The sequence below is a fragment of the Pseudomonadales bacterium genome (assembly GCA_024234165.1).
GTDB lineage: Bacteria > Pseudomonadota > Gammaproteobacteria > Pseudomonadales > UBA5518 > UBA5518.
In genome coordinates, this window is sequence record JACKOP010000002.1 from 1 (window position 1) to 461373 (window position 461373).

400 protein-coding genes, 6 tRNA genes and 9 pseudogenes (1 of these 415 only partly in view) are annotated in these 461373 nt (G+C 64.1%); 153 read left to right on the forward strand and 262 right to left on the reverse strand.

The genetic code is table 11. The features are described 5' to 3' along the window. The first annotated feature begins 247 nt into the window (after positions 1-247). On the forward strand, positions 248-1147 hold the full coding sequence (locus tag H7A12_05730; GenBank protein MCP5320314.1) for a hypothetical protein: 900 nt from the start codon (positions 248-250) through the stop codon (positions 1145-1147). A gap of 8 nt (positions 1148-1155) precedes the next feature. Here the strand turns inward: H7A12_05730 and H7A12_05735 are convergent, their stop codons facing one another. Together H7A12_05735 and H7A12_05740 are read right to left on the reverse strand one after the other, a co-directional pair. Next, positions 1156-1983, reverse strand: coding sequence for an SDR family oxidoreductase (locus tag H7A12_05735; GenBank protein MCP5320315.1), 828 nt, complete (start codon positions 1981-1983; stop codon positions 1156-1158). A 189-nt stretch (positions 1984-2172) separates the two neighbouring features. Continuing rightward, the gene (locus H7A12_05740; protein MCP5320316.1) at positions 2173-2931 is read right to left on the reverse strand and encodes a PEP-CTERM sorting domain-containing protein; all 759 of its coding nucleotides are present in this window, start codon (positions 2929-2931) and stop codon (positions 2173-2175) included. A gap of 328 nt (positions 2932-3259) precedes the next feature. On the opposite strand from H7A12_05740, the pseudogene H7A12_05745 reads away from it, so the two are divergent. The 5 genes and pseudogenes from H7A12_05745 (at position 3260) to H7A12_05765 (ending at position 6571) form a co-directional block, all read left to right on the forward strand. Next, positions 3260-3688 (forward strand): annotated as a pseudogene (locus tag H7A12_05745) (nuclear transport factor 2 family protein). 3 nt (positions 3689-3691) lie between these two features. Beyond that, complete coding sequence (locus H7A12_05750; GenBank protein ID MCP5320317.1) at positions 3692-4168, forward strand: nuclear transport factor 2 family protein; 477 nt, start codon at positions 3692-3694, stop codon at positions 4166-4168. 109 nt (positions 4169-4277) lie between these two features. Beyond that, positions 4278-4706: a ribonucleotide reductase subunit alpha gene (locus H7A12_05755; GenBank protein ID MCP5320318.1), complete on the forward strand. Its 429-nt coding sequence runs from the start codon at positions 4278-4280 to the stop codon at positions 4704-4706. 234 nt (positions 4707-4940) lie between these two features. Beyond that, on the forward strand, positions 4941-5315 hold the full coding sequence (locus tag H7A12_05760) for an EthD domain-containing protein (GenBank protein MCP5320319.1): 375 nt from the start codon (positions 4941-4943) through the stop codon (positions 5313-5315). After that, entirely contained in the window at positions 5312-6571 is a 1260-nt protein-coding gene (locus tag H7A12_05765) for a saccharopine dehydrogenase NADP-binding domain-containing protein (protein ID MCP5320320.1), read from the forward strand. Before H7A12_05760 ends, H7A12_05765 begins: the two co-directional genes overlap by 4 nt. Before the next feature lie 218 nt (positions 6572-6789). Here the strand turns inward: H7A12_05765 and H7A12_05770 are convergent, their stop codons facing one another. The 15 genes from H7A12_05770 to H7A12_05840 form a co-directional block, all read right to left on the reverse strand. Then, positions 6790-8838, reverse strand: a complete 2049-nt coding sequence (locus H7A12_05770; protein MCP5320321.1) for a hydantoinase B/oxoprolinase family protein — start codon at positions 8836-8838, stop codon at positions 6790-6792. 40 nt (positions 8839-8878) lie between these two features. Beyond that, positions 8879-10237, reverse strand: a complete 1359-nt coding sequence (locus H7A12_05775) for a phenylacetate--CoA ligase family protein (GenBank protein MCP5320322.1) — start codon at positions 10235-10237, stop codon at positions 8879-8881. 27 nt (positions 10238-10264) lie between these two features. Then, positions 10265-11128: an enoyl-CoA hydratase/isomerase family protein gene (locus H7A12_05780; GenBank protein ID MCP5320323.1), complete on the reverse strand. Its 864-nt coding sequence runs from the start codon at positions 11126-11128 to the stop codon at positions 10265-10267. 54 nt (positions 11129-11182) lie between these two features. Continuing rightward, complete coding sequence (locus H7A12_05785) at positions 11183-13357, reverse strand: hydantoinase/oxoprolinase family protein (GenBank protein ID MCP5320324.1); 2175 nt, start codon at positions 13355-13357, stop codon at positions 11183-11185. Beyond that, positions 13354-13710: an acetophenone carboxylase gene (locus H7A12_05790; GenBank protein MCP5320325.1), complete on the reverse strand. Its 357-nt coding sequence runs from the start codon at positions 13708-13710 to the stop codon at positions 13354-13356. The genes H7A12_05785 and H7A12_05790 overlap by 4 nt, the downstream gene beginning before the upstream one ends. Beyond that, entirely contained in the window at positions 13707-15656 is a 1950-nt protein-coding gene (locus H7A12_05795) for a hydantoinase/oxoprolinase family protein (GenBank protein ID MCP5320326.1), read from the reverse strand. Before H7A12_05795 ends, H7A12_05790 begins: the two co-directional genes overlap by 4 nt. A gap of 7 nt (positions 15657-15663) precedes the next feature. Then, on the reverse strand, positions 15664-16395 hold the full coding sequence (locus H7A12_05800; protein ID MCP5320327.1) for a hypothetical protein: 732 nt from the start codon (positions 16393-16395) through the stop codon (positions 15664-15666). A 111-nt stretch (positions 16396-16506) separates the two neighbouring features. After that, entirely contained in the window at positions 16507-17097 is a 591-nt protein-coding gene (locus H7A12_05805; GenBank protein MCP5320328.1) for a TetR/AcrR family transcriptional regulator, read from the reverse strand. A gap of 40 nt (positions 17098-17137) precedes the next feature. Continuing rightward, a complete protein-coding gene (locus H7A12_05810; protein MCP5320329.1) occupies positions 17138-18043 on the reverse strand; it encodes an alpha/beta hydrolase in 906 nt (301 codons plus the stop codon). Continuing rightward, the gene (locus H7A12_05815) at positions 18040-19071 is read right to left on the reverse strand and encodes a TIGR03617 family F420-dependent LLM class oxidoreductase (protein MCP5320330.1); all 1032 of its coding nucleotides are present in this window, start codon (positions 19069-19071) and stop codon (positions 18040-18042) included. The genes H7A12_05810 and H7A12_05815 overlap by 4 nt, the downstream gene beginning before the upstream one ends. Before the next feature lie 49 nt (positions 19072-19120). Continuing rightward, the gene (locus H7A12_05820; protein ID MCP5320331.1) at positions 19121-20059 is read right to left on the reverse strand and encodes an AMP-binding protein; all 939 of its coding nucleotides are present in this window, start codon (positions 20057-20059) and stop codon (positions 19121-19123) included. A gap of 3 nt (positions 20060-20062) precedes the next feature. Continuing rightward, the gene (locus tag H7A12_05825) at positions 20063-20452 is read right to left on the reverse strand and encodes a DUF1232 domain-containing protein (protein MCP5320332.1); all 390 of its coding nucleotides are present in this window, start codon (positions 20450-20452) and stop codon (positions 20063-20065) included. A 1-nt stretch (position 20453) separates the two neighbouring features. After that, the gene (locus tag H7A12_05830; protein ID MCP5320333.1) at positions 20454-21203 is read right to left on the reverse strand and encodes an SDR family oxidoreductase; all 750 of its coding nucleotides are present in this window, start codon (positions 21201-21203) and stop codon (positions 20454-20456) included. A gap of 26 nt (positions 21204-21229) precedes the next feature. Then, positions 21230-22111 (reverse strand): LLM class flavin-dependent oxidoreductase, encoded by an 882-nt coding sequence (locus tag H7A12_05835; protein ID MCP5320334.1) that lies wholly within the window; start codon positions 22109-22111, stop codon positions 21230-21232. Positions 22112-22123: 12 nt separating this feature from the next. Then, the gene (locus H7A12_05840; GenBank protein ID MCP5320335.1) at positions 22124-22573 is read right to left on the reverse strand and encodes a nuclear transport factor 2 family protein; all 450 of its coding nucleotides are present in this window, start codon (positions 22571-22573) and stop codon (positions 22124-22126) included. Between the two features lie 229 nt (positions 22574-22802). On the opposite strand from H7A12_05840, the gene H7A12_05845 reads away from it, so the two are divergent. Both H7A12_05845 and H7A12_05850 read left to right on the forward strand, forming a co-directional pair. Next, positions 22803-24515, forward strand: a complete 1713-nt coding sequence (locus H7A12_05845; GenBank protein MCP5320336.1) for an acyl--CoA ligase — start codon at positions 22803-22805, stop codon at positions 24513-24515. A 74-nt stretch (positions 24516-24589) separates the two neighbouring features. Beyond that, positions 24590-26044, forward strand: coding sequence for an acetyl-CoA carboxylase carboxyltransferase subunit (locus H7A12_05850; protein ID MCP5320337.1), 1455 nt, complete (start codon positions 24590-24592; stop codon positions 26042-26044). A gap of 391 nt (positions 26045-26435) precedes the next feature. Here the strand turns inward: H7A12_05850 and H7A12_05855 are convergent, their stop codons facing one another. The 7 genes from H7A12_05855 to H7A12_05885 form a co-directional block, all read right to left on the reverse strand. Continuing rightward, positions 26436-27215 carry a hypothetical protein gene (locus H7A12_05855; GenBank protein MCP5320338.1) on the reverse strand — a complete coding sequence of 260 codons (780 nt, stop codon included), beginning with the start codon at positions 27213-27215 and terminating at the stop codon, positions 26436-26438. A gap of 16 nt (positions 27216-27231) precedes the next feature. Then, positions 27232-28098, reverse strand: coding sequence for an amidohydrolase family protein (locus H7A12_05860; GenBank protein MCP5320339.1), 867 nt, complete (start codon positions 28096-28098; stop codon positions 27232-27234). After that, positions 28095-28958 (reverse strand): SDR family oxidoreductase, encoded by an 864-nt coding sequence (locus tag H7A12_05865; protein MCP5320340.1) that lies wholly within the window; start codon positions 28956-28958, stop codon positions 28095-28097. The genes H7A12_05860 and H7A12_05865 overlap by 4 nt, the downstream gene beginning before the upstream one ends. A 21-nt stretch (positions 28959-28979) precedes the next feature. Beyond that, positions 28980-29762 (reverse strand): enoyl-CoA hydratase/isomerase family protein, encoded by a 783-nt coding sequence (locus H7A12_05870; GenBank protein ID MCP5320341.1) that lies wholly within the window; start codon positions 29760-29762, stop codon positions 28980-28982. 238 nt (positions 29763-30000) lie between these two features. Beyond that, positions 30001-30489, reverse strand: a complete 489-nt coding sequence (locus H7A12_05875; GenBank protein MCP5320342.1) for a pyridoxamine 5'-phosphate oxidase family protein — start codon at positions 30487-30489, stop codon at positions 30001-30003. Between the two features lie 41 nt (positions 30490-30530). After that, the gene (locus H7A12_05880; GenBank protein ID MCP5320343.1) at positions 30531-31304 is read right to left on the reverse strand and encodes an SDR family oxidoreductase; all 774 of its coding nucleotides are present in this window, start codon (positions 31302-31304) and stop codon (positions 30531-30533) included. A gap of 237 nt (positions 31305-31541) precedes the next feature. After that, on the reverse strand, positions 31542-32243 hold the full coding sequence (locus tag H7A12_05885) for a hypothetical protein (GenBank protein ID MCP5320344.1): 702 nt from the start codon (positions 32241-32243) through the stop codon (positions 31542-31544). A gap of 366 nt (positions 32244-32609) precedes the next feature. Between H7A12_05885 and H7A12_05890 the strand changes: the two genes are divergently transcribed. The 5 genes from H7A12_05890 to H7A12_05910 are packed head-to-tail and all read left to right on the forward strand — an operon-like array spanning position 32610 to position 38059. Beyond that, positions 32610-34289 carry a peptide ABC transporter substrate-binding protein gene (locus H7A12_05890; protein ID MCP5320345.1) on the forward strand — a complete coding sequence of 560 codons (1680 nt, stop codon included), beginning with the start codon at positions 32610-32612 and terminating at the stop codon, positions 34287-34289. Beyond that, entirely contained in the window at positions 34289-35215 is a 927-nt protein-coding gene (locus H7A12_05895; protein ID MCP5320346.1) for an ABC transporter permease subunit, read from the forward strand. Before H7A12_05890 ends, H7A12_05895 begins: the two co-directional genes overlap by 1 nt. Next, positions 35212-36063, forward strand: coding sequence for an ABC transporter permease subunit (locus tag H7A12_05900; protein MCP5320347.1), 852 nt, complete (start codon positions 35212-35214; stop codon positions 36061-36063). Before H7A12_05895 ends, H7A12_05900 begins: the two co-directional genes overlap by 4 nt. Before the next feature lie 8 nt (positions 36064-36071). Continuing rightward, positions 36072-37079, forward strand: coding sequence for an ABC transporter ATP-binding protein (locus H7A12_05905; protein ID MCP5320348.1), 1008 nt, complete (start codon positions 36072-36074; stop codon positions 37077-37079). Beyond that, entirely contained in the window at positions 37076-38059 is a 984-nt protein-coding gene (locus tag H7A12_05910; GenBank protein ID MCP5320349.1) for an ATP-binding cassette domain-containing protein, read from the forward strand. Before H7A12_05905 ends, H7A12_05910 begins: the two co-directional genes overlap by 4 nt. 46 nt (positions 38060-38105) lie before the next feature. On the opposite strand, the gene H7A12_05915 is transcribed toward H7A12_05910, so the two are convergent. The 11 genes and pseudogenes from H7A12_05915 to H7A12_05965 all read right to left on the reverse strand — a co-directional run bounded on the left by H7A12_05915 (position 38106) and on the right by H7A12_05965 (position 49224). After that, entirely contained in the window at positions 38106-38882 is a 777-nt protein-coding gene (locus H7A12_05915) for an enoyl-CoA hydratase/isomerase family protein (GenBank protein ID MCP5320350.1), read from the reverse strand. Positions 38883-39025: 143 nt separating this feature from the next. Next, complete coding sequence (locus H7A12_05920) at positions 39026-42043, reverse strand: type I restriction endonuclease subunit R (GenBank protein ID MCP5320351.1); 3018 nt, start codon at positions 42041-42043, stop codon at positions 39026-39028. Next, entirely contained in the window at positions 42040-43239 is a 1200-nt protein-coding gene (locus tag H7A12_05925) for an ATP-binding protein (GenBank protein MCP5320352.1), read from the reverse strand. Before H7A12_05925 ends, H7A12_05920 begins: the two co-directional genes overlap by 4 nt. A gap of 162 nt (positions 43240-43401) precedes the next feature. Beyond that, positions 43402-43590 carry a hypothetical protein gene (locus H7A12_05930; protein MCP5320353.1) on the reverse strand — a complete coding sequence of 63 codons (189 nt, stop codon included), beginning with the start codon at positions 43588-43590 and terminating at the stop codon, positions 43402-43404. Beyond that, a complete protein-coding gene (locus H7A12_05935) occupies positions 43587-44123 on the reverse strand; it encodes a zeta toxin family protein (protein ID MCP5320354.1) in 537 nt (178 codons plus the stop codon). The genes H7A12_05930 and H7A12_05935 overlap by 4 nt, the downstream gene beginning before the upstream one ends. Next, on the reverse strand, positions 44120-45442 hold the full coding sequence (locus H7A12_05940; protein ID MCP5320355.1) for a restriction endonuclease subunit S: 1323 nt from the start codon (positions 45440-45442) through the stop codon (positions 44120-44122). Before H7A12_05940 ends, H7A12_05935 begins: the two co-directional genes overlap by 4 nt. Positions 45443-45447: 5 nt before the next feature. After that, on the reverse strand, positions 45448-46494 hold the full coding sequence (locus H7A12_05945) for a Fic family protein (protein MCP5320356.1): 1047 nt from the start codon (positions 46492-46494) through the stop codon (positions 45448-45450). Then, positions 46491-48059 carry a type I restriction-modification system subunit M gene (locus H7A12_05950; protein ID MCP5320357.1) on the reverse strand — a complete coding sequence of 523 codons (1569 nt, stop codon included), beginning with the start codon at positions 48057-48059 and terminating at the stop codon, positions 46491-46493. The genes H7A12_05945 and H7A12_05950 overlap by 4 nt, the downstream gene beginning before the upstream one ends. 10 nt (positions 48060-48069) lie before the next feature. Then, positions 48070-48165 (reverse strand): annotated as a pseudogene (locus H7A12_05955) (transcriptional regulator). A 118-nt stretch (positions 48166-48283) separates the two neighbouring features. Next, positions 48284-48360: transfer RNA gene (locus H7A12_05960), tRNA-Arg, on the reverse strand. Positions 48361-48420: 60 nt separating this feature from the next. Further along, positions 48421-49224 (reverse strand): enoyl-CoA hydratase, encoded by an 804-nt coding sequence (locus H7A12_05965; GenBank protein ID MCP5320358.1) that lies wholly within the window; start codon positions 49222-49224, stop codon positions 48421-48423. Positions 49225-49470: 246 nt separating this feature from the next. On the opposite strand from H7A12_05965, the gene H7A12_05970 reads away from it, so the two are divergent. Continuing rightward, positions 49471-50655 carry an MBL fold metallo-hydrolase gene (locus H7A12_05970; protein MCP5320359.1) on the forward strand — a complete coding sequence of 395 codons (1185 nt, stop codon included), beginning with the start codon at positions 49471-49473 and terminating at the stop codon, positions 50653-50655. Positions 50656-50763: 108 nt separating this feature from the next. Here the strand turns inward: H7A12_05970 and H7A12_05975 are convergent, their stop codons facing one another. From H7A12_05975 to moaC, 5 genes are read right to left on the reverse strand one after another with little or no spacing between them, the layout of a single operon-like run. Continuing rightward, the gene (locus H7A12_05975; protein MCP5320360.1) at positions 50764-51447 is read right to left on the reverse strand and encodes an NUDIX hydrolase; all 684 of its coding nucleotides are present in this window, start codon (positions 51445-51447) and stop codon (positions 50764-50766) included. A 6-nt stretch (positions 51448-51453) separates the two neighbouring features. Further along, a complete protein-coding gene (locus tag H7A12_05980; protein MCP5320361.1) occupies positions 51454-51930 on the reverse strand; it encodes a flavin reductase family protein in 477 nt (158 codons plus the stop codon). A 19-nt stretch (positions 51931-51949) separates the two neighbouring features. Continuing rightward, positions 51950-52420, reverse strand: a complete 471-nt coding sequence (gene moaE / locus H7A12_05985; GenBank protein MCP5320362.1) for a molybdopterin synthase catalytic subunit MoaE — start codon at positions 52418-52420, stop codon at positions 51950-51952. Position 52421: 1 nt separating this feature from the next. Next, positions 52422-52673 carry a MoaD/ThiS family protein gene (locus H7A12_05990; protein MCP5320363.1) on the reverse strand — a complete coding sequence of 84 codons (252 nt, stop codon included), beginning with the start codon at positions 52671-52673 and terminating at the stop codon, positions 52422-52424. Beyond that, complete coding sequence (gene moaC / locus H7A12_05995; GenBank protein ID MCP5320364.1) at positions 52667-53176, reverse strand: cyclic pyranopterin monophosphate synthase MoaC; 510 nt, start codon at positions 53174-53176, stop codon at positions 52667-52669. The genes H7A12_05990 and moaC overlap by 7 nt, the downstream gene beginning before the upstream one ends. Positions 53177-53265: 89 nt before the next feature. Here moaC and H7A12_06000 point away from each other — a divergent pair, with 89 nt between their 5' ends. Then, positions 53266-54339 carry an SMP-30/gluconolactonase/LRE family protein gene (locus tag H7A12_06000; protein ID MCP5320365.1) on the forward strand — a complete coding sequence of 358 codons (1074 nt, stop codon included), beginning with the start codon at positions 53266-53268 and terminating at the stop codon, positions 54337-54339. Positions 54340-54357: 18 nt separating this feature from the next. Here H7A12_06000 and H7A12_06005 read toward each other — a convergent pair whose 3' ends face one another. From H7A12_06005 to mgtE, 4 genes are all read right to left on the reverse strand, one after another. Further along, on the reverse strand, positions 54358-55479 hold the full coding sequence (locus H7A12_06005; protein ID MCP5320366.1) for an MBL fold metallo-hydrolase: 1122 nt from the start codon (positions 55477-55479) through the stop codon (positions 54358-54360). Next, the gene (locus H7A12_06010; protein ID MCP5320367.1) at positions 55476-57680 is read right to left on the reverse strand and encodes a xanthine dehydrogenase family protein molybdopterin-binding subunit; all 2205 of its coding nucleotides are present in this window, start codon (positions 57678-57680) and stop codon (positions 55476-55478) included. The genes H7A12_06005 and H7A12_06010 overlap by 4 nt, the downstream gene beginning before the upstream one ends. Next, positions 57677-58150 carry a (2Fe-2S)-binding protein gene (locus H7A12_06015; GenBank protein ID MCP5320368.1) on the reverse strand — a complete coding sequence of 158 codons (474 nt, stop codon included), beginning with the start codon at positions 58148-58150 and terminating at the stop codon, positions 57677-57679. The genes H7A12_06010 and H7A12_06015 overlap by 4 nt, the downstream gene beginning before the upstream one ends. A gap of 73 nt (positions 58151-58223) precedes the next feature. Continuing rightward, on the reverse strand, positions 58224-59684 hold the full coding sequence (gene mgtE, locus H7A12_06020) for a magnesium transporter (GenBank protein ID MCP5320369.1): 1461 nt from the start codon (positions 59682-59684) through the stop codon (positions 58224-58226). Positions 59685-59877: 193 nt separating this feature from the next. On the opposite strand from mgtE, the gene nhaD reads away from it, so the two are divergent. Further along, positions 59878-61251: a sodium:proton antiporter NhaD gene (nhaD, locus tag H7A12_06025; protein ID MCP5320370.1), complete on the forward strand. Its 1374-nt coding sequence runs from the start codon at positions 59878-59880 to the stop codon at positions 61249-61251. A gap of 73 nt (positions 61252-61324) precedes the next feature. On the opposite strand, the gene H7A12_06030 is transcribed toward nhaD, so the two are convergent. After that, complete coding sequence (locus H7A12_06030; GenBank protein MCP5320371.1) at positions 61325-62545, reverse strand: CoA transferase; 1221 nt, start codon at positions 62543-62545, stop codon at positions 61325-61327. A 98-nt stretch (positions 62546-62643) separates the two neighbouring features. Then, positions 62644-63426 carry an alpha/beta fold hydrolase gene (locus tag H7A12_06035; protein MCP5320372.1) on the reverse strand — a complete coding sequence of 261 codons (783 nt, stop codon included), beginning with the start codon at positions 63424-63426 and terminating at the stop codon, positions 62644-62646. Positions 63427-63587: 161 nt separating this feature from the next. Here H7A12_06035 and H7A12_06040 point away from each other — a divergent pair, with 161 nt between their 5' ends. Further along, entirely contained in the window at positions 63588-64343 is a 756-nt protein-coding gene (locus H7A12_06040; protein MCP5320373.1) for a hypothetical protein, read from the forward strand. A gap of 58 nt (positions 64344-64401) precedes the next feature. On the opposite strand, the gene H7A12_06045 is transcribed toward H7A12_06040, so the two are convergent. The 15 genes from H7A12_06045 to ccmA form a co-directional block, all read right to left on the reverse strand. Further along, complete coding sequence (locus tag H7A12_06045; GenBank protein MCP5320374.1) at positions 64402-65451, reverse strand: 2-oxoacid:ferredoxin oxidoreductase subunit beta; 1050 nt, start codon at positions 65449-65451, stop codon at positions 64402-64404. Then, positions 65448-67340, reverse strand: coding sequence for a 2-oxoacid:acceptor oxidoreductase subunit alpha (locus H7A12_06050; GenBank protein ID MCP5320375.1), 1893 nt, complete (start codon positions 67338-67340; stop codon positions 65448-65450). Before H7A12_06050 ends, H7A12_06045 begins: the two co-directional genes overlap by 4 nt. Next, positions 67340-69115, reverse strand: coding sequence for an FAD-dependent oxidoreductase (locus H7A12_06055; GenBank protein MCP5320376.1), 1776 nt, complete (start codon positions 69113-69115; stop codon positions 67340-67342). Before H7A12_06055 ends, H7A12_06050 begins: the two co-directional genes overlap by 1 nt. Positions 69116-69260: 145 nt before the next feature. Continuing rightward, positions 69261-71294 carry an NAD-dependent DNA ligase LigA gene (ligA, locus tag H7A12_06060; GenBank protein ID MCP5320377.1) on the reverse strand — a complete coding sequence of 678 codons (2034 nt, stop codon included), beginning with the start codon at positions 71292-71294 and terminating at the stop codon, positions 69261-69263. 3 nt (positions 71295-71297) lie between these two features. Continuing rightward, positions 71298-72161, reverse strand: coding sequence for a cell division protein ZipA (zipA, locus tag H7A12_06065; GenBank protein MCP5320378.1), 864 nt, complete (start codon positions 72159-72161; stop codon positions 71298-71300). Between the two features lie 119 nt (positions 72162-72280). Beyond that, positions 72281-75784 carry a chromosome segregation protein SMC gene (gene smc / locus H7A12_06070; protein MCP5320379.1) on the reverse strand — a complete coding sequence of 1168 codons (3504 nt, stop codon included), beginning with the start codon at positions 75782-75784 and terminating at the stop codon, positions 72281-72283. A gap of 100 nt (positions 75785-75884) precedes the next feature. Further along, positions 75885-76787, reverse strand: a complete 903-nt coding sequence (gene ccmI / locus H7A12_06075; protein ID MCP5320380.1) for a c-type cytochrome biogenesis protein CcmI — start codon at positions 76785-76787, stop codon at positions 75885-75887. Continuing rightward, a complete protein-coding gene (locus H7A12_06080; GenBank protein MCP5320381.1) occupies positions 76784-77254 on the reverse strand; it encodes a cytochrome c-type biogenesis protein CcmH in 471 nt (156 codons plus the stop codon). The genes ccmI and H7A12_06080 overlap by 4 nt, the downstream gene beginning before the upstream one ends. Further along, positions 77251-77784, reverse strand: a complete 534-nt coding sequence (locus H7A12_06085; protein ID MCP5320382.1) for a DsbE family thiol:disulfide interchange protein — start codon at positions 77782-77784, stop codon at positions 77251-77253. The genes H7A12_06080 and H7A12_06085 overlap by 4 nt, the downstream gene beginning before the upstream one ends. Positions 77785-77787: 3 nt before the next feature. Then, entirely contained in the window at positions 77788-79737 is a 1950-nt protein-coding gene (locus H7A12_06090; GenBank protein ID MCP5320383.1) for a heme lyase CcmF/NrfE family subunit, read from the reverse strand. Further along, positions 79727-80194 (reverse strand): cytochrome c maturation protein CcmE, encoded by a 468-nt coding sequence (ccmE, locus tag H7A12_06095; protein MCP5320384.1) that lies wholly within the window; start codon positions 80192-80194, stop codon positions 79727-79729. Before ccmE ends, H7A12_06090 begins: the two co-directional genes overlap by 11 nt. Before the next feature lie 10 nt (positions 80195-80204). After that, positions 80205-80396 carry a heme exporter protein CcmD gene (gene ccmD, locus H7A12_06100; GenBank protein ID MCP5320385.1) on the reverse strand — a complete coding sequence of 64 codons (192 nt, stop codon included), beginning with the start codon at positions 80394-80396 and terminating at the stop codon, positions 80205-80207. Between the two features lie 20 nt (positions 80397-80416). Continuing rightward, positions 80417-81151, reverse strand: a complete 735-nt coding sequence (locus H7A12_06105) for a heme ABC transporter permease (GenBank protein MCP5320386.1) — start codon at positions 81149-81151, stop codon at positions 80417-80419. Between the two features lie 89 nt (positions 81152-81240). Further along, a complete protein-coding gene (gene ccmB, locus H7A12_06110; protein ID MCP5320387.1) occupies positions 81241-81921 on the reverse strand; it encodes a heme exporter protein CcmB in 681 nt (226 codons plus the stop codon). A 3-nt stretch (positions 81922-81924) separates the two neighbouring features. Beyond that, positions 81925-82572: a cytochrome c biogenesis heme-transporting ATPase CcmA gene (ccmA, locus tag H7A12_06115; protein MCP5320388.1), complete on the reverse strand. Its 648-nt coding sequence runs from the start codon at positions 82570-82572 to the stop codon at positions 81925-81927. A gap of 172 nt (positions 82573-82744) precedes the next feature. Between ccmA and H7A12_06120 the strand changes: the two genes are divergently transcribed. Beyond that, entirely contained in the window at positions 82745-84085 is a 1341-nt protein-coding gene (locus tag H7A12_06120; protein ID MCP5320389.1) for a flagellar hook-length control protein FliK, read from the forward strand. Continuing rightward, positions 84085-84417, forward strand: a complete 333-nt coding sequence (locus tag H7A12_06125) for an EscU/YscU/HrcU family type III secretion system export apparatus switch protein (GenBank protein ID MCP5320390.1) — start codon at positions 84085-84087, stop codon at positions 84415-84417. Before H7A12_06120 ends, H7A12_06125 begins: the two co-directional genes overlap by 1 nt. Here H7A12_06125 and H7A12_06130 read toward each other — a convergent pair. From H7A12_06130 to flhB, 9 genes are all read right to left on the reverse strand, one after another. After that, entirely contained in the window at positions 84385-84741 is a 357-nt protein-coding gene (locus H7A12_06130) for a hypothetical protein (protein ID MCP5320391.1), read from the reverse strand. The two genes, H7A12_06125 and H7A12_06130, sit on opposite strands and share 33 nt — an antisense overlap. A gap of 80 nt (positions 84742-84821) precedes the next feature. Continuing rightward, entirely contained in the window at positions 84822-85622 is an 801-nt protein-coding gene (locus H7A12_06135) for a ParA family protein (protein MCP5320392.1), read from the reverse strand. A 31-nt stretch (positions 85623-85653) separates the two neighbouring features. After that, a complete protein-coding gene (gene motD, locus H7A12_06140) occupies positions 85654-86631 on the reverse strand; it encodes a flagellar motor protein MotD (GenBank protein MCP5320393.1) in 978 nt (325 codons plus the stop codon). Positions 86632-86646: 15 nt separating this feature from the next. Further along, positions 86647-87387 (reverse strand): flagellar motor protein, encoded by a 741-nt coding sequence (locus H7A12_06145; protein ID MCP5320394.1) that lies wholly within the window; start codon positions 87385-87387, stop codon positions 86647-86649. Positions 87388-87413: 26 nt separating this feature from the next. Continuing rightward, positions 87414-88121, reverse strand: a complete 708-nt coding sequence (locus tag H7A12_06150; protein MCP5320395.1) for an RNA polymerase sigma factor FliA — start codon at positions 88119-88121, stop codon at positions 87414-87416. A 25-nt stretch (positions 88122-88146) separates the two neighbouring features. Further along, positions 88147-88980: a MinD/ParA family protein gene (locus tag H7A12_06155; protein MCP5320396.1), complete on the reverse strand. Its 834-nt coding sequence runs from the start codon at positions 88978-88980 to the stop codon at positions 88147-88149. A 22-nt stretch (positions 88981-89002) separates the two neighbouring features. After that, positions 89003-90199 carry a flagellar biosynthesis protein FlhF gene (flhF, locus tag H7A12_06160; protein MCP5320397.1) on the reverse strand — a complete coding sequence of 399 codons (1197 nt, stop codon included), beginning with the start codon at positions 90197-90199 and terminating at the stop codon, positions 89003-89005. Between the two features lie 22 nt (positions 90200-90221). Further along, entirely contained in the window at positions 90222-92330 is a 2109-nt protein-coding gene (gene flhA, locus H7A12_06165) for a flagellar biosynthesis protein FlhA (protein ID MCP5320398.1), read from the reverse strand. Positions 92331-92446: 116 nt separating this feature from the next. Continuing rightward, positions 92447-93586, reverse strand: a complete 1140-nt coding sequence (gene flhB / locus H7A12_06170; protein ID MCP5320399.1) for a flagellar biosynthesis protein FlhB — start codon at positions 93584-93586, stop codon at positions 92447-92449. A gap of 186 nt (positions 93587-93772) precedes the next feature. On the opposite strand from flhB, the gene H7A12_06175 reads away from it, so the two are divergent. Continuing rightward, entirely contained in the window at positions 93773-94222 is a 450-nt protein-coding gene (locus tag H7A12_06175) for a hypothetical protein (GenBank protein ID MCP5320400.1), read from the forward strand. 70 nt (positions 94223-94292) lie between these two features. Next, on the forward strand, positions 94293-95693 hold the full coding sequence (gene sthA, locus H7A12_06180; protein MCP5320401.1) for a Si-specific NAD(P)(+) transhydrogenase: 1401 nt from the start codon (positions 94293-94295) through the stop codon (positions 95691-95693). Between the two features lie 474 nt (positions 95694-96167). On the opposite strand, the gene fliR is transcribed toward sthA, so the two are convergent. The 8 genes from fliR to H7A12_06220 form a co-directional block, all read right to left on the reverse strand. Beyond that, positions 96168-96869: a flagellar biosynthetic protein FliR gene (gene fliR / locus H7A12_06185; GenBank protein MCP5320402.1), complete on the reverse strand. Its 702-nt coding sequence runs from the start codon at positions 96867-96869 to the stop codon at positions 96168-96170. An 82-nt stretch (positions 96870-96951) separates the two neighbouring features. Then, positions 96952-97221: a flagellar biosynthesis protein FliQ gene (gene fliQ / locus H7A12_06190; GenBank protein ID MCP5320403.1), complete on the reverse strand. Its 270-nt coding sequence runs from the start codon at positions 97219-97221 to the stop codon at positions 96952-96954. A gap of 10 nt (positions 97222-97231) precedes the next feature. After that, positions 97232-98017: a flagellar type III secretion system pore protein FliP gene (gene fliP / locus H7A12_06195; protein MCP5320404.1), complete on the reverse strand. Its 786-nt coding sequence runs from the start codon at positions 98015-98017 to the stop codon at positions 97232-97234. Continuing rightward, the gene (gene fliO / locus H7A12_06200; protein MCP5320405.1) at positions 98017-98388 is read right to left on the reverse strand and encodes a flagellar biosynthetic protein FliO; all 372 of its coding nucleotides are present in this window, start codon (positions 98386-98388) and stop codon (positions 98017-98019) included. Before fliO ends, fliP begins: the two co-directional genes overlap by 1 nt. 96 nt (positions 98389-98484) lie before the next feature. Beyond that, a complete protein-coding gene (locus H7A12_06205) occupies positions 98485-99843 on the reverse strand; it encodes an MBL fold metallo-hydrolase (GenBank protein MCP5320406.1) in 1359 nt (452 codons plus the stop codon). 443 nt (positions 99844-100286) lie between these two features. Continuing rightward, the gene (locus H7A12_06210) at positions 100287-100625 is read right to left on the reverse strand and encodes a hypothetical protein (protein ID MCP5320407.1); all 339 of its coding nucleotides are present in this window, start codon (positions 100623-100625) and stop codon (positions 100287-100289) included. A gap of 113 nt (positions 100626-100738) precedes the next feature. Then, a complete protein-coding gene (locus H7A12_06215; GenBank protein MCP5320408.1) occupies positions 100739-101440 on the reverse strand; it encodes an SDR family oxidoreductase in 702 nt (233 codons plus the stop codon). 7 nt (positions 101441-101447) lie between these two features. Further along, positions 101448-101987, reverse strand: a complete 540-nt coding sequence (locus tag H7A12_06220) for a 6-carboxytetrahydropterin synthase (protein MCP5320409.1) — start codon at positions 101985-101987, stop codon at positions 101448-101450. 482 nt (positions 101988-102469) lie between these two features. Between H7A12_06220 and H7A12_06225 the strand changes: the two genes are divergently transcribed. The 3 genes from H7A12_06225 (at position 102470) to H7A12_06235 (ending at position 104828) form a co-directional block, all read left to right on the forward strand. Further along, positions 102470-102949, forward strand: a complete 480-nt coding sequence (locus tag H7A12_06225) for a hypothetical protein (protein ID MCP5320410.1) — start codon at positions 102470-102472, stop codon at positions 102947-102949. A 6-nt stretch (positions 102950-102955) separates the two neighbouring features. Beyond that, positions 102956-103837, forward strand: coding sequence for a phosphatase PAP2 family protein (locus tag H7A12_06230; GenBank protein ID MCP5320411.1), 882 nt, complete (start codon positions 102956-102958; stop codon positions 103835-103837). A 142-nt stretch (positions 103838-103979) separates the two neighbouring features. Then, a complete protein-coding gene (locus H7A12_06235) occupies positions 103980-104828 on the forward strand; it encodes an NADPH:quinone oxidoreductase family protein (protein MCP5320412.1) in 849 nt (282 codons plus the stop codon). A 166-nt stretch (positions 104829-104994) separates the two neighbouring features. Here the strand turns inward: H7A12_06235 and H7A12_06240 are convergent, their stop codons facing one another. Genes H7A12_06240 through H7A12_06250 form a run of 3 tightly spaced genes read right to left on the reverse strand, consistent with a single transcriptional unit; the run spans position 104995 to position 108610 of the window. Next, positions 104995-106497, reverse strand: a complete 1503-nt coding sequence (locus H7A12_06240) for an AMP-binding protein (protein ID MCP5320413.1) — start codon at positions 106495-106497, stop codon at positions 104995-104997. Beyond that, a complete protein-coding gene (locus H7A12_06245) occupies positions 106497-107363 on the reverse strand; it encodes an SDR family NAD(P)-dependent oxidoreductase (GenBank protein ID MCP5320414.1) in 867 nt (288 codons plus the stop codon). The genes H7A12_06240 and H7A12_06245 overlap by 1 nt, the downstream gene beginning before the upstream one ends. A gap of 41 nt (positions 107364-107404) precedes the next feature. Beyond that, positions 107405-108610, reverse strand: coding sequence for a DUF1214 domain-containing protein (locus H7A12_06250; protein ID MCP5320415.1), 1206 nt, complete (start codon positions 108608-108610; stop codon positions 107405-107407). Between the two features lie 285 nt (positions 108611-108895). Here H7A12_06250 and H7A12_06255 point away from each other — a divergent pair, with 285 nt between their 5' ends. The 3 genes from H7A12_06255 to pyk are packed head-to-tail and all read left to right on the forward strand — an operon-like array spanning position 108896 to position 112083. Next, positions 108896-109651 (forward strand): SDR family oxidoreductase, encoded by a 756-nt coding sequence (locus H7A12_06255; protein ID MCP5320416.1) that lies wholly within the window; start codon positions 108896-108898, stop codon positions 109649-109651. A gap of 3 nt (positions 109652-109654) precedes the next feature. Further along, positions 109655-110644, forward strand: coding sequence for an LLM class flavin-dependent oxidoreductase (locus tag H7A12_06260; GenBank protein ID MCP5320417.1), 990 nt, complete (start codon positions 109655-109657; stop codon positions 110642-110644). Beyond that, a complete protein-coding gene (gene pyk, locus H7A12_06265) occupies positions 110644-112083 on the forward strand; it encodes a pyruvate kinase (GenBank protein MCP5320418.1) in 1440 nt (479 codons plus the stop codon). The genes H7A12_06260 and pyk overlap by 1 nt, the downstream gene beginning before the upstream one ends. A gap of 726 nt (positions 112084-112809) precedes the next feature. Here pyk and H7A12_06270 read toward each other — a convergent pair. The 3 genes and pseudogenes from H7A12_06270 to H7A12_06280 all read right to left on the reverse strand — a co-directional run bounded on the left by H7A12_06270 (position 112810) and on the right by H7A12_06280 (position 115945). Next, on the reverse strand, positions 112810-113967 hold the full coding sequence (locus H7A12_06270; GenBank protein ID MCP5320419.1) for a thiolase domain-containing protein: 1158 nt from the start codon (positions 113965-113967) through the stop codon (positions 112810-112812). A 3-nt stretch (positions 113968-113970) separates the two neighbouring features. Beyond that, positions 113971-115023 (reverse strand): thiolase domain-containing protein, encoded by a 1053-nt coding sequence (locus tag H7A12_06275; GenBank protein ID MCP5320420.1) that lies wholly within the window; start codon positions 115021-115023, stop codon positions 113971-113973. A gap of 2 nt (positions 115024-115025) precedes the next feature. Beyond that, a pseudogene (locus H7A12_06280) lies at positions 115026-115945 on the reverse strand (OB-fold domain-containing protein). 372 nt (positions 115946-116317) lie between these two features. On the opposite strand from H7A12_06280, the gene H7A12_06285 reads away from it, so the two are divergent. Next, positions 116318-119002, forward strand: coding sequence for a TonB-dependent receptor (locus H7A12_06285; protein ID MCP5320421.1), 2685 nt, complete (start codon positions 116318-116320; stop codon positions 119000-119002). 27 nt (positions 119003-119029) lie between these two features. Here the strand turns inward: H7A12_06285 and H7A12_06290 are convergent, their stop codons facing one another. Next, positions 119030-120124 (reverse strand): AraC family transcriptional regulator ligand-binding domain-containing protein, encoded by a 1095-nt coding sequence (locus H7A12_06290; GenBank protein MCP5320422.1) that lies wholly within the window; start codon positions 120122-120124, stop codon positions 119030-119032. Positions 120125-120246: 122 nt separating this feature from the next. On the opposite strand from H7A12_06290, the gene H7A12_06295 reads away from it, so the two are divergent. Then, positions 120247-121011: a sulfite exporter TauE/SafE family protein gene (locus H7A12_06295; protein MCP5320423.1), complete on the forward strand. Its 765-nt coding sequence runs from the start codon at positions 120247-120249 to the stop codon at positions 121009-121011. Between the two features lie 108 nt (positions 121012-121119). Here the strand turns inward: H7A12_06295 and H7A12_06300 are convergent, their stop codons facing one another. The 3 genes from H7A12_06300 to H7A12_06310 all read right to left on the reverse strand — a co-directional run bounded on the left by H7A12_06300 (position 121120) and on the right by H7A12_06310 (position 125241). Beyond that, complete coding sequence (locus H7A12_06300) at positions 121120-122301, reverse strand: acyl-CoA dehydrogenase (GenBank protein MCP5320424.1); 1182 nt, start codon at positions 122299-122301, stop codon at positions 121120-121122. A 67-nt stretch (positions 122302-122368) separates the two neighbouring features. Further along, a complete protein-coding gene (locus tag H7A12_06305) occupies positions 122369-124246 on the reverse strand; it encodes a cobaltochelatase subunit CobT (GenBank protein ID MCP5320425.1) in 1878 nt (625 codons plus the stop codon). Then, entirely contained in the window at positions 124243-125241 is a 999-nt protein-coding gene (locus H7A12_06310; protein MCP5320426.1) for an AAA family ATPase, read from the reverse strand. Before H7A12_06310 ends, H7A12_06305 begins: the two co-directional genes overlap by 4 nt. 243 nt (positions 125242-125484) lie before the next feature. On the opposite strand from H7A12_06310, the gene H7A12_06315 reads away from it, so the two are divergent. The 4 genes from H7A12_06315 to fdhD are packed head-to-tail and all read left to right on the forward strand — an operon-like array spanning position 125485 to position 130585. After that, a complete protein-coding gene (locus tag H7A12_06315; protein MCP5320427.1) occupies positions 125485-128103 on the forward strand; it encodes a molybdopterin-dependent oxidoreductase in 2619 nt (872 codons plus the stop codon). Continuing rightward, positions 128103-128717: a 4Fe-4S dicluster domain-containing protein gene (locus H7A12_06320; GenBank protein ID MCP5320428.1), complete on the forward strand. Its 615-nt coding sequence runs from the start codon at positions 128103-128105 to the stop codon at positions 128715-128717. The genes H7A12_06315 and H7A12_06320 overlap by 1 nt, the downstream gene beginning before the upstream one ends. Before the next feature lie 27 nt (positions 128718-128744). Next, positions 128745-129641, forward strand: a complete 897-nt coding sequence (locus H7A12_06325) for a dimethyl sulfoxide reductase anchor subunit (GenBank protein ID MCP5320429.1) — start codon at positions 128745-128747, stop codon at positions 129639-129641. After that, positions 129638-130585, forward strand: a complete 948-nt coding sequence (fdhD, locus tag H7A12_06330; protein MCP5320430.1) for a formate dehydrogenase accessory sulfurtransferase FdhD — start codon at positions 129638-129640, stop codon at positions 130583-130585. The genes H7A12_06325 and fdhD overlap by 4 nt, the downstream gene beginning before the upstream one ends. Before the next feature lie 16 nt (positions 130586-130601). Here the strand turns inward: fdhD and H7A12_06335 are convergent, their stop codons facing one another. Continuing rightward, positions 130602-131177, reverse strand: coding sequence for a winged helix DNA-binding protein (locus tag H7A12_06335; GenBank protein ID MCP5320431.1), 576 nt, complete (start codon positions 131175-131177; stop codon positions 130602-130604). A gap of 694 nt (positions 131178-131871) precedes the next feature. On the opposite strand from H7A12_06335, the gene H7A12_06340 reads away from it, so the two are divergent. Next, the gene (locus H7A12_06340) at positions 131872-133581 is read left to right on the forward strand and encodes a GMC family oxidoreductase N-terminal domain-containing protein (GenBank protein ID MCP5320432.1); all 1710 of its coding nucleotides are present in this window, start codon (positions 131872-131874) and stop codon (positions 133579-133581) included. Between the two features lie 4 nt (positions 133582-133585). Further along, positions 133586-134515, forward strand: a complete 930-nt coding sequence (locus H7A12_06345) for a DMT family transporter (protein MCP5320433.1) — start codon at positions 133586-133588, stop codon at positions 134513-134515. Positions 134516-134565: 50 nt separating this feature from the next. Here the strand turns inward: H7A12_06345 and H7A12_06350 are convergent, their stop codons facing one another. From H7A12_06350 to H7A12_06380, 7 genes are all read right to left on the reverse strand, one after another. Next, positions 134566-137736 carry a molybdopterin-dependent oxidoreductase gene (locus tag H7A12_06350; protein MCP5320434.1) on the reverse strand — a complete coding sequence of 1057 codons (3171 nt, stop codon included), beginning with the start codon at positions 137734-137736 and terminating at the stop codon, positions 134566-134568. A gap of 3 nt (positions 137737-137739) precedes the next feature. Next, entirely contained in the window at positions 137740-138228 is a 489-nt protein-coding gene (locus tag H7A12_06355) for a (2Fe-2S)-binding protein (GenBank protein MCP5320435.1), read from the reverse strand. After that, positions 138221-139063: an FAD binding domain-containing protein gene (locus H7A12_06360; protein MCP5320436.1), complete on the reverse strand. Its 843-nt coding sequence runs from the start codon at positions 139061-139063 to the stop codon at positions 138221-138223. The genes H7A12_06355 and H7A12_06360 overlap by 8 nt, the downstream gene beginning before the upstream one ends. Before the next feature lie 171 nt (positions 139064-139234). After that, positions 139235-140398, reverse strand: a complete 1164-nt coding sequence (locus H7A12_06365; protein ID MCP5320437.1) for an aminopeptidase P family protein — start codon at positions 140396-140398, stop codon at positions 139235-139237. Positions 140399-140420: 22 nt separating this feature from the next. Next, positions 140421-141338: a 2-dehydropantoate 2-reductase gene (locus H7A12_06370; protein MCP5320438.1), complete on the reverse strand. Its 918-nt coding sequence runs from the start codon at positions 141336-141338 to the stop codon at positions 140421-140423. A 38-nt stretch (positions 141339-141376) separates the two neighbouring features. Beyond that, a complete protein-coding gene (locus tag H7A12_06375; protein MCP5320439.1) occupies positions 141377-142348 on the reverse strand; it encodes a ketopantoate reductase family protein in 972 nt (323 codons plus the stop codon). A gap of 134 nt (positions 142349-142482) precedes the next feature. Next, on the reverse strand, positions 142483-143424 hold the full coding sequence (locus H7A12_06380) for a helix-turn-helix domain-containing protein (protein MCP5320440.1): 942 nt from the start codon (positions 143422-143424) through the stop codon (positions 142483-142485). 241 nt (positions 143425-143665) lie between these two features. Here H7A12_06380 and H7A12_06385 point away from each other — a divergent pair, with 241 nt between their 5' ends. The 9 genes from H7A12_06385 to H7A12_06425 all read left to right on the forward strand — a co-directional run bounded on the left by H7A12_06385 (position 143666) and on the right by H7A12_06425 (position 155347). Further along, positions 143666-144571 carry a fumarylacetoacetate hydrolase family protein gene (locus H7A12_06385; protein MCP5320441.1) on the forward strand — a complete coding sequence of 302 codons (906 nt, stop codon included), beginning with the start codon at positions 143666-143668 and terminating at the stop codon, positions 144569-144571. Between the two features lie 25 nt (positions 144572-144596). Beyond that, positions 144597-145865 (forward strand): M20/M25/M40 family metallo-hydrolase, encoded by a 1269-nt coding sequence (locus tag H7A12_06390; protein MCP5320442.1) that lies wholly within the window; start codon positions 144597-144599, stop codon positions 145863-145865. Positions 145866-145914: 49 nt separating this feature from the next. Further along, complete coding sequence (locus H7A12_06395) at positions 145915-146790, forward strand: polysaccharide deacetylase family protein (protein MCP5320443.1); 876 nt, start codon at positions 145915-145917, stop codon at positions 146788-146790. Positions 146791-146947: 157 nt separating this feature from the next. After that, positions 146948-148144, forward strand: a complete 1197-nt coding sequence (gene aksA, locus H7A12_06400) for a homoaconitate hydratase (GenBank protein ID MCP5320444.1) — start codon at positions 146948-146950, stop codon at positions 148142-148144. Between the two features lie 57 nt (positions 148145-148201). Continuing rightward, the gene (locus H7A12_06405) at positions 148202-149281 is read left to right on the forward strand and encodes an LLM class flavin-dependent oxidoreductase (protein ID MCP5320445.1); all 1080 of its coding nucleotides are present in this window, start codon (positions 148202-148204) and stop codon (positions 149279-149281) included. A 155-nt stretch (positions 149282-149436) separates the two neighbouring features. Continuing rightward, positions 149437-150504 (forward strand): AraC family transcriptional regulator, encoded by a 1068-nt coding sequence (locus H7A12_06410; protein MCP5320446.1) that lies wholly within the window; start codon positions 149437-149439, stop codon positions 150502-150504. A gap of 160 nt (positions 150505-150664) precedes the next feature. Further along, positions 150665-153139 (forward strand): TonB-dependent receptor, encoded by a 2475-nt coding sequence (locus H7A12_06415; protein ID MCP5320447.1) that lies wholly within the window; start codon positions 150665-150667, stop codon positions 153137-153139. A 139-nt stretch (positions 153140-153278) separates the two neighbouring features. Further along, positions 153279-154178, forward strand: a complete 900-nt coding sequence (locus H7A12_06420) for a MoxR family ATPase (GenBank protein MCP5320448.1) — start codon at positions 153279-153281, stop codon at positions 154176-154178. Further along, positions 154175-155347, forward strand: a complete 1173-nt coding sequence (locus H7A12_06425; protein MCP5320449.1) for a VWA domain-containing protein — start codon at positions 154175-154177, stop codon at positions 155345-155347. The genes H7A12_06420 and H7A12_06425 overlap by 4 nt, the downstream gene beginning before the upstream one ends. A gap of 12 nt (positions 155348-155359) precedes the next feature. Here H7A12_06425 and H7A12_06430 read toward each other — a convergent pair whose 3' ends face one another. The 3 genes from H7A12_06430 to H7A12_06440 are packed head-to-tail and all read right to left on the reverse strand — an operon-like array spanning position 155360 to position 159063. Beyond that, the gene (locus tag H7A12_06430) at positions 155360-157693 is read right to left on the reverse strand and encodes a molybdopterin-dependent oxidoreductase (GenBank protein ID MCP5320450.1); all 2334 of its coding nucleotides are present in this window, start codon (positions 157691-157693) and stop codon (positions 155360-155362) included. Positions 157694-157714: 21 nt separating this feature from the next. Beyond that, entirely contained in the window at positions 157715-158176 is a 462-nt protein-coding gene (locus H7A12_06435; GenBank protein MCP5320451.1) for a (2Fe-2S)-binding protein, read from the reverse strand. Positions 158177-158190: 14 nt separating this feature from the next. Continuing rightward, positions 158191-159063, reverse strand: coding sequence for an FAD binding domain-containing protein (locus H7A12_06440; protein ID MCP5320452.1), 873 nt, complete (start codon positions 159061-159063; stop codon positions 158191-158193). Positions 159064-159271: 208 nt separating this feature from the next. Here H7A12_06440 and H7A12_06445 point away from each other — a divergent pair, with 208 nt between their 5' ends. Then, a complete protein-coding gene (locus H7A12_06445) occupies positions 159272-159817 on the forward strand; it encodes an SRPBCC family protein (protein ID MCP5320453.1) in 546 nt (181 codons plus the stop codon). 39 nt (positions 159818-159856) lie between these two features. Here the strand turns inward: H7A12_06445 and H7A12_06450 are convergent, their stop codons facing one another. Continuing rightward, on the reverse strand, positions 159857-161434 hold the full coding sequence (locus H7A12_06450) for an AMP-binding protein (GenBank protein ID MCP5320454.1): 1578 nt from the start codon (positions 161432-161434) through the stop codon (positions 159857-159859). Positions 161435-161496: 62 nt separating this feature from the next. Continuing rightward, the gene (locus H7A12_06455; protein MCP5320455.1) at positions 161497-162276 is read right to left on the reverse strand and encodes an SDR family oxidoreductase; all 780 of its coding nucleotides are present in this window, start codon (positions 162274-162276) and stop codon (positions 161497-161499) included. 162 nt (positions 162277-162438) lie between these two features. On the opposite strand from H7A12_06455, the gene H7A12_06460 reads away from it, so the two are divergent. Together H7A12_06460 and H7A12_06465 are read left to right on the forward strand one after the other, a co-directional pair. Then, complete coding sequence (locus H7A12_06460) at positions 162439-162921, forward strand: low molecular weight phosphotyrosine protein phosphatase (GenBank protein MCP5320456.1); 483 nt, start codon at positions 162439-162441, stop codon at positions 162919-162921. Positions 162922-162977: 56 nt separating this feature from the next. Next, the gene (locus H7A12_06465; GenBank protein MCP5320457.1) at positions 162978-164051 is read left to right on the forward strand and encodes a 3-deoxy-7-phosphoheptulonate synthase; all 1074 of its coding nucleotides are present in this window, start codon (positions 162978-162980) and stop codon (positions 164049-164051) included. 7 nt (positions 164052-164058) lie between these two features. On the opposite strand, the gene H7A12_06470 is transcribed toward H7A12_06465, so the two are convergent. Together H7A12_06470 and nfuA are read right to left on the reverse strand one after the other, a co-directional pair. Beyond that, entirely contained in the window at positions 164059-165744 is a 1686-nt protein-coding gene (locus H7A12_06470) for a formate--tetrahydrofolate ligase (protein MCP5320458.1), read from the reverse strand. A 47-nt stretch (positions 165745-165791) separates the two neighbouring features. Continuing rightward, positions 165792-166370 (reverse strand): Fe-S biogenesis protein NfuA, encoded by a 579-nt coding sequence (nfuA, locus tag H7A12_06475; protein ID MCP5320459.1) that lies wholly within the window; start codon positions 166368-166370, stop codon positions 165792-165794. A 175-nt stretch (positions 166371-166545) separates the two neighbouring features. Between nfuA and metH the strand changes: the two genes are divergently transcribed. The 7 genes from metH (at position 166546) to nspC (ending at position 178200) form a co-directional block, all read left to right on the forward strand. Continuing rightward, a complete protein-coding gene (metH, locus tag H7A12_06480) occupies positions 166546-170256 on the forward strand; it encodes a methionine synthase (GenBank protein ID MCP5320460.1) in 3711 nt (1236 codons plus the stop codon). Between the two features lie 165 nt (positions 170257-170421). Then, positions 170422-172086, forward strand: coding sequence for a nitrite/sulfite reductase (locus H7A12_06485; protein ID MCP5320461.1), 1665 nt, complete (start codon positions 170422-170424; stop codon positions 172084-172086). After that, a complete protein-coding gene (locus H7A12_06490) occupies positions 172070-172582 on the forward strand; it encodes a DUF934 domain-containing protein (protein MCP5320462.1) in 513 nt (170 codons plus the stop codon). Before H7A12_06485 ends, H7A12_06490 begins: the two co-directional genes overlap by 17 nt. Positions 172583-172618: 36 nt before the next feature. Then, complete coding sequence (locus H7A12_06495) at positions 172619-173788, forward strand: cation:proton antiporter (protein ID MCP5320463.1); 1170 nt, start codon at positions 172619-172621, stop codon at positions 173786-173788. 110 nt (positions 173789-173898) lie between these two features. Continuing rightward, positions 173899-175815: a biosynthetic arginine decarboxylase gene (gene speA, locus H7A12_06500; protein ID MCP5320464.1), complete on the forward strand. Its 1917-nt coding sequence runs from the start codon at positions 173899-173901 to the stop codon at positions 175813-175815. Between the two features lie 17 nt (positions 175816-175832). Further along, positions 175833-177026 carry a saccharopine dehydrogenase family protein gene (locus H7A12_06505; GenBank protein MCP5320465.1) on the forward strand — a complete coding sequence of 398 codons (1194 nt, stop codon included), beginning with the start codon at positions 175833-175835 and terminating at the stop codon, positions 177024-177026. A gap of 1 nt (position 177027) precedes the next feature. Continuing rightward, positions 177028-178200 carry a carboxynorspermidine decarboxylase gene (gene nspC, locus H7A12_06510; GenBank protein MCP5320466.1) on the forward strand — a complete coding sequence of 391 codons (1173 nt, stop codon included), beginning with the start codon at positions 177028-177030 and terminating at the stop codon, positions 178198-178200. Between the two features lie 105 nt (positions 178201-178305). Here nspC and H7A12_06515 read toward each other — a convergent pair whose 3' ends face one another. Beyond that, on the reverse strand, positions 178306-179235 hold the full coding sequence (locus H7A12_06515; GenBank protein MCP5320467.1) for an electron transfer flavoprotein subunit alpha/FixB family protein: 930 nt from the start codon (positions 179233-179235) through the stop codon (positions 178306-178308). Next, positions 179235-179984, reverse strand: coding sequence for an electron transfer flavoprotein subunit beta/FixA family protein (locus H7A12_06520; protein ID MCP5320468.1), 750 nt, complete (start codon positions 179982-179984; stop codon positions 179235-179237). The genes H7A12_06515 and H7A12_06520 overlap by 1 nt, the downstream gene beginning before the upstream one ends. Positions 179985-180224: 240 nt before the next feature. Here H7A12_06520 and H7A12_06525 point away from each other — a divergent pair, with 240 nt between their 5' ends. Beyond that, entirely contained in the window at positions 180225-181853 is a 1629-nt protein-coding gene (locus H7A12_06525) for an electron transfer flavoprotein-ubiquinone oxidoreductase (GenBank protein ID MCP5320469.1), read from the forward strand. A gap of 44 nt (positions 181854-181897) precedes the next feature. On the opposite strand, the gene H7A12_06530 is transcribed toward H7A12_06525, so the two are convergent. The 26 genes from H7A12_06530 to H7A12_06655 form a co-directional block, all read right to left on the reverse strand. Next, entirely contained in the window at positions 181898-182305 is a 408-nt protein-coding gene (locus H7A12_06530) for a DUF1285 domain-containing protein (protein MCP5320470.1), read from the reverse strand. Positions 182306-182407: 102 nt separating this feature from the next. Then, positions 182408-183592 carry a phosphoglycerate dehydrogenase gene (locus tag H7A12_06535; protein ID MCP5320471.1) on the reverse strand — a complete coding sequence of 395 codons (1185 nt, stop codon included), beginning with the start codon at positions 183590-183592 and terminating at the stop codon, positions 182408-182410. A 64-nt stretch (positions 183593-183656) separates the two neighbouring features. Continuing rightward, positions 183657-184490, reverse strand: coding sequence for a 4'-phosphopantetheinyl transferase superfamily protein (locus H7A12_06540; GenBank protein MCP5320472.1), 834 nt, complete (start codon positions 184488-184490; stop codon positions 183657-183659). 8 nt (positions 184491-184498) lie between these two features. Then, the gene (locus H7A12_06545) at positions 184499-186361 is read right to left on the reverse strand and encodes a SurA N-terminal domain-containing protein (protein ID MCP5320473.1); all 1863 of its coding nucleotides are present in this window, start codon (positions 186359-186361) and stop codon (positions 184499-184501) included. Between the two features lie 13 nt (positions 186362-186374). After that, positions 186375-186647 (reverse strand): HU family DNA-binding protein, encoded by a 273-nt coding sequence (locus H7A12_06550; GenBank protein ID MCP5320474.1) that lies wholly within the window; start codon positions 186645-186647, stop codon positions 186375-186377. 144 nt (positions 186648-186791) lie between these two features. Further along, on the reverse strand, positions 186792-189209 hold the full coding sequence (gene lon / locus H7A12_06555; protein ID MCP5320475.1) for an endopeptidase La: 2418 nt from the start codon (positions 189207-189209) through the stop codon (positions 186792-186794). Between the two features lie 117 nt (positions 189210-189326). Further along, the gene (clpX, locus tag H7A12_06560) at positions 189327-190601 is read right to left on the reverse strand and encodes an ATP-dependent Clp protease ATP-binding subunit ClpX (protein ID MCP5320476.1); all 1275 of its coding nucleotides are present in this window, start codon (positions 190599-190601) and stop codon (positions 189327-189329) included. Between the two features lie 99 nt (positions 190602-190700). Continuing rightward, positions 190701-191285, reverse strand: coding sequence for an ATP-dependent Clp endopeptidase proteolytic subunit ClpP (clpP, locus tag H7A12_06565; GenBank protein MCP5320477.1), 585 nt, complete (start codon positions 191283-191285; stop codon positions 190701-190703). Positions 191286-191406: 121 nt separating this feature from the next. After that, positions 191407-192732 (reverse strand): trigger factor, encoded by a 1326-nt coding sequence (gene tig, locus H7A12_06570; protein MCP5320478.1) that lies wholly within the window; start codon positions 192730-192732, stop codon positions 191407-191409. A 212-nt stretch (positions 192733-192944) separates the two neighbouring features. Continuing rightward, a tRNA-Leu gene (locus H7A12_06575) sits at positions 192945-193029 on the reverse strand. Between the two features lie 177 nt (positions 193030-193206). Further along, positions 193207-194109: a cation diffusion facilitator family transporter gene (locus H7A12_06580; GenBank protein MCP5320479.1), complete on the reverse strand. Its 903-nt coding sequence runs from the start codon at positions 194107-194109 to the stop codon at positions 193207-193209. Positions 194110-194170: 61 nt separating this feature from the next. Further along, on the reverse strand, positions 194171-195346 hold the full coding sequence (gene fadA, locus H7A12_06585) for an acetyl-CoA C-acyltransferase FadA (GenBank protein MCP5320480.1): 1176 nt from the start codon (positions 195344-195346) through the stop codon (positions 194171-194173). Positions 195347-195368: 22 nt separating this feature from the next. Further along, on the reverse strand, positions 195369-197519 hold the full coding sequence (fadB, locus tag H7A12_06590) for a fatty acid oxidation complex subunit alpha FadB (protein ID MCP5320481.1): 2151 nt from the start codon (positions 197517-197519) through the stop codon (positions 195369-195371). 71 nt (positions 197520-197590) lie between these two features. Beyond that, positions 197591-198664, reverse strand: coding sequence for a beta-N-acetylglucosaminidase domain-containing protein (locus tag H7A12_06595; GenBank protein MCP5320482.1), 1074 nt, complete (start codon positions 198662-198664; stop codon positions 197591-197593). Then, the gene (locus H7A12_06600) at positions 198664-199455 is read right to left on the reverse strand and encodes a TatD family hydrolase (GenBank protein MCP5320483.1); all 792 of its coding nucleotides are present in this window, start codon (positions 199453-199455) and stop codon (positions 198664-198666) included. Before H7A12_06600 ends, H7A12_06595 begins: the two co-directional genes overlap by 1 nt. Positions 199456-199478: 23 nt before the next feature. Beyond that, positions 199479-199829, reverse strand: coding sequence for a PilZ domain-containing protein (locus H7A12_06605; GenBank protein MCP5320484.1), 351 nt, complete (start codon positions 199827-199829; stop codon positions 199479-199481). Between the two features lie 127 nt (positions 199830-199956). Then, positions 199957-201006: a DNA polymerase III subunit delta' gene (gene holB / locus H7A12_06610; protein ID MCP5320485.1), complete on the reverse strand. Its 1050-nt coding sequence runs from the start codon at positions 201004-201006 to the stop codon at positions 199957-199959. Further along, positions 201003-201644: a dTMP kinase gene (locus H7A12_06615; GenBank protein MCP5320486.1), complete on the reverse strand. Its 642-nt coding sequence runs from the start codon at positions 201642-201644 to the stop codon at positions 201003-201005. Before H7A12_06615 ends, holB begins: the two co-directional genes overlap by 4 nt. 16 nt (positions 201645-201660) lie before the next feature. Then, a complete protein-coding gene (gene mltG / locus H7A12_06620; protein MCP5320487.1) occupies positions 201661-202653 on the reverse strand; it encodes an endolytic transglycosylase MltG in 993 nt (330 codons plus the stop codon). Positions 202654-202675: 22 nt separating this feature from the next. After that, positions 202676-203500 (reverse strand): aminodeoxychorismate lyase, encoded by an 825-nt coding sequence (gene pabC / locus H7A12_06625; protein MCP5320488.1) that lies wholly within the window; start codon positions 203498-203500, stop codon positions 202676-202678. Positions 203501-203531: 31 nt separating this feature from the next. Continuing rightward, complete coding sequence (gene fabF, locus H7A12_06630; GenBank protein ID MCP5320489.1) at positions 203532-204767, reverse strand: beta-ketoacyl-ACP synthase II; 1236 nt, start codon at positions 204765-204767, stop codon at positions 203532-203534. 146 nt (positions 204768-204913) lie between these two features. Then, the gene (gene acpP / locus H7A12_06635; GenBank protein ID MCP5320490.1) at positions 204914-205147 is read right to left on the reverse strand and encodes an acyl carrier protein; all 234 of its coding nucleotides are present in this window, start codon (positions 205145-205147) and stop codon (positions 204914-204916) included. 131 nt (positions 205148-205278) lie between these two features. Then, positions 205279-206013, reverse strand: coding sequence for a 3-oxoacyl-ACP reductase FabG (gene fabG, locus H7A12_06640; protein MCP5320491.1), 735 nt, complete (start codon positions 206011-206013; stop codon positions 205279-205281). A 19-nt stretch (positions 206014-206032) separates the two neighbouring features. After that, positions 206033-206980, reverse strand: a complete 948-nt coding sequence (gene fabD, locus H7A12_06645) for an ACP S-malonyltransferase (protein MCP5320492.1) — start codon at positions 206978-206980, stop codon at positions 206033-206035. 93 nt (positions 206981-207073) lie between these two features. After that, positions 207074-207253 (reverse strand): 50S ribosomal protein L32, encoded by a 180-nt coding sequence (gene rpmF, locus H7A12_06650; protein MCP5320493.1) that lies wholly within the window; start codon positions 207251-207253, stop codon positions 207074-207076. Positions 207254-207333: 80 nt separating this feature from the next. Then, positions 207334-207963, reverse strand: coding sequence for a DUF177 domain-containing protein (locus tag H7A12_06655; protein MCP5320494.1), 630 nt, complete (start codon positions 207961-207963; stop codon positions 207334-207336). Between the two features lie 14 nt (positions 207964-207977). Here H7A12_06655 and maf point away from each other — a divergent pair, with 14 nt between their 5' ends. After that, the gene (gene maf, locus H7A12_06660; GenBank protein ID MCP5320495.1) at positions 207978-208577 is read left to right on the forward strand and encodes a septum formation protein Maf; all 600 of its coding nucleotides are present in this window, start codon (positions 207978-207980) and stop codon (positions 208575-208577) included. A gap of 15 nt (positions 208578-208592) precedes the next feature. On the opposite strand, the gene H7A12_06665 is transcribed toward maf, so the two are convergent. Next, the gene (locus H7A12_06665) at positions 208593-209231 is read right to left on the reverse strand and encodes an HAD-IA family hydrolase (GenBank protein MCP5320496.1); all 639 of its coding nucleotides are present in this window, start codon (positions 209229-209231) and stop codon (positions 208593-208595) included. A gap of 35 nt (positions 209232-209266) precedes the next feature. Next, the gene (gene rluC / locus H7A12_06670; GenBank protein MCP5320497.1) at positions 209267-210217 is read right to left on the reverse strand and encodes a 23S rRNA pseudouridine(955/2504/2580) synthase RluC; all 951 of its coding nucleotides are present in this window, start codon (positions 210215-210217) and stop codon (positions 209267-209269) included. Between the two features lie 565 nt (positions 210218-210782). Here rluC and H7A12_06675 point away from each other — a divergent pair. The 4 genes from H7A12_06675 (at position 210783) to yedF (ending at position 215340) form a co-directional block, all read left to right on the forward strand. After that, positions 210783-213737, forward strand: coding sequence for an Rne/Rng family ribonuclease (locus H7A12_06675; protein ID MCP5320498.1), 2955 nt, complete (start codon positions 210783-210785; stop codon positions 213735-213737). Between the two features lie 58 nt (positions 213738-213795). Next, positions 213796-213886: transfer RNA gene (locus tag H7A12_06680), tRNA-Ser, on the forward strand. Between the two features lie 21 nt (positions 213887-213907). Beyond that, positions 213908-215104 carry a selenium metabolism membrane protein YedE/FdhT gene (yedE, locus tag H7A12_06685; protein MCP5320499.1) on the forward strand — a complete coding sequence of 399 codons (1197 nt, stop codon included), beginning with the start codon at positions 213908-213910 and terminating at the stop codon, positions 215102-215104. Then, entirely contained in the window at positions 215101-215340 is a 240-nt protein-coding gene (gene yedF / locus H7A12_06690) for a sulfurtransferase-like selenium metabolism protein YedF (protein MCP5320500.1), read from the forward strand. The genes yedE and yedF overlap by 4 nt, the downstream gene beginning before the upstream one ends. Before the next feature lie 203 nt (positions 215341-215543). Here yedF and H7A12_06695 read toward each other — a convergent pair whose 3' ends face one another. Further along, a complete protein-coding gene (locus tag H7A12_06695) occupies positions 215544-216425 on the reverse strand; it encodes a hypothetical protein (protein ID MCP5320501.1) in 882 nt (293 codons plus the stop codon). Positions 216426-216715: 290 nt separating this feature from the next. Between H7A12_06695 and H7A12_06700 the strand changes: the two are divergent. Next, positions 216716-218353: pseudogene (locus H7A12_06700) on the forward strand (IS1634 family transposase). 766 nt (positions 218354-219119) lie between these two features. On the opposite strand, the gene H7A12_06705 reads toward H7A12_06700, so the two are convergent. The 6 genes from H7A12_06705 to H7A12_06730 all read right to left on the reverse strand — a co-directional run bounded on the left by H7A12_06705 (position 219120) and on the right by H7A12_06730 (position 222894). Continuing rightward, complete coding sequence (locus tag H7A12_06705) at positions 219120-219356, reverse strand: hypothetical protein (GenBank protein MCP5320502.1); 237 nt, start codon at positions 219354-219356, stop codon at positions 219120-219122. A gap of 10 nt (positions 219357-219366) precedes the next feature. Then, positions 219367-220110, reverse strand: coding sequence for an AAA family ATPase (locus H7A12_06710; GenBank protein ID MCP5320503.1), 744 nt, complete (start codon positions 220108-220110; stop codon positions 219367-219369). Continuing rightward, positions 220023-220748: a hypothetical protein gene (locus tag H7A12_06715; protein MCP5320504.1), complete on the reverse strand. Its 726-nt coding sequence runs from the start codon at positions 220746-220748 to the stop codon at positions 220023-220025. Before H7A12_06715 ends, H7A12_06710 begins: the two co-directional genes overlap by 88 nt. Positions 220749-220798: 50 nt before the next feature. After that, the gene (locus H7A12_06720; protein ID MCP5320505.1) at positions 220799-221257 is read right to left on the reverse strand and encodes a VOC family protein; all 459 of its coding nucleotides are present in this window, start codon (positions 221255-221257) and stop codon (positions 220799-220801) included. Positions 221258-221664: 407 nt separating this feature from the next. Next, positions 221665-222549 (reverse strand): CoA ester lyase, encoded by an 885-nt coding sequence (locus H7A12_06725; protein ID MCP5320506.1) that lies wholly within the window; start codon positions 222547-222549, stop codon positions 221665-221667. Between the two features lie 33 nt (positions 222550-222582). Next, positions 222583-222894 (reverse strand): aspartate/glutamate racemase family protein, encoded by a 312-nt coding sequence (locus H7A12_06730; GenBank protein MCP5320507.1) that lies wholly within the window; start codon positions 222892-222894, stop codon positions 222583-222585. Between H7A12_06730 and H7A12_06735 the strand changes: the two genes are divergently transcribed. The 11 genes from H7A12_06735 (at position 222863) to H7A12_06785 (ending at position 231931) form a co-directional block, all read left to right on the forward strand. Further along, positions 222863-223240 (forward strand): transposase, encoded by a 378-nt coding sequence (locus H7A12_06735; protein MCP5320508.1) that lies wholly within the window; start codon positions 222863-222865, stop codon positions 223238-223240. The two genes, H7A12_06730 and H7A12_06735, sit on opposite strands and share 32 nt — an antisense overlap. Before the next feature lie 174 nt (positions 223241-223414). Beyond that, a complete protein-coding gene (locus tag H7A12_06740) occupies positions 223415-223651 on the forward strand; it encodes a hypothetical protein (GenBank protein MCP5320509.1) in 237 nt (78 codons plus the stop codon). A gap of 177 nt (positions 223652-223828) precedes the next feature. After that, positions 223829-224002 (forward strand): hypothetical protein, encoded by a 174-nt coding sequence (locus tag H7A12_06745; protein ID MCP5320510.1) that lies wholly within the window; start codon positions 223829-223831, stop codon positions 224000-224002. Between the two features lie 63 nt (positions 224003-224065). Continuing rightward, a complete protein-coding gene (locus tag H7A12_06750) occupies positions 224066-224920 on the forward strand; it encodes a serine protein kinase RIO (protein ID MCP5320511.1) in 855 nt (284 codons plus the stop codon). Next, the gene (locus H7A12_06755) at positions 224917-225570 is read left to right on the forward strand and encodes a DUF480 domain-containing protein (GenBank protein ID MCP5320512.1); all 654 of its coding nucleotides are present in this window, start codon (positions 224917-224919) and stop codon (positions 225568-225570) included. Before H7A12_06750 ends, H7A12_06755 begins: the two co-directional genes overlap by 4 nt. Before the next feature lie 625 nt (positions 225571-226195). Continuing rightward, positions 226196-227665, forward strand: a complete 1470-nt coding sequence (locus H7A12_06760; protein MCP5320513.1) for a transposase — start codon at positions 226196-226198, stop codon at positions 227663-227665. A gap of 1123 nt (positions 227666-228788) precedes the next feature. Next, on the forward strand, positions 228789-229055 hold the full coding sequence (locus tag H7A12_06765) for a chorismate-binding protein (protein MCP5320514.1): 267 nt from the start codon (positions 228789-228791) through the stop codon (positions 229053-229055). Next, complete coding sequence (locus H7A12_06770) at positions 229045-229533, forward strand: chorismate-binding protein (protein ID MCP5320515.1); 489 nt, start codon at positions 229045-229047, stop codon at positions 229531-229533. Before H7A12_06765 ends, H7A12_06770 begins: the two co-directional genes overlap by 11 nt. 342 nt (positions 229534-229875) lie before the next feature. Beyond that, on the forward strand, positions 229876-230043 hold the full coding sequence (locus H7A12_06775; protein MCP5320516.1) for an aminotransferase class IV: 168 nt from the start codon (positions 229876-229878) through the stop codon (positions 230041-230043). 179 nt (positions 230044-230222) lie between these two features. Beyond that, positions 230223-230555 (forward strand): DUF480 domain-containing protein, encoded by a 333-nt coding sequence (locus tag H7A12_06780; GenBank protein MCP5320517.1) that lies wholly within the window; start codon positions 230223-230225, stop codon positions 230553-230555. 626 nt (positions 230556-231181) lie between these two features. Next, positions 231182-231931: a transposase zinc-binding domain-containing protein gene (locus H7A12_06785; GenBank protein MCP5320518.1), complete on the forward strand. Its 750-nt coding sequence runs from the start codon at positions 231182-231184 to the stop codon at positions 231929-231931. 597 nt (positions 231932-232528) lie between these two features. On the opposite strand, the gene H7A12_06790 is transcribed toward H7A12_06785, so the two are convergent. The 5 genes and pseudogenes from H7A12_06790 to H7A12_06810 all read right to left on the reverse strand — a co-directional run bounded on the left by H7A12_06790 (position 232529) and on the right by H7A12_06810 (position 237660). Further along, a complete protein-coding gene (locus H7A12_06790) occupies positions 232529-233140 on the reverse strand; it encodes a DUF469 family protein (protein MCP5320519.1) in 612 nt (203 codons plus the stop codon). A gap of 7 nt (positions 233141-233147) precedes the next feature. After that, a complete protein-coding gene (locus tag H7A12_06795) occupies positions 233148-233297 on the reverse strand; it encodes a DUF469 family protein (protein ID MCP5320520.1) in 150 nt (49 codons plus the stop codon). A 3-nt stretch (positions 233298-233300) separates the two neighbouring features. Continuing rightward, positions 233301-236127 (reverse strand): annotated as a pseudogene (locus H7A12_06800) (class I SAM-dependent DNA methyltransferase). Positions 236128-236496: 369 nt separating this feature from the next. Further along, positions 236497-237331: pseudogene (locus H7A12_06805) on the reverse strand (CoA ester lyase). Positions 237332-237498: 167 nt separating this feature from the next. After that, positions 237499-237660, reverse strand: a complete 162-nt coding sequence (locus tag H7A12_06810; GenBank protein MCP5320521.1) for a hypothetical protein — start codon at positions 237658-237660, stop codon at positions 237499-237501. A 159-nt stretch (positions 237661-237819) separates the two neighbouring features. Between H7A12_06810 and H7A12_06815 the strand changes: the two genes are divergently transcribed. From H7A12_06815 to H7A12_06875, 13 genes and pseudogenes are all read left to right on the forward strand, one after another. Next, complete coding sequence (locus H7A12_06815) at positions 237820-238071, forward strand: hypothetical protein (protein ID MCP5320522.1); 252 nt, start codon at positions 237820-237822, stop codon at positions 238069-238071. 587 nt (positions 238072-238658) lie between these two features. After that, positions 238659-238832, forward strand: a complete 174-nt coding sequence (locus H7A12_06820; protein ID MCP5320523.1) for a hypothetical protein — start codon at positions 238659-238661, stop codon at positions 238830-238832. Positions 238833-238893: 61 nt separating this feature from the next. After that, positions 238894-239953, forward strand: a pseudogene (locus tag H7A12_06825) (serine protein kinase RIO). Then, positions 239907-240398 carry a DUF480 domain-containing protein gene (locus tag H7A12_06830; protein MCP5320524.1) on the forward strand — a complete coding sequence of 164 codons (492 nt, stop codon included), beginning with the start codon at positions 239907-239909 and terminating at the stop codon, positions 240396-240398. Before H7A12_06825 ends, H7A12_06830 begins: the two are co-directional and overlap by 47 nt. Positions 240399-241025: 627 nt before the next feature. Then, positions 241026-241336: pseudogene (locus H7A12_06835) on the forward strand (transposase zinc-binding domain-containing protein). 187 nt (positions 241337-241523) lie between these two features. Beyond that, positions 241524-241640 (forward strand): transposase, encoded by a 117-nt coding sequence (locus tag H7A12_06840; protein MCP5320525.1) that lies wholly within the window; start codon positions 241524-241526, stop codon positions 241638-241640. After that, a complete protein-coding gene (locus tag H7A12_06845; protein MCP5320526.1) occupies positions 241583-242158 on the forward strand; it encodes a transposase in 576 nt (191 codons plus the stop codon). The genes H7A12_06840 and H7A12_06845 overlap by 58 nt, the downstream gene beginning before the upstream one ends. A gap of 130 nt (positions 242159-242288) precedes the next feature. Beyond that, the gene (locus H7A12_06850) at positions 242289-242480 is read left to right on the forward strand and encodes a hypothetical protein (GenBank protein ID MCP5320527.1); all 192 of its coding nucleotides are present in this window, start codon (positions 242289-242291) and stop codon (positions 242478-242480) included. A gap of 282 nt (positions 242481-242762) precedes the next feature. Then, a pseudogene (locus tag H7A12_06855) lies at positions 242763-243743 on the forward strand (AAA family ATPase). Between the two features lie 182 nt (positions 243744-243925). Next, positions 243926-245278, forward strand: a complete 1353-nt coding sequence (locus H7A12_06860; GenBank protein MCP5320528.1) for an IS1634 family transposase — start codon at positions 243926-243928, stop codon at positions 245276-245278. Between the two features lie 39 nt (positions 245279-245317). Continuing rightward, positions 245318-245491, forward strand: coding sequence for a hypothetical protein (locus tag H7A12_06865; protein ID MCP5320529.1), 174 nt, complete (start codon positions 245318-245320; stop codon positions 245489-245491). Positions 245492-245561: 70 nt separating this feature from the next. Further along, the gene (locus H7A12_06870; GenBank protein MCP5320530.1) at positions 245562-245744 is read left to right on the forward strand and encodes a hypothetical protein; all 183 of its coding nucleotides are present in this window, start codon (positions 245562-245564) and stop codon (positions 245742-245744) included. 216 nt (positions 245745-245960) lie between these two features. After that, positions 245961-247028: an RNA-directed DNA polymerase gene (locus H7A12_06875; protein MCP5320531.1), complete on the forward strand. Its 1068-nt coding sequence runs from the start codon at positions 245961-245963 to the stop codon at positions 247026-247028. Positions 247029-247700: 672 nt separating this feature from the next. On the opposite strand, the gene H7A12_06880 is transcribed toward H7A12_06875, so the two are convergent. The 7 genes from H7A12_06880 to H7A12_06910 all read right to left on the reverse strand — a co-directional run bounded on the left by H7A12_06880 (position 247701) and on the right by H7A12_06910 (position 258100). After that, on the reverse strand, positions 247701-248489 hold the full coding sequence (locus tag H7A12_06880; protein ID MCP5320532.1) for a PEP-CTERM sorting domain-containing protein: 789 nt from the start codon (positions 248487-248489) through the stop codon (positions 247701-247703). A 242-nt stretch (positions 248490-248731) separates the two neighbouring features. After that, on the reverse strand, positions 248732-249061 hold the full coding sequence (locus tag H7A12_06885; GenBank protein MCP5320533.1) for a multidrug efflux SMR transporter: 330 nt from the start codon (positions 249059-249061) through the stop codon (positions 248732-248734). Positions 249062-249080: 19 nt separating this feature from the next. After that, on the reverse strand, positions 249081-250604 hold the full coding sequence (locus H7A12_06890) for a CoA transferase (GenBank protein ID MCP5320534.1): 1524 nt from the start codon (positions 250602-250604) through the stop codon (positions 249081-249083). Positions 250605-250759: 155 nt separating this feature from the next. Beyond that, complete coding sequence (locus tag H7A12_06895) at positions 250760-253315, reverse strand: TonB-dependent receptor plug domain-containing protein (protein MCP5320535.1); 2556 nt, start codon at positions 253313-253315, stop codon at positions 250760-250762. Positions 253316-253445: 130 nt separating this feature from the next. Then, positions 253446-254306 (reverse strand): alpha/beta hydrolase, encoded by an 861-nt coding sequence (locus H7A12_06900; protein ID MCP5320536.1) that lies wholly within the window; start codon positions 254304-254306, stop codon positions 253446-253448. A 15-nt stretch (positions 254307-254321) separates the two neighbouring features. Then, the gene (locus tag H7A12_06905; GenBank protein MCP5320537.1) at positions 254322-256610 is read right to left on the reverse strand and encodes an arylsulfatase; all 2289 of its coding nucleotides are present in this window, start codon (positions 256608-256610) and stop codon (positions 254322-254324) included. 197 nt (positions 256611-256807) lie between these two features. Next, on the reverse strand, positions 256808-258100 hold the full coding sequence (locus tag H7A12_06910; protein ID MCP5320538.1) for an outer membrane protein transport protein: 1293 nt from the start codon (positions 258098-258100) through the stop codon (positions 256808-256810). Between the two features lie 261 nt (positions 258101-258361). On the opposite strand from H7A12_06910, the gene H7A12_06915 reads away from it, so the two are divergent. Further along, a complete protein-coding gene (locus tag H7A12_06915; protein MCP5320539.1) occupies positions 258362-258829 on the forward strand; it encodes a YeeE/YedE family protein in 468 nt (155 codons plus the stop codon). Between the two features lie 14 nt (positions 258830-258843). Continuing rightward, a complete protein-coding gene (locus H7A12_06920; GenBank protein MCP5320540.1) occupies positions 258844-259275 on the forward strand; it encodes a YeeE/YedE family protein in 432 nt (143 codons plus the stop codon). A 114-nt stretch (positions 259276-259389) separates the two neighbouring features. On the opposite strand, the gene H7A12_06925 is transcribed toward H7A12_06920, so the two are convergent. Beyond that, on the reverse strand, positions 259390-260526 hold the full coding sequence (locus H7A12_06925) for an NnrS family protein (protein MCP5320541.1): 1137 nt from the start codon (positions 260524-260526) through the stop codon (positions 259390-259392). A gap of 325 nt (positions 260527-260851) precedes the next feature. On the opposite strand from H7A12_06925, the gene ilvD reads away from it, so the two are divergent. Then, positions 260852-262534: a dihydroxy-acid dehydratase gene (gene ilvD / locus H7A12_06930; GenBank protein MCP5320542.1), complete on the forward strand. Its 1683-nt coding sequence runs from the start codon at positions 260852-260854 to the stop codon at positions 262532-262534. A 24-nt stretch (positions 262535-262558) separates the two neighbouring features. Here ilvD and H7A12_06935 read toward each other — a convergent pair whose 3' ends face one another. Further along, positions 262559-264889 carry an arylsulfatase gene (locus tag H7A12_06935; GenBank protein ID MCP5320543.1) on the reverse strand — a complete coding sequence of 777 codons (2331 nt, stop codon included), beginning with the start codon at positions 264887-264889 and terminating at the stop codon, positions 262559-262561. Between the two features lie 116 nt (positions 264890-265005). Next, positions 265006-266163: a cytochrome P450 gene (locus H7A12_06940; protein ID MCP5320544.1), complete on the reverse strand. Its 1158-nt coding sequence runs from the start codon at positions 266161-266163 to the stop codon at positions 265006-265008. A 540-nt stretch (positions 266164-266703) separates the two neighbouring features. Here H7A12_06940 and H7A12_06945 point away from each other — a divergent pair. From H7A12_06945 to trmA, 6 genes are read left to right on the forward strand one after another with little or no spacing between them, the layout of a single operon-like run. Next, positions 266704-267360, forward strand: coding sequence for a Bax inhibitor-1/YccA family protein (locus H7A12_06945; protein ID MCP5320545.1), 657 nt, complete (start codon positions 266704-266706; stop codon positions 267358-267360). 58 nt (positions 267361-267418) lie between these two features. Beyond that, positions 267419-267811 carry a sulfurtransferase complex subunit TusD gene (gene tusD, locus H7A12_06950; protein MCP5320546.1) on the forward strand — a complete coding sequence of 131 codons (393 nt, stop codon included), beginning with the start codon at positions 267419-267421 and terminating at the stop codon, positions 267809-267811. Next, positions 267808-268179, forward strand: a complete 372-nt coding sequence (locus tag H7A12_06955) for a DsrE family protein (GenBank protein ID MCP5320547.1) — start codon at positions 267808-267810, stop codon at positions 268177-268179. The genes tusD and H7A12_06955 overlap by 4 nt, the downstream gene beginning before the upstream one ends. Positions 268180-268186: 7 nt before the next feature. After that, positions 268187-268486, forward strand: coding sequence for a sulfurtransferase complex subunit TusB (gene dsrH, locus H7A12_06960; protein ID MCP5320548.1), 300 nt, complete (start codon positions 268187-268189; stop codon positions 268484-268486). Between the two features lies 1 nt (position 268487). Beyond that, positions 268488-268802, forward strand: a complete 315-nt coding sequence (locus H7A12_06965) for a TusE/DsrC/DsvC family sulfur relay protein (GenBank protein MCP5320549.1) — start codon at positions 268488-268490, stop codon at positions 268800-268802. Next, positions 268793-269890 (forward strand): tRNA (uridine(54)-C5)-methyltransferase TrmA, encoded by a 1098-nt coding sequence (trmA, locus tag H7A12_06970; protein MCP5320550.1) that lies wholly within the window; start codon positions 268793-268795, stop codon positions 269888-269890. Before H7A12_06965 ends, trmA begins: the two co-directional genes overlap by 10 nt. Here the strand turns inward: trmA and H7A12_06975 are convergent. Both H7A12_06975 and H7A12_06980 read right to left on the reverse strand, forming a co-directional pair. Next, the gene (locus H7A12_06975) at positions 269884-270783 is read right to left on the reverse strand and encodes a hypothetical protein (GenBank protein ID MCP5320551.1); all 900 of its coding nucleotides are present in this window, start codon (positions 270781-270783) and stop codon (positions 269884-269886) included. The two genes, trmA and H7A12_06975, sit on opposite strands and share 7 nt — an antisense overlap. A 250-nt stretch (positions 270784-271033) precedes the next feature. After that, the gene (locus H7A12_06980) at positions 271034-271666 is read right to left on the reverse strand and encodes a dUTP diphosphatase (protein MCP5320552.1); all 633 of its coding nucleotides are present in this window, start codon (positions 271664-271666) and stop codon (positions 271034-271036) included. 118 nt (positions 271667-271784) lie between these two features. Between H7A12_06980 and imuA the strand changes: the two genes are divergently transcribed. Further along, complete coding sequence (gene imuA / locus H7A12_06985) at positions 271785-272441, forward strand: translesion DNA synthesis-associated protein ImuA (GenBank protein ID MCP5320553.1); 657 nt, start codon at positions 271785-271787, stop codon at positions 272439-272441. Positions 272442-272448: 7 nt separating this feature from the next. Further along, a complete protein-coding gene (locus tag H7A12_06990; GenBank protein MCP5320554.1) occupies positions 272449-273912 on the forward strand; it encodes a DNA polymerase Y family protein in 1464 nt (487 codons plus the stop codon). A 29-nt stretch (positions 273913-273941) separates the two neighbouring features. Here H7A12_06990 and H7A12_06995 read toward each other — a convergent pair whose 3' ends face one another. Then, entirely contained in the window at positions 273942-276563 is a 2622-nt protein-coding gene (locus H7A12_06995; GenBank protein MCP5320555.1) for a response regulator, read from the reverse strand. Between the two features lie 121 nt (positions 276564-276684). Here H7A12_06995 and H7A12_07000 point away from each other — a divergent pair, with 121 nt between their 5' ends. The 4 genes from H7A12_07000 to H7A12_07015 all read left to right on the forward strand — a co-directional run bounded on the left by H7A12_07000 (position 276685) and on the right by H7A12_07015 (position 281991). Further along, positions 276685-278988 (forward strand): YdbH domain-containing protein, encoded by a 2304-nt coding sequence (locus H7A12_07000; GenBank protein ID MCP5320556.1) that lies wholly within the window; start codon positions 276685-276687, stop codon positions 278986-278988. Between the two features lie 41 nt (positions 278989-279029). Beyond that, a complete protein-coding gene (locus H7A12_07005; GenBank protein MCP5320557.1) occupies positions 279030-279218 on the forward strand; it encodes a YnbE family lipoprotein in 189 nt (62 codons plus the stop codon). Positions 279219-279272: 54 nt separating this feature from the next. Continuing rightward, positions 279273-279605: a YdbL family protein gene (locus H7A12_07010; GenBank protein MCP5320558.1), complete on the forward strand. Its 333-nt coding sequence runs from the start codon at positions 279273-279275 to the stop codon at positions 279603-279605. 103 nt (positions 279606-279708) lie between these two features. Continuing rightward, entirely contained in the window at positions 279709-281991 is a 2283-nt protein-coding gene (locus H7A12_07015) for an NADP-dependent malic enzyme (protein ID MCP5320559.1), read from the forward strand. 227 nt (positions 281992-282218) lie between these two features. On the opposite strand, the gene H7A12_07020 is transcribed toward H7A12_07015, so the two are convergent. The 4 genes from H7A12_07020 to H7A12_07035 all read right to left on the reverse strand — a co-directional run bounded on the left by H7A12_07020 (position 282219) and on the right by H7A12_07035 (position 287521). Further along, complete coding sequence (locus H7A12_07020) at positions 282219-282860, reverse strand: molecular chaperone TorD family protein (protein ID MCP5320560.1); 642 nt, start codon at positions 282858-282860, stop codon at positions 282219-282221. Then, positions 282857-285745 carry a molybdopterin-dependent oxidoreductase gene (locus H7A12_07025; GenBank protein MCP5320561.1) on the reverse strand — a complete coding sequence of 963 codons (2889 nt, stop codon included), beginning with the start codon at positions 285743-285745 and terminating at the stop codon, positions 282857-282859. The genes H7A12_07020 and H7A12_07025 overlap by 4 nt, the downstream gene beginning before the upstream one ends. A gap of 48 nt (positions 285746-285793) precedes the next feature. Beyond that, entirely contained in the window at positions 285794-286795 is a 1002-nt protein-coding gene (locus H7A12_07030; protein MCP5320562.1) for a respiratory nitrate reductase subunit beta, read from the reverse strand. A gap of 81 nt (positions 286796-286876) precedes the next feature. Next, entirely contained in the window at positions 286877-287521 is a 645-nt protein-coding gene (locus H7A12_07035) for a hypothetical protein (protein MCP5320563.1), read from the reverse strand. Between the two features lie 237 nt (positions 287522-287758). On the opposite strand from H7A12_07035, the gene H7A12_07040 reads away from it, so the two are divergent. Then, positions 287759-288781 carry a dihydrodipicolinate reductase gene (locus H7A12_07040; GenBank protein MCP5320564.1) on the forward strand — a complete coding sequence of 341 codons (1023 nt, stop codon included), beginning with the start codon at positions 287759-287761 and terminating at the stop codon, positions 288779-288781. A gap of 62 nt (positions 288782-288843) precedes the next feature. Here H7A12_07040 and H7A12_07045 read toward each other — a convergent pair whose 3' ends face one another. Beyond that, positions 288844-289332, reverse strand: a complete 489-nt coding sequence (locus H7A12_07045; GenBank protein MCP5320565.1) for an Rrf2 family transcriptional regulator — start codon at positions 289330-289332, stop codon at positions 288844-288846. On the opposite strand from H7A12_07045, the gene H7A12_07050 reads away from it, so the two are divergent. Next, positions 289327-290196: a zinc-dependent peptidase gene (locus tag H7A12_07050; GenBank protein ID MCP5320566.1), complete on the forward strand. Its 870-nt coding sequence runs from the start codon at positions 289327-289329 to the stop codon at positions 290194-290196. The genes H7A12_07045 and H7A12_07050 overlap by 6 nt on opposite strands. Positions 290197-290345: 149 nt before the next feature. On the opposite strand, the gene H7A12_07055 is transcribed toward H7A12_07050, so the two are convergent. Both H7A12_07055 and H7A12_07060 read right to left on the reverse strand, forming a co-directional pair. Next, positions 290346-291251, reverse strand: coding sequence for an SDR family NAD(P)-dependent oxidoreductase (locus tag H7A12_07055; protein MCP5320567.1), 906 nt, complete (start codon positions 291249-291251; stop codon positions 290346-290348). Positions 291252-291265: 14 nt separating this feature from the next. After that, on the reverse strand, positions 291266-292444 hold the full coding sequence (locus tag H7A12_07060; GenBank protein MCP5320568.1) for a steroid 3-ketoacyl-CoA thiolase: 1179 nt from the start codon (positions 292442-292444) through the stop codon (positions 291266-291268). Positions 292445-292690: 246 nt separating this feature from the next. Here H7A12_07060 and H7A12_07065 point away from each other — a divergent pair, with 246 nt between their 5' ends. Then, positions 292691-293155, forward strand: a complete 465-nt coding sequence (locus H7A12_07065; GenBank protein MCP5320569.1) for a MaoC family dehydratase — start codon at positions 292691-292693, stop codon at positions 293153-293155. 198 nt (positions 293156-293353) lie between these two features. Here H7A12_07065 and H7A12_07070 read toward each other — a convergent pair whose 3' ends face one another. Continuing rightward, positions 293354-294211, reverse strand: coding sequence for an SDR family oxidoreductase (locus H7A12_07070; protein ID MCP5320570.1), 858 nt, complete (start codon positions 294209-294211; stop codon positions 293354-293356). 115 nt (positions 294212-294326) lie between these two features. Here H7A12_07070 and H7A12_07075 point away from each other — a divergent pair, with 115 nt between their 5' ends. The 3 genes from H7A12_07075 to H7A12_07085 all read left to right on the forward strand — a co-directional run bounded on the left by H7A12_07075 (position 294327) and on the right by H7A12_07085 (position 295809). Then, entirely contained in the window at positions 294327-294671 is a 345-nt protein-coding gene (locus H7A12_07075; protein ID MCP5320571.1) for an alkylphosphonate utilization protein, read from the forward strand. A 289-nt stretch (positions 294672-294960) separates the two neighbouring features. Next, positions 294961-295401 (forward strand): Hsp20/alpha crystallin family protein, encoded by a 441-nt coding sequence (locus tag H7A12_07080; protein MCP5320572.1) that lies wholly within the window; start codon positions 294961-294963, stop codon positions 295399-295401. 18 nt (positions 295402-295419) lie between these two features. Next, entirely contained in the window at positions 295420-295809 is a 390-nt protein-coding gene (locus H7A12_07085) for an Hsp20/alpha crystallin family protein (GenBank protein ID MCP5320573.1), read from the forward strand. A gap of 130 nt (positions 295810-295939) precedes the next feature. On the opposite strand, the gene H7A12_07090 is transcribed toward H7A12_07085, so the two are convergent. Then, entirely contained in the window at positions 295940-297052 is a 1113-nt protein-coding gene (locus H7A12_07090) for an NAD-dependent epimerase/dehydratase family protein (GenBank protein MCP5320574.1), read from the reverse strand. A gap of 12 nt (positions 297053-297064) precedes the next feature. Then, positions 297065-298318: an AarF/ABC1/UbiB kinase family protein gene (locus H7A12_07095; GenBank protein ID MCP5320575.1), complete on the reverse strand. Its 1254-nt coding sequence runs from the start codon at positions 298316-298318 to the stop codon at positions 297065-297067. 202 nt (positions 298319-298520) lie between these two features. On the opposite strand from H7A12_07095, the gene H7A12_07100 reads away from it, so the two are divergent. From H7A12_07100 to H7A12_07120, 5 genes are all read left to right on the forward strand, one after another. Further along, positions 298521-300362: an ABC transporter ATP-binding protein/permease gene (locus H7A12_07100; protein ID MCP5320576.1), complete on the forward strand. Its 1842-nt coding sequence runs from the start codon at positions 298521-298523 to the stop codon at positions 300360-300362. A 62-nt stretch (positions 300363-300424) separates the two neighbouring features. Next, on the forward strand, positions 300425-300769 hold the full coding sequence (locus H7A12_07105; protein MCP5320577.1) for a hypothetical protein: 345 nt from the start codon (positions 300425-300427) through the stop codon (positions 300767-300769). A gap of 359 nt (positions 300770-301128) precedes the next feature. After that, a complete protein-coding gene (locus H7A12_07110) occupies positions 301129-303681 on the forward strand; it encodes a TonB-dependent receptor (protein MCP5320578.1) in 2553 nt (850 codons plus the stop codon). A 52-nt stretch (positions 303682-303733) separates the two neighbouring features. Further along, positions 303734-304597 carry an SDR family oxidoreductase gene (locus tag H7A12_07115; GenBank protein ID MCP5320579.1) on the forward strand — a complete coding sequence of 288 codons (864 nt, stop codon included), beginning with the start codon at positions 303734-303736 and terminating at the stop codon, positions 304595-304597. Between the two features lie 59 nt (positions 304598-304656). After that, a complete protein-coding gene (locus H7A12_07120) occupies positions 304657-305670 on the forward strand; it encodes a zinc-binding dehydrogenase (GenBank protein ID MCP5320580.1) in 1014 nt (337 codons plus the stop codon). Between the two features lie 10 nt (positions 305671-305680). Here H7A12_07120 and H7A12_07125 read toward each other — a convergent pair whose 3' ends face one another. The 7 genes from H7A12_07125 to H7A12_07155 all read right to left on the reverse strand — a co-directional run bounded on the left by H7A12_07125 (position 305681) and on the right by H7A12_07155 (position 315007). Next, on the reverse strand, positions 305681-306121 hold the full coding sequence (locus H7A12_07125) for a universal stress protein (GenBank protein MCP5320581.1): 441 nt from the start codon (positions 306119-306121) through the stop codon (positions 305681-305683). A 46-nt stretch (positions 306122-306167) separates the two neighbouring features. Further along, a complete protein-coding gene (locus tag H7A12_07130) occupies positions 306168-306899 on the reverse strand; it encodes a TerC family protein (GenBank protein ID MCP5320582.1) in 732 nt (243 codons plus the stop codon). Positions 306900-306908: 9 nt separating this feature from the next. Further along, on the reverse strand, positions 306909-308258 hold the full coding sequence (locus H7A12_07135) for an MHS family MFS transporter (protein MCP5320583.1): 1350 nt from the start codon (positions 308256-308258) through the stop codon (positions 306909-306911). Between the two features lie 198 nt (positions 308259-308456). After that, a complete protein-coding gene (locus tag H7A12_07140; GenBank protein ID MCP5320584.1) occupies positions 308457-309842 on the reverse strand; it encodes a DUF1329 domain-containing protein in 1386 nt (461 codons plus the stop codon). A gap of 35 nt (positions 309843-309877) precedes the next feature. Next, positions 309878-311425 carry a hypothetical protein gene (locus H7A12_07145; protein MCP5320585.1) on the reverse strand — a complete coding sequence of 516 codons (1548 nt, stop codon included), beginning with the start codon at positions 311423-311425 and terminating at the stop codon, positions 309878-309880. Positions 311426-311584: 159 nt separating this feature from the next. Further along, complete coding sequence (locus tag H7A12_07150; GenBank protein MCP5320586.1) at positions 311585-313933, reverse strand: MMPL family transporter; 2349 nt, start codon at positions 313931-313933, stop codon at positions 311585-311587. A gap of 51 nt (positions 313934-313984) precedes the next feature. Continuing rightward, positions 313985-315007, reverse strand: coding sequence for a glycosyl hydrolase (locus tag H7A12_07155; GenBank protein ID MCP5320587.1), 1023 nt, complete (start codon positions 315005-315007; stop codon positions 313985-313987). A gap of 191 nt (positions 315008-315198) precedes the next feature. Here H7A12_07155 and H7A12_07160 point away from each other — a divergent pair, with 191 nt between their 5' ends. Continuing rightward, positions 315199-316179, forward strand: coding sequence for a hydroxymethylglutaryl-CoA lyase (locus H7A12_07160; GenBank protein MCP5320588.1), 981 nt, complete (start codon positions 315199-315201; stop codon positions 316177-316179). A gap of 225 nt (positions 316180-316404) precedes the next feature. Here H7A12_07160 and pgl read toward each other — a convergent pair whose 3' ends face one another. The 4 genes from pgl to H7A12_07180 are packed head-to-tail and all read right to left on the reverse strand — an operon-like array spanning position 316405 to position 321411. Beyond that, positions 316405-317103, reverse strand: a complete 699-nt coding sequence (gene pgl / locus H7A12_07165; protein ID MCP5320589.1) for a 6-phosphogluconolactonase — start codon at positions 317101-317103, stop codon at positions 316405-316407. Between the two features lie 2 nt (positions 317104-317105). Then, entirely contained in the window at positions 317106-318632 is a 1527-nt protein-coding gene (zwf, locus tag H7A12_07170) for a glucose-6-phosphate dehydrogenase (protein ID MCP5320590.1), read from the reverse strand. Next, positions 318632-320044, reverse strand: a complete 1413-nt coding sequence (gene gndA / locus H7A12_07175) for an NADP-dependent phosphogluconate dehydrogenase (protein ID MCP5320591.1) — start codon at positions 320042-320044, stop codon at positions 318632-318634. The genes zwf and gndA overlap by 1 nt, the downstream gene beginning before the upstream one ends. Then, positions 320044-321411 (reverse strand): phosphotransferase family protein, encoded by a 1368-nt coding sequence (locus tag H7A12_07180; protein ID MCP5320592.1) that lies wholly within the window; start codon positions 321409-321411, stop codon positions 320044-320046. The genes gndA and H7A12_07180 overlap by 1 nt, the downstream gene beginning before the upstream one ends. A 114-nt stretch (positions 321412-321525) precedes the next feature. Between H7A12_07180 and dusA the strand changes: the two genes are divergently transcribed. Beyond that, complete coding sequence (gene dusA, locus H7A12_07185) at positions 321526-322551, forward strand: tRNA dihydrouridine(20/20a) synthase DusA (protein MCP5320593.1); 1026 nt, start codon at positions 321526-321528, stop codon at positions 322549-322551. A 6-nt stretch (positions 322552-322557) separates the two neighbouring features. Here dusA and H7A12_07190 read toward each other — a convergent pair whose 3' ends face one another. The 4 genes from H7A12_07190 to H7A12_07205 all read right to left on the reverse strand — a co-directional run bounded on the left by H7A12_07190 (position 322558) and on the right by H7A12_07205 (position 329949). Next, a complete protein-coding gene (locus H7A12_07190; GenBank protein MCP5320594.1) occupies positions 322558-323292 on the reverse strand; it encodes a VacJ family lipoprotein in 735 nt (244 codons plus the stop codon). Between the two features lie 70 nt (positions 323293-323362). Then, a complete protein-coding gene (locus H7A12_07195) occupies positions 323363-324241 on the reverse strand; it encodes an alpha/beta fold hydrolase (GenBank protein ID MCP5320595.1) in 879 nt (292 codons plus the stop codon). Between the two features lie 95 nt (positions 324242-324336). Further along, positions 324337-328218 (reverse strand): ATP-dependent RNA helicase HrpA, encoded by a 3882-nt coding sequence (gene hrpA / locus H7A12_07200; GenBank protein ID MCP5320596.1) that lies wholly within the window; start codon positions 328216-328218, stop codon positions 324337-324339. A 72-nt stretch (positions 328219-328290) separates the two neighbouring features. Beyond that, positions 328291-329949, reverse strand: coding sequence for an AMP-binding protein (locus H7A12_07205; protein ID MCP5320597.1), 1659 nt, complete (start codon positions 329947-329949; stop codon positions 328291-328293). Between the two features lie 138 nt (positions 329950-330087). On the opposite strand from H7A12_07205, the gene H7A12_07210 reads away from it, so the two are divergent. Next, entirely contained in the window at positions 330088-330561 is a 474-nt protein-coding gene (locus H7A12_07210) for a MaoC family dehydratase N-terminal domain-containing protein (protein ID MCP5320598.1), read from the forward strand. A gap of 1554 nt (positions 330562-332115) precedes the next feature. Here the strand turns inward: H7A12_07210 and H7A12_07215 are convergent. Then, on the reverse strand, positions 332116-332583 hold the full coding sequence (locus H7A12_07215) for a hypothetical protein (protein MCP5320599.1): 468 nt from the start codon (positions 332581-332583) through the stop codon (positions 332116-332118). A 69-nt stretch (positions 332584-332652) separates the two neighbouring features. Beyond that, positions 332653-334104: a cardiolipin synthase gene (gene cls / locus H7A12_07220; protein ID MCP5320600.1), complete on the reverse strand. Its 1452-nt coding sequence runs from the start codon at positions 334102-334104 to the stop codon at positions 332653-332655. Between the two features lie 127 nt (positions 334105-334231). On the opposite strand from cls, the gene H7A12_07225 reads away from it, so the two are divergent. Genes H7A12_07225 through H7A12_07235 form a run of 3 tightly spaced genes read left to right on the forward strand, consistent with a single transcriptional unit; the run spans position 334232 to position 337929 of the window. Further along, positions 334232-335044: an SDR family oxidoreductase gene (locus tag H7A12_07225; protein ID MCP5320601.1), complete on the forward strand. Its 813-nt coding sequence runs from the start codon at positions 334232-334234 to the stop codon at positions 335042-335044. A 27-nt stretch (positions 335045-335071) separates the two neighbouring features. After that, on the forward strand, positions 335072-337099 hold the full coding sequence (gene mnmC, locus H7A12_07230; protein MCP5320602.1) for a bifunctional tRNA (5-methylaminomethyl-2-thiouridine)(34)-methyltransferase MnmD/FAD-dependent 5-carboxymethylaminomethyl-2-thiouridine(34) oxidoreductase MnmC: 2028 nt from the start codon (positions 335072-335074) through the stop codon (positions 337097-337099). Then, positions 337096-337929: a glutaminyl-peptide cyclotransferase gene (locus H7A12_07235; GenBank protein MCP5320603.1), complete on the forward strand. Its 834-nt coding sequence runs from the start codon at positions 337096-337098 to the stop codon at positions 337927-337929. Before mnmC ends, H7A12_07235 begins: the two co-directional genes overlap by 4 nt. Before the next feature lie 29 nt (positions 337930-337958). On the opposite strand, the gene H7A12_07240 is transcribed toward H7A12_07235, so the two are convergent. Next, entirely contained in the window at positions 337959-338522 is a 564-nt protein-coding gene (locus H7A12_07240) for a hypothetical protein (GenBank protein MCP5320604.1), read from the reverse strand. Between the two features lie 169 nt (positions 338523-338691). Between H7A12_07240 and H7A12_07245 the strand changes: the two genes are divergently transcribed. After that, entirely contained in the window at positions 338692-339804 is a 1113-nt protein-coding gene (locus tag H7A12_07245; protein ID MCP5320605.1) for a hypothetical protein, read from the forward strand. Here H7A12_07245 and H7A12_07250 read toward each other — a convergent pair. Further along, positions 339785-341074, reverse strand: coding sequence for a GGDEF domain-containing protein (locus H7A12_07250; GenBank protein MCP5320606.1), 1290 nt, complete (start codon positions 341072-341074; stop codon positions 339785-339787). The genes H7A12_07245 and H7A12_07250 overlap by 20 nt on opposite strands. A 494-nt stretch (positions 341075-341568) precedes the next feature. Here H7A12_07250 and H7A12_07255 point away from each other — a divergent pair, with 494 nt between their 5' ends. From H7A12_07255 to H7A12_07270, 4 genes are all read left to right on the forward strand, one after another. Next, positions 341569-344538 (forward strand): insulinase family protein, encoded by a 2970-nt coding sequence (locus H7A12_07255; protein MCP5320607.1) that lies wholly within the window; start codon positions 341569-341571, stop codon positions 344536-344538. A gap of 123 nt (positions 344539-344661) precedes the next feature. After that, on the forward strand, positions 344662-345936 hold the full coding sequence (locus tag H7A12_07260) for a minor capsid protein (protein ID MCP5320608.1): 1275 nt from the start codon (positions 344662-344664) through the stop codon (positions 345934-345936). A 292-nt stretch (positions 345937-346228) separates the two neighbouring features. Beyond that, positions 346229-346993, forward strand: coding sequence for a hypothetical protein (locus H7A12_07265; GenBank protein MCP5320609.1), 765 nt, complete (start codon positions 346229-346231; stop codon positions 346991-346993). Positions 346994-347081: 88 nt separating this feature from the next. Further along, positions 347082-347339: a hypothetical protein gene (locus H7A12_07270; GenBank protein ID MCP5320610.1), complete on the forward strand. Its 258-nt coding sequence runs from the start codon at positions 347082-347084 to the stop codon at positions 347337-347339. A gap of 229 nt (positions 347340-347568) precedes the next feature. Here the strand turns inward: H7A12_07270 and H7A12_07275 are convergent, their stop codons facing one another. The 5 genes from H7A12_07275 to H7A12_07295 all read right to left on the reverse strand — a co-directional run bounded on the left by H7A12_07275 (position 347569) and on the right by H7A12_07295 (position 351158). Then, entirely contained in the window at positions 347569-347718 is a 150-nt protein-coding gene (locus tag H7A12_07275; protein MCP5320611.1) for a hypothetical protein, read from the reverse strand. A gap of 363 nt (positions 347719-348081) precedes the next feature. Then, positions 348082-348840: a rhomboid family intramembrane serine protease gene (locus tag H7A12_07280; protein MCP5320612.1), complete on the reverse strand. Its 759-nt coding sequence runs from the start codon at positions 348838-348840 to the stop codon at positions 348082-348084. Between the two features lie 3 nt (positions 348841-348843). Continuing rightward, positions 348844-349311 (reverse strand): regulatory protein RecX, encoded by a 468-nt coding sequence (locus tag H7A12_07285; protein MCP5320613.1) that lies wholly within the window; start codon positions 349309-349311, stop codon positions 348844-348846. Between the two features lie 20 nt (positions 349312-349331). Then, positions 349332-350366, reverse strand: a complete 1035-nt coding sequence (gene recA, locus H7A12_07290) for a recombinase RecA (GenBank protein MCP5320614.1) — start codon at positions 350364-350366, stop codon at positions 349332-349334. Positions 350367-350618: 252 nt separating this feature from the next. Continuing rightward, positions 350619-351158 (reverse strand): hypothetical protein, encoded by a 540-nt coding sequence (locus tag H7A12_07295; GenBank protein ID MCP5320615.1) that lies wholly within the window; start codon positions 351156-351158, stop codon positions 350619-350621. Between the two features lie 286 nt (positions 351159-351444). Here H7A12_07295 and H7A12_07300 point away from each other — a divergent pair, with 286 nt between their 5' ends. Continuing rightward, on the forward strand, positions 351445-353286 hold the full coding sequence (locus H7A12_07300; protein MCP5320616.1) for an assimilatory sulfite reductase (NADPH) flavoprotein subunit: 1842 nt from the start codon (positions 351445-351447) through the stop codon (positions 353284-353286). Positions 353287-353294: 8 nt separating this feature from the next. Next, on the forward strand, positions 353295-355037 hold the full coding sequence (cysI, locus tag H7A12_07305; protein MCP5320617.1) for an assimilatory sulfite reductase (NADPH) hemoprotein subunit: 1743 nt from the start codon (positions 353295-353297) through the stop codon (positions 355035-355037). Between the two features lie 56 nt (positions 355038-355093). On the opposite strand, the gene H7A12_07310 is transcribed toward cysI, so the two are convergent. From H7A12_07310 to H7A12_07325, 4 genes are all read right to left on the reverse strand, one after another. Beyond that, entirely contained in the window at positions 355094-355594 is a 501-nt protein-coding gene (locus tag H7A12_07310; GenBank protein MCP5320618.1) for an SRPBCC family protein, read from the reverse strand. Positions 355595-355676: 82 nt separating this feature from the next. Further along, complete coding sequence (hemN, locus tag H7A12_07315) at positions 355677-357104, reverse strand: oxygen-independent coproporphyrinogen III oxidase (GenBank protein ID MCP5320619.1); 1428 nt, start codon at positions 357102-357104, stop codon at positions 355677-355679. A 50-nt stretch (positions 357105-357154) separates the two neighbouring features. After that, complete coding sequence (gene gstA / locus H7A12_07320) at positions 357155-357766, reverse strand: glutathione transferase GstA (protein ID MCP5320620.1); 612 nt, start codon at positions 357764-357766, stop codon at positions 357155-357157. Between the two features lie 212 nt (positions 357767-357978). Continuing rightward, positions 357979-358845, reverse strand: a complete 867-nt coding sequence (locus H7A12_07325; protein MCP5320621.1) for an LLM class flavin-dependent oxidoreductase — start codon at positions 358843-358845, stop codon at positions 357979-357981. A 296-nt stretch (positions 358846-359141) separates the two neighbouring features. Between H7A12_07325 and H7A12_07330 the strand changes: the two genes are divergently transcribed. The 4 genes from H7A12_07330 to H7A12_07345 all read left to right on the forward strand — a co-directional run bounded on the left by H7A12_07330 (position 359142) and on the right by H7A12_07345 (position 362843). After that, the gene (locus H7A12_07330) at positions 359142-359405 is read left to right on the forward strand and encodes a hypothetical protein (protein ID MCP5320622.1); all 264 of its coding nucleotides are present in this window, start codon (positions 359142-359144) and stop codon (positions 359403-359405) included. Next, complete coding sequence (locus H7A12_07335) at positions 359398-359820, forward strand: hypothetical protein (GenBank protein MCP5320623.1); 423 nt, start codon at positions 359398-359400, stop codon at positions 359818-359820. The genes H7A12_07330 and H7A12_07335 overlap by 8 nt, the downstream gene beginning before the upstream one ends. 61 nt (positions 359821-359881) lie before the next feature. Then, positions 359882-362422 (forward strand): DNA mismatch repair protein MutS, encoded by a 2541-nt coding sequence (mutS, locus tag H7A12_07340; protein ID MCP5320624.1) that lies wholly within the window; start codon positions 359882-359884, stop codon positions 362420-362422. A gap of 97 nt (positions 362423-362519) precedes the next feature. Further along, the gene (locus H7A12_07345) at positions 362520-362843 is read left to right on the forward strand and encodes a ferredoxin family protein (protein MCP5320625.1); all 324 of its coding nucleotides are present in this window, start codon (positions 362520-362522) and stop codon (positions 362841-362843) included. A 104-nt stretch (positions 362844-362947) separates the two neighbouring features. On the opposite strand, the gene rpoS is transcribed toward H7A12_07345, so the two are convergent. From rpoS to glgC, 16 genes are all read right to left on the reverse strand, one after another. After that, positions 362948-363946 carry an RNA polymerase sigma factor RpoS gene (gene rpoS, locus H7A12_07350; protein MCP5320626.1) on the reverse strand — a complete coding sequence of 333 codons (999 nt, stop codon included), beginning with the start codon at positions 363944-363946 and terminating at the stop codon, positions 362948-362950. 38 nt (positions 363947-363984) lie between these two features. Then, complete coding sequence (locus H7A12_07355) at positions 363985-364812, reverse strand: peptidoglycan DD-metalloendopeptidase family protein (protein MCP5320627.1); 828 nt, start codon at positions 364810-364812, stop codon at positions 363985-363987. A 286-nt stretch (positions 364813-365098) separates the two neighbouring features. Continuing rightward, positions 365099-365755, reverse strand: a complete 657-nt coding sequence (locus tag H7A12_07360) for a protein-L-isoaspartate(D-aspartate) O-methyltransferase (protein ID MCP5320628.1) — start codon at positions 365753-365755, stop codon at positions 365099-365101. After that, on the reverse strand, positions 365752-366243 hold the full coding sequence (gene ispF / locus H7A12_07365; protein ID MCP5320629.1) for a 2-C-methyl-D-erythritol 2,4-cyclodiphosphate synthase: 492 nt from the start codon (positions 366241-366243) through the stop codon (positions 365752-365754). The genes H7A12_07360 and ispF overlap by 4 nt, the downstream gene beginning before the upstream one ends. Continuing rightward, positions 366240-366974 (reverse strand): 2-C-methyl-D-erythritol 4-phosphate cytidylyltransferase, encoded by a 735-nt coding sequence (locus H7A12_07370; GenBank protein ID MCP5320630.1) that lies wholly within the window; start codon positions 366972-366974, stop codon positions 366240-366242. The genes ispF and H7A12_07370 overlap by 4 nt, the downstream gene beginning before the upstream one ends. A 15-nt stretch (positions 366975-366989) precedes the next feature. Next, positions 366990-367271, reverse strand: coding sequence for a septum formation initiator family protein (locus H7A12_07375; GenBank protein ID MCP5320631.1), 282 nt, complete (start codon positions 367269-367271; stop codon positions 366990-366992). Positions 367272-367319: 48 nt separating this feature from the next. Then, positions 367320-368612: a phosphopyruvate hydratase gene (eno, locus tag H7A12_07380; GenBank protein ID MCP5320632.1), complete on the reverse strand. Its 1293-nt coding sequence runs from the start codon at positions 368610-368612 to the stop codon at positions 367320-367322. Positions 368613-368669: 57 nt separating this feature from the next. Then, complete coding sequence (gene kdsA, locus H7A12_07385) at positions 368670-369524, reverse strand: 3-deoxy-8-phosphooctulonate synthase (protein ID MCP5320633.1); 855 nt, start codon at positions 369522-369524, stop codon at positions 368670-368672. Further along, entirely contained in the window at positions 369517-371157 is a 1641-nt protein-coding gene (locus H7A12_07390; GenBank protein MCP5320634.1) for a CTP synthase, read from the reverse strand. The genes kdsA and H7A12_07390 overlap by 8 nt, the downstream gene beginning before the upstream one ends. Positions 371158-371457: 300 nt before the next feature. Further along, positions 371458-372459, reverse strand: coding sequence for a type I glyceraldehyde-3-phosphate dehydrogenase (gene gap, locus H7A12_07395; GenBank protein MCP5320635.1), 1002 nt, complete (start codon positions 372457-372459; stop codon positions 371458-371460). 14 nt (positions 372460-372473) lie between these two features. Continuing rightward, positions 372474-373439, reverse strand: coding sequence for a glyceraldehyde-3-phosphate dehydrogenase (locus H7A12_07400; protein ID MCP5320636.1), 966 nt, complete (start codon positions 373437-373439; stop codon positions 372474-372476). 117 nt (positions 373440-373556) lie between these two features. Further along, entirely contained in the window at positions 373557-374102 is a 546-nt protein-coding gene (locus H7A12_07405; protein MCP5320637.1) for an Hsp20/alpha crystallin family protein, read from the reverse strand. A 61-nt stretch (positions 374103-374163) separates the two neighbouring features. Further along, positions 374164-374496, reverse strand: coding sequence for a PilZ domain-containing protein (locus H7A12_07410; GenBank protein ID MCP5320638.1), 333 nt, complete (start codon positions 374494-374496; stop codon positions 374164-374166). Positions 374497-374577: 81 nt separating this feature from the next. Further along, a complete protein-coding gene (gene malQ, locus H7A12_07415; GenBank protein ID MCP5320639.1) occupies positions 374578-376071 on the reverse strand; it encodes a 4-alpha-glucanotransferase in 1494 nt (497 codons plus the stop codon). Then, positions 376068-377768 (reverse strand): glycoside hydrolase, encoded by a 1701-nt coding sequence (locus tag H7A12_07420; protein ID MCP5320640.1) that lies wholly within the window; start codon positions 377766-377768, stop codon positions 376068-376070. The genes malQ and H7A12_07420 overlap by 4 nt, the downstream gene beginning before the upstream one ends. 10 nt (positions 377769-377778) lie before the next feature. Next, positions 377779-379044: a glucose-1-phosphate adenylyltransferase gene (glgC, locus tag H7A12_07425; protein ID MCP5320641.1), complete on the reverse strand. Its 1266-nt coding sequence runs from the start codon at positions 379042-379044 to the stop codon at positions 377779-377781. Positions 379045-379185: 141 nt separating this feature from the next. On the opposite strand from glgC, the gene glgB reads away from it, so the two are divergent. The 3 genes from glgB to glgP are packed head-to-tail and all read left to right on the forward strand — an operon-like array spanning position 379186 to position 385435. Beyond that, on the forward strand, positions 379186-381375 hold the full coding sequence (glgB, locus tag H7A12_07430; protein MCP5320642.1) for a 1,4-alpha-glucan branching protein GlgB: 2190 nt from the start codon (positions 379186-379188) through the stop codon (positions 381373-381375). Between the two features lie 4 nt (positions 381376-381379). Continuing rightward, positions 381380-382843 (forward strand): glycogen synthase GlgA, encoded by a 1464-nt coding sequence (gene glgA, locus H7A12_07435; protein MCP5320643.1) that lies wholly within the window; start codon positions 381380-381382, stop codon positions 382841-382843. 45 nt (positions 382844-382888) lie between these two features. Then, on the forward strand, positions 382889-385435 hold the full coding sequence (gene glgP / locus H7A12_07440) for an alpha-glucan family phosphorylase (GenBank protein MCP5320644.1): 2547 nt from the start codon (positions 382889-382891) through the stop codon (positions 385433-385435). On the opposite strand, the gene pgi is transcribed toward glgP, so the two are convergent. After that, positions 385432-387081, reverse strand: a complete 1650-nt coding sequence (pgi, locus tag H7A12_07445) for a glucose-6-phosphate isomerase (protein ID MCP5320645.1) — start codon at positions 387079-387081, stop codon at positions 385432-385434. The genes glgP and pgi overlap by 4 nt on opposite strands. Positions 387082-387166: 85 nt before the next feature. Between pgi and H7A12_07450 the strand changes: the two genes are divergently transcribed. Next, entirely contained in the window at positions 387167-387718 is a 552-nt protein-coding gene (locus tag H7A12_07450) for a shikimate kinase (protein MCP5320646.1), read from the forward strand. On the opposite strand, the gene gcvT is transcribed toward H7A12_07450, so the two are convergent. Beyond that, entirely contained in the window at positions 387669-388775 is a 1107-nt protein-coding gene (gcvT, locus tag H7A12_07455) for a glycine cleavage system aminomethyltransferase GcvT (protein MCP5320647.1), read from the reverse strand. The two genes, H7A12_07450 and gcvT, sit on opposite strands and share 50 nt — an antisense overlap. 148 nt (positions 388776-388923) lie before the next feature. Here gcvT and H7A12_07460 point away from each other — a divergent pair, with 148 nt between their 5' ends. Further along, positions 388924-389388, forward strand: coding sequence for a nitroreductase family deazaflavin-dependent oxidoreductase (locus tag H7A12_07460; protein MCP5320648.1), 465 nt, complete (start codon positions 388924-388926; stop codon positions 389386-389388). 67 nt (positions 389389-389455) lie between these two features. Here H7A12_07460 and H7A12_07465 read toward each other — a convergent pair whose 3' ends face one another. Further along, a complete protein-coding gene (locus tag H7A12_07465) occupies positions 389456-390310 on the reverse strand; it encodes an SDR family oxidoreductase (GenBank protein MCP5320649.1) in 855 nt (284 codons plus the stop codon). Between the two features lie 109 nt (positions 390311-390419). On the opposite strand from H7A12_07465, the gene glk reads away from it, so the two are divergent. Further along, positions 390420-391391: a glucokinase gene (glk, locus tag H7A12_07470; GenBank protein MCP5320650.1), complete on the forward strand. Its 972-nt coding sequence runs from the start codon at positions 390420-390422 to the stop codon at positions 391389-391391. Between the two features lie 11 nt (positions 391392-391402). Beyond that, a complete protein-coding gene (locus tag H7A12_07475; protein MCP5320651.1) occupies positions 391403-392065 on the forward strand; it encodes a PaaI family thioesterase in 663 nt (220 codons plus the stop codon). A 30-nt stretch (positions 392066-392095) separates the two neighbouring features. On the opposite strand, the gene H7A12_07480 is transcribed toward H7A12_07475, so the two are convergent. Continuing rightward, positions 392096-392893 (reverse strand): enoyl-CoA hydratase/isomerase family protein, encoded by a 798-nt coding sequence (locus H7A12_07480; GenBank protein MCP5320652.1) that lies wholly within the window; start codon positions 392891-392893, stop codon positions 392096-392098. Between the two features lie 80 nt (positions 392894-392973). Between H7A12_07480 and H7A12_07485 the strand changes: the two genes are divergently transcribed. Then, positions 392974-394224 (forward strand): NADH:flavin oxidoreductase, encoded by a 1251-nt coding sequence (locus H7A12_07485; protein ID MCP5320653.1) that lies wholly within the window; start codon positions 392974-392976, stop codon positions 394222-394224. An 86-nt stretch (positions 394225-394310) separates the two neighbouring features. After that, positions 394311-394850 carry a LysR family transcriptional regulator gene (locus H7A12_07490; GenBank protein ID MCP5320654.1) on the forward strand — a complete coding sequence of 180 codons (540 nt, stop codon included), beginning with the start codon at positions 394311-394313 and terminating at the stop codon, positions 394848-394850. A gap of 31 nt (positions 394851-394881) precedes the next feature. Here the strand turns inward: H7A12_07490 and H7A12_07495 are convergent, their stop codons facing one another. Together H7A12_07495 and H7A12_07500 are read right to left on the reverse strand one after the other, a co-directional pair. Then, entirely contained in the window at positions 394882-396534 is a 1653-nt protein-coding gene (locus H7A12_07495; GenBank protein MCP5320655.1) for an IS1634 family transposase, read from the reverse strand. A gap of 59 nt (positions 396535-396593) precedes the next feature. Further along, positions 396594-396917 carry a hypothetical protein gene (locus H7A12_07500; GenBank protein MCP5320656.1) on the reverse strand — a complete coding sequence of 108 codons (324 nt, stop codon included), beginning with the start codon at positions 396915-396917 and terminating at the stop codon, positions 396594-396596. Positions 396918-397071: 154 nt separating this feature from the next. On the opposite strand from H7A12_07500, the gene H7A12_07505 reads away from it, so the two are divergent. Next, positions 397072-397479, forward strand: coding sequence for a hypothetical protein (locus H7A12_07505; GenBank protein MCP5320657.1), 408 nt, complete (start codon positions 397072-397074; stop codon positions 397477-397479). 59 nt (positions 397480-397538) lie between these two features. Here H7A12_07505 and H7A12_07510 read toward each other — a convergent pair whose 3' ends face one another. Genes H7A12_07510 through H7A12_07525 form a run of 4 tightly spaced genes read right to left on the reverse strand, consistent with a single transcriptional unit; the run spans position 397539 to position 402071 of the window. Then, positions 397539-398357 carry an SDR family oxidoreductase gene (locus H7A12_07510; protein ID MCP5320658.1) on the reverse strand — a complete coding sequence of 273 codons (819 nt, stop codon included), beginning with the start codon at positions 398355-398357 and terminating at the stop codon, positions 397539-397541. Between the two features lie 28 nt (positions 398358-398385). Beyond that, positions 398386-399588 carry a CoA transferase gene (locus tag H7A12_07515; GenBank protein MCP5320659.1) on the reverse strand — a complete coding sequence of 401 codons (1203 nt, stop codon included), beginning with the start codon at positions 399586-399588 and terminating at the stop codon, positions 398386-398388. Positions 399589-399609: 21 nt separating this feature from the next. Then, a complete protein-coding gene (locus tag H7A12_07520; protein MCP5320660.1) occupies positions 399610-401241 on the reverse strand; it encodes a thiamine pyrophosphate-binding protein in 1632 nt (543 codons plus the stop codon). Between the two features lie 59 nt (positions 401242-401300). Next, on the reverse strand, positions 401301-402071 hold the full coding sequence (locus tag H7A12_07525) for a glucose 1-dehydrogenase (protein MCP5320661.1): 771 nt from the start codon (positions 402069-402071) through the stop codon (positions 401301-401303). A 282-nt stretch (positions 402072-402353) separates the two neighbouring features. On the opposite strand from H7A12_07525, the gene H7A12_07530 reads away from it, so the two are divergent. Both H7A12_07530 and H7A12_07535 read left to right on the forward strand, forming a co-directional pair. Further along, on the forward strand, positions 402354-404036 hold the full coding sequence (locus H7A12_07530; GenBank protein MCP5320662.1) for a thiamine pyrophosphate-requiring protein: 1683 nt from the start codon (positions 402354-402356) through the stop codon (positions 404034-404036). Positions 404037-404126: 90 nt separating this feature from the next. Beyond that, positions 404127-405419, forward strand: coding sequence for an MFS transporter (locus H7A12_07535; protein MCP5320663.1), 1293 nt, complete (start codon positions 404127-404129; stop codon positions 405417-405419). A 31-nt stretch (positions 405420-405450) separates the two neighbouring features. Here H7A12_07535 and H7A12_07540 read toward each other — a convergent pair whose 3' ends face one another. The 13 genes from H7A12_07540 to H7A12_07600 form a co-directional block, all read right to left on the reverse strand. Then, a complete protein-coding gene (locus H7A12_07540) occupies positions 405451-407007 on the reverse strand; it encodes an AbgT family transporter (protein MCP5320664.1) in 1557 nt (518 codons plus the stop codon). A 63-nt stretch (positions 407008-407070) separates the two neighbouring features. Further along, entirely contained in the window at positions 407071-407931 is an 861-nt protein-coding gene (purU, locus tag H7A12_07545; protein MCP5320665.1) for a formyltetrahydrofolate deformylase, read from the reverse strand. 69 nt (positions 407932-408000) lie between these two features. After that, entirely contained in the window at positions 408001-409410 is a 1410-nt protein-coding gene (locus tag H7A12_07550; GenBank protein MCP5320666.1) for an amidohydrolase family protein, read from the reverse strand. Positions 409411-409418: 8 nt separating this feature from the next. After that, complete coding sequence (locus tag H7A12_07555) at positions 409419-410747, reverse strand: CoA transferase (protein ID MCP5320667.1); 1329 nt, start codon at positions 410745-410747, stop codon at positions 409419-409421. A gap of 148 nt (positions 410748-410895) precedes the next feature. Then, positions 410896-413292 carry a TonB-dependent receptor gene (locus tag H7A12_07560; protein MCP5320668.1) on the reverse strand — a complete coding sequence of 799 codons (2397 nt, stop codon included), beginning with the start codon at positions 413290-413292 and terminating at the stop codon, positions 410896-410898. A 263-nt stretch (positions 413293-413555) separates the two neighbouring features. Beyond that, entirely contained in the window at positions 413556-414806 is a 1251-nt protein-coding gene (locus H7A12_07565) for a CoA transferase (protein MCP5320669.1), read from the reverse strand. Positions 414807-414826: 20 nt separating this feature from the next. Beyond that, a complete protein-coding gene (locus tag H7A12_07570; GenBank protein ID MCP5320670.1) occupies positions 414827-415894 on the reverse strand; it encodes a TIGR03617 family F420-dependent LLM class oxidoreductase in 1068 nt (355 codons plus the stop codon). A 30-nt stretch (positions 415895-415924) separates the two neighbouring features. Further along, positions 415925-416704, reverse strand: a complete 780-nt coding sequence (locus tag H7A12_07575; GenBank protein MCP5320671.1) for an enoyl-CoA hydratase/isomerase family protein — start codon at positions 416702-416704, stop codon at positions 415925-415927. 47 nt (positions 416705-416751) lie between these two features. Beyond that, complete coding sequence (locus H7A12_07580) at positions 416752-417180, reverse strand: OB-fold domain-containing protein (GenBank protein ID MCP5320672.1); 429 nt, start codon at positions 417178-417180, stop codon at positions 416752-416754. Positions 417181-417204: 24 nt separating this feature from the next. Then, on the reverse strand, positions 417205-418371 hold the full coding sequence (locus H7A12_07585) for a transporter (protein ID MCP5320673.1): 1167 nt from the start codon (positions 418369-418371) through the stop codon (positions 417205-417207). A gap of 25 nt (positions 418372-418396) precedes the next feature. Continuing rightward, entirely contained in the window at positions 418397-419305 is a 909-nt protein-coding gene (locus H7A12_07590) for an enoyl-CoA hydratase/isomerase family protein (protein MCP5320674.1), read from the reverse strand. Positions 419306-419352: 47 nt separating this feature from the next. After that, positions 419353-420561 carry a CoA transferase gene (locus H7A12_07595; protein ID MCP5320675.1) on the reverse strand — a complete coding sequence of 403 codons (1209 nt, stop codon included), beginning with the start codon at positions 420559-420561 and terminating at the stop codon, positions 419353-419355. A 19-nt stretch (positions 420562-420580) separates the two neighbouring features. Next, on the reverse strand, positions 420581-421786 hold the full coding sequence (locus H7A12_07600; protein ID MCP5320676.1) for a CoA transferase: 1206 nt from the start codon (positions 421784-421786) through the stop codon (positions 420581-420583). 191 nt (positions 421787-421977) lie between these two features. On the opposite strand from H7A12_07600, the gene H7A12_07605 reads away from it, so the two are divergent. Beyond that, entirely contained in the window at positions 421978-422988 is a 1011-nt protein-coding gene (locus H7A12_07605; protein MCP5320677.1) for an enoyl-CoA hydratase/isomerase family protein, read from the forward strand. A 19-nt stretch (positions 422989-423007) separates the two neighbouring features. Here the strand turns inward: H7A12_07605 and H7A12_07610 are convergent, their stop codons facing one another. The 4 genes from H7A12_07610 to H7A12_07625 are packed head-to-tail and all read right to left on the reverse strand — an operon-like array spanning position 423008 to position 428443. Further along, entirely contained in the window at positions 423008-424513 is a 1506-nt protein-coding gene (locus H7A12_07610) for an acyl--CoA ligase (GenBank protein MCP5320678.1), read from the reverse strand. 18 nt (positions 424514-424531) lie between these two features. Continuing rightward, the gene (locus tag H7A12_07615) at positions 424532-427018 is read right to left on the reverse strand and encodes a xanthine dehydrogenase family protein molybdopterin-binding subunit (protein ID MCP5320679.1); all 2487 of its coding nucleotides are present in this window, start codon (positions 427016-427018) and stop codon (positions 424532-424534) included. 24 nt (positions 427019-427042) lie between these two features. Further along, the gene (locus H7A12_07620; protein MCP5320680.1) at positions 427043-427531 is read right to left on the reverse strand and encodes a (2Fe-2S)-binding protein; all 489 of its coding nucleotides are present in this window, start codon (positions 427529-427531) and stop codon (positions 427043-427045) included. Positions 427532-427564: 33 nt separating this feature from the next. Then, entirely contained in the window at positions 427565-428443 is an 879-nt protein-coding gene (locus H7A12_07625) for a xanthine dehydrogenase family protein subunit M (GenBank protein MCP5320681.1), read from the reverse strand. A gap of 218 nt (positions 428444-428661) precedes the next feature. Between H7A12_07625 and H7A12_07630 the strand changes: the two genes are divergently transcribed. From H7A12_07630 to H7A12_07640, 3 genes are all read left to right on the forward strand, one after another. After that, on the forward strand, positions 428662-429762 hold the full coding sequence (locus H7A12_07630; GenBank protein ID MCP5320682.1) for a nitronate monooxygenase: 1101 nt from the start codon (positions 428662-428664) through the stop codon (positions 429760-429762). Beyond that, positions 429755-430030, forward strand: a complete 276-nt coding sequence (locus H7A12_07635; GenBank protein ID MCP5320683.1) for a hypothetical protein — start codon at positions 429755-429757, stop codon at positions 430028-430030. Before H7A12_07630 ends, H7A12_07635 begins: the two co-directional genes overlap by 8 nt. Before the next feature lie 96 nt (positions 430031-430126). After that, a complete protein-coding gene (locus H7A12_07640) occupies positions 430127-430924 on the forward strand; it encodes an electron transfer flavoprotein subunit beta/FixA family protein (protein ID MCP5320684.1) in 798 nt (265 codons plus the stop codon). Positions 430925-430928: 4 nt separating this feature from the next. Here H7A12_07640 and H7A12_07645 read toward each other — a convergent pair whose 3' ends face one another. The 13 genes from H7A12_07645 to H7A12_07705 all read right to left on the reverse strand — a co-directional run bounded on the left by H7A12_07645 (position 430929) and on the right by H7A12_07705 (position 445592). Next, on the reverse strand, positions 430929-431750 hold the full coding sequence (locus H7A12_07645; protein ID MCP5320685.1) for a hypothetical protein: 822 nt from the start codon (positions 431748-431750) through the stop codon (positions 430929-430931). Further along, positions 431747-433327, reverse strand: coding sequence for a metallophosphoesterase family protein (locus tag H7A12_07650; GenBank protein ID MCP5320686.1), 1581 nt, complete (start codon positions 433325-433327; stop codon positions 431747-431749). Before H7A12_07650 ends, H7A12_07645 begins: the two co-directional genes overlap by 4 nt. A gap of 116 nt (positions 433328-433443) precedes the next feature. Then, positions 433444-434274, reverse strand: coding sequence for an enoyl-CoA hydratase/isomerase family protein (locus H7A12_07655; protein MCP5320687.1), 831 nt, complete (start codon positions 434272-434274; stop codon positions 433444-433446). Between the two features lie 20 nt (positions 434275-434294). Next, positions 434295-435218: a TIGR03619 family F420-dependent LLM class oxidoreductase gene (locus H7A12_07660; protein MCP5320688.1), complete on the reverse strand. Its 924-nt coding sequence runs from the start codon at positions 435216-435218 to the stop codon at positions 434295-434297. A gap of 74 nt (positions 435219-435292) precedes the next feature. Beyond that, a complete protein-coding gene (locus H7A12_07665) occupies positions 435293-436513 on the reverse strand; it encodes a CoA transferase (GenBank protein ID MCP5320689.1) in 1221 nt (406 codons plus the stop codon). 46 nt (positions 436514-436559) lie between these two features. Beyond that, positions 436560-437753, reverse strand: coding sequence for a CoA transferase (locus H7A12_07670; GenBank protein MCP5320690.1), 1194 nt, complete (start codon positions 437751-437753; stop codon positions 436560-436562). Positions 437754-437804: 51 nt separating this feature from the next. Further along, complete coding sequence (locus H7A12_07675; GenBank protein ID MCP5320691.1) at positions 437805-438965, reverse strand: acyl-CoA/acyl-ACP dehydrogenase; 1161 nt, start codon at positions 438963-438965, stop codon at positions 437805-437807. A 64-nt stretch (positions 438966-439029) separates the two neighbouring features. Beyond that, complete coding sequence (locus H7A12_07680) at positions 439030-439512, reverse strand: hypothetical protein (GenBank protein MCP5320692.1); 483 nt, start codon at positions 439510-439512, stop codon at positions 439030-439032. After that, positions 439509-440033 carry a MaoC family dehydratase N-terminal domain-containing protein gene (locus H7A12_07685; GenBank protein ID MCP5320693.1) on the reverse strand — a complete coding sequence of 175 codons (525 nt, stop codon included), beginning with the start codon at positions 440031-440033 and terminating at the stop codon, positions 439509-439511. Before H7A12_07685 ends, H7A12_07680 begins: the two co-directional genes overlap by 4 nt. 28 nt (positions 440034-440061) lie before the next feature. Continuing rightward, on the reverse strand, positions 440062-441222 hold the full coding sequence (locus H7A12_07690; GenBank protein ID MCP5320694.1) for a CoA transferase: 1161 nt from the start codon (positions 441220-441222) through the stop codon (positions 440062-440064). 16 nt (positions 441223-441238) lie between these two features. Next, positions 441239-442420, reverse strand: a complete 1182-nt coding sequence (locus H7A12_07695) for an acyl-CoA dehydrogenase family protein (GenBank protein ID MCP5320695.1) — start codon at positions 442418-442420, stop codon at positions 441239-441241. A 123-nt stretch (positions 442421-442543) separates the two neighbouring features. After that, positions 442544-444997, reverse strand: a complete 2454-nt coding sequence (locus H7A12_07700; GenBank protein MCP5320696.1) for a CoA transferase — start codon at positions 444995-444997, stop codon at positions 442544-442546. A 292-nt stretch (positions 444998-445289) separates the two neighbouring features. Continuing rightward, positions 445290-445592 (reverse strand): hypothetical protein, encoded by a 303-nt coding sequence (locus H7A12_07705; GenBank protein MCP5320697.1) that lies wholly within the window; start codon positions 445590-445592, stop codon positions 445290-445292. A 341-nt stretch (positions 445593-445933) separates the two neighbouring features. Between H7A12_07705 and H7A12_07710 the strand changes: the two genes are divergently transcribed. From H7A12_07710 to H7A12_07730, 5 genes are all read left to right on the forward strand, one after another. Continuing rightward, positions 445934-446890, forward strand: coding sequence for an electron transfer flavoprotein subunit alpha/FixB family protein (locus tag H7A12_07710; GenBank protein MCP5320698.1), 957 nt, complete (start codon positions 445934-445936; stop codon positions 446888-446890). Between the two features lie 12 nt (positions 446891-446902). Next, a complete protein-coding gene (locus H7A12_07715) occupies positions 446903-447343 on the forward strand; it encodes an OB-fold domain-containing protein (protein MCP5320699.1) in 441 nt (146 codons plus the stop codon). A 1-nt stretch (position 447344) separates the two neighbouring features. Then, positions 447345-448538, forward strand: coding sequence for a transporter (locus H7A12_07720; GenBank protein MCP5320700.1), 1194 nt, complete (start codon positions 447345-447347; stop codon positions 448536-448538). Positions 448539-448606: 68 nt separating this feature from the next. Then, a complete protein-coding gene (locus H7A12_07725) occupies positions 448607-450562 on the forward strand; it encodes a 4Fe-4S dicluster domain-containing protein (protein ID MCP5320701.1) in 1956 nt (651 codons plus the stop codon). A gap of 37 nt (positions 450563-450599) precedes the next feature. Continuing rightward, positions 450600-451040, forward strand: a complete 441-nt coding sequence (locus H7A12_07730) for a nuclear transport factor 2 family protein (protein MCP5320702.1) — start codon at positions 450600-450602, stop codon at positions 451038-451040. 245 nt (positions 451041-451285) lie between these two features. Here H7A12_07730 and H7A12_07735 read toward each other — a convergent pair whose 3' ends face one another. The 3 genes from H7A12_07735 to H7A12_07745 form a co-directional block, all read right to left on the reverse strand. Next, complete coding sequence (locus H7A12_07735; GenBank protein MCP5320703.1) at positions 451286-451915, reverse strand: SRPBCC family protein; 630 nt, start codon at positions 451913-451915, stop codon at positions 451286-451288. A gap of 69 nt (positions 451916-451984) precedes the next feature. Continuing rightward, positions 451985-452233 carry a DUF3297 family protein gene (locus tag H7A12_07740; GenBank protein MCP5320704.1) on the reverse strand — a complete coding sequence of 83 codons (249 nt, stop codon included), beginning with the start codon at positions 452231-452233 and terminating at the stop codon, positions 451985-451987. Positions 452234-452309: 76 nt separating this feature from the next. Further along, positions 452310-453458, reverse strand: coding sequence for a helix-turn-helix transcriptional regulator (locus H7A12_07745; GenBank protein ID MCP5320705.1), 1149 nt, complete (start codon positions 453456-453458; stop codon positions 452310-452312). Positions 453459-453534: 76 nt separating this feature from the next. On the opposite strand from H7A12_07745, the gene H7A12_07750 reads away from it, so the two are divergent. The 4 genes from H7A12_07750 to H7A12_07765 are packed head-to-tail and all read left to right on the forward strand — an operon-like array spanning position 453535 to position 456689. Continuing rightward, positions 453535-454521, forward strand: a complete 987-nt coding sequence (locus tag H7A12_07750; GenBank protein MCP5320706.1) for a thiamine pyrophosphate-dependent dehydrogenase E1 component subunit alpha — start codon at positions 453535-453537, stop codon at positions 454519-454521. A gap of 19 nt (positions 454522-454540) precedes the next feature. Next, the gene (locus H7A12_07755) at positions 454541-455509 is read left to right on the forward strand and encodes an alpha-ketoacid dehydrogenase subunit beta (GenBank protein MCP5320707.1); all 969 of its coding nucleotides are present in this window, start codon (positions 454541-454543) and stop codon (positions 455507-455509) included. Between the two features lie 21 nt (positions 455510-455530). Continuing rightward, the gene (locus H7A12_07760; GenBank protein ID MCP5320708.1) at positions 455531-455797 is read left to right on the forward strand and encodes a biotin attachment protein; all 267 of its coding nucleotides are present in this window, start codon (positions 455531-455533) and stop codon (positions 455795-455797) included. Positions 455798-455837: 40 nt separating this feature from the next. After that, on the forward strand, positions 455838-456689 hold the full coding sequence (locus tag H7A12_07765; GenBank protein ID MCP5320709.1) for an SDR family NAD(P)-dependent oxidoreductase: 852 nt from the start codon (positions 455838-455840) through the stop codon (positions 456687-456689). A gap of 65 nt (positions 456690-456754) precedes the next feature. Here the strand turns inward: H7A12_07765 and H7A12_07770 are convergent. The 7 genes from H7A12_07770 to murB form a co-directional block, all read right to left on the reverse strand. Further along, positions 456755-456841, reverse strand: a tRNA-Leu gene (locus H7A12_07770). A gap of 38 nt (positions 456842-456879) precedes the next feature. Further along, a tRNA-Cys gene (locus tag H7A12_07775) sits at positions 456880-456953 on the reverse strand. Positions 456954-456999: 46 nt separating this feature from the next. Then, a tRNA-Gly gene (locus H7A12_07780) sits at positions 457000-457075 on the reverse strand. A gap of 61 nt (positions 457076-457136) precedes the next feature. Continuing rightward, positions 457137-457712, reverse strand: coding sequence for a CDP-diacylglycerol--glycerol-3-phosphate 3-phosphatidyltransferase (gene pgsA, locus H7A12_07785; protein MCP5320710.1), 576 nt, complete (start codon positions 457710-457712; stop codon positions 457137-457139). 30 nt (positions 457713-457742) lie between these two features. Beyond that, the gene (gene uvrC, locus H7A12_07790; GenBank protein ID MCP5320711.1) at positions 457743-459569 is read right to left on the reverse strand and encodes an excinuclease ABC subunit UvrC; all 1827 of its coding nucleotides are present in this window, start codon (positions 459567-459569) and stop codon (positions 457743-457745) included. Further along, positions 459566-460231 (reverse strand): response regulator transcription factor, encoded by a 666-nt coding sequence (locus H7A12_07795; protein ID MCP5320712.1) that lies wholly within the window; start codon positions 460229-460231, stop codon positions 459566-459568. Before H7A12_07795 ends, uvrC begins: the two co-directional genes overlap by 4 nt. Positions 460232-460391: 160 nt before the next feature. Next, positions 460392-461373, reverse strand: partial view of a UDP-N-acetylmuramate dehydrogenase gene (murB, locus tag H7A12_07800; protein ID MCP5320713.1) — the 3' portion only. The gene runs 26 nt beyond the window's last position; the window shows 982 of its 1008 coding nt (coding positions 27-1008); its start codon lies beyond the right edge, outside the window; the stop codon is at positions 460392-460394.

Sequence of the window (461373 nt, forward strand, 5' to 3'; positions counted from 1 at the left end):
GCATGGCACATTGGACCGGTCTCGCATTCTTGGTCGAACACGAGACAACCCCCTCGGAGGACTTCTTGCAAGCTCTTCGAGGGGGCCTTGCTTCCGTCCCTCACCAACCGTGACAAAAAACGGCCGGAAATCCCTCAGATAGTCTGGTCAGGCTCACACCATCCTGCGTGACCGTTTCGATTACAACACCACCGTAGCCGACTCCTGGAAGGAGCAGACGCTCCTGAACATCGTCAAGCTGCGCTACATGGATCTGCCGATGTTTCTCGACATCGGCCAGATCGTCGCGGGTTATACGGTCGAGAGCACCGGCTCACTGGCCGCGACACTCACGCGGGGCAATGTTCCGCGCCAGGACGCCGCGAGCGTGGGCGGAGCCCTGCGCTACACCGATCGCCCGACGATCACCTACTCGCCGCTCACCGGTGACCGCTTCCTGCGCGGCCTGATGACCCCGATCCGTCCGGGTTCGGTGTTTGCCTTGCTGCAGTCCGGTTACGAGGCGGATTTCGTGCTGGCGCTCAGCCTCGAGTCGCTGAACGGACTGCACAACCCGGTAAGCGCCCAGGGCGGACAGATCGACACCGGCTCGCATGACTTCTCGCACGCGCTTGAACTGTTGCGTGATATCCAGCATGCCGGTGCACTCAGTTTCCGCATGGAAACGGGAGCGCATGGTGAGGAGATGCTGATGTTCTTCCGTCAGCCGGACACGGCATCGCAGACCACGTCGAAAATCGCGGAGCTGGACTCACTGCTCGGCCTGGAATCGAACGATGGGCGCTACAGCCTGATCTATTCACCGGTACCCGGAAAGAAGGGTGAACTTGCCGTGCACACCCGCTCGATGCTGCAGATCCTGCTCGCACTGGCCGGAACCGTCGATGTACCACAGCAGGATCTCGACCAGCACCGTGCATCGGTAGTGCCACGCGAGGACAGCGAACAGATGCCGTTTCACGTCCGAAGCGGTGAGCAGCCGCCGGAGGATGCCTACGCCGCCGTCAACTACCGCAACCGCTGGTTCTGGATCGACGATACCGACTACCGCTCGAAGCGTGCGTTTTCGCTGATCATGTTCCTGTTCACCCTGTCGGAAGAAGGCGACAACCAGCGCCTGCCGGTGCTCACGATTCCGACCGGCTGAGAAGAAAACTAGGCGACACCACGACTCCCGAGGAAATCCGGTGCACTTATCAGGGTACCGGCCAGCTCCCTCGCTTCGGGACGGGTAGCCAGCCAGGCGATCACATCACCGGTCGTCTCCGGTGTGGTGGCATTACGATTGAAGCCAGCGGCCGCATTCGCCCCGAACATGGCGACGGTCGCCTCCGTCACCGTGAATCCGGGCTCCACATTGAAGGACAGGATCCCGTCCTTCGCATGCTCCACGTGAATGAATTCCGCGATACGGTGAAACGCCGTTTTCGGCGCGCCGTAGACAAAGCCCCAGCCACCCTGGCCAGGCGGAGTATGCGGCTGCGTGACGGCCGCGTTCGAGCTCAGGCTGATGTAGATCCCGCCACCCTGGGCAATCATGACCGGCAGGACAAGCCGCGCCAGATAAGCCTGGTTCACCAGATTGCCCAGTACGCTTTTTTCGAACTGGTCGAAGCTGAAGTCGCTGAAGGCGTACATCAGACCCGGCCCCTGGTAGATCGCGTTGTTCAGCAGCAGATCGACGCGCCCCCAGCGCTCGAGCGTCTGCTCGACCACGGCATCCATCGTGCTGCGATCGAGCACGTCCATCACCACCGGCAGAGCTTCGCGACCCAGCGCACGGATGGCAGCAGCAGTGCTCTCGAGGCTGCCGGGCACTGCCACCTCCTGACCGTCGGCAGCGTAGGGCAACGTGGCCTTGCCCTCGCCTTCCTTCAGGGTCCGCCCGGTAATGACGACATCAAAGCCCTCCCGCGCCAGGCTGATCGCAGCAGCCTTGCCGATACCGCGGGTGGCGCCAGTGACGATGGCGATTCTTGACATGGCGTGATTTCCTTCACCAGAACACCGGTTCAGGAAATCATGCCACGTGGTTCACCTTGAACACCATCGCCAAACATTGACGCAGGTCGGCATTCATGCCGACAGATTGGCGTAGGTCGGCATTCATGCCGACGGTGAATTCCCATCCATATCAGTCGGGTCGAAACCCGACCCACACGGATCCCCGGCTCACGCCCGACGGCGCCGACGCCCCATGGCAAACGCACCGGCCGACGCCAGCAACAGCGACAGCGTGCCTGGCTCGGGAACGGCGTTGCGAGGCGGATCACCGGTGATCATGTCCTGGGCGCCCGTGGCTTCGAGAACCATCGTGTACTTGCGCTCCAGTGCCGACGCCGTACCGATGGCACCGAAGTAGCTGCCGAGAGCGGTCTGCGTAGCGGTCTCGAGTCCACTCGCCTTGAAGCTGCCGTTCAGGATGTCCCACCCCGTGTCGTACAGGCTCTCCCAGATCCCGAGCTGGATCGCGGCCGCCTGGTAGGCCGTGGTCGGATGCAACCAGGCGTACGGCGTCTGGTCGGCAGGAACACTCGCAGCGAGTACCGAATTCACAGCGCCGAGAAACGAGAGCGTGCGCTCCGTTGCCCCGTTGAAATCGACCGTGTACGTGACGACCTGCCCGTGGCCGATCGTTTCGTAAACGTCGTAGCAGAACATCCACACATCGTTGATGTTGTCGACGATCTGCCCGGCATCGATATCCACCAGATTCGATGCAGTGCCCTGGAAGCGGCCCGCAGCCACGCTGGCCGTCGTCGATCCAGGACCAGGCAAGGTCGGGTAGGTGATCCTCACGGCGTCATAACCCGGCGCTGCGGTGCCGCTGAAGATCGGCGAATCGAACGTGATGGTAACCGTGGCAGCCTGAGCTCCCACCGAGCAGGCGGCAAAGGCCGCGGCAAGAAGGGTCTTGTGCATGCGTGTCATGGTTGCGAGGCCTCTGTTTCAACGGGTTGCGAAGTTTTAGAGTGCCGGCCCTGGCTCCGACGCTCCTGGTTTGCGGTCGAATGAACCGTTTGGCCATCCGCGCAGATGACGGCTCTTCAGCAGGAACCAGCAGGAACCGTGCCTGAATCGTTTAATTCTGTCTTATCAATCACTTGGAAAAACATCAAAAACAGTCTGGCACAGACTTGTAAGATCTCTTGACAAGATCTGCGTGCGCTGCGTCACAAATTGCCGCACCGTGGTACCTGCCCTGTTGCTGCGGGTATGCTGCCGCACGGATTCCGTACCCTCGACCGGAGGACACACGATGACAACGTTGCAGACGCTCATCGACGAGCTCGATATCAGGCACGGCCTGGCCCGATTCGCCCGCATCCTCGACCACAAACAGTGGGACACGCTCGGCGAGGTGTTTGCCGACGATCTGGATTTCGATTACGGAAGCGGTGGCGAACAGCACGGGCTGGATGCGCTGCGTGAACAGATGCGCCGCTATCTCGACGTGTGCGGTGGCAGCCAGCACCTGCTGGGCAGCATCCGGATCGAGGTCAATGGCGATCGTGCGGTGAGCCACAGCTACGTGCAGGCGCGTCATCAGGGGATCGACAGCCAGACTGGAAAGTTCTTCGATTCGAACGGCCGGTACATCGATCACTGGCAGCGCCGCGCACAGGGCTGGCGCATCGTTCGGCGTGATTCCACCTGGTATGCAAACGCAGGAGACCCTGCGGTGATCGGCATGAGCGGTGCCGGGAACACACTCGATGACACCGCGAAGCTGCTCGCGATCCGCGAGATCGAAACGCTGAAGGCACGTTACTTCCGCTGCATGGACAGCAAGGACTGGGCCGGACTCGAAGCCGTATTCACGCCAAACGTGCTCACCGATTTCCGGGAATCGGTGCAGCCGCGCGACGAAAGCCGCCTCATCGAGGGAGCCGCCCGCTACGTCGCAACGCTGGCGCCCATACTCGAACCGCTGAGCACCGTCCATCACGGCCACATGGCGGAAATCGAGCTCACGTCCGCCACCACTGCCACCGGCATCTGGGCCATGGAGGACAAGCTCTGGGCTCCCGAAGGCTCGGGAATGCCGTGGCGCAGACTGCACGGTTATGGCCATTACCACGAGCGCTACGAAAAGCACGACGGACGCTGGTACATCAGCTCGATACGACTCAGCCGCCTGCGCGTCGACGTCGAATCGTCGGCATGAATGCCGACCTACGCATGCACGTGGGTCGGGTTTCAACCCGACGGATGTTCGTGCATGCGACAATGCCCACCACCCTCACCCGACGCTGATCTCCACGCAAGGCCGCACCATGCACATTCAGACATTCGACGATCTCCTCACCTCGGCTCGCCAGCAGCCCGATGCACAGCGGCTGCTGTTCGTCTTCGCCGTTTCCGAACTGCCCGAGGACGCCACGCCCGAACAGCGCGCACGCTTTCGCGATGGCCTCGGCGGGGCCTTGACCCCATTGATGGAGGTGGACAGGCTCCCGGACGAGCTGGAAGACTTCACGCAATTGATCAGCGAATCACTCGAGTTTGCCGAAGGCACGCCAGCCGAGAACTGGGCCATCGTCTTCTGTGCGGCACTGGGTGGCTCGGGCAGCAATCCACCGAGTCGCGAGGATGCCGATCAGCCGCTGCACACGATGACGGACTCGATCCGCATGGGCAGGATCTCGAGCTACATCGCCTTCGACCGCATGGGCCACCAGGTGCGCCTGGTGCAGGCGCAGTGAGAGTCCATCGTCGGCATGAATGCCGACCTACGGCACAATGCTGTCGGCATGAATGCCGACCTACGAATGTAGGTCGGGTTTCAACCCGACGGGTGTTGAACCATCGTCGGCATGAATGCCGACCTACGAATGCGCGTAGGTCGGGTTCCAACCCGACGGATATCGAACCATCGTCGGCATGAATGCCGACCTACGACAATATCGGCATGAATGCCGACCTACGGAAGCACTGTCATGTACAAATCGATCGCCCTGATGAAATCCAAGCCTGGCCTCACCCGCGAACAGTTCATCGACTACTACGAAAACAACCACGTCCCGCTGATCCGCAGCCTGCTGCCCGAAATCTGCGGCTATCGGCGCAACTTCATCGAGGAGGCGGTGTACGTGGCCCCGGCCTGTGCGGAGCCAGACTACGACGTGATCACCGAACTCTGGTACGCAGACCGTGCGGCGTTCGAATCGGCGATGGCGCGTCATGCGCAACCCGAGATCGGCGGGCGCATCGGCGCCGATGAGGAGAACTTTCTGGACCGTTCGAAGGTGCGCATGTTCGTGGTCGAGGAGCGCGGTGCCGAACCCGATCGGCATGGAGGAAATGCGCTGTGAGTGACGAGCCGCAACGCCGCTACGATATCGTTCTCTGGGGCGCGACCGGGCACACCGGTCGTCGTGCGGCGCGCTATCTGCACGAGCATTACGGCGCACGTGGGCTATTGCGCTGGGCAATTGCCGGGCGCAATCAGACGGCGCTGGAAGCGGTGCGCGAACGCATCGGCGCGACCGGGCTCGACATTCTGATCGTTCCGGGAGCAGACGCCCGTGCCGCAGAGGAACTCGCACGCAGCACGCGTGTGGTCTGTACAACCGTCGCGCCGTCCGCGCTGCACGCAACCCAGATGGTCGAGGCCTGCGTACGCAACGGCACCGACTACTGCGACCTGAGCGGCGAGCTGCACTGGTTGCGTGACATGATGGACCGTCACGACGATGCCGCCCGCGCGAGCGGTGCGCGCATCCTGAACGCCTGCGGTTTCGATTCCATACCATCGGACCTTGGCGTGCAGTTCCTGCAGGAGCAGGCGCTCGCGCGCTTCGGCGAACATTGCCAGCACGTCCGCAACGCCTTCGAATGCGGGCACATCGCGGTTTCCGGTGGCAGCTTCGCCAGCGGTCTCGGCGTGATGGAGGCGATCGCAGGCGAGCCACGCTATGCCGACCTGATCAGCAACCCGAACAGCCTCAACCCGCGCGATCGCATGCGTGGTGCCGCAGTACCCGAACTCGATCACGTGTGCTTCGACGCCGATTTCGAGCAGTACGTGGCGCCCTTCCCGCTCGGCGGCATCAATACGCGGATCGTGCGACGCTCGCACGCGTTGAGCAATTTCCCGTACGGCGAGGACTTCGTCTACGAGGAATGGAAGCTTGCCGGCAAGGGCGCACTGTCGAAGCCGCGTGCGCAGATCGAGGCCTTCTTTGGTCGCATGTTCATGGCAGGCGATCCGAATTCGCTGATGAGCCGGCTGATGCATCGTCTGGGACCGAAGCCGGGCGACGGCCCAAGCGAGGAAGAATCGGCGAAGTTTGGTCCGTTCAGCTTCCGCATGATCGGCACCACACGTTCTGGCAGGACGCTGCGCGGTTACGTCTTCAGCAAGTGGGATCCGGGCCACGGCGGCACTTCGGCAATGCTCTGCGATACCGCATGGTGTCTGGCGATGGAGCGCGAACGCACCGGACGCACAGGCGGCTTCACCACCGCCGGCGTGGCGCTGGGGCCGGTACTGCGCGAGCAGTTGCGTGAGCAGGCGGGGGTGCAGTTCGGGATCGGCGACCCCCCGGCGTGCAAATCGTCGGCATGAATGCCGGTCCACGATGTCGGCATGAATGCCGACCTACGCATGCATGTGGGTCGGGTTTCAACCCGACGGGTGTTTGCCTCATCGTCGGCATGAATGCCGACCTACGCGTGCATGTGGGTCGGGTTTCAACCCGACGGGTGTTTGCCTCATCGTCGGCATGAATGCCGACCTACGAATACGCGTGGGTCGGGTTTCAACCCGACATGCCGCGCGCGAATTCACGCAAAGAACACCCCGCTGCCGAGTGGCTTCGCATCCGGCCACGAACCGTAGGTCTGCAGGATTTCGGGCGGCGGTGACAGTTTTTCCCACGCCGCCAGAAACTCCGTGTACGGCTTGCCGCGCGCACGCCGCGCTTGACGCTCGTCGGCACGCAGGTCCGCAGTACGGTCATGGTCCACCATCAGGCTGCGTTCGTCGTAGGCGACGCGGAACACATTCTGCGCGGTCCAGTGCGAATAGATGCCGGTGCGCAGGTCCTGCATCACAGCATCGGGATCGCGTTCGAGCGCATCACCCCAGCCGCCACCACCAGGGCCGCGCGCGCCGAAACCATCGCCTTCTGCCATCGGTCGAAACGGCAACGTGCTGGCGAGTTCATAGTCCTGCCCGCCGTGTTCGGCACTTGCCATCTGTTGCAGGTTCACCGGCGGCACTATGGCCGGGTCCGCCAGTGGCTGTGAGCCGCCGTTGTTCACCTTGACGCCAGGGCCGCAGCTCGCCGCATAACCGCCGTAGATCCCGGTATTGATCGGAAAGCTGTGCGGCAGCGACACGATCTGTCCGTACAGCATCGCCGAGTCGTGCACGTAGACGCCGCAGGAGCCACCTGCTCCACCACGGTACTTGCCGGGGCCGGCCTGGTCGTGCGCCATGCGCCGGAACGCGTAGATGAACGGGTGCTGCACCTCGTCGTGTTCGATGTCGAGGCTGTCTGCGGTCATGCTGACCACCACGCCCATCGAATCGATGCCGTCGCTGTCGGGGCGTGCGCCACCGCCCGCGGAGTTGTACATGTTGATCGCAAAACCGGTGGTCATGCGCTGGTACTGGTCCAGCCCGGCGTAGGCGTACAGCGCGCCGATCCAGCCGAGCGGAAGCGCGACGTACTCACGCCGCGTGAGATAGCCGGCGCGGGTCACGCACTGCACGAAGGCGAGCGATGCCGTCGCCAGCAGGTGCGCTCCCGCCATCACCGCAGACTCGGGCGACGGATTCAGCACGGTACCGACCGGCGGTGCAATGATCTTCACCGGCCCGAGCAGCCCCGAACTGCACGGCACGCCCGGTGCGACGTAGGCCGGCATCTGGGCGTTGATCGCGGCGCGCGCCGCGTGCGTGGGGCAGTTACCGGCAGCAGGAACCTGCGGCGAGCAACCGTTCAGGTCTACCGTGACGCTGTCACCGTGCACGTGCAGCGTGAGCACCACGCGTATCAGACCGTGCTGGTTCCCGCCCGGCGTGTCGAGGAACAGCACCTGCCGGTAGGTGCCGTCGAGCAGCGCCGAGAACGCCCTTCGCGCGGCCTCGTCGGCTGCGTCGATCGCGCGACGCATCGCGCCGGCAATGCGGTCCGCACCGGCTTCCTGCAACAGCGGCAACAGGCGCTCCTCTGCGCGTACGCACGCCGCACAGCGCGCCTGCAGGTCGCTCTCCAGCATGCGGTGGTTGCGCACCATGTTGCAGAACATCGCCACCACGTCGCTTTTGAGGCGGTAGTTCTCGGCGATCTTCAGCGGCGGCACCTTCAGGCCTTCGTCGTAGCGGCTGCGTATGTGTTCGAGCCCGCCCGGGTCGGTTTCGCCCACCTCCTGGTTGTGGCCCGCCGCCACCACCCAGCACACCAGTTCCTGCTCGTGAAACACGGGCATCAGCACCAGCAGGTCCGGTGAGTGGATGCCGCCGAGCTGTGCCTCGTTGGCGAAGAACATATCGCCCGGATGCACGCCGACCGTCGGGTCGTCGAGGTAGTACTTCAGGATGTACTTGATCGGAATCTGGCCCGTCACCGAATGCACGTAAGTGCCAGGCGCGGCCACGGCGAGATCGCCCTGCGCCGTATAGATGCCGAACGCGCAGTCACCGGACTGGATCGGCTCGGAGATCGCGGTGGTACTCATCACCGCCTTCGCCTCCTGTGCAATCAGCTCGAGACGCGCCGAATACACCGCGAAGTCGCCTGCAGTCAGCCCCTCGAGCCCGCGCTGTTCGCGCGCATCGGGTGCCTCCACCGCGTAGCGTTGCAACAGTTCCGGATCCAGTTTCATCGCTTCGTCCTCCTCGCGATCGGTCGCTCACCTACGGCATTCAGCGGTAGTTGCGCTCGAAGAAATCGGTCTTCTTGCCGGTACGCGGCAGCGTCTCGGGTTCGAGCCAGGTGATCGCCGGCGTCACGCGCAGCTCGTTGCGCAGGCGTTCGAGCAGCTCGCCCTCGAGCTGGCGCAACGCCTCGCCACCAATGCCGGCGGCGTGCTCGATCTTCAGCTTCAGCGGTGGCGTCACGCGCGGCGGCGGCTCGTCGAGCACGATGCGGAACTCGCCGGTCACGCGCGGGTGGAACGCGGCGATCAGGTTGTCGAGCGCCGCCGGATACACGATCGCTCCCTTGACCTTCAGCATGTCGTCGACGCGCCCGACGATGCGGTAGCGAAAGCCCGTATGCCCGCACGGACACCGGCTCATCGTGACTTCCATGATGTCGCCGAGGCTGGTGCGGATGCCGCCCACCGAACCGTCGCCCACGATCGTCGTCAGGCACGATTCGCCGCGCGCGCCGTCCTCGAGTGCGATCGGTTCGTCGGTCGCGGGATCGACCAGCTCGAAGATCGAACTGTCACCGCTCACGTTGTGCATGCCCTGGTAGTCGTGCCAGCCACAGGAGCCGCCGCCGGCGCCACCCATATCGAAAAGTTTCGCACCCCAGGCGCTCTCGATGCGCCGGCGCACTTCAGGCAGGCCGGCACCGGGCTCGCCACCCGAGAGGATGATCTCGACGCCGAGGCTGGATACCGGCTTGCCGATCGCCTTCGGTGCCGCCTCGATCAGGTAGTCGGCGAACGAAGGCGTGCAGAACAGCGCGCGCGGCTTGAAGATCTGCCCGATCTGCAGCAACCGTTCGGCACCGACTTCAGCTCCGACCGGAATCGGGCACGCGCCCATCGCCGAGGCGCTCATCAGCAGCGGCACGCCGCCGATGAACATGCTGAGGCCGAAACCGTGCAGGATGCGGTCACCGGGGCGGATGCCGCAGCGCCACATGATGCGCGCCCAGTTCTCGTTCATCACCTCCATGCCGGCCGGCGTGAACGGGTAAGGCGTCGGCTCGCCGGTGGTGCCACTGGTCGCGGCAAGCAGCCGCAGCTCGTTGCCCGGCGCCGCGATCATGCGCTCCATGGAGCCGATGGTGCCGTGCGCCTCGGCCGCTTCGCGCAAGTCCTGCTTGCGGCACGGCGGCAGCATGCGACCCAGATCCTCGATCCGGCGTACATCGTCGGGCTTCATGCCGTGGCGCTGCATGCGCTCGCGCCAGAACGGCGCACCCTCGTAGAGTTTCGCCAGGTGCGTGCGCAGGCGGTGCAACTGCAGCACGCGCAGCTCGGGTGTGTCGAGGAACGGCTCGATCTGCATGTTCCAGTACGGGCGGTCGCGCTCATGCGTGCTGCTCATCGTCGTGCTCCTGCGTCGTTGCCTGTTTCAGCGCCTGTCGTCGCGACGGCGGAATTTCGCCCAGTCCGGCTTGCGCTTTTCGATGAACGCATCGAGCCCCTCCTGCAGTTCTGCCGACGAACCGCCGGCCAGGAAGAAATCGGGGCACACTTCGCCGAAGGTGTTGCTGTCACGCATCAGGTCGATGTCGCGCTCGAAGGTCGCCTTCGCCAGTCGCAGGCTGTTCGGGCTCTTGTCGAGCAGCGTGTCGCACCAGCGATCAACCTCGGCGTCGAGTTCCTCGTACGGCACCACCGCGTTCACCAGACCCCAGTCGAGCATCTGTGCGGCGCTGTAGCGCTTGCACGCGTACCACATCTCGCGGGCACGCTTGTGGCCGATGATGCGTGCCAGGTAGTTCACCGGAAAACCGCCGATCGGGCTGCCGACGTTGGCGCCGTTCTGGCCGAACAGCGCGTGGTCGGCCGCGATCGTGAGGTCGCAGTGGTACGCGATGTGGTGCCCCATGCCGATGCAGTTGCCGTTCACGCGCGCGATGATCGGCTTCAGGCAGGTGCGGATCGACTGGTGCACCTCCTGGTAGATCGCCAGTTTCTCGGGGCTTTCGTTGCGTCCCTGCTTGATATCGCCGCCGGCGCAGAACGAGCGCTTGCCGGCGCCGCTCAGCACGACCACGCCGATGCTGCGATCGAGATGGCAGTCGAGCAGCGCGCGCACTACCGAACGCACGGTTTCGTGCCGCCACGCGTTCAGCACTTCGGGCCGGTCGACCGTGATGCGCCCCACGCCGGGTTTGAGGTTCTTCTGGTAGCTCACGTCGGCGAGCTGATTGTCACCGTCGGGAAGCAGCTCGACGCCGAATACCGGGCGCTCGCTGGTGTCATTGCTCATGTTCCGGTTCTCCTCTCTGTCATGCGTTCTTTCGTGCTGCCGACACACGCCGCCTCAGCGCGGCCTGATCACGCCGTTGCCCCAGCGATCCACCTCGAGCTCGCGATCACCGGGTACCAGGATGGTGGTGTCGGGGGCCTGTACGATCGCCGGTCCCTCGATCACGTTGCCGGCGCGCAACTGCACGGCGTCGTAGATCGACGTCTTCGCGTGCGCAGCAGCCTGGGTCCAGTACACCTCACGGCTGCCGACACACGCCCCGCCGGCATCACGACTGCCGCGGGCGATCTCGGGCATGCGTGGCTTCGGCAGCGGCACGCGCGCCAGCAGGTGGATGGTCTCGACCTCGATCGTGCCTTCCGGGAACAGGCTGAGCTTCGAGTAGCGCCGCGCGTGTTCTTCCTCGAACGCACGCAGCATGTCCTCGATGTCCGTGTCCTGCCCGATGCGCAGGTGCGGTGAACGCGCGCGCGTCTGGTGAAACTGCCCACCGAAGCGCATGTCGAGCTCCAGCGTGAACACGATCTGCTCCGGGCTGAAACCCTCGGAAACCACGTCGCGCTCGGCGTCGCGCACCATCGCGTCGACGATGCGGTTGAACGCCTCGCGCCCTGCCTCGTCGAGCAGCGCACCCGAGTTCAGATCCTTCAGCGTGCAGTGCGCCGAGCGCTGGTAGATGTGCGAGAGATCCATCGTGGTGCCGGCCATCGCGCAGAACACGCTCGAGTACGGGAACGTGTAGCAGAGCATGTCCGGGCGGATCACACGCGCGAAGTCCACGCAGTGCAGCGGGCCGGCACCCCCGTTGGCGAACACGCTGAAGCGCCGGATGTCGAGCCCCTTCAGCAGCAGGTCCTTCGCGATCACACCGCCCATGGTGGCGTCGATGGTGCGCCGGATCGCGGCCGCGGCCTCGATCACGTCGATGCCGAGCGGTTCGGCGATGCGCCGGCGGATCGCCCGTTCGGCGAGCGCGCGGTCGAGCTTCATCCGCCCGCCGAGGAAGGCCTGCGGATCCAGATAACCGAGCACCACGTCGGCGTCGGTCACGGTGGGTTCACGCCCACCCATGCCGTAGGCCGCGGGACCCGGATTCGAGCCCGCGCTGCGCGGTCCGACCTCGAGGCGGTTGCCCATCGCCGGGTTCAGCCACGCGATCGAACCACCGCCGGCGCCGATCGATTTCACCTCGATGATCGGCTGTTCGGTGAGCCAGCGGTCGATCACCGGGCTGTCGGCGAAGAAGCGCACCTCGCCGCCGCTCACCGGCGCGAAGTCGAAGCTGGTGCCGCCCATGTCGGTCACGATGATGTCCTCGACGCCGGCGAACGAGCCGACGTGCGCGGCACCGAACAGCCCGGCCACCGGGCCGGCACCGAAGGTATCGAGGGCGCGCGTGCGCGCCGCCTTCGCCATGCCGCCCACGTTGCTCACGATCTGCAGCGGACGCCGGTGGCCGTTCTGGCGCAGCTCGAAACCGAGCTGCGCGAACTGGTCCTGCAGCTCCCACTGCAGGAAGGCGTTCAGCGTGGTCGCGTTCAGGCGCGGGTACTCGTGCCAGATCGGCGCGACTTCGGACGACAGGTAGACCGGCATCGCGCCAAGGTTCACGTCCGGGTACATCTCCTCGATCAGCTCGCGCACCGCCTGTTCGTGCCGCGGATTCACGTGCGCCCACAGCAGACAGACCACGAAGCCTTCGGCGCCACGGTCGACCAGCGCGTGCACCTTGCGCCGCACGTCGTCGGCGTCGATCGGCAGCACCACCTTGCCGGCGTAGTCGATGCGCTCGCGCACGCCCACCGTCATCGTGAACGGAATCAGCGGTTCGGGCCGGCGCACCTTGGCCAGGCCGTCGATCTCCGAGAGGTTGAGCCCGTGCTGCCACTGGATCGATCGCCCGATCAGGTTCACGTGCTCGTTGCCGGCGGTAGTGATCAGCCCGAGCTGCGGCCCGCGGCGCTCGATCAGCGCGTTCAACGCCTTGGTGGTCGAGTAGCGCACCACGTTGCAGCGCGCCACCAGCGACGCGAAATCGAGCCCGACGCGCGCCGCGGCCAGACCGATCGCCTCCCGGAAACATACCGCGAGGTCGTAGTGCGTGGTGGGCGCCTTGGCGCTGATTTGCCTGCCTTCGAACTGCACGAAGCAGTCGGTGAAGGTGCCGCCGACGTCGATATCGATGCTGTTGCCGCCCGCAGCGGCCTGCGTGCCTGCGTCCATGCTCATGCCTCCTCCTGCGCCGCGCCGCCGAAGCGACGTTCCAGGCTGTCGAGATCGAGCGCGATGTCGTGCGTGATCGGGTGCCCCGGCGGCAGGTATTCCGCCTCCATCAGCGTCGCGCAGCCCGGGCAGTAGAACTCGACAATGCGACACCATGCCGGATTCGGCGCCAGCCCCACGAAGCCGTCCCTTGCCTCGATACCGGGGTTGTGAACTTCGCGCGGATCACGCGCTGCCACCAGGCAGGATTCCTTGTAATTGCGTTCCGCCGATCCCAGGTCGTGGTTGCAGACCACGCAGTGCCAGTGCCGTGTGGCGAGATCGACGTTCAGGTATTCGGCCACGCGCAACACGCTCATGCTCCGACCTCCAGATGAAAATCTCCGTCGTGGCGTCGCCGCAGGATCCAGCCCGCCGGCACCGCGATCGTCTTGTCGGCGCCAACCAGCAACGCCGGTCCATGTACCGGTGCGACCGGCTCGATCGCATCGCAGTCGAGTACTGCGGTGGCACGCGGTCCATCACCCCAGTCCACCTCGCGTTCGCTCGCCCTGCCCTCGGCCGCCGGCAGCGGTGACCCGGCGTCAGCGGAGCCGTTGGCAGCGATCAACCGCGCCGTCAATACCAGCAGCGTCGCCTCGGCGCTGGCTGCGGCCGCGAGCGCCTGCGGCAACACGTCGTGCAGCGTGCGCTGCGCTGCGTTGCATGCAGTGCCGTGATGCCGCCACAGCGCGTTTCCGCTGTCGCGCTCGACCACGTCGAGGTCAAGCAGCGCAGCGGACGGATCGAAGCCCTCGGCCTGCACATCGCGTGTGGCGGTTTCGATCAGCCGCGACAGTGCCTGCTGCGGCGCCTCGGCGCCGTCGTGCGCAAACGGATACACGTGGTGCAGGTCGAGCCGGCTCACGCCGAGTGCGCTGAATACCGACGACATCGCCGGCACCACCACGTGGCGGATCCCGGCCAGCGCGGCGACTTCGGCGGCGTGCAGCGGCCCACCGCCGCCATAGGCAACCAGCGTGGCGTGCGCAGGTGCTGCACCGCGCGCATGCAACAACGCGCTGATGCCATCCGCGATGCCACGGGCAGTGTCCTCACGGATGCTGCGCGCAAGCGCCACCGTATCGGTGCCGAGTCCGGTTGCGAGCCTGCCGAGTGCGTCCTCTGCACGCGCGCGGCTCAGCGGCATCTGGCCGCCGTGAAATCCGTCTGCAGCCAGAAAGCCGAGCAACAGGTTCGCATCGGAAACGGTGGCATCCTCGCCGCCGCGATCGAAGCAGGCTGGCCCGGGATGCGCGCCGGCGCTCTGCGGACCCAGACGCAGCACCCCGTCGGTGGCGCGCGCGATCGTGCCGCCACCGAAGCCGAGCGCCTCCACACGCACCGACGGCACGTGCACCGGCAAGCCCTCGATCTCGCGGGTCCACGCGATCGCGAGCGAGCGGGCATCGGCCACCGCCACGTCCGAACTGGTGCCACCTATATCGAGCGTGATCACGGCACCGCTGCCTGCGCGCAGCGTATCGGCCAGTGCGACTGCGCCCGAAACCCCGGCAGCGGGCCCTGAATTGTGCGTCTGGATCGCCAGCGTCTTCGCCGCGCGGGCGAGGCCCGCGTGCCCGTCGACCAGCAGCAGCGGGCAGCGCAGCCCACGGCGGCGCAGCTTTTCCTCGGCCGGGTAGATGCTGCGCGCCAGATACGCGTGCACCAGCGCATTCAGCACGATGGTGTTGGTGCGTGCCGCCGGACCGGGCAGCGCGCTGATGTCGCTGGCGAGAAACACGCGTACGGCACCGACGTAGTACGCCGGATACAGTTCGCGCACGATGCTGCGCAGCGCACGTTCGCTGGCCGGATTGCGCCACGAATCGCGCAGGCTGACCGCAAGCACGCGTGCCCCGCGATCGAGCAGCTCCTCGACCGCTGCCGTGACCGTGCCGGCATCCAGCGGTTCGGCAACACCGAGCACCAGCTCCGGAGTCACGTAACCGCCGCTCAGCAGGCCGGCATTGCCGTAGAGCGTGCGCTCCTCCCCCGCCGACACCAGCAGCCCGACCCGCGGGCCGCGCCGTTCGATGATCGCGTTGGTGACGATCGTCGAGGAAAAGCGGAACGCGGTCGCTTCTGCCAGCATTTCTTCCACGCCGAGTCCCAGCGCCTCGGCACCGGCCTCGACGCACTCGAGCATGCCGACCGTGAGGTCGTGCGGGGTGCTGAAGGCCTTGACGCCGAAGGCTCGCCCGTCGCGCGTGAACACGCCGTCGGTAAAGGTGCCGCCGGTGTCGATATTGATCGTTACCGCCATCGCGGATTCACTCCCTGCTGTCGTTACGAAGCTGGCGTGCGCTGGCGCGCAGCCAGTCGGCATCACTGCCGCCTGCCGGTGTACTCCAGGAACTGCTGACGATCGTGCTCACGGGCAGCGGCACGCCGGCGCGTGCCGGCGCGATCGCAATACCGTGTGGACAGGGTGCCGTGTCGTCGCTGTCGAGTGCATCGAAGCCCTCGGCGAGCACGAACGCGCCACCCTGCGGCGCCAGCGCCAGCGTGCGGGCCCCATAGAAGGCGGCGAGCCGTGCCACCGCGCGCACGCTGTCGGCACAGCGCTCATCGGGTTGCGGCTCCCGCATCGCGAGTACGTCGCAGCCGGCCTCGAGTGCGGCGCGTGCCAGGTCCTCGAAGTCTTCCTGTGCATCGTCGAGCGCGCAATCGCGCATCGCTGCCAGCGCCACCGGCCCGGGCAGCACCGCGACCAGATCGTGGCTGCGCGACATTGCCCCTAGCCGCTTCAGCGCGTCGAATGCAGCACCGGACGTCGCGTCGAGCAACACGTGGATGGCATCGGCCTCCACCAGTTGGCGTGCAGCCTGCAGCGCGTTGACCATCACGCTGGCCGATGCGCCGTAGTCGGCCGCTGTCCTGCCGCTGCGCTGCTCGGCAAGCGCCCACAGGTACGGCGCAAACACGCGCCGTGTCGAGTGCCCCGCCAGCGCGAGCGCCAACGGACCTCGTGCGCGTGCATTGCCGGGTGCTGCTCCGCTCATGCTTCCCCCTTGCGAGACCGTACCGGCGCAAGGATGCCCTCGCGGCAGAAGCCGTGGACAGCCTCTCAGCAGACAATCAGCGCAAAAGCGTCTGGCGAAGTACAGGTCCGTTCAGCGCGCTCGCAAGGTGGCGATCCACACGCGCGCCAGTGTGCCGATCAGTGCGTCGCGCGGGGTCGCCCAGCGTCCGGATACCCACTCGAGCATGCAGCGCTCGAGCTGGAAGATCAGCAACTGCGCGCGTCGTTCCGCCTCGTCGCGCGCCAGGTGCTGCCAGTGCCTGCCGTTGCCGATCAGCACCGCGACGTTGCGCCGTTCGCGTTCGCGGCTCTGCGCGACCAGATCGGCCGCCAGCAGTTCGTTCACCAGCAGCGTGAGCCGCCCGTAGCGCAGCCACGCATCGAGCAGGCCCTCGAGCCAGCCGCGCACGGCCGTCTCGCTGCAGTCGGGCAACTCGGCAAAGCCCGCGTAGGCGGCGGTGGCTGCGTCCCACACCTGTGTCATCAGCTCGCGCAGCACTGCATCCTTGCTGGCGAAGTGGGCGTAGAAGGTGGCGCGCGAGACACCGGCAGCGCGGATCAGGTCACCGACCGTGGTGCGCGCGTACCCGTTTGCCAGAAACAGCTCCCCGGCGGCGTCGAGCAGGCGCCGGTGCGTGCGCTCGAGCTGTGCCGCACGCGAGTTGCCGTTCGTGCGAATCACGGCGTCTGACTGCTGCCACGCATCGCGACGCTCCGGCGCATCAACGCATGCCGTCGGCAGCACGCGCGATGCGCTGTGCCATCCAGCGCGGGCGCTCCATCGGAATGAAGTGCGAGCAGTCGACGAGCTGCTCGTCGCGCCCGTCGGCCAGCAGCGCTGCCAGTTTCTCCCAGGTCGGCGACGGCCCGAAGTCGAACGGCCCGTCATCCGGACTGCGCGGGCGGGCCCGGATCACGTCGACCGGAATCCGTACTGCCGCAATCGCATCCATGACCCCCTCCATCCTCAGCGTGCAGTACACCTCCGCCTCCAGCAGCGGCGGACACGCCAGACGGAAACTTCCGTCCGGGTCCGGCACCAGCCCGTGTTCGCAGTAATCGCGCAACACGCGCGGCTCCCAGCCTGCGTACGGACTGCGGGTGCGAAACGCCGCGAACATCGCCTCCGGAGATTCCCAGCGATCACGCCGCCGGCTGACCGGGTGTTCGGCCGCGTTCCCCTGCCGCCGCGCAAGGGAGCCCTGCGGATCGACGATCACCGGGTCCACCAGCACCAGCCCGCGAAAGCTCGCCGGCGCCACTGCGCCGGCCAGCAGCGTCGCGTAGCCGCCCAGCGAATGCCCTACCCCGAGCACGCGCTGCAACCCGAGCGCCACCACGCTCTCGCGCACGTCCGCACCGAAACGGCGCCAGTCGTACGGTGGAGCGCGTCGTTCGCTGCCACCGTGGCTCGGCATGTCGAGCGCGAACACGCGCCGCCCCGGCATCGCCTCGACCACGGCGTCCCAGCAGCGCCCATGGAAACTGGTCGCGTGCACGAGCAGGATCGGATCGCCGCTGCCCGGCCACTCCCACGCCTGCAGTTGCAGTCCGCCGACGTCGAGCCGGTGGCGTATCGGATTGCCCGCGTACGCATGCCGCGTGCTTTCTCCATGCGTCGGCTTCATCCCTTGATCGCCCGTACCAGGCGCGCTCGCAGTTCGAGATCGCCCGCGTAGATCACCGGGCTGACCCGATCGGCCCAGCCCGCACAGCGTGCGCGCAACCGCTCGCCGACTTCCTCGGGCGAACCGTGCACCACGACCTCGTTCACCAGTTCGTCGCTCAGCAGTTCGCCCATCTCTGCCCACTTGCCCTGCTTCGACAGCAGATTCAGCCGCTGCTGCAGATCCCCCCAGCCGTGTGCGTCGAGCACCGGTCGGTACGCTGGTGTGGATGCGTAGAACGCCACCTGCCCGCGCGCCTGCCGAAGGTTGTGTTCGCACTCCTTGCGATCGAGCCCGGTGGCGACGATCACCTGGCACGATACCGCGCGTGCCGCACGCGGCGCACCGGCGCGTGCGATGCCGCGTTCGAACGCTGGCAGCACCTCGCTCGCAATGAAGTGCGGGGTCGCGAACGGATGCACCAGCAGCCCGTCGCCGACCTCGCCGGCCACCTCGAGCATCTGCGGCCCGACCGCAGCGAGGTAGACCGGAGGCAGCCCGTGCGGGTTCGGCCCTGGCGTGAACACCGGTGTCATCAGCGTGTGGGTGTAGAACTCGCCACGGAAATCGAGCCCCGTACCGTTCTGCCAGCAGTCCCAGATTGCGCGCAGTGCAAGCACGAACTCGCGCATGCGTCGCGCCGGATGCGACCACGCTGCGCTGAAGCGCTTTTCGATATGGGCGCGCACCTGCGACCCGATGCCCAGGATGAAACGCCCGCCCGACATCAGTTGCAGATCGTAGCCAAGGTTCGCGAGCAGCATCGGGTTACGCGCGAACGCCACCGCGATGCCGGTGGTGAGCTGCAGACGGCTGGTGGTACCCGCTGCGACTGCGAGCGGCAGGAACGGATCGTGCCGCCCTTCGAAGGTATACGCGCCGTCGTAGCCCATCTCCTCGAGCCCGCGGGCCAGTGGTCCGGCGTCGTTCGGGTTCGAGACCAGCAGGCTGGCGTCGACCTTGAGTCCGGCATCGCGTGCGCTGTGCATGGCAAGTGGATCTCCCGTCACTGTCGATGGAACTCGTGCAACCCGCGCTTCAGGAGTCCGCCGCCAGGTGCGCGTGGTAGTCGTGCAGGATCGGCCCCCACCATTCGCCGATCTCGTGCTGCACTGCCGGCGGACACGGCGCAACGGTGTGGATTGCCACGCGATGGCTCGCGAGTTCGAACAGGTGTCGCGTCGACGCGGGAAGCTTCAGCATTTGCTCCAGCATCGGCGTCAGCCACAGCGAGTGGGTGACGTGGTACTGGTCGATCAGCGCCAGCGCCCACTGCGGATCGAAACGCTCCATCACGATCACGGTGGCGCCGTAGCGCTGCATCGCCATGCAGAAGCCGAGTGATGCCTCGGCATGCAGTGGCGCCGTGCACAGGAACACGCAATCGGCGCAAAAATCGTACTGTGCGCCGATCAGTTGCACGAAGGACGGCAGCTCCTCGATCGGTCGGGAATTCAACCGGGCCCGGATTGCTCCCGGCACCCCACCGCCTTCCCGCACATACACCAGCTCGGCACCCGAACTTTCATCGGACAGTCGCTCGGCGGGAAAACGCGCACTGCTCGATTCGTAGTCGCGCCAGCCGTCGATGCGGCCCTCGACCGCAAAGCGCTCCACGCCGGTACCAAGCAGTGTCGCCAGCCGGGCCGCCTGCGCCCGCTGCGAGGCCGACAGGAACAGCGCCCGCGCTCCGGAGTCGCGTACGAACCACGCGATGTCTGCGGCCTCCAGCGTGCTGGCGATGCAGGTGTAATGCAGCCCGGCACGCTGTGCCGCCCAGCACAGCTCGAAATAATGCGGATTGTTGTCCATGCAGATCGCAACGGTGTTGCCGCTGCCAATGTCGAGTCCGCGCAGCATCTGGGCACAGCGCCGGCTGCGTTCCTCGAGTCGTGCGTAGCTCACGGTGATGCCGCTTGCGGCCATCACGCAGGCAGGCCTGTCGGGTCGCGCAACCGCGTGCACGCAGGGATGCACGCCTCAGTGCTCCACACTGCGCGGCGTGGCTGCGCCGAACCACTGCAGCATCCGCTGACGCGCCTTCTCTTTCACGGCATCGTCGACGTAGGCAGCAACCGTCAGCAACGCAGCGCTGAGGGCGGCCAGGTCGTCCGCATAACCGGTGAACGGCGTGAGGTCGGGGATCGCATCCAGCGGCAGGATGAAATAGGCAAGCGCCGCGTAGATGGTGGCCTTGGCCCAGCGCGGCACGTCGGGACGCTGTGACGCGTAATACAGCCACAGCGCCTTCTCGACCACCTCACGCCCGGCGGCGAGCGCGCTGCGCGAGAGCTTCTGCCACAGCCGTGGTTCGGAGTACGTGGCCTCCTCACGGCCGAGGAATTCCGCCACCGGGGCCCGACGCGCCATCTCAGCTCACCGTCTGTCCGCCGTCGATGGTCAGCGACTCGCCGGTCACGAAGCGCGCCTCGTCGCAGGCGAGGTAGGCGACCGCAGCCGCGATCTCCTCCGGCTCGCCCATCGGCTGCACCAGCGAGGACAGTCGTCCGAACAGCTCGCCGTCGACGTCCTGCGGTATGCGCACATGGTGCGTCAGCGGCGTGCTGACTCCACCCGGACAGACCGCGTTGACGCGCACGCCCTGCTTCGCGAACTCGACCGCAAGCGCCTTCGTGAGCAGGTTCAGACCACCTTTGCTGGCGCAATACGGCGTGTTGCACACCTGCCCCACCAGCGCCGCCGTCGAGGCGATGTTCACGATGTTGCCGCGTGTGCGCAGCAGGTGCGGCATTGCCGCACGCGACAGGTAGAAAGGCCCGGAGAGATTGATCCCGATCATCCGCTCCCATACCTCGTCGCTGACCTCGTCGAGGCGATACAGCCCCGCGATGCCCGCGACGTTGCACAGTATGTCGAGCTTGCCGAGTGCCGCGACGGCCGCTTCGACTGCCGCGTTGCATGCAGCCGACTGCCGGACGTCGAGCAGTTGTGAATGGTGTCCGCTACCTTCGAGCAGCGCCATCGTCTCCGCCAGACCGGCTGCATTGATGTCGCTTATCGAGACGCACGCCCCCTCGGCTGCCAACCGGCGCGCGGTGGCGCGCCCTATGCCTGAGCCCGCTCCGGTCACCATCGCTGCCTTGCCTTCGAACCTGCGCATATCGTTTGTCTCCCTTGCCGTGTGATTCAGCGTGCGGGCGCGATCACTGCATCGGCGAAGCGTGCGATCGCATCGAGTCGTGTGGCAAGCCCGGCCGCCGGGCCGTGCGCTGCGAGCCACGGTGCACAGATCATGTCGGTGACACCGATGTCGGCGAGCTGAGCGCAGGTATCGGCGTCGGCCGCACGCGGCATGAACTTGTATTCGAAATCCCCGCTGCGGCGACCGTAGTCGCCGCGATAACCCTCGACGCGCCGGATCGATGCAGCGAGCTGCGCGAAATCGCAGAGCGGGTTTTCCCAGCCGATGTAGCCGTCACCCAGGCGCGCCACGCGACGCAGCACCGGCTCGGCGAAGCCACCGATATAGATCGGTACCGGACGCGCAGGCACGGGCGCGATCTGCAGCGGCGGAAAATCGTGGAAGTGTCCGTGATACTCGTACATCCCGCCGGCGAGCAGGCCGCGGATGATCTCGATCATCTCCGCCGTGCGCGGGCCGCGACGCGTCCACTCGCGCCCCAGCACCTCGAAGTCCTCCGGTGTCGGGCTGAGGCCCACACCCAGCGCCACGCGCTCGCCCGACAGCACCGCGCAGGAACTCAACTGCTTGGCGACCAGCAGCGGGTCACGTACCGCGAGCTTCAGCACCGACGGATAGAATCCGATCCGCTCGGTGGCGCCAGCCATCGTCGCGATCAGTGCCCAGGGGTCGAGAAACGGTGTCTCCGGTCCCCACGGCAGACTGCCGTCCGCGGTGTACGGATACGGAGCCGAGGTCCTGCGGTGGTGGAACAGCTCGTCGGGCACGCAGACTGCGTCCCAGCCAGCCGCCTCGGCGGCACGCGCCAACGGCACATACCAGGACGCAGCGCAGGAGCCTGCTGCCAGCGTGAAACGCATCGACACGCCCCGGTTCGCCTATTTGTCCGACGGTATGAAGTGCGCCGGCACGTTGTAGGCGTAGCCGCGCTCCTCGACACGCTCGGCGATGCGCCAGCCCTGCGCGGTGCGCGCCAGGCGATCGACGTACCACAGTCCGTAGAACGCGATCTGGGTACCGCCCGCCGGCAACGGGATCTCCATCGGGTTATGGCACATGGTGCGGGCGTGGGCAGTATCGCCGTCGATCCATACGCGGCTGTTCGCAATCATGTGCTGGGTGGCCGGGAAATACGGCATCACGCGCTTCAGGTAGTCCTTGATCTCGGCAACCGAGCCGCGCGCTCCGCCAAGCGCGGTGTAGTCGATCAGGGCGTCCGGCGTGAAGAGGTGGTCGAACTGGTCGAAATCCTTCGCGTCGACCGCGCTGCAATAGTCGATCAGCAGATTGTTGATCTCGAGCCGGTCGGAAATTTCCCGGATGTCCATGGCCATCGATGATGCTCCTGTCGGGTCGCCGCGGGAGCGGGATCATCGCACGCCCGGCGGTGCGCCTGCCAGACTCGGACGCGGACTCGGGCACACAGACACTCGGACGCAGAAAACGGTACGGACGCCGTGCTCCGGCGAATCTTGCCGCATCGTCATGCCGGCCCTGTCTGGATTTGCTGCGGCCTGCATATAATGCCGGCCGAACCGCACCGCTATGGAGGCAAAGGTGGATCCTTACAAGCACAAAGTCGACACCTGTTATGCACAGCTCACCGGGCCGGGAGCACCGTTCGAACTCGTCACCGAGACGATCAACGGACAGCCGCTGCGCGTCTTTCGCAACGCACCGCGCACGCTGCGCGAGCTCTACGCTCCGACCTACGCCCATGGCGACAAGGAATTCGTGGTCTACGAGGGCGAACGCTGGAGCTTCGCACGCGTGCTGGGCACCGCGAACGCGATCGCCCACCGGCTCGTGCACCGCAACGGCGTGCGCAAGGGCGACCGCGTTGCGATCGCGATGCGCAACTGCCCGCAATGGATGGCGGCCTATATCGGCATCACCAGCGCCGGGGCCGTGGTGGTGCCACTGAACAGCTGGGGGCGCGGGCCCGAACTCGAGTTCGCGCTGGTCGATGCCGGAGCGAAGGTCGTGTTCTGCGATCGCCAGCGCCACGATTACGTGGCAGAGCGGGCCGAGGCGCTCGGGCTGACGCTGATCGTGGCATTGGCCGGGGCCCAGCCGTTGCCTGCAGGATCGCTGCACTTCGAGGACTACATCGAGGGTGCCGAAAACGCGCCGCTGCCCGATGTAGACATCTCCCCCGACGACCTCGCGGTGATCGCATACACCTCGGGAACCACCGGCAACCCGAAGGGCGCGGCATCGACGCATCGTGCGGTCTGCCAGACGATCACCTGCTTCGAATGTTCTGCCGCAGCGCAGGGCATGGCGAACCAGGAGGTGATCGCCGCGATGATGGCCAGGGGCTTCGAGCCGAGCAGTCTGCTTGCCGTGCCGCTGTTCCACGTCAGCGGCTGCTACGCCGTGTTCATGACCTCGCTGCGCGCCGGACGACGCATCGTGATCATGTACAAATGGGACGTGGACCAGGCCTTGCAACTGATCGAGCAGGAGCGCCTGACGACCTTCACCGCCGCGCCTTCGATGCTGATGGACCTGCTCGAATCACCGAACTTCGAGCACCACGACATGAGCAGCCTGTTCGCGGTGGGTGCCGGTGGTGCTGCCACGCCAGCCAAGATCGGGCTGCTGATGGCGCGCCGCATCAAGGACGCGATGCCGGGAACCGGCTGGGGCCTGACGGAAACCAACGGTCTGGGCAGCTCCTTCGGCGGTGCGGCCTTCCACGAGCACGTCTCGAGTGCCGGCTACGTGCAGCCGATCATCGATCTGTCGTTCCGCGACGAGGAAGGGGCGGAACTGCCTCCCGGAGAGCCGGGCATCATCTGGATGCGCAGCGTGTGCCTGGCCAACGGCTACTGGAACCGTCCGGATGCCACCGCCAAGGAATTTCGCGACGGCTGGTTCAACAGCGGTGACATCGGCTATCTCAGTGCCGACGGCTACCTGTACCTGACCGATCGCGCGAAGGACATGCTGATCCGCGGCGGCGAGAACATCTACCCGCTGGAGATCGAGAAGACGCTGATGGACGCACCCGAGGTCCTCGAGACGGTCGGCTTCGGCGTCCCGGACGAACAGATGGGCGAAGAGCTCGCGCTGGTCGTACGCCTGAAGGAGCCCGGCTCGCTCGACGCCGCGCAGGTGCGCAGTTTCCTTGCTGCCCGCCTCGCCGGGTTCAAGGTGCCGCGCTACATCGAGATCACCGACGAGCCGCTGCCGCGCAACGCCACCCACAAGGTGCTGAAGAAGGACGTACGACAGGCATTCCTGGCCGCGCACGGCAAGCTCTGATGGATCACGACGTTCCGCCCGACTGGCAGCCGCTGCTTGCGGAATTCGACTCCCGGCTCGCCACCGCGCGCGCGATGGGCGGCGAGGCGCGGCTGGCGAAGCTCGCGGCGGCGGGCCGGCTGAACGCACGTGAGCAGCTCGCCGCGCTGTGCGACGCAGACAGTTTCGTCGAACTCGGTACGCTGGCCGGTGGCATGGAACACGGCGGCCTGCCGGCTGCACCTGCAGACGCACTGGTTGGTGGACTCGCGCGCATCGACGGGCGTCCCGTCGTCGTCGGCGCGGAGGATTTCACCGTTCAGGGCGGATCGATCGGCTTCGCGACGCACGCCAAGCGGCTGCGTTTCGCGCGTATCGCGCTGCAGGAACGCGTACCGCTGGTGATGCTGCTCGACGGCGCCGGCGAGCGTGCCAGCAATGCGCTGGCGCGCCATCCGTATGCACCGAACGACATGCAGGAACTCGCGCGCCTGTCGGGGCAGGTGCCGACGATCGCTGTCGTGACCGGCTCCTCGGCAGGACACGGTGCGATCACCGCACTGCTCAGTGATCTGGTGATCATGCTCGAGAAGGCGACGCTGTTCGCCGCCGGCCCCGCCCTGGTCGCTGCCGCAACCGGCGAGACGGTCTCCAAGGAGGACCTGGGAGGCGCACGCCTGCACGCCGCACGCAGCGGTGTGGCGCACAACGTGGTCGCCGACGAACGCGAGGCTTTCGCGCTGATCCGCTCCTGGCTCGCGCTCATGCCCTCGAGTGCGTGGCAGTGGGCGCCGTCGCGCGCAGGCGATGACGGCGGCGAGCGGCGACTGGACGCGATCCTGCGCCTGATGCCACGCGATGCGCAGAAACCCTACGACATGCGTGCCGTGCTCCGCCTGCTGCTCGACGACGGCGAAACGCTCGAAGTGCAGCCCCAGTTCGGGCGCTCGCTGCTCACCGTACTCGGGCGCCTGGGCGGCGAGACGGTGGCGGTGGTTGCCAACCAGCCGACCTTCCTCGCTGGTTCGATCGACCGCGACGCAGCCGACAAGGCCGCACGCTTCCTGCAGATCGCCGACGCGTTCAACCTGCCGGTGATCTTCCTCGCCGACAATCCCGGAATACTCTCGGGCAGCAAGGCGGAAGCCGTCGGCACGCTGCGCGCTGCCGCACGCATGTTCATGGCGCAGTCGCGGCTGCGCACGCCGAAGCTGCACGTGACGCTGCGCAAGGCCTACGGCTTCGGCAGTTCGATCATGGCGATGAACCCGTTCGACAACCAGACGCTGAGCCTGGCGTTCCCCGGGATTTCGCTCGGGGGCCTGCCTGCGGCAGGCGGTGCCGAGGCAGCCGGAATGGACGCCGAGGCGAGCCGGCGCATGCGCGAGGCGCAGTCGAGCGGGGCGTGGAGCGCCGGCGATACGCTGGCCTACGACGAGATCATCGACCCGCGCGAGTTGCGCAACGCGCTGCTCGCGGGCTTGCGCACCGCGCTGGCACGCCGTGCGCAAGCGCCATCGCCCGCCAGCCACGGAGGCATCTGGCCGTAGGTCGGATTTCAACCCGACATTGGCGTCGGCATGCATGCCGACCCACGGCGGATCCGCAAACCGTGGGTCGGGTTTCAACCCGACATTCGCGTCGGCATGAATGCCGACCCACGGCGGATCCGCGAACCGTAGGTCGGGTTTCAACCCGACATTCGTGTCGGCATGAATGCCGACCCACGGCGGATCCGCAAACCGTAGGTCGGGTTTCAACCCGACATTCGCGTCGGCATGAATGCCGACCCACGGCGGATCCGCAAACCGTAGGTCGGATTTCAATCCGACATTCGCGTCGGCATGAATGCCGACCCACGTCTAATGCGCGAACCGTAGGTCGGGTTTCAACCCGACATTCGCGTCGGCATGAATGCCGACCCACGGCGTAGGTCGGGTTTCAACCCGACGTGGCCCGAAAATCCACCGGCAGCCCGATGTGTTCGCGGAACACGAAATCGCGGTGTGCGAGCAGCTCCGGTTGCAGCGCCCCTGCCATCTCCGGATTCGTTGCGGAATACGCGTGGCGCATGTACTCCGGCATCGGGCACTCGGAGTCGGGCAAAGGTTGCAGCATCAGCGAAAACGCCGCCCAGTACAGATCCGCCGCGCTCAACGCATCGCCAACCAAATAGCGGCTGCCGCGCGCGAGTTGTGCTCGCAGTTCGCGCGCGAGGAACGACACGATGCGTACCACTTCCGCGCTGGCCCGCTCGGCCGATGCCTCGACACAACCGTAACGCCTTGCCATCGCCTGCGCACCGGGGTCAGCCTGGCCGGCCTGCACGATAGGCGCCAGCAACATCACGCGACGCTCCCAGCCTAGCCCTTGCCTGCCGATGATTTCGCGGGCGATCCCGAACATGCGCACGCGCTCGGCCACGTCTGCGGGAATCAGCCGTGGCGACGGCGCCAGGCGTTCGGCGAGAAACAGGATTTCCAGCGAGTCGGTGCACGGCGGCTCATCGTTCCACGCCAGCACCGGCGCCGAAACCTGTCCGGTCCAGCCACGCAGTTCGGCGTTCTCCGCGCCGACTTCCTGTGCGACTGCCAGATAATCCAGACGCTTGATATCGACGATCGCCTTGGCTGCCACGCCCCACGGACCCGGCAGGCCCTTGCTCAGCACCAGACGCAGCCCGTCGGCACGTCTTCCTTCGTCCACGCTCACGTAGCGCACGCAGTCACCCCCCCCCTCACAGTTTGAACACGCGGATCGCGTTCTCGCGCAGGAACAGCGGCCACACCTCGTCGCGAAACGGCACCGACGGCAGGTCGCCGAAGATGCGCTCCAGCGAAAGACCCATCGGGAAGTACCCCGCGTAGAGAATCTTGCGCGCACCGCGCGTGTTCGCGAACTCGATGATGTCGCGCGGGTAGTGACGGGGCGCGAATGCACTCGTCATGTAGTGCAGGTTCGGGTATTTCAGCATCAGCTTGACCGCAAGCCCGGTCCACGGTTCGCAGCCGTGGCGGGTCACGATCTTCAGCTCAGGAAAGAACCAGCACACCTCGTCGAGCAGTTCCACACGTTGCGGGTCCATCGGCAGTCGCGGCCCCGGTACGCCCATGCACGGACAGAACGGCAGGTCGAGATCGACCAGCGCGGCGTAGATCGGATACCACTTCTTGTCGTTGACTGGCACCTGCGGGCACAGCCCGGATGGAAACGCCGTCACGGCCTTGATGTCGTACTCGTGCTTCAGGCGGCGGATCTTGCGCACCTCGTCCATACCGAAATTCGGATTCGCCTCGTACGAGCCGAAGAAACGCTGCGGAAAACGCCGCAACGCCTCCTTCGTGGCCGCGTTGTCGTCGTCGATGCCGAGCATCGCGCGTTCGATGCCGTAACGATCCATCTCGGCAACCGTCCACGCAACGTAATCTTCCTTGCCTTCGATGCGCGGCACGTCCTTGAACATGTACTGCGCCGGCATGCGAAACTGTTCGCGGCTCTCCGTATCGAGCAGCAGCGGACGCATGAAGTCGTACCACGTGCTGCTGTGTTCTCCGGGAATGTTCAGCATCAGGTCGATGATTCCGATTCCACCCGGCATGCTCATGACCCGATCCACCTCGTCAACAGTTGTTCGCTCACTTCCCAGAGTTTGCGCGCAGCATCGGCATCGCGGGCCCACGGCCGCGGCTCCACCGACCTGCGGTCGATGAAGTAGCCGCCATTGATTCCGGCATCCGCCTCACAGGCCAGCCATACCGCCGTATCGGCACCCTTCTGCGGGGAGCGCATGAATGGTTTCGCGATCGCGGTCGCGATGCGCGCAACGCGTCCGTTGTTCTTGCCGATGCCGCTGGCAACTCCCCCCGGATGCAGTGCATTCGAGCTGATCGCGCTGCCCTGCAGCCGGCGTGCGAGTTCGTCCGAGAACAGGATGTTCGCGAGCTTCGAGTGCCCGTAGGCGGGAAAAGCCGAAAATTCCTGATCGAGGCGCAGATCGTCCCAGCGCATCGCCTTGCAGAAGTGGTGCGCATTGGAGGCAACGTGCACGATACGCGCCGGTGCCGACTCGCGCAGCCGTTCCAGCACACGCCGTGTCAGCAGGTAGTGCGCCAGATGGTTGACCGCGAACATCTCCTCGAAACCGTCCCGGGTGAGGCGCCGCTGCGCGTTCATCACGCCGGCATTGTTCAGCAGCACGTGCAGCGGCCGCCCGCTCGCCACCAACGCATCGGCCGCAGCGCGCACCGCATCCATCGAAGTGAAATCTGCGAGCAGGAATTCGTGGCGACCGGCCGCAGCGACCCGGCGTAGTGCGACGAGTGCGTCGCGTCCGCGTTCGGCGTTGCGTGCGCACAGCACCACGTCGGCACCGCGGCGGGCAAGCTCCACCGCAGCAGCCAGCCCGACACCGCTCGTCGCGCCGGTCACCAGCACCGTCTTGCCAGCAATGCTCCACTCGCTCACGTGCTGCATCCTGCTGCCTGATCAGCCATTGAACCGCGGCGCACGTTTTTCGATGAACGCACGCGTCGCCTCGGCGAAATCGGGACCCTTCATCAGCCGCTCTTCCACTTCGGCCTCACGCCACACCACCTGGCTGCCGTCGGACTCGCACATGTTGTCCCACACCAGTTGTTTGGTTGCGAGCAACGAGGACACCGGATGCGCAGCGACCTCGGTTGCGATCGCAATGGCTGCGTCGAGCAACTGCTCGTGAGCCACCACATCGGTGACCAGCCCGATGCGCTCGGCCTCGCGCGCGTCGATACGCCGCGCGGTGAGCTGCAGGCGCAACGCCTGCGCGAGCCCGACCGTCTGCACCAGCAGCCGACTGCTGCCCATGTCCGGCATCAGCCCCATGCGCACATGACGCTCCTCGAACTGCGCACGCTCCGACGCGATGCGGATATCGCAGGAGAGGATCAGCGTGACGCCCCCGCCGACTGCAAGCCCGTTCACGGCGACCACTACGGGCTTCGACTCGCGCATCATCTCGAGCCAGCGCAACTGCGAGCGGTAGTTCATCGGTTCGCCGTTCGGCGGCGACTCGGGATTTTCCCAGTCCTGCACGTCGAGCCCGGCGCAGAAGGCACGCCCCTGCCCGGTCAGCACGATCGCGCCGACGCTGCTGTCCTGGTTGCAACGCTCGAAGGCGTCGTAGAGTTCGTGCACCAGTTGCATGCTGAGTGCGTTCAACCGCTCGGGACGGTTCAGGGTCACGATCGCCACGCGCCCGCGCTGCTCGGTCAGGATCGTCTGGTAGGTCATCATTGTGCCTCGTCTATCTGCCTTGAAGGGCGATCGCCGATCGCCCGTACGGGCGAGCCGCGCTCGCCCGCAGGCCCCCGCGCCCGTCCCATCGCCAAATGCATCCCCACCCGTAGGGGCGAGCCGCGCTCGCCCGCAGGCCCCCGCGCCCGTCCCATCGCCAAATGCACCCCAACCCGTACGGGCGAGCCGCGCTCGCCCATATGCCATATGCCCGCAGGGCGAGCGCGGATCGCCCCTACGGGCGCGGACGCTGCGGCAATCGCATGTTGTCCCAACTGAAACCACGTTCCGGTGTGAACACGATCCAGCGCCAGTTCCTGCCCATCGCGGTGCTCTGGTTGCGCGTGCTGCCGCCACTGCCGAAACCGTCCTTCGCGTATTTCAGACCCATCGCATCGCGCACCATCGCGTCGAGATGCTCGTCTGCGGCCTCGGCAGCTGCATCTTCCAGCACCCGCGCGCTGCCTTCCAGCATCACGCCCTGCAGTTCCGGATAGCGCTCGTTGCGATCGACCGTCATCGTGCAGCGCGGGTTGCGACGCAGGTTTTCCACCTTCTGCCCGCGCGTGAACGCGTAGACCTTGCCACCCGCCCAGCAGAACCACAGCGGCGCCAGGTTGATGCGTTCCCCCGGTCCGTGCGTTGCCACGCGGATGATTTTCGCTGCGTGCAGGAACGCTTCGACCTCGTCTTCACTCAGTGCGTAACTTCCATTGATCCTCATCGCCTGCCGCTCCCGTCTGCTCTGTGACCGCTACCCGATGCTCACACCAGCTCGCCGCGCACCACCGCATCGTTGCCGCCGTCGATATAGATGATCTGCCCGAGCAACTGACTGCCCTCGAAGTTCAGCAGGAAGTCGAGCAGTTCGGCAACTTCTTCCGCCTTCCCGAACTCCCTCACTGCACGCGGATTCATTTGCCGGATCGTTTCCGCCCAGTGCGGGTCGCGCAGCATGTCGCCGGTCATCGGAGTTTCGATCACACCCGGGCCAACCGCGTTCAACAGGATTCCGGCCCCGGCCCACTGTGGCTGGATGCACGCCGTGCGCAGCCAGCGCGCAATCGCGTGCTTGGAAGTCGGGTACGCCCGCTCGGGATTTGCAACGGCCCGTGCCACGGCAGCAGCTTCGTCCCCGGCCAGGCACAGCTCCACCAGCTCGTCGTCGACCGGCAGGAACGCCGCGGTCGATGCGATCAGCACGGCGCGCGGCTTGTGTCCGCGTGCAAGCAGCGGTTGCAGACCTTCGAGCGTCGCCAGGGCGCCGAAATAGTTCACCGTGACGATCTCGCGCGGCATCGCCGGATTGCCGATGCCTGCCCCTGCGAGCACGGCGTCCAGGCCATGCGGCGCGAGTTCGCGTGCTCGCTCGATCATGTGGGAACGTCCTGCGGCGGTACCCAGATCCGCCTCGATGTCGGCACCGTTCAGGTCAGCACCGATCACCCGATGCCCCTGGCCGCGCAAGCGTTCGGCCGTTGCCTTGCAGATGCCGGATGCGGCACCCGTCACGAGAATGGTTCTTTTGGCACTGCTCATGGCTGCTTTCCTTTTTTGCATTTGTGGACACCGGCAAGCCGCATTGTACGGACGACCGCCCCCAGGGGCGAGCGGCCACCCGTAGGGGCGAGCGGCCGCTCGCCCGTACATTGCGAAGGGCGACCGCCGGTCGCCCCTACAGCATATATCCCGGCGCCACCGTAGGGGCGAGCGGCCGCTCGCCCGTACATTTCAGTGGCTCGCCCGTACATTGCGAAGGGCGACCGCCGGTCGCCCCTACGGGGCCGATGGGTTCAATTTGTCCTGGAGCCAGCGGGCGGGATTGCTGCGGATGTATTCCTGGATATGCCAACGTTCCGCGTCGTCGCGGATGACGCGTTCCCAGTAGTTGCGAAGCCACACCTTTTCGCCCGGTGTTCTCCTCCATTCGTTGATGCGTCGGGTGGAGGCGGACTTGAAGCCGGCGACCGCGGCGCCGAGGGATCGCGGGCGCATCGATGCGGCAACTGGCGATCGGTGCGTAGGGGCGAGCGGCCGCTCGCCCGTACATTTCAGTGGCTCGCCCGTACATTTCAGTGGCTCGCCCGTACATTTCAGTGGCTCGCCCGTACATTTCAGTGGCTCGCCCGTACATTGCGAAGGGCGACCCCCGGTCGCCCCTACGATGTGCTGCGACGACCCCGTACGGATATTTACCGACATCCCGGGATCGGATATGACCAGGATGCCGTGCAGGTGATTCGGCATGACGACCCATGCGTCCAGTTCGATTTCCGAGCGGATGGTGGCGGTTCGGACCCATTCCTCAGCGACGATGTGCCCGATCGCATTCGGGCGCATGGCTCCGTCGACGATTTCGCCGAACAGGGATCCCCGATCCCACACGCAGAGAGTCAGGAAATACGCGCCGGGTTGCGAATAATCGTAGTTGCGCAGTCGGGTGGAGCGGCGCTGGCGTGTTTTCGGCTCGAAATTCATCCTTGAATTCCTCTTGATGATGAGGGCGAGCGCCGGCACGGGCGACCGCCGGCACGGGCGACCGCCGGCACGGGCGACCGCCGGTCGCCCCTACGGCATATCGTAGGGGCGAGCGGCCGCTCGCCCGTACATGGATTTCAATTTGGCTGTGGAGGCTGTTCGCGGTCCAGATGAAAACTCGCAATGCCCTCGGCTACACTGCGCGCGACCGCAACCGGCAGACGAGCACAGACAGGAAAAACCGACGACGTGAGCACCCAGGCAACCGGCATCCGCGTGCACGACTTCACCGCAAGGACAGGCGGAAGCCCGACGTGAGAAAGACAGGCGGAAGCCCGGCGTGAGAAAGGCAGGCGGAAATCCGGCGTGAGGCAGTGCCTGACGGTCCTGTTGCTGGCCGGCACACTGCTGCTTGGCGCCTGCGGCGGGAGTGAACCGCAAGGGACCGGGCCCGCCGCGGCGCCGGTCGAAGTCGGCACGAAGCTGGCGAAGGAACAGCACCTGGTGCGTACCCTGAGTTCGGCGCCGACCGGACTCGACCCATCGCTCATCACCGACGTGTCCGCGCAGCGCGTGGTCGATGACCTGTTCGAAGGGCTCACCGCCTTTGGCGCCGACGGGCAGCCGGGGCCAGGCGTTGCCGGCTCCTGGGAGACAAGCGAAGACGGACTCACCTGGACCTTTCACCTGCGCGCCGATGCGCGCTGGTCGAACGGCGAGCCGCTGACGGCCGAGGACTTCGTCTATGGCTGGCGTCGCACCGTGGACCCGAAGACCGCCGCCTCCTACGCGCAGGCCGTCGCACCCGTCCTGAACGCCTACGAGATCGCCACCGGCAAGCGCCCGGTGAGCGATCTCGGCGTGACCGCAGTCGATGCGCACACGCTGCGTGTCGAGCTTTCGGAACCTGCACCCTACCTGCCGTTCCTGATGACCAACGCCTGGATGTACCCGCTGTATCGTCCGGCGATCGAGCAGCACGGCGATGCCTGGACGCGCGTCGGCAACATCGTCACGAACGGGCCGTTCCGACTGGTCGAGAACGTGATCGGCAACCGCATCGCGCTGGAGCGCAACCCCGGCTACTGGGATGCGGCCAGGGTGCGGCTGACGGGCGTCGAGTACCTGATCCTCGAGGACCGCAACGCGCAGAGCCAGCGCTTCATGGCCGACCAGGTGCATTTCGTCGACGCGGTGCAGGCGACCGACCTGCCGTGGCTGCGCAAGCGGCTCGGCAGCGAGGTGGTGATCGAGCCCTACTTCGGCACCTTCATGATCGGCATCAACGACCTGGAAGGACCGTTTCGCGGCAACCGCAAGCTGCGGCTCGCGCTGTCGGTCGCCATCGACCGCGACAAGCTCGCCAAGTACGTGCTGAACGGCGCCGGCTTCCCGGCCTACTCGCTGATGCCGCCGCTCGACGGCTACCAGCAGCAGATTCCCGACTGGGCGAAACTCTCGACCAGGGATCGCCATGCGCTCGCACGGCGCCTGTATCACGAGGCAGGCTATTCGGAGCAGAAGCCGCTTCGCGTCGAGCTGGCCACCGCCAGCGGCGACCCGGCCTCATTGCTGTCCTACGAGGCGCTGTGCGCCATGTGGCGCACCGTGCTCGGCGCCGAGGTCAGCATCCACACGCAGGAATTCAAGGTGCTGTTGCAGAACAACCGCCTGCACCAGAACATGCTGTTTCACAGCGCGTGGATCGGCGACTACCCCGACCCCTACACCTTCCTGCAGCTCTACAAGACCGGTTTCGACCTGAACTACGGCGGCTATTCACGCCCCGAATTCGACGCGCTGCTCGCAACGGCAGCCGCCATGCCCGATCGCGCCGAGCGCTATCGCACCTATGAACGGGCCGAGCGGTTGCTGAACGACGACGGCGCACTGATTCCGGTCAGCCACTACGCGGTTCGCCATCTGATCAAGTCGTACCTGCGCGGCTACGCGCCGAACATCTTCGATCGCAATCCATCGCGGCTCATGTACCTGCTCGAACACGATCAGGCTGCGTCTGCAACCACCACGGCGGGGGCCCGCTGATGCTGCGCTATCTGCTGCGACGCCTGCCCGGCGGACTGGGCACGCTGCTGGTGATCGCGACCCTGGCCTTCGCGATGCTGCATTCGGTGCCCGGCGGCCCCTTCGATTCCGAGAAACCGATGCTGCCCGAGATCCGCGAGGCGATGCTGGCGAAGTATCACCTCGACGAACCGCTGTGGCGCCAATACCTGCGCTACCTCTCGGACCTTGCGCACGGTGACCTCGGACCCTCATTCCAGTACCGCGGCACGACCGTGAACGAAATCATCGCGCAGGGCTTTCCGGTCGACGTCACCATCGGTCTGAGCGCGCTGCTGATCGCTCTCCTCGCCGGCAGCGCCATCGGCCTGTACGCGGCGCTGTACCACAACTCGCGCCGTGACCACGCGCTGATGGCACTCGCCGTGGTCGGCATCTCGGTGCCGCTGTTCGTGATCGCCCCGATACTGATCCTGGTGTTTGCCATCGAGCTGCGCTGGCTGCCGCCGGGTGGCTGGGTAAGCGGCTCGCTGCCGCACCTGGTGCTGCCGGCGCTGGCACTCGCCCTGCCCTACACGGCCTATATCGCACGGCTGATGCGCGCCAGCACGCTCGAGGTACTGGCGAGCCCCTTCATCCGCACCGCGCGCGCCAAGGGGCTGCCGCTGCACACCATCATGCTGCGTCACGCGCTGCGCCCGACGCTGTTGCCGATCGTCTCCTTCCTCGGGCCTGCCATTGCCGGCGTGATCACCGGGTCGATCATCATCGAGACGGTGTTTGCGCTGCCCGGCATCGGGCGCTACTTCACCGTGGGCGCACTGAACCGCGACTACACACTGGTGATGGGCATCACCATTCTTTATGGTGCGCTGATCATCGTCTGCAACCTGCTGGTCGACCTGAGCTACGCCCTGCTCGACCCGCGCGTGAGGACGCAGCGATGAATCGTTCCGGGCTGTGGCAGGACGCCTGGCGGCGGCTGAAGCGCAACCGCGCGGCGATGGCGAGCGCGGTGCTGCTGTTGCTGATCCTGCTGGCGGCGCTGGTGTTGCCGCTGCTCTCGCCCTACAACTACTACGCACCCGACTGGCACCACATCCTGCTCGCGCCCGGCTGGCACGGCTGGCACGCGCTTGGCACCGACGCGCTCGGGCGCGATCTGCTGGTGCGCACCCTGTGGGGATGTCGCATTTCGCTGCTGGTCGGCATCGCGGCGAGCTTCGTCACCATCGTCGTCGGCGTGCTGTGGGGCGCCACTGCGGGCTACCTGGGCGGGCGCGTCGATGCGCTGATGATGCGCTGCGTCGATGTCCTCTATTCGGTGCCTTTCATTCCGTTCGTGATCGTACTGACGGTGCTGTTCGGCCGCGACCTGCTGCTCATCTTCATTGCCATCGGCGCGGTGTCGTGGCTCGACATCGCCCGCATCGTGCGCGGCCAGACGCTCGCGCTGAAGAACCGCGAGTTCGTCGAGGCAGCACGGGTCGCGGGCGTTGGCACCGGCGCGATGATCCTGCGCCACCTGATACCGAACCTGATCGGCATCGTGATCATCTACGCGACGCTGACCATCCCGTCGGTGATCCTGTTCGAGTCGTTCCTGAGCTTTCTTGGCCTTGGCGTGCAGTCGCCGATGACCTCCCTTGGCTCGCTGGTTGCCGAGGGCGCCGGCCACATGCAGAGCTACCCGCATCTGCTGATCGTGCCGGCGCTGTTCCTGGCGGCGATCATCTATGCCTTCAACTACCTGGGCGACGGGCTGCGCGATGCGCTCGACCCGCGCGAGCGCTGAGACGCACCATGCCTGAAGCCGCCGACTCCCCCTGCCTGCTCGAGCTGAGCCAGCTTCGCGTCGACTACCACACGCCAGAAGGCGAAGTGCGCGTGGTACGCGGTATCGATCTCGCAGTTCACGCAGGCGAATTCATCGGTATCGTGGGCGAATCCGGCAGCGGCAAGTCACAGCTCTTGCTGGCCCTGCTCGGGCTCTCGTCACCGGGCGCGATCCTCGGTGGCTCGATCCGCTACCGTGGCCAGGAGCTGCTTGGCGCCGGCAACGCCGTGCTCAACCGCATCCGCGGCAACCGCATCGGCATCGTGTTCCAGGACCCGATGACCGCACTGAACCCCTACCTGACGGTCGGCACCCAGATCACCGAGGTGCTGCGCCTGCACCGCGGCCTGTCACGGCGCGCAGCAAGCACACGCGCTGCCGAGCTGCTCGATGCGGTGCAGATCAGCGAGCCGCGCCAGCGCCTGCGCCAGTACCCGCACGAGCTCTCGGGCGGCATGCGCCAGCGGGTGATGATCGCGATCGCACTCGCCTGCGAGCCCGAGATCCTGCTCGCCGACGAGCCGACCACGGCGCTCGACGTGACCGTACAGGCGCAGATCCTGGAGCTGCTGCGCACGTTGCGCACACGCCTTGGCACGGCGGTGGTGCTGATCACCCACGATCTTGGCATCGTGGCCGAGCTGGCGGATCGCATCGCGGTGATGTACGCCGGGCGCATCGTCGAGGAAGCACCGACCGACACCTTGTTCGCCGCCAGCCGCCACCCCTATACCGAGGCGCTCAAGCTCTCGATCCCGCGCATCGACCTGGCGTTGCCGGAACGATTGCCAAGCATCGCCGGCGTGCCGCCGAACCCGGCCAGCCTGCCGCCAGGCTGTGCCTTCGCGCCGCGTTGCCGCTACCGCATCGACGCCTGCGAACACGCCGTACCGCCACTGGTGGAAGTCGTACCGGGACACCGCAAGGCCTGCATCCGCAACGATATCTGTCTGGGCTCGGGTGAACACGCATGAGTACGGCAAACGACCCCGTGCTCGACGTCGAACACCTCTCGGTGCACTACCCCGTGAGCGATGCCCACGGCAGGCGTGCGCTGCTGCACGCGGTCGAGGACGTGAGCTTCAGCGTGGCGCGCGGGCGCACGCTGGGCATCGTGGGCGAATCGGGCAGCGGCAAGTCGAGCATCGCGCGGGCGCTGCTGCGCCTGGTGCCTGCTGCCGCTGGTGTGGCGCGTTTCCTGGGGCGCGACCTGCTGGCCTTGCAGGGCAAGGAACTGCAGGCGGCACGACGCCAGTTGCAGATGATCTTCCAGGACCCGCTCGCCTCGCTCGACCCGCGCATGACGGTCGAGGAGATCATCGGCGAACCCTTGCGCGTGCATCGGCCCACGCAGACCCGCCACGACCGCCGTGCCGCGGTACTGACGATGATGGAGCGCGTTGGCCTGGCGCGCGAACACCTGCAGCGTTTTCCGCACGAATTCTCCGGCGGCCAGGCGCAACGTATCGGTATCGCGCGGGCACTGATCCTCGAACCCGATCTGGTGGTCTGCGACGAACCGCTCTCGGCCCTCGACGTCTCGATCAAGTCGCAGATCAGCAACCTGCTGAAGGACCTGCAACGGGAGTTCGGCCTCACGCTGCTGTTCATCTCGCACGACCTGGCGTCGGTGCGCTTCAGTTGCGACGAGGTGCTGGTGCTGTACCTGGGGCGCGTCATGGAAATCGCGCCGCGCGATGAACTGTTCGACCATCCGCGCCATCCGTATACGCGCGCGCTGCTCGAGGCGGTTCCGATCCCCGATCCGCAGGCAGCGCGAGCACGCCGCGTCACGCTGCTCGAAGGCGAGCTGCCCTCGGCGCTCACACCGCCCTCGGGTTGCGTGTTTCGCACGCGCTGTCCGATCGCGACCGAACGCTGTGCACGCGAGCTGCCACCGCTGCGCACACTCGGCCCCGCACGGGTTGCCTGCCACTACGCCGACGCGGACTGAACCGCGCCCATCCGGAAAGTGCCGCAGCCCGCAGCGCGGGCGACCCTCAGCGTTTCGGATTGGCCGTGAACAGCGCGAACGCTTCCCGCCCTGCCGCAGCCGTGAGATCGCCGTCGGCGGCTCCCGCATCGCCCAGCGGCACCGTGTGCGCATAGGCCTGGAACTGGGTCTTGGTGATGTGCAGTGCACCGCCCGGCTTGGCGGCGATGCGTTGCGCCCAGTCGTTCACCGTCGCATCGAGCGCATCGGGTGCCACCACCCGGTTCAGCATCCCGTAGCGCTCGGCCGCCGGCGCGTCGAACTGCTCGCACAGCAGGATCAGCTCCTTCGCGCGGCAGGCGCCCACTTCCGCCGCCAGCAGCGGCACCGCACCCCAGCCGAGCGGCACGCCCAGATCGACTTCGGGAACGTGGAACACGGTATCTGCGGCGGCGATCCGCAGGTCGCAGGCAAGTGCCAGCGCGAGCCCGCCGCCCACCGCATGTCCCTGCAAGCGTGCAATCGTCACCGCCTCGAGCTCCCTGATGGCGCGCAGCGCACGCGGTCCGAGCTGCGAGATGTAGCGCCGCTCGCGCAGGCTGGTCTTCGTATCACCCATCAGGTGGCCACCCGGCGGGTCCTTGCGATCGGCGCCGGCGCAGAACGACGCGCCCTTCCCGCCAAGCACGACCACCTTCGTGTCGAAATCGCACTGCAGCGCGGTGAACGCCGCCGTCAGGTCCTCGAGCAGTTGCCCGCTCAGCGCGTTGCGCCGCTCGGGGCGGTTCAGCCAGACGTGGGCAACCGCTCCCTGCCGTTCCACTGCCAATGTCGCGTATTCCATGCCGGTTCCTTCTTTACAAGACAAGCTGATGTTGTGCCCGCGAGGCGAGATGTCCCGAACTGTACTCGGTGAGCCACCCGGCTGGAAGCAAGCAGTGACGGCACCAGGCGGAACGACGGGGAGCCGTCGTTTCGACCATGGCATCACCCCAGCCCGAAATACCGCTCGAAGAACGCAGCCAGCCTGTCAAGCACGGTCTGCTTCTTCGCCGCATGGTTGTTGTTCTTCGCGAACCGCGACACCGGCGGCAGAATCTTCGTGATGGCCGTGCCCGTGGTCGGGATCGCGCCATCGCGGAAGGCATTGTCGACGAATGCCTTCGTCTCGTCGGCGTTCAAACCCTCGTCGGCAATGATCCGCTCGAGCTCCTCGGCTTTCTTCCGAGCGACGAAGGCCTGCCATTCCGCATCCACCCTGGCTGTCGTCGAAACGGAATCCACGAACTGCTCGATGAGGTCCTTCTTGTTGCGCAGTGACGGACTGGAACTGACAGCACGCTCGATGGTCGCGCGGATCTCCCTGTCCTTGGCGGTGCCCCTGGCCCTGATGTAGCGCTCGACCAGCATCAGGATGTAATCGACGTTGATCTCGACCTGCTTGATCAGCTCGATCTCGAACACCACGTCGTCGTTGATCGCTTCCTTCTCGGCCTCGTTCACGCTGCGGAATTCGGCGTAGAGGTTCAGGTACAGGCTTTGGTAGTCCTGAAAATCCCGCTCGCTGAGGATCTCGTTGCCCGCGAAGTCGTCGAAGGCCGTGAGGATGTTCTTCAGCCGCAGGATGGAGCCGAACAGCTTGATGAACGCCTTCTGCGCCGCCTCGCCGGTGATAGCCGTATCGAGCGGGAACAGCGCCACGAGTTCCGCAACCTTCTTCTGGTATTCGGCGTAGTAGTCCGCATAGGGCTTGAGCAGCACGATGCCCTGGGCGTCCTTGTTGCCGAACAGCGCCAGTGCGTCGTTGGTGGCCTGCTCCAGATCGCGGAAGGAGACGATGTTGCCGTAGGTCTTGACCGAATTGAGGATGCGGTTGGTGCGCGAATACGCTTGGATCAGCCCGTGTGCCCGCAGGTTCTTGTCCACCCACAGCGTGTTGAGTGTGGTGGCGTCGAAGCCGGTGAGGAACATGTTGACCACGATCACGAGGTCCAGCTCGCGGTTCCTCAGCCGCTGCGACAGATCCTTGTAGTAGTTCTGGAACCTGTCGGCGCTGGTGTCGAAGTTGGTGGCGAACAGGCCGTTGTAGTCGCGGATCGCCGCATCGAGGAAATCGCGCGAGCCTTGATCCAGCCCCTCGGTTTCAAACTCCTCTTCTTCGAGCAGGCCATCGACATCCTCGTTGACGGCGAAGCTGTAGATCAGGCCGATCTTCAGTCGTTGCGCAGGCGGGATGTCCTTTTGCTGATTGGCGAACTCCGTGTAGTAGCGTTTCGCCGCGTCGATGGACGCCGTGGCGAACAGCGAATTGAAGCCATTGAGCCGTTTGCCGCCATGGCGATAGAAGGCGGAACGCTTGGTCTTCTGATCGAAGTGCTCGCGGATGTAGCCCGCGACCTGCGTTATGCGCTCCGGCGCGAGCAGCGCCCGCTCCGTGTCGATGGCCGACACCTGCTTGTCGGCGACGTGAGGCGCGGTCTTGATGGTGTTGATGTAATCGATGCGGAACGGCAGCACGTTCCTGTCGTTGATGGCATCGACAATCGTGTAGGTGTGCAGCCTGTCGCCGAAGGCCTGTTCGGTGGTGCGCAGCTTCGGGTTGCCGCCCGTGCCCGCGTTGTCGGCAAAGATCGGCGTGCCGGTGAAGCCGAACAGGTGGTAGCGCTTGAAAGCTCGGGTGATCTCCGCGTGCATGTCGCCGAACTGGCTGCGGTGGCATTCGTCGAAGATCACGACGACGTGCGCGTCGTAGACAGGGTGTTTCCGGTTCCTGGCGACGAAGCGGGAGAGCTTCTGGATGGTGGTGATGATGATGCGTGCGTTGGCATCTTCCAGCTGCTTCTGCAGCACCGCCGTCGAGGTGTTGGAATTGGCCGCGCCTTTCTCGAAGCGTTCGTATTCGCGCATGGTCTGATAGTCCAGATCCTTGCGGTCCACCACGAACAGCACCTTGTCGATCTCCGGCAGGCCGCGCGCCAGTTGTGCGGCCTTGAAGCTGGTCAGCGTCTTGCCGCTGCCGGTGGTGTGCCAGATGGTGCCGCCCGCCGCCAGCGTGCCCAGTTGCCGATGATTGGTGGCCGTATTGATGCGTTGCAGGATGCGTTCGGCCGCGACGATCTGGTAGGGCCGCATCACGAGGAGCTTGCGGTCCACGTCGAACACGCAATAGCGGGTGAGGATGTTCAGCAGCGCGTGTTTGGCGAAGAAGGTTCGGGTGAAATCCGCCAGCTCGGTGATCGGCTGGTTCTTCGCGTCGGCCCACCAGCTGGTGAAGGCAAAGCTGTTGGCAGTCTTCCTGCGATCGCGCTTGCTGCGTTGTTCGGCCAGGTGGCCATCGCGCACGGTGTTGCTGTAGTACTTGGTCAGCGTGCCGTTGCTGATGACGAACAGTTGCACGTATTCGAACAGGCCAGAACCGGCCCAGAAGCTGTCGCGCTGGTAGCGGTCGATCTGGTTGAACGCTTCGCGGATGTCCACGCCCCGGCGCTTCAGCTCGATGTGCACCATCGGCAGGCCGTTGACGAGCACGGTCACGTCGTAACGGTTGGCGCGCATGCCTTCGACTTCGTACTGGTTGATGACCTGCAGGCGGTTGTTGTGGATGCTCTGCTTGTCGATCAGGTAGATGTTCTTGGTGCTGCCGTCGTCGCGCTTCAGAACCTGGACATGGTCTTCCTGGATGCGCGCGGTTTTCTCGACGATGCCGTCGTTGCTGCCTGCGATCTTCTCGCTGAAGAACGCTTTCCATTCGGTATCGCTGAACGTGATCCTGTTCAGTGCCTCCAGCTGGCGGCGCAGGTTGACGATGAGATCGGCTTCGCTGCCGATGCGCAGATACTCGTAGGCCTGCACCTGCAGGCGTTCGATCAAGTCCCGTTCGAGCGCCGCTTCGGACTGGTAGCGCTCCTCGCGCGCCTCGTCCGGGCGCACGAACTCCGCGACGACGGTGCTTTCGCTGGAAAGCGCGATCGGCTCGTAGCGGCAAGACTTGGGATCCTGGCTCATGCCGCCACCCAATGCGCAACCGGCTGCATCAGGAAATCCTCCAGTGCGATACCGTCTCCACCCACCCGCAGGGTGCGTTGCGGCCGGAAGGCCTGCACGAAGGCCGCCGTACCCGCGTGCGCCTGGGGCGCGCGGCCGCTTTTTACCTCGATGGCGGTGAGCATGCGCCCGGTCTGCACGACAAAATCCACCTCGTGGTTGCGCTCGCGCCAGTAGTGCAGCGTGCACTCGCCGCGCAGGGTGGCATTGGCCAGGTGCGCGCCCACCGCCGATTCCACCAGCCGCCCCCAGAACTCGCGGTCGGTGCGCGCCGTCTCCAGCGTGTAGCCGCTGGTCGCCGTCATCAGCGCCGTATTGAGCACCTGCAGCTTGGGGCTGGAGCCACGGCTGCGTGCCACGTCGCCTGCGTACTTCGGCAGGCCGCAGACCATGCCCGCACCCGCCAGCAGTTCCAGGTAGTGGGCCAGCGTGGTGGTGTTGCCGGCATCCTGTAACTGCCCCAGCATCTTGGTGTAAGACAACACCTGCCCGGAATAGCGGCAGGCCAGCTCGAACAGACGGCGCAGCAAGGCGGGCTTGTCGACGCGCGTGAGCAACAACACGTCACGCGAGATCGAAGTCTCGATCAGGCTGTCGAGGACGTAGCGCGACCAGCGCTGCGGCTCGCCGATCAACGGCGCGGCACCGGGATAGCCACCATGGAACACATACTCGTCCAGCGACCAGCCAAAGGCGGCGCGCATCTCCGCGAGCGACCAATGCGATACCGCGAGAGTTTCGAAGCGCCCGGCCAGGCTTTCGGTCAGGCCCTGGGCGATCAAGAGCGGCGCAGAGCCGAGCACCACCACCTTGAGAGGCCGCCTGGCGCGCGTGTCCTCATCCCACAAACGCTTAACCGTTTCCGACCAGCCCGGGATCTTCTGGATCTCGTCCAGTACCAGCACAGCCCCCTCCGGACCGACGATGGACAGACGTGCCGCCTCCCACTGCTGGGCGATCCAGTCGGTGCCGCGCAGCGTGGGCTCATCCGCGCTCGCCTGACGCACCGGCATGGCCAGCCGCTCGGTGGCCTGCTGCACCAGAGTGGACTTGCCCGCCTGACGCGGCCCGGCCACCACCTGGATGAAGCGTCGCGGCTCATTCAGGCGCGCCGTCAGTACGGCCACCTGCGGACGCTGAAAAGAGAGGCTGTTCATAATGTTGAGTATATTTACTCAACGTATTGAGTAAAACAAGCTGTGCCGCCTCGGACTGCTAGCGTTCCTCGCGCGCCTCGTGCGGGCGCACGAACTCCGCGACGCCAGTGCTTTCGCTGGAAAGGGCGATCGGTTCGTAGCGGGAGGGCGCGTGCGCTTCGTTCATGCGGGATGCATGGTCTTTCGCAATTGCTCGGCCGGGATGCGGACCAGTTTGCCGTCCTGAACCACCACGATGGCGGTGTTGGTCTGTACGGCGGCCTGGCGCGCCAGTTCCGCCGCACGCTGCAAGGCGGCCAGCGATGCGCGCAGATCCGGGTTTTTGGCCTTGCCGAGTTCCTGTTGGGTCATGTGTTTTCTCCCCACTCCAGCATCACGGGCGTGCTACCGGAATTGTCGTAAAGCGCCCAGTCATCCACGGCGTCGCGATAGTAATCATGAAAGTTCTTCAAGCCTGTGGCAAAGCGGCGCCGGATGACGGCTTCCGGGATATCGTGTCCGCCTTGATGTACGCGCTCCGCAACGCGGGCGATGGCGATTTCGACGTTGGGCAGACTCAGGAAAAACAGACTGACCCGATAGCCCTGGGCGCGCCATTGCGCGATGTGGCGCAGATAGCCGATCCCCGCAAGCGTGGTCTCGAAAGCGAAATTTTCGCCGCGCTTTGCGCAGTGCTCGATTTCTTCCAGCATCAGCCGGCCGGCCTTGATGGCGGCGGTCTCCGGAGCGAATGGAGCCAGCCCGGCGGCGATCAGATCGGCATTGATGAAGCGCGGCAATTGCGCCTCGGCGGGCAGGAAGGAACGGGCAAACGTGGTTTTGCCTGCGCCGTTGGGGCCGGCAATGATGATGATCTTCCTGTTTGCGGTATCGATCGGCGTCATGCCGCCTCCCGGAAGCTGAGCAGGCGGTCGCGGTAGTGCTCGTATTGCTGACGCCGTGCCTTGATCTCGGCGGGCAGGCCGGAGGAGAGGTCGTTCACCAGCGCGTCGAACTTGTCGAGGATGGCGACGATGCGATCCTGTTCTTCAAGCGGTGGCACAGGAATGCGAATCTTCGCAAGGCTCTCGCCGGACAGGCGCTTCACCTTGGCGCGGGCGACATATTTGTTCTTCTGTGCGTGAAAGGCCTCGGTCTGAAGGCAGTAAGACACGAACTTCGGGTTCATCGAGTGCCGGAAAAGAAAGCAGTCATCGTGAATCGCAACGTCTTCGTCACCAAGCCACGCCACAGCCTTGGCGACATCCTCGACCGTTTCGCCTACTGCGGCGATCACGACGTCGTTCGGTTGCGCATACCGCAGTTGCTGCGCGACGTCCGCACGGACATACGAGACGGTCGATGCGGTGGCTACGCCGTAATGCGTGTAGATCTCGCCGTAGTGGATGCTCGGAATCCCGTGCTCGACGATGTCGTCCTTGGTGAAGCGACGGCCACGAATGAATGTACCGATTTCACCCATTGCCATTAGCCTTGCTTGCTTGCTTGCTTGCTTGCTTGCTTGCTTGCTTGCTTGCTTGCTTGCGTCAGTATCCGTGCGTTCGCCGCCTGCCTGCCGGTCAGGCAGGAAGGTCAAGAGCGCGTCGCGGTAGTACTGGTACTGCCGCCGACGCGCCTCCAGCTCCGCCTCCAGCTCCGCCTCCAGCTGGGTGAACGTATCCAGCACCTTCACGATTTCGCGCTGGATTTCAAGCGGCGGGATTGGGATGCGATATTTCAGAATCGCTTCTTTACTGCCGCGTGGCATCTTCGCGCCTTTAGCGTGTTGCATGTTGTAGGCAAAAAAGATATCGGAAGCGAGCAGGCGGTAGAGAAACTCAGGCAGGAGTTCTTGACGATGTGCCTCGGCGATACGAACGGCCAATACATCACCACTACATCCACCGCTGTTGTCCGCCAGCCAGATTTTCTTGAGGTACGGACGAATATTCCCAAGAAGGATGTCGCCAACTTCATAGGCAGTGATCCGGGCTGTATTCGCTGCGTAACTCGCATCGGTCTTTCCCGCGGTATTGGGCAGCAAGTTGTCAACGCCAACGAATGTCGCTGAGTCAAGCTCGCTTGCATCAGTCCGTGTATCTGAGTAAGCCGCAACCTCACCAAGCGCCCTGAACTCCACCCCCTCCGGGCAAAGCTCGGCAATCAGTTCATCAATCCGGCTTCGCGTCTTCGCGCCTTCGCGTGAGGCACCGGCTTCATCCATCCGGCTCATGGCTGTTTCTCCAGCACTTCCCAGTACCCGCCTTTGTCCGGGCCGACGCGTTTGATGGTGCCCGCAGCGCGCAGCTTGTTCATTGCACCTCGCACCTGGTTTTCCGTCAGGCCCAGCAATCGGGCCAATTCCTGACGGCCGATTGAGGGCTCATGTGCCAGTGCCACAAGAATTTTCTGGTGGTTTTCTGGTGGTCTTCTGGTGGTTTTCTGGTGGTTTTCTGGTGCATGGAAGATCAGCATGTCGCGGTTTTTCAGGACATTCCTTTCGCCAAACAGCAGGTTGCCAAAAAAACGGCTCAGGTATTCCGTGGTTTCTTCGATGTCGTATTCCAGATTTTTGTAATTGGCGCGTACCAGTGCATTGCAAAAATAAAGCGCGTTTTCTTCAAACAGTGCATTGTCGGCCCTGAATCCAAGCGCCCGCAGATATTTGACAAGAAACACGGCTGTGGTACGGGTATTGCCTTCGCCGAAGGGGTGGATCTGCCAGATGCCGGAAATGAATCTGGCGATATGCGCCGCCGCTGCTTTTTTCGACAGGCCCCGATAGGAGAATTTCTTTTCCTGCGCAAAATCGTAATCCAGCGTTTCGCGCAGATTGAGCGCGCTGCCATAGTGCACGGTGTCGCCGTTCAGAATCGGCTCTGCCTTGGTGATGTCGTAGTCGCGGAGATGTCCTGCTGTTCTTGCGTCCAGAATTCCCGTGAAAAGATGTTTGTGTATGGCGACATATTCGGCGGGGCTGAGCGTGAAGGCGTTTTTGCTGAGCAGCTTGTTGATGCGGGATGAAACTTCATCCGCCTCACGCTCGTCCTGCTCGCCAGGTGTTTTGGGCGGGTGTTGTCGGTAATAGGCCGCGATCTGCTTTTCCGCCTCTTCGACGGAAATTTTCCCTTCGATATTGTCTGTGGCGATCTTGATGAGGTATCGGGATGGCGTGAGGCCGTCCACCTGCTGCAGGCCGATGGCAACGCGCCAGTTTTCCGCCTTCTGGCGTTTGTCCGGGTCGCCGATTTTCTTGTATTTTCCGAATTCGTTCATCGCTGCTCGCCCTCCAGATCGGCCACGATGGCGTCGATCTGCGTGCGCAGTTCCGCTTGCCTTGTGACGATGCCAGCGATCTGTGCGTTGAGCGCGCGAATGTCTACCGCCTCGCGCGTGTCGGCCTGTTCGACGTAGGACGACACCGCGATGTTGTAGCCGTTGGCGGCGATGTCAGCGTTCTCAACCCGCTTGGCAAAGTGCGTGATGTCCTGGCGGGTAGTGAAGGCGTCCAGCACCTTCTGCTGGTTGGCGTCCGTCAGCTTGTTCTTGTTGCCACTGCGCACGAACTCAGCGGACGCATCGATAAACAGCGTGGCGTTGTCGCGCTTGGACTTCTTCAGCACGATGACGCAGGTGGCAATCGTGGTGCCGAAGAAGAGATCGGGCGGCAACTGGATGACGGTATCGACGTAGTTGTTGTCGATCAGGTACTGGCGGATCTTCTGCTCCGCGCCGCCGCGATAGAGCACGCCGGGGAATTCGACGATGGCCGCCGTGCCGCTGGTCGCGAGCCACGAGAGGATATGCATCGTGAAGGCGAGGTCGGCCTTGCTCTCGGGCGCGAGCACGCCCGCGGGTGCGAAGCGCGGGTCGTTGATGAGCAGCGGATTGCTCTTGCCTGCCCAGCGAATCGAATACGGCGGGTTGGAGACGATGGCCTCGAAGGGCTCGTCGTCCCAATGCGCTGGGTCGATGAGCGTGTCGCCGTGCGCGATGTCGAACTTCTCGTAGTTCACGTCGTGCAGGAACATGTTGATGCGGCACAGGTTGTAGGTGGTCAGGTTGATTTCCTGACCGAAGAAGCCCTGCCGCACGTTTTCCGACCCCAGCACCTTGGCGAACTTGAGCAACAGCGAGCCGGAGCCGCAGGCCGGGTCGTAGACCTTGTTGACCCCGGTCTTGCCGCTGACGGCGATGCGCGCCAGCAGTTCGGAGACTTCCTGCGGCGTGTAGAACTCACCGCCGGATTTGCCGGCCGTCGAGGCGTACATCTGCATCAGGTATTCGTAGGCGTCGCCGAACAGGTCGATGGTGTTGTCGGTGAAGCTGCCGAGCGGCAGGTCGCCGATGGCGTCGAGCAGTTTGACCAGCTTTTCATTGCGCTTGGCGACGGTGGGGCCGAGCTTGCTGCTGTTGACGTCGAGATCGTCGAACAGGCCCTTGAGATCGTCTTCGCTGTCGGCGCCGAGCGCCGAGCCTTCGATGTCCTTGAACACGCGGCTCAGCGTTTCGTTGAGGTTGGCGTCCTGCCGCGCCTGCTGGCGCACGTTGGCGAACAGATGCGAGGGCAGGATGTAGAAGCCCTTTTCCTTCACCGTTTCGGTGCGACCCTGTTCGGCGTCGGCGTCGGCGAGCGCGGCGTAGTCGAAGTCCTTCTCTCCGGCGCGATGCGCTTCGTCGTTCAGATAGGCCGCGAGGTTCTCCGAGATGAAGCGGTAGAAGAGCATGCCGAGCACATAGCTCTTGAAGTCCCAGCCATCCACGGCGCCGCGCAGATCGTTGGCGATGCGCCAGATGGTCTTGTGCAGTTCCGCCCGTTCGGCTTCCTTGTTGTTGTTCACGTCCGAACCTTCAGTCGATCAGAATCCTGAAACTGGTCGCCAGCGCCACCGGCTCCACGCCGTGCCCGTCGCGCATGAGCTCGACCAGACCGTAGCCTTCCATGACGCTGGTCGACGCACTGCGCCGGCTCGGCCACCTGCACACCTTCTGAGCGAAATGCACTTACGGCTGCACTTACGGTCGCAAAGTCCATTTACCGTCAAGCTGTGACTGCTTGATTCATTGGCGCGCCCGGAGGGATTCGAACCCCCGACCAACGGCTTAGAAGGCCGCTGCTCTGTCCAGCTGAGCTACGGGCGCATGGGGCGCGCAGTATAGGGGCGGCACCGGTCACGGTGCATCCCCGGGAAACCGCTGCGTTCAGTCCTTGAACACGGGCTTGCGCTTCTCCTTGCGTGCCGTGATCGCTTCCTCGAAGTTGCGCGTGGTCATGCGAACGAACAGTTGCGCGTGCCCCTCGTGGTTGATGTGCGACTGCATGCTGCTTGCCTCGAGCCCGGCCCACAACAGTTGCTTGGTCAGCTCGACGCCAAGATGGCTGAGGCCGATCAGGCGCTCGGCGTACGCGTAGCAACGTTCCAGCAGTTCCTCGCGTGTGCAGCGCTGCCCGACGATACCGATGCGCTCCGCTTCCTCCGAGTCCACGTCACGTCCGCTCAGCATGATGTCGAACGCCCGTGTGGAACCGATCGCACGCGGCAGCGTGAAGCTGAGCCCCAGTTCCGCCGCAGTCAGCCCGTTGTTGATTCCCGCAGCCCGGAAGTAGGCCTGCTCGGCAGCGATGCGGATATCGGCCGCCATCGCCAGGCAGAAGCCACCGCCGATCGCTGCACCATTGATCGCAGCGATCACCGGTTGGTGCATGTCGCGCATCGTCTTCACGACGTCGTCCATCACCCGTAGGGCGCGGCGCGCGATTCCCGACATCGTCAGCCCGTCGAAGATCGACAGATAGCCCGGATCGACCAGATCGGCGCCGGAACAGAACGCTTCTCCGGCTCCGGTCAGGATCACCACGCGCACCGAGTTGTCGAAACTCAATTCCTCGAGCGCCTCGCGCAGGGGCACCATCACGTCGAAGGCCATCGCGTTCATGCGCTCGGGCCGATCGAGCGTGACCTGTGCAACGGCGTGGCGTGGGCGGGTTATCTTCACGTAGGACATTCGATGTCTCCCTGGCGATCGAGGCCGGATCATAACCGTGCGAGGCCGGAGCCGGAAGGCATTCCCGGCCAGGCGTTGCCGGAGACTGGTATGCGTCTTTGTGTATCCCGGCCGTGTCTCATATCATCCACGGGCACAATCATCCGGAGCACCCTCATGAGAGACGCGATCTACAAACACCGCCGCGTAGGCCCCGCTGCCGCCGAGTTCGATCAGCACTGTGGTCGCGTCAACGATTTCATCGTGATGTCCGAAGGCAACTCCAACGTCTACCTGATCGAGACGCCCGCAGGTGGCGTGCTGTTGAACAGCGGCATGGGCTTCGAGGCGCCGGTGCATCGCCACAATCTCGAACGCTTCTCGACGGTTCCGATCCGCTACCTGGTCACCACCCAGGGGCATGTGGATCACGTAGGCGGAGTCCAGTATTTCCGCGATTTGCACCCGGGGCTGGTCTACATCGCACAGGCCGGCAATCCCGAGCACCAGGCGTACGATGCCCGCTTGGCGACGTTTCGCTCAGCGCGCTCGGCGTTTCGCTTCCAGGATGAGTTCGAGCAGGTATTCAAGCGCTACGCGGCTGCGGGTTATACCGCCATCAACCCGCAGGATCGCCCGACGCCGGACCTGCTGTTCGACAAGCGTCACGAGTTCAGCCTCGGCGGACTCGATATCGTGCTGCTCGCCGTGCCCGGGGCCGAAACCAACGATTCGCTGGTCGTGTGGCTGCCGCAGCATCGCATCGTGTTCACCGGCAACCTGTTCGGTTGCCCGTTCGGTCACTTCCCGAACCTGGTGACGATCCGTGGCGACCGTTACCGCGACGCGCTGACCTGCGCCGCGGCGGCGCAGGCCGTGCTCGACCTGGACGCGCAACTCCTGGTGTACGGACATCACGAGCCGGTCGTCGGCGCGGACGTGATCCGCGCGGAGCTGACCGCCTGGCGCGACGCCGTACGTTACGTGCACGACGAAGTCGTGAAGGGCATGAACGAGGGCAAGGACATCGGCACACTGCAGGAACAGATCCGCCTGCCTGCCGAGTGCGAAGTCGGCCAGGGCTACGGCAAGCTGAGCTGGAGCATCCGCGCGATCTGGGAGAACTATGCCGGCTGGTTCAAGCACGAATCGACGACCGAACTGTACAGCGTGTCACAGCAGTCCGTGCACGCGGATCTGGTCGAGCTTGCCGGGGCTGCGTCTCTGGTGGCACGTGCCGAGAGCAAGCTCGCTGCAGGAAAGCCCGAAGAAGCCATGCACCTGCTCGACATCGTGCTGAATGCGGAGCCGGGCAATGCGTCCGCGCGTGCGTTGATGCTGCGCATTCATCGCGAGTTGCTGACGGATGCACAGACGTTCTGTACGACCGGCAATTTCTGGCTGGTCGGCTGGTTGCAGCAGCGCATCAAGCGATTGGAAGCGTCGGCGTGAATTCGTCGGCATGAATGCCGACCTACGCCCACCGATCCCGTCGGCATGAATGCCGACCCACATCCTTCCATTCCGTCGGCATGAATGCCGAGCGACGTGGGTCGGGTTTCAACCCGACGGGTGCCGGCGCGAATCGTCGGCATGAATTCGTCGGCATGAATGCCGACCCACGTCCTTCCATTCCGTCGGCATGAATGCCGACCTACGTCCTTCCATTCCGTCGGCATGAATGCCGACCTGCGGGCGGAGCAGGCTCCAGTCTTCGCGAAGCAGGGTCTGGCGATAGATCGGAAACACGCCGCAGCGCCGGTCTTCAAAAAAGCGCCGCAGGGTCAGGCCGATCACCGGGAATGCGAGTTCGGTCCAGGGGATCGCGTCCTCGCTGAACAGCGCGACATCGAGACTCTCGTGACCGGGAGTGAATTCCGGCGTACCGAGTCGTGCGAGATAGAACATGTAGACCTGCGAGATATGCGGGAGGTCGAAGATCGTATAGAGCGTTTCGTCCTCGACGCGGGCGTGTGCTTCCTCCCAGGTTTCGCGTCGTGCGCCTTCAAGCGTGCTTTCGCCGATCTCCATGAAGCCGGCCGGCAACGTCCAGTAGTCGCGCCGCGGCTGGATCGCGCGCCGGCACAGCAGCACTTGCGAACCATGCACCGGCAGACAGCCGACGACGATACGCGGATTGCGGTAATGCACGGTGGCGCAGCGATCGCAGACATAGCGCTCGCGATCGTCACCCGGCGGGGTGCGCAGTGAAACCGGACCGCCACACTCGCTGCAGTACTTCATCGTCGTTCAACCGAGTGCATGGTACGCCCCCGCATAGAACAGCAACGGCTTGCCGGAAGACGCAACGTCGAGCTTGCGCACGCGCCCGACCAGGATCGTGTGATCGCCGCCATCGTGACGCGCTTCGATGTCGCACTGCAACCTTGCGAGCGCATCGGGCAACAGCGGCAGCCCGTCGTGGCCTGCCACGTACTCCCCGGCATGCAGCAGGTGCGCGCCGCGGCGTGCGAAACGCTCGGCGCGCGGGCGCTGCTCCTGCGTCAGGACGTTCACGCAGTAGCTGCGTGCGGCGCGGAACGCCTCGGTACTGAGCGAGTCCTTCTGCAGGCTCCACAGCACCAGCGGTGGTGTCAGCGACAGCGAGGCGAAGGAATTCACCGTGAGGCCGAACGGCGGATGCCCCGGCGGATTTGCGGTGATCACGCAGACACCGGTAGCAAAACGCCCCAGCGCCTCGCGAAACTGTACGCTGTCGAATCCCATCGTCACGCTCGCAGCACGCTCATGCACTCCAGCGCGCCGCCGACTCCGTGTCGCTGTCGCGACTCTCGACCCAGTGCGATGCCGTTGCAGCGGTTTCCTTTTTCCAGATCGGTGCGCGCGTCTTCAGGTAGTCCATGATGAACTCGCAGGCGGCAAACGCATCGCCACGATGCGCGCTGGCGACCCCGACCAGCACGATCTGGTCTGCAGGTACGAGGCGCCCGACGCGATGGATCACGCGTACGGCTCCAATCCGCCAGCGGGTGCGTGCCTCGACGACGATCGCGGCGATACTTGCCTCGGTCATGCCGGGATAGTGCTCGAGTTCCAGCGACTGCAGATCACCGCAGGCGCCGTGCTCGCGCACCAGACCACTGAACAGCACGCAGGCGCCGTTGTGGCCACCCGCACCGCGCAGGCGCCGGTACTCCTCGTCCACGCTGAAGTCCGCTTCGCGGATCTCCACTTCGGGAGTCACGTCACTCGTCATCTCAACCTCCGGTCACCGGCGGGTAGAACGCCACCTCGTCACCGTCGCGTAGCGCATGGTCGCGTGCCACGACCTCATGGTTCACCGCCACCAGCGTGCGCGGGGCGAGCAGCACGTCGGTCGCACCGGGAATCTCGCGCTCCAGCCGCTGCACCAGTTCCGTGATCCCGGCACAGGAATCGTCCCAGGCGATTTCGATCGCAGACCGTCCGACCCGCTCACGGATCGCAGCGAAAAACCGCACCGTCAGCATGTTCCCTCCTCCGCACGCCAGTGCCCCGATCGGCCACCGCTTTTCTCCAGCACACGCACGCCGTCGATCACCATGCCACGGTCGACCGCCTTGCACATGTCGTAGACGGTCAGCGCGGCGACCGACGCGGCGCAGAGTGCTTCCATCTCCACGCCAGTGCGCCCCTGCACGCGGCACTCGGTTCGGATCCGTACCGCCTGGCGCTCCGGAACGCAGGCAAGCTGCACCTCGACGGCATCCAGCCCGAGCGGGTGGCAGAGCGGAATCAGATCGGCACAACGCTTGGCAGCCTGGATGCCCGCGATGCGCGCGACCGCAAACACATCCCCCTTCGCGTGCCCGCCGTGCGCAATCAGATCGAGCGTTGCCGACTGCATGCGCACCCACGCCTCGGCAATCGCAACGCGAGCACTCACGGCCTTGGCGCCGACATCGACCATGTGCGCCTCACCGGAGGCGTTGAGATGGGTCAGCCCCGATTGCTGTTCGCTCACCTTCACCATTTCCTCGTACCATGGCGGCACCGATGCTGGCCGCCAACCTGGCCGCACACTACCATAGCCGCGACACCCCGTGGAGTTGGCGCGAATCGATGCATGCCCGATCCCTGCTGCTGATCGTCATGATGCTTGCCGGCTGCAACGAACACACGCCGCCGGTGAACGGCTGCGTGCCGGTTGGCGACATGCAGCCGACCTGTGGGTTCACGCGTCCCGAAGACATGGTGCTGCTGCCCGACGGACGTACGCTGCTGATCAGCCAGACCGGCAGCCTGGGCGGGGAAGTAGCGGGCTCCTTCGCGCTGTTCGACACCGTGAACGAAACGATCACGCGCCTGCCGGCGCCCGCGCTCGCTGACGGCCCGCTGTGGGGTGATCGCGCCTGCGACCAGGCACCCGGCGCCGCGTTCTCGCCGCACGGGATCGATCTCGCGCGCCGCGCCGACGGACATTGGCAGGTACTCGCGGTCAATCACGGCGGGCGCGAGAGCGTCGAGTTCTTCCAGTTGGTCGACGCCAGCGAAGGCTGGCGTCTTGCATGGCGCGGTTGTGCGATCCCTGATCCGGACAGCATGCTGAATGATGTGGCTGCACTGCCCGACGGCGGCTTCGTGGTGACCCATATGTATTCACGCCACAGTCCGCACATGGGACTGCTGAATCTCGCGCTGGTCGAGGGTGTGCTCGGCTTCGACACCGGTCACGTGCTGCACTGGGACGGACAGCATTTCACCGCACTCGCCGGTACTGCGATGGCGTATCCGAACGGCATCCAGGTGGCGCGTGACGGCAGCGCGCTGTTCGTGAACGCGTATCTGACCGGCGAAGTGCGCAAGATCGCGTACCCGGACGGACGGCTGCTGGGGAAGGTCGCGGTGCAACGCCCCGACAACAGCCAGTGGGACGCCACCGGTCGCTTGCTGGTGGCCTCGCACGGTGGCGCCCCGCTCGAAGTCCTGGACTGTCTGGCGATCACCGAAGGCGCGTGCGGACTGCCGTTTGCGATCGTCGCCGTGGACCCGCAGACACTGGAACGCCATACCGTGCTGAAACACCGCGGCCCACCCATGGGCGCAGCCACGGTTGCGCAACAGGTCGACGGCTACCTCTATCTGGGTTCGTTTGCAGGTGACCGCATCGTGCGTGTACCGCTGCCAGCACCATAGCCCGCACGCTGCTTGTATCTAGATCGGATCACCGTCGATTGCCAGCACGGGCCCCTCGTCACGCTCACGGGGAACGAATCCCGCGCGTGCCGCAACCGTCGCGTCCAGCGTGCGATAGCGGTAAAGGCCCTCGGCATCGAGTTCGCGCGCAATCCGGCCGCGTGCAAGCAAGGTGTGCAGGTGCGCGATGCACTCGCCGAGTGCGAGACCGGTCTGCTCGGTGTCGAGCGGGCGCCGGAACAGTGCCGGCAGCAGCTCCAGTGCCGTCTGCGGAGTGACGCACGCTTCTTCCAGCGCCGCGAAATGGTTCTCGTGGTGAGCGATCAAGCGCCGCAAGCGACGATGCAGCCCGCGAAACGGCGTGTTGTGCGCCGGCAGCACCAGCACGTCATCCGGAAGACCCAGGAACCGTTGTGTCGTCTCCAGGAAATCCTCGAGCGGGTTGCCCTCGGGTTCTATCGCCAGCACGCTCACGTTCGGCGTGATGTGCGGGATCACCTGATCTCCCGCGAGCAACAGCGCGCGCTCGCGATTCAGCAGACACAGGTGTTCCGGCGAATGTCCCCGCCCGATCACGACCTCCCAGCGCGAACTGCCGATCTCGAAGGTATCGCCTGCACGCACACAGTGGAAAGCGCGCGGCAGTGGCTCGACCAGGCCGCCGAAGCTGCGCGTACGTTTGCGGAACCGTTCGAGGAAGTCGTCGGGTACTCCAGCGCGGCGGTAATACTCCTCCGCCTCCCACAGCGGCCCGTCGCCGCTGCCGCGGGAAAACGCCAGCGCCATGTAATACTCGCCGTGCGTCATCCACAGCGGCGCCCGCCAGCGCGTGCTGAACCACCCCGCCATGCCCACATGGTCGGGATGGCTGTGCGAGCAGATGATCCCGATCACCGGCTTGCCGCCGAAGTGTTCGGCGCTCACACGCTCCCAGATCTCGCGTGTCGCATCGAGCCGCAAGCCGGTGTCGAAGATCCACCAGCCAGCGGCGTCCTCGAGCGCATACAGGTTGATGTGATCGAGCGCCATCGGCATGGCCGTGCGCACCCACAGCACGCCCGGCTGGATCGTGGTCACCGTGCCCGGTTCCTGTTTCACCCCCCAGGGATACTCGAGCGATTCCTTGTTGCTGTCGTTCACGTGAGGTTTCCTGTTGCAAAGGCGCGCATGAGCGGCAGTTCGCGCACGCGCTGTCCGGTAGCGGCAAAGATGGCGTTCGCAAGCGCAGGCGCCAACGGCGGCACCCCCGGTTCGCCGATGCCGGTCGGCGGCGCGTCGCTCGGCACGAAATACGTTTCGATCGGCGGGCATTGGTCGATGCGAAGCAACGGATAGTCGTCGAGGCTGCCCTGCTCGACCGCACCGTCGGCGATCGTGATCTCGCCGTAGAGCGCTGCCGTCAGCGCCAGCACCACCGCACTCTCGAGCTGCATGCGCACCACGTCGGGATTCACGATCGTACCGCAATCGACCGCACACAGCACACGGCGTACCCGCGGCACGGCGTTCACCAGTTCGACTTCGACGATCTCCGCGACCGCCGACTGGAAGCAGTCGAGCACCGCGACGCCCTGGTAGACCCCCGGCGGAGCCATGCCCCACGCAGCCTTTTCTGCCACGAGTTCCAGCACCTTGCGCTCGCGCGCGTCGATCGGCAGTCGCGTCAGGCGGAATTTCAACGGGTCCTCGCCGAGCGCGTGCGCGACCTCGTCGACGAAGCTCTCGGAGAAGAACGCATTCTGCGAATTGCCGACCGAGCGCCACACGCCGACCGGTATGCCCGGGTCGTGCAGCAGCGATTCGATCCGCACCCGCGGCAGGTAGTACGGAATCCCCGAGGCCCCTTCGGTGTTCATCGGGTCGTGACGGGCCGCGAACGGCTCGATCGGCCTCGCGATCGACGCCGGCACCGCCTCCGGCAGCAGCAGCGGTGCAATCAGCGGTACCATGCCAGCCAGTACGCTCGGCGAGACGATGCGCGCCTCCCACGCGAGCAGCGCGCCTTCGGCGTCGAAGTCGGCGCGCATCGCCGCCAGTGCCGCCGGCCGGTAGCGGTCGTGGCGCATATCGTCCTCGCGTGACCACACCAGCTTCACCGGCTTGCCGATCGCGGTGGCGACGTCCACCGCCTCGAGCACGAAGTCCATGTACGTGCGGCGTCCGAACGCACCACCGACGAGTTGCGGGTGCACGCGTACCGCCTCACGCGCAATCCCGAGCCGGCGCGCAACCATCGCCTGCAGCACGTCCGGGCCCTGGGTACCCGCCCATATTTCGGCACGGCCGTCGGCAACGCTCGCCACCGCCGCCAGCGGCTCCATCGCCGCATGCGCGAGATACGGCACGCGGTACTCCGCCGTGAGCGTGCGCGCGATGCGCTCCGGATCGGGTGCCTCGCCCTCGTCGCGCACCACGTGTCCGCGTTCGCGCAAGCGCTCGCGCTGCGCCGCCGTGATCGCTGCCGAGTCCAGCCCGGCGAGTGGCCCCTTGACCCACTCGAGCTGCAGCCGCTCGGCGCCACGGCGTGCCTGCCAGTAGCCATCCGCGACCACCGCGACTGCCGTCTCGAATTCGAGCACGCGCTGTACGCCAGCGCTCGCCAATGCCTGCGCCGCATCGCAGGACAGCAGCTTGCCGCCGAAATGTGGACAGCGCACCAGCACCGCCGTCAGCATCCCCGGCACACTCACGTCGATGCCGAAACCTGCGCTGCCATCGACCTTGGACGGTGCGTCCACGCGCGCATCGTGACGCCCGATCAGTTGCCACGCCGCGCGCGGCTTGAGTGCAACGTCCGGCGGCACCGGCAGCGTGGCTGCAGTCGCGGCCAGTTCGCCGTAACCGGCGCGGCGCGTTCCGTCGCTGCTGCGCACCGCGCCGTCCGCGGCGACGCAATCCGCGAGCGGAAGCTGCCACTGCGTTGCCGCCGCTGCGCGTAGCATCTCGCGCAGCGTCGCACCGGCCGAGCGCAGCCGGTCGAAGTTGCCGCGCAACGAATTGCTGCCGCCGGTGAGCATCGAAAGGTATTCGGGATCCACGTAGTCGGGATGGGGTTCCGCCAGCTCGCACTGCAACGCAAGCGGATCCACACCGAGCTCCTCGGCGATCAGCGTCGCAAGCCCGGTCATCGCTCCCTGCCCCATCTCGGTCTTCGGAACCAGGAACAGCACGCGGCCATCGGGCAGCAATTGCAGGAAGGCATTTGGCTGCAACGCGCCGTCGCGACGGTTCGGCCACGCGGGTGTGGATCGACTGCAGCCATCGAGCGCGATCGCAAGCATCACGCCGGCACCGGCGACCGAGACGTTACGCAGGAAACTGCGACGATTCATGCCGCTCACGAGGCGCGTTCCTCGCCGAGCAGCGTGGCAGCGCGGTGAATTGCCCGGCGAATCCGCGGATAGGTGCCACAGCGGCACAGATTGCCGGCCATCGCACGGTCAATCGCTGCATCATCGGGCGTTGGTTCTGCGGCAAGCAGTGCGGCAGCGCTCATGATCTGTCCGCTCTGACAGTAACCACACTGCGGCGTGTTCTCTTCGAGCCACGCCCGTTGCACCGCACGCATACCGGCTGCAGCGAGTCCTTCGATCGTGGTCACCACGCGCCCGGCAACACCGCTCAGCGGCAACAGGCAGGAGCGCACCGCGACGCCGTCCACATGTACCGTGCACGCCCCGCACAACCCGCGCCCGCAGCCGAACCGGGTTCCGGTGAGGGCCAGATCCTCGCGCAACGCCCACAGCAACGGGCGCTCCCCATCACCCTCGACGCGCACCGTGGTTCCGTTGACCTCGAACTCGACTGCCATTCCTTCCTCCGGAACCGCGCTCCAATCGACTGCCGAGCCGATTATTTCACGGAATGCGTCTGCGTGCCGACCTTCAACGAACGATCAACCAGGTCGCCAGCCCCAGCAGCAACAGGAAGCCCATGGCGTCCGTCACGAAGGTGAGCAGTACCGAGGCACCGAGTACCGGGTCGCGCCCGACACGCTCGAGCGCGAGCGGAATGAACACCCCGGCGAGTGCACCGATCAGCAGGTTCGCTGCCACGGCGAGTCCCATCACCAGCGACAGCAACGCCTGGCCATAGAACGCAGCAGCCGCCACCGCGACCACGAACCCCCACAGCACGCCGTTGACAGCCCCGATCGTCAACTCGCGACGCACGACGATCCACAGGCTCGACGCAACGATCTGCTCCAGCGCCAGTCCGCGGATCACGAGAGCGATGGTCTGATTGCCGGTGTTGCCGCCGATGCTGGCGACCACCGGCATCAGCGCCGCCAGCGCCACCTGTTGCTCGATCGTCGCCTCGAACGCGCCGATCACACGCGAGGCGATCAACGCAGTGCACAGGTTGATCCCAAGCCACGGCCAGCGGTTGCGCACGCTGCGCGCCACCGGCGCGAACAGGTCTTCGTCTTCATCGAGACCCACCTGCTTCAGTTGCTGGCTCTCGGCCTGCTCGCTGATGAAGTCCATCACGGCATCGAAATGCAGCACCCCGGTCAGCTTGCCGCGCAGGTTGACCACGGGCGCCGAAACGAGGTCGTAGCGTTCGAACACGCCGACCGCCTCGGTCACCGGGTCGTGCGTGGTGAATGCCAGCGGATCGCGCTGCATGACCTCGGCGACCGGACAATCGGGGTCGTGCGTCAGCAGATCCTTCAGCCGCATCACACCCGCGAGCACTCCCTCGCGATCGACGACGAACACCTGGTCGAACGGGTCGGGCAGCTCCTCGTGCCGGCGCAGGTAGCGCAACACCACCTCGATCAGCACGTCGTCGCGTACGGTCACGAATTCGATATCCATCAATTCGCCGACCGTGCCTTCCGGAAACGCGAGCATCTCGCGCACGCGCTGGCGGTCGCGCTGATCGAGCGAGGCCAGCAGCGCGGCCACTGCATCCTGCGGCAAACCCGGCGCGAGGTAGGCGATCTCGTCGGATTCGAGGTGTTCGACCGCCGCGACGATCTCGCCCTGCGGCATCGCCGCGATCAGGGTCTCACGAACTCCGTCGGCGAGCTCCAGCAGTACCGCACCACGGCGCGCCGACTCGAGCACCGCCCACACCTGCACGCGCTCCTCGCCGGGCAGGCGTTCGAGCACAAACGCAATATCGGCCGGATGCAGCCGTGCCAGACGACGTTCGCATTCCGCCTGGTGCTCCCGCGTGAGCAGCGAAACGAACAGATCGCGCTGCTCGGGTGCCTGGCGCAGGCTCTGCTCGCGTTCGAGGCGATGACGCGCGAGCAGGTCCAGAAATTCGTTGAGCGTGGTCTCGAGGCTGCGATGGTATTCCTGCTGTTGCTCCTCTTGTTGTTGTTCGATTTCCATCAGCATCGATCCACCGTATCCACGACCCACCGGCGCGCGGGCATTTGGCAGCCAGCATAGCGACAAGCTCTGCCGCTGCGACTCGACATTTCGGGAATATGCACAGGGTTCAACGACTCAGCTTTTGCATATGGAAACGTTGGCCCAGAATACCGCCGCAAATCTTCCGCCCATGTCTCGACGGAACCCCACCATGCCATTGCCGCTGATCGCGATCATCGCCGTTTTCTGTATCGGTTATGCCTTCATCATCCTCGAACACAACGTCAACGTCGACAAGGCTGCCTCGGCCGTACTGACCGGCGTGCTGTGCTGGGCCATCTACGTCCTGGCGGCACCGGGTCTGATCGACATCGCGAGCCTGCCCCAGGCCTTCGTGGACACGCAGGCGGGCAAGTCGACCGAGGAGATCATCAAGACCTGGGTAGGCCAGCACCAGGTGCTGGAAGGTTTCGCGGAAACCGCGAGCATCCTGTTCTTCCTGCTCGGCGCGATGACCATCGTCGAGATGGTCGACGCCTACGGCGGTTTCTCGATCATCACCGATCGCATCCGTTCGACCAGCATGGTCACGCTGCTGTGGATCATCGGCACCGTCACCTTCTTCCTGTCTGCGGCGCTCGACAACCTGACCACGACGATCGTGATGATCTCGCTGATCCGCAAGCTGATCGACGAGCACTCGGACCGCCTTTTCTTCGCCGGCATCATCGTGATCGCCGCCAACGCCGGTGGCGCCTGGTCACCGATCGGTGACGTGACGACGACGATGCTGTGGATCGGCGGGCAGATCACCACGATGAAGATCATCACGGCGATCTTCGTGCCCAGCACGGTATGTCTGGTGATCCCGCTGCTGTTCCTGACGTTCCGTCTGCGCGGGCGCCAGATCCGTGCACCGGGACAGAACGGCGTCGACGCCGAGGCGAAATACGCCGTGTCGAAGGCACATCGCAACCTGATCTTCATCGTCGGCATGGGCGGATTGCTGTTCGTGCCGGTATTCAAGACGTTGACGCACCTGCCGCCGTTCATGGGCATGCTGTTCAGCCTCGGCGTGCTGTGGGTGGTGTCCGAAGTCGTGCACGAGGACCGCGAAAAGGCCATGCAGTCGGGAATGCACATCCTGACCGTGCTGCGGCGCATCGACACCCCGAGCGTGCTGTTCTTCCTCGGCATCCTGACGGCCGTATCGGCCCTGCAGGCCACCGGACTACTGGGGCAGGCCGCGAACTTCCTCGACCACACCGTCGGCAACATCGATCTGATCGTGTTCCTGATCGGGCTGCTGTCGGCCGTCATCGACAACGTGCCGCTGGTCGCTGCGACGATGGGGATGTACGACCTCGCCGTTTACCCGACCGACTCGCCGCTGTGGGAGTTCCTGGCGTTCGCCGCCGGTACCGGCGGCAGTTGCCTGATCATCGGCTCCGCCGCCGGTGTGGCAGCGATGGGGATGGAGCGCATCAACTTCTTCTGGTACATGCGCAACATCAGCGGGCTGGCACTGCTCGGCTACGTGGCCGGCTGCGCCGTGATCGTATTCGAGAAGCAGTTCATGTTCTGATCGACCGGATCGCGTCGCGCAGCCCCGGCAATTGCAGCCGACGCCGCGCGCACGCATCCGCGAGGCAACACAGCTAGCGCACCACGCCGGCTGCGCGCAGTGTCGCTATCTCTTCCTCGCTGTAGCCGATGCCGGCCAGCACCTCGTCGGAGTGCTGACCGAGCGCCGGCGCGCTCCCCGCCGGACGTTTCGGATGCCCGTGCACCGTCAGCGGACTGCTGACCGTGCGCCTGGCGACCGTACCCGTACCCACCAGTGGCGTGAGCATCGCGTTGTGTTCGACCTGGGGATCGCAGAGCACATCGTCGAGGGTGGCGACCGAGATCAATTCGACTCCGGCCTCTGCCAGCGTGCGGCTCCAGTGCGCCCAGTCGTGCTCGCGTACCCGTCGCTCGATCGCCCCGATCAGCACCTGCGCGTCACGTGCCCGCCCTTCGCGTGTCGCAAAACGTGCATCGTCGGCGACTGCCTGCAGGCCGAGGGCGATCACGAAGCGTCGCCAGTCAATCTCTTCGTTGAACAGCCACGGGTAGAACCAGTGACCGTCTGCGGTTTCGTAGGGGATCGCGAGCGCGTTGTCCATTTCCTCGCGCGGAGTTTCCAGCGCCACCTCGGCGCCGCTCAGACGTGCCTGCAACGGCAGCCCGTTGGCCCACAGCCCATTGGCAAGCAGCGAGGTCGAGACCTTGCCACCACGCCCGGTGCGCTCGCGCCGGTACAGCGCCGCCATCACCCCGCCGAACAGCGTCATCGCGCTGGCGTGGTCACCCCAGCCGAGCACACCGCCAACCGGCGCATGCCCTCGGAAGCGCACCCGGTCCATCATCCCGGAGCGCGCCCACCAGCCGCTGCGATCGAAGGCGGCCACGTTCGCATGAGGCCCGTGTTCGCCATAGCCGGAAAGCTGAGCGTAGACCAGGCGCGGATTCAACCCCTCGAGATCCTCCCAGCGCAAGCGCAGCTTCGCGAGCACCTCGGGCGGAAAGTTGGTCAGGAACACATCGGCCTGGGCGACCAGGCGCTGCAGCACCGCATAACCTTGCGGCTGCTTGAGATCGAGCAACAGCGAGCGCTTGTTGCGCGCCGTGAGCTGCCATGCATAGTTCTCGCTGGCCTGCGGAAAGCCGGGGACATACTGCGCTGCCCAACGGAAGCCGTCACCGCCCGGGGGCGCTTCGACCTTGACCACATCCGCGCCGAAGTCACCCAGAACCGTCGCTGCGGCCGGGGCGGCAACCCAGCTTCCGCAGTCGATCACACGCAGTCCTTCCAGCAATAATTCTTCGTTATTCATTACGTTATCTCCATATTTTCAACCAAAACATAATGTATTGTCCTTGCTCGGCACGACACCAGCGTCTCGGCATTCCGGAATCGCCAACCGACGCAGGCTCAGGAGGCGGTCCCCAGAAAATCCCGGACAAGGCGCAGAAACACCGTCGGCTTCTCGGCATGCAACCAGTGACCGGCACCGGCGATCACCTTCAGCCGTGCATGCGGAAACAGCCGTGCGGTCGCATCGCGTGCCGCCGCCGTGATGTAGTCCGAATGTTCACCCTTGAGGAACAGCACTGGCCCCTGGTACGGCTCGGTCGCTTGCGGTGCGGCCAGGATCTCGGCATAAGCCTGCTCGATCGCATCCAGATCGAAGCGCCAGTGCCAGCGGCCGGCGTCATCCCGAACCCGATTCATCAGCATCAGGGCGACCACGCCGGCTTCGTCGATGTGCTGCTCGAGGATCCGGGCAGTAGCGCGGCGATCGGCAAGCAGGTCGGCAGCGGCTTCGCGCAGCGCTGCGAACAGGCGCCGGTGGTGCGGCTCGTAGCGCACCGGCGCGATATCCCCGACCACGATGCGCGTGACCCGTTGCGGATGATCGAGCGCGGCCTGCATCGCCACCTTGCCACCCATCGAATGCCCCAGCAGGGCGGCCTGCGCGATGCCGTATGCGTCGAGCAGGTGCATCACATCAGCGGCCAGATCGGCGTAGCACATTCCGGGGGCGTGAAACGAGCGCCCGTGATTGCGCAGATCTGCCAGCAGGACACGCTGCGAGCGTGCGAGCTCGCGTCCCAGCGGCATCAGGTTGGCAGACATCCCGAACAGGCCGTGCAGCAGGACAACGGTCTGTGATCCCTCACCCAGTGACTGGCAGTGCAGAAGCTGCCCCGACATCGTGCCCTCCGAATGGCGCGCATGCGCCTGCAATACGCCGATCGGAGCACAGTGCGGTTCTCATTGGCAAGAGCCGTTGCTAGAATCCCGCCGCCATCCGGGCAAGCCTTCGCTGCGGCCTGCAACGCCGCGACGGAGTACTGGAATCATGGAAGCTAACGATGCGAACCCTGTACCTGTTGATCCTGTCTCTGTTCCTCATTGCCTGCGCCGGCGGCACCGGCAGCGACGGCAGCGGTGCGGCAACCGCCTATCAGGGCAGCTACGATTCCCGACTCGCCGACAAGACCCAATACGGTCGTCTGGTCATCGCGACCGTGAACCTGGGCAAACCGAGCCGCACCTATCTCACAGCGCACGAAGCACACGTCGATCGACTGGTCACCGAACGGCTCACCCAGGCTGGGTATCAGGTGCTGCCATCCGAACTGTTCGCCGAAGCGTGGAAGGACGGCGTGCGCAAATGGGGCGAACCGTACAACCCGGGAACCGGCAAGCTGAACGAGACCGTGCTCCAGTACGTCCTGGCCGAGACGGCCAACGCGCTGGCCACCGGCGGTCAGGTGCAGGCGATCGTGTTCACCAACCTCGAGGAAACGCAGGTGTACTTCTCGCCGAGCGGCAACCATTCCGCTCACTTCCTGGGTGTCACGCGGCGTCCGGCGGCACGTGGCGGTGATGGCGTACCCGCAGACTTCGACTGGATCCAGGGCGTCGACGCCGTGGGGCTCTACGTCAGCGTGTTCGACCTGAAGTTGCAGCGCCTGTTCAGCGGTGCCGGAGGTATCGAGGTCACCGAATACCTGAACCTGAAGCCGTCAAAGCCGGTCTGGACTCGTGAAAAGACGGTACTGAACAACGCAGGCTGGCTTGAGGAAGGCATCGATCTGGCGCTGAAACCATGGATTCCGCGCTGAGGGGATAAATAAGGAAGGAGATGCCGACGCGAGGCAAGCCTCGCGTCGGCGCGAGCAATCAACGCAAGCCGGCGTTGATGCTGTCGAGCACCTTGGTACCCGGGCAGAGTTCCTTTTCGGTCAGTGTGTTCAACGGACGACGCACCGTACCCAGAATCTCGTGCATTTCCTGTGCATCGCGGTCGATGTAGAGCAGTCCAGTCAGTACCCGCCCGCTGTCACGGTGTTCTGCGATCGCGTTCAGTGCTGCCTGCGAATCCTCGATATCGTAATCGTTGCTCTGCTTGTGCAGACGGATCACCGAACCGTCGTGCATGCACACCTCCTGCGTCGCACCGGCAGCGTAGCTGGTACGGATCTCCTCGCGCATCGGCACGAAATCGAGCGGGACCGGATCCATGTGTTCGCGCGTGAATGCGTAACTCTTGGTCGACCCCACGTGGTTGTTGAAGGTCACGCACGGCGAAACCACGTCGAGGAACGCAAATCCGCGATGCGTCAGCGCCGCCTTGATCAGCGGTACCAGTTGCTCGCGGTCACCGCTGAAGCTGCGCCCGACGAAGGTTGCGCCGAGCTGGATCGCGATACTGGCCAGATCGATCGGCTCGTAGGGATTCCGGAACCCCTTCTTGTTCTTCGAACCGACGTCGGCGGTTGCCGAGTCCTGGCCCTTGGTCAATCCATAGCAACCGTTGTTCTCGACGATATAGGTCATGTTCAGGTTGCGTCGCACCGCGTGTGCGAACTGCCCGAAACCGATCGATGCCGTGTCGCCGTCCCCGGAGACGCCGATATACACCAGCTCGCGGTTCGCCAGCGCTGCCCCGGTGGTCACCGACGGCATGCGCCCGTGCACCGAGTTGAAGCCGTGCGAGCGGCCGAGAAAATACGCCGGCGTCTTCGACGAACAGCCGATACCGGACATTTTCGCGATACGGTGCGGCTCGAGCGGCAGCGTGAACACGGCCTCGATGATCGCTGCACTGATCGAGTCGTGACCGCAGCCTGCGCACAGCGTACTGAGCGAGCCTTCGTAGTCGCGACGGGTGAAGCCGAGCTCGTTGACCTGCGCGGCGGGATGGCGAAATGACGGCTTCTGGTAGGTCATGGCTTGGCTTTCCTCGACGTCGTGCGTTTGCTGCTGCCGATCGGGGTGACGTTGTCGGTTCCGCCGATTCCGGTCCGGATCCCTGCTGCGATCTGCCGTGCGGTGATCGGCAAACCGTCGTAGTTCAGTACCGAAACCAGCTTTTCCTTCGACGGTACCGCAGTCTCGTTGACGAGCAGGCGCAACATCTGGCTGTCGCGGTTCTGCTCGACCACGAACACCACCTCGTGCGAGGCGATGAAATCTTCCACCGCCTGCGAGAACGGGAATGCACGCAGGCGCATCGTATCGACTGCAATACCCTCTTCGATCAGCATCTCCACCGCCTCGTAGGCCGGCGATGCCGTGGTGCCGAAGAAGATCACGCCATACGGTGTCTTGGTTGCAGCCGGCTTGATCTTCGGCTCCGGAACGTACTGCTTCGCGGTTTCCAGCTTCTTCAGCAGACGGTCCACGTTGCGCACGTAGGCTGCCCCGTCCTCGCTGTACAGCGCGTATTCGTCGCGCGAGGTTCCACGCGTGGTGTAGGCGCCCTTGGTGGGATGCGCGCCGGGATAGGTACGGAACGGGATGCCGTCATCGTCGACGTCGAGATAGCGCCCGAAGCGCTCGCTCATCTTCTCCAGCGCATCCGCGTCCAGCACCTTGCCACGGTCGTAGGTGCGATTGTCGTCGAACACCAGCGGCGGTGACATCGAGTCGTTCATGCCGAGCTCGAGATCGGTCAGCATGATCACCGGCGTCTGCAGCCTGTCGGCAAGGTCGAATGCCTTCACGGTCAGGCCGAAGCATTCGGCGGGAGTCGCCGGGAACAGCAGCACATGCTTGGTATCGCCGTGCGAGGCATACGCCGCGGCAAGCACGTCCGACTGCTGCGAACGCGTCGGCATTCCGGTCGAGGGGCCAGCACGCTGCACGTCGACCAGCACCGTCGGGATCTCGGCGAAATACGCCAGCCCCAGGAACTCGCTCATCAGCGACAGCCCCGGTCCGCTGGTCGCGGTGAACGAGCGCGCACCGTTCCAGCCTGCACCTATCACCATGCCGATGGCCGACAACTCGTCCTCGGCCTGCACGATCGCGTAATTCTTCTCGCCGGTGCCCGCGTCGATACGCAGGCGCTTGCAATAGGTCTCGAAACTGTCGATGACCGAGGTGGACGGTGTGATCGGGTACCACGCAGCCACACTCGCACCACCGTAGACAGCCCCCAGCGCCACCGCGGTATTGCCGTCCATCATGATGTGGTCGGTCTCGAGGATATGCTTGGCGATGTTGCCGCCACGCTGGACGCGCAAGCCGATCGGACAGTCGTAGTTTCGCACCGCGTACTGGTGCCCCATCTCGAGCGCCTGCACGTTCTGCGTGATCAGCTTTTCCTTGCCCTTGAACTGCTCTGCCACCAGATCCTTCAGCACGCCGAACTCGATGTCGAGCAGCGCCGCCAGCGCACCGACGTAGATCACGTTCTTGAACAGCAGGCGCTGGCGTGCGTCGGAGTACTCGCGCAGACACATCGACGTGATCGGAATCCCGACGTAGTTGATGTCGCTGCGGATCATGCGCGGCTCGAGCGCCTTCGTCGAATCGTAGACGAAGTAGCCACCCGGCTCGACCTCGGCGATGTCGCGCTCCATGCTCTGCGGATTCACGCACAGCATCAGGTCGACTCCGCCTCCACGGCGTCCGAGATAACCCTTGTGGCTGACGCGCACCTCGTACCAGGTCGGCAGGCCCTGGATGTTCGACGGGAAGATGTTGCGCGGACTGACCGGAATCCCCATGCGGAAGATCGCCTTCGCGAACATATGGTTCGCGGAGGCCGATCCGGTGCCGTTGACGTTCGCGAACTTGACGACGAAATCGTTTACTGCTTGCTTGGCGTGCATCAGTGTCCCGCCTTGGTGACCAGATAGAAGAACTTCTGCATATCCCATGCGCCCGTGGGGCAACGCTCGGCGCACAGACCACAGTGCAGACACACGTTCTCGTCCTTGACCATGACACGCTGTGTCTGCGTAAGACCGTCCTGGACGTACAGATCCTGCGTCAGGTTGGTAGCCGCCACGCGCAACGCCTGGCGCAACGCCGGCTCATCGTCGTTCATCAGGAAGTTGATGCACTCCGTCGGACAGATATCGACGCAGGCATCGCATTCGATGCACTTCGACGCGACGAAGACCGTCTGCACGTCGCAGTTGAGGCACCGCAGGGCTTCGGCAAGCCCCGCCCGCGTATCGAAGCCGAGCTCGACTTCGGTCTTCAGATCCTTCAGCGCCACCTCCTTCGGCACATGCGGCACCTTGTAGCGCAGATCATTGACGACCGCGTTGTCGTAGCTCCATTCGTGCACACCCATCTTCTGGCTGACCAGGGTCACGCCCGGCGCCAGGCGCGCCTTCACGCTCTCGCCACGCAGGAACAGGTCGATCGAGATCGCTGCCTGATGCCCCTGCGCCACGGCGGTGATGATGTTCTTCGGTCCGAACGCTGCGTCGCCGGCGAAGAACACCTTGGGCAGCGTGGACTGGAACGTGACCGCATCGATTGCCGGCATGTCCCATTTGCCGAACTCGATGCCGAGATCGCGTTCGATCCACGGAAATGCGTTGTCCTGCCCGATTGCGATCAGCACGTCGTCGGCCTCGAACAGCACCGGCGGCTCGCCGGTGGGCACCAGGCTGCGGCGACCCTTGTCATCGTAGACCACCTCGACCTTATCGAAGCTCATGCCGATCAGGCGACCGTCGCGATGCACGAACTCCTTCGGCACGTGGTTGTTGAAGATCGGAATGTCCTCGGCCATCGCGTCTTCCTTTTCCCACGGCGAGGCCTTCATCTTGTCGAACTCGGAACGCACGACGACCTTGACGTCCTCGCCGCCGAGACGGCGCGCCGTGCGGCAGCAATCCATCGCGGTGTTGCCGCCGCCGAGCACCAGCACGCGCTTGCCGATCGTGTGGATGTGCTCGAAGGAGACGCTCGAGAGCCAGTCGATCCCGACGAAGATGTTCGCCGCTGCTTCCTTGCGCCCGGGCAGATCGAGGTCGCTGCCACGCGGCGCGCCGGTGCCGACCAGCACTGCGTCGTAGTCCGCGTCCAGAATGGACTTCATGCTGGTGACGCGGGTATCGAAGTGCTGGTGGAGGCCGAGATCGAGTATGTATCCGGTTTCCTCGTCGAGCACTGCCGGCGGCAGGCGGAACACCGGAATCTGGCTGCGCATCATGCCGCCCGCCTTCGCCTGATCGTCGAACAGATCGAGTTCGTAGCCGAGCGGCGCCAGGTCACGCGCCACGGTCAGCGCCGCGGGGCCAGCACCGATCAGCGCGATCCGCTTGCCGTTCTTGCGCTTCGGCGCCTTCGGCATGCGCGCGGCAACCGCACCCTTGTTGTCGGCTGCGACGCGCTTGAGGCGGCAGATCGCCACCGGCTCCTTCTCGATCCGTACGCGCCGGCACGCCGGCTCGCACGGACGGTCGCACGTGCGCCCGAGGATGCCGGGAAACACGTTCGATTCCCAGTTCACCATGTACGCGTCGGTATAACGCTCTGCGGCAATCAGGCGGATGTACTCCGGAACCGGCGTGTGCGAGGGACACGCGTACTGGCAATCGACGACCTTGTGGAAGTACTCGGGATCGCTGATATCCGTAGGTTTCATCGCGCATTCACCGTCTTCGTGGTGGCCGCCAGCCAGTGCGCGGGTTGGCCCTGCGCCCTCGGCTCCGGCTGTTCATGATAGGTCGCGGCATGATAACTGGATCACCGGGATTTGGGACTGTGTCCAGGTCAAGATTTTGCATTTTTCACGTGCCGGTTTCGCTGTGGTGCGCCAGTTCCGCGAGCAACCGTCGTTCATCCCAGACCTCGATGCCGAGTGCCTCGGCCCGTGCGAGCTTGGAGCCCGCTCCGGGCCCGGCCACCACGACGTCGGTACGCGAGCTGACGCTGCCCGCAACCTTCGCACCGAGTGCCGTCAAGCGCCGCGTGGCCTCGTCACGGCTCATCGCTTCCAGCGTGCCGGTAAGCACGAAACTGCGTCCGGCCAACGGAGCGGTTTGCAGGTTCGGCGCTGCGACGCCGGGCCAGTGTACCCCGGCTGCGCGCAGACGATCGATCAGCTCGCGGTTCGCCGGTACCGCGAAAAACGCAACCACATGGGCGGCCACCACCGGCCCCACGTCGGGCACCTCCTGCAGCGCCCCGGCATCGGCAGCCTGCAGTGCCTCCAGACCGCCGAAATGCTGCGCCAGCGCCAGCGCCGTTGCCTCGCCGACCTCGCGTATCCCGAGCGCGAACAGCAAGCGCTGCAGGGACGTCGTGCGGCTGTGCCGGATCGCCGCCACCAGCTTTGCAGCCGATTTTTCACCCATGCGCTCCAGGCCCGCCAGCGTCACCGCATCCAGCCCGTAGAGATCGGCGACACTGCGCACGAGGCCGCTGTCGACGAGCTGCTCGATCGACTTCTCGCCGAGTCCTTCGATGTCCATCGCACGTCGCGACGCGAAATGGCGGATCGTCTCCTTCTGTTGCGCCGCGCACACCAGCGTTCCCGAGCAGCGTGCTATCGCCTCACCTTCCTGACGCTCGATCGCCGACCCGCACACCGGGCAGCTGAGCGGCGCCACGATCGCACGAGCGTTCGCCGGGCGTTTCTCCGGGACGGCGCGCACCACCTGCGGAATCACGTCACCGGCGCGGCGCACCACCACCGTATCGCCGATCATCACGCCAAGGCGGCCCACCTCGTCCAGGTTGTGCAGCGTGGCGTTGCTCACGGTCACGCCGCCGACGAACACCGGCTCGAGCCGTGCCACCGGCGTGATCGCCCCGGTACGCCCGACCTGGAACTCGACGTCGAGCAACGTCGTCGTTTCCTCCTGTGCCGGAAACTTCTGCGCGATCGCCCAGCGCGGCGCGCGAGCGACGAAGCCGAGGCGCTGCTGCTGTTCGACGCTGTCGACCTTGAACACCACGCCATCGATCGCGTAACCAAGACCCGCGCGTCGCCGCTGCAGCTCGCGGTAATACGCCAGGCAGGCGTCGACACCCACCGCCCGCTGTCGCAACGCGCTCACCGGAATCCCCAGTGCAGCCAGCCAATCGAGCACCCCCGACTGTGTCGGCGGCAACGCAGCACCCTCGCTCCGGCCGATTCCGTACCCGCAGAACGCCAGCGGTCGCTGCGCCGTGACGCGCGGGTCGAGCTGGCGCAGGCTGCCCGCAGCCGCATTGCGCGGGTTCACGAAGGTTTTCTCGCCACGCTCGCGGGCACGCCGGTTCAATGCCTCGAAGGCTGCCTCCGGCAGATAGATCTCGCCACGCACCTCGATTACCGAACCTGCCGTGGCACCGCACAGCCGCAGCGGCACCCCGGCGATCGTGCGCACGTTGGCGGTCACGTCCTCGCCGCTGCTGCCATCACCGCGAGTCGCCGCTCGCCGCAGGGAACCGTGCTGGTACGACAGGCTCACGGCCAGTCCGTCGAGCTTCGGTTCGCAACAGTATTCGACCGGCTCCACCACAGCGAGACGCTCGCGCACCCGGCGGTCGAAGGCACGCAGCTCTTCGTCAGTGAACGCGTTGTCGAGCGAGAGCATCGGCATCTCGTGATGCACGGTGGCGAACGCACCCTGCACCATCGCGCCCACGCGTCGGGTCGGCGAATCGTCGACGACCAGCTCCGGATGGGCCTGCTCGAGTTCCTGCAGCCGGCGCAGCAGGCGGTCGTACTCGGCGTCGGTTATGACCGGATCGTCGAGGACATAGTAGCGACGGTCATGGTGGAGGATCGCCTCGCGCAACCGCTCGACTTCGAGCGCAGCGTCTTGCGCCCCCATGACTCAGCGGCGTGGACGCGAGATACGGTGCACGTGCTCACGGACACGCTGGCGATAGTGCTCAGCGGTCTGCGAGGTGAACACGCTGTGGCTTTCGTCCTGCATCTCGCCATCGAGCTTGCGCGCGACGACACGCGCCGTCTCCAGCATGCAGTCGAAAGCCTCCAGCGGTCTTTGCGGACCCGGCAGGCGCAGGAAGAAACTCAGGCCCGGCGAACTCACCCCGTCGAGGGTGGCGTCGTCGAAGGTACCCGGATGCGTCACGTTGGCAACGCTGAACTGCACCGCACCCATTCCTTTTTCTTCTTCGTGGCGATGGAAAATCGACATTGCGCCGAAACGTACGTCGCAGGCCTGGAACAGGCGTGCCAGCCCCTCACCCGCGAACTCCTCCGGAGCACGCGCGAGCACATGGATCACCAGCACTTCCCCCTCATTGTCGCCGGCATCCGACCGTGCCGGAACCGGCGCGGGCTGCGGCTGGACCGGCTGCTGGCGTGCACCTGCGCGCGCTGGTGCAGATACGGCAGCCTCGACACGCGGCTCGGCTGCCATGACGGGTGTTGCAGCAATCGGCACCGCATCGAGGCTCGGTTCGATGCGCCCGTCTGCGCGTGCCTGGCCACTTCCGGTACGTTCGTGGTCGTCGGGCCGGTCACGCACACGCGCCCCGCCGTTCGGCAGTTCGCCATTCGGCGCATCACCCTCCTCGCGGAAACCGTCACCCATTTTCCAGAAACCGGGTTTGCGGCCCATCCGGATCGGATTGCGGCTCTCGCTGCGATGACGCCTGTACGCATCGAGCAGCGCGCCAATGACGATCAGCGCACCGATGACGATCAACCAGAACTGAACACTCAGATTCATGCCGTCAGCAGATCCTCTGAAAGGTTGCAGCGCCGTGCAGTGCCCACGTCACCGCGGCACTCGCACTGCCGTTCACTATAAGCCATCGCACCGTCGCCTGCGATTCGGGGTCCGTCGATTCAGCCGGTGTTCGCCATCGCCACCGCCTCGTCGACGTCCACACTGACCAGCCGCGACACCCCCGGCTCCTGCATCGTCACCCCCATCAACTGGTGTGCCATCTCCATCGTGATCTTGTTGTGCGTGATCACAATGAACTGGACCGTATCCGACATCTCGCGTACCAGACGCGCAAAACGGCCCACGTTTGCGTCGTCGAGCGGGGCGTCGACCTCGTCGAGCATGCAGAACGGGGACGGATTCAGGCGAAAGATGGAGAATACCAGCGATATTGCCGTCAGTGCCTTTTCTCCGCCGGACAGCAGATGGATGGTCGCATTACGCTTGCCTGGCGGGCGCGCCATGATCGCCACCCCGGTATCGAGCAGGTCCTCGCCAGTCATCTCCAGATACGCATGACCGCCGCCGAATACGCGCGGGAACAAATCCTGCAGTCCGCTGTTCACCCGATCGAAGGTGTCCTTGAAACGGGTGCGTGTCTCGCGATCGATCTTGCGGATGGCATTCTCGAGCGTCTCGAGCGCCTCCACCAGATCGGCGTTCTGCGCGTCGAGATAGGTCTTGCGTTCGGACTGCGCACGGTGCTCCTCGATCGCGGCAAGGTTGATCGGGCCGAGCCGCGCGATCTGGTTGCCGAGGCGCTCGATCTGTGCCTGCCATGCCTCCTCGCCCGCTTCCGGTGCCAGACCATCGAGCACCGCCGCCAGATCGGCGTGCCCCTTGTTCAACTGTTCGACGATGGCTGCCAGGCGCACCTGCACCGTCTGCGCGGCGATCCGCTCGCGTTCCAGCTCACCGCGCACGGCCTCGGTTTCCTGCTCGATCGCGTGCCGGCTGCGTTCCAGCTCGCGCAGTTCGTGCTCGATTCCCTGCACCCGCGCGCGCGCAGCGGTCAATTCGCCTTCGACCCCGAGGCGCTGCTGCAACTGCTCCTCCAGCCGCTCCCGACCGGTGGTGATCGGCTCCGTGGTGGCCTCGATCTGCGTCTCCAGCGCATCGACACGCGACTCGAATTGCTCGAACTGCGTCTCGATGCGCGCAAGCGCCGCGCGCAGACTGCCGAGCTGGGTCTCCAGCGACTCACGCCGCATCGCCAGCCGGTGCGCCTCGTCGCGCACGCTGCGTGCCTGTTGCCGTGTGGTATCGAGCCCCTGGCGTGCCATGTCGCGACGCAACTGCAGCGTATCGCGCTGCTGTCCGTCGCGGTGCATTGCGTCCAGCGCTGTCTCGAGCAGCACACGAGCCTGTTGCAGCTCGGCACGCTGCGCTTCGTGACGCGAACGGTACTGCTGCTGCTCTGCAAGATTACGCTCGGCGCGCAACTGCAACTGCTCGAGACGCGCGTTGCAGGCGCTCAGCCCGGCCCGCGCCTCGGTATAGCGCGCGGTTGCATCACGCAGTTCCTGCTGCAAGCCGAGCAGTTCGGCTTCCAGCCGGCGCAACTCATCATGCGCCTCGTCGAGCACGGCAAGCAGTTCCGCCTCGCGTGTGCGCGCGATCTCGTGCGATTCCTCGAGCGCGGCGATCTCGCGGTTGCGCTGGATCACGCCTGCGTGTGCATCGCTGTCACGCGCAAGCCGCAGCCAGTCGGGCCCCAGCCAGACACCGTCGCGAGTGACCACCGATTCACCGTGCGCAAGCCGTGGCTGCAGCGCCAGCGCCTCGCCCAGCGAATCGCTGGCGTGCACGCCGTCGAACAGGCTCCCGACGTCGAAGTCCGCGCGCACGCGTGCCGCCAGCAGGCGCGGTGCAGCCTGAACCGGGCTGCCGCGCGGGCTGAACAGGCCCAGCGTACCGGCATCGAAACTCGCCAGCGCAGGAGCCAGCGCCGCAACGCCATCGACGCACACCGCCTGCAGATGGCTCCCGAGCACCGTCTCGACCGCCGTCTCCCAGCCCGCCTCGACGTGCAGGCGCTGTGCCAGACGTGCGTTGTCTGCGATCCCCTGTGCCTGCAACCAGCCGGTCACGACTGCGTCGGTCTGCCCGAGCGCTGCCTGTTGCAGCGCCTGCAGCGACGCAAGCCGACCACGCTGCTCCTGCAGCGCACTGCGGGTGGCATCCAGATCGCCGTTCAGTCCGGCGATCTTCGCGCGCGCCATCTCGATATGCTCGCGCAGTGTCTCGCCGCGCTCCTGCCACTGCCGACTCACCTCCTCGAGCTCGAACACGCGCTCCTCGTGCAGCACGCGCTCCTCTTCGAGCGGCTGCATCGCGAGTTCGGCCTGCTCCGCCTCGAGCCGGTGCAGACGCCCGGCCGCCTGCTCCAGCGTTTCCTCCAGATGACGGATCCGCGACTGCTGCACCTCGGCCTGCTGGCGGGGCTGTTCGGAGGCAGCGCTGAACTCGTCCCACTCGAGCTGCCATTGCTGCATCGCCTCTTCGGCCAACGCCAGCGCCTCGCCCGCACTCGCGTCGACGGCCTCGGCAACGGCAAGCGCCGGAACCACCTGGTCGAGCTCGGCTGCATACGCGTCCTGGCGCTGCAGATCCTCCTGCCGGTGACGTTCGGCCTCGGCATGCGCGCGGCGCGTCTGCTCGAGATCGGTACGCAGTTGGCGTGCCCGCTCCTGTTGCAGTTGCACCGCCTGTTCGCTGCGGGCGATTTCGGCCCCGATCACGTAATAGCGCTCCTGCACGCGTCCAAGCTCGCCGTTTGCCTCCGCGTGCTGCTCGCGCGCCTGCTCGATGTCCGCGTCCACCCGGGTATGGCGCGCCTGCACGGCAGCAAGGCGCACCTCGCAACCGCGCACCTTCTCGTGCAGCGCCGCACCCTCGGCGTCGAGCCGCCGCCACTGCAGCGCCAGCAACTCGGCCCCGTAGCGACGCTCCTCGGCCTTCAGTTGTGAATACCGCTCCGCCGCTGCCGCCTGGCGTTCCAGATGCTTGAGCTGGCGCTCGAGCTCGTCGCGAAAATCGGTCAGCCGCTCGAGGTTCTCGCGCGTGCGACGGATCCGGTTCTCGGTGTCGCGTCGACGCTCCTTGTACTTCGAGATGCCTGCGGCCTCCTCGATGTAGACGCGCAGATCCTCCGGCTTTGATTCGATCAGGCGCGAGATCATCCCCTGCTCGATGATCGCGTAGCTGCGCGGTCCGAGGCCGGTGCCCAGGAAGATGTCGGTGATGTCGCGTCGCCGGCAGCGCGTGCCGTTCAGGTAGTAGTGCGACAGCCCATCGCGAGTCACGGTACGCCGGATCGCGATTTCGGTGAAATTCGCGTACTCGCCACCGAGCGAGCCATCGGAGTTGTCGAACACCAGTTCTATCGACGCCTGGCCGAGTGGCTTGCGCCCGGTCGAGCCGTTGAAGATCACGTCGGCCATCGATTCGCCGCGCAAGTGCTTGGCCGAAGCCTCGCCGAGCACCCAGCGTACCGCATCGATGATGTTGGACTTCCCGCAGCCGTTCGGCCCGACGATCGACACCAGGTTGCTCGGCAGACGCACCGTGGTCGGGTCGACGAAGGACTTGAAGCCCGCGAGTTTTATCGTCTCGAGTCGCATGGAGGATTCACAGCACAGATTGCCACCGGACGGGCCCGGCAGTCGCGGAAAGCGGCGAAGTCTACCGGTTTTGGCACCCGATCACTACCGCAGCCGGTGCTCAGGGCGAGGCCTGCTCCTCGGTCGGGGGAACCGCTGCAGCCAGCCTGGCCCGCGCTGCTGCAATGCCGTCACGGATCAGCCCCGCATCCGGTGAGTCCGCTGGAAGATCCTCGAGCAGGACCTGCCAATGCTCGATCGCGGCTGCATAGTCCCCGCTCTGGAAGCTCGCCATGCCGAGCATGCCCTGCACCCCGGGGTGGCGCGGTGCGATCGCCAGCGCCCGCTCGGCCAGCGCCCGCACTGCCGGCGTGAGATGTCCTTCCTCGGCCAGAAACAGGGTCTGTGCGGCCTGGGCGGCCATATCGGCATCATCCGGATAGAGATCGGCAAGTTCCCGGAACAGCGCCGCCGCCGCCGCGTGCCGCCCCTCGGCAGCATCGATGCGCGCCAGCAGGAAGCGGTAACCACCCTCGGGGTCGCGCCGGCGCACCTGCGCCTCGAGCAACGGCACCAGCCGCGCGAGCTGTTCGCGGCGCTCGGCCGCGGCCATGGGGGCAGACAGTCCGGAGATCATCGACGCCAGCTCCAGTTCGCCGTGCGCGCCGAACTGGCGATAGAGCAGCAGCGCCAGCAGCGGGACGCCGATCGCTGTCGCCAGCAGCAATGCCCGACCATTGGAGGAACCCGTGGCAGCGGCATCCGGTGTCGAGGTATCGGCCAGCAGCCGGCGATCGAGTTCCAGCAACGCTGCGGCATACGCACCAGCTTCAAGGCTGCCCGCCCCGTGCGCCGCCTCGAGTTCCAGTCGTTGCTGCCGGTAGGCGGCCACGTTCTCGGCACGTCGCACATCGTCTGCCGCCTCGCCACCGGCTGGGGCACGACGCAGCAGTGGCCACGCGATCAGCGACGCAGCCAGCAACACCATCGACGCGACCGCAGTCCAGAACACCGCCGCACTCATCGCCGGTCCTCCCCGTCGTGCAGAAGTTGCCGCAGTCGCGCCTGCTCGTCCGGAGCAAGCGCATCCTCGCGGCGGCTCGCAGCACGCCGCGCGCGGCGAACGACTCCGGCCAGCACCAGCACGCCAGCGAGCAACATCAGCGCCGGCGCTGTCCACAGCAGTACGGTCTTGGGTTCCAGGCGCGGCTCATACAGCACGTACTCACCGTAACGCTCGACCATGAAATCGATGATCTCGCTGTCGCTGCGCCCTTCGTGCAGCAACCGCTGCAACTCATGGCGCAGATCTGCCGCGATCGGCGCGTTCGAATCGGCCAGATTCTGGTTCTGGCACTTCGGGCAGCGCAGCTCGCGCGTGAACTCCAGGTAGCGTACACGCTGCTCTTCGCTGTCGAATTCGTAGGGCTCGACCGCCGCGTTCACTCCCAGCGCGACCAGCAGCAGCAACGGCAACAGCAGACGGCTCATGGCGTGCGCTCCGCAGCGAGCCGCTGCAGCAGCGGCTCGAACTCACGCTGCCAGACGCGCTCGTCGAGCGCACCCTGGTAGCGATGGCGTATCACCCCGCCGGCGTCGATCAGATAGGTTTCCGGCGCTCCCGTGACACCGAGATCGATACCGAGCCTGCCGTTGGGGTCGGCGACGATCAAGCGGTACGGATTGCCGCGCGCAGTGATCCAGTTCCGTGCCTCGTCGGTGTCGTCCTTGTAGTCGATGCCGAAGATCACCACGCCATCGCGCGCCAGGCCGTTCAGGAACGCGTGTTCGGCAGCACACGACGGGCACCAGGTGGCCCACACGTTGACCAGCGCGACCTGCCCGAGCAGGTCGGCACGGCGTACCTCGTCGCCATCGAGCGTGAATGCCGCAAAGTCCGGAAAAGGACGGTTTTCCAGCGCCGAAGGCATATGGTTCGGATCCAGCGCCAGGCCACGCCACAGCAAGCCGGCAAGTACCACAAAGCCGATCAGTGGCAGGAACATGCGTACCGGGCGCACGACTCAGCCCCCTGCCGCCGGGCGCCGACGCTGGCGATAGCGCCGATCGGCCAGTGTCAGCGCACCACCGGCCCCCATCAGCACGCCACCCAGCCACAGCCAGCGAACGAAAGGCTTCACGTGCACCCGCACGGCCCACGCTCCCCCACCCAACGGCTCTCCGAGCGAGATGTAGAGATCGCGCAGGAACCCGGCGTCGATCGCCGCCTCGGTCATCATGTTCCCCATCTGGCTGTGGTAGTTGCGCTTCTCGGCATGCAGCTCGAGCGTTCGACCCTCCCGCTCCACGCTGAAATCGCCGATCTCCGTACTGAAGTTCGGTCCTTCCGCGTGGCGTGTCGCCATGAATGCAAAGGTATAACCGGCCAGTTCGACACTGTCCCCGGGGGCGAGCCGCACATCGCGCTCGACACTGTAGACCGACGTCAGGCCTGCACCGGCCACACAGAACGCCATGCCCAGATGCGCAAGACACATCCCCCAGTAACTCGCGCCGAGTCCGCCAGCCGCACGCCAGCCACCACGCACGGCCAGCCGTTCACGCAGGCCCACTGCGAGGGTGCTCAGGATCCACGCCGCCAGCCACACGCTGAGAGCCACGCCGACGTGCCAGTACCCGCCGAGCACGAACGGCGCCGCCAACGCCACGACGGAACTCAGCAGCAGCGGCAGTACCACGCGCCGGCCGAGCGCATGGCCATCCCCACGGCGCCAGCCTGCCAGCGGTCCCAGCCCCATCACGGGAACCAGCAGTGCCACCAACGGCACGAAGGTCAGGTTGAAATAGGGCGGCCCGACCGACAGGCGCCCCAGATCGAAGGCCGAGATCAGCAACGGGTACAGGGTACCGATCAACACCGTCGCCATCGCTACGACCAGCAGCACGTTGTTGCCGAGCAACGCGGTCTCGCGCGACCACAGACCAAACTCGCCGCGCACGGCCACCGCCGGTGCGCGCAGTGCGTACAGCGTCAGCGAGCCCCCCACGACCACGGCCAGGAACAGCAGCACGTACAGGCCACGCGCCGGGTCGGTGGCGAAGGCATGCACCGAGGTGAGCACACCCGATCGCACCAGGAAGGTACCGAGCAGGCTCAACGAGAATGCGGTGATCGCGAGCAGCACGGTCCAGCTGCGGAACAGCCCGCGCTTCTCGGTCACCGCCAGCGAATGCACCAGCGCAGTGCCGACCAGCCACGGCATGAACGAGGCGTTCTCGACCGGATCCCAGAACCACCACCCGCCCCAGCCGAGTTCGTAGTACGCCCACCAGCTGCCGAGCGTGATCCCGAGCGTCAGACAGATCCACGCCGCATTGGTCCACGGACGGCTCCAGCGCGCCCACGCGGCGTCGAGTCGCCCGCTCCACAGCGCCGCGATCGCAAACGCGAACGCCACCGAAAAACCCACATAACCCAGGTAGAGCATCGGCGGGTGCAGCACCAGCCCGATATCCTGCAGCATCGGGTTGAGGTCACGTCCTTCGGCCGGCACGTCAGGGAAGGAGCGCGTAAAGGGGTTGGAGGTCAGCAGTACGAACAGGTGGAAACCGACCGCGATCATTCCCATCACCGACAGCACGCGGGCGCGCATCACCAGCGGCAATGTCCGGCTGAACAACGCCACCGCACCGGTCCATGCCGCCAGGATGCTCACCCAGAGCAGCATCGAACCCTCGTGGTTGCCCCACAGTGCGCTGAACTTGTACCAGGGCGGCAACGCGGAGTTCGAATTCTGCGCGATCAGCCGCACCGTGAAGTCGTCGTGCAGAAACGCGTACGCCAGACAGCCGAAGGCGATCGCAACGAACAGCAGTTGCCCCAGCGCCAGCGGCATCGCACTGCGCATCCAGGCATCGACGCCGCGCAGCACGCCCGCCAGCGGCAACAGCGCCAGCGCGAGCGCGATGCTCGCCGCCAGCGCCAGTGCGAAGTGTCCGAGTTCAACCACCACCGGAGCCACCCTGCGACAGCGCCTCGTCCATCGTCTCGCCGGCCTTCAGCGCATCGTGAACCTCCGGCGGCATGTAGTTCTCGTCGTGCTTCGCCAGCACCTGCTGTGCCCGGAAACGCCCGCCGGGCAGCAGCTCGCCGACCGCGACCACGCCCTGCCCCTCGGCAAACAGATCCGGCAGGATGCCTTCGTAGACGATGTCGAGCACGGCCTGGTTGTCGCTGACCCGGAACTGCACCTCGAGTCCCGAAGCCGAGCGCTGCACGCTGCCCGGCAGCACCAACCCGCCAACACGGATCGTGCGCCCGATCGGGGCTTCGCCACGCTCGACCTGCACGGGGGAATAGAAGAAGTTCATGTTGTCGCGCAGCGCCCAGAACACCAGCGCCGCGGCAATGCTCGCGCCTGCCACGATGAACAGTACGATCAGCAAGCGCTGGCGGCGCAGGGGATGCATGGCCATGAACTCAGACTCCGTCGGTGACCGCGGCCCCTGCCGCGCGCAGACGCGAACGCACCCGCTCGAGCGTGCGCCGCCGGCGTGCCAGAGGCCTGCGTACCAGTCCGATCATCACCAGGGCGACGATCAGGTATGCAGACCACACGTAGGGACCGTGTCCGTCCATCTGCCACAATTGTGCAAGGCTCTGGAAATACATCGTTCGGACGTCGTACCCGTTTAAGCGCCGACCAGTTCCTCGACCCAGCGTGCGCGCTCCTCGCGTTCGAGGATCTCGCTGCGCAGGGCCAGCAGTACCGCCAGCGCATAGAAGAGATAGAAGCCGGCGATCATCACCAGCAACGGCTGCAGCATCTGCGAGTGCATCGTGGACTCACCCGTGAAACGGATGCTCGCCGGCTGATGCAGGCTGTACCACCAGTCGACCGACTTGTAGATGATCGGTATGTTGACCGTCCCGACCAGACTCAGCAGCGCACAGGCACGCGCAGCGACATCGCGATCCTCGAACGCCTCGTGCAGCGCGAGCACCCCGGCATAAAGAAACAGCAGCACCAGCATCGAGGTGATCCGCGCATCCCACACCCACCAGGTACCCCAGGTCGGCTTGCCCCAGATCGACCCGGTCACCAGCGCGAGGAAGGTCATCGCGGCACCGATGCCGGCGCAGGACTTCAGCACCATGTCGGAAACCTTGATCTTCCAGATCAGGCTGACCGCCCCGGCGGCCGCCATCAGGTAATACCCCGCAAGGGATACGACGGCAGACGGCACATGGATGTACATGATCCTGTAACTATTACCCTGACGGAAATCCGCCGGAGCAAAGGCGAGCCCCCAGACGGCACCCGTGAGCAGCAGCGCGGCGCAGGCTGCACCCAGCCACGGCAGCCACGGCGTCGTGATCTGGTAACACCAGCGGGGAGAACCCAGTTTATGAATGAAGGACCACACGCGCGTCAGCAACCACCGCCTGCCGGAAGGAACCACGCGCCGGGCGCGAGGCGGCGGCAGTATATCCGATCCGCCCCACCGGCGCGCTGTCAGTGGTCGAGGCTGATCCGCAGCGCCGCCGCCACCGCGAGCGGTGCCAGCGTCAGGGCCAGCAGCGCCAAGGCGCCGAGGATCGCCAGTTGTGGCAGGTAATCGGCGCCCGTCGCCGCGGCATCGACCGCGGCCGTACCGAACACCAGCACCGGCACGTAGAATGGCAGGATCAACAGCGCGAGCAGGATGCCCCCCTTGCGCAGACCCACGGTCAGTGCCGCGCCGATGCCGCCGACCAGTGACAGCGTCAGCGTGCCCGCCAGCAGCGACAGCAGCAGCGCCGGCAGCGCTGCCGGCGGCATGTACAGCATCGCGGCCATCACCGGCGACAGCAACGTGAGTGGCAGACCGGTGACCAGCCAGTGCACGCCGATCTTCGCGATCACGAGCAGGTACAGGGGATCCGGACTGCGCAGCAACTGCTCCAGTGAACCGTCGTCGTGATCGGAGCGGAACACCATGTCGGTGGACAGCAGCGAGGCGAGCAGCGCCACCACCCAGAGCACCCCCGGCGCGATACGCGCCAGATCGGTCGGCGTCGGACCGATACCCAGCGGAAACAACGCGATCACGATCACGAAGAACACCAGCGGATTGGCGATCTCACCGGGGCGGCGCAGCGCGATCAGCAGGTCGCGGCGCAACGTGGCACGAAACGCCGACTCGATACGCTCCACCGTTCAGTCCACCATCTGCTGCCCGAGCTCGAGGCGGCGCAAGCCCGGCACTGCCGCGAGCCGGTGATGCGTGGTCAGCAACACCGCACCACCCTCTGCCGCATGCGTCCCGATCAATGCTTCCAGCCCGGCGACGCCGGCGAGGTCGATCGCCGTGAACGGCTCGTCCAGTATCCACAGCGCAGCCGTACTGAGCAGCAGCCGTGCCAGCGCGATACGGCGCTTCTGCCCGGCAGACAGCTTCTGCGCCGGCGTGTGCAGATGGCCGCCCAGCCCGAGCCGTGCCAGCGCTGCCTCGGGCGACACGGGCCGCGACCGCCCCCACAGCGCAACGTGCCAGCGCAGGTTCTCGAGCGGCGTCAGTGCCGGATTCACCGCGGCATCGTGCCCCAGGAACAGCGACGCGCCGAGATAGTCGTAACGGCAACGCTCGATCGCGGTGCCGCGCCAGCGCACCTCGCCAGTCGCCCGCTGCGACAGGCCGGCGATCGCGCGCAACATCGTCGTCTTGCCGCAACCGTTCGGCCCGGCGACCTGCAGCACCTCACCGGCGCCTAGCGTGAAAGCCAGATCCTCGAACAGCAGCCGCCCGTCACGTTCGCAGCGCAGATCGCGAACCTCGAGCAGGGCAACCGAGGCCTTGTCTGCCATGCGGGACTTCCAGGAGAACGGGATATGATCGACGGCACACCGGCCTGGATGGCATCAACCACCCACGGCCACGGCCGTTATACTCGTCGTCGATGTGGCGATTATATGTGATGGATCCACCCGGCTGGCAACGCGCATGGACATACCCTCCGCTCGCCTGATGCCATCAGGCATGCCGCGCCTCGAACCGCCGCAGGTCAGCGGCGTGCAGCCGAATGTTGCGCAGCCGCAGCCACCGTTGACGGAGCCGCTGCTGAATGCACGGGTGATCACCGCACGTCCTGCCAGCGGTGGCGGCTGGATCCTCGAACTCGCGCTCGACGGCGAAACCATCGATGCCCGCAGCCCGCACCCGCTGCCCGGCGGTACGCGCCTGTTGCTGCAGCCACTGTCTGCCGGGCGTGTCCGTGTCGCGCAGATTCTGCCTCCCCAGGACGGGGCCCAGGTGCTCACGCAGGCGCTGCGCAGCGCCCTGCCGGTGCAGTTGCCGCTGCACGAGGCGCTTGCGACGCTGGCCGCCGCAGCCAGGGATGCCGGCCTGCCGCCACCGCTTGCAGCTCGCCTGCGCGAACTGCTGGCGCGTGCTCCATCCGCACAGCAGCTCGCTTCCGCCCACGGGCTGCGCAGCGCAGTTCTCGACAGCGGTGGATTCCTCGAAGCACGCCTGCAGCGACTGGCGGCCACCCGCACGACGGGTACTGCCCACACCGCAGCAACGCACGGCGCGGCTGCTGCCCGGGTCAATGGCCCGGCCACTGCACCGGGACAAGCGACGCCATCGCGTATCGCGAGCGAACTGCTGGCGTCCATGCGCCGGCTGTTGCGAAGCCCCCGCGATCCATCACGCCCGGCAGACTCACTGCTGCCGACTGCAGCAACCACGCTCGCCCCCCCGGCCCGCCACGGCATCGCCAACGACCTGAAGGCAGCCCTGCTCGGCGTGCTGGCCGAACTCGCCAGCACGCCAGGCGCAAAGCCCGCACACGCGCTGCAACGCGAGCCGACAGTCGCTGCCGAAGAGGCGGCGCAGGCTGCAAGGCTGATCGAGGAAATCCTGCTTGCCGTGCGCGGTGCACTGGCGCGTACACGCGTGCACCAGATCGCGGCCCACCCCGACAACCCGCACCGGCCGGACAATCCGCCGCTGCAGGCGTGGAGCGTGGAACTCCCGATCGCGCGCAGCGGCGGTTTCGATGCGCTGGAACTGCGCATCGAGGACCACGGCACGGACCGCGACACGGGCGACACCCGGCAACGCGTCTGGCAGGTGCAGTTGCGTCTGCAACTCGAGGAACTCGGCACGCTGCACGCGCGGCTGGTGCTGAACGGCGAGCGCCTGGCGACCACGCTGTGGCTTGCCGACCCGCAGGCGCTGGCGCGAGCGCGGGCCGCACTCGCCGAGCTCGGCGACTTGCTGCGCGCCCAAGGGGTGGAGGTCACCCGCCTGGATTGCCTGGAGGGTGCCCCTGCGGCTGCCCCGTCGGCAACGCGCCTGCTCGAGGTCAGGACCTGATGAGCACTGCGCAGCAGGGTGTGCGGCGTGCCATCGCGCTCGAATACGACGGTGCGAACGCACCGCGCATCAGCGCACTGGGTCATGACGCACTGGCCGAGCAGATCATCGCGATCGCCCGTGAACACGGCGTGCCGATGCTGGAGAATGCGGAGCTCGCCGGCTTGCTCGCACAGCTCGATCCGGGCGACGAAATTCCCGCGACGCTCTACCGTTGCGTGGCACAGATCATCGCGTTTGCGTACCGACTGCGTGGGCGCTTGCCACCAGGCTGGCAGCCCGGCGACGAAGCCGGCAGATCAGACGACGGCGCGTGGTTCACCGAGCCGTGAACGGAGCAAGCGCGACAGGCGCTGCTCTGCATCCTCGTCCACCCCGACGTCTGCAGCGGTTACGCACGGGGTCTCGCGCTTGCCAGGCCGTGTTCCGCTACCTTCCACTGCCGCAAGCCGCTGGCGCAGCTCGCGCAGCTCCGACTCCAACCCGGTGAGCTGGCGGCCGATCACCACACTGGCGTTGGTGTAGGTGCGCAGCGCCTCCTCGAGGCGCGTGCAACGCGCTCGCATCTGCCTGCGCAAACTGTGCACCCAGCCCCAGCCGGACACTGCCGCCAGCACGATTCCTGCTGCGACCAGCAGCAGTTGCGCCGTTTCCATCGTTCGCCTCCCCGTCGGCTGCTACGGACTGTCGGAAATCCGTCGTTCCCGGGGCTGCAATGCAAGTGTCTTGCCAGCCATCAGGAACCCAGTCCTCGCGCAGGTTCCGGGCGCATCTCGACACCCAGACCACGCAGCAGCGCCGCATAGGCGAGCACCCCGCGGCTTGCCGGTGCCAGCAACGAGGGAAAGGCGCCGCGCAGGCTGGCTTCGCGAAACACGTTGTCGAGTGGTACCACGGCATCGCCAACCCGATCGCCAAAGGTGCGCACCAGCGCACGCAGCCCCCGTGTGGCCGCCTCACTGTCGGCGTCGTACATCGTCGGGACCACGGTCCATTGCAGCTCGCGCCGGCGTGCCCGTGCCACCATGCCGAGCGTGTGCGCCATGCGTTCGAGCCCCTTGATCGCGAGATAGTCGGTCTGCACCGGCAACACCAGTCGCTGGCTGGCCGCAAGTGCATTGATCAGCAACACGCCCAGCACCGGAGGAGTATCGATCAACACATGATCGAAGCGCGTGCCGAGCGTGGCCAGCGCTCGCGCCAGACGCAGCCCCACCCCTTCTTCGGAGCGGAACTGGCGCTCCACGGTGGCCAGCCCCGGCATGGCCGGCCAGAGCATCACCTCGGGCAACGCGCTCGGCAACAACCCGGCGGCAAGCGCCGCCGCTGTCGGCGGACGTGGTTCGCGGAAGAGTTCGAAGGTCCCGCGCGCCAGGCGCGTGCCGTCATGGCGAAAATAGGCCGTCAGCGAGCCCTGCGGATCGAGGTCGATCATCAGCACCCGCCGCCCCGCTTCGCCGAGCAGACCCGCACAGCAGACGACAGTGGTCGTCTTGCCGACGCCACCCTTCTGGTTCGCTACTGCCCATATCTCCAACCGGCTTTCCTCACGATCTGCGCTACCCGCATCAACGCGGGTTCGTGGCCGCAGGCCCCGTCACGGTCGCATCCCGACCCGCAGCACCGGTCGTGAGGATAACGCCTTCGCCCCCCGGCTGGCGAACCGTGGCCGCATCGGATCCGCTACCGGCGTTTGCAGTCGGCGGTGGTACCGCAGTCGGATCGGACGCCTGCGGACGAATGCGCGGCAACTCCGGGCGCAGCCGCGCGTTGCGCGACAGCATCAACACCACCCGCCGGTTATCGGCACGCCCTGCCTCGGTCGCGTTGCTGGCCACCGGCTGGAATTCGCCGTATCCGATCGCTGCCAGTCGCCCCGGTGCAATGCCGAATTCGGTGAACAGCTTGACGATGGTCGCGGCGCGTGCCGCCGACAGCTCCCAGTTCGAGGGAAACGTGCCGGTGGCGATCGGCCGGTCATCGGTGAAGCCCTCGACGCGGATCGGCAACGCGCTGGCACGCACCGCGTCGGCCAGTTGTTGCAGGATCGGGCGCGCGTGCGTGCCTATCGATGCCTCGCCGCTGGCGAACAGCAGGCTCGACTTGAGCTCGATCTCCAGCCACTCCTCGGTACCGTGTACCGACAGCTGACCGCTGGCGACCAGACCGGCAAACTCCTCCTCCACGCGCTGCGAAATGCGCCGGAACTCCTCGGGGAGTTGCGGCTCGGACGTGGTTGCACGCGGCCCCTGCTCCTCGCTGCGCCCGGACTGCGGCTGCTGCTCGGGTGCCTGCGTCGCGTCGCTGACCACACCGGGCATCACCGCTGCAACCGGCTCACCGACCTGGATGGGAACGATGCTGGTCGGTGGTATGTTGAAAGCCTTCGTCAGGGTCTGCGAGAGCACGCGGAACTTGCTCTCGTCACGGTGCGATACCGAGTACATCACGATGAAGAATGCCAGCAGCAACGTGAGGAAATCCGCATACGACACCATCCAGCGCTCGTGGCTGATTGCGTCCTCGCGAATCACGCGTCGTGCCATGAGGTGAGTATCCGGCTAGCCCAGGTAACCCGTCAGGCGCATCTCGATCGACCGCGGATTCTCGCCATCGGCGATCGCGATGATGCCCTCGATGATCATCTCGCGGTACTGTGCCGCCTCGCGCACGCAACTGCGCAGCTTGCTCGCGATCGGCAGAAAAAACAGATTCGCCAGCGCCACCCCGTAGATCGTGGCCACGAAGGCCACCGCGATACCGGGGCCCACGCGCCCCGGATCCTCGAGGTTGCCCATCACGTGAATCAGCCCGACCACCGCGCCGATGATCCCGATCGTCGGAGCGTAGCCACCCATGCTTTCGTAGAACTTCGCAGCATCCACGTCGCGCTGCTCGCGCAGCCACGACTCGCTCTCCAGCACGGTACGGATCGTCTCGGGCTCGCTGCCGTCGACCAGCAACTGCAGGCCCTTGCGCGCGAATGCATCCTTCTCGAGTTCTGCCACCGTCTCCAGTCCCAGCAGCCCCTCCCGGCGTGCCGTCGTCGCCCAGCGCACCATCCGCGCCACACCGTCGGCAAAACGCTGGCGCGGCGGGATGAACACCCAGCGCAGCATCGTGAGCGCGCGTTGCAGGGCGTTCAGCGGCATCTGCAGCAGACCGGCACCGACGGTGCCACCGAACACCAGTACCGCAGCGGGCAGGTTCACCAGCGAGGACAACTCGCCACCCTCGAGGAAATTGCCACCGACCACCGCGAAGAATCCCAACGCGATTCCAGCCAGGCTCAGCACGTCCATCCGGCCCGTGTCCCTCACCGGCGCCTTCATGTGGTGCTCCCGGCGAAACGCACGCGCAGGCGCTGCGTCGCCTGGCTCAGGATCTGGCTGACTCGCGACTCGCTCACTTCCAGCACCAGTCCGATCTCCTTCAGGTTCAGTTCCTCGCCGTAATAGAGCGACAACGCCAGGCGTTCGCGTTCGGGCAGTCGTTCGATCGCCGCAGCCACCGCGGCAGCCGTGCGTTCCCGCACGACCTGCTCGGCCGGATCGTCGTCTGCCCCCACAGGCTGAGCACGTTCTCCCTGCGTGTCGTCCAGCAGTTCATCGAGGCTGAACAGCCGGCAACCGAGCGTGTCCTGCAGCAACCCGTGATACTCCGTGAGTCCGACTCCCAGTTCGCGCGCGATCGCTGCATCGCCGGCGTCGCCCCCACTGCGTGCCTCGACCGCGCGGATCGCCGTGGCCACCCGCCGCGCGTTGCGGTGCACCGAGCGCGGCGCCCAGTCTCCACGCCTGATTTCATCGATCATCGCACCGCGTATGCGGATGCCCGCAAAGGTCTCGAAGCTCGCACCGCGCCCGGCCTCGAAACTGCCAGCGGCCTCCAGCAGCCCGATCATTCCTGCCTGCATCAGGTCCTCCACGCTCACCGATGCCGGCAGCCGACCCAGCAGATGGTAGGCGATGCGCCGTACCAGCGGCGCATGGCGGGTGATCAGTTCATCAGGCCCCGTCGCCCCCGTCTTGTACATCACGCCACTGCCCGTTGGCACGATCTCAGCACGTCGCGGGCACCAACAACTGTTCGACGAAGAACTGCAGGTGTCCGCTCGGACCCGACGGCACCGGCCAGCGATCGACGCGCTGTGCGAGTTCACGAAACGCCTGCGCCGCGCGCGAGCGCGGTGCTCCGGTCAGCACCGGACGCTGACGCTGGATGCACCTGCGCACCAGATCGTCGTGCGGGATGAAACCGGCGTCGAGCAGCGCCACGTCGAGGAAGCGCTCGCACACCTGTGCCAGTTTGGTGTACAGCGCGGCGCCTTCCTGCGGGCTGCGCACCATGTTGCCGAGCAGGCGAAAGCGCTCCATGGCGTGATCGCGGTGCAGCAGCTTGATCAGGGCATACGCGTCGGCCAGCGAGGACGGCTCATCGCAGGCAACCACGATGCACTCCTGCGCCGCGCGCACGAAGCTCACCACCGACTCGGCAATGCCCGCTGCCGTGTCGATGATCAGCACGTCGAGCGTATCCGCAATATCACTGAACGCGTGGATCAGGCCTGCATGCTCGCGCGGGTGCAACGAAACCATCGACTGCGTACCGGATGAAGCCGGAATGATGCGGATTCCGCCGGGACCGTCGAGCAGGATCTGTTCGAGCGTGCAGGTACCGGCCAGCACCTCGGCCAGCGTGTGGCGCGGGCGCAATCCGAGCAGCACGTCGACGTTCGCGAGTCCGAGGTCCGCATCGAGCAGCACCACCCGCCGGCCGAGTTCCGCCAGCGCAATCGCGAGATTGATCGACACGCTGGTCTTGCCGACGCCTCCCTTGCCTCCGGTCACGGCGATGACCTGCGCCGGTCGACCGGATTCCTGCGCCGGTGTCATGCCTGGCTCCCTGGGTGATGTTTCATCTGCTGATTCTAGCCGCATCGAAGCCTTCTGCACCCGGGTCGAAACGACCCGCAGCCAGCGCGGCGTGCCTCTCCCCCGGCGCAGATCCGGTATCCGGATCGAGTTTCACGGCGTGTGCGACCAGTTCATTGCCCGTGCCCACGTGCAGGTCGGCCGGAATCTCCGGCCCGTCGCTGGTGTAGGCCAGCGGCAGGCGCGCGCGCCACAGCACGCCGATGATCTCACCGAGGCTGGTGGCCTCGTCGAGCCGCGTGACCACTGCGGCGACCGGCCGACACGCGCCGTAGTCACGCATCGCTGCCTCGAGGCACGCGTACTGTGCGGTTGCCGGCAGCACCAGCAGCGTCGAGACCCGTGCCGACAGCTCTCCCAGCTCGCTGATCCGTGCCGCCACGGGTGCCGAACCACGAGACAAACCCGCCGTATCGACCAGTACCAGTCGCGCCTCGGGAAACTCGTGCAACAGATCATCCAGCGACTCGCCGGCACGCGCGGCACGAAACGGTACGCCGAGCAGGCGAGCGACCGTGCGCAGCATGTCGGCACCACCGATGCGCGAGCCGTCCATGCTGAGCAGCACCAGCCCCTGGGTGCCGTGCTCGAGTGCGTGACGCACCGCGAGCTTGCATACCGTCGTCGTCTTGCCGGCACCGGTGGGACCCGCACATGCCCAGACACCCTCCTGGACGACCGAATCGCCGATTCCACCGAGACCGGCGGCAATGCGCTCCAGCGTGAGGGTCCAGGCAGTCTCCTCGTCCAGCCCCGGACCGGATTGTGCGACCAGTTCGCGCACCATGACGTTCGGAATGCCGAGTTGCGTGAGGCGTCGCCAGATGCTCCCTTCGACGCCGGGACCGAATGCCGTGCGCGCGCCCCGGATCTCGGCCAGGCTCTGATCGAGCAGTGCACGCATGCTGCGCAGCTCGGATTGCAGTTCCTGCAGTTGCCACGCCGCCGGGCTCTCGGCTCCCACCGCAGCCCGTGCCTCGACCCGATCCGCCGGCGACAGGACGGGGACACCGTCGGCTCGTGTCGCGGCAAGCGCTGACTGCATCTCCGGCGCCGCGACGATCTCCACACCGCCAAGGACCCGGCGGTTCGACAGGATCATCGCGTCCGGGCCGAGTTGCTCGCGCACCAGCCGCAGCGCGGTCTTCGCATCGGGTCCCACGATCCTCTTGAGTTCCACGTCATCACCCTCCCTTGCCACCTCAGCCGACGGTGGCTTCTATGGTCACCTGCCGGTTACCCGGTATCTCCTGGTACGAAAGCACCTTCGCCGCACGACTGGTGTGACGCACGAAGCGCGCCAGCACCTGGCGCAGCGGCGCCGGGACCAGCAGCACCGGCGTCTTGCCCTGCGCCTCCTGGCGTTGTACCGCCTCGGCCATTGCCCGCTGCAGCCGTTCGGCCAGCCCCGGCTCGAGCACGATATCGTCGGTCTCCACGCCAACGGCACCACTACGCTGCAGCGACTTCATCAGGACCTGCTCCATCTGCGGCTCCAGCGTGATCACCGGCAGACTCTCCGCGCCACCAGCGAGCTGCTGCACGATCGTGCGCGACAGCGCGACCCGCGCAGCCGCTGCGAGCGCGGCCGGCTCCTTGCTGCGCGGCGCCTGCGCCACGATCGCCTCGGCGATGCTGCGAATGTCGCGGATCGGCACGCCTTCGGCGAGCAGGGTCTTCAGCACACCGAGCAAACCGTTCAGCGTCAGGCTGCCCGGAACCAGCTCCTCTGCCAGCTTGGCCGAGAGCTTCGCGAGCTTCTGCAGCAGTTGCTCGGCCTCTTCGTGACCGATCAGCTCGTCGATGTGCTCGAGGAGTACCTGGTTCAGGTGCGTTGCGACCACGGTGCTCGCGTCGACGACGGTATAGCCGAGCGTCTGTGCCCGCTCGTGCTGGCTGCGATCGATCCACACCGCCTCGAGTCCGAACGCCGGGTCGCGGCACGGCGTACCCTCGATGCGGCCGAACACTTGCCCGGGGTCGATCGCCAGCTCGCGTTCGGGGAATACCTCGGCCTGGCCCATCGGAACACCCATCAACAGGATGCGGTAGCCGTTCGGCAGCAGCTCGAGGTTGTCGCGAATGTGAACCGCCGGCACCAGGAACCCCATTTCCTGCGACAACTTCTTGCGTACGCCCTTGATGCGCCCGAGCAGCGAGCCACCTTGCGTCTTGTCGACCATCGGAATCAGCCGGTAGCCGACCTCGAGCCCGATCACGTCGACCGAGGCAACATCGTCCCAACCGAGCTCGACCGGCGCCTCGCTCGCCACCAGCGGCACGTCGGCGGCAGGCGCCGTGCTTGCGTGCATACGCTGGCGACGGTGGATCAGCCACGCCGCGGCACCGGCGATCGCCCCGAGTCCGCCGAACGCGAGGTGTGGCATTCCGGGCACCAGACCCATCACGGCCAGCAGTACGGCCGCCACGGCGAGCGCGCGCGGGGAGTCGAACATCTGCCCGAGCACCAGTTCGCCCATGTCACGCGCGGCGTTGACACGCGTGACCATGATCGCCGCCGTGGTCGACAGCAGCAGCGAGGGGATCTGCGCCACCAATCCGTCACCGATCGTCAGCAACGAGTAGACCTGCATCGCATCGGCAAAGCCCATATCGTGCTGCAGCACGCCGATCGCGAGCCCACCGAGCAGATTGATCGCGAGGATCAGCACCCCGGCCACCGCGTCGCCACGCACGAACTTGCTGGCACCGTCCATCGCACCGTAGAAGTCCGCTTCCTGCGCCACTTCCTCGCGGCGTCGCCGCGCCTCGTCCTGGTTGATCAGGCCGGCATTCAGGTCGGCGTCGATGCCCATCTGCTTGCCAGGCATCGCATCGAGGGTGAAGCGCGCGCTGACCTCGGATATCCGCCCGGCACCCTTGGTCACCACCACGAAGTTGATGATGATCAGGATCAGGAACACCACCATGCCGACGACGTAGTTGCCACCGATCACCACCTTGCCGAAGGCCTCGATCACGTGCCCGGCCGCATCGGTACCGGTATGGCCGGCGAGCAGCACGACGCGCGTCGATGCCACGTTCAGCGCCAGGCGCAGCAACGTGGTCACCAGCAGGATGGTCGGAAACACCGAGAAATCCAGCGGGCGCAGCGCGTAGACCGCCACCAGCAACACGACCAGTGACAGCGCGATGTTGAACGAGAACAGCGCATCGAGCAGCAACGGCGGCACGGGCAGCGTCATCATTGCCAGCACCAGCAGCAACAGCAGCGGAATGCCGAGGCTGCTGCGTGCCAGTGCATCCAGTTGCCGACCCACGCCGGCGCGATCGATACGGCGCGGCAGCATCGCCACCTCAGCCATGACCTCTTGTCGTGGTCGAATCCCGCATGACGGTCAAATTCCTGACGTCGACTGAACTACCGCCGCCGGGTGCAAGATTCGATCCAACCCGACCTGGCTCCTCAGCCACGCGGGCGATCCATGCCCTCGGGAACGGGCAGCTCCGCTGGCAGTTCGGGCGCGGGTCCCTTGCCGCGCCGGTAGTTGCGCAGATGGAACACGTAGGCCAGCACCTGCGCGACGGCGAGGTAGAGGCCCGCGGGAATCTGGCTGTCGATCTCGGTGGTGTAGTAGACCGCGCGTGCCAGCCGCGGCGAAGCCACCACCGGGATGGCGTGTGCCTCGGCGATCTCGCGGATCTTCAGCGCGATCAGATCACTGCCCTTGGCCACCAGTACCGGCGCCACCGCATGCCCCGCCTCGTAGCGCAGCGCCACCGCGAAATGCGTCGGGTTCGTGATCACGACGTCGGCGGACGGAACCGCCGCCATCATGCGGCTGCGCGCAAGCTGGCGCTGCACCTGCCGGATGCGGCTCTTGACCTCCGGCCGGCCTTCCGTCTCCTTGATCTCATCGCGCACCTGCTGGGTCGTCATGCGGAGCTTGCGTGCGTGATCGAACAACTGGAACGGCACGTCGACCGCGGCAATCAACAGCGTCGAAGCGCTGAGCACGAGCGCCGACAGACCGACCAGGTGCAGCGCATGCGCAATGGCCGGCCCAGGCGCCTCGGCACCGATTGCGAACAACTGCATCCGCAATGACCACAGCAGCAGCACCGCGACGCTGCCGACGAGTGCCACCTTCGCCACACCCTTGACCAGTTCGACCAGCGCGTGCAGCGAGAACATGCGCTGCAGTCCGCGCACCGGATCGAGACGTTCGATTTTCGGCGCGAGCGAACTCGAACTGAACAACCAGCCCCCGAGCGCGGCGGGACCGAGTACGGCGGCCACCAGCAGCAGCAGGAACAGCGGTACCAGCCCCCCCAGGGCCGTCAGTGTCGCTGCACCCAGCATTCCCGCCATCACCCCGGGGTCGCTGATCCCATCACGACCAAAGTCGAACGCGGCGCGTGTCAGCGCGGCGAAGCGATCGCCGATCAGTGGTGCGGAAAACAGCAGCGCGCCGGAACCCGCCAGCAGGATCGCCGCGGTCGCCAGCTCGCGCGAGCGCGGTACCTGCCCCTCCTCGCGCGCGCGCTCGAGGCGGCGCGCCGTGGCTTCCTCTGTGCGTTCCTGCCCTGTGTCTTCCTCGGCCATCGCAGCGCCTGGATCTTGACCCGTCGTCTCGTCTCAGCCGGGTCTAGCAAGATCCATGCACAACTTCCGACGGCGTGACGGAAATATCACCGCGAAGGAATCCCGGTCCACGTCGCGTCTGATCGGTCGACGGCGCGCTCGACCACGATGCGCAGTCACAACCATCCACCTGTGAGAGGAACGACCATGAAGATCACCCACAGACTGCCACTTGCGATGCTGCTCGCCGTGGCCTTCGGCTACGGCGCGCACGCTGCCGACACCGCAGGCGACGGCATGCGCGCGCGCAGCATGGATCCTGCGCGCATGACCGAACGCATGGGCGAACGGCTCGAACTCACGCCCGAACAATCCACTTCCGTGCAGAAGATCAACGAGCGCTTCGTCGCAGACATGCAGAAGCAGCGCGCCGGCATGGACAAGGCGCGTGAAGAGAACCGCCAGGCGATGCAGAAGCTCGGCAGCGAGCGCGATGCACAACTGAAGAAGGTGCTCAGCGAGGAGCAGTACAGGAAGCATGCCGAGCAGCAGGCGAAGATGCGCGAGCGCTGGAGTGAACACCGCGAGCACGGCCCGCGCATGCACCGGCGCGCAGACGGTTCCGCGCCCTGCGAGAACCGCGAACCTTCACAGTAATCCCGCAGATTGCATTGGACAGCCGCCGGGAGGCGCAACTATAAGTGCGCTTTTTCCGGCGGCCTGACCGATGGACGACTACAGATTCGATCTTCTGGTGATCGGCAGCGGACCTGCCGGTGAGTCAGCGGCACTGAACGCCGCCAAGCACGGACTGCGCGCGGCGGTGATCGAGGATCGCCCGATGGTCGGTGGCAGCTGCACGCACAGCGGGACGATCCCGTCGAAGGCGCTGCGCCACGCGGTCAAGGATCTGATGCGCTACAACTCGAACCCGATCTTTCGCGCGATCGGCGAGCCCCAACGCATCTCGTTCCAGACGCTGCTGCAGAACGCCGGCGGGGTAATCCGCCGCCAGGTTGCGATGCGCTCGCAGTACTACGCGAAGAATCGCATCTCGCTGTATTTCGGTACCGCATCGTTCGTCGATGCACACAACGTGCGCGTCACACTGCCCGATGGAGCAACCGAGATCGTCAGCGCGCACAGCGTCGTGATCGCGACCGGTTCGCGGCCTTATCGTCCAGCAGACATCGACTTCACGCATCCGGCCGTGTTCGACAGCGACACCATCCTTGCGATGCCGCACACACCACGCCGCCTGCTGATCTACGGCGCCGGCGTGATCGGCTGCGAGTACGCGTCGATCTTCTCGGCACTCGGCGTGAAGGTGGACCTGATCAACACGCGTGATCAGTTGCTGTCGTACCTCGACGACGAGATCTCGGACGCGCTTTCGTATCACCTGCGCACGCAGGGCGCCGTGATCCGCCACGGCGAGGAGTACGATCACCTCGAATACTCGCCCCACGGCCTGACGCTGCACCTGCGCTCGGGCAAGCGGCTGCAGGGAGAGGCTCTGCTGTGGTGCAACGGGCGTGCCGGCAACACCGACCGCCTCGGCCTCGATGCGATCGGCCTCGCGCCCGACGAACGCGGCCAGATCGTCGTCGATGCGCGCTACCAGACTTCCGTGCCCGGCGTGTTCGCGGTCGGCGACGTGATCGGGTTCCCGAGCCTCGCGAGCGCGGCCTACGACCAGGGGCGCTCGGCAGCGGCAGCAGCGCGCGGCAAGGAACACACGCGCCACGTCGACGACACACCGACCGGGATCTATACCCTGCCCGAGATCAGCTCGGTCGGCGCCACCGAACGCGAACTCACCGAAGCACGCATCCCGTACGAGGTCGGTCGCGCGTTCTTCAAGGAAACCGCGCGCGCACAGATCAGCGGCGAGGACGTCGGCATGCTGAAACTGCTGTTCCACATCGATACGCTGCAGATCCTCGGCGTGCACTGCTTTGGCGCCGAGGCCACCGAGATCATCCACATCGGGCAGGCGATCATGAAGCAGCCGGCACCGCACAACACGGTGCGCTACTTCATCGAGACCACGTTCAACTACCCGACGATGGCCGAGGCGTACCGCATCGCGGCACTGAACGGCCTGAACCGGCTGACGCGTTATTGAGCTGGTCCAGCGCCACGCTCCAGCCACCTGGAAGTCGCATCACAGCGATGCCACCGTCGGCACGAATGCCGACCTACGGGCGGGTTGCCACCCCGCGTGGGTCGGGTTTCAACCCGACGACGTCACCGTCGGCATGAATGCCGACCTACGGCGGGACGCCACTTCGCGTGGGTCGGGTTTCAACCCGACGACGTCGCCGTCGGCACGAATGCCGACCTACGGCGGGACGCCACTTCGCGTGGCTCGGGTTTCAACCCGACGACGTCGCCGTCGGCATGCATGCCGGCCTACGGGCGGGACGCCACTTCGCGTGGCTCGGGTTTCAACCCGACGGCGTCGCCGTCGGCATGAATGCCGACCTACGGCGGGACGCCACTCCGCGTGGCTCGGGTTTCAACCCGACGACCTCGCCGTCGGCATGAATGCCGACCTACGGACGGGACACCGTACCGGCCGATACACCATCGCGGTGGATCAGGGCTCACCCGCGAGATGGCGCAGCAGCGCAAAGGCCTCCAGCGCGAGCGCATCGTAGCGCGGCAGGAAATTGCCCGAGCTGGCCCAGACGATGAACAGCCCGAACAGCATCGACATCGGAAAACCGAGTGAGAAGATGTTGAGCTGCGGCGCTGCCCGCGTCATGACACCGAAGGACAGGTTCACGATCAGGAGCGCGGTCACCACCGGCAGGGCCAGCAGCAAGCCACTCAGAAACAGCCACGAAGCCGACGTGGCGAGCGTCCAGCTCCAGTCCGCATACGGCGTGGCCGCGCCGACCGGCAGGAAGCGAAAGCTTTCCAGCAGCACCTCGAGCATCACCAGATGCCCATTGGTCGCCAGGAACACCAGCGTCAGCAGGATCACGAAGTACTGCGCCAGCACCGTCACGCTGACACCGTTGGCCGGATCCACCATCGAAGCGAATCCCAGCGACATCGGCATCGCCATCAGCTGCGCACCAAACACGAAGACCTGGAAGAACAACTGCATCGCGAAACCCATGCCGAAGCCGATCAGCACCTGGGTCGCGATCAGCACTGCGGCCGGCACCGACAGCGGATCCAGTGCCGGTGGCGCTGGCAGCAACGGTGCGAGCAGCGCACAGGCGAGAATCGCCACCCCGGCACGAATGCGCGCCGGCACCAGTTGCATGCCGAACACCGGCGCAATGATCATGAAACCGCCGATGCGCGCCAGCGGATAGAGCCAGGCTCCCAGCCACTGCGCCAGTGCCGGCAGCGTGAGCTCGATCACTGCCTCAGCCCGTCACCAGCGGGAGGCTCTCGACCACCCGGCGCGTGAAGTCGAGCAGGCGCGCAAGCAGCCAGGGACCGGCGACCATCAGCGAGAGCAGCGTGGTCAGCAGGCGCGGCAGGAAGCTCAGCGTCTGCTCGTTGATCTGCGTTGCCGCCTGGAACACGCTGACCACCAGGCCAACGACCAGACTCGGCAACACCAGCACCGCGACCATCAGCACGGTGAGCATGAACCCCTCGCCGAGCAACTGGATCATCGCCTCGGGCGTCATCGCTCGGCTCCTACATCGCGAAGCTCGCCGCCAGCGAGCCGACGATGAGTGCCCAACCGTCCACCAGCACGAACAGCATGATCTTGAACGGCAGCGAAATGATCATCGGTGAGAGCATCATCATGCCCATCGCCATCAGCACGCTGGCGACGACCAGGTCGATGACCAGAAACGGCACGAACAGCAGGAAGCCGATCTGGAACGCGGTCTTCAGTTCGCTGGTCACGAAGGCCGGCACCAGCACCGTGAACGGTACCGCGTCGGGCCCACTCACGGGTCCCGTCCCGGAGATGCGCAAAAACGTTTCCAGGTCGTTTTCGCGCGTCTGCGCGAGCATGAAGGTGGTGAACGGCTGGCGCACCCGTTCCAGCGCCTCACGGGCACCGATCTCCTCGCGCAGGTACGGCTGCAGTGCTTCGGTGTTCGCGACGTCGAATACCGGGCGCATCACGAACAGTGTCAGGAACAGCGCCAGACCGAGCAGGATCTGGTTCGACGGCGTCTGCTGCAGGCCAAGTGCCTGGCGCAGGATCGCGAACACCACGATGATGCGCGTGAAGGCCGTCACCATCATCAGCAGCGCCGGCAGCAGCGTCAGCGCCGTCATCAGCGCCAGGATCTGGATCGTGACCGTGTAGTCCTGGCTGCCGTCCGCAGCGGTCGTGATCTTCACCGCCGGCACACCGAGCGTGCCTCCCGCATCGAACAGCGACACATCGGCCGGCTGCGCCAGTGCCAGCATCGGCAGCAACAGCGCCACCATCAGCGCAGCGCCACGCAACAGCCGCCGGCGCATCATGGCGACCCACCACGCCCGAGCGCCTGGCGCAGGCGCAGCGCAAAATCACCCGCCGGCGCATCATTGCCGATCACCGCCTCGGGAAATTCATGCAACCGCGTGATCCCGCCCGGCGTGACACCGAGCAACAACTGGGTACCCGCCACCTCGACCACGACCACGCGTTCGCGTGGACCGAGCGCAAGCGCCGCCACCACCTTGAGCCGTGCCGTTCCGGCGCCGCCCACACCGCCCTGCACGCGCCGCAGCACCCAGGCCAACGCCACGATCACCGCAACGACCAGCAGCAGTGCCAGCGCCACCTCGGCCAGCGAACCGAGGCCCGCTGCATTGCCGGGCGATGGTGAGGACGTGAGCGGGCCAGCCATGCGTGGGTGCCAGAATTCCGTCGTCGGGATCAGACGCCAACCGCACAGCAAGCACCGTGCCAGCAACGCAGCCGCGCGATCCGGCGAGCGAAAAAATCAGTCGAGCAGGACTTCCTGCCCGTACTCGGGCACGACCGCCTTCCAGCCAAGCTCATCGTGGATGCGCACACGCAGCGCATCGGCCGCTGCCGGCTCACCGTGGGTGATGAAGGTGCGCCGGGGCGCTTCGCGACACGTCGCGAGCCAGCGCAGGATCTCGTCGGCGTCGGCGTGCGCAGACAGCGCGTCGAGATTGTGGATCTCCGCGCGCACCGGCAACCAGGCGCCGTGGATCTTGATCCGCTCGGCTCCACCGACCAGCGCGGCGCCACGCGTACCCGGTGCCTGGAAGCCGGCGAACACCACGCTGTTGCGGTGGTCTCCCACCAGCGCCTTCAGGTGGTGCAGGACGCGACCGCCGACGGCCATTCCGCTCGCCGAGATGATCACGCACGGATACTTCTGGCGCGTCAGTGCCTGCGATTCCTCGACCGTACGCACATACGTCGTGGTGGCATCGATCAGCTCGCAATCGTCGTCGCTCAGGCGATGCTCGCGATGGAAGCGGCAGAAGATCGCGGTCGCGCGGATCGCCATCGGGCTGTTCAGATAGATCGGCACGTCGGGAATCGCGCGGCGCGCACGCAGCCGTTGCAGCAGAAACAGCAGCAATTGCGCACGCCCGACCGCGAACGCCGGCACCAGCACGACCCCACCGCGCCCCACGGTGCGCTCGATGATGTCGCCGAGCACTCGCTCGGCGTCGAGCGGCGGATGACGGCGATCCCCATACGTCGACTCGACGACCAGATAGTCCGCAGGCAGCAGCGGCTCGGGCGGGAACATGATCGGATCGTGATAGCGTCCGAGGTCGCCGCTGAACACCAGCGTGCGGGTGCCGTCGTTCACGCGCACGCTGCTCGCGCCGAGAATATGACCGGACGGGCGCAGCGTCACATCGATCCCCTTGACGACCGGGTGCACGTCCCCCCAGCCGATCTCCCGAAACTGGCGCAGCACGTTTTCCGCATCCTGCTGCGTGAACAGCGGCTCGGCCGGGTCGTGTTTGCTGAACCTCCTGCGGTTCGCGTAGTGCGCGTCTTCTTCCTGCAGGAAGCCTGCATCGGGCAGCAACACACGGCACAGCGCGTGCGTGGCCGGCGTGCAATAGACGGGTCCGCGGTAGCCGTGACGGTACAGCGCCGGCAGAAAGCCGCTGTGATCGATATGTGCATGCGAGAGCACCACGGCGTCGATGTCTTCCGCCTCGACCGGCAAGGGCTGCCGGTTGCGCTCGCGCAGGTTCTTCACCCCCTGGAACAACCCGCAATCGACCAGCACACGCGAACCGTTGCCGCTCACGAGGTATCTGGAACCAGTCACCGTCTGCGTCGCACCAAGAAACTGCAGCTTCACGTCTTCTTCTCCCTGTTCCGTCCATCCGTGCAGTCTATGGCCCGCGTGCCTGCACCGCATGTGGAGCGCTGCACCGACCGACCGTCGTGCCGGCCAGGATGGCGACCGGACAACGAAGCGCGAGCTGCGGCAAGCGACACATCGTCGCCACCGTACACAGGGTGAGCTCCGATCTGCTGCACCATGACGAAGCCGCTCTGTCCGAAGCATCGAGGAGCCTGTGCGGTGAAGCGGCTGCTCGATCTGCGTGAAAACACGCTTGGCGCCGGACCGGCGTCACGAAGCGTGCGGTGATGGCTTCGCATCGGGGAACGTGCGCCGCAGGGACGCAGGCGCTCGGGCCTGCAGGGACGCATTTACGGCGTCCCCCGGTGTGCGCACGCTGCATGTATCGACGATCGGAGGCTGTTGCGACAGCCTCCGGAGCTCGCCGCCGGGAAGACTCAGTTGCGCGCCTTGAACGCCTTCACCGCTTCATTGAACCTGGCGGCGACTGCCGTCTGCTCATCGACTGCTGCGTTGTAGCTCGCGACGCGGGCAGCGCGCGCCTCTTCGGTTTCGGTCTCACCTGCCGCCGCGCCTTGCTTGTCCAGGCACTCCAGATAGGCGTTGCTGCTGACCACGTAGGCCTTCATGGCCTGTTGCCCGGCCTGCATTTCCTCGAGCGTGGCCGTGCTGCCGTCCGGAGTCGCCGGGGCAGGATCATGGGTACATTCTGCAGCCGCGGTCGCGGCGCACAGGCACAGACAAAGCGACAGGGACGGCAGGGACAGGCGACGCATGCTCGGATCTCCGGATGTGAAGGGTACGGTTATGTATATCCGCCTCGACGAGGCAGCATGACTCTAGCGGAGCGCGTAGCAGACGACAACCGCCGGTTTTGTGCTGCTCCCGTTCAGTGCTCGATCTGCCCCAGATTGGCATGTAGCACGGCACCGTTGATGGCGGGATTGGTTGCAGAAAACAGAATCACGCGCGCGATCTCCTGCGGTTGCAGCAGCCGGCCGAAGGTGCTGCCCGCAGCGATCGCCTCGAATACCTCGGGTTGCGTCCCGACGTGCTCGCGCAACATTTCCGTATCGGTGAAACCCGGGCACACGCACGCGCTGTGAATGCCGCGCCCGGCCAGATCCTGCACGGTCGCCCGCATCAGACCGACCAGTGCATGCTTGGACACCACATAGGCGCAGCTTCCGGCGACCGCCTTCTCGGCCAGCGTCGAACCAACGTAGATGATCGAGGATCCCGGCGCCATCCGCGCCAGCAGCAACTGATCGAGCTGCACGCACGCCAGCAGGTTCACCTGCAATACACGCCGCAGCGCGTCCTGCGTCACGTCGGCTACGCTGTCGCTCGTCAGCAATGCCGCGTTGTGCACCAGCGCGATCACTGAACTGCCAGCGACCGCATCCAGCACGTCGGCTCCATGACGCTCGATCCAGGCGGGATCGGACAGGTCCGCCGCTACATTCCTCGCACCGTCGAGCTCGCACGGTCTTCGGGCGATGTTGAGCACATCCCATCCCGCAGCGGCGAACTCGCGTGCCGTTGCAAGTCCGATACCGCGACTGGCGCCGCTGATCACCAATGTCCGCATGGGCACCTCACTGCTTGCGCCAGTGGCTGGATCCCCACTGCCCTGGCCCCGACGACACCTTGATCGTGACTTCGCGGATGTCGTGACGCTCGATCAGCTCGCGGTCCTCGAGCAGGCGCTCGAGCAGGAAGCGCGCGTATTCCTCGACCGTTGCGTTGCGTACCGGCAGCAGCAGCGTGTCGCTGCGCGGGAACAGCAATTCTTCGCTTGCGAACTCGACCCGGTAGTGGGCATCGCGCTCACTGATGCGCAGGTACGGCGAGTCGGCAGGCAACAACACGTACTCGTCGAGCGATTCACAAAGACTCTCGAGCTTGTCCTTCAGGATGCGATAACTGAAACACATCCCGTTGTCACCCACCGGAGCGGTCAGCGCCGCGGCGACGCGAAAGTTGTGCCCGTGCAGTCGCTCGCGCTCGGTCGCGGAGAAAATCGTGAAATGCGCTGCGGAGAACTTCAGGTACTCCTTGGCCAGATCGATGGTCGTCAGTTGTTCCAAGCAGCTTTCCTCACTCGAGCATCGTCGATGAACGCACCATGCGGCCATCGCCGGAGGCTTTTACGCCAGCCACCATGGTCCGTGCAACCCTGGAGCGCAGCCATCGCTCCCGTCGTGACTGCCGGGAGACTGTTGCCGACCCTGCGTCGCTCGCCCAGGTGCAGCGAGTACGTCGACTTGACGCTTTTTTCAGCAATTCATGACCTCGGCTTCACAGGTGCAAGGGTAGCCTTCCCGTCCACCCGAGCCGGCTTGATCGGCTGCTCAAGGACAAGGCAATCATCCGAGGCTGCTGCATGACCGTTCGGTGTTTCTCACCGCCTCTGACGGCGTTGATGATACCCATCAGGCTGCGGCGTGATTGCAAAGGCTGCTGGGCATCACTGGCGGCCATCCTCGTGGTCTCACTGGGAACCGCTGCTGGCTTCTTTTTTCTGAACGACCCGCAGACACCGCTCAGCCTCTCGACGAGCGCTGCACGCCAGGCCCGGTTGCACGAGCATTGGCGCACTGGCAACGTGATAGTGCTTGTGCGCCATGCCGAGCGCTGCGATCACTCCGATGCTCCCTGCCTGTCCTCTGCACAGGGCATAACCGCTCGCACCCTGCCGAGCGTGCGGGAACTGGGGCATGACTTCAAGGAACTTGGAGCCCGTGACGTCGACATCATCAGCAGCCCCCTGATACGCGCGGTGCAGACGGCGGAAAACATGTTCGGCAAGTCACCGCCCCGGCAAGCGTGGCTGTTCGACTGCAAGGGGACGATGCTGAACCAGGCGCTTCAGCACAAGGTGCCTCACCACAACCTGATTCTGGTGACGCACAGCGAATGCATCCAGGACCTGGAATCCAGCATGGGCGATTCGAGCCCCACCACGCCCGCCTTCGCCTCGTCCTGGTTCCTCATCGACGATGGCAGGAGCGCACCCGTGCTGTTGGGGTACCTCGATGCCGATCAATGGAAGGAACTCGACCGTCTCGACATGTTGGCTCAACTCGAGGATCACTGAGTACCGATGGAAACCCGGCAGCGTTTCTACCTGGTCAACACCGGCTTGCCACTGCTCCTGGCCGGCCTGGTCTTCTGTATCTTCGACCTCACCAACCTGGATGTATCGATCAGCAACCAGTTCTGGGATCCCGCCGCCCACAGCTTCGTGCTGGAGCATGATCGTGCCTTTGAAAGGCTGACGCACAAACTCCCCCGCATCCTTCCGGACACGACGGGCACGGTGTCGATCGTCGGCATGATTCTGTCGTTGCTGTGGCCATTGCTGCAGCGAATTGCGGGTGGACGCGAGCTCGCCCTGCTGGAAGGCATCCGTCTGGCGCCGGCGTTGCGCTGGTTTGCCGAACACCGTCGCGACTTCTTCTTCCTCGTCGTGTCGATTGCCGTGACCACCGCCGTCATCCACTACTTCAAGAGTCACACGAGCGTCTGGTGTCCCGTGGAGACCACGCTGTACGGTGGAATGCACGAGAAACGCGAGTGGTTCCAGAACTTCCGGCTGTTGCACGCTGCCGGAGAAGGGCGTTGCTGGCCGGGCGGACATGCTTCCAGTGGCTTCACTCTGCTGGCACTGTATTTCGTGGCCCGTCGATACCGCTGGAGGTTCACGCGGGCTTTGTTCCTTGCCGTGCTGGTGCTGGGCATGATCAATGGAAGCACCCGGGTTCCCCAGGGCTGGCACTTTGTATCGCACACGTTCTGGTCGGGCATCATCGTCTGGCTGACCATGTTCTGGACTGCGCTGGCGTGCTACGGCCGTGAGCGACTGAGTCAGCCGATCGCCTCCCAAGGCATCGGTCCATCGGATGCCATGTGCGAGTCCGGTACAGCCGACCCCTTTTGCTGCCGGACTGAAGCCCGCCCCACGGATATGCCAGAGCTTGTCTGAGCGAGACCGCGACCCGAGGGGCTGGAATCGGGGAACAGCCACCCCGTTCACCGCACTCGATCGGGCCGGCCCTCGGAAAATTTGCCGCAACACCCGCGGCCCGGTATATAGCACCCTGATTTCCGAACGAGAACACCCAGCGATGCGAGCCATCATCTGTACCGAATACGGACCACCCGAGAAACTTCACTTCGGCGAAATGCCCGATCCGGTCTGCGCAGCCGGACAGCTGCTGGTGCAGGTGCACGCCGCTGGCGTCAACTTCGTCGATTCGCTGCTGATCTCCGGCCAGTACCAGATCCGTATTCCACCGCCGTTCGTGCCGGGCGGCGATTGTGCCGGCACCGTGCTTGCCGCCGGTGCGGGGGTGAGCGAATTTGCCATCGGCGACCGAGTCCTCGCCAGTCCCGGCATCGGAGCCTTCGCCGAGCAGGTCGTGCTGCCGGCAGCCCAGGTACGCCGCATGCCCGGGAACATGGATTTTGCAGGCGGCGCGGTGTTCCTGCAGCCGAGTACCACGGCGTACTTCGCACTGCACGAACGCGCTGCGATGCGCACCGGCGAAACACTGCTGGTGCTCGGCGCGGCCGGGGGCACCGGTGCCGCGGCGATCCAGGTCGGCAAGGCGGCGGGAGCGCACGTGATCGCCGCCGCATCCAGTGCCGAAAAGCTTGCCGCTGCCGCTGCACTGGGTGCCGATGTGCTGATCGACTACGCACGTGAAGACCTGCGTGCTGCGCTGAAGTCGGCCACCGGGGGACGTGGCGTCGATCTGGTCTTCGATCCTGTGGGTGGTGAACTGGCGGAAACGGCGCTGCGCGCGTGCGCGGAGAACGCCCGCTATCTGGTGATCGGCTTCGCCAGCGGTGATATCCCGCGCGTACCGCTCAACCTGCCACTGCTGAAGAGCTGCCAGATCACCGGTGTCGACTGGGGCGGTTTCTCGATGCGCCATCCGCCACAGGCGCGGGCCTGGTCGATGCGACGCTGAAGCTCTACGCCGACGGCCTGCTGCGGATCCGCCACTGGTGCGCTATCCACTGCAAGCGACCGCGCAGGCGATCGCGGATCTGGCCGCGCGGCGCATCGCCGGACGTTGCGTGATCGAAACCGGCTCCGGCTGATCAGGCTGATCCGGTTGATCCTGATCCGGCTGATCAGCGCGGCCCGGTATTGCCCTGCTCGAACAGGGCTCGAACCACGCGTTTTGCCGAGCGCATTGCGCGGCAGCGCTTCGAGCAGCAGCAGGCGTCGCGGATGCTTGTACGCCGACAGCCGATCGCGGCACCACGCGAGCAGCCCGTCGAGCGCGAGTGTGGCGCCAGCTCCGGCACGACGGCTGCCGCGACGGCTTCGCCCCAGAGTTCATCCGCCACCCCGACCACTGCGCACTCGCGCACCGCAGGATGCTCGAGCAACACGTTCTCGATCTCGAGCGCAGAGAGCTTGTAACCACCGGACTTGATGATGTCGACCGAGCGCCGGCCGAGGATGCGGAAATAGCCGCGTTCGCGTACCGCGACGTCGCCGGTCATGAACCAGCCGTCGTCGCTGAACGCGCGGCGCGTCGCCTCGGGGTCGTTCCAGTAGCCGGCAAACACGGCAGGGCCACGCACCTGGACCTCACCTGGCTCGTCCTCAGCGTCGATCGACGCACCCTGCTCGTCGACCAGCCGGACCTCCACGCCGGGCAGCGGCAGACCCACGCTCCCGGGCCGCCGCTCACCGTGCAACGGGTTCGCCAGCGCCATCCCGATCTCGGTCATCCCGTAGCGTTCGAGCAGCGCGTGTCCGCTGAGCCGCTGCCAGTGCGCGTGCACCGTGGCCGGCAGTGCCGCCGATCCCGAGATCATCAGCCGCATCGCGGCGAAGCCGCGCGTGCACCGCTCGCGCTGCGGCGCAGACTGTGCCTCGAGCGCCTCGATCAGCTTCACGTACACGGTCGGCACCGCCATGAATACGCTGTAGGCACCGACCGCGACGCGCTCCAGCACGCGCGCCGTGTCGAAGCGCTCGAAAGCCTCGATACACGCGCCCGACCACAGCGCACAACACATCACGTTGACGATGCCGTGCACGTGATGCAGCGGCAGGAACAGCGGAATCCGGTCCGTCTCCTGCCACTCCCACGCCTCGACGAGCATGCGCACCTGTGCTGCGACCGTCGCGTGGGTGAACAGCGCACCCTTGGGCTTGCCGGTGGTGCCGCTGGTGAACACGATCATCGCGGGGCGCTGCGATTCGAGCTCCGGCAACGCCGTCCTCGCCGCGGTCGACTCCAGCGCATCGAGTCCGATCCACTGCACCCGCGTCGCGGCACAGGCCGTGACCAGAGCCTCGGCTGGCTTGCCCACCACGAGCGCGCGCAGCACGCCCGCCGTGCGCAGCACGTGGTCGATCTCGGGCGCCGTCGCCACCGGGTTCAGTGGCACCGCGCAACCGCCCGCACGCCAGATGGCCCATTGCGCCACGACGTGAGCGGCACCTGCGGGAACCAGCATCGCGATCCGCTCACCTGCCAGATCGCACTTGTCACCGAGCAGCGCCGAAGCCATGCGCTCCGAGCGCTGCAGCAGTTGCGCATACGACACGCTCGCCGTGCCATCCCGGAATGCGACGCGGTCGGCATGTCGTCCGACGCGCTCAAACAATTCGGTCATCAGACACCACCTGCCGGGGTATCCGGATGGGCATAGGCCGGGATGACCGGTGGTGGCAGCAGCTCGCGACCGTCCAGGCCATGGACCGGCAAACCGGTGGCCAGCGGATAGTGGAGGCTGTACGCGACGATGCCGGTGCACTCGGCGGCAGGGCGATGACAGAGCGCCAGAGCGGTCTCCGCCAGATACTCCACCCGCTCGGTGGGATAGCCCGCCGGGATGAACGTATCGGCGCCCGGAGTGCTGATCGCGGTACTGGGTGCCACACAGTTGACCGCGATGCCGGCCTCTTCGAGTTCCGCAGCGAGGCCCTGGGTAAACCGGTGCACGGCAGCCTTGACGCAGGCATACACCGTCGCCCCACCCCGGCGCGCAAAGACATCGTGGGGTCGCACCGGAGGCAGCGCCGTGACGGATCCGAGCATCAGGATCCAGCCGGCACCGCGTTGCCTCATTACCGGCACCGCCCGCTGGATCAGTGCGAACGGGGCGCGCAGATAATGATCGATCGTGACCTCGAAGGTGGACATCGGCATGTCGACCGTCGGTGCATACTCGGCGAAGCCGGCATTGTTCACCAGGATATCGAGTCCGCCCGCCACCTCCACCGTGCGAGCGACCAGCGCGTCACGTTCGACGGGGTTCTCCAGGTCGGCCGCCAGGGCGATCGCGTGACCTCCGTCCGACTCGATCAGGGCCACGGTCTCGGCGAGTGTGCCGGCGTGCCCGCTCGTGCGATCCAGGCTGCGGGCCGTCACCACCACCGTGGCGCCGGCACTGGCCAGGCGCTGTGCGATGGCGCGCCCTATTCCCCGGCTGGCACCGGTCACCAGCGCGATCCGGCCTTCCAGTTGTCTCATGCGCATGTCCTCCTATCGAAACACACCATGTGCCACGCGACGCCCGTTCAGCGAAAACGCATCGCCAGCCCGTGCCTTCGCCGCGCGATGTCGCGCCGACGCTCGTCCGCGCCAACGCGTGGTGTATCCGGCGGCAGCAGGTGCGCCAGACTCGCGAGCGGGACCACGCGGGTTCGCGGCTGCGGCGCGGTGCATTCCGGAAACTGGAAACGGCACAGCATCACGCCCTCGTCGAAACCGCCCGTGTCCAGCCAGTTCGGCACGCCGGGGTCACGGTGCGCGAGCACGGCGCGGAACACGCCGTCACTGCCGACGAACGCCTGGTGGTCGTTCCAGCTCTGGATACGCTGAGCGGGGTCGAGCGACTCGTACCACATCGGACCGATCTGGAGGTTCCAGTAGGCTGCGCGCGGCGGTTCGAACTCGACCAGCAGTGCCGAGCCGGCGTCGATGCGGTAGTAGCCCTGCGAATACTGGTTCTCCGGCGCCCCGGAAGCCGCGGTCATGTCGTCCTCGTTGCCACCCGGCGTGCTGGGCTGCGGCATCACGTTGACACCGAGCACACCGCGCATGTGCAGACAGTAATCCGCCCACAACCGCGACTCCTCCTCGACGAACCACGCCACGTCGCGCAGGCGTTCGGCGATCTCGGCAGCGGTCGGCGGCTCGGGCGCGCCCGGATCCCGGTCGATCCGTTCGATGAACACCCGCGGCGGCTCGTCCTCGATCCAGTCGTGATAGAACTGGCGCACGTGCAGCCACTCGACGTCGGGTTCGAGCCGCAGCCAGTTGCCGGCGTGCGCGTTCGCACTGAGGATGATCTCGAAGCTGCCGTCGGGCCCGAGCTGCAGATCGCGGCCGGACAGGCTGCAGTCGATGCGGGTCGGCCGCGTGTAGCTCCAGATGCCGCGGCTCAGCTCGAAACCGAGGTACGGGATGGTGCCGCGCTTGCCCCACACGCGGTAGGTGGCGTCACCCCGCAGCCGCGCACGCAGGTAATGACCGTCGGGATTCGCCAGCCCCCAGCCCCTGTGGTTGTCGAAATACGTGAACAGAAAGGGTCGGTCGGGATCCGCCGCGTGCAGGTACAGGTCGAGCGCGCTGTCGAGCAGGCCGCCCAGATAACGCGCTCCGATGCCGGCGTGGCGCGAATCGGCCACCATGTCGGTGCGCGTGAGCACCGCGGACGCCTTCTTCAGTGATTCGCAGAACGCTTCCCACGCCGCCGCACTCGCTGCCGTCGTATCCTTCATCGATTCGTCCACCCTGTTCGCTCCTCCCGTCTCTCCCGATCTTTCATCCCTGCCACCGGTGCAAAACCGCCGCCGCTCGCATCACGGGCCGGTGCGACCGCGTCCACGGACAAGTCGCGCAATCCGGTCACTGTAGCGCCCTGCGCCCCGCAGCCCAAGGCGCGGATCATCGGGCACGCGAACAATCCTGCCCGACACGCGCGATGCAAGGTGCCGCTCCCGGCGAACGGCAGGTTATGATGCGGCCGCGCCCAACCCGCATGACCATCACACGAGGAATACCTGATGAAAAATCGTTTCGACCGGAAAGTTGCACTGATCACTGGCGCCGCATCCGGCATGGGGCGCGCCACGGCCCTGCGCATGGGCAGCGAAGGCGCACGGGTTTACTGCGTCGACCTCAACGGCGCCGGTGCCGAGGAAACCGCGGCGGCGATACGTACCGCTGGCGGTGAGGCACGATCCGCCGCTGCCGACGTGGCCGATCCGGCGCGCTGCCGCGCACTGGTCGCGGAAGCCGTGGCTGCATTCGGCGGCCTCGACATCCTGTGCAACATCGCTGGTTTCGGTGGCCTGAAGGCATTCACCGACGAAACGGCCGAGGGCTGGCAGAAGATGTTCTCCGTGAACGTGCATGGCCCGTTCTATCTGAGCCAGGCGGCACTGCCGCACCTGCTGGCAAGCAAGGGCAACATCGTCAACGTGGCGTCGACGGCAGGACTGATCGGGCAGGCCTACATGGCCACCTATACCGCATCCAAGCACGCGCTGGTGGGCCTGACCAAATCGATGGCGCTCGAATTCGGCCGCAAGGGTCTGCGCGTGAACGCGGTCTGTCCGGGCGGAACGACCACGCCTTTCCTGCAAGCCTTCGCGATACCGCCGAACGCCGAGATGGACCTGATCGGACGCGTGCAACTGCTTCCGGACTACGCGGCTCCCGAAGACATCGCGCACATGATCTGCTTCACCGCGTCCGACGAGGCGAAGTTCGTCAACGGAGCGCTGCTGTCGGTGGACGGCGGCACGGTCGCTGGCTGAAGCATGGGCCAGTGGATCCTGCGCCTCGACCTGCGCTCGCCCGCCTTCGCGGGCGAGAACCCGCTGCTCTACCGCACCGGCCTGGAAATGGCCACTGCTGCCGACGCGCTCGGCTTCGACCACTGCATGCTGTCGGAGCACCACGGCGCACAGGACGGGTACCTCCCGTCGCCACTGGTCTACGGGGCAGCGGTGGCCGCATGCACGCGACGCCTGCGGCTGCGCATCTCGGCGATCATCCTGCCGCTGCACGATCCACTGCGCATCGCCGAAGATGCAGCCGTGCTCGATCGCATTGCCGAGGGACGCCTCGAGCTGGTGCTGGTCGCCGGTTTCCTGCCGCAGGAATTTGCGATGTTCGGGCGCGATATCCGCACACGCGGCCTCGCGCTCGAGGAAGGTGCCACGCTGCTGCGCCGGGCCTGGAGCGGCGAGCCGTTGGCGTATCGCGGCACCACGGTCACGGTTACACCGAAGCCGTGGCGAACCGGCGGGCCGCCGCTGCTGCTCGGTGGTGCCACTCCGCTTGCGGCACGTCGCGCTGCACGCTGCGGCGACGGTTTCGTGCCCGGAATGATGGGCCTGTGGGAAACCTACGCGGCAAGCTGTGCCGAACTCGGCAAGCAAGCCGGAGCGGAACCGGTATTCGGACCGCTGGCGATCTTCGTCAGCGAGGATCCCGAATCCACGTGGCAGCGCATTGCACCGCATGCACTGCACGAAACCAACTGCTACGCACGCTGGTACCGCGAAGGCGGCGTTCCGGGCCCCTACGGCCATTTCGACAGCGCGGATGCGCTGCGCGCCAGCGGCCTCTACCAGGTGTTGACGCCGGAGCAATGTATCGAGCTCGCGCACACACTCGGCCCGGCGGCGCAGTTGTACGTGCACCCGCTGCTCGCCGGCATCGACGCCGCGATCGGCCGTGAAACCCTGCGCCTGCTCGGTGAGCGCGTGCTGCCGGCCCTGCGCGAACAGGAAAAAGGCCGCTGATGAGCGTGCATCGCCGTACCAAGATCGTTGCAACCCTCGGCCCGGCCAGCAGCTCGGAGCAGACCATTGCCGCGCTGATCGCCGCCGGGGTCGATGTGTTCCGGCTGAATTTCTCGCACGGCCGGGTCGAGGAGCACCGTGCACGCGCTGCACTGGTGCGCGAACTCGCCGAACGAGCCGGACGCGAGGTGGCACTGCTCGGCGACCTGCAGGGACCGAAGATCCGTATCCGCTGCTTCCGTGACGGGGCGGTGGAATTGGCCGAAGGCACCGCATTCACGCTCGACTGCGGTCTCTCCGATCAGGACGGAGACCTGCACGCAGTCGGGGTGGATCTGCCGACGTTGCCCGAGTCCGTGGGGCCAGACGACGTGCTGCTGCTCGACGACGGCCGCATCCGCCTCGTCGTCGACGCGGTGCGCGGAAGCCGCGTGGAATGCACGGTACGTATGGGTGGCCGGCTCTCGGACCGCAAGGGCCTCAACCGGCTCGGTGGCGGGCTGTCGGCTCCGGCGCTGACCGACCGCGATCGCGACGATATCGCGCACGCTGCCGAACTCGGGCTGGATTACATCGCGGTATCGTTTCCGCTGAGCGCGGCCGATATCGAATACGCCCGTAGGCTCGTCGAGGCCACCGGTTGCCACGCGCACATCATCGCCAAGATCGAACGTGCCGAGGTGGTCCGCGACGAAGCCGTACTCGATGCGATGATCGTCGCGGCCGACGGCATCATGGTCGCGCGTGGTGATCTGGGCGTCGAGGTGGGCGATGCCGAGCTGATCGGCATCCAGAAGCAACTGATCCGCAAGGCACGCCGCGCCGACCGGGTAGTCATCACCGCGACGCAAATGATGGAGTCGATGGTGTACAACCCGATTCCGACCCGCGCCGAGGTTTTCGACGTGGCGAATGCGGTGCTCGACGGTACCGATGCCGTGATGCTGTCGGCCGAATCCGCGAGCGGACGCCACCCCGTGGAAGCCGTGACGGCAATGGCGACGACCTGCCTCGGTGCGGAAACCTACCCCGACGTGCGCCGCTCGAGCTATCGGGTGGATCGCTCCTTCACCCGTATCGACGAGGCGATCGCGATGGCAGCCGTGTACGCGGCAAACCACCTCGAGCGTGTCGTCGGCATGGTGTGTCTGACGGAATCCGGGGCCACGGCGCTGCGCATGTCGCGTCTCGGTTCCGGGTTGCCGATCTACGCGCTGAGTCGTCACCCCGAAGTGATACGCCGCATGTGCCTGTACCGGGGCGTGCAACCGCTGCTGTTCGACTACACGGCGAGCGCCAGCGGCGAAGTCGCGCAGGACGCGGTGCGCGAACTCCAGCGCCGCGGCTTCGTCGCCCGCGGCGAGCGCCTGATCCTGACCCGCGGCGATCTGCTCGGGGTCGGCGGTTCCACCACTACGCTGAAGATCCTGGAACCGTAGGTCGGCATGCATGCCGACATGCCGACGCTGCCTTCGACCGACGGGCACGAACACCCGTCGGGTTGAAACCCGACCCACGTAGAGTGGCGTCCCGCCGCAGGTCGGCATTCATGCCGACGGCGACGGCGTCGGGTTGAAACCCGACCCACGCGGAGTGGCGTCCCGCCGTAGGTCGGCATTCATGCCGACGGCGACGTCGTCGGGTTGAAACCCGACCTACGTGGGGTGGTGTCTCACCCGTAGGTCGGCATTCATGCCGACGGGCACGAACACCCGTCGGGTTGAAACCCGACCCACGTAGAGTGGCGTCCCGCCGTAGGTTGGCATGCATGCCGACGGCGACGTCGTCGGGTTGAAGCCCGACCCACGTGGGGTGGCGTCCCGCCCGTAGGTCGGCATTCATGCCGACGGGCACGAACACCCGTCGGGTTGAAACCCGACCCACGTGGAGTGGCGTCCCGCTCGTAGGTCGGCATTCATGCCGACGGCGACGGCGTCGGGCTGAAGCCCGACCCACGTGGAGTGGCGTCCCGCCGCAGGTCGGCATGCATGCCGACAGCGACGTCGTCGGGTCGAAACCCGACCCACGTGGAGTGGCGTCCCGCCGTAGGTCGGCATTCATGCCGACGGCGACGTCGTCGGGCTGAAGCCCGACCCACGCAGAGTGGCGTCTCGCCGTAGGTCGGCATGCATGCCGACAGCGACGTCGTCGGGTTGAAACCCGACCTACGGCCTATCGGCGCTGACCACCCACATCGCGTAATACGAATGCGCTCCACCGAAGGCGTGTCCCACCGCGAGCCGTGCTCCGTCGACCTGATGCTCGCCGGCCATCCCGCGCACCTGCAATGCGGCTTCGCCGAAACGCAGCATCCCGGAAGCGCCGATCGGGTTCGACGACAACACCCCTCCCGACGGGTTGATCGGAATATCGCCATCCATCGCGGTCGCACCCGCCTCGGTGAGTTTCCAGCCTTCGCCTTCCTCACAGATACCCAGCGTCTCGAGGTACATCGGCTCGTACCAACTGAACGGCACATAAAGCTCTGCCACGTCGATCTGGCGGCGCGGATGCGTGATTCCCGCCTTCGAGTACACGTCCTTTGCGCAGGCGATCAACGACTTCGGATGGATATTGTCCTTGCCGGCGTACATCACCCCGTCGGCACGCGTCGAACTGGCAACGATCCACGCCGGCGGGTTCGGCGAACGCTCGGCGAATTCCTCGTCCGCAATCACCAGTGCACACGCTCCGTCCGAAGAGGGACAACTTTCGAGAAAGTGCAGCGGCTCCCAGAGCATCGGTGACTGTTGCACCATCGCGATATCGATATTCGGTATCTGCAGGTGCGCGTACGGGTTCCTGCACGCGTTCAGCCGGTCCTTGACCGCGACCATGCAACCCACGTGGTCAGGAGCGCCGTAGCGCTCCATATACAGACGCATGTACGGCGCGAAGAAGCCGCCCGCGCCGGCATTCACGTGCGGCACGAACGGCATGCGCGGCGACAACGCCCAGGTCGCGTTCGACTCCGACTGCTTCTCGAAGGTGACCGTCAGCACCCGCCGGAATGCACCACTCTGCACGTAGTTCGCCGCGACCACCGCGGTCGATCCACCGACACTGCCCGCAGTATGCACGCGCAGCACCGGCTTGCCGTTGCCGCCGAGCGCGTCGGTCAGGTACAGCTCGGGCATCAGCACGCCTTCGAACATGTCCGGTGCCTTGCCGAGCACCAGCGCATCGATATCCTTCCACTCGCAACCGGCATCGGCCAGTGCGCGCTCGGCGGCCTGGCGCACCAGACCGGCGATCGAGACGTCCTTGTGCTTCGACTTGTGTTTGGTCTGGCCGACGCCGACCACCGCCGCCCGATTTGCCATGATTCAGGCCTCCAGTACCGCGACCAGGTTCTGCTGCAGGCAATGGCCGGAAGTCGCGTGCGCGACGCCGCGATCGGCCTTGCCATCGATGATGCGTTCGGCGACGAAGCCGATGCGATCGAGCCCCGCAACCATCATTGCGTTCGCCGCCAGCGCTCCGCCGGACAGGTTGACCGGCACCTCGTCGCCCAGGTCGAGCGCACGACGCAGGATGATTTCCTGATGGCTGAACGGAGCGTGCAGCTCGGCAAGGTCGATCGGGCCCCGCGCAACGCCGGCCCTTTGTGCCGCAAGGTGGGTGGAAGCCGAACGCGTGAGGTCACGCGCACCGAACACACCGGTTTCCATGCGATGGTCGATGCCGCGAATCCAGGCCGGGCGCGCGCACAGGCGCCTCGCGGCCGTGCCCGAGGCGATCAGCATCGCGGAGGCACCGTCGGTGATCGGCGCGCAATCGTGACGGCGCAGCGGCGAGACGAACGTGGGCTCGGCGAGCAGCGCATCGACCGTGAAATGCCCTTTCAACTGGGCACGTGGATTGTCCAGCGCATTGGCGCGACTGCGCACCACCACTTCGGCCAGGTCGCGTTCGCTGACCGTTCCGCCGTCGAGCAGTGCACGCGCCTGCAGCGCCGCCGTGCTGACCGAATCCGGCCACAACGGCACCTGGTAGTACGGATCGAGCTGCAGGCTCAGCACGCTGCGCAGCTCACCGGGGGACGACTTGCCGAAACCGTACACCAGGCAGACCTCGGCATCACCGGTCCAGATCTTCAGCAAGGCCTCGTAAAGCGCCCATGCGGCGTCCATCTCGACATGGGACTCCTTGATCGGGGGCACCGTCGCCACGGCCGAAAGACCCTCGACGAACGCAAACGCCGCACCCTGCAGGTAGTCGCAACTGCCGGAACAGGTGAAGTCCACATCCTTCATCGTGATGCCGGCCCTGCGCATCACCTCGCTGACCACCGGCATGATCAGCTCGCTCTCGTTCGCTGCTCCGGCGTAGCGGCTCTGCGGCCCCTGCACGTACCCGATGATCGCTGCCTCGCGCATGTTCATGCTCCCTCGACCGGCTTGAACCAGGCAATGTTCTCGAAGGTGTAGTCCCACTCCGTGCGTGGCTTCCATACCGCCTGCACGCGCATCCCCACGTGCACCTGCCCGGCAGGCACCTCGCTCACCAGGTGCAGGCACGCCATGTCGGTACCGTCGAGCAGGATATTGGCCGCGATGAACGGTGGCTTGATCGGGTTGCCCGGCAACGGGATATGCACGATCGTGAACGATTCGATCACACCCCGGTCCGCGACCTCGACCTCCTCCTCGGTCGGGATCCCGCAGCGCGCGCACGAACCGCGCGCCGGCACATAGACGCTGGAACAGCCCGGGCAGCGCTGCCCTACGATACGGCCCTCGCGAATGCGCGACAGAAAGCGTGCCAGCGCAGCTCCGGCGGTGAATTCGTATTGCAGGTTGATCGGCACCTCGATACCGGTCACGGGTTCGCGTGCGTCGCTCATCGGTGGACTCCTCTGGCCGGCTCGAAGCAGGCGATGTCGGTGATCGATCCGCGCGTCTCCTCGGCCCAGCGCGCCCTGACGCGCATGCCGGTACGCATCGCACCCTCGTCGCCCGCATCAACCATATGCAGCAGCGGCACATCGGCGCCGTCGAGACGGATCAGTGCGAACGCGAACGGATGGCGCAGCAGGTGATGGGACAAGGGCTCCTTGACCCAGCACCACGTGGTCACGGTGCCGGCATCAGCCACCGGCACCAGCGCGTCGAGTGCAGCCGATGTTTCCGGATCGTACTCGGCAGGCGGCACGATGATGCGCCCGTCACTGCCGCGCACCCCCAGGATCTGTCGTTCGCGCAAAGCGGTCAGAAAGCGCCCGATCAACGGACCCGTGGAACGGGTGTACGTGTACGCAAGCTCGAAGGACTTGGTGAGAATCTCCGGCTGGATTGCCATCTGCAGCTTTCTCCGCATGACTGCCAGGTTCGCGCGCCGATCATCCAGGGTGGCGATCGCTACGCACGATGGTTCCACGACCGATACGGGCAGCACCATGACCCAGGCGTGCAATCGTCGCTGACAAAAGGGATCAGCCTCGACCGCGCGCCGACACGGTCGACTTCCTGCGCAGACACAATGAACCGGAAAGTCCGAAATCAGTCGGCCTTTCGGTTCATTGCGCTCGAACATGGTGATTATTCACGTTTCAATCGCGGAACTTTGCCTCGCAGCATGCGAACACTTTGGCCAGAATCGCGCTCGTTCCATCGCGAACCAGCTAAACTGCACGAGGCATCCTGCCCCAGAGCACAACGGAGAACACTTGGAATGAGCCAGAGAACACACCAACGGAAGGCCCTGTTCGCAGGCATCGTGGGCGCAAGCGCCCTGCTGATCGGCGTACCCGCCGGCGCCCAGCAACAGAACGTCACCAGTCTCGGTATCGAGGAAATGGTCGTCACCGCGCAGAAGCGCGAGGAAAACCTGCAGGCGGTACCGATCTCGATCTCCAGCCTCAGCGCCACCGACATCGAGCGCCGTGGCGTACAGAACCCGCGCGACCTGCTCGCGACCATGCCGAACGTCGGCGGTTTCGAACCGCCCGGAGGCAAGGGTTCGATGTCGATCGCGATGCGCGGTGTCAGTGGCGGCTCGCCGTCGAACCTCTCGGTCGACACCTCGACTGCCGTGTATATCGACGGCGTGATCATCGGCAAGATGGTGGGCGCTGCAACCGACGTGGCCGAACTGGAGCGCGTCGAGGTACTGCGCGGACCGCAAGGCACGCTGTACGGACGCAACGCCACCGGTGGTGCGGTCAACTTCATCACCCGCAAGCCAACCGGTGAATTCGGCGGCAAGGTCACCGGCACGGTCGGCAACGAAGGCCTGTGGGGGCTGCGGGCGACGCTCGATACCCCGACGCTCGGCACCGAGGGCGAGGGCCTGGGCACACTGAAGGCATCGCTCGGCGCCCAGACCCGCGAGCGCGACGGTTTCCAGACGAACGCAACCTCGGTCCAGAAGGACTTCGACAGCCTGGATCGCCAGGCCTACCGGCTGGCGCTGCGCTGGGAGCCAACCGACAACTTCATGGTCGATTATGCCCACGATCGCAGCAAGCTCGACGAGTCGAACCCGATGCTGTCGGTCGTCGGTGTGACTCCGGCCGGGCTGACGGCCAATCCGAATGGTACGTTTTCCCCGGTCGACCGTATCGCTCGGCTCAAAGGCTTCGTGCAGCAAGGCCAGAATGCGCTCGGACCCACCCCGAACGCCCTGACGGCTGCTGCCGCATCCGATCCGACCTTCGTGCGCTGGCTCGGCAATGCACAGACCTTGCTCACCAGGTACGAGCAGGCGCTCGCGTACAACGGGATCGGCAAACGTCCGGGCCGCAGTGCGTCCGACGCACGCACCAACACCGATAACGACGCCAAGGGACACAGCCTCACGCTGACCTGGGCCTTCGAGGATCTCGGGGCGCTCGGCGACGTCGAATTCAAGTCGATCACCGGACAACGCAAGGTCGAGGTGCGCAACATCGGCGATCTCGACGGCATCAACAACCTGGGTGCGGTGAACGACACGGCGCTTGCGGCGATGTATGGCATGTACGCTGCCCAGTCGCTGCCTGCGTATGCGGCCGTGATGCGTGCCTCGCTCAACGACCTGTGGACGAACGTCTATCCGCAGCTCGGTGGCGGCGGCTACGTCCAGGACGCGGCCTTCGACTACAAGCAGTTCTCGCAGGAACTGCAGATGGTCGGATCCACCGAGCGGCTGCAGTACGCGGTTGGCCTGTACTACTTCGACGACGACGGCAAATTCGACAACATCCGCAATGCGGCAGCACCGGTTGGCGGACTGCAGTCGACTGCCTACTCGAACGAAACCAAGGCGAAGGCCCTCTATTCGCAGTTCACGTACACGCCCGATATCCTCGACGATCGCCTGGCAGTCACGGTGGGCTACCGCTACACGGGTGAAAAGAAGGGCATCACGTATCGCTACCTGCAGGACAACGGGGTGTTCACTCCGTATGGCACCGTGAACCCGGCCTACAGCAGCACGCTGCTGCCGTCGGCTAACTACGGCGAGAAGCACAGCAAGACGTTCAGCAACAGCAGCGGTTCGCTGACGCTGGCGTATCAGTTCAGCGACGACACCAACGCCTACCTGCGCCTGGCCAGCGGCTATCGCAGCGGTGGCTACAACGGTGAAGTCTATGTGCCCAATGTCCCGGTGGCACCGTTCAAGGAAGAGACGATCAAGCAGTGGGAAGTCGGCGTGAAATCGGACGTGGTACCCGGCACGCTGCGGGTGAATGCCGCGTTGTTCATGTTCAACATGCAGGACATGCAGGTAAGCCAGATCCAGGCAACACCCGACGGCAGACTGACCTCGTTCATCACCAACGCCGGCGAAGCGGACCGGTGGGGATCGGAGATCGAGGTTCAGTGGTCTCCGACCGACAACCTGCTGGTCTCGGCGTCCTGGGCGCACATGAGCGGTGACTTCGAGAAGTACCCTGAACTGTGCGGCTCCGGGATCTACGGCAAGGGAGGATCGCAGGAAAAATGCCTCACCACGAAGAATGTGGCAGAACGGCCGCAGTCTCCGGACAACCAGATCACGCTGGTCACCGATTGGGTCTTCGCCAGCACCGACTGGGCGGACTTCATGGCGCACGTGGAGGTGTTCTGGCAGGAGAAGACCTACGCGGCGGCATTGTGGACCGGAAGCTACGAAATCGGGTCGCGCACCGGGAACATCGCTCCGGTCATCTACGACCAGGTCGTGCTGAAGGACCGGGTGCTGGTGAACCTGCGTCTGGGCATGGAAAACGTCGAGTTCTCGAACGGCAGCAGCCTGCGCGCCTCACTCTGGGCACGCAACGTGTTCGACCGGGAGTACAACAGCTACGGCATGAACTTCGGCTCCTTGGGTCCGGTCCTCGCACAGTACGGCGAACCACGCACCTACGGGCTGGACGTCACCTGGGAGTTCTGATCGACAGCGGCGCAACGCCGTTGCTGCTCATGAGGGCCCTGCGGGGCCCTCTTTCATTTGATTACGGAAACCGCTCGGCGTGGTGCCGGTCCAGCCACGAAAGGAGCGGATGAACGAACTTGCCTCGGTAAACCCCAGCCGCTCGCCGATCGCGGCGATGCTGGAATCGCTGCTCTCCAGCAAATGGATCGCCTCGTCGCGACGGCACTCATCCTTCAGGCGTTGATAACTGGTACGTTCGTTCATGAGCCGGCGGCGCAAACTCGACGGCGACATCCCGAGGCGTGCGGCGATCTGCTCGAAGCCCGGCACTCCGTCGGCAAACTTGTTGCCGAGCAGCGAGCGTATCGCAGCGCTGGTACTCGGCGGTTTGCAGTCCATCTGCATCAACTGATAAGGCCCGTTGCGCAACATGTCTTCCAGTGAAGTGGCATCGTGCACCAGACGATGCTCCAGCATGCGGGCGGAAAACTCGAGGAACGAATTGCCTTCCACCGCTGTCACCGGGCAATCGAACTGCCGTTCCAGTTTCTCGCGGTAACGCTCGCCCAGCGCCGGCACCCCAACGCCGACCGCATGCAGATCCAGCGAACGCCCGATCAGCCAGCCACAGAATGCGTGCCAGACCGTCAACCCCGAACCACGCCCGACCACCAGTGGCCAGATCGTCCCCTGCATCGCACGCGGCACGAAACGATGCTGCGCATCGAGCAGCCGGTACTGATACACCAGGCGTACCAGCTCGCCATGCTGCTCGAGCGTGATGCGATCGCCCTTGAGCTGCGGCGATACCACACTTTCGAAGTCCGCCGCCCGCGCCAGCGCCTCGCCAAGCGTGCGACAGGAAACGATACAGAAGGCCATCAGCCGAAACGGCTTGCCGCCGATTCCGGCACCCCACGGCAGGCCAGGTTCGCTCGACTGCAGACGCCGTACGGTCTCGTTGTAGAGCCGCGCGTAGTGAAGGCGCGGCAAGCCATCGCTGGCTGGCGCAGCGGTGATCGCCACCCGATCGAGTCCGATTGCCGCCGCAACGGTGGTACTGTCGATGCCCTGCTCGTCCAGGTAATCGAACAGCCGCAGAAACTTCGCGGCCGGTACGCCAGCCGCCTCGGGTTCCACCGCTGTGCTCCTGTTCGGCGTCACGCACGCCTCGTCGTTTCCAGATGGAGGCTCATTGAAAACCAGGCCTTCCTTTTTCTCAAGCACGCGGGCTAGGCTACGCGCCGCACGCAACGGAGCCGATGATGGCCGAGATTTCACTCCCCGCCCTGCTCCTGCTGCTCGCGACCGGCTACGTCGCCGGCGTGATCAACACACTCGCGGGCGGCGGCTCGAACCTGACGCTGCCCGCGCTGATGGTTCTGGGCCTGCCGGCCGACGTGGCGAACGCAACCAACCGCGTCGGAGTGCTGCTGCAGTCCGTTGCGGGTGTGCGCGGCTTTCACCGCTACGGAAAGCTTGCATGGCACGACGCCGGCGCCGTGTTGCTGCCTACGCTGCTGGGTGGTCTCGTCGGTGCGATCGTGGCGACGGCGGTGCCCGTCGCGCTCCTGAAACCGCTGCTGCTCACCACGATGGTCGGCATGTCGCTGCTGATCCTGGTGCGACCGGCAACCGTGGCGCCACCCGAGGGAACAGAACCACTGCCGCTGCGTGGACGGCCCGGCGCCTGGATCGCGCTGTTCGCCACCGGTGTCTACGGTGGCTTCGTGCAGGCGGGCGTGGGTTTCGTGCTGATCGCCGCGCTCGCCGGCACGTTGCGCTACGACCTCGTCCGCAGCAATGCGTTGAAGATGTTGTGCACCGGCGCGTTCACGCTGGTCGCACTGCTGGTGTTCATCGGCAACGGGCTCGTGGCCTGGCTGCCGGGGCTGGCCCTCGGCGCGAGCACGATGCTTGGTGCCACCCACGGCGTGCACCTTGCGATCCGGGTTCGCCAGCAGACGCTGAAATGGTTTCTGTTCCTGATGACTCTGTGCGCCAGCATTGCGGCCATGTGGCACTGAGCATCCCGCGACGGTCCTGAACGCCCGTACGCGAGCACCGTCCGCGGCAAAAACTGCGCGGACGGCGCTCCCGCCTGCCGGTGAAAGGCGCTTGCGCGCCCCGTCCACTCAGAACGCCGCGATCCCCGTCTGTGCACGACCGAGAATCAACGCGTGCACATCGTGTGTGCCCTCGTAGGTGTTCACGGTCTCCAGATTCACCATGTGCCGGAACACCGGGTATTCGTCCGAGATCCCGTTGCCACCATGCATGTCGCGCGCCATGCGCGCCACATCGAGCGCCTTGCCGCAGGAATTGCGCTTCAGCAGCGAGATCAGCTCCGGCGCAAGCTGCCCGCGCTCCTTCAGTCGCGCCGCCTGCAGGCAACCGAGCAGACCGAGCGAGATTTCCGTCTGCATGTCGGCCAGCTTCTTCTGGATCAACTGATTCGCCGCCAGCGGCCGCTTGAACTGCTTGCGCTCGAGCGTGTAGCTGCGCGCCGCGTGCCAGCACGCCTCGGCCGCACCGAGCGCACCCCACGCAATGCCGAAACGCGCACTGTTCAGGCAGCCGAAAGGCCCCTTCAGCCCCTCGACGCCGGGCAGCAACTGCCCCTCCCCGACCTCGACGTCTTCCATCACGATCTGACCCGTGATCGACGCGCGCAGGCTGAGCTTGCCCTCGATCTTCGGCGCACTCAGACCCTTCATCCCCTTCTCGAGCACGAAGCCGCGGATCCGTCCGTCATCGCACTTCGCCCACACCACGAACACGTCCGCGATCGGCGCGTTGCTGATCCACATCTTGGCACCGCTCAGCACATAACCACCGTCGACCTTGCGCGCGCGCGTGATCAACCCGCCCGGATCGGAACCGAAATCCGGCTCGGTCAGCCCGAAGCAGCCGATCAGCTCACCGCGCGCCAGTCCCGGCAGGTACTTCTCGCGTTGCGCCTCGGTCCCGTACGTGTAGATCGGGTACATCACCAGACTCGACTGCACGCTGAACATCGATCGGTAGCCGGAATCGATGCGTTCGATCTCGCGCGCGATCAGGCCATAACTCGTGTAGCTCACGCCAGGACAGCCGTAACCGTGCAGCGTCGCACCCAGCAGACCCAGCTCGCCCATCTCGCGAAAGATCGCCGGATCCGTGCCCTCGTTGCGATACGCCTCCCGAATCCTCGGCTCGAGCCGGTCACGCGCATAATCGCGCGCAGTCTGCATCACCAGCCTTTCTTCCTCGTCGAGTTGCTCCCCGATACGGAACGGATCTTCCCAATCGAAACTGCCCCAGTCCGAAGTCGCCATAGTCGCCTGTCCTCTCGTGTTGCGATCTGATTGCGTGGTGCCACAGTTCGAGCGACACCACCGTTGCTCATTCCTGCCAGTGCCCCGCGCGCCAACGCGCCTGTGCCACACTCCTGCCATCCGCCGTATTGCCACCATCTTCGCCAAGCACACGCGCCAGTTGCCCTGCCAGGGCATCACCGAGTTGCCCCGGGCCGTCGATCGTCAAACTCCGACGGTAATGACGCGTCACATCGTGCCCCACCCCGATTGCACACAGATGCACCGGAGACCGACTCTCGATGGCAGCGATCACCCGGCGCAGATGACGCTCCAGATACGCCGCGCCGTTGGCGTCCCTGCTCGTCTCGTCGGCCGGCTCGCCGTCCGACACCACGATCAGGATGCGCCGGCGCTCGGGTCGCGCCAACAGACGCTGATGCGCCCAGAGCACAGCCTCTCCATCGATGTTTTCCTTCAGCAGCGACGCATCGAGCATCAGTCCGAGACCGTCACGCGCCCGTCGCCAGCTCGTTTCAGCCGACTTGTACACGATGTGCAGCAGTTCGTTCAGTCGTCCCGGGTGCGGCGGGCGGCCAGCCGCAACCCAGCGTTCACGCACCTGTCCTCCCTTCCAGGCCGCAGTCGTGAAACCCAGAATCTCACTGCGCACACCGCAGCGCTCCAGTGTGCGCGCAAGTATGTCGGCGCACACCGCCGCTGTCTCGATCGGCGTTCCGGCCATCGACCCCGAATTGTCGATCAACACCGACACCACCGTATCGCGCGTGTGCACATCACGCTGCTGCCGATAGGACAGCGGAAAGGCGGGATCGGCCACCGCACGTGCCAACCGGCTGGTATCCAGTCCCCCTTCGTCGAGATCGCGTGTCCAGTCCTGCCTCTCCAGTGCGAGGAGGCTCCGGCGCAGACGATTTGCCAGCCGCGCGACCAGATGCGAATGTTGCACCACCAGCTCGTCGAGCCGGGCACGCAAGCGCGCGAGTTCCTCTGCGGGGCGCAACTCGAGCGCATCCCGCACCACATCGCAGGTGGCATCGAAGACGCGATATCCGGCGGCATCGCTGCCGGCAATCGTGGCGAAATCCGCACGACCATCCGACACACCACCCTGGTCGAGTTCGGTACGCACCCTGCGCGTCGGCGTACGCCGTTCAACCGATACCGCCGCCAGGCCCTGGTTGCCGGCAAACGGAACACTCGCGCTCAGACTCTCGCGCTGTGCTTCACTGGGAGCCAGATCTTCGGCCTGCAGCGCGGGGCTGTGCAGCGGCCGGCGCACGACCGGAACGATCGAGTCCCCTTCGATATGCCCCAACCCGGCGATCATGGCCGCGCAGGTCGCGGCGAACAGCTCCTGCTCGTCGAGCTCGGCCACGAGTCGCTCACGCAGCCGGCAGGTCAGTGGCTCCAGAATGTCGGCCCAGGCGGACAGCACGCGCATCGCTGCAGGAGGCAGTGTTTGCGGCGCAACGATTGCGCGCACGTGAAACGCCAAGGCATCGAGCAGCGGCACCTCGCGGCGATGCTGTATCGTGTGATAGCCGCGCTCCGTGCACTGCCGTTGCAGCAACTCGCGCAGATTGTCTGCAACCCCCGGCATCACGCGTGCCCCAAGCGCCTGCACGCGCACTTCCTCCAGCGCAGCGAGCAGCGTGGCCACGACCTCGCCGGCAGTCGACATGACATCGCCCTGATGAGGGTCGTGGTGGCGCACATGCAACGCCTGCGCATCGACGCGACCGCGCAACACCCGGATTTCAGCGCTGCTCAACTCGTCATCCCCGCATGCACGCCCCACCTTGCGCGTGGTCGGTGCCGGCGAGTCGAGCAGCTCCTCCCAGCCAAACGGACCAGCCCCGCGCGCGGCCAGCGCCCGCCCTGCAGCGCTCAGCACGCGCTTGAGCTCAACCGGGCGTGCAGCGGCGGACCGTTGCGCGTTCATTGCCGATTCACCTTCGCTGCGACGACGGATTCCGCCAGCTCCTCACCAAAACAGCGCTGGTAATACTCGGCGACTATCGGACGTTCGAGAATGTCACACCGGTTCAGAAACGAGATCCGGAACGCAAACGCCACGTCACCGAAAATCGCGGCATTCTGCGCCCACGTAATGACGGTGCGTGGCGACATCACCGTTGACAGATCACCGCACACGAAGCCTGCGCGCGTCAGGTCGGCTACGCGCACCATCGCATCCAGCGTCGCACGGCCCTGTTCGGTGTCGTACGCAGGGACTCGCGCACGCAGGATTTCGCCTTCGTGAACTGCCGACAGGTAATTCAGATTGGTCACGATATTCCAGCGATCCATCTGACCCTGGTTCAGCGGCTGAGTGCCATGGTAGAGCCCGGTGGGATCACCGAAGCCGAGTGTGTTTGCGGTCGCAAACAGACGGAACGCCGGATGCGGGACGATCACGCGGTTCTGGTCGAGCAGCGTGAAGCGCCCTTCGAGTTCGAGCACCCGCTGGATCACGAACATGACGTCCGGGCGCCCCGCATCGTATTCGTCGAATACCAGTGCCGTTGCGGTCTGGATCGCCCACGGCAGCAGGCCTTCACGGAACTCCGTGACCTGGCGCCCATCGCGCAGTACGATCGCATCGCGACCAATGAGATCGATACGACTGACATGACTATCGAGATTGATCCTCAGACAGGACCAGTTGAGTCGTGCTGCAACCTGCTCGATATGCGTCGTCTTGCCGGTACCGTGATAGCCCTGCACCAGTACGCGACGGTTGAACGCAAAGCCCGCCAGGATCGCAAGGGTCGTGTCGCGATCGAAGCGATACGCAGGGTCCAGCGCAGGCACGTGTTCGGTCGCCGTGGAAAACGCCGGGACACGCAGATCGGTGTCGATTCCGAACACCTCGCGTACCGCGATGTCGCAGTCCGGCAAACGTGCACTGTCGACGCCATCGGCCAGTCGGTTCATTTCAACCATGTTGTTCTTGTCCACCCCGCGACGCCCGGTTCCGTCACGGGCGTCATGCTTGCACTCATGAGAACATTATGATAGAGATATTGGCAAATTTAAAGATTAAACTGCTCACATGCGTGACTCCCACTCCACTGCCGATCATCCGGTCCAGCTCCTGCGGCGAGCCCGGGCTGATCGTGTGCGCACCGTGCGCGTGAGCTCCGACCGCTCGACTCAACGACCCTGGAGGGCACACCGATGACCGCTGCAACAAAGCCGGTGCACAATTCCATCAAGCCGGGCAGGTGGATCAAATCGACCTGCAAGATGTGCCTGCACTCGTGCACCTCGCGCATCCATATCACCGACGACGGCATCGTCAACAAGATCGAAGGTGACCCGAGCAACCCGTCGAACAATGGCAAGCTGTGCCCGAAGGGCAACTCGGCGATCTTGCGCCATTACGACCCGAACCGCTTCAAACAGCCACTCAAGCGCACCAACCCGGTCAAGGGCGTCGGCATCGACCCGGGCTGGGTGCCGATCAGCTGGGAAGAAGCGTTCTCGATCGTGGCAAGCGAGCTGAAGAAGTCGATCGATCAGGATCCGCGCAAGCTGATCTGTTCGATCGAAGACTTCCAGAAGATGAATACGTGGATCTGGGGGTTGTCGTTCGGCAACAACAACTGCTTCAACTCGAACGGCACGATGTGTGGCGGTGCGTATCATCCGGCCAACGGGTACATCCACTCGACCTTCGCTGCAGCCAACGACGCCAAGCATTGCAATTACTGGATCAACAACGGCACCGGCGACGGCTTTTCCTCACACCTTCACGCCGCAGCCCAATCCAACTGGGTGGCCAAGGCGCGCATGGAACGCGGCATGCGGATGGTCACCGTCGAGCCACGTCTGTCGATCAGCGGCGCCAAATCGCAGGAGTGGATTCCGATCCGCCCCGCGACCGACCGCCATTTCGCACTGGGGCTCTGCCAGGTTCTGATCGAGGCGGGGTTGTGCGACTACGAATTCCTGAAGAAGGATACGAACGCACCGTACCTGGCCGGTGAAGACGGTTACTTCGTGCGCAACGCCGAAGGCAAGATCTACGTATGGGACGCGATCGACAATCGCGCCAAGCTCTGGGATGACCCGAGCATCCGCGATTTTGCCCTCGAGGGCAGCTATACCGTCGAGGGCAAGAGCTGCAAGCCGGCGTTCCAGCGCTTCCGTGACATCCTCGACGCCGACTGCAAACCCGAGCAGGTCGAGCGCATCACGACGATACCGGCCGCGACCACCCGGCGCATCGCGCGCGAGCTCGCGAAGGCGGCGCAGATCGGCGCCACCATCGAGATCGACGGACGCACGCTGCCGTTTCGCCCTGCCGCGTACAACTACTATCGCGGCGCGCAGGGCCGCAAGATGGGCATGCAGGCGAACCACGCCTACAAGATGGTCAATTTCCTGATCGGTTCGATCGACACTCCCGGGGGACACATCGGCGTCACCCTGGACGACAAGTGGGAAGACTTCAACCATATCGTCCCGGGCGAAAATGGCCAGATCGAAGGCATCCCGCACCAGCTCGGACACGTGCCTCCGTTTTCCTACCCGTCGAACGAATTCCACCTGTTCAGCCATTTCCCGGTCGGCGTGCATCCCCCGCACCTGAATCTCGAAGTGTTCCTGAACAAGCAGAAATACGGCATCGAGTTCGACCCCGACGTGATGGTGGTGTGCCACTCGAATCCGCTGTGGGCGATGCAGGGGCCGCGTACCAAGTGGTTCGAGTTCATGAAGTCGATGCGTTTCGTCGTGGCGATCGACATCATCCCGACCGAAACCACTGATTTCGCGGACGTGATCCTGCCGACGACCGACGCCCTCGAATCATGGAACATGACCATGATCGAGCCACCGCACACCGAAGGCATGTGCCTGCGTCAACCGGCAACCGAACCGCTCTACGACGTGAAGAGCGAAGAGGACATCTTCTACGAACTGTCCGAACGTCTGGGCGTGCTCGAATCCTACAACGACATGGTGAACATGATCTGCGGCTTCGACCACAGCCCGAACCTGATGCTCGAACGCGACAAGAAATACACGGACAAGGAGATCGCCCGGCGCAAGGGGTTGCTGTGGAACGGCAAGGATCTGGACTGGTACATCGAACACGGTCACTCCGTCACCGAACGTCGTCCGGACAAGTGGTACCGGCCATGGCAAGGCATGCGACTGCTGTTCTACATCGAGGACATGCTGGTGCAGCGCGACAAGCTGAAGGCCAAAATGGAGGAACTCGACGTTCCGTACCGCCACGACTGGCAGTGGGACGACTATTCGCCGCTGCCGACTGCGCTCCTCGACCCGATCCATACCGACGAACCGCCGGAGTACGACCTGTACGGTATCTTCTTCAAGGATATCCAGATCAACTTCGGCGAGAGCCTGACCAACCCGTGGATCAAGGACATCGTCTACCGTGATCCGGTCCACACGGCGCTGCTGCTGAACACGCAGACCGCAGCGAAAAAGGGGCTGAAGGCTGGCGATATCCTGAAAGTCGAATCGCCCTACGGATGCATCTACGGCCGGCTCGGTACCACGGAAGCGATGCATCCGGACACGCTCGCGGTATCGAACTCGCTGTCGCGCGTGCGCAACACGCACCGCAACGTGCGTCACGCGGGCGGACACTTCAACGACCTGTTGCCGTACAACCTGCGTCACACCGACGCAGTGACCGGGCAACCGGACACGGCAACGCGCCTGAAAATCACGCGCCTCGACGACTGGCCGGAAGAATTGAAGCTCGGCAAGTCCGTCTACGACGTCGTGGACGATGTTGCAAAAGGAAAGGGAGCACTCTGATGGCCAGGATGGGAATGGTCTTCGACATCAAGCGCTGTATCGGCTGCAACGCCTGCGTAGTCGCCTGCAAGCAGGAGAACACGCTGCCTGACGGCGTGTTCTTCACCCGCACGCTGAGTGAGGAGTACGGCGTGTATCCGGCGGTGAACCGCGTCTACATCCCGACGCTGTGCAACCACTGCGAGGACGCACCCTGCGAGAAGGTGTGTCCCAGCGGCGCAACGTGGACGCGTGCGGACGGCATCGTGATGGTCGACCAGGACAAGTGCATCGGCTGCGGCAGTTGCGCCGTCGCGTGTCCGTACGACCAACGCACCAAGCTCGAGCAGAAGAAGTTCGACGAAGGGCTGTTCGGCGACGGTACGCTGACGCCGTTCGAGGAAAGCGGCTATGGCCGCTGGACTCCGGGCACGGTGACGAAGTGCGACTTCTGCAGCGGACGCGTGGATCACGGACTGGATCCGGCATGCGTGGTCACCTGCCCCACCGATGCCCGCATCTTCGGCGATCTGGACGATCCGAACAGCAAGCCGAGCGTGCTGATCCGCGAGCGCGGGGGCCAGCCGCCGTTGCCTGAAAAGAACACTCGCCCGAAGGTCTACTACGTGAACTGAGCGCGCAACTGCCGTGGAGGACAGACGATGAACAACACTACCTCGCAGATGGTCGGCGACAGCTTCCGTGTCGGTTACCGCTTCCAGCGCCACTGGGACACCCCGATGGCAAACGCGTTCTTCTGCGGCGAACTGGGCGGCGGAACCTTCTTCGTATCGCTGCTGTACAACTTCGTGCCCGGCATGCTGCTCGGCCTGCTGCTGACCGGTGTCGGCAAGACCTGGTTCCATCTCACGCACATGGGTGTGCCACGCAGATCATGGCGTGCGATCGTGCGCCCCGACCGCTCCTGGATCAGCCGCGGGCTGGTGTCGATCGTGCTGTTCATCGGCGCAGGCTTCATTCACATGCTTGACGTCGCTTTCGGCAACCCGCTGCCGGCTGCGCTTGGTGCGCTGATCGGACTGGTCGCTGCGGTCGCCGCCCTGGTCGTGTGCACCTACCAGGGCTTCGCCATGTCGCACTCCACCGCACTCGCACTGTGGAGTTCGGCGATCATGCCGATCGCCAGCCTGCTTTACGCGACCACGGGCGGCACGCTGCTGGTGCTGTTGCTGGGCAGCGGAACTCTGGGGGATGCCGCGGCGGCAGGCCTGCACGATGCTGCACTGTTGCTGCTGCTGGCCGACGCCATCATGCTGCTTGCCCTGCTCCACGGCGCCCACAACGGCTCCCCGGGTGCACGGCTATCGGCAGAACTGCTGCTGAAGACGATATACGCCCGCGAGTTCCTTGGTCTGGTGGTTGCTGCCGGCGTCGTGGCACCGGCGCTGCTGCTGTGGCTTGCCGGGTCAGCATTCCTGACGGTATTGCTCGCTGCGGCAGGCGCACTGATCGGTTTCTACACGTTCCGCGTACTCGTGTTCAAGGCAGCCGTCTACGAGCCGATCATGAGCTTCAAACCCCGTGTCGGAGCGCAATGAAAGACGATATGGGACTCGCATTGAACGACATCGAACTGCACGGCTTGCAACGCATCAGCGGCGTTGCAACGGTGCCGTCGATCGAGATGTCAGGCCCGGATGTCGTATTCACGGACACCAGCGGTCATGTCGTCGAGGAAGACACCCTCACGATCGACATCGCGGATATCGGCACCTACACGCTGATGTGGACTCCGACCGGGCCCACATCAGGCGCAGCCGGTTACACACGCAGTGACGGCGTGATGGGAGAAGCAGGCCATGCCGAGCGTCTCGCGCTGGCTGCAGGCTTTGCTTTCACCGAAGGGATCATCGAATCGCTGCACGACGTGCTCAGCATGGCGGTGTGCGCAGACACCCCCGGCGTGGTGCGCATGACGCTGGCAGACCCCACGCGCGTCGTGACACGGCGGCGCAACGTGCTGCTGACCAGCAGCTGTGGCATCTGTGGCAGCCGCGACATAGTCGAGAACAATGCCTACGGCCTGACACCGGTTCCCGATCGCATGCGCTTCGGCGCCACACGCCTCGCCCCGCTGATGGCCGGCATGCAGGAACATCAGCAGGTATTTTCCCTGACCGGTGGTGCGCATGCGGCCGCGATCTTCAACCAGGGTGGTCAGATTCTGGCGGTTGCCGAAGACCTGGGACGCCACAACGCACTCGACAAGGTGATCGGACGTGTGCTGCTGGAAGGCGGAAGCTTCGAGCGCTGCGGCGTACTGCTATCGAGCCGCTTGAGCCTGGAGATGGTCGCCAAGGCGATTCGTGCCGGCTTCGAGATGATCGCCGCGATCGGAGCGCCAACCTCACTCGCCATCGAGATTGCGCAGCATTTCGGCATCACCCTGTGCGGCTTCGTACGCAACGATCGTGCAACCCTCTACACTCACCCGCACCGGATCTGCAACATCACACGTGCAGTGCAGGCACCCATGCCCTGAAGCAGCGCGACCAGCGTCAGTCCGCAAGTTCATCGTCTTCGGCACCCTCGTCCTCCTCCAGAGGACCACGATGAAACGCAATCATCCGCGCGGCCTGTTCGTATATGCCACCAACCAGGTTCAACGTGCCGGCGGTGGCTTCCAGGCGTTGGCGGATACCGGTGATCGACCCGATCGACGGGATCAACTGCTGGCGCCGCAACTCGGCAAAACGTTCGGTGAGCACATTGCCCTCGGGTGTGATCCGATAGCGCGTACCCTTGCGCCTGCCGCTTTCCGTGACCTTTTCGAGCAGCCCTGCATCGAGCAGCTTGCGAATCGAATACTTGATGTTCGACAGATCGTCACGGTTCATCAACCGCGCCAGTTCGGTGACCGTCTTGGGGCGCTCGTTCATCCGGGTGACGTGCAACACGACGTTGTCGGTCGCACTCATCTTGTGACCCGAAGCCGCGGCAAGACACTCCTGTTGCCATGTGTTGAAACTTTCGACGCAGCGCAGCAGCGCATACTCGAAATCGGCAATCGCAAGCTCCTCGTCGTTCTTCCCGAGATGCCAGCGCCGATCGAAAGGTGGAAAGGAGTCGTGCATGACACCATGTACCGCCGATGTTCACGATGGCGCCCCCATGGCGCATCGGGAGCCGGATCCACCACGCAGCGGGCAACCAGCGCTCGCAAGTGTACGTCATCGGCAGCCGGTTCGGCAGCACGGCGTCGAATCCTGCGGCACGCCGTCAACGTGACGCAAAACGCCTTCGGCGATATGATGCGGACACGTTGTGCAATCCGGGCAGCAGCAGCGTACGGACTGTTCGCGATCCGCGACGTCGGGTATCCACAAACGACAACAAGAAGAACGACATGACACTGAATCGTCGCAGCTTCGTGCAGGCGAGTGCACTTGGCGTGGCAGCCGGCAGTACGCTGGTCGCGTGCGCAGGGCGGATAGCGACAACACACGCAAGCCGGGCTGCCAGCCACAATCCGGTACTCGATGTCGCCTTGCTGGCAGTTGCCGATGCGATCGGCGATGCACTCGTACCCGGCGTTGCTGCCGCAGGCTTTGCATCGTACCTGGACACCCAGCTCGCCTGCCCACCCGAGCAGTCCTTGCTGATCGCACGCTATCTCGGCATCGAGCCACCGTACCGGGACTTTTATGTACCTGCTCTGCAGGCAGTGGATGCGTGGGCGCGCGCCCGGTACGGGGACACTGTCTCCCGACTGGATGCAGGCGCACGCGAGCACCTGATGCAGGATCTGGCAGATGGCAACCCCGCTCCATGGCATGGCGCACCCGCAGCATTCGTCCATTTCGTGCTGCGCTCGGATGCCGTCGATGTGGGATACGGAACGCGCGCTGGCTTCGCACGCCTCGGCATACCGTACATGGCGCATATCGAACCGGAACACGACTGGTGAGCAACATCGAGCGCTTCGACGCCATCGTCATCGGCTCGGGCGCAGCCGGCTGCCTGGCAGCATCACGACTTGCCGAAGCGGGTCGCTCGGTGCTGATACTCGAATCAGGCCCTGCTCGCTCGCTGCGCGACCTGACCAGCAGCCAACTGTGGGCGCGACGCCTGAAGTGGGGTGGCGCGCCAGTCATCGAGCGTGGGCGGCATCCGATCGGACACAATTTCAATGTCGGCTGGGGAACCGGTGGGGCCGCGCTGCATCACTACGCGGTGTGGCCACGCCTGCATCCGAGCGATTTTTCGATGGCCCGCGATCACGGACGCGGGGTCGACTGGCCACTGAGCTACACGGAATTGCGGCCGTGGTACGACCTGATCCAGGACGAAGTCGGCATCGCCGGCGACCATACGCGTGAAAGCTGGCGTCCGGACGGCAAACCATACAACCAGGCGCCGGTACCCGTATTCCGCCACGCCGAGCTGATCGCCGGCGGCTTCACGCGACTGGGCATGCAGACTGCACCGTTGCCACTGGCTGTGCGTACGCGCAACGGCACGGACCGTCAGGCCTGTATCTGGGATGGCTGGTGTGACGCCGGGTGTCCTACGGGGGCGCTTGCCAACCCGCTGGTGACCTACCTGCCGCGTGCGCTGCGTGCAGGTGCACGCCTGCTGCACGATGCGACCGTAACCGAAATCACGACCGACGCCACGGGCAGCCGGGTGACCGGCGTTCAATGGCGCAACACGGGAGGCAGCACGCACGCCGCCAGCGCGTCGATCGTCGTCCTGGCCGCATCCACGATACAGAACTCGCGCCTGCTGCTGGCTTCGCGCAGCCGTTCACCCCGCGGGCTTGCAAACGGCAGCGGCCAGGTCGGACGCAGCATCATGGCCCACCTCGCCTGCCAGGTCTTCGGGTTATGGGATGAAGACACCTACTGCCATATGGGCACCACCGGCGGTCAATTGCTGAACCAGGACGGCTACGTCAAGACCCACCCGGGTGATGCCTTCGGTTCGTGGCAGTGGATCATCGGCAACGCGCTCAAACCGAATGACCTGCTCGGTATCGCCCTGAATCGCCCCGATCTGCACGGAACGAAACTCGATGATTTCATGCGCCGTGCGGCACGCGGGTGTGGAGTCATTACCGCCGTCGCTGAAGACCTGCCACGACCTGAAAACCGCGTCACACTGCTCGAGCGCAACGATGGCTGGGGAGTACCGCTGGCACAGGTCGAACATGAATGCGCGACTGAATCCGTCGCACTGTGGGACTCCGCGCGCACGCAGGGCCTGCGCATCATGGAAGCAGCCGGTGCACTCGAAGCCTGGGCCGGAAACATCGGACCGATGCACAACATGGGCGGAACCGTGATGGGCACCGATCCTGCAGCCTCGGTGACGAACGGCTGGGGTCAATGCCATGAGTTACCGAACCTGGTGATCACCGGCTCCAGCCTGTTTCCTACCAGCGGCGGCGTGAATCCCACGTTCACGATCCACGCGCTCACTGCGCGCAGCATGCAGCATCTCTTGGACAACTGGGGCGATATCGCACCACGGAGTTGAACCGATGTCCTCAGCCCGGCAGGAGTCAACAGCAGCGGTTTCGCCGCCGAACCCATCGCCGGCGGAACGGCGCCAGGCGTATCTGCTGCTCGGTGTGAGTACCTTTTTTCTCGCACTGAACCACGTGATCGGTCGTGGTGTTCACGAACACGTCCCGCCGATCGGACTGTCATTCTGGCGCTGGGTCATCGCCGCATTGGCGCTGCTGCCAGTGGTGCTGATCGGCTGGCGTGAGACACTGAGCGTCTACCGGGCCGAATGGCGGGCGTTCGTGCTGACAGGAGCACTGGTGGTCGGCGCCACCACGCTGATAATGATTGCGCTCAACTTTACGTCGGCGACCAACACGGCACTGATCAACGCCACCCAGCCTGTATTGACCGTGCTGCTCTCGCGGCTGGTCTATCGTGTGCCTGTCAGCGGCACACAGGCGATCGGCATCCTCATTGCCTTTGCTGGTGTCGTGGTGATGGTTGCCCGCGGCAGTTGGGCAACACTGGTCGGGCTCGATTTCCAGGCCGGTGACCTTCTGGCTCTGCTCGCCATGTTCGGTCTTGCCGGTTATGCGATACGCTTCGTGCGCATCCCGATGCGACTGTCGGCAGCGCGTGCGCTGTTTCCGATGGTCGTTGCCGGTTCCGTACTGCTGCTTCCGTTCTACGTACTCGAATCCCTGTTGTACAAGCCGGTACCAGTCACCTCGACCAGCATCGGCGCGATCGTGTCGATCGCGCTGCTGGTGTCGTGCGCTGCCATGCTGCTGTGGAATACCGGCAATCGACTCGTGGGCGCCAACCGGGCCAGCATCTTCATAAACCTGGTGCCGGTATTCGGCGTGTTGCTGGCCGTCAGCTTCCTTGGTGAAAGCTTCGAGCTCTGGCATCTGAGCGGAATGGTGATGATCGCGAGCGGAGTCTTCCTCGTCATGCGCTGATGCCCGACGGCGGTTCCGTTGCCGGAACCACCGCAGACACGTGGCATGGATCAGTGCGTGGTATGCGAAACCATCTGACTGCGATTCCTGCCGTAGCCCATCAGTATCGAAGCCGAACTGTGCGACTCGGTGACGATCACGTCGCGCTCGAACAGCGCATCCTGCACGGCCGCCGCGACCGCATGCAGCGGAGCACCGCCACCCTCGCCGCATCCCTTGGCGCCGTTATAGACAAACGGTGACGGCGTCACGATGGCGCCACACTTCAGATCCGGCATGTTGAGCGAGGTCATCGGTGTGTAATCGGTGAACGTCGATGTGATCAGGTTCCCCTCATGGTCGAACTGGAACGCCTCCTGCATTGCCGCTCCAATACCGTGACAGGTAGCTCCGTGAACCTGCCCTTCGACGATTTTCGGGTTGATCCGGTGACCACAGTCGTCGATCACCGCATAGTCGAGTATCTGCGGCTTCCACGTCCGCGTGTCGACCTCGATCACGGCGATATGGGTTTGCGCCGAATAGGTCAGGGTCTGGTTGCCGTATTTCCTCTTCACATCCGGCAGTTCGAACGGTGGCTTGTACACGTAGAAGACGTTCAGATCGATGTCACGCAACGCTTCGGGAACCGCAGCCGTATTGCTGTTGGCCAGGTTCGACAACCGCCAGTAGTTGATGAAGCGCTCGGGATCGCCCTTGACCGAGAGCTGTGGGCCCATGCTGCCGACACCGAATTCGAGCTGGTCCTCCGGGGCCTTCAATTCATGAGAAGCAAGTCTGCGCATCTGTTCGGCGAGGCGCTGGGTTGCACCGTGCACCGCAGACAGGCCGGTCACCACGAACTGGCTTGCGATCGTGCCTGACAGGCCCGCGTAGCTGTTCCAGTTGCTGTCGAAACCGCTGCGCACCGTCACCATGTCCGGACCGATATTCAGCACGTCCGCGACGACCTGTGCCGCCGTAGTCTCATGGCCCTGCCCCTGGGGCACCGAACCGAGCGTGACCACGACGGAACCATCGAGTCCGAGTCTCACCCGCGCACCCTCGTTGTTGCCGGAAAAGACCCCGTTCGGGTTGACCAGCAGCAACTGCCCGAAGTTGTTCGCTCCGGAGTCGAGTGTGGTTCCGATGCCGATGCCGATCAGGCGTCCTTCGGCACGCGCAGCAGCCTGCTTCTCACGCCAGGCGCCGTAATCGATCAGCTTCTTCGCTTCCTCGAGCATGCGCGGGTAATTGCCCGAATCGTAGATATTGCCGTTTGGCGTCGTATACGGGAATTCGTCCGGACGAATGTAGTTGCGCAGACGCATCTCGTCAGCTGGAATCCCCAGCTCATGGGCACAGATATCGATCACGCGCTCCATGAACCACAGGTGCTGCATTCGCGAGTAACCCCGGTTGGGAGTACACGGTGCCTTGTTCGATACCACCTGGGTGAACTCGATGTTGATGTTGCGCAGGCGATAGGTGGCAGGGTACACCTGCGCCCAGATCGCACATCCAAGCGGCTCGTAACGCGTGTACGCCCCGCAGTCGTCGAGGTGGCGTGAACGCAGCCCGGTGATCACACCGTTTGCATCGAGAGCCACTTCGGTATCGAGGAACGTGCGTTCACCGCCATGGAACGAGGCCAGGTTGTCGCTGCGAGTTTCGACGAACTTGACCGTAGCCCCGCCGACCGCACGCGAAGCCACTGCAGCGAGTCCCATATAGGTATGGGTTACCGTCTTGGTACCGAAATTTCCGCCAATATCGTGGCTGCGCATGCGGATCTGCTCGGTACCGACCCCCAGATAGGCCGACAGCATCTGCGCACCGATTCCGGGCAGACCGACGTTCGATACCATGTCGATATCACCCCGCCGCGACCACTCGGCAATGGCTCCTGCAGTTTCGATCGGAGTACTCGAGAAACGATGGAAATGCATGCGCTTTATACGCACCACGTGCGCTGCATCGCGGAACGCTGCCTCGACGTCGCCATGATTCCACGTGTCACGGAAAATCACGTTACTACCGACTTTTGCGTGCAGTATCGGGTCGTCACGCAAGGCGTCTTCTGACTGCACCACCACCGGCAGTACATCGTATTCGACCTCGACCAGACCGATGGCATCCTCGACCAGACGCATCGACTCGGCAACGACCATCGCAACCGGTTCGCCACAATAGCGGACGGTATCGGTCGCAATACCGTAGTCGTCGACCAGGCAACCGGGTTCGGCACCGATTTGCATGAACGGGGTGACCTGCTGTGCGATTTCGGCTCCGGTCAGAACACAGTGCACACCCGGCAACTCCGTCGCTGCCGAGACGTCGATGCGCTGGATCCGCGCGTGTGCGTACGGAGAACGCACCAGGCCCATGTAGAGCATTCCCGGAGCATGGTAATCATCGAGGAACAGACCATGCCCGCGCACCAGACGCTTGTCTTCCTTGCGTCGCAGATGCTGTCCCACCCAGCGGTCACCGTCCTTGCTGTCGCGATCGACCTCGATACTGGTCTGGATATCGCGGATCGGGCGCACCGGGTCGGGCGCGAGTTTGCGCGGTGCCGGTTTCTCCATGACCGGTGGCGAGGCCGGCGTCACAACCGCGGCATCGGCCACACCCGCCTGCGGCGCCGGTGCGGCAGGACCACCGCCAAGCAGCCGCTGCAACCAAGCAATGAATCTGGCCAGCAGACCTTCGGAAACCGCTGGTGCCGTCGGCGCTGCGGGTGCGGGAGCCTGGGCCCGCGCCCTTGCCACCACCGACTCGAAATGTTCGGCGCTGACGAGTGCACCCTGCAGGCTGTCGATCACCTTGCGGATCTCCTTTTCCGCATAACCTCGCATGCCGCCTCCGGCTATCGACAGGATCTTGCCATGAATCTGGGTAGTGCCTTCCCAGTTCACACGCGTGCCACCACTGGCGGCATCCTCGAGCGTGAATCCGACGATCATGTTGTAGGCGCTGCCCATCACGCTGCCCTTGCCCACATACTGGGCCCGCACCGGCGCCTGGGATTCGGTCAGGCTCATTTCGGTGGTCGCGATCCCGTGGATCTTGCCGATGCCGACCTTGACCTTGACCACCGCGGTCCTGGCATCGCCTTCCTTCATCTGCATGCTGTGAAAGGTCGGCAACACCGGTACGAACTTCTGCGGGTCTGCCAGCAACGAAAACGTCTCGTCACGCTTCATGCCGACTTCGAAATCACCCTTGAAGGACATATCCATCGTTCAGCCCCCCCGCATCTTCTGTGCCGCAGCATCGACCGCGACGTAGATGTTCTGGAACCCCGTGCAACGACACACGTTGCCGGCGATCGCCTTCTTGATCTCATCGCGCGTCGGTGACGGATTGTCCGCAAGCAGCGACTTGGCAGACATCAGCATGCCGGGGGTGCAGAAACCGCACTGCAGCCCATGGTGTTCCGAGAAAGCCTCCTGCAACGGGTGGAGCTTGCCTTCCTGTTCGAGTCCCTCGACGGTCTCGATGCTGCGCCCGTCGGCCTGGACCGCCAGCACCGTGCACGACTTCACCGGCCGGCCATCGAGCAACACCGTACAGGCACCGCAATAGCTGGTGTCACAACCGATGTGCGTGCCAGTGAGTCCAAGTTCTTCACGCAGGAGTTCGACCAGCAGCAGGCGCGGCTCGACCTCGCGCTGATACTTGCCGCCGTTGACGGTCACCTCGACGAACACAGGCTGAATGGTCTCAGGCATAGCGATGTCCCCCCGCCGGTTGCTCTCCACGCGCACGCGCCAGCGCCCGCTGCCCCGCCTCCAGGACCAGCGAGTGCAACATTGCGCGCTTGAAACTCTCCGAACCTCTGGCATCGACGGGTGGAGACGCTGCTGCAACGACGATCGCTGCAGCCTTTTCCAGGTCTGCAGGCTTCGCTGGCGTACCGCGCAGCGCCGCCTCCGCCTCCTCGGAAACCACCGTCGTCGATCCACCCCCCCCCAGCACGATGCGCGCGCGCTGGCAGACGTCTCCGTCCATCTGCAGCAACACGCCTGCCGCAACCGTCGGATAGGCAGGCGCAGAACGCTTGCAGGCGATGTAGGCAGCTCCGCTACCCGCGCCAGGTACCGGTATCTGGATTTCAGTGATCAGTTCGTCGTTTGCCAGACAGGTCGTATACGAATCGACGATCAGATCATCCACCGTCAGCGTACGCACACCACGCGGACTGGTGCAGACGACCCGCGCACCGGCTGTGCGCAGCCCGCACGGCCAGCACGCATTGGCGTCGGCCATGGCAAGACCGCCACCGATGGTACCCATGGTGCGGACCTGACGATCCGCGATTCCGCCCGCAACGTCGCGCAGCAGTGGATAGTCGCGGGCAACCGGCGACGCGGCCACCTGTGCATGGCGCGCCAGCGCACCGATATGTACGGTATCTCCACGACGTTCTATATGGGACATACCGTGCAGCTCACCGATATCGACGATTCGCCGCACGTCTCCCACGCGCAGCTTCATCATCGGAATCAGGCTCTGACCACCTGCCATCACGGTTGCAGCACCTCCATGGGCTGCCAGCAGCCTCAATGCCTCATCCAGTGAAGTCGGCCGGAAATATGCAAAAGGTGCGGGGTACATGCGGAACCCTCTTTTAATCGATATTTGCGGCTTACCTTAGCCCGCTTGCGTGCGCCTGTCTTGTATCTGGGCGCACCAGCACTTGACTCAGACTGAAGCAGCACCCGAATCGCTTGTTGCCTACAGCACCTGCAGCCCGGTTTCGCTGCCATCGTATGCAACGATCGCCGTTCCCGACAACGGTTCACCGCCGTTCGCCGTGACGCGATAAGTCTCCTGGAAATACAGCGAATGCGTACGTGCTTCGTTCATGATGTGCGGGTGCATCGAACACACCATGTTCTCCGGCAACACGAACTCGGATCCCTCTCCGATCCGTGGCAGCTCGATCATCGTCATGCCGATCGAATGGCCACAGACATGCCCGGACCGGTATCCCCGCTCCATGATCGGCTTCATGCACAGCCGGTACACTTCCTCGGCAGTCCGACCTGCCTTCATGTGTTCGCGTACCAGCGCGTGGAACTCCTGGTGGGCCGCCATCATGTCGGCCGTGATCGCGTCCATGCCCTCGGGCATCAGCGGGCGCGAGTATTCCACCCAGTGCCCCCCCTCGCCCGCAATCTCGAGCCCGTACAGCATGCCGTCCGAAGCCTTGACCGCACGTCGGGTCGGAAAGACCATCTGCGGGCGCAGCGAACCGGCAGGCCCCATCTGGACCATGTCCATCGTGCTGCGTGAGCAACCGGCTGCAGCAAAGGTTTGCTCTGCAACGGCCATCAGTTCGGCCTCGGTCCTGCCGGGAGCGTAGGCCCTGATCACATCGAGCACCCCGCGCTTGTTGATCTCCATCGAGTGTCGCACCGACGCAATCTCCTCGTCGGATTTCTGCGCACGCGCGTGGTCGAAGGCCTCGTCGAAATCCACCAGATCGAAACCACCAGCAGCCAGCGCCCGGTAGTCGCGCACCGTCATGATGTATTCCATGCCGTAGATGCCGACCCGTCGCGCCTTGAGTTCCTTCAGGTAGCCCGCCATCCACTCACCACAATGGCCCGGGAACTCGCGCTGCCCGAGAAACGACTCCGCATGGTCACCGACCCAGGTTGCTTCACGTGGAAATACCGCAACCGGATCCTTCCCGGCCGCAATCACCACGTACGCGTACCGGTGCAGGATGTGGAACCCCGACAGATAACGCACCGCTCCCTCGAAGCCGGTGTATTCGCTGCCGCTGACGACCAGCGCATCCAGACCGGCACGCTCCATTGCCGCACGGACATTGCCGTAGCGACGATCGATCTCCTGCCGGCTGGGTCGGAATGCCTTGGTGAAAGTGCTCATCACTGATCTCCGTCGCTACGATTCAGGCAAGTGTCCAGGAATGTTCGAGGCCCTTGATCATGGCAGCCACTGCCTCGTTCATCGGGCAGGCCACACCGAGTTCACGTCCGAGCTTCGCGATCCCGGCATTCAGCGCCTCGATCTCGGTTTTGCGATGTGCCTCGACGTCCTGCAGCATGCTCGGCTTGTGGTTGTAGGCGACCTCGCGTCCGTGATCGATCATCTTCTCCGGATCATCGTCGAGCGTGATTCCGAGTGCACGTGCAACCGCCACGCCCTCGGCAACCAGCACGGACATCAGTGCACGTACCTCCGGCTGATCGCAGGCGACACCGTGTGGCAGACGCGTCAGAGCACCCATCGCGTTCGACGCCGAGTTGAAGATCAGTTTGGTCCATTGCGCGCCGCGTGCGTCTTCCATCGCGATCACGTCCATGCCCGAGCGCGTGCAGGCGTCGGCCAGGCGCCGGACCTCGTCCATGCTGGCTGGCCTTGGTGCAAACGGTCCGATCCAGGTACTGCCGCCGGTATCCTGGTTGCAGACACCGGGAGCAGTGATGTGGCCCGCCGGAAACGTGGTGCCCAGGATCACCCGTGGCACGTACTCGGCGATTATTTCTTCGTTACCGACACCATTCTGCACCGAGCAGACCGCGGCGTTGGCGAACACGTTCGCCGTGGCTTCGATCGCGGAGCGCGTGTGCGTGCTCTTTGCTGCAACGATGCCGAAGTCGCACGGCGGTATCTCGCTGGCGTTGCTGCGCGCGTTGACACGCGCCACGAAATCGCTTCTGCCGGTCAAGCGCAGCCCTTTCGCATTGATCGCGTCGACATGTGCCTGGTAAGGGTCGTAGGCCCAGACCTCGACATCCTCCAGCCGTCCAAGATGGGCTGCGAACAGACTCCCGATGGCGCCACAGCCAACGATGCAGATCTTCATCATGTTCTCCTTTTCGTGTTGCGTTGACGCATGCGGTATCAGTGTGCGGGAGCGCGCGGCCGCTGCCAGCTGCTCTCCAGCGCCTTCACCAGACGGTAGAGAGTTTCGTGATGGGGAGCCGCAATTCCTGCCTTCTTCGCCTCACGCACGATCGCTCCGGTAATCCAGTCGACCTCGGTGAGACGGCGGTTGCGCACATCGTCGAGCATCGAGGTCACATGCCCGTATTCCTCGTTGCCGGTCTGTCCGTGGCTGACCGCCCTCACGTTCATTTCCCAGGGATCGTCCGCAAGACTCACACCACGAGCAGCCGCGATGCACCGGCCTTCGTCCATCATCGCGTAGACCAGATGGCCAAGATCGGCAAGCTGCTCACGCGCGGCGAAAGAGCGAACGTGCGGCAGATCCGCCAGCGCCGAGATGCTGTTCACCGCCGAGTTGAAGATCAGCTTCGACCACTGGTGAGGCAGCAGATCTTCGTAGGCTTCCGCCTTCAGCCCGGACCGAACGATCAGTGCTTCGACCTCGCGCACAAATGCGTAGTCGGGACCATGCTCCGCCCACGGGCCAAGCCAGGTCGCGGTATCGAGTTCGTATTCCACGTGGGTGTCGGAATGGCGCACGCCGCTCATGAAGGTCACACCGGAAATCAGCGGCCACTCACCGAACCGGTGCACCACCTCCTCGCAGCCCAGGCCGTTCTGCACGAGCAGGATGCTCGCTCGCGGAAAGTGCCCTTGCAGCACCCGCGCGCTTTCTTCGACTGCGGTAGCCTTGGTCGCCAGGATGATCAGATCCACATCGCCGAGCTCAGCCGGATCGATGCTCGCACGCACGCGTGCGTGCAGATCCGACTTGCCGCTCACCCGCAACCCATGTTCGTTCAGATCGCGTGCATGTGCCTCGCGGCGTGTGAGTACCGTCGTCTCGATGCACGCACCCAGGTGACCGGCGAACAGGCTGCCGATCGCGCCTGCGCCGACGATGCATACCTTGCGAATCTGCTGCATGCGCTTCTGCCCCGATTATTTTCATGCTTGCGTCAGGCACGGGAGCTTATGGCAGCCGCGCTCCGACTGTCTTGATCGAAACTGCATAACAGCTTGACCTTCCGCGCAGGCACCGCAAGCGCGGCGTCCCGGCTTCATTCTTCCGCTGCGCGTCGTACCTCGGCGTCCTGACGCAGTTTCAGTGGCGACACGGCGAAGCGTTTCCGGAACGATCGGCTGAAATGCGCCGGATCATTGAAGCCGCGCCCGAATGCGATTTCGCTGACCCGCATATGACGCAGCTGCGGATCGAGCAGATCATCACGCGCCGCACGCAACCTGCGCTCCCACAACCACTTGCTTACCGAAATTCCAGCCTGAAAGAACAAGCTGTGCAGGTAGCGCATCGAGATTCCGTTCGCCTTCGCGATCTTCTCCGGCGACATCTCGGCATCCATGAAGTTTGCTTCCATGAATTCGAGGATGCGCCGAAACAGCGCCGACTGTCGCGAATGCTTCCTTTCGTACTCCACGTCGGTTTCCGAACGCAGCATCGCTGCTGTCAGTTCCAGCAGGTTTTCCGCCAGCGCATACTGTTCCGGCAACTTGAACTCGCCCGCGTCCAGTGCTGCCGAACGCAACATGGCACAAACCACCGTGACCAATCCGCCGGGTGGCATCAGGCGCGGCCGATACTCCCGGCTCTTCATGTGCCCGAGCACGCGTTCGCGAAACAGCGCGGCCGGGAAATGCAGTATCAGGCGGTGACTCTGCTGGGTATGGATGATGCTGTACGGCTCCCCGGCCGACATCATCACGAGACTGCCCGGACACTGGGTAAACTCGATATTGCCCTGCTTGATCAGCACGGTCCCCTGCAACTGGGTGGCGAGCAGGTAATCATCGGTACGATCTTCGCTGATGTCTTCGACGCGACGATGAATCACGATCGGGTCGATCGTGATCTCGAAAAGTTCGAGATTGGCGAGACGCAGATCGCGGCAACTGAAACGCTGGATCGGACGACCCCGCATTTCGGTACCGACGGTGATGTGCGCATCGCGCACGGATTCCTGCAGCGAATTGTTCTCGATCATGATCGCAGCCCGTCCACGTTCACTCGCGCTGCTCTCCCTCAACCCGGTTGATGGATAAAGGTCATCACCAAGGCACCCGGTATTGCGGCAGTATCGATGGGGTTGCACGCGCAGTCAATGAATGAGGCATCAGGAGGCAAGACCGGGCAGCTGTATCGACACTATGCTGGTTGCGAGTCGTTTGCGTCGATGCAAGAAGCGTTTACGATACGGTAAAACAGAACAAGCAGAGGAATCCGCCATGAAGCTCGCCACATTCAGGATCAAGGCTACCGGCAAACAGACGGTCGGTGCGTTCGACGGCAGCAGTTATCGCGACGTCGTCGCACTCAGCCAGGGCAGCGTACCGAACTCGATGATCGAGGTGCTGGAAAAAGACCTCGTCGGCACGATCCGCAGCGTACTCGAGGGCGCTGCCAGCGGCGCACATGCTTATCCGCCCGATGCCGTCCAGCTGCTTTCCCCCGTGCCGCGTCCAGGCAAGATCATCCACACTTCCTGCAACTTCCGTTCGCACCTCGACGAACTGACCACCTGGGAAGCGCCCGAGTGGCAGGATCACGACTGGAACCAGTTCCACTACGAGCATCCGACCGGGTTCCTCGAAGCGCCTTCGTGTGTGGTCGGCAGTGGCGAAGGCGTCAGCCCACCGCCGTTCACGCGACAGCTCGATTACGAGATCGAGGTCGGAATCATCATCGGCAAGAAGGCGTTGCGTGTACGCGTCGAGGACGCGCTCGACTACGTCGCCGGTCTGACGATCTTCAACGACCTGTCGGCACGTGACATCCAGGCTCGCGAGCACGCCAACAACGTGATCCTGATGGGCAAGAGCTTCGACGGATCCTGCCCGCTCGGTCCCTGGCTGGTCACGCTGGACGAGATAAAGGATGTGAACCACCTCGACATGAAGCTGTATCTGAACGGTGAGCTGCGCCAGGATTCCGGCACGCAGAACATGCACTACAAGATCGCAGAACTCGTCTCCTGGTGGTCGAACATGACGCTGGAACCCGGCGATGTGATCACCACCGGCAGCCCTCCCGGCGTGATCTCCGGAATGAAGGTTCGCAACTGGCTGAAGGCTGGCGACCGGATCGAGGCACATGTGCAGTCCCTCGGCTGCCTCGTCACGCCGATCGTCTGAACACGTCCACAGGAGAACAATGAACATGTCGAAACCGGACGCACAACTCGTCGACCAGGCCATCCAGAACATCGACCGCGACCGTCTGGTCAAGCTGGTGATGCAACTGGTGGACATTCCGAGTCCTACCGGATTCGAAGGCGATATGGCGCGCGCCTATCACGAGGTGCTGCGTCAGTCGGGCTTCGATGCCACGCTGCAGCCGATAGGTGATGCCCGCTATAACGCCGTCGGACGTCTGCAGGGTACAGGCAACGGCAAGTCGCTGATGTTCAACGGCCATATGGACACCTCCTTCGGGCCCGAGCAGGCACACCGCGGCATCGGTTACCAGTGCAAGGGCACGCTGGTGGATAACGAATGGATCTACGGCATGGGCTCCTTCAATATGAAGAGTGCCCTCGCCACCTACGTGGTAGCCGTGGAAGCGATCCGCGCCGCCGGCATCCGACTTGGCGGTGACGTCGTCATTGCCGGGGTGGCCGGCGAAATCGAGAAGTCTCCGGTGAACGACCACGACGGTCCGCAGTTCCAGGGCTACGGCGTCGGCACCAAGTATGCGATCACGCATGGTGCGATCGCCGACTTCTGCGTCCTCGGGGAGCCGACCAACATGATGCTGATTCCGCGTCACTGCGGCAGCACGTGGGTGAAGATCACCGTTCCAGGACACCTGATCCATACCGCATGGTCGGAGGTGGAGCGCAACGCGATCAACCGCGCTCGCAAGGTACTCGACGCGATCCACGACTGGATACCGGAGTATCGCAGGCGCAACAGCCTTGGCGAATTCAGTCCGCGCGTGAATACCGCGGCAATCGAGGGCGGCTGGAGCTGGCGTGGCGCGCGCACGCCTGACAACTGCGTGATCTACATGGACGTGCGTACGCTCCCGGATGCGCTGCCACTGCAAGCCTACAACGAGGTGCGCGAACTGGTTGCCAAGGTCGTTGCCGAGTACCCGTATCTCGAAGGCACACGCGTCGAACCGTACATGACGGTACCCGGAACATCGATCCCGGACGATCACGAATTCGTGCAGCACATCGTGCGCGCGCATACCGACCAACTGGGCAATGCGCCGCAATTCGGCGTCGAGACCTGGATGAGCGATGCCGCACACATGAACCGTTACGGCATACCGACGATCAACTACGGTTCGGCGGGGCGCATTCGCACGGGTGGCGCCGGCTTCTCGACGCACCAGGGTGAAGCGGTACATATCGGCGACATGCTCGACATCATCCGGGTGTACATCCAGCTGATCCTGCAGATCTGCGGTACGGCAGGTTAAGAGGGCACGCGACAACGACATAATACGACGGGGAACGGAGGCTGCGATCATGAAGCGTCCTCACGAGCGCGTCGACTTCTCGGCGATCACGCAGCGGCCGCGCTGGACCCTTCCCGACGGCAAGAGGATCGCTGTCTATACGGTCGTCAACGTCGAGGAATGGGATATCGACAAACCCGTTCCGCGCGAGTACGTGAGTTCACCAGCCGGGGTTACCACGGTACCCAATATCCCGAACTGGGCATGGCACGAGTACGGGATGCGGGTCGGGTTCTGGCGCCTGCTCGCGGCGCTGCAGACACGCAGCCTGCGTGCAAGCGCGGCGATCAACGCACGGGTGTGCCTCGGGCCCGGCGAGCCGGTCGCACGTGCGATGCGAGACGCCGGGTGGGAATTCATGGGACACGGTTTCCATCAGACTGCCCTGCATGTGGTGGCAGACCAGCGCATGAATATCCGTGATTCGTTCAAGGTGTTGCACGATTACACCGGCGTTCCACCACGGGGCTGGCTTGGTCCGGGCCTGCAGGAGACGCTGGATACGCTCGATTACCTCGCGGAAGTCGGATTCCGCTACGTCACCGACTGGCCGATGGACGAGCAGCCGGTCTCGCTGCGCACCACTTCGCACCCGATCGTCGCGATGCCGTACACGCTCGAACTGAGCGACCTGCCGATGATGGTCGTGCACCAGCATGAATCACGCGTTTGGCTGCAACGCGTGACCGAGCAGTTCGATCGCCTCTACCAGGAGGGCGTGCAGCAGCCACGCGTGATGTCGATGAGCGTTCACCCGTTCATCATGGGCGTGCCACACCGGATCGGCTATTTCGAGGCCGCGCTTGACCACATGCGTGCGCATGAGGACGTATGGTTCGCAACGGCAGGCGAAATCTACGACTGGTTCATGCAGAGCGGTGGCTGAGAGGGAGGACATACGCTGCCTTGGCGGTCAACGAATCACACTCTGACAGACAAGACAGCAAACGGCTCGTTGCCTAGCATTCAAGTTGCCCGCGTCGTGCATGTCCAGCGGGTACCCGCAGCGAGTCGCAACACACTTACATAAAGGTGTCAGCATGGTGGACACGATTTCTGCAGATCAGATCTGGACCAGTTCGCTGAATGCGATGGACCGCGTACAGACCGGTTTCGATCGCAGCAAGACGATCCGCTTCTACGACACGACCTTGCGTGATGGCGAGCAGTCCGTCGGCGTATGTTTCAGCGCCGAGGAGAAGTTCGCAATCGCGTGCAAGATCGCCGAACTCGGCGTGAGCCGGATCGAATCGGGCTTCCCCCGGGTATCCGAGGAAGACACACAAGCCGTTGCAAAGATTCTCGCGGCCGGGCTCAAGTCGGAAATATGGGGATTCGCTCGCTGTGTGCAGGCCGATATCGACGCGCATATCGAACTCGGCACGCGCCATGCGCTGATCGAGATCTCGACCAGCGAACTGAAGATGCGTGCGTACGGATTCACGCGCGAAAAGGTACTCGAACGCATCAAGGCATCGGTCGCACACGCCAAGTCGAACGGGATCCAGAGCGTCAACTTCTTTGCCGTCGACAGCACACGCAGTGATCTCGGTTTCCTGCGCGAGTGCTATCTCACGGCGCTGGCTGCAGGTGCCGACGAAATCACCGTGGTCGACACGATTGGGGCCTGTGCGCCGGAAGCAGCCGAATACCTGGTAGCCGAGGTGAAGTCCTGGATAGGCAAATCGATTCCACTGCATTGGCATGGGCACAATGACTTCGGCCTTGCGACTGCGGCAGCGATTGCAGCGGTGCGCGGTGGCGCGGACTGGATCCAGGGAACGATCAACGGCATGGGCGAACGCGCAGGCAACGCCGATATCTGTGAGGTTGCCCTGGCTCTGCGCTGTGTCTACAACGTACCGGTCGCGCTCGACCTGAGCAAGGCCCGCGAAGTTTCCCGTCTGGTGCAGCAGGCCGGCAACTACACGGTAGATGGATGGAAGCCCGTGGTCGGTGAATACCTCTACACCCGCGAAAGCGGTGCAGTGGCAGCCCAGTTCCATATTCCCGAGGCGATCGAACCCTACTCTGCCGACATCGTCGCCGCGCAGCGCAGGATCGTGCTCGGCAAGAAGAGTGGCCTGGCCAACATCAAGCTGAAACTCGAGGAATTGGGCATCGATGTGCCTGCAGAGCGGCATGCTGCAATCCTTGAACAGGTCAAGGCCAGAGCCTCGGCCGCAAAACGCCTGCTGAGCGACGAGGAGTTCCGCTCGATCGTTGCCAGCAGCAGGTGATTTCCAGGCTTCGATCCAGACGGATCGCGGCGTTCATGACAAGAAAGGAGAATTGAAATGGGACAGGTAAACGTCGGAATCATCTTCAAGTCCTACGAGCCGATGAAGGCGATCCAGGCCTATGCGCGGCAAACCGAGGACTCGGGATTCAGCGGGGGCTTCTGGATTGCCGAAGCCTATCACTGGTTCCGCCAGTACGGCCTCGAGGCGCGTGGGTGCTTCGCGACCCTGGCTGCCGTTGCGCTGGCGACACGCACGATCCCGGTCGGGCTCGGGATCACCTCGCCGTACATGCGTCACCCGACGATCCAGGCGTCGGAATGTGTCGGGATCGACGAACTCTCGAATGGCCGCTTCATCATGGGCATCGGAGTCGGCAAGGTCGGTATCGAGTACCTCGAATACGATACCGAGAAGCTGAAGCCGGTTCCGGTGCACCACGAGTCGCTGGAGATCATGCGCCGGGTATTCAGCGGAAAGCAGTTCAGCTACAAGGGCGAACTGTTCGAATCGACGATGCCTGCCTATGACCGCAAGGGCGACGGACTGCGTACGGAGATTCCGATCTATGTCGGGGCGACCGGACCGTTCATGCAACAGCTCTCCGGGCGCGAGAGCGACGGTATGTTGCTTGCCGGACTGACTTCTCCCGCGTTCGTGAAATACGCGCGCGACAACATGCTGAAGGGTGCAGCGAAGGTCGGACGCACGCTGCCTGCCGATTTCCCGGTGGGTGGTGTAATTCTTGCCGCCTGCTCCAAGGATCGCGCCAAGGCCAAGGCGGCGACGCGCAGCTATACGGGCACGTATATCGTGAACAAGCTGCGCAATATCAAGAACGACGTCATTCTTGCCGGCTCTGGCCTTCCGGATTCGACCTGGGACCCGTTCCGCAAGGCAATCGCCGACGGCACCCAGGACAAGGTCGCACACCTCGTCACCGACGATATCCAGCGCCGTTTCACGGTCATTTCCGGCACCCCCGACGAGTGTCTGGAGATTACCCAGGAACTGGTCGACGCCGGACTCAACCTGCCACTGCTCGAAGTGGTCGGCGCCAGCGAGGAAGACAACCTGGAAACGATCCGCCTGTACGGCAAGGAAGTCATGCCGCGGCTGCGTCCGGCTGCAAGCTGAGGCTTGGGCCGCGATCAGGAACATGCCGCAGCGCCAGTCCGGATTCCGGCGGCATGTTCCCGATCTTCACTGCAGGGATCGATTTGCATTCGGGAATGATGACTATAATGCACTAGCGATACAGCAATAAACGATGCGCTGAAAAGGCATAAATAATGACCGGTGCACATGTCCGCAACGACATGCTTGGCGGGGTGTCACACTACAGGGTGGTACCGCGATCGGGCCACAAACCTTCCTTGTTGCCCGGTTTGTCGATCGGCACCCTGGGTGAACGGCTGCTTTTCCATACGCGTGAACTCGACGAAGCGCGTGAGAAGGTCGCTGCGCTGTACACGCCACACCGCCTCGACTTTACGGGCCGTCATCGCCAGCTCGACGCCTACTTCTATCACACCCCGCTGCTGCGCACCTCGGTGAACTGTCTTGGCTACGGCTCGGACATGATCATCGAGCCCGGCGACCTGCAGAGTTTCTTCCTGGTACAGATGCCTGTTCACGGCAAGGCACACGCCGCATGCGGCAATCAGGCCGTCGATTCCGACCCGGAACTGGGCTCGGTTCTCAGTCCAACCGTCCCGACAAGAATGAACTGGCGCGCCAACTGCTGGCAGGTGCAGGTACGCCTGGATCGAGCGTTCGTCGAGCGGTATCTCGCCAATCTGCTGGAGCGCCCGCTCACCGAACCGCTCATGTTCGCGCTCGGCATGGACATGCGCAGTCCAGGCGGGCTCGCGTGGTGGAATACGGTGAGGTACGTCGCCGAGCAGGCGCACCTCCTTGCCGACCTGCCGCACGCCAGCTCCATGCTGCGCCAACTCGAACATCTGCTGGCGAGCTCGCTGCTGCATCTGCAGCCGCACAACTACAGCGATCAGTTGCTGAAGCGCGAGCCCTGCATTGCTCCACGCCATGTCAAACGTGCCGAAGAATATATCGCAGCACACTTCAACGAGAACATCACGATCGAGGACATCGCAACGCACTGTGGCGTCAGCGCACGCACGCTTTACCGGGGCTTCCAGGAGTTCCGGCAGGTCGCGCCGATGCAGCACCTGAAATCGGTCCGGCTTGAAATGGCGCACCGCATGCTGCGTCTTGCGGATGTTTCCGACAGCGTCACACGTATCGCACTTGACGCAGGATTCAGGCAACTCGGTCGTTTTGCCGTCGAATACCGCCGGCATTTCGGCGAATCCCCCTCGGACACGCTGAAAGGCTGATCGTGGCGAGCATTCACGGCGGACATCATCGGCTTGTGCGATTTCCGCCGGCGCTGTCCCCATGCTGCCGCTTTGAGCGCGATGGGTTCATGCTCCATTGTCTTTTCGGAGCATGTGGATTTTCAATGGCTACTGCCCACCAGAAAAACGGAGAACCGTGATGACAACCAGAACCAGAATGACATCGCTCGCAAGAATGAAGCTCGGACGCCTGTTCCTGCTCGGCACGGCGCTCGGCCTGGCCGCACCCGTGACGGTACACGCACAAGCACAGGCACAAGCCAAGCCGGGTAGCACCGACTGGCTCGTCGAGGAAATCACGGTCACCGCTCGAAAGCGAGAGGAAGGGTTGCAGTCGACCCCGATTTCCATCTCTGCCTTCTCGGGTGAAAGTCTCGAATTCCGGGGCGTCGACAAGATCGACGGCATCGCCGACTTCACGCCGAACCTGTCGTTCGACAACAGCCCGACCTTCGGTGGCGCCAGCAACAGTGCCGCAATCTACATTCGCGGCATCGGCCAGAAGGACTTCGTGCCAACCGTCGACCCGGGTGTCGGTCTCTACGTCGACGGGGTCTATATTGCCCGTTCGGTGGGCGGCATCCTCGACCTGGTCGACGTCGAACGTGTCGAGGTACTGCGCGGTCCGCAAGGGACCCTGTTCGGCCGCAACACGATCGGCGGTGCCATCTCGATCACGACGCGCAAGCCGAACGAGGAGTTTTCGGGGCGCATCTCGGCAACCTACGGCACCGACGACCGCTTCGACGTGGTGGGATCGATCAACGCGCCGCTGGCCGACAATTTCTTCAGTACCGTTTCGGTTGCACGCAAGACGCAGGATGGTTACGTCGATCGTACGGACGGCAAGGATCTGGGCGATGAAGACATGCTGACCGGACGCATTGCGCTGCGCTGGCTGCCAAGCGATGCATTTGAAGTGAACTTCTCTACCGAAGGTTCACGCAACCGTGAAAATGGCCCTGCCTTTACACTGATCGGTATTGACAAGGGTCCTGTTATCAACCGTGGAACCGGCAACTACGATCCCTTTACCCCGCCAATGGCCGTGATCAACAACCAGATGGCCAGCTTCCTTGCGGGCTGGCCTGCTCCCGCACTTGGCGGACCCAATGCCTATCCTCCTTGCGTTGCCCGGCCTGATATGGGCCTGGGCCCAATGGGCGTTCCGTCCAATATCAACAGGAATGTGCCGGGTTGTTACGACAATCGTTATATCCACGGCAAGAACGGACGCAACATGGGTACTGCACCCGCGTTTTCGGACACCGATATATGGGCAGCCAACCTGACGCTCGATTGGCAGATCAACGAAAACTACAGCGCCAAGTCGATCACTGCTTATCGTGATCTCGACGCGGATTTTGCACGTGACGGTGATCATTCGCCGATTCATGTTTCTCAATATATCGATCACATGAAGCTCAAGCAGTTCTCGCAGGAGTTCCAGCTGAACGGTCTGTCGCTGGACAGCCGGCTGCACTGGGTATTGGGCTTGTACTATTTCAAGGAATCAGGCGACAACGAAAATATCCTCGACTTCGTGATGTCGAATTTCCGTAGCGGTGGCGCCATCGACAACAAATCCCTGGCCGCCTTCTTCCAGGGCACCTACGACATCAGCGATCAACTGCACCTCACCGTTGGCATAAGGCACACCAGCGAGGACAAGAAATTCAGGCCAGACCAGATCATCCTGCGGAACTACTTCGCCGGCAGTGGCGACCCGATGCTCGACGCTCCCTTCATGCAGGCCGGCGAGCGAATCCTGCCTTTCCTGTGGAAGAAGCAGAGCATCTCCAAGAACACGCCAATGGTCAACCTGTCCTACGACTGGAACGACGACCTGATGGTTTATGGCAGCTACTCGGAAGGTTTCAAGTCGGGTGGTTTTACCCAGCGCGTGTTTCCACCGATCATTCCCGGAGCAATGGGTTATCCAGCGGATATGACCGAGCTGGAAAGAATCCCGGGATTCGATCCCGAGGAAGTCAAGGTATACGAACTCGGTTTCAAATATTCGACTCCGGGGCACCGGGTACGCCTGAATGGTGCGGTGTTCCACACCAAGTACGACGATCTGCAGGTACAGGTGTTCACCAGCGTGGCTCCGGTAACCAGGAACGCAGCCGGTGCGTCGATCAACGGCTTCGAGCTTGAAATGCAGGCGGTCCCCGCCGACGGCTGGTTCCTCGAGGCAGCGGCCGGTTATCTGAAGGCTGAATACGACCAGGTCGACCCCATCGACACCTGGCTCTTCAAGAAGGACAAGTTCGAGCGCGTACCCGAGTGGAGCGTCAGTGCCGCCCTGTCGCGGCAGTTCGACCTGCCTGACGGCGGCACGCTGACACCGCGCGTCGACTGGTCGTGGAAAAGCAAGGTGTACAACGACGCGTTCAATTCACCACAGTTGACGCAGGACAGCTTCGCGCTGGTGAACCTGAACCTGACCTACACCGACAAGAGCGACCACTACGACATCGTTGCGGCGGTCAAGAACGTGACCGACAGGGAGTACATGCATACCGGCGTCTGGGGTACTGCGTTCCAGACGATCGAGGGTGTGTTTGACCGCGGCCGGCAGTACTCGCTGACGGTACGCGCGCGCTTCTAGTCCCCCATCGGGCAAGCATGCGCCGGCTCACAAGAGTCGGCGCATGCTGCTGTGTCCCCGGTGGTCCCCGTCCACCCGCTGCAACTGATATGCTCGCCCCACCCTGATCTAGCAGTCCTCCCGCAAAGGGCCGGAATTCATGGCTTTCGAGAGCATCGAGAACGTGATCGAGACCTGTGCGCGGCACGGGTACGTAATGGACCGCACGCTCGCAACGGCGGTCCATCTGGCCGAGCGACTGCACAAACCCCTGTTCCTGGAAGGTGAACCTGGAGTCGGCAAGACCGAGCTTGCCAAGGTGATGGCTCTTGCACTCGATGCCGAACTGATCCGCCTGCAATGCTACGAAGGGCTCGATGTCGCCACGGCAGTGTACGAATGGAATTACCCGCGACAGATGCTCGAGATCCGCCTGCAGGAAGCGCGCGGCATCGAGCGCGCCCATATCGGCGAAAACATCTACTCGGAGTCCTTCCTGCTCGAACGTCCACTGCTCAAGGCGATGCGTGTCGCGCCACCTCGACGCGCACTGCTGCTAATCGATGAAGTCGACCGTTCCGACGAGGAGTTCGAGGCCTACCTGCTGGAATTCCTGTCCGATTTTCAGATCAGCATCCCCGAGATCGGCACGCTGAAGGCGCAACGTCCACCACTGGTCGTGCTGACTTCGAACCGCACCCGCGCGCTGCACGACGCACTGAAGCGTCGCTGCCTGTACCACTGGATCGATTACCCCGATTTCGTGCGCGAGGTGGCCATCGTGACGGCTCGCGTACCCGGTATCGAGCAACGGCTCGCAGCACAGGTATGCAGATTCATGCAATGGCTGCGCGAACAGGATCTGCAGAAAAACCCGGGTGCCGCAGAGACCGTCGATTGGGCACGTGCACTGATCGCACTCGGCATCAGCGAACTCGACCAGCAAACGATCAGCGATACCCTTGGCTGGATCCTGAAGTACAAGGACGATATCGATCTGATTCGTGGCAACGACCTCGCTTCCGTCACCAGCCGCATCGTGCACGCCTGGCGGCGATGAACCCAGGTATCAGCCAACCCCTGCCCGCCACGTACAGCCTGTTACAGCACCTGGTGCTGTTCGCACGACAACTGCGTCTTGCGGGGCTGCCCGTATCACCTGCTGCAGTGCTCGATCTGTGCCAGGCGATCGAACGGATCGATTTCACGAACCGTGCCGACATGCAGGCCGCCGCGCGCGCCACACTGGTACACGATCGCGAACATCTGCAGGCATTCGACGCCATCTTCGACGCCTACTGGATGCGGGCCGCAGAGCAGTACGAAAGCACGCCAGGCATCACGTATCCTGATCGTGCTCCAACCGGAACAGGTGCCGACAGCAAGGACGAATCCGACCTCCTGCTCGACAGTGGCACTGCCTCGCCGCCACCGACGCGCGGCGAGAATCAGGATCATGTAGCCGCCAGCCTGATCGACACGATCGCCACCCGCGACCTCGGAGAGCTGGATGAACACGAGCTGCGGCTTGCCCTCGGACACATGCGCGAACTGGTGCGCAAGCTGGCGAATCGCCCGGGGAGGCGTTTTCATCTGCCACGGGATCACGGCGGCGAAGTCGATCTGCGCGCCAGCCTGCGCCGCAGTGCACGCCTTGGATTCGACGCCATCGAGATCAGGTCACGCAAGCGCCGTATCCGCAAGCTGCGACTGCTGCTGCTCTGCGATGTCAGCGGTTCGATGGCCCGCTACAGCAGCTTCCTTCTGGCCTTCATGCAGGCGCTGGGTGATGAACTGAGCAACCTGGAGGCCGCCGTTTTCGGTACCCGCATGATTCCCGTCACGGCACTGCTGCAACGGCATGATCCGGCACAATTGCTCCCGGCCCTGGGGGCCGTAGTGCAGGGTTGGGGTAGCGGAACGGATATCGGTCGCGCGATCGGTGAATTCAATCAGCGTTTTGCGCAGCACATGGTGCGCTCACGCACCGTCGTGGTGATCCTCAGTGACGGCTGGGACCGCGGTGATCCGCAGACCATGCGCAATGCGATACGCGCACTGCGCAGTTGGGCCGACTCACTGGTCTGGCTCAACCCGTTGCTGGGCCAACGGGGCTACCAGCCACTGTGCCGTGGCATGCGCACCGCTCTCCCTTATCTCGATCACTTCCTGCCGGCACACGATCTCGCAAGCCTCGCCAACGTGGTGGCGAGGCTGCGCACCATCTGACATGCGTCGTGATCAGAGCTTGCCCAGTGCTTTCAGCACTCTCTCAGGAGTAATTGGTAACTCATTGATACGCACGCCAATTGCATTGTAAACCGCAGCGGCAATTGCCGCCGCCGGAACGGTTACGCACTGCTCTGAAAGACTCTTTGCGCCAAACGGCCCCGAAGGCTCGTCGGTCTCGACGAAAATGCATTCGATCGAACGCGGCATCTCGAGTGCCGTCGGTATCTTGTAATCGAGGAAGTCTGCCGACAGACATGCCCCCGTATCCTTGTCGAATACCAGGTTTTCCATCAACGCGTAGCCGAGCCCCTGCTGCAGTCCACCTTCGACCTGTCCTTCAGCGCCGTTCGGGTTGATCAGCTTGCCGAGATCGTGTGCGTAGACGCAGCGCTGCACCGCGACCTGCCCGGTTTCGGTATCGACCTCGACCTCGATAAACATCACAGAAGCGGGCGTCGGGTTCTCGGGGGGAGCAAGACTCGACGAGCCGATGATCGTTCCCTTGTATTCTGGAGGCGAAGACGGACGAGGCCCCTGCTTCGTGTCCTTGATGAACGGGCTCTCGGCCACACGGATGATCTCGGTCAACGGCAGCGCACTCTGCGGCGAACCCTTGACGTAGACTTTCGAGTCGCTGATCTCGAGGTCTTCCGGGTTGGCTTCCATCAGGCCGGCAGCAATCTCGAAAATGCGCTTCTTCGCCTGCGCAGCCGCCGCCTTGATCGCCAGTCCCGAGGAATACGTGACCCGACTCGCGTGCGTCGGTGCATCGAAGGGTACGGTGTCGGTATCGGCATAGACGAGACGAACCTTTTCGACGCCGATACCCAGCTCCGCCGCAGCAATCTGCGACAGCGCGGTGATGGCGCCCGAACCGATATCGACCGTTCCGGTTGCCACATCCGCGGTGCCGTCGCGATTCAGCTTCACGATGGCGCCGGTGTGTTCGTAGATATCCGGGAATCCCATGCATCCACTGACCCAGATGCCCTGCGTGGCCACGCCGATACCCCGTTTCTTCACACCGGGGCTGCTGCCAGCGGGCTTGCGTGACGACCAGCCGATACGCTCGGCACCACGGCGCAGTGCTTCCTCGTAGCCGTAGGAATTGAGCGTCCAGTTCGGATTGAAGGGATGGGGATCTCCCTTGCGCAGCGCATTCCGGACCCGAACTTCGATCGGATCGAGACCCAGCTTCTCGCAGATCTCGTCAAGCTGCGATTCGACCGCAAAGCAACCCTGCGGAGCACCGTAGCCCCGGTAGCCACCACCGATCATGTGGTTCGTGTAGACGGTAAAGCCTTCCCACTTCTTGTTCGGACACCTGTACGGAAAGGTCATGCCGAACAGGCCGTGCACCATGATGACCTGCGCGCCATGCGTAGCGTAGGCACCCGAATCCAGAATGCTCCTGGCGTGCCGAGCAGTGATCGTGCCATCGGCCTTGACACCGGTCTTGATCCACATCTTGATCGGATTGCGCGTCGTGGTAATGAAGTCTTCGTAACGCGTCTGTTCGATCCGCACCGGGCGATGCGTCCTCTCGCTCAGCAGCGCAGCCAGCAGTTCGATGTAGCCGATATCGAGTTTGCCGCCAAAACCACCACCGATGTATGCAGGCTTCACGACCGTAACGCGGCCTTCGTCGATGCCCAGCGAGTAAGCAAGCTTCTCGCGCAAGCCGAAGATATGCTGCGTCGAGGAATGCACCGTGAAATGCCCCTCACGGTTGCAATCGATGACACAGACGCGCGGCTCCATATAGCAGGTATGTACACGCTGCGTCTGGTAGACGCCTTCGAAGATGTGATCCGCCTCGGCAAAACCGGCCTCGACATCACCGAACTCGAAAACCGGGTTCTTGGCAATGTTTCCAGGCGCATGCTCGTGCAACTGCGGCGCACCCTCCTTCATGGCTTCTTCCGGATCGAATACGGCGCGCAACTCCTCGTAGTCGACGTCGATCAGTCCAAGCGCCTTGTCGGCGATTTCCTCGCTGACTGCAGCGACCGCGGCAACCGGTTGCCCCGCAAATCGCACATGCTCGCTCAGGATCAGCATGTCGCGGATCAGGGTTTCTCCGTCGGACGGCACGAAATACACCGGACAGAACGGAATCTGCGGTACATCCTTCGGCGTGAGTATCGCCTTGACACCCGGAAGGCGTGCCGCTTCGCTGATGTCGATGCTGCGTATGCGTGCATGTGGATAGGGACTGCGCAGGAGTTTGCCGTGCAGCATGCCTGGCAGGTTGACGTTCACCGGGTACGCACGGCCCCCGGTCACCTTGTCGAGTGCGTCAGGTCGGATGACGCTCTTTCCGATCAGATCCGCTCCGCCCATGGGATTTCTCCTGTTAGCCGTTCAGCCTTCTGCTGCCATCTTTATTGCATCGACGATCTTCGCATAGCCGGTACACCGACACAGGTTGCCGGCGATCCCATGTCGAATCTGCTCCCCGTCGGGATGTGGGATCTCGCTCAGCAGTTGCTTCGCCGACATGATCATGCCGCAGGTGCAGTAGCCACACTGCACGGCACCGGCACGGATGAAAGCATCCTGCAGCGGATCGAGGCGATCACCCTCGCCCAATCCCTCGATGGTGGTGACTTCGCTGCCATCCACCGACAGCGCATAGACCGCACATGAGTAGACGCTCTTCCCGTCGACGTGCACGGTGCAACAACCGCAGGCGCTGGTATCGCAGCCGCGCTTGGTTCCCTGCAGACCGAGTTCGTCGCGCAGCACCCGCAACAGGGTTGCATCGGCCGGCACCAGCAACTCGTGCTGCTCTCCATTGACCGTCAGGACCAGTGTTTTCTTCATTCTGCCAGCTCCCTTCAGACCAACCTGTCGACCGCACGCTGCAACGCCCTGCGCACGTATACCTTGCCCATCGCCGCGCGGTACTCGGCCGAGCAGCGATGATCGGACATCGGCTGCATCTCGGCCTCTATCGCCTGCGCCGCACGCTCGAAGACTGCCTCACCCACCGTCGCACCGTTCAGTACCGCCTCTGCGGCGGTCGAACGGATATGAATTTCGTTGAGCCCGCCACCCAGTACCACACGAGCGCCACTGATACGTTGCGATGCGTCGATGGTCATGCGCACGGCAGCGCCAACCAGCGCCAGATCGTTCGCGTTGGTCTCGAGTTTCAGATACGCACTGGTCGTTCGCGCAGCTGGCCGCGGCAGGAACACGCTCGAGATGTATTCGCCTGGTGCCAGCGAGTTCACGAACACGCCGGCATAGACTTCGGCCAATGGCATGTCACGAGACGTACCAGCGGAGTTTGCGGTTACCACCGCATCGAGCGCGAGCAGTGCCGCCGGCACATCGAAGAAAGGCACCGAAGCCGCAATCGAACCGCCGATCGTAGCCATGTTGCGGATCTGCGGTGGCGGACAGGCCAACGCGTCCTTCAACGCGCCAAAGGCCGGCAAATCGATGTCGGATATCCTTCCCAGCCGGGAGAAACTGACCGTTGCACCGACATGCCATCCGCGACCGTCGTTCGACAGCGTATCCAGACCCATGCGACGCAGATCGACCAGTGCCTGCACGCCGCTCAACAAGCCACGTGCCTCCAGACCGTGGATGAAGGTGCCACCGGCAACGATCAGGGCCGCATCCTCATAGGTATCGAATACGCCGGATAGCTCGGCGGCCGACTGCGGGCGACAGAATTCCTTGAGTTCAGGTAACGCCATTGTTTTCACTCCTCATTGGTTGCGAGGGAATCTTCTGGGTGACGTCCGTGACCGATTATAGGGTCGTGGTCACGCCAACTGTAGCCATGGTGCCAGATCTGGACGCAGCAATCGGCAGACACTGCACAGTTCGCTGCACTTGGTGCATAGTAGCGAACGAACCCCCACTTGTAGGATGCGCCGCAACGCAGGCAAGGAGTTCTGCAGCATGGATATCGAAAAGGTTTTTCAGGTTGCCGCCCCACGTGAAAAGGTCTGGGACTTCGTCACCAGCGCAGAGCAGGTGGCAACCTGCATTCCCGGTGTGGAAGGGGTGGAGGTCGTCGAACCAGGCAAGTACAAGGGCCTGATGACGATCAAGGTCGGACCGATCAAGGCATCGGTAAAGGCCGATGTACACGAACTGGAACAGCGTCCGCCCGAATTCGCTTCCTACAGCATCCAGGGGGAGGAAGGTGGCCGCGCCAGCCGTCTGACCGCCGAGGCAAAGCTGCAACTGAGGCCGCTCGAGGCGAACCTCACCGAGGTGACATTCAACGCGAATGTCGTGATCGTCGGCAGGCTCGGCAAGTTTGCTGGCGGCGTCATGAACAAGCTCGCCGACAGCATGAGCGAAGAATTCGTGACGGCCTTCCGCTCCCGGCTCGAACCCGTGGCGCCCGTCCCGGTCGCTCCTGCCGCCCCACCAGCGCCGACGCCCGGGCTGTGGAGCCGTTTCATCGCATTCCTGCGCCGCCTGTTCGGGGGGAGCTGACAGAGAAGCAGCAGACGGGCAGCCGTCCACCCCACTACCTCATACCTTGCGGTGCGCCCCTGCCCAGTACTGCGCGCGCAGCGCCTTCTTGTCCGGCTTGCCGACGGGAGTCAGCGGGATCGTGGGGACGAAATCGACCGACTTCGGTGCCTGTACCGAGCCCTTCGCGCGTTTGACGGATTCGATGAGCTCCATCACGAGCGCAGCATCGCCGTTCATCCCGGGTCGCAGCACGACCAGCGCCTTCACCGCTTCGCCCCAGTGCGCATCGGGAACGCCGATCACTGCCGCCTGCGCTACCGCCGGGTGTGCCGACAACACATCTTCGACTTCGCGCGGAAACACGTTGAAACCACCGCTGACGATCATGTCCTTCTTGCGGTCGATGATGTACAGGAAGCCCTCGTCGTCCATGCGCCCGATATCACCGGTGTGCAGCCAGCCGCCGGCAAACGCTTCCGCAGTCTGTTCCGGCAGACCGAGATATCCCTTCATCACCAGCGGTCCGCGCACGCAGACCTCACCGGGCTCGCCGGCAGGCACCGGACGATTGTCGTCGTCGAGCAGCGCGAGGTGGATCCATGGCGCCGGACGCCCACATGAAGCCAGACGCTGCGGCCGTGACAGATCGTGTTCGCGCCGACGCAGGTTGGCGAGCGCCATCGGGGCTTCGGACTGGCCGAAGAACTGGTAGAAGATCTGCCCCCACTTTTCGATACCTTCACGCAGACGTCCAGGACTCATCGCCGACGCGCCGTAGAAGATCGTCTCGAGGCTCGACAGGTCGGCAGTCGCCGCACGCGGTGAATCGAGCAACATGTAGATCATCACCGGCACCAGCATCGTCGCCGTGATGCCGTGCTGCTCGACCATGTCGAAGAACTGATCCGGTGTGAAGCCGCGCGGCACATAGAACGCTCCTCCGCGTTGCAGCACCGGAATGAAGAACGCTGCCGCTGCATGTGACAGCGGTGTACAGATCAGCATGCGCAGTTCTTCGGGAAACTCCCATTCGGCCATCTGCAGCATGCTCAGGTACGCACCACCACGCGCCGTCGACATCACACCCTTGGGCTTTCCCGTGGTGCCTCCGGTGTAGATGATCGAGGTCACGTCGTCGGGCCGTACGTCCGGTGCGACCAGCGGCTGCGCCGTGAAATGCGTTGCAAGCTCCAGATAGTCCTCACCCGCTGTCGTGGGCCCGAAAGCCAGCAGCCTCTTCAGCCCCGGCACACGCACGCGCAGTTCCGCGGCACGCTGCTCGAACGCGGGCGCATCGTAGATCAACGTCTCGATGCCCGCGTCCATCAGCACGTAGGCGTGGTCGTCGAGCGACCCCAATGGATGCAAGGTGGTACCGCAGCATCCGGCGATCTGCATTGCTGCCAGGTTTGCCAGCACTTCGGGGCGGTTGCCCGATAACACCGCCACTCTTGAACCGACCCCGAGTCCTTGCGCCTGCAGCACCTGGACCATGCGACTGGTCTGCTCGCGCATCTGGGCGTAACTGAGCACGGTGTCGCCCAGCAACAGGCACGGACGATCGTCGTAGCGATTCAGCCCTTCGATCATCAACTGGGCCATCAGCGGTGGTTCGTGGATCAGATCGGCGCTCATCGGCAAGGAACCTCACGGGCAGACGTCGGGGCGAAATCGTGGTGCACGAATCACTCGGGGTGTCAGTGCTTCTCGTACTTCAGCACGGTTTTCCACCAGGAGCGTGGCGCCAGTGTGTGCCAGATCTCGAGCAGTTTGGCCTCGCCGGGGTAGATTGCCTTGCGCCCGCGCTCGAACGCAGTCTCGATCTGGTCGACGATCTTCTCCGGATCGTTCAGCCGTCCGCTTGTGTTCGCCTCGCGCAGCGCCTGCGCTGCGTCGGTAGCGAGCGACTGCTGCATCAGCGGCGTATTCACCGCCGGTGGCATCACGACCGCGATGCGCAATGCAGTGTGTCCGAGTTCATTCGCCAGCGTCTCGCCGATCACGTTCACCGCAGCCTTGGACGCTGCGTACGCACCCAGATGCGGTGTCAGTGCGGTGGCTGATACCGAGCCGAACAGGATCACGTCACCACGATTGCGCGCCAGCATGGCCGGCACCACCGCACCGATCATGTGCAACGTGCCGTAGTAGTTGACCTCGATCAGTCGCTGCGCCTGCTCGAAGGTGGTGTCCATAACGGTGTGGCTCGGCATGATTCCGGCGGCATGCGTCAGCCGGTCGATCGCACCGAGGTCGCGCTCGACTGCAGCGACGCATGCCTGGACCTGCTCCTGGTCCGCGACGTTGCAACGCAGCGCCCGGATGTTCGGGAAACGCGCAGCCGTCTCTGCCAGCGCCGCCTCGTTCATGTCGAGGATCGCGACCTGCGCTCCGCTTGCCGCGAGCCGCAGCGCCGAAATCCTGCCCATGCCGCTCGCACCACCGGTGACCAGCGCCACCTTGCCATGAAAAGCCATGTCCGGTTCTCCTGCCCGCAAAGGATGAAAAACACGCAGAGTTTAACCAGCACGCATCCGCTTCCGCAGTGATGTCGCATGACCATTTGTTCAGGACACATCGGACGACCCGAACCACGTAGAATCCGCTGCAGACCTTGGTATCAGCGACGGGGCGCTGGGGTGAAATCGATCGGCGTGCTTTTCGTCTGCCTTGGGAACATCTGTCGCTCACCGGCCGCACATGCCGTATTCGCGGCGATGATCGAAAGTCGCGGTCTTCAGACACGCCTGCACGTCGACTCCTGCGCAACCGCATCCTTTCATATCGGCAAGCCGCCCGACCCGCGTTCCGTGGCAGCCGCCGCACGCCGAGGCTACGGCGTCCCTGCGCGCCCGGCCAGACAGATCACCGACGCCGACTTCCTGCACTTTGACTACATCGTTGCGGTCGACCGCAACAACCTGCGTACGCTGCAGGGCTGGGCTCCGGCTGGTTTCAGCGGCACGATCGAACTCCTGACACGCTTCGACCCGACGAGTGGAGGCGAGGACATCGCTGATCCCTTTTACGGTTCGCCGCAGGACTTCGACACAACGCTTGTGCTGATCGAACGCAGCATTACCGCACTGTTCGCGCATCTCTGCCGGGTGCATCGGCTATAATGCCGCGCCCCGCACGCGGGGCTTTTTTCTTTTCCGCGAGACATGCAAGCACCCCCATGACCGACCGTACGCTCGAGAATCTGAACGTGGAAACGATCCGGGAACTGATCACTCCCGCCCAGTTGAAGACCGAAATGCCACTGACGGCAGGCGTCGACTCCGCGATCCGCTCCGCGCGGAGCGTGGTACGGGACATCCTCGATCGTCGCGATCAACGCCTGTTCCTCGTGGTTGGTCCGTGTTCGATCCACGATCCGGCAGCAGCGCTCGACTACGCACGTCGTCTGCGTGAACTCGCGCACGAAGTCGAAGACACGCTGTTTCTGGTGATGCGCGTCTACTTCGAGAAGCCACGCACGACTACCGGCTGGAAAGGCCTGGTCAACGACCCGCACCTGAACGATTCGTTTCGCATCGAGGAGGGGCTGCGCATCGCGCGCAAGCTGCTGATCGATATCGTCGCGCTCGGACTGCCGGCGGCAACCGAGGCGCTCGACCCGATATCACCGCAATACCTGCAGGACCTGATCGCCTGGTCGGCAATCGGTGCACGCACCACCGAGTCGCAGACACATCGCGAGATGGCCAGCGGGCTCTCGTGTGCAGTCGGCTTCAAGAATGGCACCGATGGCGGACTGACGGTCGCGATCAACGCCCTGAAGTCGGTGAGCAGCCCACACCGATTCCTTGGCATCGACAGCAAGGGTCGGGTGGCGGTGATCCATACACGCGGCAATGCGCATGGCCACATCGTGCTGCGTGGAGGAACCCAGGGGCCGAACTACGACTCAGTGCACATCGCACTCTGCGAGCGTGAACTGGGCGCTGCCGGGGTGACCCGGAATATCGTCGTCGACTGCAGCCACGCGAATTCGAACAAGGACCATGCACTGCAGGCGCTGGTACTCGACAACGTTGCGAACCAGATCATCGAAGGGAATCGCTCGATTGTCGGCGCCATGCTCGAGAGCAATCTCGAGGCAGGCAACCAGCCGATTCCGGCCGATCTGTCACGGTTGCGCTACGGCGTTTCGGTTACCGACGCCTGCATGGACTGGAACGATACCGAACGCGCGATCCGCTCCCTGCGCGACAAACTGCGTGACGTCCTGCCGCAGCGCACCCTGTAGAAGCGAATCAGAACAAGCCGACGATATCACCGTTGGCATCGAACCCTATACGCTCGGCTGCCGGCATCCGCGGCAAGCCGGGCATCGTCATGATGTCACCGCACAGCGCCACGGCAAAGCCGGCGCCATTCGCCAGCACCACATCACGCACGCTGAACGGATGATCGACCGGGGCTCCGAGCTGTGTCGGGTCAGTGGTGAAGCTGTACTGCGTCTTGGCGATACAGACCGGATACCCGCCTGCAATCGCATCGTACTGACGGAACTTCTCACGAATCCTCTGCCCGGCCACAACTTCACCCGCACCGTATACCTGCTGCGCCACCGTACATACCTTGTCCCACAACGGCAGATCATCGGCATACAGCGGCCGGAACCGCGAGCGACCCGAATCGGCCAGCGTGCGCACCACGCGTGCAAGCGCTTCGGCACCGGCACCGCCCTCGCGAAAGTGCGTGGTCTCGATCGACTCGCAACCCAGCCGCGCACACTCGAACGCGAGCAGCTCGACCTCGGCATCGGTATCACTGTCGAAGCGGTTGATCGCCACCACGACCGGCACCCCGAACAGGCCGATATTGCGTACATGCCGTGCGAGGTTCGTGCATCCCGCTCGCAGCGCTTCGAGATTTTCCCGCCCGAGGTCTTCACGGCGTTGTCCACCGTGCATTTTCAGCGCCCGTGTCGTCGCCACCAGCACGGCGGCATCGGGATGCAGACCACCGAGACGTGCCTTGATGTCGAAGAACTTCTCGCCGCCGAGATCCGCGCCGAAGCCGGCCTCGGTCACCACATAGTCGGCGAGCTTCAGTGCGCTGCGCGTCGCAATCAGCGAGTTGCAGCCATGTGCAATGTTGCCGAACGGCCCGCCGTGGACCAGCACCGGGTTGTTCTCGAGCGTCTGTACCAGATTCGGCTGCAATGCATCGCGCAGCAGCACTGCCATGGCCCCGGCAGCCTTCAGCTCGCGTGCATGTACCGGTACGAGATCGCGCCGGTAACCAATCACGATGTTTCCCAGGCGCTGTTCGAGGTCGTGCAGATCCTGCGCCAGACAGAGGACGGCCATCACTTCCGAGGCGGGCGTGATGTCGTAGCCGGACTCGCGCACCAAACCGTTCGCTGCGCCACCGAGACCAATACAGATGTTGCGCAAACTGCGATCGTTGATGTCGACGGTGCGCCGCCATGTCAGACGTCGCGGGTCGAGCTGCAAGGCATTCGACCAGTGCAGGTGATTGTCGGCCATGGCGGCAAGCAGGTTGTGTGCTGCGCCTATCGCATGGAAATCGCCGGTGAAATGCAGGTTGATCTCTTCCATCGGCAGCAGTTGTGCGTGGCCGCCACCAGTGGCTCCACCTTTCATGCCGAAGCAGGGACCGAGACTCGGTTCGCGCAGCGTCAGCAATGCACGCGCGCCGATGCGCGCCAGACCGTCTGCCAATCCGATCGCAACCGTCGTCTTGCCTTCACCGGCGGGGGTCGGCGAGATCGCCGTGACCAGGATCAGTCTGCCGTCAGGACGTGCTTCCAGCTCCTGCAGAAATCTCCGCTCGATCTTGGCCTGGTAGCGTCCATACGGGATCAGGGCATCTGCGGGAATCATCGCGCGCGCAGCGACCTCCGCGATCGGCAACGGTTGCGCCGCTCTGGCAATCGCGATATCGGGCGGGAGTGGTGATGATGGAGACATGCCGCTCACAGCGCAGGCTGCACAAGACCCAGGTGATTACGCCTGGTTCAGGTGTAGTACGCGTTCGTGCGTATCGAATGGTCGGTCACGTCGTGGACTTCCGTCAGCTCGGAAAATCTCTCGAGCAACGTACGCTCCACCCCGTTCTTCAGCGTGGCGGCAACCATGCCGCACCCCTGGCAACTGCCGCCGAACTGCAGCACGGCCACACTGCCGTCCACTTCCACGAGATGCACCTCGCCGCTGTGCGAAGCAAGCTGCGGATTGACTTCATTGTAGAGAACGTAATTGATCCGATCCTCGAGAGGGCTGTCCGGATCGACTTTCGGCAGCTTGGCATTGGGCGCCTTGATCGTCAGCTGCCCACCCATGCGGTCAGCCGCATAATCGACCAGTGCTTCCTCCAGAAACGGCACACTGCGGCTATCGAACCATGCCTCGAAGCCATTGAAGAGCCTGTGTTCATCCTCGCCCTGGATATCGGCATCACGACAATACGCAATGCAGGTCTCGGCGCGCGGCGTGCCCGGGTTGGTGATGAACACCCGCACCCCACGCACGTCGGGATCCTGCTTCGACAGCAGCCCGACGAGGTATTCCTGGGCCGATTCGGTGATCGTGAGCATCTGCCGGCAATCCTCTCGCACGAACAACGCGTAATATTTTACTAATTTGCTCGGGTATTTGCGATACTCTGCGTGAGGATTGCCGCTTCCCCGGAGATCACGGCCAAGCCTTTGTTACCATGCGGTTTTTCCCGATCTGTACCAACTTGCGCTCCCCACCCGGAACATGCCACCGATGACCGATTGCAGCCCGACACTCCGCAACGCCCTCACCGAACGCATTCTGGTACTCGACGGAGCGATGGGCACGATGATCCAGGCGCACCGGCTCGACGAGGCGGATTTTCGCGGCGAGCGTTTCGCCACGCACCCGCTGCCGTTGCGTGGCAACAACGACCTGCTCTCGCTGACCCGATCCGATATCATCGGCGCCATCCACCGTGCCTATCTCGAAGCCGGTGCGGACATCATCGAAACCAACACCTTCAATTCGACAGCCATCTCGCAGGCCGACTACGGCCTCGGCGCATTGGTGCGCGAACTGAACGAATCCGGTGCGCGTCTGGCACGGGAAGCCGCCGACGAGTTCAACGCGCGTGATCCGCAACGTCCGCGCTTCGTTGCCGGGGTGATCGGACCGACGAGTCGGACCGCATCACTCTCCCCCAAGGTCGATGACCCGGGATTTCGCAACGTGCGCTTCGAGGAACTCGCAGCCGATTACCGCGTTGCGATCGAAGGTCTGATCGCCGGCGGTGTCGACATCCTGCTGATCGAGACGGTTTTCGACACCCTGAACGCGAAAGCCGCGATCTTCGCCTGCGAGCAGTTCTTCGACGAGCACGGCAAGCGCTGGCCGGTCATGATCTCGGGGACGATCACCGACGCCAGTGGCCGTACGCTCTCGGGGCAGACCGCCGAGGCGTTCTGGTACTCGGTGGTGCATGCCCGCCCGCTTGCGATCGGGTTGAACTGTGCTCTCGGCGCGGAACAGTTGCGCCCGCATGTGCTGGCGCTGGCAAAGATCGCGGACACGGCGCTCAGCGTGCATCCGAACGCCGGGCTTCCGGACGAGTTCGGCAACTACAACCAGGATCCGCCCACCATGGCGGCGATCATCGGCGATTTCGCCGAGCGTGGCATGGTGAACATCGTAGGCGGCTGCTGTGGCACCACGCCCGAGCATATCCGCGCGATCACCGAGCGTGTGGCCAGCATCCCCCCGCGGGTGATTCCTCCACGTCCGCATGCACTGAGGCTTGCGGGGCTCGAGCCGCTGACGATCACGGCCGACTCGCTGTTCGTCAACGTCGGCGAGCGCACCAATGTGACGGGTTCGGCACGTTTCGCGCGACTCGTGCGCGAGGGCGATTTCACGACTGCACTCGAGGTCGCTCGCCAGCAGGTCGAGGCCGGCGCACAGGTCATCGACGTCAACATGGACGAGGGAATGCTCGACTCGCGAGCGGCGATGGTGCGATTCCTCGAGCTCGCGGCGGCAGAACCCGACATCAGCCGCGTACCCGTAATGATCGACTCGTCCAAATGGGAAGTGATCGAAGCTGCGCTGCGCGTGGTGCAAGGTCGCTGCGTGGTCAATTCGATCAGCCTCAAGGAAGGCGTCGAACCCTTCGTAAGCCAGGCGCGGCTGGCGCTGCGCTACGGCGCAGCGGTCGTGGTGATGGCGTTCGACGAGCAGGGCCAGGCCGACACGGTCGAACGCAAGATCGAGATCTGCACACGTTCCTACCGCATTCTGGTCGATGAGGTCGGCTTCATCCCGCAAGACATCATCTTCGACCCCAACGTGTTCGCGATCGCCACCGGCATCGAGGAGCACGCGAACTACGCGGTCGACTTCATCGCCTGCTGCCGCCATATCCGTGAACATCTTCCGGGCGCGCTGGTGTCGGGCGGAATCAGCAATGTTTCATTCTCGTTCCGCGGCAACGATCGCGTGCGCGAGGCGATTCACGCGGTCTTCCTCTATCACGCGATCCGCTCCGGGCTCGGCATGGGAATCGTCAATGCCGGCCAGCTCGCGATCTACGACGAAATCCCGACCGAACTGCGCGAACGCGTGGAGGACGTGGTACTGAACCGCCGTACCGATGCGACCGAACGGCTGCTCGAGACCGCCAGCCAATACGCCGGCGCCGGCACGCAACAGGCAGCAGAGGACCTCGAGTGGCGTTCGTGGCCGGTGGAAAAGCGGCTCGAACACGCGCTGGTCAAGGGCATCTCGACCTGGATCACCGAAGACACCGAAGCGGCACGTCTGCAGGCCACACGCCCCCTCGACGTGATCGAGGGGCCACTGATGGCCGGAATGAACGTGGTCGGTGACCTGTTCGGCACGGGACGCATGTTCCTGCCGCAGGTGGTGAAGAGTGCCCGCGTCATGAAGCAGGCGGTGGCGTACCTGCTGCCGTACATGGAACACACGGGTGAAGAACGACGACGCAACGGCAAGGTGCTGATGGCTACCGTGAAGGGCGACGTGCACGACATCGGCAAGAACATCGTCGGCGTCGTGATGCAGTGCAACAACTTCGAGGTGATCGATCTCGGCGTGATGGTGTCGTGCGAACGCATTCTGGCGACCGCACGCGAACATGCGGTCGACGCCGTCGGACTGAGCGGACTGATCACCCCGTCGCTCGACGAAATGGTGCACGTGGCGTCCGAAATGGAACGACTGGGCTTCGACATCCCGCTGTTGATCGGTGGCGCCACCACTTCGAAGGCCCATACGGCAGTAAAGATCGAACCCGCGTATCGCAACGGCCCCACCATTTACGTGCCGGACGCCTCCCGCGGCGTGACCGTAGTGACACAACTGCTGAGTCCGGAACGGCGCACGGCGTTCATCGACGAGCGCCGCGCCGAATACGCCACGATCCGCGAACGCAACGCCGCCAGCAGCAAACGCAAGCCACTGCTGCGATTCCACGATGCGGTGGCCAACGGGCTGAACCTCGACTGGGCGGGATACCAACCGCTGCGCCCCTCGTTCACCGGCGTACGCGTATTCGCCGACATCGCCCTGGAAGGGCTGCTGGAGACGATCGACTGGACCCCGTTCTTCATATCCTGGGATCTTTCCGGCAAGTACCCGGCGATATTCAACGACCCACGCATCGGCAGCGCCGCGCGCACGCTGTTCGATGATGCACAGGCGATGCTGCACCGCATCATCGACGAGAAACTGCTGGTCGCACGCGCCGTGCTCGGTTTCTGGCCGGCACAGCGCGAAGGAAGTGACGACGTCGTACTGTTCAAGGACGAATCCCGCCACGAGCGTCTCGCCACGCTGTATTTCCTGCGCCAGCAACAGCAGCACGCCGATCGCAAACCGAACCGCAGCCTGGCCGACTTCATCGCGCCGGCCGGAGGACCGCCGGACTGGATCGGAGCCTTTGCGGTCAGCGCGGGCTTCGGTGCCGAAGAGCTTGCGGAACGCTTCCGCCGTGAACACGACGACTATTCGGCAATTCTCGTCAAGGCACTGGCCGACCGCCTCGCCGAAGCACTGGCCGAATACATGCACCGTGAAGTGCGCCGTACGCTGTGGGGCTACGCGGCCGACGAAACGCTGAGCAACGAGGATTTGATCGGCGAACGCTACCGTGGCATTCGCCCGGCGCCCGGCTACCCTGCCTGCCCGGACCACACCGAGAAGCGCACGCTGTTCGCACTGCTGGACGCTGAACGCCAGGCAGGCATCCAGCTCACGGACAGTTTTGCGATGTACCCGGCCGCATCAGTCAGCGGCTGGTATTTTGCACACCCGGAGGCACGCTACTTTGCGGTCGGACGCATCGGTCTCGACCAGATCGAGGATATCGCACGACGCAAGGGAATCAGCACCGCCGAGATGGAGCGCTGGCTACGATCGAACCTCGCCGGAACCTCTGCCGAAATTCCCCAAACAGAAGCGTCATGAAGCGTCGCAAGATATCGCGAAACCTTCTTTTGTTATAAGAAAACAGTTCTTTTATAGCCATAAGCATTTTGTTAAGGTGCGCGCCGCTGCTGCGCCGCTCCTTGAGTCACCCCGGTTCCAGAAGGCGGTGGCAGCTCAGACACTGCAGGTGCCGGCACGCCGACGATGTACCAATACGACGAACACGACCAGCGCATGCTCGACGAACGCGTCCGCCAGTACCGTGGCCAGACGCAGCGTTTCCTGCGTGGTGAGCTCAGTGAGGCGGAATTCCGTGCATTGCGTCTGCGCAACGGTCTCTATGTGCAGCGGCTGGCACCGATGCTGCGCATCGCGATTCCGTACGGCATGCTCGCCAGCCGCCAGCTGCACAAGCTCGCACACATCGCGCGCCACTTCGACAAGGGTTATGCGCACTTCACGACGCGCCAGAATGTGCAGTTCAACTGGCCACGCCTGGAGGAGGTGCCGGACATCCTCGCGGAACTGGCCAGCGTGCAGATGCATTCGATCCAGACCAGCGGCAACTGCGTGCGCAATACTACCGCCGACCAGTTCTCCGGCGTGGCCTGTGACGAGGTCGAGGACGCACGGCCCTACTGCGAACTGATCCGCCAGTGGTCGACCTTCCACCCGGAATTCAATTTTCTGCCGCGCAAGTTCAAGATCGCGGTATGCGGCTCGGTCGCCGATCGCGCGGTGGTACGTGTGCACGACATCGGCCTTGTCATCGTGCGCGACGAGGCGGGTACGACCGGTTTCGAGGTGATCGTCGGCGGCGGGCTGGGGCGGACACCGATGATCGGTACGACGATCCGCGAATTCCTGCCCGCAGCCGAACTGCTCGGCTACCTCGAGGCGATCCTGCGCGTATACAACCAGTTCGGCCGACGCGACCATCTGTTCAAGTCGCGCATCAAGATTCTGGTAAAGGCACTCGGTGCAGATGAGTTCCGCTCACGCGTCGAACGCGAGTGGGAAACGACACGTCGCACGGTGCCACCGCTCACCGAAGCCCAGATCGAGCGGGCGCGCTCGTACTTCACGGCGCCTGCCTATCCAGCCATGGACGTCGCAGCCTGCAGCGCACAGCTCGCCGCCTGGCGCGCCGGTTCGCGTGCATTCGACCGCTGGATGGAACGCAACGTCACGGCACATCGAGTACCGGGCTACGCCATCGTGACCCTGTCACTGAAGCGCACCGGCATCGCACCCGGCGATGTGACCGACCGCCAGCTCGAGACGATCGCCGGACTCGCCGACGAGTATTCGGGTGGCGAGGTGCGCGTAACGCACGAGCAGAATCTGGTGCTCGCCGACGTGCCTCAACCACGACTGTTCGCCCTCTGGGAGGAAGCCAGAGCAGCCGGGCTCGCGACGCCGAACATCGGCATGCTCACCGACATCATCTGCTGCCCGGGCGGCGATCTGTGTTCACTCGCGAACGCCAAATCGATTCCGGTCGCAGAGGCGATCCAGCGTCGTTTCGACGATCTGGACTACCTTCACGATCTCGGCGAAATCGACCTGAACATTTCCGGCTGCATGAACGCCTGCGGGCATCATCACGTCGGACAGATAGGCATCCTCGGCGTCGACAAGAAGGGCGAGGAGTTCTACCAGATATCGCTCGGCGGCAACCAGGGCAGCGACGCCGCGCTCGGTACGATCCTCGGACCATCCTTTGCCCAGAGTGAAATTCCCGCCATCGTGAGCCGCATACTCGAACTCTATGTCGTGGACCGCCTCGACGACGAGAGCTTCATCGAAACGTACCGCCGAATCGGCATCGAATCGTTCAGGAAGGCCGTCTATGTCACTTCTCCTTAGTCACGGCAGGATCATCATCGACGACTGGGTCGAGCTCGATGCGGAATTCGACAGCGCAGCACACTTGCCGGCGGGCAAGCTGATCGTGCCGCTATGTGTGTGGAACGCGCGACGCGAGGAACTCCTGGCTCGCGACGCCGCTGTCGGCATCCGGCTCGCCAGCAGCGAACATCCCGAAACGATCGCCGATGCACTCGATGACGTCGCCCTGGTAGCGATCGACTTCCCGGTGTTCAGCGACGGACGCGGCTATTCCCACGCTCGCGTACTGCGCGATACCTATGGCTTTGCGGGCGAACTGCGGGCGGTCGGTGACGTGCAACGCGACCAGCTGTTCCTGATGCGCCGCTGTGGCTTCGATAGCTTCCGGATCCGCACCGACCGGGACGCGACCGACGCACTCGCCGGATTCGGCGAGTTCTCGGGCGTCTATCAGTCCAGCACGATCGATCCGCACCCTCCCCTGCTGCTGCGCGAGGCCTGCGGCGGTGCCTGATATACTGCGCCGCGCACACAAACGGGCAGCACGCCGTTGGAACACTCTAGCGTCACGTTCTCATTCTTCCTGATCTTCACCGGCGCAGCAGCGTTTGCCTCATTCGCACTCTATACGCGCCAGCCGCTACTGATCGCCTACATCGCACTCGGTGCACTGATCGGCCCCTACGGCCTGTCACTGATCACCGATCTCACCCTGCTGCAGGACATCGCACACGTCGGCATCATCTTCCTGCTGTTCCTGCTCGGGCTCGACATGCAGCCGCGGGCGCTGCTGACCACGATACGCAACTCCACCGTGGTCGCATTCGCGAGTTCGCTGTGTTTCGCACTGGTAGGCGCCGGCGTGGCGAGCGTCGCCGGCTTCACGCGCACCGAGGCCCTGATCATCGGCCTCGCAATGATGTTCTCGAGCACCATCATCAGCATCAAGCTGCTCCCCACGACCGTGCTGCACCATCGCCATACCGGCGAGCTGATGGTCGGTCTGCTGCTGCTGCAGGACATGATCGCAATCTTCGTGCTGGTCGCGTTGATGGGCAGTCGCCATGGCGATTTCCAGATCGGTGCGCTGCTGACGGCACTGCTCGCATTGCCGGCGCTGGTGGTCGTGGCCGTGGTTCTGGTGCGCCTCGTCCTGATCCGTCTGATCCAGCGTTTCGATCATTTTCGCGAATACATCTTCCTGCTCGCGATCGGCTGGTGCCTCGGGCTTGCCGAACTGGCTTCAGTGATGCGGCTGTCACCGGAGATCGGGGCCTTCGTGGCCGGCGTGTCGATCGCCTCCAGCCCGATCAGCCAGTACATCGCGATCAGTCTGAAGCCGCTGCGCGACTTCTTCCTGATCCTGTTCTTCTTCTCGCTGGGCGGCAGCTTCGACCTTGGCGTGCTCGACCGGATCTGGGTCGTGGCGCTGCTACTCTCAGCAGCAATGTTGGCGCTGAAGCCGCTGGTGTTCCGCTTCCTGCTCGGACGCCTCAGCGAAACGCCTGCGCTGGCGTGGGACATCGGACTGCGGCTCGGACAGAACAGCGAGTTCTCGCTGCTGATCGCCTACATGGCAGCCGGTTTCGGCATGATCGGCAAGGACGCATCCCATCTGGTCCAGGCGACGGCCATCGTGACCTTCGTCGCCTCGTCCTATGTCGTGGTTCTGAACTGCCCCAACCCGATCGCGATTTCCGACCGCCTGCGCCGCGACTGACCGGCTCTACGTCGCGAAATTTTCGCGACTGCTGGGCTTGATATTTGCTACCTGCAATCGCAATATCCGCGCCCACCCTGCGGACACCCCTCCAGAGGACCAGACAGAAATTGAAAGCGAACGGCAACGCAAACTGGACGCCGGCCGATGCGGCCGAGCTCTACGGCATCAGGAACTGGGGCGCAGGATATTTCGACCTCGCCGACGACGGAGCCGTCACGGTGAACGTCACCAGCGACGGCCAGCGAGTGAGTGTCAGCATTCCCGACATCATTGCCGGCATGCAGCAGCGCGGGCTGCAGATGCCGGTGCTGCTGCGCATCGAGAACCTGCTCGACTCCCAGCTCACGCTGATCAACGAAACCTTCGCCCGCGCGATCTCCAACCTCGGGTACCGGGGTTGCTATCGAGGCGTGTTCCCGATCAAGGTCAACCAGCAGTGCCAGGTGATCGAGGAGATCGCCCGCTTCGGCGCCAGCTACGGGCACGGTCTCGAGGCCGGCAGCAAGGCGGAACTGCTGATTGCGCTCGCGAGTCTGGATCCGGACAGCAGCCACATCGTCTGCAATGGATACAAGGACGAAGAGTTCATCACGCTCGGCCTGCAATCGCTGAAGCTCGGGTACCGCTGCACCTTCGTGATCGAAACACCAACCGAGCTGCCGGTGATCCTGGCCTGTTCACGCCGGATCGGCGTGCGCCCTATCCTCGGCTTGCGCGTGAAGCTCGCATCCAGGGTCGGCGGTTACTGGAACGAGAGCAGCGGCGATCGGAGCCTGTTCGGACTCACGACCTCGCAGATCGTCGAGGTGATCGACGCGCTGCGCGAGCACGAGATGCTGGACTGCCTGCAGCTGTTGCACTACCACCTCGGATCGCAGATCCCGAACATTCGCGACATACGCAGCGGCGTGCTCGAGGCGTGCCGCTACTACGTGGACCTGGTCAAGGAAGGCGCAGCACTCGGCTACCTGGATCTGGGCGGAGGACTGGCGGTCGACTACGACGGGACCCAGACCAATTTCGAATACAGCAAGAACTACTCGCTCGACGAATACTGCACGGACATCGTCGAGACGATCATGACGACGCTGGATCCGGAAGGCATCGCGCATCCGGTGATCGTGACCGAGTCGGGTCGTGCCACCGTCGCTTATTCTTCGGTGCTGCTGTTCAACATTCTCGACGTCACCCGTTTCGAATCCGGCAGCGTCCCGGAGCAGATCGATCCGGCAGAGCACGACCTGATCCGCAACCTCGCCGAAGTGTTCGCCAACGTCAGCGTGAAGAACCTGCAGGAATGCTACAACGACGCGGTCTACTACCGTGACGAGATTCGCGAACTGTTCAAGCGTGGGCAGATCCGCCTGCGTTCGCTGTCGCTCTCGGAGCGCCTGTTCCTCGAAATCGTGCGTGCGATCGTACGCGAGTCACAGGGTGCGAAGCGCCTGCCGCCTGGCCTGGAAGGACTCGAGGATTCGCTGTCGGACATCTACTACGGCAACTTCTCGGTATTCCAGTCACTGCCCGACGTATGGGCGATCGAACAGGTGTTCCCGCTGATGCCGGTGCACCGCCACCGCGAGAAACCGACGCGCCAGGCGATCATCGCCGACATCACCTGCGACTCGGACGGCAAGATCGATCGCTTCATCAATCCTCGCGGGTTGCAGAAGACGCTGCCGGTACATCCGCTGCGCGAGGGAGAACCGTACTATTTCGGCGTGTTCCTCGTCGGCGCCTACCAGGAGACACTGGGCGACCTGCACAATCTGATGGGCGACACGCACGTGGTCAGCGTACGCATCAACGGCGATGGCAGCTTCGACTTCGTGCGCGAGATGAGCGGAGACAGCATCGCCGACGTGCTGAGCTACGTCGAATACCAGCCGCAGCAACTGCTGGAGCAGTTCAGGCGCACCGCAGAGCGCGCCGTGCGCAGCGGCCGCATTGCACCGGTCGAACGCCAGAACGTGCTGGAGCTGTTCAGCGCCAGCCTGCGCGGCTATACCTACTTCGAAGACTGACACAAGGAGCGTATCCGATGGCGAAGGTCATCATCGTCGGCGCGGGCGGCGTCGGCCAGGTCGTGGCTCACAAGTGCGCGCAGGTGCCGGAAGTCTTCTCGGAGATCGTCCTGGCCAGCCGTAACGAGGAGAAGTGCCGGCGCATCGCGGCACAGATTGCGCGCCCGATCGCGACCGCACAGGTGGATGCGAACGATGTGACTGCGATGGCAGCACTGATCCATCGCGAAAGTCCTGACCTGGTCATCAACGTCGCACTGCCCTACCAGGATCTGCCGATCATGGACGCCTGCCTGGAAACCGGCGTCGACTATCTCGATACCGCGAACTACGAACCACCCGACGAGGCGAAGTTCGAATACAGCTGGCAGTGGGCGTATCACGAGCGTTTCGCGGCGCGCGGCATCATGGGCCTGCTCGGCAGCGGTTTCGATCCCGGTGTCACCAACGTGTTCACCGCGTGGCTGCACAAGCACGAGTTCGACGTCATCGACGAACTCGACATCATCGACTGCAATGCGGGCGATCACGGACAGCCGTTCGCCACCAATTTCAATCCCGAAATCAATATCCGCGAGGTGACGGCTCGCGGACGCTTCTGGGAACGCGGCGCATGGCAGGAAACCGATCCGCTGGCCGTCTCGCGCGTCTTCGACTTCCCCGACGGCATCGGGCCCCGGAAGATCTATCTCATGTACCACGAGGAACTCGAGTCCCTCGTGAAGCATTTCCCGAAAATACGCCGTGCCCGCTTCTGGATGACGTTCTCGGACAACTACCTGAACCATCTGCAGGTGTTGCAGAACGTCGGCATGACGCGCATCGACCCGGTCATTCACAACGGCCAGGAGATCATTCCGCTGCAGTTCCTCAAGGCCGTGCTGCCGGATCCGTCGAGCCTGGGTCCGCTGACCAAGGGACGCACCTGCATCGGCTGCCTTGCACGCGGCACGAAGGATGGGCGGCCCAAGACGGTATTCGTCTACAACATCTGCGATCACGAAGCGTGCTATCGCGAAGTGCAGTCGCAGGCCATTTCATACACGACCGGCGTGCCTGCGATGATCGGCGCGAAGATGATGCTGACCGGCAGGTGGCATGCGGCAGGCGTTTTCAACATGGAGCAGTTCGACCCCGACCCGTTCATGGAAGCGCTGAACATGCACGGCCTGCCGTGGCAGCTCATGCGCCATGACGGACGCCTCGACTGAGATGCAGGGCATACGCATGCGCCATTTCGGGCGTTTCGATCCACGACGCGTTCCATCGCCGTGTTTCGTCGTCGACGAGGTGGCGCTCGAGGAGAACCTGCAACTGCTCGCGCACGTGCAGCGCGAGAGCGGTGCGAAGATCCTGCTGGCGCTGAAGGCATTCTCGATGTTCAGCCTGGCGCCACTGGTGCGCCGCTACCTGCCGGGTACCTGTGCCAGCGGCCTGCACGAGGCGCGCCTCGGTCGCGAGGAGTTTGGCGGTGAAGTGCACACCTTTTGTGCTGCATTCACCGAGCCGGAACTGCGTGCCACGCTGGAAATTTCCGATCATGTCGTGTTCAACTCGTGCGGGCAGCTCGAGCGCTTCGCACCGATCCTCGAGGAAACTCGCACACGGCGCCCGCAACTCAGGTACGGAATGCGCATCAACCCGGAGCATTCCGAAGGCACGGTCGCGCTGTACGACCCCTGTGCACCGGGCTCGCGTCTTGGCGTCACGCGCTCGCAGTTTCGTACCGAACGACTGGATCTGCTCAGCGGGTTGCACTTCCACACCCTGTGCGAGCAGGACCTGCCGCCGCTGGCACGCACGATCGCTGCGGTCGAGCGCAATTTCGGCGAGTTCATCCCGCGCATGCAGTGGATCAACTTCGGCGGCGGGCACCATATCACCCGTCCGGGCTACCAGGTCGACGAGCTGATCCGCCTGATCCGGGACTTCCGTGCCCGTCATGGCGTCGAAGTCTATCTGGAACCCGGTGAGGCAGTTGCGTACCACTGCGGAGTGCTGGTCACCGAAGTGCTCGATCTCGGCTGGAACGGCATCGACCAGGTGATCCTCGACACCTCGGCCACGTGCCACATGCCCGACGTCATCGAGATGCCGTATCGCGCGATGATCACCGGTAGCGGCAGCACGGGCGAGTTTCCCCACCTCTACCGCCTCGGCGGGCAGACCTGCCTGGCCGGCGACGTGATCGGTGACTACAGCTTTCCCGAACCGCTCACCATCGGCCAGCGACTGGTGTTCGAGGACATGGCGTACTACACGATGGTGAAGACGACCACGTTCAACGGCATCAACCTGCCGTCCATCGCGATCTGGAATTCACAGAGCGACGAAGTTCGCATCGTACGCCGCTTCGGTTACGAGGACTTTCGCAGCCGGCTCTGAAGATGCCGTCGCAATAGCCCCGATCGTCGATGCAAATAGCGCGCAACGAATTCAGGACAGCCAGGCGCCCGGTTACAGACCGGACGCCTGCTGCATCAGGACAGCTCAGAGCAGCGACTCGAGCTCGGGAACGGCCTGGAACAGGTCGGCAACCAGACCGTAATCGGCGACCTGGAAGATCGGCGCATCCTCGTCCTTGTTGATTGCGACGATGACCTTCGAATCCTTCATCCCGGCCAAGTGCTGGATCGCACCCGAGATAGCGACGGCGATGTAGAGGTCTGGGGCGACGATCTTGCCGGTCTGTCCGACCTGGTAGTCGTTCGGCACGTAGCCTGCATCGACCGCTGCACGCGAAGCACCCACCGCAGCGTTCAGCTTGTCCGCCACCGCCTCCAGCATCTTGAAGTTCTCGCCGCTCTGCATGCCGCGACCACCGGAGACGACGATCCGTGCGGCCGTCAGTTCGGGACGGTCGGACTTCGCGACTCGCTCCTCGACAAAGCGCGCAAGGCCGGAGTCCTTCACGATCGATACCGGCTCTATGCTTGCACTGCCACCCTCGGCAGGTGCGGCGTCGAAACCGGTGGTGCGCACCGTGATCACCTTGCGGGCATCCAGCGCCTGTACCGTTGCGATCACGTTGCCGGCGTAGATCGGACGCTGGAAGGTATCGGGTGCGAGTACGGCCGTGATCTCGGAGATCTGCGCGACATCGAGCAGGGCAGCGACACGCGGCATCACGTTCTTGCCGTTGGTGGTGGCCGCCGCCAGAACGCCGTCGTAACCGGCTCCCAGCTCGGCGATCAGCAGGCTCATGTTCTCGGCAAGCTGGTGTGCGTAGGCCGCATTGTCGGCCAGCAACACCTTGCTCACACCGGCAACGCGCGCAGCCGCGTCTGCAACCGCTGCGCAATCACTGCCTGCGACCAGAACGTGGATGTCGCCGCCGATCGCCTGCGCCGCGGTGACGGCGTGGCGGGTAGCAGGCTTCAGTTCCTTGTTGTCGTGCTCGGCAATTACCAGAATGCTCATCAGATCACCTTCGCCTCGTTACGCAGTTTTTCCACCAGTTCGGCTACCGAACCAACCTTGATGCCCGCCTTGCGCTCGGGCGGCGGCGTGACCTTGAGCGTTTTCACTCGCGGCGTGACATCGACTCCCAGCTCGGCCGGAGACAAGGTGTCGAGCGGCTTCTTCTTCGCCTTCATGATGTTCGGCAGCGAAGCGTAGCGCGGCTCGTTCAGTCGCAGGTCCGTAGTGACCACGGCCGGCAGCTTCAGCTCGATGGTCTGCAGCCCGCCGTCGATCTCCCGGGTGACGCGTGCGGTACCGTTCTCGATCACCAGTTCCGACGCAAAAGTGCCCTGCGACATCCCTGCCAGAGCTGCCAGCATCTGCCCGGTCTGGTTGTTGTCGCCGTCGATCGACTGCTTGCCGACGATCACCAGATCCGCACCTTCCTTCGCAACCACGGCCTGCAGCAGCTTTGCAACCGCCAGCGGCTGCAGTTCCTCTGCAGTCTCGACCATGATGCCGCGGTCTGCACCGAGTGCCAGTGCGGTGCGGATCTGCTCCTGCGCCGCCTTGTCGCCCAGCGACACGGCAATCACTTCCGTCGCCACACCCTTTTCCTTCAGACGCACGGCCTCTTCGACCGCAATTTCGCAGAAGGGGTTGATGGACATCTTCACGTTGTTGAGATCGACGCCGGTGCCGTCGCCTTTGGCACGGACCTTGACGTTGTAATCCACTACGCGTTTTACCGCTACGAGAACTTTCATGGACTCTCCGGTCGCTCGTAAAAGGGTTGGTGGGACTCCTGGCGGAGGACTGCTGCAGCGATTACCGCCAAGCACAAAGCCGCAGTATTGTCGACACATGCACAAGACAGGTCAATACTTGAATAGGCGGCCCACTGCAATTGCTTTGCAATCGAATGGCCCCTCGTGTATCGTTCGCGCCCATTCGCAAGTCTCTGTAGTCAAAACATTTTTCGGAGTTCTACCGTGACCAGAGAATCCATGGAATACGATGTCGTCATCGTCGGCGCAGGGCCTGCTGGCCTGGCGGCCGCATGCCGATTGCGCCAGCTTTCAAGCGACATCAGTGTCTGTGTCGTGGAAAAGGGTTCGGAGGTCGGCGCGCACATCCTGTCGGGTGCCGTGCTCGAGCCAACCGCACTGAACGAACTGTTTCCGGACTGGCGGGAACAGGGTGCACCGCTGCACACCCCCGTGAACGCCGATGAAATCTACGTGCTGCGCAACGAACAGAAGGCGATCCGCGTCCCCGGCGCGCTGATCCCCAAGACGATGCACAACGAAGGCAACTACATCATCAGCCTTGGCAATCTGTGCCGCTGGCTGGGTGAGCAGGCGGAAGGCCTCGGAGTGGAAATCTACCCGGGATTCGCCGCAGCCGAAGTACTGTTTCATGACGACGGTCGCGTGAAGGGCATCGCGACCGGCGACGCGGGAATCTCGGCCAGCGGTGAGCACAAGGACAGCTACACGCCGGGAATGGAACTGCACGCGAAGTACACGTTGTTCGCCGAAGGCTGCCGCGGGCATCTCGGCAAGCAGCTGATCGCGCGCTTCGGTCTCGACAACGGACGCGGTGCGCAGCATTACGGCATCGGCATCAAGGAACTGTGGGAAATCCCGGCGGAAAAGCACCGTCCGGGACTGGTGATCCACAGTGCGGGGTGGCCGCTGCAGCAGAGCGGCGCACACGGAGGCGGCTTTCTCTACCATCTCGAGAACAACCAGGTGTCGCTGGGGCTGATCACCGACCTCGGCTACAGCAACCCATTCCTCAGTCCGTTCGAGGAATTCCAGCGCTACAAGCAACATCCGGTGATCCGCCAGTTCCTCGAAGGCGGCAAGCGTCTCGCCTACGGTGCACGTGCAATCACCAAGGGCGGACCACAGGCACTGCCGCGAATGAGTTTTCCGGGTGGATTGCTGATCGGCTGCGACGCGGGCACGCTGAACTTCGCGAAGATCAAGGGATCTCACACCGCGATGAAGAGTGGCATGGTCGCTGCAGAAACCGTGTTTGCAGCAATCTCTGCCGAAGGCAAGACCGGCGAGGAACTCAGCGAGTTCACCGAGGCATTCATGGCGTCGTGGGCCGGAAACGAACTGCTGCTGCAACGCAATTTCGGACCGGCACAGCATCGCTTCGGCAACATCTTCGGTTCGGCCTATGCATTCATCGACATCAACGTGTTCAGCGGCAAGCTGCCATGGACGTTCAGCGATGATGCGCCCGACCACGAGCAACTGAAGCCTGCCGCACAATCGAAACATATCGAATACCCGAAGCCGGATGGCGTGATCAGCTTCGATCGCCTGTCGTCGGTGTTCCTGTCGAACACGAACCATGAGGAAGATCAGCCCTGTCATCTGACACTGCGTGATCCGGAAGTACCGATCCGGCACAACCTTCCGCTGTACGACGAGCCCGCACAGCGCTACTGCCCGGCCGGCGTCTACGAAATCGTCGATACGGCCAGCGGCGGCAAGCGCCTGCAGATCAATGCGCAGAACTGCGTGCACTGCAAGACCTGCGACATCAAGGACCCTACACAGAACATCGTCTGGACGACACCGGAAGGTGGTGGTGGTCCGAACTACCCGAACATGTAGGAATCTCTCGCCCGGCTACGGCGCGCAATACACCGTAGCCGGTTTCAGGAAGAGCTGATTTCCAGCGGAAAGAAACAACCGCCGCTGCAGACCCCCAGCACGCCATCCTCATTGGCTTGTGCCAATTCGACCAGCCGATAGAACACGTTGCGGTGCACCAGCGCGGGGATCCGGTCGCGCACCATCTGATAGGCGCGAACTTCGCCACGCTCCACGTCTTCGTGCAAGTACAGCGGATGATCGGGCCCGAGTGCAAAACGTTCGCCGACATTGGTTAGCATCACGAGTGTCATCGCGTCGCCACCTTCGTCATCTTCCATATCGACGATCACGAACGGCGCATCGTCCACATCGACACGCAAGGTCTGCTCCGGCGTCACGAGCACATAGCGATCCCCGCGACGTTCAAGCATCGAGGCAAACAGCCGAACCATCGCCTCGCGCTGCACCACGCTGCCCCGATGACGCCACACCCCGGCGCGATCGATATGGAAGTCCGCAGCACGTGTCACGACGGGCTTTCGTGCGCCCGCACAGCGCCCGTCCGTCCGGCTTCAGCAGACAGGCGGTGGAATCAGGCGCACGTTGACGACTCCGTCAACCGCCCGGATCTGAGCCAGCACATCCTCTGACGGCGAACCTTCCACGTCGATGAGGTTGTATGCGATGTCGTCACGGCTGCGATTCAGCATATCGACGACGTTGATACCGACAGCCGCCAGGATCGACAGGATATTGCCGAGCATACCGGGCTTGTTGCGATTGGTGATCGCCAGGCGGCTGGCATTGGTGCGCTCCAGTTCCAGCGCCGGGAAGTTGACCGAATTGCGGATGTTTCCGTGCTCGAGAAATCCGCGCAACTGATCTGCCGCCATCATGGCGCAGTTCTCCTCTGCTTCTTCCGTACTGGCACCGATATGCGGCATCGACAGCACATCCTTGCGGCCGACCAACCCTGGATGCGGAAAATCGGTGATGTAGCGTGCGAGACGCCCCGCATCGAGCGCCTGTATCACGCCGTCGACATCGACTATCTCGTCACGTGCAAAATTCAGCAGGCAACTGCCCTTGCGCACTGCAGCCAGACTCTCTGCGTTCAGCAGATTACGGGTCGAATCGAGAACGGGCAGATGCAGCGTGACGAAATCAGCACGCTGCAGCAGCGAACCGAGGTTTTCCATGCGACGCACCTCACTCGGCAGGCGCCACGCCGCCTCGACGGAGAGCGCCGGATCGTATCCGATCACATCCATGCCCAGTCCGAGTCCGAGCCGGGCAACCTTGCTGCCGATTGCCCCGAGTCCGACCACACCCAGCGTCTTGCCACGCAACTCGTTGCCCGCGAAGCGTTTCTTTTCCTTCTCCAGCAGCGCGCTCATTTCGGCTGCCGGCATTTCCCGAGACAGCGAATTCACGAAGGAGATTCCTTCGATGATTCCGCGCGAAGCGAGCAGCAGCGCCGCAGCCACCAGTTCCTTCACCGCATTGGCGTTTGCACCCGGCGTGTTGAATACCGGTATGCCGCGTGTCGTACAGATGCCCACCGGAATGTTGTTGTAGCCCGCACCGGCACGTGCGATCGCCTTCACCGATTCGCCGATCTCCTCTTCCGCGAGTTTGTGAGAGCGCAGCAGGATCGCATCCGGATGACCGATCTCGCTCGCCACCTCGTAGCACTCGCGACTGAAGCGTTCGAGTCCGCGCACGGAAATCTGGTTGAAGGTACGGATCCTGAACATTCCGGTCTCTCCCTGTTGCTGGCCACCACCGGGCCGTGGTAAATCGAAAGCGCGTCATTCTAGCTCAGTGCATACGGCTGCCAGACGCGCGATTGCCGGTAATCCGTCGACTACGCATCAGGCAGGGCACGTCGAGCGCGTGCCACTGAAGCTGCGGCACGATCCCGAACCAGCTCGGTTCGTCCGCATCCGCGTCCGGCCCGCGCAGGGCCAGCGCTGCGCTGTACGATGTTTGCAGGCGATGGCACCAGAAATTCCAGCGCGCTGGTTCTGGCTCCAGCTCAGCCTTCGCACCGAAACTCAGACATCCTTCGATACGATGGAAATCAAACCAGAAATCGCCGAGCGATCGTGACAGCCCTTCACCAGTGGCTTTCACGAAGGCTTCCTTCAACGTCCAGATGTCGTAGAACTCTGCAGCCAGTTCCATCTCTTCCAGGCCGGTAAGGCGCGCCACCTCGGACTGTGCGAAGTTGCGCTGCGCCAGTCCGTGGAAATTGCGCGCGGGCCGATGGAATTCCATGTCGACCCCCGTGAGCATGCATCCGGTACTGACCGCCAGCAACGCATGGGAGCCACTGTGCGAGAGGTTGAAGTCCACGTCAGGCAGCATGGCTGCAGGCACGAGAGCGGGCTTTCCATGCATGCCGCTTTCGAAGTGCCACGCCATGGCCGGCACGTCCGCATACAGCGACAGGACACTGCGCAACAGCGCATGCGCTACCAGGAAGCGATGGCGGTCCTGCGCGAACACGCGCCGCTGCATGCGCCCGAGCTCCGGCTCGTCGAGCAACACCCGGTACGCGTCCAGCAACAGTGGGTCACGGATTGCATCGGAATCGCACAGCCAGAGATGGGCTGAACCGGGTGCTGGCAGCGCGAGCCGAGTCCCGTGCAAGGCACGCCTCAGAGCAGCTCCACCGAAGCGACTGCGCGCACGCGCTGCCGGTAGTCTTCGGCGCTCTCGATACCGTGCGCTCGCCGGAACACCCGCGCAAGAACATTGCGTTGCTCCACGGGCAGTCGTGCCAGATCACCATCGTGGAAGTTGTCGAACCCGAACACCAGCACGTCACCGTTGCCGGCGGTGACCTTGCCATGGCCGGTGCCGTCTCGGCTGCGCGGGGTGTCGAACAACACCCGGCCCAGTTCTTCCGGCACCTGCGAGGCACCGCGCGTGTAGCCATGAGCAGTTCGCCACTCGTACCCGTTGGCACGTGCAAGTTCCTCGATACCTTGACCTGCAGCAACACCTGCGAGCAGACCATCCGCCCTCTTCTGCGCCTGCTCGCGCACCATCGCTTCACGCAGTAACGTGCGAATCCGGTCTGCCACTTCGGCAAGCTCCAGATCCCGCGCCGGTTCGTGCGACTTCAGCCGCATCACGATCACGCGATCGTCGCCGATATCGATCCGCTCGCTGTTCTGGGCTTCATCCAGAACTTCCTTGCTGAAGGCAGCAGCAATCACGCGTGCGTCGGCAAACAGGCCCTCACCTCCGCGACGACCGAGCGCCGGACTCGTACGGATCTCCAGTCCGAGTTCGCGCGACGCTTCCCCCAGATCGTCGGAGTTGAAAGTCAGGTCGGCAAGCTTCTCCGCACGCTCGATGAACAGTGGTTCCGCCGCGGCCTTCTGCAGGTCGCTTTCGATCGTGGAGCGCATTTCGGCGAAGGACTGCGGTTGCTGACGGCGCACTTCCAGCAGCTTGATCAGGTGCCAACCGGAGGAAGTCCTTACCGGTTCCGACACATCACCGGGAGCAAGCGCCTTCAGGGCTGCCTCGAACTCCGCAGGGAAGGCGTCTCCACGCGAGAATCCCAGATCCCCACCCTGCACTGCCGATCCCGGATCTTCCGAGTTCTCGCGCGCCAGCACTGCAAAATCCTCTCCCGCCAACACGCGCTTGCGCAACGCTGCAAGCTTCTCGCGCGCTGTGTCGTCCTGCGTGGCGAGCATGATGTGCGCTGCATGGCGCTCCTCGCCACCACCGGCGGCAGCCACCCGCCGCTCGTATTCCTGACGCAACGCGTCTTCAGCAACGGGCTGATACAGATCGGACGGTCGGAGTTCGAGATAGTCGACACGCACCGTCTCCTCGGTACGGAATTGTGCCCGATTCTGTTCGTAGTACTCGGACACACGCTCATCAGGCACTGCGATCGATGCGTCCGCCGCTGCCACCGGAACGCTCAGCCAGCGTGCATCCAGCGATTGCTGTGTAAGCCGTGCTGCACCAGCGAGTTCCGCTCCGGTAACGAATTCGCTCGTCTCGATTCCTGACATCAGTTGCGAAACCAGCAAGTCTTCCCGCAGCAGGCTCTTGAACTGCGCGGGGCTCATCCCGTTGTTCGCAAGCAGTGCCTGGAAGCGCGTCTGCGAGAAGCTGCCATTTTCGTGAAAGCTCTCGTTCTCGACGATCAGCTGGTTCAGCATTGCGTCGCCCACGCGCAGCCCCGAGCGCGTTGCCACCTGCAACATCAGACGGCGCCCGATCAACGATTCGAGCACTGGCGAACGCAGGCGCGATTCCTCAAGCAACGACGCATCGACATGATCCTGCATCTGGCCGATCAGCCTGCGCCGCTCGAGCTCGATGTTCTGCGCAAGCTCGGGTTCGGTGATCACCTCGCCATTGACGCGTGCTGCCTCAGGCACCCCGCCGGTGAAGAATGCATCGATTCCGAACACCGCAAATGGAATCACGATCACCGCGACGATGATCTTGGCCAGCGTGCCCTGGACGTTGTCACGAATCTTCTGCAGCATCGTCGCCTTCCAATCAGGAGATTGCGTCGCGCAGCGTCTTGCCCGGTTTGAAACCGACGCTGCGGCTTGCCGCGATGGTCATCGCCTCGCCAGTCTTCGGGTTGCGTCCCTGGCGTTCGGCGCGCTGCTTCACGCTGAACGTACCGAAACCGACCAGTGCAACCTGGTCCCCGTCACGCAGCGCAGCGACGATTCCTTCCAGAGTTGCATCCAGCACTCTCGCTGCCGACGCCTTGGAGATATCGGCCTTGTCCGCAATCAGATCGACGAGTTCAGCCTTGTTCACAGAGTTTCCCCGGATTGGATTCGTGTTCCCCGGTCGGTTCCCGGGGCTGTCGCGGTACGCGAGGGGCGACGAGTGTACACCAGCCGCGCCGCAAATGGTCAAGGCGCTTTCGCGCTTTCGCGGGTGTGGCATCCCCACTGCGGATCAATGCGTATTGATCCGCTCCTGCTCACTCCCACGCGCCGCCTGCTCGGCCTTCTCGCTCAACAGCTTCCATTCCTCGTCAGGCACCGGCTCGGGCATGCGCTCCAGCGCAAGATCCAGCACCTGATCGATCCAGCGCACGGGACGAATCTCGAGCGCGCTCTTGATGTTGTCCGGGATCTCCTTCAGATCACGCTCGTTCTCTTCCGGAATGATCACCGTCTTGATACCACCGCGATGTGCCGCCAGGAGTTTCTCCTTGAGCCCGCCAATCGCCAGCACCTGCCCACGCAGCGTGATTTCTCCGGTCATCGCAACGTCGGCCCGCACCGCTATTCCGGTCAGCACCGAGACCATCGCCGTGCACATGCCGATGCCGGCACTCGGCCCATCCTTAGGGGTTGCACCTTCGGGAACGTGAATGTGCAGATCGTATTTCTCGTGGAAGTCGGGGCGGATCCCGAGCGTCTTCGCGCGGCTGCGCACCACGGTCATCGCCGCCTGGATCGACTCCTGCATCACGTCTCCGAGCGATCCGGTCTTGACCTGCCGTCCCTTGCCAGGCACCGCGACCGCCTCGATGGTCAACAGCTCGCCTCCGACCTGCGTCCACGCGAGCCCTGTGACCTGTCCGACCTGGTTGCTTTCCAGCACGGCTCCGAAGCGATACTTCGGCACACCGGCAAACTCGGCGAGATTGTCTGCATCCACCACCAGCCTCGTCGCACCGCGCTCGAGCGCAAGCTGCTTGACACGCTTGCGACAGATCTTTGCGATCTGGCGCTCGAGTCCGCGTACACCTGCCTCGCGCGTGTAGTAGCGCACCAGATCGCGCAGTGCGGTCTCCTCCAACACGAGTTCGCCTTCGCCGAGCCCGTTGTTGCGCATCTGCTTCGGCACCAGGTAGCGCTGCGCAATGTTGATTTTCTCGTCCTCCGTATAACCGGGGATACGGATCACTTCCATGCGGTCGAGCAGCGGCGCCGGGATGTTCATCGAGTTCGACGTACAGATGAACATCACGTCGGAAAGATCGTAATCGACCTCCAGATAGTGGTCGTTGAAACTGTGGTTCTGCTCGGGATCCAGAACCTCGAGCAAAGCAGACGCCGGGTCACCGCGATGGTCCATTCCCATCTTGTCGACCTCGTCGAGCAGAAACAACGGATTGCGCACCCCGGCCTTGGCGAGTTTCTGCAGGATCTTGCCTGGCAACGAGCCGATGTAGGTTCGCCTGTGACCGCGGATTTCTGCCTCGTCGCGTACGCCACCGAGTGCCATGCGCACGAAGCTGCGATTGGTTGCACGCGCGATGCTCTCACCGAGCGAAGTCTTGCCAACCCCGGGAGGACCGACGAAACACAGCACCGGCCCTTTGACCTTGCCGATCCGCTTCTGCACGGCCAGGTACTCGAGGACGCGCTCCTTGACCTCATCGAGCCCGTAGTGGTCCTTTTCCAGAACCTTCTCGGCACGCGCAAGATCGTTGCGTACCTTGCTGCGCTTCTTCCACGGCACGTTCACCATCCAGTCGAGGTAGCTGCGCACCACGGATGCTTCGGCCGACATCGGTGACATCATCTTGAGCTTGTTCAGCTCCGACAGGGCTTTCGTCTGCGCGTCCGCACTCATCCCGGCCGCACGGATACGCCGCTCGATGCTCTCGACCTCGTTCGGCGAATCCTCGAGATCCCCGAGTTCCTTCTGGATCGCCTTCATCTGTTCGTTCAGATAATACTCGCGCTGGCTTTTCTCCATCTGCTTCTTGACGCGGCCACGAATGCGCTTCTCGACCTGGAAGAGATCGATCTCGCCCTCCATCAATCCCATCAGATGCTCGATTCGCTCGAGCGTCGAACCAAGCTCGAGCAACTGCTGTTTCTGAGCAAGTTCAAGCGTCATGTGTGCGGCGATCGTATCGGCCAGGCGCCCCGGCTCGTCGACGCTTCCCAGTGCGCCCAGCACTTCCGCCGGCACCTTTTTCCCCAGATTCACATACTGTTCGAACGTACGCATGCAACTGCGCACCAGTGCCTCGGCTTCTGCCTGCGCCACCGCCTGCTCGCGGATCGGTTGCGCCTCCGCTTCCAGATAGCCCTCACGCGCCTGCACCGAAGCGATCGTTGCACGCACACTGCCCTCGACCAGCACCTTGACCGTACCATCGGGAAGCCGCAGCAGTTGCAGCACGCTGGCAATGGTGCCTACCTGATAGACCTCATCCCGGCCCGGGTCGTCCTCCGCCGCACTGCGCTGCGCGACCAGCAGGATCCGCTTACCCGATTCCATCGCGGCTTCCAGTGCTGCGATCGACTTCTCACGCCCCACAAACAGCGGCACGACCATGTGCGGGAATACCACCACGTCACGCAACGGCAACAACGGCAGCACGAGCCGCCCGCCAGTCGGGTATTTCATCCGGTTACTCCTTGCCCTGCCCGGGCCGGGTCTGACGGCTGCTCGGCGCTCGTTGCGCCAGCCGTCGTCGAAAAAGCCGGGTGCGGGGATGCGTACCTTGCGCGCGAACGCGAAGCATCACTCCCCGGGTGCAGCCTTCGGCTGGACGTTCTGGTAGACCTTCAATGGTGACGAGTCACCCTTGATCACCGACTCGTCGATCACGACCTTGCTCACGTCGCGCTCGGACGGTATCTCATACATGGTCTCGAGCAGCACCGACTCGAGGATCGAACGCAGCCCGCGTGCGCCGGTCTTGCGTGTCAGGGCACGCTCGGCGATCGCGCGCAGGCCATCCTCGCGGAAATCCAGTTCGACGCCTTCCATTTCGAAAAGCTTGCGAAACTGCCTGGTCAGCGAGTTCCTCGGTTCGGTCAGAATCCGGATCAACGCCTCGCCGTCGAGCTCGTCAAGGGTGGCAACCACCGGCAGCCGACCGACGAACTCCGGAATCAAGCCGTAGCGAACCAGATCCTCGGGTTCGAGTTCACGCAGAAGCTGGCTGACGCTCTTCGCCTCGTCCTTGCCCTTCACCTCGGCGGAGAAACCGATCCCGCTCTTCTCCGAACGGTCACGGATGATCTTCTCCAGCCCTGCAAAGGCACCACCGCAGATGAACAGGATGTTCGAGGTATCGACCTGCAGGAACTCCTGCTGCGGGTGCTTGCGCCCCCCCTGCGGCGGCACCGAAGCCACAGTGCCTTCGATCAGCTTCAGCAATGCCTGCTGCACACCTTCACCCGAAACGTCCCGCGTGATGCTCGGATTCTCCGACTTGCGCGATATCTTGTCGATCTCGTCAATGTACACGATGCCCATCTGGGCCTTTTCGACGTCGTACTCGGCCTTCTGCAACAGCTTCTGAATGATGTTCTCGACATCCTCTCCAACGTAGCCCGCCTCGGTCAGCGTGGTCGCGTCAGCGATCGTGAACGGAACGTCGAGCAGCCGTGCAAGCGTCTCCGCGAGCAGGGTCTTGCCACTGCCGGTCGGCCCAACGAGCAGGATATTGCTCTTGCCAAGTTCGACATCGTCGCGCTGGCGCTCACCTTCGCGCAGGCGCTTGTAATGGTTGTAGACCGCAACCGACAACACCTTCTTCGCGTGCTGCTGGCCGATCACGTACTCATCGAGAATCTGGCAGATCTCGCGCGGCTTCGGCAGCTTGCTGCGCGAGGTATCGCCCGTGCTCTCCTGCACCTCCTCGCGGATGATGTCGTTGCACAGATCGACGCACTCGTCGCAGATGAACACTGAAGGGCCTGCAATCAGTTTGCGGACCTCATGCTGGCTCTTGCCACAAAAAGAGCAGTACAACAATTTGCTCTTGTCTCCGCCGCTTTCCTTAGTCATCGCCCATCCGTCCGTTTCGAATCATGCCGGCGGTGCCTCTCGGCCCCTCCGCCTTCTGCCGTTGTCCGGGTCCGGCCCTGAGTCTAGCAGGCTTGCCAATCACTTTCCCGGTCGCGCGACCAGCACCTCGTCAATGATCCCGTACTGCTTCGCCTTCTGCGGATTCATGAAGTTGTCACGCTCCGTGTCACGCGCAATGGTCTCGATCGACTGCCCCGTGTGCTCCGCAAGCAGCGCATTCAGGCGTTCGCGAATGATCAGGATCTCGCGTGCATGGATGTCGATATCCGACGCCTGCCCGTGCGCACCGCCGCTTGGCTGGTGGATCATGATGCGCGAGTTGGGCAGCGCAAAGCGCTTGCCACGCGTGCCACCAGCGAGCAGGAAAGCTCCCATGCTCGCCGCCTGCCCGATACACATCGTGCTCACATCGGGTTTGATGAAGCGCATCGTGTCGTAGATCGAAAGACCGGCCGTGACCGAGCCACCCGGGGAATTGATGTACAGATGGATGTCCTTGTCCGGGTTTTCCGACTCGAGAAACAGCATCTGTGCGACCACGAGATTCGCCATGTGGTCCTCGACCGGACCGACGATAAAGATCACCCGCTCCTTCAGCAGACGCGAATAAATGTCGTACGAACGCTCACCGCGTGCGGTCTGCTCGACCACGATGGGAATCAGGCCGAGACCGGTGATCGTACTGCTGCTCTGCTGTGCGCGCTCGTTCATTCCGTACCGTCTCCTGACAGACGCAAGTTGCCCGCATCCCCGGTGGGATGCGGGCGCTGATGATGCCTCAGGGTCACGCTTCCGCGTCCGGTTTCAACGGGTCTGCGCGCAGCGCATCTTCATAACTGCACGCCACCTCGTTCACCTGCGCCCGGGCAAGCACCGTATCGATTGCCTGATCCTCCAGTACCACGGCTTCAACCGAGGCCAACTGTTCCCGGTTGCCATAGTACCAGTTGACTACCTCCTCGGGTTCCTCGTAGGTCGACGCCATCTCCTCGACCATCTCGCGTACCCGCACCGGGTCCGCGACGAGCTTTTCGCGCCGGATCACCTCCCCGAGCAACAAACCAAACGACACACGCCTTTCCGCCTGCGCACGAAACATGTCGTCGGGCAGCATCGACGTATCGAAGCGTGCGGCATCGCCGCCGAACTGGCGCAGCATCTGCTGGCGTTGCGCGGCGATCTCCTGCTGGACCAGCGCCTGCGGCACTTCAACCTCGGTACGCTCGTGAAGCGCATTCATCACACGCGACTTCACCTTGGAGCGTACCGCCTGGCGCAGTTCACGCTCCATATTGGCACGCACTTCGGCCCGAAACCCATCAAGCCCCTCGCTGGCCACACCAAAACGCGAAAAGAAGACGTCGTCGAGCTCCGGCAACCGCTTCTCGCTCACGCTGTTCAGGCACACCTCGAACACGACTTCAGCGCCTTTCAGGTCTTCGGCGTGGTATTCCTCAGGGAAGCGTAGTTGCAACTCACGTGTCTCGCCTGGGCTCATCCCCTCGATTCCGCTCTCAAACCCAGGAATCATACGATTGGAACCGAGGAGCAGATCGCTCCCCTGGGCGCTACCACCGTCGAAGGCGACACCGTCGCGACGCCCCGTATAGTCGATATTCACCCGATCCCCCGCCGACGCAGCACGTTCGACGACCGCCCACATGGCCTGCTGGTTGCGCAGCACCTCGATCATGCGATCGATGTCGGCATCACCCACTTGCGCCACAGGCCGGTCGATCGCAAGTTTCGCGAAGTCGACCAGATCGATTTCGGGGTACACTTCGAACGTCGCGATGAATTCCAGATCACGCCCGGTCGCAATCGAACGCGGCTCGATCGTTGGCTGTCCGGCCGGCTTCAGATCCTCCTGGCGCACCGCTTCGTAGAACGTCTGGCTCATGACCTCGCCCAGAACTTCCTGGCGCACCCCGAGCCCGAACCGCTGCTGCACGACCTTCAGTGGCACCTTGCCCGGACGGAACCCCTTCAGCCGCACCGACCTTGCTGCCTTCTCCAGTCGCGCCGCCACTTCCGCCTCGACACGTTCCGCCGGCACACCGATCGTCAGGCGTCGGCCCAGACCCGACGTAATTTCAACGGAAACCTGCATCTTCGACCTCACTCAGAAACTGTGGATGTTTGATCTGTACGACGCGCGCGCTCACGGGCAGCAGCCGTCTGAAGGGCGCGCATTCTAGCACGCACGGATACATTTCGAGAGACCAACGACAGATCAGCGGCAGGCTGACGACAGCCCGGTACGGGGTCGGCGACTATACGACGACCCTGCGCCGCATGGTACGGCACGCATACCGTGATCGGTGGTGCGAAAGGCGGGACTCGAACCCGCACGCCCGAAGGCACTGGAACCTAAATCCAGCGCGTCTACCAGTTCCGCCACTTTCGCTCGCTTGCCGTCATCGTAACTCATGTAAATTATTATAAAAACATTGCAACAAATTGTTTTACAGGTTTTTATCAACCAAAATCATTCTGTGGCCTGCCTTGTCTCCGATGCTGCAGCAACCAACAGGCCCAGCGCACCAACCCGTACCCACCATCGCAAATGCCAGGTCATTCCACCTCAACGTATTGGCCGAAAATCGCCGGCCTGCGCCACCAGAGGGCGCGGATCCTGGTGGATGATCACGTCAGCTCCCGGAAACTCGGCTTCCAGACGTTCTTCGACCGCATCCGCGATCGCATGAGCCTCCAGTAACGTGGTGTGATCGGCGATCTCGACGTGACACTGGATGCAGTAGCGCAATCCGGAGCGCCGAGTACGCAGGTCGTGCAGTCCGAGCACACCGGGAATGGAGAGTGCCACGCTGCGGATCCGCGCAACGACCTCGTCCGGCAACGCCTTGTCCATCAACAGATTGAGCGCTTCGCGACCGATCTGCACGGCACCACTGCCGATCAGCAGTGCAATCAGTACGCCCATCACGATATCGACCCGGCCATAACCGAGACGCGCGCAGAGCAGTGAGACGATCACCACCACGTTCATCAGCAAGTCGGCGTGATAGTGCAGGCGATCGGCACGGATCGCTGCCGACCCGGTCAGACGGATCGCGTGCGACTGCAGTGCGACCAGACCCAGCGTGCAGACGATCGCCACGACGCAGACCAGAAGCGCAATTCCGGTGTGCGTCATCGGCTCCTCTTCCACCCGCAACAGGCGCTCGACACAGTACAGCAGCAGCAGCAATGCCGAACCAAAGATGAAGGCAGACTGTGCCAGCGCGGCCAGCGGCTCCGCCTTGCCATGGCCGAAACCATGATCCGCATCGGCCGGCCTCAGCGAGTACCGCACTGCGAGCATCGACACCAGCGAGGCCATCGAGTCCATTACCGAGTCGATCAGCGAGCCCAGCATGCTGGCCGAACCGCTGACCAGCCAGGCCCAGCACTTGAGTGCGATCAGCAACAACGCGACGCTCACCGAGGCGTAACTCGCAGCCAGCAGCCAGCGCTCGCCTGGCAGCCGCTGGTGCTGCCCGCGCCCTGCATCCACCCCCGCCACCTGTTACTCCTTCCCCGTCGTGTCAGACGCGTTCGATCACGGTTGCGATGCCCTGCCCCAGGCCAATGCACATCGTCGCCAGCCCGAGCGTCATGTCACGCTGCGCCATCACATTGATCAGGGTCGTCATGATACGTGCCCCCGAACAACCGAACGGGTGTCCCAGCGCAATCGCACCACCGTGCAGGTTGACCCGCGTGTCCAGGTCATCGAGCAGTTCCAGATCCTTCAGCACCGGCAGTACCTGCGCTGCGAAGGCCTCGTTGAGTTCGACCGCATCGATGTCCGCAAGCGTGAGGCCGGCACGCGCCAGCGCCTTCTGCGTCGCCGGCACCGGCCCGTAGCCCATGATCGATGGATCGACACCCACGACCGCCATCGAGCGGATCCTGGCAAGCGGACGCAGCCCCCAGTCGCGCGCCCGACGACCGGAAGTGACGATCATCGCCGCCGCTCCGTCGGCGATCTGGGACGAGGTACCCGCCGTCACGGTGCCGTTGCGCGGATCGAAGGCGGGCGGCAGTGCGGCCAGCCCCTCGATCGTGGTGTCACGACGAATCGTCGTATCGGCAGCAACGAGGATGCTGCACCCGTCTTCGTCGTGCCCACGGCGCGCCACGATTTCGCGCGCCCAGCGCCCTTCGTCCTGCGCCTTGGCAGCCAACCGGTGCGACCGCTCGCCATACGCATCCTGCTCCACACGCGTGATACCGTGCAGCATCGCCAGCCCCTCGGCAGTGACTCCCATCAACCCGGCGGCCTTTGCAACATGCTTGCTGAGACGCGGATTCGGGTCGACCCCCTTATCCATTGGCAGATGCCCCATATGCTCGACACCGCCGACGACAAACACCTCACCACAGTCCGCTGCTATCGCCTGGGCAGCGATATGCAACGCCGACATCGACGAACCGCAGAGACGCGAGATCGTCTGCGCGCCCGCTGAGTGCGGAATCACGGTCAGCAGCGACATCATGCGTGCGATGTTCCAGCCCTGTTCCTCGGTCTGGTTCGCACAACCCCAGATCACGTCTTCGACGGCCTGCGGATCCACCCCGGGGTTGCGCGCCAGCAACGCATCAACCAGATCTGCCGACAGATCCTCGGCACGCACATGACGGAACACACCGTTCTTCGAACGCCCCATCGGGGTACGCGCACAGTCGATGATCAGCGCATCATCATCCTTGTAGCTCATGCGACACCTCCGCCGGATCGGCTCAGGAATGAAAACACTGCCCGTCGCGTGCGCGTCGGCGCAGCGATTCCGGCACGGCATAGGCTGGCCCGATTCCGGCATGACGATCTGCTGCGGCGCAGAACGCATCCAGTCCCATATGATCCACGTAGCGCAGCGCGCCACCGCGGAACAGCGGGAAGCCGATCCCCAGCACCAGCGCCATGTCGGCCTCGCCTGCGCTGTCGACGATGCTCTCGTCGAGACAACGCACCAGCTCGTTGCACATCGGTACCATCATGCGTTCGACGATCTCCTGCTCGCCAAACTCCTGCGGCACTCCACACACCGGCGCCAGCAGCGATTGCACGCCGGGATCGAACTGCTGTGCGGCACGGCCAGCGCGATCCTGCTCGTAGCGATAGAAGCCCGCACCGCTCTTCCGGCCGAAACGTCCGGCCGCGAACAGCACATCGAGCGCGGTACGGAATCCGAGCATCATGCGTGCGGGGAAGCCGGCTGCCATCACCGCAGCGGCATGCTGCGCCACGTCGATGCCGACCACGTCGAGCAGATGCGCCGGACCCATCGGCCAGCCGAACTTCTGCATCGCGCGATCCACCGCACGGAAATCGGCACCATCATGCAACAACGCGTTGAAGGCACCGAAGTACGGAAACAGCACACGATTGACCAGAAAGCCCGGGCAGTCACGCACCACGATCGGCGTTTTCTTCAACTGCCGTGCATACGCCACCGTGGTCGCGATTGCAGCGTCCGAACTCTGTTCGCCACGGATCACTTCGACCAGCGGCATGCGATGCACCGGGTTGAAGAAATGCATGCCGCAGAAGTTCTGCGGCCTCTGCAACGCAGCCGCAAGCCGCGTGATCGAGATCGTCGACGTGTTGCTGGCCAGGATGACGTCGGAACCAACACGCGCTTCACACTCGGCGAGCACTCGCTGTTTCACCCCCTCGTTCTCGACGACTGCCTCGACGACGAAATCGACGACCGCAAAATCGTCGTAATCGAGCGCCGGCGTGATCGCACGCAACACGCCGGCCATCGTCGCGGCACTCATGCGACCCCGATCGACCTGAGCAGCCAGCAGATTGCCGGCTTCGCGCATGCCTAGATCGATGCCCTTGGCGACGATGTCCTTCATCACGATCGGCACACCGCAGCTCGCCGACTGGTAAGCCACCCCACCGCCCATCGTGCCGGCACCGAGCACGGCCGCCTGCACCACCTTGCGGCCTGACCCGGCCCAGCGGCGCGCCTTTCTGCTCACGGCCTGTTCGTTCAGGAACAGGCCGATCAGGCTGTCGGCCTCGTTGCCGGCTGCCAGGCGCGCAAAAAACCTTGCCTCTATCGCCAGTGCCTCGGTGCGTGCGAGTCCGGCCGATTTCTCCATCGACTTCACGGCCGCAAGTGGAGCCGGCAGGTTGGGTCCGGCCTGCGCCGCGACCAGGCTCTTGCCGGTGGTGAATGCCATCATGCGCTCGATGTCGTTCAACAGCACGGGCTGCGTCTTCTCACGCCGGCGTGTGACGTGATCCAGCGTACCGGCCATGTACTGGGCGAGCAGGTCGAGCGCGGCATCGCGCAGGCGTGCCGGATCGACCACTGCGTCCACGACTCCGACTCGCAGCGCCTCGTCGCCCGCGTACTCCTTGCCACCGCAGATCCACTCCACCGCGTTGTCGATTCCGATCAGCCGCGGCAGGCGTACGGTAGCGCCAAATCCGGGATTGAGCCCGAGCTTCACTTCGGGCAGACCGATCCTCGCCTCGCGTGCCAGCACGCGCGCATCCGCGGCCAGACAGAGTTCCAGTCCACCACCGAGCGCGCTGCCGTTGATCGCGCACACCGTCGGTACCGCCAGATCCTCGAGTGCGTTGAAGATCGTGTTCGCCGTCGCGAGTGTGGCGAGCAGTGTTTCCTCACCCTGGCGGAACAACACACCGAACTCGCCTATGTCTGCCCCCACGTTGAAATAGTCCGGCTTGCCGCTGCTGATCAGTACTCCGCGCAGTCCCTGCGTGTTCGCCAGCACAGTCAGTGCCTCGTGGAGCTCGCGCAGCGCAAGCTGGTCGAACTTGTTCACGGTATCGCCGTCACGGTCGAAGCACAGCTCGACCACACCAGCATCGAGCGTCCGCAGTCTGATCGTCTTGCCCTGGTATTGCATGAAACTTCCCCATCGCGACAGGAGGTGGAGCACGACCGATTATAGGCGCGGCGGTCTGCGCGACCACCACATCAGCCGGTGAGACAGGCAGGATCGAAAACGTATTCCCCGGCCAGCCAGCCGATCAGCTCGCGCGCACCCGGCGAATCGTGACGCGCGTAGCATCGGGCAAGTTCCACCCGCCGCGCGGCATCGATCGCATCGAGACCGCCACGCTGGAACAAGTCCAGATCACGTATCAGTTCCTGCGCCAGCGCCGCACCGCATTCGGCACGCACAGCGTCCGGGAATGCCGCATCCGGATCGTAACCTGCACCGCGTCGATAGAGCATTGCCAGCGTGCGCAAGGGGATCCGGGACAGCCAGCACTGGTTCATCGGGTTGACGAAGTGCGCGCCGACCACATCCGCCAGCTCCGGACTGCGCCCACGGAAAGCATCGATGCGCAGGAACTTCGCACCCTTCTCGCCATCGTTGACCGGATAGTTGTCCCACAGGACCGGCGCACGTCCAAACCGCGCCGCGATCGAACGCAACGCATGCAGTGACTGTGCATCGGCACAAACGCGCTCGCCGGTCCAGAAGATCCCGACTTCGGGCGGAAGCAGCCGTCCCAGATCATCCCAGTAACCGGCAGGCATCTTGCCGAACACCCGTTCCAGCACCGGATCGGTCGAGTAATAGCTGGGGCACACGAGGGCGTGCCGTGCCCTGCTCGTCTCGAGCGCAATCGCCACCAGGTCAGCCTGACGCTCGGCCAGCGCGTCGATGTGGCGCGGCATGTCGTCGAACAGGATGCACAGCAACTGCGGCCCGAAATCCTCGAGATAGCTCAGCTTGTCGCGCCAGCGCGCCAGTGCCGTTGCCGAGCCGTCCTCGACCAGCCCGAGTGGACTGAGGCCACAGCCCCACAACAGTCCGGCACGGTTGCTGCATGCGGCGATCGCCCGCAGGCGAGCCTCATCTGCGGACGACCAGCGTTCGCTCCAGCGCCGGCGCAGCCACGCGTCCCCCTTGGGCGCGTAGATATAGTAGCGAAAACCCATCGCGGCGATGAAATCCAGACAGTCGAGGCGATCGGCATCACCCCATTGGCGTCCGTAGAAGCCCTCGACCAACCCGGTCGCGAACGGTAGCGTCTGCATCAGTCGCGTTCGGCTGCGGCCGCACGCGGAAACAGGCGGTAGAAATTGGCGGTGGTCACCTGCGCTACCTCCTCCAGCGTGACATCCTTGATGGCTGCAATCGCCTGCGCCACGTGGATCACGTGTTGCGGCTCGTTGACCCGGCCACGGTGCGGCACCGGAGCCAGGTAGGGAGAGTCGGTTTCGACCAGCAGGCGATCAAGCGGCACTTCGCGCACCACCTCGCGCAATTGTGTTGCACTGCGGAACGTGATGATGCCGGAGAAGGAGATCAGGAAACCGAGCGCGAGTGCGGAGCGCGCCATCTCGATGCTTTCCGTGAAGCAGTGCATGACGCCGGCGCAACCGCGATCGGCATGGCGCTCAAGCAGTTCCAGGGTGTCGTCTCTCGCGTCGCGCGTGTGCACGATCACCGGCAACCCGGCCCGTGCAGCGACACGCAACTGCATCACGAAACGCTCGCGCTGCAAGTTCACGGAGTCGGCTCCGTGGTAATAGTCGAGCCCGGTTTCACCGATCGCGATCACGCGCGGATCGGCCGCCAGATCGAGCAGCGTCTCGGCGTCGATCGACGCATCCTCGGGTGTCGATGGATGGATCCCGATCGCCGCGTAGACTTCGGGGTGTGCGTGTGCGTGCGCGAGCACGCGCGTCATGTTGTCGCGATCGACCGCCACCGTGAGCATGCGGCCCACACCGGCGGCAGCGGCAGACTGCAGGATATCGGCAATCGCGCGCCCTGACGGCGGAGCCGTCAGATAGTCGAGGTGGCAATGGCTGTCGATCAGCATGCCCGGACGGCCGACACGCTCGCTCACATCGTGTGGGTCGGACGTTCGGATTCGAGTGCGCCGGCGAGGTAGGTCTCGATCTTGCGGGTCGCGGTGTCGTCCTGTCCGTTGAATTGCACGCCGATTCCGGAGGCCCGATTTCCCTGTGCGCGCTTCGGCGTCACCCAGACTACCTTTCCCGCCACCGGAATCTTCTCCGGCTCGTCCATCAGGTTCAGCAGCATGAAGACCTCGTCACCGATGCGATACGGCTTGTTGGTCGGTATGAACAAGCCACCGTTCTGCAGGAACGGCATATACGCAGCGTACAGCACCGCCTTGTCCTTGATCGTCAGGGACAGAATGCCGTTGCGGGTACCTTGTGGCGCATTCATCGGAAACCATCTGACTGTCTGCTGCCTGCCAAGAGTAGCCAGTCAGCGGCGCTTTTGCCAACTGTGGCGTCATCACGTCTCCCTGCAAACCCGTGCGGCGAACCGGCAACGGAGCACCGCAAATGCGTTATGAGGCGCGTGGCGATGCCTTCGTATCGGGGGGTGCGCGCCGCGACGCCGCATACCCCGAATGCCAGTCGAACAGCAGTGCCTCGAGCAGCAGTTGCCGGTTCGGATTGGCGGCAGACGTGGCGTCACGGCGCGCCTCGATCACGCGCCGCAAGGTACGCGCGAGCAGCGCTGCATCCAGCCCCGGCAGCAGTTCGGCATAGGCAGGAGCTGCACGCGGAATGCGCGCACCGCCAATCCCTCCGCGTGCCACCACCCCTGCCAGATCGAGCAGGAACAGGAACATCCAGTCGAGCACATCGAGCAGCTCCAGCTCAGCGCACTCGCCGGCCACTGCCGCGATCCATGCACGTGGCTCAACGGCACGGCGCATCACGTCTGCCACTCGATCGAAACCATTCAGCCCGCCACGATCACGCAGGCGCAGCGCGCCGAGCGGCATGCCTGCCGCCACACCGAGCAGATCGACGGCATCATCGATACCACAGCTTTCGCGCAGCCAGTCGGCGGCCAGATCCGGCGTCGGCGGACGCAACTTCAACTGCAGACAGCGCGAGCGCACGGTGGGCAGCAGACGGGCCGGTGCGTCACTCAACAGCACGATATGCGTACGCGGTGCCGGTTCTTCGAGACTCTTCAGCAGACTGTTCGCGGTATGCGTGTTCATCGCCTCGGCCGGATCGATGATCACCACCTTCGCGTGCGCGACGCTTGCCGTACGCATCACGAACTCGGCCAGACCGCTGCGAATCTGCTCGATCCGGATCTGCCGTCCCGGCTCCTCCGGCATCACGCGCAGCAAGTCCGGGTGCGAGCCGGCGGCGAACAACTCGCAGTCGCGGCATCGTCCGCAGGCACTGCCGGCGAGCGGTGCGCGGCACAGCAGGGAGCGTGCCAACAGCTCGGCGAACGGCCGTTTGCCGATCCCTGCGGGACCACCGATCAGCACCGCATGGTGCAGGCGTGCATCCATGATGCGCGCACTCAGGTGCGCCCAGTCATCGTACTGCCACGGCAGAGGTGCCACCAGGACACCGGGCAGGCTCATGCCACGCCCCCGCAGCTCCCGAGGTATTCGTCAACCGCCGCGATCACCGACGTGCGCACCTGCACCAGGTCCCGTGCCGCATCGAGTACACGAAAACGCGTGGGCTCGGCAACCGCCAGTGTGTGGTAGGTCGCACGCACACGCTCGAAGAATGCGGCCTGCTCGCTTTCGAACCGATCCGGCGCACCGCGCCCACCGATGCGCTGCATCCCGAGTTCGACCGGCAGATCGAGCAGCAGCGTCAGATCGGGCCTGAAGTCGCCCAGCAGCAGATCGCGCAACGCCTGCACACGTTCGATGCCGAGTCCACGGCCAGCGCCCTGATAAGCGATGCTGGCATCGACGAAACGGTCACACAGCACCCACTCCCCGCGCGCCAGCGCGGGCCGGATCACGTGCGCAACATGCTGCATGCGTGCCGCGAACATCAGCAACAATTCCGTATCCGCGCACACATCCTCCTCGCGCGCGGCAAGCAGCAACGCACGGATCTCCTCGCCGAGCGGTGTGCCGCCCGGCTCGCGTGTGACCGTCACGCGCAGGCCCGCCGCCTGCAGATGCTCGGCGATACACGCAATGTTGGTGCTCTTGCCGGCCCCTTCACCACCTTCCACGGTGATGAACCTGCCCCTGCTCATGCGCGGCTCGTCTCCCTTATCCACCACCACGGCGCAACTGGTATTTGCGTACGGCACGATTGTGCTCTTCAAGCGTGTTCGAGAATTCGTGCGAACCATCACCACGCGCCACGAAGTAGAGTTCCGTTCCCTCGGCCGGATGCAACGCGGCGTGGATCGCGGCACGGCCAGGGTTGGCAATCGGTGACGGAGGAAGCCCCGGATTCAGGTAGGTATTGTACGGGCCAGGCGTTCGCAAGTGCTCGCGCGTGAGGTTGCCGTCGAAACGCTCCCCGAGCCCGTAGATCACCGCGGGATCGGTCTGCAACAACATGCGCTGGCGCAGACGGCGCACGAACACGCCGGCGATGCGCGCCCGTTCGCTCGCGACACCGGTCTCCTTCTCGATCAGCGATGCCATCACCAGCGCCTGGTACGGGTCGGCATACGGCAGGTCGGGGGTACGCGTCGCCCACTCCTCGGCCAGCACGTCTTCGAGTGCGGCGTGCGCGGCACGCAGCACGTCCGCATCGCTCATGCCACGATGAAACTGGTAGGTTTCGGACAGAAAGGCGCCCTCGACCGAAGGCCATGTGACAGGGTCGAGTCCGAGCGTACGGACAAGCGCCGACGCATCGGCAGCATCCACGGTGTGCTGCAGCCGCTCCTGCGCGTGCAGCCGTGCCAGCAATTGCCCCACCGTGTTGCCTTCGATCAGCGTGACGCTGTAAACGACGACCTTGCCCGCCACCAGCATCGCCAGCAGTTCGCGCGGCGTCATGCCTGTCTCGAAGCGATATTCACCTGCACGTACCTTGTCTGCAACGCCCGTGAGGCGCGCCTGCAATCGCAGCCAGTTCGGCAGATCGAGCACGCCTCGCTCGCCGAGTTCCTGCACGAAACGTATCAGGTTGCCACCTGCAGGCAATTCGGCGATCACCGGTTCGGTAATCTGCAGCGGCCGGTCGAGCCAGCGTGTCAGCATTTTCCAGCCCATGAATGCCGATGCCACCGTACACACCAGCAGCATCCCGAGTGCGCGCACGACGACTTCAGGTCGCGAACAATCGCGCCACATGATCCTGCACCCTGCGCGTGACCGGACCGGGCGACCAGCGCTTGCGCCCGAGGCAGTGCACCGGCCATACGCCGATCACCGCGTTGCACACGAACACTTCCTGGGCTGCAGCCAGCAGAGCGCGTTCGCAGTGAATCTCCGCCGTCACGATGCCAAGTGCCGGCGCCACGGTCTCGAGCACATGAGCACGCATCACACCGGCGACACCGCAGGTCTCGATGAACGGTGTCAGCAGCCTCGCACCACTGACGAGAAACAGGTTGCTCGAGATGCCTTCCACGATACGGCCGCGCTGGTCAGCCATCAGTCCTTCCGCCACCTGTGGATCATCCCATTCGCGGCGTGCGAACACCTGCTCCAGGCGATTGAGGTGCTTGATTCCGGCAAGTGCGGGATTGCTGCCAAGGCGGATCTCGCAGTGACGCACCGTGATGCCTTCGCTCCACCATGTCGACGGGTACGCGACAAGCGGCCGCTCGAGCAGGATGCGTCGTGCCGGCTGCGCGGGTTCGCTGCGGTAGCCGCCGATGCCGTCGCCACGCGTGACGATCAGCTTGATCACACAGTCGATCGCGCTCGCCTGGGTGGCAAAGCGCTCCACTTCATCACGCAGCGCGACCGCATCGAGCACGATGCCCAGCCGTCTTGCGCCGCTACACGCCCGGTCGAGGTGACGCTGCAGCAACGGAATGAGTCCGCGCCGACACCGCATCGTCTCGAACACGCCGTCACCGTAAGCAAGTCCGCGATCGCATACGGGCACGCAATCACTCGCAGCGCCATCGACCCAGACACGCAGCGCGGTCACGACATCCTCCTGCAGGAAGGAATCAGATGCGGCGGAAAACGAGCGAACCGTTGGTTCCCCCGAAACCGAAGGAGTTCGACAAGGCGATGTCGATACGGCGCTGCTGGGCGACACCGGGAACGTAGTTCAACGTACAGCCTTCATCCGGATTTTCGAGGTTGATCGTCGGAGGCGCCACCCCGTCACGAATCGCGAGGATGCTGAACACCGCCTCCACCGCCCCGGCGGCTCCCAGCAGGTGTCCTATCATCGACTTGGTCGAACTCATCGCCGTGCGTGCGGCCGCGTCTCCCAGCACGTGCTCGACGGCCCGACTCTCGGCGAGGTCCCCGGCGGGTGTCGAGGTTCCGTGGGCATTGATGTAGTCGATCGCCCCAGGCTCGATGCCGGCATCGCGGATCGCGTTCAGCATCGCCGCTGCCGCGCCGCGTCCGTCTTCCGGTGGCAGCGTCATGTGATAGGCGTCACCACTCATGCCAAAGCCGGCAAGCTCCGCGTGGATGTGCGCCCCGCGCCGGCGCGCGAACTCGTACTCCTCGAGTACCAGTACCCCGGCGCCGTCACTGAGCACGAAACCATCGCGATCGCGATCCCACGGCCGGCTCGCTGCCTGCGGATCGTCATTGCGCGTCGACAACGCCCGCGCGGCCGCAAACCCCCCGAGCCCGACCGGCGTGGTCGCCATTTCTGCACCACCGACCAGCATCACGTCGGCCTCGCCCCACGCGATCAGCCGCGCCCCCAGCCCGATATTGTGCGTACCGGTAGTGCACGCGGTGGTGACGGCAAGGTTCGGACCACTGAAACCATAGCGAATCGACAGACAGCCGGCGATCATGTTCGTGATCGAACCCGGCACGAAGAACGGCGAGATACGCCGCGGCCCCGAATCGAGCACGATCTGGTGGCTCTTCTCGATCGAGGCGATACCACCGATCCCTGAACCGATCGCTGCCCCCATGCGCGACGCGAACGATTCATCCACTTTCAGGCCCGAGTCGTCCATCGCCTGCACAGCAGCGGCAAGACCGTAGAGAATGAAGTCATCGAACTTGCGCACGTCCTTGGGCGGGAGGAACGTGTTCGCGTCGAAACCGCGGATCGAACCGCCAAACCGGGTGGTGTATGCGGATACATCGAAATGATCGATCGGGGCGATACCGCTGCGACCGTTGACGATTCCGTCCCAGGTCGTCGCAACGTTGTTGCCCAGCGGGGTCACGACCCCCATACCAGTAACGACCACCCGTCGTTTCATTACCCAGAACTCCGTCTGCGAGCCGCGTTATCGTCACAGGCCGCGGCTGCGCGCGGCCGCTCAACTGCAATACTGCCTGTCGGGTGGACAGGCTTTGCGAGGCTGCGACCCCGTCCCGGGCCAGACAGCCTCGCGGCGGAATTCAATCAGAGATGCCTTTCGATATAGTCGATCGCGTGCTGCACCGTGGTAATGTTCTCGGCATCCTCGTCGGGAATTTCGGTTTCAAATTCCTCTTCGAGTGCCATCACCAGCTCAACGGTATCCAGGGAATCGGCACCGAGATCCTCCACGAAGGAAGCGGAATTCTGGATATCGTCTTCCTTGACTCCGAGCTGCTCCGCGACGATTTTCTTGACGCGTTCTTCGATGCTGCTCATGTCGGTCTGTTGCTCCTGTCTGTGATTGAGAATGCCGCTGTGCGCGACGAATCCGTCGCAATTGCTGTCAGCGGCGCGATTCTACCCTGAATCCCGTCAATGGTTGCAACATTGACAGGGGTCGATTTCCTTCAGCACATGTACATCCCGCCGTTGACGTGAATCGTCTCGCCCGTGATGTATCCCGCCGCATCCGATACGAGGAACGCGACCAGTGCTGCAACCTCGTGCGCCTCACCGAGCCTTCCTGCCGGGATCTGCTCCAGAAGCTTCTGACGTTGCGCCTCCGGGAGTTCACGCGTCATGTCGGTGTCGATGAAACCCGGTGCCACGCAGTTGACGGTGACCGCACGCGAACCGATTTCGCGAGCAAGCGCCCGCGTGAAACCTTCCACTCCGGCCTTACTCGCCGCGTAATTCGCCTGCCCTGCGTTACCCATCGAGCCGACGACGGAACTGATGTTCACGATGCGCCCCCAGCGCGCCTTAGTCATTGCACGCAGCACTGCCTTGCTGAGATGGAAGATCGAACCGAGGTTGGTGTCGATCACGCGCGACCACTCTTCGTCCTTCATGCGCAGTACGATGTTGTCGCACGTTATGCCGGCGTTGTTCACCAGCACCAGTGGCGCACCATGGCGTTCGCTGATCGCGGCAATCACCGCCTCCGCCGCATCGGGAACCGCGACGTCGAGCATCATGCCGCTACCGGTGACTCCCCGTGCTGCAAGACGCTCGCTGATCGCGTCGGCTCCGGCTTGCGTGGTCGCGGTTCCGATCACGGTATGTCCCGCGACCCCCAGCGCTTCGGCGATCGCCGCACCGATCCCGCGAGAGGCTCCGGTGACCAGACATGTCCTGCTCATGATCCGCCCTCCACCCTCTTCATTCGGTTGCGCCATTACTTGCCAGCGCCTTTTCCAGTTCCTGCGGCTCCTCGGTATAGAGGCACTCGAGCGCTGCGTCGATGCGCTTGCAAAGCCCGCCCAGGACCTTGCCCGGCCCTACCTCGACCGCCCGCGTGACGCCGGCCTGCGCCATGTAGCGCACCGAGGCCGTCCACTGTACCGGACTGTGGATCTGACGTTCCAGCAGGGTGCGAATCGTCGCGCTGTCGCCTTCAGGGCGCGCGTGCACGTTGTGCACTACCGGAATTTCCGGCACGAGTATCTGCACTTGCGCCATATCGCGTGCGAGCCGCTCGCCCGCAGGTACCATCAGGCTGGTATGGAAAGGTGCGCTGACAGGCAGCGGCAGCGCGCGCTTGGCACCCCGTGCCTTGCACGCCGCGATCGCTCGCTCGACCGCTGCAGCGTGCCCCGCAATCACTACCTGCCCAGGCGCGTTGAAATTCACGGCGGCAACCACTTCCGCGCCGGCGGCTTCGGCACAAGCTTCGGCAATCGGCTCATCATCGAGCCCGAGCACCGCTGCCATCGCACCCTGCCCGACCGGCACCGCTTCCTGCATGTAGGCGCCCCGGTTGCGCACCAGACGCACTGCATCGGTGAACGCCAGCGAGCCGGCACACACCAGCGCGCTGAACTCGCCGAGGCTATGACCTGCCATGAAGGCCGGTCGCAGGCCACCGCGCGCGCACCACACGCGCCACAGCGCCACGCTCGCCGTAAGGATCAGCGGCTGGGTGCGCTCGGTGAGGTTGAGCTCCTCCTGCGGCCCGGTCTGCGCCAGTTGCCACAGATCGTAACCCAGGACTTCGGACGCCTCGGCGAAGGTGTCGCGGACCAGCCGCTCCACACCGGCCATTGCCGCCAGCATCCCGACGCGTTGCGAACCCTGCCCTGGGAACACACAGGCGAGAGATCCCGTCATCACAGCCTCCTTTCAATCATGCACAAGCACAAAAGAAGACGGCGAGCACCGGTAACCGATGCTCGCCGTCGCAAGGCGGAGTAGCGCGGCGCCTCAGTCGTCCTTGCCTTCCACGACCTTCTTGCCGCGGTAGAAACCGTCCGCGGTCACGTGGTGACGGCGGTGGACTTCACCGGAGGTCGCATCGGTCGACAACGCCGGAGCACGCAGCGCATCGTGCGCACGGCGCATGCCGCGACGGGAACGGGTGGTTCGTGCCTGACCAACTGCCATGATTGACTCCTTTGGCTTCTGCTATGACGCCCCCGATACGGGCGGCTCTGTTAACCTTTCCAAGCGTCGCACAAATCCATTCAGTGCGGGCGCTCCTTGTATTTCGCAAGCACGGCGAACGGATTCTCGCGTGTCTGCACGCCGGTTTCCGTTACATCCGGCTCACCTGTCATCCCCGTCCCTTGCACCTCGCATTCCCCCTGCGGGTGGCGCGGCGCGAACGGCAACGCGAGCAAAAGCTCGTCTTCCACCAGATCGAACAGGTCGCCCGGCTCTTCGCCGACCACGATGCCGTCGAAACGCTCAGGCAACGACGCGATCTCGCTCTCGCTCCAGACCATCGCCATCTGCACTTCCGTATCCACCGGAAGCTGCATCGCGCCAAGACAACGCTGGCACTGCAGTGTCAGCTCTGCTTCGACGTGCCCCTCGATGATGCGGTGACCTTCGTCATCGATGCCAAAATCGAGTTCGACCGTCACCAACCCGTCACGATCCACCAACTCCTGACCGATCCGCTGCAACTCGTCGAGCGGAATCACTCCGCCGACATGCGCACCGGATGCCGCCAGCTTGCGGAAATCGACATGTCGCGTAATCCGGGGAATCGACATAGGCGCGCAATGATAGGGTTGCCCTCGAATACTGTCAAAAAATAAATGATTGAAAATACCGCATTTTTCTGCGACGTTCGGCACCCTGCCGCTCACCGCTGCGAACGTCCATGACCGCACTGATCCTCGCCTCCAGTTCCATCTACCGCAAGCGTCTGCTGCAGCGTCTCGGCCTCGAGTTCCACTGTGTGACTCCCGCCATCGACGAAACCCCGCGTCCCGGGGAAACGGCAAAGAATCTGGTGCTGCGACTGAGTCGCGACAAGGCTCGCGCTGTGGCAGCCCGCCATCCGGGCGCGCTGGTCATCGCCTCGGACCAGGTCGGCAGCAACGACGGACGCATCCTCGGCAAGCCCGGCACCGTCGAACGCGCCTGCGAGCAACTGCTGTCCATTTCATCCCGAGAGGTCCGGTTCCTTACGGGACTCTGCGTGCTCGACACCGCCAGCGGGCGTGAACTGACGAGCGTGGAGAGCTGCACGGTACACCTGCGCCGGCTCGATGTGGCCGCCGTTCGCGATTATGTGCAGCGCGAGCAGCCTCTGGACTGCGCCGGCAGCTTCAAAATAGAGGGCCTCGGCATCGCACTGTTCGAGTCCGTCCGTCTCGACGACCCGACCGTACTCGAGGGCTTGCCGCTGATCCGGCTGGTCGATTTCCTCGACCGCATGGGCATGCCGGTACTCGCTGCCCACACGGCTCCCGGCTGAAGCCGATATCAATGCTCAGAGCACCCCGCGTCGGCCGGACAACGGTCGCACCGAAGGTTCCCACGCCAGAATCTCGAGCAGCGAGTCGACGATCGACTCCGGCGCATGACGCAACAGCCGTTCGCGCGAGTGCACTCCGTGGCTGATCCCCACACTGCGAATCCCGGCGCGCGCCGCCATCTCGAGGTCGTATTCGGTATCCCCGATCATCACGGCACGATCACGATCCACGTCCAGCTCCGCAACGATCTCCTCGAGCATTCGCGGGTCGGGCTTCGACGCCGTCTCGTCAGCGCAACGCGTGGCATCGAAGCACTGCACCAGATCCAGCTCGTCCAGGATCCGGTTCAACCCGCGCCGGCTCTTGCCGGTAGCCACTGCCACCTGATGACCACGGCCGCGCAGTTCATCGAGCAGCACACGCGCCCCGGGAAACAGCACTGCCGGCTCGCCGTCGGCAGCGAGAAAACGCTCCGCGTACGTTGTGCGGAAGCGCTCCACGCGTGGAGCGTCCAGACCGGGATAGAGCCGTGCGATGGCCTGCGGCAGGCCGAGCCCGATCACGTCGCCGAAATGCCGATCCTCGAGATCGTCCAGTCCCTGTTCGAGAGCAGCCTGGCGCAGGCACGACACGATCCGGTTCACCGAATCCATCAGCGTGCCATCCCAATCGAATATATAAAGACGCTTCACCGTGGCAGCATCTCAAGAAAATCCGTCAACGCGGGATCCAGCGGTGCACTGACCCTGAGCGGCCGCCCGTCCGGGAGCACCAGGTCGATCGCGCTCGCGTGCAGGAACAGTCGTCTGAGTCCCAGCTCGCGCATGCGCCGGTTGAACTCGCGATCACCGTATTTCTCGTCTCCGGCAACCGCATGCCCGGATACCTGCGCATGCACCCGGATCTGGTGCGTACGACCGGTGAGCGGTTGCGCCTCGAGCAAGGTGGCATCGCGGTAATGTTCGAGCACGCGAAAATGCGTCTCGGAAGCCTTGCCCTCCTCGCTTGCACGCACCACACGCTCACCGGAGCGCACCGTGTTCTTCTCCAGCGCCGCGGTGACACGCAGCAATCGTTTCGGCCAGCGACCGGCCACCAGCGTGGCGTAGGTCTTGGTGATCGTTCCCTCGCGCAGCGCCTCGTGCAGATGACGCAGCATCGAGCGCTTGCGTGCGATCATCACACAGCCCGAGGTCTCACGATCGAGGCGATGCACCAGTTCGAGCGAAACGCAGTCGGAACGCATCGCGCGCAGCGCCTCGATCAAACCCAGCGACAGCCCGCTGCCGCCATGTACCGCGAGGCCACTCGGCTTGTCGACCACAAGCAGCGCTGCGTCTTCATACAGGATGCGCCCATGCAAGGTCTGTCGCAGACCGGCGCCCGGAACCACGGGAGCACGCTCGCTGGTACGCACCGGCGGAACCCGCACGCGGTCACCGGCTACAAGACGCTGATCAGGACGTGCGCGCGCGCTGTTCACGCGCACCTCTCCGCTGCGCACGATGCGGTAGACACGTGAACGCGGCACTCCTTTCAATCGTGCAAGCAGGAAGTTATCGAGCCTTTGCCCTGCGTGTTCCTGGTCGACCTCGACCAGTTCGACCTTGGCCGCACGTTCTTCGATCTGCACATACATGCTCGAATATTACCATTTCTGCTGCTAATTGAAGCACTTATCCGACATTGTTATACTCCGCTCCGCTTTCGACCCGCTCCGGTATCCGGGGCCTGACCCGAACAGGTATCTCGCGACGCTTCACACCGCATGGCGGATGCGACACGTAACGCGACCCCGGGGCATGAAATACGGATCGGAGCAAACGCAGCACAGCAGCGCCGACGAGTGAAACAGGAACGTCACGGCGCGCGTACTGCCGCCGGAATCCGCGCAAGCGGAACCGGCAGACGCAAGGTACCGTTGGCTCGACCACGGAATGCTTGACGAGATTTTTGTGCGGGCCGCTGGCGATCGCGCCCTGCCCGCCCGACCGGACAAGACTGAAGACGCATCCCCCGGCGCCAGATCATCTGCGCCGTCGTGGGACGGACGCAGCAAGACGGGGACGAGGGACCCGCTGCTGCAAGCGCGCAAACCAGACTTCGAGGACGCAAGAACGCTCTTCACGACAAGCAATAGAACCCGTATCGGATAACCGACGGTACCAAAGTCCCAGCAACCTGCTTACAGGACATTGGTAACCATGAAACGCATGCTCATCAACGCAACCCAGCCGGAGGAGTTGCGGGTCGCACTGGTCGATGGCCAGCGACTGTACGATCTGGACATCGAGAACCGCAACCGGGTCTCGACGAAGGCCAACATCTACAAGGGCCGCATCACGCGCGTCGAGCCGAGTCTCGAGGCGGCGTTCGTCGAGTTTGGTGCCGACCGTCACGGCTTCCTGCCGCTCAAGGAAATCGCGCGCGAATACTTCCAGGACAACGGCAGCGACGATGCCCAGGGGCGTCAGCGCATCCGCGATCTGGTCAAGGAAGGCACCGAGGTCGTGGTGCAGGTCGAAAAGGAAGAGCGCGGCAACAAGGGTGCTGCACTCACCACGTTCATCAGCCTGGCAGGTCGCTACCTGGTGCTGATGCCGAACAATCCGCGCGCTGGCGGCATCAGCCGACGCATCGAAGGCGACGACCGCAGCGAACTGCGCGATGCCCTGAACGCACTGAAACTGCCCGACGGGATGGGCATCATCATCCGCACCGCAGGCGTGGGCCGCTCGGCCGAGGAGCTGCAGTGGGATCTCGATTACCTGCTGCATCTGTGGCGCGCGATCATCACCGCAGCCGACGAAAAACGTGCGCCGTTGCTGATCTACCAGGAAAGCAACGTGGTCATCCGCACGATCCGCGACTGCCTGCGCGCAGATATCGACGAAGTGCTGATCGACTCGCAGGAAGCCTTCGACAAGGCCGTCGAGTTCATCGACCTGGTGATGCCGAACTACCGCAACCGCGTGAAGCAGTACCAGGATCCGATCCCGCTCTTCAACCGTTACCAGATCGAGGGGCAGATCGAGACCGCATACCAGCGCGAAGTGAAACTGCCTTCGGGCGGTTCGATCGTGATCGACCCCACCGAGGCACTGGTGTCGATCGACATCAACTCCTCGCGGGCAACCAAGGGGCAGGACATCGAGGAGACCGCGCTGCAGACGAACCTGCAGGCGGCTGACGAGATCGCGCGCCAGTTGCGTCTGCGCGACATGGGCGGCCTGATCGTGATCGACTTCATCGACATGAGCAGTGCGCGCAACCAGCGCGAGGTGGAGAACCGCTTGCGCGAGGCACTGATACCGGATCGCGCACGCGTGCAGATCGGCAAGATCTCGCGCTTCGGCCTGATGGAGATGTCGCGCCAGCGGCTGCGCCCCTCGCTCGAGGAAACCAGTTCGGTCACCTGCCCGCGCTGTTCGGGCCAGGGATCGATCCGCGACACCAAGTCGCTTGCACTGTCGGTGCTGCGCCTGGTCGAGGAAGAAGCAGGCAAGGAGCGCAGTGCGCAGATCCGCACGATCGTCCCGGTCGAGATCGCCGCCTACCTGCTGAACGAGAAGCGGCGCGCAATCATCGACATCGAGCAGCGCAACCGGCTGCACGTGATGGTGATCCCGAACCCGCACATGGAAACACCGCACTTCGAAGTGCAACGCCTGCGCGACGACAACGCGCTCGCACACAGCGACGAGCCAAGCTTCCTCGCAATACCGGAAGCACCGCCTCCGGTCGATCTGGTCACGCGTACCGCCGAACCGGTCAAGGCGCCAGTCGCCGCAGTGCAGTCCATCACACCACCAAAACCCGTTCCGGTCGCCGAACCGAAGCCGGCTGCCGCTGCACCGCAGTCGACCGCTGCAGCAGCCGTTCCCGCACCGGCCCCAGCGCGCCCCGGCTTCCTTCGTTCGTTGCTCGACACGCTGTTCGGCGGTGGCGCCAAACCAGTACCGACACCGTCACCCGCCCCTGCTCCGTCGGCAGTGGAAGCGTCCGCTGGCAGCAGGCCCGAGCGAGGTCCGCGTGAGCGCGGCGACGAGGGCGAGCAGCGCAGCGGTTCGCGCCGCCGCCGTGGCGGTTCCGGACGCGGTCGCAGCGGCACCGAGCGCGAAGCGCGTGGTGAATCAACACGTGGCGAACGCCCTGCCCGCGCACAGCAAGAAACCGAATCCCGTGACGCCCGCCCGCCGCGCAGCGAACAGCGTCGCGAGCAACGCCCCGCCCAGCGCCCTGAAGACGCGCCCGAGCGGCGCCCGGCGGGCCAGCAGCCACGCCAGCGTGGCCCGCGTCAGCGTGGCGACCTCCCGACGGGCGCGCCTGTACCCGGAGCCGCTCCGAGCGAGCAACCCGTAGCAGCAGCGACAACGGCTGTAGCCACAGAGAGTGCGCCAGCCACGACACACCACGAAGCCCCTGCGACACCCGAGACCGAGACAATCCGACCGGTTGACGCCGCCACGACAGAGGCAACCGACGCAATCGAAGTCGATGGCAACGCTGCTCCCGACACTGAACGCACCCGACGCTCGCGTGGCCGCCGTGGACGTGGTCGCGGACGCGGCGGTGTCGCCACGGAAGCAGTCACGACCGACGGTACGGACGGCGAACAGCAGCCTGGCCAGATGGAACTGATCGGCACGCTGGAAGGAGAATCAGCGGAAGACAGCACGGCCGATCAAGCACTGACGGCTCCCACGTCGGCGGTCGAAGCCGACGAGCCGACACCTCCCGAACTCGCATCAGGAGGCACGACAACGCAGGCTGCTCCACAGACCGATGTCGCACCTGCAGAGGTGGCGACTGCGGCAACCGAAGTCGCACCAGCCAGGAAACCGGTGGAGACGCCGCCGAAAACGCCAGCGGCCACGCGAACCGTCGTCGTACGCCCCGTGGGTCGCGCGGCCAACGATCCGCGTATCAAGCCGCGGCGGATCACGGAAGTGGAGATCGTCACCGAAACGCTGCAGATCGACCCGTCGCGTTTTCCACCCGTCGCACTGCCGCGCCCGACGCGCCAGACACCTCCGCGCGCAGCGAACGACCCGCGTCTTGCGCGCGCATCACGCGTGGCGGAATCGCAGGGTAGTGCAGCGCTCGATGTGAAGACGGAGCACGACGAGCCGGCCCACGATATCGACACGGCGCACTGAGCCGCAGCAACAGCCGCTGCCGGAAATGAACCGGCAGCGGCTATACTTCGCGCGTCCTGGAGGGGTGGCAGAGCGGTTGATTGCACCGGTCTTGAAAACCGGCATAGGCTAATACCCTATCGAGGGTTCGAATCCCTCCCCCTCCGCCAATTCACGTTCAAATTCATCCGATGAGCTTCGCCACCTTCCGCGCCCGGTACCTGGTACGCTTCTGGGCGCCCATCCCGGCCTTGCTGGCGTTGGGTGTTGCCTCCGCCTACTACTTTGCCATTACCGGAACCTTCTGGGCTGTTACTGGCGAATTCACCCGCTGGGGTGGGCACATGGCCGCATGGATGGGCTTCGCTCCGCAGCAATGGAGCTATTTTCAACTGATCGGCCTGAACGGCACGCCCATGGATCGAATCGACGGGGTGATGATCATCGGCATGTTCGCCGGTGCGTTGACTGCTGCGCTATGGGCCAACAACGTGCGGTGGCGCTGGCCAGCCAGCAAGCGTCGACTGGCTCAAGGCCTGGTTGGTGGCATCATGGCCGGCTTTGGCGCACGTCTCGCCATGGGCTGCAATCTGGCGGCATTTTTCACCGGCATTCCGATGTTTTCGCTGCACGCCTGGGCCTTCATGCTGGCTACGGTGGTCGGCGCGTGGTTCGGCGTCAAGATCTGCCTGTTACCTTTTTTGCGTACACCGCTGCGCCTTGATAGTGAACCGAGCGAACTGTTCGCCAATGCCGATGCATTGGCGTCACGGGCGCGTCGACAGAATCTTCTTGGTATCGGAGTATTTGCGCTGGCCTTGGGTTTTGCCACGTGGCGCTTCAGCGTCTCGCTGCCTCTGGGAATGGCCGCACTCTTTGGCCTGTTCTTTGGTGCCGTGATCGAACGCGGCCAGGTGTGCTTCACCAGCGCGGCACGCGATCTGTGGACCACCGGTCGTACCCATATCGCCCAGGGGATCCTGCTGGGCATGACGGTGGCATGTCTCGGCACCTTTGGCGCCATCATGCTGGGCGCCACGCCAAAGATATTCTGGATGGGTCCCAACGCAATTCTCGGTGGGCTGCTGTTCGGCATCGGCATCGTTCTGGCCGGCGGCTGCGAAACCGGCTGGATGTATCGGGCAATGGAAGGCCAGGTGCACTTCTGGGTGGTGGGCATCGGCAATGTGACAGGCGGCACCCTGCTCGCAATCTACTGGGACAGACTGGGTGGTCTGCTGGCATTGCCATACCCCAGGATCAATCTGCTGGAGCGCCTCGGCTCCGGCCCCGGCCTGTTGCTGAGTCTGCTCGGACTGATGCTGAGCATGATCCTGGTGCAACTGAATGCACGGCGCTTTGTCGTGAAGCGGAATGCCGGACAATGAAGGAACGAATCGATCTGTCTCTCGATCTGCGCGGTGAGCATTGCCCGTACAACGCAATCGCCACACTCGATGCTCTGGGCAGGATGCAGCCGGGACAGGTGCTCGAGGTTGTCACCGACTGCGCCCAATCGCTGAACGGCATCCCCGAGGATGTGCAAACCAGAGGCTATGACTGCCTGGCAGTGGAACAGCACGGATCCCTGTTCCGTTTTGTGCTGGGCGTGCCAGCGCTATGACGCCAAGCATGAAACCCCGCACTGTCTTGCCTCCCAGTTCCACTGGACCCGCTTGACCCGGTTTTGTGAGAGACCGAACCGGGCCGTGTCGGGCATGTCCGACGGCATAGTCGCCATCTCGCATTCTCTCTGCAAGGCAGGTGCAAAGCACCTTGTTGTACCTGTGTACCCTGTGGGCGCGAGGGGCAAAACAACGGTTACACTCATGTTTTAACGAATATTTGCGTATCAGCATCATTTGGGGCAGATACATCAATTGATAGTTTTGCGATGACCTTGCCCTGCTGATACGCGTCGAGCCGGAAGTCAAAGAAATGTCGCCTTGCACGTGTTGCGCTTTCAGGGACTTCCCAGAACGAGAACCCCTGGTCGAGCCGAATGCGGATCGATCTACCTGATGAAAACTCGAGTTCACAGTAGCGACCGTGAGGCCGCGATGCGTGGCTCTTTACCACGGCATTAATGCCGCAGAACTCCAGTGCGGATGCCAGAGCAGTGTCTCGATCCTCACTCTTGATCCAGTCGTGCCAAACTTTGCTAGGTAAGTGCGCGACCTTTCCTGTTCTGTCGAAAGTTTGCCCGTACACGCATACGCGTGTGCCTGAGTCAGTTGTTGCGCGAGAGCAAAGCTCATGCAGTACGGATCCCAATATCGCGCAAGACACCGGATTGCGTACATATCGGTCCGAGTAAGTGGCCTTGATGAGCGTGTCTGAACCTGTAATAGCTGTTCTGACGGGTTCGCTGCGCTCGCACAGAAGCTCCCAGAATCGGGCACCGAATTCCGACACTTGGCCATCCAGTTCGCTTCGTAGCTCCAGTTCGACCGCCGATGAAATGCCCTGACGCAATTCTGTAATCGTGACGCTACGTGGTTGCTTCGGACGGGCGGCGTGCCCCGCAAGTAACATCGCGCCGGCCGCCGATACACCCCAGTACCGACCAGGAGTCCCGGTGTCGGAGTCATCCGCCGCCCACAGCATGTGCTCGGTGTTCGACGCAAGGCTGATGACCGGATGGAAGCCACCCTGCATCTGTGCGGGAATTGCCTCCTCAATCACGATATCGTTTACCGCGAAGGCCATTAGTCTGTAAAGCGCTTCCTCGTCCAGGCTGGCAGTCGCTCCTTGGGGTAGAACCAGCCTCACTCGGTAGCCACGCGTCTTCCAACTGGCGACGCGGTTACGTAGGCGCTGCGCGGAGCTGCCCAAGTTCCGCACTTCGTGCCCGGTTTTGGCGGGGTCGCCGCTAGCCACACTCCATGATTTCAACGACTTGGGCGTGCCGCAAGCCCGATTTCCAGACAATCGTGTTGTGTCACGCCTTAACGTTTTGATGGCTTTAATGGCGGGTTGGCATGTGATAGCGTTGACACATGTACACGCGCATCACCCGCTCCGGCGGCCGGAGCTACCTGCAACTCGTCGAAGGCTTCCGCACCCAGGCCGGGGTGCGCCAGCGCGTGGTCGCCAACCTCGGTCGCCCGGATGAGCTGGACGGCAAGAAACTCGATCCACTCATCCACGGCTTGCAGCGTGCGCTCGGTCGCGTGCCGATCTCGGCACCCGTGCCGGAGTACGACTCGGCACAGGGCGCTGGGCGATGTGCATGCCCTGAATGAACTGTGGTCGAGTCTGGGTTTGGGCGATGCCGTACGTCAGGCCCTGCGCTCCTCGCGCCGCGCATTCGATGCCGAGGCGATGGTGCGGGCGATGGTGTTCAACCGCCTGTGCACCTGATTCCAAGCTCGGCTGTCTGGAATGGCTGGAGACGGTGGCGATCCCGGGCATGCCCGAGGCGGTCTCGCACGATCACCTGCTGCGCACGCTGGATGCGCTGATGGATCGCGCCGGAAGGTCGAGGCGAAGGTGGCCCAGCTGTTGCGGCCGATGCTCGATCAGCAATTGTCGGTGGTGTTCTACGATCTGACCACGGTGCGCATCCACGGCGAGGGCCATGTTCCCGAGGATGTACGTGCCTATGGCATGAACAAGGAAACTGGCGGCATCGCCCGGCAGTTCGTGCTGGGCGTGGTGCAGTCGGCCGAGGGTTTGCCGCTGATGCACACCGTGCATGCCGGCAACGTTGCCGAGACCGCCACCCTCAAGGCCATGCTCGAACAGGTGCTGGCGCGCTTCCCGGTCGAGCGGGTGATCCCGGTCGCCGACCGCGGTCTGCTCAGTCTGGACAACATCGCCCAGATCGGCGAGCTGGCCCGGCAGACCGAGCGCAAGTTGCAGTTCATCTGGCGGTGCCGGCACGGCGCTACGCAGAGCTGGGCGGCACGCTCGATGCGATGAGCTTCGGCGAGGGTCTGGCCGAAGGCCGCTTCGCCGAGCACCGGCTGGTGGTCGCGCACGATCCGACCCGAGCGGCCGAGCAGACGGCCAGCCGCCACCAACGCATCGCCGAACTGGAAGCCTTCGCCGACCAGCTTGTCGCCAAGCTCGACGCGCAGGACAAAGGCCTCACCGAACGCGGCCGCAAGGCCAGCGACCGCGGTGCCTACAGCCGCTTCCAGCAAGCCGTTGCCGAGGCCGAGTTGACTCGCTTCGTGAAGCCGCAATACCACGCCGAGCGCTTCAGCTATACCCTCGACGAGGCGGCCATCGCACGCGCGGAGACCTTCGACGGCAAGCTGGTACTGCTGACCAATGTCGAGGACTTTACAGCCGCGCAGATCGTCGAGCGCTACAAGAGCACAGCCGACATCGAGCGCGGCTTCCGGGTGCTCAAGAGCGACCTTGCGATTGCACCGGTGTACCACCGCCTCCCGGATCGCATCCGCGCGCACGCGCTGATCTGCTTCCTGGCGCTGCTGCTGTATCGGGTGATGCGCATGCGCTTGAAGCAGCACGGCAGCGTCCACAGCCCGAAGACCGCGCTGGAGCTGCTGCGGCGAATCCAGCAGCACCGCGTCACTATCGGCACGCAACACCTGACCGGTATTGGCAAGATCACACCCCAGCAACTCCAACTCTTCGAGGCCTTGACCGTCAAAGCACCCGCCTGAAGCGCTTGTTGTGGCATTTTTGACTTACGTCACCAAGTCAAATCAAACACTTGCGTGATTAGCTGCGGAACTTGGGGAGCTGAGTTCCCATATATCGGGCTCGCCCTGCAGGTACACCGCGATCTCGTCGTGAACACCCCTGGCGAGTTCACGTTCGACCGCTTCTAGGATCGGGGCGGTTTCTGCGACTGTGCTCGAGCCGAAGATGCGACTCTCTTTAGGGACGCTCAGCTGAGTGAGCCATGTGGGGTTTATCCATGCTAGTGCCGCGTTTCGATCCAGCCGGTCGGCCTCAAAGCGGGTATCGAATCCGAGTAAACATTTCTGGCAGGCGTGCTGGCAGGTGCAGGTCAACGTTGTTGATGACGCGATGCCAAAGCGAGGGGTCGTTGACGCGGCTAGCCGCTTGGGATGTGTAGCCGCCGCTTCCTAGGTCAAAGACTTGAATCACGCTCGCAGCCTGTCCCATTTGCTGGATGGGTTTGCTATCGCAGCCCAGTTCCTCGCTCTGAATACCCAGTTCGGTCGCAATGGCGTTTCGTAAGGCGACTGCGATGGAGTACGCTGTGACCGAATCGTTCAACCAGACTGAGCATGACCACGGTAATCGATGGCGAGCTGATCACGCTTTCTGATGGTCTGCAGCCGTGATGTGATATTGCGAGGTGTCCGGCATTGGCGCTGCCGGTGTCGACCGCGTTTTGGGTGCGACGCAACCGCAGCGCCCGGCGGCTGCGAGGCGCTGTGGCGACGGTCTGACGATGGCTCAGAAGACCGGGTCGGACGGCTCGTCGGGGATTGTGAGGGGCAGTTCGAGCTGGGTGCGCTCGGCGCGCTGGGCGGCGTACTCAGCGGCGGTGTGGCGATGGTGGCGACGGATCTGCACGAAGTAGCGCGACTCGAAGGCGCGGATCACCTCGTAGAGGAAGTCGAGGATGTGTGCCGCGCCCTCGTCGCTGAGCTGCTCGGGGAATTCGATGGGGTGGTGCCGGGACGATTTCATGGTTGCCGGCTCAAGCGCTGGTGAGCCGGGTACGGCGTGTGCTGGCGGGTTGGCCCGGGGGCGTGAACACATCGAGGTACAGCTTCTCGTCGAGTTGCAGGAGTTCGCGCTGCGCGGCGCCGGCGAGCAGCTCTGCGGCCATGGTGGTGAGCGCGCGGTAGTTGCCCATGGCGTGGTCGCAGACGGTGTGCATCAGCTCGGGTGTCATCAGAGCGGGGGCGCCGGCGCTCGCGAGCAGGTGCTTCAGGCAGGCCAGCAATTCCTCGCGGCTGGCGTACTCCAGCGAGAGGCGTGCGCGGATGCGCGAACCGAGCGGCAGGAGTTCGTCGCGGCGCAGCAACTCGTTCAGGCGCTGGTCGCCGGCGAGCACGACGCTCAGCAGGCTGCGCGAGTCGAAGTGCGCCGAGGCGAGCAGGCGCAACTCCGAGAGCACGAGCGGGGCGACCTGTTGCGCCTCGTCGATCAGCAGCACGGGGCGAAGCCGCGTGCTCTCCAGATGGGCGATCCAGCGGGTGCGCAGGGCCTTGAAGCCCATCCAGCGGTTGTGCGGGCGCAGCTCCACGGCGAACAGATCACCGAGCTCGCGGTAGAAGTCGGCGAGGTTGGCGCTCGGGTGCGTGAGTGCGGCGACGGTCAGATTCGGCACGGGGGCGAGGCGCTCGGCGATCAGGCGCAGCGCCACGCTCTTGCCCGTACCGACGTCGCCGCTGAGGCGACGTCGAGTCGCGGATCGGCAAGATGGGACTCGATGCAGTCGAGCAGACGCAGCCGGCGCAGCTCGCTGCGTCGCAGTGTCGCGTCGGCACCCTCGGCGGTGTCGGGCACAAGCCCGCTGGTCAGCCTCAGCAGTGCATCGACCAGCCCGGCACGCTGGGTATCGGTGATCACATTGCGCTGTCGCCAGACCGACACGACGAAGTCCCTGACGATGCGTGCCTGCCCGCAGTCGGTGCGTATCGGGGCGGCGAAGCGCGTGCCCGGATCTCCCAGGTGGCGTCCCAGCAACCGTTTGGGTATGCGCACGTTGATCAGCCAAGAACCGGGCTCGAGACTGCGCCAATGCGGCATCTCACTGTCCAGGACCACCATCTGGCCAGCCTGCGCGCACAACTCCTGGTCGCATTGCCCCACGCGGAACCCGCCGCGCAGCTGCAACGGCAGGTACCATGACTCGGGCGCCTGCGGACTCGGCTGTGCGACCACCATTCGCTGGGCCGAGCCGGAGCGGATCTCGGCGAACTCGATATCCGCTAGCGACCAGCTGTGATAACGGGTTCGGAACGGCCCGGAGGCAAGATCGGCCGTGATCGTCACCCCGGGATAACGTCGGCCCAGAAAGCACTGCCATTGCGAGGCATCGATCCACTCTCCACGACTCGAATCGGCAACCATGTTCCGGATACCTGTGCGCCTGGAATGCACTCACGTTAGCCGCAAGACGATCAGCCTGTCGATGCCTTGGGCTCGATGTGCGCCAGCGAGACCCCGAATCCGCACTGTGCCGCCGTTCCGAGCACGAACTCCCGGTACCGGCGGAACAGTCCGCCCAGATGCGCATCGATCTCCGCCTGGCTGTAATCCAGCGCGTGCTGACAGGCGACGCCGCAGGCAGTTGCCCGCTCGAGCGCCGACTCGGCATCGTCCGTATCGAAGTAGACGTTCATGACTCCCTCGCCGTGCCGAGCCAGAAAGCCCGACACCGCGCTGTCGTGCTCGCGCCCGGGCAACGGGGCACACAGTTCGATGCCTACGCTCCAGGCAATGGCAACGGCGATGCCGAATGGCGCCCCGGTCCAGTTCGCATCGCAAAACTCGGCACCCAGGAGGTCATGGTAATAACGCCTGGCGGCTTCGATATCCCGCACCGCCACGATGATCCGGTTGATTCCCCTGACGCTCATCAGCCCCTCCTGCTCCGGTTGTCGCGGGCGGGTGAGCACCCACCTGCAGCTGCTGTAGATAGTAGGTACGCAACCCTCCACTTGCCATTGCAGGAGCGACCGAAAATTGTTGTGGATGTGCACAGACATCCGCCCAGTAGGGCGACCTTCAGAGGGTGTCGCAAAACGCTGCGCAGCGTGTGACGATACCTTTACATCGGGGGGCGTGCGCCGCAGGGATGCGGCGCTGGGGCCTACAGGGATGTATTTACGGCGTCCCACCGGTGTGAAGGTATCGTCGCGCGCTGCCCACATCGACGGCAGGAGACTTTTGCGACAGCCTCTTCAACCCGGCGGGATTTCGCCACCATCGCCCGCAGCGTCGGTATGAATGGCGACCTACGATCCGTGTCCAGCCGTGCCTGCAGTCACCAGCCCATGCGTTCTACGGCATCCGCAACGGCGAGCAGGCGTTCGGCTTGCGCCACGTGCAGGTTCTCGACCAGGCGATTTCTCACCACGACCACTGCGCTGCCACGCAGCTGGGCGTCCTGCCAGGCGGCAATGATTTCATGCGCCTCGGCCAACTCCCTCGCCGCCGGTGCGAACACCTCGTTTGCCGTCGCCAGCTGGCCGGGATGGATCAGTGTCTTGCCGTCGAAACCGAGATCGCGCCCCTGTACACACGCGGCGTGCAGGCCAGGCGCATCGTGCAGCTCGAGATGCACGCCATCGAGAATGTCGATGCCATGGGCACGTGCAGCAAGCACGCATTGACCAAGCGCCGGCAGGAATCCCAGCCGTTCCGGCGTATGCCGCACGCGCAGTTCGCGTGCCAGATCCGAGGTACCCATGAGGATTCCAGCCAGCCGCGGATGGGCGCCGGCGATCGAGTCGATGGCAAGAATGCCGCGTGCGGTTTCCGCCATGCACCACAGGCGCAATCCGTCTGCCACTCCCGCTCGTTCGAGTAGCTGCACGGCCTGCAGGACGTCTTCAGCCGACGAGACCTTGGGCAGCACGAGGCCATCGGCTCCCGCATTGGCGAAGGCACGCAGATCGTCGCCCCCCCATTCGGTATCCAGCCCGTTGACGCGCACCAGCAACTCACGCGCGCCATAACCACCCGTGTCGAGCGCCGCCATGATCTGCCCGCGAGCCTCGACTTTTGCAGCCGGCGCGACCGCATCCTCGAGATCGAGGATCAGCACGTCAGCGGGCAATTCACGCGCCTTGGCCAGAGCGCGCTGGTTCGATCCCGGCATATAGAGCGCCGAACGGCGCGGTCGAAACGGCCTATCTGATTCACTCATTCCGTGCACCCCCACTCACCAGTCTCGCTGCGTTCAGGCTCCAGATGCCTCGGTCCGATACACGTGGCAGCTTTCCGGCAAAACCATCACGTCGACGGCTTCCTCGAGCAGGCTGCTCATCAGTTTTTTCTGCTCGTGGACACAGCCACTGCTGAAACAAAGCAACGATCCACTGCCACCGACCCGGTCGACCAGCACCTCCTCGACCCGACGCGCCACCGCCTCGCCCGGGTCGATGATGCGCACGCCCGAGCCCACCAGATCCTGAATCGCTGCAGCAAGGAAGGGAAAATGCGTACAACCAAGCACGATCGTGTCCGCCCCTGCCGCCAGCATCAAGGCCATCCAGTACGCGAAAGCGCGCGTGGCGAGTCTGAAGGTGTTCCTGTCGGATCCCGACGTGCCGATCGACACCAATCACCTGGAGCGCGGCCTGCGGGTGATCCCGACCGGACGGCGCAACTGGCTGTTCTGTTGGACCGAGATCGGTGCCGAGCGGGTGGCGGTGATCCAGAGTCTGCTGGTGACCTGCCGGCTGCACGGCGTGGATCCGTATGCCTACCTGGTCGATGTGCTGCAGCGCATCAGCGAGCACCCGGCCAGCCGTGTCGTCGAACTCACGCCGCGCGAATGGAAGACACGCTTCTCCCACGATCCCATGAGATCAGTTCTCGCATACGGGAAGATATAACGGTCTGGTTTGGCCGCTTACAGACGGACTGAGGTTGCGACATGAAGCGAGCCCCTGAATATGCCCGGGGCCAACGCTAGCAAACCGAACTGGCCGAACCTTTAGCCGGTCCATCATTTCACTACACCAAAGCAGCAATGATCGCTGCCGCTGGCTGCTATAGTTCCGCGCTGCATGAATACCCCCAAAGGCCTCGAGCCACTGACTGACGACGGCGTGATCACCGCTGTGAGCCGGGCCCTGAAGAGCGGCAAGGAGCTGCAGGCCGGCCTGCTCCGGTGCGGCATCGACGCCCCGTTCGAGATGGACCGAAACCGCCTGACGTTCAAGAGCCACCTGTTCGGTGCGGGAGCGCACGACCTGGAGGCGCTCATGGCAACAACGGTTACCGGAACCTGCGTCGCCCTCTGACGATCATCTGCAACGCGGCCAGGCCGGTCAGCAGCAACCAGCCGCCGGCCGGTACGCGAAAATTCCAGTGGGGGATTGTGCACCCTCGGGCAGGAAGCCCTGCAGCACAGTTTCCGGACGCTGGTGCCCGATTCGCACATTGATCCTGGCTGCGCCAGCGGCCTAGAGTCGCCAGTCATGGATCGGGATGTTTATCAGCTCGAAGCCGAGGCGCAGAAGCTGCCGCAGGAAGACCGCGCGCGACTGGCCCGACACCTGATCGCCACGCTCGATCGCGGTGACGACCTGCATGACGGTCAGCCCTCGCTGGACGAAGCCGGTCAGCGTTTGTCGACCTGGCGTCCGGGATGAGAGTGCCGGTTGGATATCCCGGGCCTGCCCGAAGCGCCGCCGACTGCTGTAATCTTGCGCTGCATGAAAACTCCCAAAGGCCTCGAGCCACTGATTGAAGACGGCGTGATCAGCGAGGTCATCCGTGCACTGAAAAGCGGCAAGGAAGCCTCGGTATACGTCGTGCAATGCGGGGCGGATCTGCGCTGCGCCAAGGTCTACAAGGACATGGGTCAGCGCAGCTTCCAGGCGCGCGCGCAGTACCAGGAAGGCCGCAAGGTGCGCGGCAGCCGGCAAGCCCGTGCCATGCGCCGCAGCACCAACTATGGTCGCAAGGAACAGGAAATCGCCTGGAAGAACACCGAAGTCGAGGCGCTCTACCAGTTGGCGGCAGTCGGCGTGCGCGTGCCCGCCCCTTACGGTTTCTTCAACGGCGTGCTGGTGATGGAACTCGTGACCAGTGCCGACGGCGGCTCGGCTCCCAACCTGGGTGAGGTCGATCTGTCAGCAGAGCTGGCGCGCGACTATCACCGCTTCCTGATCAGCCAGATCGTGCGCATGCTGTGTGCCGGCCTGATCCACGGCGATCTCTCTGAATACAACATACTGGTCGCAGCCGACGGCCCGGTGATCATCGATCTGCCGCAGGTGGTGAGCGCATCGGGCAACAACAACGCACAGGCCATGCTGGCCCGTGACGTCGACAACGTCACCGCCACCCTCGGCCGCTTTGCACCGGAACTGCTGGGCACACGCTTTGCCGGGGAAATGTGGGCGCTCTACGAGCAGGGCCTGCTGCGACCGGACAGCGTGCTCAGCGGCGAGTTCGTCAGCAACGAGGTCGCAGCCGACGTCGCCACCACCCTGCTCGCCATCGAGGACGCGCGCGACGAAGCACTGCGCCGTCAGCGCGGCCGTGCAGCCGCGGAGCAGGCATGAATATCGAACTGACGGCCCACGAGGCGCGCCTAATCGGCTGTCTGATGGAAAAGGAAGTCACCACACCCGAGCAATACCCGCTGTCGCTCAACGCACTCACCAATGCCTGCAACCAGAAGAGCAACCGGGACCCGGTACTCGACCTCGCCGAGACCACGGTGCAGCAGGTGCTGGATGGACTGCTGAAGAAACATCTGGTCAGTGACCGTTCCGGTTACGGCGGACGGGTGACCAAGTACAAACAGGTGTTCTGCAACATGGAGTTCGGACCCCTGCAGTTCACCGCCATCGAACGTGCGATCATCTGCGAACTGCTGGTGCGCGGGCCACAGACACCCGGCGAGTTGCGCACCCGCTGCAACCGCATGGCCGCCATCGCCGAGGTGAGCGAAGTCGAGACCGCACTGCACAGCCTCGCCGAAAACCTCAGCGGCCCCTTCGTGGTGAAACTGCCGCGTTTGCCGGGCACGCGTGACGCACGCTGGGCCCATCTATTGAGCGGCGAAGTCCCGGTCACGCCGGTTGCAGACGAAACGCCGGCCAGCGCCGCACCCCGCAGCGGACTCGCCGAGCGGGTGCAACAACTCGAGGCGCAGGTCGAAAGCCTGCAACAGGCGGTGGACGAAATCCGACGTCGATTGCTGACCTGAGATCTCGGCAAGCCGGCCCTGCCCAAGGCAGTTTAGGCTCACCATGTCGCGCTGGGCGACGTTGACCATGCCGACGACATCATCACGATAAGCCGCCGGATCCGAGATGGTGGCCGTGTAAACAAACTGCGCATCGGCCCCGGGACGTACGCCCAGGAAGCCAGCCATTCCACCCTTTTTCTCGCCGCCCGTCAGGGTGAAGAAATCCGTGCCACCCAGCAGCGGTTCGGCCAGGCTCACGACGACATCACCATCCTTGGCCGGCGGCGCATTGTTGCCAAAGTTCGCCTTGTAGCCACCTGGAGCTGACTCACCCTTGGGACTTGCGGCCGGCGTACGAAAGGCAATACGTGACTGTCCCGGCAACAGGCCAACCTGCGCAATCGGCGCATGCCGCTTCGAAGGGTCCATTCGTCACGCCGCTGAACCGTACCCAGCGGTTCAACGACGAATGCCCGATCCAGTTCCCCGTGCCCATTGGCGTTGGAGTGAACGCTCGCCAGAGGTAGTAACTCGCCTCCGAGAATCCGTGCCGATGGTCCGGCGCTTCACGCCCCGTTCTTGTGCTGGCGGGGAGCAGTCTTCAGACTGAACCACCACCCGCTTGCGCAAGGACGCGCAGCCGATGCATGCCCACGGCAGGGAAGCCGCCGGTGGACTCGTCTACGAGCGCCACCGCCCCGAGGAAACGCAACTCTACCGGCTGGTGGAGCGGCACTATCCCGCTTTCGTCGAACACTTGGCCGAACAGGGCAAGGCCTTGCCCGCGTACGTGGAGAAGGAATTCGAGGCATACCTGAAATGCGGGCGGCTCGAGCATGGGTTCTTGCGGGTGCGCTGCGAGTCCTGTCACTGCGAGCGACTCGTCGCCTTCAGCTGCAAGCGTCGTGGTTTCTGCCCGAGTTGCGGCGCGCGGCGCATGGCGGAGACCGCCGCGCTGCTGGCCGACGAGGTGCTGCCGGCGCTGCCGCTCAGACAATGGGTCATCAGCTTCCCGTTCGCGCTCCGCTTTCTCTTTGCCTCGTGCCCCGAGGCGCTCGCCCGGGCGCTGGAGGTGATCTACCGCCTGCTGGCGACGCACCTCGCGCACAAGGCCGGGTTTGCGCGCAAGGAAGCCGCCACCGGTGCGGTGACGCTGGTGCAGCGCTTTGGCAGCGCGCTCAACCTGAACATCCACCTGCACCTGCTCTGCCTGGACGGTGTGTATACACAGCGTCCCGACGGGGGCCTGCGCTTCAGGCGGGTGAAGGCGCCGGATCGGGAGGAACTCGAGTGCCTGGTGCGGCGCATCGCCGAGCGGGTCGGTGGGGCGCTGGAGCGCATGGGCCTTCTCGCACGGGACGCCGATGCCGCCTGGCTGGATCTGCCCCCCGCTGAGGACGCGGATGCAATGACTCAGCTCATCGGCAGTTCGGTCACTTATCGCATTGCGCTCGGCCCGCAGGCCGGGCGCAAGGCGCTGATGTTGCGCACGATCACGCCGTTGGCGGGCGAGGACCCGACAAACGAGCGGGTGGCGAAGGCCTATGGATTCTCCCTGCACGCGGGTGTGGGCTGCGAGGCGCACCAGCGCGAAGTGCGCGAGCGGCTGTGCCGGTACATCGCCCGCCCGGCGGTGGCCGAGCAGCGGCTCACGGTGAGTGTGCAGGGGAAGGTGGTGTACCTGCTCAAGACGCCGTACCGGAACGGGACGACGCATGTGGTGTTCGAGCCCCTGGACTTCATCGCCCGCCTGGCGGCGCTAGTGCCGCGCCCGCGCGTAAACCTGACGCGCTACCACGGGGTGCTCGCGCCGAACCACCGCTGGCGTGCCGAGGTGACGCCGGCCGGAAGGGGCAGGGGGAGCAGGGGAGCCGCGCAGCCCGGGAGGTCGGCGATCGAGCGGCATGCAGCGATGACCTGGGCGCAACGGCTGAAGCGCGTGTTCGACATCGACGTGGCGAGCTGCGTGCGCTGCGGCGGTGCGGTCCGTGTCATTGCCAGCATCGAGGACCCAGCGCTGATCGAGCGGATGCTGGCTCACGTGCGGGAGAGAGGCGCAAAGGTCGAGCCCGCGCGTGGCCCGCTGTCGACAGGGCCGCCGGTGATGGCGTGAGTGGCGCCTGCGCGAGGCGCGTGGATTGGGAGCAGGGACGCTGGCGATCGGCAGAGGCTGGTGCTGTGCCGAGGTGGGGCGTGGCGCGATTCGTTGAGGGATTTCGGGGTGTGGAAGAGTGCTCTGGCCAGGACAGGCAGGTCGTGAACGCTGTGAACGCCGACGATCCGCTGCTTCGACCCGATTCGAGCACTGCTGCAGCCTGGCGGGCAGGGTATCGAGCGGGATCGCTCCGGCCAGACAGGTGCTTTATCCTGCCTATGCGTCATGGACCATATCGGCCCCCCGGACCCGCTACTGGTCGGCCGTGCCCACGTGGTGTACGAACGAGGTGAGCACGCCGGCAGCCCGCTGCTGTAAACCCGCACGGCCCCCATCGACCATCGACCTTGCCGCCCTCCGGGCGGCCATTTATCGAGACCGCGCCGAAGACCGGTAACTGCCATGGCCACGGGGCTGCGCCACTCCGGACACAGCATTTCCCGCCAAGACTGGATCGGGGAGACGCCCTCTTTCCCCCGCCCAGACAAGTTCCGAACTTTCCCTACGCCAATTTGAGACGAGCGGTTAAACTGCGGCGCGTGAACGCCCAGCCCCCACCCCACCTTCGCCCTTTTCGACAACAATCTGGATGCCACCGAGGCGCGCGGCGCGCCTGCTTCTCACCGATCTGCAGGAAGCCATCGAGTGCCGCCACACGGACGACTGGCAGACTACCCTGCAACGCCTCGAGGCTGGCTGCCCGCCAAGGCGCACGGGTCGCTCTGGCCGCCAGCTACGAGCTGGGCTACGTGATCGAACCGCGCCTGCGCCCCTGCTCCCTGTCGGCAGTGGCCAACTGTTCACCGGCTGGATATTCAAGCAAGGCCAGTGGCTCAGCGATGAAGCCTGCGACGCCTGGCTCGCTACGCAGGCCGCAACGCCCGCTGGCGGCACCAGCCACTGGCGGCCCGCATCCGCGAGGAAGACTACACCGGCGAGCATCGCCCGTATCCGCGAATACATTGCCGAAGGCGACTGCTACCAGTCAACTTCACCTTCCCCTGTCAGGCCAGGCCTTCGGTGATCCGGCCAGCCTCTACCGCGCCCTGCGCGGGCCCAGCCAGTACGCTACGGGGCCTTCATCGGTCATGCCGGTGGCGCCATCCTGTCACGCTCCCCAGAACTCTTCCTCGAACGCCGGGGCCACACCCTGAGCAGCCAGCCGATGAAGGGCACCGCCGCACGCCATACCCCGCCGGCAGCCCTTGCCGCCTCCGAGAAGGACCGTGCAGAGAACATCATGATCGTGGACCTGATCCGCAATGACATGGGGCGCACGGCACCGCCGGAGGCGTGCGGGTCGAGGACCTCTTCCGCATCGATCCCTATCCCACGGTGTGGCAGATGACCTCCCGGGTCATCGCCGAACCGGTCATGCGGCAGATCTTGGGGAGATCTTTGGCGCCCTCTTTCCCTGCGGCTCGATCACGGGCGCGCCGAAGATCCGGGCCATGGAGATCATCCGCGAGCTGGAAGCCGAGGCCCGCGGCCTGTATTGCGGCGCCCTCGGCTGGATCCGCCAGGGTGGCGACTTCCGCTTCAGCGTGCCCATCCGCAGCCTTCTCATCGACAAGGCCGGCTCCGCGCGCCTGAACGTAGGCAGCGGCGTGGTCTACGACTCCATTCCCGCCTCGGAATGGGCCGAATGCCATCTGAAATCGCGCTTCCTGACCGCGCTGCCCAGGGGTTTGCGCCTGATCGAAACCCTGCGCTACACCCCGGGCAGCACGCACGGCGGGGAGTCTTCCCTTCTGGACGAACACCGGAGTCGGTTGAAGGCCTCCGCACGCACCTTCGGCTTTCCTTTGAGGAGTCCGCCTTCCTGAACCTGCTCGACGGCATCAACGCAGACAAGGCCCTGCGCGTCCGCATCACTCTGGGACCCGAGGGCGACTTCACACTGGAACAGGCCGATCTGGCGATGGGTGCCCCGGCAGCCAACGCAAGCATCGTGCTGTCCCCCTGCGCACCTCCAGCAGCGACATCCTCTTCCGCCACAAGACCACCGCCCGTGCGCTCTACGATGCAGAGCTGGCGCGAGTCATGGGCTTGGGGCATTTCGATGCGCTGTTCATGAACGAAACAGGGCGCGCTGACCGAAGGCGCCCGCAGCAATCTCTTCGTGGAGAGGGACGGTATTCTGCTCACGCCCCCCCCTTGAGGCGGGGGTGCTGAATGGGGTATTACGCCAGCACTTGCTCCGGGAAGGCAAGGCACGGGAAGCGCATCTGAACCTGGACGACCTCCGTCAAGCGGAGGCCGTCTTCATGGGCAACGGCCTGCAGGGCTGGTCCGCGTCCGGCTGGAAAAACACGGAACAGACAGCCCCGGCCTGACCCCTGCGCCTTACTTGGCGCCCTTGCCCTTTCGGCACCACCACGGGCGCTCAACCAGCGTCTTGGCACTGGACGTGTCTTCCTTCAGCAGCAGTTGCACGCCGGCACGCAGCAATTCCGATTTGGTGCAGATGCGCCCGGCCTTGGCGAGGTTTCACGCAGTTGCTTGAGCACTGCTGGTGCGCGGGCCACAGACACCCGGCGAGTTGCGCACCCGCTGCAACCGCATGGCCGCCATCGCCGAGGTGAGCGAAGTCGAGACCGCACTGCACAGCCTCGCCGAAAACCTCAGCGGCCCCTTCGTGGTGAAACTGCCGCGTTTGCCGGGCACGCGTGACGCACGCTGGGCCCATCTATTGAGCGGCGAAGTCCCGGTCACGCCGGTTGCAGACGAAACGCCGGCCAGCGCCGCACCCCGCAGCGGACTCGCCGAGCGGGTGCAACAACTCGAGGCGCAGGTCGAAAGCCTGCAACAGGCGGTGGACGAAATCCGACGTCGATTGCTGACCTGAGATCTCGGCAAAGCCGGCCCTGCCCAAAGGCAGTTTAGGCTCACCATGTCGCGCTGGGCGACGTTGACCATACCGACGACATCATCACGATAAGCCGCCGGATCCGAGATGGTGGCCGTGTAAACAAACTGCGCATCGGCCCCAGGACGTACGCCCGGGAAGCCAGCCATTCCACCCTTTTTCTCGCCGCCCGTCAGGGTGAAGAAATCCGTGCCACCCAGCAGCGGTTCGGCCGGACTCACGACGACATCACCATCCTTAGCCGGCGGCGCATTTGTTGCCAAAGTTCGCCTTGTAGCCACACGGGCTGACTCACCCCTTGGGACTTGCGGCCGGCGTACGAAAGGCAATACGTGACTGTCCCGGCAACAGGCCAACCTGCGCAATCGGCGCATGCCGCTTCGAAGGGTCCATTCGTCACGCCGCTGAACCGTACCCAGCGGTTCAACGACGAATGCCCGATCCAGTTCCCCGTGCCCATTGGCGTTGGGTGAACGCTCGCCAGAGGTAGTAACTCGCCTCCGAGAATCCGTGCCGATGGTCCGGCGCTTCACGCCCGTTCTTGTGCTGGCGGGGAGCAGTCTTCAGACTGAACCACCACCCGCTTGCGCAAGGACGCGCAGCCGATGCATGCCCACGGCAGGGAAGCCGCCGGTGGACTCGTCTACGAGCGCCACCGCCCCGAGGAAACGCAACTCTACCGGCTGGTGGAGCGGCACTACCCCGCTTTCGTCGAACACTTGGGCGAACAGGGCAAGGCCTTGCCCGCGTACGTGGAGAAGGAATTCGAGGCATACCTGAAATGCGGGCGGCTCGAGCATGGGTTCTTGCGGGTGCGCTGCGAGTCCTGTCACTGCGAGCGACTCGTCGCCTTCAGCTGCAAGCGCCGTGGTTTCTGCCCGAGTTGCGGCGCGCGGCGCATGGCGGAGACCGCCGCGCTGCTGGCCGACGAGGTGCTGCCGGCGCTGCCGCTCAGACAATGGGTCATCAGCTTTCCGTTCGCGCTCCGCTTTCTCTTCGCCTCGTGCCCCGAGGCGCTCGCCCGGGCGCTGGAGGTGATCTACCGCCTGCTGGCGACGCACCTCGCGCACAAGGCCGGGTTTACGCGCAAGGAAGCCGCCACCGGTGCGGTGACGCTGGTGCAGCGCTTTGGCAGCGCGCTCAACCTGAACATCCACCTGCACCTGCTCTGCACGGACGGTGTGTATACACAGCGTCCCGACGAAACCCTGCGCTTCAGGCGGGTGAAGGCGCCGGATCGGGAGGAACTCGAGTGCACGGTGCAGCAGATCGCCGAGCGGGTCGGTGGGGCGCTGGAGCGCATGGGCCTTCTCGCACGGGACGCCGATGCCGCTGGCTGGATCTGCCCCCGCTGAGGACGCGGATGCAATGACTCAGCTCATCGGCAGTTCGGTCACTTATCGCATTGCGCTCGGCCCGCAGGCCAGGCGCAAAACGCTGATATTGCGCACGATCACGCCGTTGGCGGGCGAGGACCCGACAAACGAGCGGGTGGCGAAGGCCTATGGATTCTCCCCTGCACGCGGGTGTGGGCTGCGAGGCGCACCAGCGCGAAGTGCGCGAGCGGCTGTGCCGGTACATCGCCCGCCCGGCGGTGGCCGAGCAGCGGCTCACGGTGAGTGTGCAGGGGAAGGTGGTGTACCTGCTCAAGACGCCGTACCGGAACGGGACGACGCATGTGGTGTTCGAGCCCACGGACTTCATCGCCCGCACGGCGGCGCTGGTGCCGCGCCCGCGCGTAAACCTGACGCGCTACCACGGGGTGCTCGCGCCGAACCACCGCTGGCGTGCCGAGGTGACGCCGGCCGGAAGGGGCAGGGGGAGCAGGGGAGCCGCGCAGCCCGGGAGGTCGGCGATCGAGCGGCATGCAGCGATGACACAGGCGCAACGGCTGAAGCGCGTGTTCGACATCGACGTGGCGAGCTGCGTGCGCTGCGGCGGTGCGGTCCGTGTCATTGCCAGCATCGAGGACCCAGCGCTGATCGAGCGGATGCTGGCTCACGTGCGGGAGAGGCGCAAAGGTCGAGCCCGCGCGTGGCCCGCTGTCGACAGGGCCGCCGGTGATGGCGTGAGTGGCGCCTGCGCGAGGCGCGTGGATTGGGAGCAGGGACGCTGGCGATCGGCAGAGGCTGGTGCTGTGCCGAGGTGGGGCGTGGCGCGATTCGTTGAGGGATTTCGGGGTGTGGAAGAGTGCTCTGGCGGGACAGGCAGGTCGTGAACGCTGTGAACGCCGACGATCCGCTGCTTCGACCCGATTCGAGCACTGCTGCAGCTGGCGGGCAGGGTATCGAGCGGGATCGCTCCAGCCAGACAGGTGCTTTATCCTGCCTGTGCGTCAATCCTCCGTTTCCCAACCATACCGGGGCATCAACCAAGGCGCCAGTCTGCACCTCTTCAACTGCTGGGTGCCCTGAAAGCCATTTGCGCACTGCGAATCGGTCCTCATCTGACGCTGAACCACGACCCGCCGCGCAGATCAACGATTCATGCCAAAGCTCACTCGGATTTCCAAAACCTCCCATCAGCAAGCCTCGCGCCTCGATGAACACGATCAGGTCGTCGATAAGCGCATCAAACGCGGGCTCGTCGTTGCCTTCTTTTTAGTTGTACCTTCAGCTGAAAACCCAGCTCGCGCCACTCGGCAACACGATGCTTCTTGCGTTGCCGGGGACTCATGCGCCGCACACCGCGATTCGACATCAAGAATCCGCTCGCGCCCATACTCTAAATCTCCTTCCGTGATCGCGCCAAATTCAACGCCAGCAGCCTGCGAAGGATCTCGTCATCGGACATCTCAGGCGTGTAGTCCGTCCAGCCGTAGGCTGCAGCTACAACGGCGTCCAGCGTTTTGTGCGCGCCATCAAGCCCGGCCGGGCGCTGGTTGTAGAGGTTCGTCAGCGTGCGCTTCTTCAGCTCGGCCTCGTGACCGGGCTTGTGGATGAGCCGGTCAGGGTAGCACAGGACGACTTCCGGGATACGATCGACCCATTCGCCCGGGTTCAGCCAGTTCTCCCGCAACTCGTTGAGCCGGCGGGCAGCGGTGGCGATCGCGTCAGCTGCAGGGGCCGGTCAGGGGGCGCCTGCGGCCGTGTCGGCAGGTGTCATGCCGGTGGGAAGGGAAGGCCTCGAAGCATGTCTTGGCATTGTACGTGGGGTCGTTTCCGACGCCGTGCATCGAGGCATTCGCGAGAGACCACGTCTCATGCATTCTTGAGTGAAGTACGCCGAACGTGGCGTCATCGCTGCGACAGATTGCATAAAGGCGGGAGTCGGGAAGGACGGTCACTGGCAGCCAAACGAAAAACGATGCTTGGCTACCGTGAGGTCGCCAAGAACCGATCTCGTCCGACCAGCCCCTTGCGAAGTCCGGGCCGCGCTTCGGCGTGGATCCACCAGCGGTTACGATAGGCATCGCGACGCTGATCCATTCGATCCGGCTTAACGTGCTGCAGAACATGGGCAAATGGCCCTTCGTAGAGACTTGCATCCTGCTCGGCTGTATCTACGCCGAAGTCGATGATCCGGTGTCCGATGGCCGCCGTGCGACATCCTGTCCATTGGCCCACGGCTTCGACATCACTGTTCGGGCGGCCATGCGGGTTTGGGGCTTGGAGCCATTGCCGTGCCTGCTCTCCGGAAACGTCGAATGCTCCGACCTTCGTTGTGCCCATGAAGCAGACGCCTGCATTCCCCTGAAGCGGCACGGCAGTGGTCACGTCGACGCCTTGATCTGACGCAGTGAGATCGGCGTAGATGCTCGCGACCGGTGCGCCGTCGAGCTTAGCGTTACCCTCTCCGCCGAACGCCACCGGAAACCCGGACAGCCGCGCCATCGTTGACCCATTCTTCGTCGCTCCATGCCTCAAAAATCGGCGTTGAGGTGACAATTCGATCAAGCGCTGTGCGGTTGGCGCCCTTGCGAATGGCTTGGGTTGTGACGAGTCCCGCAAAACGGCACTTGCCTGCCGCGATATGTGCTCTCGAACGCTCGAACCAGTAGGTGACGAGGTCGACGCCGCCCGGAAGGCGCCCTTCGAATAGCGCGCGTAAGCTTGGCCGTGTACTCCGCACCCAGCTCCCCGAGCATCTTCTTGTTCCCGACGAACGGCGGGTTCCCCACGATCACATCCACTGATGGCCACTCGGCCTCGCTCCCGTCTTCGTTCAGCAGCGCGTCCCGGTTCTCGATGTGATCCGGGCGCGCGAGGATCGGGTTTCTGCGGCAGTCGTAGCCGTGCTTGAGCATCCACTGGATCTCACCGATCAGACCGTCACCCAGGCGAGCTCGGCGGCGTAGGCGTTGATCTCGATGCCGCGCACGTTGTCGGGGCTGGTTTCGATGGTGAGTTGGCGATGCAGCCCAAGCGCTTCGGCGTCGGGTTTGCCCAGTGCTCGAGGTCTTTCAGCGCACGCAGCGCGAGATACAGGAAGTTGCCGGAGCCGCAGGCGGGATCGAGGACACGGAAGTTCTTCAGCCGCTCCGGTAGCCTAGAAAAAGCGCCTGTGCTTCCTGTTCGGCCTTCTGCGAGCCCTTTCCGCCGGCGTGGTACTTCTCGACGAGGGCGATCCACAGCCTTGGCGGCTTCCCATTCGCGTTCGAGCGGTTCGACGATGACCGGCTTCACGAGCTTCATGATTGTGGTCGGATCGGTGTGGATTCGCCCCAAGCGGGGCGCGCACCTTCGGATCAAGGCCGCGTTCGAACAAGGTGCCGAGGATCGAGGGCTCGATCGCGCTCCAGTCCATGCGGCTTGCGGCGAGCAGGGCGCCGATCTCTTCAGGGGCGAGTTCGAGCACCTCCACGTGCTCGAACAATCCTCCGTTGAAATAGGCGATGTCTTCCGGGAGGAAATCGCCGCCCTTGCGCATCGCTTGGAACATCTCCGCCATCGACACCGCGAGCTTGGCCGGGTCGCCTTGGCGCTTCGCGATGACACGCTCGAAGAGTTTCTTCGGCAGCAGGCCGATGTCCTCCGCGAACATGCAGAACAGGCACTGGATGAGGAAGTGCGCGATCTTCGCGGGATCGTGCCCGCGCTCGGTCATGGACTGCGCGACGTCAGCGAAGCGGCCGGCGGCATCCTTGGTGATATCGAGCACCGTTCGACCGGTCAGGAACTTCTCAGGGTCGGTGAACAGCCAGCGCAAGCGCTGCATGTTTTCAGGTGTGCCGATGTCCTCGAGGCGGATCGTGTAGGTCTCGCTTGGCGTGCCGGTGAAGTGGGTGTGGATCTGGGTGATCTCGCGATTGCTGACGACCAGCAGCGGCGGGTTGTCGAGGGCGAGGCGTAGGTCATGAGCTGGCGCAAGGCGCCGGACAGATCCCACCGGGGCCTTTGTTCTCCCAGCCGAAGTGTCCGCGCTTCCAGACGTCTGCCCAGCCATGGCCCGCGCCGGTTCGGGTGGCGCCGCGCTCGAAGCAGTAGGTGTCGGGGTCGTTAGGCGGCTCCACGCCGAGCACGCTGCAGAGGTCGAGGAAGAAGGCTTGTGAGCCGGCACGCTCGGAGAGCGGGTTGTCCTTCCACTTGGTGATGAACTGGGCTGGGGTCATGTCGGGCGAGTCGGTTGGCATTCAGCAAGCATGATTGTAGGGGAAACACACAGGCTGATTGTGCGCTCAGGCGTTTTTCGGACGTCGGACGTCCAATCCTCGACGGGGTTCTGAAAAATATTTCGCAGAGAGGGTCTTCGTTTCTGAAACGTGTGGAAAATTGAATTGAAGGGGTGCTCTTGCCCGGGATCTCAGTTCAAAGGAGAAGTAGAAAATGGCCCACCGGTGTGAAGGTATCGTCGCGCGCTGCCCACATCGACGGCAGGAGACTTTTGCGACAGCCTCTTCAACCCGGCGGGATTTCGCCACCATCGCCCGCAGCGTCGGTATGAATGGCGACCTACGATCCGTGTCCAGCCGTGCCTGCAGTCACCAGCCCATGCGTTCTACGGCATCCGCAACGGCGAGCAGGCGTTCGGCTTGCGCCACGTGCAGGTTCTCGACCGGGCGATTTCTCACCACGACCACTGCGCTGCCACGCAGCTGGGCGTCCTGCCGAACGGCAATGATTTCATGCGCCTCGGCCAACTCCCCAGCCGCCGGTGCGAACACCTCGTTTGCCGTCGCCGAGCTGGCCGGGATGGATCAGTGTCTTGCCGTCGAAACCGAGATCGCGCCCCTGTACACACGCGGCGTGCAGGCGGAACGCATCGTGCAGCTCGAGATGCACGCCATCGAGAATGTCGATGCCATGGGCACGTGCAGCAAGCACGCATTGACCAAGCGCCGGCAGGAATCCCAGCCGTTCCGGCGTATGCCGCACGCGCAGTTCGCGTGCCAGATCCGAGGTACCCATGAGAGTTCCAGCCAGCGCGGATGGGCGCCGGCGATCGAGTCGATGGCAAGAATGCCGCGTGCGGTTTCCGCCATGCACCACAGGCGCAATCCGTCTGCCACTCCCGCTCGTTCGAGTAGCTGCACGGCCTGCAGGACGTCTTCAGCCGACGAGACCTTGGGCAGCACGAGGCCATCGGCTCCCGCATTGGCGAAGGCACGCAGATCGTCGCCCCCATTCGGTATCCAGCCCGTTGACGCGCACCAGCAACTCACGCGCGCCATAACCACCCGTGTCGAGCGCCGCCATGATCTGCCCGCGAGCCTCGACTTTTGCAGCCAGCGCGACCGCATCCTCGAGATCGAGGATCAGCACGTCAGCGGGCAATTCACGCGCCTTGGCCAGAGCGCGCTGGTTCGATCCCGGCATATAGAGCGCCGAACGGCGCAGTCAGAAAACAACCTATCTGATTCACTCATTCCGTGCACCCCCACTCACCAGTCTCGCTGCGTTCAGGCTCCAGATGCCTCGGTCCGATACGTGGCAGCTTTCCGGCAAAACCATCACGTCGACGGCTTCCTCGAGCAGGCTGCTCATCAGTTTTTCTGCTCGTGGACACAGCCACTGCTGAAACAAAGCAACGATCCACCACCACCGACCCGGTCGACCAGCACCTCCTCGACCCGACGCGCCACCGCCTCGCCCGGGTCGATGATGCGCCACGCCGAAGCCCACCAGATCCTGAATCGCTGCAGCAAGGAAGGGAAAATGCGTACAACCAAGCACGATCGTGTCCGCCCCTGCCGCCAGCATCAAGGCCATCCAGTACGCGAAAGCGCGCGTGGCGAGTCTGAAGGTGTTCCTGTCGGATCCCGACGTGCCGATCGACACCAATCACACCGGAGCGCGGCCTGCGGGTGATCCCGACCGGACGGCGCAACTGGCTGTTCTGTTGGACCGAGATCGGTGCCGAGCGGGTGGCGGTGATCCAGAGTCTGCTGGTGACCTGCCGGCTGCTGCGGCGTGGATCCGTATGCCTACTGGTCGATGTGCTGCAGCGCATCGGCGAGCACCCGGCCAGCCGTGTCGTCGAACTCACGCCGCGCGAATGGAAGACACGCTTCTCCCACGATCCCATGAGATCAGTTCTCGCATACGGGAAGATATAACGGTCTGGTTTGGCCGCTTACAGACGGACTGAGGTTGCGACATGAAGCGAGCCCCTGAATATGCCCGGGCCAACGCTGGCAAACCGAACTGGCCGAACCTTTAGCCGGTCCATCATTTCACTACACCAAAGCAGCAATGATCGCTGCCGCTGGCTGCTATAGTTCCGCGCTGCATGAATACCCCCAAAGGCCTCGAGCCACTGACTGACGACGGCGTGATCACCGCTGTGAGCCGGGCCCTGAAGAGCAGCAGGGCTGCAGGCCGGCCTGCTCCGGTGCGGCATCGACGCCCCGTTCGAGATGGACCGAAACCGCCTGACGTTCAAGAGCCACCTGTTCGGTGCGGGGCGCACGACTGGAGGAGGCGCTCATGGCAACAACGGTTACCGGAACCTGCGTCGCCCTCTGACGATCATCTGCAACGCGGCCGGGCCGGTCAGCAGCAACCAGCCGCCGGCCGGTACGCGAAAATTCCAGTGGGGATTGTGCACCCTCGGGCAGGAAGCCCTGCAGCACAGTTTCCGGACGCTGGTGCCCGATTCGCACATTGATCCACGGCTGCGCCAGCGACCTAGAAGTCGCCAGTCATGGATCGGGATGTTTATCAGCTCGAAGCCGAGGCGCAGAAGCTGCCGCAGGAAGACCGCGCGCGACTGGCCCGACACCTGATCGCCACGCTCGATCGCGGTGACGACCTGCATGACGGTCAGCCCTCGCTGGACGAAGCCGGTCAGCGTTTGTCGACACGGCGTCCGGGATGAGTGCCGGTTGGATATCCCGGGCCTGCCCGAAGCGCCGCCGACTGCTGTAATCTTGCGCTGCATGAAAACTCCCAAAGGCCTCGAGCCACTGATTGAAGACGGCGTGATCAGCGAGGTCATCCGTGCACTGAAAAGCGGCAAGGAAGCCTCGGTATACGTCGTGCAATGCAGGGCGGATCTGCGCTGCGCCAAGGTCTACAAGGACATGGGTCAGCGCAGCTTCCGAACGCGCGCGCAGTACCAGGAAGGCCGCAAGGTGCGCGGCAGCCAGCAAGCCCGTGCCATGCGCCGCAGCACCAACTATGGTCGCAAGGAACAGAAATCGCACGGAAGAACACCGAAGTCGAGGCGCTCTACCAGTTGGCGGCAGTCGGCGTGCGCGTGCCCGCCCCTTACGGTTTCTTCAACGGCGTGCTGGTGATGGAACTCGTGACCAGTGCCGACGGCGGCTCGGCTCCCAACACAGGTGAGGTCGATCTGTCAGCAGAGCTGGCGCGCGACTATCACCGCTTCCTGATCAGCCAGATCGTGCGCATGCTGTGTGTGCCGGCCTGATCCACGGCGATCTCTCTGAATACAACATACTGGTCGCAGCCGACGGCCCGGTGATCATCGATCTGCCGCAGGTGGTGAGCGCATCGGGCAACAACAACGCACAGGCCATGCTGGCCCGTGACGTCGACAACGTCACCGCCACCCTCGGCCGCTTTGCACCGGAACTGCTGGGCACACGCTTTGCCGGGGAAATGTGGGCGCTCTACGAGCAGGGCCTGCTGCGACCGGACAGCGTGCTCAGCGGCGAGTTCGTCAGCAACGAGGTCGCAGCCGACGTCGCCACCACCCTGCTCGCCATCGAGGACGCGCGCGACGAAGCACTGCGCCGTCAGCGCGGCCGTGCAGCCGCCAGAGCAGGCATGAATATCGAACTGACGGCCCACGAGGCGCGCCTAATCGGCTGTCTGATGGAAAGGAAGTCACCACACCCGAGCAATACCGCTGTCGCTCAACGCACTCACCAATGCCTGCAACCAGAAGAGCAACCGGGACCCGGTACTCGACCTCGCCGAGACCACGGTGCAGCAGGTGCTGGATGGACTGCTGAAGAAACATCTGGTCAGTGACCGTTCCGGTTACGGCGGACGGGTGACCAAGTACAAACAGGTGTTCTGCAACATGGAGTTCGGACCCCTGCAGTTCACCGCCATCGAACGTGCGATCATCTGCGAACTGCTGGTGCGCGGGCCACAGACACCCGGCGAGTTGCGCACCCGCTGCAACCGCATGGCCGCCATCGCCGAGGTGAGCGAAGTCGAGACCGCACTGCACAGCCTCGCCGAAAACCTCAGCGGCCCCTTCGTGGTGAAACTGCCGCGTTTGCCGGGCACGCGTGACGCACGCTGGGCCCATCTATTGAGCGGCGAAGTCCCGGTCACGCCGGTTGCAGACGAAACGCCGGCCAGCGCCGCACCCCGCAGCGGACTCGCCGAGCGGGTGCAACAACTCGAGGCGCAGGTCGAAAGCCTGCAACAGGCGGTGGACGAAATCCGACGTCGATTGCTGACCTGAGATCTCGGCAAGCCGGCCCTGCCCAAGGCAGTTTAGGCTCACCATGTCGCGCTGGGCGACGTTGACCATGCCGACGACATCATCACGATAAGCCGCCGGATCCGAGATGGTGGCCGTGTAAACAAACTGCGCATCGGCCCCGGGACGTACGCCCGGAAGCCAGCCATTCCACCCTTTTTCTCGCCGCCCGTCAGGGTGAAGAAATCCGTGCCACCCAGCAGCGGTTCGGCCAGCTCACGACGACATCACCATCCTTGGCCGGCGGCGCATTTTGTTGCCAAAGTTCGCCTTGTAGCCACCGGAGCTGACTCACCCTTGGGACTTGCGGCCGGCGTACGAAAGGCAATACGTGACTGTCCCGGCAACAGGCCAACCTGCGCAATCGGCGCATGCCGCTTCGAAGGGTCCATTCGTCACGCCGCTGAACCGTACCCAGCGGTTCAACGACGAATGCCCGATCCAGTTCCCCGTGCCCATTGGCGTTGGGTGAACGCTCGCCAGAGGTAGTAACTCGCCTCCGAGAATCCGTGCCGATGGTCCGGCGCTTCACGCCCCGTTCTTGTGCTGGCGGGGAGCAGTCTTCAGACTGAACCACCACCCGCTTGCGCAAGGACGCGCAGCCGATGCATGCCCACGGCAGAAGCCGCCAGTGGACTCGTCTACGAGCGCCACCGCCCCGAGGAAACGCAACTCTACCGGCTGGTGGAGCGGCACTACCCGCTTTCGTCGAACACTTGGGCGAACAGGGCAAGGCCTTGCCCGCGTACGTGGAGAAGGAATTCGAGGCATACCTGAAATGCGGGCGGCTCGAGCATGGGTTCTTGCGGGTGCGCTGCGAGTCCTGTCACTGCGAGCGACTCGTCGCCTTCAGCTGCAAGCGCCGTGGTTTCTGCCCGAGTTGCGGCGCGCGGCGCATGGCGGAGACCGCCGCGCTGCTGGCCGACGAGGTGCTGCCGGCGCTGCCGCTCAGACAATGGGTCATCAGCTTTCCGTTCGCGCTCCGCTTTCTCTTCGCCTCGTGCCCCGAGGCGCTCGCCCGGGCGCTGGAGGTGATCTACCGCCTGCTGGCGACGCACCTCGCGCACAAGGCCGGGTTTACGCGCAAAGGAAGCCGCCACCGGTGCGGTGACGCTGGTGCAGCGCTTTGGCAGCGCGCTCAACCTGAACATCCACCTGCACCTGCTCTGCACGGACGGTGTGTATACACAGCGTCCCGACGAAACCTGCGCTTCAGGCGGGTGAAGGCGCCGGATCGGGAGGAACTCGAGTGCACGGTGCAGCAGATCGCCGAGCGGGTCGGTGGGGCGCTGGAGCGCATGGGCCTTCTCGCACGGGACGCCGATGCCGCTGGCTGGATCTGCCCCCCCGCTGAGGACGCGGATGCAATGACTCAGCTCATCGGCAGTTCGGTCACTTATCGCATTGCGCTCGGCCCGCAGGCCGGGCGCAAAACGCTGATATTGCGCACGATCACGCCGTTGGCGGGCGAGGACCCGACAAACGAGCGGGTGGCGAAGGCCTATGGATTCTCCCTGCACGCGGGTGTGGGCTGCGAGGCGCACCAGCGCGAAGTGCGCGAGCGGCTGTGCCGGTACATCGCCCGCCCGGCGGTGGCCGAGCAGCAGCGGCTCACGGTGAGTGTGCAGGGGAAGGTGGTGTACCTGCTCAAGACGCCGTACCGGAACGGGACGACGCATGTGGTGTTCGAGCCCTGGACTTCATCGCCCGCACGGCGGCGCTGGTGCCGCGCCCGCGCGTAAACCTGACGCGCTACCACGGGGTGCTCGCGCCGAACCACCGCTGGCGTGCCGAGGTGACGCCGGCCGGAAGGGGCAGGGGAGCAGGGGAGCCGCGCAGCCCGGGAGGTCGGCGATCGAGCGGCATGCAGCGATGACACAGGCGCAACGGCTGAAGCGCGTGTTCGACATCGACGTGGCGAGCTGCGTGCGCTGCGGCGGTGCGGTCCGTGTCATTGCCAGCATCGAGGACCCAGCGCTGATCGAGCGGATGCTGGCTCACGTGCGGGAGAGAGCGCAAAGGTCGAGCCCGCGCGTGGCCCGCTGTCGACAGGGCCGCCGGTGATGGCGTGAGTGGCGCCTGCGCGAGGCGCGTGGATTGGGAGCAGGGACGCTGGCGATCGGCAGAGGCTGGTGCTGTGCCGAGGTGGGGCGTGGCGCGATTCGTTGAGGGATTTCGGGGTGTGGAAGAGTGCTCTGGCCAGGACAGGCAGGTCGTGAACGCTGTGAACGCCGACGATCCGCTGCTTCGACCCGATTCGAGCACTGCTGCAGCCTGGCGGGCAGGGTATCGAGCGGGATCGCTCCGGCCAGACAGGTGCTTTATCCTGCCTATGCGTCCGCTGCGATGAACAAGCAACTGCTCGCCCTTTATGGTCTGAAGTGGAATCCCTTCTCGCCCGAACTGCCCACCGAGGCGCTGCGCCTCACGCCGGCGGTGGAGAACTTCGCCTGGCGTATCGAGCACGCGCTCGTGCGCGAGGGCGGCTTCGCGCTGATCAGCGGCGACGTCGGTACGGGCAAGAGCGTGGCGCTGCGCCTGATCGCCGAGCGCCTCGCCCCCGTGCCGAATCTGACCGTCGCCGCACTCACGCACCCGAGCGCCAACCTCGCCGACTTCTACCGCGAGCTCGGTGATCTGTTCGCCGTGGAGCTGCGCCCGCACAACCGCTGGATGGGCTTCAAGGCCCTGCGCACCCGCTGGATCGCCCATCTGGAGAGCACGCGGCTTCGCCCCGTGCTGCTGATCGACGAGGCGCAACAGGTCGCCCCGCTCGTGCTCTCGGGTTGCGCCTGCTCGCCTCGGCGCACTTCGACTCGCGCAGCCTGCTGAGCGTCGTGCTCGCCGGCGACCAGCGCCTGAACGAGTTGCTGCGCCGCGACGAACTCCTGCCGCTCGGTTCGCGCATCCGCGCACGCCTCTCGCTGGAGTACGCCAGCCGCGAGGAACTGCTGGCCTGCCTGAAGCACCTGCTCGCAAGCGCCGGCGCCCCCGCTCTGATGACACCCGAGCTGATGCACACCGTCTGCGACCACGCCATGGGTAACTACCGTGCGCTCACCACCATGGCCGCGGAACTGCTCGCCGCCGCCGCGCAGCGCGAGGCTCGTCCAGCTCGACGAGCTGTACCTCGCGGTGTTCACGCCCCAGGGCAATCCGCCGGCACGCGCCGCACCCGGCTCACCAGCGCTTGAGCCGGCAACCATGAAATCGTCCCGGCACCACCCCATCAGATTCCCCGAGCAGCTCAGCGACGAGGGCGCGGCACCCCAAGTTCCGCACTTCGTGCCCGGTTTTGGCGGGGTCGCCGCTAGCCACACTCCATGATTTCAACGACTTGGGCGTGCCGCAAGCCCGATTTCCAGACAATCGTGTTGTGTCACGCCTTAACGTTTTGATGGCTTTAATGGCGGGTTGGCATGTGATAGCGTTGACACATGTACGCGCATCACCCGCTCCGGCGGCCGGAGCTACCTGCAACTCGTCGAAGGCTTCCGCACCGGGCCGGGGTGCGCCAGCGCGTGGTCGCCAACCTCGGTCGCCCGGATGAGCTGGACGGCAAGAAACTCGATCCACTCATCCACGGCTTGCAGCGTGCGCTCGGTCGCGTGCCGATCTCGGCACCCGTGCCGGAGTACGACTCGGCACGGGCGCTGGGCGATGTGCATGCCCTGAATGAACTGTGGTCGAGTCTGGGTTTGGGCGATGCCGTACGTCAGGCCCTGCGCTCCTCGCGCCGCGCATTCGATGCCGAGGCGATGGTGCGGGCGATGGTGTTCAACCGCCTGTGTGCACCCGATTCCAAGCTCGGCTGTCTGGAATGGCTGGAGACGGTGGCGATCCCGGGCATGCCCGAGGCGGTCTCGCACGATCACCTGCTGCGCACGCTGGATGCGCTGATGGATCGCGCCGGGAAGGTCGAGGCGAAGGTGGCCCAGCTGTTGCGGCCGATGCTCGATCAGCAATTGTCGGTGGTGTTCTACGATCTGACCACGGTGCGCATCCACGGCGAGGGCCATGTTCCCGAGGATGTACGTGCCTATGGCATGAACAAGGAAACTGGCGGCATCGCCCGGCAGTTCGTGCTGGGCGTGGTGCAGTCGGCCGAGGGTTTGCCGCTGATGCACACCGTGCATGCCGGCAACGTTGCCGAGACCGCCACCCTCAAGGCCATGCTCGAACAGGTGCTGGCGCGCTTCCCGGTCGAGCGGGTGATCCACGGTCGCCGACCGCGGTCTGCTCAGTCTGGACAACATCGCCCAGATCGGCGAGCTGGCCCGGCAGACCGAGCGCAAGTTGCAGTTCATCTGGCGGTGCCGGCACGGCGCTACGCAGAGCTGGGCGGCACGCTCGATGCGATGAGCTTCGGCGAGGGTCTGGCCGAAGGCCGCTTCGCCGAGCACCGGCTGGTGGTCGCGCACGATCCGACCCGAGCGGCCGAGCAGACGGCCAGCCGCCACCAACGCATCGCCGAACTGGAAGCCTTCGCCGACCAGCTTGTCGCCAAGCTCGACGCGCAGGACAAAGGCCTCACCGAACGCGGCCGCAAGGCCAGCGACCGCGGTGCCTACAGCCGCTTCCAGCAAGCCGTTGCCGAGGCCGAGTTGACTCGCTTCGTGAAGCCGCAATACCACGCCGAGCGCTTCAGCTATACCCTCGACGAGGCGGCCATCGCACGCGCGGAGACCTTCGACGGCAAGCTGGTACTGCTGACCAATGTCGAGGACTTTACAGCCGCGCAGATCGTCGAGCGCTACAAGAGCTGGCCGACATCGAGCGCGGCTTCCGGGTGCTCAAGAGCGACCTTGCGATTGCACCGGTGTACCACCGCCTCCCGGATCGCATCCGCGCGCACGCGCTGATCTGCTTCTCCCGCGCTGCTGCTGTATCGGGTGATGCGCATGCGCTTGAAGCAGCACGGCAGCGTCCACAGCCCGAAGACCGCGCTGGAGCTGCTGCGGCGAATCCAGCAGCACCGCGTCACTATCGGCACGCAACACCTGACCGGTATTGGCAAGATCACACCCCAGCAACTCCAACTCTTCGAGGCCTTGACCGTCAAAGCACCCGCCTGAAGCGCTTGTTGTGGCATTTTGACTTACGTCACCAAGTCAAATCAAACACTTGCGTGATTAGCTGCGGAACTTGGGGGCACACATCCTCGACTTCCTCTACGAGGTGATCCGCGCCTTCGAGTCGCGCTACTTCGTGCAGATCCGTCGCCACCATCGCCACACCGCCGCTGAGTACGCCGCCCAGCGCGCCGAGCGCACCCAGCTCGAACTGCCCCTCACAATCCCCGACGAGCCGTCCGACCCGGTCTTCTGAGCCATCGTCAGACCGTCGCCACAGCGCCTCGCAGCCGCCGGGCGCTGCGGTTGCGTCGCACCCAAAACGCGGTCGACACCGGCAGCGCCAATGCCGGACACCTCGCAATATCACATCACGGCTGCAGACCATCAGAAAGCGTGATCAGCTCGCCATCGATTACCGTGGTCATGCTCAATTCGCAAGGCCGAGGAACAGGAGCAGCGGCGTCAGGCGTTGGCCGAGGAAAAGCGCAAGACCCCGCGCTTCCTGGGACACGGCGTTTCGGCACATCTGAGCTTTGCTGGGGGCGATGCCACCAACCTCGCCGCAAGAGGACTCCCTCAGCCGGAGGATGTCGAACAACTGGCGGGATTGATTCGACTCGACCCCAGTGAAGTGCTTTGGCTCAGCTACGAACGCGCCGCCACGTCGGTCGATCACTACACGCGCTTCGAGATCCCCAAGAAGTCAGGGGGACGCCGCCTGATCTCTTCTCCGAAGCCGAAGCTGCGCGTCGCGCAGTCGTGGATCGCCAAGAATATCCTGGATCTCTTGTCACCGTCGCGACACGCCATGGCGTTCCGCCCGGGAATATCCATCGTCGACAACGCCTCACAGCACCTAAACGCGGCGATCGTGGTGAAGCTTGATCTCAAGGACTTCTTCCCCTCGATCGGCTTCACCAGGGTGCGGGGGTACTTCGAGTACCTGGGTTTCAACCCAGGGATCGCGACGATCCTTGCACTGCTTTGTACGGATGCGCCGCGCGTAAAGCTGACGCTCGATGGGCGAGCGAAGTACGTGGTGATGGGCGAGCGAAGTTTGCCGCAGGGAGCATGTACATCACCGGCGCTGGCCAACCTGATCGCGACCCGCCTTGACGGCCGATTGGCCGGTCTGTGCGCCGCGCTGGAGTCCACCTGGACCTACACGCGCTATGCCGACGACTTGACCTTATCGTGCCTTGATGAACATGCCGACGTGGGTCGACTGCTGAAGGCAATCGAGCGGATTGTCAGCGACGAGGGATTCCGGATCAACACGGCCAAGACCGCCGTGATGCGCGCGCCTGGAAGACAGGTCGTGACTGGCCTGCTGGTCGGCGAGCAGATCCGCCTTTCCCGCCGAGACCTGCGACGCCTGCGCGCCTTCCTGCATCGCTGCGACAAGGAAGGAGTGGAGGCAGTGTCACGTGCGATCGGAAAAGACGCACTATCGGTGGCGCGCGGGCACCTCGCATACGTCACTATGGTGATGCCCGAGCACGCCGCTAATATCAAACAGCGGTACGCCTGGCTATGACGAACCGTCGAGCGTCCGCAATCCTCAATTGGGCGGGCAGCAAGGCGTGTGTGGCCAAGGTGCTTGCCCAACTCGATCCCCCGCGTTTCAAGACGTACTACGAGCCCTTTCTCGGTAGCGGGGCCGTGTTCCGCGGGTTGGCATCTCCAAGAGCTTCCTGTCGGACATAAACCCGCGCTGATTAACGTCTATCGTGCTGTTCAGACGTAACCGTCCATTTGGAATCGAAGTGGCATTTGTGGCACAACGCCAGTGGTTTGGCGGCGTCCTGATGCCGAGCGCGCTGAAGAGTTCTTGCTGGATGGCGTCAGGCGCATTGATGCCGCGCAGGGTGTCTTTGCCCGCCTTGACCCGATGACGCTGGATGGTCTTGAGGGTCGCAGTCGGTGAATGACCATTACCCGTCGCCTTGAACTTTTGCCGCATGATCCGATGGAGTTACCAAGGCCAGGAAGCAGATCAGCGCATGGGCACGGATACGCTCGGGCAGGCGGTGATGCACGGGAGCAATTTTTCGATATCGCTCTTGAGCACCCGAAAGCCACGCTCGATGTCGGCCAGTGCCTTGTAGCGGGCCTGGTCGCCCGGGGTTGTTCATCCGCATCAAGCGTCTGCCCGAACTCCACTCGGCATGAGCACGTGGAAACACGCCGTTGTCATCAGCTTGCAGCCTCAAGCCTTGCGTCGCCTCCGGATGGCTGCCAATGCGGTCAGTCCGAACCCCAACAGGCTCAATGCGCCCGGTTCCGGAACCGGATTGTGGGGATCTTCGTTGATTCCGATACGAATGCGGTACGATCCGTCGTTGTCGTCAAACGCACCAGGGGCGCCATTGAAGCCGAATGCATCGGAAATTCCGACAAACATGCGAGTCGCGCCAGTCGGTGCAATGAATTCCTGCACCACACTGCTCGACGTCACACCGTTACCGATGTAGAAGATTTGCGCCAGGCCTGGGGTGATGCTGAGGAAGTCGACACCCAGGCCGCTTATCGAGAAATCCAGCCGTACGGGTGCCGTGCCGTTAGGGATGCTGTCGTCAAGGAATACACCAACCAACGCACCCTGCGTACCAAGATAACCGCTGATGCCTCCGAATGAAGCAATGCTGCTGCTGCCGGGTATACCGTTGCCGTCCGGGCCATATAAGAGCCCTCCAAATCCGTTGAAGAAGCTGATCCCACCCGCTGCGGGATCGAGCACCTTGATCACATCGCCCGCTGCAACAGCGAAACCTGGCGGCATGGTTTCCTGGATTTCCTCGGGTGTCGGGCCACCGTGACGCAAAAGACCACCGGGCCACGGATCGCTCGCGGGCGGAACGGTCAAGTCCGTACGCCCCGCAAGCCAGATCGCATCGCTGCCCGCGATCGGCAGCTCAAGAATCATCGCGTGAACAGAAGCGCTGCAAGCGAGCGTGGCAGCAACGGCGAGTGTCGATAGCGCAAATTTGGCTTCCATGACGGTCATCTCCAAGAAAGACCCGGATTCGTTCGAATATCCAAATCAACGTGAGAAGTCAGGCAAGCTACACGCCACAAATCCTATCTGACTATAAATCAACATGTTATTTTCGGCAGCTCAAACCGTCATAACGGAATGTGTAAAGAAAACCGACAGATCGCCGTCGCTTTGAAAGCTGTTGATTTCAGATCATTCAGGCTTACCGAATCTGCGTGAACGGCACACACGGGCCAGTCCATTCAAATTCCGGCCTGGTTCCCGCTCAGTTGCAAGCCGACCACACCGGCAATGATGACGGTGAGAAAGAAAAGCTGCGCCCGCGTCAGGTGTTCATGGAAGAACACGGCACCGATCGCGGCGATCACGGCAATGCCAACTGCGGACCAGATCGCGTAGGCGACGCCGATCTGGATCGACTTCACCGCCAGCGACAGGCTGGCAATGCTGGCGACATAGAAAACGATCATGCCGACCGATGGCAGCAGGCGGCTGAAGCCATCCGAAAGTTTCAGGCAGGTGGTGCCGGAGATCTCCAGTGCGATTGCTGCAAGCAGATAGAACCAGTGCATCGTGCCTCCACGCTCGTCCTCATGTACCAACTGCCGCGTCGCGCCAACGCGCGGGACTGCTGCCCTTCGGCACCAGGATCGGGTCTTCCCAGTCGGCGGGCGTGACCTGCATTTTCACTGCCGGCGCCAGCCGCCGCACCTCGCCGAGAGGCGTGGCGCGCGTGATCATCTCGGGCGCTGACAGCCGATGCGGGGCATCACCGAACGCCTTGCGCAACTCCGCGCGGTCCATCACGCCGAGCGTCTGGTACCACATCGCGGCACGCGTCAGGCTGATCGAGACGTGGTAACTGCCACCTTCGCGGGCACGACGGAGCAGCGCTGCAATCGCGCCGGCCGCACCGAGGTAGCCCGCTACATGATCGTTGATCAGCAAGGTCGAGGGCAGCGCCGGGCGACCGTCGATGGCTTCCAGTACGGTGAGGCCGGACGCCGCCGAGCCGAGCATGTCGAAACCGCCACGCAGCGCCCACGGCCCGTCCCAGCCGTAGCAACGGATCGTGACCACGATGATGCCCGGGCGCCGCTCGGCCAGCTCCTCCGGCGAGAAACCGAAGCGTGTCAGAGCGCGGCCACGGTAGTTGTCGACGAACACGTCGGCGCCGGCAGCCAGTTCGCGCGCCGTGCGGTTCTGCTGCGGGATGTTCAGATCGAGAAAGGTCGAACGCGAGCCGACGTTCGCATCCAGGTAGACCCATTCGTGTTCGAAGTCGTCCGGCCGGTTGAACTGCAGTACGTCGGCACCGTGTTCGGCCAGCGTGCGCCCCACCGTGGGGCCGGCAATCGCGTGGGTCGCTGCCAATACACGTACGCCCGCCAGCGGTCGGGCACCAGGACGCCACGGCTCGGGTGCACTGTTGCCAAGCTTGCGGATATCGATCAACGGCGTCTTCGCCAGCAACGCGCCCTGCGGATGCGCGAGCCACTCGGCCGGCGTGCGTGCGATGCAGACGGTGAGTGCGCGTGCGTTCGCCTCGTCTTCCAGCACCTGCGCATCCCGAGCGTGAATTGCAGCCCGCACCGCAGCCGTGGTCGGAGCACACCCAAGAAACTCGACCCAGCCCTTCGACTGGTGTGGATAGACGGCCGAGGCATAAACGAAACGACCATCGCGGGTCTCGTAGGCGTGCGTCCGCTCGATCGGGTTCTCGACGTGAAAACCCGGATACGGCTGGCCGTCGAGCGTAGGGAAAGCGGTCATTTCCGGGAAGATACCGTGCGCTGCACGCGCAATGTCGATCTCGAGAGCCTGTCCTGCACCGTTGCGTTGCCGCCACGCGATCGCGGCGCCCGCGGCACACGCCATCGCCGGCAGCGCGAAGGCTGTCGCGAGCGGAGTCGCGCTGGGAAACAGCGGTTCGTGACCCAGGAAACGGATCGCTGCACCGGTGTCGGCAGCTGCCAGGCCCAGTTCGCCCATCAGGCGCAAGAACTGGTCTTCGATCGATGCGGGGGAAACGCTTGTCACACCACGGGCAGCGGGCAACAGCGTCAGGGCGCCCGTTGCCAGCGCACCGGAAAGAAAATCACGACGGCCAGCCATTCCTCGGATCTCCCGGAGCCCGGAAACGGTGAGTCTGGCAGTTCGGCGGCGTCACCACAACGAAACGCTGCCGAAGCCGCCAGGCGGCATCTCCGGCAACGTCACTGGCGACAACTGCGCACCGCGGCGTCTTGTCCGCGGTGCGCAGTGGCGGCTCAGTACCCGAAGTTCCAGGTCAGCGTGGCCCCGATCAGGCGTGGTGGAACCAGCCCCGCACGCGTGAAGTTGCTGCTGCCACCGATGGCGTGTGCCGCCGGAATCGAGAACACGTTGTCCGTGTCTTCGTCCGTGAGGTTCTTCACCCACAGCGTTGCATCCCAGCGCCCATCGTCGGCGCGCAACCCCGCATACAGGTTCAGCAGCACGTAGTCGTCGAACTTCTGCAGCGGCGCCAGGCGATCCTTGCGCTCGCCCATATACGTCAGCAACGGACGCACGAAGAACTCACCGATCGACGTCGGTATGGTGTACTCCGCGTTGAGGTTCGCTGACCAGTTCGGGATCGAGCTCACATGCTCCCCCCCGATATCGCAGGTCGCCACCTCGATCGCGGGGTCGGCCAGCTCGGCAGCCGTGAACGGCCGGTTGCAGGGACCCTTCTCGCCGCTGTCGAACCTTGCGTCGGCGTAGCTCACACCACCACTCAACTGGAAGTGCTCACCGATCAGGGCAGTCCACTCGACTTCGGCTCCCTGGATCACGGCGTCGGCATTGAAGATCAGTCCGCCCTGCGCCAGCTGGGGCACACGGTTCAGACCCTGCTGTACCAGCACGTTCACCGTGGTCGCCTTGGGCTGGTATTTGCTGTACTTCTGGTAGAACGCCGCCGCGGTGTAACGCAGCGTGCCGTCAAAGGCCAACCCCTTGTAGCCTACCTCGAACGAGTCACTGGTCTCACCGTCGAAGATCAGTGTCTTGGCAGCCAACTGCGCCGGGGTGATCGTCGTGCCCGATGGCCGGAAACTACGATCCAGCGACAGATACACCATGTCGCTGTCGTTCAGGTAATGCGATACCTTGATGCCGCCAGTGACTTTCCGCTCGGTCTTCTTCGTCAGATCCAGCGGAATGTAATCGCCAACACGAACACGCGACGTGAAGATGTTGGCAACGCCAGCACTCGTCAGATTCGGATTCAGGAACGCGAAGGCCGGATTCGTGATCGGCCCGACCTCGGGTGCCGGATGATAGTTGTTGATCAGGTCGGCCGTGACCCTCGCCCAGGTATCGATTTCCTGCCAGCGCAGGCCAACCTGAAGGTTGGTGCGCTCGGTGAGCTCGAAACGGTTGTGCATGAACACAGCCAGCGGCCTGCGCCCGTTGGGGATCGCCAGGTGCTGGATCAGATCACCGTTGCGCAACCCTGCCATGGCGCCGTAGATCGAAAACGGACCACCGAGATCGGTGCTGTTTTCGCTTTTTCCCGTCGCACCGAAATCTTCCCAGAAGACGCCGAGCGTGTAGTTCCAGAACGGGTTGTCGTTGCTGTTCAGGCGAATTTCCTGCGACCAGTCCACGTTGTAGGTGTGTGTATTCTGCATCGTGGGAAGCGGGTTCAGGTGGCCATAGTCGATATCCATCCAGTTGTTCTGGTCCCACTGCCTGCGGCCGGTAACCGATGTCAGGGTATGGTTTTCGAACTCCCACTCGATACGCAGCAGGACGTTCTTGCTGCTCATGCCAAGGTCGCTGCTGCTCCCGAGGATGGATTTCCCATCAGAACCCTTCAGTGACAACCCGGCGAGCCACGAGGGCGCCACTGCGCGGCGCGCAATGTTCCACTGCACCAGTTGGGCGGCCTGCGCCACCGTGGGGTCGTTGGACGCATCGGCATCGTTGATGCGTGCCAGCATGGCGTTGTAGGCCATACTGGCTCCTGCCGCTGCTGCATTGATGTTGCCGATCACGTTGCCGACATCACCCTGGGATGGCCCCGGAACCTCGGCTTCGACATCGGCACGTTCGAAAACCAGGTTGATGCGCGCCTGCTCCACCGGTTGCCAGTCGAGCGACAGACGCCAGCCGCTGTTCTCGTGATCTTCCTTCTGGCCCGTCACGATGTTCTTGTACTCGCTGCCATCGTTCTTGTCCCACAGGCCGGCGACCCGCAGTGAGAGCTTATCCTCGATGATCGGCAGGCTGACGCCGAATTCGGTCTGCGATCCGTTGTTATCCGAGAAACTCTGCCGCAAGGTACCCTCGAACGCTTCCATGTCAGGGCGTTTCGTGTGGATCAGAAGAGCACCGGCCGGGTCGGTACGCCCTTGCAGGGTTCCCTGCGGGCCGCGCAGCACCTCGATGCGCTCCAGGTCGAAAAAGGTCATGAAAGCAACCGGTGCCCGGATCGGCACCTCATTCCAGTAGAACGAGATCGGCGGAGCGGCGTTATTGTCCGGGTCGGCCGTGATGCCGCGCAGCGTCACGCTCTGACGCCGGGCGTCGTTGCGCGTGGACAGCAGCCCCGGCGTCATCGACTGTATGTCGTCCAGGGACACGACGCGGAACTTTTCGATCTGATCTGCGGTTACCGCGTTCACGGTCGCTGGAATGTCCATGACGTTCTCCGCGCGCTTCTGCGCGGTCACGATCACTTCCTCCAGCACCGCCTGCGCAGCAGCGTACGAAGCGCCGAAGCCAAGCCCCATGATGCCGGCCACGGCCACAGCCAGCGGACGACGCGCACCGGTCGTCTGCAGTCCTTGTCTGATCATTTGTCGTCTCCAGGAGTGTTTTGGAACGGGTGAGTTCCTGTTGTTGTTTTGCCGCGATACAAGAACCCTCGTCGAGTTTACTGAGCTGAAATCGACCGCTCATCATGCAAATGCTGTATGTTTTTTTCTTCTATGTAAGGGAACAAGGGTTCGCCTGCAACATCCCGAGGATCTCGTCGATGACCCGCTCCCGCGCCTCCTGGATCAGCCAGTGCCCCGCATCCAGTTCGACGAAACGGTACGGCCCCCTCATCTGGTGATGGCTGGCCTCCACCGCCGCACGGCCGATCGCGGTATCGCGGTTGCCCCAGATCAGTAATGTCGGCGTGCCGGTCGGTCCGAAGCGAACCTTCTCGTCGTGCGGGTCGATGCCGCGGGTACCGCGGTACCAGTCGAGCGCTGCCGTCAGCGCACCGGGCTGGGAGAACACCTCGAGGTAGTCTGCATTCTCCGCGTCGCCGCTCTCGGCCCAGACACGTTTCAGCAGCTCGCAGTCGCCAGCCGAAAACGCCGCTTCCGCTGCACCCGGCTCGCGGAAGAACGTGATGTATGCGCTGCGTTCGGCCTGGTCCGGGTCGTTGCGGATCGCCTCACCGAGGACACCAAGGTGCGGCACTGACAGTGCCGTCCAGCTCGCGATGCGCGACGGCTCCACCGCCAGTGCCGACCAGCCGGCACCGGCGCCCCAGTCGTGGCCGACCAGGTGAAAACGCTCCCAACCCATCGCATCCGCCAGGGCAAACACGTCGGACGCGATCGCCGCGTAATCGTAGTTGACGCTTCCCTGCGGGCGGGCACCGGGGCTGTAGCCACGCTGGTCCGGTGCGAGGGCGTGAAACCCTTCCGCCTCGAGTCGCTGGAGCAGCGGCAGCCACATGCGCGAGGTTTCCGGAAAACCGTGCAGCAGCATCACCGGCTCACCCCCACTGCCGGCTTCACGACAGCGGAAACGCATGGTGTTCGCTTCGATCTCACGAATCACTACAGCCATCGCAGCCACCTCTCTCTACAGCATTTCCACCTTCACTTGCTCGATGTCGCCACCAAAACGAAACGGCACCTGGTAGGCATCACTGACCGGCGAACCGTGTCCCGGCGAACCGTGTCCCTGTCCCACTGCAAAGCTGCCGTAGTACGAAGGCAAGCCGACGTTGGCAAGCCGACCCTCGGCGACCAGTTCGCCATCGATGAACAGCCTGGCAGCGCCACCTGCCCATGGACGCGGATCGTCACGGGTGAATTCGAAACTCACGCGCGTCCTGGTACCGGTCGGCAGTGCCCGGTTGGAGGTCAGCCGGTCGTGGTGCTTACCGAAATAGTTGTTCTCGTAGACCAGCCTGCCGCCCTTCACGTACAGCGTGAAACCGCCGTTGCGCCCGCCGCAGGTGAGAAGCGTACCTTCTGCCCCCTGCGCCGGCAGCGAGAGTTCGACTGTGATGCGATGGGAGCGCAGGAAACTTGGCGCTGCAGCCGCCGGCATCGCCAGACCGTTGCCGAACACGAACTCCTTGCGTCCCGCGTACAACGAAGGCTGCGGATCACCGCCAGGGTTTGGCAGGCCGTTGCCGAGCGGGTAGACCTGGTTGCGCCGCGCTTCGCCATCGAACAGGCGTTGCAGCTCGTGCAGTTTGTCCGGATAGCGTGCGGCCAGATCATGGGCCTGGCTGAAATCCTCCGCCACGTGATACAGCTCCCAGCGATCCTTCGCGAAATCCTCGTCGCGGTTGAATACCTGCCGCCACGGCGGCGCGTGCATTGCCGACGCCATCCAGCCGTCCTTGTAGAGCCCGCGGCTACCCATCATCTCGAAGTACTGCGTGCGCGGCGGCTCGGGCGCATCGGCGCGCTCCAGCGTGTATGCAAAGCTGCGGCCATCGAGTGCGAGTTGCGTCACACCATCGACTGACCGTGGCGCTTCGATGCCGATCAGCTCGTAGAGCGTCGGGACCACGTCAGCCACGTACGTGAACTGCTGGCGCAACCCGCCTTTGTCCTTGATGCGCGCCGGCCAGGAAATCACCAGCGGATTGCGTGTACCGCCGAAATGCGAGGCCACCTGCTTCATCCACTGGAACGGCGCATCGGTGGCCCACGCCCAGGCGCTGGCGTAGTGGTTGTCGTAGGTCGCATTGCCGAGCTGATCGATGCGCTGCAGGCGTTCCGCCAGCGAATCAGGCGGTACACCCAGGAAAAACTCGGCGATGTCGTTATCGGAACCCTCGAGCCCGCCTTCGGCGCTCGCTCCATTGTCGCCGACGATGTAGATCACGAGCGTGTTGTCTCCCCGCGGTCCGCTGCGCACGGCCTGCAGCAGGCGGCCGACCTCGTGGTCGGTATGCGCGAGGAACGCCGCGTACACCTCCATCTGCCGTGCCAGCAGGCGGCGCTGATCCGCGTTCAGCGAATCCCACGCCGGCAGTTCCTCCGGGCGCGGCGTCAGTTCGGTATCGGGCGGAACCACACCAAGGCGCTTCTGCCGTGCGAGGATCTGCTCGCGCAACACATCCCAGCCCTGGTCGAAGCGGCCACGGTACTTCGCGATCCACGCTTCAGGCACGTGCAGCGGCGCGTGGGTGGCTCCAGGTGCAAGATAGAGAAAGGTCGGTCGGTCGGGCTTCAACGCATGCTGTGCGTTCATCCAGCCGATTGCCTCGTCGACGATATCGGACGTGAGGTGATAGCCCTGTGCCGGCGTTGCCGGTGCATCCACCAGCGTGGTATCGCGAAACAGCACCGGCTCCCACTGCGTGGTTCCACCGCCCATGAATCCGTAGAAGCGGTCGAAGCCGAGCGCGGTCGGCCAATGGTCGAAGGGGCCGGCCGGACTGAGTTCCCAACCCGGTGTGTTATGCCATTTGCCGAAGACCGCCGTGCCGTAGCCGTGGCTGCGCAGCACCTGCGCAACGCTGGCGGTATTGCGTGCCCACAGCCCGTTGTAGCCCGCAAACCCGCGCTCCACTCCGGACGCAATGCCGAAGCCGACACGATGCGGGTTATGACCGGTCAGCAGCGAGGCGCGCGTGGGCGAACAGATCGCCACCGTGTGGAAGCGGTTGTAACGCAGTCCTTCGGCCGCAAGTCGATCCAGCTCGGGCGTCTCGGCTGGACCACCGAAGGTGGAGGCTGCTCCGAAGCCGACGTCGTCGAGCAGGATCAGCACGATGTCGGGAGCGTCGGCCGGCGCTGCGGGCGGCTGCGGCCATGTCGGCGCTTCGCCGCTGGCAGAAGCAGCAGGTGCAACCGCCAGACAGCAAGCCAGCAACAGCCAGCCGATCGTGGTCGTGGTCTTGTTCATATCGTTCTCTCCACTGGTACGCGCAGCTCATTATGACCTGAGCCGTACCACCCATGCCTACAGGGCGTTCGTTGTGATCAACGATCCATGGAGAAAGACGATGGGCACACCCACCCTGCATGCAGGGTGGGCACACACACTGCAAGAAAGCTTGCAGGCGAAGAGTCAGACGAAATGCGTGGCAAGACCGCTTCCGCTCAGAACTTCCAGGCGTAGCTCGCTCCCACTTCCCATTCGTCCATGCGCAACGTGATGCGCTGCACGGGGTCGAGCGGGTTGGCGCCGCGCACCGTCTTCTCCGGTGCATACATCACGGCGAAGCTCCATTCACTGGATTCGGCGATGCGTTGCGTGAACCCCGCGGTGAAGTGCTGTTCCATGATTCCGGGCGCGAGGATGTTGAACAGCACCTCGCTCGACGGGATCGGCTGATCGGTGAAGCTGTAGCCTACGCGCCAGGTCCAGTCCCTGCAGACCGTCCACTGGTAGCCCAGCTTGAACACCGTCATGTCGCGCCAGCCGAAACCTGCGCCCTTGTCATCACCGAGTTGTGCAGTCATCAAGCCCGGCAACATCCGGCGTCCAACCGAGGGGATATCGCTGTACCAGATGCGCTGCACATCGAACACCAGTCTGGTGGTGGGGCTCGTATCCCAGGCCAGGCCGATGGTCGCGGTGGCCGGAATATCGAAACCGCCCTTCTCGGCAAACAGACCGCTGTAGCGGTCGAACTCGTCCATGTAGATCTTGGTCTGGTAGGTAGCACCCAGCACGAGTCCCGGCTGCACCTCGTGCGTCACTCCGATACGTGCCCCATAGCCGAAGGAATTGTCATGACCCTTGTCGGTCACTCGCGCGGGATCGCGCGAGAAACCCATGGCCGCGAAAGCCGCCAGACCGGTGCCCTCGAAGCGCTGGTAGGCAAGAATCGGGCTGATGCCAACTGCGGTCGACTCACCGATCTGCTGGGCATAACTGATGTTCACGAAAAGCTGCGCGAGATCGACACCTGCGCCAGCCTTGCCACCGAAGGCACCACCGTAGAAGGTGCCGGCCCCACCGCCTGCCTTGCCCGGCCAGTCGGTGTTCATGCCACCGTTGCCGTACACGCTGACGCCGATCGCGCGCTCGTCGTCGATCATGTGGTTCCAGCCGAAGTGCGGAATCAGGAAATACTCGCTGCCGCTTTTCACGGTCCCGGGCGTGAGCCCGAAGCTGCCCGGAGCCCCCGAGGGATTGCCACGCACCGTGTACGAGCGGTGCGGGCTGAATATCAGCGCACCCGCGTCGATACGATCGCCAACCTTGACCATGCCGGCCGGATTGGTGGCTGCAGCCAGGGCATCCTGCGGCAGCGCCACACCGGCACCGGCCAGCGCCTTCTCCTTCATGCTGTAGCCGTGCGAGAAGTAGCCGTTGGTTGCGAGAGCGCCAGGTGCTGCGAGCAGCGCAGCAATGGCACCGGCCAGCACGGTGTGCTTCTGGTGCATGAAGTCCTCCATGGTCCAAGTGATGGATTCGGCCGCGCGAGTGCGGTCGCAAAAAAGGCGCGCAGTATACCGGTATGGTCAATGCATCATGATTGGCAATGATCGTTACAACTACCACGCCCCTCACATTGCGAGGCGAGTGACGCAATGCCGATGGCCCCATTCGACCACGGCACGGGGCGATCCGGTATAGTTGCCGCCCTCAGGTATGGCCACGATCCTCGCGGTCACCACGAGCACGCACAATCCTCCGGAGTGGCAATGGAACTGAGCGCGTTGTTCCCGAACGGCTATCTGCATTATCTGCTGGGCGGCCTGCTGATCGGTGCCGGCACGGCTCTGTTGTACATCGGCGCCGGACTGGTCGGCGGCATGAGCGGCGTCTATTCCTCGGTGTGGTCGTGGGTCTCGCGCGCACCACACTTCCAGCAGCCACGCATTCGTGGCGGTCGCAACTGGCGGCTCGTGTACGCGGGTGGACTGCTGCTCGGCGCGGCGCTGTGGCTCTGCTTCGGTGGCGAGGCCTGGCAGACCGGCGTCAAGCCGTGGCAACTGCTGCTCGGGGGATTCATTGCCGGCTTCGGCGCACGCCTGTCGAATGGCTGTACCTCGGGCCACGGCATCTGCGGCATGGGCTCGTTGCAATTGCCGTCGTTTCTCGCCGTGCTGACCTTTCTGGTAACCGCGATCGCGACCGCACAACTGCTGCGTGCGATCGGCATCGCCTGAGGAGGGATACCCGCATGAAGAAGTCCGCGATGCTGTTCGTGCTCGCAGGTGGCCTGATGGCCGGCTACGGCCTGAGTCTCTCGACGATGATCCGTCCCGAGGTCGTGCTCAACTTCCTGCGCTTCGAGGATCTGGGTCTGCTGCTGGTGCTGGGCGGCGCAGTCACGGTGGCACTGCTGGCGTTCCAGCTCGCACCACGTGTGATGGACAAACCTCTGGCGGCCGCAGGTTTCGGTGTGCACTACTCGGTACTGAACGCGCGCACCATCGTCGGTGCGGCGATCTTCGGTATCGGCTGGGGCATCTGCGGTGTGTGCCCGGGCCCTGCCCTTGCCGGCCTCGGCGCTGCCAACTGGCCGCTGGGATTTGCGCTGGTCGGCATGCTTGCCGGCGCCTACGTCCAGGGTCAGTTCTTCGGTGAATCTCCGACCAGCAACGATGCGTAGGGGTCAGCGCCGCTGACCCGTACGGCGCCGCTGACCCGTACGGCGCCGCTGACCCGTACGGCGCCGCTGACCCGTACGGCGCCGCGACCCGTACGGCGCCGCTGACCCGTACGGTCAGCGGCGTTTCTCTTTTGTCGCCAGCATCAGCAACAGCAAGAACAGCGCTGCAAACGCAGCACTCCACAGACTGGCTGCAAGCAACAAGGCCGTGTCGTAGGGCAAACCCGTGATCGTGAGCCGCAACACGGCAGCGATCGACACCGGTACGGCCAGCAGATAAACCCACGGCCAGGCGTTCGGATCCTTCAGGCAGCGCAGCATGCGCGTGCGGATCATCACGTTCGAACTCAGGGTGCCCAGGGCGCCGACGGTGATCGCGTGAAACACCGAGGAAAGCGCAAGGGTGCCACCAAGCAGGCTCCAGCCGATCAGTGTCCAACCGGCGACCAGCCAACCATAACCCGTCAGCAGTGCAAGGAAATCCGGCCGGTCGAGGCAGTGCCAGATCTGCCAGCGCAGCATCCTGATCAGGGTGAGCACTGCGCAGGCAAACAACAGCAGCGCCTCGACCGTGGAAACCCACGCCACAGGCAGCAGGTTCAGCAGCAGGAGTGCAGCCAACAGCAACAGAACGGCAGCCTCGAATCCCGGTTGCACTCGCGCATCCAGTGCCCTGCCCTTGTCTTGCATATGGCCCGCAATCGCCGGAGCGAGCATGCGTCCGCCCATGAAGAACATCAGCGCGCTCAGCAACAGGATCGCTTCAAGCAGCATCTTCCTCGCAAGCAATGCGCGGTCTTCCATCCCGACCACCAGATGGAACGCCGCCATGCTGAAACACAGGCCGAGCACGATGACGCCTACCGCCTTGTTGCGCCATTTCTTTGCGGTCTTCAGGAACACCGGCACGGTTTTCCACGCCAGTACGAACACGAAAGCGAAATTCAGGAGCGCCGCTGCAGGGCTTGCGGGCCAGCCGAGGAAAGTGATGCGCGCCAACAGCCACAGGCCGATCATCGCGAGAATTTCGCGTCTGGGCTGCGGACCCAGCAAATAGCCGGTCATCACGGCCAGCGCAAAACCGAACAGCATTTCGTGCCCATGACCCCAACTCACCCGCAAGCCCGGCGGTGCAGGCCACCAGCCGAACTGGCCTGCCACCGACCACGGCAGGATCAGAGCGGAGTGGATCGCCGCCAGCGGAAACCAGTACACATTGGCAAAGACGGGCTTGCTTCTGCTCTGACTCATCCAATACGCAAACCGGAACGAAATGGCACGCGGAGATTAACACCGCAACGAATGCGCGCAAACACGCGGTGTTTTCTGCAGGAGCCCGCGCTATGCTCGGCTGCACTCGTCATCGTGCACCGGCCGGTGATGCGCCTGCCCCGAAGCCGTGTCGCAAACCATCACGTGGCGTGTGGCTACGCCTTCGCATCGGGAGGCGTGTGCCGCAGGGATGGATTTACGGCGTCCCACCGATGCGAAGGCGTCGCCACGCACCGATCAAGTCGACGCTCGAGAGCGTTTTGCAACACCCCCCGACGATCCGCAACGCAGTGAAGGAGTCACCATGAGCAAGAACAGCGCAAGCGATCGCCGCCATTCCGCCATCGTCGTCGACGGGATCCGCAAGGCACCGGCGCGCGCGATGCTGCGCGCGGTCGGCTTCGAAGACCGGGACTTCGCCATCCCGCAGGTCGGGATAGCCTCGACGTGGGGGCGTGTCACTCCCTGCAACATGCATATCAACGGCCTCGCCGACGAGGTCGCCAAAGGCGTCTACCTGGCAGGCAGCAAACCCGTGGTGTTCAACACCATCACGGTGTCGGATGGAATCGCCAACGGCACCGAAGGCATGAAGTATTCGCTGGTATCACGCGAGGTGATCGCCGATTCCATAGAAACCGTGGCCGGCTGCCAGGGCTTCGACGGACTGATCGCGATCGGCGGCTGCGACAAGAACATGCCCGGCTGTCTCATCGCGATGGCGCGCCTGAACCGTCCCTCGCTGTTCATATACGGCGGTACGATCCGCCCTGGCAGCAACCACACCGATATCGTCTCCGTATTCGAGGCCGTGGGCGCCAACGCGCGCGGTGATCTCAGCGAGGAGCAGGTCGCAGCGATCGAAAGAACCGCGATCCCTGGCCCCGGTTCGTGTGGCGGCATGTATACCGCCAACACGATGGCATCGGCGATCGAGGCACTTGGCATGAGCCTGCCGGGCAGCTCGGCACAGGAAGCGGTATCGGCCGAAAAGCACGCGGATTGCAGGCGTGCCGGGGCAGCGCTGCAGTGGTTGCTGCAGAACGACATCAAGCCAAGCGACATCATGACGCGCGAGGCTTTCGAGAACGCCATCACGGTGGTGATCGCGCTTGGCGGCTCGACCAACGCCGTGCTGCATCTGCTGGCGATGGCCGATGCGATCGGCGTACCGCTCTCGATCGACGACTTCACCGTGATCGGCAAACGCGTCCCGGTGCTCGCCGACCTGCGCCCGTCAGGCCGATACATGATGTCCGAGCTGATCGATATCGGCGGCATCGCACCGCTGATGAAGCGCCTGCTGGATCGCGGCCTGCTGCACGGTGACTGCCTCACCGTCAGCAGCAGGACGCTGGCGCAGAATCTGGCGTCGGTGTCGGACTACCCGCCGGGCCAGGACATCATCCTGCCGTTCGACCGGCCGCTGAAGGCGGACAGCCATCTGCGCATCCTGCACGGCAACCTGGCCCCCACGGGTGCGGTCGCCAAGATCTCCGGGAAGGAAGGCCTGCGCTTCAGCGGCAGGGCGCGTGTCTTCCATTCCGAAGAGGATTCGATGACCGCGATCCTGGACGGCAGCGTGGTCGCCGGCGATGTGGTGGTGATCCGCTACGAGGGCCCGAAGGGCGGCCCCGGCATGCGCGAAATGCTGTCACCCACCTCAGCGATCATGGGACGCGGCCTGGGCAACGCCGTGGCGCTGATCACCGATGGCCGTTTCTCCGGCGGCAGCCACGGTTTCGTGGTCGGTCATATCACACCGGAGGCGATGGTCGGTGGGCCGATTGCACTGGTCGAAAACGGTGACCTGATCACGATCGACGCCGAACGCGACCAGATCACGCTCGAGGTTCCCGAGCAGGAACTGCAACGCCGCCGTGCGGCCTGGCGGGCTCCCGAACCGCGCTACAAGCGCGGCGTACTGGCGAAATACGCGAAGACCGTGGGCTCGGCCTCCGAGGGCGCGATCACGGATTCCGCCTGAAGACGGAATCCGTGTGCGTACGGTTCAGCGCAGCCGCATGTCCACGCGTTCGATCAGACCGTCCGGCGCCGGATAGCCGATTGCGGCATCCTGCGGATACTCACCGGCGTACGAGCCGGTATCCACGCCGACATCGAAAGTCTCGTGGATCGAGAAGAACGCGGGCGGCGTCGCAGGCAGTCGATCCTCGGCCGCGACTGCGCCATCGACCTGAAGCTGCAGACGACCACCCTTGGCGTAGCCGCCACCGTCGTAGTCGAAATCGACCTGCAGCTCGTGCTGCCCCGGCGCCAGCGCCTGTGCACCCGCCAGTTCGACCGTCTTCAGATCGAACAGCCTGTACCGGAACACCGGCCGCCCCTGCCCGTCCAGATACAGCGACCAGCCGGCCGCCCTGCCGCCGATCGTCGCGACCACGCCGTGCGCGCCACGTGCAGGCACGTCGAGTGTCGCCTTCACGGTCCACGAGCGGTTCAACATCTGCGGCGCCCCGACCTCCGGAACGCCGACTGCTCCCGGGTAATAGCTGAACTCGCTGCGCCCGCGACTCAGGCTGGGCTGCGCAGGATCACCCATGCTCGGCCCCTGCAGCGGCAACACCTGGTTGGCAGCCGCCTCCTGCATGAACAGCTTCTTCAGCTTTTCGAGCCGCTGCGGCTCCTGCGCTGCCAGATCCCTCGATTGGGAATAATCGTGCTGCAGGTCGTAGAGCTCCCAGCGATCGTCCTCGAACGGCTTTTCTGCGGTCACTACCCCACGCGTCCACGGCAGCCGGTTATGGAAAGCCGACGCCATCCAGCCGTCGTGGTAGATGGCACGGTTGCCGAACACCTCGAAATACTGGGTTCGGTGCCGCTCCGGGGCGTTCACATCGGTGAAGCTGTAAACGAGACTGGTGCCATCCATGGGCTTCTGCCTGATCCCGTCGACCACTGCGGGCGCGGCAACGCCGGCCACCTCGAGAATCGTCGGCGCGATATCGTTCACATGGCCGAACTGGCTCCTCACCCCGCCCTTGTCGCGGATCTGTCTTGGCCAGGAAACGACCATCGGATTGCGCGTCCCACCCAGATGCGAGGCCACCGTCTTGGTCCACTGGAACGGCGAGTCCATCGCCCAGGCCCAGCCGACCGGATAATGCGCGTAGCTGTCCGCACTGCCGATGCGATCCAGTTGTTCGGCACTCGGCGGTGGCGGCTCCGGCAAACCCTGCAGCACACCCATGTAGTTGATGCTGCCGTAGAGACCACCCTCGGGCGAGGCGCCATTGTCACCGACGATATAGATGAACAGCGTGTTGTCGTACTCGCCACTGTCCTTCAGCGCCTGCAGCAGGCGGCCGACTTCATGGTCGGTGTGCGCCAGATAGCCTGCATAAACCTCCATCAGGCGCGCAGCCAGCTTCTTCTGCCGATCGTCCAGGCTGTCCCAGGCCGGCATGCCTTCGGGGCGCGGCGTGAGCACCGTATCCGCCGGCACGACACCAAGCTCCTTCTGGCGCGCGAGAATCTGCCCGCGCATCGCATCCCAGCCGGCGTCGAAGCGACCACGGTAGCGCTCGATCCATTCACGCGGTGCCTGCAACGGTGCATGCGTCGCGCCAGGCGCCAGATACACGAAGAACGGCTTGTCCGGGGTCAGCACGCGTTGCGCGTGCATCCAGCGGATGGCGTGGTCGACCAGATCCTGGGTCAGGTGATAGTCCGGATTCGCAGGACGCAGTACCGGGGTCGTTCCCTCGATCAGGGCTGGGGCGAATTCGTCGGTCTCACCGCCGATGAAGCCATAGAACTTTTCGAACCCCTGTCCGGTCGGCCAGCGGTCGAAGGGGCCGGACTGGGATATCTCCCAGTCCGGCGTCTGGTGCCATTTGCCAAACGCAGCCGTGCTGTAGCCGGCACGGCGCAGCAGCTCGGCTACCGGGGTCGCCTCCCGAATGTGCACGCCACGGTAGCCAGGCCGGCTGTCGGCAGTGTTCATCACCGCACCGATGCCTACCGCGTGTGCGTTGCGACCCGACAGCAGCGCTGCTCGCGTGGGCGAACAGATCGCCGTGGTGTGGAAGCGGTTGTAGCGCAAGCCGTCACGGGCCAGCGCGTCGAGCGTCGGTGTGTCGGCCGGTCCGCCGAAGGTCGAGGACGCACCGAAACCGACGTCATCGAGCAGCACCAGCACCACGTTCGGCGCTCCCGCCGGAGGTCTCGACTGCAATGGTGGTACCTGGGCGGCAGTAGTGGCATCGGCTGCACCGGCGGCTTCGGACGCCACGACGATTGCAAGCGATGCAGCAATCGCAAGCGCAGCGGCAAACAGCCGACGCACGCCACACAATGATCCAGCCCTGATCGAGTCCATCTGCAGCCCTCCCCGGTTCGCGATTCGCTCTGAACGTCAGCGTGACTGTACAACCGTTCGCCAGTTGATGAAACCGTGGCCAGGGATCCCTTTCGATGGGCTCCCGGGTCCAGGCATCACTCGAGACGCACCCAGACCTCGACGAGGCCGCTGGCGGGATACACCGCCCGCCGCGATTCCCTGCCGGGCACGGGCGTGATGGATCGCGTCGCGTACAGCAGTTCTTCCATCAGGTGCTGCAGCTCCATGCGCGCCAGTGGCGCACCGGGGCAGACGTGCACACCGGCACCGTAGAGCAGGTTCAGCACAGGATCCCGGTCCGGGAGAAATTCGTCCGGGTCACCGAACACGGCTTCATCCCGGTTTGCCGACGCCCACAGGATCGTGATGCGCTCGCCAGCGCCGATCTGTCGTCCGCCGATCTCCACCGGGCAAGTCGTGACACGACGGTTGGCAACGAGCGGCGCGTGGATGCGCAGGATCTCGTCGATTGCCGCAGGCAGCCGTACGGGCTCCATGCGCAGTTGCTGCTGCAGTTGCGGCCGTGCAGCCAGATAGTCGACCAGGATCCCCACCGCGGCGGCTATGGTTCCCAGTTCACCGGCGGTCCAGTTGCGCAGGATGCTGGCTATCTCCTCGTCGGTGAGCGCACGCCCCTCGACGCGCTCGTGCAGCAGGCGCGTCGTCACGTCGTCGGGTGCGGCAGCACCGAGTGCGCGTCGCCTGGCGAGAATCGCCCGGATGTAGCCATCGAACTCCTGCGCCAGCTTCGCGATGGCAGCGCGATCGCCGCTCGCACTCGCTGCCTGGCTGCGGCGCATCCAGCCGTCCAGCGGCTCAAGCACCGCCGGATTCCAGCCCATGAACGCACACTGGATGCGCAGCGCGAACGGGTGCGCGAGCCCTTCCATCAGCTCGATCTCGCCGCCGCGCTGCAGTGCGCTCACCCCTTCGCGCGCCACGCGCCGACACCCGGGTTCGAACGCGCGCATCGCGTCGGCGGCGAAGTATGGATCGATCAGACGCCGGAACGACGTATGGTGCGGCGGATCCATGCCGTTCGGCACCGACAGGTGGCTCGCGGACACGACGCTGCTGAAGCTGCGATGGTCCTCGAGCACGCGCATCACGTCGGCATGGCGCAACAGCGACCAGTGCTGGTTGTCGCTGTACGCCACCGGACAGCGCCGGCGCAGCGCATCGTAGGCCGCGATCTGGTCACGCTGCACCTCTTCACTGCACGGGTCCCAGTCGCGGGAGGGGGAATCGTTCATGGCGATGCAGGGTTCCTCGCTCGGTTTGCGGGGCACTCCCCGCTCGTGGCATCCAGTAGGCCACAGATCTGAGGCTGTCGCAAAAGCCCTTCGAGCATTGACATGACCGGCGCGTGCCAACGCCTTCGCATACAAATCCATGTCGGCATGAATGCCGACCTACGAACCGACAGATGCCGATGCAAATTCATGCCGGCATGAATGCCGACCTGCGAACCGACTGATGCCGATGCAGATCCATGCCGGCATGAATGCCGACCTGCGAACCGACTGATGCCGATGCAGATCCATGCCGGCATGAATGCCGACCTGGGAACCGACAGATGCCGATGCAGATCCATGCCGGCATGAATGCCGACCTACGAACCGACAGATGCCGATGCAGATCCATGCCGGCATGAATGCCGACCTGCGAATACGGGCTGACGTGGGTCGGGCTTCAGCCCGACGGATGTTCCGGGTGGGCGCTTGCCTCTGGTTCTAATCCTGCGCGCAAATGACTACACTCCCCCCGTCAATCTCCCAGGAGCTGTAACGACGATGGCCATCACCGACATTCGCCGCAGCACGAGCACCGCTCTGGATCCCGGAGCGGTGAAGGTTCTGCGCAATACCTACATGCTGCTCGCGATGACGCTGCTGTTCAGTGCGCTGACGGCGAGCGTCGCGATGGCGCTGGGGGTCCCGTACCTCGGGCTGTGGACGCTGCTGCCCTATTTCGTGCTGCTGTTCCTGGTCGAAAGGAACAAGAACTCGGCGCAGGGCCTGTTGTGGGTGTTCGCACTGACCGGCTGGCTCGGCTTCACGCTCGGCCCGATCCTGAGCCACTACATCGGCATCTCCGGCTTCGAACCGGTACTGCTCGCGCTCGGGGGCACCGCGCTGGTCTTCTTCGGGCTTTCGGGCTGGGTGCTCGCGACCCGCAAGGACTTCGGCTTCGCGACCGGATTTCTGGGCGTCGGCATGCTGGTCGCGTTCGTGGCGGCGATCGCGAACCATTTCCTGCAGATCCACGCACTGTCGCTCGTGATCAGTTGCATGTTCATGTTCCTGTCGTCGGGTCTGATCCTGTGGCAGACCAGCCAGATCATCCACGGCGGCGAGCGCAACTACATCTCCGCGACCGTGACGCTCTATGTGATGGTCTACAACCTGTTCTCGGTGCTGCTTGGCCTGCTCGGCGGCAGCAACGAATGAGCCGTGAACACTTCCGGACCGGACGGCCCCTGCGAGGGGCCGTTTCGTTTGTGCGCAGATGATCTTTGCCCTGCTCGTCCACGACGCCCCGGTCGGCCGGCATTCGAGCCAGGCCGCGTACCGTTTTGCACACGAGCTGCTCGCGTCCGGGCACGCACTGTTTCGCGTGTTCTTCTTTGCAGACGGGGTGCACAACAGCACGCGACTGAACATCAGCCAGGGCAACGAGACCGACCTGCCGTTGCTGTGGAGCCGGCTTGCTGCGGAGCACGGCGTGGATCTGGTGAGCTGCGTCGGCTCGGCACTTCGCCGTGGCATCATCGACCCGGTGCAGGCGCGCCAGCACGGCATCGACGCCGCGAGCCTTCGCGAAGGTTTCGAACTGTCGGGGCTGGGTCAACTGGTCGAGGCGAGCATCCGTTGTGACCGCATCGTGGTGTTCGGCGGATGACCACGACCACGCCTGATCGCAGCGTGCTGGTCGTATGCCGCAGCGCACCGTATGGCGGTTCGCGGGCGCACGACGCAATCGACCTCGCGATGGCATTCGCGGCCTTCGATCAGCCGGTGACCCTGCTCTTCCTCGGTGAGGGCGTATTCACACTCTCAGCCGCACAGCAGCCACCGGCGGGCACGCGCCACCTCGGCAAGCTGCTCGGCACGCTGGCCGACTACGGTATCGAGGACGTTTACGTCGACGCAGCAGCCCTTGCCACACGCGGACTCGATGCCTGCTCGCTGGAACTCGCGGCCACACCCGCGCACGAGATCACGCTGCGCGAACTGTTCACCACTCACCAGCGTGTGATCACTGTCTGAAGTAACGATGACGCTGCATATCCTGTTCGAATCACCGTTCACCGGGCACTGTCTCGACGAGTGCCGGCGCGTGGTGCAGAGCGGCGACGCGCTGCTGCTCGTGGGCAACGGGGTCTACGCGCTGCTTGGGGCACAGGCAGCGATACTCACCGCGCTGCGCGCCGCCGGAGTCGAGGTGTGCGCACTCGCCGAGGACTGCGCCGCACGCGGCATCGACGTGCACGCCACGGACGGCGTCACGACACTCGACTACGCTGGCTTCGTCGACCTCGCGCTGGCGCACGAACGCAGCGCATCGTGGTTCTGAGATGTCGCTTCCCGCGCTCGATGCGCACGGCTTTCTGCTCGATCGTGACACCTGGAACAAGGACGTCGCCCGGGAGCTCGCGGCAGAAGAAGGCGTGAGGCTGACGCCAGCACACTGGGAGATCCTGTACCTGCTGCGTGAATACCATGTGACGCATGAACACGCACCGGCGATGCGGGCGCTGGTCGGTCTGGTGCGCCGCCGTCTCGGGCACGACAAGGGCAGCAGCCTGTACCTGTTGCAACTGTTTCCGGGCAGCCCGGCACGCATCGCGACACGCATCGCCGGGTTGCCAAAACCGGAGCATTGCCTTTGAACACGCAGGCTGCGTATACACAGCAGCTCGACGCCAAGATCGCGACACTGCATGAGCTGCTTGCAGGACTCGACACTCCGGAGCCCGAAGTCTTCGGCTCTGCACACCGCCATTACCGCCAGCGTGCGGAATTCCGCTTCTGGCATGCCGGAGCCGACGGCTTCTACGCGATGTTCGATCCGGCCACACCACGCGAGCCGGTACGCGTCGACTCATTCCCGGCGGCATCGCAGCGCATCAACGCACTGATGGTGTCACTGCGCGGCGCGGTACTGGCTTCGCCGGAGCTGAAATCCGGACTGTTCCAGGTCGAGTTCCTCGATACGCTGGCCGGAGAAACCCTGCTGACCCTGATCTACCACCGCCGGCTCGACGTGGCGTGGGAGGCGGCGGCCGGTGTACTGGCCAGGTGCCTCGACGTGCGCATCGTGGGGCGCTCGCGCAAGCAGCGCATCACGGTCGGCGAGGATTTCGTGACCGAACGCCTGCAGCTCGACGGGCGCGAGTTCGTGTTGCGTCAACCCGAGGGTTGTTTCACGCAACCGAACGCCGAGGTCAACCGGTCGATGCTCGCGTGGGCGCGAGCTGCGTGCGTGCAAAACGACGGCGGACTGGTCGAGCTCTATTGCGGCATCGGCAACTTCACGGTTGCCGTCGCGGAACACTTCGAGAACGTGCTCGCTACCGAGATCAACAAGGTTGCGATCGCTGCGGCAACGCACAATCTTGCTGCAAACGGCATCGACAACACCTTCATCGCTCGACTTTCCAGCGAGGAGACTGCGGCCGCACTGGCGCGTACGCGGCCGTTCCGTCGCCTGCAGGGTTTCGATCTGGACGATTTCGCGGCGCGCACTGTGCTGGTCGACCCGCCACGCGCAGGGCTCGATCCACGCACACTGGCGCTGGTCGCAGGTTTCGACAGGATCATCTACATCTCGTGCAATCCGCACACCTTGCAGCAGAACCTGTGGGCGCTGGCGGGTACGCACCGCATCGAACGCTTCGCGGCATTCGACCAGTTTCCGTACACCCCGCACCTCGAGTGCGGCGTGAGTCTGGGTCGCCGTACCGCGCCGGTTCAGTAGACCGCGAGTCCGTGCTTCAGCAAACGCCGCGGCAGCACATCGTCGAGGCGCGAGAGATCCTCGTGGTCAATCTCGAGCAACTTCAGCCCGTGACGCTCGTAGACCGCCTTCTTTTCCAGCTTCGCACCGAGTTGTCCGGGTGCCGACTCGTCTCCCCAGTACTCGATATAGAGGTGCAGCGACGGCAGGTAGAAATCACTGCGGTAGTCACCTTCGACCGGCAAACGGCGCCCGCAGGCGTGCGCGATCTCGGACATGTACAACCAGTGACAGATCATCAGCGCCGCCTTGCTGTACAGCACATGACCGTCGAGCGCCCGTAACCCCTTGCCTCCCTCGACGCGGATCTCGCGTTCCGGATCACCGAACAGGTCTCCCTCGGTAGCCTCGCCGAGGTGCTCGTAGGCGTGGATGATGCGCAGGTTGTCGGTCAACACCGGATTGCCGCTCAGCGTCGCCGGCCAGCGCACATAGGGCACACCGGTATCCGGATACTCTTCCTGCACTCCACCGAGCAGCTTGCCGCGCGCTGTGAGCTCCCACCCCTTGACGCCCTTGCAGATCCAGCCCAGTTCGAGCAGCAACAGATTGGTCTGGCGCGCCGACAATCCGACGCGCAAGCCCAGGGCAGCGGCGGTCAGCAGCGCGTGCTCGACACCGGTGCGGAACAGACGATGCTCCAGCACCTGTTCGGGCCAGCCGATGTAGGTACCGAAGCGCTCGCTGTTCAGATACTTCCCGCCCTCGAATTCCCCCTTGCGCGTGAGCCGCCACTGCTCTCCATGGCGCACGATCCAGCCATTCTCGGCCAGCAATGCGAACAGTTCCCGACTGGGTATATTGAGGCGACGTGCGAGCGCTGATCCGGACAGGTATTGGTCGGTCTGTTGCACCGTTTTCAGCTCTCCAGTTGTCCACAGATTCTGTGGATAAGTCTGGGCACAAGTTCTGAGTATGGGGCGCCGTGCCGCATGGTCGCTGGGTTTGCCTCAGATTGATCAAATAATAATCAAATCTAGTTTTTCTTTTTATTATCAGTATGTTACATCGTTTTTCTAATGTGTATTTTCAGCTAGACGTCGCATTTGTGAAGTTTCAACGTCGCATGTTGACTCACCTGCCGCAATGTGCATAACAGTCGGCTCAGGTGTTTGCCGCAAGCGTTGCGGCGTAGCGTTGCGCCAACGCACGGTAAAGCGCCACCTCGTAGTCCGGGCGTCCGGCATCGAGTGTACCGAGCAACTCGTAAAGGTGTTCGTTGTCCTCGCGACCCTGCCAGGACTTACGATAAGTGCCCTGCTGGTAGCCGTGATCCTGACGGAAGAAATTCAGTACGTTCTTGCCGACGTAGGCGACGAAGAGTTCATCGAGGTTCATTTCGGCAGCCTGCAGCAGCGACCAGAAATGACCGATCGCGAAACGGCGTTCGACCAGAGCGCTGGCGGCGAGCGCCTCGACCGCTTCGCACAGCTCCAGCGAGCGAGGCGACTCGGCACGCAGTTCCTCGAGCATTGCTGCGGCGATCGTGGTCGGCGTGTTGCTGCCATCGAAGCGCATGCTCATCCCGAAATGCCAGATATCGACGATCTCGAGTCGCACATGTTCCCAGGCCGGCTGCTGGTGCTTCCACCACTTGTAGCCGTAGTGCTCGATGAGTTCGCCGCACTCGATCCACAGCGCGCGATACCATGCAAAACGCTGTGCGATCCAGTCCGGATGGACCTTGCGGTTCATGCGGTCCTGCATTTCGAGCATCGTCGTCAACTGTTGCAGCATCAGCGCAAATCCTGTTTGCAAAGACTGGTACCCAAGCGCGCAGGAAATGCTAGCACAGGGCTTGTCGCAGGCAGGCATCGGCTTGCCTATATTGCTGTATTTTTATACAGTATTAGCCATGAATCCTCTGCTCCAGGCACTGCTCGCCCGTCCCGACGTGTGGCAGGCGTCGCACCCCCGCCCGTCCGATCCGGAGCCGACGGGCGCAACGGTGCTGCCCAGCGGTCACGCCTCACTCGATGCGGTGCTGTACCGCGGCGGCTGGCCGCGTGCGGCACTCACCGAACTGCTGGGCAGCACCTGGGGTATCGGCGAGATCCAGCTCCTCGCACCACTGCTGGCACGTTGCAGCAGCGGAACACGGCGACTGTTCTTTCTGGATCCACCTCACCTGCCGTATGCACCGGCGCTGTCCACGCACGGCATCCGGCTGGAAGCTGCACTGCTGGTGCAGTCTGGATCCGGCAACGACGCATTGTGGTGCGCAGAACAGATCCTGCGCTCCGGAGCGGCATCGTGCCTGCTGGCATGGCTGCCCGAGGCGCGACTCGCGAATTACGCCACCCTGCGCCGACTGCAGCTTGCCGCGCAGGCCGGCGATGTCACAGCGTTCATGTTCCGGCCACCACGGGCGGCGCGCGAACCCTCACCGGCCGCACTGCGGATCACGCTGCGTGCCGCCGGCGCACATCTCGAACTCGCCATCCTGAAGCAACGCGGCGGACGATCCGGGCAGCAGCTCGTGCTCGCACGTGATGCGGCGCTGCTGCAATGAGGTGCACATGCTCTGGCTGCACCTCGAATTTCCACTGCTGGCACTCGAGCTCTTCACACGCGATCTTCCCGCGGACGAACGCCCGCTGGCCGTGGTCGAACAGCAACGCGTGCTGTGCCACGACGCTCGCGCAGGCACCTGCGGAGTCCGCGCAGGAATCTCGATCAGTACCGCACGGGCGCTGTGCCCCTCATTGCGCACCATCGAGCACCAGCCCACACACGAAGCGGCAGCATTGCTCGAGCTGGCCGACTGGAGTCACCGTTTCACCTCGCTGTCGAGTCGTGTCCCACCCACCGGACTGCTGCTCGAAGTGGGCGCCAGTCTGCGCCTGTTCGGTGGCCCTGCGTCATTGCTGCAGCAGGTGGAGGAGCAACTGCGCGAGCGCGGCTACACGCACCGCAGCGGCCTTGCACCAACTCCGGCCGGTGCCGGATTGCTGGCACGTGCGCAGCCCTGCAGCCACGTCGACATTCCGCACTGGTGCGTGAACGGCGATCTCGCGGCTTTCCGCACCTGTCTGGATGCGTTGCCACTGGGGCTGCTCGAGCTGGCGGAATCGCAACACCAGCGCCTGCGCAGAATGGGTTTCAAGCGCATCGGCGAACTTCTCGCGCTACCGCGTGCAGCGCTCGGCAAACGCTTCGGGAACGAATTCCTGCAGCGTCTGGCACGTCTTGCAGGAGAACTCGCCGACCCGCGACCAGCGCACCGTCCTCGTGAGTTCTTTCTTGCCGAGCGCGCGTTCCCCGAGCCGCTGCACCACTGCGCGGCGCTGCTGTTTCCGATGCAGCGCATGCTGCGCGAACTCGGCGACTTTCTCGAACGTCGCCAGGCCCACTGCCAACGCCTGCTGTGGCAACTGCGTGACGGCTCGGGCCAGACGCTGGAGCTCGCACTCGCCTGTTCGCTGCAACGGCACGATCACGCCGCCCTTCTCGAGCTCACGCGCCTGCGACTCGACAGCGTACGCTTCGCCGGGACGGTGGAATCGCTGACCCTGTCGTGTCGGGATTTCGTGCCCACACCGCAGCACAACGCCACACTGTTCGGTGCAGCCGGGCAAAACGAAACTCATGCGGCGCTTGCCGCACTGCTCGATCGGCTCGCACTGCGATTGGGAGAGAAGCACGTCATCGGGCTTGGTCTCGCTGACGCCCATCTGCCGGAACTGGCATGGTGCGCCGCACACCAGGGCAACAGCGTCCACTCCGCATCGCCACCGCCCGGACAACGCCCAACGTGGTTGCTGTACGAACCGCAACCACTGGCTGGCGACACTCGCGACCTGCGTTGCGATGGTCGCCGGCTGCAACTGCTGCGCGGACCTGAACGCATCGAGACCGGGTGGTGGAGCAGGGAAGCGCGTCGTGATTACTTCGTCGCCCGGCGCGAGCACGACGGCGCACTGTGCTGGATATTCCGCGACTGCAGGAACCAGCGCTGGTTCCTGCAGGGTTTCTTCGGCTGAGCTCGAACGCGCATCGTTGCCCCATGCACTCAGTACGGTCCGGTCTTGCGCACGAGGATGGCGAGGTTCTCGATTTCCTGCCGCACGGGATCGTCATCCGGTGCGCGCAGCGCCCGCTCCAGATCCAGGCAGCAACCCGCAAGCTCGCCCTCGGTGAACATCCGTGCCACACCAAGCAACTGATGCGCGATGTCGACCGCCACCGATCGCTCGCCCGCCTCCGCCGCGCTGCACGTCGCGTCGAACAGCCGGGCAATCTCCTGCACCACCTCGGCATCTGCGATGCCTGCACGGCTCACCACCCGCCATCCACGATCGGCCCGGGCATGGCAGGCGAGCACATCGAGCAACCGCGCAATATCGAGCGGCTTGTAGAGCACGGCACGCACTCCAGCCTCGGCAAGTGCGTGCTCCTCGCTCCCGATCACGTTCGCGGTCAACGCATAGACCGGCAGCGCGGGAAAGCGATCGCGCACGCAGCCTGCGAGAGCCACTCCGTCCATACCCGGCATATGCACGTCGGCGAGCATCACGTCCGGGTGCTGCCGCTCGAGCAGTTCCAGCGCTGCGGCACCACTTCGAGCCTCGCTGACACGCACGCCAAGCGTGCGCAACTGCGTGGCGATCATGCGCAGGTTCAGCGCGTTGTCCTCCACCACCAGGCAATGCGAGGCCAGTGCACGCTCGCCATCATCCGAAAACTCACCGCAACGGCTCACGACGACGCGACCGGCATTGCCGCTGCCCTGCAGACACGCAGCAAGCAGTTCGCGACGCCGCAACGGCAGCGACACCACATTGTGGCAATGACGGCTGCGGGCAGCATCGACATCGGCAACGGCTTCGATCCGCTGCAGTTGCACCAGCGAAACGGATGCCGGCAGCACGTCCTCGCACGCCTCGGTCTGCGACTCGCCGAGCAACAGGCACAGATCCGGCACCCATGCATCCGTTCCCGCAACGACCACGGACAGCGCACGAGCGTCGACGAATTCCCGCAACTCGAAGCAATCACCGAGGTAATCACGCAGCGCCACGAGGTGCGGGTTGCCAGGACTGCTTGCCAGCGCCACGCGCAGACGCGGCAGCGGTACCGCTGCGGCTGCACCGCATCCCGGCAGCGCGAGCGGCAAGCGCACCGTGACCCGGGTCCCCTCGCCCGGATGGCTCTGCAGATCGATCTGCCCGCCGAGTGCGCGCACCAGGCTCGCGGCAATCGACAGACCCAGGCCGCTGCCGCCGAAGCGCCGCGTCACGCTCTCGTCACCTTGCACGAACGGACGGAACAGTTGCGGTACTGCCTCGGATGCGATGCCGATGCCCGTGTCGACCACCACCACACGCAGCATGGCGTCGTCCTCGATGCCTGCCTGCACGGTCACGCTGCCCACCGGGGTGAACTTGATCGCGTTGCTGATCAGGTTCGTGAGCACCTGCGACAGGCGCAGCGAATCGCCGATCACGCAACACGGCAATCCGGTGACGACGTGGCACACGATGTCGAGTCTCTTGGCATGAGCCGCCGGTGCCTGCATCCGGACCACGTCCTCGATGCATGCCTCGAGGTCGAACTCGCGTTGCTCGAATCGCAGCGAACCCTCTTCCAGCTTGACGAAGGTGAGGATGTCGTCGACCGTCGCGACCAGGATCTGCGATGCCTGTTCGAGTGTGCGATAGAAATCCGCGCGCTGTGCCTCGCTGCGTGATTGCTGCATCAGCCGCGCATAGCCGGTGACGGTGGCCAGCGGTGTGCGCAGCTCATGACTCATGCGCGCCAGGAACAGATCCTTGGCACGCGCGGCCGACTCTGCCCGCTCCAGCGCGATGTCGAGCGCGCGGTTGCGCTGTTCACGCTCGATCAATGTCAGCGACAACTCGATCGTCGCCTCGTCGACACGTCGGTTCAACTCGAGGCTGGATGCCTCGACCCGATCTGCCATCGCATTGATTCCCTGTTCGAGTTCGCGCAGTTCACCGGACCCCGATGGAACCGTGCGCGTACCGAGTTCACCGTTCTGGATCCGCGCCACCACCGTCGACAGATGCTGCATCGGTATGGTCAGGCGGCGCGAGAAGCGCGCAGTCGCCAGCCAGGCAACCAGCAGGGCGCCGAAGGTGATCAACGCGCCATCGCGCAGCATCGCACGCTGGATCACGCCCAGGCGTCGCGGGTCCAGCGACAGCAACACCGTGCCGACCGGCTGCGGAGACACGACGGTCGGGCCACCGAGTTCCGTATTGCTGGCGGACGAACCGGAGCCGAACTGCACCGTGCGCGTGAATACGTAGCGCGATGCCTCGTCGCGACAACCCCCGCTGCCGGCGCAGCGCTGCAGCCTGGCGACTTCGCGCGCATTGCCGGCCGCAGCAAGCAGCCGCCCGTCGGCATCAAGAAACAGCCTTGCCGCGACCGTGTCCCCTTCGCTCAGGTTGCTCGCGGCGAGCCGCCGCAACGTCTCGACGTCACCGACCATCAGCGCCAACGAACCGGCGTCGGCCAGGTAGCGCACATCGTGCTCGCCGCGCGCAATCAGCCCGGCACGGGCATCACGCACCCGCAATGTGGTGTGCCACACGCTGAGCGCCAGCGAGGGCAGCAGCATCGGGACGAGGATCGTCAGCAGCATGATCGAACGGATACTGAGCCTCATGGTCCACCGGTGCGTGCTTCGGGGCCCTCGACCGTAACCGGGCTGTCAGGCGCCCGGGAAGGCGACGTTTCGCAAGTGCACGGGTACACTGGCGACAAACCCGTTCGGCACAGACAGCCTGATGCGCTCACTGCGGGCCCGCCCGGCACGATCGCTCCTGTGGCGCGGCGCCACCGTCATCGTTGCCGTGCTGCTGGCAGCGCTGGTGCTGACGCTGTGGCTGCGCGCACACCCGGAGCGGATTCTCACGGCCCTGAACGCCTGGCTGCCGGGTAGTGTACGGGTGCTCGAGGTTCGCGGACCCGGCGCCTCGGCAACCGGTGGCCGCATCGAACGTCTGCGACTCGAGCTCAACGGCGCAACGCTGACGATCGACGATGCACGCTGGTACTGGGGTCTCGACAGCCTGCGTCCGCTGCGCTTCGCACCACGTTCACTCACGATCGCACGCTTCGAGGCACGACTCCCGCCGGAGAATGACCAGGCACGGATCACCGAGCCACTGCTCCCGCGCTTCTGGACCACCGCATGGTGGCCGGCACTCGGGCAGTCCGACCTCACGGTCGAGCGGCTGCTGTTGCGCCGCCACGACAGCACGGAACTGCTGTCGGGCAGACTCATGTTCGCCGACGGCGGCAACGCCGGCAGCGCACGGCTGCGCATCCCGCAGCGCGGCGCAGCACAACTGCAGTGGCAACCGGCAAGCGACACCCCGCACGCCTGGCACGTCGACTGGAGCACCGATGTGCAGGCACCAGTACACGGTGTGGCGGAACTGCTCGCAGACCCGCTCACGGGTGCGATTGCATGGAAGCTCCACGCCTATCTGCAGACGCCTGGAGCAATCGCCGGAGTGCGTGAGCTGCAACTGGACGCCAACGGCAACGCCGATCCGTTCGATGCAGCGAGTGCGCTGCTCGTGGCACGCATGCAGGCAGACGTCACGCTGGACACGCCGTCGGCGGCGACTCGCGTGCGCTGCACGGGTGGACTCAGTGCAGCGCAGTCGTTCGCGACTGCGATCACACTCGACACGTGTGACGGACACTTCGGCGATGCCGGCATCGTGCTTCGACTGCCACTGCTGCTGGCACTGGATGCTGACGGGTCACCGCAATCGCTGAGCAGCAGCGGAGGAACGCTGCAACTCGACAGGCTGCCGATCGACCTGTGGGAGGTGCAGAAGCTACGCCTCGGTGCGCCCGCAACGACGCTATGGCAGAGCGGTTCGACAGGACTCGCGACTCCGGCGATCGGACTCGCACTGCGCCTTGCACACGCGTCCAATGACATTCACATCGGCATCGACGGCCATCTGGATGCGGCGCACGTTGACCCGGCCAGCCCACGCGTGAATCTACGGGCCACACTGCGCGCAAGCCATGGCGCTCTGCAGCTGCAGCCGCTCGAACTGCACACGGCGCTGGCAATGGCCGCCGGCGTGTTCAGCACCGACGGTGCGCTGCAGCACGCGACGGTCGGCCATCTGCTCGACTGGCATATCGCCTACACGAACGCCAGCACCGCACTGGAAGGCAAGCTGTCGCTCGATTCGCGTGACTGGCGCTGGGGAGACGGCCTGCTGCGCGCGCTGCTCGGCACCCGACAGCCACCATTTGCGGCCGATCTGCGCAGCGGGCGCCTGCGCATGACCGCACGTCTCGATGGCCGCGTCGCAAGGCCACGCGTGCGTATCGAAGCGACCGCCGACGATCTCGGCGGAACCATCGGCCGCGCGGCTTTCGTCGGTCTCGGCTGCGCACCCCTGAGTCTCACATGGGAATCCTCGCGCCTGCGGCTGCACGACGACATCGACTGCAGTGCACGCAGCGTGAATGCCGGCGTCACGCTCGACACACTGCATCTGACGCTGCAGCAGACGGCTGAGGGCTGGCGGCTGCGCGACGCCGGCGCGCAACTGATGGGCGGCAGCATCGCGATTGCAGCGGCCGACATCACGGGAAGCGGCCCGATCGTCGCCACTGCGAACATCCGCGGAATCGATCTCGCACGCGTCGAGGCACTGCTCGACGATCCTGCCCTGACGCTCACCGGAAGACTGGACGGCGAGCTGCCGTTCACGCTGCAGGACGGTGTGCCGATCCTGCGTGCAGGCAAGGTGCACAGCAGCGGTCCCGGCGTGATCCGCTACCGCCCACCGACCCCGCCCGCACAGGAGTCGACCGAACTCGCACTGACACGCAAGGCGTTGTCGAACCTCGAGTTCGACTCCGTGGACGCAACGCTGGACTACGGTGCCGATGGTGCACTGACGGTCGGCGCCGCGATCCGTGGCCGCAACCCGGACCTGGACGCACAGCGTCCGGTGCATCTGAATTTGACACTGGAGACCAACTTGCGCACCCTGATGCAAAGCCTGAGCGCCGGTGAGCGCGTCAATGCCTGGCTGGAACAACACCTGTAGATCCTGTCCCTGACCGTAGCTGCCAAACACGAGGAAAGCCGATGCGATTGCGCCACACGATCCCGTTGCTCTGGCTGCTGGCCACGATCGGCTGCACCCCGACGGTCAAGGTCGAGGCCCCGGACAAGCCGATCACGATCAACCTCAACGTGAAGATCGAACACGAGATCCGCGTGAAGGTGGATCGTGAACTCGACGACCTGTTCAAGGAAGACAAGGGGCTGTTCTGAGAACGTCGTGAACGGCGTACGCCACAACCTACCGCCTGCCGAACGGAGACCCGCATGAGAAAGCTGCTGAAGACCCTGCTTGCAAGCGCGGCAATAGTTGCCAGCGCTGCGGCATTCGCACTCGACATCCAGGAGGCCAAGAACGCCGGCTGGATCGGTGAGCTGCGCGACGGTTACGTGGGGCTGGTCAGTCCATCGGCACCCGCGCAGGCGCGCGCACTGGTCAACGAAATCAACGCTGCACGACGCGACAATTATCGCGCGATTGCCACACGCACCGGTGCCGACCTGCGTTCCGTCGAACTGCTGGCTGCCGAAAAGGCGTTGCAGAAAACCTCACCCGGACATTACGTGCAGGCGCAAGACGGCAGCTGGGTCAAGAAATGAGCGCTGACGTGGTCATCACACGCCACGCCTTTGTATAATCGCTCCGTTTCTTCACCCCCGGGTGCCGATCTGCGACACCCATCCTTGCCGGAGCGCCATGTTGATGGAAGATTCCTTCCGCGAGAGTTCGATCCGTTACCACACCCATCCCACACCAGGCAAGCTGGCCATCCAGCCGACCAAGCCACTGGCCAACAAGCGTGACCTTTCGCGCGCCTATTCGCCGGGTGTCGCCTATGCCTGCGAACTGATCGAAAACGATCCTGCCCAGGCTGCTGCGGTGACGGCTCGCGGCAATCTGGTCGCCGTCGTGACCAACGGTACCGCGGTACTCGGACTCGGAGACATCGGTCCGCTCGCCGGCAAACCGGTGATGGAAGGCAAGGCGGTGCTGTTCAAGAAGTTTGCCAACATCGATGTCTTCGATATCGAGATCGAGGAAAAGGACGCCGACCGGCTGGTCGACATCATCGCCTCGCTCGAACCGACCTTCGGCGGCATCAATCTCGAGGACATCAAGGCGCCGGAGTGCTTCATCGTCGAGCAGAAGCTGCGCGAGCGCATGAAGATTCCGGTCTTCCACGACGACCAGCACGGCACGGCGATCGTGGCGGCTGCAGCGGTCTACAACGGTCTGCGCATCGTGAACAAGCGCATCGAGGACGTGAAGGTGGTCGTCTCGGGGAGCGGAGCTGCCAGCATCGCCTGCGTCGATCTGCTCGTATCCATGAGACTCGATCCGGCCAACGTGACGCTGGTCGATCGCTCCGGCGTGGTCTATCAAGGTCGCACCGAGGGCATGAACCCGTGGAAGCAGAAGTACGCACGGCACACCACGCTGCGTACGCTCGACGAGGCGCTCGACGGTGCCGACATCTTCATGGGATTGTCCGGACCCGGCGTCCTGAAAGCCCAATCGGTGAAGAAGATGGCACACCAGCCGCTGATCCTGGCCATGGCAAACCCTGTCCCGGAAATCATGCCGGACGAAGCGCTGGCGGTGCGCCCGGACGCCATCCTGGCGACCGGACGCTCGGATTTTCCAAACCAGGTGAACAACGTCCTGTGCTTCCCGTTCATCTTCCGTGGCGCGCTCGATTGCGGCGCAAGCACGATCAACGACGAAATGAAGGCAGCCGCCGTAAGGGCGATCGCCGGCCTGGCCGAAAAGGAAGTACCCCACGAAGTGGCACAGGCCTACAGTGGCGAGACACTGAAGTTCGGCCCCGAATACCTGATCCCCAAGCCCTTCGACCCCCGGCTGATCGAAGACGTGCCGCTGGCGGTGGTAAAAGCTGCGATGGCAAGCGGCGTGGCCTCACGACCGATTGCCGATCTCGACAAGTACCGTCGGCACCTGCATGGCTTCTCGAACCGTTCCGGGCTGTTCATGCAGCCGTGCATCGACGTGGCACGTGAACACCGCGCCCGCATCGTCTATGCCGAAGGCGAGAACGAGGACGTACTGCTGGCCGTGCAATCGGTGATCGACGAGGGTGTTGCCCTGCCGATCCTGATCGGGCGTCCCGAAGTGATCCGCACACAGATCGACAGGCTGTCGATGCACATCGATATCGGTCGCGATGTGCAGATCGTCAATCCCGAGGAAGCCGACAGCCACCCCGAGTACTGGCAGTCCTACCACCGGATCGTCGGGCGCCAGGGCGTTTCGGTCGAGGCGGCACAGACCGCGATGCGCACCCAGGCCTCGGCGCTGGCAGCGGTTCTGGTCGCACGTGACGAGGCCGATGGGCTGATCTGTGGCAAGGTCGGCGCGTTTGCCGATCATCTGCGCACGGTTCGCGGTGTGCTGGCCGGTGGCGATGACCAGCAGCACGTCTCGTCGTTGTGCGCGCTGCTGCTGCCCGAAGGACCGTTGTTCATCGCCGATGCGTTCATCACCGTCGACCCTACGGTCGAGCAGGTGGTCGAAACGACATGCGCCAGCATCGAAATGGTGCGCCACTTTGGCATCACGCCACGCGTCGCGCTGCTCGCACACTCGAATTTCGGCACCTCGCAGGCGCCATCGGCGATCAAGATGCGGCAGGCAGCGCAGATCCTGCGCGAACGGATGCCGAATGTGGAAATCGATGGCGAGATGCACTCGTTCACCGCGCTGAACGAAGCGATCCGCAAGACGACCCTGCAGGAATCCAGGCTGAGCGACAATGCAAACCTGCTGATCATGCCGAACATCGACTCGGCCAACATCACGCTGGGCATGATCCGTGCGCTGACCGATTCGCTGTTGGTCGGCCCCCTGTTCACCGGCTTTGCCAAACCGGCGCATGTGGTGATTCCTTCGGTGACCTCGCGTGGCATCTTCAACATGAGCGCGTTCACCTCGGCGGAAATCCATCGCTTGCGCGAACGCAACACGTAGGGCGGGTTTCGACCCGACATGCTGTGGGCCGGCCTTCCGTCGGACAGGAACGGCAGCGGCATTCCTGTCGGCATGAATGCCGACCTGCACGGGCTGGGGCCGCACCCGCCGGCCGGCTGCACGATCTCGGCAAGTATGGCGGCATGAATGCCGACCTGCACGGGCTGGAGCCGCATCCGTAGGTCGGCATTCATGCCGACGACGGCATCGCCGGGTTGAAACCCGACCTACGGGAGGGTTGCGAGGTGCTGGATCAGGCGCGCGATCGCCAGGTAGTACGGGTGTGCGGCGTGGCGTTCGAGCTTCTCCAGCATGTCCACCGACCAGCGCGCCGGGTGGCGACGCTGGAAATCGGTGCGCGCTCGGCGGTAGTCGTCCGCGCCCTCGTTGCCTGCCGCAAGACACTCGGCTTCGCATTCGCTGAGAAAATGCAGGAAATCGAGTTGCGCGAGTACGTGGTCCGGAAACTCGTTGCCGGGCGCCCCCTCGGTCGTCAGCCCGAAGTGGTTGTAGAAACGCACCAGTTCCTCGAGCAGTTTCAGCCGTCCGTCTTCGCCGAGCAGCGCACCGCTGTTCAGCGGACAGGCGGGCCCTCCGGGACCGATGGCATCGAACAACCGGGAGTACTCGATCGCGAGTGCGTCAGCCGGTGGCACATCGGCGAGCGCGGTCCACGCGATCGAGGCATCGAGCCCGGGGGCCAGAGCGCCGAACAGCTCACGCGCGCGATGCATCACGGCGCCGGCGCGAATCAGCGTGGCAAGCCCTTCGTCCGGGTATTCGAGTGCAGCCGCCAGCAGCCCCCACGTTTCGCTGCGCCGGCGCGCGGTCTGTTCGAGGCAGGCGCTGTCGAGCGCGACCGGCATCATGCCTTCGTGACCTCGATTGCTGCGCCCCGTGGCACATGGCTGGGTGCGCCGTAGAACATGCGGTAGTGCAACTGGCTGTAGCCGCCGGCCAGGTGCAGTGCTTTCCACGGTGCCTCGATCGGCTCCGTCGACCCCTTCCACTGCTTGAACTGGTACGGCTCCCACGCGTGGTAGACGATCACCTCGCCCGGAGCGGTCGCCGCGGCGACCTTCACCATGCACTCGAAATCGCCGCGATTGTTGTGTATGCGCACCATGTCGCCATCCGCAATACCGCGCGGCTCGCAGTCGCGCGGGTTCATGAAGCACACCGGCTGCCCGCGTTCGAGCTGCAGCATCAGCCTCAGGTCACGCCAGATCGCGTGGATGCTCCAGCGGTTGTGCCCGCCGTAGAGCCGCAACGGAAAGCTGCTGCTCGCGAGTGGCGGATCCTTGTGCACCGGCAGCGCCTCGCCACCTTCCAGATACCACGGGTGATCCAGATAGAACTGCTGGCGCCCGGTCAGCGTCGGCCAGGCGACCTTCTTTTCGACGAAATCGCGATGCGGCCAGTGGGTGTCCTTGATGTCGTAGTCGCTGTAGTTCTGGTAGATCAGCGAGGGGCGCCCGGTGCCGATCACCGGCACCGCGCCCATCGCCAGCGCTTCACGACCGCTGTTGGCAGCGACGCTCGGGCTGTTCTCGAAGATCACGTCCATCAGCCGGATCGGATCTTCCGGGTCGGTGGGATCGTACTTGCCGTTCTGGGTGTGGCGGTCGTAGACGGTGCGCAGGTCGAAGGGCTGGTCATGGAAGCCGCGCACCTCGCTGACACCACGCGCCTTCGCACGCTCGGCAATGTACTTGCTGAGCAGGCCGAAGGTTTCCCAGTCGGACTTCGCCTCGCCGGGCGGCTCGGTCGCCTTGTCGGAGCAGATGATGTACGGCACGTAGGTCTGACCGTACTTGATGCCGTATTTCTCGTAATAACCCGCCACCGGCAGCACGTAGTCCGCGTACATGCTGGAGGTCGACATGCGGAAATTGACCGATACGACCAGATCGAGCTTCGGCCACAGCTTCTCGCGCGCGATCTGCGCGGCCGGCCAGCGACGCAGCGGATTGCAGCCCGTGAAGATGTAGACCTTCGGCGCGCGGTCCTCAGGCGGATACACCTTCATCCAGCCGCGGTCGAGCGACTCGCGCACGTACTCGCGCAGATGGCGCGGCAGCGCGGGGTCCTGCAGGTGCGCCTCGTCCCACATCTCGTGGTAACCGCCGTGCACGTACAGGAACACCATCAGCGGCACGATCGCCTCGCGCTCGCTCATGCCGGTGAAGACCTTCTCATAGTCGCGCGGCGTCAGCCCGCGGATCGCCTTCGGAATGAGCTGCAGTTTTTCCATCGTGGTCAGTGCCGACTGCGAGGCGAGCGCGTCGAGACCATCCATGCCCCACCACGCGGCGATACGCACGCCGCCGCCCTGGTGGCCCTGGTTGCCGGTCAGGGCCATCAGCAACATCATCGCGCGCTGGAACAGGTCGCTGTGGTAGTGCTTGCAGGCGCCCCACGACGCAAAGATCATCGAGCGGCGCGCAGCCGCCATCTGGCGTGCGAAGGTGCGGATCGTGTCGGGATGCAGACCGGTGATCGCGGCCGCCTGCTCGGGACGGTATTCGGCATCGAGCTGCCTGCGCAGCTTGTCGAACACGGTCTCGACCTCGACCATGGAGCCGTCGGCAAGCCCGACCTCGAAACGCCCGGACAGCGCCGGGCGGATGTTCCCGAGCGCGAGGCTGCGCCCCTCATCGCCGTCGCCCTCGCAACCCGGTGCGACGACGATCGCATTCTTTGCCTCGTCCCACAGGTAGAGCGCGTTGTCGGCGCCGCCGCGCTCCACGTCCGACTGGCGCAGGAACGACTCGTTGTCGGTACGCACCAGGAACGGCAGGTCACTCTGTTCGAGCACGTACTCGGGCTTGAACAGCTTTTCCTCGATCATCACCTGCGCACACGCGAGCCCGAGCGCAGCGTCGGTCTCGGGTTTCACGTTGAGCCAGAGGTCGGCGTGGATCGCGCTCGGGCTGTAGTCGGGTGCAATCACGACCAGCCGCGCACCGCGGTAGCGTGCCTCGTGCATGAAGTGCACGTCCGGAATGCGTGTATACGCCGGGTTGCCCACCCAGACGACGATGTAGTCCGACAGGAACCAGTCGTCCGCAGTGCCCTCGCTGTTGAACAGGCCCCAGGTCTGCACTGCCCCCATCGGCATGTCGCTGACTCCTGCCCAGGAGTCGATGCGCGTCGCCTGCAGGGATTGGGCAAAGCGCATGTCACCGGCAGAGTCCGGGCCGTAACCGGCGTTGGTCGTGCCGTCGTCGAACACCACCGATTCGGTGCCCTGCTCGATCGCTGCGTCGATCACGCGATCGGCGATGTCGCTCAGTGCCTCGTCCCACGAAACGCGCTTCCACTTGCCGTCGCCGCGCTCACCCACCCGCTTCAACGGGTGGGTGACACGCGATTCGGCAAGCTGCAGGTGCGTGTAGCAGGCACCCTTCTGACAGCCACGCGGATTGAAGTCGGGTACGTCGGGCCGGTGCGGTTCGTACACCGCGGCCTGCTCCTCACGCCACGCGATGCCGTCCTTCACGTACACGTCCCACGAGCAGGCCGAGATGCAGTTCGCCCGCGTGTGCGTGCCCTTCGCGACCTTGTCCCAGGTCCACTTCTCGCGCCAGATGTCCGAGAAGTCGTTGTAGCGCACGCGCTGTGTTGCCACCGACGGCGCCGGGTGGAACGGCGGCTTCTGCGGCACTCGCGGGCGCAGGTTGTGCAGGACCAGGCCGCCGGCGGCAGCCACCGCCGCCGAACCGATGATGAAACGACGACGCGAGATGGGCATGGTGCGACTCTCCTCCCGACAGACCGTTCCGGATTCCGTTGTCAGACCTCAGGCCTCGACCCACTTGATCGTTTGCGGATCGCGATCGAAGCCGCCGAACATGTCCTGCCAGCGGTAGGCGATCAGCAGGTCCATCAGTTCCGATCGCTCGCCGCGCGCGGCCTTCGCGCGCTCCTCCGCCAACGTCTGCAGCGCATCGAGCACACGCTCGCCGAACAGCGACACCAGATACTCATTCGGAATGCGCGGCTTGCCGGTATCGATGCGTCCTTCGGCATCGAAACTCGCCGGTGCGCCCGGCGGCACATAGAAGACGTTCGGTTCGGTGCCGAATTCCGGATGCAACGGCAGCGCGACCTTCCATTTTTCGACCAGCTTCCAGATCGGTGCGTTCTCGTCGTCGCGGTAGCCAACGAAACGCACGCGTCCCGGGCACTGGCGCGCACACGCCGGTGCAACCCCCTGCTCGAGCCGTGGAAAGCAGAAAATGCACTTCTGCGACACCTTTGTCGCGTGGTTGAAGTAGATCTTCTTGTACGGGCAGGCTTCCATGCAGTGACGGTAGCCGCGGCAACGGTCTTCGTTGACGATCACGATGCCGTCTTCGACACGCTTCTCGATCGCACCACGCGGACACGCTTCCTTGCATGCAGGGTGGGTGCAGTGGTTGCAGAGACGCGGCAGGTAGAAAAAGAAACTGTTCGGAAATTCGCCGGCACCCTGGTCCTCGTCCCAGTTCGGCCCCCACTGCGGCACGGCACCCTGCACGCCGAGGTGCACATCCTGGCCTTTGCCGCCGTAGAACACCTCTTCGTGGTTGAACTTCCACGCTTCACCGAACTCGCCGAGCGCGGGCAGTTTGCCGAGTTCGGCCTCGCCCCCCGGAAAGCCGCCGCCCATGGTCTCCCACTGCCGCGGCGTGCCCTCGCCGGGCATCGTGTTCACGGTATTGAAGAACATGTGCTCCATGCCTTCGCTGGAGGTCCACAAGGTCTTGCAGGCAACACTGCAGGTGTGGCAGCCGATGCACTTGTTGAGGTCCAGGACCATGGCCATCTGGCGTTTGATTGCAGGCATTGTTTCTTCTCCCCTGATTATCCGAACGTGCTGCCAGCGCGCTGGTGCGAGCCGTTATGCGAGTTCGAGCTCGCGCCAGTCTCCCGAGAAGGCCTTCAAGCCGCCACGCTCCGCGTGTGAGCCTTCCCATACCGCCACGCCGAAACGACTCGTCTGCCCCGCGGCCAGCGCGATGCTGTCGGCGGTGCCCGCCCCGGCCAGTGAACGCGCCAGCACGAGCTGCCAGACGCCGCCGTCCCAGGCGGCGCTGGCCTGTACGCTGCGCCCGGTGATCTGCGTGGTGCCTGGCCCCTCTGCACGCACCTCGAAGCCCTGTGAGCCACTGTCGGCACGCCAGAACCACGCGGTCAGCGGCATTCCGGGCGCTCCCATCGTGATCAGCGGCGCATCGGCGTGCAGCGGCAGCGCAATCGCTGCGGCATCGGGGAACACGGTATTGTCACCATGATCGCGGTCGGGAGCGGGATCCTCCCAGCGCAGGTGGAACGCGAGCGCGTCGGCAGTACGCAGGGCACGGACCTCGACCGAACGGATCGCGCCTATGGGGCGATCCTTCCAGGAGTTGCGCACTGCAGCGGTGGACTGCATCGCGGCAGGGGTGCCGGTGAGTGCAACGATCGTGGGAGGCACCTCGCTCCAGGCGGCAGCAGCAGGCTCGAGCAGGTCCACGAGCGGGTGAACGGTGGCGATCGTTTTCATTATGTCCCTCCGGAAACGGTAGCCGGGGCCGGCACGTATCGGAACTCACCTGCGACCGATTCTAGTGAGCCCACAGCACCGTGGACCACCGGAATGCCCAGATTGGGCTATTTGACATTAGTCGGATGACATCGCCGAACCCAGTTCCTATCATCGCCCCTGGAGGAAACGGTACTTCGCTGCGACGCGGAGACGTCCGTACCGGAAATTCGGATCATCACAACAATCGGAGAAGCCATGACTCTGCGTATCGTGCAATGGACCACCGGCGTGGTCGGCAAGCCGGCCGTCCGTGCCATCATCGATCATCCCGGAATGGAACTGGTGGGCTGCTTCAGTCATTCGCCGGACAAGGTGGGCCATGACGTCGGCGAACTCTGCGGTCTGCCCCCAATCGGCATCCAGGCCACGCAGGACATCGATGCTCTGCTCGCACTGAAGCCCGATTGCGTGTGCTACATGCCGCTGTTCTACGACGTGGATCACATCGTTCGCATCCTCGAGGCAGGCTGCAACATCGTCTCGACGGCCTACTTCATCACCGGCAGCATGTATGGCGAGGAAAATCTCGCGCGGATCAAAGCGGCTGCGGCCAGGGGCGGTGCCTCGATCTACGGCACGGGGACGAATCCGGGGATCATCAACATCATCGCGCTGGTCGCAAGTTCGGCGTGTACCCGCATCGACAAGATCTCGGTGCTGGAGTCGGTGGACGCCACTGCCTACGCCTCCGCAGGCACCTGGGAGGCGATCGGCTTCGGCCTTCCGGTCGATGATCCGGGCGCACCGGCGATGGCCGAGCGCGCGATGCCGGTATTCAAGGAAGCCGTGGCGATGATGGCCTCGGCGTTGAAGATCCCCGTGGAGGAAATCCGTTACGACGTCGAATACGCGGCGGCTACCGAAGACGTCGACCTGGGTTATATGCGGATCGGCAAGGGCTGCATCAGCGGCTTGCGCTGCTGCTGGTCGGCGCGGGCCAACGGCCGGGCGGTGATCGAGATCAAGATCGCGTGGAAGCTCGGCACCAAGCTGCAACCCGACTGGCCGGTAGAGGAAGGCTGGGTAGTCGAAATCGACGGTTCCCCGTCGCTGCGCTGCGTGTACCAGCCACGACGCACCACGGAATTCGATCCTGGCCTGATGACGGCGATGCCAGCGGTCAACGCGATCCCGGCAGTGTGCGCAGCCTCACCCGGCATCGTCACTGCGGATCAGCTGCCGTTGATCATGGGCGCGCACACAGTGAACGTGGGCTGAACACTCAAAAAAGGCCCGGCACAAGGCCGGGCCAGAGGAGCAAGCGTCGTTGGAACCGCATCTTATGGGTTTGCGATTAAAGATGCAATGCTCTTGCATCTTTTCAGCTTTCGCGGCACCTCTACCGGTGACAGTCGCAGGATGCTGTGCTCCGGAGAACCGAGCAGGTCGGCCAGCGTCAGGCCATCGAGTACCGTGAGAAAGGCGTCCAGTGCGCGCGACAGAGCCGACTTCAGCTGGCAGTCGGGATCGAGAATGCACTTGCATCCCGAAGCAAAGCATTCGACGAGCTCCATCCCTGGCTCCATGTGCCGGATCACGTCGCCAACCACGATCCGGTTCGCCGGGCGCGCAAGGCGCAAGCCCCCACCCTTGCCACGCACGCCGTCGGCGTAACCGTTACGGATCAGTTCATTGACCACTTTCATCAGATGGTTGCGCGATACGCCGAAACGTTCGGCGATTTCCTGGATCGTGACGCGTCGATCGTCGTTGGTTCCCAAGTAGATCAGCGCACGTAATGCATAGTCGGTGAACTGGGTGATATGCATGGCAAGCCTGTCGCTGCGTCCTCCGGCACCGGCCTGTCGCCGGCAACGGGGCCACTGTACCGCAGCAGGCGCGATCTGTCGCGCAAGCACATGAGGAGCTTCTGGCAGCGTCGCCGACTGCGCCGGCATGCATTCACGGACGCGGACTGGGAAACGGTCTGTGCGCGTCTGCCACTGGTGGCACGGCTCGATCAGCCAGCACGGCAGCGGCTGCGCGAAATCGCCACGCTGTTTCTCGCCGACAAGATCGTGGCGCCCGCGGCAGGATTCGAACTCGACCAGATGCAGCGCATCGAGATCGCGATCGGTGCAGCCCTGCCAGTGCTGGAACTGGGGCTTGGTGCGTATCGCTCGTTCCATGGTGTGATCGTCTACCCCGACGCGTTCCTGGCGCCGCGCGAGGAACTCGACGAGGCCGGTGTGATGCACATCGGCCACGAGGAAGTCGCCGGCGAAAGCTGGGAGGCAGGACCGATCCTGCTGTCGTGGGCGGACGTCGAAGCCTCACGCGATATCGAACACGGCTATCACGTGGTCATCCACGAGTGCGCGCACAAGCTCGACCTCGGCGACGGCGAGATGAACGGCGTTCCCGATCTGAGCGGCTGCGGCATCAGCGCTGCAGAATGGCAAACCGTGATGACGGATGCCTGGGAAGCAATGCACGGCGAAGAGGAAGCGTACGGCGAAGCACCGCTCGATGAGTACGCGCTGCACTCCCCCGCCGAGTTCTTCGCCGTGCTCAGCGAGCACTTTTTCACGATACCGGAACACCTGGAGGCAATCCTGCCGGCAGCGTTCGCGCTGCTGCGCCGCTTCTACCGTTCAGAGGCTGTTGCAACAGCCCATCGAACATTGACCTGACCAGCGCGTGAAACCGCCTTCGCAGCGGTGGAACGCCGTCCATGCATCCCTGCAGGTTCGGGTGTCGCATCCCTGCAGCAGACGTTCCGTGACTGCAGCCGCATGCCGGCCGTGCGAAACGCTGCCGGCATGCAACGAAGCGCTGCGACTCAGGCGGTAGGGTCAATCGTGAAACCGTCGACGATGGGGCGCAGCTTTGCGAAGTGCGGCGAAAGCGCCGCGTCGAGCTGGTCCAGCGTCCAGCGGGTCTCGTTCTCGAACACCTGGCCAAACTGCGGGCCGTCGATGATCGTGACCTGCTTGCCCCAAACCACGAACACATAGCCAGAAATGCGCTGTGCGCGCGCGGACGCGAGATAACCCACGAACGGCCCGACGTTCTCCGGATCGAAGTGATCGAAGCCTTCCTCGGGCTTCTCAAACATCGCAGCGGTCCCGCCACCCATCGTCATGTCGGTGCGTGCACGCGGCATGATCACGTTCGCCGTCACACCGTACTTGGCCAGCGCCTGCGCTGCCCCCATCGTCATCGCGACGATGCCGGCCTTCGCGGCTGCGTAGTTCGGCTGTCCGACCGAACCGAACAGGAACGCCTCGGACGATGTGCTGATCAGGCGCCCGTAGACCGTGCCACCGGTGTTCTTGGCCTGCTCGCGCCAGTACGCCGCTGCATGACGCATGTTCACGAAGTGCCCCTTCAGGTGCACGCGCACAACGGAATCGAACTCCTCCTCGGTCATCGAGAAGATCATCTTGTCGCGACAGAACCCGGCGTTGTTGACCACGATGTTCACGTCGCCGAAGGTGTCGATCGCCGTCTTGAACAACGCTTCGGAATCGTTCCAGTCGGCGCAGTCACCGTAGACCGTGATCGCTTCACCACCGAAGGCGCGGATCTCTTCGCGTGCGCTCTCCGCAGCTTCGCGCGCTGCCGGCAGACCGATTTCATTGATCACCACGCGTGCCCCCTGGCGCGCGAGCTGGATCGCCTCGACGCGGCCCAGACCACGGCCTGCACCGGTGACGATCGCGACTTTTCCGGACAGATCACTCATGTTCAGCTCCTTGCTCAGTTCAGGCGTTCGATGATCGTGCCAGTGCCGACCGAAGCGCCGCAGCACATCGTGACCAGCGCGATCGACTTGTCCATGCGCTCGAGTGCATGCAGCGCGGTCGTGATCAGACGCGCGCCGGTCGAACCGACCGGATGACCGAGCGCGATTGCACCACCGCTCGGATTGACCTTCGACATGTCCGGCTTGAACACGCTCGCCCACGACAGCACGACGGCAGCAAAGGCCTCGTTGATCTCGACCAGGTCGATGTCGCTCATCTTCATGCCGGTCTTGCGCAGCACCGCATGCGTGGCGTCGATGGGGCCATCGAGGTGGTAGTAGGGGTCGGTGCCGACCACCACGCCACTGATGATGCGCGCACGCGGCTTGAGTCCGCGACGCTCGGCCTCTTCACGACTCATCCACAGCACGGCGGCGGCACCATCGGAAACCTGCGACGAGTTGCCTGCGGTGTGGATGCCTCCTTCCTTGACCGGCTTGAGTGTCGCCAGGCCCTCTGCAGTAGTCGGGCGCACGCCCTGGTCGCGCGTCACCAGACGCTTCTCGCCGGTGGGCTTGCCGTCCTCGCCAAGCACCGGAGCCTCCACCGTGATCACCTCACGGTCGAAATGACCCGCTGCCCACGCAGCCGCCGCACGACGCTGCGATTCGAGTGCAAAGGCATCGACGTCGGCACGCGTGAGTCCGCGATTCTTCGCGATGCGCTCGACCGAACCGAACTGATCCGGCGTGCTGTCCCACGGCCAGTCCGGTGGCTGGAAATAACCCGGGCCGTTGTACACGTTCGCGCCCAGTCCGACATGACTCATCACCTCGGCCCCGCAGGCGATGCCGATGTCGACCTGCCCGGCGTTGATCAGCGCCGAGATCAGGTGGTTCGCCTGCTGCGCCGAACCACACTGCGTGTCGATCGTCGTCGCACCCGGAACATAACTGATCCCCATCGAAAGCCACGCGTTGCGGCACAGGTTACCCGCCTGCTCACCGGCCTGCGTCACGCAACCACCAATCAGTTGATCGACGTCTTCCGGCTTGACGCCAGCCTTCTCGATCACCGCGCGCTGCACCAGCGCCAGCAGATGTGCCGGGTGAATCCCGGACAGTTCCCCAACCACCATCTTGCCGCGCCCTATGGGCGTGCGCAGTGCTTCCACGATCACGGCTTCACGCATCGTCGACTCCTCGTTTGCGGGTACATGGACCGGTGACACAGCTGCCACACGGCAACGGCAAACCTTGCCAGGTTTTGCGTCAGGGCGCCGATTGTGGGCCTTGGCGCACTCAATGCAATGACAATACGCTTCGCCGGGCCCTGACATCTGGACTCAGGCGCCGAAGGTATGGGACGCAGCGCAGACGATCGCTATGATAGCCGGCTTCGTCAACCACGCCACACCATCGCGACACAGGAGCAGCCGATGAAACAATACCGATTCGATGACGTGGACGCCCTGCAGCAACTCGTTTCGCCGGATTTCGGCGCCTGGAGCACCGAAGTCGAGATCACGCAGGATCTGATCGACCGCTTCGCGGATCTCTCGGGCGACGACTACTGGATCCATACCGATCCGGAGCGCTGCAAGAAGCAGAGTCCGTTCGGCACCACGATCGCGCACGGCTTTCTCACGCTGGCGCTACTGCCGAAGATGGTGCAGCAGGCAAGCTACGAGCTGACCGGCTACAACAACATCCTGAACTACGGTTCGAACAAGCTGCGTTTCACCGGTGCGGTTCCCGTCGGCAGCCGTATCCATTCGCGCAACCGCGTTAAATCCGTCGAACGCCTGCCCAAGGGCACGCAACTGACGATCGAGAGCAACGTGCATGTGGTCGGCCAGGAGCGACCGGCGCTGGTCTACGAACTGATCGTGATCTACATGTGACGCGGGCGCCGGCAACGGCGCCATCGGCGATGGCTCACGGCCTGCACAGGGTGTCGCAAAAGCCGGCGGGTCGAGGCAAGCAGCGCGCGACGACTACCTTCGCACCGGTGGAACGCCGTCGATGCATCCCTGCAGGCTCGAGCGCCGCATCCTTGCGGCGCACGCTTCACGGCGTATTGCGACGGCCTCTGCAATTGTTCAGCCCGAGACGGTGCCGCGCTTCGGTTGCCACTCGGGCACCAGGTTCAACTTGCGGCAATGACGCTGCGCCATCACGGTCTGTCCGTTCAGCTCGCGTGCCTCCGGTGCGCTCGCCAGCCAGACCACGACCGCAGCCGGAACCGACATCGGCGCTCCACCGTAGAGCTCGGCAAAGGCCTCACGGTCCGGACGCATCTCCATCGCTTCGGTCATCACCAGTCCGGGCTCCATGTTGAAGAACTGCAGTGCGGTGCCGGCGTATTCGACCTTCAGCACGCCTGCCATACGGATCAGCGCCGCCTTCGATGCCGAGTAGGCAAAGCCCCAGCCTCCCTTGCCCGCCGGCGCCGGTGGATCCATCATCCCGGACTCCGAGACCACGTTGACGATGCAGCCGGATCCGGCTTCGAGCATATGCGGCAGCACCCGCTGGATCGTGTGCACGTTGGCGAACACGTTGCCGAGGAACATGTCGTGCAACTGCTTCTGCGTGAGCTCACTGATCGGTGACATGATGCCCGGTCCCTGGTAGATGCCGTTGTTGACCAGCAGGTCGATACGACCCCATTCGGCATAGGTTCGTTGCACCGCCGCGTCGATCGAGGCCAGATCGAGCAGGTCGAGACGGATCGGCAACGCGCGCCGACCGACGGCTTCGATTTCAGCGGCCGTGGCACGCAGGCTACCGGGCATCGGTTTGATCTCGGAGTCGCGCGAGCCGTGCTCCCAGGCTTCACCCTCTTCCAGCGTACGCGCAGTCACGACCACGTCATAACCCTTGCGCGCCAGCGCAAGGGCGGTCGCCTTGCCGATGCCGCGGCTTGCGCCGGTGATGAAAGCCACTTTCCCACTCATGTCCGCCGTTCTCCGTTGTCATGATGATCAAGCGCGCAGGGTATCATCCCGCACGACCTGCTGGCGCACCCGCCACGCATTGTTGCCATCCCGACCACGAAGCTGGAGCCGCCCGATGACCACCCTTCCCCACTGCCCTGCGTGCCGATCACCGCATACCTGGATCGACGGCCTGAACTACGTGTGCCCCGAATGTGCGCACGAGTGGCCATGCGACAGCACGGACGAAGCTGCGCCGAGCGACGATGCACCGATTCACGACGCCCACGGCAATGTGCTCGGCGACGGCGATACGGTGATCGTGATCAAGGATCTGAAGGTCAAGGGCTCATCGCTGGTCGTGAAGGTCGGCACCCGGGTCAGGAACATCCGTCTCGTCCAGGGAGACCACAACATCGACTGCCGCATCGAAGGCATCGGTGCCATGCAGCTCAAGTCCGAATTCGTGCGCAAGGCGTAGCTTCGACGGCAGAGTCCGAGAGGGTGTCGCAAAAAAGTACGAGGCGCGTGGCAACGCCTTCGCAGCGGGGGGCGTGTGCCGCAGGGATGCGGCACCCGAGCCTGCAGGGATGCATTGACGGCGTCCCACCGCTGCGAAGGCGTTGTCACGCGCCGGTCATGGCAATGCTCGAAGGGCTTTGGCGACAGCCTCTTGAAACCCCTGCCCCGACCCCCATCTGGACAATGTGCGTCACCGGCCCAGCCGCGCGGGACGCCAGCAACGAACGCAACAGAGTCGGAGGAAGACGATGTTCACGTACCTGACGAATGGAGAGCGCAGTCTGTTCGACGAATTCGAACGACTGCAGCAGGAGATGGACCAGTTGTTCAGCGTCCGCCCGCGCGGAGCGATTCGCGGCGGAAGGATCGGAGCCTTTCCGCAGATCAATATCGGTGCGACCGAAGACGAGGTGCACGTCTACGTGTACGCACCCGGATTCGAGGCCTCGCAATTCGATGTGACGATCCAGCAGAACGTGCTGAGCCTGGGTGGCCATCGTGCGCCGGAGCCGCGCGAGCAGCGTAGCTGGTACCTGCGCGAACGCTTCGACGGCGAGTTTCGCCGCGCCGTGACGCTGCCGGAGGATATCGATCCGGAACACGTGGAGGCGAGTTATCGCAATGGCGTCCTGCACCTGGCGATCAAACGGCGTGCTGCCGTACGTCCGCGCCAGATTCCGATCGCCTGACTTGAGGAGGACACAGCAATGAGCGAACGCAATCCCGCACCGGGTCAGACTGCTGCACCGGCGGCCAGCGAACCGGCACTGCGCCCGCATGTCGACGTCTTCGAGGACAAGGACGGCATCACCCTGATCGCAGACCTGCCCGGCGTGGCAGCGGAGCAACTGCGCGTGCAGGTAGACAAGGAAACGCTGCTGATCGATGCCAGGGCCGACGTCGCGGTGCAGGCCGGTCTGCAGGCGCTGCACGCCGAGGTACGCAGCAAGGCGTATCGGCGCAGCTTTGCGCTGAGCAGTGAACTCGACCCTGACCGCATCGAGGCACGGCTGAAGGACGGGGTGCTGCGTCTGCACATCCCGAAGCGCAGCGAAGTGCGTCCGCGCAGGATCGAGGTGCGCGTCAACCCGGACTGAACGATACGGTCCGGTCCTCGACGGGGTGTTCGGCGCGAGTCGAATGCCGGACACGGTACCGGAGCCTGCGTGCTCCGGTATCAATCCGCCCGGTCTGTCCGGCGATTGCGTCTCGCACGCAACGCCGCAATCAGGCCCCGGTCGTCTTCCGTGCCGCACCCCTGCGATCGGCACCACCCTTGCGTGCGCGTTCGGCAATGATGTGTTCGGCAAATTCCACGTGCTTGAGATGACCGTTCTTTGCCAGCCACACGATCGAGTCGCCTAGCGTCTCGCGGGTATCCCGGAACTCGATTCCGAGTTCGCGCTTGATCTTCGAATCGTCCGACGGCGTCCACTCGGTCGCGTACCAGACCGCCTCATACGTGATCGGAATCTCGAAGGTGCGCATGCTGTACAGCAGGTCTCCCAGCTTGCCGATCGTCTGTGCCACCCGCTTCGAGATGTTCACCCGCCGCAGCCGCGCACCGACCAGGTCTTCGAGCATGTCGGCCATTTCGGCCCACGTGAAGTACTGTCCACCCATCATGTAGCGTGCCGGAGGACCCCCGCGTTCGATCAGCCTCACGTGTGCCTCTGCCAGATCGCGCACATCGACGATCTGCGTCCCCGATGTGGTGACGATGTAAATCACGTCGAGCAGCGTCATCAGCCCTGCCATCGCTTCACTGAGCCCCGGATCATCGGGGCCCATGATGCTGCCAGGGTACGTCGTGTAGATGCATGCACCATTCTGCTGCAGACCTCGCACGTACAGATCTGCCTCGATCTTCGAGCGCCCGTACCCGACGCCCTGCGTGCCAAGCGGTGAATTCTCATCCACCTTCTTCAACCCCGGATTGAACAGTGCGGTGCTGCTCGAAACCTGCACGATACGGTCGATGCCCTGCTCCACCGCCCCGCCTATCACCAGCTCGGTACCACGCCGGTTGGTGCGGATCGTCTCCAGCGCATCGGTAGCCCGGACATTGACTGCAGCCGCCGAGTGCACCACCGCATCGCAATCGCGCAGCGCACGCATCACGGATTTCTCGTCCGCAATGTCACCCTTCACGTGTTCGAGCGTATCCAGGCCGAACGGTGCCATCACCCGGCGCATCTTGTCGGGGCTGCGCACCAGCAGGCGCACCTCGTGGCCCGCCTCGTGCAATGCCTTTACGGTGTGGAAACCCACAAAGCCGGTGCCGCCGGTAACCAGCACCCGCATGCCGCTGCCAGTCCTTCTGCGCACACTCCTTGCCATGCAATCTTCCTCTCAGAGATGTCGTTCGATGATCTGCCCCAGATCCACCCGTGCGCCAAGTCGCGTCGCGAGCAGGTACATGCCGCCCAGCTTGCGGTGCAGGAACATGGAATCCGCGGGCGGATTGTGCCGGTAACCGCTGCGAAAGCCCAGATCCATCGCCGCATCGCGCAGCCGCGTCGGCAGATCCGATGCGGCAAAATCGTAGCGCCCCCGGACAAGCAGCGGCTCGCTTGCAAGCTCGAACAGATCGAGCAGCGCGTCACGGTGCGACGCGCGCAGGTCACGCGAAAAATACCCGATCGCATGCGCTCCCGCGAGCAGCTGTCCACGATCCCCATCGAGCGCGCCGCGAAACAGTTCGCGGTAACCGGCGACGATACGTCGTGAATAACGCCGCGTGGCGCCGAAATCGAGCAGCGCGATGCGCCGGGCCGCCTCCTGATAGCGGTAATTGGCGAAGTTCGGGTCGGTCTGCACGAGGCGGAATTCGAAGATTTCGCGAAACAGCAAGCGGAACAGCAGCTCGGCGATCCGGTCGCGAACCAGCTGGGTGGCCACTTCCATGCCCTCGAGCGGCCTGCCCGGCAGGTAGCTCATCGCGAGCACCTTGCGGCCGGTCAACTCACTGTCCACCACCGGCGTCACGAAGTCGGGATCGTCGGCAAGCAATGCCGCAAAACGCTGCATATGCCCTGCCTCGCGCAGATAGTCGGCCTCGGCGCGCAACTGGCGTTTGGCCTCATCGAGCAGCGGCCGAATCTCGATCCCCGCAGGCAACAACCGCGTGAGACGCAGCAGCGTTGCCACGTTGTCGACATCGCTGTCGATCGAGCGCGCCACGCCGGGGTACTGGACCTTGATCGCCAGCTGGCGGCCGTCCAGCGTGGTCGCACGGTGCACCTGTCCGATCGACGCCGCCGCGATCGGCTGCCAGCCGAAGTCCGTGAACAGTTGCTCCCAGTCCCTGCCCCATGCCTCGCGCAGTACCGCCTCGAGCTGCTGGCGTGGCATCGCCTGTGCGTCGGCGCGAAGACGCGCCAGGATCGTCGCCAACTCGGGCGGCAACAGATCGCCGCTGTCCATCGACAGCAACTGCCCGAGCTTCATTGCCGCGCCGCGCAGCGTCGCCAGTTGTTCGGCGAGCCGGCGGGCATTCGCCGGGGTCAGCAGCAGCTCGCGTGCCCGCGGCAGGTCCCCGCGCACGATCCGACGCCCGCCCTCGGCCAGAAAACCGCCCGCGATTCCCGTCGCCAGACGCGCCATCCGTCCGAATCGGGCCAGTCGCCCGCTTGGTACCGGTGCGTCGCGCCGCCCGCCACCTCTGTGCGCCACCCCTGCCCCTCCGTCACTGCGCCGCCTGCATTGTGCGTGATCGCGGCGGCGCCTGCACGCGCGCGAATCACACGACCCGGCACACGGACGCTGTGTACAATCCTGCCTTCCCTGCCCATGTGGATCGCGCCCGATGCGCCGAAACCGTTTCGACAGCACCGAGGCACGTGGATTCAGTTGGCGCGCGCTCGCCCTGATTGCACCGTACCTGCTCGAGTACCGCGGGCGGATCGTGTTCGCGCTCGGTTGCCTCGTCGCTGCGAAAATCGGCAACATCTGGGCGCCGTTCCTGCTCAAGCATGCCGTGGACGCCATGGGCAGCAACAGGGCTTCCTGGCTCGTGGTGGCCGTCGGCATGGTCGTCGCCTACGGCATGGCACGCCTGGTCAACGTGCTGTTCGGCGAGATCCGCGACACCCTGTTCGGACGCGTCACCGAGCATGCCATGCGTCGCATCGGACTGCGCGTGTTCGAACACCTGCACGCACTCGACCTCGATTTCCACCTGGAGCGACGTACCGGCGGACTCGCACGTGACATCGAACGCGGCACCAGCGGCATCAGCTTCCTGATGCGCTTCTTCGTATTCAATATCGTGCCGACCGTAGTCGAGATCATCGTCGTTGCAGCGCTGCTGGCGTGGAACTACGGCTTCGGCTACGCGCTGATCACGCTGGTGTCGGTGCTTGCCTACGCGGGCTTTTCGGCAGTCACCACCGAATGGCGTACCGGATACGTGCGCGAGGCCAACCGTGCGGATTCGGCGAGCAATACGCTGGCGATCGACAGCCTGCTGAATTACGAGACGGTGAAGTACTTCGGCAACGAAGCGCACGAGATACGTCGCTACGACGCCGAGCTGGCGAAGTGGGAACAGGCACGGCGCCGCAACCGGCTGACGCTGTTCGCGCTGAACGGCGGGCAGGCGCTGATCGTGGCACTCGCCATGACCGCGGCCATGGTGCTGGCCGCTGTTGACGTCAGTCGCGAGCACATGACCGTCGGCGATTTCGTGCTGATCAATGCGTTCATGATGCAACTGTTCATGCCGCTCAATTTCCTCGGCATGGTGTATCGCGAGATCAAGGGATCGCTCGCCGCGATCGAGCAGATGTTCGGTCTGCTCGCCGTACATCCGCGCATCACCGATCGACCCGGCGCAACGGAGCTTTCGATACGCGATGCGGAAGTGGAATTTCGCGCGGTGTCGTTTCGCTACCATCTGGATCGCCCGATCCTCGATTCCGTGAGCTTCCGCATTCCTTCAGGCCACAAGGTCGCGGTCGTCGGCGCGAGCGGCGCCGGCAAATCGACGCTGGTCAAGCTGCTGTTCCGCTTCCACGACCCGGACGCCGGTGCAGTGCTGATCGACGGGCAGGACATTCGCACGGTGACGCAGGCTTCGCTGCGTGCAGCGATCGGGATCGTGCCGCAGGACACGGTGCTGTTCGACGCGACGCTGTTCGAGAACATCCGCTTCGGACGCCCGGACGCGAGCGAGGCCGAAGTCCTGGAGGCGATTCAGCTCGCGCACCTGCAGGAATTCGTCACCGCACTTCCGGATGGCCTCGCGACACGCGTCGGCGAACGCGGACTGAAACTCTCCGGCGGCGAGCGCCAGCGCGTCGCGATCGCACGCACGATCCTGAAGCGCCCGCCGATCCTGGTGTTCGATGAGGCAACATCATCACTCGACAGCCGTTCGGAGCGGCTGATCCTCGATGCACTGGCAACGATCGCCAGCGGCCACACCAGCCTGGTCATCGCACACCGGCTTTCCACCGTGGTCGACGCCGATCGCATCGTGGTGCTGGCGCACGGGCGCGTGGTCGAACAGGGTCGGCACTCCGAGCTGCTCGCAGCCAACGGCGCCTACGCAGCACTGTGGCGACACCAGCAGTCCGGCGCAGGATCGATCCCTGCCGCTGCACACGAGACAAGCTCGCCCCATGAGGCTGGCTCGCCCGTTGCCTGAGCCAGATGCGGGGCATATGCTCGCGAAATGCAGCCAGACAAGCACGATCCCGGACCCTCCACGTGAAGCAACTCGCCAGCAAGAACGAGCTGCGTGCCGAAATCGACCGGCAGGTGCGCGAGTTCCTGCAGCACGGCGGCGCTGTGGAGGAAGTCGCTCGCGGCATCAGCGGTCGCGATCCACAGCGCGGTCCACCCGGCGGCTTCCACGGTTTCGCCCCGCGCCCCAAGGAAGAGCGCACCTACGTTCCGGAAGTGGTCGCCGCCATCGAGGCACGACGACGCAAGGCAAAGGATAAAGGCCCGGTGCCACGTGTGCGCCGTGGCATGATACGCAAACCCGTCTACGATGACTTCGGCGAACCGGTGCGCTGGGAATGGGTCGATCAAGAGGCTGCGTCGTCGTGATGCGACCTGCCCGGCGTCAGCTTCATCGCACTGGATGTCATCGCCTACCAGCACAGCGACAATGACGCTGCCAGGTCCATCAACGACCGCTGCTGTGGAATGTCGGCTGCGCGCAGGGCTTCGAAATCGTCGGTCCGATCCATGCCGAACAGCAGCCCTCCTTCGTTGTCAACCCGAGTGGATGAGTCATGAGAGCTGTACGCGGGTGAACAACTGCAACGCTGCACGTTGCACCGCACGTTGCACCGTTTGCATTTGTCCGGCGTCTTTATTAGTCTCGGAACGGCTGCGGGGATCATTCGTCATCGACGCCCCGCAAGTGCGCTCTCTCCACAACAACTAGTAGAAGGAGATGGGATATGCATCGTGCCCGCCGTTCCGGCTCTGTTCTGTTCATCCTCACACCACTGGCATTCGCGCTGCAAACGGGCAGCGTGTTCGCACAGGACCCGAGCTTCACACTCGAGGAGATCATCGTCACGGCACAACGGCGCGCAGAGAACGTGCTCGAAGTGCCGATCTCGATAACTGTGGAAACCGCCGCCTCGCTGCAGAAAAAGGGCGTCACCACACTCGAGGGACTGTCACTGCAGACGCCGAGTCTCGTTACGCAGGACGGTGGGCGCATTTCTTCGGTAGCGATCCGCGGCCTCGGCAGCGCAGGCCTCGATACGGTCGAGAGTTCGGTGGGCATCTACATCGACGAGATCTACTACGGACGCAGTCGTCTGTCGCGCAACCCGCTGTTCGACATGGACCGCATCGAGGTGCTGCGTGGTCCCCAGGGAACGCTGTACGGGCGCAACACGATTGCCGGTGCCATCGCGATGCACACTGCGCGTCCGACCGAGGAATTCAGCGCACGCCTGCTCGCCGAAGCCGGCAACCTCGACTCGCACAAGCTCGAAGGCAGCATCTCCGGTCCGCTGGCCGACAACTTCGCGATGCGCCTGGCCGTGCTGAACAGCAAGCGCGGAACCTATCTGAAAAACGAAATCGGGCCCGACGGCGCTGGCCAGGACACCGAAGGCTATCGCGTATCGGCGAGCTGGAATCCTGCCGAAGATCTGTCGCTGTTTGCAAAATACGAAACCATGGTGCACGAGCAGGTCGGCGTCTTCGACCAGCTCGTGGGCGATCCTTTCGGCGTGTGGGCGCACTACCCCGGAATCGATCTGCGTCGCGACCATCATCAGCAGGTCAACGGCATCGGGCCGCAGGCACTGAAGCACCCGGGCGGCTACTTCACGTCGGAGGCTGCCGCGGTACACCTCAACTGGGATCTGCCCGGCGGCTACAGCCTGAAATCAGTCAGTGGCTGGACTACCTACGACGCACGTTCGCGCGACTGGATAACGGCATCACCGGACTCTTCGCTGACGATCAACGGCATGACGGAGCGCGTCGAGTACTGGAGCCAGGAACTGCGCATCATGTCGCCGGAGGATCGCCCGCTGCGTTTCCTGGGTGGTGCCTTCATCGATTACTACGACGTGAAGACGCTGCCGCAAGCCGGCTCCGGCGCCACGCTGAACCTCGGCAACAGCATCCTGCCAGCAGTGGTGCAGGGGCTGGCGACCAGTCCTGCCCTCGCATTCCTGGGACCTCTGCAGCCCAGCGTCGCAGCAGGTTTCGCGAACGGCACCCGGGAGTATTTCCGCCTGACCACACCGTCCGGAGACCCGGTCAGCGGGGTCAGCAACCTCGACCAGTTGATCAAGACCTGGTCGGTGTTCTTCGAGGGGCAGTACGACTTCAATCCGAGCTGGCGCCTGACGCTGGGCGTGCGCTACGCGAAGGAAAGCAACGACACCCGCATGGGCAAGGGGACCTTCTATCACAACGGTCTGGGGCTGCCGTGGGGCGCCTTCCCGACGCCGGCGCAAATTGCCGCCAGCGCCGTGGCTGCCGACCCGACGCTGGCCGCGGTGAGCGCGTATCTGCCGTCGATCTACGCCGGTGTGACCACGCGGGAGATCGCACCCGGACTGCCGTTCAGCATGCTGCCGCTCGTGATCGCAGCTCCCGGCGGCACCCCGCTGGCCAAGGACAGCCTCGACGAGGACCACTGGATTCCATCGCTGAAGCTGCAGTATTTCCCGCGCGACGACGCCATGTTCTATCTGACCGTTGCCACCGGTTTCAAGGCAGGTGGTTTCAACAGCTCGAACATCAACGTCTATACACGCGCCGGCGACACCTTCGGCGGTGAGGAAGCCCTCGCGATCGAGATCGGCGGCAAGCTGACGCTGCTCGAAGGCCGCGCCCAACTCAATTTCGCCGTATTCCATACGAATTTCGACGATATGCAGGCATCCACGATCTCGCCGCAGGGTGCAGCAACGGTGGTCAACGCGGCGAAGGCGGTTTCGCAGGGCTTCGAGATCGATGGCACCTGGCGCATCACCGAAGCACTGACCGCCGGTGCCGCGTGGGCATGGCTGGACGCGCACTACGAGGATTCGAAGGAACTCAGTTGCGGCGCGTACATGAAGTCGCTGCGGCAGATGCAAGGCGAGGACTTCACGACCAGGCCGTGCACCTTCCGCCTCGACAAACTGCCGAACGGCAAGGACGATCTGCAACGCGCACCACGCAATACGATCACCGCATGGGCGGAATACCGTACCGCACTGAGCGATGCGTGGGAGTTGCAGCTTTTCGCTACCGTGAATCGCCGCGACAAGGTCACGACGATGCTGGATGCTTCCCTCTGGACCCAGCCGATCACGATCCTGAATGCACGTATCGCACTGAACCAGACCCGCGACGACTGGACGGTGGCGCTGTTTGGCAACAACCTGCTCGACGACGACGGTCTGTTGCTGCTGCAGGAGAACTCCGGCGGCGCAGTCAAGGGCATCATCACGACGCCACGCATGTGGGGACTCCAGCTCGTCAAGAACTGGTGAACATGCAACGCGGGGGCTGGCTTTGCGACAACCCGGGACACAGGAGACCTGAATGAGCGCGGCAACCGCACCGTCGATCGACATGAAGGGGCGCACCGCGCTGATCACCGGTGCAGGGGCGGGCATCGGACGCGGCATCGCGGAAGCCTTCGGCGCGCTCGGTGCACGCATCATCGGCGCCGAGATCGATCCCTCGCGCGCCACGGCGACCCAGACAGCGTTGCGCTCGGCAGGAATCGCCGCCGAGATCCACGTCTGCGATGTGCGCGACAGCGCACAGCTTCGCGCACTCTGCGCCGAACTCGACGCCTGCGGTGAGGGCCTGGACACGCTGGTCAACAACGTCGGTGATTCGATCGGGGAGTTCATGCACCCCTTCGATCGCGCCCCGGAAGAACTGTGGGACGCACTCTACGCAATCAATCTGCGCCATGTGTTCACGGCGTCGCAGGCGGCGTTGCCGCTGCTGCGCCGGCGTGCGCCCGGCGCGACGATCATCAACGTATCGTCGATCGAGGCATTTCGGGCGATTCCGATGTGTCCGGTCTACTCGGCGTTCAAGCACGCGATCACCGGCTTCACCAGGAGTCTGGCGCTGGTGCTCGGCCCCGAGGGCATCCGCGTCAACACGATCGCGCCGGAAACCACCGAGACCGAACAGGTCAAGCCATCGCAGTACGTGACGCCGGAACGGCACGAGAATATCGCGCGCTGGACTCCGCTCGGACGTTTCGGCGAACCCCGCGACATGGCCGGCTGCGCGGTGTTCCTGGCGAGCGAGCTGTCGGCCTGGGTCACGGGCACGACGGTGAACGCCGATGGCGGCGCACTGGCCGCCGGCGGCTTCTACCGCACCCCGGGCGGCCACTGGACCAATACGCCGATCGTCACCGGCGACGGTTTCGGTTTCAGCTGATTCGTCATCACATACAGTCGTATACTCGCATCCAGCTTCATCAGAAGGAGGACACGACGATGCTGCAGGTCAACATCCACGGCCCCGGTGACGTGCGACTCGATCCGGTACGCGAACCCGCGACCGGTGCCAACGACATCATCGTGCGTACCGGTGCCTGCGGGATCTGTGGCAGCGATCTGTCCTACATCGACATGGGCGGAATCGCCATCGCACCGGGTGGCACGATGGCCTTGGGACACGAATTTTCGGGAACCGTGGAAACAGTAGGTCACGCCGTGCGCGATCTCGTCCCCGGACAGCGCGTGGTGGTCGATCCGATGCTGACTTCAGACATCGGCAACGGCGGCCCCGAAGGAGCATTCACACCACTCCTGCTGGTACGCAATGCCCGCCTCGGCGTGAACGTGCACGAAGTCCCCCACGACATGCCGTTCGAGCGTGCCGCACTGGTGGAGCCGCTCGCAGTCGCCATGCATGCAGTCAACAACGCTGCACCCGATGCGCAGGACAAGGTCGTCGTCTACGGGGCCGGCTGCATCGGGCTTGGGGCGATACTGGCCTTGCGCCACCGCGGCGTGCGGGAGATCGCCGTCATCGATCTGTCGGACGAGCGCTTGCGTCGGGCACGTGAACTCGGCGCAACGCTGACGCTGAACCCCCGGCGCGACGATGTGCTGGCAGGGCTGCGCGCCGCGCACGGCGAAAGCGAAGTCTACGGCACACCGCTCACCGCCAGTTCGGTATTCATCGAGGCGAGCGGCGCAGAAGCGGCATTCAACGAAATCGTGCGGATCGCCCCGTTCGCAGCGCGTGTGATCGTGGTGGCGCTGCACAAGAAGCAGGCGTCACTCGATCTGATGCTGGTCATGATGAAGGAGCTGGCGATACGCGGTTCGATCGGCTATCCGCAGGAGTTTCCCGAGGTGATCGCAATGCTGCGCAACCCCGCGCTCGACGTCGGGCCGATCATCAGCCACCGTTTTGCGTTGAAGGATTTCATGCAGGCATTGGCCACGGCACGTAACGCCGCGATTTCGGCCAAGGTGATGATCACCGCTTTCGAGGGCTGAAGCAGCGGCCTCAGTCCACCAGGCTCCTGATCACCGTCACCGGCACGCGGGACAGGCGCAGCACGTCTCTGGCAACCGAACCCATGACGACGTGGCGCAGGCCGGTGCGCCCGTGCGTGCCCATCACCACGAGATCGAAGTCCATCTCGGCGGCATAGCGTGCGATCGCTTCGGCAGCATTCCCCACTGCGATATGCACCGTGAACTCCTGCCCCGCGCGTTCGAGCAACGCACTGGCGTCCTGTAATGCTGCGCGTCCCTCTTCACGGTAATGCTCGTCGAGAGATTCCCGCGCGATGAACATGCGCACATGACCGGTATCCAGCGGCATCTGCACGTTCAACAGATGTGCATCGATCATGCAGCCCGCCGCGCGCAAGCGCAGCACATGCTCCACCGCGCGCAGCGCGTGCTGCGAACCGTCCACTGCCAGCAACACACGCAAGCTCATCGTTCACCTCCTTGCCGATCGATTTGCCAGAACCCGGAATCTCCGCTCATGCCTCGGGCTCGCGCGGCTCCACCACGATCGTGCGTGCCGCGCGCACGGGTGCACCGTGCTGGCGCGCCATCCACTTGCCAACGGCGACCACCAGCACCGCGCCGGTTGCTGCACTCGCCGTGCCGATCCAGTGTGGTGCTCCGGCGAGCAGCGACGCCACGCTGATGTCGGTGACCAGCATATCCCCTGCAATCCAGCCGAGCAGCGCAGCCCCGAGCGTGATCACGACCGGGAAACGGTCCATCAGGTGCAGCACGAAACGACTGCCCCACACGATGATCGGAATGCTGATCACTATCCCCAGTACCACGAGGACCATGCTCCCTTTGGCAGCACCCGCGACTGCGATCACGTTGTCCACACTCATCACGGCATCGGCCACGATGATCGTACGGATTGCACCGGCGAGCGTGACGCTCGCAACGACCTGCCCATGCTCCTCGGGCTCCGGCAGCAGCAGCTTGACGCCTATCCACAGCAGCAGCACTGCTCCGACCGCCTTCAACAACGGCAGCGCAAGCAATTGCAACGCGAAGAAGATCAGCACCACGCGCAGCCCGATCGCACCGACCATTCCCCAAAGTATGCCGAGGCGGCGTTGCTCGGGTGGCAGCTTGCGGCACGCGAGCGCGATCACGACTGCGTTGTCCCCGCCGAGCAGGATATCGATCATGACGATCTGCCCGAGCGCGATCCATAACGCTGCGCTGACCAGCGAGTACTCCATGCATACCTCTCAATGCGACAGCGGGACGCGGCGCAGAGCCAGCCACAGCAACGCCAGCAGCGTCAGCAACCCGGCCAGCGACTGGTAGTAGCCGACCGCGACGATGCCATAGTGCGTTGCAAGCCAGGTTGCCAGGTACGGCGCGAGCGAAGCGCCGAGGATCCCGGCCAGATTGAACGACAACGAAGCACCCGTGTAGCGCACCGCCGTGGGAAACAGTTCCGATAGCGCCGTACCCAGCGGGCCGTAGGTCAATCCCATCAGCGCAAGGCCGATCGACAGGAACGCCAGTGCATCGAGGCGATCAGCGGTGCTGAACAGCGGCTCGAAGAACAGCCCGAAGACAATGATGGCCACGGTTGCCGCGATCAGCACCGCAAGTCGGCCACGGCGATCGGCCAACGCTGCCGACAGCGGGATGGTCAGCGCGAAGAACAGCACCCCGACCATCTGCAGGATCAGGAATTCCTCACGTCCGAAACCGAGTGCGGTAGTACCCCAGCTCAGCGAAAACACAGTCATCAGGTAAAACACCACAAAGGTTGCCGTGGCTGCAAAGGTGCCGAGCAGCAAGGTGCCGCCGTGGTTTGCGACGACCGTAAACATGGGAACAGGCACACGTTCGTCGTTCTCGATCGCACGCTGGAAAGCCGGTGTCTCGGTCAGTTTGAGACGCACGTAGAGCCCGACCAGTACCAGCGCCGCACTCGCCACGAACGGAATGCGCCAGCCCCAGGCAAGGAACGCTGCATCGTCGAGCCAGTGGGCCAGCAACAGGAAGGTTCCGGTCGAACAAACAAAGCCCAGTGGTGCACCAAGCTGCGGGAACATCCCGTACCAGGCGCGCCTGCCATGCGGGGCATTCTCGGTTGCGAGCAGCACCGCACCACCCCACTCTCCGCCGAGCCCCAGGCCCTGTCCCAGCCGGCACAGCGCGAGCAACGCAGGGGCCCACACGCCGATCGATGCGTAGGTTGGCAGCAAGCCGATCACCACGGTCGACAGACCCATCGTCGAGAGGGCTGCCACGAGCGTCGCCTTGCGCCCGATGCGATCTCCGAAATGTCCGAACAACGCAGAACCCACCGGACGCGCGAAGAAGGCGAGCGCAAACGTCGCGAGCGACTGCAGCACCGACGAGGTGGGATCGCTGGCCGGGAAAAACAGCTGCGGAAACACCAGCACCGCCGCCGTTGCATAGATGTAGAAATCGAAGAACTCGATCGTGGTACCGATCATGCTGGCAAACAGCACCTGGGCCGGCGAGTTCAACCTGCCTTGCACCGGCGTTTCCTGCGTCAGGGCATCATCTGCAAGGCACGATCCTGCTGTACCGGCATGTTCGGTCAGCGATGACATTCACGTCCTCATGTACCTGGAGCCTGCACAACGCATGCCTGCTCGAGCGGGCGACCATCATGACAGAGGAAGACGAAGAAAACACGGCCCTTTTCGTTGGCGCAGGCGCAGGCCCAGGACAACCGTGGCGGGGTTGCGTCCACCCGCAACCCCGCCACGATCATTCATTGCGCCCCGTCCTGGTTCAGAGACCAGAACTCATTTGGCAGGATGCTCCTTCAGCCAGGCTTCCTTCGCGGCCTGGTATTGGGGCAGGGCTGGCCGGCTCATGTACGCCTTGTGCACCGCGTCCATCTGCGCCTGCATCTCGCCGGTGGCGGCACGCTGCAGGATGCTGGGATCCAGGAAGCTTGGATCGAAGCAATCGTGTGCGTTGATCGTCTGGTTGATGTACGTCGTACGCTGCGCCTGCACATCGATTGTCAGCGTATTGAAATTGCCGAGGTTCGGCTGCCCTTTGCAATCACCATTCCAGTACGGTGCGTAGCGCGTGTGCCAGATCTTCCACAGGGTGTCCTTCTTGTCGTAGAACTCGCCGTGATAGAAGAACGGTGCGCTGGCTTCCATGTACAGCACCTTCTTGCCGTAGGGGTGATAGTCGGGAGGCGTTCCCTCGACGACGAACACCTTGCGCGGCTGGTATCGGGTATTGATGTAGTTCCAGTGCGGCGGGTTCTTCACATCGACCCAGTTGTTGATGTCATGCAGCTTGTTGGCGTAGTTGAGGTCCGGCATGTCGACGACCTCGAGCACATGACGCTCGGCAACGCACTTCCAGTTGCTGTACCACATCGGGTTTGCCTGCAGACCCTGGCTGTCGTCGTTCAGCAGGTTCATCTTCGGCTGCGGATCGATCCACGACTTGCCGCCCGGGGTGCGCCGCGTACGCCGCATCGCGCGCACATACACATAACCTTCGTCTTCCTTGGCATCGCTGTACTGGCGGTTCAACACGCCGATCCCCGCGATGTCGTAAGGTGCCGTCAGCACCAGTACGAAGCGTGCGTGCTCGTTCGGCAGGCCCGGCAGCGTAGGTGTGTCCCCGTAGCGACCGTCCCACTTCATGACGACGTTCTGCGCTACAAAGTTGTTCACCACACCAGCCTTGGCGTCGAGGATGAATACCTCGCCGGTTGCAGCCCAGCTGTTCGTGATCGTCGGTGCCGCGTAGTAGTAGTTCCACACCAGCTTCTGGCCGCACTGCGGATCATCGGCGCGGATCTGGTCCATCGGGAACGGCACGCCGGCGCCGGCATAACCCTTGATGCTGCCGTCGGCTGCGATGCTGGCCTTGCCGGCATTCGCCTTCGTCGCCTGCTCCCACTCGTTGCCGAACTTCACCTCACTCGAGTGTTCGAGCGGCATCTTGAGTCCGTACTTGCGCACCTGCTCCTCGAGCGGCCCGGTGAGCAGATCCCTGATCTTGTGACCCTCGAAGGTGTCATCGGCAATCGCATCCAGATTGTCGGCACTGATGACCGTGCCTTCGGGCAACTCCTTCGCGAGGATCGCGGCCGACCCCGCAGCGAGCGCTGCCCCGGCCAGTGCCGTCAATCCGCTCTGCATCAATGTTTTCAGTTTCATGTCTCTACTCCTGGAAAAACCCGGTTCGCATCGGTTCAGAACTGGTAGGTGATGTACAGAACCAACTGATCGTCGTCCTTCAACGCACCGAAGATGCTGGCGTCATCAGGCGGGAAACCGCCAACCATTCTCGTGGTTTCGCCACCAAAGGCATGGTCGTACTCGAGCTTGAAGCGCCAGTTTGCCTGGTACTGGTACTCCACGGATGGAATGATCATGCCGCCCTTGTAGGTGAAGTCGTGCATGAGTACCAGCGTGGCGTTGAGGTTGTCGCCCATGAACGGGTTGCTGAACACGACCGTACCAATGACGTTGTGCGTCTTGTAATAGCCGCTGCCGTCAAAGCGTATTACCCGGTCCTTCTTGTCCGCATCGGGTATGTGCCAATCGAAGATCTGGATCGACAGCAGGCTCGCGTTCGAGGTGCCCAGCACGTCCTGCAGCCGGGGATTCATGTCCAGACCGAAGACGTAATTGAACATATCCTCCTTGACGATGGGCAGCGAGCCGTCGTTGGCGAGCCGCGACATCGGCCGGTCCGGCGTATAGGCGATCTCTGCGCGGTAGACCGCGTCGATCGACGGAATGAAGCCCGAAATGGACGCACCGACGGTATCGGTCTCCGGCAGGATGAACTGCAGCGGGTTGCCGTGCTTGGGATGGTCGAAATCGGTGATCAGGATGGGATCCTGGAAACCGCCGCCGACGCCGTGGTAGTAGCTGAACGCGTAGGTGATCGGCTTGCCGAACAGGGATTCACCCTTCCAGCGGAAACCGTAGTGTGGATCCTTCGAATCTGCATCGACTCCATGGCCCTTGAAGTCGAAGTTGTTCTTGGCGATGCCGCCGTGTTCGATGCTGGCCAGGTTGATGCCCTTGGCCATCGCGTTCGACCAGCGTCCACCGAAGGTCGGGTCGTCGTTGCCAAGCTGCGTCGCGTCGTCGAGCCCGGGGCGAAGCAACAACTGCAGCGAGCCATCCACCGTCGGGAAGTTGATTTCGGTATTGATCATGATCAGCGGCTTGCGCACTTCCTCGCTGCTCGCGTTCAGGAACTTGCGCCAGCGCAGGTCGGAGCCGTGGATCACGTCGGTGGCGTGGAAGAAGTCGGTTTCGCCCCACACAACCTGCTGGCGTCCGATACGGAAAGCCAGACGGTCATTGGGCGCCCAGTCGAAGAACAGCTCGCGAACGTCCGCTTCGCGATACTCCTTGCGGAAATCCGCGGGTGCACCATAGAACTTCGTCCAGCGCTGCAGCGATTTCTCGTACTTGGTGAGCTCATCGTTGCTGAAGCGGGTACGGATCACCCAGTTCAGCTCCCCCGTCGGCCCCTGAACGTCGAAATACAGCGACTGGCGGTTCATCGACAGATCCCAGCGGTCGTATTCGTAATGCCCCCTTGGATCCGGCTTCTGTACGCGGTCGGCGTTCCAGCTCAGGTACTGCCGGGCCCAGCCGTGCAGGTTCCAGCCGCCCCCCAGTTCGAGTGCATTCACCACCGGTGTCATCGCCAGGGCCAGCGCCGAAACACCCACACGCAGACCATGACGCTTCAAGCGTGACTTCAAGCTCGTGCTCATCTCCCTACCTCCACGTTTTATGGGCAGCCTTGCCGCGCTGCCGGTTCTCGAACTGCTGAAACATCCCGTGATTGCACTGCAAACCGGACTTGCCTCGTTGCGTGTACCACAAGTCAGCGTGCACTCACAACACTCATGCCCTGTCGTCACTTGCCTCGTTCACTGATGGTGCGCCTTCAGGTCACCGAAAATGAAACGCGGTTTGAACAGATAAGCCAGCGTCGGCATGATGATCAGCGCACTGACCGCCGATACCGTCAGCCACAGCGCGATCATCCGGGCCATGTCCGCCTGAAAGCGCAGCGACGAGAAGATCCAGATCACGATCGTTACCACCAGCACGGTACCGGTGACCAGCACGCCGCGCCCTGCACTGTTCATCGAATCCTTCATCGCCTTGAACACATTGCCGTGCTGCAGGACTTCCTCGCGGATGCCATCGGCGATGTAGAACGAATAGTCCACGCCCAGCCCGATGCCCAGTGCCACCACCGGAATCGTGTTGATGCTGAGACCGATATGCTCGAAGGTCATGTAGGCGAAGGTCACCGTGTTGGACAGTATCACCGGCACCATGAAATACAGTCCGGCCACCGTCGAGCGATACACGACCATCGAGCACAGCACGACCACCAGCAGGCCAAGCGCAATGGCCTCGATCTGCCCGCGCAGCAACACGTCGTTGGCCGCCGCCAGCACGCCGATGAAACCGCCGGCCAGCTTGAACTCTGCATGCTCCATCGGATGTTCATCGATGAATTCACTGAGCTGGTGAATCATCGTGCGGATGGTGTCGCCCTTGTGGTCATAGAAGAACAGATTGATGACCGCATTCTGGTAATTCAGATCAGTCAACTGCTCGACCTCGCTCGCGTCGGCGTGGCTGAAGTTCAGGTACAGGAACTGGGCGTTGTCCTCCGCGGTGCCGGCAATCTGGTAATAGCGCGGGTTGCCTCCATGCAGTGCCTGGTTGGTCGAGGCGATGGCGCCGACGATCGAGTTCGATCCGCCGACTTCGGGCTGGCTGGTCATCTGCCGCTCGAGCAGCGCCATGGTACGCAGCACCTCGGGTTCGGTGATCGCACCCTTGTCCTTGCCCTGCGCGACGATGAACATCTTGTCGGAACCGGGATAGTTCGCGTTGATCGTCGACGAGGCAACGTTGTAGACCGAATCCTGGTGCAGGATCGGCGAGCCGGGATGCAGGTCACCGACGCTGACACGAAACGCGTAGAACAGCGATACGGCGAACAGCACACCCGATACGCCCACGACCACCCAGCGCGACGTGCGTCCGGTGCATATCCGCAGGCAGCCATCGAGAATACGGTGCATCAGCGGCGCCAGATCCAGCGGATGCGCAAACTTTCCCGTGGTCTTCACGAACGACAGCAGCACCGGCGTCAGCAGCACCGCGGACACGAAGATCGTGCCTACCCAGATGGCTCCGATGATCGAAACCTTCTGCAGGAACGGGATGGGAGTCAGCAGCACCACCAGGATGGCGGCTGCATCGGCCAGCACCCCTACACTGCCGGGGCGAAACATCTCCCGCAGACTACGTTCCGCCGCTTCGCCAGCCGAAAGCCCTTGTCCGAGTGCATTGATGTCGTCGAAACGCGTCACCAACTGTACCGCGTGCGAAACGGATCGCGCCGTGATCAGCAAGGCCACCACGGCGATCAGGGGATCGAGGTTGAAGCCCAGCAATTCGCCGATGCCGAGTGCCCAGATGGCACTCACGGCTCCGGACACCAGCGGCAGGAAGGTCCCGCGATACGAGCGATTCAGGAGAAACAGCAGCGCTGTCAGCAGCCCCAGGGTAAGCAGCGCAATCAGGCCCGTCTCGGGCAGATAGTAGCCGACCCAGCCGACCAGAATTGGCTGCCCGACCATGTAGACCTTGACTTCAGGCCCTGCATGTTTCGCGATCAGATCGTTGATCTGGCCGAATATCTGCTCGCTGTCGACCATCTGGTCATAGAAATCGACGGTGATCAGCGCCGACGCCAGATCCTTGGCGACGTAGTTGCCGTACACCAGCGAGTTCTGGATCACGCGATCGCGCAGTTGCTCGATGCCTTCGGGCGTCTTCGGGATGTCCGGCCACATCAGCGGCACGGACTCCAGACTGTCGCTGGTGCTGACGACCGTCGAGAGCTTCTTCGACGCGAGCGACGTGATGCTGGCCGAATTGACGCCGTGCACCTTGCGCAGGTCGTTGGTCAGCTTGCGAATCGTCTTCAGGATCTCGGGCGTGAAGATCGTGCCTTCGCGCGCAGCCACCATGATGCTGACCATGTTGGCGCCGCCAAAGGAGCTTGCGTACTGGTTGTTGATCTCCACCCAGGGATGGCCGGTAGGCTCGAAATCCGAGAAAACGGTCTTGATCCGGATATGCGCAGCGAAGTAGGCGAAGACCAGCGTGAGCGCAGTGAGCACGATCAGGAACACCCAGCGTCTGCGAATGCAGAACGCGGCGAGCCTGGCAGTCAAGGTATCACCCATGGTTTCCTCTTTTTTATCCAGTTCCGACCGCAACCCGCCCGATTCCCGAACTCAGGGAACGGCAGGCGCCGCCTGTTCGACCTGACCGTCTGCGTCGGTAACCATCACACGCCAGGTGCCATCGTCGTAGATGCCGACGCTCGACCCTGCCAGCAACCAGCCATCCGCTCTGCGCAGCACATGCGTGTGCCACGAAAAATCGTTCTTTCCGAGCTGTCTGACGTCCCAGTTGGTGGCCGCGGCATCCGCCGCTGCAATCAACCCGTTGGCACCGCTCAGGAACCAGTGCGAACCATCCCAGGCCACAGCGAAATAGTGGTTGTGCTCCGAGGTCCGGATCGGCGTCCAGGTGGCGCCACCGTCAGCCGTTGCGAGGATCGCCCCGTCCAGCCCGACCACGAGTCCGTTGTCCGGATCGCGGAAGGCCACGGCGCTGAGGTAACTGCCGGTGCCCGAGTCCTGCGTTTCCCAGCTCGCACCATCGTCTTCCGAGTGGAGGATCGTGCCGAACTCGCCAACCACCCAGACTCGGCTCCCCACCTTCGTGAAGCCTTGCAGGCCAACGTCCTCACGTTCGCGCATCAGACGCCACGTTGCACCGCGATCATCCGAACGCAGAATGGTGCCACGATCACCAACCGCCCACGCCTGGCCGTCGGGGAATACGCCCACGTCCATCAGCTTGATGTTCGCGGGAATCGCGTCACTGCTGCGCGTCTCCCAGGTCGTGCCGCCGTCCTGCGTCACGAGCATCGAGGCGTCATCACCGACGGCAACCGCCGTGGATGCGTCCCACGTCGCCACGGCCTGCAGGTTGATGTCACCGCCGGTACGCTGAATGGTCCAGCTCCGCCCCCCGTCGCTGCTCTTGATGATCTTCCCGAAGCTTCCCACCAGCCACAGTTGATCCTGGCTCGGTTCCGCCACGCCGTAGAAGCGGTCGAGCACCGATATCGGTGGCGGGATGACCACATTGCTGTTCACGGCAGGATGGGTGAACAGCGCCAGATAGATCAGCAACAGGATGACCGCCCACGGCGTGACGGTCGACGCGATCCCCTTCAAGCTGGACATCATTCTCATGTTATTGCCGGGCCTGATTCGTATGGGTTGAAGACAACCTCGGTCCAATATGTGTAAAAGTGCCATTTTCGGTCACAGCCCTACAATGACTCGAGACGCACAAAACATTGACTCACCGTGCGCATGGCATTGACCAGATGCGCTGGTCCCAGGCTCGGCTAAGATCCGCGCGACGGCGCAGCATGCAGCGGGAACGACATACAGTGAATGACGATAGCAGCGACGACGGACACAGCCGCGCATGCACGCCGCTGGCGCTGCCCGTGGGAGTACGCGTGGTCGAAGTCGGTCCGCGCGACGGGCTGCAGAACGAGCCCGACTTCGTTCCCACCACGATCAAGCGCGAACTGATCGAACGACTCGCGGCGGCTGGCCTGCGCCATATCGAAGCGACCGCCTTCGTTTCACCGAAACGGGTTCCGCAGATGGCCGATGCGGCGCAACTGCTGCGATCCCTCGACCGCGCACCCGGCATCACGTACCCGGTACTGACACCGAACCTCACCGGCTTCGACGCGGCGCTGGCAGCCGGCGCCACCGAGGTCGCCGTGTTCACCGCCGCCAGCGAGAGCTTCTCGCAGCACAACGTGAACTGCTCGATCGCCGCATCGCTGGCACGCTTCGCACCGGTCATGGATGCGGCTCGCCACGCGGGAGTCCGGGTGCGTGGCTACGTATCGTGCGTGCTCGGTTGTCCATACGAAGGCGCGGTCGCTCCCGAGCGCGTCCGCGACGTCGCCAGCGCTCTCTACGAGAGCGGCTGCCACGAGGTGAGCCTCGGCGATACCATCGGCGTCGGCACTCCGGTCGCGACACGGAGACTGATCGAGTGCGTAGCCGCCCGCATTCCGGTGGAGCATCTGGCCGGGCATTTTCACGACACCTACGGGATGGCGATCGCGAACGTCTTTGCCGCGTTGCAGTGTGGTGTCAGCGTGTTCGACGCCTCGGTCGCGGGTCTGGGCGGATGTCCGTACGCACCCGGTGCGTCCGGCAACGTCGCAACGGAAGACCTCGCGTACCTGCTCGCAGGACTCGGCATCGAAACCGGTATCGATCTCGATGCGCTGCTCGATTGCGCCGTCTGGATCAGCGCACAGCTCGGGCGCCAGCCCGCGTCGCATACTACGTTGGCGCGCCGACGCAGCCGTCCCGGCGTATGACCATTGCCAACTCCTGCGCCGAGCTACAAAGGCTGTCGCAAAAGCCTCCGATCGTCGATGCGAGCAGCGCGGGACGATGCCTTTGCACCGGTGGGACGTCGTAAATGCATCCCTGCAGACTCGAGTGCCGCATCCCTGCGGCACACGCCCCCGATGCAAAGGCATCGCCCCACGCTTCGCGGCATTTTACGACACGCTCTACAGGTGCCCGCTCGACCGTCGCAACTACGGTGCGGGAAGTTTCCCGCCGTCTCCAGCGGCGGCACGATCGACGTACAGCGTCACGCGCCGTGCGTGACGGGCAACCGCCTGTGCCGGCGTGCGTTCGGGATCTTCGGGTCCATGCAGCACGCGCGCCAGCGCGTCGGTCTTGTCCGCACCGGCAACCAGAAACCAGACGGCGCGTGCACGGTTGATGTACGGCACGCTCAGCGTGATACGCCACGGTGCCGGATCGGGGCCACGCCCCACCGTCACCTTGCGCGTGCGCTCGTGCAGCGCAGCATCTCCGGGGAACAGCGAGGCGGTATGGCCGTCGGCGCCGAGTCCGAGCAGCACCAGGTCCAGTCGCTCGGGCAGGCAGCGTTCGTAGCACTCTGCACTCGCCGCTGCACTGCCGGCACAGACCATCGGAAACACCCGTGGCGCTGCGACGCGATCAAGCAGCGCCGCGCGCGCCATTGACTCGTTGCTCAGCGCACTGTCACGCGGCACGAAGCGCTCGTCGCTCCAGTAGACCGCGATGCGACTCCAGTCGAGATTGCGGTGCGCGAGCTGCTGGTAAAGCGCGCGCGGTGTGCTGCCGCCCGAGAGGGCTACCGCGAATTCTCCACGCGCGGCAATGGCGCGACGCGCCGACGCAACCAAACGCTGTGCAACCCGCGCGGCCAGCGCGTCGGGCGAGTCGAATACGTGCAGGCGCACCTTCAGCCCTCCTCGCCCCGCACACTGTCGGCGGCTATCACCGGCATCGGGTTGTACCAGCTGCGCGCATTGCGCACCAGCAGCATGTCGGCACTGACCGGCCCCCAGGTGCCAGCCGCGTAGTTCGGCATGCTCATCGACGGGCTTTCACGCCAGACCTCGAGCACGGGTTCGACGATCTCCCATGCGGCCCGCTCCTGGTCTGCGCGCATGAACAGCGTCGTCGAGCCCTCGATGATCTCCAGCAGCAGCGTCTCGTAGGCCTCGCGCGACGGTACATGGAAGGCTTCGTCGTAATTGAAGTCCATGCTCACTGCACTCAGCTTCATGCCGGAACCCGGCGCCTTGGCATGAAAGCCGAGCACGATTTCTTCCTTGGGCTGGATGCCGATCAGCAGGTGGTTCGATTCGAGGATGTCGGCTGCCCGCGTCGGAAACATGCGATGCGGTACCGGACGGAAGAAGATCGCCACTTGCGACAGCTTGCGCGGCATGCGCTTGCCGGTACGCAGGTAGAAAGGCACACCGTGCCAGCGCCAGTTGTCGATATACAGCTCGAGTGCGGCGTAGGTCTCGGTGTAGGAGTTTGCGTCCACACCACGCTCCTGGCGATAGCCGCGAATCGTCCTTCCGTCGATGCTGCCGGGCCCATACTGTCCGCGCACCGCGCAGGGATACGGCGCATCGAACTGCACTTCGCGCACGGCTTTCAGCACGTCGACCTTCTTGTTGCGCAACTCCTCGGCCTCGTAGTTCACCAGCGGCTCCATCGCGACCAGGCACAGCAGCTGCAGCAAGTGGTTCTGCACCATGTCGCGCAGGGCTCCCGAGTCATCGTAATACCCACCTCGGGTACCGACTCCGTCGGACTCGGCAACCGTGATCTGCACATGATCGACGTAGCGCCGGTTCCAGATCGGCTCGAACATCGCATTCGCAAACCGCAGCGCAATGATGTTCTGCACCGTCTCCTTGCCCAGATAATGATCGATGCGATAGATCTGGTTTTCGTCGAACACCACGCGCAGCGCCGCATCCAATGCCTCGGACGAGGCAAGATCGTGACCGAAAGGCTTTTCGATCACGATCCGGTTCAACGGGTTGCCGTTGCCCAGCCCTGCCGCACCGAGTCCGGCCGCGATACACCCGAACACATCGGGCGGCGTCGACAGGTAGAACACACGCGCGCACGGAGCGCCGAACTCCGTTTCCGCGCGTGCAACGCGGGCTGCGAGTGCCGCATAGCTCGCTTCCTCGTCGAAACCGCCGACGTGGTATTCGATACGCGAGGCAAATTTGCTCCACTCGGCAGGATCGGCCGCACCGCGTCGCGAGTGACTGGCGATGGCACGTTCCATGTCGGCGCGAAACGCATCCTGGTCGCCGCGTCGAGCCACGCCGAGCACCAGAAACCTTTCGGGCATCTGCCCGTCGAGGTACAGGTTGTAGAGCGCAGGCAGCAGCTTGCGCCGGGTGAGATCCCCCGTTGCTCCGAAGATCACCACCACCACCGGTTGCAGCTTCAACATCACGATACCCCCCATGCAGAATGGAACACTCCCTCACGGTCGATACGCTCGTAGGTATGCGCACCGAAATGATCACGTTGCCCCTGGATCAGGTTTGCCGGCAGGCGGGCGCTGCGCATGCCGTCGAAATACGCGAGTGCCGCCGCCAGTGCCGGCACGGGGAGGCCAGCGGCGATTGCCTCGCACAGCGTCGCACGCAGCCCCGCGACGCCAGCGTTCAACGCCTGCACCACGACCGGTGCACATAGCAGACTCGCTGCTGCAGGGTCTGCTGCAAGCGCGGCTGCCATCGGATCGAGGATCGCCGCGCGGATGATGCAACCTGCCCGCCAGATACGGGCGACCGTCGCCAGGTCGGTGCCAAAGCCGTATTCCGCCGACGCGTGTGCAATCTGCCCCAGACCCTGGGCGTAGGCAATCCAGGCGCCAGAGTAATACGCATCCTCGAGTGCCTTCAGCACAATGACCCGATCCGCCGTGGACACGACGGGCGAGGAGTAAAGCGGAGCGAGCTGCTCGCGCTGTGCCTTGTACGCCGACAACGACCGCGCGGTCACGGCAGCATCGATCGCCGGAACCGGCACGCCCAGATCCATCGCGTCCTGCGAGCTCCACTTGCCGGTACCCTTGGCCTTCGCACGATCGAGCACGGCATCGATCAACGCCCCACCACCCTCCGGATCCGGCGTGCGCAATACTTCCACGGTGATCTCGACCAGGTAGCTTCGCAGTCTTCCCGCGTTCCAGCGTGCGAACTCGCTGGCCATCTCGTCGTTATTCATGCCGAGCCGGCGGCGCATCAGGTCATAGCACTCGGCGAGCATCTGCATCAACGCGTATTCGATCCCGTTGTGGATCATCTTCACGTAATGGCCTGCGGCACCTGCACCCATCAGTGCCACGCAAGGGTCATCGCCGGCACGCGCCGCCGCACTTTCGAGCACCAGGCGCAGGCGACGCCACGAATTTTCACTGCCACCCGGCATCATGCTCGGCCCGTGACGCGCACCGCTTTCTCCGCCCGAGACACCCATGCCGACGAACTCGATACCGTCCGGCGCCAGTTCGTCGATGCGTCGCATGGTGTCACGATAGAAACTGTTGCCCGCATCGACGATGAAGTCGCCGCGCTTGAGCAGCGGACGGAGTCCAGCAACGACCGTATCCACGACCGCCCCCGCGGGCACCAGCAACAGCACCACCCGTGGTCGTCGCAACGCGGCGACGAAGTGCGCCAGATCGTCGAAACCCTGGATGTTGTCGGCCGGCAATGCACGCAATCTTTCCACCTGCGCGGGATTGCGCGCGTAGCCGGCGACCGAGTGACCGTGATCGGCCAGATTGAGCAGCAGATTCATTCCCATGGTGCCAAGCCCGATCATTCCGAGCTCGAATTCGCGCGCCTTCGACATCAGTTGACCCTCCCGGTGTTGCGACCAAGACGTTGTGCAGGAAAGTGACGCGTCATCGCCGAGCCGTCTGGCCCCAGCAGCAACTGTGCACGCCGGTTCATGCGGTAGAACAACGGCACCAGCTCGCGGTCGTGGCGTCCGCTGGCGGCATCATCGAGCACGAAACGTTCGAGCGCCGCTTCGCCTTCCTGCCAGCTCGCGGGGCGCGTGCCGAGCAGCAGCGCAAGCTCATCGAGATCGGCATCCAGCAACTGCTGCCCGATCTCGTCGTGGCGCTGCAGATGCCGTACCAGACGGAATGCCACATGGAGCTGGTGATCGTGCCAGGCGTCTGCGTTGGGCAATTCACGCAACGAACGCAACAGATGCGCATAGCGTCCGGCAACCGGACTCGTCCATGCAACCGGCGTCTCCACTGCCGGCAAATGGATGTCGAGGATCTCTGCCAGCGCCTCGACCGCGAACAGATCGGTCTCCGAACACCAGCGCAGATTGATCATCACGTCCGACCCTGGCGGTGGATCACGCAGCGTCGCGCCGAGTGCAAGGTGATTGGTCAGCGTGAACGCGAAGTAGTAGACACGGATCGCGTCCATGTCGACCGCTCGGCCACTCAGTTCGGCGTAGCGCGCGTAGAGCGCCTCGAAGTCGCCGTAACCGATCACGGTGTCGCGGATACGCCAGCCGGCGAGGTCCATCATCGGATCGCCAATGTGGCCGAGCTCCAGATCCAGCACAGCGAGCACGCGCCCGTCAGCGTGGTGGAACTGACCGCCGTCCCACAGCACCGCTGCCTCACGCCCGCGCGTATCCGGCCAGTTGCGCTTCAGCCAGCCGAGACAGAATTCCATGAACGGTTCAGGGTGTGTCTTGCGTGCCCTGAAGATTTCCTCGTAGCGGAGAATGCCGATGCGCCCTGCCTCGTCCGGCGTGGCGGCACGGCGGACACCGGCAGCCACGAATGGATCAAGCGGCAACGCATGCAGCGCCGCCAGGATCTGCAGGTAATGATCGACGACTGCGCGCCGCTCCTCTTCGCTTGCCGCAGCGAAATCCTCGGATCCGCCAACGCAATCCATCACGTAGGCGCACGGATCCTCGATCCAGCCGTACACGCGTGCCACTGGAATGCCGAACCCGTGCAGCAGTGACTGGAAGCGCATCTCGTGATCGAGCGGGAACACCATCGGCATGTCGGTACGCTCGCCGCGCACGCACAGCGCGAACCGTTCGCCGTCACGCTCCAGATCGACGAACCACACCGGACGCCAGCGCGTCTGGCGTTCGATGCCAAGCACACGGCCACCCACGTGCGCGTGCAGCCACGCCGTGATCTTCTGTTCCGCCGTCTGCTCTGCGCCACCCATCGCATCATCCCCGTCATCGCTCGCCGTGGGGCCAGTCCGTGCGTCACCCGGCATGGCACGCGCGGGGCAGGGCGACTCGAAGCCGGCACCCTCTTCATGGATAATTGCGCCGCCATGAAACCGACACAGCAACGAAGCCACCTTACGCCATCACATCGCTTCTGCGTAGCGCCGATGATGGAATGGACCGATCGCCATTTCCGCTATTTCGCACGCCTGCTGTCGCGGCGCGCATTACTCTACACCGAGATGGTGACCAGCGCTGCGATCATGCACGGCGAACGCGATCGCCTGCTCGGCTTCGATGCCGCAGAGCATCCGCTCGCCCTGCAACTCGGTGGCAGCGACCCGCGCGAACTCGCCGCAGCCGCCCGCGTCGGCGTCGATTACGGCTATGACGAGATCAACCTGAACGTGGGCTGCCCGTCGGACCGCGTGCAGTCCGGGCGCTTCGGGGCCTGCCTGATGGCCGAACCAGCGCTGGTCGCCGACTGTGTGGCGGCGATGCAGGCTGTAGCAGACGTACCGGTCACCGTGAAGTGCCGTATTGGTATCGACGAGCACGACTCGCCAGAGGAGCTCGTGCATTTCGTTGCTGCGGTTGCCAGCGCAGGAGCGCGCACCGTGATCGTGCACGCACGCAAGGCATGGTTGCAGGGCTTGTCCCCGAAGGAGAACCGTGAGATCCCGCCGCTGCACTACCCGACCGTATATGACCTGAAACGCGAGTTTCCGCAGTTGCGGATCGTGATCAACGGCGGCATCGACTCACTCGACGCGTGCGAGGACCACCTGCACCACGTCGACGGCGTGATGCTGGGGCGCAGTGCGTATCACGACCCCTGGTTGCTTGCGCAAGTGGACTCACGGCTGTTCGGCGAAACCGACCCCGTACCGACGCGTCACCAGGCACTCGAAGCGTTCCTGCCGTATGTGGAACGTGAACTCGCTGCCGGACGCCGGCTGTGCCAGATCAGCCGCCATGTGCTGGGGCTGTTCCACGGTCGCCCCGGCGGCAAACGATTCCGTCGCTACATCGCTGAAAACGCGTACCGGTCGGGAGCCGGCATCGATGTATTGCGCCATGCCGCAGCCCTCGTTCCACCCGATTGCGATTCGCGGCAAATGACCGGAGCATGATGTCGATCAGGGTGCTTCGTCTCCGAACTCGTCGTCGAAGCCGTCATCGAAATCCGGCTCCCGGGGTCCCCCTTCGATCAGGAGCTGGCGGCGCTTGAGGTAGAGGTTGCGCAGGAACACATAACGATCGCCGACGATCAGTTGCTCGGCCTCGAGGAGATTGGCGCGCTGATCCACGGCCTCCAGGGTACGCAGTGACCAGCGCGCAGTATCGTCCTCGAGGTAGGTGACCGGCTCGAGGAACCAGTCCCCGCCGACGCCGATGCCGTCGCGCACCGTGCTCGGGCCGAAGAACGGCAATACCAGATACGGCCCCGAACCCGCTCCCCAGCGGGCCAGCGTGACCCCGAAGTCGGTCGTCTTCTGCTGGATGCCCATCTGGCTCGCGACGTCGAACAGCCCGGCGATTCCAAGCGTGCTGTTGACTGCGAAGCGTCCGGCATCCAGACCTGCATCACACAGATGTCCCTGCAACAGGTGATTCGCAAAACTCGGCACTTCGCCCAGGTTCGAGAAGAAGTTGCTGACTCCCCGATCGACGAAATGCGGCGTGACCGCCCGGTAGCCCTTGGCTACCGGCTTCAGCAACCCGCGGTCCAGAAACTCGTTGAACGCAAAAACATGTCGGTTGAACCCTTCCCATGGATCATCCGTAGCCCCGCTCGCGGGCGCTGCCAGCGCCGCGAGCAACAGCCCAGCACCCAGCAACAGAGTGCTCGCATACCGCCGTGTCGTCGTCATCGGATCGTACCGTTTCCGTTCCCGTTCAGCCTGCGCAGTCTAGCACGCAGGGGAAGGTCTCTCCGGCCGATCACGCCTCACGCATCCATTCCAGCAACTGCGGAAACAGCTCGGCCTCGGCCTCCGGGCGCAACAACATCCCGGTATGCGAGTAGTCGGCACCACCGCCGGCAGCGCTGCCGACGATCAGCATCCGCCCGTCGTGGTGACCGATTTCATGCATGAAATCCCGTACATCCTCCGGGTGACCGAACGCGCGATCGGCTGCCGAGGCGAAATACAGGCTGCGCGGCCACACACCGGCGGCGAGCGTCGCACCGTAGTCGAAGCCATCCTCGGGATCGAGCCACGCTGCCTCGCGCGCCCAGTGCAGCCCATCGAGGAAGCAGCGTCCGGACTCCCTCGCGGTACCGAGTCGCAACGCCGGTGCGGGCAGGTAGCCTTCCGCCGCAACGGCGATTCGTCCGATCCGGTTCCACAGCAGATCGATCAGCAAACGGCGTCGCAGGCCACCGGCACGCACCCGGCGGCGAGCAGCGAAATGCGCAAGCTGGCGCACACCGGGTGATTCGGCTCCACTGCGGGCAAGTGCGGCCACCGCAAGTACGCCCCCCAGCGAATGCGTGACCCAGGTCTGTTCACGCCCGCCCGTGAGTCGTCCCACCGTCGCTGCCAGTGCCGGAATGTCCTGGGTGATGATCTCGTGGAAGCCGAAGTCGCTGTGCTGGTTGATCGCCGGCCAGCTCTTTCCCTTTCCACGCAGGTCAGGCACGAACACCTCGCAGCCGTTGCGCGCCAGCCAGCACGCAAGCCCCAGACCGGAATGGGAATAGAAGATGTGGCCGTCTTCGGCCGCGCCATGCAGCATCAGCACCGGCTCGCCACGACCCTTGTCCCCGCACCACAGCCGGCGCAGGTGCAACTGCACCTTGCCGGTCACGGGGACCATCGAGGATTCCTGTCTGAGGGCAACGGCCATCGGCACGGTTCGGTCGGGCATCGGGCCGGCAAGTGTAGCCGATCCCCCCCTGCCCTGCCGGCGGTTCAACCTGCCCTGATCGAGTCGTCCCAGAGCCTGTCGAGGCGTTTCACGGAAACCGGCGCAATCGTTCCGATCTGCTGCGCAAACAGCGATACGCGATACTCCTCGAGCATCCAGCGGTACTCGGCGACACGGGCTGCGCCCAGCGCGCCGCCACGAGCCTGTTCCAGGTGGCGCAACAGTCGCTGCGTCAGCCCGTCGAGTTCGCGCACCGCCTCGAGGTCGCGCGCCAGCCGCAACGGCAACTTTTCCAGCCGCAGCGCCAGCGCCTCGAGATACACCGGAAACCGATCGAGCCAACGCGCCGGGGTCCGGTACAGGAAACCCGGTGCGAACAGCGCGGCGAGTTGCTGCTCGACGTCGCGTCGACTGGCTGCGAACGCCGGGAGCTCGAGCACCGCACGTTGCCTCTGGACCGCGTGGCGCTGCGCGGCGATACGTCCGAGCAGCTTCTCCAGTGCACTTGCGCGTGGCGTGATCGCCTGGCCGCAGCGCACAAGCAGCGTCTGGTAGGCTTGCGGGTCGCGTGGCAGCTCCGCATCGTCCGGCGGCAGGCAGCTCTCGATCGCCGCAAGCAACAGGTCCTCGACCAATACCGCACGGTCGAATCCCGCACCCCATTGCAGCCCGATGCGTGGATCCTTCAGCAGGTTGCGACGCAACCACGCCGCAGCCTGTCCACACTCGATCAGCAACAGACGGCGCACCCCCGCGCGGTGCGTCGCCAGCGCCTCGACGGCATCCGGGAAGGTTTCGGCTGCGACCGTATCACCCGCGTCGCGCAGCGCCGGATAGCCGGGCACGTCGAGCGCCTTGCCCGCAACCCGCACCACCTCGGGCAGCGGGCCGATATCCCAGCGTGTGATGCCGCCTCGCGCGTACGCTGCCGGTGCGGCCCGCTGCACCTCGGTCTTCACGCGCGGTGCAAGCGCGAGGCGAATCCCCGCGATATCACGCCCTTCGGCAATCACCGCGCCGTCGGCATCCTGCACGCGCAGATTCATGCGGTAAAACGGATCCAATGCATCTTCCTGCCACGCGTCGCGTGGCACCACGACGCCACGCTCACGCGCGAGCAGCGCCGCGAGCGCCTCGACGAGCGGAGTATCGGATGGCTGCAGTTGCGACAGCAGCACATCGACCGTGTCCGGCACCGGTACCAACGCCTTGCGACAGTGCTTCGGCAGGCCCTTCAGCAGCGCGATCAGCTTGTCGCGCAACAGGCCGGGCACCAGCCATTCGGGCACATGGCGCGGAAACTGATCGAGCAGGGCCAACGGCACCACTGCAGTTACCCCGTCCGCCGGATGACCCGGTTCGTAGCGGTATGCGAGCGGTACACCCCACTCGCGCCACTGCAGGCTGTCGGGGAACTGGGCCACACTCGGTGTTGCATCGAGCCGGCGCAGCAGGACCTCGCGCTGCATGCACAGCACATCCGGATCCCGCACCAGTGCGCCACGCAACCATTTCTCCAGCGAAGGGTGATCGTGCACCGCTTCCGGCAGGCGCTCGTCGTAGAACTCGTGGATCACCGCGTCATCCACCAGCAGATCGCGCCGTCGACCTTTGGCTTCCAGTTCCTCGACCTCGTCCAGCAGCGCGCGGTTGTGCAGCCAGAACTTCTGGCGGCTGCGGTAATCGCCCTCGACCAGCGCGCAGCGGATGAAGATGCGGCGCGCCTCGGCGAGGTCGATGCGCCCGTAATCGACGTTGCCTCGATCGCTGAGCACCAGTCCGAACAGGCGCACGCGCTCGTTGGCGAGCACCTTGCCTGCGCGCACCGACCAGTGCGGCGAGTGGTGTTCGCGCTTCACCAGATGCTCGGCCCACGGCAGCGCCCACTCCGGCTCTACCGCGGCCACGCCGCGCGCATAGACACGCGTGGTCTCGACCAGCTCGGCGGCGACGATCCACCTGGGCGCCTTGCGAAACACCGCCGATCCGGGATGGATCGCAAACCGCCTTCCACGCACGCCTTCGTAGTCACGCTCCTCGGTGCGGGTACCGATGTGCGTGAGCATGCCCGCGAGCACCGCGCGGTGCAGCGCCTCCTCCGCGACCGGTGCATGGTTTTCCGTCAGCCCGAGCTCGCGGCATGTCAGTCGCAGCTGGTGGTGGATGTCGCGCCACTCGCGCAGGCGCAGGAACGACAGGAACTCGCGCTGGCACAGCCGCCGCCACTGGCTGGCGTTCAGCGCCTGGCGTCGCTCCTCGACGTACTCCCACAACCGCAGCACGCTGACGAAATCCGAAGTCGGACACGCGAAACGGCGATGGCTTTCATCCGCTGCCTGCTGGCGCTCTACCGGACGCTCACGCGGATCCTGGATGCTCAGGAATGCACTGACCACGAGCATCTCGGCCAACACGCCGAGTTCGGCCGCAGCCAGCAGCATGCGTGCGACGCGCGGATCGACCGGCAGGCGAGCCAACTGGCGCCCGATCCTGCTCAGACCACCCCTGCGATCGAGTGCTCCCAATTCTTCCAGCAGACGCAGTCCGTCGTTGATCTGTCGTTGTTCGGGCGGGTCCAGGAACGGGAACCGCGCAATCTCTCCCAGCCCCAGTGCCTGCATCTGCAGGACCACCGACGCGAGCCCGGTACGCAGGATCTCGGGATCGGTGAACTCGGGGCGAGCGAGAAAATCCCGCTCGGAATAAAGCCGCACGCAGATGCCATCGCTGAGGCGTCCACAACGGCCCTTGCGCTGGTCGGCGCTGGCTCGCGACACCGGCTCGATCGGCAGGCGCTGCACCTTCGAACGCACGCTGTAACGGCTGATGCGAGCGAGCCCCGGGTCGATCACGTAACGAATGCCCGGCACGGTCAGCGAGGTCTCGGCGACGTTGGTGGCCAGCACGATGCGCCGTCCGCCACGCGCCCCCGGTCGCAGCACACGCGCCTGCTCCGCCTGCGACAGCCGCGAATACAGCGGCAGCACCTCGATGTGCGGCAGGCCCGACTTGCGCAGCGCAAGCGCGGTCTCGCGGATATCGCGCTCACCGGCATGAAAGACCAGGATGTCCCCACGCCCGGCGTGTGCGCTGCCACGCTCGTGCGCGATCAGTTCGGCGACCGCCGCGACTATCGCAGCCGGCAGGTCCGCGTCGTCTTCGGGCAGTGGGCGATACCACAGCTCGACCGGATAGGTGCGACCGGCCACCTCGATCACCGGCGCCCCGGCAAAGTGTTGCGCAAACCGTGCAACGTCGATGGTCGCCGAGGTGATCACCAGCTTCAGGTCCGGGCGCTGGGGCAGCAGCCGCTGCAGGTAGCCAAGCAGGAAATCGATGTTCAGGCTGCGCTCGTGCGCCTCGTCGATGATGAGCGTGTCGTAGCGTTCGAGCCGACGGTCGGCGGAGATTTCCGCAAGCAGGATACCGTCGGTCATCAGCTTGATCAGCGTGTCCGGCGTGGAACGGTCGGCGAAGCGCACCTGCGAGGCGACCAGCGTCGTGCCTGCCGCGCCTAGCTCCTCGGCGATGCGCGCAGCCACCGCCTGGGCGGCAATTCGTCGCGGCTGCGTATGTCCAATCATGCCGTGCACGCCGCGCCCGAGTTCGAGACACAGCTTCGGCAACTGGGTGGTCTTGCCCGAGCCGGTATCACCGGCAAGGATGACGACCTGATGTTGCGCCAGCGCTTGCAGAATGCGCTCACGCGCCGCGCTGACCGGCAGTTCCGGCGGATAGTCGATCGCAGTCGGCAACAGCAGGCGTCGCCGCTCCACGCGTGCGATCGACTCGTCCATCGCAGCACCGAGAGCACCCTGCAGACGGTCGTGCGGCTTGCCCTGACGAACCAGATCGGCGAGTTGCATGAACTGGCGTGTCAGACGCGCGCGATCCGCCCCCAGCACCTGCGCCAGGCGGGCGTGCATCTGCTGCAGCACCGGCGGCAGCACTGCTGCGCGCGGCTCTCGCCCCGTTACCCGTTCAGTCGCCGTCATCGATCACGCATCGCGCAGTTCACGGCGCAGGATCTTGCCGACGTTGGACTTCGGCAGTTCGTTGCGGAAGACGAACTCGCGCGGCAGCTTGTAACCGGTCAGCCTTTCGCGGCAGAACTCGCGCAGCTGCTGAGCATCGAGCGACGGATCGCGACGCACCACGAACACGCGCACGGCCTCGCCGGTCCGCGGATCGGGAACACCCACTGCAGCGCATTCCAGTACGCCGGGATGCGCCGATACGACGTCCTCGATCTCGTTCGGGTACACGTTGAATCCGGACACGACGATCATGTCCTTCTTGCGATCGACGATTTTCAGGTAGCCCTCCGCCGTCACGGTCGCCACATCGCCGGTGTGCAACCAGCCGTCGTCGCCGAGAACCTTTGCCGTCTCGTCGGGACGATTCCAGTAGCCGTGCATCACCTGCGGACCACGCACCAGCAGCTCCCCCGGCTGGCCGGCCTCGACTTCGTTGCCAGCCTCGTCGACGATGCGCACCTCCGTCGACGGCACCGCAATCCCGATCGTTCCGGTACGGTTCGCGTGTACCAGATTCAGCGAAATCACCGGCGAGGTTTCGGTCAGACCATAACCCTCGATGATGTCGAGTCCCGTGACGTCCTTCCAGCGCTGCGCCGCATCGAGCGTGAGTGCCATGCCACCCGAGGTCGTGAGCTTGAGAGCAGAAAAGTCCAGCGCGCGGAACCGCTGGTTGTTGCACAGCGCCACGAACAGGGTATTCAGGCCGGCAAAGGCTGTGGGGCGCAGCTTGCGAAACTCGCTGATCAACCCTTCCAGGTCACGCGGGTTTGCGATCAGACAGGTACACGCCCCTCGCACGATCATGCCGAGGCAGCCGTTGAACGCGTAGATGTGATAGAGCGGCAGCGGCAGCAGCAGTGTCTCCTCTCCATCACGGAAACCGCTGGTCGAAAACAGCACGCCGGCCTGCTGCACGTTGTCGACGATGTTGGCGTGGGAAAGCATCGCGCCCTTGGCCACTCCAGTGGTACCGCCGGTGTACTGCAGCATCGCCACATCATCACGGGCCGGTTGCTGCTCGCGGTGCACCTGGCGTGCACCAAGTACCAACGCCCGGCGCAGCGTCACCGCGCCTGGAATCCGGTAAGGCGGTACCATCTTCTTCAGGTAGCGGGCACCCGCGTTCAGCAGCACGCGGCGCGGCAACGGATGCAGATCGCCCACCTCGGTGATCACCACATGGCGGATTCCGGTCTCCGGCAGCACCTTCGCTGCCTGCGCTGCCATATTCGCCATCACGACGAGGGCGCGTGCACCCGAGTCACGGAACTGGTGTGCCAATTCACGCGTCGTGTAGAGAGGATTCGTGTTCACCACGACCAACCCGGCACGCAGTGCACCGAGGGTCGCGACCGGGTGCTGCAGCAGGTTCGGCATCTGGATCGCGATGCGATCACCAGGCTTCAGGTCAGTATGATGTTGCAACCAGGACGCGAATGCAGCCGACAACCGGTCCAGCGCACGGAAGCTCAACGTGTGGCCAAAGCAACTGAGCGCAGGCCTGTCGGCAAAGCGCGCAACCGCTGCGGCGAACAGGGCATTGACGCTGGCATGTTCGGGGGCGCCCATTGATTGCGGCATGCCTGCGGCGTCTCGCGCCCGCTCGATCAACTCCATCGTCCGCATGCTGCTGTCGCGCCTCCGCTGTAGCGTGCCCACTGCACGCGATGACTGTAGCGAACAAGCTTCCTGACTGGCAATCGACGTGCACACGCAGTGATAATCGCCAATCCAGGATCAGGATCGGAGCCCCCCATGTCGACACTGCAGAATTTCACTTACGAGGAACTGTCGATCGGCCAGCGCGCCACCATGACGCGCACCGTGACGGAACAGGACGTGCTGCTGTTCGCCGCGGTCTCGGGTGACGTGAACCCGGTACATCTCGACGAGGAGTTCGCGGCTGGTACCCAGTTCAAGGGACGGATCGCTCACGGCATGTACACGGGCGGGCTGGTGTCGGCTGCACTGGCGATGGAGCTGCCAGGACCCGGCACCGTCTATATCGGACAGGAGCTGCGTTTCGAACGGCCGGTACGCATCGGCGACACGCTGACCGTGGAGCTCACGGTCGCGGAACTGCTGCCCGAAAGGAAGTTCGTGAAAATCCTCACTGCCGTGCTGAACCAGAGCGGCAAGCCGGTGCTGAGCGGCATGGCGACCGTGATGGCACCCACGCAGAAACTCTGCATTCCACGCCCCCCGATCCCCCGCATCACGGTAACGTAGGCGGACACCGCACCCGTAGGTCGGCATTCATGCCGACAGCACCCGTCAAGTTGAAACCCGACCCACGCCGGCGAACCCCGCACCCGTAGGTCGGCATGCATGCCGACAGCCTCCGTCGGGTTGAAACCCGACCCACACCGGCGAACACCGCACCCGCAGGTCGGCATTCATGCCGACAGCCTCCGTCGGGTTGAAACCCGACCCACGCCGGCGAACACCGCACCCGTAGGTCGGCATGCGTGCCGACAGCACCCGTCGAGTTGAAACCCGACCCACACCGGCGAACACCGCGCCCGTAGGTCGGCATTCATGCCGGCAGCACCCGTCGGGTTGAAACCCGACCCACACCGGCGAACACCGCACCCGTAGGTCGGCATTCATGCCGACGACAGCCTCCGTCGGGTTGAAACCCGACCCACGCCGGCGGGCACCGCACCCGTAGGTCGGCATGCATGCCGACGACAGCCTCCGTCGGGTTGAAACCCGACCCACGCCGGCGGGCACCGCACCCGTAGGTCGGCATTCATGCCGACGACAGCACCCGTCGGGTTGAAACCCGACCCACACCGGCGGGCACCGCACCCGTAGGTCGGCATTCATGCCGACAGCCTCCGTCGGGTTGAAACCCGACCCACGCCGGCGAACACCGCGCCCGTAGGTCGGCATGCGTGCCGACAGCACCGTCGGGTTGAAACCCGACCCACGCCGGCAAACACCGCGCCCGTAGGTCGGCATGCATGTCGACAGCACCCGTCGGGTTGAAACCCGACCCACACCAGCGAACACCGCGCCCGTAGGTCGGCATTCATGCCGACGATAGCCTCCGTCGGGTTGAAACCCGACCCACACCGGCGGACACCGCACCCGTAGGTCGGCATTCATGCCGACGATAGCCTCCCGTCGGGTTGAAACCCGACCCACACCGGCGGACACCGCACCCGTAGGTCGGCATTCATGCCGACAGCACCTGTCGGGTTGAAACCCGACCTACGCCGGCGGGCACCGCACCCGTAGGTCGGCATGCATGCCGACAGCACCCGGCGGGTTGAAACCCGACCCACGCCAGCGAACACCGCACCCGTAGGTCGGCATTCATGCCGACAGCACCCGTCAAGTTGAAACCCGACCCACGCCGGCGGGCACCGCACCCGTAGGTCGGCATGCATGCCGACAGCACCCGTCGGGTTGAAACCCGACCCACACCGGCGGACACCGCACCCGTAGGTCGGCATTCATGTCGACAGCACCCGTCGGGTTGAAACCCGACCCACACCAGCGAACCCCGCGCCGGTAGGTCGGCATTCATGCCGACGATAGCCTCCGTCGGGTTGAAACCCGACCCACACCGGCGGACACCGCACCCGTAGGTCGGCATGCATGCCGACAGCACCCGTCGGGTTGAAACCCGACCCACACCGGCGAACACCGCGCCCGTAGGTCGGCATTCATGCCGACGACAGCACCCGTCGGGTTGAAACCCGAACCACGCCGGCAAACACCGCGCCCGTAGGTCGGCATTCATGCCGACAGCACCCGTCGGGTTGAAACCCGAACCTACGTGCGGAACTGGTCGGGATCGAGGAACTGCAATCGCAGGGTCACGGCACCCGTCTCCGGCTTGTCTACGCCGAGCATCATCACGTTGGTCTGCCCATCGTCACCCAGGATTGCCGGCAGATTGAGCAGCAGCGCACCGGTCTCCTCGCTCGAGTAGATGTTCAGCGGCTCCTTGAAGCGGATGCATTGCGACAGCTTGCCCAGCAGTTGCGCGAGCGCCTTGCGAAATACCGTGAACCCCAGCTTGCCACGGAACTCGCCATGATCGAGTGCGACTCGAAACAGCAGGTCGGAACCGTCCTCGAGACGCGCCTCGGCCAGATCGAGCACCGCGCCACCGTGGATACGTGCAAAGTTGCGCTTCGCCTGCACACGTGACGGTGCGATGAAGCCGGCATGAAGCACGTTGAGCGCCCCGGTGAAAAAGCGCTGGGGTTCCATGCTGACGTTCTGGCTATCGCTCATGACCGGTCTGGCGCCTCCGGGATGGGGTGTTCTGCGGGCGCCTAAGGTAGCCGATCCGCTGCAGTGAGGCTACAGATACGGCGTGAACAGCCAGACCGCCGCATCGCGCAGCCGTTGCAGGGCTCCGCGCCGGCGCCACTCCCGGTATCCATAGACACGCGAACGGCTCAGGGTAGCGGCGAAATGCTCCGCCAGTTGGCGACCAAAGCCATGGTCGTAGATCTCCACCGCCAGTTCGAAATTCAGTCGCAGGCTGCGCGGATCCAGGTTCGAAGAACCGATCTGTGCGTAATAGTCGTCGACCAGCAGCAGTTTCGTGTGCTGGAACGGCCCTTCGAAGAATCGCAGTTGCACCCCGGTCTTCAGCAGCTCGCCCAGCGTGTGTGTCGCCGCCCAGGTCATGAACACGAAGTTGTTGTGCGCCGGCAGCACGATCGTCACATCCACGCCGCGCAAGGCCGCCGTCTGCAGCGCCACGGCCAGTTCACGCGGCGGCAGGAAATACGGCGTCATGATCTTGATGCTCCGGCGCGCCGCGTTGATGGCGCCTACCAGCACCCACAGCAGCTTGTCGATGTCTTCGTTCGGACCATCGACGATCACGCGACACTCGGCTTCCTCCGGCAGTGGTGTCGGCTGCAATGGCGACGTCGTGCGCGGCAGTGGATGGCGCGAACTGAACAGCCAGTCGGCGGCGAACACCTCCTCGATCTGGTGCACCACCGGCCCACGCAGGCGGAAATGCATGTCGGTGACCTGCGCTTCCCGGCCATCCGCCGCCATGTGCTTGCTGCGGATGTTCATGCCTCCGGTGAACGCGAGTTCACCGTCGACGACGAGGATCTTGCGGTGATTGCGCAGGTTCAGCGACAGGTTCGGCGGCAGCAGCCGTGGCTGCAGGAAGCGCGCCACCTGCACCCCGCCGCGGCGCAGTGCCGGCGCCACCAGCGGCATCGTATAGAACTGACCGAAACCATCGAGCAGCACGCGAACATCGACTCCACGTGCACGCGCCGCCGTGAGCGCTGCAACGAACTCCCACCCGACGCCACGCGCCTCGAAGATATAGCTTGCAAGCCACACGTAGTGCTGCGCCTCGCCAATGGCGTGCAACATCGCGGGATACGCGTTTTCGCCACACAGCAGGGCTTCGACACTGTTGCCGGTGAGCAGCTCGTTGCCACTGGCCGCGCGCCCCAGCAGCGCCAGGTTGCGGTATTCGGGTGCGATCAGATGCTCTGCGGCGACGTGCTCCAGGACCAGCGGCTGCGCAGGCTCTTCCTCCTCCGGCAGCGCATGCAGTCGCCGCGCACGGGTGCGGATGCGATTGTTGCCGAACAGCGCGTACACGATTGCACCAAGCACCGGAAAGAACATGCACACCGCAATCCAGACCGCGGCACTGCGTGAGTCGCGCTTGGTGAGCAGTGCATGCGTTGCCGCGCCTACCGAGATCACGAATCCTCCCGCTGCGAATGCGAGCTTGATTGCCAGCTCGAAGTCGATCAGCAACGGATGCATGCAGCTCTCCAGCGGGGCGCGATCGCGGGATCATAGAATATGGTCGAGATGAACTGCCATAATCGCGCCAGTCCAGGCCACATTCACCCTCCAGCCAACCCGCATCCCTGCGAAAAGGACTCTGACCATGTTTGCAACACGCTCGCTCGAAGGCAGGACCGCACTGGTCACGGCTGGTGCAGCAGCCATTTCCATTGCCGCAACGAAGTTGCTGGTGCGCGACGGCGCATCCGTCGTACTGATGGGACGCCGCCAGGAGGCACTCGAAGCAGCGCGCGAGGAAATCCTCGCCGAACACGAAGGCCGCGTGGAGCTGTACCCGGGCGATGCCTGCAAGGAATCCGATGTGATCGCGGCCCTGCGCAAGACGCATGATCTCGGTGACCGGCTGGATATCGTGGTCAGCGCAGTCGGTGGCAGCGGCTTCAAGCCGATCCTGCTGATCGAGGAAGAAGACCTGATCACCGATTACAGACTCAACGTCGTCAGCGCGATCCTGGCAACAAAGCACGCCGTTCGGCTGATGAAGCCGGGCGGCAGCATCGTGTGCATCTCTTCCAACGCCGCAAAGCTGAGCTATGCGTACCTGTCTTCCTACAACACGTCCAAGGCCGGGCTCGAAGGATTCGTGCGCGTTGCCGCCGATGAACTGGGGTCGCGCGGAATCCGCGTCAACGCCGTGCGTCCGGGGATGACCCGCAGCGCCGGTACCAACGGCATGTTCGACATCCCGGCCGTGGTCCAGGGCATCCTCGAGCAGGTGCCGCTCGGCAGACTGGGCGAACCGGAAGACATCGCACCTGCCATCCGCTTCCTGGCAGGGTCCGAATCCGCCTGGATGACCGGACAGAGCTTTGCGGTGGATGGCGGCAACGAACTGCGACGCAATCCGGCGCTCTCGGATATGGTCTCGCAGATATTCGGGCCGGAATTCGTCTGATCCGATCGGACCCGGAGCTGATCCAAGGTGAATGACGAGGCCGGATCGACCGCATCGACCGGACCCGCAGAACCCGACTGGCTGCCCGACGGCACCCCCTGGTCGCGCGAATTCGGCGACGTCTACTACAGCCGTGACGACGGCTGCGCCGAGGCGCGCCACGTGTTTCTCGCGCACAACGCGCTGGAGAGTCGCTGGCGTTCGTTGCCCGACCATGCGGGCAGCGTGTTCGTGATCAACGAGACCGGCTTCGGTACCGGGCTGAATTTCCTGCTCGCCTGGCAGTTGTGGGAGCGCATCGCACCCGCGGCAGCGCGGCTGGTTTTCCGTAGTCTGGATGCGTATCCGCTGTCACGCGAGGCGATCCGCCGCGCAAACGCGCGCTGGCCGGAGCTGGCACGATTCAGCGAAGAACTCGTCACGGCGTGGCCGCCGCTGCTCGAGGGGCTGCACACGCTGGATCTCGCCGGCGGGCGCGTGCGCCTGCAGCTCCATATCGGCGACGTCACACCGGCGCTCGACGACTACGGTGCAAGCCAGCATCCCGAACTGGCGGTACCGGCCGATGCCTGGTTTCTCGATGGCTTTGCACCCGCACGCAATCCAGCGATGTGGACGCCGGCAGTCCTGCGCCGTGTTGCTGCGCTGAGTCGCCCCGGGACCACGCTGGCGACCTTCACCGCAGCCAGTGCCGTGCGTACGGCGCTCACGGCTGCAGGCTTTGCGATCGAACGCGTGAGCGGATTCGGCCGCAAGCGCGAGATGCTCGCGGGGTGCTTCGAAGGCGCCGCGTGCACGCTGCTCGAAGCGCTCGAGGAAACTCCGTGGCAATTGTGCGCAACCCCCGCACCGCGCCCTCGCAAGGCGATCGTGATCGGTTCAGGCATTGCCGGTGCCTGCTGCGCGAACGCGCTGGCGCGCCGTGGCGTGCGGGTGACGGTGATCGAGACTGCCGAGGCGCCACTCGCCAGCGCACCAGCCAGCCCGCAGGGCATCCTGTTCACCCAGTTGCCGGTCAGCGACACGCCGCACGGCGCATTCACGCTGCACAGTTACCTGCATGCCTTGCGTTTCTACGCCGCCCTGTTCGGCGCCGAGGGCAACGAGTACGCACGCTGCGGTCTGCTGCAACTGCGCAGCGACGAGGACAGCGAATTCGTGTCTCTGCGCGAACGCTACGCCGCTCTTCCCGAGCTGGCGCATTTCGTCGACGCCCGCGAAGCCTCTGCGATCGCCGGCATCGTGCTGAAGCAGCAGGCGATCCACCTCCCCGGCAGCGGCTGGCTGGTGCCGCAGGCAGCGCGCGCACGGCTGCTCGACCACCCGCTGATCGAAACACGCTTCGGCTGCCGGGCGATGCACCTCGGCAATGCGCAGGGGCACTGGAGCGTCGCACTCGATCACGGCGAAACGGTCGATGCTCCTGTCGTGATCGTCGCCACCGCAAGCGCAGCCAATGCGCTGCTTGGAGCGAACCCCCTGCCGATCGTGGCGCTGCGTGGCCAGATCACGCTGATCCCGCGTGCGCTGGTCGGTGCCACGCCACGCTGTGTGGTCTGTGCCAGTGGCTACGTGGCACCAGCGCGCGGTGAATGGCTGTGCTGCGGCGCCAGCTATGTGCGCGGTGCGGGCGACTACCAGCCAACCCAGGCAGAAAACGCCGACAACCTCGAACGCGCACACGAGATCCTGGCGCACATCGACCTCGCGAAAATCCCGCAGGAAGCACTGCAGGCGGGTGTCGGGTATCGCAGCAGCACGCCGGACCGACTGCCGATCGCGGGAGCAGTGGCGGATGCGGCGGCGTTCCGTCGCGAGTTCGCCGCACTGCGCCACAACGCACGCCGTCCGATCGACCACACCGGCAGTTATCTGCCGGGTCTGTACGTCAGCACCGGCCATGGCTCGCGCGGACTGACCAGCGCGCCGCTGTGCGCCGATGCGATCAGCGCCTCGATCTGCGGCGAGCCCTCTCCGCTGCCGCAGCGCCTGCAACGCACGATTTCACCAGCACGCTTCCTGATCCGCGACATCATCAAGGGGCGTGGCGCATGAAACGCCCCCTGCTCGCTGCACTAGGTGTCGTCGTGCTTGGCGTCGTGCTGCCGCAAGCCGGCTGCGCACGCCCGACTCCCGAAAGGCTCCTGCCAACCCTGCCGACAAACCCTTATGCCATCGTGAAACGTATGTCCCACGATCGCACGCTGTTCACGCAGGGACTGCTGATCGATCGCGGCAAGCTCATCGAGAGCGGCGGCAATTACGGCGAATCGCGCCTGCTGCTGCGCACGCTCGCGGATCCGCGCCCATTGCGCACGCACAGACTCCCGGTGCGCTGGTTCGCCGAGGGCATCGCCGTGCACGACGGCAAGCTCCATCTGCTGACCTGGCGCGAAGGCGTCATGCAGCGCTTTTCATTGCCGGAACTCGAACCGGAGCAACGCTTCGACTACCGGGGCGAAGGCTGGGGACTCGCCAGCGACGGCACCCACCTGATCCAGAGCGATGGCAGCGCGACGCTGCGCTGGCGCAGCCCCGCCGAGTTCTCCGAGTGGCGCCGCCTGACCGTGCGTGTGGGCAAACAACCGCTGGAACGCCTCAACGAACTCGAGTGGGTGAACGGCTGGCTGCTCGCCAACGTGTGGCTGACCGACAGCGTGGTCGCCATCGATCCGCGCAACGGCTGCGCACGCTGGCGACTCGAACTCGGCGAGCTGCTCGATGCCAGCGAACGCCGCAGCACCGATGTACTGAACGGCATCGCGTGGGACGCAGACACCGGGCTGCTGTGGGTCACCGGCAAGCTGTGGCCGTGGCTGTTCGCGTTGCGTATCGAGCCTCCGCCGCTGCCAACGCAGACCGCACCCGGCGGTTCATGCACATAGGCCCTGCCGCCGGAATGTGATGTCGCGCCTCACTGCGGCGGCATCCGGGCGATACCTGCCGCGACGAGCGTCGAGAGATCCGGCTCGCAGAAGCTCTCCGCGGTGGCATCGAGTTCTGCGACGCTGCGGGGAAAGGCGAACAGACAGCGATCGCTCGACGCGTATCCCATGAGCCGCGCAGTGTTCTTGGCGATCAGCTTGAATACGCGTATGGCCGTACGGTTGGGGTCACGATCCACGCGACCATCCCCGGCGAGCTGCTGCAGCCTCGCCAGCGAAACGATCGAGAGATGAAACGGCGTACCCGCGTCTCCCGCACTGGCGGCAAAGTTGAAACGGGCGGGTTCGAGTCGCATGTCCTCGGAGATCACCACGACGTGCACGGCGTTCCTGTCGCGCTGCCAGTCGATACCGCCGATCAGCGCGCCGAGCAGCGGGTTGGCGTCCATGATGCCGAAGCGTGGTCGAAAGCGTTCCAGGTCCATCCGTACCGGACTCGCCGTGATCGGCGGCGCGAGGTTGCGTTGCAGCAGCGCCACCAGTCGCTCCACGAAACGCTGGTCGCTGATTTCGTCATGGATATGCAGGATCACGGCCGCCGGGCGCAGAATCGGGCCAGGTACGGACTCGGTTGCCAGACTCGTACCGGCAATCGGGAGCAAAAGCAACACGGCGCCCACAAGCCAGCGATACCTGGGTCGCCCCGACTTTTTTTCAATCATAATCCGTGCTCCCCGGCCACCTGCTGGCAACGGTTGCCATATGCACCCCATCTACGCTTTTGATTTCGTACTCGGCCGCACCGAACTCCTGCTGCAGGATCCAGATCCGGCAGCCGATGTACGCTGGGCGGCGGACGAGACTCCGGAAGCCTGCATTTCCCTGGCAAGGCAGGTACACGATATCGCCGATAGATTGATGCAAAGCCTTGCCAATCTGCAACGACGCCCCGTTGACACCGCAGACCTGCCGGCGATGCTCGGCAACGCCCCCGATCCCGAGGCTGCCATCAGACGCCTGCATCGGTTCGTGCAACTGCAGGGCACGTGGGAGTGCGGATGGATCCTGATCGCCGTCTACGACAACCTGGTCGAGGTCGAGCTCGCAGTCGATAGCGAGCAGCCATGCACCGCCGGCCTGGACGAAACCCTGGCGCGGCTGCTGGCTCGACTTGAAGCGGCGACGCAGCTCCACTTCCTCGATCAGGAAGGACACCGGGAGCTCGATCCGGTATCCGCAACCTCGCTGCTGCTGACGCGACATCACAAGGGACTCGAGGCGACCCGACGGGCTGCACGCCGCTCACGATGGCTGCGTATCCTCGGCGTGCCGAGCGCGATCCTGATGACCATCGTACTGGGCTTCTTCGCGTTCCTGGTCGTGCAAGCCGCCATTGAGCACGGCGACCTCGTGCTGCGCACCGACGCCGCCAGTGAGGCGACCTTCGTCACAACCGCTCTGTTACCGCCAGCGCACGCGTATGGCATCCGGGCCGCCTACACCCTGGAGGGGAGAATCCAGGAGACCAGCGAGCACGTCCGTCTTGCGGTGTCACGCGATACGTACATTCGTGCGGCTCCTGGCGCCCGCTACACGGTGTTGCGCACCAGTGACCCGTCAACGCCGCTGATACCCCACGCGACCTACGACCCCACCGAAGCGATCCTGCGCGTCGGCGATCATGGGGTGGCCTGGTTCGCACTCCTCGCTCTGGTTCCCGTCGCGCTGTGGGGCGGGCTCGTCGCGTACCCGTGGTTGCGGGCTCGTGGTGATGCCCGTGAAGAGATGAAGAAGCAGATGTCGAGGAACCTGCTGTCAGCCATCAAACTGATACTGCTGGCAGGGATCGTAGTGTTCATTCGGCTGTTTGTGTGACCGTCCGGAACGATCCGAACGCGTCGGCACCGTCCGTGTCCTCCATATCGGCCATGGAGGCATCGAAGATGGCGTAGCGGTTCTTGCCACCGGACTTGGCCTCGTAAAGTGCGCTGTCGGCACGACGGTACAGCAGGTCAAAGCCTCCTTCCCCGGCCTGCACCACGGCCACACCCACGGACACCTCGAACGGCGCAGCACCGCTTGCTGTCGTCGCACGCACCTCATCCAGCAGGCGGGAGGCGATCCGCTTCGCCGCATCCTGGTCGCAGTCCGGCACGAACAGCAGGAACTCGTCGCCACCCAGGCGCACCGGTACGGCTCCGGCATGCAACGGCATGCGCAATACCTCCGCCAGCCGTGCGATGACGGAGTCGCCTTTGGCGTGCCCATAGGTGTCGTTGATCTGCTTGAAGTGATCGATATCGACCAGCAGCGCAGCATGGAATCTGTCATGCCCGGTCGCACCACCTTCCATGACCGAACGGATGGCCGTATCGGCGCCGCGCCGGTTCAGGAGCCCGCTGAGCGAATCATTCATGGACGATTCGTAATGGCGACGCAATTCCGCTTGCTGCAGGAAGTGATGGCGGGCATAAACCCAGCCCAGCACCAGGGACAGCAGCAGCGCGCCAAAGAGGCTGGCGAGTTCAATGCGCCGGAAGCGCGCCTCTTCGGCAAGGAAATACTCGAGGTCGAAATCCACGCCGACGAAACCCGACACCTGCCCGGTCGAGTCGCGAATCGGTGCGTGGCCGGTCAGGAAATAGCCGTAGTCATCGTGCTGATACTGCGGATTCACATAGGTCAGACCGGCGGCCAGTTCAACCAGCCAGTCGCTCTCGTACTCCTCGCGCAGCTGAAAGGGCTCGAGATAGCGCGACATGCGCAGACCCCGTTCGGCGGCAAGGAGCGGATCCTGGGCCGTATCGAGCACGAAGAACGCCCTGTCATCATGCATGCCCATCGTGTACACGTAGCGGGCTTCCGGCCAGGCGCGATGCAGGCGCAGCAACGGCGCCCTGGCGGCGTCCAGTTCCTCGGCTGTGCCATGGCCTTCGATCAGGTGCCGATGTGCATCGCCATCCACCACCGACGCAGCAACCCGCGCCTCTTCGCCCACGTGGCTGCGCAGCACTTCCAGCCGCGCCTGACGGGACAGCGTCTGTGGAATGAGTACCAGCGCCAGCATCAGCACCGCGATCAATACCGTGCTGCCCAGCAGCACATGGGGCTGGACCCCCCAGCCTCTTTCCTTGTCCTGACGCAAGGAATCAGACTCCGCCGGACGTCGCGGGACGCAGGCGCAGCGGCTTCGAGTCGATCACGGTTCTTGCTTCCTTATGTTCGTTCAGCGTCCTGCGGCGTGCATGGTCTCGCCGATCTCCGGTTCGGACCCGCGCGACCCTGGCGAATAATAGCGTTCTTTCGGCATTTCATCAGGCCGGTGGCGCTCGCGAGCCCGGTGTCACGCAAGGACAACGTGAAAGCCGTCACCAATCGACGGCATTCCTCCTCCCGGCTTCCGCGCGCCCCCCCCCCAATCGAGGCACAGGGAACCGTTGAAGCCGGCAGTCAGCGTGAATCGGGCGAGCGGCATGGCGCCCAGGCGCAGCGAGGATGCAAGCGGCATCGCGCAATCACACACCGAAACTCGCCTTAACACACCTGCCATCCCCGGGCTAGAATCCGCCGCGCGCATCATCCCTCCGGGGTTGAAACGCGACGATCACGATCCATCCCCGCAGCAACTCCGAGCACTTCATGAGCAGTACCCAGACACGCCCTGCCCCAGGCCTTGCACCGGCTACGGCCCACCCTGCCTTCGAATGGGTCCGCAGCGAGCCGATCGCCACACTCGGGGTCGTCGTCGAGGAATACCGCCATCGGACGACCGGTGCGCAGCACTATCACATCGCGAGCGACAACCCGGAAAACGTGTTCCTGGTCGCACTGCGCACGGTGCCGCGGGATTCGACCGGTGTGGCGCATATCCTCGAGCACACCGCACTTTGCGGCAGCGAGAAATACCCCGTGCGCGACCCGTTCTTCATGATGACGCGCCGTTCGCTGAACACCTTCATGAACGCCTTCACCAGCAGCGACTGGACCGCGTATCCGTTCGCGAGCCAGAACCGCAAGGATTTCTTCAACCTGCTCGATGTGTACCTGGATTCGGTGTTCTTCGCCCGTCTCGACCCGTACGACTTCGCGCAGGAAGGCCACCGCCTGGAGTTCGCCACGCCGTCCGATCCGTCGACGCCACTGCAGTTCAAGGGTGTGGTCTTCAATGAAATGAAGGGCGCCATGAGCGCGATCTCGAGCCTGCTGTGGCAAACCCTGACGAAGTACCTGTTCCCCAGCACCACCTACCACTACAACTCCGGTGGTGATCCCGAATACATTCCGGACCTCGGCTACGAGCAGTTGTGCGAGTTCTACCGCACGCATTACCACCCGAGCAACGCCGTCTTCATGAGCTACGGCGACATCGCCGCCGCGGAACTGCAGCAGCGTTTTGAATCGCAGGCGCTCGCGCGTTTCGAGCCGTTGCCTCTCGAGATCGCCGTCGCGGACGAAAAGCGCTACCACGCACCGCTCGGCGTGGAGGAAGCCTATGCGTGGGAAGAGGAAGGTGATGCGGACTGCAAGAGCCATGTGGTACTCGGCTGGCTGCTCGGCAAGTCGACCAGCCTCGAGGATCTGCTGAAGGCACATCTGCTGAACGGCATTCTGCTCGACAACAGTTCCTCGCCATTGCAACTCGCGCTCGAGACCAGCGAACTCGGCAGCGCACCGTCGCCACTGTGCGGACTCGAGGACTCGAACCGCGAGATCGTGTTCAGCTGCGGTCTCGAAGGCTGCGACACCGGCAGTGCAACGGCCGTGGAAGAACTGGTACTGCATACGCTGCAGCACATCGCCGAAAACGGCGTTCCGGTGGAACAGGTTCGAGCCGTACTGCATCAGCTCGAACTGCACCAGCGCGAAATCGGCGGCGACGGTTACCCGTTCGGGCTGCAACTGCTGCTGATGGCGATCAGCGGCGCCGTACACCGCGGCGATCCGGTTGCGGTGCTGAACATCGAGCCGGTGCTGCAGAAGCTGGCCGAGGACATCGAGGATCCCGGATTCGTGAAACGCCTGGTCCGCGAGCTGCTGCTCGACAACCCGCACCGGGTACGCCTCGCGATGCATCCGGACAGCATGCTCGCCGAACGCAGGCGCGTAGCGGAGGAACAGCGTCTGGCAGCGATCCGCACGGCGCTCGACGAAGAGGACTGCGCACGTATCGTCGCAACGGCAGCCACGCTCGTCGAACGGCAGAACAGCAAACCCGACGACTCCTGCCTGCCGCGCGTGACGATTGCCGATGTGCCGCTGGAGGTAGCGGAAATCACTGCGCGCCAACTGCCATCGACGACGCAGCCGCTGACCGCGTACACGCGTGGCACCAACGGCATCGTGTACCAGCAGGTCGTGGTGGACCTGCCGCAACTCGCCCCCGAACTCGAGGAGCTGCTGCCCTACTACGCCAACTTCCTCAGCGAGATCGGCAGCGCCGGTCGTGATTACCTGCAGACGCAGGCGTTGCAGGCCGCGGTGAGTGGCGGCGTGAGCGCCGGCACCACGATCCGCGGTGCGATCGACGACGCGCAGCGCACACGCGGCGTGCTGGTGGTCTCCTCGAAGGCACTGGCGCGCAACGCCTCCTCGATGTTCGCGCTGCTGCACGAGACGCTGCTGGCACCGCGTTTCGACGAACTGCAGCGCCTGCGCGAACTGCTGAGCCAGATGCGTGCGCGGCGTGACCAGTCGATCACTGGCAGCGGCCACAGCCTCGCGATGGCAGCAGCGTCGAGCCGCATGAGCCCGGCCGCGCTGCTGTCGCACAACCTGTCGGGACTGGAGGGCATCCGGCGCACACGTGCACTGGAAAAGGCGCTGCAGTCGGACGAGGAGTTGCAGCAGTTCGCGGCACGGCTGGGGCAATTGCACGAGGCGATCGCAACCGCTCCACGCCAACTGCTGCTGGTCGCCGACCCCGCACACGAGGACGATGCGACGCAGGCACTGGCGGACTGCTGGCGCACCACGCCTGCCGCTGCAATCGGCACCTGCTTCGCTCCGCCTGCCATACGCGAGGGTGCGCACCAGATCTGGCAGACCAGCACGCAGGTGAATTTCTGTGCCAAGGCCTATCCGACGGTGCCGACCTCGCATCCCGACGCGGCAGCGTTGACGGTGCTCGCCGGGTTCCTGCGCAACGGCTTCCTGCATCGCGCGATTCGCGAACAGGGCGGAGCCTACGGCGGTGGCGCCTCGCACGACGCCGGCATCGCCGCGTTCCGCTTCTACTCGTACCGTGATCCGCGCCACGCCGCCACGCTGGCGGACTTCGATGCCGCACTCGACTGGCTGCACGGCACCCGGCACGAATGGCAGCAGGTCGAGGAAGCGATCCTCGGCGTGATTGCCTCGCTCGACAAACCCGGCTCACCAGCCGGTGAGGCGAAGAAGCATTTTCACGAGAACCTGTTCGGGCGCACGCCCGAGCAACGACGCGAATTCCGCGCACGCGTACTCGCGGTCGGCCTCGATGATCTGCTGCGCGTCGCGGCGACCTGGCTCGATCCGACACGTGCCAGTGTCGCCGTGATCACGAACCCGGGCGGGGCAGCGGAGTTGCGCGCACTCGACGCGTTCGCCAATACATCGATGCATGTTCTATGAACGGGCGCGCGTTGCCGGGATTCGCACGGCGCGTTCTACGTCGCTGACATCAATGCCACCAGCGGCGGTGTCGTCGCCAGCTGGAAGGCCAGCGTACAAGCACAGACGCGGCGGCGTTGAGCCATGCCGCGGAAAGTGCCGTTCTCGATCGCCTTCGATCTGCCGTTCGAGGAGGCCATCGAAGCAGCCCGCGCGCGCAAGTCTGTTCTGCCGGATGCGTACTACCACCAGCTGCCCGCCGAGGCGCGCAGGCTTGCCTTCACTGTTTCCGGACTGACTGCGCTCGACCAGGTACAGGGCGTATTGGACCGCATGGGGAAGCACATCGAGGACGGCGGCACTTTCGCCGACTTCAAGCGCTGGGCGGCATCGCAGCCGTGGGAGCTGCCGAAGCATCGGCTCGAGACCATTTTTCGCAATGCCGTGCAAACCGCTTACGGCGCGGGGCACTGGCGGCGCTTCGAGGAGACGAAGGACGATCAGCCGTACCTGATGTATGACGCGGTGAATGATTCCCGCACGCGCCCGGCGCACCGTGCGCTCGATGGCATCATCCGCCCGGTCGATGATCCGTTCTGGCTCACGCACAGCCCGCCGATGGGCCATAACTGCCGCTGCACGCTGATCCAGCTCGATGCCGAGCAGGCCGAGATCCGTTCGCGCAACGGGCGCGGACTGAACCAGCCCGAAACGCCCGAGATGCGCGCCGATGACGACGGGTGGGGCAGAAAGCCGATGCAGTGGGATGAGACGCTGCGAAACATCATCCGTGAACGTCAGTCTGCGTGCCTGCCAGGACCGTTCGGCTTTGGCAGAAAGAAGCGCGATCCACATGCCAATATCGATTGTTCGCCGACCGGTGCAACACTGTTGGGCATGCTCGACGCGCTGCCCGATCAGAACCTGCCCATGCCTCGACCGCAACAAGGAACGTTGCCCTTGCTGCCTGCCGGACAAAGCGATCGGTTCTATCTCGGCGAGTTCATGAAACAGTTTGGCGCAGAGTGGAACGAGAAGGTTTTTTCGAGTGACATTGAGGACGCACCGTTACCGTTCTTGCGACGTGAAATCTCTGCCTCGTTGTTCATGAACCACAACCCCGTGCGGGACGGAGCGAAGTCAAAAGCCAACAAACGAGGACGCGGACCGTATGCGCTGTATTTCGCAGAGACAGTCAAGAATCCAGACGAAATCCGTTTGGTTGCTCACGACGAAGGCCCCGCGCGTTTATATTTTCTCTCGCGCCAAGTGCTGCACGACAAGGTATTGCATGCGATTGCGGTGTTTCGGCAGATGTCGGGAGCGTGGGTTGGTTGGTCGGTATATCAGACCTACGATGCGAAATACTTCAAGTCGAAGCATGAGGGACTGGTGATTTATCGACGACCGCAAATGTGAAAGGCGTGTAGCCGTCCACGCCTCCCCCAGTCGGTTCCTGCTGACGCGTACGCATTTCTGCGCATTCCGGCTGGCTTCGTCGGCCGACTGTTACAGGTTGAGTCTAGCCTCTTGTGCGCAGTCCGATCAACCATGCCACCGCGCGATCTGGTCTTGACGGCGTCGAGGCATAGGCGGGTTTCGTTTATCGGGAATATCCACTCGGAATGTTTCGTATACCGCACGGCGGCTGTGCCGGCACAGTGAAACCCTTCATGCATACGCACGTCCACGAATGCGATTCCATGTGCTCATGGAAACCGCATTCTTCACCTTCACGCCCACCGTCGCTGAACGCGACGAGGCGGGCCTGCCGCGTCGCTTCGAGGGCGTGGCCTACTCGGGCGGCGTGATTCCCGGCTACGGCTGGCACGGTGATGCCGCCATCGACCTCTCGACGATGGAGCTCCCGCAAGGACAGGTCTTCGCCCTGGTCGATCACGATCCGGGCAAGCGTGCCGGAAAGCTCAGTGCGCGTCTCGCGGGAAACCAGGTGCTGGTGTCCGGTGAGTTCTTCACCGCGTCGGATGCCGGCAAGGAAGTCGCCGCGCTGTTTGCCGAGGGCGCGCCGTGGCAGATGTCCGTCGGCATCCAGGGGAAGGTGGAAAACGGCGACCGGCGCAGCATCGAGCTGAACGGGCGCGCTCTTTCCGTCGACACCATTTTCCGCAACGCGAAGCTGCGCGAAGTGTCTTTCGTGCCTGTCGGCGCTGACCCGAATACGTCCGTTGCCGCGTTCGCGCGACGACACACCGATCATCAACCGGAGGAGCCAACCATGGCAGACCTTGATCAACTCAAGGCTCGCATCGCCGAGCTGGAGGCGCAGCTTGGCGCGAAAGACGCCGAGGCAAGCAACACGGCTGCCGAGCTGGCGGCGCTGCGTCAGTTCAAGGCCGATGCTCGCAAGCGCGACATCGAGCGCCTGCAAGACGACCTCGCGCTGGATCTCACCGCAGCGCAGGAAGTGACGCAGACGGGCAACTTCAAGAACGTCACCAGCAGAGCCTCGGGTTGACTCATGGAACCGCAGCGGGCGGCAAGGTGCTCGTCTTCATGCCGAATGTTCAACTGCTGAATCCGTCGACCTGGCAACGGCGATTGCAGTGGGCGGCGATGACCTGGTGCGAGCAGTGGCGATTGCCACCGATCAGACCGAAGACTGGCTCGGCGAGCTGCTGCCCGATGAGTTTCTCCCGCTGGTGACGGCGGTTGTCGAGGTCAACGCGGATTTTTTCGTCCGGCGGGTACTGCCCGCGCTGAACGCGGCGACGGAGACGACGCTGGCGACACTTGGGATGACGCCTTTGCCGAGCTCCTCGCCAACGGCCACGGCTGGCCCGGAGTCCTCGACTACACCATAGCGCAGGTCACGGCGCACCTGGCCGCGATCCGGCGCCGAGAGGCCGAGCGGGCGGCGATCACGCTGCAGGCCACGCGGTTCGCGGTGTGGGGCGAGGCGCAGGACGTAAGCAAGTTCCTTGCCCAGCTGACGGGGTGCGGCGAAGAGTGTGCCGATCCGCTGAGCGATCCGGATGTGCTGGCAGCTCTCGAGGCGTTCGGGGTGGTGGTGGAACCTTCCGATCCGGAGGGTTAGCGCCCGATGTCACCGATAGCCTGCCACAGGCGAATCGGCAGCACGACGAACAACATCAGCAGGAATGCAGGGATGGCGATGCTGTTTACGATCGGAACGAGTGACAGCACGAGCAGGATTCCCATGATGGGAAATTCGATCGGCATGTCGGCATTCTCCTCGGTTCGGAATGGCAGCTAGAGGGTAGCCTATCATGACCAACAACGTCGACATCAAGATCACCGCCAGCGCGGCGCAAGCGCAGTCCGAGATGGCCAGGCTGTCGGGCAGCCTGGAGCGGCTGACGGGGGCATTCAAGCGCCTGGGGCATTACGGGGCGGCAGCGCTTGCCCTGCCAAGTCTTGCGGGGGTCGGGCGGGCCGCTGTGCAGGCAGGGATAGATGTCGTGAGGCTTGCCGACGCCATGACCTTGCTCGATGCGCGAATGACTGCAACAGGGCCAGCACGTGCAAAACGGGCTCAACGTGCGATGACGCTGCGTGTGCCCGCAGGCTCCGGGAACACCCCGCTCAGAACCACCGGTACTGTGACGACAGTTCCCGGCGCTGGCCAGCCCGGTGCTCCGCCACGCGCAGCGGACTGACCAGCAGCATCGACAGCAAGAGGCCCGCACCAAAACCACCGGCGTGGGCCCAGAACGCAACACCGGCCCCGCCGTCGCCGAGCAGCCCGCTCGCGAGCTGGATCAGGAACCAGTAGCCAAGCATAAACACGGCCGGCACCGCGACCGTGGTCACGTAGAAGCCGAGAAAGATCAGCGTGTGCACGTGGGTGCGTGGAAAGAATCGTGCGTAGGCGCCAAGGACTCCACCGATCGCACCCGAGGCGCCGACCATCGGCATCACGCTGCCCGGATCCGAGAAAATCTGCGCAGCAGCTGCAGCGAGACCGGAGAGCAGGTAGAACACGACAAAGCGTACGGTTCCCATCAGGTCCTCGACGTTGTCACCGAACACCCACAGAAACCACATGTTGCCGATGATATGGAGCCAGCCGCCGTGCATGAGCATCGAGCTGAACAGGCTGAACCAGTTGCCGCTGCCGTCGATCACGCACACCAGTCCACGCCCGAGCGCCACCTCGGTGCCGATCGGAGCCGCTCCGAGCAGATCGGCTGGAATCAGCCCATGCATGCACAGCGAGTGTGCCAGTGCCTGTTCGGTGCCAAATCCCTGCACGAACAACCACACCAGCGCGTTCGCCAAGATGATCAGTAGCGTGCCGATCGGCAGGTGCAGCCGGATATTGTCGTCGTAGAGTGGAAACACGCCTCAGTCCAGTGCGCGGCGGATCTGCGAGGCATCGAAACCACGCTGCTGCAACTGGCGCGCGATGCGCTGACGTTCGGCCAGCGTCGCCGGTCGTGCTTCGCCGTGTCGACGACACTTCCACTGCCGCGCCACCTCGACCCACTCGGGAGCCGAGGCGTCGACGCAGGCTGCAGCCAGCTCGCGCTCCACGCCACGTTCGGCGAGTTCATGCAGGATCCGCAGCGGCCCGCGTCCACGCCGGCGCTGCCCGCGCACGAAGGATTCCGCAAAACGCTGATCGCTCTGCAACCCTTCCTCGTGTAGCTGTTGCACGACTGCGTCCACGGGCGCCCCGGACCCAAAGCGGGCCGACAGCCTGACTGCAAGTTCGCGCATCGCATACTCACGGCGCGCGAGCAGATCGAGTGCCGTACGCCGCACGACCAGAGGATCATCGGTGGGCGTCACTGCACGGTGCAGCATCGCCATCGCAGTACTCCTGCCGACAGTCAGACTTCCTCCGGAACCTCGGTCTCCACTTCGACCGCACCACCCGGCAAGGTCAGCGCCTTGGCGCGGATCTCGGCTTCCAGCGAAGCCGCCAGCGTGGAATTCTCTGCAAGGAAACGCGCCGCATTGGCCTTGCCCTGCCCGATGCGCTCTCCCTTGCACGAATACCAGGCGCCTGACTTGTCGATCAATCCGAGCTTCACGCCAAGCTCGATGATCTCGCCCATGCGGTAGATGCCATGGCCGTACAGGATGTCGAACTGCGCCTCGCGAAACGGCGGTGCCACCTTGTTCTTGACGACCTTGACGCGCGTCTCGTTGCCCACGATTTCCTCGCCGTCCTTCACCGAACCGATGCGGCGGATGTCCAGACGCACCGACGAATAGAACTTCAGCGCGTTGCCACCGGTGGTGGTTTCAGGCGAACCGAACATCACGCCGATCTTCATGCGGATCTGGTTGATGAAGATCACCAGCGTGTTCGATCGATTGATATGACCGGTGATCTTGCGCAGCGCCTGGCTCATCAACCGCGCCTGCAGCCCCACGTGTGCGTCGCCCATCTCGCCCTCGATCTCGGCGCGCGGCGTCAGCGCGGCCACCGAGTCGACCACGACCACGTCGACCGCACCGGAACGCACCAGCATGTCGACGACTTCCAGCGCCTGCTCACCGGTGTCCGGCTGCGAGACGATCAGGTCCTCCACCCTGACCCCCAGCTTTTCGGCGTAGGTCGGATCGAGTGCGTGTTCCGCGTCGATGAACGCTGCCGTACCACCGAGCTTCTGGCATTCGGCGACCACCGACAGCGTGAGTGTGGTCTTGCCCGAAGACTCCGGGCCGTAGATCTCGACTACCCTTCCGCGCGGCAGGCCGCCGATGCCAAGTGCAATGTCCAGCCCCAACGATCCGGTGGAGACGGCTGGAATCGACTCCTGGGTCCGGTCGCCCATGCGCATCACGGTGCCCTTGCCGAACTGGCGTTCGATCTGCGCCAGCGCCGCATCCAGTGCCTTCTGCTTGTTCGCGTCCATGGTCGACCCCTCGGGTGTGCTGTGAATGAGAATCTGCGGATGCTGTATATTCAAGCAGAATACTGGATGAATATCCAGCTTCCGGCAACCGCCTGCCGTCGTGCATCCATGCTCGGGCGTCGCGATCGGGTGGCAAGCGCACTATACCCGCGGCGCCAGCACCGCGCACGGGCTCCGGCGTAAGCCGGTTCGCAAGCAGAATGCCGGTAACGGGAGTGTGCGGACAGACCGGTCGCGAACGAATGTTCGGCGCTAAGCCTGCTGCACCGTGGCCCGCTTCGCCATCACGAGCGTGCCGATCCAGACCAGACCGATGAAGTACACGAACCCCAGCGCCAATGTCTTGAAGGTCTCGACATAATCCAGGTGCTCGTGTATCGGAGGGATCGTGCCAACGGTAAGAAACAGCATCGTCGCGAGGTTCACCACCACCGGCAGCCAGCCCATGATCTGGCAGTACACAGTGACGAGGATCAGCAGTCCGAAACAGATCATTCCGTACTTCTCGCCGAACCAGGCGGGGAACAGACTCAACGACCAGGCGAGCGCCAATCCCACCACCGCACCAGCCACACACGCCAGCAGCTTGTCGAATGCGGCGTGCTCCACACCGGTCCAGTACAGCAGGAACAGGAACGCAATCCAGAACTGCTTGACGCCAAGCGCGCTGCCCAATGCGATGAAGCTGCCGATCACGACGATGACGCCGAGCAGGACCAGCAACCCCTTGCCGGGTGTCATCGGTACCGCATTCTGGTTGCTGGAAGCAGGAGTGGTTGCGCCGTGGCTCATGGTGTTTTCCTTATGTCGCTTGTTGATGCGCGGGCAGTATCGCTGTGCCCGGTCAGCCGCGAGCATAACCCGCCCCGTCACGGGGTGGTACCACCCACACCCACCCGCGCCGAAAACGCACCCGACAGCCGCATGATCGAGTCACCGCGTTATAAGTAAAGAACAAACAAATTCTTCGTTTCGAGTGCTTCAGGTTATATGGTGCGCGTCGCAATCCGCTTGATCGAAGCCGATGAGACCTCCCCAGTTCCAGCGCTCCGATCAGCAAGGGGAAAACGTCATGAACATGATTCCGCCACCGCTGCTGGGTGCCACCATCGATGGTACGCAGAGCGAGCTGCTCCGCGCCCTGGCGCGATCGCTGAACGCCGAACAGGCGTTCTGGATCAGTGGCTATTTTGCCGGTATCGCCGAGGCACGCAGCGGTTTCGCTCCACTCGAAGCGTCGGCGACGACCGCTCTCGGCGAACTGGTGACGCACACTGGCGCAGGCGCGTCACCGACGAAAATTGCCATCCTCTACGGCAGCGAAACCGGCAATGCCCGAGCGCTGGCTCATGAAATCGCCGAGCGTGCACGGGCACAGGGCCTCGTGGTTTCGCTCGAAGACCTTGCACGCTACAAGACGCGCGAACTGAAGAACGAGCGGACGCTGGTGTTCGTCACCAGTACCTACGGAGAGGGAGAGCCTCCCGGGCCAGCGGTGCCGTTTTTCGAATTCCTCACCGGCACCAAGGCTCCGAAACTCGAGCAGGCACGCTTTGCGGTGCTGGCCCTGGGTGATTCGACCTACGAGCAATATTGCGAGGCGGGCAAGTTGCTCGATCGGCGTCTGGCCGAACTGGGTGCCGCCCGCATGCACGATCGCGTCGACTGCGATGTGGATTACGAGGTCGACGCGAGGCGCTGGATCGATGCCCTGCTCGACAAGCTGAAGCAGGAAACGTCGCAAACGCAGGTCACGGCTCAGGCTTCAAGCCTGACCTTCGCGGCGTCGGCACCTGCTGTCACGGTACCCGCCTACGGCAAGCACAACCCCTTTGTGGCTCGAATCGGCACCAGCCAGCGGCTCAGTGGTCGCGGCTCGTCGAAGGACACGCACCATCTCGAGATCAGCCTGGAAGGCTCCGGGCTGCGCTACCTACCCGGTGATGCGCTGGGCGTGGCGGCGCAGAACGAGCCGGAACTGGCAGGCGATCTGATCGCTCTCGGTGGCTGGTCGGGCACCGAGACCATCGCCGGACGCAACGGCGCCACCACGCTGCAACAGGCGCTGCAATCGGAATATGAAATCACCGCACTGACGCCGCGCTTCCTGGAAAAATGGGCGCAGTGGTCGGGTGCCACGGAACTGGCACGACTCGAGGGCGAAGAGCGCGCCCGGTTCATGGCGCGGACGCATGTAGTCGACCTGATGCAGTCTCACCCGGTGTCCGGCCTTGCAGCACAGGATTTCGTCCAGGCCCTGCGCGGGCTGCAACCGCGGCTGTACTCCATTGCATCCAGCCTCGAATTCGTTCCCGATGAAGTGCATCTCTGCGTCGCGCCGGTACGCTATCACCTGCACGAGCGCCAACGCCACGGCGTCGCTTCCACCCATCTCGTGGATCGCCTCGCACTCGGTGACAACATCCCCGTCTATGTGCAGCAGAACGAGCACTTCCGTCTGCCTGCCGACACAGCGACGCCCATCGTCATGATCGGTGCCGGCACCGGCGTGGCACCGTATCGCGCCTTCATGCAACAGCGCGAGGCACTCGGCATCACGGCCAGGAGCTGGCTGTTCTTCGGTGAGCGCAATTTCCGTACGGATTTCCTGTACCAGACCGAATGGCAGGCGTGGCTGCGCGATGGTCTACTGACACGCGCCGAGGTGGCGTTCTCGCGCGACCAGCAGCAGAAGCTCTACGTCCAGCATCGTCTGCTGGAACACGGCAAGGAACTCTACCGCTGGATCGCCGAAGGGGCGCATCTCTACGTCTGCGGCGATGCCCAGTCCATGGCCGCGGATGTGCAGGATGCCCTGCTCGCCATACTGGCCGAGCACGGCAGTCTGGACACCGAACTCGCCAAGGAGACGCTGCTGGAAATGCAGACCGCCGGTCGTTACCAGAAAGACGTCTACTGAGGTTCGATGTGAGCAATCCGACTCCCGACGCAAGCGTCGACCGCAGCACGGATCTTTCGCAGCCGCTGCAGAAGCTGAGCGCCGACGAACGCCTGAAGGCCGGCAGCAGGCAGTTGCGCGGAACGATTCTCGACAGCCTTGCAGACGCGCTCACCGGCGCAGTGTCCGACAACGATGCCAAGCTGATGAAGTTTCACGGCATCTACCAGCAGGATGACCGCGATCTGCGCGACGAGCGCCGGCGCCAGAAACTCGAACCCGCGTACCAGTTCATGATCCGCGTCCGTCTGGCCGGCGGCGTGTGCACGCCGGCGCAGTGGCTGCAGCTCTCCGAGCTCGCACTTCGCCACGGCTCGCCTTCGCTGCGCTTGACCACACGCCAGACCTTCCAGTTCCACGGTGTGCTGAAGCGCGACGTGAAGCGCGTGATGCAGGGGCTGCAGGCGGTCCTGCTCGACACCATCGCCGCCTGCGGCGACGACACGCGCGGCATCATGTCCTCGATCAACCCGCATCTCTCCTCATTGCACCGTGAAGTGCTGGAGCTCGCGCGTGCCACATCGGATCACGTGATCCCGCGCATGCGCGCCTACCACGAGATCTGGCTGGACGGCGAGAAATACGCCTCGTCGGAACCGGAAGAACCCGTCTACGGGCAAACCTACCTGCCGCGCAAGTTCAAGTTCGGCTTCGCGATACCACCGTCCAACGATATCGACGTCTACAGCCAGGATGTGGGGTTGATCGCGATCGCCGACGGCGAGCGGCTGCTCGGCTTCAACATCACCGTCGGCGGCGGTCTGGGACGCACCGACCGCGTGCGGGAAACCTATCCGCGCCTGGGGGATCTGCTGGGCTACATCCCGAAGGAGAAGCTGCTGGATTTCGCACACACCATCGTCACGGTCCAGCGCGATTACGGCAATCGGGCCGACCGCGCGCGGGCACGCTTCAAGTACACGGTCGACGACAAGGGGCTACCGTGGCTGCGCTCGGAAATCGAGCAACGGCTGGGGTTTGCACTCGAACCGGCGCGCGAATTCACATTCACCAGCAACGGCGACCATTTCGGCTGGGCACAGGGGTCGGACGGACGCTGGCACCATACGCTGTTCATCGAGAACGGCCGCATCATCGACGCCGAGGCGCTGCAACTGATGACCGGGCTGCGCGAGATCGCTCGTGTGCACCACGGCGAATTCCGCGTCACGCCGAACCAGAATCTGGTGATCGCAAACGTCGCGGAGGCAGACAAGGCGCAGATGGACGCGCTGCTCGAACGTCACGGGCTCGACCACAACAACCGTGCAAGCACGATCCGCCTGAACTCGATGTCGTGCGTCGGTCTGCCGACTTGCGGGCTGTCGATGGCCGAAAGCGAGCGCTATCTGCCGCAGTTCGTCTCGAAGCTGGAGCCGCTGCTCGAACGGCATGGCATTGGCGGGGTGCCGATCACGCTGCGCATGACGGGATGCCCGAACGGCTGTGCGCGACCCTACATTGCCGAAATCGCATTCACCGGTCGCGCGCTCGGGCGCTACAACATGTACCTGGGCGGCGGCCATCACGGCCAGCGGTTGAACCGCCTGTACCGGGAAAACATCAACGAAGCGCAGATCCTCGAAGAACTGGACTCGCTTTTTGCCCATTACGCGCGCGACCGCCACGACGGCGAGCACTTCGGCGATTTCGTGATCCGCGCAGGCCATGTGCGTGCGGTGGCGCACGGGAGCGAGTCGTACGACCCCTGAGCCCCGGCTCGCCACCGTGCGTGCGCGCCTCTGCCCGCGCCCCGTGTCCGGTCCGGCTACTGTCCGAGCTGCTCCTGATAGCCCTTGCGTGCCGCCACATAGAGCTTGAACGGGAAGCCGATCGAAACGCCTTCGAGCGCCGCGAGCAGCATCTCGAGGTGTGCGTCGAAGCCGGCGCAGGCCTTGGCCGGATCCTCTCCTTCCGGAACGCCTACGGTCAGCACCAGCCGGGTGCCTTCCGGCATCGTTTCGAGCTCCCAGCGCAGCGGTCGCGCAGGCTCGTTGCCGCTGCTCCACGAATAGACGAGCAGGCGCGGTGCATCGAGTTCGAGCACCGTGCTGTCGATCGTCGTACCGCTGTCGGCGAAATCGATCCGCACCGCGCCACCGTTGCGCAACTCGATCGAGCCCGGCGCCAGCCACTCGGGCAGCGCAGAGGCATCGGTCAGCTTGCGCCAGACGGTGTTGCGATCATGCCCGATATGGCGCTCGAGCCGGCCTTCGAAACCGCCGTCGACACGGCGGATCCGGCCGAGCCGGATATCCCCTTCTTCCATCATCTTTCCTCCGGCAAATCCCGATATTCAACCTCACCTGCCGCACACCATGGCCGGCGCAGCGAGATCGCAGACACCCGTTTCAGATCAATCGTGAGTAGCGCGCACTGCGCGGACGTCCGATGTACTGATCGAACACCATCGCGATCGCGCGCACGAACACACGCCCCTTCGGCAACACACGCAGGCACTGCGCGTCGACCTCGAGCAGGTCCGCCTCGGCGTACGGTTCGAGGCGCGCGAGTTCATCGGCGAAGCGCGCTTCGAAACGCTCTCCGTAGCGGACTTCGAAAGCGCTGAAGTCGATCGGCATGCTGCACATGATCGCCATGATCACTTCGCGCCGGATCACGTCCTCGCGGCTCAGATCGAAGCCCTTGTCGACCGGAAGCTCGCCCGCCTCGATGCGCTCACCATACGCCTTGATCGAATGGTGATTCTGCACGTAGGCATCACCGATCTTGCCGATCGCCGAGACACCGAAGCCGATCAGATCGCATTCCGCACGGGTCGTATAACCCTGGAAATTGCGATGCAGCCCGTGTTCGAGCCGGGCGCGGTTGAGTTCATCCTCCGGTTTGGCGAAATGATCGAGGCCGATGTAGACATAACCCGCCTCGAGCAGCCGCCGCACCGACATGAAGAAGATCTGCAGTCGCGTCTCCGCCGACGGCAGATCCTCGGCGTGGATCAGCCGCTGGGCCCTGAAACGCTCGGGCAGGTGTGCATAGTTGTAGAGCGCGATGCGGTCGGGAGAGAGTTCGATCAGCCGATCGAGCGTGCGGCTGAAACTGTCCACCGTCTGTTTCGGCAGGCCGTAGATCAGGTCGGTGTTGATCGATCTGAAGCCGTTGTCGCGGCTCGCCTGCAGTGCATTGCGCACCATCTCATACGGCTGGATGCGGTTGACCGCGGCCTGCACCTCGGGATCGAAATCCTGCACCCCGAAACTCGTGCGATTGAAGCCCAGCCCCGCGAGCATCACGAGCGTATCGGAGCTGACGGTACGCGGGTCGATCTCCACGGCGATCTCGGCGTCGGGCGTGAACGCGAAGTGCCGGTGCAACTCGTCCATCAGCGCAGTCAACTCGGCGGCAGCCAGAAAGGTGGGAGTACCACCTCCCAGATGCAGTTGCACCGCCTGTCGGTGCGCACCGAGATGGGGACTCAGCATCTCCATCTCGGCGAACAGCGTCTTCAGGTAAGGCGCTGCGCTGCCGTGATCGCGCGTGATGATCTTGTTGCAGGCGCAGAAGTAGCACAGCGATTCGCAGAACGGCAGATGCACATAAACCGACAGCGGCGCCACCTGCGCCGCCGTGGCCCGTCGCCCGAGATGAGCGAGGTAGGACGATACCGGGTACTGCTCCTCGAAGCGATCTGCCGTCGGATACGAGGTGTAGCGCGGACCGGAACGGTCGAAGCGCCGCACCAGTTCCTCCGACATCTCGAGGTCCGGGAAACGGATAGTCTGCAGGTCGAGCGCAAGACCCTGCGTGGCAATGTTCATGTCGTCACGTCCACAACGGTGCGCACAACCAACTCGAACAGCAGAACCATCTACGCCAGTCCTTCCGCCCGAAGCACCTTCTGCACGCTCGGGCGTGCGGCGACACGCGCCTGGAATGCCTGCAGGTGCGGATAAGGCGCCAAGTCGAAGGCAAGGTGTGCGAACCAGCTCAGCACCACGAACAGGTAGGCATCTGCCGGCGTGAATGCTTCGCCGGTCAGGTAGGGTTTCGATGCCAGCGACTCATTGACGTAGCCCAGCCGCCGCTTGAGCGCTGCATGACTGGATTTGACCACCTCTGGCGACGCGTCCGGCCTGAAAAGAGGGCTGCAGCTCTTGTGTATCTCGGTGCCGATGAAACCGAGCCATTCGTGCACGCGGTAGTTTTCCAGCGTACCCTCGGCAGGCATCAGCCGTCGCTGCGGATCCTGTGCTGCTATCCACGGCAGCAGTGCCGAATTTTCCGTGAGAACATCACCTGAATCGAGCACCAGTGCCGGCACATAACCCTTCGGATTCAGCGCGAGAAAGTCCTCGCCACTCGATGTCTTGTGCGCCGGGTCCCGGATATCGACGCTCACGCACGCATATGTCTTGCCGGTTTCCTCGAGCAGGATATGGGCTGCCATCGAACAGGCGCCTGGAGAATAGAAGAGTTTCATGGACAAACGACCTCCTCGGAAAACGATCGCGTGGATCGGGGTGGAATCACGGCACAGGGCCGCTGCAAACCGGATGCGGGATGGGCATGCTGCACGTTTGTGTGCAGCATTCTACGCATGCCCGGCCAACAGGGCCACACCGGCACCGGACACGCGATCACGCATCCAGAGCAGGGGTATGTGTGATGGCGAATACCGCTTCCGGATCGACCTCATGCAATCAGATCCGCGATACGCGCAACCTGATCGACGTCGTCGCTGGTGGGAATCAGGTGCACCTCGTCGGCACCCAGATCCTCGAGCTGATCCAGCACGCGCTTCAACTGCGCCAGCGTGCCCGCGAATCCCGTCACGGGCAGCATCGCTTCGAGTGCTGCAGGCTCGATCCAGTTGAAATAGTGGCGCAAGTGGCGCTGCACCTGCGCGCGACTCCGATCCCCGATGGCGAACCAGAACGATGTGGTCAGTCGCGGTTCGGGGCGGCCTCTATCGCGCCAGGCTGCCCGCGCCTGGTCGAATGCAGTTGCCACATTCTCCATGTTCAGATCGAAGCTGAAACCCGATATGCCGTCGGCCCATTGGGCAGCGGCGTGAACTGCCCTGGGGCCTTGTGCTCCGGCCAGCAGCTCGGGGCCGCCCTGGTGCCACGGCACCGGACCGATCGGCTGCAGCGTCGACACCACCTTCTCGCCGGCCCACACCCGCTTCATGATCGCAACGCGCGCCGCCAGATCCGCGTGATTGCGCGTCGCAGGGTCTGCGCCAACCGCCACGTAGTCCTCAATCCGGCCACCGATGCCCAGGCCCACCGTGAGCCGACCGCGGCTCAGCATGTCGCCTGTCGCCAGACTCTTCGCCAGCATCACCGGGTCATGGAGCTGGGCAACGATCACCGTCGTCTTCAGCCGCACCCGCTGCGTCCATGCCGCGCAGGCGCCCAGCAAGGTCATGGTTTCCGGATTGTCGAACGCCATGCGCTCGCCGAAACACAGCGAACCGAATGGCCCCTGGTCCACCGCGCACGCCCATTTTTCCAGCGTCGTGCGATCCACATCCGGCTCCATGATCGGCAAGGTCATGCCTATCTGCATCTCGGGCTCCGGCTCCTGTCAGTGCGGTTCATTGTACCGGGCCCGCCCTTCGGCGACAGATGCAGCGAAGCAGTCGCTGTATGACAACGGCACTTGGCAGACGTGTAGACTTCGCGCTCATCATTCGTGTCCCCTCCCATGCTTCGGCTCCCGAGGCGCAGCTCGCTGGTATCAGGGGCGGACATTAGGCACCGGAGCGTGGTGTGACAGCGCATTCAGGAACGACGAAACAGGGGGGCGCAATCTCCGCCTGAGCCTGGTCTTCGAGGACGGGCTGCAGGCCGATGTCGATCTGTCTGCGTGGATTTGCGGATACGCGCGCCCTGAAGAGGCTCTCTAGCGCCAGCATGTTCGCCCAAGCGCGCATCAGCGAGCATGGAACAGCGGTGATCTGGATCGACGACGAACTGGATCTCGGCACCGACAACTTGCACAACCTTGCCGTCGAACAGGCCGGCGGTATCGGGCATGAGCGCGACCTTGTACCGGCCCCTCCCGGACCGGACAATGAGCGCCCCCAGTTTCGTCTGACGAGACGCCATGCGTAAATTGCCGGAAGGTCATCCACTTCCCCAACGGCCGCACTGGAAGCACGGGCGCTACTGGTACGTTTACCGCAACCAATGGGAACCGTTGTCACGCACTCACACCGAAGCGATCAGCGCATGGTCAATCGGGGTAAACCCGCAGGCCGGCATGACAGAGCTCGTTGACAGCGTGCTGATTGCCATCGAGAAAAGGGACAACCTCACCGATGCCGGCATCCGATTCGAGCAGGAAAAGACCGGGGCGCGTGTCCTTGTGGCAATGGCACCCGAACTGCAAGACGTGATTGCAAAAGCACGATCTGTGCGCGGCCTGATGTGGTCACGTCACCTTTTCCATCTTCGAGGCAACCTGCGTTTGTGCCAGACAACGGTCGTCGAAGGGCCGAAAATGCGCAAAACCGTAGACAATTTTTAAAACCTTAGACAGTCAGCCAATGCAACCCATTGATTTAACAACTACAACCCCACACACACCGATGATGCAGCAGTACCTGCGCATCAAGGCGCAGCACCCGAACGAGTTGCTGTTCTACCGCATGGGTGACTTCTACGAACTGTTTCACGACGACGCCAGGCGCGCTGCCGCACTGCTCGATATCACGCTCACCGCGCGCGGCATGTCGGCCGGGCAGCCGATCCCGATGGCTGGCGTGCCGCACCATGCGGTCGAAGGGTATCTGGCGCGACTGGTGCGCGCTGGCGTCTCGGTCGCGATCTGCGAGCAGATCGGCGACCCCGGCACGAGCAAGGGCCCGGTCGAGCGCGAAGTCACGCGCATCGTCACGCCCGGCACGTTGACCGACGAATCACTGCTCGACGCGACACGCGACAACCTGCTGGTCGCGGTGGCAGAAGCGGATACGCGTTTCGGGATCGCAGCGCTGGATCTTGCGAGCGGACGCTTCCACGTCCTCGAAGTCGACGGGGAGGAGGCACTCGGCGGGGAACTGCGCAGACTGCAGCCAGCCGAACTGCTCGCGGCCGAGCACACTGCACGCCGCGCAGCACTCGCGAACCAGGCGGGACTGCGCACACGCGCACCGTGGGAATTCGACGTTCGCAGCGCCACCGAGTTGCTGAATGCACAGTTCGGCACCCGGGATCTCGAGGGCTTCGGCTGCGCGCACCTGAGCGCAGGAATCGGCGCTGCCGGCTGCCTGCTGCGCTACGCACGCGAGACCCAGCGCAGCGAACTGCCGCACGTGCGGGCATTGCTGGCAGACGCACGCGAAGACGCCGTGGTGCTGGATGCAGCATCTCTGCGCAATCTCGAGATCGACAGCAATTTCACCGGCGGCGACGAACACACGCTGGCGTGGGTACTCGACACCACGCAGACCGCGATGGGCGGTCGCTGGCTGCGGCGCTGGCTGCGGCGACCACTGCGCCGGCGTGACGAACTCGAGGCGCGTCAGGCGGCAATTGCAGAGCTGCTCGACGATGCCCGCTACGACGCACCACGCAAGGTGCTGGCGACGATCGGCGACATCGAACGCATCCTCGCACGCGTGGCACTGCGTTCGGCACGCCCGCGTGACCTGAGTCGACTCGGCGCTGCACTGGGGAGCCTGCCTGCGCTGCACGACTGCTGCGCGCGGCTCGAGGCGCCATCGACACGCAGGCTGCTGGATACGATCGGCGAGTTTCCGGCACTCGTTGCCGAACTGGGGCGTGCGATCAGCGAGAACCCGCCGGTAGTGATACGCGATGGAGGCGTGATCGCCGACGGCTACGACGAGGAACTCGACGAACTGCGTTGCCTCGATTCCGGTGCGCACGACTTCCTGCTGGCACTCGAGGCACGCGAACGTGAACGTACCGGACTTGCGAATCTGCACGTAGGCTATAACCGCGTGCACGGCTACTACATCGAACTCGGACGCGCGCAGGCCACGCAGGCCCCGACGGACTACATACGCCGCCAGACGCTGAAGAACGCCGAGCGTTACATCACACCCGAACTGAAGGCCTTCGAGGACAAGGCACTCAGCGCGCGCGCCCGCGCTCTCGCACGCGAAAAATGGCTCTACGAGCGACTGCTCGACCGTCTGCTGGATGATCTGGTGCCACTGCAACGTGCGGCCGCGGCGCTGGCCGAGCTCGACGTGCTCGCCACGCTGGCCGAGCGCGCCGCCACGCTCGATTACTGCCGGCCGCGATTCAGTGAGGGACAGCGTCTGCGCATCAGCGCCGGGCGCCATCCGGTCGTCGAGCGAGTGCTCGATGCCCCGTTCATCCCGAACGACCTCGCACTCGACGAACACACGCGCATGCTGATCATCACCGGACCAAACATGGGCGGCAAGTCCACCTACATGCGCCAGGTGGCGCTGATCACTCTGCTCGCACACATCGGCAGCTTCGTGCCGGCCGGCGAAGCCGAAATCCCGCTGGTCGACCGTATCTTCACCCGCATTGGCTCATCGGACGATCTTGCTGGCGGGCGCTCGACGTTCATGGTGGAAATGACCGAAACCGCGACGATCCTGCACAATGCCACTGCAAGCAGTCTGGTGCTGATGGACGAGATCGGTCGCGGCACCGGCACCTTCGACGGGCTGTCGCTGGCATGGGCAGCGGCAGCGCGGCTTGCGCGGGAGCAGCGTGCATTCACCCTCTTCGCCACGCATTATTTCGAGCTGACCGCCCTGCCGGAAGAGACCGAAGGCGTCGCGAACGTCCACCTCGACGCGACCGAATACGCAGACCGCATCGTATTCCTGCATGCGGTACGCCCAGGCCCGGCAAGCCGCAGCTACGGGCTGCAGGTGGCAGCACTCGCCGGTGTGCCGCAATCGGTGATCGCGGAGGCGCGCCACAAGCTGCGCGAACTGGAAAGCCCGCACGCGACCAACTCTGCGAGCACACCACCGGCGCAGGCACAATTGCCATTTGACGTGGACCCGCGCGGTGAGGCCTTGCTGGCTCGCCTGCGCAACATCGACCCCGACGCACTGACACCGCGCGAAGCGCACGCGCTGCTCTATGAGCTCGGGCTGGAAGCGCGCGATCTATAGATGAATATTTGATGCATCTCTGGCGCGTAGCGCACGACGTGATAAACTGAATCCGCTTTCGACATACCCGCAAACTGCAGCAAGAGGCCCGTGCGACATGACTTTCGTCGTTGGAGACAATTGCATCAATTGTAAGCACACCGACTGCGTTGAAGTGTGCCCGGTGGACTGCTTCTACGAAGGACCGAACTTCCTCGTGATCCACCCCGACGAATGCATCGACTGTGCGCTGTGCGAGCCGGAATGTCCGGTCGATGCGATTTTCTCCGAGGACGAACTGCCCGATGACCAGCAGGCGTACCTTGAAATCAACGCGGAACTCGCTCAGGTGTGGCCGAACATCACGGAAAAGAAGAATGAGATGACCGACGCCGAACAGTGGAATGGCGTCCCGAACAAGCTGCAATACCTGGTGCGCTGAGTCTCGGACTCGAACCTTCTGGCCCGGCGTTCACGAACCAAAGCTGCGGGCGCCTCCCCGGCCCCGCAGATCCGGTCCATGGACATGATCTGTCCAAGGCAACCTCAGCCGAAGACTGCCTCGCCGGTCAACCCCTGTCTCTCGAGGATTTCACGCAAGCGCCGCAACGCCTCCACCTGGATCTGGCGCACCCGCTCGCGCGTCAGACCGATCGCACGCCCCACGTCCTCCAGCGTCGCGCTCTCGTAGCCACCGAGCCCGAAACGCCGTGCGATCACCTCGCGCTGCTTCTCGTTCAGCTCTTCGAGCCATGCTGCAATGCTCTCGCGCATGTCTTCTTCCTGCAGCAGTTCAGCCGGGTCCGATACCTGTTGGTCGGCGATCGTATCCAGCAGCGAACGGTCCGAGTCCGGACCAAGCGGGACGTCGACCGAAGTCACGCGCTCGTTCAGTCCGAGCATGCGCTTGACGTCCTCTACCGGCTTGTCGACCAGTTCGGCAATCTCCTCCGCCGACGGCTCATGATCGAGGCGTTGCGTGAGTTCGCGTGCGGCACGCAGGTAGACATTCAGTTCCTTGACCACGTGAATCGGCAACCGGATCGTACGCGTCTGATTCATGATCGCGCGTTCGATGGTCTGACGGATCCACCAGGTCGCGTAGGTCGAAAAACGGAAGCCACGCTCGGGGTCGAACTTCTCGACTGCGCGGATCAGGCCCAGGTTGCCCTCCTCGATCAGGTCGAGCAGCGACAGGCCGCGATTCAGGTAGCGTCGCGAAATCTTCACGACCAGGCGCAGGTTGCTCTCGATCATGCGCTTGCGCCCTGCCGCGTCTCCACGCAGCGCAAGGCGTGCGTAGTAACGCTCTTCCTCAGCGGTAAGCAGCGGCGAGAAGCCGATCTCGCTCAGATACAACTGGGTGGCATCCAGCGTGCGCTGCGTACCGGCCTCCTCCCGCCGGGCGGCGATGAACTCCTCATCACGATCGTCGGCCTCGACCTGCTCCAAGCCCTCGATGTCGCTTGCGAACTCGGCCTCGAATCCAGTTTCCGCCGCTCCCGGCGCCTCATCCTCGAACCGTACGCCTGCTTCCATTGCCATCGCGTCGCCCCCTTTCTACGAGTTGTATCGCCGTCCAGTCACCGTCCGGGCAGCACTTGCAACGGATCGATCGGATTGCCCTGCCTGCGCACCTCGAAGTGCAGCTTGGGCCGATCCGTTCCGCTGTCTCCCATCTCGGCGATCCGTTGTCCTGCCCGCACCGAATCCCCTTCGGCAACGAGCAGCCTGCTGCTGTGTGCATAGGCACTCAGCCAATGCGCGTCGTGCTTGATGATCAGCAGGTTGCCGTAGCCGCGTATACCGCTGCCCGCATACACCACGGTACCGCTGCGCGCGGCCACAACCGGGTCGCCGGTGTTGCCGCCGATGTCGATCCCCTTGTGCGGCTGCGCTCCGTTCGCAAACCCCTGCAGCACCCTGCCTGCTCCGGGCCAGAGCCAGCTCCCGGGTTTGCCGCTGGCTGCCGGCAGCGGCGCGCTTACCGGTGCCGGCGTCGATTGCGCCTGTGTCGACGGGCCCGATGCTCCCGTCGACGGCTGTACACGAGGTGTCGCCGCAGCGGCAGGCGCCGCCGGACGGTCGGAATCCATACCCAGAGTCAGCGGCTTGCGCGAGGTGCTCAACCGCAGACGCTGTCCCGGATAGATCGTGTACGGCGCGGAAATGCCGTTCAGACGCGCCAGCCTCGACCAGTCGGTACCGGCTGCAAATGCGATCGAATGCAGGGTATCGCCCGACTTCACCGTGTAAACGTTGGTTTGTGGCTGCACCACGGCGGCGCGCGCTCCGGGTTCCGGCACTTCCGGTTCCGGGATATCCGAGTAGTACGGGCGGCTCGCACAACCTACCAGGGCCAACAGTACCCCGGCGACAAGGATGACGATGTATGCGTTCGATCGACTCATTCATTCAGTTGGCTGGTATGTCCCAGGCCGTCCCCGACAGATCTGGCCCTATATTATGCTGTTGCGCGACTTTACTGTGCGTTCTGTTTAACAAAAGTTGTTATCGGTATGATTTTTCAATTGTTTGTTTGACGGCAATTTGCGTGGTTCACGATCACTTGTCAACCATCAAGGGTCGAAAAAACGGTACTTTTCACATCGTGGTGGCAAAACTGGAGCTACTGAACGAAGGGCTACGCCCCCGGAGGGGCAGCGGGATCAACGGCAAACACCACTGAAACCAATTTCAGCGGACCGTTCCGCCAAGCAATGGCACGAAACGCACTGGTTCGATTTCGCGACTCTCGTGCCCATCCTCGGTACGGGTGACCACGGTCAGATGCTGCACGCGCTCGTCACCAATAGGGATCACCATCCGGCCGCCGACCCGCAGTTGCTCGACCAACTGGACGGGAATGGCGCGCGGCGCGGCAGTGGTCAGAATGCCGTCGAACGGTGCGCGCGAAGGCCAGCCAGCAAAGCCATCTCCGTGGCGCAATGCCACGTTGTAGAGCTTCAGCTCACGCAGCCGGATCCGCGCGCGCTCCTGCAGTGCACGGATACGCTCCACCGAACACACGGCATCCACCAACTGCGCGAGTACCACCGTCTGATAACCGGATCCGGTGCCGATTTCGAGCACATTGCCCAGACGCCCGCCCGCAAGCAGCAGTTCGGTCATGCGTGCAACGACATAAGGCTGCGACAAGGTCTGGTTGAAGCCGATCGGCAGTGCGGCGTCCTCGTACGCACGATGCGCCAGCGCCTCGTCGACGAACAGATGGCGTGGCGTGGTACGCAGGACTTCGAGCACCCGGATATCGCTGATCCCCTGCTCGAACAGCCGTTCGATCATCCGCGCGCGCGTGCGCTGCGAGGTCATTCCGATGCCATCGTGCTTCATCCGGCCGCGTCCCTGGCTGCCGTGACCAGCAGCACCACTGCGTGTGCGGCGATGCCTTCGTGCCTCCCGACGAACCCCACGCTCTCGCTCGTGGTCGCCTTCACGTTCACATCGGCGTCGAGTGCATCCAGGTCCGCTGCGACATTGGCTCGCATCGCCACGATGTGCGCAGCCAATCGCGGGCGTTCTGCGATGATCGTGACATCGGCATTGCCGAGCCGATAGCCGGCCGCACTCACCATGGCCATGCAGGCACGCAGCAAACCCCGACTGTCAGCGCCGCGAAAGCGCGGGTCGGAATCGGGGAAGTGTCGACCGATGTCGCCGGCTGCGATCGCACCAAGCAGGGCATCGCACAGCGCGTGCAGCGCGACATCGCCATCCGAGTGGGCAACGAGTCCGTGCGTGTGCGGGATCCGTACACCACAGAGGATCACCGAGTCACCTTCGCCGAAGCGATGCACGTCGTATCCGTGACCGATTCTCATCGCTGCGCCCCGTAACGGTTCAGGTGGAATTCGGCAAGCAACACGTCTTCGGGACACGTGACCTTGATGTTGTCCTCGCTGCCGAGCAGCAACCGCGGACGCAAACCCAGTCGCTCGATCGCCATTGCTTCGTCGGTAGCTTCGACTCCAGCGCCGATTGCCTCGTCAAGCGCGCGCTGGAGCAGGCCGAATCGGAACATCTGGGGTGTCTGCGCACGCCACAATGCCTCGCGGCCCAACGTAGCCGTCACGCGCTGCGCCTCATCGGCACGTTTCAGCGTATCGACCAACGGCACTGCCAGCAGGCCACCCACCGCATCGCAAGCCAGCTCGCGCACCATCGCCACGATTCGCTCCGGGCGCACGCAGGGCCGCGCCATGTCGTGCACCAGGACCCAGTCGTCGGGATCGGGTGTGACCGAGAAGCCACGCAGGGCATTCAGCACCGAAACGGCCCGTGTCGGACCACCGTCGACGACACGCACGCGCAAGCGAATCGGTGCCGGCAGCTTGCTCCAGTGTGAATCAGCGGGTGCAATGGCGACCACTATCTCGCGAATGCCCTTCACCGCGAGCAGCGCCGTGAGCGTGTGCACAGCCAGCGGCTTGCCGGCCAGCGGGAGGTACTGCTTGGGAGTCGCTCCACCCATGCGCGCGCCGCTGCCGGCCGCCGGAACCGCGACCCATACGGAGCCCTGCAAATGCGTGCCCTCGCTCTCGCTGCCCGGCATCGGTACGCTCACGGTTCAAGGCTTGACCAGCAGATAAAAGGTTTCACCTTCGCGCACCATGCCGAGCTCCTCGCGAGCCATCTCCTCGACGCTGTCGAGACCGCTCTTGAATTCCTGCACCTCGACCTCGAGACGCTGGTTACGCTCGCGCAGCGCCGTATTCCCCTGTCGATACGTGTCGATCTGCCGTTGCAGCGCGACCACCTCAGCCACGCTGCCCTGCCCGACCCACAGCGCTGCCTGCAACGCAAGCAGCAGCAACGCGAGCCCGGCACTGACCCACTTCCACCGGATCATGCACGGGCTCCTGTGGAGGCGAGACACATCCGGGATGTCTGCACCGGCTCAGCCGCGCCGAAGCTCGGCTCGACCACGGTACGGCGCACGTGCCCCAAGCTCGGTCTCGATGCGCAACAGCCGGTTGTACTTCGCCACGCGGTCGGAGCGGCACAACGAGCCGGTCTTGATCTGGCCTGCAGCGGTACCGACTGCAAGATCCGCGATCGTCGTGTCCTCGGTCTCTCCGGAGCGGTGCGAGATCACCGCAGTGTAGCCGGCCCGGCGCGCCATTGCGATCGCATCCAGCGTCTCGCTGAGACTGCCGATCTGGTTGAACTTGATCAGGATCGAGTTAGCGATTCCACGCTCGATGCCGGTAGCAAGTATCTTCGTATTGGTCACGAACAGGTCATCGCCGACCAGTTGCAGGCGCTGCCCCGCACGGCGGGTCAATTCGGCCCAGCCGTCCCAATCGCTCTCGTCCATCCCATCCTCGATCGACAGGATCGGGTAACGGCGTGCCAGCTCGTCGAGATACGCTGCAAACCCGGCTGCGTCGAAACTCTTGCCCTCGCCAGCGAGCACATAGCGCCCGTCACGGTAGAACTCGGATGCAGCACAGTCGAGTGCCAGCGTCACGTCCTCGCCGATGCGATAGCCTGCCTTCGCAGTCGCACTGAGGATCGCTTCCAGCGCGGCCTCGTTCGATGGCAGGTTCGGTGCGAAGCCACCCTCGTCGCCGACCGCAGTTCCCAGACCCCGTTCGTGCAGCACCTTTTTCAGCGCATGGAAGATCTCTGCCCCACAACGCAGCGCCTCAGCAAAGCTCGGCGCACCGACCGGCTGGATCATGAACTCCTGAATATCGACGTTGTTGTCCGCATGCTCGCCACCGTTGATGATGTTCATCATCGGCAGTGGCATCGAGTACTGGCCAGCGGTGCCGTTCAGTTCCGCGATATGCGCATAGAGTGGCAGGCCGCGCGCAACGGCCGCCGCCTTGGCCACCGCGAGCGACACTGCGAGGATTGCGTTGGCGCCGAGGTGTGACTTGTTTTCGGTGCCATCGGCCTCGATCATCGCACGGTCGACTCCGCGTTGATCGATGGCGTCGCGCCCGCGCAGCAGCGCGGCAATTTCACCGTTGACCGCTGCCACTGCCTTCAGCACGCCCTTGCCGTTGTAGCGTGCAGCATCTCCGTCGCGCAGTTCCAGCGCTTCGCGCGAACCGGTGGATGCGCCGGAAGGCGCGCAGGCCGCGCCCACTGCCCCGCCGGCGAGCCGCACACTCGCCTCGACGGTCGGATTGCCGCGCGAATCCAGTACTTCGATGGCCTTCACTTCACTGATCGCAGACATCTTGGGATCCATCTCCTGTCATCGATAATTCTTGTCAGCCGCCTGGGCACCCGGTGCTCAGCGGATCTCCAGTGCGGGCATCCGCTTCACGAGTTCGTCGATCGCCTGCATCTGGGCGAGAAAACCGTCAAGGCGATCCAGCGGCAGCGCGCAGGGGCCGTCGCAGAGCGCGCGATCCGGATCGGGATGCGCCTCGAGAAACAGCCCGGCGAGCCCCTGCGACATGCCGGCGCGTGCAAGTTCCACCACCTGCTGGCGGCGGCCGCCGGCTGAATCCGCACGCGCCCCCGGCATCTGCAGCGCATGCGTGACGTCGAAGATCACCGGGCACCCGAAGTGCTTCATGATGCCGAAGCCCAGCATGTCGACCACGAGATTGTTGTAACCGAAGCAGCTTCCGCGCTCGCACAGCATCAACTGTGTGTTGCCTGCCTCTTCGCACTTGCGCACGATGTGTCCCATTTCGTGCGGTGCCAGGAACTGTGCCTTCTTGATGTTGATCGGACGACCGGTGCGCGCCATCGCAACCACGAGATCGGTCTGGCGCGAGAGGAATGCCGGCAACTGGATCACGTCGCAGACCTCGGCAACCGCCGTGGCCTGCCACGGCTCGTGCACATCGGTGATCACCGGTACGCCGAACGTGCGCTTCACGTCCTCGAAGATCCTCAAGCCTTCTTCGAGACCCGGGCCACGAAACGAGGCAATCGACGAGCGATTGGCCTTGTCGTACGAGGCCTTGAAAACATAGGGGATGCCACGGCGCGCACAGAGCCGTACAAACGCGTCAGCGACCTGCAGCGCGAGCTCACGCGATTCGAGCACGTTCATGCCACCGAACAGCACGAATGGCCGGTCATTGGCAACCTCCAGCGCGGCGACGCGCACCGTCCTGGCGACCGTCTCAGACATCGCGGCCATGCTCCGCGGCGTGGCGCACTGCAGCCTCGACGAAACCGCTGAACAGCGGGTGTCCGTCACGTGGCGTGGACGTGAATTCCGGATGGAACTGGCAGGCGACGAACCACGGGTGGTCAGCCAGCTCGATCACCTCGACCAACGTGTGATCCGCCGACCAGCCCGCCACACGCAGACCTGCCGCCTGCAGCCGCGGCAGAAAATTGCCGTTGACTTCGTAGCGGTGGCGATGGCGCTCCTTGACTTCGGCACTGCCGTAGATCTGGCGTACCCGCGACCCGTCCTCGAGGTGACAGCGCTGTGCACCGAGGCGCATGGTGCCACCCAGGTCCGACTCGCGACCACGCCGCTCGGTATTTCCGTCGGCGTTCATCCACTCGGTGATCAGTGCCACTACCGGATGTGCAGTCGGCGCATTGAACTCGGTGCTGTTCGCATCAGACATCCCGGCCACATTGCGCGCGAACTCGATCACGGCCACCTGCAGCCCGAGACAGATCCCCAGATAGGGAATGCGGTTCCGGCGCGCGTAGCCAACGGTCTCGATCTTGCCCTCGATGCCACGCTCGCCGAACCCGCCTGGAACCAGGATCGCATCCACATCCGCGAGCACATCGGTCCCCTCGCGCGTGATCTGTTCGGAATCGATATAGCGCATTTCGATCCGCGTGCCGGTGCGGATGCCTGCATGCGTCAGCGCCTCGTTCAGCGACTTGTACGCATCGAGCAGCTCCATGTACTTGCCGACCATCGCAATCGTTGCGCGTCGGTGCGTGTGCAGCTTGCCGTCGACCACTGCCTGCCACTCATCCAGCTTCGCCGGTGGGCACTCCAGGCCGAGCTTCTCGACCACGATATCGTCCAGACCTTCGCTGTGCAGCAGGATCGGCAGGCGATAGATCATGTCGACGTCGGGCACCGCGATCACCGCACGCTCCTGTACGTCGGTGAACAGCGCGATCTTGCGTCGCGACGACTCGTCGATGGTCACCTCGGAACGGCAGAGCAGGATGTCGGGCTGCAGACCGATGGCGCGCATCTCCTTCACGGAGTGTTGCGTGGGCTTGGTCTTGGTCTCCCCGGCGGACCGGATGTAGGGTACCAGCGTCAGATGGATGAACAACGCACGCCCTGCACCAAGTTCACCGCGCAACTGGCGGCTTGCCTCGAGAAAGGGCTGCGACTCGATATCGCCAACCGTGCCACCGATCTCGACCAGCGCGACGTCGAAGCCTTCGGCACCGGCGAGGATGCGACGCTTGATCTCGTCGGTGATATGCGGAATCACCTGCACCGTCGCACCGAGGTAGTCGCCGCGGCGCTCGCGGCGCAGCACTTCCTCGTACACCTTCCCGGTCGTGAAGTTGTTGCGACACGTCATGCGGGTACGCACGAAGCGTTCGTAGTGGCCGAGATCGAGGTCCGTTTCGGACCCGTCGTCGGTCACGAACACTTCGCCGTGCTGGAACGGGCTCATCGTGCCAGGATCGACGTTGATGTATGGATCGAGCTTCAGCAGGGTCACCCGCAGGCCGCGGGCCTCCAGGATCGCCGCCAGCGACGCCGAAGCCAGCCCCTTGCCCAACGAGGATACGACCCCACCCGTGACGAATATCAAACGCGTCATGCCTGGCCTTGAACGTGTCGAAACTGACTGGTCTGGACGCGGAGCGACGCCCCGCGAGGATGGGAGGCCACCTTATCAGAAAGCCCCCCGCACCTCAACGAAACAGCCCGGTTCGCAGCGAGCGTCGCAAGAGGCTCTCGAGTGGTGACATGGCCTGCGTGTGGCGACATCCCCGCACCGGTGGAACGCCGCAAATGCATCCCTGCAGGCTCGAGTGCCGCATCCCTGCGGCACATGTCCCCCGATACGGGGATGTCACCACACGCCTCGTGATGTCTCGCGACGCCCGCTGCGAACCGGCTATGACCAGGCGCGGAAGCGTTCGACCAGGTCACACACGCGCTGTGAATAGCCCCACTCGTTGTCGTACCAGCTCAGGCACTTCAGGAAACATCCACCACGCACCATCGTGAACGTGGCATCGAAGATCGAGGAATGCGGATTGCCGATCACGTCCGAGGAGACCACCGGCTGCTCGGTGTACTGCAGGATCCCCGCGAGCTGCGCCGATGCGGCTGCCGCGGCCATCGCCCGGTTGACGTCGGCAGCACTGGCCTCGCGTTCGAGCTCGACGAACAGATCGACCACCGAGCCATCCGGGACCGGCACCCGCGAAGCGATCCCGTCGAGCCGCCCCTTCAGCGCCGGCAATACCTTGCCGACCGCACGGGCAGCACCCGTGGTGGTTGGAATGATGTTCTCTGCTGCCGCGCGGCTGCGCCTCCAGTCGGTATGTGGCACGTCAGCCAGACGCTGGTCGTTGGTATATGCATGCACCGTGTTGATCACACCTTCGACGATGCCGAAACGCTCGTGCAACACACGCGCGACCGGAGCCAGGCAGTTGGTGGTGCAACTCGCGTTCGAGACGATGCGATGCCCGGGCTGCAACCCCTCATCGTTGACACCGAGAACGATCGTATAGTCGATGTCGTCCTTCGCCGGCACGGTCAGGATCACGCGCCCGGCACCGGCGTCCAGGTGCTGCTGCAGTTCGGCACGCTTCTTGAATTTGCCAGTCGCCTCGATCACCACATCGACCTCGAGTTCGCGCCATGGCAACGCCGTCGGCTCCCTCTCGCCGAGCATGCGCGTGCGCCCGTTCGCCGTGACCAAGTGACTTTCTTCCAGCGCGAGCGCCCCCCGGAACGGCCCCATCACGGTGTCGTAACGAAGCAGATACAGCAGTGCCGCATCGTCGAAAACGTCGTTGATCGCCACCACCTCGACATCGGGACGACCATTCAGGATGCGGAACACCGACCGTCCGATACGTCCGAATCCGTTGATTGCAACTCTCATCACTGCTTTCTCCTTCAGGCCCGACCCGCGTACGTACGCACCACATCGAGCACTCGGCAAGCATGCCCCAGCGTCTCGTACCAGCCCAGTGCCTTCAGCATGCGCTCGCCCGCGCGCTGGGTGCCGCGGGTGTCGAACAGCAGGGATTGCCTGCAACCTATCACGTCGGATGAAACGATCGGATCCTCCGCGATGCCGACCAGATCCGGGCGCACCGCCGCTGCGGCGCGCAACGCCTCGTTGACCTGTTCGGCGTCGGTGGCTGCGCGCAATACGCAGTTCAGATCGAGCAGCGAACCGTGCTGCACCGGCACGTTCAGCGCGCACCCGGAGAGCCGTCCCGCGAAACGTGGCAGCAACTGCTCGATGCAGGCCGCCGACGCGTTGTAGTTCGGAATGATGTTCTGCGCTGCGGAACGGCTGCGACGCTGGTCACCCTGCGCATAGTCCTGCAATGGCTGGTCACTGGTATACGCGTGGATGCTGGTCATCGCCGCGTACTCGACCCCCACCGCCCGGTCGATCGCATCGAGCAGCAGCGCCAGTGCATTGGTCGTCGGCGAACCCGCCGAGACCACCCGGTCTGCGGTGTCGGCATCCGCATCGTTGATCCCCGGAATCAGCACACGGTCGGGTTGCTCGGCGAGCGTTGCGTAGACGAGTCGCTGCCCGCCTGCAGCGAGTTGCGCCTCGGCGTGTACGCGCCGGCGGTAGCGGCCGGTCGCATCGACCACGCAGTCGACACCGAACGCGTCCCACGGCACGTCGCCCGGTGCCACGAGCTGCAGCATGCGCGTGGAGAACGTCTCACCGTGCAGGTAGTTGCCTTCGCGTCGGCAGCTGAAACCGTCTTCGGCACCGGTTTCGAGCAGGTAATGCAGTACATCCGGCTTGCCGATGTCGGCGACCGCCACGATCTCGAGGTCGCCCGTTGCGGCCGCCAGGCGAAAGATCTGCCGCCCGATCTGTCCCAACCCCATCAGGCCGATGCGGTATCTGCGCGCCGTCTGTGGCATGTCGAATTCTCCGATTCCGGACAAAGGACGACCGCCTGCGGTTGCCCCGCCGACGGTCGCAGCATGTGGGATACGTTGAGGTCAGTCGATCTTGACCTTGCGCCTGTTCGTCTTGGCCACCTTGGGCAGTGTCAGCTCGAGCACGCCGTCGTGGAACGTCGCCTTGGCAACGTCTCCCATGACTTCAGCCGGCAGCGCCAGCGTGCGCTGGAAGCTGCCACTGGTGATCTCGCGACGAAAATAGTCGCCGTGCTCTTCCCCGCTTTCCTTGTGGGTCTCGCCACGGATGGTCACCGTCTGGTCCGTCAGCGAAATCTCCAGATCGTCCTTGGCCATACCCGGAAGCTCTGCACGCACCAGAACCTCATTGTCGCGATCGATGACATCGACCTTCGGCGCGTGGGCCTGGAACGGCCAACCCGTTTGCCCGAGCGCCGGCAGCCCCATCCGTGACATCAGTCCACGCGAGAGCCTGTCGAACAGCACGTCCATTTCCTCGAACGGACTCAAGCCCCGCCCGCCCGGCTTCTCCGACTCGGCCATCGTCTCCGTCGTCTTCGTCACCTTGCTGCCCTTCGCCTTTGCCGCAACCTGCGTGCGAGCCTGTTTCGTTTTGTCACTTGCCATGATGACGATGCTCCTCTGTAGTGATTGAGGGGGTTGGAAACGGCAGCCGCGTGCCAGTTCCTCAGCCGTTCACGTCCACTCCGCAAGACTGCACGACGAAAGCGATCATGGCTGCGGCGATCTGTGTCTCGCTCGCATCGAGCGCGAGTGCGGCGCCGCCATCGGCTGTGCGTACCACCGCACCCCACACACACTGCGTGGCGCCAGGACGATCTTCCGAAGTCCGCAACTCGCACTGCACACGCTGGTGTCGCACCAGTTCGCAGCATTCGGTTTCGATGAACAAGCCGTGACTGCTGGCATCACGTATCCTGCCGGTAGCGATTGGCAGTCCACGCCTGTAGATCAGCGTATCGATCCCGACCGGTACGCGCGCATGGTGACGGTTCTCCATCACTCCCGCTCCGCCATAAAAATCACCGTCATTGTGATCTTGACAGGCTCCGGAATGCAACGCTGCAGATCGGACTCCGGATCAGGTATCGACGGACTTCGCGAGTCGACCGTAAGTGCCGAACAGGGCACGCAGGCGCACTGCGAGTTCGGACGTGAACCGCCCGGGCGCGCATTGCCAGCTCCAGTTGTCGCCGATCGTTCCCGGCCGGTTCATGCGATGGAGCGAATCGAGTGCGAGCAGATCCTGCATCGGCATCACCGCCAGCCGGGCCACCGATGCCAGCGCCGCACGCACCAGCGGCCACGGCATCGCCTCGCACGGCATGCCCAGGTATTCCAGGACACGCGCACGCCGGTCCTCGTCGAGGCTCTGGAACCAGCCGAGCGTGGTGTCGTTGTCGTGCGTCCCCGTATACACCACGTTCGACGTTTCGTGGTTGTGCGACAGATAGGGATTTGCACCATCACCGTCGAATGCGAACTGCAACACCAGCATTCCGGGCAGTGCGAACCGGTGGCGAAGCACCTCGACCTCCGGTGTGATGATGCCGAGATTTTCCGCAACCAGCGTGCCTTCGCCACTGACCTCCAGCAACGCGGCGAGCACCGCTTCGCCAGGGGTGCTCTCCCAGTGACCGACTGCCGCCGATTCGGCGTCGCGCGCAATGTGCCAGCAGGCGTGGAAGCCGCGAAAATGGTCGATCCGCACCAGGTCGCAGCGCCGCCGCTCGGACGCCATGCGGCGCCGCCACCAGCCGTAGCCGTCCGCAGCCATCGCCTCCCACGCGTAGTGCGGATTGCCCCAACGCTGGCCTTGCGCACTGAAATAATCCGGCGGCACCCCGGTGACCGTCAGCGGCAGACCGTTCGCGTCGAGACGGAACAGTTCACGTGCACTCCACACATCGGCACTGTCGTGTGCCACGAAGATCGGCATGTCACCCAGGATTGCGATGCCGTGGCGCGCAGCGTAACCACGCAACTCCCGCCACTGCTCGGCGAATACGTACTGCTCGAAACGCAGTGCGGCCAGGCGCTCGGCGAGCGTGGTGGCAGCGGCAGCAAGCGCATCCGGGTTGCGCTCACGCAACCCGGGCTCCCAGTCGGTCCACACGGTCGAGCGCCGGCTCTCGCGGATCGCGGTGAACAGCACGTAGTCCTGCAGCCAGTCCTGGGCCTCGCACCAACCCGCAAAACGCTCCCGAAGCGCACCATCGTGGCCACACGCCGCCGCGAAGCGATCCGCCGCGAGCCCGAGTGCCCATTGACGCACGCACGCGCGTTCACGTACCTGCGCCAATTCGCTCGCATCGAGCAGATGACGATCCGCCAGCCAGTCGAGACTGATCAGGCGCGGATTGCCTGCATGCACGGAGGTGGCGTTGTACGGTGAGCCGTCCACGTGCGTCGGGCCCAGTGGCAGGACCTGCCAGATGCCGGCGCCTGAAGCTGCAAGGAACTCGATGAACCGGTATGCGTCATGCCCCATGTCACCGCTACCGTACGCCGACGGCAACGACGTGAGATGCAACAACACGCCGGCGGCACGCCGCTCCAGCAACGGCGGACTCACGCCACCCCGTCCTGTGGTCCGGAGCTGCGCATCACGCCGCCGAGGGCCGGATCACCGCTGCCACGCGTGAACACATCCGCGAGGTATGGTGGCGGTTCGGCGCCGAGCAGCCGGTAGAGATTGCCGAGATGCAGGCGAAAAAGCCGTTCGAAGTCACTGACCGACTGTCCCGGGTTGTAATCACCGAACCACCAGAACCAGTCGGATCCTTCACAGACGGCGAGCTGCCGGCTTGCGCGCTCGAGCACATCGGACGCCAGCTCGCCCACTGCCACGGCGTGATCGTAGGCGTGCTTCGCGTCGACCAGCATTTCCCAGCCGCGATTCTTGTCGGGGCTGCCGATCCAGGTCGACAGTGTTCCATACACCCAGCTGCCCGCCTTCAGTCCGGGGAGCCGCGCACGTTCCCTGCAACGTGCACGAAAGCCGCTGAACGTATCGAGGTGCAGGAACTCGTGCCCTGCAAGGCGCCGGTAGAGCGCATCCAGAAAATGGATGCCGTTTTCCGGATAGTGCTCCCAGGCATTCTCGCCATCGAGCACGATCACGATCGCGCAGTCACCCGGACTGGAACAGTGAACCGCGATGTTTTCCAGATGGTGCACCAGGTTTGCCACGGCATCGTCGGCATGCCACCCGGAGTAGGTGAAACCGATCAGATCCGACAGGCCGTCGTCACGAAAGAAACAGTCGACGGGAATTTCACGAACCCGGTAGACATGATGCCGACACGGCCGCGGAGCGCCGTGTTGCGATTCGTCGGCTCCACGACTGTTGAGGAGCACGCTGCCACCGCTTGCCGTCCATTCGAAGCCCTCGCTCGCGATCAACTCCAGCGCGGGTTCGCTCAGGGCTCCTTCGGACGGCCAGCAACCGCGCGGTTCGACCCCGAGATGGTGGCGAAATACGTCGCGCCCGTGCCGCAACTGCCAGCGTGCACGCGCGGCACCGTCCGGATAGCCATCGACGTGCGGTTGTGGCGCATCGGGCTCGGTCTGCTGCCCGGCGCGCAAATCGAGCAGCAACGGCAGGATCGGGTGCGCATAAGGACTCATCGCGAGCTCCACCCGTCCCGATGCAGCCAGCGCCCGGTAGCGCGGCAGCACCGACTCCAGCATCTCGAGAATGATCTGCAGCAACTCGTGCCGATCGTGGATGTCGAAGCCCGAACCCTTGTCCTGCAGGCGCTGTACGCGCGCATCGCTGCGCCTTACGGTCTCCGCGATCCATCCGAGGTGATACCAGACCAGCAGATCGGCAAGGAACTCGCCACTGAGATAGTGCATCGCATCCGGATTCCCGAGCACCCAGTCGGCAATCATGGCGAGACGGTTGAAAGCCGGAAAACGCTCGATGATGCGCTTGCGGTTCGCACGCAGGCACTGCCTGACCAGATGGCAGCGCTGCTGGCTGGCTACCGGCAATGCGGGCTCGGCCAGTGCCGCGAGCAGTGGGTCACGAACCGCCGGGCCGCCGCGCAGGTGTCCGGCGAGTTGCTGCGCATAATCGGCTATCTGTTCCAGCAGCACCGGCGCAAAGTTCACCACCGCGCGCGCCCCGGGCACCTGCTCCAGGTGCGCCGCCATGTCCACGTAGTCCTTGATTGCGTGCAGATAGGTCCACGGAAACTGGTACTGACCGTCGCCCAGGTCTCGGTATTCGGGCTGATGCATGTGCCAACACAGGATCACCGGCATCGGCACGATCTCAGCCACGATGCACTTCCTGTCCGAGCATCTCGGGAGTCACCAGCACGATACCTTTCGGCGACACATGGAAGCGTCGCGCATCTGCCGCCGCATCGAAGCCAATCGTGGTGCCGGACGGAATCCTGCAGCCCCTGTCGATCACGGCACGCCGCACGCGACAGCCCCTGCCGACATCCACTTCGGGAAAGATCACAGAATCCTCGATCGTCGTGTACGAATGCACGTAGACGTTCGAGAACAACAGCGAACGCGTGACCTCCGAACCCGAGACGATGCAGCCGCCGGCCACCATCGAGTCCACCGCCATACCGCGACGCCCTTCGTCGTCGAACACGAACTTTGCGGGCGGCACCTGCTGCTGATAGGTCCAGATCGGCCATTCCTGGTCATAGAGGTTCAGCTCCGGGGTCACACCGACCAGCTCCATGTTCGCCTGCCAGAACGAATCGATCGTCCCGACGTCGCGCCAATAGCCGTACGAGCCGGTGCGCGGATCACGAAACGGATAGGCATACACCGCATATTTGCGAATCGAGGTCGGGATGATGTCGCGCCCGAAATCGTGCGTCGTCTCCGCGCGTGCGGCATCGCGTGCGAGCTCGTCGAACAGCAGCCGCGTGTTGAACACGTAGATCCCCATCGAGGCAAGCGCGCGAGCCGGGTCGTTCGGCATCGGCTGCGGGTGCTCGGGCTTCTCGGTGAACTCGGTGATGCGCCACTCCTCGTCCACGGACATCACGCCGAAGGCGCTGGCGTCCTCGAGCGGCACGTCGATGCACCCCACCGTCACATCGGCGCCGGTCTCGACATGAGCCGCGAGCATGCTGCCGTAGTCCATCTTGTAGACATGGTCACCGGCGAGAATCAGCAGGAACTCGGGGTCGTGCCGGCGAATGATATCGATGTTCTGCAGCACCGCGTTCGCGGTGCCTTCGTACCAGGAAGTCTCGATGCGCTGCTGTGCCGGCAGCAGTTCGACGAACTCGCCGAGCTCGGCGCGCAGGAAACCCCATCCGTGCTGGATGTGCCGGATCAGCGAATGCGCCTTGTACTGGGTCAGCACCCCGATGCGGCGGATTCCGGAATTCACGCAGTTGGAGAGCGGAAAATCGATGATGCGGAACTTGCCGCCGAACGGCACCGCCGGCTTGGCGCGCCAATCGGTAAGCTGCATCAGGCGGGACCCGCGCCCCCCGGCAAGGATGAGGGCCAGCGTATCGCGCGTCAGCCGGCTGACGAAACGCCCGGAACGAGCCGTTTTCATTGCATCACCTCCCTGGTGAGGTCCGGCACATGCACTTCGGGTGCCGGTTTGTAACTGCCACCATAATGCTTTCTAATCATGATGGTAGTTCATCAAAGGTCAACACCGATTCACCCCGTGACGATGCATCGCGACCTTGCCATGGATCACGCCGCCGGAGCCGACGCTTCGCTGCTGGAGCGCGAGGACGTGCAGCGGCTGCTGCAGGCACGCCACCACGACCCCTGCGAGCTGCTCGGGCGCCACGGCGCAACGCTGTGGCTGTGGCGACCGTGGGCGGTTGCACTGTGGGCAGGTGACGATCGCCTGCCGGCCCGGCGTATCGGCAGCAGCGGCCTGTTCCTGCTCGAGGGCACACAGCTCGACTCACTCGCACGGCACCCGCCAATCCATTGGCGTGACGCGGGTGGCGATATGCACTGCGATATCGACCCTTACGGCTTCCAGGCACAGATCGGCGATCTCGACCTGCACCTGTTCGCTGAAGGGCGCCATCGCCACGCCTACCGTGTGCTTGGCGCACACCCGTGCACCGTCGACGGCGTTGTCGGTACACGCTTTGCGACCTGGGCACCGAATGCCGAACGCGTGAGCGTGGTCGGCGACTTCAATCACTGGGACGGTCGTTGTCACCCGCTGCGGGTGCGCGGGGGCAGCGGCGTGTGGGAGCTGTTCATTCCCGGGGTCAGCGCCGGAGCACTCTACAAGTTCGAGCTGCGTGCGCGTGACGACGGTACCCTGCATCTCAAGAGCGATCCGTACGCGTGCCGTTACGAACGCCGCCCCTACACCGCGTCGATCGTCTGCGCGGACAGCACCTACGCATGGGGTGATGCCGAATGGCTGCAGGCTCGTCGCGAGCGGGACTGGCAGCACGCACCGCTCAGCGTCTACGAAGTTCATCTCGGGTCCTGGCAGCGCAGCCCGGACGGCGAATTTCTCGACTACCGTGAACTGGCACACCGGCTGGTCGAACACGTACGCGCACTCGGCTTCACGCACGTGGAACTGCTGCCGGTCACCGAACACCCCCTCGACGGCTCGTGGGGCTATCAGGCAACCGGCTATTTCGCGCCCACCAGCCGCTTCGGCACCCCGGACGACTTCCGCTACTTCGTCGACCACTGCCACCGGCACGGGATCGGTGTACTGCTCGACTGGGTGCCGGCACATTTTCCGCGCGACCTGCACGCCCTGGCGCGCTTCGATGGTTCGTCACTCTACGAGCACGCCGACCCCCGACGTGGTGAGCATCGCGACTGGGGCACCCTGATCTTCAACTTCGGGCGCAACGAGGTGCGCAACTTCCTGCTCGCCAGTGCCAACTGCTGGCTGGAAGAGTTCCACATCGACGGCCTGCGCGTCGACGCCGTCGCCTCGATGCTCTATCTCGACTACTCGCGCCAGCCCGCCGACTGGACACCGAACGAGCACGGAGGACGCGAGAACCTCGATGCCATGCGCTTCCTGCGCGAACTCAACGAAATGACGCACGGCGAGCATCCAGGCACCCTGACCATCGCCGAAGAATCGACTGCGTGGCCGCAGGTGACGCGCCCGGTATGGCTCGGCGGGCTCGGCTTCTCGATGAAGTGGAACATGGGCTGGATGCACGACACGCTGGACTATCTCGCGCACGACCCGGTACACCGTCACTATCACCACCAGGACCTCACGTTCGGGCTGCTGTATGCGTTCAGCGAGAACTTCCTGCTGCCCTTCTCCCACGACGAGGTCGTACACGGCAAGCGCTCGCTGATCGGACGCATGCCGGGCGATGCATGGCAGCAGTTCGCGAACCTGCGCCTGCTGTACGTCTACCAGTACACCTATCCCGGCGCGAAACTGCTGTTCATGGGCAGCGAGTTTGCCCAGCGTGCCGAGTGGAATCACGATCGAGCACTCGACTGGCACCTGTTGGGAGGAGAACACGAGCGTGGCATGGTCACGCTGCTGCAGGACCTGAATCGACTCTACCGTGACCGGCGCTCACTGCACGGGGCGTGTTTCGAGCAGCGCGGGTTCGAGTGGATCGATTGTCACGACGCCACCCAATCGGTGATCAGCTACCTGCGCCGCGACGGCGACGAGTTCTGCATCGTCGTGCTGAATTTCACGCCGGTGCCACGCCACGGCTACCGCATCGGCGTCCCCACCGGCGGGCCTTACCGTGAACTGCTGAACAGCGATTCCCGCTATTACGCCGGCAGCGATCTCGGCAATGCCGACGGACTTGTCGTCGTGAACGAACCGCTGATGGGACGCCCGTGCTCACTCACGCTCACGCTGCCACCGCTGGCGGGCATCGTGCTGGCACCACAACGGAACTGAGACGATGCGCATACTGTTCGTCTCCTCCGAGATCCACCCACTGATGAAGACCGGGGGACTGGCCGACGTCAGCGCCAGCCTGCCACGTGCGCTGCAGTCACTGGGGCACGAAGTCACGCTGCTGATGCCGGCCTACCGCGACGCACTGGCTGCAGCGATTCCGTTCGGCATACGGATGGTGGCAACGCACACGATCGACGGACATCACGTGCGCCTGCTGCAGACTCGCCAACCGCACGCCCGCAACCGGCTCTGGCTGCTCGATTGTCCCGCCCTGTTCGATCGCCCCGGCAACCCGTACCACAGCGCCGATGGCGAGGACTATCCGGACAACGCGGAACGGTTCGCACTGCTGTGTCGCAGCGCGGCACTGCTCGCGCAGGACCGGCTCGGCCTCGGCTGGCAACCCGATGTGGTGCACTGCAACGACTGGCAGACGGCACTGGTACCGCTGCTGCTGCGCTCGGCTCGTCCGCGCCCGGCACTCGTATTCACCATCCACAACCTCGCTTATCAGGGACTGTTTCCTGCAGCCACGCTGCAACGGCTCGGACTTCCCACCCGACATTGGCACCCCGACGGGCTGGAATTCCACGGCCTGCTGAGTTTCATCAAGGCCGGCATCGTGTTCGCGGATCGCGTGAATACGGTCAGCCCGCGCTATGCGCAGGAAATCCTGCAACCGGCGTTCGGGCATGGTCTCGATGGGCTGCTGCGTCATCGCAGTGACGTACTGAGTGGCATCCTGAACGGTATCGACACCCGTGCATGGAACCCGGCGCGCAACCCGGCGCTGGTGAGTCGCTACGGAATCGCGACACTCGCGCGCAAGACCGACAACAAACTGGCCCTGCAGAGGGAGCTTGGCCTGGTTGTGGACGCGGCAACACCGCTGCTGGCATTCATCGGACGTCTGGCAGAACAGAAGGGCATAGACCTGCTGCTCGCCGCATTGCCCGAGCTGCTCGATCATCCGTGCCAGGCGGCGATCCTCGGTAGTGGCGATCCGACCAGCGAACGCGATCTCACTGCGCTGGCCCGCGCGCATCCCGGGCGGGTCGCGTTTCGCGCCGGCTACGACGAAGCGCTGGCGCATCGCATCGAGGCCGGAGCGGACGTATTCCTGATGCCGTCGCGCTTCGAGCCCTGTGGTCTGAACCAGATGTACAGCCTGCGCTACGGCACGGTGCCGGTGGTGCACGCAGTGGGCGGACTCGCCGACACCATCGTCGACGCCACTCCGGGCGCTGTCGCCGATGGCAGCGCAAACGGTTTCTGCTTCGACGCCGACACTCCGGCCGCGCTCGTCACCGCCGCTCGCCGCGCTCTTGCACTGTATGCGCAGCCCCAGGCCTGGCGCCAACTGCAGGCCACCGGCATGCGCAGCGATCTGTCCTGGCAGCGCAGCGCCCGCGCGTACGAACAGCTCTACGCGCAGGCCCTCACCAGCGCAGCAGCCGCCAGCTGAGTTTCCGCTATACTCGGGCTCCCCGTCATGGAGCGCGTTCGAGTCATGCCCGGCAGCCGCTTTTCCCTCGAAGTCCGCCCACGCCTCCCCGCAGGACTGGCACGCCTCGACGAACTCGCCAACAACCTCGTCTACTCATGGGACCGTCGCATACGCGCGCTGTTTGCACGCCTGGACCGCACGCTGTGGAACGCCTGCGGAGCGAATCCACGCGTGTTCCTGCGTCGGGTATCGCAGCAGATCCTCGACGAGGCGGTCGAGGATCGCGGCTACCTCGAGGAATACCGCCGCGTGCTCAGCAGCTACGATGCGTACATGGAGCGCAGGATGCGCTCGGAGTGCGGGCAGTTCCTCGACCCCGACGCCGATCTGGTGGCGTACTTCTGCGCCGAATTCGGCCTGCACGAAAGCTTTCCGATCTACTCGGGTGGTCTCGGCATCCTCGCCGGCGATCACTGCAAGGCTGCCAGCGATCTCGGCATTCCGTTCGTCGGCGTCGGACTGCTGTACCACAACGGCTACTTCACGCAGACCATCGACGGCCACGGCAACCAGATCTCCCAGATCATTCCTTCCGATTTCGACGACCTGCCGATACGCCCGGTGCTGGTCGACGGAGAACGCCTGCGGGTCGATCTCGAATTTCCGGGCCGGCAGGTCGCGGTGCATGTATGGGAAGCGCGTGTGGGGCACATCCGCCTGTTCCTGCTCGATACCGATCTGCCCGAAAACAGCGAGGCAGACCGGCGCATCACCCGCCAGCTCTACGGCGGTGCACGCGAAATGCGCATCGAACAGGAAATCGTGCTCGGCATCGGCGGCACACGCGTGCTGCGCCGCATGGGCATGCATCCGACCGCGTGGCACATCAACGAGGGGCATTCCGCATTTCTGGTCCTCGAGCGCTGTCGCGAATACGTGCAGGAAGGGCTCACGCTGGCCGAGGCGCTCGAGATCGTCGCTGCAGGTACCGTATTCACCACGCACACGCCGGTTCCGGCCGGTCACGACATCTTCGACGCTGGCCTGTTCGAAACCTACTTCAGCCGATTTGCGGACAGCCTGGGCGTCGGCATGCCGGAACTGATGGCCCTCGGCAGTCTGCCGGGGCCGAACGGCAGCTTCAACATGACCACGCTGGCGCTGCAGGGATCGCGCTTCCACAACGGGGTGTCACGCATCCACGGCTGGGTCGCCTCCGTGATGGAGCAGGCCGTCTGGCCGCAGATTCCACCCGAGGAAAACCCGATGACGTACGTCACCAACGGCGTACACGTGCCGACCTTCCTGGCGAACGAATGGTTCAACCTGTTCGAGATGCGCTTCGATGAATGGCACTCCGACCTGCTGAACCCGCAGTACTGGAACCGCATCGACGAGATCCCGGACTACCAGTTCTGGAGCGTGCGCAAGCAGCTCAAGGAATGGTTGCTGCAAGACCTCACCCATCGCGTCAAGCAGCGCTACCAGCGCAACGGCGAGAGCGAAGCGACGATCGCACGCGTCACGCGCCTGATCGCGCGTCCCGAGGCCGACACGCTGGTGATCGGCTTTGCTCGTCGCTTCGCGACCTACAAGCGCGCCACGCTGCTGTTCTCGGACCCCGCGCGCCTCGCGCGCATCCTGAACGACCCCGAACGTCCCACCGTGATCGTCTTCGGCGGCAAGGCGCACCCGAGCGACACTCCGGGGCAGAACCTGATCAAGGTGATCCACGAGTTCGCACATCGCCCGGAATTCCAGGGTCGCATCATCCTGCTCGAAGGCTACGACATCCGCCTCGCGCGCCAGCTGGTCACCGGTGTCGACCTGTGGCTGAACACTCCCGAATACCCGCTGGAGGCCAGCGGCACCTCCGGGCAGAAGGCCGCCATCAACGGCGTGATCAACCTCAGCGTGATGGATGGCTGGTGGGGCGAGGGTTTCAACGGGGAGAACGGCTGGGGTATCGCGCCACGCGACCCGCGGCTCGACCTCGAACAGCGCAACCGTGACGAAGGCAAGGACCTGCTCGACCTGCTCGAGCACGAGGTGCTGCCGCTGTATTTCGCCCGCGACGGCCACGGTTTCTCGCGTGGCTGGGTGAAGGTGGCAAAAGCCTCGATGAAATCGATCATCCCGCGCTTCAACTCGCGGCGCATGGTGATGGACTACATCACGCGCCTGTATTGCCCGGCCCGCGAACAGCATGGCCGGCTGTCAGCGCACCAGGCAGCCGGTGCACGGGAGCTCGCGGCATGGAAGCGGCGCGTGCGTTCGTGCTGGTTCGGTGTACGCGTCAGGCTCGCGGAGAACCCGCCGACGGCAGTGCATCACGACAACACGGTACCGCTGCGCGTGCAAGTCTTCATGAACGGCTTGCAGCCGTCGGATATCGTCGTCGAATGCCTGATCGACCCCTCACCGCAGAGCGCCGAAGCCACTCAGCAGCGCATTCACCTCGAGGCCATTCCCGGTGAGGGAGAAGAGCGCGTCTTCACGGCCGACTTTCATGCGCAGAACGCCGGGCTGCAGGAGATGCGCATACGCGCGTATCCGTACCACCCGCTGCTCAGCCACCGCTTCGAAGTGGGACTGATGGTCTGGGTCTAGTGCCCTGCCTGCAACTGCATCTCGCGATACATCACGATCAGTGCCGCAGTCGAGGAATCCACGCCCTGCACTTCTGCGCCACGCTCGAGCAGCGCCGCGTGGACCGCCTCGCCGAGCCGCTTGCCCAGCTCCACTCCGAACTGATCGAAGGAATTCAACCCCCACAGATAGCCGGCTGCAGCCGTACGGTGCTCATACAGTGCGATCAGCGCGCCCAGCGCGCGCGGCGTCACGCGCTCCAGCACGATCGTGTTGCTCGGCCGGTTCCCGGGCATCACCAGATGCGGAGCCAACCGCACGGCCTCCTGCGACGATACGCCACGCGCGGCGAGTTCGGCGCGTGCCTCCGCAAGCGTGCGTCCCAGCATCAGTGCCTGGCTCTGCGCAATGCAGTTCGCGACCAGGTACGCATGCTGCGCGGTGTTCCGACTGTAACTGCGTAACGGCAGCACGAAGTCCACGGGCACGATATCGGTACCCTGGTGCAGCATCTGGTGAAACGAATGCTGCCCGTTGGTTCCGGCAGCGCCCCAGACCACACCGGCACTTCCCTGTCCCAGCGCCTCCCCGTCGACCGCGACCGACTTGCCATTGCTTTCCATCACGAGCTGCTGCAGGTATTCCGGCAGTCGCGCCAACCCCTGGTCGTACGGGATCACGGCCAGCGAACCGCAACCGAGCATGTTGCGCTGCCAGATATCGAGCAGCGCGAGTACCAGGGGCATGTTTGCGTGCGCCGGCGCTTCGAGGAAATGGGCATCCATCGCGCGCGCACCCTGCAGCAGTTCGTCGAAGGCATCGGCACCAACCGCGATCGCAATCGGCAGTCCGATCGCGGACCACAGCGAGTAACGCCCTCCGACCCAGTCCCACATCGGCAACACGTTGTCCTCGGCGATGCCGAACGCAGTCGCTGCCGCCACATTCGACGACACGGCAAGAAAATGCCTGCCGAAGGCATCACCCGGGCAACCGGCGTCAGCCAGCCAGCGCTGTGCCGCAAGCGCGTTCTGCAGCGTCTCCAGCGTCGAAAACGATTTGGACGCCACGATGAACAGCGTGGTCGCCGGATCGAGCGCTCGCAGCACGCCCTCAAGGTCACACGGGTCGACATTCGATACGAAATGACAGCGCACATCCGTACCACACAGATGTCCGAGTGCGGCAGTCACGAACATCGGTCCGAGGTGCGAACCTCCGATCCCGATATTGACCACGTCGCGCACCACCATGCCGCTCCAGCCCGTCCACTCGCGATCGCGCAGGCGGGTCACGATCGCTGCCATGCGTTCACGCACCGTTCGCACCGCTTGCGCCTCGGGCAGCGTGGTGCCGGCATCGCTGCCACGCAGCGCCGTATGCAGCACCGCGCGACGTTCGGTCATGTTCATCTGCTCGCCGCCGAACTGGCGACGTACGCTGGCGCAAACTCCACGTTCGTCGGCCAGCGCCAGCAGCAGATCCAGCGTGTCCGCATCGACGAGACTCTTCGAGTAGTCGAGCGTCAACCCCGCTGCCTGCAGCCGCATGCGCCCGGTGCGCTGCGGGTCATGCGTGAATGCCTCGCGCAACGAGAATCCGCGCATCTGCTCGCGGCGCCGCAACAGGGCATTCCAGGCAGCCGTGTCTTCGAGTCGGTTCGTCATGTCTGCCCTCCCTCCACCAGCTTGCGTGCGTTCGGATCGCGTGCCCAGAATGCCACATCACGAAGTCACTGTAGCGCACCGTGACATGAGCGAACAGCAGCGCGGGATAACTCTGATCGGCATGCCGGGCTGCGGCAAGAGCACCGTCGGACGCTTGCTCGCGGCAAGGCTGGGGCTGGAATTCGTCGACACCGACAGGGTGATCGAGGCCTGCACCGGACGGCGACTGCAACAGATCATCGACGGCGAGGGTGCGGCAAGCCTGCGCACGATCGAGCAGGATGTGCTCGGGCGGGTCGACGCGCACGCCCGCGTGGTCGCGACTGGCGGCAGCGCGGTATACGCCGATGCCGCGATGCGCCACCTCGCCACGGCAAGCACGATCGTTCACCTGGACGTCGGACTGCCGGAACTCGAGCAGCGGGTGACGGACTGGGCAACGCGCGGACTGGTGCGCACCCCGGGGCAGGACATGGCGGAATTGCTCACGGAGCGCTCGCAGCTATACCGGCGTCATGCCGACATACGAGTCACCTGCGACGGCCTGACCCCGGAGCAGGTGGTCGAGCACGTGATCGCGGCGCTGCTCAGCCACGGTGATAGCGCAGTGGAACGAACGGCAGCTTCGCCACCGTGACCGCTCGCGGACGCTCGCGCACCACGGCAGACAGCGTGGCGCCGGCGACAGCCAGGCGGCTGTCGACGAAACCCATCATCACGGGGCCGCCCACGCTGGGGCCGAAACCGCCGCTGCTGACTTCTCCCACGCAATCTCCGTCCGCGTCGGTCAGCACGGCCCCCTCGCGCACCGGCACGCGCTCGTTTCCGCGCAGACCCACGCGTCGGCGTGCCGTCCCGGCGTGCAACTCCGCGTCGACGCGTTGCGCTCCGGGATAACCCCCGGCGCGCGCACCACCGGCTCGTCGCACGAGCGGAATCGCCCACCCGAGACCGGCCTCGATCACGGTGATCCGCGGCCCGAGTTCGTGTCCATACAGACACAACCCTGCCTCGAGGCGCAACGAGTCACGCGCCCCCAGCCCGGCCGGCGCAACCGTGTCGTGCCCGAGCAGCAGGCGTGCGATGCGCTCGGTGTGCTCTTCCGGCAGCGAGATCTCGAAGCCGTCCTCGCCCGTATAGCCCGAGCGCGTGACGAAGCACGGTGCGCCTTCGATCACGCAGTGCATGCCACTCATGAAAACCAGTTGCGCCAACGCCGGGACCAGCCCGCACAGCACCGTCGCTGCCTGTGGCCCCTGCAGTGCCAGCAATCCCTGCCCGCACAGTTCACGCACTTCCAGCCCGCCGGGCAGGCCTGCACGCAGATACGCAAGATCCGCTTCCTTGCACGCGGCATTCACGACCAGAAACAGGGTTTCGGCGTCCCAGCGCGTGACGATCAGGTCATCCAGCACGCCAGCCTGCTCGTTGGTGAACAACGAATACGACTGCCTCCCGACCGGCAGCCCGAGCAAATCCGCCGGCAGCAGCCGCTCGAGCGCCTCGGCCACGCCGGGTCCTCGCACCAGCACCTGTCCCATATGCGAAACATCGAACAGGCTCGCCGCAGAACGCGTATGCAGATGCTCGCGTACGATGCCTTGCGGGTACTGCACCGGCATTTCGTAGCCGGCGAATGGGACCATGCGCGCACCCAGCGCAAGGTGCAGTGCATGCAGCGGTGTGTGTTTCATCGCGCCTCCGATCGACCGGCCAGGCCTGAGCGGCCTCTGGCATCCGCGTGAATTCTGCTCATTCGGCTGCAAGCCGTAAAGTATGATGCACGCGTGGCGAGCGATTCCGAACGCAAGGCAACGGAAGTACATGACAAGGAAACGAATCATGGCACGAGCGCAGACGACGCGCCCGGTGCGCATGGTGCGGGCGGCAGCGGCGGTATCGATGCGGCTTCGGGTTGCCCTCTATCGCGTCAGCGATGGACGCCTGATGGGCAGGCACCGCCACGGCATTCCGGCATGCCTGGTGACGCTGCGCGACCGCGAGCGCGCAATCCGCCATACCGTCGCACCGATGCACCTCGTTGCCGGACGCAACGTGATCCTGATCGCACCGCATTCCTCATTCGCACCTCGTCTTGCGCCTGCCTGGTGCAGCGATGTGGACACCGATCCACTGGTCGGCGTCAGCATCGCCGGAATCACGCGACGCATGTGCGCGCGCCGCGTCGAAGGTAGCGAGAAGAGGCGGTTGTGGCGCAGTGTGACGTCGGCGTTCCCGGCGCTTGCGCGTCGACACCCGCGCGCGGGCCGTACGATCACCGTGGTCCTGTGTACTCCCGCAGACTGACTGCAGAGACTTTCGCAAAACGCCGCAGAGCGTGCGTCGACGATCAGCGGCTGTTGCGACACGCTCTTCAGGCCGACGGCACCGTCCCGCGTCGCATGTTGTCGACCAGTGGGTTGCCGGCCGACGCCTCCACGTGCGCCCCGGACACCAGCGATCCGCCGTCGATCACGAGATCGATGCCAGTCGCCCACGACGCCAGATCGGATGCGAGGAACAGCGCGGCTCCGACGATATCGACCGGTTGGCCGATCCGCCCCAACGGGATCGAGCGCGCCAGTGCTTCCTCACCGCTTTCCCACAACACCCGTGACATGTGCGTCCTGACCACACCCGGAGACAGCGACAGCACGCGCACCCCGGGAGCGAGTTCGCCGGCAAGCTGGCGCGTAAGCCAGTGCAGCGTTGCCTTGCTGGCCTCGTAGGTACCGATGAAGGGTGCGTGACGATGCACACCGATCGTCGTCACGTTGATGATCACGCCACCGTTCAGACGCATCCAGCGCCGCCACGCCTGCTGGGCGAACAACAGCGGACCCTCCACGTTGACGGCAAAGGTCTTGCGCCACGCCGCGAGTTCCACATCCATCAGTGGCCCGAATGCAGGACTGGTCGCCGCGTTGTTGACCAGGACGTCGAGCCGGCCGAAACGATCCAGCACTGCGTCGACACAGGCTTCGATCCGGGCAGCGTCGCCGACCGAACCGGCGAAGTCCATCGCGATCCCGGCCCGCGGCACCGTGGCACTGATCGCATCGAGTCCGTCACGGGCCGCATCGAGTTCGTTCTGTCTGCGCGCCGTGATGCACACATTGGCACCGTGGCGCAGGTACTCCTTCGCAATCGCCAGGCCGATACCACGCGAGGCCCCGGTGATCAACGCGGTACGTCCATCCAGACGCGGGGAAGATTGCAGCTCGTTCATCGGGTTTCTCCGTCGCCATGCACACGCCACACGCCATACAGTATGCATTGCCATCGGAGACACATGCATCCAGAATCCCGCCCCAACGCACGCAGCACACGGCAAGCCGATGCCATCCCTCCCAACACGCCTGATCGCCGACATCGGCGGTACCCACACGCGGTTCGCACTGGTTCACGCCGATGCGCAACTCGATGCGCAGCGCACCCTCCAGACGCAGGCGTACGCCTCGCTCGGCGAGGCCGCTCGCGCCTATCTGCAGGAAACCGGCGCGCATCCGCAGGAGGCGTGCTTCGCTGTCGCCGGCCCCGTCGACGGCGCCACCATACGGCTGACGAACCACTGCTGGGAGTTCTCGCGGGATTCTCTGGCAGCCGAACTCGGTATCGAGCGCCTGCGCGTGATCAACGACTTCGAGGCGATCGCACTGGCGCTGCCGCGGATCGACCCGTCGGCACTGGTTCGGATCGGTGGCGGGACGGCGTGCAGCGGACGACCACTCGCGCTGCTCGGCCCCGGGACAGGACTCGGCGTTGCACAGTTGATCGTGACGTCCGCTGGCTTCCAGGCCGTGCCGACGGAGGGCGGGCATGCCTCTATCGGTCCTGCGGACGAGACAGAACTCGCGATCATCGGCAGCCTGCTTGGTAGCGGTGAACCCGTAAGCCGCGAAGCCTTGCTGTCAGGACCTGGAATGGAACGTATCCACCGTGCGCTGTGCAAACTGCGCTCGCTTGACGTCGAAGCAATGTCGGCTGCGCAAATCCAGGTGCGTGGCGTCGAGGGCAGCGACCTCGTGTGTCAGGAGGCCCTCGAGCATTTCTGCGCGTTCCTCGGCACTGCCGCAGCCGACCAGGCGCTGTGCAGTGGCGCTCGCGGTGGCGTCTACATCGCCGGCGGCATCGTGCCGCGTTTCACCGGGTTCCTGCAGCGCAGCCGCTTCCGCACCCGCTTCGAGACCAGGGGACCGATGAGCGCATACCTGCGTGCCATCCCGGTTCATGTGATCACACACAGCCAGCCGGGACTGCTGGGTGCAGCCGTTGCCAGCATCGACCCATTCCAGGAGAGCGCACATTGATCGACATCGACATGACCCACAACCCCTTCGTTTCCGAGGACATCACGCCGGCCTACAGCGCCGAATGGGAAGCGCGTCGGCGCGTCGCCGCAGCAATCCGCGAACTCACGGAAACCCTTGTCAGCAGCACGCCGGCGGTCCCTGATCTGCATGCGATCGCTGCGGCACTGGAAAACATCGCCGCAGGATTCGCCGAACAGCCTCGTCTGTACGGACGTCTCGCATTTGCCGTGGAGGGAAGCCACGGACGCATAGGCCAGATCGGCCACGAAACGAACCCGGTCGCCGGCGTCAGCAACCCGCTGGCGGCACCACTGCATACCTGGATCGTCGATGGCGTGGCGCACGGACGTGCGACACTGGGCTGGGCCTACGAAGGGCCGCCAACCAGCGTGCATGGCGGCTTCGTGGCTGCACTGTTCGACCAGTTCATGGGCGAAGCACAGGCCATCGGCGGTCAGCCCGGGATGACCGGCACGCTGGAAATCCGCTATCACCGCCGCACGCCGCTGAACGCCGAATTGCGCCTGCGCGCATGGGTGGAGCGGGTCGAGGGTCGCAAGACGCTGGTGCGCGCCGAGATGCACGCGGATGACGCACTGACCGCGAGTTGCAGCGGCGTGTTCATCCAACCGGCCGGCGGTCTTGCGGAATTCCACAAACAGATGCTCTAGCACGCAGGTGCACACACGCGCTGCGCTGTCCTAGAGAAAATCCGGCCAGCGTGCGATCCAGTCCTCGTCCCAGCGCGGCGTGCGCTTTTCCACCCACGCCGTGGCACCCTCGAGTGCATCCGGCTGACCCATGCTGTGGTGCAGCGCACGTGTCTCCAATGAAATGAACGCATCGCGCGGCATCTCGAGTCCGCGCCACAGCAGTCGCTTGTGCATCGCCATGACCAGTGGCGAACAGTTGCACACCATGTCGGTCGCAATATCCAGTGCCGTCGCCAGCACTGAATCGGCATCCGCAAGATACGCGGCAAGCCCCCAGTCGTGAGCCTGCGCACCGTCGATGCGCACGCCGCGCACCAGCATCTCGAATGCACGCTCCAGGCCGATCAGCCGCGGTAGCACCCATTCGACGCCGAAATCGGCCACGACGCCACGCCGATTCTGCAGCAGACCGTACTTTGCGGTGCGCGCGACGATACGCAGGTCGCACTGCAGCGCGATCCCCAGACCGACGCCGATGGCATGACCGTTACACGCCGCAATCACGGGCTTGCGCATATCCCACGCCTGCATCGACAACGGACACGAACTGAAGTCACCTCCCGCCTCGGCAGCGAACGCATCACCACGCGACAGATCGGCTCCGGCGCAAAATGCGCTGCCTCTACCCGTGATCACCACCACGCGCACTGCGGCATCGGCGTCGCAACGCCGGTACAGTTCGCCAAGTTCTCTCAGCATCGGCCAGCTCACCACATTGAGCTTGTCCGGTCGCGCGAGCGTGATCAGACCCACACCGTCGCGGTTCTCGAATTCGATCTCTGCCATGCCTGCTTCCTGTTGACCCCTGGCGGCCATCTGCGACACGATGATTATAAATAGACGCGCGCTCGCGGAGGCATCAAGCAATGAACCAGCCATCACCCTTTGATCCGCTGACGATCGGTCCACTGCAACTGCGCAACCGTTTCATCAAGTCCGGCGCCAACGAAGCGATGTGTATCGACGGCGCACCGACCCATGCGCTGGTCCAGCATCATCGTGCGCTCGCAGCAGGCGGCGTCGGGATGACGACGGTCGCCTACGTCGCGGTCAGCGAAGAAGGTCGCACGCTGCCAAACCAGATCTGGATGCGCGAGGCAATCCTGCCCGATCTGCGCGTGCTCACGGCGGCAGTACACGCCGAAGGCGCGGCGATCTCGGCGCAGATCACGCACGGTGGTTCCTTCGTGACCGGGATCCGCGTCGGTCATCCAACGATGAGTTCGGTAACCGGATTCAACAAGGCAGGGCTGCTGGCCGGCAACTGGTGGCGGCGCGCCATGCAGGCCAGGGAAATGGACCTGGTGGAGGCGCAGTTCGTGCACACGGCGGAGCTCGCACGCGAGGCCGGATTCGACGCGGTCGAGCTGCACATGGGTCACGGTTATCTGCTCAACCAGTTCATCTCCCCGCTCGACAACCGCCGGCGTGACGAATACGGGGGCAACGCGGAAAACCGCGCTCGCTTCCCGACCCGCGTACTGGCTGCAGTGAAGAAGGCCGTCGGCAAGGATCTCGCGGTGATCGCGAAAATCAACGTGGCCGACGGTGTGCCAGGTGGCGCAACTGCGGACGATGCAGCCGTGACCGCACGCATGCTCGAGAATGCAGGCGCCGATCTGCTCGTTCTTTCCGGCGGTCGCAACGTCGAATCGACGTGGTTCATGTTCGGCAGCCTGGTCGACCAGCAGGAAATCGGCAGGGTACTGCAAGGCCAGTGGCTGTCACGCCTGGCATTGCGCCTCAGTGCACTCATGGCGCCGCGCCACGTCGAGTTTCGCGAGCGCTACCTGCGCGACTACTCGATGCGCGTGCGTGAAGCGGTGCGCATGCCCCTCGCCTATCTTGGCGGCGTCAAGTCGCTCGACAGTGCCGAGGCCGCCCTGGCGGACGGTTTCGACTGCGTCGTGATGGCACGCGCACTGATCCACGACACCGCGCTGGTGAATCGCTTCCGCAGCGGTGAAACCCGCCACTCAGGCTGCACGAGTTGCAACCGCTGCATCGCCTGGATCTATCACCCCGATGGCACACGCTGTGTCGAGAACCCACCGAACGACCCGGTACTGAACCGGATTCGTGCGTCGGCGTCATTGGGCAGCGCGGCGGTGTCGTGAATCGTTGGCCAACCCGGTGACTCAGTCCTCCCATCGAGGATCCGCGGAAAATCGTTTGCAACCAAAGGCAGACGTGGGATAGCGAGATGCTCGAGCTCGACGGAATTCGCGAGTTTGTGATGGCATCCAGGTATGGCTCCATCACACAGGCTGCGGACAGGCTTGGCCGCTCGAAATCTCACGTCAGCAAGCAAATCAAGGCGTTGGAAAAGCGTCTTGGAGTCCCCTTGTTCAATCGTAACGCTCGCAACCTGCAACTCACCGAGATCGGCGAATCATGCTACCTGCAATGCGCCGCCGCACTGAGCGAACTGGAACACGCGATCGACGCCACCGTTGCAACCAACGAACTTCCCCACGGTCACCTCAAGGTACAGATCGTCGCCGCGATAGGTGAAATCACCTTGGCAGGCATCTTTTCCGAGTTCGCAACCCGCTACCCCGAACTCAGACTGCACCTGAATTTCGAGTCCCAGCCGACCCAGCAGATTTCCGAGAACTACGACCTCCTGATTACTCGCGGCAGTCTCAAGGACTCCTCGTTGATCGCACATACGCTCGGAAAAAGTGACTTCGGACTTTATGCAAGCCCCCCAAGTTCCGCAGTTGGATTTGTAAGCTGTTGATTGTATTGATACGAATGGGGCAAAAATGCCACTACACGGCGTTGTCGGCGACGGGCAGTGGGAGCTTGAGTGCTTCGAACAGTTCGATCTGCTGGGGTTGCAGGCGCCCGATACCTGTGACGGATTTGCCATCGATCTGGATGCGATGTTGCTGGATCTGGCGCAGCAGGGCGAGGGACCTGCGAGGTGAAAGCGGATGTCCCGCCGCCTTGAGCTTTTGCCGCATGATCCGATGAATCACCAGGGCCAGGAAGCAGATCAGCGCATGGGCGCGGATACGCTCGGGCAGGCGGTGATGTACGGGAGCGATTTCGATGTCGCTCTTGAGTACCCGAAAGCCACGTTCGATGTCGGCCAGTGCCTTGTAGCGGGCGATGACCTCATCGGCGGCGAGTGCGGTGTTGGTGACCAGCAGCAGCTTGCCATCGAGGCGCTCGGCGTTGGCCAGCGCGGCCTCGTCGCGGTGGAAACTGAAGCGCTCCGCCGCCAGGTCTGCCTTGAGGATACGGCTGAGCCCTGCTTCGCTGACTGCCTCGCAGAAACGCAGATACGCCCTGCGGTCGGTGGACTTGCGCCCGCGCAGCGGCTGGCCTGCGTCCGCCTCGTCGAGGCGCCTCGCCATGCGCTCGCCTTCGGCCTCGATGGACGCGATCAGGGCGCGGCGCCGGGCGCTTTGCTCCGCCGCGCGACCGGAGTCGTGCGCGACGACCAGGCGCCGCCCCTGCCACGTGGACTCGCCGACACCCGCATCGAGTGGCATGTTGGTCGCCAACTCGCCAAAGTCCGCGTAACGCCGTGCCGGCACGGCGAGAATGTACTCCACCGCCTGGCCAGTCGCGGTACGTAGCGCCTCTACCGCGTCCAGGTTGTCGAGGCTCAGCAGGCCACGATCCGCCACCAGCACCACCCGCTCGATCCGATAGCGCGCAATGGCCTTCTCGATGGCGGGCAGCAACGTGGACACTTCGCCGACATTGCCCGCATGGACTTCATGCGCGATCGGCAGCCCCTCGGCGGTCTGGATCACACCGAGCACGAACTGGCGGGCAATGCCCCCGGTGTCCTTGTTGAGCCCGAAGGCACGCACATCGTCTGCCACCGTGCCGTCCCCCTGGATGCGCACCGTGGTGAGGTCGTAGAACACCACCGACAGCGATTGATCGAGCAGCGGGCGCAGCTGCTCCGCAACGACGGCCTCGACCGCATCGATATGCTCCATCAACGCATCCATCGCCCGCAGCAGCTGGTCGTGCGTGACCGTCTCCGGCGCATCGGGCAGGCTGACCGTCTCCAGCCAGCGCAGGACGCCGAGCTTCGAGGTGGGCTCGCACAGGCGGTTGAAGACCATCGCGCGCACCAGCGCGGGCGCGTCGAACCGGCGACGCGTGGAACGTAGCGCACGACGCAATGCGCGATCCAATCCCAGTTCCTGCCACAGGCCATGCAGGGCAAACAGATCGCCAAAGGCCCTGGCTGTTTCGAAGGCCACCCGAGGCGTGGAGGTGGATCGTCCGAGAGCGCGTTGCAGCCCATCGATCAGCGGATCAAGGTCTTTGGAAGAGAGTTTGTCGAGTCGCCCGAAATTGGCGATGACACGCTGACGTGGCTGGCCTTCCTCGTTGCGGTAGGACTCGACCAGTTGCAGGTAGGCTCGGCCGCCAGATCGTGAGATGCGCGTGAACATGCAACTACGTTATACGTATCGTATCCATTAATCAATGGGTGAAACAAAAACACGTGTGACTACATGATCTCCTGGGAAAATGAGGAAATCCACCCATAACTGATTGACTTGTAGTGCCTGCCACCCTGCCGAAATGGCCGTTTTGCAATCTGAAGTGCTGAAGTTGGGCTGGCTGTGTCGAAGGCCACCCGAGGCGTGGAGGTGAATCGTCCGAGAGCGCGTTGCAGCCCATCGATCAGTGGGTCGAGGTCTTTGGAAGAGAGTTTGTCGAGTCGCCCGAAATTGGCGATGACACGCTGACGTGGCTGGCCTTCCTCGTTGCGGTAGGACTCGACCAGTTGCAGGTAGGCTCGGCCGCCAGATCGTGAGATGCGCGTGAACATGCAACTACGTTATACGTATCGTATCCATTAATCAATGGGTGAAACAAAAACACGTGTGACTACATGATCTCCTGGGAAAATGAGGAGATCCACCCATAACTGATTGATTTGTAGTGCCTGCCACCCTGCCGAAATGGCCGTTTTGCAATCTGAAGTGCTGAAGTTGGGAAGCCCCGAATATTTCGAAAAATTCGGTGTGCCTGCAAGCCCTGATGACCTCATGCGACACCGTTGCCTCATCGATGAATCCGGATACTGGTGGTTTGGTGAAGACACAAAGGCAATCAAAGTAAAGGTAAACGGATACCTCAGTGGAAACCGCGGCTCCCTGCTGTTGCGCTATGCCCTGAAAGGGCTCGGCATAACCCAGCAATCAAACCATCCGATGTGCAATCTGGTCAGACAGAAAAAACTTCTGGCCGTACCCGGAGGCTGGTCGCGCTGGTCCGTGACCTGGTATGCATTGTCTCGCACCCGGACGTCCACCGTGCCGAAGATCCAGGTACTCATAGAATTTCTCAAAGAACGTTTTGCGCAGCCAGACAAAATCAATTCCTTTTGAAAAAAACACGTGGTTCGGATCATGCAACCAGAAGACTGCAACGATCTCCGGTAGACCTGTTATCGGTGCCCTCCATCGACATATATATGCTGGCCGGTGATCCATGCGCCTTGCTCACTGCAGAGAAATGCAATCACATTGGCAATATCGTCCGGTGTTCCCGCACGTCCGAGTGGCACGTGATGGTCGATGACCTTCCTCCACAGAGCACTCTCCCGGATATCATCGTGCCGGCTCGTATCGACGATTCCGGGACAAACGGCGTTCACCCGGATCCGATGAGCCCCCAGCTCGGATGCCATCACTGTCGAAAGTGTATTTACTGCGGTCTTGGACGCAGCATAGACCCCGCTCTGTGCCGACATCAATCGCGCAAGCAGGCTCGAAATATTGACGATGCTCCCGCCGCACTTGCGTTCAATCATGTGTCGAGCAAAGACCTTGGACATGTAAAAGGTCCCGCTCAGATTTGTATTGATCACGCGTTGCCACTCGTCCACCGGCAAGTCCACTATCGACACACGATCATTTCCAAGCGCAGATCCCGCGTTGTTCACGAGTATGTCTATTCCGCCATATTGCCTGACCGAAGCCTGAAGAAGCTCCTCGGCTGCACCCACATCCGACACATCCGAAACAACCGCGAGTGCGCCACTCCCAAGGATACGAATTTCCTCGGCAACCGAATCGATGTCCCGCCACTCCGCATGCTGTTCGTCTGCCGGATACGATTCCCGTGGGCGGCCGGTGCCGGTAACCACAATATTGCAACCCGCTCTCGCGAGCGCCATGGCGATCGTCCGACCAATGCCCCTCATGCGACCTGCACCGGTAACCACGGCAGTCTTGCCTTCCAGGCCGGTCAACGTAATCGGCATAGGTCGTCTCTCCCGTTTCAAGACCGAATCAGATTATCTTGCCTCTGCGCAGCTGCCCGATCCGCTCCCAATCATATCCAAGCAGTTCAGACAGCACCTCTTCCGTGTGCTGTCCCAATTCCGGTGCGGGTGCGCGTACCGCACAGGGTGTTGCCGACAAGCCAACGGGAAATCCCGCCAGATCGGTTGGTCCGTACTGCGGATGATCGAATCGCGTGACGTATTCGTTGGCCTGGATTTGTGGGTCATCCGGCAGATCATCAACCCGATTCACCGGACCGAAAATGAAGCCTGCGTCCGCGGCTTTCAATTGCGAAAGCCATGCTTCTCGCGGACGGGTTGCGAATATCACGTCGAGCGCGGCGACGGCTTCAGTGGCTGGCTTTCCCGGAAGCACTCCCTTCCATTGAGCCTCCAACTCCGGATGCCCCATACTCCGACAAAACTCGCTCCAGTACCGCTCTCCCTGGGCCATGGCCAAAACGATCCAATGCCCATCGAGGCAGCGGTAGTGGTTCCACAGGGGATTTACTGACTCGGCTCGGCGTACACGCGGTGCTGCAGCGCCCAGCATCAGCCGCGCAGAAAGAGCAAGTCCCTGCAAAAGCGCCATCGAACCGAGGATCGAGACATCAACCTTTTGGCCCACACCCAGACGTTCCCGCGCCACCAGAGCTGCCAGTACACCCCAGGCCAGCATCACCCCGCTCATCTGGTCCGCAATCCCGCCAGTGATCCCCTGTGGCGGGTCATCCGGCTCTCCGACTGCGAACATCAACCCTGACCGCGCAAGGCCAATGTAGTCCATCGAAGGCATGGCGGCGTCGACGCCGTTCGGTCCATAACCGGTCGCGTGCGCGTATATGAGACGCGGATTCACCTTGCGCAGCGACTCATAATCCAGGCCCAGCCGCTCGGCAACGCCCACCCGGAAGTTCTGCACAAAGACATCCGAACGACGCACAAGGTCGAATACGATCTCCCGGCCTTCGGGCTTCTTGACGTCCAGGGTGATGCTTTTCTTGTTTCTGTTATTTGCCTCGATATAGAAATTCGGTCGCCCCGCAAGGCTCATGCCGGAAAGCCAACCCAGACCTCGCCCTGGATCGCCGGTCTCACAGGCTTCCAACTTGATCACTTCAGCACCCAGGTCTCCGAGCAACGCTGTCCCCAGTGGACCTTGCTGCCAGATCGTCCAATCCAGAACCCTTACTCCTTCCAAGGCTTGCATCACGATAACCTGCCTTCTGATTCAACCCAAAAAGTAAGTGCCAGTGCCATGCGCGATCTTCGGATCGATGCGCACATGCACAACGGCCGGACGGTCAGCACCCAATGCGCGCATCAAGGCGGGATGAAGATCCGCCGGTTGCATGACATGCTCAACATGTGCGCCGACCATTTCACCCACCTTTTGATAGTCGGCTGGCAACAGACGAGCCACCGGGACAAGTTCATCGCCAAGCATGTGACCACACACGCCTTCATTGTTCGCAACAACGAAGACGACATTGGCTCCGACACGAACCGCGGTTTCCACCTCTGCCAGGGCCGCGCCAAAGGCATAATCACCAAGAATGGCGACAACAGGGACTTCAGGACGCGCGAGCTTCGCTCCGATCGCATAAGGCAATCCGGTCCCGATACAGGCGGTTGTACCACCATTCAATACAGAACGCGCCCCGTAGGCGGGCATGAGCATGCGAACCATCCCCATGATGATTTCCCCATCGGACGTGACTATCGCGTCCCGAGGGAGGAGATCACGCAGCGCACCAACCAGGCGCCAGGGACTGATCGGCGTTGCTTCATTTTTGATCAGGTCTTCCGTTTTCAGCTCGTTTGCCTTGCGCTGCAGCTCCAGCTTTCTCAACCAGCCGTTGCTTCGACACACGAGCGGATGCCCGTCCAGTGCCTGAACAATCGCTTCTGCCGCGGCTGCCGCATCGGCAATGATTCCTATCTCCACATTCGCAGCGCTGTACAGCTCTTCTGCCTCCAGATCGATCTGGACGATACGAGCGTCGCTGCGATAAACCGGCGGACGTCCCATACCGAACATCCAGTTGAAACGCGCCCCGAACATCACGATCAGATCGGCTTCCTTCAAAGCCAACGATCGAGCCGCATTCATGAATTGCGGGTGATCGTCCGGGATTACCCCGCGAGCCATTGGCGAGGAGATATAAGGCACGCCCAATTCTGCAAGGCGCAGAAGCGCTTCACCTGCGTCGGCCCACGCAGCCCCTTTCCCAACGAGGACAACCGGCGAGCTTGCTTCGCGAATGAGCTTCGCAACTTCCTGAATGGTCGCCGCATCGGGATGTGGCTTCGCGATCCTGGGAGACGTGGTCTGCCAGCGAACCCCCTCTTCCGGGCGGGTCGCGGAAACAATCTGCCCTGGGAAATCGAGATACACCGCGCCGGGCCGTCCAACGACCGCCTTTCCGAGCGCCAGATGCACAAGCTCGGGAATTCGCTCAATTGTCGGAACCTGCTGTACCCACTTGCACGCCGGCGCAGCAAAGGCGAGCTGATTCGCCTCCTGAAATCCACCAAGCCCGTACAAACTACTCCCGGTCGATCCTCCCAGCACCACCAATGGCATCGCACTGGCCGTTGCAACATGCATGGGGGTGACGGCATTTGTCATGCCTGGCCCCGACCCAACGACAAGCACACCGGACTTTCGCTGGACGTAGCCCCACGCCATCGCCATGAAGCCCGCCGTGGCCTCATGCCGACAGCTGACCACCCGCAGCCCCTCTTGTCGTGCACCGATCAACAGATCGGTCATCGGCCCGGCGACAATCGCAAATATCGTATCGATGCCTGCCAGACGCAATTGTCGCGCAATTGCCCGCCCTCCACTGACATCCACCATCCCGATTCTCCAGAAATCACGACCGTCGAAGGATATTTGACATCACACGGCGTCCGGTTTCATATCCCTGATCCACCATCGACAGCGAGATTCGTCCCGGTCACAAACCCTGCTGCATCGCTGGCCAGGAACAGCGCCGCACGCGCAATTTCGCATGGCTGTGCGTGACGGGCAAGCGGCGTCATGTCGAGACAAAACTGGTAAGCCGCATCATTTTTTATTGTCCAGTCTCCCATGGCCGTTTCCACGAGGCCGCACGTCAACGTATTTACTCTTACGCCTTTGGCACCCAACTCCTTCGCGAAAACCTCGGTCAACGTATTCAGACCGCTTTTCGAAATGCAATATGCACCAATGAGAGGACTGGTACGGCTCGCACCGGTCGAACTTATGTTCACAATGGACCCCACTCCCCTTGCTGCCATCGCAGCTCCAATACGTTTCGTGAGCAGGAAGGGACCGCGGAGATTCACATCCATGATTTTTTGCCAGAGATCAACCGAAGTATCGGAAAAGGAACCATCAACCACGGGACTGATTGCAGCATTGTTTATCAAAACATCGACATCGAGCGATCGCTTCGCAAGTTCGCGCAGCAATGCCTCCACCTCCTCTGTCTTTCCAACATGTGCGGGTATCGCATCTGCGGATCCGCCTTCCTCTCTGATCGACGCAACGACCTGATCAAGATCTGCGCTGTTGCGCGACGTGACAACCACGTGCGCACCAGCTTGCGCAAACAATTCTGCGATGGCTCGCCCTATGCCTCGCGACCCGCCGGTAATCAAAGCGGTGCGTCCTTCGAGAGAAAATGTGTTCCACCAGTTCATGCCGCCACCTCTTCGCTTGGAAAGAATTTCATTCACGATGCATTCATGAAGCCCCGTTGAAAATCAGGGAGCCCCATGGGATTGCTCAAGCATAATGCAGCCGCGCGAGACGGTAGAAGCCCCACCTGGAAACAGAGAGTTTCCACGCAACACCGCCATGCCTCGACGCCAGCGCAAGAACTGCTGTAGTCTGGACATTCCACCACTTCCGGATTGCCACCCCGTTTCCGGCACGTTACAGCCAGAGAACGCGGCCACCACACACAGACGGAGGAATGCCTGATGAACGTTGCATCAGCAATTGGCCGGATTCTCAAGGCCGAAGGGGTGGAAATGATCTTTGGCTATCCGGATAGCCCGATCATCGACGGTGCTGCCGAATCTGGTATCCGCCCCATCCTCGCACGACAGGAGCGGGTTGCTGTGCATATGGCCGACGCATACACACGAATGTCGTCCGGACAGAAGATAGGAATCGTATTCACGCAGTATGGCCCCGGTATCGAGAATGCCTTTGGCGGCATCGCTCAAGCCTTTGGCGATTCCGTGCCGATTCTGGTGCTGGCCTGTGGCTATGCGCGTCCGGTATGGAACTTCCCGCATCACTTCAATTCGTCGGTGGCTGCCCGGCCGATCACGAAGATGAGCGAACGCATCGAAACAGCGTCAATGGTCAGCGCGGCATTCGAGCGTGCATTCACCCAGGTACGCAACGGACGCAGAGCACCGGTGCTGCTGGAAATACCCATCGACCTCCTGCGCGAGGAGTGGTGTGGCCCCCTGGATTACACGGCGACAAGGGCCTATCGCTGTGGTCCAGATCCCTGCATGGTGGAAGAGGTGGCAGAGCGCCTGCTCAAAGCGCGATGCCCCGTGATCTACGCGGGACAGGGCGTACATTACGCACGGGCATGGAGGGAATTGCGGGAGCTGGCGGAGCTGCTGGGCGCGCCGGTGACCACCAGCATTCAAGGCAAGAGTGCCTTTCCGGAGGATCACCCACTGTCACTGGGCGCCGGCGGATTGCGCTACCCGGATGCCGTCGACCACTTCATCAGGAAATCCGATCTCATCTTCGGCATCGGCTGCAGTTTTTCACCCACGACTTTCGGATTGAATTTTCCGAAGGACAAGACTTTCATTCACGCCACGCTCGATACCCGGCACCTGAATGGCGGCGTGCACGCAGATGCGGCGCTGGTAGGCGATGCACAACTGATTCTTGCCATGCTGAACGAGGCGATTGGCACGCGGGGATCACACCGCAAGAGTGCCGATGTCGCCGCTGAAATCGCTTCCGTGCGCGAGCGTTGGCTGACTCGGTGGATGCCCAAGCTCACGTCAAACGAGAAGCCGATCGATGCATACAGGGTGCTCTGGGAACTCATGCACGCAGTCGACCCGGACAATACGATCGTGACTCATGATGCAGGCAGCGCGAGGGACGAGATGGCCCCGTTCTGGGTCAGCAAGCAACCGCTCAGCTACATCGGTTGGGGAAAGACCACCCAGATGGGCACCGGCCTGGGCTACGCACTGGGAGCGAAGGCGGCACATCCCGAAAAGCTCTGCATCAATTACTGGGGAGATGCCGCAGTCGGCATGACCGGCATGGATTTCGAAACAGCCGTGCGTGCGGGCCTGCCGATCCTGTCCATCGTGAAGAACAACTCACAGATGGCGATCCAGGCACCGATGCAGCGTCTGGCGACATCGAAATACGATGATATTTCACGCGTATCCGGCAACTACGCAGACCTGGCCAAAGCGCTTGGCGGATACGGCGAACGAGTCACCGAACCAGGCGACGTGGCAGCCGCAATCCGACGCGGCATCGAGCAGACGAAAAACGGCGTGCCGGCGCTGCTCGAATTCATTACTCATCCGCGGATCAGTTTCACGATTCCCGGGCGCGCGCTCGAGTTCTGGAACAGCAATCTGCAGGAAATCATGAGTGTGCACTGATGGTCCCTGTCCACTCGGGTCCGCAGCCCTCCAAGGCATACTCATTCACAGCGCGATGCCCCGCAGGGCCTGAATCGTCGATGTTCGCATGTGTTCGATGGGCTGATCGCGGAGGAGAGATCAACGGCCATGCAAAGCGCACCACCCCCGGAGAAGCATGACGGATTTCATTATGGATGGGTGGTTGTTGCCACGGTATTCCTGGCACAGGCACTTGCCGTTGGCACAACGATCTACGGCTTCGGACTACTGGTCAAGCCAATTGCTGCCGACTATCAACTGACACGAGCCGTCGCCAACGGTGGCCTGATGGTGTTGCTTCTCGGCATGGCGATCGTGTCGCCTTTCATTGGATGGATGCTGGATCGACTGCCAGGCAGTCTGCTGGTAGCAAGCGGCGCACTGATTTTCGGATCGGGCTGCCTTGCAATTGCATTTACACATTCACTGTGGCTGATGACTGCCATTACGCTCTTGCCGCTCGCCACCGGGGTGCAGGCACTGGGACCACTGAGCGCCAGTGCCTTGACGGCGCGTTGGTTCGAGCGCAACCGCGGTCGCGCACTCGGCATTGTCTCGGTGTCTTCTTCAGCTGGTGGCCTGCTCGTCCTGCCATTGATGACGTTCTTCGTCGAGCGCCTGGGGTGGCGCAGCGCAGTTGCCGCAATGGGCGGGCTGGTCGTGATTCTGGTGGTACCTCTCGCCTTGCTCCTGATTCGCGAGCCACAGCGGGCACTCCCCGGCCAGAGGAATCCAGACCCTTCGACGTCGAAGGTGTCCCCTGCCCCGCTCTGGAATGCAAGGAAACTGTTGCAGACACGGGATTTCTGGCTACTCGCGATCTGCATTGGCCTGGTTCTCGCGGTAAACCAGGCGCTACTCGCATCTCTCGTGGCCTATGGCACAGACCGGGGTTTCTCGCTTCAGGCAGCGAGCCTTGTGGTGTCGGTAGTTTCCGGTTCGGCCATCATTGGCAAACTCGTCATCGGCGAGCTATCCGACCATGTGGATATGCGTCGGTTGATTGTTGCCGTAATAATGTTGGCCGAAGTTTATCTTGCGTGTCTCGTTTCGAGCCCTGACTATACGGTGCTGTTGACCGTGTCGCTGCTCGCGGGTGCGGCAATCGGCGGCGTGACGCCTTTGTGGGCAGCACTGATCAGCGCACGCTTCGGTCCTGCGTCTGTTGGCACTGTCATGGGATTAATGATTCCCGTGCAGATATCGCTGACGCTGCTGTGTCTTTATTATTCGGGCCACTCATACGATGTGTCTGGAAATTACCGACAGGCGTTTGCGGTCTTCGCTGGTGTCTTGATCATCGCGGGATTGGCAATCCTGCCGGTAAAGGTGCAACGCGAAACTGCCGTGCAATCTGAATGAGTACGATCGAGCCGGATCGGAGTGCCACGCATCAGGGCAGCACGAAATGCACCGGTGCTGCCGGTCCGAGCGGGATTCCCAGAGCGATCCAGACGATCGTGAGCACGACGCCTACGCCGAGCAGCGCAAGCGCGAACGGCAGCATCGTCGCCACCAGGCTGCCCAGTCCGAAATCGGCACGCCAGCGCTGGCAGAAGGTGAGAATCAGCGGAAAGTAGACCATCAGCGGTGTCACGATGTTGGTCGCGCCGTCGCCGACACGATAGGCGGCCGTGGTCGCTTCCGGGCTGATGCCGAGCATCATCATCATCGGCACCAGTACCGGCGCAAGCAGAGCCCATTTCGCCGACGCCGAACCGATGAACAGGTTCACACCGGCGGTGAGCAGCACGATCATCCCGAGCAGCATCGGTGCCGGCAGATCGGACGCACGTATCGCTTCGGCCCCGTGCACCGCGATGATCAACCCGAGGTTCGACCAGGCGAACATCGCGATGAAGTGTGCGGCTGCGAACGCGAGCACGAGGTAATACGCGAGCTCTGCCATCGCCTCCTGCATCATGCGCACGATGTCACGGTGTGAACGCACCGTCCCGGCAACACGCCCATAGGCCCACCCACAGGCAAGGAACAGTACACAGAAACCCGCCACCAGCGAACGGAAGAACGGCGACAGGCGCGCAGGCCCGATGCCGTCACGATCGAGCAGCGGCGTCCCGGGACCAAACAGGAACAACGCCCACAGCAGCACGACCGCAAGCGCCGCGATGCCCGCGTGCAGCAATGCGCGGCGGTGCAACGCATCGATCGGCCCCGCATCGTCTGCGTCGACTGTCTGAACGCCTGCCGCCGGATCACCCAGACGCGGCTCGATCACCCGGTCGGTCACGTACCAGATCACCGGCAGGAACACCACGGTCATGCCGGCGATGAAGTACCAGTTGCCAACGATATTGGCATCCCACGTCGGCACCAATGCTTCCGCAGCAGCCTCGGTGATGCCGAACAGCAGCGCATCGAGCTGCCCCGGCAGCAGATTGGCAGAAAACGCGCCGGATACGCCTGCAAACGCTGCGGCGATGCCGGCGATCGGGTGACGGTTCGCGGCGGCATACAGAATGCCGGCCAGCGGTATCAGGACGACGTAGGCCGCATCCGCCGCCAGGTTGCCCATCATCGCGACCAGCGCGACCATCGGCGTCAGCAGCTTGCGTGGTGCGGCGTGCACCGTGGCCCGCATCGCTGCGGCAAACAGTCCGCTGCGCTCGGCAACGCCTGCGCCAAGCATCACCACCAGCACGTAACCGAGCGGATGGAACGCGGTGAAGGTCTGCGGCATGTCGGCCCAGAGCCGCCGAATATTGTCCGGCGCGAGCAGGCTGCTCGCGGTGATCAGCTGCGGAGCGCCGCTGGCATCGTGTTGTGAAGGGTGCAGCGCGGACAGACCGACCGACGAGGCAACGACACTGACCGCTATCAGCGCGGCGATCAGGTACAGGAAGATGAATACCGGGTCTGGCAGTCGGTTGCCGGTGCGCTCGATCCAGCCAAGCACACCGCCGCTGCGCTCATTGTGATGCTGCGGCATCGTGCGTTCTCCATCCGTGAAACGAAGGCGCGACTGTGGAGAATTCCGCGCGTGCCTGCAAGCTCAGCGGAACACGACGGTGCGCTGGCCGTTCACCAGCACACGATCCTCGAGGTGATAGCGCAACCCGCGTGCAAGCACTGCCTTCTCGATGTCCTTGCCGTAGCGCACCAGGTCTTCGACCGCATCGCTGTGATCGATGCGAATCACGTCCTGTTCGATGATCGGACCCTGATCGAGCTCCTCGGTCACGTAATGGCAGGTGGCACCGATCAGCTTCACGCCGCGCTCATGCGCCTGGTGATACGGCTTCGCACCGACGAAGCTCGGCAGAAAGCTGTGATGGATGTTCACGATGCGCCCGATATGGCGCCGGCACAGCGCTGCCGGCAGGATCTGCATGAAGCGTGCGAGCACCATGGTGTCTGCGTGCGACTCGGCGAACAGTCGCTCGATCTCGGCAAACGCCCGCTCGCGGTTGTCCTGGTTCACCGGTATGTGGTGGAACGGTATGCCATGCCATTCGACCAGTCCACGCCAGGTCTCGTGATTCGAGATCACACACGGGATGTCGATTTCGAGCTCACCGCTCTTCCAGCGCCCGAGCAGGTCGTACAGGCAGTGCTCCTGCTGCGATACCAGGACGACGACGCGCTTCCTGATCGCGCTGTCGCTGATCTGCCAGCTCATTCCGAATTCGCCTGCCAGCGATGCAAAGCGTTCGCGCAACTCCGCCAGATGGAAGGGCAGCGAATCGGCGCGAACCTCGACCCGCATGAAGTAGTTGCCATTCTTCTCGTCGGCGTGCTGGCTGGCTTCCAGGATCCAGCCCTGCTGTTCGGCAAAGAAGCCGGCGACACGCGCGACGATGCCGACGCGATCCGGACAGGACAGTTTGAGTGTGTAGCGACGTTCGCTGTTCATGCCGGATCCGCAACCCCATGGAGCGCGCGAAGTATAGCTGCTCGAGTCGGAGACGACCGACGAAGGTGCTCAACCCGCGCGTTGATGCACCACCACGCCATCGATCAGCGTCGCCCGTACGTGGCGGCTGTCGAGATCGTCGAGCAGTTCCCTCCACGGCAGATCGAGCACGCACAGATCGGCACGATCTCCGACTTCGGGCCACGGCGAACCCGTACCCGGCAAGCGTGGATCACCGCAGAAAAGCTGGACTGCCTGCTGCGGCGCAAGCACTTCGTCCCGCCCCAGGCACCCGCCATCGGCAGTGCAACGCGACACCGCAGCGCGCATGGCCTGCCATGGATCGAGCGAACCATACGGCGCGTCGGTCCCGGCCGCGAACGGCACAGCAGCGGCAAGAAAGGCCGCAGCCCGCCACAACCATGGCCGGTCAGCCGGTTCCACTTCGACGCGATAGCGCTCACCACGCTCGGCGATGAAATGCGGCTGGCCGACCACACGCAAACCCAGTCGCACGATCCAGCCGAGCGCCTCGTCATCGCACACCGCAGCATGTTCGATGCGGTCGCCCGCTCGCACTCCAGCGGTTTCCAGTGCAGCCAGTGCTACCACCAGTTCGGCGCGCGTCACGCAGTGAAACGCGCAGTCACGCCCGAGCGCATGCGCCGCGCGCACACGCGCTACGAGCACATCGAAAGCATCGAATGCCGCTTCGCGCAGATAGATCTTCAACGGCCCGCGTGCGATGTGATCGCCATCAACAGCCATCCCGTCGAGCGCCTCCGAGCCCATCAGCAAGACGCGTTGCGGCAGTTCGCCGTGAAGCTGTGCCGCTGCAAGCAACTCCCATTCGGCCGGACCATTGCGCACGCCGGCATCCGTGACGCCGGCAACACCGTAGCTGGCAAGTCGTTCTCCCAATGCCCGCAGGTCGGGCGGCTGCACGCCGAGACGCCGTCCCAGCCACTCGTCAAGACCGTAGCAACGGCCACTCGGCGTACCGTCTGCCAGCCGCTCGACACCGGCGGGTAATTCGGCATCAGGCTCCATACCCGCCGCCACGAGCGCTGCGCTGTTCAGGATCCACAACATGCCGCTACGGTGCTGGATCCGCAGCGGATGCGCGGGGCACACCCGATCGAGCCAGCGCCGATCGACGCCAGGCGCCACGCTGTCGTGGAATCCGGTGCCACGTATCCAGCCGTCGGCACCGGGACACGCACTGCGCAGCACGCGCGCCAGGGCGTCCTCATCGCGCACCGCGGGCGGCCCGCAGACCAGCGAATCCAGCGCACGCGCACTCCCCAGCAGATGCACGTGGTGATCGTGCAGACCGCGGATCACGACACCGCCACACGCATCGAGCACGGTCTCTCCCGGCCGCTTCACGAGCTGCCGGTCCGATGCGACGATGCGACCGGCGACGATGCGCAGATCGCGAACACGTCCATCCGCCCCGCCGACCGCACGCAACAGCACCGATCCGCTCACACGATCCTTCCGTGCGCGAATTCACGCAGTACGCGTACCGTATCGGCGCCGGGCGCTGCAGCGTGCAGGCTCACCGGTCGCGCCACGGGAGCAGCGACGGGAACACCACCATCGGTGGCGGTACACACCGGCACGTGCAGCGCAGCGCAGTGCGCGGCCACCGCATACAGCGAAACGTCGAACAGGCCCCCGCTGCCGCTGCGCCACCCATGCCACGCGAGCACCGCTGCGTGCAGCCCGGTCAGCGGATCCGCCACCGCATCGGCGCAGAACACCGGCTGTCCATCCCTGCAACGCAGCAGTTCGCTGAATCCTGCCGCAACACCGGCATCGTCACCGTAGGCAATCCAGTCACGTTGCGGCGTGCCACGTCCATGACCGGTGATGGCGATCCACGTCTTGCCGGTGCCCGCTGCAACCAGATCGGCGGCACGGATGCCCATCTGTTCGAGCGCGCGTGGTCGCGCCGACTCGACGACGATATCGGCACTGGCCAGCAGGCTGCGCAGGCTGTTCCGGCCCGCCGGCGTGCGCAGATCAAGCATCACGCTCTCCTTGCCTGCATTCAGCACATCGAAGAACGCCGCCGGACCGAAACGCGCACCGTCGAGGCGCTGCTCGCTCTCGACCTTGACCACACGCGCACCCAGCATGCCGAGCAGGTTCGTACACAGAGGTGCTGCCCACAACGAACCCAGATCGAGCACCATCGGGGCGTGCGGTGCGCCACTGCGCCGACGCAGGCCACGCTCCTCGAGCCGGAACCACGGCTCCACGCGTGACGGCGGCGACACCGACGACGCCGCCGCCAAACCCAGCAACCGCGCCCGTTCGAGCAATGGCGCAAGTTCGCGATCGATCACACAGTCTGCAACCGTGTCCCAGTCGGCGACCGCTGTCTCCAGCCACGCAGGCAGCAGACGCCAATCGTCCTCGCGTGGCAGGTTCAGGGCGATGCAGCCATCGCGCACCCGCAGCAGCCTGCAGGCACCTCCTGCCGAAACAGCACCGTTGCGTTGCAGTCCCATGAGCGCAGCGCGCTCCCCGAGCAGGCGATACGCCGCGAACCAGGGATCAAGCATGCCGTCGGACAAGGAAGCGAGGGTGCGCCATGCACCCTGCGCACACGCTGCCAGTGGCGCTGGCGAGAGGAGCGCCGGGCCATCGCGATACCCGGTGAGCGCCATGGCACCGGAATCGGCCCACAGGACGTCGGCACTGCGAGGATCGGCAGCCCATGGTTCCTGCGCCGACAGGCCAAGCGACACGCGCAATCGTTGCGCGTAATCACTGGCCGTGAATGCAGAAGCGCCAGCCGGAACCATGATCACTGCAAACGCCGCGAGCGAGCACCGGACGGCTCGATCGACAAGAAAAAGGCCGTGTCGGCACGCGGTGCTTGCACCCGGCAGACACGGCCTGCGGCTCGCAACATGCCGGGGTCTCGATGACCCCGTTCATGCCGCCTGGCTATTACAGTGCACCGAACTTGTAGATCACGTCGATACCGTAGGTGCGCGGCTCGCCATACTGGCTCGTCGCGAGCCGACCATGAACCGGTCCGCCGTCGAAGTCGTAACCGCCGATGCGGTATTCCTTGTCGGCCAGGTTGCGTACCCACGCGGCAACCGCAAGACGTCCGTCATTGCAGCAGCCGACCTGCACGTCTTCCCAGGCAAGGCGCAGGTTGAGCAGGCTGTAACCGTCCTGGGCAATATCCTTGTTGGTGCTCAGAACCGGCGTGAACACATGCTTGCTCATGCCCGACCAGTCGAGACGCGCACGCAGGTCGCCATCCGGCAGGAACCGCGGGAAGGTGTAGTTCAGCGACAGGTTGTAGCTGTGCTTCGGCGTGAACTCGAAACCGCGGTCGTTCGATACGTCGACTGCAGGCGAACCCACCGGCAGCCGTGGATCGGGCGACATGAACTTGTCGTATTCAGCGTCGACATAGCCATAACCGGCCGAGATATCGAGCCCGTCGATCACCTTCAGCAGCGTCTCGATCTCGAATCCCTTGATGGTCGCCTCGGCCGCGTTCTGCACCTGGGTGATCCAGTTGCCGTTGTCGATCACGTTGACCTGGGCCTGCATGTCGGTAAGGTTCTGGTAGAACACGGCTGCGTTCAGACGCACCCGGTTGTCCAGCCACATCGACTTGACGCCGATCTCGTAGGCGTCGTTCTGCATGTCGTCGTACGGACCCCATGCCACCAACGAGCCAGAGCGTGCGTTGAAGCCACCACTCTTGAAGCCGCGTGCGAAGCTGGCGTACACCATTACGTCGTCGGTCCACTGGTAGTTCAGTGCAACGCGCGGTGAAGTTCCCTGGTCATTGATCTTGGTCGGGATGTGCGCCGGGTAACCATAGTAGGTCTGGTTGTAACTGTTGAAATAGGTACCCAGCATCGCGGGGAAAGGGGAAGCAAGCGCCGTGACCGTGTGCTGCTGCTCGCGATCCTCATCCGTGTAGCGCAGGCCCAGCGAGAGCGTCAACTGGTCGGTGAAGTGCAGCGACACCTCGCCAAACAGCGCCTTGCTGGTGTTGTCGATCGCGGTGAAGTAGATCTGGTCCATCCCGAACGTGCCGAGAACCTGGTGGTTGCTGTAGTCGCCTTTTTCATTGAAATAAAACAGGCCCGCCACGAAATCCATGTAGCCGTTGAACGCATTCCCCGAGATCTGGAATTCCTGGCTCTTCGACTTCAGCGAGAAATCATCCGGCAGGTTGCTCAGCACGCGCGGGTACCAGGTACCGAAGGCGTTGTTGAGCAGCACGTTTTCCATCTCGCGGTAGCCGGTGATCGACTTCAGCGACAGATCACTGAAGGTGCCAACGTCGCCGAGTTCCCAGTCGATCGTCAGGCCGTGGCCCTTGACGTCGAGATTGCTGATCGATGGCCCCGATACCGAAACGTGACTGGCACGCTTCGGACGTACCTGCTGGGCAAGCGGCGGCACACCCGGGTAAACGGGCGAGTTGGGAAACACATCGGTATTCAGGTACTGCGCGTACCCATAATTCGACACCGACGTGAGCTGCGACACCAGCGCGCGTTCACGCTTTTTCTGCCAGTCGTAGGCGTAGTCGACGGTCACCGTCGCTGCCGGCTGCCAGCGCACCGCCGTGCGCGCGACCAGGTTGTCCTCGTCCCAGATATCCCTGCCGGCATCGTTCTTCACGAAGGGATCATGACGCTTGGACATCAACGCCAGGCTGGCGGACAGGGTGTCGGCCAGCGGACCTTCGATATAGGCCTTGGCATCCTTGCGACCGAAGTTGCCGGCAGTCAGCGACAGTTCGCCGCCAACTTCGTCACCGGGCTTGCGGGTATGCAGTATCACCGCACCACCCACGGTGTTCTTGCCGTACAGGGTGCCCTGCGGACCGCGCAGCACCTCGACCCGCTCGAGCTGCGCAATATCGAACAGCGATCCGACCGCCTTGCCGATATAGACGCCATCGAGATAGATACCGACCATCGGGTCTTCGGTGATCGTGAAGTCGGTACGACACAGACCGCGCATGCACACATCGCTGGCGTCGTTGCCGCCGGTGGTCGGCACGATGATGAGGTTGGTCGTCATCTCGCTGATGTTCGTGATGTTGGTGATTCCCATATCGGTGATATCGGCAGCCGTGTAGGCCGTGATCGATACCGGAACCTCCTGCAGGCTTTCCTCGCGGCGCCGGGCGGTGACGGTCACTTCCTCGATGCCGCCACTGCGTGCTGCCTGCCCCGCCTGTGCCTGCACCTCGGACGTACCGGCTGCCAGCGCAGCCAGACCTGCCGTTGCGATGGCCAGCGCAAGCGCATGGGCACGAAAGCCGATACGCGCGTCGGAGGTACCATTTCGTACTGTAAGCATGTGTTTCCCCTTTGAAATTCGTTCTACGGTGTCGGTGAGCCAGACCCGCATCGCCGTTCAGCACGGCCAACACGTATCCAGCACCGTCTTCCCCACTTCGTTTCCGGCGTGAAGTTTAGTAGCCAACTCTTTGGTTGTTCAAGAAAATGAACGGATCACAATCTTCGAGTTATATCAAATCCGGACAATCCAGCCTGTATCTGGCAATTCCTCACAACCCAGGTGCCGCTGCCGACGCAGGCACGGCCCAGACAGCGCAGACATCAGGAAGGCTTGCGCCGCGCGGCCCGCCGCCGTTCGATGTCGGCGTTGTCGGCAACCAGCCCCGCTGCGATCAGCACATCGATCTCGGCATCCGCGTAGCCGAGTTCGGTCATCAGCTCGCGCGTGTTCTCGCCCAGCATCGGCGGATGCAGGCGTACGCTGCCCGGGGTGCGGTAGAAGCGGATCGGTATGCCGGTGAGCTGCACTTCTCCCAGCGTCGGATGCTGCGTCGAGACGATCATACCGTTGTGCAGGATCTGGGGATCCCGCACCACGTCCTCGACCTCGTTGATCGGTGCGGTCAGCACGTCCGCGGCGACCAGCTTCGGGATCAATTCCTCACGGGTATACGCACTGGTGCGTGCGGCGACCACGCGATCGAGTTCGTCCTGATTCTCCAGTCGCGCCGTGATGTCGTGGAAGCGCGGATCGCTGTCCCAGTCGACCTCGAGCGCACGGCACAGCTTGCCGAAGAACTTCTCGCCCGGTGTCGTGATCACCACGTGGCCACCGTCGCGCGTCGGATAGACCCCCGACGGTGCGAAATAGAGGCTGCGGTTACCGGTGCGCACCGGTGCCTCGCCAGTCGTCAGATAGGCACCGATCGAACTCGCCTGTGCGTGCATCAGCGAGTCGAGCAGGGAAACCTCGACGCGCTGCCCCTCGCCGGTCCTGTCACGCACGCGCAACGCCGCCTGGGCAGCGTTGGCGACGAGCAACGAAGTGATCACATCGACCGCAGGGAACCCCGTCCGCACCGGCTTGCCGTCGGGCTCGCCGTTCAGCGCCAGCACACCGGTATAACCCTGCGCGAGAAAATCGATTCCCGGGCGTCCGGCGTAGGGCCCATCCGGGCCAAACGCGGTGACGCCGACCCAGACGATATCCGGCTTCAGTTCGGCAACCTGTTCGTAGTTCAGTCCGAGCTTGCTCAGCGCCGGTTCACGGATGTTCGTGATCAGCACGTCGACGGTGCGCACCAGGCGCGCGAACACCTCGCGTGCAGCCGGCTGCTGCAAATCGATCACGATGTCGCGCTTGTTCCGGTTCAGGCTCAGATACGGCCCTCGCTCGGTACCACGTTTCGGTCCGAGGTGGCGGCTCTCGTCACCATAGTGCGATTCGAGCCGAACCACGTCGGCACCGAGATCGCCAAGCAGCGTGGCACCGTAGGGACCGGCAAGCATCGTGGAAATATCCAGTACGCGCAGTCCGGCAAGCGGGCCGGAGGCAGTGGTGTCATCGCTCATCGTGGACTCTCCATATAATCTCAGGCATGCAGGCGGTGTAGCGTCTCGCGCACGAAATCGTCGTCGGCGCGCGCTGTCGGCGGCAGGTCGATCAGCACCGTTGCAAAGACACCCTGCGCGCGCTCGCGCAGGCGCTCGGCGAAGTCCTCGTACAGCGCGATCACCGCCCACTGCCCGAGCATCTCGTCGCTGATCAGCGCCGGCATTTCGGCCCACTTGCCGGCGAGCGACAGACGATGCAACTCCATGCCCACATCTTCCCAGCCGTGGAAGGCCAGCACCGCGTGGTACGAACGCGTCGACGCGTAGAACGAGATGTTCTGGCGCAGCGCGTCCATCGACTTGCGCAGTTCCTCCTCGTTGCGCCCGAGCGCGAGGAACGGCGCGCCGATCAGCTCGAAGCTCGCCGGATCGCGGCCGGAGCGCGCTGCCCCCGCAGCGATCGCGGGCAGCAGTACCTCGCGTGTGTAGGCCAGGGTTGCCACCGGATGCAGGCGCAGCCCGTCGCAGATCTCGCCGGCCATGCGCGCCATGTACGGGTTCACGGCCGCGACGTGGATCGGCACGTCGGGATGCTCGATCGGCCCCGGATTGAAGAACGGCGGCAGCATCGTGAAGCGGTAGTGCTCGCCCTCGAAGTACTCCGGTGCCCGCGGGTTCTGGAACGAACGGAACATCGCACGCAGGCAGAGCACGTATTCGCGCATGCGCGGACCCGGCGCCGACGGCCACGGTGTGGCGTAGCGACGTTCGTTGTGGCCCTTGATCTGGGTGCCGATGCCGAGCGCGAAGCGCCCGCCCGAATAGTTCTGCAGATCCCAGGCAAGCTGTGCGGTGATCATCGGACTGCGCGGGAACGAGATCGCGACATTGGTACCGAGGCGCACGCGTGTGGTGTGCTCGGCAGCAAACCCCAACGGCAGGTAGGGATCGTGTCCCGCCTCGGGGGTGGTGATGCCGTCGAAGCCCAGCGCCTCGAGCCGGCTCGCATCGCTTGCGATGCGCGCAATGCCGGTCACCGCCTGACCCTTGCCCGCGTACTGGCCGGTATCCGGCCCCATCATCACCGTTTCGACACGCAGTGCCATCGCGTGATCCTCCGTCATCGCCCCCGGAACTCAGCGGCCCTTGAACTCGGGTTTGCGCTTTTCCATGAATGCTTTCGGCCCTTCGGTGGCGTCGTACGAGCCGAACACGCGCGCGCCGATCGCCTTTTCGAGCACGAAACCCTGCTCGAGACTTGCCTGGCGCACCACGATCTCCTTGGCCGTGCGCACCGCCAGCGGGCTGTTTTCGCAGATCTTCTCGGCAATGCGCAGCGCCTCTTCCATCAGCTTCTCGCGTGGCACCACGCGATTGATCAGCCCGACTTCGCAGGCACGGCGTGCATCGATGTTCTCGCCGGTCAGCAGCAGTTCCATCGCGACTGCCCACGGAATCTGTCGCGGCAGACGCACGTGCGTGCCACCGGTCGGCACCAGTCCGAAGCGCACCTCACCCAGGCCGAAGGTCGCGTGCTCGGCCGCGATGCGGATATCGGTTCCCTGCATGAACTCCATGCCACCAGCGATGCAGAAACCGTTGATCGCCGCAATGATCGGCTTGAACACGTCCGAGAACGGTCGCTTGGTGTGATCCTCGTAGCCGAGCTGCTCGCCCGAGTTCAGCCGCGGGATCGCTTCCGCCAGATCCATGCCGGCGCAGAATGCCTTGTCGCCGGCCCCGGTGAGGATCGCGACCCACAGCTCATCGTCCTGCTGGAAGTCGGCGAAGGCGGCATCCATCGCCGCGAGCATCTCGCCGGTGAATGCGTTCATCGCGCGCGGACGATTCACGGTCATGATCGCGATGCGGCCGCGCTTCTCGTAGTTGAATGTTTCAGGCAAATTCAGCGCCATCGTTGCGATTCTCCTCTGCAACAGATCGTGTCGTTGATCGGAACGTATCAGCCGCGCACGCGGCGAAAACGCGGCAACGTGACCTCCGGGGTCACGTCTTCGAACACCACTTCCACCGGCATGCCGATCGCGAGTTCCTGCGGTGCACAGTCGACCAGCGTCGACAGCAGGCGCACGCCCTCCTCCATCTCGACGACCACCGGCGCGAGTGGCGTGGCTTTCATGAAGGCAGGGTGCAGTGCGCGTTCGACCACGGTCCATGTATACACCGTACCGCGACCACTCGAGCGCCCCCACTCCCAATCCATCGAGTTGCATTCCGGACACATCGAGCGCGGCACGTGACGGAACGAGCCGCAGTCCTTGCAGCGCTGGAAACGCAACTCACGCTGCTTGCACCAGCCGTAGAACTCGCCGCTCAGGCCCTCGAGCCGCGGCAGCGGCTTGTCATAGTAGACAGCTGCAGGTTCGCTCATCGCATACTCTCCTCGAACTCATGCCTAGCGCCGCAGGATCGCGATGCTGCCGTCACCGAAATCACCCCAGCCAGTCACCACACCGATCTCGGCGCCCTCGACCTGACGCTCACCGGCACTGGCACGCAACTGCTTGACCGCTTCGACGATATGTCCGATCCCGAGCGAATGTGCCTCCGACAGCAACCCGCCGTGTGTGTTCACAGGCAACCTGCCGCCGAGTTCGATCGCGCCGTTCTCCACGAAGGGACCACCGTCGCCGCGCTTGCAGAAACCCGCTTCCTCGAGCTGCTGGATCACCTCGAAGGTGAAGCAGTCGTAGATCTGCGCAAAATCGGCGTCGGCCGGGGTGACGCCGGCCATGCGGAACGCTTCCGGTGCGGCAATCGTCAGGCCGGTGCCGTGGAAGTCGCGGCGGTTCGTGATCTCGTCGGCCGGATACGGTTGGCCTGCCGCAGCACCCATGATGTAGACCGGCTGCTGGCCGAGATCGCGCGCACGCTCCGGTGAAGTGACGATCACCGCGGTGCCACCGTCGGTTTCCAGACAGCAGTCGTTGACGCGGTACGGGTCGGCAAGCATGGGCGAGGCCATGTAGTCATCGAGCGTCAGCGGCTTGCCGCACATCACCGCGCCTGGATTGAGCTGTGCGTGGCGGCGCATCGCGACCGCAACCGCACCGAGCTGCTCGTGCCTGGTGCCGTATTCGTGCATGTGACGGCGCGCCATCAGCGCATACCACTGCGGAGGCGCGGTCAGGCCGTGCGGCAGGTAGTAGTCCCAGGCAATCGGACCACCGGGCAGTGAATGCATGTCGGTGGAGACCGTTTCACGGACACGCGCACCCGAATAGCCGTTCCATCCACCCGGAATCAACACGTAGTTGGCCTGTCCGGTTGCGATCGCCATCGCCGCAAGACGCAGCGACGCCACCGGAGTGGCGCCACCCATGTGGATGATCGCCGCGAAGCGCAGGTTCGAGCAGCCGAGGTTCGCCGCCAGCGCCTCGCAGCGACCCACGTTCGGGAACGCCAGGATACCGTCGAGGTCGCGTCCCTTCAGGCCAGCATCCTCGAGCGCGGCGCGCGTGGCAGCCATCTGCAGCGCTTCCTCGCTCATGCCCGATCCCGGCTTGCGGCAATAGCGCGTCTCGCCGATACCGACGATGCAGGCCTTGTCCTTCAGATCCACGTCGATAGCCTCCCGGTGGTCGCCGTCACTTCTTCGGCTGTTGCGCCTCGTAGTCGTCGAGCAGTTGCTGCTGCGCCTCGGCGGCACGCCGGCGGATATCCCAGAACTCCGGCGTACGCTTGGCGAGGAATGCGGCCCCACCCTCCTTGCCCTCGGGCATGTCGAACCAGTCCGGGTACAGCGCCGCCGACGTGACACACTGCTCGCGGTAACCGTCCATCTCCTGGTCGAACGAAGCCTTCAGCACCTCGAGGCAACCGGGGCTGAGCGCGAGCATTTCCTCGCTCCACCGGTCTACTTCCGCCTCGAGCTGATCGAGCGGTACCACCGTGTTCACCAGGCCCATATCGAGCGCTTCCTGCGCCTTGTACTTGCGGCACAGCATCCACATCTCGCGCGCCTTCTTCGCACCGATCACCTTGGTCAGGTACGGTACGAAGAAGCCGTCGGCCGGCGAGGATACCCGCGCGCCCGCCTGTCCGAAGATCGCATTCTCGGCAGCGATCGTGAAGTCACAGCAATACGCCATGTGGTTGTGGCCCGCGATGCAGTAGCCCTGCACCTGCGCGATGATCGGCTTGCGCGACATGCGCATCAGGCGATTGTGCGGATAGCGGTTGTAGAACGCACCGCGCAATCCCCAGCGCTCCCACTGCACATCACCACCTGCGCCGAAATGCTTGCCCTTCGCGGCCACCACGATCACCCCGATCATCGGATCGTGATTGGCGTCGTAGAAGGCGCGGAACATTTCCTCGACGGTCGCCAGCGTCAGTGTGTTCATCTTGTCCGGCTTGTTCAGCGTGATGCGCGCCACGCCACCGCCGAGCTGCTGGTGAAACTTCTTCTCGTAGATGATCTCGACGAAATCGTCGAGTCCCTCGCCACCGGGCGAGGTCCAGTCACTCCACTTCGCTTGTGCCATCTCGCTCATCGTTGCACCACCATTGCATACCGCGTTGTTTTCACCGGCCTCCGCGATCAGGGAATCGCACCAGCCGCCTTGAATGCCTCGATCTCGTCCCACGAGTACTCGAGCAGATCCATCATCAGCAGTTCGGTGTCCTGTCCAAGCTGGGGCCCCAGCGAATCGATCTGCCCCGGCGTCTTCGACAGCGCGACCGGCAACCCGCGGACGTCCACCTCGCGGCGCACTTCCTCGCACCAGGCCTTCATCAGGTAGTCGTTGTCCCACGCCTGCTCGTCGCGGATCACATCGGCGAGCGTATTCACCGGTGCCGCAACCAGCCCGCGCTCTGCGAGCGCCGCCAGCAGTGGCTCGTGATCGAGTGTCGCCGCGAGTGCATCCAGCGCATCGATCAGTGCGACGTTGTTCTGCGCACGCGCCCCGGCGCTGGCGAAGCGTGGATCCTTCGCCAGCCCCGGATCGCCGAACGCCTCGGCAAGCAGGACAAAGCGTGCGTCCTCGTTGCGTTCGCAGACGTAGACCCACTTGCCGCGTGCCGGGTACAGATTCCACAGCGGATTCAACGCTTCGCGACGCGAGTGCTGCAGCGCACGGCCTTCGTTGCCGGCGAGATAGGACTGCAACTGCGGCGCTGCGAGATAGAGCTGTGCACCGTAGAGCGAGGCGTCGATGCACTGACCGTGTCCACTGCGATTGCGCTGATACAGCGCAGTCGCGATCGCGAACGCCGACATGATGCCGCCGTAGGCGTCACCCGATCCCATGCCGAGGTAGATCGGCGGCTCACCCGGTTCGCCCAGGCGCGCCATGATGCCGGTGAGTGCCTGCACGGTCATGTCGAACGAAGGCCGTGACACACCGCCGATACGCCCGTAGCCGGTATTCGTCGCGTACACCAGCCGCGGATTGACCTCGCGCAGCTTCTCCCACGACAAGCCCCAGCCTTCGAGCAGCTCGGGCGACATGTTCGACAGGAACACGTCGCACTTCTCGACCAGCCGGTACATGATCTGCCTGCCTTCGGGTTTGCGCAGGTCGATCACCAGGCCCTTCTTGTTGCGGTTGATGACCAGGAAGTACTGGTTCCAGTCGCCGATCTCGAGCGACTTGATGCTGCGCACGCCGCGCGCCTGATCGCCGCCCTGCGGGCGCTCGACCTTGATCACTTCCGCACCGAAGTCGGCCAGATACTGCGCCGAAACCGGCCCCTGGAACCATACCGTCAGATCGATGACGCGAACGCCTTCCAATGCTCTTGCCACGATGAACCTTCCGTATTGCTCAGGCGATGACACCCTGGGTGCCGAGTTCATGGATCGTCTCTGCCGGATAGTCCAGCAGCTCGCGCAACACCTGTGCCGTATGCTGACCGCGGCACGGTGCCAGGCTGGCCAGGCGCGCAGGGCTCTCGCTCATGTAGATCGGGAAGCCGAGACTCTTCACACGCCCGTGCGTGGGGTGATCGAGCTCGAGGATGTAACGGTTGACGAGCGCCTGCGGGTCATTCGCCGGGTAATCGAAACGCTCGATGATATCGGCCGACAGACCCTTTTCCTCGAACAGCGCACGCCAGTGCCCGGCCGGCTGGCGCGCGAACGCAGCCTCGAGCTCGTGGATCAGCTCAAGACGGTTGAGTTCACAGCGCTTCTCGTGGGTGTCGAAGCGCGGATCGTCGGTGGCGATGCCAACCATCTTCGAAAATTCCGGCCACCAGCGATCCGTATCCGGCATCGTCAGCGTGACCCAGCGCCCGTCGGCACTCGGGTACAGCGAACCGGACATCGGGTTGGAGACATCGAGACGCGAGATCGGGTTCAGCAGTCGGTCGCCCTTGCCGATCGCGAGGAAAGCCTGCAGATCGAGGCTGGCACCGTACATGTTCGCCGCAAACAGCGAGGTATCCACCTGCTGCCCTTCACCGGTGGCCTGGCGGTGTACCAGTGCCGTCATGATCCCGAAGGCAAGCAGCACGGTCGAGTGCATCGCACCGGCACCGGTATAGACCGGCGGTTTCCCGGGCTGCTGCACGATCGGCATCATGCCGGTACGCGCAGCCGCCAACTCGTCGATCGGCGGCAGGTCGCGGTCCTTGCCACGCGGGCCAAAACCGGAAATCCGCGCAACGATGATGTCACCACGTCGCGCCGAAGCGCTGGCGTAGTCGAGACCCACCGCCTCCAGTTCGGCCAACGGCCAGTCGGTCAGGATCACGTCGCAGCACGCAGCAATGTCGTCGAGCACTGCACGACCACGCTCGCCGTGCACGTCGATGCGCACACTCTGCTTGTTGCGGTGAATCAGGTCCGCTTCGTGGTTCCACGCGCCGGCGCACGGTGAATCAGCCGTACCGGGCACCGCGTCCGCCTCACCGAGTGTCTCGAGGCGGATCACACGCGCGCCGAAATCGGCGAGGAACGCCGCCGACATCGACGACGCGAAGTTTCGCGTCAGATCCAGCACCACGATATCGTCCAGCGCACCACTCATCTTCGTCGCCCATCCATCGCGTTCTTTTTCCGATTGCGTATCCTAATGCTGTGACGCCACGCGGACGTTCTGCCAGCGCGTCAATTCCGGCCTGGAAAGTCGCAAATCCGGACACTCCGAATGGTCACGGCTGCACGCCGGAATACCTCGATGCCACGCGCAGCATCATAAACGAGCCTACGGAGAATGTAATGGACGATGCGATCCTCGCCCTGCAAGAGCTGCCGTCACTGCTCGCCGACCCCGAACGTCGCGAACGGTTTTCACCACTGACCGAACAGCCGTTCCTGCTCTTCGATACCACTGCTGGCACACCACCAGCAGACGTTGGCACGCTCGCCGCACTCGGTGAGCTGGCCTGCCCGGTGATCGCGATACGGCCCCCCGGTGCGCCAGCGCACAGCACTGCTGTCGCCGCGCTGGCGGACGTGGTCGTGGAATCGGCGCGCGACGCGCAAACGCTGATCCGCAACATCCGCACGCATCCGCGCGCGGCGATGGTGCTGGTACAGGTGCTGCGCCACACTGCACGCGCGACGATCACGGACGGCCTGCTCGCCGAATCACTGGCCTTCGCCACGCTGCAGGGGGGCGCGGAATACCATGCATTCCTCGCCAGGCGCGGCACCGCTCCCAAGGTCGCGGTGGACGCCGAGCCACCGGTGCTGCTGGCACGCACGGACGGTGTGCTCGAGATCACACTGAACCGCCCCGCCGCACGCAACGCGTTCTCGACCGCGATGCGCGACGGGCTGGTCGCGGCGCTGCATCTGCTGGCCAGCGACCCTACGCTGCACCGTGCGCGCATCCGCGGCGCTGGAGCGTGTTTCTGCAGTGGTGGTGATCTCGAGGAATTCGGGCTCGCGAGCGACCTCCCTGCCGCTCACGCAATCCGCTCGACACGCAACGCAGGCCGGCTGATCGCCGAACTGGCACCGCGTGTCGAATGTCACGTACATCGCGCCTGCATCGGCTCCGGCATCGAGCTGCCCGCCTTTGCCGGACGCATCGTTGCCACGCCGGACACCTTGTTCCAGTTGCCGGAAATCTCGCTGGGTCTGATTCCAGGCGCCGGCGGCACGGTCAGCATCACCCGCCGCGTGGGCCGCCAGCGCACAGCCTGGCTTGCGCTGTCGGCGCGCCGTATCGATGCACCGACTGCACTCGCATGGGGACTGATCGACGCGATCGAGGAGGACTGAACGCCCCTTGCCTCGGTCGTCAGTCCACTGCCCTGGACAGATCTGCCTTCACAATGCGGCGCAGCAGCTTGCCGGTCTCGTTGTACGGCAGCGTCGGCCAGAACTGGATCAGTTGCGGCACCCGCGAGGAGCGCAGGTGCTGCTTGACCCACTCCTGCAGTTCGGCAACGTCGGCCTGGCGCCCCGGCTTCAGCACCACCGCGGCGGCCACACCTTCTCCCCACTGCTCGTCCGGCACACCGACGACCGCTGCGTCGGCGACCGCTGCATGTTCGAGCAGTACGTCCTCGATTTCGCCGGGCGACATGTTTTCACCACCGCGCACGATCACGTCGTCGGCACGGCCTTCGAGAAACAGATAGCCGTCGGCGTCCTTGCTGCCGGCGTCGCGCGTCGGGAACCAGCCGTCCTTGTCGAGTACGCTGCCACGACCGGCGTATTCACCCGAAACCTGCTCGCCACGCACGTAGATCTCGCCGCGCTCTCCGGGCCCGAGCACCTTGCCTTCGTCGGAACGGATCTGGATCTCGACGCCGGGCAGACCACGTCCGACCGACACCAACCGGCGCCGCACGGCCGGATCATCACTGGCAACCGCATCACGGTGATCCTGCGGGCCGAGTACCGCAATCGTCGAACTCGTCTCCGTCAACCCGTACGCGTTCGTGAAGTCGGTGTCGGGAAACAGTGTCATCGCACGTTCGATCACCGACAGCGGCATCTTGCCACCGCCGTAGGAGAGCGCTCGCAGATCCGGCAGCCTGGCCGACTCGGCGCCTTCGAGTGCCTCGACGATACGCGCCAGCATCGTCGGCACCACGAAGGCATTGCTCACGTGATAGCGTCGTGCCTGCTCCAGCCATACCTCAGCCGTGAAGTTCGGCAACTGCACCACGCGCCGGCCCGAGTAGGTCGAACTCAGCACCGAGGCGATTCCCGCCACGTGATACGGCGGCACACACACCAGGATGCCGTCGTCTTCGTCCGCAGAGCAGAACTCCACGGAGCTCAGGATATACGACACCAGATGCTTCTGGCGCAGGATCGCCGCCTTCGGCACGCCCGTGGTGCCGCTCGTGAACAACAGCACACCGACATCCTCGGCGTCCATCGACCATTCAGCCGCGGGCGCACCGTCACCGCGCGCCTCGGCGAGAAACTCGTCACGCGATTTCACGCTCAGCCCTTCGCGTCCTGCGTAGGCGGCAGCGCGCTCGGGACTGGTGACCAGCACGCAGGGCTTCACGCGCTCGAGCAGCGCATCGATCTCGGCTGCCGTCAACCGGTAGTTGATCGGAACGTACGGAATCCCGGCCCACGAACTGGCGTACAGCCCGAGCGGACACGCCAGCGAATTCTCGTCGAGCATCGCGAGGTGCCTGGTCCCGCTGGCTCGCAGTGTCGCCGCGACACGACCCGCAGCATCGAACAGCGACTGATACGTGAACGAGTCGTCTCCATTGACAAAGGCAGTGCGCTCGCCGAAGCCCTGCGCCGCCATCTCAAGCAACATCATCGTATTCATCGCGAATTCACCACTCCCTCAGACGGAATCACGCGCGCCACGCGCAGAACGGATCATCGACCACACCCGATGCGGCGAGGCCGGTGTCTCGCGCATCTGTACCCCGAGTGGCTCCAGCGCATCGTTGATCGCCAGCAGCACGGCTGCAGGGGTCGTATGAATCGCTCCTTCGCCACAACCCTTGGCACCGAGCGGGGTGAACGGCGATGGTGTCTCGAGCGAGGTCTTCTCCGTCATCGGCACCTCGTTGATCGTAGGCACCAGATAATCCATGTAGGTCGACACCAGGGGCTGACCTTCGTCGCTGTAGACGTACTGCTCGAGCAGCGCTGCACCCACACCCTGCGCCACCCCGCCCTGGAGCTGGCCTTCCACGTTCGCCGGATTGAGCCGCACGCCGCAATCATCGGCAATCACGTATTTCAGGATCGCGGTCTTGCCGGTATCCGCATCGACTTCGACCATCACCACGTGGCAGCAATTTGCAGCCGTCAGGTAACTCTTGCAGCGCCCGTTCTCGTCGGGCATGGTGCGCCCCGGCGCCGTCCAGACGCTGGTTGCCGAGGCATTCGGCTCCATGCCCTCGGGCAGCAGGTCACTGCGCGCGAGCATCGCCCCGACCACCTGCGCCAGCGGGATCTGCGCGTGTGGCGTGGCACGCACGCTCGGTACGCCACCCATGTACATGTCGCCGACGGGACGATCGGCTGGCGTCTCGCGTACCCGCAGCATGCCGTCCATCAGTTCGACCTGCTCGTAGGGCACCTGCAACAGCACCGAAGCCGCGCGGCAAAGCTTCTCGGTGATCTTCTGACACGCCCCGAGTATGGCACCCGTGATTGCCACCCCGAGGCGGCTGCCACCCTGCCCGAAATGCGGTGGTGCGTTGTCGGTGTCGGCGTACACCACGCGCACCGCGCTCATCTCGACGCTGAACCAGTCGGCAAGCAACTGGGCCGCCACCGTGTACTGGCCCTGGCCCTGCAGGTTGAAACCCACACGGGCCGTGACCTCGCCGAGCAGGTTGATGCCGATCGACACGCCCTCGGGAACACCCACACCGGGTACGCCGACGGTCGCGTAGGCGTTCCAGTCGAACACGCCCGGCTCGATGGTGCTCACCACGCTGATGCCGACGTAGCGACCCTCGGCCCGTGCGCGCTGCTGCACCGCACGCATTTCGGCGTAACCGGCCAGCGCGAGTGCCTTGTCGAGCGTTTCCTCGTATCTGCCGCTGTCGTACTCGTTACCGCTCGGAATCGTGTACGGGAACTGCTCGGGGCGAATGTAGTTGCGACGGCGGAATTCGGCCGGGTCGACACCCAGCTCGCGCGCCGCCAGATCCATCATCGATTCGAGCACCAGATTGTGCGGGGGCGGGCCGTAGCCGCGATACGGATACGAAGGAGCCCGGTTGCTGCACACCACCTTGAAGTCGTACTCGGCAGCCTCGATGCGATAGCAGCCGGTGAACGCAGCGATCGGTTTGGCGACCGAAATCGTTCCATAACCCTCCGCGCCGGCGCCCTGGTCGTCGAGCAACTGGACGCGCAGCCCGGTCACGATACCGTCGGCGTTCACGGCCAGCCACGCCTCGTAGTAGCGGTCCCACGACTGACCACCACCGGCAAGCAGGTATTCCATGCGGTCTTCGATGTACTTCACCGGCCTGCCGCCAGCCTTGCGCGAGAGCAGAGCGGCGATATCGGTGCCGCGTGGCCCGCCCTTGCCGCCAAAACCACCGCCTTGCGGATGGCTCACGACGTTGATCCGGTTCGCCGGCACGCGCAGCGTGTGCGCACGCCCCAGCCCCATGAAGCTCGGCGTCTGGTACGAACCATGACAGGTCAGGCGGTCGTCGATCAGATCCCACTGACACACGCAGCCGAAGGTTTCGGTCGGGTTGGCACCGACGCGGTTCCAGCGGAATTTCGCGTTGAACACACGATCGGCGCTGGCGAACACGCCTGCAACGTCACCCCAGACGAAATCACGCTCGATGATCACGTTGCTGCCGTTCTCCTCGAACAGCAGCGCCGCTGAAGCGGCAAGTGCCGCGTGCGCATCGGGAACCGACGGCAGCAGCTCGTAGTCGACATCGATCAGCTCGCAGGCATCTTCGGCGATATAGCGACTGCTCGCCGCAACCGCCGCGACCGGTTCGCCGACGAAACGGGCCTTGTCGACGGCAAGACTGTACGGGCCCCAGCCTTCGGGAGCGGTGCCCATCGGGTTGCACCAGCGCTGCATGTCCTCGCCGGTCAGTACCGCAGCCACACCGGCCAGCGCCTCGGCACGACTGGTATCGATACGCACGATGCGCGCATGCGGATGCGGGCTGCGCAGGATCGCGCAGTGCAGCATGTCGGGAAGCGTGAAATTGTCGATGAACCGCGCGTGTCCGGTGACCAGCGAACGGTCCTCGATGCGCTCGACCTCGCGGCCGATGAAGCGTCGCTTGCTGGTCGGCAGCGCGTCGAATGATGTCGGGATGGCTGTCGTCATGGCGTGTCTCCTGCGAGCCCGGAATCAGCTGCTCTGACCGGCGCGCATCTTCTGCGCCGCGAGATGCACCGACTCCAGGATGCTCTGGTAACCCGTGCAACGGCAGATGTTGCCGCCGATCGCCTCGCGGATCTGCTCATCGCTCGGCTCCGTGGTGGTCTCCAGCAGTTCGACCGTGCTCATCAGGAAGCCCGGCGTGCAGAAGCCGCACTGCAGCCCATGCCTTTCGATGAATGCCTGTTGCACCGGATGCAGGCCGTCAGCCCCGGCAAGACCTTCGACGGTACGCAACTCCGCACCGTCTGCCTGCACCGCGAGCATCAGGCAACTGCGCACCGCCTCACCGTTCCTGATGATCGTGCACGCGCCACAGACCCCGTGTTCGCAGCCGACGTGCGTGCCGGTCAACCCCAGTTCGTGGCGCAGGAAATCGACCAGCGTCATGCGCGGCTCGACTTCCCGTTCGTACTCGCGTCCGTTCACCGTCAGACGAACCCGCTGCCGTTGCGCCATGGTGCGATATCTCCGTTGTGTATTGCCCGCCAATCAGCCGCGTGCGCGTGGCTGTGCCTCTGCAAGCCCGCGTGCCACCACCACCGACACCAGATGGCGGCGGAAGTCCGCCGAAGCGTGTACGTCGGCGATCGGCTCCTCGACCTCGGCAGCTCCGGCCAGCCCGGCCTCGCGATACAGTGCCTCGGTCGGTGCCTGCCCGCGCAGCACCTGCTCTGCCGTCGCGAGGCGCGTCGCCGTCGCGTTGACGCCGAACACGACGACCCGTGAATCCGCGATCCGCCCGCCGGAAAGCGACAGCAGCACCGCCGCGCCGGCCAGTGCAAAATCACCCTTGCGGCGCGAAATCTCGTGGAACGACCAGCCGGTGCCTGCTGCAAGTACCGGCATGCGCACTTCGGTCAGGATCTCGGTCGACGACAGATCGGTGGTCAGGTAAGTCACGAAGAAGTCACGCGCTGCGATCACGCGCTCGCCGTCCGGTCCGACCGCCTTCATCTGCATGTCGAGCGCGATCGCGGCGGCGGGATATTCGGCTGCCGGATCGGCGTTCGCAAAGGACCCACCCACGGTACCCTGGCTGCGGATCGGCAGATGCCCGACGTTCATCGTCGCAGCGTGGAACAGCGGCTGCTGTGCGCGGATCAGCTCCGACTCCTCGGCTGCACGCTTGCTGGTCATCGCTCCGATCGCGATCGTTCCACCCTCGTCACGGATGTAATCCAGTGCGGAGAGCTTGCGCAGGTCGACCAGCACGTCCGGTCGCGCGACGCGCAGGCTCAGCATCGGCATCAGGCTCTGCCCGCCCGCCAGGATCTTGGCTTCGACACCCTCGTCGTCGAACTTTGCAAGCAGCGCAACCGCTTCGGCCAGTGAATCGGGTGCGTAATAATCAAACGGTGCCGGCTTCATCGCGATTACCCACTGATGGCTGTGACGGCGCAACTGAAGCCGGCATTCTAAGTGCATGCCCCTGTCGTCCACCACCTCCCACGCATCAAATCAGGACGATGGAGTCTCATATCCGGACAACCCACCGCAACACGCCGACGCCTGGTTCCCTTTGCCCGGCCCACGCAGTAAATTTCCGCTCCTGAAAAAACCGTCAATCACCCTGTGGGGCAACCGTCATGCGCAATCCCTTGCATACCAAACTCTGTGACCGGCTCGACATCGAATATCCGGTCGTCGCATTCACCCACTGCAAGGACGTCGCCGTCGCAGTGATCAATGCCGGTGGTTTTGCGGTACTCGGCGAAGCGATGCATACGCCGGATCAGATCGCAGCCGACATCAAGTGGATCCGTGACCGCATCGGTGGCAAGCGTTTCGGCATCGATCTGGTGCTGCCGGCTTCGGTGCCCGAGGAAAAGACGCTCGATGAACTCTACGCGATGATTCCGCGCGCACAGCGCGAATACACCGACATGATCATCAAGAAATACGACGTGCCGAAGCCGAAGCAGAAGCTCGAGATCAACGACTGGGGCGGACTCGACCAGTCGCGCGCGCTGAAGCAGCTCGAGGTGCTGTTCGACGAGCGTGTGCCGGTGATCGCCTCGGGCCTTGGCTCACCGGAGTTCATGCTGAAGAAGGCGCATGACATGGGCATCCAGGTGTGGGGACTGGTCGGCAAGCCACGCCAGGCGAAGAAGCAGATTGCTGCAGGTACCGACACGATCATCGCCCAGGGCTACGACGCCGCCGGTCATACCGGCAACATCGGCACGTTTTCGATCGTGCCGCAGGTGGTCGACGTCGCCCGCGCAGCCGGCATCCCGATCCTTGCGGCTGGCGGCGTGACCACCGGTCGTCATCTCGCCGCTGCGCTGGCGCTCGGCGCGGACGGCGTCTGGACCGGTTCGCTGTGGCTGGCGTCGCGCGAATCCGACGTCGCGTTGCCGATGAAGGAAAAGCTGATCGAATCGACCGCGGACGATACCTCGTACTCCGACTGCATCTCGGGCTACACCATGCGCACGATCCGTTGCCCATGGCACGTCGAGTGGGCGCGCGAAGACGCACCGCGTGCGCTGAAGCCGCCGTTGCAGATGTTGCTCTCGAACGAATACATCACGGGCGCCAACGACTACCAGCGCAAGGACCTGATGACCGAGGCTGCCGGCCAGGGCATCGACTACGTGACCGAGATGAAGCCCGCGCGCCAGATCCTCTCCGATATGGTCGAGGAAGCGCTGGACGTGTTCGATCGTTTCTCGAGCGATGACTGATCCGCTGGCAGAAGGCGTCGACTTTCGCGCGGGATTCGATCCCGCGCTGGCTGGTCGGCGCGCCGAATGCGACGGTGGCGCGGCGTTGGCCGGCACGCGTTATGCGGGCCGGCAGTTCTTTGCAGGCACGCTCACCGGCGATTACCGCGACTACGGTGAATTCCCGTGGCGCTGGTATCTGATGAGTTCGCTGACCAAGGCACCACCGGGATACCCGCACGAGGCCGTGTGGTGCGATGCCGGCAGTACCGAGTTCGACGAGGACTGAACCCCGGCCGGAACCCGCTCGAGGCACCGGTCGTCAACCTTTGAACCACGAATCCCGCACTCAGGCGGGAGCGCCGATGAAAGACAGGAGCAGTACATGCGTATCGTCGTCTGCATCAAGGAAGTGCTCGATCCCGCAGCAGTCAACAACTACGTGCTGGCCGGCAACCTGAAGATCGCCGGCGACGGCAAGACGCTGGACGTATCGGCAATCCCGCGCCTGATCAATGCCTACGACGAGCAGGCCATGGAAGCCGCCTTGCGCCTGCGTGACGCCGGCGCCGACTGTCGCATCACCGCAGTTTCGATCGGCCGTGATCTGCACGATCCGCTGAAGCACTGCGCCGCACTCGGCGCCGACGAGATCGTCGCGATCGACGCCGATCCGGCCGCACTCGACCACCACGTGGTGGCCAACGTGCTTGCGGCCTACATCCGCAACAGTGGCGGCGCAGATCTGGTGCTGTGCGGACGCCAGGCATCCGACGATGACCAGGGCGTGGTGGCCGCCCTGCTCGGCGAACAGCTCGGCATGCCGATCGCACCGATCGCGCGTGCCATCGCGTTCGAGAACGGCAGGCTGCGCGTCACGCGCGTGACCCCGGACGGCGACGAGGTCGTCGAAGCCGCGCCACCGGCGGTCGTGACCATCAGCAACGAGCTTGGCGAGCCACGCTTCCCGAGCGCGCGCGACAAGATGGCAGCACGCAAGAAGCAGCCGGAACAGATCGCACTGTCTTCGCTGGGACTGCCTGCAGAAGCGCTGCAGCCGCGCGTGCAGTTGATCAAGCAGTACGTGCCGGAAGTGCAGGGACACTGCGAATTCATCGACGGCACGCCGGCCGAGGTGGCCGCCCGGCTGTTCGAGAAGCTGCGCGCCGACAAGTTGATCTGAGGATTCACGTACCTGCCGCATCGCGCAGGCTGAAGATCTGCTCGCGCAGCCTGTCGCGGGCCGGCGTGCTGCGCAGCGCCGCAAGCTGTTCCTCGGCAAGCCGCAACGTCTGCAGGGCATCGGCATCCCGACCGTTCAGCAGCAGCAAGCGGGCAAACTCCACCTGCCATGCGGGCCCGTGGTGCAATGCGTCACCGAGCTCTTCCCAGCGGGCGAGTGCACCATCCGGCCTGCCACGCCGGCGCTCGATCGTGACCGCAAGCTTCTGCAGCGAGACGACCTCGCCCAGCCGTGCCAGCCCCGCGTCCAGCACGCGCAGTGCCTGCACGGGGTCCTCGTGCTGCACCAGACGCGCTGCGGCGAGATAGTCCCCCGGATTCGGTGCCACAGCGAGGCTGAAATAGGCTTCGTAATCCTGCAGTGCAGCGCCTGTCTGGCCCATTGCGCCGAATGTGCGGGCCCGCTGCAGCAGAGCCATGAAGTCCCGTGGCTCACGCTGCAACCAGCGGTCCAGTGCGAGCCGTGCCTCGTCGAGACGACCGCGGCGCAGCTGCAGCACCCCGAGTTCGAAGTCGATCGCCCCCGGGTCAGCGAGCGTGCGTGCCTGCTCGAGGTCCGTCAGCGCCTCGTCGAACATTCCTTCGTGCGAAAGCAATGCAGCACGGCGGATACGCAGTGCCTGCGAGGCCGGGTTGGTGGCAATGAGCTGATCGAGCACCATCAGGCTCGCGTGCGCTCCGGGGTGTGCGTGCAGTGCGCACGCAACAAGCCACAGGGCCAGCACTGCAATGCACTTGCCGACCCGCAGCATCACACCGCCACTCAACGTTCGATCACGAACCAGTCGAGCACTTCGCCATGCTGGTCGACCAGGCGCGAGGTCAGCTTGTTGCGATCGACGTCGAGGACTACGGCTCCAGTACGTGCGATGCCGTGCGGACGGTAGCCCTGCGGTCCGGTTTCGAAGCGCCGGTGCGCCGGATGTGTCAGCCACTCTTCAGAGGTACACATCAGATGATGGCCAGGTTGGCACGGATTTTCGCGATCGGCCTGTCCGGCATTGCCGGCAACCGTATAGACCACCTTGTCGTCACGGCCACTGCCCGGACTGATCTGTCGATACGCCTCGTCGTTCTGTCCGATCGCCGGCTCCCCGGCCTGGTTCAGCTCCGCGTGTCGTGCGGCGTCAAAGCTCGTCGATTTGCCCTGGTGCCCATGCAGATACCAGGAGCGCTCGTACGAGTGGGCGTGGCCACTGAAAACGACGTCGACACCGTGCGCCTCGAACACCGGACCAAAGGTCTGGCGCATGTCGATTTCGGCCTGTTCCGCGTCCGAGTCGTGGTGCACGCCCTTGGAATACGGCGGGTGATGGAAGATCACGATCGTCCAGTCGCTGTCGTTGGCTTCCAGGTCATTGACCAGCCACTGGCGCATCGCTTCGCGCTGGGCGGGATCGCGATTCGAGAGTTGCGAGTCCAGGCTGACGACATGGATGTTGGCGTGGTCGAACGAATAGTACTGTTCGGTGCCGCTCGGCACCCCGCCGAGTTCGGCGCGCGTCGGCAGGTTGAAGATCGACAGGTACGGCATGCCTCCGGGATCGGGTCCGTCTCCGTCACTGTCGTAGCTGGCAGGATCGGTCGACTCGCTGGTGCCTCCCATCGTTCTGTAGACGGGGCCGGCTGCACATCGAGGCATTGGTGCAAACTGGCATACGTCGACACGTCCCTGCCCCATCTCGTGGTTACCGATCGTCGGCCAGGTCGCGACGCCACGCATGATCTGCGGGTAGATGCCGAAGAACGCCTTTTCCCACTGCTCGTCCGAGCCATCCAGATAGGCGTTGTCTCCAAGCAGCAGCAGCAGGTCGGTGGCCTCCCCTGCACCTTCGCCGGCAATGAAACTGCGAACACCATTGGCAACCGCCATGGCGGTCGTATCCTCGCGTGCGGTGCCACCGTCGAGCTCTGCAGCTGCGGTGCCGGAGTCGCCGAGCAGCAGAATCCGTGTGTTGCCGTCGGCAGGCAGGTCACCGCGCTTCGGTGCCGTACGAAAATGTTGCGTCGCCGGCGCCGTACCGACGTCGCCAAGCGCGTAGTAGTAGACCGTATCGGGCTGCAGGCCACTCAACGCCGCTTCGATATGTCCACCTTCCTCGTGCGCATCCACGCGCACGCCCAGTCGGTCCGGCTGCGTACCGAAGCACACCACGCGGGATTCGCCCCGCCAGCGGACCAGCGCGCCCGAGTCCGACACCTGCTGCAGGAACAGCCGCGATGGCTGCTCCCCCGAACCGGAACCGCTGCAGGCAGCGGCTGCGGCGCCGGTTCCGGCACCCTGTTGCTGCACACAGCCTGCCAGAAGCACGGGCAAAATCACCAGGATCAGACGGCCCCACATACGCTTGTCCCCGCTTCTGTCACCTCAGACGCGACCGGAAGGCAGTCCGGTCACGATTCGGGTTCGACCGGTGCTGCGACAAAGCGGCGCCGCGCAGACCCGATCCGCAGGATCTCTCAGATCCCGCGATACACCGGCTTGCGCTTCTCGAGGAACGCCTGCGTCCCCTCGCGCGCATCGAAAGCCGACGCGACCATCGTGCCGGCAACCGCCTCGTAATCAAGGATGTCCTCGAGCGTGGCGTACTGCGAGCGATGGATCAACCGGCGCGCCATGTCGACCGCAACGCTGGCACGCCTGGCGATGAAACGCGCGTACTCGAACGCCGCCTCGAAAGCCTTGCCTTCAGGCACCAGTTCGTCGAGCAAACCGATCGCCTTGCTTTCCTCGGCATTCAGCACCTTGGCCGTCTCGACCAGCATCAGCGCGTTGGAGAACCCGACCAGCCGCGGCAGGAACCACGACACACCACAGTCGGGAGAGACGCCGATATTGGTGAAGATCGCCGCCATCTTCGTCGTGGTGTCACCGAAACGCCGGTCGCAGGCCATTGCATATCCCAGCCCGGCGCCGACCGCGTGCCCCTGGATTGCCGCGATCACCGGCTTGTCGACCGCGACGAGCTGGCGCACCGCGTCGATGAAGGGACCACCCGGTGTCTTGCGTTGCGAACGCGGCATCGGCCGCGAAGCATCCGAGGTGCCCGGCATCGGACGATCGCTGTCGCCCGAGAGAAAGTCGACGTCACCGCCGGCACAGAACGCCCGACCGTTGCCGTGCAGCACGATCGCACGCACCTCGTCGTTGTCGCGCAGCGAATACAGCAGCGCAGCCAGTTCGGCAGCCAGTTCCCAGCTGATCGCGTTCAGCTTGTGCGGACGGTTCAGTGTGATGATGCCGACGCTGTCCTCGATGCGGAACAGCAACATGTTCTCTTCCTTTGCCATGACTTCTGCTCCGGGATCGATCAACGGAAGTTAGGGATGATGTCGCTGTTGTACCACGACACCCAGTCGAGGCACTGCTCGAACGTGTCCATGCGAGCGGGGTACACCTGCGCAACCGTGGCCCCGGCCTTCTGCAATGCTTCGATTTCGAACAGGATCCTGTCGCGGTTGGTCTCGATGCGCGTTGCGCCGGTCTCGGCGTGCGAATAATCCTCGACCTGGTATTCGGTGGAGGTGATCACGACCTCGAAGCGATCCGCCTTCTCTTCGTAGCCCGGCTGACGACGCAGGAACTCCAGCGACGACGGCAGTTGCTCGGCGGTGATCAGCCACGGGATCCAGCCGTCGCCTACGCGTGCCGCACGCCGCATCGCAACCTCGGTGTTGCCGCCGACGAAGATCGGCACATGCGGTTTGCTCACCGGCTTGGGCTCGAAGGCGATATCGGAGAATTTTGCGTACTTGCCGTCGAAGCGCGGTGAATCGGCAGTCCAGCACTCGATCATCGCGTCGAGGCATTCGTCGGTCATCTTGCCGCGCTCACGGAACGGCACGCCGAGCATCTCGAACTCGCCTTCGAGGTGCCCTGGTGCTGCCCCCAGCGTGAAACGACCACCGCTCAGCCAGTCCAGCGTCGCGATCTGCTTGGCGAGCAGCAGCGGATGACGGTACGGCACCACCAGCACGTAGGTCAGCACCCGGATCCGGCGGGTCGCGCCGGCGAGCACTGCACAGGCGGAGATACCCTCGGGAAAGCGCCGTCCCATGTGTTCTGTCATCTCGTTCGGCATGAACAGATGCTCGGGTATGGTGAGCCACTCCCAGCTCTGCGCATCGGCATGCTGGGCGAACTTCAGGATCTCGGCGCCGCCAGCCTGCGGCTCCCAGGGTGCCATCGACGCGGGGTAGTTCAGCAACCCGGGTATAGCAAGTGCAAACTTCATGGTTTTCCGTTCCTTGTCATCGAGTTATCGGAAAGCGTTACGCTGCGGACGGTGCCAATGATCACGCTGGCATATCAATAGATGATCTTCGCCTCCTGCAATTCACGATAGCGCTGCTCCGAGAGACCGAGAATCTCCAGGAACACGCGGTCGTTGTCGCGTCCGATCATCGGCCCGGTGCGGACATCCGGTTCGCTGCGGCTCATCTTCACGTAAGCGCCGTAGATGGTTTCCGGAAAGCCGAGCGGGTGGATCACTTCGACGAAGGTCTTGCGCGCCCGGTAATGCGGATCGTGCAGCAGATCACCGATGTTCAGCACCGGCGCTGCGGCAACGCCCTGCGACTGCAGCAGCGCTGCAAGCTCGCGGTCATCGTGGTTCACCGTCCAGGTTGCGAGCGCCTCGTGCAGCGCGTCGATGTGCTGCAGCCGGTCGGCCAGGCTCGCAAAGCGTGCACCGTTCGCCCATTCGGGATTGCCCATCGCAGCGCGCAGGGCCTGCCACTCCGCTTCGCTCGGCACGGCAATGCTGATCCAGCGGTCATCACCCGCGCACGGAAACACGCCGTGCGGTGCAGCAAGCCCGAGCGGGTGTTCGTTGCCCTTCGGCCCACCGATACGCCCGTTCATCACGTAATCGATTTGCGCAGGGCCCGTGATATGCATGATCGCCTCCTGCTGCGAGAAGTCGATATGCTGGCCACGCCCGCTGGCGTCGCGATGATGCAGTGCAGTCAGTGCCGCAAACGCCCCGAAGATGCCGACGAAGGGATCGGTGAATGCGTTCTCCACCGGGATGGGGTCACCGCCCTTGTAGCCGACCAGACTGTCCAGACCCGTGGTCGATGCAGCGCTGAGTCCGTAGGTACGCACCGCCCGCAACGGACCGTACAGCCCCGCAGCAGGCATCGAAAGCATCACGATATCCGGCTTGACCTTCTGCAGTTCGACGTAGCCGAGCCCGAGCTGTTCCATCACTCCCGGACCGAAGTTCTCGATCACGATATCCGAGCGTGCAATCAGATCCAGCGCAAGCTGCTTTGCCTCGGGCTGCTTGAGGTTCAGCGACACCGAACCGTTGCCGGCCCAGCTCGCATGGTTGGACAGGCTACGGTTCGGGTCGGGAATCCCTTCTCCGAAAGGCGGCAGTGTACGCATCATGTCGATGCGCGCACGCGACTCGATTTTCAATACGTCGGCACCCAGAAAACCCAGGGTCTGGCCTGCGACCGGACCCGCCCATACCCAGCCGAAATTGACGACGCGTATGCCCTTCAACGGCAATGCATTTGCCATGATTGTCTTGCTCCACACCCAGTCCGGTTGCTTGCCCGACCACGCCTCAGTGGGCGCCACCTTGCTGTTGCTCGAACGCCTCCAGTTCGCGTTCGACCTCATCATCGTGCTGGCCAAGCAGAGGCGCCGGTGCATGCGGGCCGCCAGGCGACGCAGGCAGTTTGAATGGCGCTCCGAGCGTGCGCACGGTACCCAGTACCGGATGATCGACGTCGACGAAGTAGTCACGCGCCTCGAGGTGCGGATGCGCCTGCACTTCTGCCACCGTGAACACGGCTGCCACGGGGGCACCGGCGGCCTGGCACTTCTCCATGATCTCGAGCTTGCCGTGCTGCATCGTCCATTCCTCGATCATGGAATAGAGGAAATCGGCGTTCTGCGCTCGCTGGAACATGTCCTGGAACAGTTCGAGATCGGCCCACTCGGGATTGCCCATCACCTGTCGTATTCCGTTCCACTGTCCCGGCTCGAGCGCCAGCATCCAGACGTGTCCGTCCTTGCACGGCAGTATCGTCGCCGGTGCGCCCAGCGGCATGCCAACACCGGTGCGTTTGTCGAACCTGCCATCCTGCGCATAGAGACCGATGTTCTGCCCCCCGACGAAAGTCGCGGCAATCGCTTCGGCGCTTGAAACATCGAGATGCTGTCCGCCGTGCGTGTGGCGCCGGCCGTAGACGGCAGCGAGTCCCCACGCGGCGGCGGTTACCGCACCGTAATAGTCCGCGGCGAAGGTGCCATGTTCGAGCGGCATCTCGCCGGGCCGGCCGCAGTAACGGCTGCTCGCGCCGGTGAGGTGGTAAGCATTGAGGTCGTAGCCGTTCCAGTTGCTGTAGGGTCCGGTCTGACCGAACGGCGTGATCGATACCACGACCAGGTTCGGATTGACTTCGGCGAGCGTGGCGTAATCGAGGCCCCACTCCTTCATCTGCGCCGGCGTGTTGTTCTCGATCAGCAGATCGGCCCACTTCACCAGGCGCAGGAAACGCGCACGGCCCGCCTCGGTGGTCACGTCGCAGCTGATGCCACGCTTGTTGGTGTTCGTGATGAAGTAAAGGCCGCTCTTTTCCGGGTCAGGTACATCACCCGGAAACGGCCCGGCAGCGCGCGCCGAGTCCCCCCCCGGCGGCTCCACCTTGATCACGTCGGCTCCGTAATCGGCAAACAGCCGCGCGCAGAAAGGCGCCGAAACCAACTGTCCGAAATCGATGACCCGGATCCCGGCCAGCGCCCCTCTGCTCATTCCACGGCTCTCCCCGCTATCGACCAACCGCCACCCCGGGCTGTCCGGCAATCAGACTTCGAACATGTCCTCGATGGTCCTGCCTTCACCATCGAGCACCTCGGCGGCGATCAGGTTCTCGAGGTAGCGCGAATCCCACCAGTTCATCTGCTGCTGCTTGGCGCGACGGAAAAACAACTGGATGTCGTACTCGAGCGTGAAACCGTAGCCGCCATGGATCTGTTCGCACTTCGCGGTGACGTCACGGAACGTGTTGCACGCGAACAGCTTTGCCATTGGCGCCAGACGCGCGATCGAGTAACCCTTGTCCTGCGTCCAGGCCGCCTCGAGTACGAGCACCTTCGCACCCTCGATGACTGCCACCGCGTCGGCCATATAGTGTGCAAGTGACTGGAATGCACCGATCGGCTTGCCGAACTGCTCGCGCCCTTTCGAATACTCGACCGTCATCTCCAGCGCACGATCGGCTCCACCGACAGCAAACGCCGCCAGCAGGATGATGCCTTCGTGCATGCACGCGTTCCATGTCCGCCAGCCGCTCTGTACAGCGCCGATACGGTTCGCCGCCGGAACCTGCACGTTGTCGAAGCTCACCTGGTACTGGGTATCCGAAGCCATCGACTTCTGCTGCAGCAGGCTCACGCCCGGTGCAGCGGTATCGACGAGCAGCAGGTCGATTGCATCCGTCGCATCACCGCTGCGCGCCAGCACCAGCAGCTTCTGCGCCGCCCTGGCATAGAACACGTGCCGCTTCGTGCCATTCAGCACGTAGCCATCGCCCTTCTGCGTTGCGCGTACCTGCACGCCCTGCGGCCCGAAGCCGTTGCCGCGTTCCAGCCACGCCGGCGTAACGATCAGGTCACCGGAACCGATCGCAGGCAACAGCGCCGCCTTCTGTTCTTCGCTGCCACCCTTGAGGATCGCCAGTGCACTCATCACCGAACTGGCGAAGAACGGCCCCGGCGCCAGCGCCCGGCCAAGCTCCTCGAAGATCACCACACGATCGACCGTGTTGAGACCGATACCGCCGTATTCTTCCGGCAGCATCATGCCGAGCAGACCGGTCTCCTTCATTTTTTCCCACAGGCCTGCGGGAATGCCGACCGGGTCATTCTCCGTGTCGCGCACCACACGGGTGGTACTGTGCTCGGCACACACGCCACGCACCATGTCCCGGTAAAGTACCTGCTCCTCGCTGAAGTTCAAATCCATGGCTGCCTGTCCTCGATGATTCGCCTGCTGGTGAGTGTGAATGATGACCGTAGTGTGTCGATGTTCAGGGTTTCCAGCGTTCGTTACGCCGCTCCCACGGATTGTCGGCGGCATCGAGTGGCAACGCCACCCGCGCACGACAGGAAGTCTTGACCTGCCCCTGCACCGACACGGCGAGATCCAGATCGACCCAGCCGCAGCCGGTATCGTCGATGCTGGTGCCTGCCACCCGTCCGCTGAGGACCATGTCGTCGCCGGGGAATACCGAATCGCTCATGCGGAACTTCATCCTTCCGAGGCGGCCCCTGGGCCCAGTCCAGTCGGTGACGAAGCGTTCGAACCACGCAGCGTTGTTCGGTGTATTGATGAAGATGTCGCGCACGCCGTTCCTGTTGATCGCGAAGTCACGGTCGTGATGCATGGGACGCCAGTCGCGGCTCGCCATCGCGCCGAGCACCACGGTGGTTGCCGTCACCGCGTGTCTCAGCTCGGGCAACGCGTCGCCTTCCTTCACCTGATCGTGCGTCAGCAGCCGGTACACGCTCATGATGCGCTCCTCCGGTAGCCGAAACAGTCGTACGAATCACGCCCCACGAACTCGCCGCGTTCGTTGAAGCACTCGAGGTCGATCAGCCAGAAGCGCCCGCGCCCAAGCTTGGTCGTCTTCACCTGGCTGATCGAGCGCACGATCTGGTGTGCCCGCAGCCGGTCACCCGGTCGCACCGGCTCACCGAATGCCGTTTCGTTGCCCGATATGATCGCCTCGGGCAGATCGAGCAGACGCTTGAGATCGAAGTGCGCCTGCAACGCAAGTCGCTCACCGGTTGCACCCGGCGTCCAGTAGTGCGGACGGAACCACACCGACATCATCGTCGGCGGCGTGATCCAGCCATGCGTGACCTCGCGAGCCACGTCTTCTTCCCAGAACAGGGGATTGCCGTTCTGCACCGCGGCGCAGGTGTTGTAGACATAACCCATCTCGATCGCGAACGTCGACTCCTCCGCGTATTGAGGCACGCCGATCAGTGCGTGCACCTCGGGTGGAATCTCCGGAATCACGTGCTCCATCTTCAGATTCTCCGGGACTGCGGTGTACTCACTCGACGACACCGGTGTCGCGCAGACGCGCGATCTCGGCCGTATCGAAACCGGCCGCGGCCAGCACGCCATCGGTATCCGTGGTTCCCGGTGCCGCGACCTGGTGCGTCGGCAGATCGCGTGGATTGCCTGCCAGTATCGGACCGAGCTGGCGGAAGCTCCCGTGTACCGGATGATGCGCCTGCATGAAGGTGTTGCGTGCGGCGAAATGTTCGCTGCGCGTCAGTTCCGGGATATCGAGCACCGGGGTCGCGCAGGTGTTCTCGCCCGCGAGCAGCGCGGTCCATTCATCACGATCGCGGGTCAGGAACACCGCCCGCATCGCTGCCTTGATCTCTTCCTGACGGGACGCATCGTATTGCAGCGGCGCGTACTGCTCGAGTCCGAGCAGCCGGCACAGATTGGCGAAGAAGTGAGTCTCGATCGCACCGACCGCGATCGCCTTGCCGTCACGCGTGGCGTAGATGCCGTAGCAGGCAAACTTGCCCGTCAACAGCGTGGTTTCCGGACCGGTACCGACACCGGTCGCAAGATACTCGTCGATATACAGCGAAGTCAGGTTCAGCACACCGTCCGTGATGGCGACGTCCAGATACGCCCCCTCGTCACGGCGCAAGCGGTTGACCAGCGCAGCCATCACGGCCATCGCTGCCTGCATGCCCCCGCCCGCGCTGTCCGCCACCGTTGCCCCCGGCATCCCCGGACGCCCGTCGGCCATACGGCCGCTGCAATGCAGAAAGCCACCCATCGCAAGGTAGTTGATGTCGTGTCCGGCCCACTGCGACCAGGGACCATCCTGACCGTAGCCGCTGGTCGAGCAGTAGACCAGGCGCGGATTGATCTGGCTGAGCTCCTCGTAGCCTACGCCGATGCGCTTGGCTACGCCGGGGCGGTAGCTTTCGATCAGCACGTCGACGTTCTTCACGAGCCGATGCACTACCGCCTTGCCCTCGGCCGTTGCGAGATCGACCCGGATGCGTCGCGTACCACGTCCCGCGCCATAGGCATGGTAGAGCGGTTCGGTCTGCTTGCCGCCCTTGGCCGATACCGGCGCCAGCTTGATTATCTCCATGCCGTAGTCGGCCAGGATGCGCGAGGCACGTGCCGCCGGGCCCACGCTGGCCAGATCAAGCACCTTGTATCCCTGCAGGAACGACATCGCGCGACTCTCCCGCTCAGAAATTCTTCGGCAGGCCGAGGCCGCGCTTGGAGATGATGTTCTTCTGCACCTCCGAAGAGCCGCCGCCGATGGTGTCGATCACGGTATACGTGTAGCAGCTCTCCGAGCGCCCTCCGAGTGGCGCGTCCGGCGTGCCCAGCGCGAGCTGCGCACCAGGGCCGACGATATCCATCGTCGCGTTGGCGACACGCAACGAGAGTTCGGTCGCGTACAACTTGTAGCAGGACGCCTCCACGGTCGGCGTCTTGTTCGAGTGCATCGCGGTGCAGACGAACTTCACGCCGAGCAGCTTGCCGACTTCACACTCGGTGGCGAGCTGCGCGATGCGCTGACGGATCACCGGGTCATCCTTCAGTGGCTTGCCATCACGCGTAGCGGTCTTCACATGATCGCACAGCAACTCGACACGTCCGCGGATCGGCGCGAACGTGAACAGCGTGAAGCGTTCGATGTCGAGCGCCTCGGCGATGTACTGGAAGCCCTTGTTCAGTTCGCCCACCCGGTATTCGTCGGGAACGTAGACGTCGTCGAAGAACACCCCGTTGGTACGCTCGCCGCCCATCGTCGGCATCGGGTGGATCGTGAGTCCCGGATGATTCATCGGCACCAGGAACAGGGAGATGCCGTGATGTTTCGGCGCATCCGGATCGGTGCGCGCACCGACCCAGTACCAGTCGGCGAAGTGGGCCGAGGTGGTGAAGATCTTCTGGCCGTTCAGCACCCAGCCAGCATCCTTGCGCTCGGCGCGCAGGCGCATCGCCGCAGAATCCGAACCGGCCGACGGCTCCGAGTAACCGACGGCAAACTCGACTTCGGCATCCAGGATCTTCGGCAGGAACTCTTTCTTCAGCTTTTCGGAGCCGACCTTGATCAGCGTCTTGCCGATGATGCCCACACCCTTGCCGATCTGCGGCGCCCCCACCGAGGACAGCAACTCGTTCAGCAGGTATTCGAAGAAGCCCTCACCATCCTGGCCACCGTACTCCTTCGGCCAGGTGAGACCGAGCCAGCCGCGCTCGGCGACCTTCTTCATGAATGCGCGGCGCTCCGGGGTATCGCAGACCTGCGCCATGTTCTCGCGCGTAACGTCCATCACGAGCGGGTCGTGGTTCTCGCGCAGGAATTCCTTGACCTGGCGGATGAAATCGCGTTCTTCAGCGGTAAACTCGAAGTCCATGGTGCTGTCCCCGTCCTGTCTGCGCTTGTGCGGTAAAACTTGGATTGTAACGAGGTGAGCTGCTGCGGGATCAGCGCCGCAGCGCACCTGAACCGGCCAAATAGGTATCCGATACGGACATCGTCAGCTTGACTGCGCCTGTCCGTTCTCCACCTCGATCGCGCCTGCCACGACCGCCGCATCGTACTCTTCTGCAGACAGTCCGAGAAGGTCGCGAAACACGTCCTCGTTATCGTGCCCCCGTGCATGACCGGCGTCGCGCGTGCGCCCCGGCGTGCCGCTCAGTCCGAGTGGAATTCCCGGCGCAAGCACCATTCCCTTGGCATGATGGAAGATGCGCTCGAAATAACCGCGCGCCTCCAGATGCGGATCCCGCTCGAGCTGATCCTCTACATCCTGTACCACCCCGGCAGCAATCCCGGCACGCGCCAACTGGTGCATCACGTCGTAGCGATCGTGCAACTCGGTCCATCCGGATATCAGCGTGTCCAGTTCTGCTGCATTGGCGATTCGCGCCTCCACGTCGGCAAAGCGCGGATCATGACGCCACTGCTGGTTCCCGGTGATGATGCACAAGCGTTCCCAGGCCGCCTGGTCCCTGATCGCGATCACGCACCAGCGATCGTCGCCGAGACAGGGATAGCAGCCCTGGGGAGCATGGGTGCGCGCTGCATTGCCCTGGCGCTCGGGGTCACGGTCTTCGGCGAGCGCCTCGAGCATCAGCGGACCGATCGAGGCAATCGTCGCCTCGAGCTGTGCGAGATCGATTCGCTGTCCCTGTCCGCTCGCGTCGCGGTGACGCAACGCCGCGAGGATCGCCACCAGCCCGTACAGCGCGCTCAACGGGTCCGGGTACGCGAACTGCGTCATCGTGCAGGCGCGGTGCCCAAAACCCGAGGCCGTGCCGATTCCGGACAGGGTCTCGATATTCGGCCCCCAGGTCACGTAGTGCTGGTCAGGACCGCTCTCGCCATAACCGGTGCTGCTGAACAGGACGAGCCCGGGCTTCAGCCGCTCCAGCACGTCGAACCCGAGTCCCAGCTTGGTGAGAACACCGGTGCTGTTGTTGTCGATCACCACGTCGCTGGCTGCAACCAGGCGGCGCGCCAGTTCGGTTCCGCGCGGATTCAGGAGGTCGAGCGAAACGAAACGCTTGCCGCCATTCCAGTCGGTGAACCACGGCGACATCTGCGGCTGGATCCCGCGCTCGGGTTCACGCGGCGGAATGTACAACCGGGTCACGTCGGGAAATGCCTTCGATTCGACCTTGATCACGTCGGCGCCGCACCAGGCGAGAAAACGTCCGATCCACGGACCCGCCATCCCGGCAGTGAACTCGACGACACGCAGCCCCGCCAGCGGTCCGTCAGGCGGGGCACTGTGCGTGCGCGGTATCGGGTGCGGTGCCCTCGCACGCCAGCGCGCGAGGGCGGCGTCACCGGAACCCGGCAGCGGCGAACCGTGCGCGATCCGCGCCGGCGTACGCGAAAATCGGTACGGTGGTCCGGGAAAACGCAGCGTGCTGCCGTCGGCCTGCGGCACATCGACGAAGAAGTCGCGCGCCGCGAGATGCCGGTCATGTGCCACGCCGCGCAGTGAATACAGTGGCGTCATCGCGAGGTGGCGCTCCTGCGCCTCGCGGTAGAGCTGCTCGACCGTGAAGCGCGCGGCGTGTTCACCGATGAAGATGTCGATCAGTTCGCGGTACGGTTGGCGCACCAGCGATGGCCCTTCGAACATCGGATCGAGGATTTCCTCGTTACCGGTCGTCTCATGCACCCAGCGCGCCAGCGTCTTCCAGTGCAACGGGCGGTTGACCATCAGGAAGATCTCGCCATCGGCGCACGCATAGGTACCGGAAGGCACCGAAGAAAACGTGGCCGTACCGAAACGCTTCGGCACCAGGCCGTCGTCGAGCCATTTGCCGATGCCACAGATACTGCTCGCCGCGAGCATCGCTTCCTGCAACGAGATATCGATGTGCTGACCCGCGCCACCGTCGGCCACATGACGCAACGCAACCAGACTGCTTACCGCGGCCAGCGTAGACCCCACCACGAACGACTGCTCACCAGCCAGCACCACCGGGGGGTCGCGCGGGTCACCGGTGACGACCATTGCCCCTCCCATCGCCATCGCAACGATGTCTGCCGCCGGATAGTCGCGGTGCGGACCACTCTGGCCGAACGGGGTGATCGAGGTCAGCACCAGCGCCGGGTTCACCTCGTGCAGACGCTCCCACGAGAGCCCCAGCGCCGCCAGTCTTCCCGGTGGCAGGGTCTCGATCAGCAGATCGGCGCTGCGCACGAGCTCGAGCAGCAACTCACGTCCGGCATGGGTCTCCGGATCGAGCGTCACGCTGGTCTTGCCGGCATTCACATAGCGCTCGATGTAACCATCGGAACACGTACCCGGCGGATACGGGGCGAGCCCACGCACGGCATCGCCACCGCGTGGCTCCAGACGCATCACCTCGGCACCCAGATCAGCCAGCAGGCGGCCGCAATAGGCGCCCTCGGGGCCGCCGAGTTCGAGCACCCGCAAGCCGTTCAGTGCGGAGACGGTGCCCAAGCTCATGACAGCGAGGACCGCCGCTCGCCACGTACACCACCGATCCAGGCCTGCGCCGGTATCTGCCCGACCGCGCTTCCGTTCACCGCGATGCGCGCCGGGGGAAAGTGGAATGAAATGCGGTTTCGTGAGTGAAATTTGCTGGTCGTGGTCATTGTGGTGCTCGCGGCTCTGGTCTGTTCAGCGGGGTGCTCCGCCAACACGGAGGGGCGCTTCTGCAGCGGGCAGTGAAGATAGCCCTCGTCAACCACGTCGATGCACTGCGTGCGTCATCGTCAGCGCACGCAGTGAACCGGAGTCAGTCGGACGATGGAAGCGGCTTGGCCTCTTTCAGAACGAGCGCTTCACCGTTGGCTGCCAGTGAGCCGTCACCGGGCTTCACGCACAGCAATTCGAGATCACCGGCCGTGTTCACGTACCGCTTGCCGAGCAAGGTACCCGCATCGGCACCGGCAGCCGGAGCCCCACCCGCAGGAGGTGTTTCAGCGCTGCCGACCATCGGCGCACCGCCACAGCTCAGTTCTACCTCGCCCGCCGGCGCTGCAATCACCATCACTTCGGCCTTGCACACGGCGCTGCGCATCCGCGTACCCGCCTTCAGAATCGCCATAAACTCACCCTGTCGAAATAATCTGGTGCAGCTCCCCATCGTCCTGCGGGAGCCGCCTGTTTTCGTCTCTGCCACGCGGGAGTGTGGCGCCTCTCCCATTCATGTCATCGCGTGCGTCCGGATGCGCCTGCCGGGCTCGAGAGGCAGTCACAAAGCCCTCCGAGCATCGACATGACTGGCGCGGGACAACATACACCGCAGCCGCTGGACCCTGTATCACCCTGTCCGGATATGAGACGCTCAAGTCCGGATATGATTCGCCGCGAATCGGCCGCCCGCGAATGGCGGCAATTAGACTGTGCCACCGGTAAAAAACGCAAGGAGTCCGGGCCATGAGCGTCGTGCTGTGCAGTTGGGGTGATGCCATCGAGGGTGGCACCGAGGAGACGCTGTCGCTGGCGCGCCGTGTCGCGCAAGCAACCGGCCAGGAACTGGACTGGCTGGTGATCGGCGCGCTTGGCGAAGCCGCAGCAAGCATCGCACCGCAGCATGGCGTGGTGCATCTGGATCGCGTTGCCGAAGCTCCGTCGGGACCAGACGGTCTCGTCGCAGCCATCGCGGCGTACTGTGCCGAGCACAAGCCGCAGACCATTCTGTTCAACCAGACGCTGCCTGCGCGCCTGATCGCACCGCGACTCGCCGCGCGCCTGGGCGTGCCGGTGGTCACGAACGGCTTCGACGTGAGCGTCGCTGACGGTGGCGGACTCGACGTTCGCGCCACGGCCTATGGCGGCGATACCCACGTGGTGTACCGACTCGCCGCACCCGTGAACGTGATCTCTATCGTCAGCACCACCCTGCTCGCCGAGCCTGCCTCTGCACCGACCAGCACGGTCACGCGCTCGATCGCCGCCGGGCCGGCAACGCCCGAGCGATTCGCCGTCGTCTCGGCGCCGAAGGCCACCGGCCCGCGCCTCGAGGATGCCGACATCATCGTCTCGGGCGGACGCGGACTCGGCAGCGCCGCGAACTACGAAATGGTGAAGGAATTCGCCGGGCTGATCGGCGCCATGCACGGCGCCTCGCGTGCAATCGTCGATGACGGCTGGATCGACTCCTCGCGCCAGGTCGGACTGACCGGCAAGATCACTCGCCCCGGCCTCTATATCGCGGTGGGCATCTCCGGGGCCAGCCAGCATATGGCTGGCTGCTCTGCAGCGAAGACCCTCGTCGCGATCAACAAGGACCGCGACGCATCGATCTACAGGTACGCGCGCTACGGCATCGCAGCGGACTGCCTCGAGGTGATGCCGGAACTGATCAAGATCGCCAAGGCCAACAAGAGCTGAAGGAGGTTCAGCATGTCGGAAGAGAAAGTACCCTGTGTACCAGGGCTGTTCAGCGAGGAAGGCGGCGTGGCACGCGTGCACGGCTCGCGTTGCGCCGGTTGCGGCACACCGTATTTCCCGCGCTCGGCCGCGTGCCACAATCCGGATTGCACGGATTCGCGGATGGAGGACTGCAGTTTCGGCGGCGCCGGCAAGCTGTGGAGCTTCTCGGTTGCCGATTTTCCACCGCCCCCACCGCACAAGTACGACAAGCCTTTTGTCCCCTACGCGATCGGCGTGGTCGATCTCGACTGCGGGCTGCGCATGATCGGCCAGATGGTCGACCAACCGGCGAACGTGACGGTCGATGCGCGCGTCGAACTCGTGATCGGCACCCTCTACCACGAGGACGGCAAGGCGTTCACTTCGTGGAAATTCAGGCAGCTCGCAGCAGATGCGGGAAGGAGTAACTGAGATGCAGGAAGTCGCCGTACTGGGAGTCGGTCTCCACCGTTTCGGAAAGACCGGTGACGATATCGTCGGAAACAAGTCCGTAACCGAACTCTGCCGCCACGCAGTCGACCAGGCTCTGGCCGACGCCGGTGTTTCCTGGAAGCAGATCCAGGCCGTATGCGCTGCCAGCTCGCGGTTCTCGGGCGGCAAGGGCTGGGGACTCAACGGCAACGACGTAGTCGAGGACATGGGTTCGACCGGAGTTCCGGTCTACAACATGTCGGCCGGTTGTGCTGCCGGTGGCAACGCGTTCAACGTCGGCTACGCGATGGTCGCCGGCGGCGTCTACGACATGGTGCTGGTCGTCGGTGGCGAGGTGATGCCGAAGGGCATGATCCAGACATCCGGTGTCGAGGAAGTCACCGACCCCGAATTCCTGCGCCAGCGCTGCGTCGGCATGCCTGGTCCATCGTTCTGGGCCACGCTGGCACGCCGGCGCATGCACGAGATGGGCACCACCGAGGAGCAGTTTGCACAGGTCACGGTCAAGGCACGCAAATGTTCGGTGCACAACCCGTATGCACGCTTCCAGAAGGAAGTCAGCCTGCAGGAAGTGCTGGCTTCACCATACGTCAGCAACCCGCTGCGCCTGTTCGAGATCTGTCCGGTGTCGAACGGCGCTGCAGCGGTGGTGATCTGCTCACGGGCGAAGGCAAAGCAGTTCACCAGCAATCCGGTTCTGGTCGCTTCGAGTGCGGTCGCAACGATGACTTTCGACGATGCCCTGCCACGCGGCCTCGCTGGCCCGGCACCGCAAGGTGCGAGTCTGCACACCGAGGCACGCGCCGCCGTGACGCGGGCTTTCGAGCTTGCCGGGATCGGCCCGCGGGACGTAAGCGTCACCGAGCTGCAGGACAACACCTGCTACTACGAACTGGCGTTCCCCGAGGAATGGGGTCTGTGTCAGCCGGGCGAGGCAGAGCGCCTGCTGGTGGCGGGAGAGACCGCACCGACCGGTCGCATGCCGATCAACCCATCGGGAGGCTTCGTCTCCTTCGGTGAGGCAACGACCGCGATGGGTGTGTTCCAGATCGCCGAGTTGACCTGGCAACTGCGTGGCCAGTCGGGCGGAAGGCAAGTGCCGAATGCACGCGTCGGACTGGCGCAGACGCTCGGCCTCGGCGGCAACGCGACCGCCGCCATCCTGAAGAAATGAGGCAACGCAGCGGATATACTTCGGCGCATTAACGAGACGGACCCTCCGCAATGCCCGAAATATCCGCTGTGAACTACCTCCTCCTCACCCTGGTGCTGGCGGGAGCGCTCGCCAGCCTGGGGCGCGGTCTGATTGCACACTGGAAGCGCGTCGAGCACGGCAAGCCCCTTTTCGGGCCACGTGTCGATCGCGCCAGCGTATCCGACAGGATCAACTGGCCCGCCTTCGTGTCGCGGGCGATGTTCACTTCCCGTCTCAAGGATCGGCGCTGGTCCGGTATCGCGCACGGAATGCTGTTTTCCGGCGCCCTGGTGCTGATCTTCGGCCACGCCGTGTACGCACTCAGCTTCCTCGGCGTACCGGTCTATACCGGCTGGTTCGGCTTCCTGGTCATGGAACTGGGGCGCGAGATCGCCGGCATACTGATGTTCCTCGGGGTGCTGTTCTTCCTGGTGCGTCGATTCTTTCCGCCGGAGCGCCTGACGGCACGCGCCACCCGCAAGGGCTTCGAACGCATGGAAGCGCTGATCCTGATCACGGTGATCCTTGGTTTCGTGGCCGAAGGCTTCCGGCTGGCGGTCGAGCCAACCGGAGGCAGCGAATTCGTGGGCAACACGCTCGGTGCCTTCCTGCGCGAGCACTGCGATCCCGATGCACGCCTGTTCGGATTCAAGCTGCTGTGGTGGGTACATAGCCTGTTCGGTTCGGCGTTCCTCGCGCTGATCGCCTGGACCCCGATGTCGCACATGCTGCTCGGCCCGGTGAACTCGGCGCTGGCAAACCGGCGCAACGGTGTGAACCTGCCGGCGATCGATTTCGACGTCGAAGAAGACACCGACGGCAACCCGATACGATTCGGGGCGGCCCGGCTCACCGATCTCACGCAGAAAAACCTGCTCGACGCGTCGGCGTGCCTGTGGTGCGGACGTTGCCACGAAGTCTGTCCTGCCGCGCAGACGGGCAAGGACCTGTCACCGAAGAAGGTGATGACGACCTGTGCCGAGTTCATCGCCGACAACCGTTTTGACGACGACTCGCTGATCGACGTGCTTGGCCGCGAGGCGATGTTCAACTGCACCACCTGTGCCGCCTGCGTGCAGGTCTGTCCGGTCAGCAACAACCCCGCCGAAGTGATCCTGGAATTCCGCCGTCACTTCGTGATGGAACTGTCTTCGATGCCGGACACGATGGCGGCAGCGAACCGCAACATGGAGTCACGCGGGCATCCGTTCGTCGGCACCGGCGCGAACTTTGCCGACTGGCGCAGCGGACTCGATGTGCCGATCTTCGAACCGGGCAAGACCGAATACCTGCTGTGGATCGGTTGCTCGAACGCCTACGAGCCGCGCGGGCAGGAAGTCGCACGTGCGATGGCGCGCATTCTGGATGCGGCAGGCCTGTCGTGGGGAGTTCTGGAGAAGTCCGGATGCACCGGCGACCCCGCCAAGATGATGGGCAACGAGATGCAGTTCGTCGAGATGGCGCAGGAGAACATCGAGCAACTGCACGGACAGCAGGTGCAGAAAGTCATCACGATGTGTGCGCACTGCTTCAACAGCTTCGACCGCTACTACCCGGAACTTGGCGCCAACTGGCAGACGATTCCGCATTCGGTGCTGATCGACCAGTTGATCGAAGACGGGCGCTTGCAGATCGCATCGCGTACTGACGAAAAGATCACCTTCCACGACCCCTGCTACCTTGCGCGCCACAACGGCATCATCGACCAGCCGCGACGCGCGCTCGCAGCCATAGGCGAACTGATCGAGATGCCGCGTGCACGCGAGCAGAGCTTCTGCTGTGGCGCAGGCGGCGGCAACTACTGGGGCGGCCAGGGCGGTACCGCGCGTATCAGCGATGTACGCACCGAAGAAGCCATGCATACCGGTGCCGGCATGATCGCAACCTCGTGCTCCTTCTGTACCCTGATGCTGACCGCCAGCGCGGGCAAGCACAGCGAGGAACGCAAGGTCTTCGACGTCGCTGAGCTGGTCGTCGATCGCATCCGCATCATCGAAGGCTGAACGCCCCCGGCAGCCGCCTGCACGCGGAGGCACGTGCTTGGACGACATCACCGATACCGTCCGCCGTCTCGCCGATCTGGAGGCGATCCGCGATCTGGCACGGCGCTACGCACATCATGTATGGCAACGCCAGCCACTGGAAGCCGTGGCGCTGTTCGCCCGCGATGGTGTCATGGACCTCGGAGCGGACGGGCGTATCGAAGGCATCGAGCGATTGCGCGCGGTATACGGCGAGAAGGTCGCGGGCGACTCGCTGCTGCAGCCCTATGTGCACAACCACGTGATCACGCTCGACGGGGACCGCGCCAACGGAGTCTGCTACCTCGACCTGCGCTGCCGGCGTGACGGCCAGAGCCTGATCGGAGCCGGCTTCTACGAGGATCGCTACGTGCGCGAAGACGGCGTGTGGAAGTTCGCCAGCCGCCGGCTGGAGCTCTGCTACCTGGTGCCTGCCGGCGCGCAATGGCAGCAACCCTGATCCATCCGGCGGAGTCGTAGGCGCCCTTGTCGAGACTATCGCAAAAACCCTTTGCCCCTTGATGACATGACCGGAGCGTGACGACGCCTTCGCATCGGGAGGCGTGTGCCGCAGGGATGCGGCACTCGAACCTGCGGGGATGCATTTACGGCGTCCCACCGGTGCGAAGGCGTTGTCACGCACCTCGCAACGTTTTGCGACATCCTCGGTTGACGAACCAGCCGGATTTCTCGTCTTGCCCCGTTTCAGGAACGCCCGAACAGACGCCGGAAGAAACCACGGATCGCGCCCCAGATCACGTTCCACACGACTTCCAGGACGTTGATCGAATCCTCCTTGACCACCGGTGGCGCTACCGGAGCAGCGGCGCTCGCCGCACCCGCCTCGGTGGCAGCACCTGCAGCGCCGGCAGCAGCAGCCTCTGCGGTCTCCAGCGAAGCTTTCACGTTGGCGACGAACTTCTGGATCACCTGCTTCGAGACGCCTTCGATCATGCCGCGTCCGACCTGGACGATGCGCCCGGTCAGATCCACGTTGGATTCGCAACGCACATCGGTCGAACCGTCCGGCAAGGCTTCCAGATTCGCCGAAATCGTACCCGTCACGGTCCCGCCACCCTTTTCCTTTGCCTCCGCAAGCAGCGTCAACTGATGCGCTGCGTCGTCGAGCGTGGTGAACGTCATCGTGCCATCGTAGCTCGCCGTGATCGCCCCCACCTTCAGCTTCACGGTACCGACGAAGCTCTTGTCGTCGATCATGCGCGCCAACGAAGCACCCGGCATGCAGCCAGCCAGGCTTTCTGGCGTCTTCATGAAGTTCCAGACCTTCTCGACCGGAGCAGCTACGCGAAACGATTCCTTGATCTCGATTGCCATGTTCTCACCTTCATCACTCGAAGAAATGTGACCGCGCTGATGTTCACCAACATCGCACATCAGACCCGGTCAAGCCACCGTCACATCACGAAAGTACGGCTCCACAACGCCCTTGAGCTTGATCGTCATGGCGTTGCCCTTGCGATCCACTGCCTTGCCTGCCGGTACGCGCACCCACCCCTCGCTGACACAGTATTCCTCGATGTTGGTGCGCTCCTTGCCGTTGAAGCGAATGCCTACGCCACGCTCGAGCGCGTTCTTGGAATGAAACGGACTACTCGGGTTCACGCACAGGCGATCGGGTGGCATATCACTCATTGCAGGCGACTCTCCGCAGCATTTCGGTCAGGCTGCGCATTCTCGATACTTCGGCGGCCACGGGCAAGCCGATTCGTCACTGTCCCGCCCTTCCCTGCGGCAAGCGGGCCGAAGTCTGCGCAATCAGCGACACCAGTTCGGACTGGCGATGCAGCCCTGTCTTCCTGAAGATCGAATACAACTGGGTGCGTGCCGTTGCCCGCGTGATCTGCAGATCGGCTGCCGCCTCGTCGATGGTTGCCCCGCTCGCGAGCCTGGCCGCGAGCTGCGCCTCGGCGCGCGTCACACCGAGCAGTTCACGCACCAGCTCCGCCGGTATCGGACTTCCAGGCTCGGGCTGCCCGACATACACCGCGACGACCGGTGCGTGATCGGCACGCAGATCCGCGGGCGATCGCAACAACCGCACCGCGAGTGCCATACCAGGCAACCCCGGACCGCGAGCAATCGTGATCACTTCGGGCAAGCGCTTGCGTCGGTCGAGCTGCGCCTCGCTCGCGTTGCGCGCGTCGTCGAGAATCCGCAGCAGCCGTTGCTGCGCTGCGTCGCTGGCGAGCAGCAGTCGTCCATGGCGCACCGTCAGACCGGCGCCGGAAGAAAGCAGCGCCATGGCACTGCGGTTCGGCTGCTCGATGCGACCGGTCGCATCGAGCAGGAACGTCGCGACACCAAGCCCGTCCAGCGCGTCGTTGAACTCGATTCCCTCCACCTGCAACCGATGCACGTGATCAAATATCTCGACGGCCTGGCGCAGATGAGGCACCAGCGCCTCGACCAGTTCACGTGTCGGACCACCGAAATCACCACCTTCCGGCCCTCGACACAGGCGCAGCCGTGCGCTGTAGCCAGCCTGTGTCTGCACATCGGCTCCAAGCACGAAGCCAATTCCCCAGGTGCGCATGAAGTCGTTGTAGTAGGCATTCTGTTCGATCGCCCGTGCACCGACGAACTCGTGCAGGCTCATGACCTGCCCTTCCGGAAGGTTCAGCATGGGTTCATGCGCGAACAACTGCTCGCGATAGACACTGCTGATCTCGGGCCGGCCACCGACGACGCTGAGCAGGTTCACGGCCGGCGAATTGGGCGGCGCCAGTATGATCAGCGCAACCAGGCTGCCGGTTTCACCACGCACCCTGTCCAGAAAGCGCTCCCACGGCGGCACCTCGATCACCCCCGCGTAGAGCTCTCTGAGCAGTTCGGACTGCGTGGTCAAGGATACGGTCATACAGCAAGTGGATGATGTGGGACCCGGAGTTGCAGTATATGCTTCCGACCATCACAAAAGTCAGTGAGGACACCTCATGAGCCTGCAAGCAGACCAGCGGCGGGAAGCCTACCGACGCATGCTGTCGATCCGGCGTTTCGAGGAAGCGCTGCCGAAACGTATCGCTGCGGGCGAGATTCCGGGGGCCGTGCATTCGAGTGTCGGCCAGGAAGCGACTCTCGTCGGTGCCTGCATGGCTCTGCGTGACGACGACTACATCACCGGCACGCATCGCTCGCACGGACACCCGATCGCCAAGGGTGCCCGGCTTGCGCCACTGATGGCCGAACTGATGGCGCGCGCCACGGGTGTCTGCAAGGGACGCGGCGGCTCGATGCACCTGGCCGACACCAGTGTCGGCATCATCGGCGAATCGGCAATCGTCGGCGGTGGCATTCCGCTCGCCACCGGCGCCGGGCTCAGTGCCTTCGTGCGCGGAACGGATCAGGTGAGCCTGGCCTTCTTCGGCGACGGTGCGGCGAACCAGGGCGTTTTGTACGAATGCCTGAACATGGCAGCGATCTGGAAACTGCCGGTGATCTTCTTCTGCGAGAACAACCTTTACGCGGCCACCACGCCGATGCTCACGACACACGCGCAGCCCGATATCGCCAGGCGCGCCGAGGGTTTTGCCATCCCGGGTGTGATCGTCGACGGGCAGTCGCTCGATGCCGTCTACGCAGCAACGTGCGAAGCGGTTGCACGCGCGCGCCGCGGTGAAGGACCGACCCTGATCGAAGCCAAGACCTATCGTTTCGACGAGCACGCGATCGGCGTCTTCATGCCATCGCACTACCGTGCGGAAGAGGAAGTCGAACGCTACCGCCGCGAGCGCGATCCTCTGATCCTGTACCGCAACAGTCTGCTGCAGGCAGGACACGCGGAGACCGAAATCGGCAACATCGAGACGGCTGTAGAACGCGAGGTCAGCGAGGCAGTGGATTTCGCACGCAAGAGTCCACACCCCGACCCGGCAAGCGTGTACGAGCACCTGTACGCCACCCCCATCGGCCAGCGCGCCTGAGCAGCACGGAAACGCACCCATGGAAACCACCGAACTCACGTATCTCAGCGCGATCCTGGAAGCCGAAAGAGAGGAGATGGAGCGCGACCCCAACGTCATCCTGATCGGCGAGGACATCGCGCTCTACTCCGCCAGCGGCGTGCTCGGCAAGCTCGACGCGAAACGCACATGGAACGCCCCGATCTCCGAGCTCGGCTTCTCGGGCATGGCGATCGGTGCCGCGATCACCGGGTTGCGTCCGATCGTCGACCTGACCATCGCCAGCTTCGTCTACCTCGCCAGCGACCAGATCATCAACCAGGCAGCCAAGCTGCATTACATGACCGGCGGGCAGGTGCGCGTGCCGGTCGTGTTCCGCATGTCGATGTGGCACAACGGGGCGAATGCCGCGCAGCACTCGGATCGCCCGTACCCGATGTTCATGAACGTGCCCGGCCTGAAGATCATCGCGCCGGCGACGCCGAGCGACATGAAAGGCATGCTGAAGAGCGCGATCCGCGACGACGATCCGGTGATCGTGTTCGAGGACAACGACCTCTGGAGCAAGAAAGAACAGGTGCCCACCGATCCGGATTGTCTGGTGCCGCTCGGCAAGGCTGCGGTGAAGCGCGAAGGAAGCGATGTAACCATCGTTTCGGTTGCCGGCTGCCTGCTGCACGCGTTGCCTGCCGCCGATCTGCTCGCCAAACAGGGCATTTCCGCCGAGGTGATCGACGTGCGCAGCCTAGTGCCGCTCGACAAGGAAACCATCCTCGCCTCGGTGAGCAAGACCGGGCGGCTGGTTGTCGTCGATTATGCGAACCGCACGCTGAGCGCTGCTTCCGAGATTGCGGCGATCGTCGCCGAGGAAGCCTTCGACACGCTGAAGGCGCCGATCCAGCGCGTGACCACGCCCGACGTGCACATCCCGTTCAGCCCGAAGATGGAGCGGCCGCTGTATCCGAACAAGGACAGGATCGTCGCGGCGGCAACCAGTACCATCCGCTGATTTCTTTCAGGAGAACACGTCATGGCATGCAAGATCGTACTGCCCAAGTGGGGCATGGGAATCAACGAAGGCACGATCCTGAAGTGGCTGAAGGCCGAAGGCGACATGGTGAGCGAAGGCGAGCCGGTCGTCGAGATCGAAACTGCGAAGGCAGTCGAGGAGTCACCAGCACCCGAAAGCGGTCGCCTGGTGAAGATTCTGGTACCGGTTGGCGAGACGGTGGAGACCTTCACGACGATCGGAATCATCGCCAACGACGGCGAGGATTACAGCGACCTGCTCGATTGAGCCGGCAAGCACGACGACACAGCCAGCGGAGGCAGGATCAATGGGTGAATGGGCAGACAAGGTTTGCGTCATTACCGGCGCGGGCAGCGGCATCGGCGGCGGACTCGCACGCCACGCAGCAGGACTCGGCATGCACGTGATCGGCACCGATGTCGACATGACAGGCCTGGCAGAGCTGGAGCGTGAGCTGCGGGCGCGTGGCCAGTCGATCGAAACCAGACGCCTCGACGTGCGCGACGAGCAGGCGGTCGAGGAACTCGCACGCGAGGTATTTGCACACCACGGAAAGGTGAACCTGCTGTTCAACAACGCAGGCGTACTCGTCGACGGCAAGAGCTGGGAGCGCCCGCTGCGCGACTGGCGCTGGAGTTTCGACGTCAATGTGTTCGGCATCATCCACGGCATCCGCAGCTTCGTGCCACGGATGCTTGCGCAGGGTGCTTCGGGACGCGTGGTCAACACGTCGTCACAGGGCGGTCTGCTCGGTGGCGGCACGTTCATGGGGCCGTATCAGGCGAGCAAGCATGCGGTAGCGGTGCTCACCGAAACGCTCTACGCCGAACTGGAGCTCGAAGCGGCACCGATCACCGCGTCCTGCCTGTGCCCCGGCGAAGTGGCAACGCATATCTGGAGTTCGGATCGCCTGCGACCCGAAGAGGAGCGGCGACAACTCGGCAGCGCAGCCGAACAGCAGTTCCACGACACGGTTGCCGGCGTGGTCGAAAGCGGACTGACCCCGGATCAGTTCGCGGTAGAGGTATTCGCGGCGATCGAAGCCGGCAAGTTCTGGATCGTCCCTTCAGGGGAGTTTTTCAGAAGCACGTTCCAGGCACGCAGCCGCAGCATTCTCGAAGGCTTGCCGCCAGCCACGACGGCAGACGTCGCACAGTGAACCGGGGCTGAGCCAGGCATCTGCCCTCGGGCTGATGGTGCGATCGGGTCGCTGATCGATCCTGATGGTGCCCGGAGCCGGATTCGAACCGGCATGACCTCGCGGCCGGGGGATTTTAAGTCCCCTGCGTCTACCTGTTTCGCCACCCGGGCGGTGGTTGCCAGCAGGATCGTACGGGAAAATGAAGAATTGGAGGCGCGGGTCGGAATCGAACCGGCGTACGCGGAGTTGCAGTCCGCTGCATAACCACTCTGCTACCGCGCCGAACAATCGTCTTGCATGCACCTCCCGCGAGGGAGGTCGTAAAGATTGGAGCGGGAAACCGGTCTCGAACCGGCGACCTCAACCTTGGCAAGGTTGCGCTCTACCAACTGAGCTATTCCCGCGTACTGCGAAGGCCTGCGTATTCTAGTGCGTGAAGAGGCGCTGTCAACCCGATGAATACGCTCAATTCGCAGGTCCTGGCCGGTTTGCTGCAGCACTGAGATCGGCCCACGCCGCACGCAGGTAGACCACTGCCGACCACAGCGTCAACACCGCAGCAGCGCAGAACAGCACAAAGCCGCCCACCAGCCACTGTCCACGGACTCCGGGTTCTGCAGCCACCAGCAGGATGATCGCCACCATCTGCAGGAACGTCTTGAGCTTGCCGAGCCACGACACCGCAACGCTGGTCCTCTTGCCGATTTCAGCCATCCATTCGCGCAGCGCCGAAACGAGAATTTCGCGCCCGACCACAACCAGTGCCGGCACGGTGAACCACGCGCTGTCGAACCGGCTCACCAGCAGCACGATCGCGATCACGACCATCAGCTTGTCGGCAACCGGATCGAGAAACGCTCCGAACAAGGTCGACTGATTCAACCGCCTGGCCAGGTAACCGTCCAGCCAATCGGTGAGCGAAGCCAGGACGAATACCGCCGCAGCCGCCAGATAACTCCACGTGAACGGCAGGTAGAACAGCACCACGAACACCGGGATCAACGCGATGCGAAACAGCGTCAGTGCATTTGGAATATTCATGAGCGCCTCGGCAGAGCACGTGGCGCAATTCTATTGCTTATGGAAGGCTCCATAAACATCCTCGGCGATCCTGCGATCGATGCCGGGGACGCGCATGAGTTCCTCGAGGCTCGCGTTCTCGATACCGCGGATACCCCCGAAATGGCGCAGCAGTTCGCGCCGCCGCTTCGGCCCGACCCCGGGTATCTGCTCCAGCGCTGACGCGGAGCTCTTCTTCGCACGCCGTTTCTGCAGCGCTCCGATCGCAAAGCGGTGCGCCTCGTCACGCACGCGCTGGATCAGATGCAGTGCACTCGAGTCGGGAGCGAGTGCGAGTTCACGCCGTTCGCTGCCGACGATCAACGTTTCCAGCCCCGGCTTGCGCGTACTGCCTTTTGCGACTGCAACGACGGTGAGACCCTGAATCTGCAGATCCTCCAGCACTGCCAACGCCTCGGCAAGCTGTCCCTTGCCGCCGTCGATCAGCAACAGATCCGGCAGCCGCGCTTCGCCTGCCTTGAGTCGCGTATAGCGTCGCGTCAGCGCCTGACGCATCGCCGCGTAGTCATCGCCTGGCGTGACGCCCTCGATGTTGAAGCGACGGTAATCCGATTTCAGCGGACCGCTGCTGTCGAACACCACACACGAGGCAACCGCGAGCTCACCCCCGCTGTGGCTGATGTCGAAGCATTCGATGCGCTCGGGAACGCTCTCGAGCGCCAGCGCTTCCTGCAACTCACCGAGCTGCTCGTGGATGCGCTGGCGATTCGCCAGATAGCCACCGAGATTCTGCTGCGCTGCCTGGATCGCAAGCTTCTGCCACTGGCTGCGTTCGGCCCGGACCCGCGCACTCAACGTAACCTTGTGTCCCGCAGCCTCGGCCAGCGCGGCCTCGAGCAAAGTGGCATCGGGCAGTTCCTCGGCGAGCAGGATCTCGCGTGGAATTTCACGTTCGCCTTGCGCTCCCAGATAGAACTGCGGCACGAACGCTGCAAGCACCTCCGCCCCCGTCTCCTCGAGCCGGCAGCGTGGAAAATAGCTGCGACTGCCAAGAACACGTCCGTCACGCACGAACAGCACATGCACGCAGGCAGCGCCTGGTCCGGCTGCGGCAGCAATCACGTCCACAGTGCCGCCACCGCTCTCGATGAATTGCCTCTCGCGTACCGCCTGCAGTGCACGAATCTGATCGCGCAGCTCTGCCGCACGTTCGAAATCCAGCACTGCGGCAGCCCGCTCCATCGCATCGGCGAGTTCCTGCACGAGCTCACTGCTGCGCCCTTCGAGAAACTGCGCCGTGTGTCGCACGGCCTGGGCGTAATCAGCCTCGCTGATCAAGCCGACACAGGGCGCCGAGCAGCGGCCAATCTGATACTGCAGACACGGTCGTGAGCGATTGCGGAAAAAGCTGTCCTCGCACTGACGTACGCGAAAAACCTTCTGCAGCAATGACAGACTCTCACGTACCGCCGTCGTGCCGGGAAAGGGTCCGTAATAGTGCCCCGCCGCACGTCGTGCGCCACGATGGAACGCGAGACGTGGAAAGGGTTCACCCTCGGACAGGAAGATGTACGGATAGGATTTGTCGTCGCGCAGGAGGATATTGAACGGCGGGTGCTGGCTCTTGATCAGGTTCTGCTCCAGCAGCAACGCCTCCGTTTCGCTGCCGGTCACGGTGACCTGGATCTCGGCGATCCGCGACACCAGCACCGCCGTCTTGCCGCCGACGCCACGGTCGTGAAAGTAACTCGCTACGCGCTTGCGCAGATTGCGCGCCTTGCCAACGTACAACAGCGCACCGGCGGCGTCGTACATCTGGTAGACACCCGGCCGCTCGGTCAGGGTGCGCAGGAAGGTCGTCGCGTCGAATCCGCTCACGGCGGGTGTCCGGACGGGTCGGGATCCCGCACCCCGGATACACCGTACGCAAGTGCCAGTTTCGTCAGCCCGATATCGCTGTCGATACCGAGTTTCTCGAAGATGCGGTAGCGAAAGGAGTGCACGGTCTTCGGTGCGATGAACATCTGCTTTGCAATCCGTGGCGTATGGTACCCGGCCAGCAGCAGTGTACAGACCTGCATCTCGCGCGCCGAGAGCGTATCGAACGGGTTGCACGACGGTTCGTTGATGGCATGGGCCCGATCACCACGTCGATGCGAGACGAGTGCGCGACGAATCGTCGCTCCCAGATCCGCAACGCGCACACTCTTGCCCACGCACGCTGCGATATGACTCTGTTCCAGGCGCTGCCACGGTTCACTGTCCCAGGCGGTGACAGCGATCACGCAAGTCTGTGGATGCGTGATGCCAATCCGCCGTGCAGCTTCGAGCCCACCCATGCCGGGCATGCGCAGATCCATCAGCACCACGTCGGGCAGCTTCTCGCGTACGAGGCGGATGGCCTCCTCGCCACTCGCCGCCTCACCGAGGACGCGCATGTCGGGAAGTTCCGCCAGCGCGCTGGTCACGCCACGGCGCACAAGATCGTGATCGTCCACGACGATCACACCGATATAGCGGCTCTGCAGTTCGTTCGGCATACCAGTTCCCTCCTGCGTCCTTGTCCCGGGGATACGGCTGAATTGTCTGCCGCAAGACTCCTGTCATTGCAGCGTGAACGAGCATATGCGAAGCAGGATGGCGCCGTCGTGATCCATTTGGATCATATTTGGGCAAAATCTACCTCGCCCGATGCACCTTTCAGTAGATTGCCGGTTCGATACGCAACTCGACACCGAAGCGGACGTGAACGGCATCGGCGATGCGCCTCGCCAGCGCCAGCACCTGTGCCGCAGTCGCCCCGCCAGCGTTGACCAGTACCAGCGCCTGGCGCTCGTGTACGCGTGCCGGTCCTTCCCGCAGGTGTTTGCCGCCCGCCTGCTCGACCAACCACGCGGCAGCCAGCTTGACCCGATCGCCGTCCGCCCAGCACACCACGTCCGGATGGTTTGCCCGCAACGACTCGAAACACGCGCGGTCGATCACGGGGTTATGAAAGAAGCTGCCGACGTTGGGCAGCACCTCCGGGTCCGGCAAGCGTGCACGACGGATGGCGAGCACCGCCTGCAGCACCGCAGCCGGAGACGGCGCCATGCCGGGATCGAGCGCCGCACGCAGTGCCGGGTAGTCGGCCTGTACGGCAGCATGGCGCGGCAGCCGCAACGTCACATCGGTGATGACCAGTTGCTCGGCCAGCGCCTCCTTGAAGATGCTGCACCGGTAACCGAAACGACAATCGGAACGCGAGAAGACGCGACGCTCTCCATTCACGCGATCGCTCGCCGTCACCTCCTCGACGAAAGCAGCCAGTTCGACCCCGTAGGCACCGATGTTCTGCACCGGCGCAGCACCGACCGTTCCGGGTATCAGCGCGAGATTCTCCAGGCCATGCCAACCGCGCACATGACACGCAAGCACGAACTCGTGCCACGACGTCCCGGCCGCAACGCGCACCCGTACCGCCTCGGCGCCCTCGTCCAGTACCTGCTCACCGCCCATGCGCATCAGCAACACGCAGCCGGCGATTCGCTCGTGCAACACCACGTTGCTGCCGGCACCGAGTACGCGCACGGGCAAATCGCGCGCGCGAGCGAACGCCAGCGCCTCGGCCAGCTCCTCGTGCGTGGTAACGCTGGCGCACCATTGTGCACGCGCCGGCAACCGCAGCGTGTTGCAGTGCGCG

Excerpts from the sequence above, each read along its gene's own strand:
- H7A12_07085 (MCP5320573.1), top strand. The coding sequence starts at position 295,420 with ATGAGCGAACGCAATCCCGCACCGGGTCAGACTGCTGCACCGGCGGCC.
- H7A12_07355 (MCP5320627.1), bottom strand. The coding sequence starts at position 364,812 with ATGAGTCGATCGAACGCATACATCGTCATCCTTGTCGCCGGGGTACTG.
- H7A12_07070 (MCP5320570.1), bottom strand. The coding sequence starts at position 294,211 with ATGAGTGGGAAAGTGGCTTTCATCACCGGCGCAAGCCGCGGCATCGGC.
- H7A12_05830 (MCP5320333.1), bottom strand. The coding sequence starts at position 21,203 with ATGCGCAGGTTCGAAGGCAAGGCAGCGATGGTGACCGGAGCGGGCTCA.
- H7A12_06450 (MCP5320454.1), bottom strand. The coding sequence starts at position 161,434 with ATGAGCGCCGATCTGATCCACGAACCACCGCTGATGGCCCAGTTGATG.
- H7A12_07515 (MCP5320659.1), bottom strand. The coding sequence starts at position 399,588 with ATGCAAGCCTTGGAAGGAGTAAGGGTTCTGGATTGGACGATCTGGCAG.
- H7A12_07360 (MCP5320628.1), bottom strand. The coding sequence starts at position 365,755 with ATGAAGCACGATGGCATCGGAATGACCTCGCAGCGCACGCGCGCGCGG.
- moaE (MCP5320362.1), bottom strand. The coding sequence starts at position 52,420 with ATGACGAGTGACGTGACTCCCGAAGTGGAGATCCGCGAAGCGGACTTC.
- ccmE (MCP5320384.1), bottom strand. The coding sequence starts at position 80,194 with ATGCATCCCCTGCGCCGCCAGCGCTTGCTGATCGTACTGTTCATCGTG.
- H7A12_07245 (MCP5320605.1), top strand. The coding sequence starts at position 338,692 with ATGCACCCCATCTACGCTTTTGATTTCGTACTCGGCCGCACCGAACTC.
- H7A12_06455 (MCP5320455.1), bottom strand. The coding sequence starts at position 162,276 with ATGGCTTTTCATGGCAAGGTGGCGCTGGTCACCGGTGGTGCGAGCGGC.
- H7A12_06535 (MCP5320471.1), bottom strand. The coding sequence starts at position 183,592 with ATGTTCAGGATCCGTACCTTCAACCAGATTTCCGTGCGCGGACTCGAA.
- H7A12_05785 (MCP5320324.1), bottom strand. The coding sequence starts at position 13,357 with ATGAGCATGGACGCAGGCACGCAGGCCGCTGCGGGCGGCAACAGCATC.
- H7A12_06080 (MCP5320381.1), bottom strand. The coding sequence starts at position 77,254 with ATGAGCCGTCTGCTGTTGCCGTTGCTGCTGCTGGTCGCGCTGGGAGTG.
- H7A12_07050 (MCP5320566.1), top strand. The coding sequence starts at position 289,327 with ATGCATGGCAAGCCTGTCGCTGCGTCCTCCGGCACCGGCCTGTCGCCG.
- H7A12_07055 (MCP5320567.1), bottom strand. The coding sequence starts at position 291,251 with ATGAGTGATCTGTCCGGAAAAGTCGCGATCGTCACCGGTGCAGGCCGT.
- H7A12_07750 (MCP5320706.1), top strand. The coding sequence starts at position 453,535 with ATGAGCCTGCAAGCAGACCAGCGGCGGGAAGCCTACCGACGCATGCTG.
- H7A12_07275 (MCP5320611.1), bottom strand. The coding sequence starts at position 347,718 with ATGCCGATCGAATTTCCCATCATGGGAATCCTGCTCGTGCTGTCACTC.
- H7A12_06235 (MCP5320412.1), top strand. The coding sequence starts at position 103,980 with ATGCGAGCCATCATCTGTACCGAATACGGACCACCCGAGAAACTTCAC.
- H7A12_05915 (MCP5320350.1), bottom strand. The coding sequence starts at position 38,882 with ATGGAATACGCGACATTGGCAGTGGAACGGCAGGGAGCGGTTGCCCAC.
- H7A12_06340 (MCP5320432.1), top strand. The coding sequence starts at position 131,872 with ATGGCATGGCGCACCCGCAGCATTCGTCCATTTCGTGCTGCGCTCGGA.
- H7A12_06220 (MCP5320409.1), bottom strand. The coding sequence starts at position 101,987 with ATGGCCGCATGGTGCGTTCATCGACGATGCTCGAGTGAGGAAAGCTGC.
- cls (MCP5320600.1), bottom strand. The coding sequence starts at position 334,104 with ATGCATCCGTTGCTGATCGACTTCGAGCTGGCAATCAAGCTCGCATTC.
- H7A12_05850 (MCP5320337.1), top strand. The coding sequence starts at position 24,590 with ATGGGCGGCGAGGCGCGGCTGGCGAAGCTCGCGGCGGCGGGCCGGCTG.
- H7A12_07125 (MCP5320581.1), bottom strand. The coding sequence starts at position 306,121 with ATGAGCTTGCGTGTGTTGCTGGCAGTGGACGGTTCGCAGCACGCGCTG.
- H7A12_07285 (MCP5320613.1), bottom strand. The coding sequence starts at position 349,311 with ATGGCGATGCTGCACCGTGCAGTGACGCCCACCGATGATCCTCTGGTC.
- H7A12_07500 (MCP5320656.1), bottom strand. The coding sequence starts at position 396,917 with ATGTTCACGCGCATCTCACGATCTGGCGGCCGAGCCTACCTGCAACTG.
- H7A12_06150 (MCP5320395.1), bottom strand. The coding sequence starts at position 88,121 with ATGTACAAGACGGGGGCGACGGGGCCTGATGAACTGATCACCCGCCAT.
- H7A12_07135 (MCP5320583.1), bottom strand. The coding sequence starts at position 308,258 with ATGTCATCGCTGACCGAACATGCCGGTACAGCAGGATCGTGCCTTGCA.
- mutS (MCP5320624.1), top strand. The coding sequence starts at position 359,882 with ATGATGCAGCAGTACCTGCGCATCAAGGCGCAGCACCCGAACGAGTTG.
- yedE (MCP5320499.1), top strand. The coding sequence starts at position 213,908 with ATGAGCTTCGCCACCTTCCGCGCCCGGTACCTGGTACGCTTCTGGGCG.
- glgC (MCP5320641.1), bottom strand. The coding sequence starts at position 379,044 with ATGAAAACGGCTCGTTCCGGGCGTTTCGTCAGCCGGCTGACGCGCGAT.
- H7A12_07490 (MCP5320654.1), top strand. The coding sequence starts at position 394,311 with ATGCTCGAGCTCGACGGAATTCGCGAGTTTGTGATGGCATCCAGGTAT.
- H7A12_06605 (MCP5320484.1), bottom strand. The coding sequence starts at position 199,829 with ATGAATGCGCCACAAGGTACCCGCAACGGCATTCTGTCCCTGACGATC.
- H7A12_06705 (MCP5320502.1), bottom strand. The coding sequence starts at position 219,356 with ATGAAATCGTCCCGGCACCACCCCATCGAATTCCCCGAGCAGCTCAGC.
- H7A12_06395 (MCP5320443.1), top strand. The coding sequence starts at position 145,915 with ATGAAGCGTCCTCACGAGCGCGTCGACTTCTCGGCGATCACGCAGCGG.
- nfuA (MCP5320459.1), bottom strand. The coding sequence starts at position 166,370 with ATGCTCACGATCACCGAATCGGCCCAGGAATACCTCGTCGGGCTGCTG.
- H7A12_06375 (MCP5320439.1), bottom strand. The coding sequence starts at position 142,348 with ATGCAGCAGATTCGCAAGGTATGCATCGTCGGCGCAGGCGCGATCGGC.
- H7A12_06955 (MCP5320547.1), top strand. The coding sequence starts at position 267,808 with ATGACCACGACCACGCCTGATCGCAGCGTGCTGGTCGTATGCCGCAGC.
- H7A12_07710 (MCP5320698.1), top strand. The coding sequence starts at position 445,934 with ATGAGCGTCGTGCTGTGCAGTTGGGGTGATGCCATCGAGGGTGGCACC.
- H7A12_07235 (MCP5320603.1), top strand. The coding sequence starts at position 337,096 with ATGAAACGCCCCCTGCTCGCTGCACTAGGTGTCGTCGTGCTTGGCGTC.
- H7A12_06145 (MCP5320394.1), bottom strand. The coding sequence starts at position 87,387 with ATGGACGTGCTGAGCCTGGCTGGAATCGCGTTGGGATTCTTCGCGGTG.
- H7A12_06980 (MCP5320552.1), bottom strand. The coding sequence starts at position 271,666 with ATGCTGCAACAGTTGACGACGATGCTCGAAATGCAGGACCGCATGAAC.
- H7A12_06745 (MCP5320510.1), top strand. The coding sequence starts at position 223,829 with ATGGATCGGGATGTTTATCAGCTCGAAGCCGAGGCGCAGAAGCTGCCG.
- H7A12_07605 (MCP5320677.1), top strand. The coding sequence starts at position 421,978 with ATGGACGATGCGATCCTCGCCCTGCAAGAGCTGCCGTCACTGCTCGCC.
- H7A12_05815 (MCP5320330.1), bottom strand. The coding sequence starts at position 19,071 with ATGCACAGCGCACGCGATGCCGGACTCAAGGTCGACGCCAGCCTGCTG.
- H7A12_05780 (MCP5320323.1), bottom strand. The coding sequence starts at position 11,128 with ATGAGCAATGACACCAGCGAGCGCCCGGTATTCGGCGTCGAGCTGCTT.
- H7A12_06695 (MCP5320501.1), bottom strand. The coding sequence starts at position 216,425 with ATGGCCTTCGCGGTAAACGATATCGTGATTGAGGAGGCAATTCCCGCA.
- H7A12_07735 (MCP5320703.1), bottom strand. The coding sequence starts at position 451,915 with ATGGCAATCGAGATCAAGGAATCGTTTCGCGTAGCTGCTCCGGTCGAG.
- H7A12_06210 (MCP5320407.1), bottom strand. The coding sequence starts at position 100,625 with ATGCGTCGCCTGTCCCTGCCGTCCCTGTCGCTTTGTCTGTGCCTGTGC.
- H7A12_07650 (MCP5320686.1), bottom strand. The coding sequence starts at position 433,327 with ATGTGGGGCCGTCTGATCCTGGTGATTTTGCCCGTGCTTCTGGCAGGC.
- H7A12_07525 (MCP5320661.1), bottom strand. The coding sequence starts at position 402,071 with ATGAACTGGTGGAACACATTTTCTCTCGAAGGACGCACCGCTTTGATT.
- maf (MCP5320495.1), top strand. The coding sequence starts at position 207,978 with ATGACCGCACTGATCCTCGCCTCCAGTTCCATCTACCGCAAGCGTCTG.
- H7A12_06390 (MCP5320442.1), top strand. The coding sequence starts at position 144,597 with ATGTCGAAACCGGACGCACAACTCGTCGACCAGGCCATCCAGAACATC.
- H7A12_06345 (MCP5320433.1), top strand. The coding sequence starts at position 133,586 with ATGTCCTCAGCCCGGCAGGAGTCAACAGCAGCGGTTTCGCCGCCGAAC.
- H7A12_05945 (MCP5320356.1), bottom strand. The coding sequence starts at position 46,494 with ATGAACGAATTCGGAAAATACAAGAAAATCGGCGACCCGGACAAACGC.
- H7A12_05825 (MCP5320332.1), bottom strand. The coding sequence starts at position 20,452 with ATGGCGCGTCGGGCCCCGGTGGCGGAATTCCTCGGCCGTGAGGAGGCC.
- H7A12_06425 (MCP5320449.1), top strand. The coding sequence starts at position 154,175 with ATGAACCCAGGTATCAGCCAACCCCTGCCCGCCACGTACAGCCTGTTA.
- H7A12_06295 (MCP5320423.1), top strand. The coding sequence starts at position 120,247 with ATGATGGCCGAGATTTCACTCCCCGCCCTGCTCCTGCTGCTCGCGACC.
- fabG (MCP5320491.1), bottom strand. The coding sequence starts at position 206,013 with ATGAGCAGGACATGTCTGGTCACCGGAGCCTCTCGCGGGATCGGTGCG.
- nhaD (MCP5320370.1), top strand. The coding sequence starts at position 59,878 with ATGCCATTGCCGCTGATCGCGATCATCGCCGTTTTCTGTATCGGTTAT.
- nspC (MCP5320466.1), top strand. The coding sequence starts at position 177,028 with ATGCAGGGCATACGCATGCGCCATTTCGGGCGTTTCGATCCACGACGC.
- H7A12_07660 (MCP5320688.1), bottom strand. The coding sequence starts at position 435,218 with ATGAAGTTTGCACTTGCTATACCCGGGTTGCTGAACTACCCCGCGTCG.
- H7A12_07540 (MCP5320664.1), bottom strand. The coding sequence starts at position 407,007 with ATGCCGCAGCATCACAATGAGCGCAGCGGCGGTGTGCTTGGCTGGATC.
- H7A12_07495 (MCP5320655.1), bottom strand. The coding sequence starts at position 396,534 with ATGTTCACGCGCATCTCACGATCTGGCGGCCGAGCCTACCTGCAACTG.
- H7A12_06595 (MCP5320482.1), bottom strand. The coding sequence starts at position 198,664 with ATGCAGACGCTACCGTTCGCGACCGGGTTGGTCGAGGGCTTCTACGGA.
- H7A12_07120 (MCP5320580.1), top strand. The coding sequence starts at position 304,657 with ATGCTGCAGGTCAACATCCACGGCCCCGGTGACGTGCGACTCGATCCG.
- H7A12_06335 (MCP5320431.1), bottom strand. The coding sequence starts at position 131,177 with ATGCACGACTCCTTTCCACCTTTCGATCGGCGCTGGCATCTCGGGAAG.
- H7A12_06365 (MCP5320437.1), bottom strand. The coding sequence starts at position 140,398 with ATGAGCACTTTCACCAAGGCATTCCGACCCAGCCGGCAGGAGATCGAT.
- dusA (MCP5320593.1), top strand. The coding sequence starts at position 321,526 with ATGAAACCGACACAGCAACGAAGCCACCTTACGCCATCACATCGCTTC.
- ligA (MCP5320377.1), bottom strand. The coding sequence starts at position 71,294 with ATGGGGGCGCAAGACGCTGCGCTCGAAGTCGAGCGGTTGCGCGAGGCG.
- H7A12_06305 (MCP5320425.1), bottom strand. The coding sequence starts at position 124,246 with ATGAACGCGCAACGGTCCGCCGCTGCACGCCCGGTTGAGCTCAAGCGC.
- H7A12_05795 (MCP5320326.1), bottom strand. The coding sequence starts at position 15,656 with ATGGCGGTAACGATCAATATCGACACCGGCGGCACCTTTACCGACGGC.
- H7A12_06055 (MCP5320376.1), bottom strand. The coding sequence starts at position 69,115 with ATGAAACCTACGGATATCAGCGATCCCGAGTACTTCCACAAGGTCGTC.
- H7A12_07575 (MCP5320671.1), bottom strand. The coding sequence starts at position 416,704 with ATGGCGCTGAATTTGCCTGAAACATTCAACTACGAGAAGCGCGGCCGC.
- H7A12_06405 (MCP5320445.1), top strand. The coding sequence starts at position 148,202 with ATGGGACAGGTAAACGTCGGAATCATCTTCAAGTCCTACGAGCCGATG.
- hrpA (MCP5320596.1), bottom strand. The coding sequence starts at position 328,218 with ATGCACGCCCGCCTGGCGCAGGTGCTGGGGGCGGATCGCGCGCGTCTG.
- H7A12_06920 (MCP5320540.1), top strand. The coding sequence starts at position 258,844 with ATGAAGAAGTCCGCGATGCTGTTCGTGCTCGCAGGTGGCCTGATGGCC.
- H7A12_07630 (MCP5320682.1), top strand. The coding sequence starts at position 428,662 with ATGCGCAATCCCTTGCATACCAAACTCTGTGACCGGCTCGACATCGAA.
- ccmA (MCP5320388.1), bottom strand. The coding sequence starts at position 82,572 with ATGGCAGACAAGGCCTCGGTTGCCCTGCTCGAGGTTCGCGATCTGCGC.
- H7A12_06750 (MCP5320511.1), top strand. The coding sequence starts at position 224,066 with ATGAAAACTCCCAAAGGCCTCGAGCCACTGATTGAAGACGGCGTGATC.
- H7A12_05970 (MCP5320359.1), top strand. The coding sequence starts at position 49,471 with ATGTCCGAAGGCAACTCCAACGTCTACCTGATCGAGACGCCCGCAGGT.
- ccmI (MCP5320380.1), bottom strand. The coding sequence starts at position 76,787 with ATGAGTGCGGCGGTGTTCTGGACTGCGGTCGCGTCGATGGTGTTGCTG.
- pgi (MCP5320645.1), bottom strand. The coding sequence starts at position 387,081 with ATGACGAACCGACTCGAAGACACGGCTGCCTGGAATGCCCTGTTGCGG.
- H7A12_06990 (MCP5320554.1), top strand. The coding sequence starts at position 272,449 with ATGCTCTGGCTGCACCTCGAATTTCCACTGCTGGCACTCGAGCTCTTC.
- H7A12_07330 (MCP5320622.1), top strand. The coding sequence starts at position 359,142 with ATGTCGATCTGTCTGCGTGGATTTGCGGATACGCGCGCCCTGAAGAGG.
- H7A12_07155 (MCP5320587.1), bottom strand. The coding sequence starts at position 315,007 with ATGTCCAGCTTGAAGGGGATCGCGTCGACCGTCACGCCGTGGGCGGTC.
- H7A12_07640 (MCP5320684.1), top strand. The coding sequence starts at position 430,127 with ATGCGTATCGTCGTCTGCATCAAGGAAGTGCTCGATCCCGCAGCAGTC.
- H7A12_05755 (MCP5320318.1), top strand. The coding sequence starts at position 4,278 with ATGCACATTCAGACATTCGACGATCTCCTCACCTCGGCTCGCCAGCAG.
- fadA (MCP5320480.1), bottom strand. The coding sequence starts at position 195,346 with ATGAGCTACAAGGATGATGATGCGCTGATCATCGACTGTGCGCGTACC.
- H7A12_07760 (MCP5320708.1), top strand. The coding sequence starts at position 455,531 with ATGGCATGCAAGATCGTACTGCCCAAGTGGGGCATGGGAATCAACGAA.
- H7A12_07015 (MCP5320559.1), top strand. The coding sequence starts at position 279,709 with ATGGAAGATTCCTTCCGCGAGAGTTCGATCCGTTACCACACCCATCCC.
- H7A12_07675 (MCP5320691.1), bottom strand. The coding sequence starts at position 438,965 with ATGGATTTGAACTTCAGCGAGGAGCAGGTACTTTACCGGGACATGGTG.
- H7A12_07530 (MCP5320662.1), top strand. The coding sequence starts at position 402,354 with ATGAACGTTGCATCAGCAATTGGCCGGATTCTCAAGGCCGAAGGGGTG.
- glk (MCP5320650.1), top strand. The coding sequence starts at position 390,420 with ATGCCATCCCTCCCAACACGCCTGATCGCCGACATCGGCGGTACCCAC.
- H7A12_07465 (MCP5320649.1), bottom strand. The coding sequence starts at position 390,310 with ATGAACGAGCTGCAATCTTCCCCGCGTCTGGATGGACGTACCGCGTTG.
- H7A12_06720 (MCP5320505.1), bottom strand. The coding sequence starts at position 221,257 with ATGAGCGTCAGGGGAATCAACCGGATCATCGTGGCGGTGCGGGATATC.
- H7A12_06250 (MCP5320415.1), bottom strand. The coding sequence starts at position 108,610 with ATGAAGGATACGACGGCAGCGAGTGCGGCGGCGTGGGAAGCGTTCTGC.
- H7A12_06995 (MCP5320555.1), bottom strand. The coding sequence starts at position 276,563 with ATGAGGCTCAGTATCCGTTCGATCATGCTGCTGACGATCCTCGTCCCG.
- H7A12_07720 (MCP5320700.1), top strand. The coding sequence starts at position 447,345 with ATGCAGGAAGTCGCCGTACTGGGAGTCGGTCTCCACCGTTTCGGAAAG.
- H7A12_07695 (MCP5320695.1), bottom strand. The coding sequence starts at position 442,420 with ATGGACTTCGAGTTTACCGCTGAAGAACGCGATTTCATCCGCCAGGTC.
- H7A12_06435 (MCP5320451.1), bottom strand. The coding sequence starts at position 158,176 with ATGAAGAAAACACTGGTCCTGACGGTCAATGGAGAGCAGCACGAGTTG.
- H7A12_06505 (MCP5320465.1), top strand. The coding sequence starts at position 175,833 with ATGGCGAAGGTCATCATCGTCGGCGCGGGCGGCGTCGGCCAGGTCGTG.
- H7A12_07510 (MCP5320658.1), bottom strand. The coding sequence starts at position 398,357 with ATGCCGATTACGTTGACCGGCCTGGAAGGCAAGACTGCCGTGGTTACC.
- moaC (MCP5320364.1), bottom strand. The coding sequence starts at position 53,176 with ATGGTGAAGGTGAGCGAACAGCAATCGGGGCTGACCCATCTCAACGCC.
- H7A12_07690 (MCP5320694.1), bottom strand. The coding sequence starts at position 441,222 with ATGTCGTTCCTGCAGGGATACAAGGTGCTTGATCTGGCCAGCGTGGGC.
- H7A12_07335 (MCP5320623.1), top strand. The coding sequence starts at position 359,398 with ATGCGTAAATTGCCGGAAGGTCATCCACTTCCCCAACGGCCGCACTGG.
- H7A12_05775 (MCP5320322.1), bottom strand. The coding sequence starts at position 10,237 with ATGAGCAGCACGCATGAGCGCGACCGCCCGTACTGGAACATGCAGATC.
- clpX (MCP5320476.1), bottom strand. The coding sequence starts at position 190,601 with ATGACTAAGGAAAGCGGCGGAGACAAGAGCAAATTGTTGTACTGCTCT.
- H7A12_07635 (MCP5320683.1), top strand. The coding sequence starts at position 429,755 with ATGACTGATCCGCTGGCAGAAGGCGTCGACTTTCGCGCGGGATTCGAT.
- H7A12_07145 (MCP5320585.1), bottom strand. The coding sequence starts at position 311,425 with ATGAGCACGAGCTTGAAGTCACGCTTGAAGCGTCATGGTCTGCGTGTG.
- H7A12_07150 (MCP5320586.1), bottom strand. The coding sequence starts at position 313,933 with ATGGGTGATACCTTGACTGCCAGGCTCGCCGCGTTCTGCATTCGCAGA.
- H7A12_07310 (MCP5320618.1), bottom strand. The coding sequence starts at position 355,594 with ATGGAAGAAGGGGATATCCGGCTCGGCCGGATCCGCCGTGTCGACGGC.
- H7A12_07390 (MCP5320634.1), bottom strand. The coding sequence starts at position 371,157 with ATGACGCGTTTGATATTCGTCACGGGTGGGGTCGTATCCTCGTTGGGC.
- holB (MCP5320485.1), bottom strand. The coding sequence starts at position 201,006 with ATGAGCCTGCCCGGTGTCCTGGTGGCACCTCTGCCGTGGCAGTACGAT.
- H7A12_06440 (MCP5320452.1), bottom strand. The coding sequence starts at position 159,063 with ATGGCGTTACCTGAACTCAAGGAATTCTGTCGCCCGCAGTCGGCCGCC.
- H7A12_06665 (MCP5320496.1), bottom strand. The coding sequence starts at position 209,231 with ATGGATTCGGTGAACCGGATCGTGTCGTGCCTGCGCCAGGCTGCTCTC.
- H7A12_05760 (MCP5320319.1), top strand. The coding sequence starts at position 4,941 with ATGTACAAATCGATCGCCCTGATGAAATCCAAGCCTGGCCTCACCCGC.
- H7A12_05770 (MCP5320321.1), bottom strand. The coding sequence starts at position 8,838 with ATGAAACTGGATCCGGAACTGTTGCAACGCTACGCGGTGGAGGCACCC.
- H7A12_07740 (MCP5320704.1), bottom strand. The coding sequence starts at position 452,233 with ATGAGTGATATGCCACCCGATCGCCTGTGCGTGAACCCGAGTAGTCCG.
- tig (MCP5320478.1), bottom strand. The coding sequence starts at position 192,732 with ATGCAGGTTTCCGTTGAAATTACGTCGGGTCTGGGCCGACGCCTGACG.
- H7A12_06755 (MCP5320512.1), top strand. The coding sequence starts at position 224,917 with ATGAATATCGAACTGACGGCCCACGAGGCGCGCCTAATCGGCTGTCTG.
- H7A12_06050 (MCP5320375.1), bottom strand. The coding sequence starts at position 67,340 with ATGCACGCCAAGCAAGCAGTAAACGATTTCGTCGTCAAGTTCGCGAAC.
- H7A12_07065 (MCP5320569.1), top strand. The coding sequence starts at position 292,691 with ATGAAACAATACCGATTCGATGACGTGGACGCCCTGCAGCAACTCGTT.
- gap (MCP5320635.1), bottom strand. The coding sequence starts at position 372,459 with ATGAGAGTTGCAATCAACGGATTCGGACGTATCGGACGGTCGGTGTTC.
- H7A12_07420 (MCP5320640.1), bottom strand. The coding sequence starts at position 377,768 with ATGCCGGTGATCCTGTGTTGGCACATGCATCAGCCCGAATACCGAGAC.
- H7A12_06895 (MCP5320535.1), bottom strand. The coding sequence starts at position 253,315 with ATGATCAGACAAGGACTGCAGACGACCGGTGCGCGTCGTCCGCTGGCT.
- H7A12_06730 (MCP5320507.1), bottom strand. The coding sequence starts at position 222,894 with ATGGCCTTGATGCTGGCGGCAGGGGCGGACACGATCGTGCTTGGTTGT.
- H7A12_07140 (MCP5320584.1), bottom strand. The coding sequence starts at position 309,842 with ATGAAACTGAAAACATTGATGCAGAGCGGATTGACGGCACTGGCCGGG.
- ilvD (MCP5320542.1), top strand. The coding sequence starts at position 260,852 with ATGAGCAAGAACAGCGCAAGCGATCGCCGCCATTCCGCCATCGTCGTC.
- H7A12_07160 (MCP5320588.1), top strand. The coding sequence starts at position 315,199 with ATGCAGCGGGAACGACATACAGTGAATGACGATAGCAGCGACGACGGA.
- H7A12_07210 (MCP5320598.1), top strand. The coding sequence starts at position 330,088 with ATGTCGACACTGCAGAATTTCACTTACGAGGAACTGTCGATCGGCCAG.
- H7A12_06925 (MCP5320541.1), bottom strand. The coding sequence starts at position 260,526 with ATGAGTCAGAGCAGAAGCAAGCCCGTCTTTGCCAATGTGTACTGGTTT.
- H7A12_06120 (MCP5320389.1), top strand. The coding sequence starts at position 82,745 with ATGCCGCGCCTCGAACCGCCGCAGGTCAGCGGCGTGCAGCCGAATGTT.
- metH (MCP5320460.1), top strand. The coding sequence starts at position 166,546 with ATGACCGATTGCAGCCCGACACTCCGCAACGCCCTCACCGAACGCATT.
- mgtE (MCP5320369.1), bottom strand. The coding sequence starts at position 59,684 with ATGGAAATCGAACAACAACAAGAGGAGCAACAGCAGGAATACCATCGC.
- H7A12_07475 (MCP5320651.1), top strand. The coding sequence starts at position 391,403 with ATGACCCACAACCCCTTCGTTTCCGAGGACATCACGCCGGCCTACAGC.
- H7A12_07590 (MCP5320674.1), bottom strand. The coding sequence starts at position 419,305 with ATGAGCGAGATGGCACAAGCGAAGTGGAGTGACTGGACCTCGCCCGGT.
- H7A12_06315 (MCP5320427.1), top strand. The coding sequence starts at position 125,485 with ATGACCGCTGCAACAAAGCCGGTGCACAATTCCATCAAGCCGGGCAGG.
- H7A12_06545 (MCP5320473.1), bottom strand. The coding sequence starts at position 186,361 with ATGCTGCAGAAGATTCGTGACAACGTCCAGGGCACGCTGGCCAAGATC.
- H7A12_07580 (MCP5320672.1), bottom strand. The coding sequence starts at position 417,180 with ATGAGCGAACCTGCAGCTGTCTACTATGACAAGCCGCTGCCGCGGCTC.
- H7A12_05990 (MCP5320363.1), bottom strand. The coding sequence starts at position 52,673 with ATGCTGACGGTGCGGTTTTTCGCTGCGATCCGTGAGCGGGTCGGACGG.
- ispF (MCP5320629.1), bottom strand. The coding sequence starts at position 366,243 with ATGAGAATCGGTCACGGATACGACGTGCATCGCTTCGGCGAAGGTGAC.
- fliO (MCP5320405.1), bottom strand. The coding sequence starts at position 98,388 with ATGGCTGGCCCGCTCACGTCCTCACCATCGCCCGGCAATGCAGCGGGC.
- H7A12_06935 (MCP5320543.1), bottom strand. The coding sequence starts at position 264,889 with ATGGACTCGATCAGGGCTGGATCATTGTGTGGCGTGCGTCGGCTGTTT.
- H7A12_05930 (MCP5320353.1), bottom strand. The coding sequence starts at position 43,590 with ATGACCCAACAGGAACTCGGCAAGGCCAAAAACCCGGATCTGCGCGCA.
- H7A12_07115 (MCP5320579.1), top strand. The coding sequence starts at position 303,734 with ATGAGCGCGGCAACCGCACCGTCGATCGACATGAAGGGGCGCACCGCG.
- H7A12_05860 (MCP5320339.1), bottom strand. The coding sequence starts at position 28,098 with ATGAGCATGCCGGGTGGAATCGGAATCATCGACCTGATGCTGAACATT.
- H7A12_07565 (MCP5320669.1), bottom strand. The coding sequence starts at position 414,806 with ATGAGCGATGACACCACTGCCTCCGGCCCGCTTGCCGGACTGCGCGTA.
- H7A12_06015 (MCP5320368.1), bottom strand. The coding sequence starts at position 58,150 with ATGGCAGTCGAGTTCGAGGTCAACGGAACCACGGTGCGCGTCGAGGGT.
- H7A12_06415 (MCP5320447.1), top strand. The coding sequence starts at position 150,665 with ATGACAACCAGAACCAGAATGACATCGCTCGCAAGAATGAAGCTCGGA.
- H7A12_07715 (MCP5320699.1), top strand. The coding sequence starts at position 446,903 with ATGTCGGAAGAGAAAGTACCCTGTGTACCAGGGCTGTTCAGCGAGGAA.
- mltG (MCP5320487.1), bottom strand. The coding sequence starts at position 202,653 with ATGCTGCTGGTGTGTACGGTGGCATCGGCATTCATGGGCTGGAAAATG.
- H7A12_06445 (MCP5320453.1), top strand. The coding sequence starts at position 159,272 with ATGGATATCGAAAAGGTTTTTCAGGTTGCCGCCCCACGTGAAAAGGTC.
- H7A12_07190 (MCP5320594.1), bottom strand. The coding sequence starts at position 323,292 with ATGACGACGACACGGCGGTATGCGAGCACTCTGTTGCTGGGTGCTGGG.
- H7A12_05810 (MCP5320329.1), bottom strand. The coding sequence starts at position 18,043 with ATGAAGCCGACGCATGGAGAAAGCACGCGGCATGCGTACGCGGGCAAT.
- H7A12_07035 (MCP5320563.1), bottom strand. The coding sequence starts at position 287,521 with ATGAAAACGATCGCCACCGTTCACCCGCTCGTGGACCTGCTCGAGCCT.
- sthA (MCP5320401.1), top strand. The coding sequence starts at position 94,293 with ATGGACGACTACAGATTCGATCTTCTGGTGATCGGCAGCGGACCTGCC.
- H7A12_07225 (MCP5320601.1), top strand. The coding sequence starts at position 334,232 with ATGTTTGCAACACGCTCGCTCGAAGGCAGGACCGCACTGGTCACGGCT.
- H7A12_07025 (MCP5320561.1), bottom strand. The coding sequence starts at position 285,745 with ATGCCCATCTCGCGTCGTCGTTTCATCATCGGTTCGGCGGCGGTGGCT.
- H7A12_06370 (MCP5320438.1), bottom strand. The coding sequence starts at position 141,338 with ATGAAGATCTGCATCGTTGGCTGTGGCGCCATCGGGAGTCTGTTCGCA.
- kdsA (MCP5320633.1), bottom strand. The coding sequence starts at position 369,524 with ATGTCTGAGACGGTCGCCAGGACGGTGCGCGTCGCCGCGCTGGAGGTT.
- H7A12_07020 (MCP5320560.1), bottom strand. The coding sequence starts at position 282,860 with ATGATGCCGGTCGCGCTCGACAGCGCCTGCCTCGAACAGACCGCGCGC.
- zwf (MCP5320590.1), bottom strand. The coding sequence starts at position 318,632 with ATGTTGAAGCTGCAACCGGTGGTGGTGGTGATCTTCGGAGCAACGGGG.
- H7A12_07010 (MCP5320558.1), top strand. The coding sequence starts at position 279,273 with ATGAGAAAGCTGCTGAAGACCCTGCTTGCAAGCGCGGCAATAGTTGCC.
- H7A12_06215 (MCP5320408.1), bottom strand. The coding sequence starts at position 101,440 with ATGCGGACATTGGTGATCAGCGGCGCCAGTCGCGGTATCGGACTTGCA.
- H7A12_07745 (MCP5320705.1), bottom strand. The coding sequence starts at position 453,458 with ATGACCGTATCCTTGACCACGCAGTCCGAACTGCTCAGAGAGCTCTAC.
- imuA (MCP5320553.1), top strand. The coding sequence starts at position 271,785 with ATGAATCCTCTGCTCCAGGCACTGCTCGCCCGTCCCGACGTGTGGCAG.
- H7A12_07265 (MCP5320609.1), top strand. The coding sequence starts at position 346,229 with ATGGAAACCGCATTCTTCACCTTCACGCCCACCGTCGCTGAACGCGAC.
- fliQ (MCP5320403.1), bottom strand. The coding sequence starts at position 97,221 with ATGACGCCCGAGGCGATGATCCAGTTGCTCGGCGAGGGGTTCATGCTC.
- rpmF (MCP5320493.1), bottom strand. The coding sequence starts at position 207,253 with ATGGCAGTTGGTCAGGCACGAACCACCCGTTCCCGTCGCGGCATGCGC.
- H7A12_07060 (MCP5320568.1), bottom strand. The coding sequence starts at position 292,444 with ATGCGTGAAGCCGTGATCGTGGAAGCACTGCGCACGCCCATAGGGCGC.
- H7A12_05925 (MCP5320352.1), bottom strand. The coding sequence starts at position 43,239 with ATGAACAGCCTCTCTTTTCAGCGTCCGCAGGTGGCCGTACTGACGGCG.
- H7A12_07000 (MCP5320556.1), top strand. The coding sequence starts at position 276,685 with ATGCGCTCACTGCGGGCCCGCCCGGCACGATCGCTCCTGTGGCGCGGC.
- H7A12_07045 (MCP5320565.1), bottom strand. The coding sequence starts at position 289,332 with ATGCATATCACCCAGTTCACCGACTATGCATTACGTGCGCTGATCTAC.
- fdhD (MCP5320430.1), top strand. The coding sequence starts at position 129,638 with ATGAAAGACGATATGGGACTCGCATTGAACGACATCGAACTGCACGGC.
- H7A12_07400 (MCP5320636.1), bottom strand. The coding sequence starts at position 373,439 with ATGGGGTTGGGACAGATCGGGCGGCAGATCTTTCGCCTGGCGGCCGCA.
- glgB (MCP5320642.1), top strand. The coding sequence starts at position 379,186 with ATGGATCACGCCGCCGGAGCCGACGCTTCGCTGCTGGAGCGCGAGGAC.
- H7A12_07260 (MCP5320608.1), top strand. The coding sequence starts at position 344,662 with ATGCCGCGGAAAGTGCCGTTCTCGATCGCCTTCGATCTGCCGTTCGAG.
- H7A12_06240 (MCP5320413.1), bottom strand. The coding sequence starts at position 106,497 with ATGACCGAATTGTTTGAGCGCGTCGGACGACATGCCGACCGCGTCGCA.
- H7A12_05920 (MCP5320351.1), bottom strand. The coding sequence starts at position 42,043 with ATGAGCCAGGATCCCAAGTCTTGCCGCTACGAGCCGATCGCGCTTTCC.
- H7A12_07410 (MCP5320638.1), bottom strand. The coding sequence starts at position 374,496 with ATGGAGAACCGTCACCATGCGCGCGTACCGGTCGGGATCGATACGCTG.
- hemN (MCP5320619.1), bottom strand. The coding sequence starts at position 357,104 with ATGAACATTGCCACGCAGGGTCTTGCGCTCGACCTGCAGACTATCCGT.
- recA (MCP5320614.1), bottom strand. The coding sequence starts at position 350,366 with ATGGACGCGAACAAGCAGAAGGCACTGGATGCGGCGCTGGCGCAGATC.
- H7A12_07205 (MCP5320597.1), bottom strand. The coding sequence starts at position 329,949 with ATGGAGTTGATCGAGCGGGCGCGAGACGCCGCAGGCATGCCGCAATCA.
- H7A12_06675 (MCP5320498.1), top strand. The coding sequence starts at position 210,783 with ATGAAACGCATGCTCATCAACGCAACCCAGCCGGAGGAGTTGCGGGTC.
- H7A12_05880 (MCP5320343.1), bottom strand. The coding sequence starts at position 31,304 with ATGAGCAGTGCCAAAAGAACCATTCTCGTGACGGGTGCCGCATCCGGC.
- H7A12_05875 (MCP5320342.1), bottom strand. The coding sequence starts at position 30,489 with ATGAGGATCAATGGAAGTTACGCACTGAGTGAAGACGAGGTCGAAGCG.
- H7A12_06890 (MCP5320534.1), bottom strand. The coding sequence starts at position 250,604 with ATGGCTGGCCGTCGTGATTTTCTTTCCGGTGCGCTGGCAACGGGCGCC.
- H7A12_06410 (MCP5320446.1), top strand. The coding sequence starts at position 149,437 with ATGACCGGTGCACATGTCCGCAACGACATGCTTGGCGGGGTGTCACAC.
- fabD (MCP5320492.1), bottom strand. The coding sequence starts at position 206,980 with ATGACGGGATCTCTCGCCTGTGTGTTCCCAGGGCAGGGTTCGCAACGC.
- H7A12_07300 (MCP5320616.1), top strand. The coding sequence starts at position 351,445 with ATGATTCCGCCACCGCTGCTGGGTGCCACCATCGATGGTACGCAGAGC.
- H7A12_07670 (MCP5320690.1), bottom strand. The coding sequence starts at position 437,753 with ATGAGCAGAGGGGCGCTGGCCGGGATCCGGGTCATCGATTTCGGACAG.
- H7A12_06255 (MCP5320416.1), top strand. The coding sequence starts at position 108,896 with ATGAAAAATCGTTTCGACCGGAAAGTTGCACTGATCACTGGCGCCGCA.
- H7A12_07040 (MCP5320564.1), top strand. The coding sequence starts at position 287,759 with ATGACTCTGCGTATCGTGCAATGGACCACCGGCGTGGTCGGCAAGCCG.
- H7A12_05740 (MCP5320316.1), bottom strand. The coding sequence starts at position 2,931 with ATGACACGCATGCACAAGACCCTTCTTGCCGCGGCCTTTGCCGCCTGC.
- H7A12_06260 (MCP5320417.1), top strand. The coding sequence starts at position 109,655 with ATGGGCCAGTGGATCCTGCGCCTCGACCTGCGCTCGCCCGCCTTCGCG.
- H7A12_06785 (MCP5320518.1), top strand. The coding sequence starts at position 231,182 with ATGCATGCCCACGGCAGGGAAGCCGCCGGTGGACTCGTCTACGAGCGC.
- H7A12_07480 (MCP5320652.1), bottom strand. The coding sequence starts at position 392,893 with ATGGCAGAGATCGAATTCGAGAACCGCGACGGTGTGGGTCTGATCACG.
- H7A12_07560 (MCP5320668.1), bottom strand. The coding sequence starts at position 413,292 with ATGCTTACAGTACGAAATGGTACCTCCGACGCGCGTATCGGCTTTCGT.
- H7A12_07405 (MCP5320637.1), bottom strand. The coding sequence starts at position 374,102 with ATGGCAAGTGACAAAACGAAACAGGCTCGCACGCAGGTTGCGGCAAAG.
- eno (MCP5320632.1), bottom strand. The coding sequence starts at position 368,612 with ATGTCTGCGATCAGTGAAGTGAAGGCCATCGAAGTACTGGATTCGCGC.
- H7A12_07460 (MCP5320648.1), top strand. The coding sequence starts at position 388,924 with ATGGCACGAGCGCAGACGACGCGCCCGGTGCGCATGGTGCGGGCGGCA.
- H7A12_05905 (MCP5320348.1), top strand. The coding sequence starts at position 36,072 with ATGCCTGAAGCCGCCGACTCCCCCTGCCTGCTCGAGCTGAGCCAGCTT.
- H7A12_07620 (MCP5320680.1), bottom strand. The coding sequence starts at position 427,531 with ATGGCGCAACGGCAGCGGGTTCGTCTGACGGTGAACGGACGCGAGTAC.
- H7A12_06715 (MCP5320504.1), bottom strand. The coding sequence starts at position 220,748 with ATGGTTGCCGATTCGAGTCGTGGAGAGTGGATCGATGCCTCGCAATGG.
- H7A12_06465 (MCP5320457.1), top strand. The coding sequence starts at position 162,978 with ATGACCGACCGTACGCTCGAGAATCTGAACGTGGAAACGATCCGGGAA.
- H7A12_07255 (MCP5320607.1), top strand. The coding sequence starts at position 341,569 with ATGAGCAGTACCCAGACACGCCCTGCCCCAGGCCTTGCACCGGCTACG.
- H7A12_06885 (MCP5320533.1), bottom strand. The coding sequence starts at position 249,061 with ATGCACTGGTTCTATCTGCTTGCAGCAATCGCACTGGAGATCTCCGGC.
- H7A12_06820 (MCP5320523.1), top strand. The coding sequence starts at position 238,659 with ATGGATCGGGATGTTTATCAGCTCGAAGCCGAGGCGCAGAAGCTGCCG.
- fabF (MCP5320489.1), bottom strand. The coding sequence starts at position 204,767 with ATGAAACGACGGGTGGTCGTTACTGGTATGGGGGTCGTGACCCCGCTG.
- H7A12_05895 (MCP5320346.1), top strand. The coding sequence starts at position 34,289 with ATGCTGCGCTATCTGCTGCGACGCCTGCCCGGCGGACTGGGCACGCTG.
- H7A12_06470 (MCP5320458.1), bottom strand. The coding sequence starts at position 165,744 with ATGTCTCCATCATCACCACTCCCGCCCGATATCGCGATTGCCAGAGCG.
- H7A12_06245 (MCP5320414.1), bottom strand. The coding sequence starts at position 107,363 with ATGCGCATGAGACAACTGGAAGGCCGGATCGCGCTGGTGACCGGTGCC.
- H7A12_06525 (MCP5320469.1), top strand. The coding sequence starts at position 180,225 with ATGGAATACGATGTCGTCATCGTCGGCGCAGGGCCTGCTGGCCTGGCG.
- H7A12_07615 (MCP5320679.1), bottom strand. The coding sequence starts at position 427,018 with ATGACGACAGCCATCCCGACATCATTCGACGCGCTGCCGACCAGCAAG.
- H7A12_06915 (MCP5320539.1), top strand. The coding sequence starts at position 258,362 with ATGGAACTGAGCGCGTTGTTCCCGAACGGCTATCTGCATTATCTGCTG.
- H7A12_05910 (MCP5320349.1), top strand. The coding sequence starts at position 37,076 with ATGAGTACGGCAAACGACCCCGTGCTCGACGTCGAACACCTCTCGGTG.
- H7A12_05870 (MCP5320341.1), bottom strand. The coding sequence starts at position 29,762 with ATGACCTACCAGACGATCCTGACCGAGCAGCGCGGGCGCGTGGCGATC.
- H7A12_06045 (MCP5320374.1), bottom strand. The coding sequence starts at position 65,451 with ATGACCTACCAGAAGCCGTCATTTCGCCATCCCGCCGCGCAGGTCAAC.
- pgsA (MCP5320710.1), bottom strand. The coding sequence starts at position 457,712 with ATGAATATTCCAAATGCACTGACGCTGTTTCGCATCGCGTTGATCCCG.
- fliR (MCP5320402.1), bottom strand. The coding sequence starts at position 96,869 with ATGATCATTGCGCCGGTGTTCGGCATGCAACTGGTGCCGGCGCGCATT.
- H7A12_07030 (MCP5320562.1), bottom strand. The coding sequence starts at position 286,795 with ATGGTCCTGGACCTCAACAAGTGCATCGGCTGCCACACCTGCAGTGTT.
- H7A12_06130 (MCP5320391.1), bottom strand. The coding sequence starts at position 84,741 with ATGGAAACGGCGCAACTGCTGCTGGTCGCAGCAGGAATCGTGCTGGCG.
- H7A12_07130 (MCP5320582.1), bottom strand. The coding sequence starts at position 306,899 with ATGGAGTACTCGCTGGTCAGCGCAGCGTTATGGATCGCGCTCGGGCAG.
- H7A12_05750 (MCP5320317.1), top strand. The coding sequence starts at position 3,692 with ATGAGCGGTGCCGGGAACACACTCGATGACACCGCGAAGCTGCTCGCG.
- H7A12_07700 (MCP5320696.1), bottom strand. The coding sequence starts at position 444,997 with ATGAGCTTGGGCACCGTCTCCGCACTGAACGGCTTGCGGGTGCTCGAA.
- H7A12_07005 (MCP5320557.1), top strand. The coding sequence starts at position 279,030 with ATGCGATTGCGCCACACGATCCCGTTGCTCTGGCTGCTGGCCACGATC.
- H7A12_06350 (MCP5320434.1), bottom strand. The coding sequence starts at position 137,736 with ATGGATATGTCCTTCAAGGGTGATTTCGAAGTCGGCATGAAGCGTGAC.
- H7A12_06725 (MCP5320506.1), bottom strand. The coding sequence starts at position 222,549 with ATGAGTGAATCAGATAGGCCGTTTCGACCGCGCCGTTCGGCGCTCTAT.
- pyk (MCP5320418.1), top strand. The coding sequence starts at position 110,644 with ATGAGCGTGCATCGCCGTACCAAGATCGTTGCAACCCTCGGCCCGGCC.
- H7A12_05730 (MCP5320314.1), top strand. The coding sequence starts at position 248 with ATGGATCTGCCGATGTTTCTCGACATCGGCCAGATCGTCGCGGGTTAT.
- H7A12_05935 (MCP5320354.1), bottom strand. The coding sequence starts at position 44,123 with ATGACGCCGATCGATACCGCAAACAGGAAGATCATCATCATTGCCGGC.
- H7A12_07655 (MCP5320687.1), bottom strand. The coding sequence starts at position 434,274 with ATGGCAAAGGAAGAGAACATGTTGCTGTTCCGCATCGAGGACAGCGTC.
- rpoS (MCP5320626.1), bottom strand. The coding sequence starts at position 363,946 with ATGGCAATGGAAGCAGGCGTACGGTTCGAGGATGAGGCGCCGGGAGCG.
- gstA (MCP5320620.1), bottom strand. The coding sequence starts at position 357,766 with ATGAAACTCTTCTATTCTCCAGGCGCCTGTTCGATGGCAGCCCATATC.
- H7A12_07520 (MCP5320660.1), bottom strand. The coding sequence starts at position 401,241 with ATGGTGGATGTCAGTGGAGGGCGGGCAATTGCGCGACAATTGCGTCTG.
- H7A12_06880 (MCP5320532.1), bottom strand. The coding sequence starts at position 248,489 with ATGGAAGCCAAATTTGCGCTATCGACACTCGCCGTTGCTGCCACGCTC.
- H7A12_07765 (MCP5320709.1), top strand. The coding sequence starts at position 455,838 with ATGGGTGAATGGGCAGACAAGGTTTGCGTCATTACCGGCGCGGGCAGC.
- H7A12_07665 (MCP5320689.1), bottom strand. The coding sequence starts at position 436,513 with ATGGCAAATGCATTGCCGTTGAAGGGCATACGCGTCGTCAATTTCGGC.
- H7A12_07600 (MCP5320676.1), bottom strand. The coding sequence starts at position 421,786 with ATGAGTGGTGCGCTGGACGATATCGTGGTGCTGGATCTGACGCGAAAC.
- H7A12_06795 (MCP5320520.1), bottom strand. The coding sequence starts at position 233,297 with ATGGGCGCGAGCGGATTCTTGATGTCGAATCGCGGTGTGCGGCGCATG.
- H7A12_06485 (MCP5320461.1), top strand. The coding sequence starts at position 170,422 with ATGTACCAATACGACGAACACGACCAGCGCATGCTCGACGAACGCGTC.
- H7A12_06965 (MCP5320549.1), top strand. The coding sequence starts at position 268,488 with ATGTCGCTTCCCGCGCTCGATGCGCACGGCTTTCTGCTCGATCGTGAC.
- H7A12_05975 (MCP5320360.1), bottom strand. The coding sequence starts at position 51,447 with ATGAAGTACTGCAGCGAGTGTGGCGGTCCGGTTTCACTGCGCACCCCG.
- H7A12_06285 (MCP5320421.1), top strand. The coding sequence starts at position 116,318 with ATGAGCCAGAGAACACACCAACGGAAGGCCCTGTTCGCAGGCATCGTG.
- H7A12_06910 (MCP5320538.1), bottom strand. The coding sequence starts at position 258,100 with ATGCACCAGAAGCACACCGTGCTGGCCGGTGCCATTGCTGCGCTGCTC.
- H7A12_06490 (MCP5320462.1), top strand. The coding sequence starts at position 172,070 with ATGTCACTTCTCCTTAGTCACGGCAGGATCATCATCGACGACTGGGTC.
- H7A12_06325 (MCP5320429.1), top strand. The coding sequence starts at position 128,745 with ATGAACAACACTACCTCGCAGATGGTCGGCGACAGCTTCCGTGTCGGT.
- H7A12_07685 (MCP5320693.1), bottom strand. The coding sequence starts at position 440,033 with ATGGAGCACGTGATTCCGGAGATTCCACCCGAGGTGCACGCACTGATC.
- H7A12_07570 (MCP5320670.1), bottom strand. The coding sequence starts at position 415,894 with ATGGCACTGCGTGTCGAAACGGTGATGATGGGGCCGGATACCGGCCAG.
- acpP (MCP5320490.1), bottom strand. The coding sequence starts at position 205,147 with ATGAGCAGCATCGAAGAACGCGTCAAGAAAATCGTCGCGGAGCAGCTC.
- H7A12_06420 (MCP5320448.1), top strand. The coding sequence starts at position 153,279 with ATGGCTTTCGAGAGCATCGAGAACGTGATCGAGACCTGTGCGCGGCAC.
- H7A12_05790 (MCP5320325.1), bottom strand. The coding sequence starts at position 13,710 with ATGAGCGTGTTGCGCGTGGCCGAATACCTGAACGTCGATCTCGCCACA.
- flhB (MCP5320399.1), bottom strand. The coding sequence starts at position 93,586 with ATGGCCGAGGAAGACACAGGGCAGGAACGCACAGAGGAAGCCACGGCG.
- H7A12_06355 (MCP5320435.1), bottom strand. The coding sequence starts at position 138,228 with ATGCCTGAGACCATTCAGCCTGTGTTCGTCGAGGTGACCGTCAACGGC.
- H7A12_05735 (MCP5320315.1), bottom strand. The coding sequence starts at position 1,983 with ATGTCAAGAATCGCCATCGTCACTGGCGCCACCCGCGGTATCGGCAAG.
- H7A12_07090 (MCP5320574.1), bottom strand. The coding sequence starts at position 297,052 with ATGGCAAGGAGTGTGCGCAGAAGGACTGGCAGCGGCATGCGGGTGCTG.
- H7A12_06760 (MCP5320513.1), top strand. The coding sequence starts at position 226,196 with ATGCATGCCCACGGCAGGGAAGCCGCCGGTGGACTCGTCTACGAGCGC.
- H7A12_07095 (MCP5320575.1), bottom strand. The coding sequence starts at position 298,318 with ATGGCGCGTCTGGCGACGGGAATCGCGGGCGGTTTTCTGGCCGAGGGC.
- smc (MCP5320379.1), bottom strand. The coding sequence starts at position 75,784 with ATGCGACTCGAGACGATAAAACTCGCGGGCTTCAAGTCCTTCGTCGAC.
- H7A12_06600 (MCP5320483.1), bottom strand. The coding sequence starts at position 199,455 with ATGCTGATCGACAGCCATTGCCACCTCGACTATCTGACGGCTCCGCCG.
- H7A12_06300 (MCP5320424.1), bottom strand. The coding sequence starts at position 122,301 with ATGGCGACTTCGGACTGGGGCAGTTTCGATTGGGAAGATCCGTTCCGT.
- H7A12_06900 (MCP5320536.1), bottom strand. The coding sequence starts at position 254,306 with ATGGCTGTAGTGATTCGTGAGATCGAAGCGAACACCATGCGTTTCCGC.
- H7A12_06905 (MCP5320537.1), bottom strand. The coding sequence starts at position 256,610 with ATGAACAAGACCACGACCACGATCGGCTGGCTGTTGCTGGCTTGCTGT.
- H7A12_07370 (MCP5320630.1), bottom strand. The coding sequence starts at position 366,974 with ATGCCGGGCAGCGAGAGCGAGGGCACGCATTTGCAGGGCTCCGTATGG.
- H7A12_05980 (MCP5320361.1), bottom strand. The coding sequence starts at position 51,930 with ATGGGATTCGACAGCGTACAGTTTCGCGAGGCGCTGGGGCGTTTTGCT.
- H7A12_07345 (MCP5320625.1), top strand. The coding sequence starts at position 362,520 with ATGACTTTCGTCGTTGGAGACAATTGCATCAATTGTAAGCACACCGAC.
- H7A12_07625 (MCP5320681.1), bottom strand. The coding sequence starts at position 428,443 with ATGAAGCCGGCACCGTTTGATTATTACGCACCCGATTCACTGGCCGAA.
- H7A12_07295 (MCP5320615.1), bottom strand. The coding sequence starts at position 351,158 with ATGAGCCACGGCGCAACCACTCCTGCTTCCAGCAACCAGAATGCGGTA.
- H7A12_05900 (MCP5320347.1), top strand. The coding sequence starts at position 35,212 with ATGAATCGTTCCGGGCTGTGGCAGGACGCCTGGCGGCGGCTGAAGCGC.
- ccmD (MCP5320385.1), bottom strand. The coding sequence starts at position 80,396 with ATGTATTTCCAGAGCCTTGCACAATTGTGGCAGATGGACGGACACGGT.
- H7A12_05940 (MCP5320355.1), bottom strand. The coding sequence starts at position 45,442 with ATGGATGAAGCCGGTGCCTCACGCGAAGGCGCGAAGACGCGAAGCCGG.
- rluC (MCP5320497.1), bottom strand. The coding sequence starts at position 210,217 with ATGTATGTGCAGATCGAAGAACGTGCGGCCAAGGTCGAACTGGTCGAG.
- fadB (MCP5320481.1), bottom strand. The coding sequence starts at position 197,519 with ATGCAATACCAGGGCAAGACGATCAGACTGCGGACGCTCGATGCTGGT.
- gndA (MCP5320591.1), bottom strand. The coding sequence starts at position 320,044 with ATGTCGAAGGCGCGCGAATTCGAGCTCGGAATGATCGGGCTTGGCACC.
- H7A12_07485 (MCP5320653.1), top strand. The coding sequence starts at position 392,974 with ATGAACCAGCCATCACCCTTTGATCCGCTGACGATCGGTCCACTGCAA.
- H7A12_07680 (MCP5320692.1), bottom strand. The coding sequence starts at position 439,512 with ATGAGCGTGTACCGGCTGCTGACGCACGATCAGGTGAAGGAAGGCGAC.
- yedF (MCP5320500.1), top strand. The coding sequence starts at position 215,101 with ATGAAGGAACGAATCGATCTGTCTCTCGATCTGCGCGGTGAGCATTGC.
- H7A12_06270 (MCP5320419.1), bottom strand. The coding sequence starts at position 113,967 with ATGGCAAATCGGGCGGCGGTGGTCGGCGTCGGCCAGACCAAACACAAG.
- H7A12_06865 (MCP5320529.1), top strand. The coding sequence starts at position 245,318 with ATGCGCTTGAAGCAGCACGGCAGCGTCCACAGCCCGAAGACCGCGCTG.
- glgA (MCP5320643.1), top strand. The coding sequence starts at position 381,380 with ATGCGCATACTGTTCGTCTCCTCCGAGATCCACCCACTGATGAAGACC.
- fliP (MCP5320404.1), bottom strand. The coding sequence starts at position 98,017 with ATGCGCCGGCGGCTGTTGCGTGGCGCTGCGCTGATGGTGGCGCTGTTG.
- H7A12_07110 (MCP5320578.1), top strand. The coding sequence starts at position 301,129 with ATGCATCGTGCCCGCCGTTCCGGCTCTGTTCTGTTCATCCTCACACCA.
- H7A12_06310 (MCP5320426.1), bottom strand. The coding sequence starts at position 125,241 with ATGAACCGACTGGCCGATGGCGTCGACAGTGCACGTTTGCCGGACTGC.
- H7A12_07555 (MCP5320667.1), bottom strand. The coding sequence starts at position 410,747 with ATGGTTCCGGCTGGCGCTTCTGCATTCACGGCCAGTGATTACGCGCAA.
- H7A12_06615 (MCP5320486.1), bottom strand. The coding sequence starts at position 201,644 with ATGAGCAGGGGCAGGTTCATCACCGTGGAAGGTGGTGAAGGGGCCGGC.
- H7A12_06030 (MCP5320371.1), bottom strand. The coding sequence starts at position 62,545 with ATGAATAACGAAGAATTATTGCTGGAAGGACTGCGTGTGATCGACTGC.
- H7A12_07450 (MCP5320646.1), top strand. The coding sequence starts at position 387,167 with ATGAGCGAACAGCAGCGCGGGATAACTCTGATCGGCATGCCGGGCTGC.
- H7A12_06520 (MCP5320468.1), bottom strand. The coding sequence starts at position 179,984 with ATGAAAGTTCTCGTAGCGGTAAAACGCGTAGTGGATTACAACGTCAAG.
- H7A12_06275 (MCP5320420.1), bottom strand. The coding sequence starts at position 115,023 with ATGCGCGAGGCAGCGATCATCGGGTACGTGCAGGGGCCGCAGAGCCGC.
- H7A12_06230 (MCP5320411.1), top strand. The coding sequence starts at position 102,956 with ATGGAAACCCGGCAGCGTTTCTACCTGGTCAACACCGGCTTGCCACTG.
- H7A12_06945 (MCP5320545.1), top strand. The coding sequence starts at position 266,704 with ATGGCCATCACCGACATTCGCCGCAGCACGAGCACCGCTCTGGATCCC.
- flhA (MCP5320398.1), bottom strand. The coding sequence starts at position 92,330 with ATGCTGCCGCGCCGTATCGATCGCGCCGGCGTGGGTCGGCAACTGGAT.
- H7A12_05840 (MCP5320335.1), bottom strand. The coding sequence starts at position 22,573 with ATGGACATCCGGGAAATTTCCGACCGGCTCGAGATCAACAATCTGCTG.
- H7A12_06035 (MCP5320372.1), bottom strand. The coding sequence starts at position 63,426 with ATGTCGGGGCAGCTTCTGCACTGCCAGTCACTGGGTGAGGGATCACAG.
- H7A12_06385 (MCP5320441.1), top strand. The coding sequence starts at position 143,666 with ATGAAGCTCGCCACATTCAGGATCAAGGCTACCGGCAAACAGACGGTC.
- H7A12_06000 (MCP5320365.1), top strand. The coding sequence starts at position 53,266 with ATGCATGCCCGATCCCTGCTGCTGATCGTCATGATGCTTGCCGGCTGC.
- H7A12_07795 (MCP5320712.1), bottom strand. The coding sequence starts at position 460,231 with ATGCCGAACGAACTGCAGAGCCGCTATATCGGTGTGATCGTCGTGGAC.
- H7A12_06155 (MCP5320396.1), bottom strand. The coding sequence starts at position 88,980 with ATGACACCGGCGCAGGAATCCGGTCGACCGGCGCAGGTCATCGCCGTG.
- H7A12_06515 (MCP5320467.1), bottom strand. The coding sequence starts at position 179,235 with ATGAGCATTCTGGTAATTGCCGAGCACGACAACAAGGAACTGAAGCCT.
- motD (MCP5320393.1), bottom strand. The coding sequence starts at position 86,631 with ATGGCACGACGCGTGATTCGCGAGGACGCAATCAGCCACGAGCGCTGG.
- H7A12_06430 (MCP5320450.1), bottom strand. The coding sequence starts at position 157,693 with ATGGGCGGAGCGGATCTGATCGGAAAGAGCGTCATCCGACCTGACGCA.
- purU (MCP5320665.1), bottom strand. The coding sequence starts at position 407,931 with ATGAACAGCGAACGTCGCTACACACTCAAACTGTCCTGTCCGGATCGC.
- glgP (MCP5320644.1), top strand. The coding sequence starts at position 382,889 with ATGCCCGGCAGCCGCTTTTCCCTCGAAGTCCGCCCACGCCTCCCCGCA.
- H7A12_07195 (MCP5320595.1), bottom strand. The coding sequence starts at position 324,241 with ATGGTCCCCGTGACCGGCAAGGTGCAGTTGCACCTGCGCCGGCTGTGG.
- dsrH (MCP5320548.1), top strand. The coding sequence starts at position 268,187 with ATGACGCTGCATATCCTGTTCGAATCACCGTTCACCGGGCACTGTCTC.
- H7A12_07075 (MCP5320571.1), top strand. The coding sequence starts at position 294,327 with ATGACCACCCTTCCCCACTGCCCTGCGTGCCGATCACCGCATACCTGG.
- zipA (MCP5320378.1), bottom strand. The coding sequence starts at position 72,161 with ATGAATCTGAGTGTTCAGTTCTGGTTGATCGTCATCGGTGCGCTGATC.
- H7A12_07375 (MCP5320631.1), bottom strand. The coding sequence starts at position 367,271 with ATGATCCGGTGGAAGTGGGTCAGTGCCGGGCTCGCGTTGCTGCTGCTT.
- H7A12_05965 (MCP5320358.1), bottom strand. The coding sequence starts at position 49,224 with ATGTCCTACGTGAAGATAACCCGCCCACGCCACGCCGTTGCACAGGTC.
- tusD (MCP5320546.1), top strand. The coding sequence starts at position 267,419 with ATGATCTTTGCCCTGCTCGTCCACGACGCCCCGGTCGGCCGGCATTCG.
- H7A12_06125 (MCP5320390.1), top strand. The coding sequence starts at position 84,085 with ATGAGCACTGCGCAGCAGGGTGTGCGGCGTGCCATCGCGCTCGAATAC.
- H7A12_07080 (MCP5320572.1), top strand. The coding sequence starts at position 294,961 with ATGTTCACGTACCTGACGAATGGAGAGCGCAGTCTGTTCGACGAATTC.
- H7A12_07610 (MCP5320678.1), bottom strand. The coding sequence starts at position 424,513 with ATGAATACGATGATGTTGCTTGAGATGGCGGCGCAGGGCTTCGGCGAG.
- H7A12_06175 (MCP5320400.1), top strand. The coding sequence starts at position 93,773 with ATGAAGATCACCCACAGACTGCCACTTGCGATGCTGCTCGCCGTGGCC.
- H7A12_05885 (MCP5320344.1), bottom strand. The coding sequence starts at position 32,243 with ATGAATTTCGAGCCGAAAACACGCCAGCGCCGCTCCACCCGACTGCGC.
- H7A12_06320 (MCP5320428.1), top strand. The coding sequence starts at position 128,103 with ATGGCCAGGATGGGAATGGTCTTCGACATCAAGCGCTGTATCGGCTGC.
- H7A12_07325 (MCP5320621.1), bottom strand. The coding sequence starts at position 358,845 with ATGACCTTGCCGATCATGGAGCCGGATGTGGATCGCACGACGCTGGAA.
- H7A12_06380 (MCP5320440.1), bottom strand. The coding sequence starts at position 143,424 with ATGATCGAGAACAATTCGCTGCAGGAATCCGTGCGCGATGCGCACATC.
- H7A12_06940 (MCP5320544.1), bottom strand. The coding sequence starts at position 266,163 with ATGAACGATTCCCCCTCCCGCGACTGGGACCCGTGCAGTGAAGAGGTG.
- H7A12_06740 (MCP5320509.1), top strand. The coding sequence starts at position 223,415 with ATGAATACCCCCAAAGGCCTCGAGCCACTGACTGACGACGGCGTGATC.
- H7A12_07180 (MCP5320592.1), bottom strand. The coding sequence starts at position 321,411 with ATGGGTGGCGCAGAGCAGACGGCGGAACAGAAGATCACGGCGTGGCTG.
- H7A12_05800 (MCP5320327.1), bottom strand. The coding sequence starts at position 16,395 with ATGAGCGGAGCAGCACCCGGCAATGCACGCGCACGAGGTCCGTTGGCG.
- H7A12_07215 (MCP5320599.1), bottom strand. The coding sequence starts at position 332,583 with ATGAGCGATAGCCAGAACGTCAGCATGGAACCCCAGCGCTTTTTCACC.
- H7A12_06850 (MCP5320527.1), top strand. The coding sequence starts at position 242,289 with ATGACACAGGCGCAACGGCTGAAGCGCGTGTTCGACATCGACGTGGCG.
- H7A12_07755 (MCP5320707.1), top strand. The coding sequence starts at position 454,541 with ATGGAAACCACCGAACTCACGTATCTCAGCGCGATCCTGGAAGCCGAA.
- lon (MCP5320475.1), bottom strand. The coding sequence starts at position 189,209 with ATGAAATACCCGACTGGCGGGCGGCTCGTGCTGCCGTTGTTGCCGTTG.
- gcvT (MCP5320647.1), bottom strand. The coding sequence starts at position 388,775 with ATGAAACACACACCGCTGCATGCACTGCACCTTGCGCTGGGTGCGCGC.
- H7A12_06040 (MCP5320373.1), top strand. The coding sequence starts at position 63,588 with ATGCGAACCCTGTACCTGTTGATCCTGTCTCTGTTCCTCATTGCCTGC.
- H7A12_07100 (MCP5320576.1), top strand. The coding sequence starts at position 298,521 with ATGCGCCGAAACCGTTTCGACAGCACCGAGGCACGTGGATTCAGTTGG.